This is a genomic window from Leucobacter aridicollis (assembly GCF_013409595.1).
GTDB lineage: Bacteria > Actinomycetota > Actinomycetes > Actinomycetales > Microbacteriaceae > Leucobacter > Leucobacter aridicollis.
The window spans coordinates 3,132,410-3,573,416 of the sequence record NZ_JACCBD010000001.1; the positions used below are offsets into that span (position 1 = coordinate 3,132,410).

The 441,007-nt window shown below is 66.8% G+C and carries 376 protein-coding genes, 8 tRNA genes, 3 rRNA genes and 3 pseudogenes (1 of these 390 only partly in view); 144 read left to right on the forward strand and 246 right to left on the reverse strand.

Translation table 11 applies throughout. The features are described from left to right. The 8 genes in view from BJ960_RS14470 to BJ960_RS14505 are tightly spaced (at most 51 nt apart) and all read left to right on the forward strand, a layout consistent with a single transcriptional unit that may run on beyond the window. Positions 1 to 713, forward strand: partial view of an SMP-30/gluconolactonase/LRE family protein gene (locus BJ960_RS14470; protein ID WP_185987800.1) — the 3' portion only. Its footprint begins 142 nt before the window's first position; 713 of the gene's 855 nt are visible here — the last part of the coding sequence; the start codon falls outside the window, past its left edge; it ends in the stop codon at positions 711 to 713. Next, the gene (locus BJ960_RS14475; RefSeq protein ID WP_185987801.1) at positions 710 to 1,195 is read left to right on the forward strand and encodes a VOC family protein; all 486 of its coding nucleotides are present in this window, start codon (positions 710 to 712) and stop codon (positions 1,193 to 1,195) included. Before BJ960_RS14470 ends, BJ960_RS14475 begins: the two co-directional genes overlap by 4 nt. A 26-nt stretch (positions 1,196 to 1,221) precedes the next feature. Then, positions 1,222 to 2,169 carry a thiamine pyrophosphate-dependent dehydrogenase E1 component subunit alpha gene (locus BJ960_RS14480; RefSeq protein WP_185987802.1) on the forward strand — a complete coding sequence of 316 codons (948 nt, stop codon included), beginning with the start codon at positions 1,222 to 1,224 and terminating at the stop codon, positions 2,167 to 2,169. Next, positions 2,166 to 3,173: an alpha-ketoacid dehydrogenase subunit beta gene (locus BJ960_RS14485; RefSeq protein ID WP_185987803.1), complete on the forward strand. Its 1,008-nt coding sequence runs from the start codon at positions 2,166 to 2,168 to the stop codon at positions 3,171 to 3,173. The genes BJ960_RS14480 and BJ960_RS14485 overlap by 4 nt, the downstream gene beginning before the upstream one ends. Further along, entirely contained in the window at positions 3,173 to 3,898 is a 726-nt protein-coding gene (locus BJ960_RS14490; RefSeq protein WP_185987804.1) for an SDR family NAD(P)-dependent oxidoreductase, read from the forward strand. Before BJ960_RS14485 ends, BJ960_RS14490 begins: the two co-directional genes overlap by 1 nt. Before the next feature lie 51 nt (positions 3,899 to 3,949). After that, positions 3,950 to 5,113, forward strand: a complete 1,164-nt coding sequence (locus BJ960_RS14495; RefSeq protein WP_185987805.1) for a M20 family metallopeptidase — start codon at positions 3,950 to 3,952, stop codon at positions 5,111 to 5,113. 1 nt (position 5,114) lies between these two features. After that, the gene (locus tag BJ960_RS14500; protein WP_237463437.1) at positions 5,115 to 6,863 is read left to right on the forward strand and encodes a PucR family transcriptional regulator; all 1,749 of its coding nucleotides are present in this window, start codon (positions 5,115 to 5,117) and stop codon (positions 6,861 to 6,863) included. Next, positions 6,860 to 8,437, forward strand: a complete 1,578-nt coding sequence (locus tag BJ960_RS14505; protein ID WP_221936315.1) for a gamma-glutamyltransferase family protein — start codon at positions 6,860 to 6,862, stop codon at positions 8,435 to 8,437. Before BJ960_RS14500 ends, BJ960_RS14505 begins: the two co-directional genes overlap by 4 nt. 338 nt (positions 8,438 to 8,775) lie before the next feature. On the opposite strand, the gene ppnP is transcribed toward BJ960_RS14505, so the two are convergent. Next, positions 8,776 to 9,087, reverse strand: coding sequence for a pyrimidine/purine nucleoside phosphorylase (gene ppnP / locus BJ960_RS14510; RefSeq protein WP_185987808.1), 312 nt, complete (start codon positions 9,085 to 9,087; stop codon positions 8,776 to 8,778). Positions 9,088 to 9,235: 148 nt separating this feature from the next. On the opposite strand from ppnP, the gene BJ960_RS14515 reads away from it, so the two are divergent. Both BJ960_RS14515 and BJ960_RS14520 read left to right on the forward strand, forming a co-directional pair. Next, positions 9,236 to 10,366 (forward strand): PucR family transcriptional regulator, encoded by a 1,131-nt coding sequence (locus BJ960_RS14515; RefSeq protein ID WP_185987809.1) that lies wholly within the window; start codon positions 9,236 to 9,238, stop codon positions 10,364 to 10,366. A 140-nt stretch (positions 10,367 to 10,506) separates the two neighbouring features. Further along, positions 10,507 to 11,877 (forward strand): MFS transporter, encoded by a 1,371-nt coding sequence (locus tag BJ960_RS14520; protein WP_185987810.1) that lies wholly within the window; start codon positions 10,507 to 10,509, stop codon positions 11,875 to 11,877. 186 nt (positions 11,878 to 12,063) lie between these two features. Here the strand turns inward: BJ960_RS14520 and BJ960_RS14525 are convergent, their stop codons facing one another. From BJ960_RS14525 to BJ960_RS14660, 28 genes and pseudogenes are all read right to left on the reverse strand, one after another. Continuing rightward, positions 12,064 to 12,840, reverse strand: a complete 777-nt coding sequence (locus tag BJ960_RS14525) for an isocitrate lyase/PEP mutase family protein (protein WP_185987811.1) — start codon at positions 12,838 to 12,840, stop codon at positions 12,064 to 12,066. A gap of 96 nt (positions 12,841 to 12,936) precedes the next feature. Then, complete coding sequence (locus BJ960_RS14530; RefSeq protein WP_342354341.1) at positions 12,937 to 13,974, reverse strand: aldose 1-epimerase family protein; 1,038 nt, start codon at positions 13,972 to 13,974, stop codon at positions 12,937 to 12,939. Then, a complete protein-coding gene (gene araA, locus BJ960_RS14535; RefSeq protein ID WP_185987812.1) occupies positions 13,971 to 15,479 on the reverse strand; it encodes an L-arabinose isomerase in 1,509 nt (502 codons plus the stop codon). Before araA ends, BJ960_RS14530 begins: the two co-directional genes overlap by 4 nt. After that, complete coding sequence (locus BJ960_RS14540; protein ID WP_185987813.1) at positions 15,476 to 17,116, reverse strand: FGGY-family carbohydrate kinase; 1,641 nt, start codon at positions 17,114 to 17,116, stop codon at positions 15,476 to 15,478. Before BJ960_RS14540 ends, araA begins: the two co-directional genes overlap by 4 nt. After that, positions 17,082 to 17,774 (reverse strand): L-ribulose-5-phosphate 4-epimerase, encoded by a 693-nt coding sequence (locus BJ960_RS14545; RefSeq protein ID WP_185987814.1) that lies wholly within the window; start codon positions 17,772 to 17,774, stop codon positions 17,082 to 17,084. Before BJ960_RS14545 ends, BJ960_RS14540 begins: the two co-directional genes overlap by 35 nt. Positions 17,775 to 17,880: 106 nt before the next feature. Beyond that, a complete protein-coding gene (locus BJ960_RS14550) occupies positions 17,881 to 18,891 on the reverse strand; it encodes a LacI family DNA-binding transcriptional regulator (RefSeq protein WP_185987815.1) in 1,011 nt (336 codons plus the stop codon). An 88-nt stretch (positions 18,892 to 18,979) separates the two neighbouring features. Further along, positions 18,980 to 21,712, reverse strand: a complete 2,733-nt coding sequence (locus tag BJ960_RS14555) for a beta-L-arabinofuranosidase domain-containing protein (protein WP_185987816.1) — start codon at positions 21,710 to 21,712, stop codon at positions 18,980 to 18,982. A gap of 59 nt (positions 21,713 to 21,771) precedes the next feature. Further along, positions 21,772 to 23,952, reverse strand: coding sequence for an alpha-galactosidase (locus tag BJ960_RS14560; RefSeq protein ID WP_185987817.1), 2,181 nt, complete (start codon positions 23,950 to 23,952; stop codon positions 21,772 to 21,774). Next, positions 23,939 to 25,378 (reverse strand): aminopeptidase P family protein, encoded by a 1,440-nt coding sequence (locus BJ960_RS14565; RefSeq protein ID WP_185987818.1) that lies wholly within the window; start codon positions 25,376 to 25,378, stop codon positions 23,939 to 23,941. Before BJ960_RS14565 ends, BJ960_RS14560 begins: the two co-directional genes overlap by 14 nt. Next, positions 25,375 to 26,688, reverse strand: coding sequence for an alpha/beta fold hydrolase (locus tag BJ960_RS14570; RefSeq protein ID WP_121076596.1), 1,314 nt, complete (start codon positions 26,686 to 26,688; stop codon positions 25,375 to 25,377). The genes BJ960_RS14565 and BJ960_RS14570 overlap by 4 nt, the downstream gene beginning before the upstream one ends. A gap of 2 nt (positions 26,689 to 26,690) precedes the next feature. After that, entirely contained in the window at positions 26,691 to 27,602 is a 912-nt protein-coding gene (locus BJ960_RS14575) for an ATP-binding cassette domain-containing protein (RefSeq protein ID WP_185987819.1), read from the reverse strand. Beyond that, positions 27,602 to 28,486: an ABC transporter ATP-binding protein gene (locus BJ960_RS14580; RefSeq protein WP_185987820.1), complete on the reverse strand. Its 885-nt coding sequence runs from the start codon at positions 28,484 to 28,486 to the stop codon at positions 27,602 to 27,604. Before BJ960_RS14580 ends, BJ960_RS14575 begins: the two co-directional genes overlap by 1 nt. Then, positions 28,483 to 29,481, reverse strand: a complete 999-nt coding sequence (locus tag BJ960_RS14585; RefSeq protein ID WP_185987821.1) for an ABC transporter permease — start codon at positions 29,479 to 29,481, stop codon at positions 28,483 to 28,485. Before BJ960_RS14585 ends, BJ960_RS14580 begins: the two co-directional genes overlap by 4 nt. Further along, a complete protein-coding gene (locus tag BJ960_RS14590; protein ID WP_185987822.1) occupies positions 29,478 to 30,452 on the reverse strand; it encodes an ABC transporter permease in 975 nt (324 codons plus the stop codon). Before BJ960_RS14590 ends, BJ960_RS14585 begins: the two co-directional genes overlap by 4 nt. A gap of 6 nt (positions 30,453 to 30,458) precedes the next feature. Beyond that, complete coding sequence (locus BJ960_RS14595; RefSeq protein WP_185987823.1) at positions 30,459 to 32,150, reverse strand: ABC transporter substrate-binding protein; 1,692 nt, start codon at positions 32,148 to 32,150, stop codon at positions 30,459 to 30,461. A 27-nt stretch (positions 32,151 to 32,177) separates the two neighbouring features. Further along, positions 32,178 to 34,211: a glycoside hydrolase family 127 protein gene (locus BJ960_RS14600; RefSeq protein WP_272928747.1), complete on the reverse strand. Its 2,034-nt coding sequence runs from the start codon at positions 34,209 to 34,211 to the stop codon at positions 32,178 to 32,180. Positions 34,212 to 34,427: 216 nt separating this feature from the next. Continuing rightward, a pseudogene (gene nrdF, locus BJ960_RS14605) lies at positions 34,428 to 35,399 on the reverse strand (class 1b ribonucleoside-diphosphate reductase subunit beta); the annotation flags it as partial. A gap of 40 nt (positions 35,400 to 35,439) precedes the next feature. Further along, positions 35,440 to 37,581, reverse strand: coding sequence for a class 1b ribonucleoside-diphosphate reductase subunit alpha (gene nrdE, locus BJ960_RS14610; RefSeq protein ID WP_183075346.1), 2,142 nt, complete (start codon positions 37,579 to 37,581; stop codon positions 35,440 to 35,442). Beyond that, on the reverse strand, positions 37,581 to 37,982 hold the full coding sequence (gene nrdI / locus BJ960_RS14615; protein WP_121076578.1) for a class Ib ribonucleoside-diphosphate reductase assembly flavoprotein NrdI: 402 nt from the start codon (positions 37,980 to 37,982) through the stop codon (positions 37,581 to 37,583). Before nrdI ends, nrdE begins: the two co-directional genes overlap by 1 nt. A 20-nt stretch (positions 37,983 to 38,002) precedes the next feature. Continuing rightward, the gene (nrdH, locus tag BJ960_RS14620) at positions 38,003 to 38,236 is read right to left on the reverse strand and encodes a glutaredoxin-like protein NrdH (RefSeq protein WP_119282668.1); all 234 of its coding nucleotides are present in this window, start codon (positions 38,234 to 38,236) and stop codon (positions 38,003 to 38,005) included. 396 nt (positions 38,237 to 38,632) lie between these two features. Continuing rightward, a complete protein-coding gene (locus BJ960_RS14625) occupies positions 38,633 to 38,908 on the reverse strand; it encodes a hypothetical protein (protein ID WP_185987825.1) in 276 nt (91 codons plus the stop codon). 259 nt (positions 38,909 to 39,167) lie between these two features. Beyond that, positions 39,168 to 39,626 carry a 23S rRNA (pseudouridine(1915)-N(3))-methyltransferase RlmH gene (gene rlmH / locus BJ960_RS14630; RefSeq protein ID WP_183075333.1) on the reverse strand — a complete coding sequence of 153 codons (459 nt, stop codon included), beginning with the start codon at positions 39,624 to 39,626 and terminating at the stop codon, positions 39,168 to 39,170. Further along, positions 39,623 to 40,852: a pyridoxal phosphate-dependent aminotransferase gene (locus BJ960_RS14635; protein ID WP_259126036.1), complete on the reverse strand. Its 1,230-nt coding sequence runs from the start codon at positions 40,850 to 40,852 to the stop codon at positions 39,623 to 39,625. The genes rlmH and BJ960_RS14635 overlap by 4 nt, the downstream gene beginning before the upstream one ends. A gap of 29 nt (positions 40,853 to 40,881) precedes the next feature. After that, positions 40,882 to 41,742: a DUF4097 family beta strand repeat-containing protein gene (locus BJ960_RS14640; protein WP_185987826.1), complete on the reverse strand. Its 861-nt coding sequence runs from the start codon at positions 41,740 to 41,742 to the stop codon at positions 40,882 to 40,884. Then, positions 41,739 to 42,434 (reverse strand): response regulator, encoded by a 696-nt coding sequence (locus BJ960_RS14645; RefSeq protein WP_185987827.1) that lies wholly within the window; start codon positions 42,432 to 42,434, stop codon positions 41,739 to 41,741. Before BJ960_RS14645 ends, BJ960_RS14640 begins: the two co-directional genes overlap by 4 nt. Continuing rightward, entirely contained in the window at positions 42,422 to 43,789 is a 1,368-nt protein-coding gene (locus tag BJ960_RS14650) for a sensor histidine kinase (protein ID WP_185987828.1), read from the reverse strand. Before BJ960_RS14650 ends, BJ960_RS14645 begins: the two co-directional genes overlap by 13 nt. A 345-nt stretch (positions 43,790 to 44,134) precedes the next feature. Then, entirely contained in the window at positions 44,135 to 46,006 is a 1,872-nt protein-coding gene (locus tag BJ960_RS14655) for an ABC transporter ATP-binding protein (protein ID WP_185988327.1), read from the reverse strand. Positions 46,007 to 46,119: 113 nt separating this feature from the next. Beyond that, positions 46,120 to 47,073: a TetR/AcrR family transcriptional regulator gene (locus BJ960_RS14660; protein ID WP_185987829.1), complete on the reverse strand. Its 954-nt coding sequence runs from the start codon at positions 47,071 to 47,073 to the stop codon at positions 46,120 to 46,122. Positions 47,074 to 47,206: 133 nt separating this feature from the next. Between BJ960_RS14660 and BJ960_RS14665 the strand changes: the two genes are divergently transcribed. Both BJ960_RS14665 and BJ960_RS14670 read left to right on the forward strand, forming a co-directional pair. Continuing rightward, positions 47,207 to 48,082: an ABC transporter ATP-binding protein gene (locus tag BJ960_RS14665; protein WP_185987830.1), complete on the forward strand. Its 876-nt coding sequence runs from the start codon at positions 47,207 to 47,209 to the stop codon at positions 48,080 to 48,082. Next, positions 48,079 to 48,849, forward strand: coding sequence for an ABC transporter permease (locus BJ960_RS14670; RefSeq protein WP_185987831.1), 771 nt, complete (start codon positions 48,079 to 48,081; stop codon positions 48,847 to 48,849). The genes BJ960_RS14665 and BJ960_RS14670 overlap by 4 nt, the downstream gene beginning before the upstream one ends. Positions 48,850 to 48,858: 9 nt before the next feature. Here BJ960_RS14670 and BJ960_RS14675 read toward each other — a convergent pair whose 3' ends face one another. The 5 genes from BJ960_RS14675 to rpmB form a co-directional block, all read right to left on the reverse strand. Continuing rightward, entirely contained in the window at positions 48,859 to 50,355 is a 1,497-nt protein-coding gene (locus BJ960_RS14675) for a DHA2 family efflux MFS transporter permease subunit (protein ID WP_259126029.1), read from the reverse strand. A gap of 78 nt (positions 50,356 to 50,433) precedes the next feature. Then, positions 50,434 to 50,712 (reverse strand): HU family DNA-binding protein, encoded by a 279-nt coding sequence (locus BJ960_RS14680; RefSeq protein WP_042544305.1) that lies wholly within the window; start codon positions 50,710 to 50,712, stop codon positions 50,434 to 50,436. Between the two features lie 272 nt (positions 50,713 to 50,984). After that, positions 50,985 to 51,290, reverse strand: coding sequence for a 30S ribosomal protein S14 (gene rpsN, locus BJ960_RS14685; RefSeq protein WP_042544304.1), 306 nt, complete (start codon positions 51,288 to 51,290; stop codon positions 50,985 to 50,987). 2 nt (positions 51,291 to 51,292) lie between these two features. Beyond that, entirely contained in the window at positions 51,293 to 51,460 is a 168-nt protein-coding gene (gene rpmG / locus BJ960_RS14690; RefSeq protein ID WP_119282662.1) for a 50S ribosomal protein L33, read from the reverse strand. Next, the gene (rpmB, locus tag BJ960_RS14695; RefSeq protein ID WP_119282661.1) at positions 51,460 to 51,696 is read right to left on the reverse strand and encodes a 50S ribosomal protein L28; all 237 of its coding nucleotides are present in this window, start codon (positions 51,694 to 51,696) and stop codon (positions 51,460 to 51,462) included. The genes rpmG and rpmB overlap by 1 nt, the downstream gene beginning before the upstream one ends. A gap of 204 nt (positions 51,697 to 51,900) precedes the next feature. Between rpmB and BJ960_RS14700 the strand changes: the two genes are divergently transcribed. Then, positions 51,901 to 52,842 (forward strand): tRNA uridine(34) hydroxylase, encoded by a 942-nt coding sequence (locus BJ960_RS14700; RefSeq protein WP_121076553.1) that lies wholly within the window; start codon positions 51,901 to 51,903, stop codon positions 52,840 to 52,842. A gap of 112 nt (positions 52,843 to 52,954) precedes the next feature. Here BJ960_RS14700 and BJ960_RS14705 read toward each other — a convergent pair whose 3' ends face one another. Together BJ960_RS14705 and BJ960_RS14710 are read right to left on the reverse strand one after the other, a co-directional pair. Continuing rightward, positions 52,955 to 54,085: an ABC transporter permease gene (locus BJ960_RS14705; RefSeq protein WP_185987832.1), complete on the reverse strand. Its 1,131-nt coding sequence runs from the start codon at positions 54,083 to 54,085 to the stop codon at positions 52,955 to 52,957. Then, positions 54,082 to 54,981, reverse strand: a complete 900-nt coding sequence (locus tag BJ960_RS14710; protein ID WP_185987833.1) for an ABC transporter ATP-binding protein — start codon at positions 54,979 to 54,981, stop codon at positions 54,082 to 54,084. The genes BJ960_RS14705 and BJ960_RS14710 overlap by 4 nt, the downstream gene beginning before the upstream one ends. Positions 54,982 to 55,124: 143 nt before the next feature. Between BJ960_RS14710 and BJ960_RS14715 the strand changes: the two genes are divergently transcribed. Together BJ960_RS14715 and BJ960_RS14720 are read left to right on the forward strand one after the other, a co-directional pair. Beyond that, complete coding sequence (locus BJ960_RS14715; protein WP_185987834.1) at positions 55,125 to 56,435, forward strand: sensor histidine kinase; 1,311 nt, start codon at positions 55,125 to 55,127, stop codon at positions 56,433 to 56,435. Next, positions 56,432 to 57,142: a response regulator gene (locus tag BJ960_RS14720; protein WP_185987835.1), complete on the forward strand. Its 711-nt coding sequence runs from the start codon at positions 56,432 to 56,434 to the stop codon at positions 57,140 to 57,142. Before BJ960_RS14715 ends, BJ960_RS14720 begins: the two co-directional genes overlap by 4 nt. 76 nt (positions 57,143 to 57,218) lie before the next feature. On the opposite strand, the gene BJ960_RS14725 is transcribed toward BJ960_RS14720, so the two are convergent. Beyond that, entirely contained in the window at positions 57,219 to 58,271 is a 1,053-nt protein-coding gene (locus tag BJ960_RS14725; RefSeq protein ID WP_237463435.1) for a biliverdin-producing heme oxygenase, read from the reverse strand. Positions 58,272 to 58,488: 217 nt separating this feature from the next. On the opposite strand from BJ960_RS14725, the gene BJ960_RS14730 reads away from it, so the two are divergent. The 3 genes from BJ960_RS14730 (at position 58,489) to BJ960_RS14740 (ending at position 60,483) form a co-directional block, all read left to right on the forward strand. Next, complete coding sequence (locus BJ960_RS14730; protein ID WP_307814534.1) at positions 58,489 to 59,712, forward strand: serine hydrolase domain-containing protein; 1,224 nt, start codon at positions 58,489 to 58,491, stop codon at positions 59,710 to 59,712. A 93-nt stretch (positions 59,713 to 59,805) separates the two neighbouring features. Further along, positions 59,806 to 59,879, forward strand: a tRNA-Gly gene (locus tag BJ960_RS14735). A gap of 88 nt (positions 59,880 to 59,967) precedes the next feature. Then, a complete protein-coding gene (locus tag BJ960_RS14740) occupies positions 59,968 to 60,483 on the forward strand; it encodes a methylated-DNA--[protein]-cysteine S-methyltransferase (RefSeq protein ID WP_185987837.1) in 516 nt (171 codons plus the stop codon). On the opposite strand, the gene BJ960_RS14745 is transcribed toward BJ960_RS14740, so the two are convergent. Continuing rightward, complete coding sequence (locus BJ960_RS14745; RefSeq protein ID WP_185987838.1) at positions 60,480 to 61,148, reverse strand: TrmH family RNA methyltransferase; 669 nt, start codon at positions 61,146 to 61,148, stop codon at positions 60,480 to 60,482. The genes BJ960_RS14740 and BJ960_RS14745 overlap by 4 nt on opposite strands. Positions 61,149 to 61,216: 68 nt before the next feature. Continuing rightward, positions 61,217 to 62,386, reverse strand: coding sequence for a MalY/PatB family protein (locus BJ960_RS14750; RefSeq protein ID WP_185987839.1), 1,170 nt, complete (start codon positions 62,384 to 62,386; stop codon positions 61,217 to 61,219). Between the two features lie 429 nt (positions 62,387 to 62,815). Here BJ960_RS14750 and BJ960_RS14755 point away from each other — a divergent pair, with 429 nt between their 5' ends. Both BJ960_RS14755 and BJ960_RS14760 read left to right on the forward strand, forming a co-directional pair. Continuing rightward, positions 62,816 to 63,493 carry a winged helix-turn-helix domain-containing protein gene (locus BJ960_RS14755; protein WP_185987840.1) on the forward strand — a complete coding sequence of 226 codons (678 nt, stop codon included), beginning with the start codon at positions 62,816 to 62,818 and terminating at the stop codon, positions 63,491 to 63,493. Positions 63,494 to 63,597: 104 nt separating this feature from the next. After that, a complete protein-coding gene (locus BJ960_RS14760) occupies positions 63,598 to 64,329 on the forward strand; it encodes a DUF4870 domain-containing protein (protein WP_185987841.1) in 732 nt (243 codons plus the stop codon). Positions 64,330 to 64,389: 60 nt separating this feature from the next. On the opposite strand, the gene BJ960_RS14765 is transcribed toward BJ960_RS14760, so the two are convergent. From BJ960_RS14765 to BJ960_RS14775, 3 genes are all read right to left on the reverse strand, one after another. Beyond that, the gene (locus BJ960_RS14765) at positions 64,390 to 64,758 is read right to left on the reverse strand and encodes a TIGR02611 family protein (RefSeq protein ID WP_307814533.1); all 369 of its coding nucleotides are present in this window, start codon (positions 64,756 to 64,758) and stop codon (positions 64,390 to 64,392) included. A gap of 105 nt (positions 64,759 to 64,863) precedes the next feature. Next, a complete protein-coding gene (locus BJ960_RS14770) occupies positions 64,864 to 65,574 on the reverse strand; it encodes a cache domain-containing protein (protein WP_185987842.1) in 711 nt (236 codons plus the stop codon). Beyond that, positions 65,564 to 66,394: a FadR/GntR family transcriptional regulator gene (locus BJ960_RS14775; RefSeq protein ID WP_237463434.1), complete on the reverse strand. Its 831-nt coding sequence runs from the start codon at positions 66,392 to 66,394 to the stop codon at positions 65,564 to 65,566. The genes BJ960_RS14770 and BJ960_RS14775 overlap by 11 nt, the downstream gene beginning before the upstream one ends. 155 nt (positions 66,395 to 66,549) lie before the next feature. On the opposite strand from BJ960_RS14775, the gene BJ960_RS14780 reads away from it, so the two are divergent. From BJ960_RS14780 to BJ960_RS14805, 6 genes are all read left to right on the forward strand, one after another. Then, a complete protein-coding gene (locus tag BJ960_RS14780) occupies positions 66,550 to 67,635 on the forward strand; it encodes an ABC transporter ATP-binding protein (protein ID WP_185987843.1) in 1,086 nt (361 codons plus the stop codon). Positions 67,636 to 67,720: 85 nt separating this feature from the next. Next, the gene (locus BJ960_RS14785; RefSeq protein WP_185987844.1) at positions 67,721 to 68,902 is read left to right on the forward strand and encodes an ABC transporter substrate-binding protein; all 1,182 of its coding nucleotides are present in this window, start codon (positions 67,721 to 67,723) and stop codon (positions 68,900 to 68,902) included. A gap of 76 nt (positions 68,903 to 68,978) precedes the next feature. Next, positions 68,979 to 69,863 carry an ABC transporter permease gene (locus BJ960_RS14790; protein ID WP_121076517.1) on the forward strand — a complete coding sequence of 295 codons (885 nt, stop codon included), beginning with the start codon at positions 68,979 to 68,981 and terminating at the stop codon, positions 69,861 to 69,863. 17 nt (positions 69,864 to 69,880) lie between these two features. After that, the gene (locus tag BJ960_RS14795; RefSeq protein WP_185987845.1) at positions 69,881 to 70,684 is read left to right on the forward strand and encodes an ABC transporter permease; all 804 of its coding nucleotides are present in this window, start codon (positions 69,881 to 69,883) and stop codon (positions 70,682 to 70,684) included. Between the two features lie 136 nt (positions 70,685 to 70,820). Continuing rightward, the gene (locus BJ960_RS14800; RefSeq protein ID WP_121076511.1) at positions 70,821 to 72,542 is read left to right on the forward strand and encodes a DHA2 family efflux MFS transporter permease subunit; all 1,722 of its coding nucleotides are present in this window, start codon (positions 70,821 to 70,823) and stop codon (positions 72,540 to 72,542) included. Positions 72,543 to 72,550: 8 nt separating this feature from the next. Then, positions 72,551 to 73,063, forward strand: a complete 513-nt coding sequence (locus BJ960_RS14805) for a MarR family winged helix-turn-helix transcriptional regulator (protein WP_121076508.1) — start codon at positions 72,551 to 72,553, stop codon at positions 73,061 to 73,063. A 333-nt stretch (positions 73,064 to 73,396) separates the two neighbouring features. Here BJ960_RS14805 and phnE read toward each other — a convergent pair whose 3' ends face one another. The 4 genes from phnE to BJ960_RS14825 form a co-directional block, all read right to left on the reverse strand. Beyond that, positions 73,397 to 74,215 (reverse strand): phosphonate ABC transporter, permease protein PhnE, encoded by an 819-nt coding sequence (gene phnE / locus BJ960_RS14810; protein ID WP_121076505.1) that lies wholly within the window; start codon positions 74,213 to 74,215, stop codon positions 73,397 to 73,399. 8 nt (positions 74,216 to 74,223) lie between these two features. After that, positions 74,224 to 75,012, reverse strand: coding sequence for a phosphonate ABC transporter ATP-binding protein (locus BJ960_RS14815; protein ID WP_185987846.1), 789 nt, complete (start codon positions 75,010 to 75,012; stop codon positions 74,224 to 74,226). A gap of 5 nt (positions 75,013 to 75,017) precedes the next feature. After that, on the reverse strand, positions 75,018 to 75,938 hold the full coding sequence (locus BJ960_RS14820) for a phosphate/phosphite/phosphonate ABC transporter substrate-binding protein (RefSeq protein WP_185987847.1): 921 nt from the start codon (positions 75,936 to 75,938) through the stop codon (positions 75,018 to 75,020). Positions 75,939 to 76,009: 71 nt separating this feature from the next. After that, entirely contained in the window at positions 76,010 to 77,119 is a 1,110-nt protein-coding gene (locus BJ960_RS14825) for a TIGR03364 family FAD-dependent oxidoreductase (protein ID WP_185987848.1), read from the reverse strand. Between the two features lie 164 nt (positions 77,120 to 77,283). Here BJ960_RS14825 and BJ960_RS14830 point away from each other — a divergent pair, with 164 nt between their 5' ends. Beyond that, positions 77,284 to 78,060, forward strand: coding sequence for a GntR family transcriptional regulator (locus tag BJ960_RS14830; protein ID WP_121076495.1), 777 nt, complete (start codon positions 77,284 to 77,286; stop codon positions 78,058 to 78,060). Then, a complete protein-coding gene (locus BJ960_RS14835; protein WP_185987849.1) occupies positions 78,057 to 78,764 on the forward strand; it encodes a phosphonatase-like hydrolase in 708 nt (235 codons plus the stop codon). Before BJ960_RS14830 ends, BJ960_RS14835 begins: the two co-directional genes overlap by 4 nt. A gap of 140 nt (positions 78,765 to 78,904) precedes the next feature. Here the strand turns inward: BJ960_RS14835 and BJ960_RS14840 are convergent, their stop codons facing one another. After that, positions 78,905 to 79,597 (reverse strand): endonuclease/exonuclease/phosphatase family protein, encoded by a 693-nt coding sequence (locus BJ960_RS14840; RefSeq protein ID WP_121076938.1) that lies wholly within the window; start codon positions 79,595 to 79,597, stop codon positions 78,905 to 78,907. Positions 79,598 to 79,621: 24 nt separating this feature from the next. Continuing rightward, positions 79,622 to 80,557 carry a LysR family transcriptional regulator gene (locus tag BJ960_RS14845; RefSeq protein ID WP_121076489.1) on the reverse strand — a complete coding sequence of 312 codons (936 nt, stop codon included), beginning with the start codon at positions 80,555 to 80,557 and terminating at the stop codon, positions 79,622 to 79,624. A 135-nt stretch (positions 80,558 to 80,692) separates the two neighbouring features. Between BJ960_RS14845 and BJ960_RS14850 the strand changes: the two genes are divergently transcribed. The 4 genes from BJ960_RS14850 to BJ960_RS14865 all read left to right on the forward strand — a co-directional run bounded on the left by BJ960_RS14850 (position 80,693) and on the right by BJ960_RS14865 (position 87,848). Continuing rightward, positions 80,693 to 84,265 carry a bifunctional proline dehydrogenase/L-glutamate gamma-semialdehyde dehydrogenase gene (locus BJ960_RS14850; protein WP_121076486.1) on the forward strand — a complete coding sequence of 1,191 codons (3,573 nt, stop codon included), beginning with the start codon at positions 80,693 to 80,695 and terminating at the stop codon, positions 84,263 to 84,265. 157 nt (positions 84,266 to 84,422) lie between these two features. Beyond that, entirely contained in the window at positions 84,423 to 85,925 is a 1,503-nt protein-coding gene (gene putP / locus BJ960_RS14855) for a sodium/proline symporter PutP (RefSeq protein ID WP_121076483.1), read from the forward strand. Positions 85,926 to 86,002: 77 nt separating this feature from the next. Continuing rightward, positions 86,003 to 87,040 carry a proline racemase family protein gene (locus BJ960_RS14860; RefSeq protein WP_185987850.1) on the forward strand — a complete coding sequence of 346 codons (1,038 nt, stop codon included), beginning with the start codon at positions 86,003 to 86,005 and terminating at the stop codon, positions 87,038 to 87,040. A 127-nt stretch (positions 87,041 to 87,167) separates the two neighbouring features. After that, positions 87,168 to 87,848 carry a GntR family transcriptional regulator gene (locus BJ960_RS14865; protein ID WP_185988331.1) on the forward strand — a complete coding sequence of 227 codons (681 nt, stop codon included), beginning with the start codon at positions 87,168 to 87,170 and terminating at the stop codon, positions 87,846 to 87,848. 63 nt (positions 87,849 to 87,911) lie between these two features. On the opposite strand, the gene BJ960_RS14870 is transcribed toward BJ960_RS14865, so the two are convergent. Continuing rightward, the gene (locus BJ960_RS14870) at positions 87,912 to 89,012 is read right to left on the reverse strand and encodes a mandelate racemase/muconate lactonizing enzyme family protein (RefSeq protein ID WP_185987851.1); all 1,101 of its coding nucleotides are present in this window, start codon (positions 89,010 to 89,012) and stop codon (positions 87,912 to 87,914) included. Between the two features lie 77 nt (positions 89,013 to 89,089). Continuing rightward, a complete protein-coding gene (locus tag BJ960_RS14875; protein ID WP_185987852.1) occupies positions 89,090 to 90,385 on the reverse strand; it encodes an MFS transporter in 1,296 nt (431 codons plus the stop codon). Between the two features lie 259 nt (positions 90,386 to 90,644). Here BJ960_RS14875 and BJ960_RS14880 point away from each other — a divergent pair, with 259 nt between their 5' ends. Both BJ960_RS14880 and BJ960_RS14885 read left to right on the forward strand, forming a co-directional pair. Then, on the forward strand, positions 90,645 to 91,358 hold the full coding sequence (locus BJ960_RS14880; RefSeq protein WP_185987853.1) for a GntR family transcriptional regulator: 714 nt from the start codon (positions 90,645 to 90,647) through the stop codon (positions 91,356 to 91,358). A gap of 101 nt (positions 91,359 to 91,459) precedes the next feature. Next, positions 91,460 to 92,821, forward strand: a complete 1,362-nt coding sequence (locus tag BJ960_RS14885; protein ID WP_185987854.1) for a M17 family metallopeptidase — start codon at positions 91,460 to 91,462, stop codon at positions 92,819 to 92,821. 20 nt (positions 92,822 to 92,841) lie between these two features. Here BJ960_RS14885 and BJ960_RS14890 read toward each other — a convergent pair whose 3' ends face one another. The 12 genes from BJ960_RS14890 to BJ960_RS14945 form a co-directional block, all read right to left on the reverse strand. After that, on the reverse strand, positions 92,842 to 94,038 hold the full coding sequence (locus tag BJ960_RS14890; protein WP_185987855.1) for a metal-dependent hydrolase family protein: 1,197 nt from the start codon (positions 94,036 to 94,038) through the stop codon (positions 92,842 to 92,844). 97 nt (positions 94,039 to 94,135) lie between these two features. Then, positions 94,136 to 95,848 (reverse strand): hydantoinase B/oxoprolinase family protein, encoded by a 1,713-nt coding sequence (locus BJ960_RS14895; RefSeq protein ID WP_185987856.1) that lies wholly within the window; start codon positions 95,846 to 95,848, stop codon positions 94,136 to 94,138. 1 nt (position 95,849) lies between these two features. Continuing rightward, entirely contained in the window at positions 95,850 to 97,898 is a 2,049-nt protein-coding gene (locus BJ960_RS14900) for a hydantoinase/oxoprolinase family protein (protein WP_185987857.1), read from the reverse strand. Between the two features lie 39 nt (positions 97,899 to 97,937). Beyond that, positions 97,938 to 98,255: an antibiotic biosynthesis monooxygenase family protein gene (locus tag BJ960_RS14905; RefSeq protein WP_185987858.1), complete on the reverse strand. Its 318-nt coding sequence runs from the start codon at positions 98,253 to 98,255 to the stop codon at positions 97,938 to 97,940. Positions 98,256 to 98,377: 122 nt separating this feature from the next. Then, positions 98,378 to 99,853: a helix-turn-helix domain-containing protein gene (locus BJ960_RS14910; RefSeq protein ID WP_202229106.1), complete on the reverse strand. Its 1,476-nt coding sequence runs from the start codon at positions 99,851 to 99,853 to the stop codon at positions 98,378 to 98,380. A gap of 35 nt (positions 99,854 to 99,888) precedes the next feature. Continuing rightward, on the reverse strand, positions 99,889 to 100,959 hold the full coding sequence (locus BJ960_RS14915) for a DUF917 domain-containing protein (protein WP_185987860.1): 1,071 nt from the start codon (positions 100,957 to 100,959) through the stop codon (positions 99,889 to 99,891). Then, the gene (locus BJ960_RS14920; protein WP_185987861.1) at positions 100,956 to 102,254 is read right to left on the reverse strand and encodes a hydantoinase/oxoprolinase family protein; all 1,299 of its coding nucleotides are present in this window, start codon (positions 102,252 to 102,254) and stop codon (positions 100,956 to 100,958) included. Before BJ960_RS14920 ends, BJ960_RS14915 begins: the two co-directional genes overlap by 4 nt. An 80-nt stretch (positions 102,255 to 102,334) precedes the next feature. Continuing rightward, positions 102,335 to 103,324 (reverse strand): ABC transporter permease, encoded by a 990-nt coding sequence (locus tag BJ960_RS14925; RefSeq protein WP_185987862.1) that lies wholly within the window; start codon positions 103,322 to 103,324, stop codon positions 102,335 to 102,337. A gap of 14 nt (positions 103,325 to 103,338) precedes the next feature. Further along, positions 103,339 to 104,856: a sugar ABC transporter ATP-binding protein gene (locus BJ960_RS14930; RefSeq protein WP_185987863.1), complete on the reverse strand. Its 1,518-nt coding sequence runs from the start codon at positions 104,854 to 104,856 to the stop codon at positions 103,339 to 103,341. Positions 104,857 to 104,952: 96 nt separating this feature from the next. Then, a complete protein-coding gene (locus BJ960_RS14935) occupies positions 104,953 to 105,963 on the reverse strand; it encodes a sugar ABC transporter substrate-binding protein (RefSeq protein ID WP_237463431.1) in 1,011 nt (336 codons plus the stop codon). 46 nt (positions 105,964 to 106,009) lie between these two features. Further along, positions 106,010 to 107,707: a hydantoinase B/oxoprolinase family protein gene (locus BJ960_RS14940; RefSeq protein ID WP_185987864.1), complete on the reverse strand. Its 1,698-nt coding sequence runs from the start codon at positions 107,705 to 107,707 to the stop codon at positions 106,010 to 106,012. Positions 107,708 to 107,721: 14 nt separating this feature from the next. After that, on the reverse strand, positions 107,722 to 109,764 hold the full coding sequence (locus tag BJ960_RS14945) for a hydantoinase/oxoprolinase family protein (RefSeq protein WP_237463430.1): 2,043 nt from the start codon (positions 109,762 to 109,764) through the stop codon (positions 107,722 to 107,724). 147 nt (positions 109,765 to 109,911) lie between these two features. Between BJ960_RS14945 and BJ960_RS14950 the strand changes: the two genes are divergently transcribed. Continuing rightward, complete coding sequence (locus BJ960_RS14950; protein WP_185987865.1) at positions 109,912 to 110,268, forward strand: RidA family protein; 357 nt, start codon at positions 109,912 to 109,914, stop codon at positions 110,266 to 110,268. Positions 110,269 to 110,422: 154 nt separating this feature from the next. Here the strand turns inward: BJ960_RS14950 and BJ960_RS14955 are convergent, their stop codons facing one another. Beyond that, positions 110,423 to 111,607, reverse strand: a complete 1,185-nt coding sequence (locus BJ960_RS14955) for a metal-dependent hydrolase family protein (protein ID WP_185987866.1) — start codon at positions 111,605 to 111,607, stop codon at positions 110,423 to 110,425. 467 nt (positions 111,608 to 112,074) lie between these two features. Here BJ960_RS14955 and BJ960_RS14960 point away from each other — a divergent pair, with 467 nt between their 5' ends. The 7 genes from BJ960_RS14960 to BJ960_RS14990 all read left to right on the forward strand — a co-directional run bounded on the left by BJ960_RS14960 (position 112,075) and on the right by BJ960_RS14990 (position 118,892). Beyond that, positions 112,075 to 112,980 carry a dihydrodipicolinate synthase family protein gene (locus tag BJ960_RS14960; RefSeq protein ID WP_121076448.1) on the forward strand — a complete coding sequence of 302 codons (906 nt, stop codon included), beginning with the start codon at positions 112,075 to 112,077 and terminating at the stop codon, positions 112,978 to 112,980. Between the two features lie 141 nt (positions 112,981 to 113,121). Next, positions 113,122 to 114,129 (forward strand): proline racemase family protein, encoded by a 1,008-nt coding sequence (locus BJ960_RS14965; RefSeq protein ID WP_185987867.1) that lies wholly within the window; start codon positions 113,122 to 113,124, stop codon positions 114,127 to 114,129. Positions 114,130 to 114,134: 5 nt separating this feature from the next. Beyond that, a complete protein-coding gene (locus BJ960_RS14970; protein WP_185987868.1) occupies positions 114,135 to 115,106 on the forward strand; it encodes an ornithine cyclodeaminase family protein in 972 nt (323 codons plus the stop codon). A gap of 18 nt (positions 115,107 to 115,124) precedes the next feature. Beyond that, positions 115,125 to 115,835 carry a GntR family transcriptional regulator gene (locus BJ960_RS14975; protein ID WP_185987869.1) on the forward strand — a complete coding sequence of 237 codons (711 nt, stop codon included), beginning with the start codon at positions 115,125 to 115,127 and terminating at the stop codon, positions 115,833 to 115,835. Next, positions 115,832 to 117,013, forward strand: coding sequence for an NAD(P)/FAD-dependent oxidoreductase (locus BJ960_RS14980; RefSeq protein WP_185987870.1), 1,182 nt, complete (start codon positions 115,832 to 115,834; stop codon positions 117,011 to 117,013). Before BJ960_RS14975 ends, BJ960_RS14980 begins: the two co-directional genes overlap by 4 nt. Beyond that, complete coding sequence (locus BJ960_RS14985; protein ID WP_185987871.1) at positions 117,010 to 117,342, forward strand: (2Fe-2S)-binding protein; 333 nt, start codon at positions 117,010 to 117,012, stop codon at positions 117,340 to 117,342. Before BJ960_RS14980 ends, BJ960_RS14985 begins: the two co-directional genes overlap by 4 nt. Continuing rightward, positions 117,339 to 118,892: an FAD/NAD(P)-dependent oxidoreductase gene (locus tag BJ960_RS14990; RefSeq protein ID WP_185987872.1), complete on the forward strand. Its 1,554-nt coding sequence runs from the start codon at positions 117,339 to 117,341 to the stop codon at positions 118,890 to 118,892. The genes BJ960_RS14985 and BJ960_RS14990 overlap by 4 nt, the downstream gene beginning before the upstream one ends. Here BJ960_RS14990 and BJ960_RS14995 read toward each other — a convergent pair. The 20 genes from BJ960_RS14995 to BJ960_RS15090 all read right to left on the reverse strand — a co-directional run bounded on the left by BJ960_RS14995 (position 118,889) and on the right by BJ960_RS15090 (position 145,373). Continuing rightward, positions 118,889 to 119,434: a ClbS/DfsB family four-helix bundle protein gene (locus BJ960_RS14995; RefSeq protein WP_185987873.1), complete on the reverse strand. Its 546-nt coding sequence runs from the start codon at positions 119,432 to 119,434 to the stop codon at positions 118,889 to 118,891. The genes BJ960_RS14990 and BJ960_RS14995 overlap by 4 nt on opposite strands. 126 nt (positions 119,435 to 119,560) lie before the next feature. Next, the gene (locus BJ960_RS15000) at positions 119,561 to 120,271 is read right to left on the reverse strand and encodes an ABC transporter ATP-binding protein (protein ID WP_141887230.1); all 711 of its coding nucleotides are present in this window, start codon (positions 120,269 to 120,271) and stop codon (positions 119,561 to 119,563) included. Further along, on the reverse strand, positions 120,264 to 121,103 hold the full coding sequence (locus tag BJ960_RS15005) for an ABC transporter ATP-binding protein (RefSeq protein WP_185987874.1): 840 nt from the start codon (positions 121,101 to 121,103) through the stop codon (positions 120,264 to 120,266). The genes BJ960_RS15000 and BJ960_RS15005 overlap by 8 nt, the downstream gene beginning before the upstream one ends. Then, positions 121,100 to 122,281 (reverse strand): branched-chain amino acid ABC transporter permease, encoded by a 1,182-nt coding sequence (locus BJ960_RS15010; RefSeq protein ID WP_202229105.1) that lies wholly within the window; start codon positions 122,279 to 122,281, stop codon positions 121,100 to 121,102. The genes BJ960_RS15005 and BJ960_RS15010 overlap by 4 nt, the downstream gene beginning before the upstream one ends. Before the next feature lie 5 nt (positions 122,282 to 122,286). Continuing rightward, positions 122,287 to 123,180, reverse strand: coding sequence for a branched-chain amino acid ABC transporter permease (locus tag BJ960_RS15015; protein ID WP_119282604.1), 894 nt, complete (start codon positions 123,178 to 123,180; stop codon positions 122,287 to 122,289). A gap of 84 nt (positions 123,181 to 123,264) precedes the next feature. Further along, positions 123,265 to 124,431, reverse strand: coding sequence for a branched-chain amino acid ABC transporter substrate-binding protein (locus tag BJ960_RS15020; protein ID WP_185987875.1), 1,167 nt, complete (start codon positions 124,429 to 124,431; stop codon positions 123,265 to 123,267). Between the two features lie 186 nt (positions 124,432 to 124,617). After that, positions 124,618 to 126,306, reverse strand: a complete 1,689-nt coding sequence (locus BJ960_RS15025) for an FHA domain-containing protein (protein ID WP_185987876.1) — start codon at positions 126,304 to 126,306, stop codon at positions 124,618 to 124,620. 92 nt (positions 126,307 to 126,398) lie between these two features. Beyond that, positions 126,399 to 126,965, reverse strand: coding sequence for a hypothetical protein (locus BJ960_RS15030; RefSeq protein ID WP_185987877.1), 567 nt, complete (start codon positions 126,963 to 126,965; stop codon positions 126,399 to 126,401). Then, positions 126,962 to 127,837: a PP2C family protein-serine/threonine phosphatase gene (locus tag BJ960_RS15035; protein WP_185987878.1), complete on the reverse strand. Its 876-nt coding sequence runs from the start codon at positions 127,835 to 127,837 to the stop codon at positions 126,962 to 126,964. Before BJ960_RS15035 ends, BJ960_RS15030 begins: the two co-directional genes overlap by 4 nt. Then, complete coding sequence (locus tag BJ960_RS17290) at positions 127,834 to 130,353, reverse strand: transglutaminase domain-containing protein (protein WP_185987879.1); 2,520 nt, start codon at positions 130,351 to 130,353, stop codon at positions 127,834 to 127,836. Before BJ960_RS17290 ends, BJ960_RS15035 begins: the two co-directional genes overlap by 4 nt. Further along, entirely contained in the window at positions 130,350 to 131,735 is a 1,386-nt protein-coding gene (locus BJ960_RS17295) for a DUF58 domain-containing protein (protein WP_307814527.1), read from the reverse strand. Before BJ960_RS17295 ends, BJ960_RS17290 begins: the two co-directional genes overlap by 4 nt. After that, on the reverse strand, positions 131,732 to 132,736 hold the full coding sequence (locus BJ960_RS15050) for an AAA family ATPase (protein WP_185987880.1): 1,005 nt from the start codon (positions 132,734 to 132,736) through the stop codon (positions 131,732 to 131,734). The genes BJ960_RS17295 and BJ960_RS15050 overlap by 4 nt, the downstream gene beginning before the upstream one ends. A 60-nt stretch (positions 132,737 to 132,796) precedes the next feature. Next, positions 132,797 to 138,757 carry an Ig-like domain-containing protein gene (locus BJ960_RS15055; protein WP_221936318.1) on the reverse strand — a complete coding sequence of 1,987 codons (5,961 nt, stop codon included), beginning with the start codon at positions 138,755 to 138,757 and terminating at the stop codon, positions 132,797 to 132,799. Further along, a complete protein-coding gene (locus BJ960_RS15060; RefSeq protein WP_121076398.1) occupies positions 138,754 to 139,890 on the reverse strand; it encodes a serine/threonine-protein kinase in 1,137 nt (378 codons plus the stop codon). Before BJ960_RS15060 ends, BJ960_RS15055 begins: the two co-directional genes overlap by 4 nt. A 255-nt stretch (positions 139,891 to 140,145) precedes the next feature. Further along, entirely contained in the window at positions 140,146 to 140,835 is a 690-nt protein-coding gene (rplA, locus tag BJ960_RS15065; RefSeq protein ID WP_185987881.1) for a 50S ribosomal protein L1, read from the reverse strand. 10 nt (positions 140,836 to 140,845) lie between these two features. Then, the gene (gene rplK, locus BJ960_RS15070; protein ID WP_119282594.1) at positions 140,846 to 141,274 is read right to left on the reverse strand and encodes a 50S ribosomal protein L11; all 429 of its coding nucleotides are present in this window, start codon (positions 141,272 to 141,274) and stop codon (positions 140,846 to 140,848) included. A 212-nt stretch (positions 141,275 to 141,486) separates the two neighbouring features. After that, positions 141,487 to 141,558 (reverse strand) — tRNA-Thr (locus tag BJ960_RS15075). A 65-nt stretch (positions 141,559 to 141,623) separates the two neighbouring features. Next, positions 141,624 to 143,225: an alpha/beta fold hydrolase gene (locus tag BJ960_RS15080; protein WP_185987882.1), complete on the reverse strand. Its 1,602-nt coding sequence runs from the start codon at positions 143,223 to 143,225 to the stop codon at positions 141,624 to 141,626. Continuing rightward, positions 143,222 to 144,421: a DNA polymerase III subunit delta' gene (locus BJ960_RS15085; protein ID WP_185987883.1), complete on the reverse strand. Its 1,200-nt coding sequence runs from the start codon at positions 144,419 to 144,421 to the stop codon at positions 143,222 to 143,224. Before BJ960_RS15085 ends, BJ960_RS15080 begins: the two co-directional genes overlap by 4 nt. 325 nt (positions 144,422 to 144,746) lie before the next feature. Then, a complete protein-coding gene (locus tag BJ960_RS15090) occupies positions 144,747 to 145,373 on the reverse strand; it encodes a YigZ family protein (protein WP_185987884.1) in 627 nt (208 codons plus the stop codon). A 77-nt stretch (positions 145,374 to 145,450) separates the two neighbouring features. Between BJ960_RS15090 and BJ960_RS15095 the strand changes: the two genes are divergently transcribed. Next, on the forward strand, positions 145,451 to 145,840 hold the full coding sequence (locus tag BJ960_RS15095) for an RNA-binding S4 domain-containing protein (RefSeq protein ID WP_121076384.1): 390 nt from the start codon (positions 145,451 to 145,453) through the stop codon (positions 145,838 to 145,840). Beyond that, the gene (locus BJ960_RS15100; RefSeq protein WP_185987885.1) at positions 145,837 to 146,751 is read left to right on the forward strand and encodes a 3-methyladenine DNA glycosylase; all 915 of its coding nucleotides are present in this window, start codon (positions 145,837 to 145,839) and stop codon (positions 146,749 to 146,751) included. Before BJ960_RS15095 ends, BJ960_RS15100 begins: the two co-directional genes overlap by 4 nt. A 16-nt stretch (positions 146,752 to 146,767) precedes the next feature. Here BJ960_RS15100 and BJ960_RS15105 read toward each other — a convergent pair whose 3' ends face one another. Together BJ960_RS15105 and BJ960_RS15110 are read right to left on the reverse strand one after the other, a co-directional pair. Next, entirely contained in the window at positions 146,768 to 148,486 is a 1,719-nt protein-coding gene (locus BJ960_RS15105; RefSeq protein ID WP_185987886.1) for an acyl-CoA dehydrogenase family protein, read from the reverse strand. A gap of 26 nt (positions 148,487 to 148,512) precedes the next feature. Beyond that, positions 148,513 to 149,229 carry a TetR/AcrR family transcriptional regulator gene (locus BJ960_RS15110; protein WP_185987887.1) on the reverse strand — a complete coding sequence of 239 codons (717 nt, stop codon included), beginning with the start codon at positions 149,227 to 149,229 and terminating at the stop codon, positions 148,513 to 148,515. 183 nt (positions 149,230 to 149,412) lie between these two features. On the opposite strand from BJ960_RS15110, the gene BJ960_RS15115 reads away from it, so the two are divergent. Further along, positions 149,413 to 150,966, forward strand: coding sequence for a class I adenylate-forming enzyme family protein (locus tag BJ960_RS15115; protein ID WP_185987888.1), 1,554 nt, complete (start codon positions 149,413 to 149,415; stop codon positions 150,964 to 150,966). A 132-nt stretch (positions 150,967 to 151,098) separates the two neighbouring features. On the opposite strand, the gene BJ960_RS15120 is transcribed toward BJ960_RS15115, so the two are convergent. The 10 genes from BJ960_RS15120 to BJ960_RS15165 form a co-directional block, all read right to left on the reverse strand. Beyond that, a complete protein-coding gene (locus tag BJ960_RS15120; RefSeq protein ID WP_202229104.1) occupies positions 151,099 to 152,295 on the reverse strand; it encodes an Rv2578c family radical SAM protein in 1,197 nt (398 codons plus the stop codon). Positions 152,296 to 152,524: 229 nt separating this feature from the next. Then, positions 152,525 to 154,399 (reverse strand): heavy metal translocating P-type ATPase, encoded by a 1,875-nt coding sequence (locus BJ960_RS15125; RefSeq protein WP_237463428.1) that lies wholly within the window; start codon positions 154,397 to 154,399, stop codon positions 152,525 to 152,527. Between the two features lie 101 nt (positions 154,400 to 154,500). Beyond that, entirely contained in the window at positions 154,501 to 155,736 is a 1,236-nt protein-coding gene (locus tag BJ960_RS15130) for an alpha-hydroxy acid oxidase (protein ID WP_185987890.1), read from the reverse strand. A 36-nt stretch (positions 155,737 to 155,772) separates the two neighbouring features. After that, positions 155,773 to 157,086 (reverse strand): enolase C-terminal domain-like protein, encoded by a 1,314-nt coding sequence (locus BJ960_RS15135; RefSeq protein ID WP_185987891.1) that lies wholly within the window; start codon positions 157,084 to 157,086, stop codon positions 155,773 to 155,775. Positions 157,087 to 157,155: 69 nt separating this feature from the next. Continuing rightward, the gene (locus BJ960_RS15140; RefSeq protein WP_185987892.1) at positions 157,156 to 157,962 is read right to left on the reverse strand and encodes an enoyl-CoA hydratase/isomerase family protein; all 807 of its coding nucleotides are present in this window, start codon (positions 157,960 to 157,962) and stop codon (positions 157,156 to 157,158) included. A 25-nt stretch (positions 157,963 to 157,987) separates the two neighbouring features. Beyond that, positions 157,988 to 159,109, reverse strand: a complete 1,122-nt coding sequence (locus tag BJ960_RS15145; protein ID WP_185987893.1) for a type 2 periplasmic-binding domain-containing protein — start codon at positions 159,107 to 159,109, stop codon at positions 157,988 to 157,990. Beyond that, positions 159,106 to 160,365 carry a CaiB/BaiF CoA transferase family protein gene (locus BJ960_RS15150; protein WP_185987894.1) on the reverse strand — a complete coding sequence of 420 codons (1,260 nt, stop codon included), beginning with the start codon at positions 160,363 to 160,365 and terminating at the stop codon, positions 159,106 to 159,108. Before BJ960_RS15150 ends, BJ960_RS15145 begins: the two co-directional genes overlap by 4 nt. Before the next feature lie 52 nt (positions 160,366 to 160,417). Continuing rightward, positions 160,418 to 161,506 (reverse strand): Gfo/Idh/MocA family protein, encoded by a 1,089-nt coding sequence (locus tag BJ960_RS15155; RefSeq protein ID WP_185987895.1) that lies wholly within the window; start codon positions 161,504 to 161,506, stop codon positions 160,418 to 160,420. Beyond that, positions 161,503 to 162,465 (reverse strand): MBL fold metallo-hydrolase, encoded by a 963-nt coding sequence (locus BJ960_RS15160; RefSeq protein ID WP_185987896.1) that lies wholly within the window; start codon positions 162,463 to 162,465, stop codon positions 161,503 to 161,505. The genes BJ960_RS15155 and BJ960_RS15160 overlap by 4 nt, the downstream gene beginning before the upstream one ends. A 2-nt stretch (positions 162,466 to 162,467) precedes the next feature. Next, positions 162,468 to 163,619: a mandelate racemase/muconate lactonizing enzyme family protein gene (locus BJ960_RS15165; protein WP_185987897.1), complete on the reverse strand. Its 1,152-nt coding sequence runs from the start codon at positions 163,617 to 163,619 to the stop codon at positions 162,468 to 162,470. Between the two features lie 116 nt (positions 163,620 to 163,735). On the opposite strand from BJ960_RS15165, the gene BJ960_RS15170 reads away from it, so the two are divergent. After that, positions 163,736 to 164,497, forward strand: a complete 762-nt coding sequence (locus BJ960_RS15170; protein ID WP_185987898.1) for a FadR/GntR family transcriptional regulator — start codon at positions 163,736 to 163,738, stop codon at positions 164,495 to 164,497. Positions 164,498 to 164,538: 41 nt separating this feature from the next. On the opposite strand, the gene BJ960_RS15175 is transcribed toward BJ960_RS15170, so the two are convergent. From BJ960_RS15175 to BJ960_RS15240, 14 genes are all read right to left on the reverse strand, one after another. Continuing rightward, on the reverse strand, positions 164,539 to 165,534 hold the full coding sequence (locus BJ960_RS15175; RefSeq protein WP_307814756.1) for an aldo/keto reductase: 996 nt from the start codon (positions 165,532 to 165,534) through the stop codon (positions 164,539 to 164,541). Next, positions 165,531 to 166,400 carry an amidohydrolase family protein gene (locus BJ960_RS15180; protein ID WP_202229238.1) on the reverse strand — a complete coding sequence of 290 codons (870 nt, stop codon included), beginning with the start codon at positions 166,398 to 166,400 and terminating at the stop codon, positions 165,531 to 165,533. Before BJ960_RS15180 ends, BJ960_RS15175 begins: the two co-directional genes overlap by 4 nt. Then, positions 166,385 to 166,738 carry an L-rhamnose mutarotase gene (locus BJ960_RS15185; protein WP_185987900.1) on the reverse strand — a complete coding sequence of 118 codons (354 nt, stop codon included), beginning with the start codon at positions 166,736 to 166,738 and terminating at the stop codon, positions 166,385 to 166,387. The genes BJ960_RS15180 and BJ960_RS15185 overlap by 16 nt, the downstream gene beginning before the upstream one ends. Then, complete coding sequence (locus tag BJ960_RS15190; protein ID WP_307814757.1) at positions 166,735 to 167,577, reverse strand: carbohydrate ABC transporter permease; 843 nt, start codon at positions 167,575 to 167,577, stop codon at positions 166,735 to 166,737. The genes BJ960_RS15185 and BJ960_RS15190 overlap by 4 nt, the downstream gene beginning before the upstream one ends. A 73-nt stretch (positions 167,578 to 167,650) precedes the next feature. After that, positions 167,651 to 168,598 (reverse strand): carbohydrate ABC transporter permease, encoded by a 948-nt coding sequence (locus BJ960_RS15195; RefSeq protein WP_237463842.1) that lies wholly within the window; start codon positions 168,596 to 168,598, stop codon positions 167,651 to 167,653. Continuing rightward, on the reverse strand, positions 168,599 to 169,960 hold the full coding sequence (locus BJ960_RS15200; protein ID WP_185987902.1) for an ABC transporter substrate-binding protein: 1,362 nt from the start codon (positions 169,958 to 169,960) through the stop codon (positions 168,599 to 168,601). Positions 169,961 to 170,163: 203 nt separating this feature from the next. Next, positions 170,164 to 171,327: a fumarylacetoacetate hydrolase family protein gene (locus tag BJ960_RS15205; protein ID WP_185987903.1), complete on the reverse strand. Its 1,164-nt coding sequence runs from the start codon at positions 171,325 to 171,327 to the stop codon at positions 170,164 to 170,166. Between the two features lie 84 nt (positions 171,328 to 171,411). After that, a complete protein-coding gene (locus tag BJ960_RS15210; RefSeq protein ID WP_185987904.1) occupies positions 171,412 to 172,167 on the reverse strand; it encodes an SDR family NAD(P)-dependent oxidoreductase in 756 nt (251 codons plus the stop codon). Further along, positions 172,167 to 173,024: a fumarylacetoacetate hydrolase family protein gene (locus BJ960_RS15215; RefSeq protein ID WP_185987905.1), complete on the reverse strand. Its 858-nt coding sequence runs from the start codon at positions 173,022 to 173,024 to the stop codon at positions 172,167 to 172,169. The genes BJ960_RS15210 and BJ960_RS15215 overlap by 1 nt, the downstream gene beginning before the upstream one ends. A 202-nt stretch (positions 173,025 to 173,226) precedes the next feature. Beyond that, positions 173,227 to 174,540 carry an enolase C-terminal domain-like protein gene (locus BJ960_RS15220; protein ID WP_185987906.1) on the reverse strand — a complete coding sequence of 438 codons (1,314 nt, stop codon included), beginning with the start codon at positions 174,538 to 174,540 and terminating at the stop codon, positions 173,227 to 173,229. Positions 174,541 to 174,605: 65 nt separating this feature from the next. Next, positions 174,606 to 175,886, reverse strand: coding sequence for a TRAP transporter large permease (locus BJ960_RS15225; RefSeq protein WP_185987907.1), 1,281 nt, complete (start codon positions 175,884 to 175,886; stop codon positions 174,606 to 174,608). After that, the gene (locus BJ960_RS15230) at positions 175,883 to 176,446 is read right to left on the reverse strand and encodes a TRAP transporter small permease (RefSeq protein ID WP_185987908.1); all 564 of its coding nucleotides are present in this window, start codon (positions 176,444 to 176,446) and stop codon (positions 175,883 to 175,885) included. Before BJ960_RS15230 ends, BJ960_RS15225 begins: the two co-directional genes overlap by 4 nt. Beyond that, positions 176,443 to 177,453, reverse strand: a complete 1,011-nt coding sequence (locus BJ960_RS15235; RefSeq protein ID WP_185987909.1) for a DctP family TRAP transporter solute-binding subunit — start codon at positions 177,451 to 177,453, stop codon at positions 176,443 to 176,445. The genes BJ960_RS15230 and BJ960_RS15235 overlap by 4 nt, the downstream gene beginning before the upstream one ends. Before the next feature lie 56 nt (positions 177,454 to 177,509). After that, entirely contained in the window at positions 177,510 to 178,547 is a 1,038-nt protein-coding gene (locus BJ960_RS15240; RefSeq protein WP_185987910.1) for an Ldh family oxidoreductase, read from the reverse strand. A 160-nt stretch (positions 178,548 to 178,707) separates the two neighbouring features. Here BJ960_RS15240 and BJ960_RS15245 point away from each other — a divergent pair, with 160 nt between their 5' ends. After that, positions 178,708 to 179,445, forward strand: coding sequence for a GntR family transcriptional regulator (locus BJ960_RS15245; protein ID WP_185987911.1), 738 nt, complete (start codon positions 178,708 to 178,710; stop codon positions 179,443 to 179,445). Positions 179,446 to 179,470: 25 nt separating this feature from the next. Here the strand turns inward: BJ960_RS15245 and BJ960_RS15250 are convergent, their stop codons facing one another. Further along, positions 179,471 to 180,154, reverse strand: a complete 684-nt coding sequence (locus BJ960_RS15250; protein ID WP_185987912.1) for a FadR/GntR family transcriptional regulator — start codon at positions 180,152 to 180,154, stop codon at positions 179,471 to 179,473. Positions 180,155 to 180,253: 99 nt separating this feature from the next. Between BJ960_RS15250 and BJ960_RS15255 the strand changes: the two genes are divergently transcribed. After that, complete coding sequence (locus BJ960_RS15255) at positions 180,254 to 180,991, forward strand: GntR family transcriptional regulator (protein ID WP_121076351.1); 738 nt, start codon at positions 180,254 to 180,256, stop codon at positions 180,989 to 180,991. 13 nt (positions 180,992 to 181,004) lie between these two features. On the opposite strand, the gene BJ960_RS15260 is transcribed toward BJ960_RS15255, so the two are convergent. Genes BJ960_RS15260 through BJ960_RS15295 form a run of 8 tightly spaced genes read right to left on the reverse strand, consistent with a single transcriptional unit; the run spans position 181,005 to position 189,078 of the window. Beyond that, on the reverse strand, positions 181,005 to 181,328 hold the full coding sequence (locus BJ960_RS15260) for an L-rhamnose mutarotase (RefSeq protein WP_185987913.1): 324 nt from the start codon (positions 181,326 to 181,328) through the stop codon (positions 181,005 to 181,007). Next, entirely contained in the window at positions 181,325 to 182,047 is a 723-nt protein-coding gene (locus BJ960_RS15265; RefSeq protein ID WP_185987914.1) for a copper homeostasis protein CutC, read from the reverse strand. Before BJ960_RS15265 ends, BJ960_RS15260 begins: the two co-directional genes overlap by 4 nt. Positions 182,048 to 182,057: 10 nt before the next feature. Further along, on the reverse strand, positions 182,058 to 183,404 hold the full coding sequence (locus BJ960_RS15270) for an alpha-L-fucosidase (protein ID WP_185987915.1): 1,347 nt from the start codon (positions 183,402 to 183,404) through the stop codon (positions 182,058 to 182,060). A 14-nt stretch (positions 183,405 to 183,418) separates the two neighbouring features. Further along, complete coding sequence (locus BJ960_RS15275) at positions 183,419 to 184,951, reverse strand: M81 family metallopeptidase (protein ID WP_221936561.1); 1,533 nt, start codon at positions 184,949 to 184,951, stop codon at positions 183,419 to 183,421. A 29-nt stretch (positions 184,952 to 184,980) separates the two neighbouring features. Continuing rightward, positions 184,981 to 185,964, reverse strand: coding sequence for an ROK family protein (locus BJ960_RS15280; protein ID WP_185987917.1), 984 nt, complete (start codon positions 185,962 to 185,964; stop codon positions 184,981 to 184,983). After that, complete coding sequence (locus BJ960_RS15285; RefSeq protein ID WP_220663722.1) at positions 185,961 to 186,890, reverse strand: carbohydrate ABC transporter permease; 930 nt, start codon at positions 186,888 to 186,890, stop codon at positions 185,961 to 185,963. Before BJ960_RS15285 ends, BJ960_RS15280 begins: the two co-directional genes overlap by 4 nt. Beyond that, positions 186,880 to 187,791 (reverse strand): carbohydrate ABC transporter permease, encoded by a 912-nt coding sequence (locus BJ960_RS15290; protein WP_119282560.1) that lies wholly within the window; start codon positions 187,789 to 187,791, stop codon positions 186,880 to 186,882. Before BJ960_RS15290 ends, BJ960_RS15285 begins: the two co-directional genes overlap by 11 nt. 30 nt (positions 187,792 to 187,821) lie before the next feature. After that, positions 187,822 to 189,078, reverse strand: coding sequence for an ABC transporter substrate-binding protein (locus tag BJ960_RS15295; RefSeq protein WP_121076330.1), 1,257 nt, complete (start codon positions 189,076 to 189,078; stop codon positions 187,822 to 187,824). A 208-nt stretch (positions 189,079 to 189,286) separates the two neighbouring features. Between BJ960_RS15295 and BJ960_RS15300 the strand changes: the two genes are divergently transcribed. Next, positions 189,287 to 190,423 carry an ROK family transcriptional regulator gene (locus BJ960_RS15300; RefSeq protein WP_121076327.1) on the forward strand — a complete coding sequence of 379 codons (1,137 nt, stop codon included), beginning with the start codon at positions 189,287 to 189,289 and terminating at the stop codon, positions 190,421 to 190,423. On the opposite strand, the gene BJ960_RS15305 is transcribed toward BJ960_RS15300, so the two are convergent. From BJ960_RS15305 to BJ960_RS15325, 5 genes are all read right to left on the reverse strand, one after another. After that, positions 190,424 to 191,704 carry an alpha-L-fucosidase gene (locus BJ960_RS15305; protein WP_185987918.1) on the reverse strand — a complete coding sequence of 427 codons (1,281 nt, stop codon included), beginning with the start codon at positions 191,702 to 191,704 and terminating at the stop codon, positions 190,424 to 190,426. Positions 191,705 to 191,909: 205 nt separating this feature from the next. Further along, on the reverse strand, positions 191,910 to 192,218 hold the full coding sequence (locus tag BJ960_RS15310; RefSeq protein ID WP_121076321.1) for a chorismate mutase: 309 nt from the start codon (positions 192,216 to 192,218) through the stop codon (positions 191,910 to 191,912). Positions 192,219 to 192,229: 11 nt separating this feature from the next. Further along, positions 192,230 to 193,516 (reverse strand): adenylosuccinate synthase, encoded by a 1,287-nt coding sequence (locus BJ960_RS15315; RefSeq protein WP_121076318.1) that lies wholly within the window; start codon positions 193,514 to 193,516, stop codon positions 192,230 to 192,232. A 162-nt stretch (positions 193,517 to 193,678) separates the two neighbouring features. Continuing rightward, positions 193,679 to 194,164 carry a Dps family protein gene (locus BJ960_RS15320; protein ID WP_370647896.1) on the reverse strand — a complete coding sequence of 162 codons (486 nt, stop codon included), beginning with the start codon at positions 194,162 to 194,164 and terminating at the stop codon, positions 193,679 to 193,681. A 95-nt stretch (positions 194,165 to 194,259) separates the two neighbouring features. Then, positions 194,260 to 195,240 (reverse strand): GlxA family transcriptional regulator, encoded by a 981-nt coding sequence (locus BJ960_RS15325; protein ID WP_185987919.1) that lies wholly within the window; start codon positions 195,238 to 195,240, stop codon positions 194,260 to 194,262. Between the two features lie 169 nt (positions 195,241 to 195,409). Here BJ960_RS15325 and BJ960_RS15330 point away from each other — a divergent pair, with 169 nt between their 5' ends. From BJ960_RS15330 to BJ960_RS15340, 3 genes are all read left to right on the forward strand, one after another. Beyond that, positions 195,410 to 196,645: an MFS transporter gene (locus BJ960_RS15330; RefSeq protein WP_185987920.1), complete on the forward strand. Its 1,236-nt coding sequence runs from the start codon at positions 195,410 to 195,412 to the stop codon at positions 196,643 to 196,645. 20 nt (positions 196,646 to 196,665) lie between these two features. Further along, positions 196,666 to 197,658, forward strand: coding sequence for an epimerase (locus tag BJ960_RS15335; RefSeq protein WP_185987921.1), 993 nt, complete (start codon positions 196,666 to 196,668; stop codon positions 197,656 to 197,658). 322 nt (positions 197,659 to 197,980) lie between these two features. Further along, complete coding sequence (locus BJ960_RS15340; RefSeq protein WP_307814520.1) at positions 197,981 to 198,430, forward strand: HNH endonuclease; 450 nt, start codon at positions 197,981 to 197,983, stop codon at positions 198,428 to 198,430. Here BJ960_RS15340 and BJ960_RS15345 read toward each other — a convergent pair. From BJ960_RS15345 to BJ960_RS15360, 4 genes are all read right to left on the reverse strand, one after another. Further along, positions 198,427 to 199,197, reverse strand: a complete 771-nt coding sequence (locus tag BJ960_RS15345) for a hypothetical protein (RefSeq protein WP_185987923.1) — start codon at positions 199,195 to 199,197, stop codon at positions 198,427 to 198,429. The genes BJ960_RS15340 and BJ960_RS15345 overlap by 4 nt on opposite strands. 79 nt (positions 199,198 to 199,276) lie before the next feature. Continuing rightward, positions 199,277 to 199,690, reverse strand: a complete 414-nt coding sequence (locus BJ960_RS15350) for a DUF3151 domain-containing protein (RefSeq protein ID WP_121076305.1) — start codon at positions 199,688 to 199,690, stop codon at positions 199,277 to 199,279. Further along, positions 199,687 to 201,027, reverse strand: a complete 1,341-nt coding sequence (locus tag BJ960_RS15355; RefSeq protein ID WP_185987924.1) for a HAMP domain-containing sensor histidine kinase — start codon at positions 201,025 to 201,027, stop codon at positions 199,687 to 199,689. Before BJ960_RS15355 ends, BJ960_RS15350 begins: the two co-directional genes overlap by 4 nt. Then, positions 201,020 to 201,709: a response regulator transcription factor gene (locus BJ960_RS15360; protein WP_185987925.1), complete on the reverse strand. Its 690-nt coding sequence runs from the start codon at positions 201,707 to 201,709 to the stop codon at positions 201,020 to 201,022. Before BJ960_RS15360 ends, BJ960_RS15355 begins: the two co-directional genes overlap by 8 nt. Positions 201,710 to 201,870: 161 nt before the next feature. On the opposite strand from BJ960_RS15360, the gene BJ960_RS15365 reads away from it, so the two are divergent. From BJ960_RS15365 to BJ960_RS15380, 4 genes are read left to right on the forward strand one after another with little or no spacing between them, the layout of a single operon-like run. Further along, positions 201,871 to 202,404 carry a hypothetical protein gene (locus BJ960_RS15365; protein WP_185987926.1) on the forward strand — a complete coding sequence of 178 codons (534 nt, stop codon included), beginning with the start codon at positions 201,871 to 201,873 and terminating at the stop codon, positions 202,402 to 202,404. A 3-nt stretch (positions 202,405 to 202,407) separates the two neighbouring features. Continuing rightward, positions 202,408 to 203,472, forward strand: coding sequence for a peptidoglycan-binding protein (locus BJ960_RS15370; RefSeq protein WP_185987927.1), 1,065 nt, complete (start codon positions 202,408 to 202,410; stop codon positions 203,470 to 203,472). Continuing rightward, positions 203,469 to 204,158 (forward strand): ABC transporter ATP-binding protein, encoded by a 690-nt coding sequence (locus tag BJ960_RS15375; protein WP_185987928.1) that lies wholly within the window; start codon positions 203,469 to 203,471, stop codon positions 204,156 to 204,158. Before BJ960_RS15370 ends, BJ960_RS15375 begins: the two co-directional genes overlap by 4 nt. After that, entirely contained in the window at positions 204,155 to 205,363 is a 1,209-nt protein-coding gene (locus BJ960_RS15380) for an ABC transporter permease (RefSeq protein ID WP_185987929.1), read from the forward strand. Before BJ960_RS15375 ends, BJ960_RS15380 begins: the two co-directional genes overlap by 4 nt. A 40-nt stretch (positions 205,364 to 205,403) precedes the next feature. On the opposite strand, the gene BJ960_RS15385 is transcribed toward BJ960_RS15380, so the two are convergent. Further along, positions 205,404 to 206,159 carry a hypothetical protein gene (locus tag BJ960_RS15385; RefSeq protein ID WP_185987930.1) on the reverse strand — a complete coding sequence of 252 codons (756 nt, stop codon included), beginning with the start codon at positions 206,157 to 206,159 and terminating at the stop codon, positions 205,404 to 205,406. A 43-nt stretch (positions 206,160 to 206,202) separates the two neighbouring features. After that, on the reverse strand, positions 206,203 to 206,691 hold the full coding sequence (locus BJ960_RS15390) for a YajQ family cyclic di-GMP-binding protein (RefSeq protein ID WP_185987931.1): 489 nt from the start codon (positions 206,689 to 206,691) through the stop codon (positions 206,203 to 206,205). A 149-nt stretch (positions 206,692 to 206,840) separates the two neighbouring features. Here BJ960_RS15390 and BJ960_RS15395 point away from each other — a divergent pair, with 149 nt between their 5' ends. From BJ960_RS15395 to BJ960_RS15425, 7 genes are all read left to right on the forward strand, one after another. Continuing rightward, positions 206,841 to 208,307 (forward strand): dicarboxylate/amino acid:cation symporter, encoded by a 1,467-nt coding sequence (locus BJ960_RS15395; RefSeq protein ID WP_185987932.1) that lies wholly within the window; start codon positions 206,841 to 206,843, stop codon positions 208,305 to 208,307. 270 nt (positions 208,308 to 208,577) lie between these two features. Then, entirely contained in the window at positions 208,578 to 208,976 is a 399-nt protein-coding gene (locus tag BJ960_RS15400; protein ID WP_342354345.1) for a septum formation family protein, read from the forward strand. Between the two features lie 44 nt (positions 208,977 to 209,020). After that, a complete protein-coding gene (gene glsA / locus BJ960_RS15405) occupies positions 209,021 to 210,826 on the forward strand; it encodes a glutaminase A (protein ID WP_185987934.1) in 1,806 nt (601 codons plus the stop codon). 171 nt (positions 210,827 to 210,997) lie between these two features. Continuing rightward, on the forward strand, positions 210,998 to 211,642 hold the full coding sequence (locus BJ960_RS15410) for an ABC transporter permease (RefSeq protein ID WP_121076287.1): 645 nt from the start codon (positions 210,998 to 211,000) through the stop codon (positions 211,640 to 211,642). Further along, positions 211,639 to 212,829, forward strand: a complete 1,191-nt coding sequence (locus tag BJ960_RS15415) for an ABC transporter ATP-binding protein (protein WP_185987935.1) — start codon at positions 211,639 to 211,641, stop codon at positions 212,827 to 212,829. Before BJ960_RS15410 ends, BJ960_RS15415 begins: the two co-directional genes overlap by 4 nt. Further along, entirely contained in the window at positions 212,826 to 213,623 is a 798-nt protein-coding gene (locus BJ960_RS15420) for an ABC transporter permease (protein WP_220663720.1), read from the forward strand. The genes BJ960_RS15415 and BJ960_RS15420 overlap by 4 nt, the downstream gene beginning before the upstream one ends. A 32-nt stretch (positions 213,624 to 213,655) precedes the next feature. Next, positions 213,656 to 214,591, forward strand: a complete 936-nt coding sequence (locus BJ960_RS15425; RefSeq protein WP_185987936.1) for an ABC transporter substrate-binding protein — start codon at positions 213,656 to 213,658, stop codon at positions 214,589 to 214,591. 78 nt (positions 214,592 to 214,669) lie between these two features. On the opposite strand, the gene BJ960_RS17400 is transcribed toward BJ960_RS15425, so the two are convergent. The 3 genes and pseudogenes from BJ960_RS17400 to BJ960_RS15435 form a co-directional block, all read right to left on the reverse strand. Continuing rightward, positions 214,670 to 215,575, reverse strand: a complete 906-nt coding sequence (locus tag BJ960_RS17400; protein WP_425324744.1) for an asparagine synthase-related protein — start codon at positions 215,573 to 215,575, stop codon at positions 214,670 to 214,672. Between the two features lie 183 nt (positions 215,576 to 215,758). Further along, positions 215,759 to 216,205 (reverse strand): annotated as a pseudogene (locus BJ960_RS17405) (class II glutamine amidotransferase domain-containing protein); the annotation flags it as partial. A gap of 93 nt (positions 216,206 to 216,298) precedes the next feature. Beyond that, positions 216,299 to 216,742: a MarR family winged helix-turn-helix transcriptional regulator gene (locus tag BJ960_RS15435; protein WP_185987938.1), complete on the reverse strand. Its 444-nt coding sequence runs from the start codon at positions 216,740 to 216,742 to the stop codon at positions 216,299 to 216,301. A 57-nt stretch (positions 216,743 to 216,799) separates the two neighbouring features. Here BJ960_RS15435 and BJ960_RS15440 point away from each other — a divergent pair, with 57 nt between their 5' ends. Beyond that, on the forward strand, positions 216,800 to 218,227 hold the full coding sequence (locus BJ960_RS15440; protein WP_185987939.1) for an MFS transporter: 1,428 nt from the start codon (positions 216,800 to 216,802) through the stop codon (positions 218,225 to 218,227). Positions 218,228 to 218,304: 77 nt separating this feature from the next. On the opposite strand, the gene BJ960_RS15445 is transcribed toward BJ960_RS15440, so the two are convergent. Then, positions 218,305 to 225,741, reverse strand: a complete 7,437-nt coding sequence (locus BJ960_RS15445; RefSeq protein WP_185987940.1) for a CshA/CshB family fibrillar adhesin-related protein — start codon at positions 225,739 to 225,741, stop codon at positions 218,305 to 218,307. Between the two features lie 507 nt (positions 225,742 to 226,248). On the opposite strand from BJ960_RS15445, the gene BJ960_RS16485 reads away from it, so the two are divergent. From BJ960_RS16485 to BJ960_RS15465, 4 genes are all read left to right on the forward strand, one after another. Then, positions 226,249 to 228,849 (forward strand): helix-turn-helix transcriptional regulator, encoded by a 2,601-nt coding sequence (locus BJ960_RS16485; protein ID WP_202229103.1) that lies wholly within the window; start codon positions 226,249 to 226,251, stop codon positions 228,847 to 228,849. 333 nt (positions 228,850 to 229,182) lie between these two features. Further along, positions 229,183 to 231,066, forward strand: coding sequence for a choice-of-anchor A family protein (locus tag BJ960_RS15455; RefSeq protein ID WP_185987941.1), 1,884 nt, complete (start codon positions 229,183 to 229,185; stop codon positions 231,064 to 231,066). Between the two features lie 222 nt (positions 231,067 to 231,288). After that, on the forward strand, positions 231,289 to 231,468 hold the full coding sequence (locus tag BJ960_RS15460) for a hypothetical protein (protein WP_121076266.1): 180 nt from the start codon (positions 231,289 to 231,291) through the stop codon (positions 231,466 to 231,468). Between the two features lie 41 nt (positions 231,469 to 231,509). Then, entirely contained in the window at positions 231,510 to 231,776 is a 267-nt protein-coding gene (locus tag BJ960_RS15465) for a DUF7218 family protein (protein ID WP_121076263.1), read from the forward strand. On the opposite strand, the gene BJ960_RS15470 is transcribed toward BJ960_RS15465, so the two are convergent. From BJ960_RS15470 to BJ960_RS15490, 5 genes are all read right to left on the reverse strand, one after another. Beyond that, entirely contained in the window at positions 231,773 to 232,390 is a 618-nt protein-coding gene (locus tag BJ960_RS15470) for a mismatch-specific DNA-glycosylase (protein ID WP_185987942.1), read from the reverse strand. The genes BJ960_RS15465 and BJ960_RS15470 overlap by 4 nt on opposite strands. Positions 232,391 to 232,399: 9 nt before the next feature. Further along, positions 232,400 to 233,074, reverse strand: coding sequence for an esterase/lipase family protein (locus BJ960_RS15475; RefSeq protein ID WP_307814518.1), 675 nt, complete (start codon positions 233,072 to 233,074; stop codon positions 232,400 to 232,402). A 143-nt stretch (positions 233,075 to 233,217) separates the two neighbouring features. Then, positions 233,218 to 233,334 (reverse strand): 5S ribosomal RNA (rrf, locus tag BJ960_RS15480). A 139-nt stretch (positions 233,335 to 233,473) separates the two neighbouring features. Next, positions 233,474 to 236,585: ribosomal RNA gene (locus BJ960_RS15485) — 23S ribosomal RNA — on the reverse strand. A 441-nt stretch (positions 236,586 to 237,026) separates the two neighbouring features. Continuing rightward, positions 237,027 to 238,549: ribosomal RNA gene (locus tag BJ960_RS15490) — 16S ribosomal RNA — on the reverse strand. The 16S, 23S and 5S rRNA genes sit together here, the layout of an rRNA operon. A 696-nt stretch (positions 238,550 to 239,245) precedes the next feature. On the opposite strand from BJ960_RS15490, the gene BJ960_RS15495 reads away from it, so the two are divergent. Further along, positions 239,246 to 240,190 (forward strand): alpha/beta fold hydrolase, encoded by a 945-nt coding sequence (locus tag BJ960_RS15495; RefSeq protein ID WP_185987943.1) that lies wholly within the window; start codon positions 239,246 to 239,248, stop codon positions 240,188 to 240,190. Between the two features lie 49 nt (positions 240,191 to 240,239). Here BJ960_RS15495 and BJ960_RS15500 read toward each other — a convergent pair whose 3' ends face one another. Continuing rightward, positions 240,240 to 241,298 carry a LacI family DNA-binding transcriptional regulator gene (locus tag BJ960_RS15500; protein ID WP_185987944.1) on the reverse strand — a complete coding sequence of 353 codons (1,059 nt, stop codon included), beginning with the start codon at positions 241,296 to 241,298 and terminating at the stop codon, positions 240,240 to 240,242. A gap of 133 nt (positions 241,299 to 241,431) precedes the next feature. Between BJ960_RS15500 and uriH the strand changes: the two genes are divergently transcribed. From uriH to BJ960_RS15520, 4 genes are all read left to right on the forward strand, one after another. Beyond that, entirely contained in the window at positions 241,432 to 242,379 is a 948-nt protein-coding gene (gene uriH / locus BJ960_RS15505) for a uridine-preferring nucleoside hydrolase UriH (protein WP_185987945.1), read from the forward strand. After that, positions 242,380 to 243,807 carry a uridine transporter UriT gene (gene uriT, locus BJ960_RS15510; RefSeq protein ID WP_185987946.1) on the forward strand — a complete coding sequence of 476 codons (1,428 nt, stop codon included), beginning with the start codon at positions 242,380 to 242,382 and terminating at the stop codon, positions 243,805 to 243,807. Between the two features lie 116 nt (positions 243,808 to 243,923). Further along, positions 243,924 to 244,871 carry a ribokinase gene (locus tag BJ960_RS15515; protein WP_121075078.1) on the forward strand — a complete coding sequence of 316 codons (948 nt, stop codon included), beginning with the start codon at positions 243,924 to 243,926 and terminating at the stop codon, positions 244,869 to 244,871. 29 nt (positions 244,872 to 244,900) lie between these two features. Further along, entirely contained in the window at positions 244,901 to 245,440 is a 540-nt protein-coding gene (locus tag BJ960_RS15520; protein ID WP_185987947.1) for a hypothetical protein, read from the forward strand. Positions 245,441 to 245,956: 516 nt separating this feature from the next. Here BJ960_RS15520 and BJ960_RS15525 read toward each other — a convergent pair. The 3 genes from BJ960_RS15525 to BJ960_RS15535 form a co-directional block, all read right to left on the reverse strand. Next, entirely contained in the window at positions 245,957 to 248,395 is a 2,439-nt protein-coding gene (locus BJ960_RS15525; protein ID WP_185987948.1) for an RCC1 domain-containing protein, read from the reverse strand. A gap of 802 nt (positions 248,396 to 249,197) precedes the next feature. Next, positions 249,198 to 249,271: transfer RNA gene (locus BJ960_RS15530), tRNA-Met, on the reverse strand. Between the two features lie 35 nt (positions 249,272 to 249,306). Further along, a tRNA-Thr gene (locus BJ960_RS15535) sits at positions 249,307 to 249,378 on the reverse strand. 208 nt (positions 249,379 to 249,586) lie between these two features. On the opposite strand from BJ960_RS15535, the gene BJ960_RS15540 reads away from it, so the two are divergent. Beyond that, positions 249,587 to 250,126, forward strand: coding sequence for a hypothetical protein (locus tag BJ960_RS15540; protein ID WP_185987949.1), 540 nt, complete (start codon positions 249,587 to 249,589; stop codon positions 250,124 to 250,126). A gap of 9 nt (positions 250,127 to 250,135) precedes the next feature. Here the strand turns inward: BJ960_RS15540 and BJ960_RS15545 are convergent, their stop codons facing one another. Both BJ960_RS15545 and BJ960_RS15550 read right to left on the reverse strand, forming a co-directional pair. Further along, positions 250,136 to 252,205, reverse strand: a complete 2,070-nt coding sequence (locus BJ960_RS15545; RefSeq protein WP_185987950.1) for a YhgE/Pip domain-containing protein — start codon at positions 252,203 to 252,205, stop codon at positions 250,136 to 250,138. Continuing rightward, entirely contained in the window at positions 252,202 to 254,979 is a 2,778-nt protein-coding gene (locus tag BJ960_RS15550) for an MMPL family transporter (protein ID WP_185987951.1), read from the reverse strand. Before BJ960_RS15550 ends, BJ960_RS15545 begins: the two co-directional genes overlap by 4 nt. 95 nt (positions 254,980 to 255,074) lie before the next feature. Here BJ960_RS15550 and BJ960_RS15555 point away from each other — a divergent pair, with 95 nt between their 5' ends. After that, positions 255,075 to 255,737: a TetR/AcrR family transcriptional regulator gene (locus tag BJ960_RS15555; RefSeq protein WP_185987952.1), complete on the forward strand. Its 663-nt coding sequence runs from the start codon at positions 255,075 to 255,077 to the stop codon at positions 255,735 to 255,737. Between the two features lie 218 nt (positions 255,738 to 255,955). Next, a complete protein-coding gene (dcd, locus tag BJ960_RS15560; protein WP_119285494.1) occupies positions 255,956 to 256,561 on the forward strand; it encodes a dCTP deaminase in 606 nt (201 codons plus the stop codon). Between the two features lie 171 nt (positions 256,562 to 256,732). On the opposite strand, the gene BJ960_RS15565 is transcribed toward dcd, so the two are convergent. From BJ960_RS15565 to BJ960_RS15575, 3 genes are read right to left on the reverse strand one after another with little or no spacing between them, the layout of a single operon-like run. Continuing rightward, the gene (locus BJ960_RS15565; protein WP_185987953.1) at positions 256,733 to 257,212 is read right to left on the reverse strand and encodes an SRPBCC family protein; all 480 of its coding nucleotides are present in this window, start codon (positions 257,210 to 257,212) and stop codon (positions 256,733 to 256,735) included. A 47-nt stretch (positions 257,213 to 257,259) separates the two neighbouring features. Further along, complete coding sequence (locus BJ960_RS15570; protein WP_185987954.1) at positions 257,260 to 258,813, reverse strand: aminotransferase class I/II-fold pyridoxal phosphate-dependent enzyme; 1,554 nt, start codon at positions 258,811 to 258,813, stop codon at positions 257,260 to 257,262. Positions 258,814 to 258,840: 27 nt separating this feature from the next. Beyond that, entirely contained in the window at positions 258,841 to 260,847 is a 2,007-nt protein-coding gene (locus BJ960_RS15575; protein ID WP_185987955.1) for a bifunctional copper resistance protein CopD/cytochrome c oxidase assembly protein, read from the reverse strand. 50 nt (positions 260,848 to 260,897) lie between these two features. On the opposite strand from BJ960_RS15575, the gene BJ960_RS15580 reads away from it, so the two are divergent. Next, a complete protein-coding gene (locus BJ960_RS15580; protein ID WP_185987956.1) occupies positions 260,898 to 261,605 on the forward strand; it encodes a DUF1361 domain-containing protein in 708 nt (235 codons plus the stop codon). A 39-nt stretch (positions 261,606 to 261,644) separates the two neighbouring features. Here BJ960_RS15580 and BJ960_RS15585 read toward each other — a convergent pair whose 3' ends face one another. Both BJ960_RS15585 and BJ960_RS15590 read right to left on the reverse strand, forming a co-directional pair. Further along, positions 261,645 to 263,165: an APC family permease gene (locus BJ960_RS15585; protein WP_185987957.1), complete on the reverse strand. Its 1,521-nt coding sequence runs from the start codon at positions 263,163 to 263,165 to the stop codon at positions 261,645 to 261,647. Positions 263,166 to 263,336: 171 nt separating this feature from the next. Next, on the reverse strand, positions 263,337 to 264,350 hold the full coding sequence (locus BJ960_RS15590; RefSeq protein ID WP_185987958.1) for a DUF2804 domain-containing protein: 1,014 nt from the start codon (positions 264,348 to 264,350) through the stop codon (positions 263,337 to 263,339). 230 nt (positions 264,351 to 264,580) lie between these two features. On the opposite strand from BJ960_RS15590, the gene BJ960_RS15595 reads away from it, so the two are divergent. Beyond that, on the forward strand, positions 264,581 to 265,534 hold the full coding sequence (locus BJ960_RS15595; RefSeq protein WP_185987959.1) for an endo alpha-1,4 polygalactosaminidase: 954 nt from the start codon (positions 264,581 to 264,583) through the stop codon (positions 265,532 to 265,534). On the opposite strand, the gene BJ960_RS15600 is transcribed toward BJ960_RS15595, so the two are convergent. Both BJ960_RS15600 and BJ960_RS15605 read right to left on the reverse strand, forming a co-directional pair. Then, on the reverse strand, positions 265,531 to 266,457 hold the full coding sequence (locus BJ960_RS15600; RefSeq protein WP_185987960.1) for a VOC family protein: 927 nt from the start codon (positions 266,455 to 266,457) through the stop codon (positions 265,531 to 265,533). The genes BJ960_RS15595 and BJ960_RS15600 overlap by 4 nt on opposite strands. A 115-nt stretch (positions 266,458 to 266,572) precedes the next feature. Further along, positions 266,573 to 267,148 (reverse strand): NADPH-dependent F420 reductase, encoded by a 576-nt coding sequence (locus BJ960_RS15605; protein WP_185987961.1) that lies wholly within the window; start codon positions 267,146 to 267,148, stop codon positions 266,573 to 266,575. Positions 267,149 to 267,276: 128 nt separating this feature from the next. On the opposite strand from BJ960_RS15605, the gene BJ960_RS15610 reads away from it, so the two are divergent. The 3 genes from BJ960_RS15610 (at position 267,277) to BJ960_RS15620 (ending at position 269,983) form a co-directional block, all read left to right on the forward strand. Next, complete coding sequence (locus BJ960_RS15610) at positions 267,277 to 267,861, forward strand: MarR family winged helix-turn-helix transcriptional regulator (RefSeq protein WP_185987962.1); 585 nt, start codon at positions 267,277 to 267,279, stop codon at positions 267,859 to 267,861. Then, a complete protein-coding gene (locus BJ960_RS15615) occupies positions 267,858 to 268,694 on the forward strand; it encodes a class I SAM-dependent methyltransferase (protein ID WP_185987963.1) in 837 nt (278 codons plus the stop codon). The genes BJ960_RS15610 and BJ960_RS15615 overlap by 4 nt, the downstream gene beginning before the upstream one ends. Positions 268,695 to 268,867: 173 nt before the next feature. Further along, complete coding sequence (locus BJ960_RS15620; RefSeq protein ID WP_185987964.1) at positions 268,868 to 269,983, forward strand: type I restriction endonuclease; 1,116 nt, start codon at positions 268,868 to 268,870, stop codon at positions 269,981 to 269,983. Positions 269,984 to 270,074: 91 nt separating this feature from the next. Here BJ960_RS15620 and BJ960_RS15625 read toward each other — a convergent pair whose 3' ends face one another. Next, entirely contained in the window at positions 270,075 to 270,653 is a 579-nt protein-coding gene (locus BJ960_RS15625) for a thymidine kinase (RefSeq protein ID WP_185987965.1), read from the reverse strand. Between the two features lie 898 nt (positions 270,654 to 271,551). Beyond that, a tRNA-Tyr gene (locus tag BJ960_RS15630) sits at positions 271,552 to 271,635 on the reverse strand. Positions 271,636 to 271,729: 94 nt separating this feature from the next. Between BJ960_RS15630 and BJ960_RS15635 the strand changes: the two genes are divergently transcribed. Continuing rightward, positions 271,730 to 272,242 (forward strand): GNAT family N-acetyltransferase, encoded by a 513-nt coding sequence (locus tag BJ960_RS15635; RefSeq protein WP_185987966.1) that lies wholly within the window; start codon positions 271,730 to 271,732, stop codon positions 272,240 to 272,242. A 102-nt stretch (positions 272,243 to 272,344) separates the two neighbouring features. On the opposite strand, the gene BJ960_RS15640 is transcribed toward BJ960_RS15635, so the two are convergent. The 7 genes from BJ960_RS15640 to BJ960_RS15670 all read right to left on the reverse strand — a co-directional run bounded on the left by BJ960_RS15640 (position 272,345) and on the right by BJ960_RS15670 (position 281,629). Beyond that, positions 272,345 to 272,935: a DUF402 domain-containing protein gene (locus BJ960_RS15640; RefSeq protein WP_185987967.1), complete on the reverse strand. Its 591-nt coding sequence runs from the start codon at positions 272,933 to 272,935 to the stop codon at positions 272,345 to 272,347. Positions 272,936 to 273,043: 108 nt separating this feature from the next. Further along, positions 273,044 to 276,685: an aldehyde dehydrogenase family protein gene (locus BJ960_RS15645; protein WP_185987968.1), complete on the reverse strand. Its 3,642-nt coding sequence runs from the start codon at positions 276,683 to 276,685 to the stop codon at positions 273,044 to 273,046. A 99-nt stretch (positions 276,686 to 276,784) separates the two neighbouring features. Further along, positions 276,785 to 277,777 carry an ABC transporter substrate-binding protein gene (locus BJ960_RS15650; RefSeq protein WP_185987969.1) on the reverse strand — a complete coding sequence of 331 codons (993 nt, stop codon included), beginning with the start codon at positions 277,775 to 277,777 and terminating at the stop codon, positions 276,785 to 276,787. A gap of 165 nt (positions 277,778 to 277,942) precedes the next feature. Then, positions 277,943 to 278,734, reverse strand: coding sequence for an ABC transporter ATP-binding protein (locus BJ960_RS15655; protein WP_121074980.1), 792 nt, complete (start codon positions 278,732 to 278,734; stop codon positions 277,943 to 277,945). Positions 278,735 to 278,736: 2 nt separating this feature from the next. Beyond that, positions 278,737 to 279,669: an ABC transporter permease gene (locus tag BJ960_RS15660; protein WP_185987970.1), complete on the reverse strand. Its 933-nt coding sequence runs from the start codon at positions 279,667 to 279,669 to the stop codon at positions 278,737 to 278,739. A gap of 64 nt (positions 279,670 to 279,733) precedes the next feature. After that, positions 279,734 to 280,810, reverse strand: a complete 1,077-nt coding sequence (hisC, locus tag BJ960_RS15665; RefSeq protein WP_185987971.1) for a histidinol-phosphate transaminase — start codon at positions 280,808 to 280,810, stop codon at positions 279,734 to 279,736. Positions 280,811 to 281,074: 264 nt separating this feature from the next. After that, a complete protein-coding gene (locus BJ960_RS15670; protein WP_121074971.1) occupies positions 281,075 to 281,629 on the reverse strand; it encodes a YbhB/YbcL family Raf kinase inhibitor-like protein in 555 nt (184 codons plus the stop codon). Between the two features lie 100 nt (positions 281,630 to 281,729). On the opposite strand from BJ960_RS15670, the gene BJ960_RS15675 reads away from it, so the two are divergent. Beyond that, positions 281,730 to 282,509, forward strand: coding sequence for a FadR/GntR family transcriptional regulator (locus BJ960_RS15675; RefSeq protein ID WP_185987972.1), 780 nt, complete (start codon positions 281,730 to 281,732; stop codon positions 282,507 to 282,509). Positions 282,510 to 282,522: 13 nt separating this feature from the next. Here the strand turns inward: BJ960_RS15675 and BJ960_RS15680 are convergent, their stop codons facing one another. The 8 genes from BJ960_RS15680 to BJ960_RS15715 all read right to left on the reverse strand — a co-directional run bounded on the left by BJ960_RS15680 (position 282,523) and on the right by BJ960_RS15715 (position 291,756). Next, the gene (locus BJ960_RS15680) at positions 282,523 to 283,458 is read right to left on the reverse strand and encodes an alpha/beta hydrolase (RefSeq protein ID WP_185987973.1); all 936 of its coding nucleotides are present in this window, start codon (positions 283,456 to 283,458) and stop codon (positions 282,523 to 282,525) included. After that, positions 283,434 to 284,114 (reverse strand): N-acetylmannosamine-6-phosphate 2-epimerase, encoded by a 681-nt coding sequence (locus BJ960_RS15685; RefSeq protein WP_202229228.1) that lies wholly within the window; start codon positions 284,112 to 284,114, stop codon positions 283,434 to 283,436. The genes BJ960_RS15680 and BJ960_RS15685 overlap by 25 nt, the downstream gene beginning before the upstream one ends. Before the next feature lie 32 nt (positions 284,115 to 284,146). Next, entirely contained in the window at positions 284,147 to 285,229 is a 1,083-nt protein-coding gene (locus BJ960_RS15690; protein ID WP_185987975.1) for an ROK family protein, read from the reverse strand. Continuing rightward, positions 285,226 to 286,176, reverse strand: coding sequence for a dihydrodipicolinate synthase family protein (locus BJ960_RS15695; protein ID WP_185987976.1), 951 nt, complete (start codon positions 286,174 to 286,176; stop codon positions 285,226 to 285,228). The genes BJ960_RS15690 and BJ960_RS15695 overlap by 4 nt, the downstream gene beginning before the upstream one ends. A gap of 69 nt (positions 286,177 to 286,245) precedes the next feature. Then, on the reverse strand, positions 286,246 to 287,079 hold the full coding sequence (locus tag BJ960_RS15700) for an ABC transporter ATP-binding protein (protein ID WP_185987977.1): 834 nt from the start codon (positions 287,077 to 287,079) through the stop codon (positions 286,246 to 286,248). Continuing rightward, the gene (locus tag BJ960_RS15705; protein ID WP_185987978.1) at positions 287,076 to 289,130 is read right to left on the reverse strand and encodes a dipeptide/oligopeptide/nickel ABC transporter permease/ATP-binding protein; all 2,055 of its coding nucleotides are present in this window, start codon (positions 289,128 to 289,130) and stop codon (positions 287,076 to 287,078) included. Before BJ960_RS15705 ends, BJ960_RS15700 begins: the two co-directional genes overlap by 4 nt. Position 289,131: 1 nt before the next feature. Then, on the reverse strand, positions 289,132 to 290,088 hold the full coding sequence (locus BJ960_RS15710; RefSeq protein WP_185987979.1) for an ABC transporter permease: 957 nt from the start codon (positions 290,086 to 290,088) through the stop codon (positions 289,132 to 289,134). A 72-nt stretch (positions 290,089 to 290,160) separates the two neighbouring features. After that, on the reverse strand, positions 290,161 to 291,756 hold the full coding sequence (locus tag BJ960_RS15715) for an ABC transporter substrate-binding protein (RefSeq protein ID WP_185987980.1): 1,596 nt from the start codon (positions 291,754 to 291,756) through the stop codon (positions 290,161 to 290,163). A gap of 129 nt (positions 291,757 to 291,885) precedes the next feature. Here BJ960_RS15715 and BJ960_RS15720 point away from each other — a divergent pair, with 129 nt between their 5' ends. Then, a complete protein-coding gene (locus BJ960_RS15720) occupies positions 291,886 to 292,611 on the forward strand; it encodes a FadR/GntR family transcriptional regulator (protein WP_237463783.1) in 726 nt (241 codons plus the stop codon). Positions 292,612 to 292,659: 48 nt separating this feature from the next. On the opposite strand, the gene BJ960_RS15725 is transcribed toward BJ960_RS15720, so the two are convergent. After that, positions 292,660 to 293,460: a MerR family transcriptional regulator gene (locus tag BJ960_RS15725; protein ID WP_185988342.1), complete on the reverse strand. Its 801-nt coding sequence runs from the start codon at positions 293,458 to 293,460 to the stop codon at positions 292,660 to 292,662. Between the two features lie 148 nt (positions 293,461 to 293,608). On the opposite strand from BJ960_RS15725, the gene BJ960_RS15730 reads away from it, so the two are divergent. Further along, positions 293,609 to 294,367, forward strand: coding sequence for an SGNH/GDSL hydrolase family protein (locus BJ960_RS15730; RefSeq protein ID WP_121074962.1), 759 nt, complete (start codon positions 293,609 to 293,611; stop codon positions 294,365 to 294,367). Between the two features lie 57 nt (positions 294,368 to 294,424). Here the strand turns inward: BJ960_RS15730 and BJ960_RS15735 are convergent, their stop codons facing one another. From BJ960_RS15735 to BJ960_RS15770, 8 genes are all read right to left on the reverse strand, one after another. Continuing rightward, complete coding sequence (locus tag BJ960_RS15735) at positions 294,425 to 295,903, reverse strand: peptide MFS transporter (protein WP_185987981.1); 1,479 nt, start codon at positions 295,901 to 295,903, stop codon at positions 294,425 to 294,427. Continuing rightward, entirely contained in the window at positions 295,900 to 297,342 is a 1,443-nt protein-coding gene (locus BJ960_RS15740) for an NAD(P)/FAD-dependent oxidoreductase (protein WP_185987982.1), read from the reverse strand. The genes BJ960_RS15735 and BJ960_RS15740 overlap by 4 nt, the downstream gene beginning before the upstream one ends. 122 nt (positions 297,343 to 297,464) lie before the next feature. Next, complete coding sequence (locus BJ960_RS15745; RefSeq protein WP_202229222.1) at positions 297,465 to 298,073, reverse strand: helix-turn-helix domain-containing protein; 609 nt, start codon at positions 298,071 to 298,073, stop codon at positions 297,465 to 297,467. A gap of 65 nt (positions 298,074 to 298,138) precedes the next feature. Next, positions 298,139 to 298,537: a Fur family transcriptional regulator gene (locus BJ960_RS15750; protein WP_185987983.1), complete on the reverse strand. Its 399-nt coding sequence runs from the start codon at positions 298,535 to 298,537 to the stop codon at positions 298,139 to 298,141. Next, positions 298,537 to 299,391 carry a metal ABC transporter permease gene (locus tag BJ960_RS15755; RefSeq protein WP_185987984.1) on the reverse strand — a complete coding sequence of 285 codons (855 nt, stop codon included), beginning with the start codon at positions 299,389 to 299,391 and terminating at the stop codon, positions 298,537 to 298,539. Before BJ960_RS15755 ends, BJ960_RS15750 begins: the two co-directional genes overlap by 1 nt. Next, positions 299,388 to 300,344 (reverse strand): metal ABC transporter permease, encoded by a 957-nt coding sequence (locus BJ960_RS15760; protein ID WP_307814730.1) that lies wholly within the window; start codon positions 300,342 to 300,344, stop codon positions 299,388 to 299,390. Before BJ960_RS15760 ends, BJ960_RS15755 begins: the two co-directional genes overlap by 4 nt. Continuing rightward, on the reverse strand, positions 300,341 to 301,141 hold the full coding sequence (locus BJ960_RS15765) for a metal ABC transporter ATP-binding protein (RefSeq protein ID WP_185987985.1): 801 nt from the start codon (positions 301,139 to 301,141) through the stop codon (positions 300,341 to 300,343). The genes BJ960_RS15760 and BJ960_RS15765 overlap by 4 nt, the downstream gene beginning before the upstream one ends. Beyond that, positions 301,138 to 302,325 carry a metal ABC transporter substrate-binding protein gene (locus tag BJ960_RS15770; RefSeq protein ID WP_185987986.1) on the reverse strand — a complete coding sequence of 396 codons (1,188 nt, stop codon included), beginning with the start codon at positions 302,323 to 302,325 and terminating at the stop codon, positions 301,138 to 301,140. The genes BJ960_RS15765 and BJ960_RS15770 overlap by 4 nt, the downstream gene beginning before the upstream one ends. A 226-nt stretch (positions 302,326 to 302,551) precedes the next feature. On the opposite strand from BJ960_RS15770, the gene BJ960_RS15775 reads away from it, so the two are divergent. The 3 genes from BJ960_RS15775 to BJ960_RS15785 are packed head-to-tail and all read left to right on the forward strand — an operon-like array spanning position 302,552 to position 304,950. After that, entirely contained in the window at positions 302,552 to 303,016 is a 465-nt protein-coding gene (locus BJ960_RS15775; protein ID WP_147429798.1) for a hypothetical protein, read from the forward strand. Between the two features lie 9 nt (positions 303,017 to 303,025). Beyond that, the gene (locus tag BJ960_RS15780; RefSeq protein ID WP_185987987.1) at positions 303,026 to 303,490 is read left to right on the forward strand and encodes a hypothetical protein; all 465 of its coding nucleotides are present in this window, start codon (positions 303,026 to 303,028) and stop codon (positions 303,488 to 303,490) included. Between the two features lie 26 nt (positions 303,491 to 303,516). Beyond that, positions 303,517 to 304,950 (forward strand): amidase, encoded by a 1,434-nt coding sequence (locus BJ960_RS15785; protein WP_185987988.1) that lies wholly within the window; start codon positions 303,517 to 303,519, stop codon positions 304,948 to 304,950. 18 nt (positions 304,951 to 304,968) lie between these two features. Here the strand turns inward: BJ960_RS15785 and BJ960_RS15790 are convergent, their stop codons facing one another. The 5 genes from BJ960_RS15790 to BJ960_RS15810 all read right to left on the reverse strand — a co-directional run bounded on the left by BJ960_RS15790 (position 304,969) and on the right by BJ960_RS15810 (position 309,489). After that, positions 304,969 to 305,697: a FadR/GntR family transcriptional regulator gene (locus BJ960_RS15790; RefSeq protein ID WP_121074935.1), complete on the reverse strand. Its 729-nt coding sequence runs from the start codon at positions 305,695 to 305,697 to the stop codon at positions 304,969 to 304,971. A 138-nt stretch (positions 305,698 to 305,835) separates the two neighbouring features. After that, the gene (locus BJ960_RS15795; protein WP_183075290.1) at positions 305,836 to 306,615 is read right to left on the reverse strand and encodes an HpcH/HpaI aldolase family protein; all 780 of its coding nucleotides are present in this window, start codon (positions 306,613 to 306,615) and stop codon (positions 305,836 to 305,838) included. Continuing rightward, on the reverse strand, positions 306,612 to 307,706 hold the full coding sequence (locus tag BJ960_RS15800; protein ID WP_185987989.1) for a 2-keto-3-deoxygluconate permease: 1,095 nt from the start codon (positions 307,704 to 307,706) through the stop codon (positions 306,612 to 306,614). The genes BJ960_RS15795 and BJ960_RS15800 overlap by 4 nt, the downstream gene beginning before the upstream one ends. A 32-nt stretch (positions 307,707 to 307,738) precedes the next feature. Next, positions 307,739 to 309,100, reverse strand: coding sequence for an NAD(P)H-dependent oxidoreductase (locus tag BJ960_RS15805; protein ID WP_185987990.1), 1,362 nt, complete (start codon positions 309,098 to 309,100; stop codon positions 307,739 to 307,741). After that, entirely contained in the window at positions 309,097 to 309,489 is a 393-nt protein-coding gene (locus BJ960_RS15810) for an NIPSNAP family protein (protein WP_185987991.1), read from the reverse strand. Before BJ960_RS15810 ends, BJ960_RS15805 begins: the two co-directional genes overlap by 4 nt. A gap of 178 nt (positions 309,490 to 309,667) precedes the next feature. On the opposite strand from BJ960_RS15810, the gene BJ960_RS15815 reads away from it, so the two are divergent. From BJ960_RS15815 to BJ960_RS15825, 3 genes are read left to right on the forward strand one after another with little or no spacing between them, the layout of a single operon-like run. Further along, a complete protein-coding gene (locus BJ960_RS15815; RefSeq protein ID WP_185987992.1) occupies positions 309,668 to 310,432 on the forward strand; it encodes a sulfite exporter TauE/SafE family protein in 765 nt (254 codons plus the stop codon). Positions 310,433 to 310,486: 54 nt separating this feature from the next. Beyond that, positions 310,487 to 310,696 (forward strand): heavy-metal-associated domain-containing protein, encoded by a 210-nt coding sequence (locus tag BJ960_RS15820; RefSeq protein ID WP_185987993.1) that lies wholly within the window; start codon positions 310,487 to 310,489, stop codon positions 310,694 to 310,696. A gap of 55 nt (positions 310,697 to 310,751) precedes the next feature. After that, a complete protein-coding gene (locus tag BJ960_RS15825) occupies positions 310,752 to 311,747 on the forward strand; it encodes a cation diffusion facilitator family transporter (RefSeq protein WP_237463781.1) in 996 nt (331 codons plus the stop codon). 13 nt (positions 311,748 to 311,760) lie between these two features. On the opposite strand, the gene BJ960_RS15830 is transcribed toward BJ960_RS15825, so the two are convergent. The 17 genes from BJ960_RS15830 to BJ960_RS15910 form a co-directional block, all read right to left on the reverse strand. Beyond that, positions 311,761 to 312,777 carry an MBL fold metallo-hydrolase gene (locus BJ960_RS15830; protein WP_185987995.1) on the reverse strand — a complete coding sequence of 339 codons (1,017 nt, stop codon included), beginning with the start codon at positions 312,775 to 312,777 and terminating at the stop codon, positions 311,761 to 311,763. A gap of 51 nt (positions 312,778 to 312,828) precedes the next feature. Then, positions 312,829 to 314,661, reverse strand: coding sequence for a cytochrome b/b6 domain-containing protein (locus tag BJ960_RS15835; RefSeq protein WP_185987996.1), 1,833 nt, complete (start codon positions 314,659 to 314,661; stop codon positions 312,829 to 312,831). 5 nt (positions 314,662 to 314,666) lie between these two features. Then, positions 314,667 to 315,635, reverse strand: coding sequence for an electron transfer flavoprotein subunit alpha/FixB family protein (locus BJ960_RS15840; RefSeq protein ID WP_185987997.1), 969 nt, complete (start codon positions 315,633 to 315,635; stop codon positions 314,667 to 314,669). A 17-nt stretch (positions 315,636 to 315,652) separates the two neighbouring features. Continuing rightward, positions 315,653 to 316,429, reverse strand: a complete 777-nt coding sequence (locus BJ960_RS15845; protein WP_185987998.1) for an electron transfer flavoprotein subunit beta/FixA family protein — start codon at positions 316,427 to 316,429, stop codon at positions 315,653 to 315,655. A 185-nt stretch (positions 316,430 to 316,614) separates the two neighbouring features. Then, a complete protein-coding gene (locus BJ960_RS15850) occupies positions 316,615 to 317,811 on the reverse strand; it encodes a bifunctional 2-methylcitrate synthase/citrate synthase (protein WP_185987999.1) in 1,197 nt (398 codons plus the stop codon). A 38-nt stretch (positions 317,812 to 317,849) separates the two neighbouring features. Then, positions 317,850 to 318,761, reverse strand: coding sequence for a methylisocitrate lyase (prpB, locus tag BJ960_RS15855; RefSeq protein WP_185988000.1), 912 nt, complete (start codon positions 318,759 to 318,761; stop codon positions 317,850 to 317,852). Next, positions 318,761 to 320,284: an MmgE/PrpD family protein gene (locus BJ960_RS15860; RefSeq protein ID WP_185988001.1), complete on the reverse strand. Its 1,524-nt coding sequence runs from the start codon at positions 320,282 to 320,284 to the stop codon at positions 318,761 to 318,763. The genes prpB and BJ960_RS15860 overlap by 1 nt, the downstream gene beginning before the upstream one ends. Continuing rightward, positions 320,281 to 320,970: a GntR family transcriptional regulator gene (locus BJ960_RS15865; protein WP_121074892.1), complete on the reverse strand. Its 690-nt coding sequence runs from the start codon at positions 320,968 to 320,970 to the stop codon at positions 320,281 to 320,283. Before BJ960_RS15865 ends, BJ960_RS15860 begins: the two co-directional genes overlap by 4 nt. 233 nt (positions 320,971 to 321,203) lie before the next feature. Continuing rightward, on the reverse strand, positions 321,204 to 322,151 hold the full coding sequence (locus BJ960_RS15870) for an ABC transporter substrate-binding protein (protein WP_185988002.1): 948 nt from the start codon (positions 322,149 to 322,151) through the stop codon (positions 321,204 to 321,206). A gap of 13 nt (positions 322,152 to 322,164) precedes the next feature. Further along, positions 322,165 to 322,947, reverse strand: a complete 783-nt coding sequence (locus BJ960_RS15875) for an ABC transporter permease (RefSeq protein WP_185988003.1) — start codon at positions 322,945 to 322,947, stop codon at positions 322,165 to 322,167. Next, the gene (locus BJ960_RS15880) at positions 322,944 to 323,582 is read right to left on the reverse strand and encodes an ABC transporter permease (protein ID WP_185988004.1); all 639 of its coding nucleotides are present in this window, start codon (positions 323,580 to 323,582) and stop codon (positions 322,944 to 322,946) included. The genes BJ960_RS15875 and BJ960_RS15880 overlap by 4 nt, the downstream gene beginning before the upstream one ends. Further along, positions 323,579 to 324,406 carry an ABC transporter ATP-binding protein gene (locus tag BJ960_RS15885; RefSeq protein ID WP_185988005.1) on the reverse strand — a complete coding sequence of 276 codons (828 nt, stop codon included), beginning with the start codon at positions 324,404 to 324,406 and terminating at the stop codon, positions 323,579 to 323,581. Before BJ960_RS15885 ends, BJ960_RS15880 begins: the two co-directional genes overlap by 4 nt. Before the next feature lie 105 nt (positions 324,407 to 324,511). Further along, positions 324,512 to 325,273 (reverse strand): SDR family NAD(P)-dependent oxidoreductase, encoded by a 762-nt coding sequence (locus BJ960_RS15890; protein WP_121074877.1) that lies wholly within the window; start codon positions 325,271 to 325,273, stop codon positions 324,512 to 324,514. A 118-nt stretch (positions 325,274 to 325,391) separates the two neighbouring features. Further along, positions 325,392 to 326,492 carry a zinc-binding dehydrogenase gene (locus tag BJ960_RS17300; RefSeq protein WP_185988006.1) on the reverse strand — a complete coding sequence of 367 codons (1,101 nt, stop codon included), beginning with the start codon at positions 326,490 to 326,492 and terminating at the stop codon, positions 325,392 to 325,394. Positions 326,493 to 326,652: 160 nt separating this feature from the next. Next, positions 326,653 to 327,996 carry a dihydrolipoamide acetyltransferase family protein gene (locus BJ960_RS15900; RefSeq protein WP_185988007.1) on the reverse strand — a complete coding sequence of 448 codons (1,344 nt, stop codon included), beginning with the start codon at positions 327,994 to 327,996 and terminating at the stop codon, positions 326,653 to 326,655. A gap of 81 nt (positions 327,997 to 328,077) precedes the next feature. Beyond that, a complete protein-coding gene (locus BJ960_RS15905) occupies positions 328,078 to 329,001 on the reverse strand; it encodes an alpha-ketoacid dehydrogenase subunit beta (RefSeq protein ID WP_237463806.1) in 924 nt (307 codons plus the stop codon). Positions 329,002 to 329,102: 101 nt separating this feature from the next. Beyond that, positions 329,103 to 330,290, reverse strand: a complete 1,188-nt coding sequence (locus BJ960_RS15910) for a thiamine pyrophosphate-dependent enzyme (protein ID WP_185988008.1) — start codon at positions 330,288 to 330,290, stop codon at positions 329,103 to 329,105. 95 nt (positions 330,291 to 330,385) lie between these two features. Between BJ960_RS15910 and BJ960_RS15915 the strand changes: the two genes are divergently transcribed. From BJ960_RS15915 to BJ960_RS15925, 3 genes are all read left to right on the forward strand, one after another. After that, positions 330,386 to 330,793, forward strand: a complete 408-nt coding sequence (locus BJ960_RS15915; protein ID WP_121074865.1) for a phage holin family protein — start codon at positions 330,386 to 330,388, stop codon at positions 330,791 to 330,793. A gap of 345 nt (positions 330,794 to 331,138) precedes the next feature. Beyond that, on the forward strand, positions 331,139 to 332,518 hold the full coding sequence (purB, locus tag BJ960_RS15920) for an adenylosuccinate lyase (protein WP_185988009.1): 1,380 nt from the start codon (positions 331,139 to 331,141) through the stop codon (positions 332,516 to 332,518). Positions 332,519 to 332,564: 46 nt separating this feature from the next. Continuing rightward, positions 332,565 to 333,410, forward strand: a complete 846-nt coding sequence (locus BJ960_RS15925; RefSeq protein ID WP_185988010.1) for a siderophore-interacting protein — start codon at positions 332,565 to 332,567, stop codon at positions 333,408 to 333,410. A 76-nt stretch (positions 333,411 to 333,486) separates the two neighbouring features. Here the strand turns inward: BJ960_RS15925 and BJ960_RS15930 are convergent, their stop codons facing one another. From BJ960_RS15930 to rpsF, 7 genes are all read right to left on the reverse strand, one after another. Beyond that, positions 333,487 to 333,771 carry an ABC transporter ATP-binding protein gene (locus BJ960_RS15930; protein WP_185988011.1) on the reverse strand — a complete coding sequence of 95 codons (285 nt, stop codon included), beginning with the start codon at positions 333,769 to 333,771 and terminating at the stop codon, positions 333,487 to 333,489. 49 nt (positions 333,772 to 333,820) lie between these two features. Next, the gene (locus tag BJ960_RS15935; protein WP_185988012.1) at positions 333,821 to 334,411 is read right to left on the reverse strand and encodes a hypothetical protein; all 591 of its coding nucleotides are present in this window, start codon (positions 334,409 to 334,411) and stop codon (positions 333,821 to 333,823) included. 66 nt (positions 334,412 to 334,477) lie between these two features. Then, a complete protein-coding gene (gene dnaB / locus BJ960_RS15940) occupies positions 334,478 to 335,854 on the reverse strand; it encodes a replicative DNA helicase (RefSeq protein WP_185988013.1) in 1,377 nt (458 codons plus the stop codon). 602 nt (positions 335,855 to 336,456) lie between these two features. Further along, on the reverse strand, positions 336,457 to 336,906 hold the full coding sequence (rplI, locus tag BJ960_RS15945) for a 50S ribosomal protein L9 (RefSeq protein ID WP_121074850.1): 450 nt from the start codon (positions 336,904 to 336,906) through the stop codon (positions 336,457 to 336,459). Between the two features lie 12 nt (positions 336,907 to 336,918). After that, on the reverse strand, positions 336,919 to 337,179 hold the full coding sequence (gene rpsR, locus BJ960_RS15950; protein WP_121074847.1) for a 30S ribosomal protein S18: 261 nt from the start codon (positions 337,177 to 337,179) through the stop codon (positions 336,919 to 336,921). 54 nt (positions 337,180 to 337,233) lie between these two features. Then, a complete protein-coding gene (gene ssb / locus BJ960_RS15955; protein WP_119285426.1) occupies positions 337,234 to 337,776 on the reverse strand; it encodes a single-stranded DNA-binding protein in 543 nt (180 codons plus the stop codon). Between the two features lie 3 nt (positions 337,777 to 337,779). Beyond that, the gene (gene rpsF, locus BJ960_RS15960; RefSeq protein ID WP_119285425.1) at positions 337,780 to 338,142 is read right to left on the reverse strand and encodes a 30S ribosomal protein S6; all 363 of its coding nucleotides are present in this window, start codon (positions 338,140 to 338,142) and stop codon (positions 337,780 to 337,782) included. A 143-nt stretch (positions 338,143 to 338,285) separates the two neighbouring features. Here rpsF and BJ960_RS15965 point away from each other — a divergent pair, with 143 nt between their 5' ends. Then, on the forward strand, positions 338,286 to 339,500 hold the full coding sequence (locus BJ960_RS15965) for a glycosyltransferase (protein ID WP_185988014.1): 1,215 nt from the start codon (positions 338,286 to 338,288) through the stop codon (positions 339,498 to 339,500). A gap of 156 nt (positions 339,501 to 339,656) precedes the next feature. Here BJ960_RS15965 and BJ960_RS15970 read toward each other — a convergent pair whose 3' ends face one another. The 3 genes from BJ960_RS15970 to BJ960_RS15980 all read right to left on the reverse strand — a co-directional run bounded on the left by BJ960_RS15970 (position 339,657) and on the right by BJ960_RS15980 (position 343,054). Then, the gene (locus BJ960_RS15970) at positions 339,657 to 340,724 is read right to left on the reverse strand and encodes an inositol-3-phosphate synthase (protein WP_185988015.1); all 1,068 of its coding nucleotides are present in this window, start codon (positions 340,722 to 340,724) and stop codon (positions 339,657 to 339,659) included. A 100-nt stretch (positions 340,725 to 340,824) separates the two neighbouring features. Beyond that, a complete protein-coding gene (locus BJ960_RS15975; RefSeq protein ID WP_307814727.1) occupies positions 340,825 to 341,613 on the reverse strand; it encodes a PIG-L family deacetylase in 789 nt (262 codons plus the stop codon). Between the two features lie 7 nt (positions 341,614 to 341,620). Further along, positions 341,621 to 343,054: a CCA tRNA nucleotidyltransferase gene (locus BJ960_RS15980; protein ID WP_185988016.1), complete on the reverse strand. Its 1,434-nt coding sequence runs from the start codon at positions 343,052 to 343,054 to the stop codon at positions 341,621 to 341,623. 64 nt (positions 343,055 to 343,118) lie between these two features. Here BJ960_RS15980 and BJ960_RS15985 point away from each other — a divergent pair, with 64 nt between their 5' ends. The 3 genes and pseudogenes from BJ960_RS15985 to trxA all read left to right on the forward strand — a co-directional run. Next, positions 343,119 to 345,446 carry a DUF6049 family protein gene (locus tag BJ960_RS15985; RefSeq protein ID WP_185988017.1) on the forward strand — a complete coding sequence of 776 codons (2,328 nt, stop codon included), beginning with the start codon at positions 343,119 to 343,121 and terminating at the stop codon, positions 345,444 to 345,446. A 59-nt stretch (positions 345,447 to 345,505) separates the two neighbouring features. Then, positions 345,506 to 346,459, forward strand: a complete 954-nt coding sequence (gene trxB, locus BJ960_RS15990; RefSeq protein ID WP_185988018.1) for a thioredoxin-disulfide reductase — start codon at positions 345,506 to 345,508, stop codon at positions 346,457 to 346,459. Further along, positions 346,459 to 346,812: pseudogene (gene trxA, locus BJ960_RS15995) on the forward strand (thioredoxin); the annotation flags it as partial. The gene trxB and the pseudogene trxA, both read left to right, overlap by 1 nt. Positions 346,813 to 346,888: 76 nt before the next feature. Here the strand turns inward: trxA and BJ960_RS16000 are convergent. From BJ960_RS16000 to rpmH, 9 genes are all read right to left on the reverse strand, one after another. Further along, the gene (locus BJ960_RS16000) at positions 346,889 to 347,347 is read right to left on the reverse strand and encodes an SRPBCC family protein (protein WP_185988019.1); all 459 of its coding nucleotides are present in this window, start codon (positions 347,345 to 347,347) and stop codon (positions 346,889 to 346,891) included. A 63-nt stretch (positions 347,348 to 347,410) separates the two neighbouring features. Then, entirely contained in the window at positions 347,411 to 348,394 is a 984-nt protein-coding gene (locus BJ960_RS16005; protein WP_121074821.1) for a ParB/RepB/Spo0J family partition protein, read from the reverse strand. Further along, positions 348,391 to 349,293 (reverse strand): ParA family protein, encoded by a 903-nt coding sequence (locus BJ960_RS16010; protein ID WP_121074819.1) that lies wholly within the window; start codon positions 349,291 to 349,293, stop codon positions 348,391 to 348,393. Before BJ960_RS16010 ends, BJ960_RS16005 begins: the two co-directional genes overlap by 4 nt. Beyond that, the gene (rsmG, locus tag BJ960_RS16015) at positions 349,286 to 349,885 is read right to left on the reverse strand and encodes a 16S rRNA (guanine(527)-N(7))-methyltransferase RsmG (RefSeq protein ID WP_185988345.1); all 600 of its coding nucleotides are present in this window, start codon (positions 349,883 to 349,885) and stop codon (positions 349,286 to 349,288) included. Before rsmG ends, BJ960_RS16010 begins: the two co-directional genes overlap by 8 nt. A gap of 74 nt (positions 349,886 to 349,959) precedes the next feature. Continuing rightward, on the reverse strand, positions 349,960 to 350,457 hold the full coding sequence (locus BJ960_RS16020) for a Jag family protein (RefSeq protein WP_121074816.1): 498 nt from the start codon (positions 350,455 to 350,457) through the stop codon (positions 349,960 to 349,962). A gap of 8 nt (positions 350,458 to 350,465) precedes the next feature. Further along, positions 350,466 to 351,407 carry a membrane protein insertase YidC gene (gene yidC / locus BJ960_RS16025; RefSeq protein ID WP_121074813.1) on the reverse strand — a complete coding sequence of 314 codons (942 nt, stop codon included), beginning with the start codon at positions 351,405 to 351,407 and terminating at the stop codon, positions 350,466 to 350,468. A gap of 4 nt (positions 351,408 to 351,411) precedes the next feature. Then, complete coding sequence (gene yidD, locus BJ960_RS16030; RefSeq protein ID WP_121074810.1) at positions 351,412 to 351,720, reverse strand: membrane protein insertion efficiency factor YidD; 309 nt, start codon at positions 351,718 to 351,720, stop codon at positions 351,412 to 351,414. Then, complete coding sequence (gene rnpA / locus BJ960_RS16035; RefSeq protein ID WP_185988020.1) at positions 351,720 to 352,070, reverse strand: ribonuclease P protein component; 351 nt, start codon at positions 352,068 to 352,070, stop codon at positions 351,720 to 351,722. Before rnpA ends, yidD begins: the two co-directional genes overlap by 1 nt. Positions 352,071 to 352,090: 20 nt before the next feature. Next, positions 352,091 to 352,228, reverse strand: coding sequence for a 50S ribosomal protein L34 (gene rpmH, locus BJ960_RS16040; RefSeq protein WP_121074804.1), 138 nt, complete (start codon positions 352,226 to 352,228; stop codon positions 352,091 to 352,093). Positions 352,229 to 352,507: 279 nt separating this feature from the next. On the opposite strand from rpmH, the gene dnaA reads away from it, so the two are divergent. The 9 genes from dnaA (at position 352,508) to BJ960_RS16085 (ending at position 362,465) form a co-directional block, all read left to right on the forward strand. After that, positions 352,508 to 353,929: a chromosomal replication initiator protein DnaA gene (dnaA, locus tag BJ960_RS16045; protein WP_121074801.1), complete on the forward strand. Its 1,422-nt coding sequence runs from the start codon at positions 352,508 to 352,510 to the stop codon at positions 353,927 to 353,929. Positions 353,930 to 354,276: 347 nt separating this feature from the next. Then, positions 354,277 to 355,419, forward strand: coding sequence for a DNA polymerase III subunit beta (gene dnaN, locus BJ960_RS16050; RefSeq protein ID WP_121074799.1), 1,143 nt, complete (start codon positions 354,277 to 354,279; stop codon positions 355,417 to 355,419). A 3-nt stretch (positions 355,420 to 355,422) separates the two neighbouring features. Beyond that, entirely contained in the window at positions 355,423 to 356,598 is a 1,176-nt protein-coding gene (gene recF / locus BJ960_RS16055) for a DNA replication/repair protein RecF (RefSeq protein ID WP_185988021.1), read from the forward strand. Positions 356,599 to 356,746: 148 nt separating this feature from the next. Continuing rightward, a complete protein-coding gene (locus BJ960_RS16060; RefSeq protein ID WP_220663535.1) occupies positions 356,747 to 357,076 on the forward strand; it encodes a DciA family protein in 330 nt (109 codons plus the stop codon). 176 nt (positions 357,077 to 357,252) lie between these two features. After that, positions 357,253 to 359,244 carry a DNA topoisomerase (ATP-hydrolyzing) subunit B gene (gene gyrB, locus BJ960_RS16065; protein ID WP_185988022.1) on the forward strand — a complete coding sequence of 664 codons (1,992 nt, stop codon included), beginning with the start codon at positions 357,253 to 357,255 and terminating at the stop codon, positions 359,242 to 359,244. Beyond that, the gene (gene gyrA / locus BJ960_RS16070; RefSeq protein ID WP_185988023.1) at positions 359,222 to 361,810 is read left to right on the forward strand and encodes a DNA gyrase subunit A; all 2,589 of its coding nucleotides are present in this window, start codon (positions 359,222 to 359,224) and stop codon (positions 361,808 to 361,810) included. Before gyrB ends, gyrA begins: the two co-directional genes overlap by 23 nt. Further along, the gene (locus BJ960_RS16075; protein WP_119285402.1) at positions 361,803 to 362,210 is read left to right on the forward strand and encodes a DUF3566 domain-containing protein; all 408 of its coding nucleotides are present in this window, start codon (positions 361,803 to 361,805) and stop codon (positions 362,208 to 362,210) included. Before gyrA ends, BJ960_RS16075 begins: the two co-directional genes overlap by 8 nt. Before the next feature lie 63 nt (positions 362,211 to 362,273). Continuing rightward, positions 362,274 to 362,347, forward strand: a tRNA-Ile gene (locus BJ960_RS16080). Positions 362,348 to 362,392: 45 nt separating this feature from the next. Next, a tRNA-Ala gene (locus tag BJ960_RS16085) sits at positions 362,393 to 362,465 on the forward strand. Positions 362,466 to 362,726: 261 nt separating this feature from the next. Here the strand turns inward: BJ960_RS16085 and BJ960_RS16090 are convergent. After that, positions 362,727 to 363,410 carry a D-alanyl-D-alanine carboxypeptidase family protein gene (locus BJ960_RS16090; RefSeq protein WP_202229221.1) on the reverse strand — a complete coding sequence of 228 codons (684 nt, stop codon included), beginning with the start codon at positions 363,408 to 363,410 and terminating at the stop codon, positions 362,727 to 362,729. Positions 363,411 to 363,497: 87 nt separating this feature from the next. Here BJ960_RS16090 and BJ960_RS16095 point away from each other — a divergent pair, with 87 nt between their 5' ends. Together BJ960_RS16095 and BJ960_RS16100 are read left to right on the forward strand one after the other, a co-directional pair. Then, positions 363,498 to 364,187 (forward strand): response regulator transcription factor, encoded by a 690-nt coding sequence (locus BJ960_RS16095; protein WP_121074778.1) that lies wholly within the window; start codon positions 363,498 to 363,500, stop codon positions 364,185 to 364,187. Then, entirely contained in the window at positions 364,168 to 365,304 is a 1,137-nt protein-coding gene (locus tag BJ960_RS16100) for a sensor histidine kinase (protein ID WP_185988024.1), read from the forward strand. Before BJ960_RS16095 ends, BJ960_RS16100 begins: the two co-directional genes overlap by 20 nt. Here BJ960_RS16100 and BJ960_RS16105 read toward each other — a convergent pair. Together BJ960_RS16105 and BJ960_RS16110 are read right to left on the reverse strand one after the other, a co-directional pair. After that, complete coding sequence (locus BJ960_RS16105; protein WP_147429796.1) at positions 365,272 to 365,829, reverse strand: VanZ family protein; 558 nt, start codon at positions 365,827 to 365,829, stop codon at positions 365,272 to 365,274. The two genes, BJ960_RS16100 and BJ960_RS16105, sit on opposite strands and share 33 nt — an antisense overlap. Before the next feature lie 108 nt (positions 365,830 to 365,937). Then, complete coding sequence (locus tag BJ960_RS16110; RefSeq protein WP_185988025.1) at positions 365,938 to 367,125, reverse strand: thiolase family protein; 1,188 nt, start codon at positions 367,123 to 367,125, stop codon at positions 365,938 to 365,940. A gap of 145 nt (positions 367,126 to 367,270) precedes the next feature. On the opposite strand from BJ960_RS16110, the gene BJ960_RS16115 reads away from it, so the two are divergent. The 4 genes from BJ960_RS16115 (at position 367,271) to mmsB (ending at position 371,745) form a co-directional block, all read left to right on the forward strand. Beyond that, positions 367,271 to 367,915 (forward strand): TetR/AcrR family transcriptional regulator, encoded by a 645-nt coding sequence (locus BJ960_RS16115; RefSeq protein ID WP_202229220.1) that lies wholly within the window; start codon positions 367,271 to 367,273, stop codon positions 367,913 to 367,915. Between the two features lie 198 nt (positions 367,916 to 368,113). Next, positions 368,114 to 369,646 carry a CoA-acylating methylmalonate-semialdehyde dehydrogenase gene (locus tag BJ960_RS16120; RefSeq protein WP_185988026.1) on the forward strand — a complete coding sequence of 511 codons (1,533 nt, stop codon included), beginning with the start codon at positions 368,114 to 368,116 and terminating at the stop codon, positions 369,644 to 369,646. A gap of 8 nt (positions 369,647 to 369,654) precedes the next feature. Then, positions 369,655 to 370,800, forward strand: coding sequence for an acyl-CoA dehydrogenase family protein (locus BJ960_RS16125; RefSeq protein WP_185988027.1), 1,146 nt, complete (start codon positions 369,655 to 369,657; stop codon positions 370,798 to 370,800). Between the two features lie 39 nt (positions 370,801 to 370,839). Then, positions 370,840 to 371,745 carry a 3-hydroxyisobutyrate dehydrogenase gene (gene mmsB, locus BJ960_RS16130; protein WP_121074760.1) on the forward strand — a complete coding sequence of 302 codons (906 nt, stop codon included), beginning with the start codon at positions 370,840 to 370,842 and terminating at the stop codon, positions 371,743 to 371,745. Between the two features lie 2 nt (positions 371,746 to 371,747). On the opposite strand, the gene BJ960_RS16135 is transcribed toward mmsB, so the two are convergent. Then, a complete protein-coding gene (locus BJ960_RS16135) occupies positions 371,748 to 372,608 on the reverse strand; it encodes a LysR family transcriptional regulator (RefSeq protein ID WP_185988028.1) in 861 nt (286 codons plus the stop codon). Positions 372,609 to 372,676: 68 nt separating this feature from the next. Between BJ960_RS16135 and BJ960_RS16140 the strand changes: the two genes are divergently transcribed. From BJ960_RS16140 to BJ960_RS16150, 3 genes are read left to right on the forward strand one after another with little or no spacing between them, the layout of a single operon-like run. Then, entirely contained in the window at positions 372,677 to 373,573 is an 897-nt protein-coding gene (locus BJ960_RS16140) for an EamA family transporter (protein WP_307814726.1), read from the forward strand. 39 nt (positions 373,574 to 373,612) lie between these two features. After that, complete coding sequence (locus BJ960_RS16145) at positions 373,613 to 374,683, forward strand: alpha/beta hydrolase (RefSeq protein WP_185988029.1); 1,071 nt, start codon at positions 373,613 to 373,615, stop codon at positions 374,681 to 374,683. Positions 374,684 to 374,704: 21 nt separating this feature from the next. Next, on the forward strand, positions 374,705 to 375,334 hold the full coding sequence (locus BJ960_RS16150; RefSeq protein ID WP_185988030.1) for an NUDIX hydrolase: 630 nt from the start codon (positions 374,705 to 374,707) through the stop codon (positions 375,332 to 375,334). Between the two features lie 28 nt (positions 375,335 to 375,362). Here the strand turns inward: BJ960_RS16150 and BJ960_RS16155 are convergent, their stop codons facing one another. Then, positions 375,363 to 375,863, reverse strand: a complete 501-nt coding sequence (locus BJ960_RS16155; RefSeq protein WP_121074748.1) for a DUF5324 family protein — start codon at positions 375,861 to 375,863, stop codon at positions 375,363 to 375,365. 70 nt (positions 375,864 to 375,933) lie between these two features. Between BJ960_RS16155 and BJ960_RS16160 the strand changes: the two genes are divergently transcribed. Further along, positions 375,934 to 376,443 carry a peptidylprolyl isomerase gene (locus tag BJ960_RS16160; protein WP_121074745.1) on the forward strand — a complete coding sequence of 170 codons (510 nt, stop codon included), beginning with the start codon at positions 375,934 to 375,936 and terminating at the stop codon, positions 376,441 to 376,443. Between the two features lie 265 nt (positions 376,444 to 376,708). After that, a complete protein-coding gene (locus BJ960_RS16165; protein WP_307814725.1) occupies positions 376,709 to 377,425 on the forward strand; it encodes a rhomboid family intramembrane serine protease in 717 nt (238 codons plus the stop codon). A gap of 228 nt (positions 377,426 to 377,653) precedes the next feature. Here the strand turns inward: BJ960_RS16165 and BJ960_RS16170 are convergent, their stop codons facing one another. Continuing rightward, positions 377,654 to 377,929 carry a cell division protein CrgA gene (locus BJ960_RS16170; RefSeq protein ID WP_121074739.1) on the reverse strand — a complete coding sequence of 92 codons (276 nt, stop codon included), beginning with the start codon at positions 377,927 to 377,929 and terminating at the stop codon, positions 377,654 to 377,656. A 60-nt stretch (positions 377,930 to 377,989) separates the two neighbouring features. Between BJ960_RS16170 and BJ960_RS16175 the strand changes: the two genes are divergently transcribed. Genes BJ960_RS16175 through BJ960_RS16185 form a run of 3 tightly spaced genes read left to right on the forward strand, consistent with a single transcriptional unit; the run spans position 377,990 to position 379,547 of the window. Then, the gene (locus tag BJ960_RS16175) at positions 377,990 to 378,754 is read left to right on the forward strand and encodes a class E sortase (protein WP_121074736.1); all 765 of its coding nucleotides are present in this window, start codon (positions 377,990 to 377,992) and stop codon (positions 378,752 to 378,754) included. Further along, complete coding sequence (locus BJ960_RS16180; protein ID WP_162921436.1) at positions 378,754 to 378,912, forward strand: hypothetical protein; 159 nt, start codon at positions 378,754 to 378,756, stop codon at positions 378,910 to 378,912. The genes BJ960_RS16175 and BJ960_RS16180 overlap by 1 nt, the downstream gene beginning before the upstream one ends. Beyond that, the gene (locus BJ960_RS16185; protein WP_121074733.1) at positions 378,909 to 379,547 is read left to right on the forward strand and encodes an anthranilate synthase component II; all 639 of its coding nucleotides are present in this window, start codon (positions 378,909 to 378,911) and stop codon (positions 379,545 to 379,547) included. Before BJ960_RS16180 ends, BJ960_RS16185 begins: the two co-directional genes overlap by 4 nt. A 45-nt stretch (positions 379,548 to 379,592) precedes the next feature. On the opposite strand, the gene pknB is transcribed toward BJ960_RS16185, so the two are convergent. Genes pknB through BJ960_RS16220 form a run of 7 tightly spaced genes read right to left on the reverse strand, consistent with a single transcriptional unit; the run spans position 379,593 to position 388,680 of the window. Continuing rightward, positions 379,593 to 381,326 carry a Stk1 family PASTA domain-containing Ser/Thr kinase gene (gene pknB, locus BJ960_RS16190; RefSeq protein ID WP_121074729.1) on the reverse strand — a complete coding sequence of 578 codons (1,734 nt, stop codon included), beginning with the start codon at positions 381,324 to 381,326 and terminating at the stop codon, positions 379,593 to 379,595. A 49-nt stretch (positions 381,327 to 381,375) separates the two neighbouring features. After that, complete coding sequence (locus BJ960_RS16195) at positions 381,376 to 383,112, reverse strand: serine/threonine-protein kinase (protein WP_121074726.1); 1,737 nt, start codon at positions 383,110 to 383,112, stop codon at positions 381,376 to 381,378. Continuing rightward, complete coding sequence (locus BJ960_RS16200) at positions 383,109 to 384,596, reverse strand: peptidoglycan D,D-transpeptidase FtsI family protein (protein WP_121074723.1); 1,488 nt, start codon at positions 384,594 to 384,596, stop codon at positions 383,109 to 383,111. Before BJ960_RS16200 ends, BJ960_RS16195 begins: the two co-directional genes overlap by 4 nt. Continuing rightward, complete coding sequence (locus BJ960_RS16205) at positions 384,593 to 385,999, reverse strand: FtsW/RodA/SpoVE family cell cycle protein (RefSeq protein WP_185988032.1); 1,407 nt, start codon at positions 385,997 to 385,999, stop codon at positions 384,593 to 384,595. Before BJ960_RS16205 ends, BJ960_RS16200 begins: the two co-directional genes overlap by 4 nt. Continuing rightward, positions 385,992 to 387,365, reverse strand: coding sequence for a PP2C family protein-serine/threonine phosphatase (locus BJ960_RS16210; protein WP_185988033.1), 1,374 nt, complete (start codon positions 387,363 to 387,365; stop codon positions 385,992 to 385,994). Before BJ960_RS16210 ends, BJ960_RS16205 begins: the two co-directional genes overlap by 8 nt. A 2-nt stretch (positions 387,366 to 387,367) precedes the next feature. Beyond that, positions 387,368 to 387,934 (reverse strand): FHA domain-containing protein FhaB/FipA, encoded by a 567-nt coding sequence (locus BJ960_RS16215; RefSeq protein ID WP_121074714.1) that lies wholly within the window; start codon positions 387,932 to 387,934, stop codon positions 387,368 to 387,370. Further along, positions 387,931 to 388,680: an FHA domain-containing protein gene (locus tag BJ960_RS16220; RefSeq protein WP_121074711.1), complete on the reverse strand. Its 750-nt coding sequence runs from the start codon at positions 388,678 to 388,680 to the stop codon at positions 387,931 to 387,933. Before BJ960_RS16220 ends, BJ960_RS16215 begins: the two co-directional genes overlap by 4 nt. Positions 388,681 to 388,848: 168 nt before the next feature. On the opposite strand from BJ960_RS16220, the gene BJ960_RS16225 reads away from it, so the two are divergent. The 7 genes from BJ960_RS16225 to BJ960_RS16255 all read left to right on the forward strand — a co-directional run bounded on the left by BJ960_RS16225 (position 388,849) and on the right by BJ960_RS16255 (position 409,012). Continuing rightward, positions 388,849 to 388,932, forward strand: a tRNA-Leu gene (locus tag BJ960_RS16225). A gap of 213 nt (positions 388,933 to 389,145) precedes the next feature. Next, positions 389,146 to 391,566: an HAD-IC family P-type ATPase gene (locus BJ960_RS16230; RefSeq protein WP_185988034.1), complete on the forward strand. Its 2,421-nt coding sequence runs from the start codon at positions 389,146 to 389,148 to the stop codon at positions 391,564 to 391,566. 201 nt (positions 391,567 to 391,767) lie between these two features. Beyond that, positions 391,768 to 399,099, forward strand: a complete 7,332-nt coding sequence (locus BJ960_RS16235; RefSeq protein WP_185988035.1) for a DUF5979 domain-containing protein — start codon at positions 391,768 to 391,770, stop codon at positions 399,097 to 399,099. Positions 399,100 to 399,434: 335 nt separating this feature from the next. Further along, positions 399,435 to 405,296 (forward strand): SdrD B-like domain-containing protein, encoded by a 5,862-nt coding sequence (locus BJ960_RS16240; RefSeq protein WP_185988036.1) that lies wholly within the window; start codon positions 399,435 to 399,437, stop codon positions 405,294 to 405,296. Positions 405,297 to 405,451: 155 nt separating this feature from the next. Further along, entirely contained in the window at positions 405,452 to 406,111 is a 660-nt protein-coding gene (locus tag BJ960_RS16245) for a pentapeptide repeat-containing protein (RefSeq protein ID WP_185988037.1), read from the forward strand. A 122-nt stretch (positions 406,112 to 406,233) separates the two neighbouring features. Then, positions 406,234 to 408,462: a heavy metal translocating P-type ATPase gene (locus tag BJ960_RS16250; RefSeq protein WP_185988038.1), complete on the forward strand. Its 2,229-nt coding sequence runs from the start codon at positions 406,234 to 406,236 to the stop codon at positions 408,460 to 408,462. Positions 408,463 to 408,562: 100 nt separating this feature from the next. Next, positions 408,563 to 409,012, forward strand: coding sequence for a MarR family winged helix-turn-helix transcriptional regulator (locus BJ960_RS16255; RefSeq protein ID WP_185988039.1), 450 nt, complete (start codon positions 408,563 to 408,565; stop codon positions 409,010 to 409,012). Between the two features lie 20 nt (positions 409,013 to 409,032). On the opposite strand, the gene BJ960_RS16260 is transcribed toward BJ960_RS16255, so the two are convergent. Both BJ960_RS16260 and BJ960_RS16265 read right to left on the reverse strand, forming a co-directional pair. Beyond that, positions 409,033 to 410,496, reverse strand: coding sequence for an alanine/glycine:cation symporter family protein (locus BJ960_RS16260; protein ID WP_185988040.1), 1,464 nt, complete (start codon positions 410,494 to 410,496; stop codon positions 409,033 to 409,035). Positions 410,497 to 410,557: 61 nt separating this feature from the next. Next, positions 410,558 to 410,956: a YchJ family protein gene (locus BJ960_RS16265; protein WP_307814724.1), complete on the reverse strand. Its 399-nt coding sequence runs from the start codon at positions 410,954 to 410,956 to the stop codon at positions 410,558 to 410,560. A 98-nt stretch (positions 410,957 to 411,054) separates the two neighbouring features. On the opposite strand from BJ960_RS16265, the gene BJ960_RS16270 reads away from it, so the two are divergent. The 3 genes from BJ960_RS16270 to BJ960_RS16280 are packed head-to-tail and all read left to right on the forward strand — an operon-like array spanning position 411,055 to position 412,989. Further along, on the forward strand, positions 411,055 to 411,450 hold the full coding sequence (locus BJ960_RS16270; RefSeq protein WP_121074683.1) for a GntR family transcriptional regulator: 396 nt from the start codon (positions 411,055 to 411,057) through the stop codon (positions 411,448 to 411,450). After that, entirely contained in the window at positions 411,443 to 412,165 is a 723-nt protein-coding gene (locus BJ960_RS16275; protein WP_185988041.1) for an ABC transporter ATP-binding protein, read from the forward strand. Before BJ960_RS16270 ends, BJ960_RS16275 begins: the two co-directional genes overlap by 8 nt. Next, positions 412,162 to 412,989 (forward strand): hypothetical protein, encoded by an 828-nt coding sequence (locus BJ960_RS16280; protein ID WP_185988042.1) that lies wholly within the window; start codon positions 412,162 to 412,164, stop codon positions 412,987 to 412,989. The genes BJ960_RS16275 and BJ960_RS16280 overlap by 4 nt, the downstream gene beginning before the upstream one ends. Here BJ960_RS16280 and BJ960_RS16285 read toward each other — a convergent pair. Further along, positions 412,986 to 414,269, reverse strand: coding sequence for a type III PLP-dependent enzyme domain-containing protein (locus BJ960_RS16285; protein ID WP_185988043.1), 1,284 nt, complete (start codon positions 414,267 to 414,269; stop codon positions 412,986 to 412,988). The two genes, BJ960_RS16280 and BJ960_RS16285, sit on opposite strands and share 4 nt — an antisense overlap. 292 nt (positions 414,270 to 414,561) lie before the next feature. Here BJ960_RS16285 and BJ960_RS16290 point away from each other — a divergent pair, with 292 nt between their 5' ends. The 3 genes from BJ960_RS16290 to BJ960_RS16300 are packed head-to-tail and all read left to right on the forward strand — an operon-like array spanning position 414,562 to position 417,334. After that, complete coding sequence (locus BJ960_RS16290; protein WP_185988044.1) at positions 414,562 to 415,806, forward strand: aromatic amino acid transport family protein; 1,245 nt, start codon at positions 414,562 to 414,564, stop codon at positions 415,804 to 415,806. Continuing rightward, positions 415,806 to 416,726 carry an acetamidase/formamidase family protein gene (locus BJ960_RS16295; RefSeq protein WP_185988045.1) on the forward strand — a complete coding sequence of 307 codons (921 nt, stop codon included), beginning with the start codon at positions 415,806 to 415,808 and terminating at the stop codon, positions 416,724 to 416,726. The genes BJ960_RS16290 and BJ960_RS16295 overlap by 1 nt, the downstream gene beginning before the upstream one ends. A gap of 5 nt (positions 416,727 to 416,731) precedes the next feature. Beyond that, on the forward strand, positions 416,732 to 417,334 hold the full coding sequence (locus BJ960_RS16300) for a response regulator transcription factor (RefSeq protein WP_237463800.1): 603 nt from the start codon (positions 416,732 to 416,734) through the stop codon (positions 417,332 to 417,334). A 305-nt stretch (positions 417,335 to 417,639) separates the two neighbouring features. On the opposite strand, the gene BJ960_RS16305 is transcribed toward BJ960_RS16300, so the two are convergent. Together BJ960_RS16305 and BJ960_RS16310 are read right to left on the reverse strand one after the other, a co-directional pair. After that, entirely contained in the window at positions 417,640 to 418,965 is a 1,326-nt protein-coding gene (locus tag BJ960_RS16305) for a class I SAM-dependent RNA methyltransferase (RefSeq protein ID WP_185988047.1), read from the reverse strand. Between the two features lie 93 nt (positions 418,966 to 419,058). Then, a complete protein-coding gene (locus BJ960_RS16310) occupies positions 419,059 to 419,862 on the reverse strand; it encodes an SCO4651 family lipoprotein (RefSeq protein WP_185988048.1) in 804 nt (267 codons plus the stop codon). A 79-nt stretch (positions 419,863 to 419,941) separates the two neighbouring features. Between BJ960_RS16310 and BJ960_RS16315 the strand changes: the two genes are divergently transcribed. Together BJ960_RS16315 and BJ960_RS16320 are read left to right on the forward strand one after the other, a co-directional pair. After that, a complete protein-coding gene (locus tag BJ960_RS16315) occupies positions 419,942 to 420,646 on the forward strand; it encodes a Maf family protein (RefSeq protein WP_185988049.1) in 705 nt (234 codons plus the stop codon). A gap of 239 nt (positions 420,647 to 420,885) precedes the next feature. Continuing rightward, positions 420,886 to 422,460, forward strand: coding sequence for a SpaH/EbpB family LPXTG-anchored major pilin (locus BJ960_RS16320; protein WP_185988050.1), 1,575 nt, complete (start codon positions 420,886 to 420,888; stop codon positions 422,458 to 422,460). A gap of 67 nt (positions 422,461 to 422,527) precedes the next feature. Here BJ960_RS16320 and BJ960_RS16325 read toward each other — a convergent pair whose 3' ends face one another. After that, a complete protein-coding gene (locus BJ960_RS16325; RefSeq protein ID WP_185988051.1) occupies positions 422,528 to 424,219 on the reverse strand; it encodes a PucR family transcriptional regulator in 1,692 nt (563 codons plus the stop codon). A 144-nt stretch (positions 424,220 to 424,363) separates the two neighbouring features. On the opposite strand from BJ960_RS16325, the gene BJ960_RS16330 reads away from it, so the two are divergent. From BJ960_RS16330 to BJ960_RS16345, 4 genes are all read left to right on the forward strand, one after another. Further along, positions 424,364 to 425,848 (forward strand): CoA-acylating methylmalonate-semialdehyde dehydrogenase, encoded by a 1,485-nt coding sequence (locus tag BJ960_RS16330; protein WP_185988052.1) that lies wholly within the window; start codon positions 424,364 to 424,366, stop codon positions 425,846 to 425,848. Between the two features lie 27 nt (positions 425,849 to 425,875). Continuing rightward, positions 425,876 to 427,243 carry an aspartate aminotransferase family protein gene (locus BJ960_RS16335; protein WP_185988053.1) on the forward strand — a complete coding sequence of 456 codons (1,368 nt, stop codon included), beginning with the start codon at positions 425,876 to 425,878 and terminating at the stop codon, positions 427,241 to 427,243. Between the two features lie 138 nt (positions 427,244 to 427,381). Continuing rightward, positions 427,382 to 427,693 carry a DUF2853 family protein gene (locus BJ960_RS16340; RefSeq protein WP_185988054.1) on the forward strand — a complete coding sequence of 104 codons (312 nt, stop codon included), beginning with the start codon at positions 427,382 to 427,384 and terminating at the stop codon, positions 427,691 to 427,693. A gap of 76 nt (positions 427,694 to 427,769) precedes the next feature. Continuing rightward, the gene (locus BJ960_RS16345) at positions 427,770 to 428,687 is read left to right on the forward strand and encodes an AEC family transporter (RefSeq protein ID WP_185988055.1); all 918 of its coding nucleotides are present in this window, start codon (positions 427,770 to 427,772) and stop codon (positions 428,685 to 428,687) included. A gap of 10 nt (positions 428,688 to 428,697) precedes the next feature. Here BJ960_RS16345 and BJ960_RS16350 read toward each other — a convergent pair whose 3' ends face one another. Beyond that, positions 428,698 to 429,579 (reverse strand): sulfurtransferase, encoded by an 882-nt coding sequence (locus tag BJ960_RS16350; RefSeq protein WP_185988056.1) that lies wholly within the window; start codon positions 429,577 to 429,579, stop codon positions 428,698 to 428,700. 92 nt (positions 429,580 to 429,671) lie between these two features. Between BJ960_RS16350 and BJ960_RS16355 the strand changes: the two genes are divergently transcribed. Beyond that, positions 429,672 to 430,121: a MarR family winged helix-turn-helix transcriptional regulator gene (locus BJ960_RS16355; RefSeq protein ID WP_185988057.1), complete on the forward strand. Its 450-nt coding sequence runs from the start codon at positions 429,672 to 429,674 to the stop codon at positions 430,119 to 430,121. Between the two features lie 77 nt (positions 430,122 to 430,198). After that, complete coding sequence (locus BJ960_RS16360) at positions 430,199 to 431,500, forward strand: MFS transporter (protein ID WP_185988349.1); 1,302 nt, start codon at positions 430,199 to 430,201, stop codon at positions 431,498 to 431,500. Between the two features lie 60 nt (positions 431,501 to 431,560). Here BJ960_RS16360 and BJ960_RS16365 read toward each other — a convergent pair whose 3' ends face one another. From BJ960_RS16365 to BJ960_RS16390, 6 genes are all read right to left on the reverse strand, one after another. Next, a complete protein-coding gene (locus tag BJ960_RS16365; RefSeq protein ID WP_185988058.1) occupies positions 431,561 to 432,253 on the reverse strand; it encodes an apolipoprotein A1/A4/E family protein in 693 nt (230 codons plus the stop codon). Between the two features lie 200 nt (positions 432,254 to 432,453). Continuing rightward, positions 432,454 to 433,116, reverse strand: coding sequence for a CE1759 family FMN reductase (locus BJ960_RS16370; protein ID WP_185988059.1), 663 nt, complete (start codon positions 433,114 to 433,116; stop codon positions 432,454 to 432,456). Positions 433,117 to 433,168: 52 nt separating this feature from the next. Further along, complete coding sequence (locus tag BJ960_RS16375; RefSeq protein ID WP_307814723.1) at positions 433,169 to 433,615, reverse strand: MarR family winged helix-turn-helix transcriptional regulator; 447 nt, start codon at positions 433,613 to 433,615, stop codon at positions 433,169 to 433,171. A gap of 42 nt (positions 433,616 to 433,657) precedes the next feature. Beyond that, positions 433,658 to 434,842, reverse strand: a complete 1,185-nt coding sequence (locus BJ960_RS16380) for a CE1758 family FMN-dependent luciferase-like monooxygenase (RefSeq protein ID WP_185988060.1) — start codon at positions 434,840 to 434,842, stop codon at positions 433,658 to 433,660. Between the two features lie 182 nt (positions 434,843 to 435,024). Continuing rightward, on the reverse strand, positions 435,025 to 435,903 hold the full coding sequence (locus BJ960_RS16385) for an exodeoxyribonuclease III (protein WP_185988061.1): 879 nt from the start codon (positions 435,901 to 435,903) through the stop codon (positions 435,025 to 435,027). 9 nt (positions 435,904 to 435,912) lie between these two features. After that, positions 435,913 to 436,527, reverse strand: coding sequence for a TetR/AcrR family transcriptional regulator (locus BJ960_RS16390; protein WP_185988062.1), 615 nt, complete (start codon positions 436,525 to 436,527; stop codon positions 435,913 to 435,915). Between the two features lie 188 nt (positions 436,528 to 436,715). Here BJ960_RS16390 and BJ960_RS16395 point away from each other — a divergent pair, with 188 nt between their 5' ends. Further along, positions 436,716 to 437,645, forward strand: coding sequence for an NAD-dependent epimerase/dehydratase family protein (locus BJ960_RS16395; RefSeq protein ID WP_185988063.1), 930 nt, complete (start codon positions 436,716 to 436,718; stop codon positions 437,643 to 437,645). Here the strand turns inward: BJ960_RS16395 and BJ960_RS16400 are convergent. After that, positions 437,629 to 438,846, reverse strand: coding sequence for a PucR family transcriptional regulator (locus BJ960_RS16400; protein ID WP_185988064.1), 1,218 nt, complete (start codon positions 438,844 to 438,846; stop codon positions 437,629 to 437,631). The two genes, BJ960_RS16395 and BJ960_RS16400, sit on opposite strands and share 17 nt — an antisense overlap. Before the next feature lie 209 nt (positions 438,847 to 439,055). On the opposite strand from BJ960_RS16400, the gene BJ960_RS16405 reads away from it, so the two are divergent. Further along, on the forward strand, positions 439,056 to 440,651 hold the full coding sequence (locus BJ960_RS16405; protein WP_185988065.1) for an AMP-binding protein: 1,596 nt from the start codon (positions 439,056 to 439,058) through the stop codon (positions 440,649 to 440,651). Positions 440,652 to 440,725: 74 nt separating this feature from the next. On the opposite strand, the gene BJ960_RS16410 is transcribed toward BJ960_RS16405, so the two are convergent. Continuing rightward, on the reverse strand, positions 440,726 to 441,007 hold a 282-nt coding region (locus tag BJ960_RS16410), incomplete at its 5' end, for a MarR family winged helix-turn-helix transcriptional regulator (RefSeq protein ID WP_185988066.1).

Here is a 441,007-nt window from a genome sequence, read left to right on the forward strand (position 1 = left end):
CCAACGGCACCCTAAGCAAGGCGCTCCCGTGTGACAACGGAGGGTTCGCGCTCCTGCTCAACGACCGCATCGAGTTCCACGACAGTGCCTGGAACCTCGTGCGGAGCGTGCGAGTGCTACCCGAGGACAGTGACATGCGGCTGTCCGACGGCACGGTGGGAGCCGGCGGGGAGATCTGGTTCGGCACGATGCGCCGAGACATGCAACCGGGCGGCAGCCTCTGGAGGCTCAGGCCGATTGATTCCGCTCCAACCGAGTGTGTCACCGGTGTTGGCATGCCCAATGGCATCGCGTTTTCTCCCGACCTGTCCACCCTGTATTTCGTTGATAGTCATGAGGGAACGATTTCATCGTTCGAGTACGACCCTGTGCATCACACTGTCGGACAGGGCCGAGTGCTCGTGAGCATCGATGACGGGCCACCCGACGGAATCTCGGTTGACGCAGCGGGCAGTATCTGGGTGGCGCTGTGGTCGCAGGGCTGCCTAAGGCGCTTGGAACTCGACGGAAGTTGGAGCCAGGAGATCCTGCTTCCCTGCCGCAATGTCACCAGCTGCGAATTCGGCGGTGACTCGCTGCAGACCCTGTACATCACCTCCGCCACCGCCGCTCTCGACGCCCAACAACGACGTGAGCAGCCACAGGCGGGATCAGTCTTTGGCATCACGCTGCCGGTCGGCGGCATCACCGCAAGAAAGGCTCGAGTGAAATGACTACGTCACCCGCGCACACGCTCGCCGGGCTCGTCACCGGCATCCATCACCACGGGCTCGTGGTCGCAGACCTCGATCAAGCGGTCGAATTCTACAGCGCAGAGCTTAGGTTCCACGAGGAGTTTCGCGTGACGAACATGGGCGATCTTTTTCAACGCACCGTCGGGGTCCCAGGCATCACCTGCGACCTGGTGCAGCTGCGAAACGAGACAGCGGACACACGACTTGAACTCATCCGAGTGCACGCGGTTCCTGCCGGTCTTGACCCGAGTTTGCCGGTTCATGTGGGAGTGGGGCATACGGCATTCCTCGTCACCGACATTGCCGCGGCGGTTGAGGCAACCCGTCGCGCAGGAGGCGAGATGCTCGGCGAGATCGTCGAGTTCTCCGAGGGCCCAGCAGCTTACCTGCGCAGTCCCGGAGGAATCATTTTTGAGCTTGAAGAACCGACAACACAGGAAGAGACGGGGTACCGCCCATGAATCGTGGAGTTGAGGATTACCGCCTCATGCGCAGGATGAGGGAGTTTGAGGAGGTGTGCCGCCTGGGCGTCGCTGAGAAGCAGATCCATGGCGAGGTTCACCTCGCCATGGGCCAGGAGGCAATCGGGGCGGCGCTCGCCGGGCTCTTGCATGACTCGGATGCGATGGTGAGCACGCATCGAAACCACCTGCATGCGATCGCCAAGGGGGTGCCCCTCTACCCGTTACTCGCGGAAATCTACGAACGAGAAGCGGGCCTGTGCGGCGGCTTTGGCGGCCACATGCACCTGTTCGACCCAGACCGGAACTTCTCGACGACCGGCATTGTCGGCAGCACGGTGTCAGTGGCACTCGGCCACGCGTACGCTGCACGACTGCGCGGGGATGATGCCGTGGCTATTGCGGTCGTGGGCGACGGATCAACGAATACCGGCCCATTTGCGGAGTCGATGAACATCGCCGGCGCCATGCGGTTGCCACTTGTTGTCGTCGTCGAGAACAACGAGTGGGCCATCTCAGTGCCATTCTCTGAGACGAGCGCAACCGCCACTATCGCAGAGCGCGCGCCGGCATATGCCGCCGCCGGAGAACGCGTGAACGGCCTCGAGGTCACCCCGACTCGGGCAGCCATCGCAGCTGCCATCGAACGTGCTCGCGCAGGTGAGGGGCCGTCGATCATCGAAGCGACCTGCTACCGATTCCGAGGACACTACGAGGGCGATCTCGACCTCTATCGTGCCGAGGCTGAGAAGCAAGAGCGCAGAGTATCCCACGACCCACTCGTCCTCGCTCGCGCCGAACTCCTGAGCGTCGGCATCGACCAGAGGCAACTCAACCGCATCGAGGACGAGGCCAAGGACGAAATGACGGCACTGCGTACGCAGGTACTCAACGACCCATTCCCGGATCCGGCAACTGCCCGCCAGCACGTGTTCGCCTCCGGACTCGACATTCGCACGGAGGAGATCTCATGACCACGCTGCGTCAGAACATCAACATCTCACAGGCGATCGCGGAGAGCCTAAAGCTCGAAATGGCCGCGGACGATTCCGTACTCGTGCTCGGCGAAGACGTCGGCCGACAGGGCGGGGTCTTCGGCAGTACGCGCGGTCTGCAGCGCGCGTTTGGTTCGGAGCGCGTGCTGGATACCCCCATCGCCGAGGCCGCGTTCACTGGAATGGCGGTCGGGCTCGCACTCGAGGGATACCGCCCGGTGGTCGAGATCATGTTCGCCGACTTCATCGGTGTATGCCTCGAACAGGTCTACAACGCCATCGCGAAGAACCCGTACATGTCGGGTGGCAAGGTGACCATGCCCATCGTCGTGAAAACCGCCGGCGGCGCAATCGGGTCAGCAGCTCAGCACTCGCAGAGCCTCTGGGGGCTGTTCGCGCACCTGCCCGGACTCAGGGTCGTCGCTCCTTCAAATCCGCACGACAGCAAGGGGCTCATGGCGGCGGCAGTGCAATCGGAAGACCCCGTGGTGTTCATCGAGCACAAGGGGCTGCTCCTGAAGAAGGCAGCCGAGTTCTCTTTTGGCACAGAGGTGCCAAAAGAACGCTACACGGTTCCGCTCGGCACGGCAGCGGTGGTGCATCCGGGTAGTGACATCACCGTCGTGACGCTAAGCGGGTCAGTGGCTCACGCGCTCGAGGCCGCGGCGACACTCGCCGCTGAGGGGATGAGTGCTGAAGTGATTGACCTGCGGAGCGTTGTTCCGATTGACTGGGAGACAATCGTGGCCTCGCTTCGCAAGACGCGCAGGTTGCTCGTCGTCGATGAAGACTACCTGGGCTTTGGACTGAGCGGCGAACTCATCACAGGGACGGTTGAACGATTGGGGCTTGCATCATTGGACGCCGTCGCACGGCACGGACTCGACAACGTGCCGATCCCCGCTGCGATCTCTCTCGAGCGCGCGGTGCTGCCAACAGTTGAATCGATCGCGGCAGCCATTCGCCGGGTCGGAGCACTGTGATGCCGGGCAGGAGCACGCTGGTCTTCGGCGGAACGGGCTCGATCGGCCGTGCGGTCTGTCGCGCCCTCGATGCCACAGGGTACGGGGTGATCATTGCCGATCTGCCCGATGCGATTGCGCGCCAGGAGGACCTGCCACGCAACTGGCGCACGGTTGCGTGCGATGTGACCGATCGCGCGAGCGTCGAGGCCGCGCTCGAGAAGGTTTGCAACGAGGTCGACGCTGTAGTCTATGCCTCGGGTGTGAACTACACCGGCCCGGTGGCCACCACCGACTGGAGCGCGTATGAGCGGCTGCAGCGGGTCAATCTCCAGGGCGCGTTTCACGTCGGCGCGGCTGCCGAGCGGATCCTGGCCCCCGGCGCATACGTGTTCCTCTCCTCAGTCGCGGGGCTCTCGGGCGAGGCCGGTGGTTCGGTCTACTGCTCGACCAAGTTCGGACTGATCGGGTTCGTCGAGTCATTCGCTGCGGAGATTGCGGAGCGCGGAGCCAGGGCGAATTCGGTGTGCCCCGGAAACGTCGATTCACCGCTCCTCGCGTCGCTCGCAGCCGACGTCGCCGCCCGCGAGCGAGTCAGCACGGAGGAGATCCTGCATCGGTTCGCGGCAGAGTCTGCCTTTAACAGGCTCATCACGGTCGATGAGGTTGCGGCAGTCGTGAGTTTCCTCATCTCTCCGCAGTCAAGCGGAGTCAGCGGGCAGGCCATCATCGTTGATGGCCCTTAGGCCCGTAGCAACAAGTTCAGAACGAGTGAAGGCATTTGAAAGGGTTTCGTGATGATTGACTTTGACAGGGTAGTGGTCGACACACAGAAACTGATCTCTATCGACAGCCAGAACCCGGGTCCACTCGAAGCGGAGTGCGCCGACTGGGTGACCGAGCGGCTGCGAGGGATCGGGCTCAAACCGGTTCGCATGGAGGTCGAACCCGGCCGTGACAACGTCATGGTGACCGTGCCAGGAGTAGATCCCCTCGCTCCCAGGCTGGTGATCCTCGGACACATGGACACCGTGCCCATCGGCGAGGGGTGGACGTACCCGCCGCTCGGCGGTGTGATCGATGATGACCGCATCTACGGCAGGGGTGCGTGCGACATGAAGGCTGGGCTGGCGCTCGGCATCGGCCTCGTCGAAGCTCTCGTCCAAACCAACACGACGCCGAGGAGCGACGTCGTGCTCATCGCGACCGTCGATGAAGAAGCTCCCGGCATGCTCGGAGCACATCAGTTAGTCGCTGACGGCATAGTGCGCGCGGATGACCAAGTGCTTGCGCCCGAGCCAACGGGCATGCGGCTACGACAGCGACAGATGGGCCTGCGCTGGGCGAAGCTCATCGTGCACGGTCGCATGGCCCATGCGGGTCGAGCGCATCTGGGCATCGACGCAAACCACGTACTCGCGAAGATTGTGGACCGACTCAAAACCACGTTTACCGCGCTTCCGTTCGAGGACGAGATCCTGGGCCGTTCCCGGTTCACCTGCGGAACGATTCACGGGGGCGTAGCCACCAACGTAGTCCCCGGGCGCGCTGAGGCTGAGCTCGATCTGCGGATCGTTCCCCCGCTCGTCCCGGAGGATGCCGTTGACATGCTCACACGGACCGCAGCTCAGACCATCGCTGAGCACCCCGGCGCGAGGTTCGACGTCGAGCTGTTGGGCGCGCGACGACCACCCGTCGGTGCACACGACGACTCGCAGATAATTCGAGGGCTGCGCGCGGCCTATGCGCAGCACGCGGGAAAGCAGCCGGTCGTAGGCGGCGCAGACGGGCACGAGGCGTACACCGATGCTTCCATGGTTGCGGCCCTCACCGGCAGCGAATCGTGCACCGTCATGGGCCCCGGAGCCACCGACCAGGCGCACACCGCGGACGAGTTCGTACCGCTTGCGGACATCGAGCTGGGATCGAAGCTCCTGTGGTCCCTCGTTCAGGACTGGTGAGATGACTCGTGTGTCGAAGAGGAGCCCTAGGGCTCCACTCCCGAGCGTTGCTCAGGTGCTCCAATTCGATTCATTGGTGGCCGCTGACCCGGTCGTCGTAGCCGGGGCGGTGGGTCTCTCCCAGCCTGTACGCTGGGTGCACATCAGCGAGATTACCGACATCGCCGGCCTCCTCAGAGGCCACGAAATGGTGCTCACCACCGGCATTGCGCTCCCGGATGCGCCGGGTGCGCTCGCCAGCTACATCGAGGAGCTCGCTCTGGCAGAAGTCTCAGCCCTCGTGGTCGGGCTGGGACCGAGGTTCGAGCTGTCACTCCCGCTCGAGATGCTGCAGGCGGCCGATGACCGGGGCATGCCTGTAGTGGTACTGCGCAGGCACACCGCGTTCGTCAGCATCACCGAGGACGTGCACACGCGCCTGGCGGAGAGCCAGTTGCATGAGCTGCAACTGTCAGAGCAGATTCATGAAACCCTCAGCGCGATGCTCGCGCACGGCAGCTCGGCTAACGAGATCCTCGCCGAGGTCTCGCGCCTCTCTGATCGCCCGGTGGTGCTCGAGAGTCTCAGCCACGAACTGTTTGAGGTGTCGCCGGGTCGCCGAACGAAGCAGGACGTGGTGTCCGAGTGGTCGGAGCACACGAAGCGCCACCGGTCGATGCGACGCACTGATTTTGACCCACGCACGGGGTGGCTCGTTGCCACGGTGGGGATCCGAGGCGATGACTGGGGCCGGCTCATTCTGATGTCGGCCGCCGACGAGACCTTCCCGAGGGGCGTTGACCAGGACCCGCTGAGTTCCGTGAGGAAAACCCTCGTGGCCCTGCTCGAACGTTCGGCAGCGACTCTTGCACTCGGCAGGATCGTCGAGCGCGACCGCGGGATCGTGCACGAGACAACGCACCTCGACATCATCGAGGACCTGCTACGCGGGGGTTCATCCGCTGAACAGGGAGTTGAGGTTGCCGAGGCCATGGGGCTTCCCGTGCGTACCGCGGTGCTGGTGGCTTTGCATATCAGCGTTCAGGTGGGAGCAACCGGCGCAGCCGCGGAACAATTCGACCTGCTACACCGCGCCAGCGCTGCGGTGAGATCCTATTTCTCGCAGCACAACATTCCATTCCTTTGCGCGAGGGAGCGCCCGGGAACCGTGCTCCTCCTCGTGATGTGCGACGCCCAGACGGATAGCTCGTCGATCGCGGCGATAGCCACGAGTGTGCTCGCCGCTCGCGGCACCGAGCAGGTGCTCGTTGCTTGGGCCGGACCTGACCGTGGCGCGCCCGGCGCCACGCGCGTGCTCAATGAAGCCGTCGAAACCGCTCAGCATGCGAGAACGCTCGAATTGCACGAGAGCCCCGTACAGCGGCAGAACCTTGGGCTCGAGGGGCTATTGCTCGCGGTGAGCGAGGGCGACAGGCTTCCGCAGTACGTGGAAGACATGCTCGGGACACTCCGTCGATATGAGGCCGAACACCGTGTTGATCTAATCACCCCGCTCCGCAATTACCTGTTTGCAGGGCGGAACAAGTCGCTCGCAGCGAAGCGATCGTTTGTCTCAAGACCCTGGATCTACGAGCAGTTGGAGCGGGTGGAATCAGTGCTCGGAGCGAGCCTCGACGACGAGGACACCTGCCTACGGCTACAAGTCGCAGTACTCGCACACGACCTACTCACGAAAGTGTCGGGGCAGACCGCGCCTGGACCGGGTACCCCGACTCGCCACCACGCAGCGCACGAACAGAACACGAGGTGACTGAGCGAATGTCAACACAACTTGGGGCGCTTGCGACCCCCCATTCTGATGCGACCGACATCGGTTCGGCCATTCTCGCAGCCGGTGGGAACGCGATCGATGCCGCTGTCGCCGCAGCGATCGCTTTGTGCGTCGTATACCCCAACAATGTGGCCCTCGGAAGCGACCTTGTAGCCCTCGTGCGAGACCCAAACGGCAACATCACCGAGGTGAACGCGACCGGCGGAGCGGGGAGCGGAACAACCACCGACGAGCTGCGCGAGCGGCATGGCGCACAGCTGCCGATGTATGGGGTGGACACGATCAACGTCCCAGGTGCGATTCGCGGCCTTGAGGCACTCGCTGCCCAGGGGGCGAAGCTCCCGTGGCGCGATCTAGTCACTCCGTCGGTGAGACTTGCTCGCGACGGAATCCCGATGTCGAGCTCCGTGGCCAAAGGCATTACGCTGCTGAAAGATACTCTGCAAGCTGATTCAGGGTGTGCAACCGTCTTCTTCGCTAACGGCCAACCCATCGAACAGGGTCAGCTGTTCAGGCAACCAGCTCTCGCGAACACGCTCGAGGCCCTCGCCAAGAACGGGCCCGACGAGTTCTACACAGGGGAAGTGGGAGCGGCCTGGCTCGCCGGGATCCGCGCTCTGGGATCCGGCATCACTGCAGCAGACCTTGCACAGTACCGCCCGGCGATTTGTTCTCCCCTGCACGCGGACGTGTGGGGGCACCGCGTGTACACGAGCGGCCCAAACACGCAGGGCTTCGCGTTGCTGCGCGCGCTCTCCCGGGTACAGTCAGAATCCTCTGACGCTTCGGCGGCCATTGACCGCGCCCGCCTCGCCGAGCAGTTTCTAGTGACGAACGCGGTGCGCGATCAATATCTCGGCGACCCGAGGTTCGGGGCCGCCAGCGGAGCTACCCTCATGAAGGTGGAGGCTCCCACCGTCGTCACGTCGGAGTACAAGGGTCGCCCCATGGGTGACACCGTTGGCATCGCCGTGGCCAGCGCCGATGGCTATGCGGTATCTCTCATTCAGTCCGTATACTTCCAATTCGGCGCCGCGATTTTGGAGCCACGCACGGGTATCTTGTTCCAGAATCGTGGCACATCGTTCTCCCTCAACCCAGAAACAACCAACTGCCATGCCCCCGGGAAACGTCCAGCTCACACGCTCATGCCAGTCTTGGCAACGCAAGATGGGCACCTGAAGTACGTGTTCGCGACCATGGGTGGGCAGGGGCAGCCTCAGATTCACGCCCAAATCTTTGCTTCAATGGTCGAGGGCGCGCACCCCGCCGATGCAGTCGCACGAGCCAGATGGCTCGTAGGGCGGCAAACGCCGGCCGACGTGCCGACGACATTTACAGCGGAGGCTGCGGTACACAAAGCGATCCTCAAAGAGGTCGCCTTGGCTGGGCTCCAGGTGAAGCGTCTGGAAGGTCTCTCCGACGTAGTCGGCCACGCGAACATAGTCACCGTCTCCGAGACGGGTTCCTTTTCGGCAGCAAGCGACCCTCGATCGGACGGCTCTCACGCGGTTGTTGCTGCACCGCCCAATCGCGCTCGAACGGCAAGTTAAGAACGAGGGGACAAGATCGCCGGGCCTTGCGTTCGGCCAGATTTCCGGAGTGGTCAATCCCGGTCCGCTCTATCGCATGGAAACAGCTGCTCGTGCGCTCCCACATCCAAAGCGGCATTTTCCCCGACCTACGCCGCCGAGGGAAATCGCGCTGGCCTCGTCTCCGAGTTGCGGTCGGACGCACGTGACCGCTAGGCAACGCAGGTTCGCCTAGAGTAGGAAACGTTGTCGTTGACAACGTTAAACGCCATTAACCGCTTTTGCGCGGGTGCAGAGGTTTGCCACCGGCGCGGCTTCCATCGTTTGCAGGCCGCGCCGGTGCCGCGCCTTAACGTGCACTATGCAGAGAGATGCCCCAGAAACTCCCCCGTATACGGGCACAGGTAAGCGACGGTATCCGTGACGCGAACCGTGAAGTCCGTGCCTCCAGGCACCTCAAACTCCTCACCCTCGGTGTAGGTGGTCCACTCGCCTTGCCCCGCGGGCTGTTGCACGTCCCAGCTTCCGCGCACGAGACGCATCCACTCAAGGATAGGCGCCTCAAAAGTCCATTCGCCCGGCTCCATCACTCCGACGGTGAAGTTGCCCTGCGCATTCTTGAACTCGAGGCTCCGTACCTGACCTTCGTAGTACTCGTTCTGACCGATCATCGCCCACTTCCTTTCATTGACGGTTTAGTTGCGGCTGTGCCGTTCATACCCCAGCGTAGGATCCACAGCAAGGCAACTGAATCGCCCTAATAAACAGTGAGATGACACGTTTATATGCGCGGTGTATAAGGTTTGGTAAAATAGCTCGATGAGCTCCCCCAAACCCCAGCGGCCGGACTCTTCGGCGCTACAACGCGCGCTTGCCCTGCAAATCGACCTCACGACTGTCGTGGCCCGCGGGGGCGGGACACAAAGATTGCTTGACAGTTGGCGGCTCGAGACTGGGGAGCCTGTTGCCGTGTTCACCAGGCTCGGCCAACCTCTCGGGAGAAGCCGCAATTTCTCTGCAGAGTTCCTCGCACCTGTTGGCGAGGCTCTAAAGCATGAACCGCCACGGATAGGTGAAACGCAGACGCTCGCAGAAGATGGCTTGCCGCACCTCGAACTGACCCCGTTCGCAGGCAACGACATTGTCCGCGGCTTTCTCGTGCGCAACCCCAGCAATGACACGAGCGCGCAGCTCGCAATTCCCGCGCTCCGATCACTCCTTGCGCTTGAGTATGAGCGCCATTGGCTACTTGGCGACGCGACTAGAAGGGAGAGATCCCACCGCATGACTCGACTCGTTGAGCTCGCAGACAAAGGCGGAGCACGTGCATACCTACGCTCGCTCGGCGTGACAGACTCGGCACTCCGTGGGCTCGCAGTCGAAGCGAAAAACGATACTCACGCGGAGGTGCTCGTCGATGATTTGTCGGTACTTCTCAACACAAGTCTGATACGCCAGCAAGGCAAGCTCGTCGAATGCCTCACAGTCGATGACCCCCGCAGGGCACTATCCGAATACGGCCTGAGTAGCGCAGTCGGTATTGGTACTCTCTTAGCTCCCGAGCACGTCGGCCGCACCTTGCGGCAGGCCAAACTCGCCCTGGAGACTAGTCGCCGGGTCGACAGTCCGATCGAGTACCTGGACGGGGCAGCGCATGAGTTTCTTATTCGCATTGCTCCCCCCACCTATTTAGAGGATTTCGCTGCGGCGGCGCTCGCCCCCATCGAGCACGCTCGCGGCGGCAACGATCTAGTCACTACACTTTCTTCCTGGCTGAGCGAACGCCGCTCATTAGAAGCGACCGCTTTGCGACTCGGTGTCCACCGCCACACGGTTCGCAATCGCATACAGCGGATCGCACAGCTCACTGGTCACGACCTTGAAAGCATCGACGTGCAAACCGAGCTTTGGCTGGCGCTCAAAGCCAAAGGGGCGAACGACGCTACGTGACTATATCCGTGGCGGACAATATCCAGCAGACGACTTGACCACGACGTCCATTCCTTGCCGAGTCCAGTGGTGCCACGCTATTCATGTTCACCCGCTGTCAGCGGCCGGCACGGTCGCTCGGGACTCAATGAGGAGCACCCATGTCCACCAATACCACCACCACGGAGACTGAGAACCGGACGGTGCTTCGACGCGTGCTTGTCGCGAGCGGACTCGGAACCCTTCTCGAGTACTTCGACTACGCGAGCTATAGCTACCTGGCAACCACCATCGCAATTGTGTTCTTTCCGGCTGAAGACCGGACAGTAGCCCTTCTCAGCACCTTCGCCGTGTTTGCGCTTTCGTTCCTCGTCCGCCCATTCGGGGCACTCCTATGGGGCTCTCTCGGCGACAAAATCGGACGGAAGCAGATTCTTGCGACCACGATCATCGTAATGTCAGCAGCAACGTTCCTCATCGGTTTCTTGCCGGGATATGCCGCAATTGGCGTCGTTGCCCCAATTCTCCTGCTCACGCTCCGCGTCGCCCAGAGTTTTTCTGCGTCTGGAGAATACGCAGGGGCAGGGACTTTCGTTGCCGAGTATGCACCGGCGAAACACAGAGGAATCCTCACAAGTGTGGTTCCAATGGCCGCAGCAGCAGGGTTCTTACTCGCATCGATCATGGCGACCGTGCTCTACGCGGCACTAAGCCCAGGTCAAATGGCATCCTGGGGATGGCGAATTCCATTCTTTATTGCGGGACCATTGGGCCTGATCGGGTTGTGGCTTCGCGCGCGGTTGGAAGATACCCCGCAGTTCCGCCGCCTGCAGGAAAGAGAGCGCGAGCTTCAGTCCATCGAGAGCGGCAACGAGACCCCGAACAGTGCGCGTTGGTCAGAGATCCGCAGCAGCCTGCCAGCGATGTTGAAGGTCTTACTCGTCATGTCACTCAACGCTGGGGCGTACTACCTGCTGCTCAGCTACGTTCCCACGTTCCTCATTGAAGAGGCCGGCATGTCACCAGCAAGCTCGACGCTCGTGGTCACAATTGGGCTCGTGGCCCATATCGCTCTGATCCCTCTGATGGCACGTTTCTCCGACCGCATCGGACGCAAACGTACACTCCTCATTTCGAGCGCCTCCTTCATACTGCTGAGCTACCCGATCATGCTGCTTCTCTCGCAGGGTGGCGTCGTCCTCGCCACACTCGTGCTCGTAGCATCCCTCGTCTTCTTCGCGATGAACGATGCAGTATTCCCTGCCTTCTTCACTGAGATGTTTGGCACCAAGTCCCGATACCTCGGGTTTGCGCTACCGTTCAATGTTGGCGCGATGTTGTTTGGTGGGGTCGCCCCGCTGATCGGAACATGGCTCATCGCGTCGACTGGTAACTCCGCGTCGCCGGCATTCTTCCTCATTGGAGTCGGCACGCTGTCACTAGTCGGGCTCCTCTTCACCCCCGAGACAGCGCGGACTGACCTTGTCGACGTCCAGAAAGACGTGGGCACCGCTCCTGTTCATACCCTCTAGGCGGCCTTCGATTCCATGCGGCCGGCACTTGAGGTGTCGGTGATACGCAAGAGCCGACTTCGGTCAAAGATCACCGCGAAAGATGACAGACATTAGAAGGCGGTCCAGGGCGGAATACGCCCTGGACCGCCGCTGCGCACGGTGCCGAACCGAGCTTCGCGGCGGCCCGAACGGGAGCCCCCTCCTCTAGTTCAGCTCGCGCACCGACGCCGGGATCGCCCCGTCGCGGTAGAGGTCGATCGCGAGATCCTGATACGCGGTCAGCGCGACCCGCTGCGTCATCGGGCCGTACGAGATGCGGGCGACCCCGAGATCCTCGTACTCGCGCGCGGTGAGCGCGCCGGGCAGCCCGATCACGCTGATCTTCCGCTCGCCGATCCCCTCAACGAGCCTGCGCGTGGTGTCCGCGTCGAGCACGCCGGGCACGAACACGACGTCCGCGCCCGCGGCGAGATAGGCGCGCCCGCGCTCGATCGCATCGGCGATGGACTCCTCCAACGGCCGCCCACCCGCGCGCACGAACGCGTCGGTGCGGGCGTTAAGCGCGAACGGCACACCCTCGACGGCGCCGGCAGCGACGACGGCCTCGATCTCGGAGACGAACTCGGAGAGCGGCCGCAGCCGGTCCTCGATGTTTGCGCCGACAGCGCCAACGCCGATGACGCGGCGCACCGCCTCCCCCGCGTCGCCGTAGCCCGCGTCAAGGTCGGCGCTCACCGGCACCTCTCCCGCGGCCTCGACGATGCGTCCGACCATGTCGAGAGTCAACTCGAGCGGGATCTCACCGTCGGCGTAGCCAAACGTCGCCGCGATCGAGTGCCCGGCGGTCGCGATCGCACGCGTCTCGGGGAGGGCCGCGACGGCCTTCGTCGAGATCGCGTCCCAGACGTTGACGACGCGAAGAATCTCAGGGGCTGCGTGAAGTTCGGAGAGGCGCTGGGCCTTGGATGCCTGGGTAGTCATGCCGCCACGCTACCAATCGACGCGGTGCCGCGGTAGGCCTCGCGCTGTGGGGTTGCTGGTAAAGCGGTGCTGTTGCTCGCGCGCAGTGGTCGCACGCTACTCATTCGAGTTCCCGGAGGATCGCGCTCCGATGCGCCAACTCACCTGATGCACACCGCCCGGCGCGAGGCGCACGAGCCCGGTCTCAAAACCGTAGGCATGATCGTTAAAGGCATCAGGTGAACACGTCATGGGTTCGACCGCGAGCCCTAGTCGCGTGCATTCGGGCACGGATAAGTCGGCTGTGTGAATCTGCACCCATGGGCATCCGGGTCCCCAGGTCATCTCAACTCCGTCACCGTTTTGATCGGTGAGCGCGACCGCCGCGAGTTCTTCGGAGTCCCGGACGAGATCGGTAAATGCATGGTCAATCTGTGCCGCGCCAATCTGGCGTGGGGTTCGAAAGTCAAAACGAGAAGCATCCACAGCGTCAACTGGCACAAGACTGAGTGGTGCTAGCCCCGGCTCACTAACTTCTAGGACGCTGGCAGCGGGTAGCTCCAAAGTCCATGAATCGAGTGTCCCGCTGGGTGCGCGCAAATACGGGTGTGGACCAGTACCCCAGGGCGCTTCCGTATCGCTTTCGTTTGTTGCGGTGACTCGCTGGGTGAGACCGGCCTCGTCAAGTGTGAAAGTGCTCTGCACTCGTACACGCCAAGGATAACCATCACTGGGATCGATCACCGCTTCGAGGGTGAGCTCGGCGTCCGAGAGAGTCCGACTCAGTGCTGAAACAGCAGCGCCCTCAAGCGGTAGAAACCGATGCCATGCCAACAAACCATGTAGCGCATGACCACGGCTCGGCTCATTGATGGGTACCCGATACTCCCTATCGCCGTAGCGGTACACTCCCTTGACAATGCGGTTCGGCCATGGCGCAAGCAAGGCTCCGCGGTAGGCAGGGCGTGTCTCGTCTGGCCCGAATGGGACTACCAAGTCACGGCCTCTCACCCGCAACCGGCGCAGCGAGGCACCAATGCTTACGATCTCCGCTTCGACATCTCCGTGTCGTAGCGAGTAGGCCTCGCCATAGGCCAGCATGGTGCTGGAGTCTTCTCGCATCGCAGCACCAACGTCTGCGAGTTCCTCACTCATCGGCCAGCCAGCCGATAGGAAATCTCATTCCAGCGCAACTCTTGCTCGAAGCCTCGTGCCGAAGTGTCAGCACCGATTTCGAGCAGCTCGGTTCCAGTCATGCGCGCGAAGTCTCGGAACGCTTCAACCCCAATTTGTGTCGTCATCACTGTGTGATGCGCAGCGCCGGCGGCAAGCCAGCAAGTTGCGGAAGTATGGAAGTCCGGCTGCGGCCGCCATACCGCATGCCCCACCGGAAGCTTTGGGAGGTCAGGGGACGTGACGTTGGTCACAGTGTTTGCCACGAGTCTGAACCTGTCTCTCATGTCGCTGAGGGAGACGACCAGAGCCGGACCAGGATCAGCAGAGAAGACGAGCCGCACTGGGTCAGCTTTGCCTCCGATGTCCAGTGGGTGAATCTCCAGTCGCGGCCGAGCAGAAGTTACCGAAGGAGCTACCTCGAGCATATGCGCTCCAAGGATGCGTTCGTCTCCCGGTGTGAGGTCGTAGGTGTAATCCTCCATAAGCGTGGCACCACCCGGCAGCCCCTCACCCATTACGTGCGCCAGCCGCACAAGCATCGCGGTCTTCCAATCGCCCTCAGCACCAAAGCCGTACCCCTCTGCGGTGAGGCGCTGCACGCCGAGCCCCGGTAGCTGTGCCAGCGAACCAAGGTCTTCAAAGTTCGTTGTGAAGGCGCCGAACCCGCCTTCCTCGAGGAAAGCTCTCAGCCCGGCTTCGATCGCCGCCCCGTCGCGCAAAGAAGCGTGCCGGTCTCCACCACGGCGCAGCTCGGGAACAACCTCATAACGAGCCTCGTACTCCTGAATAAGGAGATCAACCTCGCTGGTTCGCACGGCCTGAACTCTCTCTGCTAGTTCATTGACCGACCACGTATTGACGTCGACCCCAAAGCGGATCGCTGCCTCAGTTTTGTCTCCCTCGGTGACAGCTACGTGACGCATGTTGTCACCGAACCTGGCGATCTTCAAGCTGCGGAGGTCAGCAAGGCCGGCCGCTGCGCGTTGCCAGACCGCCACCTCATTTACAACCCGCGCCTCAGATACGTGGCCCACCACTGTTTTCCTCGGCACACCCATGCGGGTCTGAATGTACCCGAACTCACGGTCGCCATGAGCGGCCTGGTTAAGGTTCATGAAATCAAAGTCGATGTCCTGCCAAGGAATTTCAACATTGGCCTGCGTATGAAGGTGCAACAAGGGCTTTGCTAGAGCGTCGAGCCCAGCGATCCACATTTTGGCTGGACTAAAGGTATGCATCCAGGCGATCAGCCCGATCACTTGGGGGTCTGTATTGGCTTCGAGGGCAAGTTGACGGATCCCCTCGGCACCGATGACCACTGGTTTCCACACCACTCGAATGGGCAGTGACCCCAATGCTTCGACAACACGCCTCGATTGCTCAGCGACCTGCCGCAGAGTGTCCTCGCCGTAGAGAGACTGGCTCCCCGTCACGAACCACACCTCTTGCTTAACGAATGTATTAATGAGAGCAGGTTTGCTCATGAGAAGTTCTCCTTGTGTGAGTTCTGAAGCATGAGAATCGCATCGACACCACGTTGGTATCGGTTGAGGTACTCGTCATAGGCCGCTACTTGCTCGTGTGATGCGACCACCGAACGATGGCCGCCTTCTTGGAGCACGACGTCGTCAAGATAGTCCGCGAGCGAGCGACCGCGCCCGTCTAGCAAGTATGAAGCGAGTAGAGCCATACCCCAGGCGCCTCCTTCCGGCGCAGTATTTGGGACAACGATTTCCGTATCGAGCGCTTGGGCCAGCACAGTCTCTGCGGCGCCCGGGGTGCGAAACACACCTCCGTGCGCAACCAGATGATCGACGGAGATGCCTTGTTTCGCCAGGGAACGCATGCCGACGGCGAGCGCCGCGAACACCGCGTCAAGCTGCGCTCGGGTAGTGCCCGCCAACGAAAGCGGTGTGCCCGGCCTGCGAAGCAGAAGGGGCAACCCATCAGTGAGGTTGAGCACTGGTTCGCCCGCAACGAGGTTCAGCGCGAGCGGCCGGCTAAGGTCGTTTGGTACACTCATCGCTTCGGAAAGTAGTACAGCGAATGCTCGATCAGGCTCGACTTCCCAACCCGCCGCTTGAGCAAATCTGACGAACAGCTTGACCCAATCCGAGAGCTCGCTGGCCCCGTTGTTACAGTGAACCATTGCTACATCAGCGCCATCAGGAGTCGCCACCAGGTCAATTTCGGCGCGTACCTCTGTAGGTCGATGTTCAAGCACGATCATCGCGAAGACACTCGTGCCCACGCTGACATTGCCGGTGCGCGGGCGCACTGCCCCCGTGGCAACCATGCCGGTGCCAGCGTCTCCCTCAGGTGGGCACAGAGGGATGCCAGCAGCAAGTTCCCCGCTGGGATCGAGGAGCTTAGCTCCGAAGTCCGTCAGGTTTCCTCCTGCCTCACCCGCGAGCAGTACGCGTGGCAAGACCCGCTCAACAGATGCCCGGCCACCAGGCAGTCTGAGGGAGGCAGAGAACTCATCAAATTCTCGGATCATTCTGGGGTCAAACTCGCGACTCCCTTCTGCAATCGGGAATAGTCCAGATGCGTCACCAATCCCCAGCACCCGCTCGCCGCTTAGCCGCCAGTGAACGTAGCCGGCCAGCGTTGTCATAAACGCAACTCGAGGTACGTGCGGTTCATCATCAAGGACCGCCTGACCGAGGTGCGCGATGGACCACCTCAAAGGTACATTCACCCCGAAACGCTCGGTGAGTAAAGCGGCCGCCCCGCCCGTATTCGTATTGCGCCAAGTACGAAATGGCACGAGCAGCTCGTCTGCCTCATCGAACACAAGATAGCCGTGCATCATCGCGGAAACCCCAAGTGCGGCAAAGGTCTTCGGTGCGACCCCGAGGCTTCGCTTTGCTGCAGCCACGAGTTCTGCGTAAGCCCGTTGGACACCGCCCCACACTTCGGTAAGGTCATACGTCCAGTGGGTTCCGTTGAACGTGGTCGACCACTCGTGGGTGCCCGCTGCAAGGACCTGACCCGCAGCATCTGTGAGACACGCTTTAATACGTGTTGAGCCAAGTTCGATGCCAAGCCGAGCTTCTCCAGCCGCTATGGCCCTGGCTGCGGTTTCAGCGTCGATCATCGGTCTGCTGCCCATAGACATTTTGGTACCTGTCGTAAAGCCGATCGATCATCTCTGCGGGTAGCTCTTGGATATTGCCTCCTTGGCGAGCAACGTGAACCGTGCGGGCTGCGTCTTCGAGCATCACTGCCGCTTTCACCGCCTCCTGTGCCGAAACACCAATAGTGAATGGGCCATGGCCTTGCATGAGGACTGCGCGCGAACGGTGCCCTCGCAGTGTGTCGACGATGCCTCGCCCGATCGAGTCGTCGCCGATGATCGCAAGTGGCCCCACTGGAATCGGGCCTCCGAACTCATCAGCCATGGCCGTAATCACGCACGGGATCGCTTCACCCCTCGCCGCCCAAGCAACGGCATGGGTCGAATGAGTATGCACCACTCCGCCGACCTCGGGCATATGGCGATACACGTACGCATGGGCTGCGGTATCGCTCGATGGAGCCCGTTCACAGCCCTCGCTGCCAGGAACCACGTTTCCATCGAGATCACAGAGCACAAGATCTGCAGCCGTGAGCTCGTCATACGAAACCCCCGAAGGCTTGATGACGAACAGATCGCGGCCAGGTACGCGGCCGGAGACGTTGCCTCCAGTCCACACGACAAGACCTGCGCGGACTAGTTCTTGATGCAGTCTCGCGACTTCTTCACGCAGCCGAGAGATACCTTCTACTTCTTCCATGAATCCTCCGTTGGTACTCCATGTCACCGTCGCGCTCTGCACAATGTTACCGGTAACATTCTAGCTTGTCGGCAGTCAATACTTAGGTACTGTTACCTGTTGGGGCTCAGGCCCGAGGCGCTGCGGCCGTAGAAGCACGCACCACAAGTTCCGGTGACTCTGGAGCCTGTTCGATGAACTCCCCAGTTATTTCAGCGACGCACCGGCGCGCTTCGCCAACGATATCGACCCGCACAGTCGTGAGTGCCGGAACAAGGAACGGAGCATCAGGAATATCGTCAAACCCGACGATACTCACGTCATGCGGCACACGCACGCCGCGGTCCCGGAGCCCAGAAATCACACCAAGGGCCGTTTGGTCGTTAGGGGCCACTACCGCAGTCGGCCCTCCCTTACTTGCAACCGCGGCAGCGAGCTCTTCCGCTAGAGCCGCCCCGGAAGCAGCAGTCCATTCGGCCTGCAAGCGCAAAACCGGCTGCAACCCCTCAGCCAGCAATGCCCCATCAATACCTTCAGCTCGCGACAAGGCTTCGAGCCATAGGCTCGGGCCCGACACTACGGCAATGCGGGAGTGGCCCAGGCCGACGAGATGCTGTACTGCGAGTGCAGCGGCTTGAACCTGCGCTGCGCGGCCCTCCCCGTCGTGAAGCGCGCGAATTGGGACGCCATAATTAGCACCAAGCAGCATCTGCATCGTTTCCTGACAGGCCGCAGTGACGATCAAACCGTCGATCCCTTGAGTCAACAGATACTCGGCGGCCTCGCGCACCGATGCCGCATCAGAGCTGTCTGCATAGGCGGTGGCAATCCACCTGCCAGCCTGTCTAGCTGCCGACGCGAGAGCAACCAGGCCCGCGCCAGGACCGTACAGCGAGGGGTCACCCGAGATAATTCCTATCGTACGAGTTGAACTCGTACCGAGAGCTCGAGCCGCATTATTTACGCGATAGTCGAGCTCGTCAAGAACCTGCTGCACGCGCTCGCGAGTCTCTGGTTTGATGCTCGGGTGCCCGTTGAGTACCCGAGACACGGTCTGCGGCGATACCCCCGCGAGCTGAGCCACATCGCGCACTCCAGCCCTGCGGCGTGGCGCCACTTCACCTGTTCCAGCACTCATTGTGCCTCCTCGTCGACTCCAACATTATCTCTCTTAAATACGGCGAGCTCTCTTCTTCGCAGAAGCATTCGCGCCTCGGCACCACTGACTAGTCGTTCACTCTCGGCAGCACGATGCGCGCTCGCCGACCTTCGTTCCCGGCACGGTCGGTCGCGGCGAACTCGATGACCTGCTCTTCGTCGCTGAGCGCGCGCACAAACGCTTCCTGGAACGTGGCCCAGAACGTGCCAGGGCCCTCCCACTGGATACGCTCGACACCTGAGATCCCATCGCTCGCGTTGAGAGTAATCTCGACGCTCGCACCGAGACGCTTGAGTTTCGCACTCACTTCGGGCGCCTTGGTATCGATCGCGAATTCACGGGCCGAACGACCCTCGAGTCCGCGTGCATCGGTCACGCGCGCTACCACCGAGTGCACGCCCTCGTGCTCGAGCACAAAGGGCCCGGTGTAGGTGGCCCACTCGCCATCGTCGATACGCACCTCGGCGCGCAGGGCTACGGATCCGGCATCAGCTGCCGAATCAGCGTTCGCATCATTGCCAGCAAGGTCGAAAACGCGCAGCGACAACACCGGTGCCGTTGTGTACCAGCCCGAGGCAGCAGCCTCGGCATCGACCTCGATTACAACCGCGGGCGGGATGTCTATCATCGCATCGAACTCGGCGAGGGCACTCTCGAGTGCCAAGGTGTCGGCAGCCGCGTTCGCGGACTGGCCGTAGTCGGCTACAGAGGCAGCCTCGAGCACGCGCACGAATTCGTCGCGGCTCAAGAGGCCTTCGCTGCGCGAGGCGAGCGCCTCGCTGCGCACGCGCGCAAGCAGCTCCGCACGGCTGGCGAAGCCGCCACTCGACCAAAGCGCGCTCAAGAGTGTTGCGCCGTCTGCGCGCACACGGTTCGGCACGCCCGAAGTAGCACCGGCGAAGCCAATCTCTGCGTCTGCGCGGCGCAGGTACATGTGGAATTTTTCCTCGCGGCCAGAGCCGCAAGCCTCGAACTCAATGCCACCAATTTCAATGATGCCCTCGCTGCGCAGCGCAGAGGCGAGCTCGGCTGCCGACCGGTCGAACCGCAGCGAGCCGTCGAGCGCGCGCAAGCTGTCGAACGGGAAACTGAGCGGGGTCGTGATGTCTGAGTGCGCAAGCAGCAACGTCGGGCCGATCGCCAGCGAGGCGAGTGTGGGGTCGTCGATCGTGGGGTCCATGCGCACAGCGAGCGGCAGCTCGAAGCGCACCGTGTCACCCTCAGCCCATGTACGGGTGATCTCAATAAAGCTGCCGGGCGCGGCGGTATACGATTGATCGCCAACGCACGCGGAGACCTCAGCGCCAGCCCAAGTGGGTACCCAGACGTTGAGCTTGCGCTCGTCCTCGCCATGCGCCTCGGACACGGTGAGCACGACAGCACCGTCTGCCGGCAGCTCCGTGTCGAGCGAGAGACGCATGCCGCCCTCGCGCCAGTCGATGTCTACGGCCGCGAGACGCGTGATCCACAGCGCCTCCTCGCCCTCAAACGCAACGCCGTTTCCGTAGCCAACGTGATTCTCAAGCCCGGTGCCACCGCAGCAGGTACCAACATTGTCGTACTCGCGAATAGCGCCGGCGTGCACAGGAAACATGTAGGTGACCTCGGGGCTCACATCTGAGTTCACATCGCGCTTCGAGCCAAGAATGTGGTTATGTACCGTGTTCTCGGAATAGGCCAGGTAGCGCGCGTCGAGCGTGTGGGCGAAGAGCAGCCGCGCGATCTTGAGCATGTTATAACTCACGCATGTCTCAGCGTTGCGGTGTCCAATGTCGCCAGCGACAGAGTTGGGCGGACCCCACAGCTCGCTCTCGCCGTTGCCGCCGTGGGCGTAGGTGCGGCCGGGCACGATTTGTTGCCACAATCCGACCACCGCGTCGAGCTTGCGCTCGTCGCCCGTCACCTCGTAGTCGCGCACGTAACCGACGAGCTGCGGCAAGTGCTGGTTGGCGTGCATGTCGGTGAGAATGTCCGTGCGCGACTGGCCGGCTTCAAGCAGGTTGTGCTGGTCGAAGAAGTGCGCCGTCTCGAGAAACAGCGGTTCGGCGGCAACGAGGCTCAGGCGCGCGAGCGTCTCGTTCATGCCGCCAAACTCGCCGGCGATGTAGAGGCTCCACATTCGCTGGCGCTGCTCATCGGTGAGTGCGGCGAGGCGCTTGTGCACCCAGTAGGCCATCGAAGTGACGATCTCGAGCGCCTGCTCATTACCAACAAGCTCGTACGCGTCGAGCAAGCCCGCCATGATCTTGTGGCACGTGTAATAGGGAGCCCAGATCTCGCCGTACGGCGCGTACGACTCAAGCATGGAAAACTGCCACTCCCCGTACGCGGCAAGAAAACCGGGGTGCGAGTAGCGGCCCGTTGCGGCGAGCGCCTCCTGCACCTCGCCGAGACCGGCCACCATATCGGTTACTTTGGCACGCAGCGTATCGTCATCTTGGGCTGCCGCGGCCATCGCTAGCATCGAGAGAAAGTGACCGGCGTAGTGGCCGCGCAGCAGATTAGCGGTCTGTGCGTTCTCACGGCCGGGGTAATCGTGTTCCCCCCATGCGTCTTCGTTGGGGTGTCCGAAGTCTTCCCATGTGCCGGGCGCAGCGGCGCCGCGGGTATCAAGGCCGGCGTTGCGCCGAAACACAGCGAGCAGGCGGTCAATCGGGTACACACGGGCCAGGTGCAGCATCTGCTGCTCAGCTCGTGCAAACACCGATCCCTGCTTGATACGCACATCACCCGGCTCCAGCTCGCGCAGGCGTGGTGGACGCGCGGGGGCTGCTAGGGGTCTGGTCGCGCGGAACGTCATGACAGGTCTCTCCTTTAAAGCGTGGTCGTATTGCGGCTGCTGGCCGCGGTATTACTTCATTACTCAGTAGCTGAAGCGTGTATGAGCACGGCGTGCTCTGGTAGTTGGGGCGGGGCTTGCAGGCCAACACCTGTGAGGGCGGAGCCCGTGAGGGTGACCCCGCCAAGCCACCACTGCGGGCCTGCGAGCTTGATCGGGCCAATGTCAGGGGTTGGCCCCGCGAGCATTACTCGATAGCTTCGCGCGGTGTCGAGTCCCGGTAGCCGCACCAGGCCCGGCGGGTAACTCAGCCCCGACTCGACCTGCGCGAGCCGGTAAACGGCCTCAGTTTGCTCTGCGTTCACCACGCCCCGCAGCGAAAGCGCAGAGTCTGCCGTGTCTGCGTGCAAGGTGCGGCCAGAGTGCAGCAGACCGCGCGCCGAGCGGTAGTACTCGATCCACTCGGCAAGCTGCTGCTTCTCTAGGTCAGAGATCTGGACGAGATCCCACTCAATGCCGAGATGCCCGAACACCGCGGCTGCCGCTCGAAATGAGAGGTCGTGGGTGCGGCCCGTCGTGTGCGCGCGGGCCGCACCAATGTGCGCGCCGACCAGCTCGGGAGGAACAATGAACGACGTGGCAGAGTCGATGCCGATTCGCTCTAGCGCATCGATGGTATCCGAGGCCCAGAGTCGCTCTGCGCGTTCCATGATGCCGAGGTCTGGGCGGCCGCCGCCGCCTGAGCACGACTCAAACTCAACGCCGGGGTGGCGCTCGCGCAACGAGTCCCACAGCCGGTATGCCGCGAGGGTCTGGCTGTGCACCGCGGCAGCTCCTGTCATCAGGCTGCCTGCCTCAGAGAGGTCGCGATTGTGATCCCACTTCACCGCGCGGATGTCTGCAGAGCCGAGCACCCGATCAATCGCGGTAAACACTGCCTGCCAGGCAGCGGGGTTGGTGAGGTCGAGCACGTGCTGCGAACGAGAGGCCGCCGGCAGCCTGCCATCACCCGGCTGCATGATCCACTCTGGGTGAGCGCGCGCGAGCTCAGAGTCGAGGTTGATCATCTCTGGCTCAAACCACAGCCCGAACTCCATGCCGAGCCCGGTGACGTGGTCGACGATGGGAGCGAGTCCCTCTGGCCACACGTCCGGGTCAACTGCCCAGTCGCCGAGGCCGGCACTCGACCCGCGCCGGCCCAAGAACCATCCATCATCGAGCACGAAGCGCTCAACGCCCAGCTTTGCCGCCTCATCGGCGAGGCTGCACAGTCGTTCGAGGTTGTGGTCAAAGTACACAGCCTCCCACACATTGAGCGAGACCTTACGGGGCCGCACGGGGTGCGAGGGCCTGGTACGGAGATAGTCGTGGAAACGGGCAGACAACTCGTTGAGGCCGTCGCCGTAGCTCGCGTAAACCCAGGGGGTGGTGTAGCTCTCCCCCGCGGCGAGACGCCCCTCGCCAGCGAGCAGCAGCTCGCCAGCCATGAGCACGCGCTCACCGCGCGGCTGAATACGCTCAGCACGCACCGAGGTGTTGCCAGACCAGCCAATGTGCACGCCCCACACCTCGCCGCGCTCGTAGCCAAAGCCGGTAGTGCCTGCCGAGAGCAGCATGGTGCCGTCGTGCGCACGGGCCTTACGGCTCTCGCGCACGTGCGAGCCAACCGCGAAGGGCAATCGCTGCGACTGCCGCTCGAGCAGGTGCCTGCCAGTGTGGTCGAGCAGCTCGTCTGCGATGCGCGGCACCGGTAGCGCAAGGTTGAGGGCCTCAAGCGCGTACTCGCTCTCGCCTTCGTTGGTTACCTGAGCACGCAGTTTTACCAGCCCGCTCGCTTCAAGTCGCAGTTCGAGCTCAAACGAGAGCTCCGCGTAGTCGTCGACCGCGCGCCATACCGTTCCCTGCACAGCCCGATGCGGCACATCGGCGACACCTTCACCGACAACCGGGCGCACGCCCGCCACGCGAAATCGTGTGGCGAACGCTCGCCCGCCGCGATGTCCGGTGAGGCCCGGTGTGCCGAACCAGCCGTGCGAGGCCTCGGGAAGCACGCCGTTTTGCGGCAGCTCGTCGAGGGTGTCTGAGCCAAGCGCGGTGCGCGAGGCAAGCGCGATGCCCTCGAGGGCCTGCCGATCGAGTTCGCCAAGGTCTGCCCCCCAGTGCAGCACCTCTGGTAGCGAGTCACCCCGCTGCTCGATCACCAGGCTCACCCCGGCAGCGCGCCAATACTTCAGCGCAGAAACGCTGTTAGAAACCGGCATGGTGTCGCATGGTCCATTCTTCAACGCTGGCGGCGTCGATGGGCAGCGCCTCAGAGAGCACCTCAGAACCGGTGGCCGTTACCAGCACATCGTCTTCGAGACGCACGCCAATGCCGCGCAGCTCAGCGGGCACAGTGAGGTCGTTGGCGTGGAAGTACAGGCCAGGCTCGACCGTCATCACAACGCCCGGCTCAAGCGGGGCGCCCATGTAGTCCTCGTACTCGGCCTTGCTGCAGTCGTGCACATCGAGGCCGAGGTGGTGGCCGAGGCCGCACGCGAGGTAGCGACGATGCTGCTGTCCATTCGGAGAAAGCGCTTCGTCAACCGATACCGAGAGCACGCCCCAATCTTTGAGACCTGTTGCGATAACCTCCATGGCCGCGAAGTGAAAGTCGAGGTACTCGACTCCGGGGCGAATCTGCGCGAGGCCAGCGCGGTGCGCCTTCTCGACCAGGTCGTGCACCTCGCGCTCCGCGGGGGTGAAGCGGCCGCCAGAGGGCACGGTGCGCGTCACGTCTGCAGTGTAGAGGCTGCGCGCCTCGACACCCATGTCGAGCAGAATTGCGGTGTCGGGCAGCACGGGGCCGTCGCAGCGCACCCAGTGCAACACGGGCGCGTGCGCGCCTGAGCCAACGATCGTCGAGTAGCCGGGGCCGTTGCCGAAGGTACGGGCGTGGCGGTCGAAGGTACCCTGCAGCCACCGCTCACCGAGGCCCTCAGCGATGGAGATGGGAATCTCTCGGGCGACGGCACCAAAGCCGGCCACTGTGTGATCGATGGCCTCGCGCAGCTGCCCAATCTCCCACTCGTCTTTGACCATGCGCAGCTTCGCGAGCTGGCGGTGTAGCTCGGCCGAGCGCAACATACCGACGTGAGCGACGAGCTCGGCGTCAACGCGATTAGTTGCGAGCGCGCCATCGAGCGCGCTACTTTGCGCCGTGAACTCAGGCAGGTCGCGCACCTCAATACTGAGGGCGTCGGCCCATTCTGCGAGGCCGGGCGAAGAACCCACCCACAGCTCTCCGTGAGCGGCATTGGCGAAGAAGCCCTCGTCGCCCGGCTTAAACGGCGCGGGAATGTAGAGCGTCGCCTCGTGGCCGGCGCCCACCGGACGCAGCACCAACATGGCACCCTCGATCTGGCAACCCGTCAGCCACACGAAATCGCTGTCTGCGCGAAACAGGTAATCGCAGTCATCGTTGCGCACCGATGCTGTGCCAGCAGCGGCAACGATGGTCTTGCCCGGGAACGAAGCGCTGAGGCGCTCGCGGTGCGAGGCAGCCGCGGCGCCAGTGCCGGGTGCGACATCGGGCTTGGTCGGAACGTCTTGCCAGCCCTCGGCAATCGACGAGGTGAACACCTCGATGCTTGCGAGCCGCGGGTAGCGGGTGCCCGCGTACGGAGGGCGTGAACTCTGCTCGCTCATGCGTTCATTCCTTTGACCAAAAGTGCTTCGTGCTGTTCGCCGCCGCGCATTTGCACGAGTTCGCGGAGGCGCGCGAACACGCGGGGGTCACCGATGCCGTCGTGCTCGTACTCGTTGGTGACCCAGTGTTGGGAGTTTCCAACGCGGCTGAGGGTGTCGAGCTGCAGGTGCGCGTCTACGTACATATCGTCGTAGTAGACGGCTGCGGCGAGCGGCACGCTGTTGGCCGCGAGCTGCTCGAGGTTGTACAGGCTGCTCCAGGTCTCGCGCGTTGCGAGCGCTTCGACCGCCGGCTGAAAGCCGCGCAGCAGTTTCACCTGTTCGAACATCCACGGAAACGCCATCTCACCGGTGAAGATCAGCGGGCGCTTATCGGGGCCGAACTGCGGGCGCTGCTCGCGCTCTCGCTGCGCGGCCCAGGCGACTGGTCCGTTGCCTTCGTGCCCGTAGATGGACTCTTGAAGTGTCCAAAACAGCGGGTTCGAGGCACTCGAAGAGCGCTGCGCAACGCCCTCGAGAAACGCTGTCGAGAAGCGACCGGGGCGCACGAAGGCTTCGTCGAACAGCCAGTGCAGACGTTCGAAGCCCGGCTTCATGCCGAAGTCGATGCCGATCGACTGGAACCGCTCGACCGTTAGCAGGTCGCCGTCTGGCAGTTGCACGTCACCCTCGGCGATGCGGTCGGCAATGCGCGCCACCTGCTCAACATTCTGCGGGTAACGGCGATAAAACTCTGCCGTTTTGGCCTCGACGCGGCTGAACGTGCGCCGGTAGACCTCTTCTGCGTTGGGCGGGGTGCCCGGAATGCCACCGCACACAAAGCTCGCCGCGACTGCCTCTGGGGCGTGCGAGAGGTAGCTAAGCGTGAGCCAACCGCCGTAGCTCTGCGCGATGGTTGCCCACTTACGACCGTCGTAGAGGTGCTCTCGCACGTATTCAAGGTCACGCACGATCGAGTCTGCCCTGAAACACGCGAGATAGTCTGCGCCTGCCTCACCGTCGCCGCGCTCGGCGACGGCCTGCGCGTCGAGCGGCGTGCTTCGGCCGGTGCCGCGCTGGTCAACGAGCACCACGCGGTAGTGTTTGAGCGCTTCGTCGAGCCAACCGCTGCGTCCGAGCGGCCGCGGGTTTGAGCCGCCGGGGCCGCCCTGCAGGTACGTGAGCAATGGCAGCGCATCTTCAGCGCGATCGGGGGCCACGAGCTCTCGCACGAAGATCTCAATGCGTTCGCCAGCGCTGTCGCGCCAGTCGAGCGGTACCTCGACCGAGCGCTCGCTCACTGCGATACCGGGCACCATGTAGCTGATCATTGCTAACTCTCCTTTCGCAGCGGATCGGAGCCCGCGGCTGCCGCTTCGCTCGCCGCGGCCGCGGCGAGGTGTCGCTTGCGATCGTTCTCACGCCGTGCCGCGTCCCACTCAGGGCGGATGCGGGGAACCGCGCCGAGTAGGCGCTGGGTGTAGGGATCTTGGGGAGCGCCAAAGATCTGATCGCGCTCTCCCATCTCTACGATGCGGCCAGAGTTCATCACTGCGAGACGATCGGCGATCTGACGCACAACGGCGAGATCGTGCGCAATAAAGAGGTAGCTGAAGCCTTCTTCGCGCTGCAGCTTCTTGAGCAAGTTGATCACCTGCGCTTGCACCGAAACATCAAGCGCCGAAACCGCCTCATCAGCGACCACGAGCCGCGGACGCACTGCGAGCGCCCGCGCAATACCAATGCGCTGTGCCTGGCCACCCGAGAACTGCCACGGGTAGCGCGTCGAGTGATCGGGGTTAAGACCAACGCGAGCCATGAGGTCCTGCGTGTATCTCTTTGGGCCGCCAGGAACCTCGCGGTTCTGGTAGAGGAGCGGTGCCGTTACCAAGCGCTCGACCGTGTGCCGCGGGTTGAGTGACGAGTAAGGATCTTGGAAGATCACTTGCACGTCACTGCGAAACTCGTGCAGTTCTTTGCCCGAGATCTGCGATACATCGCGCCCGTCAAACTCAATCTCGCCAGAGGTGGCCGACATGAGGCGGGCGATCAAGCGCGCGGTGGTCGACTTGCCCGATCCCGATTCGCCAACAAGCGCAAGCGTCTCGCCGGGATACACCTCAAGCGACACATCGTCGACGGCGCGAAAGACCTCGGGCTTGCGCAGCAAGCCGCCGGTGCCGGGAATATTGAACTCCTTGACCAGGTTCGTCGCGCGCAGAAGCGGCTTGGCCGTTGCGTTCATCAGTAGTCCTCCGGAATCTGAACAGGCACCGTGGCGGTGCGCAACAGGCCGATCTCATCGTCGATGCGGGGAACCGCATCGAGCAGCAGTCGCGTGTAGTCCTCCTGCGGATCGCTGAAGATCTTCTCCACCGGCCCGCGCTCAACGAGCTCGCCGCCGCGCATCACCACAATGTCCTCGGTGACTTCACTCACGACCGCGAGATCGTGCGTGATCAAAATCATGCCGAGACCGGAGTCGTGACGAATCTCGGTGAGCAGATCAAGAATCTGTTGCTGCACCGTAACATCGAGCGCGGTGGTTGGCTCGTCGGCGATGATCAGCTCGGGCTCCATACTGAGCGCCATCGCAATCATCACGCGTTGCCGCATCCCGCCGGAGAACTCATGTGGGTAGTGATCCACTCGACGCCCCGCGTCTTTGATGTGCACTCGATCCATCGCTTCAATCGCGACTCGTCGCGCTTCACGTCTACTCACGCCAGGCCGGTGCGAACGGTAGGCCTCTTCGATTTGAGTGCCCACGGTGTAGTACGGGTTGAGCGAGGACAACGGGTCCTGGAAGATCATCGCAATTCGGTCACCCCGTATAGTGCGCAGTTGCTTCTCACTCATGTCGGTGAGCTCAGTGCCATCGAACCGGATCGATCCAACTCGCGATGCCCCTTTGGGCAACAGTCCCATGATCGCCAGGCTCGTCATCGATTTGCCCGAGCCAGACTCGCCGACGATGCCGAGAGCCCCGCCGCGCGGCACATCAAAGTTCAGTTGCCTGACGACTTGGCTGTCGTCCCGCGTGCCTTTGAAGCTCACCGTCAGATCTCGTACTGCAAGCAGTGGCTCCGTCAGCGGCTCCGTGGAATGTGCATTTATCGTCTCGATCATGCGTTTGCCGCCATCCTCACTCGAGGGTCGATAGCTGTGTAAAGGAGGTCGACCACCATGTTTCCCACGACGACGAAGAAGGCGGCAAGCAGTGTTACCCCCATGATCACTGGTTGATCATTCTTTGTGATCGAGTCGGCCGCCATCTTTCCAATACCGTTGAGCCCAAACACGGTCTCAGTGATCAGTGCGCCCCCTAGCAACCCTGCGAAGTCCATGCCGAAGATCGTCACAATTGGTGTGAGCGCTGGCCGCAGAGCATGCCGGCGCCAGACGAGGCTCGGTTTGAGCCCCTTTGCGCGTGCGGTGCGAACGTAGTTCTCTTGCAGAGTGTCAATGACGTTTGCTCGCGTAAGTCGCGTGTAAACAGCTGAATATCCAACAGCGAGCACAATCCACGGCATTAAGAAGTTCAAGAACCACTGAGTCGGATTATCGACGAACTTGACGGCCTGTGGAAAGGGCAACCACCCGAGTGTAACCACAAGCACGAACTGCATCACGAGCGCGAGCACATAGTTCGGGATCGACATGCCTGTGAGTGTGAGCCCTGCGACGAACCGGTCTAGGAATTTTCCTTCCTTTACTGCACTGAGAACCCCACCAGCGACGCCAGCGAGGAGCCAGAGAACTGATGCACCGATCGCCACCGTCGCGGTTACAGGAAGGCGCTGGACCATCATGTCGGTGACCTGCTGACCGCTCTGGAAGGAATAGCCGAGGCAGGGTGCGGCGCATTCAATGATCCCGGCGCCTTCACCATATGTGCGGCCAACAAGGAGTCCAGAAATGAAGGTCCAGAACTGAGTCCAGAACGGCTGATCGAGACCCAGGTTCAGACGAATCTGATCGATGCGTTCGGGCGTGCAGTTCTTCCCGCAGACTTGGACCGCGGGATCCGGCGAGAGCACGAAGAAGATCACGAAAGTGAACATCGCCACTAAGAACAGCACGATAATCATGCCGAGGAACCTGTTTGCGAAGAAGCGGATCATGGCCGGCCCTCCCCTGTCTGAACAAGTTTCTTGACTCGGTCACCCAGCACAGTAAAAGACAGCACAAGCAAGAACAGGCACACACCCGGAATGATGAAGTACATCGGGTCAACGGCGTACCACACAACAGAGCTAGCAATCATCTGCCCCCAAGAAGGCGCAGGGGGGACAACGCCCACACCCAAGAAGGACAGCCCTGCTTCTGTGCCGATGTAACCGGGTACGGCAAGCGTCGACATAACGATAATCGTCGACATCAGATTGGGCAGGATCTCCTTGAACAAGATCTGCGCATTGGTTGCGCCTGAGGACTGCGCAGCTTCCACAAACTCGCGCTGCTTCAAAGACATAGTTTGGCCCCGAACAATGCGAGCCAAGTACGGCCAGCCGAACACGGAGATCACCACCACTAGCAAGAACTGGCGGTTGTCTGCGGGCAACGCCGAGAGAATAGCGATCATGAAGATGAGCGCTGGAAAGGCCATGAGAAATTCCATCACCCGGGAGATGAGGCCATCAATTTTGCCGCCAAAATAACCGGCCAGAAGCCCGAAGACCACACCGAGGAACGTCGTGAGCAGTGTGGCTGAGATAGCAATGGTCATCGATACACGTGCACCGTAAACAACGCGTGCGAAAATGTCTCTTCCGCTACCCGGCTCAACTCCAAGCCAATGCTCTGAGCTAATGCCACCAAACGCTCCCAGCGGCACCCCGCCGAGGTCGGGATTAATCGCTTTCTGGTCGAACTCGTAGGGTGACCACCCACTGAGTCTCACGAGCAAGGGTGCTGTGATTGCTACCAAGGCGATCAATAGTATGTAAGCCAGCGAAAACACGGCTGCCCGGTCTCGCATAAGGGCATTGAAGAATCCACGAGCCCGTGTGGGCGGCGCGCCCGAACCTGAGTTCAAGTTCGGGGCACCGCCCTCAGGACCCTCGACCTCCATGTTGGTCGTGGTGATGGTCATCTGTTGTTAGCCTCGCGAAGGATCTTTCAGGCCGATAATTGTCAGATCGGTCATGCTCGTACTCGGGTGGTAACCAGTCACATTCTCACCGGGCAAGAACACCCCCTTCTCGAATACGAGGGGAGCAATCGGCGCCAGATTCATGATTTCCTCGTCGAGATTTCCCCACTGAGTGTTCGCCTCGTCGAGATCAGTAATGGCCTTGATTTCGTCGATCCGGCCGTTGATGGCGTCATCATTGAGCTGAGCAAGATTTGAATTGCCCTTCTCAGTGATAAGGCGACCATCAAAAAGCGGAGGGAGGAAGGTGCTCGCGCTCGATGCCCAGTCAGGGCACCAACCGGTGATCGCTGCATCGGTCTGCTGCGAGGGCGTTCCGATGGTCTCGTAGTAGGTCGAAGTGTCGATCACGTTGAGCTTCACGTCAACGCCGATCTTCGAGAGCGCCTGCTGAATAGCTTCGGACTGGGCCTGAATCTTTGGCTGCGCCCGGGTATCAAGGGTGAAACTGAAGCCACTTCCGACGCCGGCCTGATCCAGGAGTTTCTTGGCCGCCTCGGGATCACCGCTATTGCCTTCACTCGGGTAAAGGTCAAACTCGCGATGGCCAGAAACGGCTGCTGGAATGATAGTCGTCGCGGGGTCAGCAAGGGTGGTTCCACCGGTCGCGTTCACAATTGCGGAACGATCAATCGCGAGGTTAATGGCTTGGCGCACCTCGACCTGGTCGAAAGGCGCTTTCGTGGTGTTCATTGACATGTAAGTGGTGCAGAACGCGGGCGAGTTTACGATTCGCTCGGCAAGCTTTGGGTCCTGCAATCGAGGCAGTGTTGCGGCCTGAACAACGCCCGCAATCGCGTTCACATCGCGGCCTTGTCCGGCAATGAGGCGCTCATCGATCGTAGAGCCATCGATGCCGACAACGAACTCCCAGGCGTCTGGATAGGCCTTTCGCAGGTCGTCGGTCTTGGCGTCCCAGTTCTCATTGCGCTCAAGCTTGATTACGCTTCCAGGAGTGTACTCCGCGAGCGTGTAGGGGCCCGACGCGATGACGTCCTTGAGGAAGGTGTCGCCTGCGCCACTATTGACTGGGAAAGGCACTGCGTTCGATTGCGCGAGCACATTGTCGAACTCGGGGAATGGTTCCTTAAGTTGAAACACGATCGTGCTGGGGTCAGGAGTCTCGATGCCGGGATGCTCGCCGCTCTTATATGGTCCGGCGTAATCCTCGGGAGCTTCGATGGTTTGCTTCAGCCACGGTGATCCGATACCGATTTCAGGGTCCCACGCGCGGGAAATGCCGAATGCCATCTCCTTCGATGTGATTGGTTCGCCATTGTCGAACTTCAGGCCGTCTTTGAGCCTGTACGTCCAAGTCAGACCGTCTTCCGACGCTTCGCCTAGGCCCTCAGCCAGATCGGGCACGATTGCGTTGGGGTCCGCAGCATCGCCAGCGGCTTGCGCTGTGAGGCCTCGGTAGAGCAGTCGATAGAAGGCATTAACACCTCCGTCGAAGCCGCGAGCCGGGTCGAGATACGAAAAGTCCGCGTTCTGCAACATGACCATTGTTCCGCCCGATGCAGGGGTGTCTCCTTGGCCTGCCTCGTTAGGTACCTCGGAGTTACCGCCGGAGCACGAGGTGAGGAGCATCATTGCTGTGGCCGCCATAGCCACCACCCCAAGTGTCTTACGCTTCATTGCTAATTTCCTCTCTGTGAGTTGCTCTCAAGATGAGAGCGTGTCCCTGCGCATCCATACCCTCATGGCACCCGCAGAACGGTTGGCCCAGCTGAAGTAGGGAATTGCAGGAAACGTAAGTTGCCGCCCATGGTCGAAGACCATTTGCTCGAGCGGTAAGTAAGGGTCTTCGTACCTGGGTCGAGCAGCGCGGCCCGTTACAAGCAAGGCGTGCGGCTGCGCGCTATCCACTGCCTGGGCCGTGTGTTTCGTCTCGCGGTCTACAGCAGTGAGCACGACATCGTCGATCCGCTCGCCGCCGGCATATTCGTCAAGGTCGCACTGTTCGACGCAGTACACCACCGCACCACGAACGATTGCGACCGAGCCTGCGACCGCGTCGTTCGCGGGGTGCGCGACATAGAGCCTGGGCGGTTGTTCCCACGTCAGTTCAACTACGTCGCCTGCTGCGAACTCCCGCACCAGCGCAAACCACTCCGCCGTGGCGTTCGGTCTGCCCGGGCCCCCAGCGCCGTCATCGTCGCGGCTAGGAATGGTGACCTGCACGCCATTTATGCTCGCGTACGGGCTCTCTGCCCAGCCCGGGATTCGCAGACGTAATGTGCTGGTGCGCCGTGCAGCGCGTTCAATCACAACGCGCACCTTACCCTCCCACGGGGCCTCCGTCTCGACTCGCACGTCGAGCGCTGGCGAGATCATGCGTACGGGCGTGGCAATCGCGAGCGTGAGACTCGATTCATCGGCGAAGCCAAGATGGTCTTGGAACTGAGCCGCCCAGCGCACAACATTCGGTGGACAACACGCGCATGAGAACCATTCACGCCGGCCAGACGCTGTCGAGTCGTCACGGCGCTGCAACGGATTGTCGTAGAAGAACTCCGTTCCCGCCTCTGAGATTCCAACGGCGAACGCATTAAACAGGACGCGCTCGAGATGATCGGCGATACGGGCGTCCCCTGTCGCGCTCAGCAGCCTCCATCCCCACTGCATTACGGCGATTGCTGCGCACGTTTCGGCGTATGCACGCTCAGATGAAAGCTCGTACGCGTCCCCAAAATCCTCGCCTGCATGCCGCGAGCCCACTCCACCTGAGATGTACGACTTTTGCGCAACCATCTCATTCCAGAGACGGTGTAGCCGTTGCAGTTCCGCGGTGTCCTTCTGTTCAATCGCGACGTCAGTAGCACCCGCCGCGAGATAGCAGAAGCGCACAGCGTGCCCGCTTGCTGATTGGACTTCGGCGAAAGGCACGCGATCCTGAAAATACTCAAGCCCGAAGGCACTTCCAGCGAAGTACCCGCGCCCCCGGCGCTCAATAAGCACCGCAGCTAAGTCAACGAATTCGCGTCGCCCAGTTTCACGCGCTAGTTCAACAAGAGCCATTTCTACGCCCGGATGCCCATCCGTGAAGGAGGAACCCGATGTTGACCCAAACTTGTCGTTCACCAGATCGGCGAACCGCTCTGCACAACGCAACAGTCGATCATCACTGAGCTGTCGATTCACGGCAATCGCCGCTTGGATCAGGTGGCCGAGGTTGTATAGCTCATGGTCGACTGCGGGTTTGCTCCACTGGGGGTGCGGAGCATCGGGTCCCGAAAGGTAGGTGCCAACATAGCCATCCGGTTGCTGTGCACGGAGAATTGCATGAACGGCTTCCTCTACGAAAGCCAATAGTGCTTTCTTTTTCTGATGAGCATCACTCTGATCACAAGCTCGACAGGTAGCGGAGTGCTCGGACAAGCGCGCAACCTCGTATGCAACGCCTTCGAGCGTCTTATACAGATCTGTGTCCACGAAAGGAAACCTGCCGGTGTATTGAGATGATGCGGCGGCCTCGGCGCAGTGGGGATCAAGCCTTTTGAAGTTGCCGATGATTCCCGTGTCGTGAAGCTTCGCAATAGCGTGCGGGATAGTCATTTGCAGGTTGCGATCTTGCCAAGAGCCGAGCTGGCCAGGGGCCTTCGCGCACCGGGCAATGGATGCTGATCCCGCTCCGAGCGGAGCTCCTAACTCACCTTTGAGCTTGACAGCCGAAGCCCTCAAGGGGGACGCGAGCATGGTCACTCCTCCGCAACAATCGTTCGCCTTTGTACCTTGTTATAGAGCCGCTGCCGGTCCTACCTGCCCACAATGATACCGGTAACATTACAGGAGTGCAATGTCACGTTTTGCCGAATTGTGCGTCGCCCCATGCCGCGATCGCGGCCGGGCCCGAACAGAGAAAGCCCCGGAGCGACCATCTGGTCGCTCCGGGGCTCGCCCGAGCTAAAGCGTCTAGAAGTCCCAGTCCTCGTCCTCGGTGGCCTCAGCCTTGCCGATAACGTACGACGAACCCGAACCACTGAAGAAGTCGTGATTCTCGTCAGCGTTCGGCGAGAGCGCCGACAGGATCGCCGGGTTCACGTCGGTCATTTCCTTCGGGAACATCGGGTCGTAGCCAAGGTTCATCAGCGCCTTGTTGGCGTTGTAGTGAAGGAACTTCTTGACGTCCTCAGTGAGGCCTACGGGATCGTAGAGGTCCTGCGTGTAGAGGATCTCGTTCTCGTAGAGATCGTAGAGGAGCGCGAGGGTGTACTCCTTGAGCTCTTCCTGACGCTCGGGGGTCTCCTTCGCGACCGCAAGCTGGTACTTGTAGCCGATGTAGTACCCGTGGACGGCCTCGTCGCGGATGATGAGGCGGATGAGGTCAGCCGTGTTCGTGAGCTTCGCCTTCGACGACCAGTAGATCGGCAGGTAGAAGCCCGAGTAGAACAGGAACGACTCGAGCAGCGTCGAAGCGACCTTGCGCTTCAGCGGGTCGTCACCCTCGTAGTAGTCGACGATGATCTGCGCCTTCTTCTGCAGCGCCGTGTTCTCCGTCGACCAGCGGAACGCGTCGTCGATCTCCTGCGTCGACGCGAGCGTCGAGAAGATCGAGGAGTAGCTCTTCGCGTGCACCGACTCCATGAACGCGATGTTCGTGTAGACGGCTTCCTCGTGCGGGGTGATCGCGTCGGGGATCAGCGAAACAGCGCCGACGGTGCCCTGGATCGTGTCGAGCAGAGTCAACCCGGTGAAGACACGCATGGTGAGCAGCTGCTCGTCGGGCGTCAGCGTCGCCCACGACTGCACGTCGTTCGAGAGCGGCACCTTTTCGGGGAGCCAGAAGTTGTTCACCAGACGGTTCCAGACCTCAAGGTCCTTCTCGTCCTCAATGCGGTTCCAGTTGATTGCCTGAACTGCATGGCCCAGCTTGAAGTTCATCGCTTCCTTCTTCGAGTCGTGGTAACGGGTATCGCTGCGCTAGTTACAGCATGCAGCTGACGCACTCGGTCATGTCGGTGCCCTCGAGCGCGAGCTGGCGAAGACGGATGTAGTAGATCGTCTTGATGCCCTTGCGCCATGCGTAGATCTGCGCCTTGTTGATGTCGCGAGTCGTCGCCGTGTCCTTGAAGAACAGCGTCAGCGAGAGCCCTTGGTCGACGTGCTGCGTCGCCGCGGCGTAGGTGTCGATGATCTTCTCGGGGCCGATCTCGTACGCGTCCTCGTAGTACTCGAGGTTGTCGTTCGTCATGAACGGCGCCGGGTAGTAGACGCGGCCGAGCTTGCCTTCCTTACGGATCTCAACCTTCGAGGCGATCGGGTGGATCGAGCTCGTCGAGTTGTTGATGTAGGAGATCGAGCCGGTCGGGGGCACAGCCTGCAGGTTCTGGTTGTAGATGCCGTGCTCCATGACGGACGCCTTCAACGCGGCCCAGTCCTCCTGAGTCGGGATCTCAACGCTCGCGTCGGCGAACAGCTCGCGGACGCGCTCGGTTGCCGGCTCCCACACCTCGTCGGTGTACTTGTCGAAGAACTCGCCCGACGCGTACTTCGAATCCTCGAAGCCGCCGAAGACCTGCTTCCGCTCGATCGCGATCTTGTTCGACGCGGTGAGCGCGTGGAACAGCACCGTGTAGAAGTAGATGTTCGTGAAGTCGATGCCCTCTTCGGAACCGTAGTGGATGTGCTCGCGAGCGAGGTAGCCGTGCAGGTTCATCTGGCCGAGGCCGATGGCGTGCGACTGCGCGTTGCCGTCCTCGATCGAGCGCACCGAGCTGATCGAGCTCATGTCACTCACTGCGGTGAGCGAACGGATCGCGAGGTCGACGGTCTCGCCGAAGTTGCCGCCGTCCATCGCCATGGCGATGTTCATCGAGCCAAGGTTGCAGGAGATGTCCTTGCCGATGTCGCGGTAGCTGAGGTCCTCGTTGTAGGTGGTCGGGGTGTTGACCTGGAGGATCTCGGAGCAGAGGTTCGACATGTTGATGCGGCCCTTGATCGGGTTCGCCTTGTTCACCGTGTCTTCGAACACGATGTACGGGTAGCCCGACTCGAACTGCAGCTCTGCGACGGTCTGGAAGAAGTGGCGTGCACTGATCTTCGTCTTCGTGATGCGCGAGTCGTTGACCATGTCGTAGTAGTGCTCGGTCACCGAGAGGTCGCCGAAGGGCACCCCGTAGACCTTCTCGACATCGTACGGCGAGAAGAGGTACATGTCCTCGTTCTTCTTCGCGAGCTCGAAGGTGATGTCGGGCACGACGACGCCGAGCGAGAGCGTCTTGATGCGGATCTTCTCGTCCGCGTTCTCGCGCTTCGTGTCGAGGAACTTCATGATGTCGGGGTGGTGGGCCGACAAGTAGACCGCACCGGCACCCTGGCGCGCGCCGAGCTGGTTCGCGTAGCTGAAGCTGTCTTCGAGGAGCTTCATCACGGGGATGATGCCTGACGACTGGTTCTCGATCTTCTTGATCGGAGCGCCGGCCTCGCGGATGTTCGAGAGCGAGAGCGCCACGCCGCCGCCGCGCTTCGAGAGCTGCAGCGACGAGTTGATGCCACGCGAGATCGACTCCATGTTGTCCTCAACCCGAAGCAGGAAGCAGGAGACGAGCTCGCCGCGCTGCGCCTTGCCCATGTTCAGGAAGGTCGGGGTCGCCGGCTGGAAGCGGCCCGAGATCATCTCGCGCATGAAGCCGCGCGCGAGCTCCTGGTCGCCCTGGGCGAGCCCGAGCGAGACCATCACGACGCGGTCTTCGAAGCGCTCGAGGTAGCGCTTGCCGTCGAACGTCTTCAGCGCGTACGACGTGAAGAACTTGAAGGCCCCGAGGAACGCGGGGAAACGGAACTTCAGCGCGTATGCCTCGTCGGTGAGCTGCTCAATGAACTTCGTCGAGTACTGGTCGAGAAGTTCCTTCTCGTAGTAGTCGTTGTCGATGAGGTAGCGCAGGCGCTCCTCAAAGTTGTGGAAGAACACCATGTTCTGATTGACGTGCTGCAGGAAGTACTGCCGCGCGGCTTCGCGATCCTTGTCGAACTGGATCTTGCCGTCTGCGTCGTACAGATTGAGCATCGCGTTCAGCGAGTGGTAATCCATCTCGCTGATCTTCGACGATTCAAGCCCCGGCTCCATCACTGCTGTTTCCAAAACTTTTCCAATCCTTCTTGGACGGCTGTCACATCGTCCGGTGTTCCAAAGAGTTCAAATCGATACAGGAAAGGGACCTGGCATTTGCGGGCGATAATGTCGCCCGCAATGCCGTAGGCCTCTCCAAAGTTGGTGTTGCCCGCCGCCATCACGCCCCGAATGAGTGATCTGTTCTGCTCGTCGTTGAGAAACTTAATCACTTGCTTCGGGACCGCGCGGAGCGCGGGCCCACCGCCATACGTTGGCACAAGCAGCACGTACGGTTCAGTGACCTGTAGGTGCTCTTCTCGCGCGTATAACGGGATGCGTTTCGCTGGGATACCGAGCTTCTCGATGAAGCGGTGTGTGTTCCCCGAAACGCTGGAGAAGTACACCAGGTCAGTCACGGCAACCTCACACCCTCTCGCTAGAGAAGTCGACCAGCAAGCTCCGCGATCTTGTCGGGGCGGAAGCCCGACCAGTGCTCGTCGTCGGTCACGACAACCGGTGCCTGGAGGTAGCCGAGCTCCTTGACGGCCTGCAGCGCTGCCTCGTCCTCGGAGAGGTCGTGAACTTCGTATTCGATGCCCTTGCTGTCGAGAGCTCGGTAGGTTGCCGTGCACTGCACGCACGACGGCTTGGTGTAGACCGTTACTGCCATTTTTATGCCCTTCCCTCAAAAGTCTCAGCTCGTGTGAGCCACAACATCTAGTGAACCACACCGAGGCCGACCACAAGATGATGTAGTTACACCGATGTAGTTTTCCACGGTCTTTCCACCGAATTTTTGGCCGATCTGGGGACAACTTTTGGCTCGATTCCGCCCTCGCCAGGGGGTTATCCACAGGCTGGGGAGGCAAAAAGATTTTTCATCCACCGCACCCCCTCGGCGTGTCGGAACCGGAGCCAGTCCTCTGTGTAGTGAAACACCAATGAGGCACCTTTTATGCCCGTATCTAGATGCGACGAGATCCCCGGTTTCACCCCCGGCGGCCCGTTCCCAAGCCGCCCGGCCGGCACCGCCACAAGGGGCCCTGCCGCTCGCGAACGCGAGCCGTTACTCGACCGCGATCGGCCACAGCAGTTCGGTTCCGTCAGGCTGAAACCAGCGCAGCACGAGCATCGCGTCGTGCGCGGCGGTCGCCTCGTCGGCACGCGCACCGCGGACCGCGACCCGGATGCGGGCGCCCGGGTGCACGGTCGTTGGCAACGACAACCCGAGCATGCCCGCCCCGGACAGCGCGAACCGTACCGAGTGCGCGACCTCCGTGCCGCGGTGCTCGATCTCAATCACGCCAAGCCGACGCCGCACGACGCTCCAGGGCACGGGCACGGCCCGCGGCTCCCCGGCAGAGCGCCCGGAGCGCCCAGAGCGGCCAAAGCCCTCCGAACTTCCGGCACCCCCAGAGCGTTCTGGCAGGGGCCCAACACCCGCGCGAGTGTCCTCGCCGCTCGCGCGGGGGCTCGCTCGAGCCCCAGCCGGAGGCGCGAGAACGCGCGCGGGCATCGTTCTGGTGCTGAGGCGGAACGGGGACATGCGGTGAGGCTACAGGGAGCCTCAGACACTCGGGGAGCCGAGCCAGCCGCCCCCGCTAGACGTGGTGGTACGGACGACCGCCGGCGATCTCCTGTGCCCGGTAGAGCTGCTCGGCGAGGACGAGCCGGACGAGCTGATGCGGGAACACGAGCTTCGACAGGCTCCACACGAACTGTGCCCGCGCCCGCACGCTCTCGTCGACGCCGTAGGCGCCGCCAATCACCACGACGACCTGCGTGCCCTGCCCGAGCGCGGCATGCAGCCGTGCGGCGAGCGCCGGGGAATCGACGTTCTCGCCGCGCTCGTCGAGCAGCACGAGAAAGGCATCGCGGTCGACCCGCTGCAGGATCCGCTCAGATTCCTCGGCCCGAGCCGCGTCGCCCTCCCGCGCCGAGTGCGGGAGCAGCTGCCAGGACACGTCGAAGGGCTTGCGCAGCCGCTTCTCGTACCTGTCGATGCCGTCCTTCACCCAGGCCTCGTGCTTCTTGCCGACGGCGAGCACCTTGATGCTCACGGCACTCGCACCGTGCCGAGGTACTCGGCGATCCGCCCGATCGCTTCCTCGAGCACTGCGACCTCCGGCAGCGTCACGAACCGCAGGTGGTCCGGCGTCGGCAGGTTGAATCCGCGCCCGTTGGTGACGAGCACGCGCGTCGCGCGGAGCAGGTTGATCACAAACGCCTGGTCGTCCTCGATCGGGTAGCGCTCGGGGTCGAGGCGGGGAAACAGGTACATGGCGCCGCCGGGCAGCTCGCACGTCACACCGGGGATCTCGGTGAGCAGGCGGTGCGCGAGGTTGCGCTGTTCGAGCAGCCGCCCGCCGGGCGCGCACAGCGCGTCGATCGACGACTCGATCTCGAGGGCGACGGGGATCGCGTACTGCGCGGGGGCGTTCGAGCACATCCGCATGTTTGCGAGCAGGGTGAGCCCCTCCAGAAAGTCTGCGGCGCGCTCCCTGTCGCCCGACGCGATCACCCAGCCTGCACGGTATCCGGCGACCCGCTGTGCCTTCGAGAGCCCGCTGAACGTGAGGCAAAGCGTCTCCGTGACGTGGAGCGCCGCGTGCTCGTGGGTGGCGCCGTCGTAGAGGATCCTGTCGTAGATCTCGTCGGCCATGAGCACGAGGCCGTGCCGCTCGGCGAGGGCGGCGAACCCGCGCACGAGCTCGGGCGAGTAGACCGCTCCCGTCGGGTTGTTCGGGTTGATGAGCACGATGGCCGTCGTCTTCGGCGTGATGAGCGCTTCGATCTCGGCGAGGTTCGGCATCCAACCGTTCGACTCGTCACACGGGTAGTGCACCGCCCGGCCGCCCTGCAGCGTCACCTGCGCCGTCCAGAGCGGGTAATCGGGGGCGGGGACGAGGATCTCGTCGCCCCGGCTCACGAGCGCCTGCAGCACGAGCGAGATCAGCTCGCTCACGCCGTTGCCGAGATACACGTCGTCGGGGCTCACGTCCGCGACGCCGACGTCTGCATAGTGGTTCGCGACGGCCTCGCGGGCGGGAAGGATCCCCCGGGAGTCGGTATACCCCTGCGCGTGCGGGAGCGCGGCCCGAAGCGCTTCAACGATCTCCGGCGGGGCCTCGAACCCGAACGGCGCCGGATTTCCGATGTTGAGTTTGAGGATCCGCTCGCCGTCGCGTTCGAGCCGCTCCGCCTCCTGGAGGATGGGCCCGCGCACGTCGTAGCGTACGCCGGCGAGCTTACTGGACTGAGTAATCTGTCGCGTCTTCGAGCTCACGGGCCGAGTTTACTCCTGTCCGAGGGCCGTTATCTTGTCGCGCGGAGCAAAATATCGCCGAGTTCCACTTGCGCGGAGATCCTGTTGGGCGCGCCCGGCGACGTCGTCAACCGGTTCTCGATCGTCCCGATGCCGCCTCGCTGCGTCACGTCGTACACGCCGTCCGGTACCTCGAGCGAGATCGACCCCGCGCTCACGTTCAGGCCGACGTCGACGGGCTGGGCGCCCGTCAGGCGCAGCTCGAGGTCGCCGAGGGACACGTCGGCGTCGACCGTCTGCACGTCGGCGAGTTCGCCCTGCACCGTCCCGACCCCGACGTTCGCGGTGAGGCTCGTCGCCGAGCCTGAAACCGTCGCCTCACCGGCGTCAACCTTCAGATTCAGTTCGCCGAACTTCCCTTCGGCCTTCACCTCGCCGACGCCGACGCGAATGTCGGCGTCGATCGTCCGATTGGCGAGTTCGTTCGGGAGCGTGAGGGTTGCCTGGACGTGCTGCCCTCGCGTGCTCGGGCACACCCCCAGGAAGCAGAAGCCGGAGCGCTCGGCGCGCGGCGCCCGCACGGTGATGCTGTCGCCGTCTCGGCCCAGCTCCCACTTCTCAGCCGAGCCGCCGCGGGCCTCCAGCGTCGCGCCCTGAACCGTGCCGAACTGGACGGTGAGCTCCGCGACGCCAATGTTCAGGTCGAGACTGGTCGCCCCGTCCGCGTCGACCATCGCGCCCGCCTCGGACTGCGAGAGGTCTGAACGCTGCGAAGATAGCGCAATGCCGACCGCGGCGGACGCGCCGAGCCCGAGTAGGACCACGCCGCCGACGACGGCAGTGACGATCCCGACGACGCCGATCCCGCGCCGTGGTGACGGGGGACCTGTGGGTGCCGAATACATGCTCATGAGGTGAATCCTGTCTGTTGAGTGTGTGTGGTGCCGCCGGGGCCGCCGGTGCTTTGCAGGTGCGCGATTGCCGCGAGTACCCGACGGTTGCCCGACTCGTCTTGGTCGAGCTCCAGCTTCTGGAAGATCGCCGTGATGTGCTTCTCGACGCTCGCCTCCGAGACGAAGAGCTGCGCGGCGATCGCCTGGTTCGATCTGCCCTCGGCGAGCACCGCAAGCACCGTGCGCTCGCGGGCAGTGAGCCGCTCCATCTTCGTGTCCTTGCCGCGCCGAGTGAGCAGCTGCGCGACGACCTCCGGATCGAGCACCGTGGCGCCGCTCGCGATCCGGTCAACGGCCTCGACGAACTCGGCGACGTCCGCGACGCGATCCTTCAGCAGGTACCCGAAGGCGCCTCCCTGACCCGAGATGAGCTCGCTCGCGTAGCGCTCCTCGACGTACTGCGAGAGCACGAGCACGGGCAGCTGCGGGTGTCGCGCGCGCAGCTCGAGGGCGAGCCTGATGCCCTCGTCCGTGAAGGTAGGTGGCATGCGGACGTCGAGGATGCAGAGGTCTGGGCGATCCTGCTCGACAGCTTCGGCGACCCCGACAGTGTCGGCGAAGGCGCCGACAACCTCGTGGCCGGAGTGCTCGAGCAGCCGCACGAGCCCCTCGCGGAGCAGGACCGAGTCCTCACAGATCAGGATGCGCACGGGACGCTCACCTCCAGCGACGTCGGGCCGCCGAGCGGACTGTCGAGCCGGAACGTCCCACCCGCGGCAAGCACCCGGTTGGTGATGCCGTCGAGACCGCCGCCCGGAACAATGCGGGCCCCGCCGACACCGTTGTCTTCGACACGCGCCCAGAGCGTTCCCGAGTCGCGCAGGCGAACCGTGACGCGTGCCTCACGGGCCCGGGAGTGCTTCGCGGCATTCGTGAGTGACTCGGCGATGACGAAGTAGACTGCCGTCTCAGCCTCACGGCTGCAGCGGCCCTCGAGCCGCACGTCAAGCGTGACCGGCACGTGCGAGCGCCCGGCGAGGGCGGACAGCGCGGCGTCGAGCCCGCGGTCGTCGAGCACCGACGGGTTGATCCCGCGCGCGAGCTGGCGCAGCTCAGTGATCGCCGCCTTCGTCGACGTGTGGGCTTCGGCGATGAGGGCTTTCGCGCCCTCCGGATCGGCGTCAATCTGCTGCTGCGCGAGCCCGAGCGTCATGCCGACGGACACGAGCCGCGGCTGCACGCCATCGTGGAGGTCGCGCTCGAGGCGCGTCCGCTCGACGTCGGCCGCCCTGACGGCGCCAGCGCGCTGCTGCTCCGAGAGCCTTGCCGCCGCATGCAGATGCTCTGCCTCGGCGCCCGCCCCCGCGATCCAGACCGTGAGCACCCGGTGCAGCAGCGCGAGGCCCACCATCGCCGCGGCGCAGAGCACCGCCGCGAGCGCGAACGCAAACCACGGCAGGTCCGTAATGAACGGCGCGAGCAGCAGACCGGAGTTCGGGTGGTACGCGACCGAGCCGCCCGTCAGCGTGAGGATCGCGGCAGCCGCACCCCACACGAGGTTTTGCGCGCAGATGAGGAAGAACAGTCCGAGGAACGTCGCGACCGCGAAGCTCGCGATCGCCTGCCACATGCGCCCGTCGATGAACTGCGCCCACATCATGCGCAGGAAGCCGCCGAACCCGGGGGTGCGCTGCGGGACCGCGCGGAGCGCCGGAATGCCGAGACGGTAGAGACCGCCAACCCGCTCAGTCTCGAACCAGGCCGCGCCGAACAGCACGTAGACGAGCGCGATCAGAAACACGAGGCCAAGCCCGAACACCAGGGTCAGCCCAAGCCCGAGCCCGAGCAGCGCGAAGACGGCGACGAAGAGGCCCCACCCAAGCAGCCCCAGCGCCGCAAGGTGCAGCATGGTGAGCGCGATCCTGAACGGTGGCTTCACCGCCTGCGGGCGCTGCGCGGCCGGGTGCTGGCCCGCCGCGCGCTGATCGCCGGTCGGGAAAGGGGCCGCCGCGCGCTGGTCTGCGGCGGGGGTCGGAGGGGCGCTTGCCCGGGGCTCGCTGGTCATACTCCTACGTTAGAGCGCGCACGCGACCTGCCCTACCCCGCTGGCCGGAGAACCGTGTTCGGGTTTTCCCTACCCTGCGGCGCCGCTCGGCGGGAGGACGGGCCGCGGGTGGTGCGCTCTGTGGTTGGCGAGCGGTGTGCTGGGGGTGGCGCGCGGCGCATGGCGGACGCACTGGCAGCGCCTAGCGAGCGCAGTGGAGGCGGATGGCGGGCGCGCCGGCGGCGATCCTCCCACCCTCAATTTTTCTGCTTCGGCCCAAATATCCCGGAAGCTTGGGGTGGGAGAGAAAGTTTGGGGTGGGAAGGAAAGGGGCGGGTGGAGGGTGCGCCGCGCTCCGCACCCGCCTCAGCTCTGCTGCGCGTAGAGCTCCGCGTACGCCCCGCCCAGCGCGAGCAGCTCCTGGTGGGTTCCCTGCTCAAGAATGCGGCCAGTGCCCAGCACGAAGATCCGATCCGCGCCTTCCACGGTGGAAAGCCGGTGCGCGATCGCCACGGTGGTGCGCCCCTCGCGTGCGTCGTCGAGGGCCCGCTGCACGATGCGCTCGTTGACGGTGTCGAGCGCGCTCGTCGCCTCGTCGAGCACGAGCACGCGCGGGTTCTTCAACAGCACGCGCGCGATTGCGATGCGCTGCTTCTCGCCGCCGGAGAGCCGGTAGCCGCGCTCGCCGACGATCGTGTCGTATCCGTCCGCGAACGACTCGATCGTGTCGTGAATGTTCGCGAGCTTCGCCGCAGCGGCGACCTCCTCGTCTGTCGCGTCGGGCTTCGCGTACCGCAGGTTGTCGGCGATTGAGGCGTGGAAGAGGTACGGCTCCTGGGTGACGACGCCGATGCGGTCCATCAGCGCCTCCTGCTTCAGCGAGCGCACGTCGTCACCGCCGTAGGTCACGGCGCCGCCGGTCACGTCGTACAGGCGCGGGATCAGCGAGCCGATCGTCGTCTTGCCCGATCCCGATGCGCCGACGAACGCGACGAACTCGCCCGGTTCGATGACGAACGACACGTGATCGATCGTCGGACGGTCGTTCGGACCGGCGTCGGGGTACGCGAACACGACGTCGTCAAAGACGATGCGGCCGGCGCGGCCAGGCTCCTCGGTGGGTTCGAGCGCGTCGGGCTTGTCGACGATCTGCGGCGTGAGGTCGAGGTACTCGAAGATGCGCGCGAACAGGGCGCTCGAGGTCTGCAGGTCGAGGGCGACGCGCATGAGCGCCATGAGCGGGAAGAGCAGGCGCGACTGGATCGTCGTGAACGCGACGATCGTGCCGGCCGTGATGCCAGCGTCAAGCCCTTGACCGGTCGCGCGCTCGATGAGCCAGCCCGACACGAGGTAGACGATCGCGGGCACGGCCGAGAGGAACACGTTCACGAGCGCGAAGAAGACCTGGCCGCTCATCGCCTGCTTCACCTGCAGCGCGATCTGGTTGCGGTTCTCGCTCGCGTAGCGCTCGGTCTCGGCGCTCTGCCGCGAGTACGTCTTCGCGAGCAGCACGCCCGACACTGAGAGCGCCTCCTGCGTGATCGCGGTCATCTCGGAGAGCGACTCCTGCGTCTTGCCCGCGATGCGCGCACGCACCTGGCCGACGCGGCGCTGCGCGATGACGAGCACCGGCATCAGGATGAGCGCGATGATCGTGAGCTTCCAGCTCAGCAGGATCATCGCGACGGCGGCCGCGATCACGGTCACCGTGTTGCCGATCACGTTCGAGACCGTGTTCGTCAGCACGTTCGCGACGCCGCCGACGTCGTTCTGCAGCCGCGACTGGATGATGCCCGTCTTGGTTCGAGTAAAGAAGCCGAGCTCCATCGACTGCAGGTGCGAGAACAGCTTGACTCGCAGGTCGCCCATGACTCGGTTGCCGACGCGCGCCGTGAAGTAAGTCTGCACGACGCCGATGAGCGCCGAGATCACGAAGACGAGGATCATCGCGCCGACAAGCCAGGCGAGCACCGACATGTTGGGCCCGCTGCCGTCGACAGGGAACAGGCCATCGTCGAAGACGCGCTGCGTGATGAGCGGCGGCATGATCCCGAGCGCCGCCGAGATCAGCACGAGCACGACGATCACGCTCAGGGGCCCGCGGTACGGCTTGAAGAGCTCCGCGATCCTGCCACCGAGGTTCGCTACCTTCGGGGCGGCCTCGTTCAGTTTGCGCTGCGCCGCGAAATCGCCGCCAGATACCCTGCCGCCGCGGCCACCGCCGCCGCCTCCACCCATGCTCATGAGTTGAGCGTACCGGCACGGGGCGTCGACCGGGAGGTTAATTCGGCGATGCCCCTACCCGGTAGGGAGCGGGGTTGCTGCGGCGGGGTTCCCGGGGAGCCCGTCGGCTAGCGCTGGGCGAGCTTCGCGTGTGCCTTCGCCAGTTCCTTGGCCCGATCGCGCGCCTTCACGAGCGCGGACTCCTCGCGCTCCAGTTCGCGCAGTCGCTGCTGGGTGGCTTTGCGGAGCTCGACGTGGGCGGCGAGGGACGCGTCCGCAGCGACAAGCGCTTCGGGGGGCGTGGGGGGTGCGGCAGTCACGGGAGGCGTCTCGGGGGTCGGCGCGTGTTCGAGCATGTCTGCGAGCCCCGCGAGCATCACCTCAGTCGTGAAGCCGAGGATCGCCTCAATGTCTTTTTCACCGGTCTGCTCGACGCGGTTCGGGTGGTCGCCGAAGTAGCTTCCGCTCCGCACGAACGCGGCCGCGTTGGGAAAGTCAGAGGCCGTCACGGCTTCCTCGATGAGGGCGCGGGTAGCATCGGTCATCACCGCTCCGGCGAGCACCTCTCGCTCAACGGCGGCATGGCCGCGGGCGATCGACGAGATGAGAATGAGGATCGCGAGCTTGGTGTGCTCGTCCACAGGCATGGCGCGCATGGCCCCAAGCCCGATATCTGCGACCCGAATCTGGCCAGGCATCATGTGGATGTCCGGCGTGAGCGGAATATCGAGTGCCCAGGGGTGTGTTCGGTACCCCAGCACGAGGTCCTGTAGCAGCGCCCTGCACCCATCCCGCCAGGTGACGGCGTCGAGCGGCCCGAGCTCGGCGCTCATGGCGGCATCGAGCATCAGCTGATACAGGTCATCCTTTGTCGAAACGTAGCGGTACAGCGCCATGGTGCTGAAGTCGAAGGACTTCGCGACCCGCTGCATGGTGACGGCTGCGAGCCCCTCGGCATCGGCGATCTCGATCGCAGCGTCGACGATGCGTTCGAGGGACAGCTCACGCTTGGGGCCGCGTTGCGGGGCAGCCGCGAGACCCCAGGCGATCGCGAGTGTTCTGGAGACTTCGGTTTCAGTCATCACTGCCTTATTCGTGTTGTGGGCCGACTTCAATACTAACCGCGTACTCGGGCAACTGTTTATATCGCACACTGTTTATGTGGCATACTGTTTGCGTGATACGCACTCAGTCTCAATCCCTCCTGGAGCACCCATGACCCCCACATTGGAGATCACTGATCTCAGCAAGAGCTACGGCCCCCGCACCGTGCTGGACAACCTCTCCCTCTCCATCGACGGCGGCGTGTTCGCGCTGCTCGGGCCGAACGGCGCGGGCAAGACGACGCTCGTCTCGATCCTCACTACCCTGCTGCGCCCAGATTCAGGCAGCGCACGGATCCTCGGCCACGACACCGTAGCCGACGCCCGCACCGTCCGGCGCCTCATCGGCGCGACCGGACAATACGCGTCGGTCGACGAGGCACTCTCCGGGCGCGAAAACCTCGTGATGGTCGGCAGGCTCCTCGGGCTCGCCACGCGCGCCGCCAGAACGCGGGCCGACGAACTCATCTCGTCATTCGGCCTCGAGGAAGCGGCGGGCCGCGCTGTCTCCGGCTATTCGGGCGGAATGCGCCGCCGGATCGACCTGGCGGCGTCCCTCATGTGTCCGCCTGCGGTGCTCTTTCTCGACGAGCCAACGACCGGCCTGGACCCAACGAGCCGCCTGGGGCTCTGGGACGACGTCGCGGCGCTCGCCAAGGCGGGCAGCTGCGTCTTTCTCACGACGCAGCTGCTCGACGAGGCCGAGGCGCTCGCGGACCGGGTCGCGATCCTCCAGGGCGGCTCGATCGTCGCCGACGGCAGCCCCGCAGAGCTGAAGCGACTTGTCGGAACTGAGACCGCGGCGCTCGTCGACGCCGAGGGCACCGTGCACCGCAGCTTCGAGCTCGACGGCACGGCACACAGCCTCGAGCGCGCGCTGCACAACCTGTCCGAGGCGGAGCGCGATCTTCGCGTGGAGCTTCGCACGCCGACCCTTGACGACGCATTCATCGCAATCACCCGAGCCACCGAGGAGGCACGCGCATGACCATCACCATGCACCGGGGCAGCGGCCCCATCACCACAAGCCGGGTATTCGTCGGACGCAGCCTGCGACACAGCATGCGCGATGGCGAGGGGTGGCTGCTCGCTATCGTGCTCCCCGTCATGCTCATGCTGCTGTTCACCACGGTGTTCGGCGGCGCGATCGCCCCTGGCGGCGGCTACGTCGATTTCGTCGTGCCCGGCATCATCGTCCTGTGCTCCGGCTTCGGCGCGGCCTCCGTCGCGGTTTCGGTCAACCGCGACATCACCGGAGGGGCAATGCAGCGGTTCCGGAGCCTGCCAATTACCGCGGCGTACTGCCTCGTCGGGCACGTCACCGCGAGCGTGCTGCGCAACCTCGTTGCGACATCACTCGTGCTCGGTGTCGGCCTCCTCGTCGGGTTTCGTCCATCGGCAGGCCCCGCCGAGTGGCTGATCGCACTCACGCTCGTGCTCGCGTGGATCCTCGCCATCACCGTCGTGTTCGCCGCGATCGGCATGCTCGCCTCGACGCCTGAGGCGGCGAACGGCTACGGCTTTGCTCTGCTGTTCCTGCCGTACATTTCCAGCGCCTTTGTCCCCTTGGAGACGCTTCCCGCCTGGCTACAGCCAATCGCCGCCGCGCAACCGGTCACTCCCCTCACCGAGGCGATCCGTTCGCTGCTCCTCGGAGGCGATCCTGGCGCCCACGCGTGGTTCGCGCTCGCCTGGTGCGCCGGGCTCATCGCGGCAGGAGCCACACTCGTCGCCTGGCGGTTCCCCCGCGGGTAGCGCGAGCCGCTACGCCGACGCCGCGGGCCCCTCAGGGACGCGCACCGGCCCGGTCCGCGGCGGGCGCGGCGCGAACAGCAGCGTGAGCGCCGCGCCGACCGCGATCACCGCGACCGGGAGCAGCAGCGACTGTCCCATCGCGGCGGCGAATCCGTCCTGGACCTGCGGCGGGAGCTGCCCGCCGGCGCCGCCCGCCTCGGCTCCCCCGCCGAGCTCGGCCGTGAGCCGCGAGGCCATCAGCGCCGTGATCGACGCCGAGCCGAGCACCGCGCCGACCTGGCGGCTCGTGTTGTACACCCCGGACCCCGCGCCGGCGAGCTCGAGCGGCAGATTGAACGTGGTGATCGCCGACAGCGGCCCCCACATCCCCGCGTTCGCGACGCCGAGAATCGCGCTCGGAATGAGCAGCAACCACAGCGGGGTGCCCGGCTTCAGCAGCACGAAGTACAGCAGCATGCCTGCCGCGAGCAGCAGCAGTCCCGCCGTCGCGATCCTGCGGGGGTCGCCGCGGTCGATCAGGATCCCCGCAGGCCGCGCGAGGGCCGCGGAGATCACGGCCATCGGCACGAGCATGAGTGCGGACTGGGTCGGCGTGAGGCCGCGCACGAGCTGGAAGAAGAACATCAGCGGCATGCTCATGCTCGTGACCGCGAATCCGACGGTGATGATCGTCGACGTTCCGACCGAGAAGTTGCGGTCGCGGAAGATGCGCAGCGGCAGGAGCGGCTCGCCGCGCTGCACGTGCTGCCACCAGACGAACAGTCCGAGCACGACGATGCCGACGCCGATCAGGAGCCAGACTGAGATCGGGCCCCAGATCTGGCCCCAGTCGAAGTTCTCGCCCTCCTGGATGCCGAAGACGACAAGGAACATGCCGACGGCGCTGAGCACGACGCCGAGCCAGTCCATCCGATGCGCGTGCGTCTCGAGCCGCGGCACGTACTTCAGGGCGAGCACGAACGCGACGACCGCGACCGGCACGTTGATGAAGAAGATCCACTCCCAGCCGACAGCGTCGATGAGGAACCCGCCGAGGATCGGCCCGACGAGCGTCGCGACGCCTGCGGTGATCCCCCACACGGCCATCGCCTGACCGCGCTCGCGGGGCGCGAAGATGCGCGTGATGACCGACATCGTCTGCGGCGTCATGAGCGCCGCGCCGAAGCCCTGGAAGACGCGCGCCACGACGAGGGTCTCGATCGTGGGGGCTAGCCCGCACGCGAGGGACGAGAGCGCGAAGACCGTGAGGCCGATGAGGTAGACGCGGCGCGGGCCAAACCGGTCGCCGAGCCGGCCGGTGATGAGCAGCGGCACCGCGTACGCGAGCAGGTAGGCGCTCGTTGCCCACAGCGTCGCGGTCATGTCGGTGTTGAGGCTCTTCATGATGGTCGGGTTCGCGACCGACACGATCGTCGTGTCGATGAGGATCATGAAGAACCCGAGGACGAGCGTCCAGAGTGCAGCCCAGGGGCGAATCTCTGACGGGTCAGTAAAGTTCTTGCGCACCGCACTAGCTTACGCCTCGCAGAAACAACGAACCCCCGCGACGGCAGGAGCCGTGCGGGGGTTCGTGGAAAGCGAAAGCTACTTCACGGCAGCCTTGAGCTTCGAGCCAACCGACACCTTGACGCGCTTGCCAGCGGGGATGTCAATGGTCTCGCCGGTGCGCGGGTTGCGGCCGGTGCGAGCAGCGGTGGTAGCGGTCTCGAACGAGAGCCAACCGGGGATCGAAACCTTCTCGCCTGCAGCGACGGTCTCGGAGACAGCCGCGAACAGGCCGTCGAGCACGTTCGAAACTGCTGCCTGGCTCTGGCCAGTCTCAGCGGCGATCTTTGCGACGAGCTCGGTCTTGTTGAGTGCCATGTTGTGTCCTTTCAGGGCGGTGACCGATGGTTGGCCGGCCCCTGATCTATTCGGGGTGTCACCTCCGCTAAGAGGTTCCGATCAGTTTGATCGGTATGAATCTACCCTACGTTTCCCGAAAAGCGGCGCGATTACGCGGATTTCTTCGGACTGCGTGTCGTATTCGCTATCGGAGAACACGCGGGGCAGACGCACGAAGGGGCGGGACTGACCAGAAAATGATCGGTCCCGCCCCTCCGAGGAAGCGGTGCTACCGGCTTAGAACCGAGCGATTACCAGCTCGACTTGGTGATGCCGGGGAGCTCGCCACGGTGAGCCATGTCGCGGAAGCGAACACGCGAAACACCGTACTTCGTCAGCACGCCACGGGGACGGCCGTCGATGACGTCGCGGCTCCGAACGCGTACGGGCGACGCGTTGCGGGGAAGCTTCTGCAGGCCGACACGAGCAGCCTCGCGGCTCTCATCGGTGCCGTTGGGGTCAATGAGCGCCTTCTTGAGCTCGAGACGCTTCTCAGCGTAACGCGCAACAATCGCCTGGCGCTGCTTGTTCTTCGCAATCATGCTCTTCTTAGCCATGCTTAGCGCTCCTCTCGGAATTCGACGTGCTTACGGATAACCGGATCGTACTTCTTGAGCACGAGGCGATCGGGGGTGTTGCGACGGTTCTTCTTGGTCACGTAGGTGTAACCGGTGCCTGCCGTCGAACGGAGCTTGATGATCGGACGTACGTCCTTATCCTTAGCCATTAGAACTTCACCCCACGCTTCTTCAGGTCAGCGACCACAGCCTCGATGCCACGGGCATCGATAACCTTGATGCCCTTAGCCGACAGGGTGAGAGTCACCTTGCGGCCGAGCGAGGGCACGAAGTAGGTCTTCTTCTGGATGTTCGGATCGAACCGACGCTTGGTGCGACGGTGCGAGTGCGAAATGTTGTGTCCGAAGCCGGGAACGGCGCCGGTCACCTGGCACACTGCTGCCATGATGTTTCCTCTCATACCGTGAGACCGGACGGCCTCACCCAAGATTTCTTGTCTGCGGGACCCGCCGAGGCAAGCCTCCGGTAACGGTTCCTGCGGTACGTGCACTGGGACGGCGCACGACCAAGGGTCAAGCTTACGCGAATCCGACCGGCTGCGCAACGCGCCCGGGAACACACGCGCAGGTCGACGACGTACCATGGGGGTGTGAGCCACCCAAAGATCCTGCTGTACTACGCGTTCGCCCCCATCGCCGACCCCGAGGCCGTGATGCTGTGGCAGCGCGAACTCTGCGAGTCGCTCGGACTGCGCGGCCGCATCATCATCTCGAAGCACGGCATCAACGGCACCGTCGGCGGCGAAATCGACGCCTGCAAGCAGTACCTCAAGCGCACCCGCGAGTACGGCCCGTTCTCGGGCCTCGAGGTGAAATGGAGCGAGGGCAGCGGATTCGCCGCGACGACCCCCACCGTGCTGAAGGGTGTCGACCGCACCGTGCCGTGGCAGGCGATCTCCGACTTCCCGAAGCTCAGCGTGAAGGTCCGCGATGAGCTCGTCGCGTTCGGCATCCCCGAGGAGACCGTCGTCGACGAGTCGGGCGTGGTGGGCGGCGGCGTCCACCTCTCGCCCGAGAAGGTGAACGAGCTCGTCGCCGAGCGCGGCGACGACGTCGTATTCTTCGACGGCCGCAACGCCTGGGAGGCTGAGGTCGGGAAGTTCAAGGGCGCTATCGTGCCCGACGTGCGCACCACCCACGACTTCATCGCGCAGATCGAATCCGGTGCGTTCGACGACATCAAGGGCAAGCCCATCGTCACCTACTGCACCGGCGGCATTCGCTGCGAGATCCTCTCCGCCGCCATGGTCGCGCGCGGCTTCGAGGAGGTCTACCAGATCGACGGTGGCATCGTCCGCTACGGCGAGGCCTTCGGCAACGACGGACTGTGGGAGGGCTCGCTCGCCGTGTTCGACGGCCGCGAAACGATGGACTTCGCGCCGGGCGCGGCAGTGATCGGCGTCTGCGCAGACTGCGGCGCCCCCACCGCCAACCTCGTCGACTGCGCCGAGGGCTCCTGCCGGACGCGCTTCGTCGCCTGCGCCTCGCACGAGGCGCCGCGCTGCGAGGCGCACCAGCTCGCGGTCGCCTAATCCGCGACGCGCAGGCAGGCAGGCAGGCAGGCAGGCACAGCATCGCCCGCAACGACGAAGCGCCCGGGGGAACACTCCCCCCGGGCGCTTCGTCGTCTGGCCGCCGCCGCGCTTAGCCCTTGATCGCGTCAGCGAGCTTCACGCGGGCACCCGTGCGCATGATCGAGTTCTCGTAGATCCGCGAGCCGGCCCACAACACGATCCCGATCGAGACCAGCAGCACGCCGAGCGACACGATCGGCTCCCACCAGGCCGCGTCCCCGAAGTACAGCCGCATGGGCATCGCGGTGGGTGCGGAGAATGGCACGTAGCTCATCACCGTGAGGACCTGCGGGTTGTCGAAGAAGAAGATGATCAGGAAGAACGGGATCATCACGAGCATCATCACCGGGCTCGTCACCGAGCCGATGTCCTCCTGGCGAGAGACGAGCGCGGCCGCCGCCGCGTACATTGCCGCGAGGAGCACAAAGCCGAAGGCGAAGAGGATCCCGAACCAGATGAGCGCCGTCCCGAGCTCGCCGAGCAGAATGTCCTGCCCGGTGGCGAGCATGCCGACGGCGGCGAGCGCGACCGTCGCGACGACCGTGCCGAGGGCGAGGATGCTGTTGCCGAGAATCTTGCCGGCGAGCATGGTGCGCGCGGAGATCGTGGCGAGCAGGATCTCGACGATGCGCGTCTGCTTCTCCTCGACGACGCTCTGCGCGATCGTCGTGCCGAAGGTCAGCGCGGTCATGTAGAACACCATGCCGAAGCCCATCGCGATGAGGTAGCCGAGCATGAAGCTCGTCTCGCTCGGGTCGAGCAGCTCGACGGTCGGCGAGGCCGACAGGGCCTGGACGAGGCTGCCGGGCGGACTGTCGTTCGCGATGACGGTCAGGCCGACTGAGGAGTCGCCGCCCGCAACGATCGCGGCCTCGACGTCACCGTCGCGTACGAGCTGCTCGGCGGCGGCTCGGTCAGCGACCTCGGTCACCTCGAAGCCTTCGGCGAGCCCGCTCGCCGTCTCGCCGGACAGTGTGCCCTCGGCGACGGCGATCTTCGTCGGTCCGCCGAAGCCGCCGTTCTGGGAGACGAGGCCGCCGATGACGACGCCCGCGAGCACGACGAGCAGCAGGATCGCCGTCGAGATGAGGAAGGCCTTGCTGCGCAGGCGCGTCATGATCTCGCGTTCGGCGACGATCCAAGCGCCCTGGGGCGCGCTGAGCTGCCGGTGGCTGGTGGTCGGCTGCAACGTGTCGGTCATCGGACTACCTCCTTGAAGATCTGTGCGAGTGACGGGGTGACGGGGGCGAAGCTCTTCACGACGGTGGCGTCGCGCTGCACGGCGAGCGCGAGCACGGCCTGCGCTGCGGCGTCGCTGTCGGCGTCGAACCGCGCGAACCCGCCGTCGAGGTGCGTCACGGAAACGCCAGGCTGCTCGCGAACCCAGCCGGCGTCTGCCGCTGGCCCGGCGAGCTCGAGCTCGAACACGCGACCGGCATGCTCAGCGCGGAGGCCCTCGCGGGAGCCCTGCGCGCGGATCTGGCCGCCGCCGATGACGACAACGTCGTCGCAAAGCCGTTCGACGATGTCGAGCTGGTGGGACGAGAAGAGCACGGGGGCGCCCTTCGCCGCGTAGTCCTGCAGCACGCCGAGCACGACCTCGACCGCCATCGGGTCGAGGCCCGAGAACGGCTCGTCGAGTACGAGCGCGATCGGCTCGTGGACGAGTGCGGCGGCGATCTGGGCGCGCTGCTGGTTGCCGAGCGACAGGCTCTCTAGGTTGTCGCTCGCGCGCTCGGCGAGGCCGAGCCTGTCGAGCAGCGCCGTCGCCGACTCGCGCGCCGCCGCCGTCGACATGCCGTGCAGGCGGCCGAGGTAGACGAGCTGATCGAGCACGGCCATCTTCGGGTACAGCCCGCGCTCCTCCGGCATGTAACCGATGCGCGCGCGGTCGCCCGCGGTGATGGGCACCCCGTTCAGGCTCACCGTGCCGCTGTCGGCCGAAAGCACGCCGAGCAGGATCCGCATTGTCGTCGTCTTGCCAGCGCCATTCGCGCCGACGAAGCCAGTCATCCTGCCGCTCTCGACGCGGAAGCTCACGTTGTCGAGCACCTTGCGGTCACCGAAGCTGCGGGAAATTCCTACGATGTCAATCATCTCGCTCCTTTCGTTGCTCCCAGGCTATGCGGGGCTCCGGGCCCGCCGCCTCCCCCGCACGGCGGAATTTCACCGGGCGGCGGGGCCGCCGCTCCGCCGCCCGGCGGAAGTGCGGCATCCGCCGACCGCCTACGCTTGAACCTATGAGAGACCATCCCTCCCCCGCGGCGCCCACGCAGTGGGCTCGGCCGCGACCGGGCCGCGCAGATCTGCGGGGCGACGCGCTCCTCGCGGCGGCGCTCGCGATCGGAGCGACCACGACGTCGCTGCTGTACGCGCGCACGGGAATCTACGAGGAGAAGCCCGCCCTGTGGGTCTGGATCCTCGGGCTCGCGCTCTGCACGCTCCCGCTCGCCGCCCGCCGGATCGCGCCGATCCCCGTTGCCCTCGTCGTCGGCGCCGGGTTCTTCGTATGCGGCCAGTTCGGCGTGCCGGAGGTGCTCGTCGTCAACATCTGCCTGTTCATCGCGATCTATACGGTGACCGCGTGGGAGCCGCGCCGGACGCTCGCCGCGTGGAGCCTCATCGCGATCACCGCCGCGATGATGATCTGGCTCGTCGTCTCCCTCATCATCGCGTCATCATCGACCGAGGACTTCCTTGGCGCCCCGCGCTACGGCATCTTCTCGGCGTATGCGACCTTCGCGGTCATCCAGATCATCACCAACCTGCTGTACTTCGGCGGCGCGATCTGGTTTGGGCTGCGCGCCTGGCGGGCCGCCCGCGCGGCCACGAAGCTCGCCGCGCAGGGCAAGGAGCTCGACCTCGAGCGCCAGACGAGCGCGGCGCAGGCCGTCGCACTCGACCGCATCGCCGTGGCCCGCGAGCTGCACGACGTCGTCGCGCACCACGTCTCCGTGATGGGGATCCAGGCCGCGGCCGCCAGGCGAAGCCTCGAGCGCGACCCCGGGAGAGCGGCAGCTGCCCTCGCGGTCGTCGAGGAGAGCGCGCACGCGACGGTCGAGGAGCTGCGCCGACTCGTGCACACGCTACGGACGCCGGAGAACGAGGACAGCTCGAGCACCGTCGGCATCGCGCAGCTCTCGCTGCTCGTCGAGGAGTCCCAGGGCGCGGGCGTGCCGACAACGCTCATCGTCGCGGGCGACCCGCGACCGCTGCCGATGCTCGTCGATGTCGCGCTCTACCGCGTCGTGCAGGAGGCGCTCACGAACGTGCGCAAGCACGCCGGGCGGGGCGCGGAGGCCGCGGTGCGGCTGCGCTTCATGGACGACGCCGTCGAGGTCGAGGTGACCGACGACGGCATCGCGCGGCGCCTCACGGCCCGCGGCGAGCGGGCTTCGGGCGCCCCGGCCGGCACGGGGCTCGGCCTGCGCGGCATGCGGGAGCGCGTCGGCGCCGTCGGCGGCGCGATCTCGGCCGAACGGCGAGAGCGCGAGGGGTTCATGGTGCGGGCCAGGGTCCCGCTCGCCGACCGACAGGTGGTTGCCGCATGACCGGGGTCCGGGCCGCAGGCGCCCCCATCAGAGTGCTGCTCGTTGACGATCAGGCGCTCGTCCGCTCAGGATTTCGCATCATTCTCGAGTCGGAGCCAGACATCGAGGTCGTCGGCGAGGCCGAGACCGGCGCGCAGGCCGTCGCGCTGGCCGCTACGCTCGCCCCCGACGTGATCTGCATGGACGTCGAGATGCCCGAGATGAACGGGATCGACGCCTCTCGCGCGATCCTCGCGGCGCCCGGCGCAGCCTCTGCCGTGCTCGTGCTCACCACGTTCGGACACGACGAGTACCTGTTCGACGCACTCGCCGCCGGCGTGAGCGGCTTCCTGCTGAAAACGTCGCGCGCCGAGCAGCTCATCGACGCCGTGCGGGTCGTCGCGGCGGGCGGCTCGCTCCTCGGGCCCGAGGTCACCGGCGCCGTGCTCGCGCGGGTGCGCCGCGCCGAGGCTCCCAGCGCTGCGGCACCGGGCGCGGCCGCGACGAACGCTGACGACGCGCTCGAGACGGCGATGACAGACGCGGGCCTCACACCGCGTGAGCGCGCGGTGCTTGTGCTGCTCGCGGAGGGGCGCACGAACGCCGAGATCGCCGGCGAGCTGTTCCTCGGCGAGGCGACCGTGAAGACGCACGTGTCGAACGTGCTGCAGAAGCTTGAGGTGCGCGACAGACTCCAGGCCGTCGTCTGGGCGCACACGCGCGCGTAGCGATGCGGTCGGCGGCGATCAGGATCGGCGATCCTGATCGTGCGCTCCCCCAGCCCGCGCGCGAGCCGCGTGCGGCCTAGGCGGCCGCCTTCTGCTTGGCGAGGTCGACGAACACTGCAGTGTTGAACGCGTAGGCGACGCGGACCTCTTCGATCATCCGCTGCTGCTCGTCCGCGCTGAGCGACGCCCCCAGGCTGTCGAGGCCGTCACGGTACGTCTCCTTGAACGCCTTCAGGTCGCCGAGGGCTTCGAAGTTGTAGAACTCGATGCCAGCGCCGTCGAAGCCGTGCTGGCGGGCGACGCGCTTCGCGATGATCTGGCCACCGGACAGGTCGCCGAGGTAGCGGGTGTAGTGATGCGCGACGATCCCGGCAAGCCAGCCCTCAGCGGCGACCTCGCGGATGCGGGCCGCGTACTCGGCGCTCGCGGGCACCGGGCGAATCTCGTCCCGCCAGTTCGCGCCGAGCAGGTGCTCGAGGTCAACCTCGAGGGTTCCGAGGCGCACCAGTGCCGCGGGGTGCAGGGCAGCGTGGGCGGGATCGGCGGAGAGCTGCTGTGCGGCTTCCTCCAGCGCCTCGTACATGAAGAAGTGCTGGGCGACGAGGTCGATGTAGTCCTGCTTCGTCGCGACACCACGCATGATGTCCTCCATGAAGTTCGCGCCCTCGCTGTCCGAGTGATCGGACCACGAGCTCTCGCGGATCACCCGCGAGAACGGCTTCGGGCCGTCGGACTCGGGCTCGGCCGCGTGCGGGTTCGCCCCGCCGTGCGCGTGCGGGTTCGCTCCGCCGTGGCCGTGCGGGTGCTCGCCGCCGTGACCGTGCGGGTGCTCGCCGTGGCCGTGGCCGCCGTGCTCGTGGCCGCCGGAGGGCTGGTGCTCGTCGCGGGCAGGCACGCCAAGCTTTGCGCAGGCAGCCTTGTACAGCTCGACCACCTGGCGGCGCACCTGGGGGCGCTCGGTGATCGGTGAGGTGGGCCATTCGACGCGCAGGTCGTGCTCGCCCTGTGCATCGGTCACGCGCCACATTCCGGCGTGCTCATCAAGTCCTACCATCGTGCTCGCAGTCGCCTCCGGGTAGCCGAATGCCTTCGCGATGAGCAAACTGTCATCAACGTGGTCGTCATTCATGTGGCCCGTAACAGCAGAAATCACTGCGGCATCAAAATTCATCACATCTTTCATTCTACGCTCTTGGCGCGTGCAATGAGACTGGGAGTTCCCCAGCGCCCGGCGGCGCTCAGCGACACCGAGACTCGCACGGAGTATCATCGAATTTCGTGCTCCCGCGCGCCCGCGGGTCGAGATTGGCGGTTTCGTGTTTTCAAGAGTCAAACGAGTTGGCCCGGTGGCGGCACTCAGCATGCTCGCTGTGGTCGGCCTCACCCTGACCGCCTGCACCAGCAGTGAAGCTGGTTCGGGAAACTCCGACCAGAACTCTGTGAGTCCCGAGCTCGCGGCTGCCGTCGACGATGCCGTCGCGAACGCACTGACGCTCAGCGGTTCGACCGAGGCTGTCGTCGGCGTCTGGCAGGGCGACGACAAGGCCTACGTTCGTGGCTACGGTGAGGGCGTCACCGCTGCGACAACGTTCCGTGGGGCCCAGGCGTCGCAGCCCGTGATGTGCGCGCTGCTGCTCGACCTCGTTGGTAAGGATCAGCTCGCGCTCGGCCGCCAGGTGTCGAAGGATCTGCCCCGCCAGGCGGGCATCGCCGACATCACCTACGCGCAGCTCTGCGACCAGACTTCGGCGCTCGCGGACTTCAAGGGCGGCTTCACCGAGCGCTTCACGAACAACCCCACCCGCTCGTGGCCCGAGCAGGAGCTCATCGCGAACGGCCTCGCCCGCTCGCCGCTCGCCTGGCCGGGCAAGAACGTCTACATGTCGGACACGAACGCGGTGGTCCTCGACCGCGCGATCCGGCTCAACGAGAACCGCGACACGTACGACCTGCTCCAGAGCCACGTGTTCGGGCCGACAGGCATGACGTCGACGTCGTACCCCGACAGCTTCTCGGAGACCGAGATTCCTGCCGGCAGCATGACGCCGCTCACCTACCCGAGCTCCGGCAACAAGCCCGTCTGCGATGCGGGTGTCACGGAGATCGAGGCACTCTCGCCGACGATGATCCGTGGCGCGGGCGCGACGCTCACCACGGTCACCGACCTGAAGGACTTCTACACCAAGTACCTCTCGGGCGGCTTCGGGGGCGAGAAGGCCGCGAAGCACGTGACCGAGTTCCAGCCGGCGAAGAACCCGGAGCGCGACGAAGAGGGCAACCCCAAGGAGGAGCCGGACACCGCCGGCACCCAGATCGGCTTCGGCATCGAGAAGGTCGGGCCACTGCAGGGTCGCGCTGGCGCGATGACCGGTTCGCTCACCGCGGCATACGCGGACCCCGCGACGGGGCTCACCGTCGTCGTCGCGTTGAACAACTCGTCAGCTGGCGCAGCGTTCTCGCAGGCGCTCGCGTTCCAGCTCGCGGCGCTGTCGGGCGCCGAGCTCCCGTGGTCGGCGGAGGATCAGGGCGGCCGCCTCTCCGAGCTCGCCGTCTGCCAGCCAGAGGGATAGTTCCGACCCGGAGTGTCGCCTCGGTGGCGAAGCGGCACTCCGGATTCTGCTACGCTCATATCCGTCGGGCTTTTCGCCCGGTTTGCCCCACCCGGGGCCGTCGTCTAATGGTAAGACATCAGCTTCCCAAGCTGAGAACGCGGGTTCGATTCCCGTCGGCCCCTCCAGTTCTTCGTTTCGTGCGGTGCCCGGCCACTGCGGCCGGCGTCGCCGCTGTCCCGGTCTGGTTCGGTCCAGAGCGCTACACTTGGCGCCATGCATCCCCGGCACGGCACCTTCGCCACCTCCCTCGGAGAGCTGCTGTTCGTCGCCGAGGGCGGCGCCTTGACGGGCATCTACTTCCCGGAGCATCGCTACCCGCCAGACCCCGACTCGATCGGTGAGGATCTCGGGTCGGAGCCTGGCGATTCCGTACTCGCGGAGGCGGCGCGCCAGCTACGGGACTACCTCGCCGGAGAGCGCACCGGGTTCGACATTGCGCTCGCGCCGCGGGGCGACGACTTCTCGCAGCAGGTGTGGACGATGCTGCAGCAGATCCCGTACGGCGCCACAACAACATACGGCGAGCTCGCGGTTGCCCTCGGAAACCGTGCGCTCGCGCAGCGCGTCGGGCAGGCCGTCGGGCACAATCCGGTCAGCGTCGTGATCCCATGCCACCGCGTCCTCGGAGCCGACGGCTCACTCACCGGGTTCGCCGGTGGGCTCGACCGGAAGCGTGCGCTGCTCCAGCTTGAGGAGCCTGACGCCGCAACTGCCGGACGACTTTTCTAGCTCGCGCGCGGCACCTGGGCCGACCGGGCCGTCACCCAGGAGTACATCGCAACGGCCGCGGCGGCAGAGGCGTTGATCGAGCGCGTCGAGCCGTACTGGGTGATCTCGACGACCGCCTCGGCCGCCGCAATCGCCTCGTCCGAGAGGCCGGGGCCCTCCTGCCCGAAGAGCATCACGCAGCGCTCGGGCCAGTCGAAGGTCTCCATCGGCACGCAGCCGGGGACGTTGTCGATCGCGATGATCGGGAGCCCCTCGTCTCGAGCCCACGCCACGAGGGCGGCAATGTCCTCGCGGTGCTCGACGTGCTGGTAGCGGTCAGTCACCATGGCCCCGCGCTTGTTCCATCGGCGCCGACCGACGATCTGGACGCTGTCGGCGGCGAACGCGTTTGCGCTGCGCACGATCGAGCCGATATTCATGTCGTGCTGCCAGTTCTCGATCGCCACGTGGAACGGGTGCCGTTGCTCGTCGAGGTCGGCGACGATCGCTTCCATCCGCCAGTAGCGGTAACGGTCGACGACGTTGCGGCTGTCGCCGCGCTCGAGCAGCTCCGGGTCGTAGCGCTCCTCGGTGGGCCACGCCTCGCGCCCACCCGGCCAGGGGCCGACGCCCGCAGTGGTTCGCTCGGGGTGGGTCTCGGCGTCAGGCAGTGGGGTCTCGCTCACTCACCCATTCTCCCAGGCTCGCGTTGGCTCGGTTCACGGCGATCCCGGGCGGCGTGGCTGTCCTCGTACTAGCGCGCCTGGAGGGCCTCGCCCATCCGCTTGATCGCCTCGCGCATGAGCGGGCGTGGCATCGCGAAGATGAAGCGCGCGCTCCCCACGCCGACGGCGCCGCACGCGCTGCCATCCGTGAGTCCGACTCCAGCGTGCTCCCTGAAGAAATCTGCAGGGTTCTCAAGCCCGGTCTCACGGAAGTCGAGCCAGCCGACGTACGTCGCCTCCGGCACCGTCAGCTTCACTCCCGGAAGGTGCTTGGCGACGAGGTCGACAAGCTCGTCGCGGTTGCCCTGTAGGTAGCTCAGCACCTCGCCGAGCCACTCATCGCCGTGCTCGAACGCGGCGGCGCTGCCGACAAGCCCAAGGGTGGCAGTCCCGCGGCCGGCCCAGTGACCGATCTCGTCCATCGTCTCCTGGTCCGCAGCGTTCGACACGACGAGCTGCGCGCACTTGAGACCAGGCAGGTTCCACGCCTTCGACGCCGCGGTCGCGGTGATCGTGTGCCCGGCGGCAACCTCGCCAATCGTCGCGTACGAGACGAGCTCGTTGCCCTCGAACACGAGTGGCGCCCAAATCTCGTCGGAGAACACGCGACCGCCGTTGCGGTCGACGAGCTCGCTGATGGCTTCGAGCTCCGCGCGCGTGAACACTCGGCCGATCGGGTTGAACGGGTTACACAGCACAAGGATGCGACCGCCGGCGTCGAACGCGTCCTGCAGCGCCTCGATGTCGAACCGCCAGACGCCATCGTCCTCACGCAGCGGCACCTCGATCACCTCGCGCCCGAGCGTCTCGGGAACCGACAGGAACGGCATGTATGACGGCGTGGGGACGATGATCTTCGAGCCGGGCTCCGAGAATTTCGCGATCGCGATCTCATAGGCCGTGATGACGTCGGGGACGGGGAAGACCTGCTCAGCGGTCACAGACCAGCCGTGCAGCCTGCGCAGCCTGGCAGCCGTCGCCTCCTGCAGCTGCGCCTTGTACTTCGGCGGCGTGTAGCCAAACGCGCCCTCGTCGACGGCGGCGTGCAGCGCCTCCTTGATGACGGGCGCAACCCCGAAGTCCATTTCGGCGATGAACGCACCCATGACCGCCGGGTCCGCCCACTTCGTCCCGCCAATCTGTCGCAGGTCCTCTGCGGTCGTCGCGTCAACGGTCGCGGCAAATGACTCAGTACTCATCGCGGTGTGTCCTTCCACGGGCTCGGCAGCGTTGCCTCCATTCTGTCTGATGCGGGTGTGCAGGCGCCTCGACTGTTACGCCACGTTGAGCACGACCCGATGCGGTCGGCCCGACCGGGGAGCCGAGATTTCCGAGACTTGTTCTTGACACCGGGCGAAACGCCCGCTTAACTTAGCGTCATGCATACTTTCGTTCGCACCCAGTCCGCCTCCGAGGTGAACTTTGGGATGACCGGCATGATGATGTCCGGTCGCGACGGTATGTGCTGCCGAATGTGCAAGTAGCCGACACACACGACTCCACCATTTCTGGCGCCCACTCTGTTCGGGCCGCGCGGTCCTTCTGATCGCGACGTCTGCCCCACTTGGGATGCCGCACCCATTCGCAGCAATGCTCCGCCTCGGGGCACACCAAAGGACTTCATCATCATGGCTCTCACCGCCGCTCTCCCCACCCAGCAGCCCACCACCTCGCCCGCCGCTCACCAGCGCGCCACGACGGAGAACGAGGTTCGCGGTTTCGCGCTCTACGTTGGCCTCTCCGAGGACAAGCTGAACTCCTCCGATCCTTCGATCGGCGCAGTCGTCAACGAGATCAAGCGCCTCGTCGCGCAGCTCGCCCCGAACGCCGAGACCTATGCGGCCGTCGCCCTCGCCCCTGAGGGCACCGGCGGCCGCGACGTCGACGTCGTCCGCCTCGCGCTCGGCGATCCTGCTGCCGCACACGCGCACCGCAAGCCGCAGCCCACTTCGAACGCAGACCGCGCGGCAAGCGGCGTCGTGCTCGACCTGTCGCGCAAGCGCGTGCTGCTCGACAACGTCCCGGCGAACCTCACCTTCCGCGAGTTCGAGCTGCTCCAGTTCCTTGTGCTGCGCGAGGGCCGTACTGTCGGTCGCGACGAGATCATCGACACCCTCTGGGCAGACGCCGAGGGCGAGGAGATTCCGAGCGCCCGCACGATCGACGTGCACGTGCGCCGCCTGCGGGTCAAGCTCGCTCACTACCAGGACATCGTGCGGACGGTGCGCGGCACCGGCTACCGCTTTGACCGCCACGCTGACGTCTCGATCCTCCCCGCGTCGTCGCCGAGCCCAGATTTCATCTAGGCCAGGCACAGGGTTCGCTGTAGTCTCGAAGTACCGCATTGTGAGTCGTCGACTGACGACGCACTGACTCGTGCGCACGCAGCAACACGAAGGAGAAGGCTCCGATGACTACGCTTCCCCCTGAAGACAACGAGCAGGTGACAGGCACCCCGGGCGACGCGTCGCCCACGCCACCGGCCGACCCGTCGGTTCCCGCTGCCGCGCCCGAGGCGCCTAACGCTCAGCAGCCGGCGCCCCCGACGGGCGTTCCGCAGCAGCCCGCGGCGCCACAGCCCGGCGCTCCGACGCCACCTCCCGGCTACGGCGCTCCGCAGCAGCCGCAGTACGGGGCACCGGGACAGCCGCAGTACGGCGCACCCCAGCCGCCGCAGTACGGCGCACCGCAGCAGCCCGGATACGGCGCGCAGCCGGGGTATGGTGCGCCACAGCAGCCCGGATACGGGGCTCCCCAGCAGCCCGGATATGGCCAGCCGCACGGCTACTACCAGCCGCAGCAGGGGCAGCCGGATCCGCTGCCGAACCTCACGGCGAGCTACTGGCTCTCGGTGTTCTTCCTGTTCATTCCGGCGCTCATCTTTTACCTCATCGAGAGCCCCCGCGCGACGCCGCAGGTGCGCGCACTGCACGCCGCGAACCTGAACTTCTCGCTGCTGCGCTCAGCGCTGTTCGTGCTGGGCTGGATCCTGACGATCGTTCCGATTCTCGGACCGATGCTCCTCGGTCTCGCGCACCTCGCGGGCTTCATCTTCCACATCATGGCTGCGGCAAAGCTCAACGACACCTACCGCCGCGGCGGCGGGGACCCGTTCCTCTTCAACATTCCGATGGTGAAGTAGCGCACGGCGCACACGCGCCGAAGGGGTGGGCGAGCTGCGGCTCGCCCGCCCCTTCGGCGTTCACGCGTCGGTGAGGCCGGGGCCGGTCGTCCCGGCGCGCTTCGCGGCGCGGCTTGCGCGCCAGGCGTTCCAGCGTTCCCAGAATCGCGCGAGCGCGCGCCTGAGCCACCCGAGCATGCGCCGCGCCCAGTGGTACTCGGAGCCGAGCACCGTGAGGCCGAGGAACACGATCAGCCACCCGGGACCCGGCAGCGGCACGAGGATGAGTCCGATGATCACGATGAGCCCGCCGAGCACCGTGATGACGACCCGATAGAGCGCGTCAAGCCACGGATACTTGCGGATTGCAACGCGCCAGCGCGCCATAAACCTGCCGATGGGCTTGCCCAATCGCCTGGCCTTGTCGGCGTCGTCTTCTGGTCTCGTCACAGTGTTGAGCGTATGCGTTTCGGCTGGAAAAATCCCTGTGTTTCGGGGTTCGATCAGGGTCGTCTCAGGGGCGCCTCAGGGCCTCCCCACCGCCGCACGGGCACGCTATTTCGGGGCGACGAGCGCGAACGGATAGCGGGCTGAGCGCACCACGAGCAGCGCGTCATCACCCGGCTCGGAATCGTCGGCGCCGACGCCGCGCATGCGGTCTCCGGTTTCGCGATCAGGATCGGTCGACACGACGACCCGACCGTGCGCGTTCACGAGCGCGGCGCCGGCGATGCCGCGGATGCTTGGAAGCAACGACTCCTCGATCCCCGCCACAAGCACGTCGGCGCAGGCCACCCCCCAGAACTCGCCGTCGACGACGACCGGGATCGCCGAGGTGAGCGTGATCTCGTTGGAGCACAGGTAGTCGACGAACGGGCCAGCGATGTGCGGCTCTCCGGTCTGCTTCGGCACCCGGAACCACTCGAGCCTGGCGAGGTCGATGACCGCCTGACCCGGCCCGAAGGTTGACGACGCGAGCAGGTGCCTGTCGGCGCCCTGCCACCAGGCGAGCGGGTTACCCTCGCCGACGACGGCCGCGCTGCCGCAGAAGCCCGCGCCATAGAGCGGACGCTCGCCGGCATCGAGCACGCCGAACGCGCCAGCGCGAGTGAGCTCTGCGAGCGCTGGCCCCGTCAGTGGCCGCTGCGCGGCGCGGAGGTCGCGCTCGAGCTCAGGCATCCAGGCCTCGAGCGGCGCGAACACGCCGTCGAAGAAGGCGTCGACCACGGCAATGCCGTCGGCCAGCTGATTCGCGTCACTGCTCATCTCGATTCTCCCGTTCGCGTCGTCTGCGTCGCGCCTCAAGTGTGCCACGAAGATCGGAATCTCGGGAACCCGCGAGCAGATCGGCGCGGAAGGCGATGAGCCAGCGTACCGAACCTCGAACACTTTCGCGCACCGCAGAGCGCGCCGCCTGCACGTCGCCGGCCTGCGTCGCCTCGACCTGCGCGACGATCGCGGCGTGTGTCTGCTGCCGCGCCTCGTCGTCAAGATCCTGCAGCGCGAGCAGCGGCGTAAACTCGGTCTGCAACCGCACGTGCTCATTGGTGAGTCGCACCGACTGGCTGAGCGCGGCAAGCTCAAGCTGCACCTCGGTGATTCTGCGCCGCCACTCGGCGACCGGCGCGTCGCCCGACTCGGTGAGCACGTCGGCGACGATCTCGAGCTCTTCGGCGGTGGCGCGCAGGCACGCGTACTCGGCGCAGGCCGCAGAAACGACCTCGTAGTGCACGCCGAGGTCGGCGATCGCGACCCGCGACTCTGCGAGCAGGGTCCGAGCGTTCACCTCCTCGACGGCGGCGGGGCTCGGTCGCACGAAGCTACCGCCGTTCCTGCCGCGCCTCGTCTCGATGAGGTCGCGGTGGCGCAGCTCACTGAGCGCCTCGCGCACGGTCACGACGGCGACTCCCAGGAGCGTCGATAGCTCGTTCTCGCTCGGCAGCCGCTCCCCCTCGGTGAACGCGCCAACCGAGATTGCCTGCACGAGACGCGAGACCACCATGTCCGTGCGCCCTTCCTCGCCGATGGGGGCAAACGCCGCCGTTCGCAGTCGGCTCGGGGTCGCACCGTGCGCGTGTGTGGTCAAGGGCGCGCCTCCATTCAGGGGCCGGGATTGAGCCCACGTACCTAAGCGTAATCAAAACGTGACGCCGAAGATGGGTTTGTGCTTAAAACATCTAATCCCCTATGTTAATGTTCTAACCAACCTGATCGACAACGACGTTGAGGAGCAGCGCCACCATGGCCAACACCCCAAGCACCGAGTCCACGAGCGCAGTTTCCCTGCGCGGCGTGCACAAGCACTTCGGCGATGTCACCGCGGTGAAAGACCTCAACATCGAGATCCGGGCCGGCGAGTTCTTCTCGATGCTCGGCCCCTCGGGCTCGGGCAAGACCACGGTGCTGCGCATGATCGCCGGCTTCGAGGAGCCCACCGCCGGCGAGATCCTCCTGCACGGCACCGACGTCACCCGCGCCGCACCGTTCGACCGCGAGGTCAACACCGTCTTCCAGGACTACGCGCTCTTCCCCCACCTCACCATCGCCGAGAACGTCGCCTACGGCCTCAAAGTGCGCGGCGTCTCGAAGGCCGAGCGCAGCCGCCTCGTCAGCGAGGCGCTCGACCAGGTCCGCCTCGGCCACGTTGCGACGCGGCTGCCATCGCAACTCTCGGGCGGCCAGCGCCAGCGCATCGCACTCGCCCGCGCCCTGATCCTCCGCCCCAAGGTGCTGCTGCTCGACGAGCCCCTCGGCGCGCTCGACAAGCAGCTGCGCGAGCACATGCAGGTCGAGCTCAAGCAGATCCAACGCGAGGTCGGCATCACCTTCATCTTCGTCACGCACGATCAAGAGGAGGCGCTCACGCTCTCCGACCGCGTCGCCGTATTCAACAACGGCAAGATCGAACAGGTCGGCTCCCCGCGCGAGGTGTACGAGTTCCCCGAAACCGAGTTCGTCGCAGGCTTCCTCGGCGTCACGAACCTGTTGCCCGCCGAGCTTTCACGCGAGCTCCTCGGCGACGCCGCGATGCACAGCCTCCGCCCCGAACGGGTGCAGCTCGCCGACCCGACAGCACCGGTTGAGCCAGGAACCGTCGCGATCCCGGCGACCGTCGCCGAAACGGTGTACGCGGGTGCGCACACCCGCTACCTCCTCGATACCGCGGATGGCACCCGCATCATCTCCGAGAAGCAGAACTCACACACGCCCCGCACCGAGGCGAGCATTCGCCGAGGCGACGCCGTCAGCGTCCGCTTTGACAGGGGCCACGCGACTCCGATCCCCACCTCGCAGGCCCCTGCGGCGAGCGCGCCGCAGCACGCCTGACATCGCGGACATCAGGATCCGCACCCGCGGCCCAGACCCCAGACCCCACACCCCAGCCACACTCATCCCCTACGAAGGAGTACCGATGAATAAGAAACTACTCGCCGCACCGATCGCCATGGCGGCGGTGCTCGGCCTCGCCCTCACGGGCTGCTCGACCGACGGCGCCCAGCCGGACGGCGACGGCGGCCTCCAGATCGACGTCCCCGACGTCCCGATGATGGACAAGCTCGGCGACACCGAGAAAGAACTGAACATCGTCGCCTGGTCCGGCTTCGTGGAGCCCGCCTGGGCCGACAAGTTCACCGCAGACACCGGGTGCGTCGTCAACCGTAAGGTGGCGGCCACCTCGGATGAGATGGTCCAGCTCATGCGCACCGGCGAGTACGACCTCGTCTCGGCATCGGGTGACGCGAGCCTACGCCTCATCGTCGACGGCAACGTGCAGCCGCTCAACACCGAACTCATCCCGAACTTCGGCGACGACATCGTCGAGGGCATGAAGGGCCAGCTGTACGACACGCTCAATGGCAACGTCTACGGCATCCCGATCGGCCGCGGCGCGAACATCCTCGAGTACAACAGCGAGGTCGTGACCGAGACGCCCGACAGCTGGAGCGTCGTGTGGGAGGAAGACAGCCCCTACGCCGGCAAGATCGCGGCCTACGACAGCCCCATCTACATCGCCGACGCGGCGATCTACCTCATGGAGCACCAGCCCGACCTCGGCATCACCAACCCGTACGCGCTCGACCAGGAACAGCTGAGGGCCGCAACCGACCTGCTCAAGCAGCAGAACGCGATGGTGTCCGAGTACTGGTCGCCCGCGACCAACGTGACCTCGTTCACGGGCGGCAACTCGGTCGTAGGAACCTCGTGGGAGGTGCTGCGCAAGGCGACGCAGGACGACAAGTTCAAGAGCGTCCTTCCCAAGGAGGGCGCGACAGGCTGGTCCGACGCGTGGATGCTTGCGACCGATTCGAAGAGCCCGAACTGCGCCTACGCGTGGATGGATTACACCTCGGCGCCCGACGTCAACGGCGCGATCGCGATGAACTTCGGCATGGGCCCCGCGAACGGCGCGTTCTGCGAGCTCAGCGACGAGGCGAAGGCGCACTGTGACTACTTCAACGCAACCGACGAGGAGTACTACAAGCAGGTGTGGTTCTGGACGACCCCCATCGACCAGTGCCTCGACGGCCGCACTGACGTGAAGTGCACGAACTACCAGGACTGGACCAACGCCTGGGCGACAGTCAAGGGCTAACCGGCCCGCCGCGGGGCGCCCCCGGGCGCCCCGCACCCCCTCTTCCCCACCCACTCATCCCGTCAGCGAGGACACCGTGAGCATCCAGTCAGCTCTTCAACGCAAGCCGCGGCCCATCTCGACCGCGCTCTATCGCCACCCGAAGGGCAGACTCGCGTCGCTCCTCACTCTCCCGATGGTCTGGCTCGTCGGCGTCTACATCCTGTCGCTCGCGATCATGCTCGTGACGGCGTTCTGGACGACTGACCCCTTCACCTCCCGCGTCAAGCCCGGGTTCACGCTCGACAACTTCGCGCAGCTCGCGACCGTGCCCGCCTACGGCATGACCGCGCTACGCACGCTCGGCATCGCCCTCGCCGTCACCCTCATCTGCGCAGCCTTCTCTGTGCCGCTCGCGGTCTTCATGTCACAGGTGGCCGGGCCGAAGCTGCGCGCGGTGCTCGCAGTCCTCGTCACCCTCCCGCTCTGGGCCGGCTACCTGGTGAAGGTCATCGGCATGCGCCTCGTCTGGACCGAGAACGGCTTCTTCAACTGGGCCCTCGAGCCGCTCGGCATCTCCGGACCAGGCCTCGGCGTGCTGACAGTGACACTCACCCTCGTCTACCTGTGGTTCCCGTACATGGCGATCCCCGTGTACACCGCTGTCGCGCAGATCCCGCCGAACCTCTTCGACGCATCCTCCGATCTCGGTGCCCGCGGCTTCCGCACGATCCGCACCGTCGTCGCCCCGCTCCTCATGCCGTCGCTGATCGCGGGCTCGATCTTCACGTTCTCACTGAGCCTCGGCGACTACATCTCGGCGATGTACGTCGGCGGATCGACGCAGATGATCGGCAGCATCATCGCGCAGAACATCAACCTCAACCCGCCGCTCGCCGCAGCATTCTCGTTCGTGCCGATCGTGCTCGTCATCGTCTACCTCGGGGCCGTGCGACGCACTGGCGCCCTGAACAACCTCTAAGCCGAAGGGAGCAGGCAATGCTTCGACTGAACCGCGGAACCAAGGTCGCGCTCGGCGCCATCGCCGTCGTCGTCCTCGGGTTCCTCTACATCCCGATGTTCGTGATCATCATGAACTCGTTCAACTCCGGCCGCGTCTCCGGCTGGCCGATCCCCGGGTTTTCGCTTGAGTGGTGGGGGAAGGCGCTCACCAACCCCGCGATGCACGCGGCGTTCGTGAACTCCGTGATCGTCGCCTCCGTCGCGACCGCGTTCGCGCTCGTGCTCGGCACCCTCGCCGCGTTCGCGCTCCAGCGATTCAAGTTCTTCGGCCAAAACACCGTGAACCTGCTCATCGTGCTGCCGATCACCCTGCCGGGCATCGTCACCGGTGTCGCGCTCTCGAACACGTTCCACCAGGTGCTGAAGCCGATGGGGATCCACGTCGGCTACTGGGGCATGATCATCGCCCACGCGACGTTCTGCGTTGTCATGGTCTTCAACAACGTCATCGCCCGACTGCGGCGCATGAACCCGAACCTCGAGGAGGCCTCGGCCGACCTCGGCGCCGGCATCGGCCAGACATTCCGCCTCATCACATTCCCGCAGTTTCGGCCGGCGTTCATCGCGGGCGGCCTGCTCGCGTTCGCGCTGTCCTTCGATGAGATCGTCGTGACGATCTTCACCGCGCCGCCGGGCACCGAGACTCTGCCGCTGTGGATCATGAACCAAATGGGGCGGCCGAACGAGGTCAACCAGGTGAACGTCGTCGCGACGCTCATGATCCTGCTGTCGCTCATTCCCGTGTATTTCTCGCAGCGAGCGCAGCGCCAAGACAGCTAGGCGGGGGCGGCGTCGGGACGCGGCCGCTGCGGGCTTCTCAGGAAGCTCGCAGCGGCCGCCTGGCGTTAGTTGACTTGCATCAACCATCGCTATATAGTTGACCGTCATCAACTTTTGAGAGGACCCCCTCACCCGAATGAGCCGCACCACCCCCGCTGCCACAGCACTAGAAGACAAACCCGAGATCCTGACGGGTCGCGCCAAGAACCTCGCCCTCGCGGGCCTGTTCCTTGCAAACTTCGTCTCGATGCTCGCCATGAACGTCGTCGGCACCTCGATGCCGATCATCATCGCCGACATTGGCGGCACCCAGGCTGCGTTCACCTGGGTCGTCACCGCAACGATGCTCGCGAGCGCCATCGCAACCCCGATCTGGGGCAAGCTCGCCGACCTGACGAGCAAGAAGATGCTCCTGCAGGTCGCACTTATCATCTTCATCCTCGCGTCCGCGCTCGCCGGTTTCGCGCAGGATCCCACCTGGCTCATCACCTTCCGCGTCTTCCAGGGCATCGGCGTCGGCGGCCTCGGCGCGCTCGCGCAGATCGTCCTCGCCGAGATCGTCAGCCCCCGCGAACGCGGCAAGTACATGGGCATCCTCGGCGCCATTATGGCGGTCGCGACCGTCGGTGGCCCGCTCCTTGGCGGCCTCCTGACCGACACGATCGGCTGGCGCTGGAACTTCTATGTCGCCGCGCCCATCGCGATCGTCGCGATCATCATGCTGCAGCGCACGCTGCACCTGCCGACCGCGAAGCGCAAGATCAGGATCGACTACTGGGGCGCCGCCCTCATCTCGCTCGGCTTCTCAAGCCTGCTCATCTGGGTGACCCTCGCCGGCTCGAACTTCGAGTGGCTGTCCTGGCAGTCGGCCCTCATGGTCGGTGGCGGCATCGCCGCGCTCATCATTGCCGTGTTCGTTGAGCTGAAGGTCGACGAGCCGCTCATCCCGATGACGCTGTTCAAGAACCGCACCTTCACGATGGCCTCGATCGCGTCGATCGCCGTCGGTCTCGCGATGATGGGCACCGCCGTCTTCCTCGGCCAGTACATGCAGCTCGCTCGCGGCCGTTCGGTGATCGAGTCGAGCCTGTTGACGCTCCCGATGATGGCGGGCGTGCTCATCTCGTCGACGATCGTCGGCCAGATCATCACCCGCACAGGCAAGTGGAAGCGCTACATGGTCGCTGGCGCGGTTGCGCTACTCGCCGGAATGCTCCTGATGGGCCAGCTCCGCTATGACACGAACTACTGGTACGTCGGAATCTCCATGGCGATTCTCGGCGCAGGCGTCGGCATGACCATGCAGAACCTCGTGCTCGTCACCCAGAACACGGTCTCGCCGCTCGAGATGGGTGTCGCGAGCTCGTCGGTCACCTTCTTCCGCACCGTCGGAGGCACTGCGGGTATCTCGGTGATGGGCGCCGTGCTCGCGCACCAGGTCACCGACTACATCACGGAGGGGCTCGCGAAGCTCCCGCCGAAGGATCTCGCCGGAGCGGAGGCGCTCGCGGGCGGAAAGCTGCCGAAGATCGCCGAACTCACCGCGCCGATCCGTGACGTTGTTGAGTCGGCCTACGGCCACGCGATCGGCAACATCTTTCTGGCCGCGTCCCCTGTGGCGATCGTCGCGCTCATCGCGATCATCCTCCTGCCGAACATCCCGCTCAACAACAAGAGCAACGCAGAGCGCATCGCTGAACTGCAGGAGGCGGAAGCGGAACTTGCCGGCGAAGACACTGCGGGGGCTCCCGCCGGTACGACCAGGGCGAAGAGCGTCGATAGAGTTCTTATCGACACCACCGGACCGATCATGGTTCCGCATCACCGCCCAGGCACGGAACGCTCGGCCGAACGATAGGACACGCCATGTCTTTCGCATCCCCCGAAGAGGAGATCGTCGCAGGAATTATCAGTGAGTTCACCGAGGCGTTCGCGTTCTCACGAACCCGATGGACGCGCTACGCGAACGAGGTGAGCTCCGAGCTCAGCGGCGTGAGCATGCTCGTGCTGCAGATCGTCTTCCGGCGCGGCCCGATCACCGCAACGGGGGTGAGCCACTGGCTCGACATGGATAAGTCACTCGTCAGCAGGCACGTCGCGAAGTTGCGCGAGCTCGACCTCGTCATCGCGACGGAGTCGCCGGAGGATCGGCGCGTGCAGCTGCTCACCGTGAGCGAGCACGCGACCGTGCTCCTGAACGGCGTGCGGGAGCGCTGGTCGAATGCCTACCGCGAGCGTCTCGCCGATTGGAGTGACGAGGAACTCGAGTCGCTTCGCGCCGGCCTCCATCGGTTCAACGCGTCAGCAGACAAGCTGCCCGTGGACGGCCCCGACGCCCGCTGTTCCAAGCACGCAGGGGACGGGGACTCGGCGGCGTAGGCAAGCCGCCCCGGCTGGCATCCCCGCCGGGCTCTCTCCCGGCCCACCCCGGCCCGACCCACCCCACCCCGGCCCTGCCCACCCCGGGCACGGCCGGGCCCGCCCCGGCCCGGCAGTCCTACCCCCCTCTCCGGGAGTTGGCAGTTGTTGTCGTTTCACGGCCAGTGAGACGACAACAACTGCCAACTCTGCGATGTCGGGGCGGCGGATGGGGCTGCGGCGGCGGACGGGCCGGGGCCGGAGCCGGGGGCCCGGCGGACGGGCCGGGGGCCGGCGGCCGGAGCAGGGGCCCGCGGCCCGCGGCCGGCGCCCGGGGCCCGGGGCCCGGCAGACCTACTGGAGGCGCTTGCGGATCCAGGCCGAAGCGAGATCCACGGCGATAATCACGATGAGGATGATGATGAGGTAGGTCAGCATCTCGTCGAACTGGAACGTCTTGATCGCCTTGTTGATGAGCAGCCCAATGCCGCCTGCGCCGACGAGGCCGAGTACGAGCGATGAGCGCACGTTGACATCAAAACGGTAGAGCAGCAGGCCGGTGAGCTGCGGGAGCACGTTCGGGATCGTCGCGTTCGCGACAACCTGCCAGCGGGACGCGCCCGCGGTTCGCAGCGCCTGCTCGGGCCCCTGGTCGACGTCCTCCATCGCCTCGGCCCACAGCTTGCCCATCACACCGGTGTTGTGGCAGATGAGCGCGAGTACCCCCGCGAACGGCCCGAGGCCGACCGCGGTGACGAAGATGAGCGCGAAGACGATGTCGGGGACGGCCCGGAAGAACGAGAGGATTCCGCGCGCGACCTGGTAGACCGCCTGGTTGGGAGTCGTCGTCCGCGCAGCGAACACCGCGAGCAGGAGCGCGAACGGGACGGACACGGTCGTGCCGAGTAGGCCGATCCAGAGCGTCGTAAGCGCGCCCTCGATGCCCTTCTGCAGCACCTCGGCGCTGAGATCGGGCGGAAACGCCTCGGAGATAAAGTTCGCCATGCCCCGCGCCCCGGTCACGAGCGCCTCGGGCCGGAACTCCGTCGCTTGGAACGCGAGCACGTGCAGGGCGATGAGCACGACGAGGATCACGGACCACGAGCCAGCGCGGTAAACGGTCTTGGGGTCGCGCGGCACCTCAAGGCGGGTGGGGGCGGTGCTGTGTGTCACTTGGGGTCCTAGAGGTAGAGGGCTGCGAGTTCGGTGTCGTCGAGCTCGGCGACCGGGCAGTCGAATACGAGGTGGCCGTCGCGGAGCCCGATGACGCGGTCTGCGTAGGCGCGGGCGAGGTGCGGCTGGTGCAGCACCGCGGCGACCCCGAGCCCTTCCTCGACAGCCAGCTGCCTGAGCAGCCGCATCACGTCGTCTGCCGCGCGCGGGTCGAGCGCCGAGACAGGCTCGTCGGCGAGGATCATTCGGGGGCGCTGGCAGAGTGCGCGCGCGATCGCGACGCGCTGCTGCTGGCCGCCCGAGAGGCTGTCGGCCCGGTCGTGCGCGCGATCGGCGAGGCCGACGCGCTCGAGGCAGGCCATCGCTTCCTCCTTGAGCTCCGCGCCGAAGAGCGGCGGAATCGAGCGCCACGCGGGGAGCCGTGAGAAGCCGCCGGCGCACACGTTCTGGAGCGCAGTGCGGCGGGGAACGAGATGGATTTTCTGAAAGACGGTAGCGGCCGAGCGGCGAGCCTCGGCCCGCCTGGCCGCACCCGCCTCATTGAGGCGGACGCCAGCGATCTCGATGTCGCCGGAGTCCGCCTCAATGATGCCGTTCACCGCGCGCAGCGTCGTCGACTTGCCGGAGCCGTTCGCGCCGAGGAACGCAACGACCTCGCCGGCGTGGACACGCATGCTCATATCGGAGAGCACGACGCGACCACCGAAGCTCTTCGAAATCGCCTGGACGTCGAGGAGCACCTCTGGCTCGGAGCTTCGGGCTGCGTGGGCGCTCGGGCTGTGCGCGGTGATGGTCATGCGGGTTACACGTCCTTTTCGGTGAGACCCATGGTCTCGGCAAGGTCGAACAGCGGCTTGTAGGTCTCGTTCGTCACGGGGATCAGCGGACCGGCCGGATCGACGCCGAGGAAGCCGGAGACCTTCTCAACGTCGGCCGCGTCGAGGCTGAGCAGCGCCTCGGAGACGGCGTCCTTGAACTCCTGCGGCATGTTGCCGCGAACCGTGATCGGGTCGTTCGGGATCTCCTCGGACTTCCAGATCTGCCGGAACTCCGACTCGTCGAAGGTGCCCTCGGCGGTCGCGGTCGCGAGCGTCTGCGAGTTGATCTGGGCGGCGTCGACCGTGCCGTTGACGAGCGCAAGCAGCGCCTCGGGGTGACCGCCCGCATAGTCAGCAGTCACGTCCTCGTCGATGCCCGCATCCTTGAGCGCCGACATCGGGAGCGCGTCGCCCGACGTCGATCCGGGGCTGCCGAGCGCGAGCGTCTTGCCCTTCAGGTCCTCGATCGTCTGGACGGGCGAGTCCTTCGGCACCCAGATGCCGCCGGTGTAGGTTGTCGGCTTGCCCTCAGCGTCACCGAACGACACCATTGCGGTGGCGTCTGCGCGCTGGTTCGCGAACACGAAGCCGAGCGGGCCGAACTGGGCGATCTCGAGCTGGTCGTTCTCCATCGCAAGCACCTCGGCTGCGTAGTCCTCGGTGATCGAGACCTCGACCTCGCAGTCAAGCTTCTCGGAGAGCGCCGCCGCGAGGGTCTGGTATGCCGGCTCGAGGCGCTCGGGATCCTCGTAGGGGAGGATGCCGAAGCGGATCTTGCCGTCGGGGCAGGTCACGCTCGCCGTGTCGGCGTTCGCGCCACTGTCGTCGGCGGATGCCGAGCAGCCCGTGAGGCCGAGCCCGATGAGCGCGACCGCCGAAGCGGCGAGGATGGTGTTCTTCTTCACGATTCTCCTTGGTTGTTGGTGTGAAGCGATGCGTGGGAGTTGAGGGGACAGATAGGTCAGAGGGGATGCGGTCAGAATGACGCGATCGTGCGGGCGCCGAGGGCGGGGCCGACGGTCATGCCGATCCCGGTCGTGACGGTCACGACCGAGACGCCGGGGATCGGCTCTTCGCGCAGCAGCTCACGCTCGGAGCTGGAGGCGTAGATTCCCTGCCAGCGCTCGAGCACCGCAAGCCGGGGGGCTCCGAGCAGCGCAGCTGCGTCGGCGAGCAGCAGGTCGGACCAGCGTTCGTCGAGGAACGGGGGCGCGGCGTCGAAGTAGTCGTGCGAGTCCCCGACGAGGAGGGTGCCGTCGGGCTGCTGCGTGAACATCACGTTCGCCCCGATCTCGAGCAGTTCGGGGCGCAGCCGCTCGGTCTCGGCCCGGAGTTCGTCCTGCGCGGGGCCGGCGAACGCGCCGTAGCGAAGCATCGATGTTCCGCTCAGCACGGCCGGGCCGAGGCCCATGTCGTGCGGGGCGCGCACGCGGGCCATCTGCAGGACGCACTCGCGGACGTCGCCGGCGAGGTCTGGGAACAACCGGCCGACGAGGTGACCGGCAGCGACGATGACGCGATCCGCCGCGATGCTGCCGCGGTTCGTCTCGAGCGTGAGGTGCTGGCCCTCGCGGATGCCGAAGAGCGTCGTACCGAACCGCACCTCGCCCCGCTCGTGGCCGGCGATCCAGCGCGCGAGATCAGCGACCACCGTGCGCGGGTTTGCGGTGAGATCACCCGCGAGCAGGATCCCGGAGCGGATCTCGCCCGGCGTCGCAAGGCGGAGCTGATCGGCGACCTGACCTGCGGTAAGCAGCTCGCGCTCAGCGGCGTCTGTCTTTGCAGCGAGCTCGACGAGCACGGCCTCCTCGACCGCCGAGCGAGCGACGGCGAGCGTCCCCGACACTCGCGCCTCAATGCCTGCGCGCACTGCGAGCGAGCGCCAGATCGGGTTCGCCTCGCGAGCGAGCTCGCCCACCTCACCGGCCTGCACCGACGTGCAGACGTGCCCGAAGTTGCGGATGCTTGCGAGCACCGCCGACGAGTCCTGCTCGATGACGGTGACGCTGTAGCCGGCGTCGAGGGCGGCTACCGCGTGGGAGAGGCCCACGATCCCGGCGCCGACGATTGCGATGTGCGAAGTCATGGTTCGAGAATGCGGGTTCAAAAGTAGTCATGACAACTTTTTTCGGACCTGTTCGCGGAACGTTCACCCGGGCATCAGCGCGCCAGAAAACGCTCACCAACCGTTCACCTTGGCGGCACCAATGGGCCCCGAAATCGGTATCGACAAGTTGTACGCTGACCAACATGACCGAGAACCAGCCGCTGCATATCCAGCTCTATGAAGAGATGGCACAGCGCATTCGCTCCGGCCAGTGGCAGACCGGGCAACGCGTGCCAAGCGAGAAATCGCTCGTCGCCGAATTCGGCACCTCGCGCGGCCCGGTGCGCCAGGCGCTCGCTGCGCTCCGCGCCGAAGGCGCGATCACCGGGGGCCGCGGGGCCCCGCCCCGAGTCCAGCGCGGGGTGCCCTCACAGTCGTTCGGCACGTTCCTGTCGTTCACCGAGTGGGCGAGGCTCTCAGGCTTCACCCCCGGCCAGCACGTCGTCGAGGCGCTCAAGCGGCCCGCAACCGAGACCGTCGCCCGCGAGCTCGGCGTAAAGCCCGAGGACACCGTCGTCGAGATCGTCAGGCTTCGCACCCTCGACGGTGAGCCCGCCCTGTTCGAACGCACCTCGTTCGCGTACGAGATCGGCTGCCACATGCTCACCGCAGACTTCGATGGCGGCAGCATCTACCAAGAGCTCGCCCGCATCGGGGTGGTCCCGGCGCGCGCACGTCACGTCATCGACGCGGTCGCCGCGCACCCCCTCGACGCCGAATGGCTGCGGGTCTCCCCAGGCTTCCCGCTGCTGCGCGCGCGTCGAACATCGACGACCGTCGACGGCACCGTCATCGAGTACGCGGACGACAGGCACCTCCCATCCATGACCACGTTCGCCATCGAAAACACGGCGGCGCACCGCACCCAGCTTGTTCGCGAATCCGCGAACGGCGCAACCACTATGAAGGACTACGTATGATCTCCCTTGCCGCATTCGACATGGCAGGCACCACCATCAACGACGGCGGCGCCGTCTATCGCGCGCTCGAAAACGCGGTCGCCGAGACCGGGGTTCCGGTGAAGCCCGCGGACCTGCAGACCTGGATGGGTGTCGAAAAGCGGGAGGCGATCACCGCGCTCATTGAGCTCGGTGGCGGGGTCGCCGACGAGGATCTGGTTGGCGCAACATTCGCCCGCTTCCGCGCGCTGCTCGACGAGTACTACACCGCCGAGCCGCCGACGCCGATCGACGGTGTTCCCGAGGCGATCGCCGAGCTCCAGGCGGCCGGCATCAAGGTTGCGCTCACGACCGGGTTCTCGCGGGATGTCGCCGAGAGCATCCTGACCGGCCTCGGCTGGAGGGTCGGGCCGGCGGCTCCGAGCGACGACGCGCCTGCAGGGACGGTCCGCGTGGACGCCCTCTCGTGCGGCGACGACGTTGCGGCCGGCCGGCCGGCGCCGTTCATGATCCACCGGGTCATGGAGGCGACCGGCGTTGCCAGCGTCGCAGACGTGCTCGTCGCGGGCGACACCGCCGTCGACGTGCGCTCGGGCCTGAACTCGGGAGCCGCGATCTCGATCGGTGTGCTCAGTGGCAAGCTTGACCGCGCAAGCCTTGAGGCCGAAGGCCCGACGGCGGTGCTGGACTCCGTGGCGGCAATCCCCGCCTACCTCGGGGTGTAGGGCCCAACGGTTAAGCTCGCCAACCCCAGGCGCCAGCGAGACCGCCCCGGGCCTCCGAGACCACCCGCAGCTTCGCGATGCAGGGTGCGGTGTCGGAGGGTCGGGGCGGTCTCGGCAGTAGTGTCGTGGGCCGCGCTACACTACGCCGCGAGGGGCAGGAGCGCCTCGTGCCGCTGCGCCGTCACCATGATCGGCAGGTGGTCCGACGAGCCGCGGCCGAGGGTCTGCACGCGGGCGATCTCGAACCCGGTCGAGGTGACGAAGTCGTAGTGCCCGCGGAACAGGAAGTAGCGGTTGTAGGTGCGCTTGTCCGAGAAGTTCGTGTCGTAGCCCGACGCGCGCATGTGGGCGGTGAGCCGGTTGTGGAAGACGGGGTAGTTGTAGTCGCCGACCATGATGGTGGGCAGGCCGGGGCCGATGGCGCCGAGCTCGTCGATCGCGGTGCTGATCTGCACGCGACGCAGCGAGTTGCGCGCGGTGAGGGGCGCCGCGTGGAACGAGGCCGCGATGAAGTCGGAGCCCGACTCGCGGTCGTGGATGCGTGCACCGAGCAGCCGCTCGTGGGCGGGCGACAGGACACGGTCGTGCAGCGACTTCTTCAGCTGGAATGCGTGGGCCGACTGCACCTCGAAGCGCTCGGAGTCGACGTACATCGCCAGGCCGAGGCGGTTCTTCTCGGTCGCGCGCACGAGCGAGAGTGCTCCGATGCGTGACGGGAGGTTGACGGTGTCGGCTTCTTGGAGGCAGAGAAGCTCTGCTCCGTGATTGTCGACGAGGCTAGCGAGTTCACCGATGGCGCGGTTCTTGCGCAGGTTGTAACTAATCGTCTTCACCCGGCCAAGCATACGTCGCGAAGCCTATGGTTCAACCGTGTGCGTGTTTTCTGCGGATTTTGCCAGCGAAGCCGCCTCAATCGCGAGGGTTTCTCGTACCGCAAGCACAGCTGGCGACTCTGCATTCGATAGTCGCGCCGCGGTGAAGATCGATCGGTGCGGATCTCCCGGTAGGTCGATCATCCGCAGCCTCGTCTCGGCACGCACGAGCCCCGGCAGTAGCGCGACGGCGTTGCCCGACTCGATGAGCCGCACGTGCGCCTGTAGGTCGGCGGTCTCGTAGCGCACGTCTGGCTCGAACCCGGCCGTGCGGCACGCCTGCTCGGCCCAGTGCCGGGAGGCTGCGCCGCGCGGCTCCATCACCCAGGGCAGGGCTGCCGCGTCCTCGAGGCGCTCGACGAGATCGAACTCGGCGTCGCCGGCCCCGACTCGGGGCAGCGCGAGCTGGATCGCGTCAAACGTCAGGGGCGCGTGGTCGAGGCCAGCAAACTGGGCCGTCGCGTGCCCCGGGTACTGCTCGGCGACGACGAGGTCGAAGCCGCGCACGCTCGTCTCGTGGAGCGCCGTCTCGGGCTCGTGCTGCACCATCTCGACGCGGAGGCTCGGATACTCGGTACGGAGCCGCCGGAGCGCCTGCGGCATGATCGCGAGGACGGCGGTCTGGAATACGGCGACGCGCACCGACCCCGCGACCTCGCCACGCACACGGTGGGCCGCGGTTTCGGCGCGCTCGAGACCGGCCAACAGTTCGGCGGTCTCGGCAACGAGTGCCTCGGCAGCCGCGGTGAGTTCGAGCGTCCTGCCGACCCGGCGAAGCAACGGCGTTCCGACCTCACGTTCGAGGAGTCCGAGCTGCTGAGACACCGCCGAAGGGCTGTAGTTCAGCGCCTCGGCGACCTGCACCAGCGTGCCGCGTTCGGACAGTTCCCAGAGCAGCCGGAGGCGTTTCATTTCGAGCACGACGGGCTCCCCTCAATCATTAAGCCTTACTTCACATTATTGCTCAGAAAGGATCGCTTTACTTCAAGCTTTGGAGGATTCACACTTAGCTCATCGGGCAAGGGCCGACGCAACCGCGCGCGCCCGCACCCATGTATGAAAGGAACGCCGTTGTCTCAGGCAACCCCACGCCCCCAGGACCTCGCCGACGAGGCCGTCAAGCTCGCGCGCAAGTGGATCACTGAAGCCGCCACCATCCCCGCTGACGCCTCCGCAGCGCGCCTCGCTGGCGTGCTCCGCGACCCGAACGGTCTGGACTTCACCGTCGGATTCGTCGACGGCGTCGTCCGCCCCGAGGACCTCGGTGTTGCCGCGAAGAAACTCAAGGACCTCGTCCCGCTGACCCCCGGCTTCCTGCCCGGCGTCATGCGCGGCGCAATCGGCCTGGGCGGCGCATTCGCGAAGCCGATGCCCGGCGTCGTCGTGCCGATCGCGCGCAAGGTGCTGCGCCAGATGGTGAGCCACCTCATCATCGACGCGACCGATTCGAAGCTCGGTCCCGCCATCGCGAAGATCAAGCGCGACGGCGTCCGCCTGAACGTGAACCTCCTCGGCGAGGCGATCCTCGGCCAGGGCGAGGCGGAGCGCCGCCTCGCGGGCACGCACAAGCTGCTCTCGCGCCCCGACGTCGACTACGTCTCAATCAAGGTCTCCTCGACCGTCGCGCCGCACAACCACTGGGCGTTCGACGAGGCGATCGAGCACATCGAGTCGCAGCTCGTCCCGCTCTTTGAGCGCGCGGCCGCTGCGTCGCCGCAGAAGTTCATCAACCTCGACATGGAGGAGTACAAGGATCTCGATCTCACGCTTGAGGTCTTCACTCGGATCCTCGACCGTCCCGAGTTCCTGAACCTCGAGGCCGGCATCGTGCTGCAGGCATACCTGCCTGACGCACTCGGCGCGATGATGCGGCTGCAGGAGTGGTCGGCTGCTCGCGTCGCACGCGGTGGCGCAGCGATCAAGGTCCGCCTCGTGAAGGGCGCGAACCTCCCGATGGAGCTCGTGGACGCCGCAATCCACGGCTGGCCCGCGGCGACCTGGGGCTCGAAGCAGGACTCGGACACGAGCTACAAGGCTGTCCTCGACTACGCGCTCACCCCCGAGCGCGTAAAGAACGTGCGTCTCGGCGTCGCCGGCCACAACCTGTTCGACCTCGCCCTCGCGTGGCTGCTCGCGAAGGGCCGCGGCGCCGAGTCGGGCCTCGAGGTGGAGATGCTGCTCGGCATGGCAACCGGCCAGGCAGAGGCAGTGCGACGCGACGTTGGCGGCCTGCTGCTCTACGTGCCCGTCGTGCACCCCGAGGAGTTCGACGTTGCGATCTCCTACCTGATTCGCCGCCTCGAGGAGGGCGCGAGCCAGGAGAACTTCATGTCGGCAGTGTTCGAGCTGAACGACAACTCGCAGCTGTTCGAGCGCGAGAAGAACCGCTTCCTCGCGTCGCTCGGCGAGCTTGAGCACATCACCGCTGACGGCGATCCCGAAAACTTCGCTGTGCCGCCGTCGAACCGCGTGCAGGATCGCCGCGTCTACGACCAGGCCGGCGTCGAGGCGCGCGTTGACGCGCTCGTCGCTCAGGGCCGCAAGGGCGAGTTCGAGAACACCCCCGACAGCGACCCGGATCTGCCCGGGAACCACGTCTGGGGCCGCGAGATCGCCGACCGCATGGTCGCGTCGAAGCTCGGCGACAACCTCGTCTCGGAGGCGCTCGTCGAATCCGCAGAGGATCTCGACGAGATCGTCGCACGCGGCGTCGCGGCGAACGACAGCTGGCAGGCCCTCGGCGCCGACGAGCGCGCCCGCATCCTGTACCGCGCTGGCGAGAAGCTTGAGGAGCGCCGCGCGCAGCTGCTCGAGGTCATGGGTTCCGAGTGCGGCAAGACCCTCGACCAGGGCGACCCCGAGGTGTCGGAAGCGATCGACTTCGCGAACTACTACGCGATGCTCGGCCAGGTCATCGGCCAGGTCGACGGCGCCACGTACAAGTCGCAGAAGCTCACCGCGGTGATCCCGCCGTGGAACTTCCCCGTCGCCATCCCCGCTGGCGGCGCACTGTCCGCGCTCGCTGCAGGCTCGTCGGTCATCATCAAGCCTGCATCGAACTCGGCTCGCTCGGGCGCCGTCATGATCGAGGCCCTGTGGGAGGCCGGCGTGCCCCGCGACGTGCTGCAGCTCGTGCAGTTCGCCGACCGTGCGCTCGGATCGAAGCTCGTCGCCGATCCGCGCGTCGACCGCCTGATCCTGACCGGCGCGTACGAGACCGCGGTGAACTTCCGCGAGCTCCGCGCCGATCTGCCGATCCTCGCCGAGACCAGCGGCAAGAACGCGATCATCGTCACCCCGAACGCAGACCTGGATCTCGCGGCGAAGGACGTCGTGCAGTCGGCGTTCGGCCACGCCGGCCAGAAGTGCTCGGCCGCGTCGCTCGTGATCCTCGTCGGCTCCGTCGCCACCTCGAAGCGCTTCCGCGGCCAGCTCATCGACGCTGCTCGCTCGCTGAAGGTGGGCACCCCGGAGAACCTCGAGACGCAGATGGGCACGATCATCACCGCGCCCGACGGCAAGCTCAAGCGCGGGCTCACGACCCTCAGCGCCGGCGAGAAGTGGCTCATCGAGCCGAAGCCGCTCGAGAGCGACAGCCCGCTCGCAGTCGATAAGAAGGGCGGCAACAAGCTCTGGAGCCCTGGCGTCCGCGAGGGCGTGAAGCGCGGCTCCGAGTACCACCTCACCGAGTACTTCGGCCCGATCCTCGGCATCATGACCGCCGCGACCCTCGACGAGGCGATCGACATGGTCAACGAGATCGATTACGGTCTCACGAGCGGCCTGCACTCGCTCGACCGTGACGAGATGGCGCTCTGGCTCGACCGCATCCAGGCGGGCAACCTGTACGTCAACCGCGGCATCACTGGCGCGATTGTTCGCCGCCAGTCGTTCGGTGGCTGGAAGAAGTCGGCGATCGGCGCTGGCACGAAGGCCGGCGGCCCGAGCTACCTCTACGGTCTCGGCGAGTGGGAAGACGCACCCGTGTCGGCGGCGCTCACCGCGCCGCGCCCGGCGGCGGCCCCGATCCTCACCGCCGCGCAGCAGGCCGGCGTCGCCGGCGCCGAGCTCGAGTGGCTGCGTGCCGCGCTCGGCACCGACGCGTCGGCGTGGGAGTCGGAGTTCGGGATCGCCCGCGACGCCTCGGGCGTCGGCGTCGAGCGCAACCTGCTCCGCTACCGTGCGGTGCCGGTGACGGTGCGCGCCGCGGCGGACGCTCCGATCCACCACGTGGTCCGGACGGTGGCGGCCGGCGTCGCAGCGGGCTCGAAGCCCACAGTGAGCACCCCGACCGCGCTGCCCGAGCCGATCTCGAAGGCGTTCAAGGCGGCTGGCGTTGAGGTCGTCTTCGAGGACGACGCAGCCTGGGCAGCGCGCCTCGGCCGCATCGCCGCGCAGGACGGCCCGAACGCGAGCGCTCGCATTCGCCTGATCGCTGGCGCAAGCCGCGCCGAAGGTCTCGCGGCCATCACCGCGGCGACCGGCGGCAAGCCCGATATCGCTGTGTACGGCGGCGACGTCGTCTCGGCTGGTCGCGTCGAAATGCTGCCGTTCATGCACGAGCAGGCCGTCTCGATCACCGCGCACCGGTTCGGCACGCCGAACAAGCTGTCCGAGGGCCTGATCTAGGCCGTCCTGCCGTTGGGGCCGGGAACCGCAAGGGTCCCGGCCCCTCGGCATGTTCCGGGTTACGTTAGATGTGGCCCGGACCTCCCCCACCGAAACACCACTAAGAACCCACACCCAGCACCTACGCCCCAACGCAACCAACGGAAAGGCGACACCGATGTCTGACCAGTTCTTCCTCTACCTCGCGCTCGGAATCTACTTCGCAGCCATGCTCTTCATCGGCTGGCTCGCGTTCAGGCGCACGAGCGACCACGAGGGCTACATGCTTGCGGGCCGGGGTCTGCCGCCGTGGGTCGCCGCGCTCTCGGCAGGCGCCTCCGACATGTCCGGCTGGCTCATCATGGGTCTGCCTGGCGCGATCTTCGCGACCGGCCTCATCGAGGGGTGGATCGCCGTCGGCCTCCTCATCGGCTCCTACCTCAACTGGCGACTTGTCGCCCCACGGCTCCGCGCCTACTCCGAGGTCTCGCGCAACTCGATCACCGTGCCGAGCTTCTTTGAGAACCGCACGCGCGATCGCTCGCACCTGCTGCGGAGTATCTCGAGCGTCATCATCCTGGTCTTCTTCACCCTCTACGCGTCGTCTGGCATGGTCGCCGGTGGCAAGTTCTTCGAGAGCGCATTCGGCGGCGACTACTTCGTCGGTATGCTCCTCGTCACCGCGGTGACGCTCGGCTACACCCTCTTCGGCGGGTTCCTCGGTGCGTCGCTCACCGACGTCGTGCAGGGCCTCATGATGGTCGTCGCGCTCGTCGTCGTGCCCGTGATTGCGATCATCACGATCGGCGGCTGGGGCGAGACCGTCGACATCGTCGAGACCGTGGGCGCCGCGAACCTCTCGCTCTTCGGCGGCGGCAGCATGACGACGAGCGCCGTGGTGCTCGTCGTCGCCTCCGGCCTCGCCTGGGGGCTCGGCTACTTCGGGCAGCCGCACATCATCGTGCGCTTCATGGCGCTCCGCACGCCGGGCGAGGCGAAGTCCGCGCGGCGCATCGCGACCTCCTGGCAGTTCCTGTCGCTCGCTGGCGCCGTGGCAGCGGGCCTCGTCGGCATCGCCTACTTCGACAAGTTCGGCGGCGCCCCGAGCGATCCCGAGACCATCGTGCTGCTGCTCGCACAGGTGCTGCTGCACCCGCTCGTTTCCGGACTCGTACTCGCCGCGGTGCTCGCCGCGATCATGAGCACGCTCTCGAGCCAGCTCATCGTGTGCTCTTCCGCTCTCGTCGAGGACCTCTACCGGATCATGCGCAAGACGCCCCCTAGCGAGAAGACCCTCGTGGTGCTCGGCCGCCTCGGCGTGCTCGCTGTCGCCGTCGTCGCCGCGTTGCTGGCGATCAGCCCGAACGACTCGATCCTCGGCCTGGTGAGCTTCGCGTGGGCGGGCTTCGGCGCTGCGTTCGGCCCGGTCGTGCTGCTCAGCCTCTACTGGCGCAAGCTCACGAACTGGGGCGCGCTCTCGGGCATGCTCGTCGGCGCGGTCTCCGTCTTTGTTTGGAAGGCGTTCGACACCGGGCTCTACGAGCTGCTCCCCGGCTTCATTCTCGCCCTCGCGACCGCGATGATCGTGAGCCTGTTCACGTTCAAGCACGACGCAGAGATCGACACAGAGTTTACGACGACCATGAGTCTCGTGATCCCCGGCGCCAAGAACGCCGACTAGCACTCCCCCGCGCGGGTGGGGCGGAACCTCGCCCCACCCGCGCACCCCATCCTTCTCACTCTGAAAGACCGACCGCAATGACGCACCCCCAGTCCCCCTCGACCTGGATCCACACCACCGACTATCACACGGCGGGCGAGCCGTTCCGCATCGTGCACGAGGGGCTCCCCGAGCTTCCCGGGGACACGGTCGGGGCGCGCCGCGTTGCAGCGATCGACAACGCGGGTGGGATCGACGACCTGCGGGCGCTGCTCTGCAACGAGCCGCGCGGCCACGCCGACATGTACGGCGGCTTCATCACGCCGCCCGACGACGACGGCGCCGCGTTTGGCGTGCTGTTCTGGCACAAGGACGGCTTCTCGACGGCGTGCGGGCACGGCACCATCGCGCTTGGCGTCTGGGCGACCGACACCGGGCTCGTCGAGAGCGACCCCGACGGCATCACAGAGGTTGTCATCGACGTCCCCTCCGGCCGCGTCGCAGCCCTCGTCGAGCGCTCCGGCGGCAAGCTCGTCGGAGCGACGTTCAGGAACGTCGCGTCGTTCGTCATCGCCCGCGGCGTCTCGGTGCAGACCTCGCGCGGCGAGGTGACGGCGGACCTCTCCTATTCGGGCGCGATCTACGCATCGGTGCGCGCGCAGGATCTCGATCTCACGGTTGCCCCAGGGCAGTACACGGATCTCATCGCGCTCGGGCGGGAGATCAAGTGGGCGCTGAACGAGTCGGCCGAGGCGCAGTTCGCTGACGATCCGCGCCTCTCGGGCGTGTACGGCACGATCCTCTGGGACGACCTCGGACGCCACGACGGCGGTCCCCGGCAGCGCAACATCACCGTCTTCGCCGACGGCGAGGTTGACCGCTCCCCCTGCGGCTCCGGCACCGGCGCCCGGGTCGCGCTGCTCGCGGACAGCGGCGTGCTCGGCCCGGACGAAACCCTTGAGCACCGCTCCATCGTGGACACGGTATTCTCGGCGAGCTGGGGCGCCGCCGCCGAGCGTGCGGACGGCACCGCCACGGTCGTCCCCCACGTCACCGGTACGGCCTACCAGACGGGCGAGCACCGCTTCATGCTCGACCCCGCGGACGCCCTCGGGACCGGGTTCACGCTGCGCTAAACCAGTATCGCCGCGGATGGCCGGAGGGGTTCCCTCCGGCCATTTGTGCGCTCGCCCAGCGGCGTCACGGACTACGCGGTATAGAGTTTCTGCCACGAGGAGTGGAGGAAGAACGCCTGTGATCGAGATGCTGCGGTTCCCGCCAAAGACGCTACGGGAGCAGGCGCTCGTCGAATTGCGATCCCTCCTCGTGTCGGGCGCGCTGAAGCCAGGCGAGGTGTACTCCGCTACGGCCATCGCCGCGGAGCTCGAGGTGTCGCACGGCCCCGTGCGCGAGGCCATGCTGTCGCTCGTCAACGACGGCATGATGGAGGTTGTGCGAAATCGAGGGTTTCGCGTCGTCACGATTAGCCGTCGCGATCGCGAGAACATCGCCGAGATTCGCACGCTGCTCGAGGTTCCCTCGATGATGAAACTCGCAGGCTCTCCGCGCGTGAGGGAGCGAGCCGACGACTTCGCGGCGATCGTCGACAAGTTCTTCTCCGCCGCGAAAGCCGAAGACATCCTGGCATTCTTCGACGCTGACCGGGAGTTCCACCTCGGCTTGCTCGCGCTGCTCGACAACCCCCGTCTCACCGAGTACATCGGCACCCTGCGCGACCAGACCAGGCAATACGGCATCTACGAACTCGCGGTGCGCGGCGAGCTCGCAGCCTCAGCGCAGGATCACCGCAACATCCTCGACGCGCTCCTTGCCGGCGATGTCGACGCCGTCGAGCGCCTCATGATCGGCCACCTCCAATACCTCAGGTGGAGCCGGTGGACCTTCCCGGACCTTGAGGCCGCGGTGGAGCCACGCGGCGAGTAACGCACGGTGGCCGGCCCGCAAGGGGCCGGCCACTTCGCTGGCTAGGATCCTGCTCTGATCCCGCTAGTTGAAATCGGCGAGGAGCGTGAGCGCGCGCTCATCGACGGTGATGCCGAGGCCCGGGCCGGTGAGCGCGGTGCCGCGCCCATCGACCGATCGCGGCTCGTACCCCGCGACGTGCTCGTTCGTCCAGTCGTTCATGAACGAGACGTTGAACAGTTTCGTCGGGTCGGTCGTCGCCGCGAGGTGGTTCACGGCAGCCGAAGTGATGTCGCCGCCCCACGTATCCTCCATCGACACCTTGAGCCCCAGGCTCTCTGCCGCGTCGCGCAGCTGCAGCGCGCGGCTGAAGCCACCAACGCGCGAGTACTTCAGGTTGATCGCTGAGATGCCCGCCTCGCACTTCGCGCGGTAGAGGTCGTCGAGGGTAATGATGCACTCGTCGAGGATGAGCTGCTGGCTCGTCTGCTTCGCGACGAGGATGTTGTTGTCGATACCGCGGCAGGGCTCCTCGATGTACACGGGGATGTCGCCGATGAGCTTCACGGCCTTGATCGCGTCGTGCACGTCCCAGCCGCCGTTCGAGTCGGCGATCACGACGACGTCGTCAGGCACGGCCGCGACGACCGCGCGCGTGCGCGCCGCGTCGAGTTCGGGCTCGTTGCCGACCTTCAGCTGGAACCGTTTGATGCCCTCAGCCATGCGCGCCTCAACGAACGCGACCATCTGCTCGGGCGACTTGAGCGGCACCGCTTCGTAGAGCGGAAACTCGGGGTTCTGGATGCCGCCGGTGAGCGCCGAAACCGGCATGCCAGCCGCCTTCCCAAGCAGGTCCCAGAGCGCGATGTCGACGGGGCTCTTCGCCGCGCGCTGCTCGAGCAGTGCACCGTCCATCGCGGTGAGCGCGCCGCGGATGTCAAGTGCGTCGCGCCCGATCAGAGCGGGCGCGAGCTCGGCGATGCCGGCCCGCACGCCCGTCGCGAAGGCCGGGAGGTAGGTACTGCCGAGCGTGCAGACCTCGCCCCAGCCCGTGAGGCCGGCATCCGTGTCGACCGCCACGACTGTCGATGCCTGCGCGGCCGCCGCGCGGCCGCCCGACATCACGTAGGTGCCGTGCTTGTAGGTGAGGTCGTAGCCGAACATTCTGATGCCGGTGATCTGCATGTGTGTGTGCTCCTTTTCGTGGGGCTCGCGGGTGAGGGAGTTGGCGGGGTGTCGCGGGTTTGGCGGAGCCCGCGGGGTTAGCGGAGCTCGGTGCCGACGGTCTCGGGCGTGAGCCTCGCGGCAATGAGCGAGATCACAGCGAGCACGGCGAGGTAGACCATGACGAGCACGAGGTTGCCCGTGAGCGCCATGAGCCCGACGGCGATGAACGGCGCGAGGCCGCCTGCGAGCACCGTCGCGATGTTCGCGCTGATCGCGGTACCCGAGTAGCGGAAGCGGGTCGGGAAGAGCTCGGCGAACCACGCGGGCTCAACCGACAGCATGGGCGACATACCGAGGCCGTACGCGACGCCGAAGGCAAGCCACACCCAGAACGCGTTTGTCGTGTCGAGCAGCAGGAAGAAGGGCCAGAAGAACAGGATGAGGAACACGGCGCCGATCATGTAGACCTTGCGGCGGCCGATCTTGTCGGAGAGCCTGCCGAAGATCGGGATCATGAAGATCGCGACGACCGACGCGACCGAGACGCCGAAGGTCGTGGTGCTCGTGGGCACCCCAACGCCCTCGGCGTAGGTCACCGCGAAGGCGAGGATGATGTACGCGCCAGCGTTCTCGAACATGCGGATGCCGATGATGCCGAGGATGTGGCGCCACTCCGAACGGATCGACTGCATGAGGGTCGGGTTCTCGGTCGGGATCTCGATTGCGGCGGTGAAGGTCTCCGGCTCCTCGAGCTTGCGGCGGATGAGCCAGCAGATGAGCACGCCGACGGCGCTCAGCAAGAACGGGATGCGCCAGCCCCACGAGTGGAACGCGTCTTCCGGCATCGCGAGCGAGAGCAGCGCGAACAGGCCCGACGCGATGAGCGTTCCGATGTACTCGCCCGAGTTGATAAGCGATGACAGGAAGCCGCGGCGCTCCTTCGGGGCGGTCTCTACGACGAGCACCGCCGAGCCCGACCACTCACCGCCGATGCCCATGCCCTGCACGAGGCGCAGCACGACGAGCATGAGCGGCGCGAACAGCCCGATCTGCCCGTACGTCGGCAGCATGCCGATGAGCACCGTGCCGACGCCCATGAGCATGATCGTGATCATCAGCGTGCGAGTGCGGCCGATCTTGTCACCGAGCCGCCCGAAGACAAAGCCGCCAATCGGCCGGGCAACGAAGCCGACCGCGAAGGTCGCGAACGAGGCGAGCACGCCGATGACCGGGTCAACGTCGGGGAAGAAGATCTTCGGGAAGATGATCGCCGCGGCGAGGCCGTACAGCGCGAAGTCATACCATTCGAGGGCCTGGCCGCTCACGCTCGCGGCGAGCGCCCGCCGGTACGCGGGCTCGTGCTGCGTCGATTGCTGTGCTTCTCGTGTCAACACTGACACCTTTCTCGTTGGGGAGGACGAGCCCTTCGCACTACCCCGAAACGTGACTGGCTGCGGGTTTGCGGGCGCACTGCGGCGGGCGATGGCGATCCGGGGGCGTGGCCGGCCCCGTTTCGCTATGTAACATATTACCGATAACTAACTACGTCAAGTCAATCTCTCCTGCCTGCATTCCCCTCCCGACACGCGCCAGCGCACCCCCGAAGTCGCTAGAGTTGCCCTACCCGCACAGAAACGATGGAGGGCGTTCTTGGCGATCAACCCTAGGCACCTGCGCTCGACAAGCCTGCGCGAGCAGGCGCTCGCCGAGATCCGAGCGCAGCTCGTGCGCGGTGCGCTGAAGCCCGGCCAGGTCTACTCCGCAGCAGCCCTCGCCGTCGAGCTCGGCGTCTCGAACGGGCCGGTGCGCGAGGCGATGCTCGAGCTCGTCAGCCAGGGGCTCATGGAGCCCGTGCGTAACCGCGGGTACCGCGTCGTGTCGCTGGGCGAGCGAGACCGGCAGAACATCGCCGAACTTCGACTGCTCATCGAGATCCCATCGATGGCCCGGCTCGCGGGTTCACCCGCCCTGCACGCGCGGAGCGACGAGTTCAAGGGCCTGGTTGCCGACCTCCTTGCCGAGGCCCGCGCGAACGACATGAACGCATACCTCGAGGTCGACCGCGCGTTCCACCTCGGCCTGCTCTCGCTGCTCGAGAACGACAGACTCACCGACCTCATCGGCTCACTCCGCGACCAGACCCGGCAGTTCGGCATCCACACGCTCGCCGAACGCGACGAGCTCATGAGCTCGGCACACGAGCACGCCGAAATCCTCGACGCACTGCTCGCGGGTGACGCCGCCGAGGTCGACCGCCTCATGCGGGTGCACCTGCGCCACCTCCACCACGCCGGGTGGAGCTCTCCCGATCTCGCGGCAACGGTGCCTGGGCCCGGCGAATCTGCTGGCGATTCGGCAGATTGACCGCCTCCGCGGCAGCGCAATGGTCAGCACGCACACCGTAGCGTGCCAAACCAAAGATAGCGTGGGCCGAGGCCCAGCGTCGGGCCCGAACGGAGCACGACATGACAACCGCGGCACCCCAGTCAAGCATTCTCGCCCGAACCGCAGCGCAGGGCGCAACAGGTGCCGGTGAGTTTGGGCTCCCGGGCCCCACACCGGGGGAGGTCACGTCGCCGGCGTTCCCCGGGCTCGGCGAGCGCGCCGAGGCCTTTGTCGCCTGGGGCAGCGCCGCCGGATCCTTCGCCGCCCGGGCCTCCCGCAGCAGCGGCAGCCCCATCGCTCTCGACCTCACCGACGTCGGGCTGACACGAGACACACTCGGTCCCTTGCTCGCAGGGCTCCTACGCGGGGCGGGGTCACCCGACCTCAGGGCTGTCATCGCTATTTCGCTTCCGCCCGAGCTCTGCGGGGAGACGTTCGAAGGAGCGCTCAGCACCGAGCGGGCGTGCTGGCGTGCCCGGGAACTCGCGATCGGGCTCACCAACGCTCGCGGCGGCCAGCTCACACCCGAGCTCTTCGCCTGCCGCGCCCGCGAAGCGGCGTCCGGGGCAGGCCTTGGCATTCGCGTCACCGAGGCGGGAAGCCTCGCACGTGCAGGCTTTGGCGGCATCACCGCGATCGGACGGGGGTCAGCGCAACCTCCCGTGCTCGTCGAGCTCTGGTACGCGGGGCCAGACGGACCGGGCGATGCGCCGCCCCCGAACGCCGTGGCGCTCGCCGGGAAGGGCGTCACATTCGACTCCGGTGGCCTCTCACTCAAACCACCCACGGCGATGTATTCGATGCACACCGATTGCGCGGGCGCTGCGGTGGTGCTTGCCGCGCTCACTGAGCTTCGCGAACTCGGCGCTGAGGTGCCCGTCTACGCGGCGCTCCCACTCGTCGAGAACCTTCCCGGCCCAAACGCTGTGCGGCCGGGGGACGTCGTCACCACCCGGTCTGGCGTTGGACTCGAGATCGTCGACACGGACTTCGAGGGCCGGGTCGTCCTCGCCGACGCGATCGCGGTGCTTGCCGAGGCCGCGCCCCGCGCGATCGTCAGCCTCGCGACCCTTACCTACCAAATCTCCGTCGCACTCGGGCCCGAGATCGCGGGCCTCTTCGCGCGCGACGCGCAGCTTGGGGAACGGCTCGAGCGGGCCGCAGACGGCGCAGGCGAAGCGCTCTGGCAGATGCCGTGGGCGACACGTTACGCGCCGCAGCTGCGCTCGAGCGCCCCCGGCGCCGAGTTGCGAAACCATCCGCTGAGCGATACCGGGCGTGCAATCACGGCGGCTCTGTTTCTCGGCGAGTTCGCTCCCCGCGAGATCCCCTTCGCGCACATCGACTTCGCTGGCCCGGCCGTCCGGTCGACACCGGATGGGCCCGCCGCAACGGGGTACGGGGTGCGGACGCTGCTCGAGCTCCTGCTGAGCTGGCGTTAGCGTCGGCACCCCGTCTGCCGTTACTGGGAGGCCAGGGTGCCGCCGAGCACGACGTGCTCGCGGGAGCCCGGCTCCCACAGCGCGGCCGGCTCCGCAAGCGGGTCGCCTGTGAGCACAACGGCGTCACCGAACGCCCCGGGGGCGAGGCTTCCCGCGCGCGGTTCGCGCAGGATCGAAGCGTTGCCTGCGGTCATCGACGCAAGCGCTGCTGCGGGACCGAGCGCCGCGACCTGGAGCTCGACGCCGCACAACTGCTCGTCCTCCATATCGCCCATGAGGTCGGTGCCGAACCCAACGGTGATTCCTGCCTCGGACGCGAGTGCCGCCGCGTCTCGCCCGCGCGAGAGCACCTCGGCGTTCTTCGCGAGCGAGACCTCGTTGAGCCCAAGCGCGGGGCCCCGCCGTGCCATCGCATCGTACGTCGCGAGCGTCGGCACGAGTGCGGTGCCGCGCCTCGCCATCTCGGCGACGGTCTCGGCGTCGATGAGGTTCCCGTGCTCGATGCAGTCAACGCCATTCTCGATAGAGTGCAGCACTGACTCCGCTGAGTACGAGTGAGCCGTCACGTAGCTTCCTCGCCTGTGGGCCTCGTCGGCAACCGCGCGAAGCTCTTCGCCCGAGTACTGGGGCACGCGCACCGGGTCAGTGAGCGAGAACACACCGCCTGAGGTCATGACCTTGATCGCGTGAGCCCCCGTGCGCAGCCGCTCGCGAACGGCGACTCGCAGGTTGGTGACGCCGTCAACGACCTCGCACATGTGACCGTGGCCGAAGCACACGTCGACGTGCTGCGAGCGCGGGTCACCGTGACCGCCGGTCTGGCTCAGCGCCGGCCCCGTAAACAGGTAGCGTGGCGAAGGGAGCAGCCCGGCCTCCACTGCGCGCTGCAGTCCGATGTCGCCGCCGGCCACATCGCGAACCGTCGTGAATCCACGCGCAAGCGCTCCGCCCAGCCGGTTTCGTGCGTTGAGCGCCGCGTAGCTCAACGGGCCGCGCTCGTTCTCAAGCCCGTCCATGCTCAGCGCATAGGCGTGAAAGTGGGCATCGATAAGGCCCGGGATAACCCACCGCCCAGCCCCGTCGATGACCTGCGCTTCCGGTGTCGCGCGGTCAGCCACGACGCCGTTTGTCATGATGAGGTCTTGCGCCTCAAACCCCCGCTCTACGCCCTGCCAGACGCGGGCACCCGTGATCACCAATGATCCCTGCTGCAACATCTCTCCTACCTTTCTGTGATGATCCTCATCCGCCCGCGGCCGCGGGTGAATGCACTGAGGGCCCGCCACGAGTCGTAGCGGGCCCTCAGACACTGCGTTAGCTCAGCGCTGCGCGGCGCTCGGCAGTCGCCGATACGTCGACGGTAAGCTCGTCGGTGAGCACGAGCATGTAGTCGCGCGCGGCCGCCTCAGCCGAGACGAAACCGTTGCGCAGGTCGCGCTCGATCGCCGCGAAGTCGCGCTCGAGCGGATCACCGTATCCACCACCGCCGCCGGTCGCGTTCACGAGCACCTCGCCGGCCTCGAGGAGGTTGTAGCTGCCGCCCTTCCACTCCTCGCGCTCGGTGCCCGGGTTCAAGATCACGGCGTTCGGCGTTCCCTCGTTGCCACCCGCAACGCTCCACGGGTTCGTCTGGGTCTTGTAGACGAGCATGATGCCCGTGCCCGGCGCTGTGTAGCGGTACGAGCGCGAGATACCGACGCCACCTCGGTGCTTGCCAGCGCCGCCGCTGTCCTGGCGATACCCGTAGTGCTCGAGGAAGAGCGGGGTCCGCATCTCGAAGACCTCGACCGGCGTATTCCGGCAGCCGGGCTCCGAGAGATGCATGATCCCGTCCTCGCCGTCGTGCGTCGCGGTGCCACCGAAGCCGACCGCCTCATTGCTGCCGTCCTGCCACAGCTCACCGGTTCGCGGGTTCGTACCGAGCCCGATGAACGCGCACACGTCACCGCCCGACGACGCAGGGATTCGGTCTGGCATACCCTGCGCAAGCGCCTTCAGGATGACCTCACCCGCAAGGATGCCCGTCCACAGCGTAAAGGTCGGCATCGGCGGCACGGCGTGCACCACAGAGCCTTCCTCGGTGACGACGCGCATCGGGGCGAAGTTACCCGCGACAACGGGCGAGTCCGGCGTCGTGATCGACTTGAAGATGAGACATGAGGCTGCCTCGGTGAGCCCGAGGGGCACATTCACCGGCCCCTTCACGTTCTTCGCGCTGCCGGTCCAGTCGATGACCATCTCTTCGTCGGTGATCGTCACGGTGCACTGCAGCTTCACGAGCTGGCCGACATCCACGCCATCTTCGTCGACGTAGTCAACCGCGGTCCAGGTGCCCTTCGGCAGCTTCTCGAGCGCGAGACGCGAGAGCTTCTCGCCGTGCTCGTTGATCGCGCGCATCGCCTCCGTGAGGGTGTTAGCGCCGTACTTTTCAGCGAGCTCCTGGGTGCGCTTGACACCGGTGAAGCACGCCGAAACCTGCGACTGAATGTCGCCGACGGTGTGCCGCGGGCGGCGGCTGTTGAACTTGATGATGTTGAAGACATCCTCGTTGCGCACCCCGCGGCGGTACAGCTTCGAGGCCGGGAGCATGAGCCCCTCCTGCGCGAGGTCGGTCGAGTCCATCACATAGCCAGGGTCCTTCTGGTTCAGGTCGGTGACGTGGACGCGGCAGGTCGCGAAGCCGATCAGCTCGTCTTCGAAGTGAATCGGCGCGAACACCAGGGGGTCGAGCGCGTGGGCGCTCGACCAGTACGGGTAGTTGATGATGAAGACGTCACCCGGCTCCATCGCATCCTTGCCGAGGAAGTTGATCGCGTGCTTCACTCCCGCGTCGTTACCCCGGGTAAAGACCGCGACGCCGGGGGTATCGGCGACAACGTCGCCGTTGGCGTCGTGGAGCCCAATGCCGTAGTCGTGCACCTCGTACACCACGGTGTTGTAGGCCGTGCGGCAGAGGTTGCGTGCGATCTCTTCAGCCGCGGCGAGCAGGCCGTGCCGAATGATCTCAGTCGTGATTGCGTCTACCATGTCAGGCGCCCTTCTCCGAGTGCTGGATACGAATGTTGAGCTCGCCGTACTCCCCGACCACGAGGCGGTCGCCCGCGTGCAGCACGGTGGTTGCGGTGTGCTCTGTGATGACTGCCGGGCCGTCGACGACGTCGCCGGAAAGCAGCGCCTCTCGCGCAACGAGTGCGTACTCTGCGGCCTCGTCGCCCGGGAGCACGACGGAGCGGATGCCGCCCGGGTAGCTCTCACCCGAGGCGCGCGCCGGGAGCTTCGGGAGCGCCGGCTTGTCGACCACGCCGACCGCGACGAGACGGAGTGTTGTGACCTCAATCGGGTCGTCCATGACGTGCCCGTACTGGCGTTCGTGAAGCTCGTTAAACTGCGCCGCGATCTCGGCGCGGGGGTCGCCGATCCTGTCAGGCAACTCGACGGAGACGGCGTGCTCTTGGCCGAGGTATCGCACGTTTACGGAGCGGTGGAACACCCGTGCGTCGGGAGCAAAGCCCTCGTCCGCGAGCATGCCTGCCGCCTCTTCTTCCATGTCAGCGAAGAGCGCTTCGGCGCGAGCGGGGTCGAGCGAGTCGAGCGGCTCGACGCAGGTGCGCGACAGGTTGTGCTGCACATCTGCCATGAGCATGCCGAGCGCGGAGAACGCGCCCTGTCCCGGCGGCACGATGACCTCGGGGATACCAAGCTCGCGGGCCACGTCGACCGCGACGAGCCCACCGCCACCACCGAATGAGAGCAGCGAGAAGTCTTTCGGGTCGTGGCCCAGCTCGATCGAGATCGCGCGCACAGCACCCATGATCTTCGTGTTCGAGATGCGGATCATGCCACGCGCAAGCTCGGTCACGCTGATGCCCATCGCCTCGGCGATCGGGGTGAGGGCCGCGAGCGACTTCTCACGGTCGAGCGTGAGCTCGCCGCCGAGTGGAGTGTCGGTTCCCAGGTAGCCGACAGCGAGCGCGGCATCAGTAAACGTTGGCTCGGTGCCGCCGCGGCCATAGGCCGCGGGCCCGGGCATCGCACCCGCGCTCTTCGGGCCGACCTGAAGCCCGCCAGCCTCATCGAGGTATCCGAGTGAGCCACCACCCGCGCCGATCGTGTGGATGTAGAGCGACGGTGTGTTGATGGGTAGGCTCTCGAACTCAGCGCCGTGGTACAGCACGGGCTCGCCGTCGAGCACGAGCGAGGCGTCAAGGCTGGTACCACCCATGTCGATCGTGATGAGGTTCGGCCTGTCGATGAGCTTTGAGAAGCCCGCCGCGCCGACGACTCCGCCCGCCGGGCCAGAAAGGATGAGGTTCACGGGCTGTTCGCGCGCCGTCGATGCCGTCATGGCACCGCCGCCGGAGCGCGACATCAGGAACTTGCCGTCGAAACCGCGATCAGCGAGCTCGCCCTCGAGCGTGCGGAGGTAGTTGTGCATGATCGGCTTGATGTAGGCGTCGAGCACCGCGGTGCTGGTGCGCTCGTACTCGCGGTACTCGCGCGACAGTTCGTGCGAGATTGTGACCTGCACGCCGGGCGCCTCTTCGGCGAGAATCTCGCGCATGCGCAGCTCGTGGGCCGGGTTCACGTAGGAGTGCAAGAAGGCAACCGCGACAGCCGCATAGCCGCGCCGCGCGATTTCGCGGGCGAGCTCGCGCGCCTCTGCCTCGTCGAGGGTGACCGCGACGCTGCCGTCAAACAGGCTTCTCTCGGTCACCTCGAAGGTATCGCAGCGCTCGAGCAGCGGTGCGGGCTTCCGGTAGCTGATGTCATACATGGGCACACGGTTGGTGCGACCGAGCAGATAGACGTCGCGGAAGCCGCGGGTCGCGATCGTCGCGATCCGCGCCCCGGTGCGCGTGAGCAGCGCGTTCAGTCCGAGCGTAGAACCGTGGTTGAACATCGCGACCTCGGAGAGGTTTGCCTCGGCCTTGTCGAACGCGGCGAGCACGCCCTCAGCCGGAGCGTGGGGCGTGGTCGGAACCTTCTCAAACCTGAGCTCGCCGGTTTCCGGGACGAGCTTGACGACGTCGGTAAAGGTTCCTCCAACGTCGATTGCAACGCGAACATTGTGCGTCATGCGGTGTACTCCTTTGTGAGTGTGAACGTTTCGGTACGGCTACGAGGCGCGCTCAACGCGGTGGTCGACGCGGAACAGGCGTCCGACCCCGATCTCAGCGCCTTCGAGCAGCTTCTGGAGCTCCGGGGCGGTGCGCGAGCGCTGCGGGTGGTCCAGCCACTCCTGATAGCCCTGCTCGTCGGGCCACTCCGCGCTCACGATGATCTCGCCCGACCCGTCTGCGGCGAGCGCAATGTCGGATGACAGCTGCCTCGTGAGGTCGAGAGATTCCTGCAGGATGAGCTCGCGGCGATAGAGCTCGAGAATGCGCTCTGCTTTCTCGGGCGTCGTGCGCAGCGTGAGTACGGAACGGAACATGTGCGGGGCTCCTCTTTGAGTGCGAAACGCGGGTGACTGCCCGCACGTGCGAGCGTACTTCCGCCGATTCGCCATCCCCTATGCACTTTGCACAGCGGCTGGAGCCATTCGTGTTGGAAGGGCTACCGTGGCAGCGATCGCAACAGGCTGGCGAGCAACATGTGCGTTGAAAGGACCGCGGCTGGGTCCCCGAGCGGCACGCCCAGGTCTTCAGCCCGCCTGATGCGCGTCTGAATCGTGTTGCGGTGCACGCCGAGAAGCTCGGCAGCACCCGACACCGAGCCGCGCGCGCCGAGATAGGTCACGACGGCCTCGACGATCTCGTGTGCGGCCGGATCGGCAATGAGGTCTGGGAAGAGTCTCCCTGCCAGCCGCCCGGCGAGCTCGGTGGGAACGAGGCGGTCGAGGAGCCGGGCCGGGATCTCGGAGAACTCGAGTACCTCGGCACCGATTGCTTCGGCCACTCCATTCACACCGCTCGGGCCGGCAATGCGCGCGGCGAGCCATGCCTCTCGCACGCCGTCAAGCAGCTCCCCGTGTCCCGCGCGCTCAGCTGAGGCACCGATGCTCGCGCCGAGCAGACGGACAGCTCCGAAGCCGCGCCGGATTTCCGCGACGCTATCGGGCCGGGCGCCCCGCTCCCCCGCGGGGACAAACGCGAGCCAACCGTCGGCGATAGCGATAAGCGGTACGTCGGGCAGCGCCTGCTGCCAAACCTGGTGCACCGCCGCCCCAGCGCTCTCTCGATCTGCGACGAGAATGCACACGCACCGGTAGCGGTCGGCCACAATGTGGTCTTCGCGCAGCACCAAGGCGAGCGCGGGCTCGTCGAGTTGCCCCGCAGCCGCTGACCCGATGAGTGACGCGATCGACATGACGGGTAGCGAGTCGAGGATCGCGGTGAGCCGCGACTCGTGCAGCAACGCCCGCAGCACCGGTGCAGCCGCTCGCAGTGTCTGCTCAGCGTAGTCGCGCGTGTGCCCGCCGGTGCCGATCAGCACGAGCTCGATGTCTGCGGTGCCATGAGAGACATCAACCGACAGCGTTTCAATCTCGCCGTCGTCGGCGCGTGTACCGTCGGAGGGCTGCGGTACCTCCTCACGGTCGACCGTGACCGCGCCCGAGACCCGCACCTGCACCTTGCTGCCACCGAACTCGCGGGAGATAAGTGATGCGAGCTCGCTCAGCGAAGCCGCCTGCGAGATGTGCTCCGAGAAGGCTTGAATGCGCGCGACAACGCCTGCCCGCGCGATCCCAAGCTGGATCGCGATGTCGAGGCCAAGCTGGGTAATGTCGCGCCGGCTCGTGAGCAGGGCGACATTGAGCCGCCTGGCGAGCTCGACCGTGGCGTCGGTGACGGCGTGATCGGGGGCGAGCACGGCGCACGCTCGCCGCTCCCATGCGTAGCGCAGCGCTGCCGACACCATCCACCCGCCCGTCGAGACGGCGTTGCTGAGGAGCACGACGGTATCGGGCCCCACCGCGGTGATCTCTTCGATGTCGCTGATGAGCGCAAGCTCCTGCACCCTGGTCGGCGCGTCCGGCTGAAAGCGCACGCTGATGTCGCTCGCGAGACGAGACTCGGTGAGGTCCTTCAACTCAACCGCGTAGCTGCCGCGCGACCCCCACCCCATCACTGCTGCACCCCCAGCGCCGCGAACGCGGTGGGGCCGGCGAGCTTCATACCCGCCGGCGAGTACCAGGCCGCGTCGGCCGTCATCACCAAAATGTCGATCGTGTTTCCCGCCCACAGATCTTCAAGGGTCGCCGGCGTGCCGTCACGGGCGTCGAGGATCGTGATGATGTCAGGGACGGCAGCGCGGACGACGCCGTCGACCATGAGCAAGAGCACCTCGTCTTGGATCTCGAGCTGCACGATTCTGCCGTTCGGTTCACCCACGAGCGTGACGCTCGACGGGCGCGCGGTCTGGCCGGGTTGCGTCGCGCTCGCCGTCCAGGCAACACCGCTCACGCGGGCGCGCACACGCAGCTTCATGCCGTCCATCCGGCCGAGCGCATCGTACTTCTCCCTGATCGAAGTGTCGGCGTTCAAGATTCCCCCGATCCGCAACAGTCTGGTCGTGCTCCCCTGGACCCCGGCCGCGGCGAGCGTCGCACCCGTCATGGGGTAGCTCGCCGTTGCCGCCCAGCCCCCATAGACCCCAGCGAGTGCGCGAAGCACCCTGTCGACGCGCACGGGTTCCTCCACCTGCACGACGGCGGCCTCACCCGTGGCGCCCGCGGCCGCGACGGGCCCGGCGGGGAGCCCCGCAACGGTGAAGACCGTTTGGCTCACGAGCGGGAACACGCGCCCCATCGGGTCGGCGTCGACGAGGGGTAGGCCTGCCTGCAGCGCGACGAGCGGCGGCACCATCGCGTTCACACCCGCGGCTGCGAGAGGCATGACGCCGACAACGGGGCGGCCGAGCTCGCGTTCGATGAGCTGCAGGCAGCGCACGAACTCATCGCCGACGGGGCGCAGCTCGGCCGGCGGAAGCCCGTTGCTCACGAACCCGACCGCAACAACAAGCCCCTCTGGGTCGAGTTCGGCCGGTTCACAAAGCATCGGCCGCGCGTCGGTCTCGGTGAACAGCGCGAGCAGCCTATCGGCCTGCTCGCGCGCCCAGTCGGGATCGATCATGCAGGCCGCGAACACCGACCCCGTATAGAGATCCTGAATCTCGCGCTCGTCCAGAGTCTTCATCGGGCGACCCCCGCGAGCGCCAGGCTCGGGGTCGGGCCGCCGACGCCACGCACGCGCACCGTGACGACGTTCGCATCCTGGTAGGAGGTGCCCACAACTCGAGAGTCGAGAATCCGAACCTGCGACGGGCGCGCACCGTACGAGACAAGCCGCGCACGCACTTTCGCCTCGGCGTTCGCGAGTGCCTGGTCCTTCTCCGCCGGGCTGTTGATGAGCACGGGCGATTCGAACCACTCGACGAGCTGCGAGCAGGCCGCGCCGAGCGCCCCGAGGTTGGGCGCAGACAGTTCGGCGCCGCCCGCACCGCCGATCTCAACGGCGCCGCCCGCGCCGACACACACCTCAAGCGGCTCGCCCATCCAATCGCCGATCGCGCTGTCAGCGAGCGGAGCCAGGTGCACGGTTCTGGTCGCGAGGAGTTCGCCGCTGTCGTCGCGGGAGCGGGCGACGACCGTCGGGGCACCGCTCACGACCTCACCGAACCGGTTGTCGCCGTCGCGACGGATCACCATACGGCCATCGTCGAGCCCCGCGAGCGCGGCGACGCCAACGAACTCGGCCGCGGCGCCGGCGTAGAGCGAGTGCACGGGTTTGAGTGAGAGCCCGGCGAGTGGCGTGGCCCCGCCGTCGTTCGTCATCACGAACAAGCGTGCGCCGGGCACCCGCTGGCTCACGACCGTCGCGAGCGCCGTCGCGATCGCGCCCGCGTGGGCGAGGTAGGAGGCATTCAGCACCCCGGTGCGCTCCCTGATTGAGAATGAGGTGTTGTGGAAGGAGTGGGAGTAGACGACGCTCGCGGGGTCGGCGTGCTCAAGCAGGATCCGGCCCGCCTCAAGTTCGTGTGCAGGGTTCACGGCTGCGCCGACGCTCGTGACGACGTAGCGCCCACCCGCGGGGAGCCGTTCGAGCTCGCGTCGGAGCCCGCGCTCGTCAAAAGCAACAAGCGCGTCGCCGGAGTTCGCGTGGCCGCCGGAAACGTGCACGACGTTCGCGAGACGTTTTGCGACGCTCTCCCCGCTGAACAGGTGGGCGTCATCCATCGGTGGCCTCGGCGCGATGCGCACGGCGGTGACATCGCGGTCCCCCTCTTCAGCGAAGAGCCCGCTCACGTCGAAGGTAATGGACACGGCGAGCCTGTCGGCCGCGCCCGCGCTCAGGCCGGCAAGGACGGCGTCGAGGGCCGTGTCGAACGCGGCACCGGGCGCCGTCTTTTCACAGCACTCCTCTCGGATGCCTGCGTCGGTGACGCTCACGCCGACGACGCGCTCGTTCGTAATGCGCACGCCAATCCGCATGACCCTCCTCTGCTTGGTAGAACACTACAACCCGCCAAGCGGGTCTGGGTGGGCGGGACGCACGGGCCCCGCCCACGGAACTAGCGTTTACGCAAGCGCTGGATGAGCAGGCTGTCGGCCGCGACAGCGATAAGAATCAGGGCTCCCGTCACCACCTGCTGATAGGTCGTGTCCCAGCCCATGAGGTTGAAGCCGTTCGCGATGACCGTGAGGATGAGGACGCCGACGGCGGTGCGCCACACGGCGCCCGCGCCGCCCATGATGCTCGTGCCGCCAATGACGACCGCGGCGATCGCTGTCAGTTCGAGGCCGGTTGCCATCGCGGGCTGCGCAGAGCCGGCGCGGGAGGCGAGCACCATACCCGCTGCTGCGCTGCACAGGCCACTGATCGCGAACACGGAGATGTGGATCAGCTCGGTGCGCACGCCGCTCAGCCGCGCCGCCTCGGGGTTCCCACCAACGGCGTAGATGCGCCGGCCGTAGGTGGTGCCCCAGAGTACGAGGCCGAACACCACGAGGCCGACGAGTAGCAGCACCGTCGCAGCGGAAATGCCGCCAAACAGCGACTTCGTCCACACCCGGAAGCCCTCGAGCTGCTCGCTGAGTGGCGCGACGATCGCTCCCGCAGTGAGCACGACCGCGAGACCGCGGTAGATGATGCTCATCGCCAGCGAGCCAATGAACGAGTGCACGCGAGTGGCAACGATCAGCGTGCCCGTCACCGCGCCGAGCGCTGCGCCGACGGCGAGCGCGAGCACAAAACCGACACCGACTCCGAACGTCTGGGTGAGGTACACCCCGATGATTGCGGAGAGCGCGAGGTTTGCGCTCGCGGAGAGGTCGAAGACACCGCTGATGATGCAGAGCGTCGCGCCGATCGCGATGAGCCCGATCACAACGGCCTGGTCGAACAGGTTCACAAGGTTCTGCTGCGTGAGGAAGGTGTCGGTTGATACTGACAGGAAGATGACGAGGACGAGCAGCCCGATAAGCACGCCATAGTCCTTGAAATCAATGCGGAAGCGCCGCCTCGGCGCTGCGGAATCAACCGCGATGGTCTCTGTCTTCATGATGCGTGAGTCTCCTAGTGGAATGCGGTCGCCATGACCACGTCGGGCGAAACAGACCGGTCGTACTCGGCGACGATGCGCCCCTGCCGCATCACCGCCAGCCGGTGGGAAATCGAGAGCACCTCTTCGAGCTCGGAACTCGCGACGACAACGGCGGTTCCGCGCTCGGCGAGTTCGAGGATGAGGTTGTGGATGTTGGCTTTCGCCGCGATGTCGACGCCGCGCGTCGGCTCGTCGATGAGGAACACCTCCGGCGGGTCGATGAGCCACTTCGCGAACAGCGCCTTCTGCTGGTTGCCACCCGAGAGAGCGCCGACGGGAACGTGGCGCACCTTGCCGCGAATGTCGACCCGCTCGACGGCGTCGTCGACGACGCGGTGCTCGGCCCCGAGCTGTACGAAGCCACCGATCTGGCGCCGCCGCAGGGAAGGGAGCGCGACGTTCTCGGCGGCCGAACGGCCAAGCACGAGGCCCTGGTCCTTGCGCGACTCGGGGACGAGCGCGAGGCCTCCCCGAATCGCGTGGCGCACCGAGTTTCGTCGCACGCGGCGCCCGTGTACCCAGACCTCGCCAGACGTCACTCGATCGCTGCCGAAGACTGCGTTGAGGGTCTCTGAACGCCCGCTTCCCATGAGCCCGACGAGGCCGAGTACCTCGCCCCGTCGGACCTCGAAGGAAATTTCGGAGATCGAGGCGTTGCTCAGTCCCGTGGCGGTGATCACGACCGGCGCATTTTCGGCAACGGGGCGCGGTGATCGGGCGAGCGCCTCGACCTGACGCCCAACCATGAGATGAACAAGCCCGTCCGAGTCGTAGCCAGCAGCGTCGTCGGTAATGATCTGGTTGCCGTCACGCAGCACCGTGATGCGGTCGGCGAGTCCGAGGATCTCCTCAAGGAAGTGCGACACGATAATGATGGTCGTGCCGTTCGCGGCGAGCCTGCGGATCACCGCGAGGAGGTTCTCGGTGTCCGCTTCGCCAAGCGCCGCCGTTGGCTCGTCGAAGCAAATCACCTTCGAGCCACGGGCGAGCGCTTTCAAGATCTCGACCTGCTGCGCCTGCCCGAGCGCGAGGCTCGAGACGGGGGCGTCGAGGTCAAGGTCGAACCCGCTCTCGGCGATGAGTCGTTCAAGCCTGGCGCGATCCTGCGCTGGCCTCACGATCCCCGCTGCGTTCGCCCACCTCCCCAGGTAGACGTTCTCAAGAACCGACCGGGCCGGCACGAGCGCGAGCTCTTGCGCGATCAGCGAGATCCCGTGGTCGATCGCGGCGCGCGGACTGCCGAGTTTCGCGGGGCGTTCGTCGAAGAGAACCGTTCCCGCGTCGGCCGAGATCGCCCCGCCGAGAATCTTCAGCAGCGTTGACTTTCCAGCGCCGTTCTCGCCGAGGAGCCCGTGGATCTCCCCGGGCTCGACGTTCAGCGTGATCCCACGCAGCACGGAGGTGCCGCCGTAGCTTTTCCCAACGTCCTCGAGCGTGATGCGCGGCGCGGAGTCGCCCGTCGCCGTGTGTCGCGAATCGGCGTTGTTCATCACCGACCACCTCCCTGTGTGTATGCGTGTGCGCGCCCCCGCGCGAAGAATCACCGATGCGGGTGAGCGTGTACCGCCCACCCGCATGAGCGCCTGTTACTCGTCGTAGCCGGAAACGAAATCGGCGTCGTTGAGCGCCTGCTCCGTACCGATACCCTCATTCGGCGCGAGCGAGGCCTCGTCGATCGCGGTCTCGACAGTCTCGCCCTTCGCGTGCTTGATCCCGAGGTCAGCCGCAACGCGGCCGTTCTCGACGACATCGAGCGCCCAAATGCCAAACCACTCACCGCTGCGGACCTTCTGCACGGCAGACTCGGGGCTCCCGTTACCAATGAACTTGACCTTTGAGTCAGCGCCAGCGACAAGCGCAGCGCCGGCGACCGCCTGCGTCGACCCGATCACGACATTGACATCGGGGTTCGCCTGCGTGATGTCCTGGAACGCCGCGCGCCCCTCATCCTGCGAGTAGCCACCGGTCACGGTCGGGAGGGCGGTGATGTCCGGGGTCTTCTTCAGGCCGGCGAGCACCGCCTGCGTGCGCGCGTTGTCGAGGGGGAGCGCGGGGTTGCCCTCCATGTAGGCGACCTTGCACATGTCACCGACCTCGGCGCACGCTTCGGTCGCCATCTGCGCGAGGGCTTCGCCGTTGCCGACCGGCGGGTCGACGATGCTGATCGCGCCCTCGACCTGGGGCTCGGTCGTGTCGAGTTGCGGGCCAACGGGGGTGAACTCGATCACAACGGTGATGCCCGCGTCGACGGCCTTCTGCAGCGGCTCCTGCACCGCAAGGTTGTCGTTCGCCTGGATGATGATGACGTCGTAGCGCTTCGAAGTCACGGAGTCATTGATCTGCTGCGCCTGCAGCTGACCGTCAAACTGGCCGTCGACGAAGGTCGCCTCGGCGCCCGCCTCCTTGGCGGTTTCCTCGACGCCCTTGTAGACGGCCTGCGCAAACGAGTTCGCGGCAGAGAAGCCGAAGAAGCCGACCTTCACGGCCTCTGAGTCGCTCGGTGCGGCGTCACCGCCGCCCGCAGCTGGCGAGCAGCCGACGAGGGCGAGTGAACCGAGAAGCCCGGCGGCGATGCCGAGCAGCATGTTCTTTTTCATGTGGGTGTCCTTTCGAAAGTGATTCAGGGTGAAGCGGTGTGGCGCGCTAGGCACTGGGGTTGCTTGGCACAGCGCCGTAGTACTCGGCTGCGTGCGCCTCCGAGATAAAGCCGTTCTCGATGTCGTAGCGCACCGCGGCCGGATCTCGCTCAGCGGGGTCGCCGAAGCCGCCACCGCCGCTCACGCTCAGGCGAATGACGTCGCCGCGGCTCACCGGGCGAGCGTTCGCCTTCAGCGCGTGTACCTCGCGGTCTGTGCCTGGGTTGATCGTGACCTCGGGTCCGGCGGCATCGCCGCCACCGAACAGCCCCCACGGAGGGGTCTGCGACCGCTCGAACCAGAGCCCGACAACGCAGTCCGTCAGAAATTCGTAGGTGCGGGTGACTCCGTTGCCGCCGCGCCATTTGCCCGGGGCGCCCGAATCCTGCCGGATCCGGTACTCGTTGATGCGGAACGGGTATTTCGTCTCGACCATCTCGATCGGGAGGTCTTGCAGCGAACCGTTCACGCTGTTGATGAGCGCTGACTCGCCGTCCGACCCCTGCCATGCGCCCCAACCGCCGAGCGTTGCCTCCATCGTCACCCAGTTGCGCGAGGTGCGCGGGTCGAAGCCCGCGGTCGTGATGATCATCGAGTCACCGTGGGAGGCCGCGACGACGCGGCCCGGGATCGCCGGGGCAAGCGCCTTCGCGACGAGGTCGATGAGCAGGCCGAGGTGCGAGAAGTACCACTGGCACGCCGCGGGCGCGACAGCGCCGAGCACCGACCCCTCACGTACCTGGGTCGTCATCGCGCGGAACGAGCCGCCGTTCGAGTTGCTGTCTGGGCTCACGAGCAACTTGTAGCCGACGCGCAGCGCCGAGACCGCCTGGGCGACGCCGCAGTTCACGGGGCCGCGCGTCTGGTCGGCGGACTCCGTCACATCGAAGTCAATTGTGCCGCCCTCGACAGTCACGCGAAGCTTGATCGGGATGGTGCGGTCGAGCTCGATTCCGTCGTTGTCGAGCACGCCCTCCGCCTCGTACACCCCGTCAGGGATTGCCTGCACGACCTCGCGCTCAAGCTCCTCCGTCTGCCGAAAGATCTCGTCGCGCGCCTGCTCAACGGTCTCCAGCCCGTAGCGTCCGACGAGCTCCTGCATGCGAATTGACCCCATGCGCAGGGCCGCGATCATCGCGTTCATGTCGCCGATGGTCTGGTATGGGAAGCGCACATTGGTTTTGATGAGGTCGACGACGTGGGTGTCGACGCCCCTCTCTTGCAGCCTGACGGGTCCCATTCGGAAGCCCTCTTGGAAGATGTCGACCGAGTCCATCGAGCCGCCAACGTCTTTGGACCCCATGTCCATCCAGTGGGCACGAGTCGCGGCGAAACCGACGAGGCCCGCGTCAACGAAGACTGGAGCGAAGATCGTGACGTCGTTCAGGTGGGTGCCGCCGAGGTAGGAGTCGTTCAAAATCCAGACGTCGCCCTCCTTCCAGACTTCCCTGCCGTACAGCTGTTCGACCGCAATCGAGCAGGTCTCGAGGTTTCCGAGGAAGAGCGGTAGGCCGGCCGACTGGCCGAGCACCTGGTGTTCAGTGTCGAGGAGCGCAACGACGCAGTCGCCGCCCTCGTAGAGAATCGGCGAATAGGCCGAGCGGATGAGCGTTGCGTTCATGTCGTTCGCTGCGCTCGTGAAAGCGTTGCGGATGATTTCGACGGTGACCGGATCGATCCGCGTCGCGGTGGATGTGTGCTGCATCTGTCAGTCCCCCTTTAGACCTCGAGGTTGCGGATTGTGAGGGCACCGTGCGGCTCCACGGTGACGGAAAAGCGGGGCGGCACGACGGTCGTCGCGGTCGCTTCTACGACGACCGCGGGGCCTTCGAAGGTATGTCCCGCCCCGAGCGCTGAGCGGTCGACGACGATCGTGTCCCACTCGCGCTGTTCGAAGACGACCCGGCGAATTTCGTGCGGAAACTCCTGCGTCGTCGCCTCGGCGATCTGCAGCGAGTCTGAGCTGTCGAGCTCCCCCGTCACGCGGGTGCGGAGCGTCACAACCTCAATCGGCGCTCCGAGATTCGCGTGGCCGTAACGCTCCTCGTACTGCGCGGCGAACCGTTCTCCGAGTCTGTCGATGAAGCCATCCTCAAGCGGCTCAGTCGCGGAGGTGAGCGGTACCGAAAGGAAGAACTCCTGCATCTGATACCGCACGTCGACCGAGTGCTCAGAGAAGCGGCGGTCAGCCGGGATCCCCTCGTCTGCCAGGCCCGCAAGGGCGTCCCGTTCGATCTCGCTCAGCACACGGCTCATGTCGGCGGTGTCAAGATCTTCGTCGAGGAAGAAGTAGGGCTCGGTGAAGTCCTTGCGCACGTTGCCCTGCAGCATGCCCCAGGCCGAGAAGGCGCCGGGGAAGCGGGGGACGATGGTCTCGGCGATACCGAGTTCTTTCGCGAGGAAGACTGCGTGCATCGGGCCTGCGCCGCCGAACGCGACGAGCGCGAAGTCACGTGGCTCTATGCCACGCGAGATGGTGATCGTGCGGATGGCCTGGGCCATTTGCGAGTTGGCGACGTCGCAGATGCCCTCGGCAATCTCAGTCACCCCGAGGCCGAGCGCGTCGCCGACAGTCGCGAGCGCCGTGCGCGACGCCTCGACGTCGAGCGCCATCTGGCCTCCCGCAAAGTTGCCAGCATCGACTCGGCCGAGCACGAGGTTCGCGTCGGTGACCGTCGGTTCGGTGCCCCCTCGGCCGTAGCAGGCGGGCCCCGGCGTCGCGCCGGCCGAGCGCGGGCCAACCCGCAGCCCGCCGGCCTCGATCCAGGCCACGGAGCCGCCGCCCGCGCCGATCGTGTGAATGTTCACGACGCTCATGAGCAGCGGCAGCCCCTCGAGCTCCGCCTCCGTAGAGACGTCGGGTTCGCCGTTGACGACGAGCGAGACGTCGAAGGAGGTGCCGCCCATGTCGACCCCGATGAGGTTCTTCGTCGCGAGCACGTCGGTGAGCTTCTCGCCGCCAATTGCGCCGCCAACCGGCCCCGAGAGCAGCGTCTGCAGCGGCCGCTCGCGCGCCGACTTCGCGGTGAGAATGCCGCCCGAGGACTGCATGATGTGAAGCGGCACATCAACGCCGCGCTCTGCGAGCTCGTCCTCGAGGTCGATGAGGTAGTCACGCACGACGGGGCCGGTGTAGGCCTCGACGACGGCTGAGGAGGTGCGCTCGTACTCGCGCCACTCCTTTGCCGACTCATGCGACAGCGACACCGTGAAGTCTTCACCGAGCTCCTCGCGAATGATGTCGCGCGTACGCAACTCGTGCGCGGGGTTCTTGTAGCTGAAGAGGTAAGCCACGGCGATCGCGCCGTGCCCCTCGGCGCGGGCCCGGCGAGCGGCAGCCCGCACGGCGTCCTCGTCGAGCGGGGTCAGTTCTGCCCCGTCGTACTCAAGACGGCCGGGGATACCGATGACGTCCTTGCGCTCGATAAGTGGCTCTGGCTTCCGGTACTGCGCATTGTACAGTTCCTGCCGCGGCCCTCGGGCAATGTGGTACGAGTCTTCGACCCCGTCGGTCGCGAGTAGCAGCACCGGCACCCCGCGACGTTCGAGGAATGCGTTGAGGCCCTGCGTCGTGCCGTGCACCACGAACTCGATCTCTGACAGGTCGGAGACGAGCGCGCCAAGGCCGTCAATAACGCCGCGGCTGAGTTCCCCCGGCGTGGTCGACGCTTTCGTCGCGTGATATTCCTTGGTCGACTCGTTGTAGGCCACGATGTCCGTGAACGTGCCACCGATATCCATCGAAACGCGAAACTTGCTCAAGACGCCTCCCTTGGCTCCATTGCTGTTGGTATGGCGAGAGTACGAAACAGCCCAGTCGAGCGGGAGTGCATTTGTGCCCCTTGGGGAGCACTGGATTGTGCATTGTGCAACTTGGGGGTCGCTCGGCAGCGACGTACGGTGGGCGGCATGACACAGCAGCCCAGTTTCGGCACCTACAGTTCAGCCCGCGTTGCCAGCGGGATCGTCTTCACCTCGGGCAAGGTCGGACTCACCGATGACGGTGTACGCCCGGAGGCATTCGCTGACGAAGTCCGCGCCGCGATCGCCGACCTTGAGCGCACGCTCGTCGAGCACGGGGCGAGCCTCGCCTCACTCGTGCAGGTGCAGTGCATCCTCAGCGACATGGCGAACTTCGACGAATTCAACGCCGTCTATACCGAGTGCATCCCAGCGCCCGTGCCCCCACGGTTTACGCACGGCGGCGCACTCGTACAGAATTTCCGCTTCGAGATCGTCGGCATTGCCGAGGTCGAGAGCGCGTAGCGATACGGCAAGAGGCGGCCGCGTTGGTGAGTGAGGGAACCCTCGAGCGGGCCGACGTCGTTCCTGACCCGGGATCTCGCAGCGGCTCGCGCGCCATGCCTCGAACCTCAACAGTCCGCTCTAGCTGGCTTTCGCCACTAGTTGCGTCGCCCTACTAGCGAACCACACGGCCGCCCTGCACAACCGCGAGCCGCGCTGCGGGCTCCGAGAGGGCCGCCACGAGTTCGAGCGGGTTCTCCGAGAGCAGCAGCGCGTCGCCGTAGCTGCCGGGAACGAGCGATCCGGCACGTGCGTCCCCGATGAGCGCGGCGTTGACCTCGGTGAGCGAGCGAATCGTCTCCACGGGCCCGGCCGCCTCCGCTTGGAGCTTCACACCCCTGAGCTGGTCGTCTTCAAGGTCACCCATGAGGTCGCTGCCGAATCCGACCTGGACGCCTGCGGCGAGCGCGAGCTGCACCGCTTCCTGCCCCTTTGAGAGCACCTCGGAGTTCTTGGCGAGCGAGATCTCGTTCAGACCGATCTCGGCTCCGCGGCGATCCATCGCGTCGTACGCGGCGAGCGTCGGAACGAGGAACGCGTCCGCCGCGGCCATCGCCTCCGCAGTTGTCGCGTCGATGAGGTTGCCATGTTCGATCGACCGCACGCCGTTCTCGATCGAGTGCATTACCGCCTCAGAGGAGTAGGCGTGGGCCGCCACATAGCTGCCCCGGCGGGCGGCCTCCTCGGTGACTGCGCGCACCTCTTCGGGCGAGTACTGCGGGATGCGGAGCGGGTCGGCGAGCGAGAACACCCCGCCCGACGTCATGATCTTGATCGCGTGGGCACCGGTCCGCAGACGGTTACGTACCGCGAGGCGGAGGGCATCGACGCCGTCGACGACCTCGCACATGTGGCCGTGAGAGAAGCAGATGTCGACGTGCTCCGCGCGGGGATCGCCGTGCCCGCCGGTTTGGCTCAGAGCCGGCCCCGTAAAGAGGTAGCGGGGCGAGTCAAAGAGTGACGCATCGATGGCACGGGCGAGACCGATGTCGCCGCCCGCGACGTCTCGCACCGTCGTGAAGCCCCGCCTCAGGGCCTTCTCGAGCCTGCGGGTGCCGTTGATGGCTGCGTAGCTCAGCGGGCCACGCTCGTTCTCGAGCCCATCCATACTGGTCGCGTAGGCGTGGAAGTGCGCGTCGATGAGCCCGGGAAGCAGCCAGCCGCCGCTCGCGTCGAGCTGTTCGGCGCCGTCCACCGGCGCATCGACGACGACGCCGTCGGCGATATGCACGTCGCGCGGAGTGAAGCCTTCGCCATTCCATACCTGCGCGCCAAGAATCGAAAGCGATTGCGTCTTCACCCGAGCTCCCTCCGCCAAGCAACCAACGCTGCGTGGTCTATGAATCTATCCGTTGCGAGCATTCTGCCACCACCGCGCACGGTATCGGACCACAGGGCGGCACGCCGCGCCGCCGTGACCCTGCAACTTTCTCTACGGTTTGACGTAGTTGGGGTCGCTGAACTACGTCAAACCGTAGAGAAAGTTGGGTTGGGGGGCGGCGGGGTCAAGCCCGGGGGGGGGTCGTAACCTCAGGCTTGGGGTTGGTGCGGGCAGCCAGCCGCAGCCACAACCAGTCGCCAGCCAGCCACCACCGCAACCGCAGCCTCAGCCGCCACCGCCACCGCCACCACCACCGCAGCCGCAGCCGCAACGCAGTTCGCTCACACCACCTTCTTGCGTTCCCCGCCGAACCTGGGTAACCTGTGCAATGTCACACACTACGTGCGGCCCAAGAACTCCCACCCACCTCCGAAAGGAACATCTCAATGGCTGAGAAGAAGCCCTGGCACGGCGTCATCGTTGCGTCTGCCCTCCCGTTCAAGGACGACCTCTCGGTCGACTACGACAAGTTCGCTGAGCACGTGCAGTTCCTCGCAGACAACGGCTGCGACGGCATCGCCCCCAACGGCTCGCTCGGCGAGTACCAGAACCTCACGCCCGAGGAGCGCGCGAAGGTCGTCGAGGTCGCCGTGGACGCCGCGCCCGAGGGCTTCTCGGTGATGGCAGGCGTCGGCGCATACGGTGCGATGGAGTCGCTCCGCTGGGCTGAGCAGGCCGCAAGCGTCGGCGCCGACTGCGTCATGCTGCTCCCGCCGAACACCTTCCGCGCCGGCCGCGAGGCCGTCAAGCACCACTACGCGACCGTCGCGCAGGCTGGGCTCCCGATCGTCGGCTACAACAACCCGATCGATACGAAGGTCGACCTCGTGCCTGACCTCATCGCCGAGATCCACGAGGCTGGCCACATGGTCGGCGTCAAGGAGTTCACCGGCGACCCCCGCCGCATCTACGAGATCCAGGAGCTCGCTCCGAGCATCGACATCCTCATCGGCACCGACGACTCGGTGCTCGAGGTGGGCATCGCCGGCGCCGTCGGCTGGGTTGCCGGCTACCCGAACGCGATTCCGCAGGCCACCGTCGAGCTCTTCAAGCTCTCGACGTCGGGCAACGTCGCCGACCTCGAGCGCGCGAAGGTGATCTACCGCGATCTGCACTCGCTGCTGCGCTGGGACACCAAGACTGAGTTCGTCGAGTCGATCAAGCTGTCGATGGACGAGCTCGGGCTCTACGGTGGCCCCTGCCGCCCGCCGCGCCTCCCGCTCGCCAAGGAGGTCGCCGACAAGATCATCGCCGACACCCGCGCTGCGGCGGCGAAGGGCTACGGCAAGTAGCAAATCGAAGTACCCTCGGGGTGGATCGTGCGGCGACAGCGCGGCACGATCCATTCCCGTCTTCGGGATGACCCCGAACCGGCAGATCCAACGAAGCATCCACGCAGGCTCGCCGAGCCGCACTCCCCAGAAAGGCCGCCGATGCGCACCTCCCGCGTCTACCACGCAGTCGATTCGCACACCGAGGGCATGCCCACCCGAGTCATCACGGGAGGGGCACCAGTCTTTCCGGGCAACTCAATGGCTGAACGCCGCACCTGGTTCATGGAGAACAACGACGAGCTCCGACAGCTGCTCATGTTCGAGCCGCGCGGCCACGCCTCGATGAGCGGCGCGATCCTGCAGCCCCCGACCCGGCCGGACTGCGACTGGGGCGTACTGTACATCGAGGTCTCGGGCTGCCTGCCGATGTGCGGACACGGCACGATCGGCGTTGCGACGGTACTTGTGGAGACCGGCATGGTCGAGGTCACTGAGCCCGTCACCACGATCCGGCTCGACACCCCCGCTGGGCTCGTCGTCGCCGAGGTCGCCGTCACGGACGGCCACGCCGACAGCGTCACCATCACGAACGTCCCCTCGTACTCGGAGCGCCTCGACGCGACCGTCGAGGTCCCTGGCCTCGGAACCGTCACCTACGACCTCGCGTTCGGCGGGAACTTCTACGCGATCGTCGAGCTCGAGAAGCTCGGCATCGAGTTCCGTGAGGATCGGTCAAACAAGGACGAGCTCTTGCAGGCCGGCCTCGCGATCATGGACGCGATCAACGATGCCGACGCGCCCGTGCACCCGGAGCGCCCCGACATCCGCGATTGCCACCACGTCTACCTGCAGGCCCCCGGCTCGACGGCCGAGCACTCGCGCCACGCGATGGCGATCTACCCGGGCTGGTTCGACCGTTCGCCCTGCGGCACCGGTACGAGCGCCCGCATGGCGCAGCTGCACGCGCGCGGTGAGCTTCCCCTCAACACTGACTTCCTCAATGACTCGTACATCGGCTCGCGCTTCGTCGGCCGACTCGTCGAGGAGACGACCGTTGCCGGCCGGCCCGCGGTGATCCCGAAGATCACCGGCCGCGCCTGGGTGACCGGCACGGCGCAATACATGCTTGACCCAACCGACCCATTCCAGAAGGGATTCCTGCTGTGACAGCGATGCCGAGTATCGATTTCTTCTCCGCCGACGAGGTGCGCGAGCTCCTCACGTTCGACACCGCCATCGGCGCGCTCGAGTCCGCGCTTGCCGCGGGCCTCAGCCCCGAGGACGACGGGCCGCGGCTGTTCGCGGACGCACCGGACGGCGAGTTCCTACTGATGCCGGCGCAGAGCGCCAAGTTCAGCGGCGTCAAGGCGCTCACGATCGCGCCGTCGAATCCGGATCGCGGGCTCGAGAAGATCCAGGGCCTGTACCTGCTCTACTCGTCGGACACGCTCGCGCCCATCGCCGTGATGGAGGGATCGTGCCTCACCGCGATCCGCACCCCGTCCGTGACGCTCACCGCGATTCGTCATCTCGCCCGCCTCGCGCCCGAGGGGGCGCGGCTCGGCAGTGACCCGCGGATCCTGCTCTTCGGCGCGGGCACTCAGGCCATCGAGCACATTCGCGCCGCGCTCGTCGACTTCCCCGACGCAACCTTCGAGGTCGTCGGCCGCAGGCCCGAGCGCGTCGCGGCGATGATTGCCGAACTCGCCGCGGATCCGGCGACCGCGCACGTGCGCGTCGCGGCCGCGACCGACGACGACGCCGCCGTCGCAGCCGCCGACATCATCATTCTCACAACGACCGCGACGTCTCCGGTCTTCGACGGCAGTCTCGTCGCCGACAACGCGATTGTCGCCGCGACCGGCACGCACGGTCTCGACGCCCGCGAAGTCGACGACGCACTCGTGGGTCGGGCGGATGTGGCAGTGGAGGGCCGCGCGTCGGCGAGGCGCGAGAACGGCAATCTCGCGACCGTGTTCGACGACGCGAAGTGGGAATCGAGCCCACCCGCCAACCTGCAGGATCTCGTCCGCGGCAACTTCACGCGCACCCTCGGCCGCCCGGCCTTCTATACCGGCGTCGGGATGTCGTGGGAGGATCTTGTGTGCGCGAGCGCCGTCTACACGGCGCGCCAGCGCCCCTAGCCACCACAGGAGCCCTCTATGTCCACTCAGCCTTCGCCCTCCCGTCGCCTCACGCCGCTGAAGCGGCCGCTCAACCTGCGCGAGACCGTGCTCGAGCAGCTGCGAACCGCCATCATCACCGGCGAGATCGCGGAGGGGTCGCTCGTCTCTGCACCGACCCTCGGGCAGGCGCTCGGCGTCTCCGCGACCCCGGTTCGCGAGGCGATGATGGACCTCGCGCGCGAGGGCCTGGTTGAGACCATTAAGAACAAGGGGTTCAGGATCACCGCGATGTCGGACAAGGAACTCGACGATCTCGCGGCGATCCGGCTGCTCCTCGAGCCCCCGTCGATGCCGTCTGCCATCGGCCGGATCTCGGAAGAGGGTTTCGAGGAGCTTGAACGGCTCGCCGACGCCTGCCTCACCGCGGCAGAGACCGAGGACCTGCAGGGCTACCTCGGATTCGATCGCGAGTTTCACCATTTCATCCTCAGCCACATCGACAACCCCCAGCTCACCGAACTCGCAACCTCGCTGCGCACGCGCACGCGGCTCTACGGCCTCAAGGAGCTCGCGAGCAAGGGACGCCTCGGCGACAGCGCCCGCGAGCACCACACGCTTATCGCGTTGCTGCGGGCTGGCGATGGCGCCGGCGCCGAGCAGCTCATGCGCGACCACATCGGTCACGCGCGACGCGTCTGGGCGACCGGGTCGGAGGAGCACGACACCCAGGACGGAGTTGGTTCGTGAGCGAACGCGCTGACGTAATCATCATTGGCGCCGGCATCATCGGCGCCGCCACCGCATACTTCGCGACGCTGCAGGGCCTGTCGGTCACGGTCGTCGAACGTGGGCTTCCCGCGAGTGGCACCACTTCCCGATGCGAGGGCAACATCCTCGTCTCCGACAAGGAGCTCGGCCCAGAGCTCGAACTCATGCGCTACTCCCTCGACGTCTGGAAGGGCGAACTCGCCGAGTTCGGGCACCTCTGGGAGTTCGAGGCCAAGGGCGGCATCATCGTTGCTTCACGTGAAACAAGTCTCGCCTCCCTTGACAGGGTCACCACCTCTCAGCGGTCGCACGGCATCGTCGCCGAGCCCCTCGACATTCCCGCACTGCGCGAGCTCGAGCCGAACGTCACCGATCGCGCCCTCGGCGCAGCCTTCTACCCGGAGGACAGCCAGGTTCAACCGATCCTCGCAGCCTCACACCTGCTGCGCCTCGCGCGCGAGCGCGGCGCGCAGCTCGTGGTGAACGCACCCGTCACCGGCCTCGTGCGTGAAGGTGATCGCGTGACCGGCGTGCGCACCCCCAAGGGTGAATTCTCCGCGGCGCATATAGTGAACACCGCCGGAACCTGGGCGCCTGAGATCGCCGCCCTCGCCGGCGTGAACGTCCCCGTGAACCCACGCCGCGGCTTCGTGCTCGTCACCGAGCCCCTGCCACCGATGGTGCACCACAAGGTTTATGCCGCAGAGTACATAGACAACGTCGGGAGCGACGACGCCGCACTCCAGTCATCGCCAGTCGTCGAAGGCACCCCCGCCGGGACGATCCTCATTGGCTCGAGCCGCGAGCGGATCGGCTTCGACAGCACCGTCAGCACCGACGCGCTCCGCCAGATTGCGGCGAACGCGATCGAGCTGTTCCCGTTCCTTGAACGCACCCGCATTCTTCGCCACTACCACGGCTTCCGCCCGTTCTGCCCCGACCACTTGCCGGTCATTGGCCACGATCCGCGGGCGCCGGGACTCTGGCATGCAGCCGGCCACGAGGGCGCGGGCATCGGCCTGTCGGTCGGTACCGGCAAGCTCCTCGGGCAGGCGCTCGCAGGCCGGGAGCCTGATATGCCGCTTACGGAATTTCGACCAGAGCGCTTCGACGAGCCTGGGTTCGCCAGCCACGACGCAACGGAGGTACACGCGTGAGCGCACAACCCACCGACCGGCCGCAGGGCGAGGTCCGAGCGACCTTCGAGGGCGAGCCGATCAGCTGCTCCCCGGGCGCGAGCGTCGCCGCCGCGCTTATCGCAACGGGCAAACGCGGCTGGCGCGAGACGAGAAGCGGCGGGAGCCGCGGGTTGTTTTGCGGCATTGGCGTCTGCTTCGACTGCCTCGTCGAGATTGACGGAGAGTCGGGACAGCGGTCGTGCATGATCCCGCTCCAGGAGGGCATGGACGTGCGCAAGGCACAGGGTCCCGGCGCCGCCGACGATACAGCGCGTAGCGATGCGCGCGACGAGGAGGCTGGCGCATGAGCGCGGAGACGCAGCACACCGAGGCACCCGTGGTGGGCAGGGGTGCGGCGCCCGCGGAACGCGCGGGCCACGTCCGGCGGGCCGAGCGCGCCCCACACTTCGACGTCGCGGTGGTCGGCGCTGGCCCAGCCGGCCTCGCCGCAGCCGCCGCGGCCTCCGACCGGGGCGTCCGCGTCGCCGTCATCGACGCAGCCGAGCAGCCCGGCGGCCAGTACTGGCGCCACCGGTCTGAAGCCTTTGGCGCGCCAGAGGGTGGCGAGTTCCATCACGGCTGGAAGCAGTACCTCGGCCTTCGCGCCAGGTTCGATGCGGGCGTCGCTGCCGGTCGGATCACGTTCTTCTCCGCGACGAGTGTCTGGATGGCCCGGACGCTCGCCCCCGCTGGCGTGTTCGCCCTCGAGCTCGCCCCGTCCCACGGCGGCGGTCAGAGCGCTGTCCCGTCGATTCGGGCAACCTCGCTTGTGCTCGCCACCGGCGGCTACGACAGGCAGCTCCCCGTTCCCGGTTGGCAACTGCCCGGCGTGATGACTGCCGGGGGAATCCAGGCGTTTGTGAAGCAGAACGGCATGCTGCCGGGGTCACGCTTTGTCATCGCAGGCACCGGGCCCTTCCTGCTGCCTGTCGCCGCAAACATCACCCAGGCCGGCGGCTCGGTCGCCGCCGTGCTCGAGTCAGCGTCACTCATGGGTTGGCTTCCCCGTGCACACCGCGCCGCCGGCGTTCCGGCCAAGGGTGTTGAGGGTGCAGGCTACGTCGCGACGTTCCTCAGGCACCGGATTCCGTACCGGATTCGCACCGTCATCACCGAGATCCTCGGAACGGACCGCGTGACCGGCGTTCGCACCGCTCGCGTTCGCGCGACCGGCGAGACCATCCCCGGAAGCGAGCGTGAGATCACCGGGGTCGACGGCGTCGGCCTCGGCTGGGGCTTCACGCCGCAGCTTGAGCTGCCGGTGCAGCTCGGGGTCTCCACCCGCGTCGATGTTGACGGCTCACTCGTCGGCATCGTCGATGAGAACGGTCTCTCCTCAGTAGCGGGGCTCTACCTTGCCGGTGAGATCACCGGCGTCGGCGGCGCCCCGCTCTCGGTCCTCGAGGGAGAGATCGCCGGGCGATCGGCCGCGGCCAGCGCGCTCGGCAGCCAGAGTTCGATCACCGGCGCCGAACGCCGAGCGCTCGCCCGCAACCGCGGCTTCGCCGAGGCGATGCACCTCGCGCACCCCGTACCCGCTGGCTGGGCAGACAGGCTCACCCCCGAGACCACGGTGTGCCGCTGTGAGGAGGTCTCGTACGGCGAGCTGGGCCAGGCTCACGATGAGCTTGCGGCGGACGACCTCCGCACGGAGAAGGGCCTCACCCGGGCCGGAATGGGCTGGTGCCAGGGGCGCGTCTGCGGCTTTGCCGTGTCGTGCCTGTCAGCTGGCGCAGGCGGCGTCGGGGGCGAGGCGATTCCCGCCGTCGAGGCGGCGGCCCAGTCGCTCGGGCAGTCGGCGAAGCGCCCCGTGGCGCAGCCGCTCCCGCTCAGCGCGCTACGCGACCTGCAAGACTAGTTCGACCCGCGTGCGGCCTTCCGTGCCGCACGCAGCTTCTTCGCCGCCCAGTCGTAGTGGCTCGAGGTCGCAGAGACACAGTAGGCGCCGAGCGAGGTCGTTCCAGTCCACGGGAAGTACTTCTTCACGAAGAGTTCGTCGTCGTCGAATCGTTCAATGAGCGCGACAACCGCGCGGTGGCTGTCGCCGAGTTCCGCGCGAGCGACTTCGGTCGTGGTGTCGGCGTGCGCGTCACGGAACCCCACGTTCATGCCCGCGTAGTCGCGCCACGTGTAGGGCGCCGGGAGGAAGGGCCCCGCTTCGCCGCGCTCGTTCGCCTCGACCCAGTCGATGAGTAGGCCGTGCCAGGCGGTGAGGTGCACGAGCACGTCGCGCAGGTTTCGATCGCGCTCCCAGTGCGCCTCGGGCTTATCGAACCCGTCGCCATAGAACAGGTCGGCCTCGCGCTCAGCCTCACTCATCCCCGCGATGAGCGCGGCGAGCGCGTCATACCGTTCGGTCGCGGCCGTGAGCAGTTCAGTGCGGGTTGTGGGTCGTGCCATGTCGGCTCCTCTGTTCGGACGCGGGCCCGGGCGTGGGGGTCGCTGCCCCACGCCCCAGGCTACCGCGCCGCGCGCACCAGCCAACCGGGCTGGCCGGCACCAGGGATGCCGACCAGCCCGTGCCGCCTACGCGCCCAGGTAGGCTTCGATCACGCGCGGATCCTCAGCGAGCTCCGCCGCAGGTCCCTGCAGGGTGACGCGCCCGGACTCGAGCACGTACGCCCGGTCGGCGATCTTCAGCGCGGCCTTCGCGTTTTGCTCGACGAGCAGCACCGTGGTGCCCTGCTTGTTCACCTCGCGGATGATCTCCATCACCTGCTTCACGATGAGCGGCGCGAGCCCCATCGAGGGCTCGTCGAGCAGCAGCAGCTTCGGCCCTCCGACGAGCGCGCGCCCGAGCGCGAGCATCTGCTGCTCGCCACCGGAGAGCGTGCCGCCCTGCTGGTCGCGCCGCTCGGCGAGGCGCGGCATGAGCTCGTAGGCGTGTGCCGCGCGCTCGGCGATGAGCTTCTGGTCTTTCACGAGGTAGCCGCCGATGAGGAGGTTCTCGTGCACCGTCATCGTGGAGAAGATGCGCCGCCCCTCGGGGATGTGCAGCAGGCCGGCCTCGACCATGTCCCAGGGTTGGAGCTTGGTGAGATCCTTGTCGCCCCAGGTCACCCGCCCGTTGCGCGGCCGTTCGAGGCCCGAGAGCATCGAGAGCGTGGAGGTCTTCCCGGCGCCGTTGTTCCCGAGCAGCGAGACGATCTCACCCTCGTTCACCTCGAGGCTGAGCCCACGAAGGGCGTGCACGCGGTTGTAGTAGAGGTCTACGTTTTCGAGTACGAGGTTACTCATCCTCTTCCTCCCCCAGGTAGGCGGCGATGACGACCGGGTTGGCCTTCACCTCGGCTGGCGTGCCGTCGGCGATCTCCTTGCCGTAGTTGAGCACGACCACGCGCTCGGAGATCTCCATGACGAGACCCATGTCATGCTCAATGAGCACGATCGAGACGCCGAGGTCGCGGATCTTGCGGATGAGCTCCATGAGCTCGTTCTTCTCGCTGTGGTTGAGGCCGGCTCCCGGCTCGTCGAGCAGCAGCAGCTTCGGCTGCGTGGCGAGCGCTCGCGCGATCTCCACGCGGCGCTGCTCGCCGTAGGGGAGCTGGGTGACGAGCAGCTCGTCGTCGGCGCGGAAACCGACGAAGTCGAGCCAGCCGCGCGCGTCCTCCGTGCACTGCCGCTCGCTGCGCGTGTAGCGCGGCGTGTGCAGCATCGCGTCGAAGACGTTCTGCCCGAGGTGCGAGTGCATCCCGGTCTTCACGTTCTCGAGCACACTCATGTCGCGGAACAGCCGCACGTTCTGGAACGTGCGGGCCATGCCGCGCTTCGTGATGTGCGACGGCTTCTTCCTCGTGACGGACTCGCCGTCGAAGACGACCGAGCCGGCGTTCGGACGGTAGAACCCCGAGATGCAGTTGAAGGCACTCGTCTTGCCCGCGCCGTTCGGGCCGATGACCGAGACGATCTCACCCTCGTGCACCGAGAACGAGAGCCCCGCGACGGCCTTGATGCCGCCGAACGACACGGCGAGGTCTTGCACGTCGAGCAAGACTCGGCGGGCGTCGCCCGGGTGTCCGCCTGCGCCGGCAGTGCCCGCCGGTGCCGTGGGTGCGTGGAGGTCGCTCATCGCTTCCCCTCCTCTTCGTTCTGGTCGACCGCGGCCGACGGTGCGGCAGGGTCGACGGTGTCGCCGTCGTAGTCGGCATCGACGCCGACGACGGATACTGCGGCCGTCGGCGGGATCTCTGGGATCTCGCGCTTCTTCAGGAACGGGAGCACCGCGTTCGCGGGCCAGATGCCCTTGGGCCTGAAGATCATCGCGACGACGAGCAGCACGCCGAACAGCAGGTAGCGCCACTCGGAGAACTCGCGGAGGAACTCGGGCGCGAGCGACACGAAGAGCGCGCCGATGATTACGCCCGGCGTCGACCCCATGCCGCCGAGTACGACGGCCATGAGCACGAGCGCCGAGTAGAGAAACTCGAAGCTGTTGGGTGAGATCGCCGAGAGGTGGCTCGCCATGAGCGTGCCCGCGAAGCCGCCCCACACCGCGCCGATGATGTACGCCGCGAGTTTCGTCGTGTAGCCGTTGATGCCCATGGCCTCGCTGACATCCTCGTCGTCGCGCACGGACTTCCACGCGCGACCGAGCTTGCCCTTGCCCAGGCGGGAGACGGCGACGACGGCGAGGCCGATGCCGACGAACAGTACGAAGTAGTACAGCAGGATCTTGGAGCTGAAGTGCACGCCGCCGATGTCGAGGCCGTCGGCGAACGACCAGCCGAAGAACCGCCAGGTCGGGATCCCGTGGATGCCCGAGGGGCCGCCCGTGATCTTCAGGTTGTTGGCAGTGATGCGGATGATCTCGCCGAAGCCGAGCGTCACGATCGCGAGGTAGTCCGATCGCAACCGGAGCGTCGGACCGCCGATGACGACGCCAGCGATGATGCAGGCGAGCACGACGAACGGGATCGTTTCGAGCATCGAGAGCCCGAACTGCGTCGTCAGCACGCCGCTCGTATATGCCCCCACCGCCATGAACGCGATGTAGCCGAGGTCGAGCAGGCCGGCGTAGCCGACGACGACGTTCAGGCCCATCGCGAGCACGATATAAATCATCGCCGAGGTCAGGATCGAGATGATGTACGGCGTCGCCGTAATGAACGGCAGGACGGCGGCTGCGACGAAGAGCACGAGGCCGACGAGCTTCATGAAGCGGTCGGGCGCGAGCAGGCCGGAGACCGGTGCTGGCCGCTCGAGGAAGGGCTTGGGCGCCTGGAGGCGCGGCGCTTGGACGCGTGCCATGTGGATCACACCCTCTCTACGACGCGCTCGCCGAGCAGGCCGGTGGGTCGGAACACGAGGAACAGAATGAGGAAGCCGAACGCGAAGACGTCGCGCCATTGGCCGCCGAACCACGAGGTGCCGAACGATTCGAGGAGCCCGAGCACGATGCCGCCGAGCATCGCGCCGTAGAGGTTCCCGATGCCGCCGATCACCGCCGCCGTGAAGGCTTTCAGCCCGATCACGAAGCCCATGAGGAAGTCGATGGTGCCGTAGTACGCGGCAGCCATGACGCCTGCCGCGCCCGCGAGCGCCGAGCCGATGAAGAACGTCCGGGAGATGACGCGGTTCACGTTCACGCCCATCAGCAGCGACGCCTTCTGGTCAAGCGCGATGGCGCGCATCGCGCGACCCTCGCGGGAGTGCATGACGTAGCGCTGCAGCCCGAACATGAGCAGTGCCGCGACGACCATGAGCACGATCTGTGGCATCGTGATGCGCGCGCCGAGGATCATGACAGGTTCGCCCTGCAGGCGAATCGGGAAGACCAGCGGGCTCGCACCGAAGATCTGACGCACCGCGTACTCGAGCGTGAACGAGACGCCGACCGCGGTGATGAGCGCCGCGAGTCGCGGGCTGGTGCGGAGCGGACGATACGCGATGCGTTCGATCGCGACGCCGATGCCGCCGGTCAGCAACATCGTAATGAGCAGGACGAGCAACAGGATCGGGATCGACCCGAGACCGAAGAGCCCGGTGAATCCGCCGAGCACGACGAAGGCGAGAAACGATCCGAGCATGTAGAGGTCGCCGTGGGCGAAGTTGAGCAGCTTGATGATGCCGTACACCATGCTGTAGCCGAGGGCGACAAGGGCATAGAACGAGCCTACGAATAGGCCGTTCCAAATGAGTTGGAACACAGGAGAACCTCTCTGCGACGTTGAGGAGGGGTTGAGATGGAAACGGCGACCGGCCGTCGCTCGCGGCGGCCGGTCGCCAGGAACCTAGGAGAGGTCGTCGGACAGGACGAACGCGCCCTTCTCGCCCGTCGGGGAGACGATGACGAAGCCGCCGCCCTCACGCGAGCCGTCCTCCGCGAACGTGAGGTCGCCCGACAGCAGCGGGAACGCCTTCAGCCCGAGCAGCGCCTTGTCGACCGCTTCCGCGTCGGTGCTGCCGGCATCGGTCATCGCCTGCGCGATCGCCTTCACGGCCTCGTAGGTCTGCATCGAGTACGGGCCGGGGTCGGCCTTCGCGAGCTCCGTGTACGCTGCCACCCAGGCGTCGCCGCCCTCAAGCATGTCGGGGGTGCGGGTGAACGTGCCGAACACGTTCTCGATCGCGGGGCCCGCGATCGCCGCGAGCTGCGCGTCGACGGAGCCGTCGCCCACGAGGATCGTGCCATCGTAGCCTGCGGCGCGGAGCTGATCGATGAGCAATCCGCCGGCCTGGTAGTACCCGGTCCAGTAGATGAAGTCCGGGTTCGCGCCGATGACGCTGTTAATGTTCGCGCCGAAGTCCTTCTCGTCGGGGTTGACCGACTCCCGCTTCACAATGTTCAGGCTGCCCGCCTGCTCTTCGAACGCGTTCGCGAGATCGACCGAGTAGTCGGTGTTGTCATCGATGAGCACGACGGACTTCGCGCCGAGCTTCTCGGCGTATGCGACGGCTGCCTTGCCCTGCTGGGTGCCGGTGCCGTTGATGAGGAACGCGCCCTGGCCGACGAGCTTGGTCGAGTTCGCCGCCGGGATCACCATCGAGATGCCCGCTTCCTTGAACACGGGGAGCGTCGGGAGCGTGGCGCCCGAGCAGTAGCCGCCGACGGAGCCCTCGACGCCCGCGCTGACGAGCTTGTTCGCCGCAGCGACGGCTGCGGTCGCGTCGCAGCCGTCATCCTCGGTCACGAGCTCAAGCTCGCGACCGTCGACGCCGCCGTCCTCGTTGATCTCGTTGATTGCCAGCTGCGCGCCAAACTTCATGTAGTCGCCGAACGCCGCCTCCGAGCCCGAGAAGGGCGCGAGCATGCCGAGCTTGATCGGGCCGTCGCTCGATCCACCGCTGTCGCCGCCTGCGAGGCCACCCGAGCAGCCGGTGAGCACCAGGGCCGCGGAGGCTGCGATCGCGCCGAAGGCTGCGAGGCGTCGCACGCGTGAGTGTGAACGTGAAATCATTGACGATTCCTTCCAATCATTCATCATTGAATATTGAGCGGGGAGTGCCATACGCGACGCGCGGACCGTCGTTGGTCGTGAGCGCGGCACCGGCAGGTACCCGTCAGTGCAATGTTACTGATTTAGAAGAAGAGCGCAAATAATTGAGGTCACGATTCCGACACAGTCGCAATCGTGACCTCGGCGTTACTCGGCGATGTGCAGTCGCGCCTCGAGCGTGCCGATCAACACGTCACCGACGACCGTGACGGCCGTGCCGGGCTCAAGCTCGACCTGAGTGCCCGTAGCATCAGTCACAAAGACACCGTTCGTCGAGTCGAGATCCTCGATCGTCCACGTGTCACCAGACCGTCGGAGTCGTGCGTGCGATTTCGAGAGCGTGCGAGTGGGGTCGTTTACGACGAGCACCTCTGATCCGTCGATCGCAACGGGCTTACGCCCGACAACGATGTCATCCCCGACCAACTCGTGCTGCTGGCCGCCAGGGAGTTCAAGCACCCAGCGATCCCGCTTCGCGACGACAATCGTGCTGTCGAGATCGTCGTCCTCGTCGAGACCCAGGATCGACTGCGCGCTGACCCCAGCCGGCGCGGCCTGCGGCACTGGGGCAGGGGCAGGCTGCGGGACAGCGACAGGCTCAGGCTGCGGCGGCGCGAACGGTAGCCCGGCCGGATCGAGCTCGAGGCTCGCGGCGTTCATCCCGGTCGGAGCGGGTTCTTCTGGCGCTTGCGCGGACGGGGGCTCGGACTCGGCCCAGAAATCCGGGAGCGGGACTCGCGTTGGCACAGGGGTCGACACGACCTGCGGAACCACAGGGGGCACCGCCGGGGGCGCGACGGGCGGCACGATGGGCTGTGCCACCGGCGCCACCGGAGCCACCGGAGCCGGCGGGGCCACCGGAGCCGGCGGGGCCACCGGCTCCGCCTGGGCGTGCTGAGGCAGCGGAGCATCCGGAGCAACCGGTGGCACGGCCGGAGCAACCGGCGGAACGGCCGGAGCAACCGGTGGCACGGCCGGAGCAGGATCAGGGCGCCGGACGGGCCGCGCCTCGGGCCACGAGAACGGGCGGAGGTCTTGCCCTGCGCCGAGCCCTGACTCACGAGCGGGAACCTCTTCACCTGCAAGGCGCAGGAAGTTGCCCTCGGTCGTCTTGCCGAAGCCCCAGGGGTTCAGTTCCTCCGCGCTCGCCTCTGGACTCGGAGCCTCCGACCGATTCGCCGCGGGGAGCGGCGTGGCCCCCGGGGCGACAGGCACGACAGGGGCGACGGGGCGCTGGACGGGCGGCAGGACCGGCGCCGCCGCGCGGTCCGCGGACGGGGCGGCAGCCTGCGGGGAGAAGCTCTGTGGCACCGGCGGCATCGTGAACTGGCCCTGCGTTGCGGTCGGCTGGGGGCTTCCTTCGGGCCGCAGCAGCGGGTAGACCTGACCGTCGGCGCCGTACTCGACGAGCCCAGCGCCTGCCGCGTAGCGCCCGCCGGTGCTGCCTCCGGCGTAGCCGCGATCCTGAATCCGGCTGCCGAGCAGCGTCGCCCAGAGCGGGGCAACGAGCGCGCCAAGCACTGTCATTCCTGGGCCCTCGCCATGCTCGCGGTTCAGCCGGTGCATCGCAATGACCGACATGACGTATGCGACGACGCCGAGGCCGGGAATGAGGGAGAGCACTGCGGTCCAACCGGGAAGTCCGCCGCGCTCAATCAACCGCCACTGGTTCCAAATTGGAATCCAGCCGTGCGCCGCGGGCAGCCCGATCATGGGGAAGAGCCTGGCGAGGGACCAGAGGTACCAAACGTAGATGCCGATCCCCACGACCGACCAGACACCGAAAATCGCGATGACGGCCCCGCCAAAACCCGGGAATCCCATATCGTTGGACATATTTTCCTCACCTCACGCAGCAGACTTTGCTGTAATAACGGTACCTCGATCTGCGACGGCTGATGTGCACACGCCAGCCCACCCCTGGTGCGCTAGAGCAAGGCGGTGGCGATCCACCACACACCGGCTACTGCGAGGATCGAGACGGCGGCTCCGCCGCCGAACGCGAGGATCCCAAAGCGCCGGTTCATGGTCGTGAGCGTCGGAAGATCGGAGCGCGCGGCGGCGGGCAGGGCGTATCCTGTCGGCGGATCGCCGATCACCGTGCTCAGTGCGTTGTCGCTGGCGGGGGCTCCCGGCTTCTCGCCCCGCCTGCCGTACATCACGGGCAGACTCGAGCGCACGCCCTCGCGCGGCCGCTCCTCCTCCACGACCGGAAACGGCGAGGCAGGAGCGCGACGCCGCGCATCAATCGGGGGCTTGAACATCTGTGCCAGCAGTTCGGGGGAAGGCTCCTCGACTGGCTCGGGAACGGGAGCGCCCGGCAGCGCGCGGGCCGCGCCCGCCCTGCCGGTGGTGCCGCGCCTGTGCAACGCGCCGTGCGATCCCGAGGTCTCGTCCTCCCCCGCAGCGGACGAGGGAACCGACGTCGCGGGATCGGCCGTCACCGGCTCGGTCCGCTCGGTATCGTCCGCAGTGCCGCCAGGGGCGCCGGTCACGGTGTCGGCTCGCTCTCCGGCGGCGGGGTGTCAGTGCCCTCGGCCGCCGCCGCGTGCGTCGAGGCCGCTGAGGCCTGCGGCCGCGGCACGGGGCGCGTGGCCGTCACCGTCTTGCCGTCATCCGTCTCTCCCGGCGTTCCGTCGCCCACGTGCCAGCTGCGACCGCCGACGACGGTGTCGAGCACGATGACCGAGATGTTGTCTCGTCCCCCTGCGTCATTCGCGCGGTGCACGAGTTCGGCGGCGACCGCGTCGGCGCGGCCGCCCATCGTGAGCACGGCTCGAATCTCTTCGTCCGCGAGCTCCGACGTCAGGCCGTCTGAACAGATGAGGAGCCGTGACCCAGTCTCCACGGGCAACAGCCAGGAGTCGGCGGTCGAGTCGCTCGAGCCGAGCGCTCGCGTGATGATGTTGCGCGGGGGCAGCTGGGCGCCCGCGTCGGCGCGCCGCACCTCTTCGACGAGCGAGTGGTCGACCGTAATCTGCCGCAGCTCCGACCCCCGGTGCATGTAGACGCGGGAGTCACCAATATTCAGCACGAGCCAGTGCAGCTCACCGTCGTGCGTGACCAGGATCGCTCCCGTGAGCGTGCACCCGGCGCCGCGCTCGCGCCCGGCAGCGACCTCAGCGACGGCGACGCGGGCGGCGTTGAGGGTCTCCCCGGCGAGCGCGACCGTGGCCGGCTGCCCGGGCGCGATCCGCTCGGCGAACACGGCGATCGCCGCCTGGCTCGCGAGGTCCCCCGCCTCGTGGCCGCCCATGCCGTCCGCGACAAGAAAGCAGGGGGTATCCGCGAGGACCGAGTCCTCGTTCACCTGGCGCAGCCGTCCGACATCGGTCAGCGTCGCGTAGTCGAGCTCGACGCTGTTCATGAGCTGGCTCCTTCTGGTCGGGGAGAGGTGCGGGGTCGGTGACGTGCCGTGGCGGGAGGGAGGAACGATCCAAGCCAGTACTGCGAGCGCAGCCTGCCCCAGAAGCCGACCTGGGCGTTCCGTTCGCGGATGTGCTCGCGCACGGTCACCCACAGCTGCTCGGCGGTCTCGTCTGCCACCCCCTCGCGAGCGTACACTGCCTGGTCGACGGTCGCAGCGATCCACGCCCCGCGCTCCGGCGATAGCCCTGCGTCGGCGAGCTCGGCGACGGTGTCGGATCGGCTGCCATCGACCCGTGGGCGATGGCCCGTATCGGTGTAGGCGTCGAGCAGCTCGTTCCACGCGCCGAGCGCGCGCAGCTCCGGCAGCGGCTGGCGCGCTCTCGCCCGCCGGCGGAGCCGCTTGACGAGCGGGATGAAGAGCGCAGCGAGCGCCACGAGCGCGGCGGCCGCCCCCAGCAGCAGCGCGGTCCGCACGATCGGCCAGACCCCCTCGCCGGCCGGCGGCTCGGGCTCATCCTCTGCGGCGCCGTTGTCGTTCGACGACCCAACGGGTGGGTCGCTCTCGCTGGCGTCGCGCTCCTCCGGCGTCGTCGGGAACTCGGGGAGCTGCTCCCCCTTCTGCACGAGCAGCGGGGGCACCTCCGTTTGCGGCGAGACGTCGAGCGGCGCCCACACCCCGTCGGCACCCTTCGCTTCGATCCAGGCTGCCACGTGCCGGCCCTCGCACACCTCCGCGCACGCGGGAACGCCCGGCACCCCGGCGTTCTCTTGCCCTAACCGCACGCCGATGACCACCCGCGACTCATATCCGAGCGCGCGCGCCACCAGGGCCGCGGCCGCAGCGAACTGCTCATCGTCGCCGATCGCGGCCACAAGCTCCGCATCTGGGGCGCGATCCCCCGCGGCCTCCTGCTGCTCGATGAGCTGCGAGAACAGCTGTTCGATGCGTGCGGTGGAGTGCCCGCCAGGGCTCGACACGAAGGCGGTGGGAGCGTCGCCGCCTGCGTCGGTGAGCCACGCGTTCTCGCCGTCGCCGTCGGTGAGCGAGTGGCTGAGATAGCCCCGAGCCCGCAGGGCGGCGATGACAGTTTCGAGTCCGTTCGCGGACGGTGACACGCCTTGCATCTCAAGCCAGCGGGTGAGCTGCGGGAATGCCTCGCGGTCGATGAGGGGTTGGGGGCTCGCTGGCTCGGCGGCGAGCACTGCGTCGGGCGCAGCGGACACCGTCGCGGTGAAGGCATCACCGTCTTTCAGCCCCGCCGCCGTCGGCACCGCGACCGCGGCGCCCGTGTCCCGGTTGACGTAGAAGCTGTCGGCGAGCTCGGCCGCCCGCTCCCCGCGGAACTGCGGCGGCGCCGCGAGCGGGCTCGCGAGCGGCACCCACACTCCCGCGTACCCGGGACCGATGCGCACGCTGATCTTCGCCGGCTCGGTGACGCGGGATCCACTCGGGAAGCGCGTGAACCGGCCGGTGCCGGTGGGGTCTCCAACGAAGAAGTCGACCCCGTCGTAGCCATCGAGCACGGCGATACGCAGGCGGCCGGGGAGCGCGCCGCTCCCCTCCACACGGAACAGTTCGGAGGTGAGTGCGTCGTCGCGCTTGAGCGATCGGTACTCGGCGAGTGGGCTCACCTGCTCCCGCACGACGATCTCCGGGTCGATGCTGTCGCGCGGCACCGCGCGGGTGCTCCCCGCGAGCGCGGGCGCTGCGACCGCTCCCGCGGTAACGGCAATCGCAGCGACGAGCACCGCGGATCCACCGCGCACGAGTGCGCTTCGCCGCACAGCGCCGATCCCGGCCCCGCCAGCTGGCGCCGCGGTCCGTGCGATTCTGCCCCGCTTCAGCGCGTCTCGCCGGTCGCGGCCAGCCGTCCACACCATCCAGGCAGCAGCAGCCGCAAGCGCCCCGATCCAGATTCCGGTCTCGCGCGGCGCCGCAACGGTGAGCGGACCGAGGCTGAGCGGCGCGCTCACCGCGGACGAACCGAACACGGTGCCGAACAGCACGAGTGCGAGCGGCGGAAGCGCCGCGCTCACGGCGGCGCGCCGGCCGCCCCGAGCGAGCGCCGTCGACGCCGCGACCACGACGAACACGAGCAGGAAGAACGGCACGAGCACCGTCTGGTAGCTGCCGACCGGGAGCGTCAGCGTGAGCAGTTGCTTCCAACCGAGGGCGACCGCCGCGAGCGCGTCGCCGAGTCCGCGGATGATCCCCCAGACGTCTGGCCGCGAACCCAGCACGTGCGGCGTCGCCACCGGCACCACGAGCGCGACGAACGCCAGCACAAGCGCGACGAGGGTGAATCCGCCCCACCGCAGCGTCGTCCCGAGCCACACAACCACGAGGGCAGTTGCCGCCGCGACGCCGGCCACGGCCCAGAGCTGCGTCGTCTCGTAGATCGGCCACGCTGCGACAACGGCGATGCAGACCGCTCCGACCGCGAGGGCGACAGCGCCGAGCGTCCCGCCCGCGCTTCTGCCCCCGGCCGCCCGGCGTCCCCTGTCGCGACTCACAGCAGTCCTCCCCGCACCTGAAGCTGCGGCAGGTCGGCGAGGGCGCCCACCGTGAAGAACACGCTGCCATCAGCGAGGCGCGCGGTGGGCTCGGCGAGCGTCTCGCATCTGACGACGGCGACGGCGATGCCCTGCGGGAGGGCGACAACTGCCCTGCGGAGCCGCGTGAGGTCAGGCACCGACCCGGTGACGATCGTGACGATCGAGAGCTGCCGACGCGACTCCGTGAGGCTGCGCGCGAGCCACTCGATCGGCGGCGGCTCCTCGGGCGCGACAAGCTCAGCCCACGCGTCGAGTAACTGTTCCGGGGTGTGGGAGGGGAGCTCGACGAGCCCGCCGAGGCGCGGCGCCTTCGCGCGCGCCTGCCAGCCCGCTCCCCTCGCGATAAAGCGCTCGCGCCCCTCGCGCACCGCCTGCACGGAGAGCGACGCGGCGACGCTCACGCCAAGCTCGAACTCATCGGCAGTCGCGTAGGACTCGATCTCGGCGTCGAAGAGCACCGCTGCCCTGGCCGTCTGCGACTCCTCGTACTGCCGCACCATGAGCGTGCCGCTCTTCGCCGTCGACTTCCAGTGCACGTGCCGGAGCGGGTCGCCCGGCAGGTAGTCGCGCACCGCGTGGAACGAGAGATCGGCATCGGTCAGGCGCGCGCTCGCGGCGCCCTCAAGATCGCGCACCATCCCGGCGGATCCGGGCGGAAGCGCCACCGTCTTCGGGTGCACCCGCACGAGATGGGTGTCTCGCCAGGTGACCTCGCGCCGCAGCAGTCCGAGCGGATCGCGCCTCGCAAGCGTGAGCGGCCCCACCGCGATAACCCCGCGCGTCGCGGCCTCGACCGCCAGCGGCAGCTCGACGCTCGCGTGCCCGGCAATGAACGGCACGGGCACTTCTCGGAGTGCGTCGCCGACCGGCAGTTCTGCAGTCGCCGGGAGCGCCGGACGGCGGCTCGCGTTCTCGACGGCAACGCGCACCTCGACGGCCGAGCCGGCCACCACGCGCAGCCTGTCGACGCTGATCCGCACGAGGTACGCACGGCTTCCGAGCAGGAATGGCAGCGCAACAAGGAGCAGCACCCCAAAGACCACGCCGACGAACCACGCCTCGACCCAGCCGAAGAGCGCCCCGAGCACGCAGCCAGTGACGAGGGCAGCGATCGCGAGCCATCCCGCCGGGGTGACCGCACTCGTCGCCCGGCGCGTCACCCGGCGGACTCGGCTGCGCGCCATCCGCCAGAGCCGGCGCAGGCGTGTGCCGCGCGCGCCACGGCGCCCCGACGCGTCGGTCAGCGACCGAGTGGCCGTGTCCCCGGCGCGGGTGGTTCCGTGCGTCTGCGTGCGGCTCCACCCTCCCCTGTCCGGGGCGCGGGAGGTGTCCTGCTTCACGACGTGCCGTTCTCCTGCGGGAGCGGGATATCGAGCAGGATCCGTCCGACGATGTCGGCCGCCGTCACGCCGTCAAACTCTGCCTCAGGCTCGAGCACGAGCCGGTGCGCGAGCGTGACGAGCGCGAGGTCGCGCACATCGTCAGGGGTCACGAAGTGCCGACCGTGGGCAGCCGCCCACGCCGAAGCGAGCCGGACGAGCGCGACGGTGCCGCGAACGCTCGCGCCCAGCCGCACCTCGCTCGCCCGTCGTGTCGCCTCGACGATCCGCACGGCATAGTCGGCGACGACTGGGCCGACGTGCACCCGGCGCGCGAACTGCTGCGCCTGCGTCACCATCGCCGTCGTCACGGCTGGCCGGATCTCCTCGCGGTCAGTGCGGCTGCCCTGCAGGATTCGCATCATCGCCGCGTCGTCAGGGTAGCCAATGGAGGTCTTGATCATGAAGCGGTCGAGCTGCGCTTCCGGAAGACGGTAGGTGCCCGCTTGCTCGACGGGGTTCTGGGTGGCGATCACGGTGAACGGCGTCCCGACCTCGTGGGTCTTTCCGTCGACCGTGACCTGCCCCTCCTCCATCACCTCGAGCAACGCGGACTGGGTCTTCGGGCTCGCTCGGTTGATCTCGTCGGCGAGCACGACGTGCGCGAAGATCGGTCCGGCGTGAAACTCGAAGGCGCCGTTTCGCTGATCGAAGACAGAGACGCCGGTGACGTCACCCGGCAGGAGGTCCGGCGTGAACTGGATGCGCGATGACGTCCCCTGGATGACCTGGCCGAGAGCGCGCGACAGGGCGGTCTTGCCAGTGCCTGGGACGTCCTCGAGCAGCACGTGTCCGCCCGCGAGCACTGTCGACAACACGAGCTCCACGACCCGCCGTTTGCCGTGGATCGCCTGTTCAATCGAGTCGGCGCACGCCTCGAACACCTGCGCCACCCACTGGGCCTGCTCCGGTGTCAGGGTCGCCGAGTCGGCCTGCCGCTGCGGTGAGGTGTCGGTGCTCATGGGTTCCTTCGGGTCGTGCCTGCTGGGGAAATCTGGCTGATCGGCGCGTGCGCGCGGCTGCTACGGGACCGCACACGCCGCTCCTTGGAACGTTACCGGGTTCCATTGTCCGCCCGGCCATGCGACCTCGACATCGCTGCCAGTGACCGTGAATACCGGCGCGCCTGGCGCGGTCCCCTCGATCTGGAAGCTCGCCGCGGGGTCGGCACCCGCGGGCACGCACTCGACGAGCTGGGTGACGCGGACGCCGGTCGGGCCGGAATCGCGCGGCGTGACCTGCACCTCGGGCGAGCAGCGGCCCGCGGCGGGCGCGCCGACGCACTGTTTGACGGTGAGGGCGCCGGCGATCGGTGCGCGCGTGAGCGTGTCGACGTCGCCGGTGCTGAAGTACAGTCGGGCCGCGCTGTGCGTGCCTGAGAATGTCGGCTGCGCGGCGATGCCGGCGTATTCGCGAACGCGGCCCGTGCCTGTCGCGTCGGGCGCGACGACGTAGCCCTGCGTGAGGACTGGCGCCTCGGGGCTGCCACCCACCCAGACAGAGGAGAGCTGCGCCGTGGTCGTGCCGAAGTCGGTGGTCGCGCACATGACTCCCGAGTACTGCGAGAACCGCGTCAGGCCCGTAAACGTCGGCGACTTCTGGCTGCACCTCGCCGGCCCAGCGCCCTCACGGGCGAGGCCAAACGTGTACTCAATGCCGGGGGCGTGATTCAGACCCCACTCCGCGTACTCGACGGTGGCCGTGCCGGCGCCAGCGGCGTCGGGCACGATCCTGCTTGCCGCGGCGATTGGCGCACCCGCGACCGTGACAACCGCCGTCCCGGCGCTCCCCTGCCCGGAACCAGAGTAGCCCGGCGGGATCTCGCCGTCCTCTGGGATCACGGTGAGCGTCTGCGAGCCAACGGGAAGCTGCTGCACGCTGCGCCTGCCGACCTCGACGGCGGTGTGGTCCCCCGCGGTCAACCTGAATGTGCGTGCGGAGTCCGACCCGGAGATACGGACCTCGACCTTACCCTGCGTCGTGGAGGTGTTCGATGTGTCGCGCACCGGGGTCGCCTCGACCTTCGGCGCAGACGGCGGCGCGTACGCCCACGTCGTCGCGCCGTTCGCGGTGCGGTCGGAGGGGCCAACGCCGTTCACGGCGCGCGCGAAGTAGGTCTGCTGGTTCGCTTTGCCCGGCTGCAGCCCGCTCACCGTGCAGGTCGCGGAGCTGCCCGCGAGCGAGCAGCTCCCGGCGGTCGCCCCGCCGCTCGTCACGAGTTCGACCCCGGACACCGCGGGGTGTGCGGATTGGGGATTCAGCGCAACGCTGAGCGTCACGCTATCGGCGCTCGCCCCGGTCGGTGTCACGCTCGCCGGCGCGCGCGGTACGCCCTGCGCGTCGAGCTCGATGCTGCCCTCGCCGAGCCTGCCCTGCGCGTCGCGCACAGTGAAGCCGACCGTGCACCGGCCGCCGGGGCCGCGATCATCTGCCCAGGCCACAGCAATCCCGGTGTCGCTCGCGCGCCGCACGGTCGCAACGGCGCAGCCAGCGGACGTGACGGTGTCGAGCTTCAGCCCCCCGCCGCGTTTGCCGGCGAACGGGTCGTACTCCCCTGCCGCGCCGATCACGGTTGTCGCGCAGGACGATCCGACGGTGCACCGTAGGTCAACGGTCGCCCCGCGTGGGGTGTCGCGTGGGACCTGGCCGACGCGGAGCACGAGCTGGGAGCGAGACTCCCCGGCCCCCGCGACCGTCACCGTCAGGTTCTCCTGGCTGCCCGGCGTCGCGTCAGCCCGCGCTTCGACCGCCACCGATGCTCCGGAGGCTCGCACGTCGAACATCGAGCTCGATCCGGCAACCGAGAACTTGAGCTTCGACGCGTCGCCTGCCCGGTTCCCCTCCCACCGCACCATGTCCGACAGGTCGATGGACTCGGTCGCGCCGGGCGACACCGTCCGGGTGAGGGGCTCGAGTTTCACGACGGGCTCGCGTGGCACGATCGTCACGGGCACCGGGAGGGAGGTCCAGGTGGACTGGCCGGCGAGGCGGACGTCGATCACGCAGACGTCTGACCACGGCGCCTCGGCCCCCGCCGCGTACTGCAGCGTATCTGGCGAGGTCGCCTCGCACCGGGCGCTCGACCGCCCAACCGGGAAGGCTCCCTGCTTGAGCTCGACCGTGTCGCCCGCCCCGAGATCGACGAGGGCCGGCACGGTCGCCTGCACGGTCTTGTTCTCGTCGACGGAGAGGGGCGACAGCCCCTGCCGCAGCGTGAGCCGCAGGTCATCGAGCGGTGGCACGATGAGGAATCCGTAGCTCGTCACCTTCGTGCCCGCTGCGTCGGTGCCGCTGAGCTTGAACGCGACGAGGTCGCCCCCGGGCTTGTACTCGCCGAGAATCCGGTTGCCCTTGACCGTGTACCCAGGCTTTGCGCCCTCCCAGAGCGAGAGTTTGAGGCCGGCGACGTCGCCCGCGGCCCAGCGCACCTTGTCGGTCACGACGTCGACTCCGCCCCGCGCGAGGTCGTGCCTGTCGCGCACGCTCATGACGGTGTCGGTGACGGAGGGCGCCTGCGACCCGACCCGGTCGGAGGTTTGCACCAGGATGAGCCCGTCTGCGGTGCTCGATGAGGCGCCGGATTTCACCGTGTAGCGGTAGGACACCGTCCCCGGCTCGGCTCCCGGAGCGACCGAGACGCGACCGCGCTTCATCTCCGAGAGATCGATCCGGGCGGCGGCTCGCGCGTAGTCCGGGTGCTTGGATCCGCCGGGTAGGTTCGGCTCGACCGTGAGAATCGAGAGCGAGCCGCCGGCCGGGTCGATGTCGTTGTCGAGGGGCGAGATCGTCACCGGCGCATCCGAGCCGAGCGCCACCCGCACGTAGTCGCTTGAGACGATCGGGGCGCCCGTTTCCTGCTGCGCGGCGACGATGACGCGGATGCGCGCCTCGCCCGACCCGCCCCTGCCATCCTGCACGGCGTAGGTGATCGTGTGCAGGCCAGCCTCGGCGTCGTCGCTGACGGACACGGAGATCGCATTTCCGGCGGGTGTGATTGCCGCCGCGACGTGCGAGTCTTCGCCCTGGCTGACGCCGGTGAGCCGCACGCGGTCGCCATCAGGATCGACGCCCGACAGCGGCACACGGACCTCGGCGACCCCGCCAGGCGACACTCTCGTCGTGAGCTCACGCGGCTGCGGGTTCGAGTTCGACCCCTTCGGGACCACGCGCACGGTCACCGTGCCCGTGTCGCTCGCCTCGGGCGATGACGCGCCATAGGTCGTATAGCGAAGTTCGTAGGTTCCGGCCTTCTCTGGGGCGAGGTACCGCAGCACGCTGCCGGACGCGAACGCGAGCTCACCCCGGGCGCCCGTGCCGGTGATCTCCGGGTGCAGCACGAGCCGCTCGCCCGGGGCGGACACGTCGTTGTCGAGCACCCGAATGTCGACGACGTCGCCGGCGCGCACCGTCGCGGTGTCGGCGACGGCCACGGCGCCGCCGAGGCTCGACTCCGGCACCTGGAAGACCGTGAGCCGCCCGGTCGCCTGCGCCGCGCCCTCCGTGACGACGACGTCTGCGGCGCCAACGCGTCCCGCCGCCCCGTCCTCGGTGCTGCCTGCGACGCGCACCTTCGAGTGGTCGATAACTTCGGCCCGAAGCTGACCGTCTACGACCGTCGCCGACGCGACGGCCAGCGCCCGGGAGCTCGCGTCGGGGATCGCGTCGAGTACCTCGATGGTCGAGTCAGCGAATGGCCGCACGAACGCCCGGAGCGGCGGGAGGGCGAGCGCAGCGCCGCCGTCCGTGGCGGTGACCCGCACGACCCCTGTGAGTTCTGCCCCGGTCCCGACGTCGGTGAGGCCGACCGAGAGGAGCGCCTGGCCTGCGCTTGAAGCGGCAATCTCGACGGTGCCGTCGGCTGGCTTCGCCGTCGCACGAACGCGGTCGCTCCCGCTGAGCACGTTGACGTCGCGCACCACGAATGTGCCGGACCCACCGGACACGCGTGCGAGCAGGTTGAGCGTGGAGACCGACCCGACGCGGGTGCTCACCGCGGTGCCAACAAACTTCGCGACAGCGTTCGGCTGCACCGCGACCTGCAGGTCGCGGTGCGCCTCCGCGCCGTGCGCGTCTCTGACGGTGACCCGCAGCATGATCTCCGAGGCCCCGGCGTTCGGGTCGAGGTGCTTGACCGCGAGCCTGCCGTCGGCGGTCACCATCGCTCGCGCGGGGTCCTCGGGGCGGAGCATCTCGACGCCGGCAAGCAACATCGGATCGCCCTCGGGATCGACCCAGCCCTCGAGGATCGGGTGGACGAGCGTCCCACCGGGGGCGATCTCCGGGACACCCCACTCAAGCTGGCACCCGGCAACCGGGCACCACTCGGGTGCAGTGTTCACGTCGTCAGCGACCACGGTCAGGGTCACCGTCGCGGGCGGCGAGCTGAGTGCGCCGTCGGTGACGCGGTAGCTGAAGCTGGCGGAGCCCGACGCGCCGGACGCTGGCCGAATCATCAGCGATTGCGCGTCAGCCAGCAGCTCCACGGTGCCGAAGGCTTCCGGCAACGGCGACTCGCTGAGCGACTCGGGAACGATCGTGAGAACGTCGCGCTTGTTCGCGTCGTAGTCGTTCAGCAGCACCTGCAGCTGCGCCGGCTCGCTTCCGCGGACGCCAAACGCATCGTCCTGCGCGACAGGCGCGACCTGCTCCGTCACCTCCTCGACGACGACGCTCCCGCGGTCTTCCTTCGGTGGGTCCGAAATCGTCCACTGGGAGAGCGGGATCAACCTGCCGTCGGGCAGCGTCCAGAGCATGCCGCTACGGGTCTCCCCGAGCACCGCGCGCTCCCCATTCGAGAAGAACGTCGGCTCCGGGTCTCCGATGGTCCCTGCGGCTTCGTCGAAGCTCAGCGGTCGGAGCGCTGCCTCGGCCGCGGCGTCGCTTCGCCAGAGCGTTCCGCCTGCCCGGTCGATCCATGCGGCGACGCGCGACCCCCCGACGACACTCGGCCGGGCCGGAACGCCCGCGCTCTCGGCGATCCGCTCGGGTTCGCCCGTGGCCGGCACGCGCCACAGGCCCGCCGTATCGGCGATGAGCGCCGCGGTGCCGCCGCCGGCTCCCGGACCGTCACCGTCACCGCTCCACTGCAGCCGCGCAGCGCCAGCCGCCTCGATCGTCTGTGGGTCGGCGCCCGCGCGAAACACGCGGCCGCTCTCGGGATCGAACAACACCCAGTCGCCGGACACGATGGCGAGCTCGGGCTCGGCGATCCCGGTCGCGGCGGCCGGCAGCGTCACGGCGCTCCGGAACCTGTCGGCCCCGATGTCGTACTGCAGCAGCGTGTCGCTGCTCGCAGAGTAGAGGGCGACGGCGCCGGTCTCGTCGAGCGCCGCCGCGTCGGCGAGGAAGTCGAGCGCGGGATCCTGATCGCCGGCGTCGCCGCCCGCGTCGCCGGCCTCCCTCAGATCGAGCTGCGCGAGCGAGCCCGCGTCCGATCCGATGTAGACCTTTCCCGAGTCCGTGCGCACGAGGAGATGCTCGCCCGCTCCGATGACGTCATCCGCGCCCTCGGGCAGTGGCGTGGCCTCGGACCCGAGCACGGTCGGCTGGCCGCCTCCGTCGGTCGTGTCTTCCTCGCTGTCCGCGGCGCGCTGCGCGGTCGTGCCGCCCTCCGCTTCGCCCTGTGCGCCGCTCGCCCGGTCGTCGGAGAGGTCTTCGGGGCTCGCGGCGTCGATGTGCCAGGCCTGCCCGTTGCCGTGACTGAGCACCACGCTGTCGGCGCCGCGCTGCACCACGCCGGACGGCTCGCTCACCTTGCGGACGGTATCGATCTCGCCGGTCTCGGTGTTCACGCGCGCGTACTGGCCGGCGTCGCGCATGACCCACACGCTCGGCTCGGCACGTGGCGTCTCGCGAGAGTCAAACCCGCTCGAGATCACGCCAACCGTGGCCACCACCGCGACGGCCGCGACCCCAGCGATCCACCCGCGGGCGCGGCCCGAGCCGTTGCCGCGCTCTCGTTCGCGCTGCACCCGCTGGCTCATAGCCCGCCGCCAAGCGTCGCCCACAGCACGGCGCCGATGACGATGACCGCGCCGACGCCGATGCCAGCGCCAAGCAGCCCCGCCTTCACGGGCGACAGCGGCGCCCGGTCGTGAACGACGCCGTCTCGGTCCGCGCCCCTGCGCTCCTCGAGCAGTCTCGCGCGTTCCTCCGCACGCGACGTCGACGCGACCGTGCTCACCACGGGGCCGCGGGTGCCCGCGGGAATGCTCTCAACTCGCGGCAGCCACGCCTCTGCGACAATCTCGAGGGGCGTCACCTCGAAGCCGTAGCGCCGCTGCAGCTCCTGCAGCGCCTCGCCGAACTCGCGCATCGACCCGAACCTGTCGGCCGGCGTCCGTCCCAGCGCGCGCGCCATGACGCGGTCGAACAACTCGTAGCCCTGCGCTCCGGGCACGGGCACGTACTTCGCCTTCGTGATCCGGTCGGCGAGCTTGGACCTCGTGTTCTGCGCGCGATCCGGCAGTTCAAAGGGCGACCTGCCCGCGGCGAACGTGTATAGCGTCGCGCCGAGCGCCCACACCTCGGTCGCAACGGAACCGCTCACCTTCAGGCTGAGCACCTCCGGCGCGGACCACGGAATCGACATCGCGACCTCGGCCTCCTCAGGCTGGCCGCGTTTGGTGACGTAGGCGATGCCGAAGTCGGCGAGCACCGGTTTGCCGAGCGTCGTGAGCAGCACGTTCGACGGCTTGATGTCCCGGTGCAGCACGCCTGCGCGGTGCGCGGTCTCGAGTGCCCCGGCGATGCGGACGCCCGCATCGAGCACGTCCGACAGCTGCGCCGGCTGCCCCTTCGTGAGGGCCCCCATCGAGGCAGGGCAGTACTCCATAGCGATATAGGGCGAGCCATCGAGCGAAATGCTCGCCTGATAGATCGTGACGACCGATGGATGGCTCGAGAGCCGCGCCATCACGTCAGCCTCGCCCTCGAACACCTCGCGGAGCCGTGTCGCGTTCGGGGACCCCTGGCCCGCATCGAGCACCTTCACGGCGACGACGCGCCTGGGCATGTCCTGTTCGTACAGGTGCACCTGCGCGAAGCCACCCGAACCGAGCGGCCGCACGTACGAGAACCCCGGGATGCCGGGCGGTCGGAGCTGCTGCTCGGCCATCTCGCTACTCCACCGAGCGTGCCTGCGCACGGACGATGAATTCGGCGACAAACATACAGCTATCTTACGCAGTGAGCGACGGCGACGCGCCCGGGCCGCACCGGGTTGTGGACAAGTTACGCGCGCTTCACGTCGCCTTCTGCGCCGCTCGGCGACGCGCGAGTCGTCTTCCCCACGCCCCGCAGACAGAGAAACGGCCCCGCCACCGAAGTGGCGGGGCCGTCCCCACTGAAGCGTGACGCCTCGAATCGAACCTTAGAGGCCCGAAACGTCGAGCGGAATGCCAGGACCGAAGGTGGTCGAGACAGCGCCCTTGATGACGTACTTGCCCTTTGCCGATGCAGGCTTGAGACGCACGATCTCGTCGAGAACCGACGAGATGTTGTCGTTGAGCTGCTCAGCCGAGAACGACGCCTTGCCGACGATGAAGTGCACGTTCGCGTGCTTGTCGACGCGGAACTCGATCTTGCCGCCCTTGATGTCGGTGACAGCCTTTGCGGTGTCCATCGTGACGGTGCCGGTCTTCGGGTTCGGCATCAGACCGCGGGGGCCGAGAACCTTACCGAGACGACCGACCTTGCCCATGAGCTCGGGGGTCGCGACAGCCGAATCGAAGTCGGTGTAGCCAGCGGCCACCTTCTCGATGAGCTCGTCGCCGCCGACCTCGTCTGCGCCAGCGGCGAGAGCAGCCTCAGCTGCCGGGCCGTTTGCGAACACGATGACGCGTGCGGTCTTGCCGGTGCCGTGGGGAAGGTTCACGGTGCCGCGAACCATCTGATCGGCCTTACGGGGGTCGACGCCGAGACGAACAGCAACCTCAACGGTCGCGTCGGTCTTTGCCGAACCGGTCTCCTTCGCCAGGGCGACTGCCTCGGCGGGAGTGTAGAACTTGTCTGCCTGAATCTTTGCGGCAGCGGCGCGGTACGCCTTCGACTTCTGTGCCATGTTCGTACCCTTACTCGACCGTGATGCCCATGGAGCGAGCGGTGCCCGCGATGATCTTCGCTGCTGCGTCGATGTCGTTCGCGTTCAGGTCAGCCTTCTTCTGCTCGGCGATCTGGCGAACCTGCTCAGCCGTAACCTTCGCAACCTTGACGGTGTGCGGGGTGCCCGAGCCCTTCTGGACGCCGGCAGCCTTCTTGAGGAGCTCCGCCGCCGGCGGGGTCTTCAGGATGAAGGTGAACGAGCGATCCTCGTAGACAGTGATCTCCACGGGAACAACGTTGCCGCGCTGGGATTCCGTCGCAGCGTTGTACGCCTTGCAGAACTCCATGATGTTGACGCCGTGCTGACCCAGGGCAGGACCCACGGGGGGTGCCGGGTTGGCGGCGCCGGCTGCGATCTGAAGCTTAATCAGACCGGTAACCTTCTTGGCTTTTGCCATGATTGTTTCCTTTCGCCGAACGAGCGCGGTCGCACTCGTTCTCCCGCCTCGCCGGCCGTTCCGGCGCGCGGTGTTGTTGCAGCCGCGATGACTCACGGACACAAACCTCAATAGTTTAGCGGATCGCGCGCGATCCTGCATCCCCGCCCGCCGGTGGATACGCGAACGGCCCGGACCAGATGTTTCCATCTGGTCCGGGCCGTTCATATCTGAGCCGCCTATCGGATTTGAACCGATGACCTGTTCTTTACGAGGGAACTGCTCTACCCCTGAGCTAAGGCGGCCTGGTGCAGCAAGCGCTGCACACAAGCAAAAACTCTAGCACGAATGCCGAGCCAATATTGCGCAGCTAGCTGCAGGTCGCGCCCGAAGCGGGAACCTCGCCCTCGATAAAGTAACGCTCCACCAGGTCATTCACGCAGCCGCTCTGCCCGTAGGCGGTGTGCCCCTCACCCTCAAACCTGACGAGCACGCCGCTCTCAAGCTGCTCGGAAAGGGCCTCGGCCCAGCGGTACGGCGTCGCCGGGTCGCCCGTCGTTCCGATCACGAGAATTGGGTCGGCGCCTGCGGCCTGCACGGCCATGCGCTCCTGCACGCCCTTCACCGGCCACCCCGCGCACGACACGTCACCGAATCCCTGGAATCTCCCGATTGTCGGCGCGATTCGTTCGAGCTCGGCCGCTTGCTCGCGCATGCGTTCCGGATCGATCGAGTTCGGGTAGTCCAGGCAATTGATTGCCTGGAACGCTTCGGTGGAGTTGTCGAGGTACTCGCCGTCGAGACGCCCGTAGTAGGAGTCGGCGAGCGAGAAGGCGACGTCGGCGTTCCCCTCCGCCACGGTCTCGAAGAGCGAGTTGAGGTAGCCCCAGTTCGATTCCGAATAGAGCGGGGTGATGATTGCGGTGAGCATCGTCGATGCGGTGAGCGTGCGGCCGTCGGCGGCGACGATCGGGTGCTCGTCGACGTCGTCGAGCAGGTCACCGATCTGAGCCATGGCCTCGTCGACCGTGCCGCTCAACGGGCAATCCTTGGTCGCGAGGCACGCCTCCGCGTAGCTCCGCAGCGCGAGCTCGAAGCCGCGGGTCTGCTCCTTGACGACGTCAGCCTCGCTCGCCGTCGGGTCGAGCACGCCGTCGAGCACGAGGCGGCCGACCTTCTCGGGGAACATCTCCGCGTAGCGCGCACCGATGTGCGTCCCGTACGAGTAGCCGAGGTAGTTCAGCTGCTCGTCGCCCTGGATCTCGCGGAGCATGTCGAGGTCGCGCACGGTGGACACGGTGTCGACGTGTCCGAGGAGCTCGCCCGTGTTCTCGAGGCACGCCTCGCCAAACCGGCGGGAGGACGCTTCGGCCTCCTCGATCCACTTCGCGCTCCCGCGCTCGGCGGTGCTGTCGCTGACCCCGAAGAGATACTCGTCCATGTCTTGCGCGTCCAAGCATGTCACCGGGCTCGAGGCGCCGACGCCGCGCGGGTCCCAGCCGACGACGTCGAAGCTGCGCTGCAGCGGTGCGCCCGCCGCGGAGTCCAGCGCGTTTCGCACAAAATCGGCGCCGGAGGCTCCGGGGCCGCCGGGGTTCACAAACAGCGTGCCGAGCGGCTCCCCGCTCGTCGCCGGATGCTTCACCATTCGCAGCCGGATCGTCTCGCCCTCGGGGTCATCCCAGTCAAGCGGGGCGCGAACGTCGGCGCATTCAAAGCCCTCGCCGCAGTCCGTCCACTTCGGCGTCTGCTCGCCGTAGGCCCCGCCGACGGGCTTGGCGGGAAGTTCAAGTTCGACCTCAGTTGGCCGTTGCACGGTGGGCTGCAGCAGTTGCCACACGCCGGTCAGCGACACGACGAGCCCGACGATCACGAGCACGACACCGATGACGAGCACCCACCGCTTCCACGGCGAGCGGCGCCGAGGCCCGTCCTGGTCGTCCGGCCACGGAGTGAGTTCTGGCGCGCTCATGACTTCAGCACCCGGTTGTCGGCCATCACAATCCGCGCGAACAGCGCCTCCAGGACCAGGCCGGGAGTGATCGCGCGGCTGAGCCGTTCACGCGCCTCCTCGGTGGCGGAGACCACGGCGAGGGCCTGCTCCGGATTCCAACGCTCGGCGAGGTCTCGGATCGCGGCCCCCGACTCGGCGTTGACGAGCTGCGGCAGCGCCCCGGCCGGACCGGCGTCGTCACCGGCACCCGCGGGCTCGCCGACGGCGCCGAGGGTGGAGAGCAAGACGTCGCGGTAGAGCGACAGCAGATCGGTCAGGATCCGGTCGATGCCGTCGCGCAGGCTTCGCTTGCGCCGCCGCTCCTGATCCTCCTCGAGCGCCTTCATCTGTGAGCGAAGCTTCGGAGGGATGGCGGCGCCCGGCGCGATGCCGAGGTTGCGCATCGCGTCCTCCCGCTCGCTCGCATCGAGCTGTTCCGTGAGCGCGTCGGCGTCGGCCTGTGCAATCGCGACGAGCGAGGCTGCGACCGCCATGGCGTCCCCGAGCGTGTGCGCTGTCAGGGCGCCCGTGATCGACCGCTCGCGGCGGCTCATGGCCTCGGGATCGCTCGCGAGCCGCCGAGCCATACCGATGTGGCTCTGGGCGAGTCGGGCGGCGCGCTCCGCGAGACCGGGTTCGACGCCGTCACGCTCGACGAGCAGCCTGGTCACGTCGGCGACGCTCGGCGTCACGAGCCGAACCGAGCGGGTACGCGAACGGATTGTCGGCAGCAGGTCTGCCTCGCTCGGGGCGCAGAGCACCCAGATGGTGCGCTCAGGCGGCTCCTCGATCGCCTTCAACAGGACGTTCGACGTGTGCTCCGTCATCCGATCCGCATCCTCGATCACGATGACCCGGTAGCGGCCCTCGCTCGGCGCGTAGTGCGCCGTCGTCACGATCTCGCGCGCGCTGTCGATGCGGATCACCGCGGCCTGCGTCGTGAGCGCCGCGAAGTCGGGGTGGGTGCGACCGCGTACCTGGGCAAACACGCGCTCGCGGTCTGCCTCCTCGCGGGCGATCAGCGCGGCGGCGAAACGATAGGCGAGGTTTGAGCGACCGGAACCGGGCGGGCCGGTAATGAGCCAGGCGTGCGCGGGCCCGCCGTCGGGGCCGGCCGCGCGCGACAGCGCCTCGACGGCCGCGGGCTGCCCGACTATCTCAGACCAGAAATCCATGCCGCAAGGCTATCGCCTACCCCTGACGGCGAGACTGGCAATGCGGCGCGGCCACCGGCGGAGGCCCGGCAGACGCGGGAGCACACCGGCAGCACTCCGGTAGTGCTCCGGCACTACTCCGGCAGCACTCCGGCAATACTTCGGCAGTACTCCGGCAGTACTCCGGCAGTACTCCGGCAGATCTGCGGAAGATATGCAGCCTGGGGCGTTCTTGGGGATTGGATTTGCCGATCCCAGGCGGTAAGACCGTTGTGCACGCAGGCGGTACAGCTGTTGCAGGCAGGCGGTACGGCTGTTGCAGGCAGGCAGGCAGGCGGCACGGGCGCTACAGGTCCACGTAGCCGGCCGCTCCCGGAGTCACCGTGGCAGCCCCCGCGCTCAGCTCTGCGGCGAGCGCTTGGAGCCCCGAGATCTCATCCTCGGCGACGGCGAAGCGCTGCAGCACGGTGTCGCTGTAGTCCGCCGTTCCGACCGCGTACCCGCGGCGGCGCGCCTCGGCCTCGATCTGGGCGGCGACCTCATAGCTCGCGTCCACCTGGACCTCGTGACGGAGCCCGCGGCGCACCCGCGTCGCGTCGAGCACGGCGCCGGCGACCGACGCCCGGTAGGCCCGGGTCAGCCCGCCTGCGCCGAGCAGCACGCCGCCGAAGTAGCGGGTGACGACGGCCACGACGTCGCTCAACCCCGCAGAAACAAGCGCGTCGAGCATGGGGGCACCAGCCGTGCCGCTCGGTTCGCCGTCGTCGTTCGAGCGCTGCACCCTGCCGTCGGGTCCGATGACGAACGCCGAGCAGTGGTGGCGCGCTCGCGGGTGCTCGGCCCGGACGTCAGCGATCACCGCGCGCGCGGCGTCCTCGGAGTCAACGCGTTCCAGCCGTGTGAGGAAGCGCGAGCGCGAGATCTCAATCTCCGTCTCCACTCGGCCGGAGATGGTCTCGTACTCAGCAGCCATGCCCCTATCGTGTCACGTTCCCGGCACGCGGACCCCAGCCGCGCAGCCGACTCAGCCCGCCGGGTTACGATCAATGCGTGACTTCAGTGCGTGTGGACAGTTGGGTGTGGGCCGTTCGGCTTGCGAAGACCCGCAGCCAGGCGACGGCTGCGTGCCGTGCGGGTCACGTGCGCGTGAACGACGCCCCCGCGAAGGCCTCGCAGCCTGTCAGGATCGGCGATATCGTTCGTACTCGCCTCCACAGCATCGAACGCATCTACCGGGTCACGGGTCTCGCGACCAGGCGCGGCAGCGCGACCGAGGCCGCCACGAACTTTGAGGATCTCACCCCGCCCGCCCCGCCGCGCGTCGAGCGACCCATGACGGTGTACCGCGATCCGGGGGCCGGCAGGCCGACCAAGCGCGACCGTCGCGAGCTCGAGAAGCTGCGCGGCCGCGACGCCTTCCTCAGGCCGGGCGACGAGTGAGCCGGCCGATCGCCCGCGACCGCTGGTCCGTGCGCCAGGCGGATCACGAGGCGCGCGCCGACGCGCTGACCGCCGGGCACCGGGCGCGGCGGCTTCGCGGAGAGTCCCACCCGATCGAGGACTTTCTCTTCACCTACTACCCCGTCAAGCCCGCGGAGCTGCGTCGGTGGCACCCCGGGGCGGGCGTCTCGCTCGAGGGCGGCCAGGAGCGCGCCGACTGGCGGTACTACCGGGTCGCCTCGGACGGGGCCGCATCGGTTGATCTCGCGGCGTTCTTCGCGAAGCGGGGCCAGACCGTCGACTACGTCGAGGGGCTCCTCTCCGCGACCCTGGATCGCGCCCCGCAGTTCGGCTGCTTCGGGCTGCACGAGTGGGCGATGGTGTATCGCCTCACCCCGGAGCAGCTGCGGCACACGAGGCTGCCGCTGCGCATCGGGCACGCCGCGACCGATGCCGTCGTCGAATCGCACACGATTGGCTGCAGCCACTTCGACGCGTATCGGTTCTTCACCCCTGACGCGGCGCCGTTGAATCGCCTCTCGCCGACGCGCGAGACGCAGCCCGACATGGAGCAGTCCGGCTGTCTCCACGCCGGCATGGACATCTACAAGTGGGTCACGAAGCTCGGCCCCGTCGTGCCTGGCGAGCTGCTGCTCGATGCGTTCGAGTTCGCGCGCGACATCCGGTTCGTCGATATGCAGGCCTCGCCCTACGACGTCACCGGCTTCACGGACCACGAGGGGGTGGAGCTCGCGCCGATCCCGATCGAGACGACCGCCGGGAAGCAGGAGTACGTCCGCCGCCAGCGCGAGTTCGCCGTCCGCGGCAACGCGCTCCGGCAGCGCGTGCTCGACGCGATCGCGATCGCTCGCGTGGCCGTCGGGGCCCCCGCGCCCGCCGAAGCAGGCTAGCGGGGGCCGAGCCGGGCTAGTGCCTGGCGAGGATCGTCTCGTGGTCGGTGCCCGCGGGCAGGACGCCGTAGTCGATGCCCCGGTCCTCACCCAGGCGGGCCCCGATGAACGCGTCGGCGCTCGCCGACGGGGCGTAACGCAGCATCAGCCCAGCCTGGAGCGCGAGCCCCATGGTGCCGACGAGGCGACGTGCGCCAGCCTGCGCGACGTCGGGCGTCGCGCCCGCAATATCGGCAAGTTCGCGCTGCACCCGCGAGCGCAGTGCGTCGTAGCGGTCGTCCGCGCCGGCGGCGAGCGCGAGTTCAGCGTCGAACGCGGCAACGCTTTCGGGCTCGCGGGTGAGCGCGCGGAGCACGTCGAGCGCGATCACGTTGCCCGAGCCCTCCCAGATCGCGCTCACCGGCTGCTCCCGGTAGCGCATCGCGAGCGGGAAGTCCTCGGTGTAGCCGTTGCCGCCGAGGCACTCCATGGCTTCATAGGCGTGTGCCGGGCCGCGCTTGCAGATCCGGTACTTCGCCACGGCCGTCGCGAGCCGCCTGAACGACTTCTCCTGCGCGTCGGCCTCGTCCTCGTGGGCGGCGGCGAGGCGCATCGCGAGCAGCGTGGCCGCCTCAGACTCGAGCGCAAGGTCGGTGACGACGCCAGTCATCGCGGGCTGGTCGATGAGCGTGCGTCCGAAGGCCGCACGATGCCGCACGTGCCAGAGCGCCTCCGCGACCGCCTGGCGCATGCCGGCCGCAGTGCCGAGCACGCAGTCGAGACGGGTACGCGCGACCATTTCAATGATCGTCCGCACGCCACGGCCCTGCTCGCCGACCGGGTACGCGACGGTACCGTCGAGCTCGATCTCGCTCGACGCATTCGCCTTGTTTCCGAGCTTGTTCTTGAGCCGCTGCACGCGGAACTCGTTGCGTGTGCCGTCCTCGAGGATGCGGGGGACGAAGAAACAGCTGATCCGGCCGTCAGGATCACCGGCATCGCGCGCAAGCACGAGGAAGGCGTCGGACATCGGCGCCGAGCAGAACCACTTGTGCCCGGTCAGCAGCGCGCCGCCCTCGACGCGGTGCGCGACGGTCTCGTTGACCCGCACATCCGAGCCGCCCTGCTTCTCGGTCATCGCCATTCCCATGAGCACGCCGGGCTTCTCCCCTGGCGCGCGGAGCGCACCGTCGTAGCCTGTCTTGAACAGGCGCGGTAGCCAGGTGGCCGCGAGGTCGGGCTGGTGCTCCAGCGCCGGCACGACCGCGTGGGTCATCGACACAGGGCACCCGTGCCCTGGCTCGATCTGGGCGTAGAGCGAGAACGTCGCGGCGCGTGCGACGTGCGCGCCCGGCCTGGGGTGCGCCCACGCGGAGGTGTGCGCACCGTCTGCGACCGCGGCGCTGATGATGCGGTGGTAGGACGGGTGATAGCGCACCTCGTCGATGCGGTTGCCGCGGTGGTCGAAGCTCACCAGCTCTGGCCCCTCGGCGTTTGCGAGCCGAGCGTCTTCCTGGAACTCGGCGGTGCCGACGTGGGCGCCGGTCGTCACGAGCTGCTCGTCGGCCCAGCCCGCGCCGAACGCCTGCACCGCCTCGCGCAGCACGGGAAACTCGGAGTACTCGTTGATGGCGACCCGCTCCGGCGGCTGATTCTTCACGGTGTGGGTGCGGCCGACAGGGGCAGGGCGCAGCTGGGCGCCCGCTGTCGCGGCCTGGGGTGCTGTCGTGACCTGGGGTGCTGTTGTGGTTGACATCGGTGTCTCCTTCGAACGTGCGTGACTTAGGTGGTCGGTGGGCGCAGTGCGGTCGTCGTGTTCGGTGCACGCCCGGCAGGGTCTCCGGCCCGCAACGGGTCGGCGCTGGCGACCTCGAACCCTGCGAGGCGCTGGCATGCCGCGGCAAGCGAGTCGAGCACCTCGACGGTGTCGACGTCGGAGCGGCCGTCCGCGGCCGGCGAGAGCGGCCGGATGAACGCCTCGCCGAGCGCCCCGACGATCGCCGGGGCGAGGAGGTCGATGCGCTCCGGCGGCAGTGTCCCCTCGACGACGCCGTCTGCGAGCACCTCGGCAACGGTGTCGGTGTAGGCGCGTCGAAAGACCAGGCGCTCTCGCTCGACTCCGACGTCGGCGGCTTCAAAGAGCAGCGCCATCGCTAGGGTTCTGCCGCGAAGTGCGCGGGAACCGAAGACGCGCACCAGCGCGTCGAGCCGCTGTATGGCTGGCGTCTCGAGGCGGGCGGCCGTTCCGAATGCAACGGCTGAGCGCACCATCTCGAGCTCAATGCCCGCCGCCCGTTCGAAGACCGCGGCGGTGAGCGCCGACTTCTCTGGGAAGTAGGTGTAGACCGTGCCGGTGGAGACGCCCGCGCGCTCGGCGACGCGGGCGATCGTCGCGGCCGAGAACCCGCCCTCGGCGACGAGCGCGAGGCCGGCGTCGATGAGCGCCGCACTCCGCGCGGCCCGGTGCTGCTCGGTGCGTTCGGTACTTCGGTACGCCATCGGATCCTGCTTTCTCCAGGCGGCCCGTCATCGGCCGCTGCGACGTCTCCATCTTCGCAGCGCGGGAAAACTCCGCCTTTCGCAAACAATTGAACCATGATTCAATTGTTTGCGAAAGGGCCGGCGTCGAAGTTCGTCCAGCCCATTCACCGCTCAACACCGTCGTTGACCCAGGAGGACCAGATGGATCTCAGCAGCATGCTCGAAAGCACCGCGAGGAAGTTTCCGCACAAGGAAGCACTCGTCGCGGCCGACCGCCGATACACCTACACCGACCTCGTCGAACACTCGCGCCGCGCCGCACGCGTCTTCCACGACGCGGGCCTGACCCGCGGCGCATACGTGCCCGTCATCACGCTCAACACCCCGGGATTCGTGTTCGCGGCGTTCGGCCTGTGGCGCGCGGGCATGGCCCTTGCGCCCGTCAACCACAAGCTCACCGCGCCAGAGCTGCGATTCCTCATCACCCATTGCGGCGCAACGGTCGGGGTCGTCGACGCGACTCTCCTCGGCACTGCCCGCCAGGCCGCACCCGACGTCCGCTGGCTCGTCACCGAGGCCGCGAGCTTCCCCGAGATCGATGTCGAGCCGGGCGACGACTTCGACGCGCTCGTCGCGGCCGCCGAGCCGTGGGATGGCGTCGACGTGAGCGAGACCGAAACCGCCGAGCCGCTGTACACGTCGGGCACCACGAGCGACCCGAAGGGCTGCATCCACTCCCACCGTGGCATCACGACGGTCGCGGCGTACTGCGCGATCAGCGGCGGCTTGCAGGCGTCGGACAGGTTCCTCATCGCGATGCCGATCTGGCACTCGTCGCCGCTCAACAACTGGTTCCTCCCGATGATGTTCCTCGGCGGCACGGCGGTGCTCCTGCGCGAGTACCACCCGATCGAGTTCCTTCGGACGATCGAACAGGAGCGCGTGACCGCATTCTTCGGACCGGCCATCGCCTACCTCGCTCCGCTCCAGGCAACAAGAGCCGCAGGGATCGACTGGGACGCGTTCGACCTTTCCAGCGCACGCATCTGGTTCGCCGGCGGCGCCCCCATCGGCAAGGACACCATGCAGACCATGCGTGCCGCCTACCCGTCCGGCGGATTCCAGCAGGTCTACGGCATGAGCGAGATGGGCCCTGTCGGCACCGTCCTCCGCCCCGAAGATCAGGAACGCAAGGCTGGGTCCGTCGGCCACGCCGGCATGCCTGGCGTCGACATCCGCGTCGTCACGCTCGACGGCCGCGACGCACTGCCGGGCGAAACCGGTGAAATCTGGATGCGCTCGGACACCCGCATGGTCGGCTACCTCGGCAACGACGAGGCCACCGCGAAGGCGTTCGACGGCGACTGGTACAAGTCGGGCGACCTCGCGAGGCTCGACGAGGACGGCTACCTCTTTATCGCCGACCGTATCAACGACATGATCATCTCCGGCGGCGAGAACGTGTACACGCTCGAGGTCGAGAACGCGGCGCGCGAGCACCCCGGCATCGCGGATATCGCCGTGGTGTCGAAGCCACACCCCGAGTGGGGCGAGACCGTCGTTGCGGTCGTCGTCCCGGCGGCCGACGGCGGGCCGACGCTTGAGGAACTGCGCGAGTTCCTCGGCGAGCGACTCGCGCGCTACAAGGTGCCGCGCGACCTCGTCTCGATCGACGCGCTCCCCCGCAACCCCTCAGGGAAGGTCCTCAAGCACCGGCTGCGCGCGCTCGTGCGCGAGGGCGTCACGGCGGCGTAGCGCGGCAGCGGCGGCCCGACGGCGGGGCCCGCCCGGCGGGGCCCGGCCGGCACGGCTCGACGGCGGGGCCAGACGGCGGCGGCTCGCCCAGCCCAGCGCGGAACGGCCCCGCGCGCCCGCCCTCGTCGCGGCTCAGAACAGCGTTGGGGCAGGGGCGCCCGGCACTTCGTCCCAGAGCGGCAGCGCGGCCCCCTCCCCGGTGCTCGGAAGCTGCCGCGCGCCGCGCCGCGTCCCCGCACCGCGCGGCGACACGGGCCCGCGCGGTGCACGCGCGCCGGCTGCGGCGACGGGCGGGTACGGGTCGCGGCTCCGCCCTGCCCCGCCGCTGAATTCGAGACCGTACTTCCGAATGAGCGGCCGGATCCGTCCGGCGAGTTCGAGCCTGTACGCCTGCGTCGCCTTGCTCGACGCCCCGGGATAGAGCCGCTGGTAGGCGGGCACGAGATCCGGATACTCTCTGCCGAGCCAGGCGAAGAACCACGGTTTCACGGCCGACCGCAGGTGCAGGGCGCCGTACATGACCGAGCGCGCTCCAGCGTCTCGGATGTCCCGCAGCAGCGGCTCGAGATGGCGGGCGGTGTCCGTGAGGTGCGGCAGCACCGGCATCACGAAGACGTCGACTTCGAGGCCAGCCGCGCGGGCCGCCGCGACCGTCTCGAGGCGGGCACGCGTCGTCGGCGTGCCTGGCTCGATGGACTGCTGCAGCGCGTGGTCGCCAACCGCGATCGACATGGCGAGCTCGACGGGGACGCGCTTCGACGACTCCGCGAGCAGCGGCAGATCCCGGCGCAGCAGTGTGCCCTTGGTGAGGATCGAGATCGGCGTCTCCCGCGCCGCGAGCGCCTCGATAATGCCGGGGAGCAGCGCGTACCGCCCTTCGGCCCGCTGGTAGGGATCCGTATTCGTGCCGAGGGCGACCATGTCGCGCCCCCAGGACGGCTTCGCGAGCTCGCGGCCGAGCACCTCGGCGACGTTGACCTTCACGACGATCTGCGAGTCGAAATCGGCGCCAGCGTCGAAGTCGAGGTACTGGTGAGAGCCGCGCGCGAAGCAGTAGACGCAGGCGTGCGAGCAGCCCCGATAGGGGTTGATCGTCCACGCGAACGGCATCGACGATCCCTGCGGTACGCGATTCAGGGCGCTCTTCGCGAGGACCTCGTGGAACACCATGCCCGCGAACTCGGGCGCCCGCGTCGTGCGGAGGTGGCCGGGCATCGCCGCGACCTCGGCGAGCTCAAGCCCGGGCAGAGCGGCCGTGACCGAGCTCGGCGCGTTCGCCTGCTTGGACCCGATCCTGATCGCCCCGGCGCTCTGTCCATTCCACCTCATGCACCGATTCGAACATATGTTCGAATGATTCGCAAGTGGCGATCCGCGCGCACTTCCTTCCCCGCACACCCAAATTTTCCTTCCCACCCCAATTACCGCGGGGAATTGGGGTGGGAAGGAAAATTTGAGGCGGAGAGGAAATGGGGCGGCGGAAGGAAATGGGGCGGCGGCGGGAAATGGGGGCGGCGGGAAATGGGGCGCCGCCCAGCGCAGCCGCGACGGGCCGCGGCTACACGCGCCGTTTCCCGCGGATCGCGCGGAGCGCCCACAGGATCGCGACCAGGTCGACGACCTCCTGCATCCAGGCGCCGACGATCGCGGGCAGGAATCCGAACGCGGCGACGAGCATGAGGCCGACGCTCACGGCGATGCCCATCCAGATGCTTTCGAGGGCGATGCGCACCGTGTCCTTGCCGATCCTGACCGCCTCGCCAACCCCGTCGATCCTGTCGAACCGGTTCACGACGTCCGCAGACTCGCTCGCCGCCGTCGAGCCGCGCGCGCCCATCGCGAAGCCGACGTCGGCCGCCGCGAGCACGGGGGCGTCATTGAGCCCGTCGCCCACCATGATGAGGGGCCGGGGCTGCAGTTCGCTGGCAATACGCACCTTGTCTGCGGGGCTGCACTCTGCGTAGACCTCGTCGATGCCGGCCTGCTCGGCCATCGCGTTCGCGGTCGCGGGGACATCGCCGGTGACCATCGCGAACCGCTCAACGCCGAGACCGCGGAGCCCGCGCAGCACCTCCGGCGCCTCTGGCCGCAGCTCGTCACGCATGATGAGCGTGCCGAGGAACCGGTCGTCGAGCGCCACGTAGATCGCCAACTCGCCGGCGTCGAGCGGGGCAATTTCCAGGCCGGGCGCGGCCTTGGCGACCCAGCTCGGCTTCCCGACGCGCACGGTGCCCGCCGCGACGACGGCCTCGACGCCGTTCGTTGCGCTCTCCGCTGCGGATTCGACGGGCAGGAGGGGGATGCCCCGCGCCTTCACCGCCTCAACGACCGCGCTCGCGAGCACGTGCGACGAGTACACCTCGGCGCTCGCGGCAAGCTGGAGCAGCTGCTCCTCAGCGACGCCCGTCGCCGGGCGCACCTCGCGGGGCTCTGGCTTGCCCGTCGTGAGCGTGCCCGTCTTATCGAACGCGGCCGAGCGCACCTTCGCGAGCTGTTCCAATGTGCCGCCGCCCTTGACGATCAACCCGCTCTTGGCGGCACGGCTCATCCCGCCGAGAAACGCCACTGGCGCGGCGATGAGCAGCGGGCACGGGGTCGCGACGACGAGCACCTCGGCGAACCGGACCGGCTCGCCGCTGACGAACCACGCAACCCCGGCGATGACGAGCGCGACGACGGTGAACGGGAGCGCGTACCTATCGGCCAGGCGAACGGTCTTCGCGCGGCTTCCCTGCGCTTGCTCCACGAGATCGACGATCTGCTGGTACTTGCTGTCTTTCGAGGTCGCGGCCGCGCGCATCGTGATCGCGGTCGAGCCGTTCACGACGCCGCTCGAGACCCGCTCATCGGCCGCGCGGAGCACTGGGAGGCTCTCACCGGTGAGCGAGGACTCGTCGAACTCCGCCGAGCCGCCGAGCAGGATCGCGTCGACCGGGACGAGCTCGCCCGGTCGCACGAGCAGGTGATCGCCGACATTGATGTCACTGACGGGAACCGTCTCCGTGCGGTCGTCCGCCGCGCCAGCCGCCCCCGCTCCGGCCGCGACCGGCGCGGTGAGGAGCCGGGTGGCCTGCTGTGGCGCACGCTTGAGCAGGGCCGTGAGCTCCTGCTTGGAGCGGTTCTCCGCGTAGTCCTCGAGTGCTTCGCCGCCGGTGATCATCAGCACGACGATGAGCGCCGCCCACGGCTCGCCGACGCTCACCGCGGCAACGATCGCGATGATGGCGAGGATGTCGAGGCCGGCGTGCCCGCGGAGCAGCTGCCGCACCATCTCCACCGCCTGCCACGCGGCAATGCAGAGCGCGTACCCGCCAACGAGCCACGGCGCGAGGCCGCGCGCCGGCGTTGCCAGCAGCGCGAGTCCAATGGCACCGACGATGAGGGTCAGTACGACGGCCGGGTAGGCCTTCGCCCCGCGCACGATAAGGTTCATAGCCCTCATCCTGCTACTCCCAAGCGTATCCGGGCAACATCAGGGGGCGAAGTGTTCGCCCCCACGGCGATCCTGATCTAGGGCGGCGCGCCCGCGCCGCCCTACTTGCCGCGCGGGATGAGGCGCTGCAGCTGAGTGACGTGCGCCGGGGTGAGCTCGTCGAGCGTCTTCACCTCGAGCAGCTTCATCGTGCGCACGATCTGGTCGGAGAGGATCGCAATCATGCGATCGACGCCCTCGCGGCCGCCAGCCATGAGACCGTACAGATACGCTCGCCCGACGAGCGTGAACTTCGCGCCCATCGCGATCGAGGCGACGATGTCGGCGCCGTTCATGATGCCGGTGTCGATCGCGATCTCGGTGTGGTGCCCGACCTCGCGCGCGACCTCCGGCAGCAGGTGGAACGGGATCGGCGCGCGGTCGAGCTGACGCCCGCCGTGGTTCGACAGGATGATGCCGTCGACGCCAAGATCAACGAGTTTCTTCGAGTCCTCGAGGTTCTGCACGCCCTTCACGACGAGTTTGCCGGGCCACATCGAACGGATCACGTCGAGGTCCTCGAACGAGATCGACGGGTCCATCGCTGAGTCGAGCAGCTCGCCGACGGTTCCGCCCGTGGAGGAGAGCGAGGCGAACTCAAGCTTCTGTGTCGTGAGGAAGTCCCACCACCACCAGGGGCGCGGGATCGCGTTCGCAATCGTGCCGAGCGAGAGCTGCGGGGGGATCGAGAAGCCGTTGCGGGCGTCGCGCAGCCGCGCGCCGGCAACGGGCGTATCGACGGTGAACATCAGCGTGTCGAACCCGGCGGCCGCCGCGCGCTCGACGAGGCCGTAGGAGATCTCGCGCTGCCGCATGACGTACAGCTGGAACCAGTTGCGTCCGTTCGGGTTCGTCGCCTTCACGTCCTCGATCGAGGTGGTGCCGAGCGTCGACAGCGTGAACGGGATCCCGGCCGCGGCGGCTGCGCCGGCCCCGGCGATCTCGCCCTCGGTCTGCATGAGCCTCGTGAACCCCGTCGGCGCGATCCCGAACGGCATTGCGGACTCGCCGCCGAAGATCTGCGCGCGAGTGTCGACCATCGAGACATCCCGCAGGATCGACGGATGGAACTCGATGTCCTCAAAGGCCTGACGCGCACGGCTCAGCGAAAGCTCGCCCTCGGCGGAGCCGTCGGTGTAGTCGAACGCGGCCTTTGGGGTGCGGCGCTTCGCGATGCGCTGCAGATCATAGATCGTCAGCGCGCCGTCGAGGCGGCGCTTCTTGCCGTTGAGCTCAGGCTTCTTGAACTTCATGAGATCGAGGATCTCGGTGGGGCGAGGGAACTGTCGCTGGACCACGTGACGCCGCCTTTCTACTGTCGAAATGAATTGGGGTTAGATGCGGCCGGCAGCCCGCAACTCCACCCACCCAGCACCATCAGGGAACACCCACCGATCACGCGACTGCGCAACCATCTCAGCACCCGTCCCCGGCAACACCGGAGCAACATAACTCCCGTTCACCACCCGCGCCGGCTCAACAAAATGCTCATGCAGATGATCCACAAACTCAACCCGCTTCCACCCAATCTCCCCCGTGAGCGCCGCATAGTCAAAGAACGAATAATGCTGCACCAACTCACACAGCCCCACACCACCAGCATGCGGACACACCGGCACACCAAACTTCTTCGCCATCACCAGAATCGCGAGATTCTCATTCACGCCAGCAACCCGCGTCGAATCCAACTGCAACACGTCAAGCGACCCAGCCTGCAACATCTGCTTAAAGATGATCCGGTTCATCACCGCCTCACCCGTCGCCACCTTGATCGGCGCCACACCCCGACGAATATCGGCATGCCCCAACACGTCATCAGTGCTCGTGGGCTCCTCAATCCAGAACGGATCAAACTCGGCAAGCGCGTTCGTCCACGCGATCGCCTCATCGACCTCCCACCGCTGATTCGCATCAATCGAGATCCGAATCTCTGGCCCCACGGCCTCACGCGCGAGCCGCATCCGCCGCACGTCGTCCTCCAGGCTCGTCCCAACCTTCAACTTGATCATGTCGTACCCGGCAGCAACGGCCTCCTTCGACAACCGCACAAGCTTCTCGTCGGAATACCCGAGCCAGCCAGGCGTCGTCGTGTACGCGGGATGCCCATTCGCGGCAAGCTCCGCCAACCGCTCAGCCTTCCCGACCTCACCCGCACGCAGAATCTCGAGCGCCTCCTCGGGCGTCAACGCGTTCTGAATGTGCGTGAAATCGATCGCCGAAACAATCTCCTCGGGACTCATCTCCGCAAGCAGCCGCCACAACGGCTTCCCCTCACGCCTCGCCCGCACATCCCACAACGTGTTGATCACCGCGCCAGCAGCCATCTGCGAGACGCCCTTCTCCGGGCCAAGCCACCGCAACTGCGAGTCATGCACGAGCCGCTTCGCCGCGGCCCCCAAATCACTCACCAGGTCATCAAGCTCAAGCCCCACAAGCCGGGCCCCGTAACTCTCAATCGCTTTCGCAACAATCTCGTTGCCACGACCGGCAGTAAACACGAGACCGTACCCGCGCTCACCATTGTCTGCCTCAAGCACCGCATACGCGGCCGAATAATCAGGATCAACATTGACCGCGTCGGAGCCATCAAGCTCAAGCGAAGTAGGAAAGCGCACGTCGTAGCTACGCACCGAAGTAATAACAGGCATGTTCAGAATCCTATACGACCTAGCAATTTCCTACACGATTAGTTTCCAGACGATACGCCAGTGCTGAAGCTAGCGCCGCGCGAACACCCCGGGCCGCTTCTCAGCGAACGCCCGCCGCCCCTCGGCAGCGTCTTCGGTGGCAAAGGTGACAGTCTGCAGCTCGCGCTCGAAACGCACGGCCTCTTCCTGCGGCATGTTCGCCGCTGCGCGCAGGTTCGCCTTCGCCGTCTCCGCAGCAATTGGGGGGCGCGAAGCAATCGTGGCAGCGAGTTCCCTAGCGCGCACCAGTAGCTGACCGGCCGGCAGAACCTCGGTCACGAGCCCCCAGGCAAGGGCGCGCTCCGCGTCGATGCCATCGCCAGTGAGCAGCATTGTCGCTGCGTTGGACTGCCCGATCGAGGCCGCCAGGAAGGCGCTCATTCCGCCACCGCCAATCCAGCCGAGCTTGATCTCGGGCGCGGCAAAGCTCGCCGCCTCCGAAGCGAGTCGGATGTCGCACGACAGTGCTGTCTCGAGCCCGCCGCCCAGGGCGTAGCCATTCACCGCGGCAATGATGGGCTTGCGGCACTCGCGCAGGGCGTCACAGTAATCCCGCCGGTTACGGAAGCTCCATGGTGTCGCATAGGTGTCCAGGGTGCGGATGTCGCTTCCGGCGCTGAACGCGCGTTCGCCAGCGCCCGTCAGAACAATCGCGCGAACGTCATCATCGTCGTTGAGTGCGAAGATGACCCGTTCAAGTTCGGCGCTCATCTCCGGGGTGACGGCGTTCAGCTTCTCCGGCCGGTCGAGGGTGATCGTCGCGACGTGGCCGTCGAGCTCAAGGCGGATCCGCCCGTCGGGCTGCTCGGCGCCCGGGGCGGGTGTGGAAGAAGTCATCACTGGGTCCTTACTCTGTGTGGGTCTAACGATGCGCAGGCATTTTGGCGCCCGCGAGGGTGTGCGCGTACTCGCGCTGCACAACGCGCCACGCTCCGGAGGCATCTGAAGCTGCAATGCGGTCACGCAGGAGCCGCGACGCCGATGCCTGAAACGCGGTGAAGCCGGGCAGCCGCGGGCGCACCCAGGCCTCATTGATGGTGCGCCGGGTCGCTGCGTAGAACTCGCCCGCCAGTCGGTTGACCTCCGGGTTTGCCCAGGCGGCCCCGCTCGAGGGCTGCCCCGCGTGCTCGGAGATCACGGTGGCCTGGGTCAACGGGTGCATGAGCCAGGTGAGCATGTCGACAAGCCGCGCGTCGGGCTGAGTACGCGTGGAAATGGCGAGCCCGGTGCCGCCGATGACGGATCCTGTTCGCCCGGCGGGACCCACCGGAGCGTTCGCGAACGCGAGCGCTCCGGGCCCTGAAGCGTAATTCACGTACCCGTAGACGAGTGGCACGTACGCAATGTCGCGCTCGTCGCGCATCCGTTCGAGGAGCCCAATCGGGTTCAGATCCACCGCGCCCGCGGGAGCGGTGCGGGCGAGCTCAATCAGGATCCGTGCCGCTTCACTCCCCACCGCCTCTGACACGAGCAGCTCGGAGCCGTCTACCGCAGGGTCCTCGCCGAGCGCGACACAGATCGACAGGTAGCTCAGGAGCGCGTGCGGGCCGCCGAGGTTCGGCGCAACCGGCACACGCTGCGCGAGCTGCAGCACGTCCTCCCATCGCACGGGGGCCTCGGCGACTCGCTCGGGGAGCCGGGCGGACACTTGGGACGCTGCGTCCAGTGGCAGCGCCCAGGTGCGCCCGCCGACCTCGTAGGAGCGGAGGCTCGGACCCACGGCGTCAGCGGCGATTCGCCTGAGTGCGTCCTCGCCGAGCCAGGCCTCGACAGGAATCAAAGCCCCGGCGGCGAGTGCGTCTCCAAGGTGTGGGTGATCAAGCACGAGCACGTCATACTGCTCGGCGAGCTCCTCAATCGGGCTCGCCTCGAACCCCTCGAGCGAGTGCACCTCCCATTCGATGAGTCCCGGCGCCGCGAGCGCGGTCCGCTCAAGCGCCTGACGCCCGCGCGGGTGATCCCAGGTCAGCCCGCGGTAGGTCACGCCTCACCGCCGCGACGGTACGGAGCGGACGGCCGCGCCGCACTGGGCTCAAGCACAGTTTCCGCGACAGCGCCGTCCGCAATGAGCGCGTCGATCCTGTCGGCTGCGAGTCCGGCCTCGAGCAGGATCTCGCGCGAGTGCTCTCCGACAAGCGGCGCTCCTCGCGTAATCCGCGGCGGCGTGCGGTTGAAGCGGTACGGAAAGCCGGGGGTACGGACGGTGCCCTCGGTGGGGTGCTCGTACTCGACGAAGGTGCCGTTGTGGGCGACCTGCGGGTCGTTGACCAGCTCCTCATAGCCGTAGACGGGGCCCACCCAGATGCCCGCGGCGCCGAGCTTTTCGAGCCAGTGGGCGGTCGTCTCCCGGATCAGTCGATCTTGCACGCCACGGTACAGCTCATCGCGCTTGCTCCATCCCTCAACCTCGCCCGTCCAGCCCACGAACCCGGTTTCTCCGATGAGCTCGCCGAGCGTCTCGGGCTCGGCGAACGCGAGCGCAATGAATCCGTCCGCTGTCGCAAAGATGCCGTAGGGCGCGCGAATATAGCTGTGCGCGTGGGGCTCCGCCGAGCGCGCCTGCGCCACTCCGCCGACCGTGTGCACCGACAGCTCTTGCATCTGCAGCGTCGTCACTGCGTCGAGCATGTTCACCGTGACAAGCTGCCCCTCCCCTGTTCGCTCACGGTGCAGAAGTGCAGCGAGCACACCTTCGAAGGCGGTCGACGCGGTGATCGCGTCGGCGAGGAATTGGCCGGCGGGAGTCGGCGGCTCGCCCTCGCGACCGGCGGACAGCAGCGCGCCGCTCATCGCCTGCAGCAACAAGTCCTGGCCAGGCCGGTCGCGGTACGGGCCATCCTCGCCGTAGCCTGAAATCGACACGTAGACGATGTTCGGGTTAACCGCGCGAAGTGACTCATAGTCCACTCCGAGCCGCGCAGCGACTCCCGGCCGGTAATTCTGCAGGAACACATCAGCTTCGGCCACAAGCGCGAGTAGCGCGTCTCGTCCGTCGTCGGCCTTGAGGTCGAGCGCCACCGATCGCTTGTTGCGATTCAGCGAGAGAAACGAGACGTTGATCTTGTTTCCGGGTGCGCCCCCGGCCGCGGTGTGGCGCTGCCACTCACCCCTCGTCGGTTCGACCTTGATGACGTCGGCGCCGAGATCGCCGAGCCGCTGAGCAGCGAATGGGCCGGCCATGGCGATCGAACAGTCGAGCACACGGTAGCCAGCAAGGACCGCTGGCGCGGGGGTGGTCATGGTCAGGTTCCTCCGGAGTTGGTGGGTGGGTGAGCGCGTCGGCCGTGCGTGGCTAGCGGGCCGAGGACGGTGGGATCAGGATCTCGCTTCCGCCGGCGGCGGCGGAGCGGTGCATCGCATCGATGAGTTCGACAGTGCGGGCGGCAACCCGGGCGTCCGAATGGTTTTCGGTCTCTCGCCCTGTGAGCAGATCAACGAACCTTGCGGGAGGGGCGAGGCATTCATACCCGCCCGCGCCAGGCTCAATATCGAGGTCCCAGCGCTGTCCGTCATAGCGGTGCAGCGAAACCCGTTCCCGCTCGGTATCGAGCATGAGCACACCCTCCGAGCCAAATACGCGAATGTCGACTTGGTAGGGGTCCTCGTCCGGCAGCGTTGCCGCGCCCGAGAGCGCCCCGAGCGCCCCTCCCTCAAAGCCGAGCACCGCCGCGTTGAACAGGTCGACCGACGCACCCGGGGCGGTCATCTTGGAGATCACGCTCTGTGCCCGCAGATCGGTCAGCCAGAATAGGAGCGCGCTCGAGTGCGTGACTTGGCCGTGCGCGTAGCCTCCGCCGCGCTCAGGCGACTGCCACGTGCTCGCCTGCGGCCCCGCTGTATTCGAGTCCCACCGAGTCCGAATGTCATCGGGGTTCCCCGCGAAGAGCCCACGCGTTGGCGAGGCCATGTGGCAGAGTACGTGCTGTATCTCGCCAAGGTGCCCGGCGTCAACGAGCCGCTTTGCGGCAATGGTGAATGGTTTGTAGTTCCAGCCGTACGGCACGAGTACGTGTGCGCCAACCTCCTCGCTTCGACGCACCAGCTCCCACGCGCTCTCAGCGTCAAGGCTGACCGGCTTCTCCACCTGCACATGCAACCCGCGATCGATAGCCCGCAGGGCGTGCTCGATGTGAAGGTCGTGCGGCGTTGTAATCACGACACCGTCGAGCCCTGCATCAAGTAACTCGTCATAGTCCTCGGTCGCGAAACCGAACCCAAATTCGTCCCGCACCGCACCGAGGTTGGGACCCTGACCGCATACTCCGACGAGCTCGACGTCGTCTCGCGCGGCGTAGATCGGGAAGTGGTTGCTTGTCGCCCACCAGCCAGCGCCGATGGCACCGATCCTCGCTTTGCGCCCCGAGGGCAGTGACGCGCTCATCGCGCGAGCTCCCAGTAACGCTTGCCATCGCGGATCGATTCGCGCACGACGCCTCGGTCGCGAAGGCGCTCAAGGTTTCCGGTGACCGGAAAGATCGAGTAGTCGAGTGCAGCTGCGGGCCACGGCCCGAGTGCGGCACCAGCCGCACGAATGATCGTGAGCGTGGACGCAGGCTCGACAATCTTGTCGAGGGCACCGAGGATCGCATCGTCGACCTCAGCAACGTATTGTTCGCTGTCGTCGAGAAACCCAGAAACCGCTGCCCCCTCGTACACCGGATAGTGCGCGGTAAGGAGCAGGTCGGCGTCGAACCCACGCACCCTGGCAATCGTTTGGAGATAGTCATCCGTATCGCGATAGGTCGGCGGGAACGCCGGAGTACCGCTCGCCGTGGGGACTGTCCGACCGAGTACCGCGTCGCTGATCGCGAGAGCGTTGTTGCGCTCGTCCCATAGAGCAAGGTGACCCGGGCTGTGCCCTGGCACGTGGATGACTCGAACGCGCCGGTCTCCCAGATCGAACTCCTCGCCGCCGCGCAGCTCGCCGTCGAGCAATACCAGATCGCTGTCGGCCCGTACTGCCGCCGTCGTCGCGGGCGGATCATCGAAGCCGTCCATCGCCGCAAATTCCCCGTAGCGCTCGCCGATGAGCCGCTCGACGTCTTCCGTCAGCGCCCGGTCGAGTCGGTGTGCAAGCAGCTGGACACCCGGCAGGGCTGCGCGGAGCGCCCCGTTGCCGCCAGTGTGATCGAAGTCACAGTGGCTGTTGATCGCCCACCGAATGCGGCTCGGGTCAATGCCGTCTGCGGTGAGTGCAGGCAGCAGCGTCTCCGTGACCGAGTCGCGCACTCCGGTGTCGAAGAGCAGCGCGGCATCGGTGCCAACAAACAGGTAGAGCGCAACAAACCGCTCGCCCAGTGGGGCGACATAGCGGTGCAGCCCCGGTCGTAGTTCCGTCATCGTTACCGCTCCGTTCCGTCGAGGATCAGTCGCAGGCCTGCGCGCTCAGGACGCATGTGCGGGCCGGCGGGGTTGCCCCAGCCGTCGCCGGTCGCAGCCGCCGCGATGCCTTCTTCGTCGACGGTGATGCCGGTTCCTGGGGCGTCGCTCAGCACGATCCCACCATCAATGAACTCGTGGTCAACGATGAGTCCGGGAGCGAACGACGTGTCCTGCACCTCGGTCGTGAGGTGGTTGGGCACCGCGGCGGCGGCGGCCGCAACCGCTGGGTTCGCGTTGTAGCCAACCACGCTCACCGGGATATCGTGTGCGTCGGCAGCGAACGCGAGACGCAGGAAGTGCGTCACCCCCCAGACCGCGCCGGCCTGCGCGATGTCCGGCGCGCCGGCGTCGAAGAAGGGCCTGAACTGGTCGATGCCTGTGAGGTTCTCCCCCGTCGCGACCGCTGAGCGCACCTGCGCGGACAACCGAACGTGACCCGCAACGTCCCAGCGTCGCACCGGCTCCTCAATCCACAGGAGGTCGTGGCGCTCCTCGATGGCGGAGACGTAGCGCACGGCCTGCTTCGGCTGCCATGACTCGTTGGCGTCAAGCATGAGACCCGGTCGGGTCGTGTGCGCCGAGAGCGCGTCGGCCATGATCTCGAGCCGCCTGAGGTCCGCGTCGAGATCGAGGCCACCCTTGAGCTTGCCCGCAACGTACCCGCGTTCCGCGTACTCAGTGTAGAGCGCGCCGAGCTGGTCGTCGGGCAACGCGATGTCGAGGCCTGACGCATAGCCCGGCACGAATCGGTCGCGCCCTCCGAGCAGTCGCCAAAGAGGCTCGTTGGCTGCTTTTGCCTTAATGTCCCAGAGCGCCGCGTCGAGCGTTGCGATGCCACCGTATGTCGCCCCCGAGTGCCCAGATTTGAACACCTGCGCAACCATCCTGTCAAAGAGCGCGCCGACGCTGCGGGGATCCTCCCCGAGGATCGCGGGGAAGAGCCGGTCGAGGTCCGCGTGCGACCCGACTCCGACCCCTTCAATCCCTGCGTCGGTCTCAACGATGACGATCGGAGACTCGGTCACGGCCGGGTTGATGTGCCCATTCGCGTCCCCAATGGGCCGTCGCCAGTCGTGGCGCGTGTGCAGGGTCCTGTACCCGGTGATCTTCATATCGTCCTTGATGTTGCTCGATGAAACTTAACATACATCATACGACTTATAAGTGAATTTGGCGAGCCGCGCCCGTCTTGCGTCATACGTCGCACCTTTATCGCTAGACTCGCCCCATGTCCCCGCTTCCTCAGCAGCCCAAGACCCTCGGCGCTCCGCGCACCCCGACGGCGCGGTTCGGCACAATCGTCGTACACGACCTCGTGACGGCGATCGTGGTCGGCGATTTCCAAGCGGGCGAACTCCTACCGAGCGAAACCGAGCTGTGCGACCACTTCGGCGTGAGCCGCACCGTCATCCGTGAGTCCATCAAGCGACTCGAAGAAAAGGGCATGGTCTCGGTCGCGCAGGGCCGCGGGACGGTCGTCAACGAGCAGCACGATTGGAACATCCTCGACAGGGTTGTGCTCACTGTCATGATCGAGAACGACGCCGAACTCGGCATCCTCGATGAGATCGCGACCGTCCGCGCTGAGCTCGAATCCGGCATGGCGAGCCGGGCAGCCACCCGCCGTGACGACGACGCAATCAGCGCCCTTGGCGCCGCTCACGCAAAGCTCGAAGCAACGATCGATGACGCCGAGGCATTTGCCGCGAGTGACGTCGAGTTCCACTCACTTGTGATGGAGATAGCCGGAGACCGACTTTCCCAGGGCATCGCGCGCACGCTCACAAGTCGCGCTCGCGACAACGCGCGCTTCTATGGAGCACCCGGCCCCGAGGCAATGCCCGACACCGTCGAGGAACACAAGCGCGTCCTCGACGCCATCACCGCGGGTGACAGCGACACCGCAGCGCGCGAGATGAAGGAACACATCACCCGCGCGTGGGAGCGCCGTCGGATCCCAGCAGAGAGCTCACACCGTACAGGGAGCTGACACCCCGCCGGGAGCTGACAATGGCCGAGCGCGAGCGGAAACTACGCGAGGCCGACCGCCCGCGGATCGACAAGCCCCTCGTCGACAAGCTCCCGCCACAGCCCTGCGGGCACCTCGGCGGCAAAGCGTCGAATATTCTCTCGCACCTGCTCAGCGTTGCGCATCCCAAGCGCAACGCCAGCGACCGCATCGTGTAGGAGCGGGAACGCGAGCGCGGCCTCCGGAAGGGAGACGCCGTGCCGCTCGCAAGCATCCGCGAGCCGATTCGCACGTCCAAGCAACTCCACCGGAGCGGGCATGTAGTCGTAGGTCGCGTCCACTGGTGGCCGCGCCGCGGCAAGCAAACCGGAGTTGTACACCGCCACCGCAATCACCGAGGCGCCGGCCCGTCTCGCCGGCTCGAGTACGTCGTCGAGTGCGCCCTGTTCAAGCAACGTATAACGCCCGGCGAGCATCACCACATCGATGAGGCCATCGCCGAGGAGCTCCGCGAGCCCCGCTGACTGATTCGTGCCGACACCCACGGCGGCAACGAGCCCCTCTGCTTTGAGCACGGCAAGTGCTTCTAGCCCCTCCCGCGCCGCCCCGGCGTAGGCCGCATCGGGATCATGCACGAACACCGTGTCGATCCTGTCGAGACCGAGCCGCTCGAGGCTTCCCTCAAGCGACCTGCGAACGCCTTCGAGAGTGAAGTCCCATTCGCGAGCAAGGGTGTCAGGCACCGCAAACCCCTCGTCGCGGCCGCGCGGTGCTGGGTTTGATACGAGTAGGCGTCCCACTTTTGTCGAGACCTGGAACTCTTCGCGCGAGTAGCGAGCGAGGGCTTCGCCGAGCCTGCGCTCAGACAGCCCCAGCCCGTAGTGCGGCGCAGTGTCGAACGAACGAACCCCGGCCTCCCACGCCGCTTCGACCGCTCCAGCAGCCTCAGCGTCGCTGGTCTCGCGATACAGGTTGCCGATCGACGCACCGCCAAAACCGACCGGGGTCGTCCACGCGCGCGTGGCTCCCAACCCGACGCGCTCCATCGGGCCCGTCACGGCGTCCCCTCCGCGAGCCCCGCGGCGTATACGGCGCGAGCGGTGCCGGAGAAGACTCGCTCCCGTTCGTCCGCAGTAAGGTGGGCGGCGGCGGCGCGAACGCGCTCAATCCAGCCGCTGTAGCTCTCGTCACTGAGCCGCACGAGGGGCCAGTCCGATGCGAACATCGTGCGACTCGCGCCAAACGCGTCGAGCGCAACGGCGAGTGCGGCATCGGCATTGCTCTGTGAGGCCAAGCCAGAAAGTTTGCAGACGGTGTTCGGCAGCGCAGCCAGCCGGCGCACATCGACCTCCCACGCGGCAAATCCCACGCCGTCGTTCGGCGGGTTGCCGGCGTGATCAAGCACGAAGGTCATGTCCGGCACCCGTTCCGCAAGCGCTGTCGCGACGGGGAGCTGGTGGGCCCGAACGACTAGGTCGAACGTAAGTCGACGCGCTGCAAGCACGCGGATGCCCGCCCAAACGTCCTCTCGCCCGAGCCAACGGGGGTCGGGATCGACATGTGCGAGGTGGCGAACGCCGCAGAGCGCGGCGGCACCAGGGTGCTTCGCGATGGCATCGAGCTGGGCCTCGACATCGGCGGAGAGGTCGACCCATCCAACCACCCTGTGCGCACGCGACGATGCATACGCTTCGTCAAGTAAGAAGTATGTTTCGGCGAGCGAGTTGTTGGCTTGCACAAGCACTGAGCTACTGGCCCCGTGCGCCGCGAGCACCTCGTCGAGATCGACGCCCGAAAAGTCGCGGTCGATTGCTGCCATAGTGTCGCCCGCGATCCATTCCTGTGGGGTAGCGGCGAGGTCCCACAGGTGGCAGTGAGCATCGACGAGAAACGGGTCGTCCTTAGCACTCAATCCATGTGCCACGCCAACTCCATCTCTCGCCACCCTGTCACACCGGCGACCGCTCCAAACGGGACCTGGCAAGGCCCGGTGTGTGCCCACCATTCCTGACTCGTCTTGTCCGCCTGCACGCGCGCCATATCGCGCTCGTAGTCGTCACCCACATAGTCGTATACGCCAAATAGCGTGTCGTCGGCGATGAAAATCGAGTAGTTTCTCAGCCCGTTCTCGTGCATGGCCGCTTCAACCCGAGGCCAGACGGCCCGGTGAAGCGCTAGGTACTCGGCCCGCTTCTCGGGTCGCACGTTCACGACAAACCCGAACCGCCTCGCAGCCCCATCCCGCACAGCGTATCCGCTCATCCCTTGGTCCCACCTGCCGTCATGCCGCTGACCAGGAAGCGCTGGCTGAACAGGAAGATGATGAGGATGGGCAGGATCGAGAGGAGCGTGGCGAGGGCAAGCGTTGGCAGCTCAATGACACTCGTCGCCGCCGTCGTCGGATTGAACTGCGGAACGTTGGCAAGCATGTTTGCCAAGCCGACCTGCACGGGTGATTTGGTGCCACCAACCATCAGGAACGGCAGGAAGTAGTTGTTCCAGTTTCCCGTGAAGTTGAAGAATGCGGTGAGCGCAATGACCGGCGCCGCGAGCGGCATGGCGATCTGCGCAAACACTCTAAACTCCCCCGCACCGTCGATGCGGGCGGCATTGAGCAGGTCGCGCGATACCGTCGTCGAAAAATAGATGTAGGTGAGGTATACGCCAAAAGGAAAGAAGGAGAACGGGAGGATCACCGAGAGCGGGGTCCCAATAAGCTTCAGTGCGGAGAGCTCGAGGAAGATTGGCAGGACGAGCGCAGTGTTTGGAATCAGCATGACGACGAGAGTTGTCATGAGTAGTGTCTTGCGACCCTTGAAGTCAGTCAGGGCGAGCGCGTAACCGGCCGGGATCGTGACGAGCAGCATGATGATGATCGCGCCGAAGGAATAGAGCGTCGAGTTTCCAAGCCAGGTGAGGAACACGCCGTCCTGGAACCCGAAGAGTGAACTCCAATTCGCGCCGAGCTGCTCGAACGACCCGAATGTGAACGGCCCATCAAGCAGGAGCTGTTTGGGGTTCTTCGTAGGCGCAAGCAGCAGCCACACGATCGGCAGAATAAAGAAGATCGCGAAGCCGACGAGCACGATCCCGATTGTCACTCTTGAGAGCCACCGTTTGGGATCCGCTGTCACACGCGCGGCGGACCTGCCGCGTTCCGATAGGGCGTTCTGGCTAGTCACTTTCAAACAACTTTCCGCGGAAGATGAAGATTGACGAGAGGATCAGCGCAATCGCGAGAAGCACGATCGAGATCGCTGCTGATCCCGAGAAGTCGTTCTGTCTGAACGCGTAGAGGTACGCCAGCTGGTTCAGCGAGTAGTCTTCCGGCACCACACCGCGCGTTGCCTGCGAGAGGATTCGCGGCTCAACGAAGAGCTGCGTGCCTGCAGCAAGGCTCATCACTCCCATGTACGAGATCCATTTCGTCATCATCGGGAGCTGGATGTGCCACGCGGTCTGTACCGCGTTTGCCCCATCGATTCGAGCAGCTTCCATGACCTCGGTGTCGATGTTATTGAGCGCGCCGTACATGATGACGATCCAGGAGCCTGCACCGGTCCAGAACGCGATAATCGTAAAGATGACCGGCAGGTTATCGATCGAAACGGTGCGCACGAGTGTGTCCAGTCCGAATCCACGAAGCAGACCCGCAACCGGGCTCACGGTCGGGTCGAGGAGAAACAGCCACAGCATCACACTTGATGCCCCCGCAATGGCTCCCGGAATGTAATACAGGAAGCGGGCACTTGCTGAGATCCATCGCACTCGGATCGCATGCACGATGAGCGCCAACGCCACGACAACGACGATCAGGCTGATAAGCCAGAACAGGATGTAGACGGCTACATGTGTTGCGGCCGGCCAGAATCGATAGTCTGCGAAGATCCGAGTGAAATTCTCAAACCCTACGAACGCGCCGTTTCGCGTAAACGAGAGGTACAGCGCATACAACGCGGGAATAATGCCGAACGCGAGCAGCAGCAGGGTGTAGCCGCTGATGAAGAACTGGCCGAACCGTGCTTCGCGGTGCCGCAACGATGTGCGCTGTTTTGGCATTCGCCGCCGACGCGACCCGTTGCGGGCCGCGTCGGCGAGCAGAATGGTGCGGGTTTCAGACAATTACTTCACCGTGTACCCGTTGACCGTGGCTTCGTTCTTCAACTTCTCTTCCCACGCGGGAAGCAGTGACTCGATTGTCTTACCCTCTGCAATGCCGGGGATGACGACGGTCGCCCAAGCTGTTTCGGGGCTCCACTTCGTCACCGACCAGCCTGACCAGATCGAGTCGGCCGCAGAGGTCATGACCTCCTTGAAGTCTCCGTTGACGAAGTACCCGGTCTCCTCAAGCTTTGCGAGCCACCCCTCCGCTGCCGAAGTGTAGGCGGGGTAGGCGGCAGAAGCCTCAACCTGGAACTCTGGCGCGCTCGTGACAAAGGTGAGGAACTCGCGGACGGCGGCGAGGTTCTTGCTGTGGCTCGATGCGTACCAGATTCCACCGCCGACGTTGCCCGTAGCGACATCGCCGTCTTCCCACTTCAGCGGTGCTGCCACTCCGATCTCGCCCGCGGGGACCTCAAGCGCACCCTGGAAGATCGCCCCGGTGTACCAGACCGGCCCAGGAAGAGCGACAATCTTGTCGGCGTACTTGTCGGCGAACGTCGCACTAAAGAAACTGTCCTGAACTATCGTGCCGTTCTCGAGCATCCCATCGAGAATCTTCGTGATCTTCTGCGCGTTCGGGTCGGACGTGTCTGCAGAGAACTCCGTCCCGTCAGCCTGGAATACGGGCGACTCGGTGCCACCGTAGTAGACGTAGGTCATGAACGCATCGCCGAGGCTACCGAGGATGTACCCCGGGTGCTCCTTCGCCAGCTTGTCACCGAGCTCGCCGTACTCCTCCCAGGTTGTGGGAACCTCGTAACCGAACTGGTCGAGCAGGTCCTGGTTGTAGTACGTCACGACCTGGGCGAGGTCGTTGCGAAGACCATAGACCGTTCCGTCGACGGTGCCGTAGTCAAGCGACCCTGCGGCAAACCCGGCAAGGAACTCGTCAGACAGAAGCCCCCTGTTCAGCGGGGCCGCGTATGGCTGCACGCCGTTCGTCTCCTGCGACGCCCAGATGGCATCGTTCTGCTGCGAGGAGAACACCACATCCGGCCAGCCCTCGCCCGACTGATCCATGAGCGCGACCTTCGTTTGGAATGTCCCGGAGCCGCCGGCGTTCCCGTCGTACACCTCATACTCGACAGGGATGTCGGGGTGCGCCTCGCGGAATGCGGCGATCGCGGGTTCGCGCGATGCATCGACCCACACGGTGATCGGGCTATCTGCGACCTGCTCCGCTGCCGCGAAACCGAACTCCGACTCCTCCGCGCCGCCACTGGCGCCGGAGGCACAGCCAGTCAGAGCGAGTGCCCCGGCGAGCAGCACACCCCCAACAGCGAGGAACGGAGTACGACGGGAGAGTGTTTGCTTTGGCATGTCGGTCCTTTGCTGGTCGACGTCGTTGACGACTAATGTTCCGGTCGGAATAAAGTTATTACATCATACGTGTGACCTTAAGCACAAGCGCCGACGCAGCATGTACCCTAACCGGGTACCAAAAGAGCGTGGCCCGGGACATCTACGCTGTCCCCAAGCCACGCTCACTCTATTTGGTGGCAGTTCAATAACTGCCCATCCAGCTACTGCTCCGCGGCAATCCGCTGCTGCCCCGCCATGAACTCGCGGAGCCCGACTGACCACCGTGGCAGTTCGGACATCTCGCGGACGGTGTTGTGCAGAGCCCCGAGGTGTGGGCTCCGAATCGTCACGTTGTCGCCATAGTGATGGGTAAACCCGAGACCCCGCTCCCCACGGTCCTCAGTCGGCGCAAACAGCGTGCCGGTGAACAGCACGAAACCATCCGGGTACTGGTGATGCTCGCCATACGTTGCGGCGACGAGATCTTCGAATGGTCGGCTGATTCGCGAGACCGAATTCACCCCCATCATCACATAGCCATCTGCCCCGTCGACTCTGAGTTCGATGTCCTCGCCGCGCACAGAGTCCAGAGTGAACCGCTCGTCAAATAGCCGAAGAAACGGCCCAACCGCGCTTGAGGCATTGTTGTCTTTTGCTTTGCCGAGCAGCAGCGCGCTCCGCCCTTCGACGTCGCGCAGGTTCACGTCATTGCCGAGCGTCACGCCACGAATTTCGCCGCGCGAATTCACCGACAGCACAAGCTCTGGCTCTGGGTTGTTCCAGGCAGAGAAGTCAGGCACACCAATGCCTGCACCAACGCCGACGGATGCGAGCACAGGCGCCTTCGAGAACACCTCCGGGTCTGGGCCGATTCCCACCTCAAGATACTGCGACCAGAAGCCACGCTCCTGCAGCACCCGCTTCGCTTCCTGAGCCGCCGGTGAGCCTGGCTGGAGCGAGGCGAGATCACCGCCAATTGCGGCGGAGACCTCTGCGCGCACGGCCGCAGCTGCGGATGGATCCCCGCCACACCGCTCTTCGATCACACGCTCCACCATCGAGTCAACGAAGGTGACGCCACACGCTTTTACGACCTGCAGGTCCAGCGGCGCCAGCAGGTAGGGGCGGTCCACATCGCCGGCAAAGCTTGCCTCGAGCACTTCGTCGAGCGGCCACGTGCGTGTCGCTTCGGCGCTTCTCACCCGAGCGACCGGATCGGCCTCGTCAAGAAGGTCAGATACTGTGGCGATGCTGCGACTCAGGTCAACGAGTTCGTCTCCTCGAACCACCGCAACTCGTCCAGCACGAACGGCCGGGTCCCACACTCGAGCGATGAGTGTCGCCTCCGACGCATCGGCGGGGAGAACATCAATCGGCTTCAACATCTTTGTCCTTTCAAATCTTGCAATAGGGCCGCCGCTCCCCCGCGCGCTGCAGGAGGGCGACGGCCCATTCGTAGAAGTCAGCTGCTACGCCGTGGGCCGCAGCCGGAGTCCGTCCATACCGCCATCGACAGCGAGTGCGGTACCCGTCGTTGACCCGGCAAGCGGGCTCGCCAGGTATGCGACCGCTGCTGCGACCTCCTCCGGCTGGACGAGCCGCAGGTGCGGCTGGCGCGCCTCGAGCGCCGCGCGCTCCGCCACGGGATCCGGCGCCGAGTCGAGCAGGCGCTGCACCCACGGCGTGTTTGCCGTGCCTGGATTCACGCAGTTCACCCGGATGCCCTCCCGGAGATGGTCGGCCGCCATCTGCAGCGTGAGCGAGTACACGGCCCCCTTGGATGCACCGTACAGCGCGCGCTCGGGAAGCCCGGCGGTTACGGCGATCGACGCAGTGTTCACGATCGCGGCTGCCGGCGACTTGCGGAGCCACGGCAGCGCGGCGCGTGACACTCGCACGAGCCCGAGCACGTTGATGTTGAGCACCCGCTGCCACTCGGCGTCGTCGTTCGTCTCGATGGTGCCCTGTGCACCGACGCCGGCGTTGTTGACGACGATATCGATGCGGCCAAAGCGCTCCGCCACAGCCTGAATGCCGGCGTTCACGCTGTCGGTGTCGGCGATGTCGACACGCACGGCGAACACGCCGTCGGGTACGTTCTCGGTGTTCAGGTCAAACACGACCGCCTCGGCGCCGCCGGCGCGAAACCTGTCGACGATCGCCGCGCCGATCCCGGAAGCCCCACCCGTGACGATCGCGACAAGTCCGTCAAACTCTCCGCTCATCAGTTCGCCTCCTCGTACGCGACGTACTCCTGGCGCTGGCCACCGAGGCCGTCGATCGACACCTCGACCACGTCACCCGCCGCGAGGTAGGGGAAGCGGCCCGAGAGCGCGACGCCCTCGGGTGTACCGGTGAGCACGAGATCGCCGGGCTCGAGCACCATGTACTGGCTGAGCTCGTGCACGATGTGCGCGATGCTGAAGATCATGTCGGCGGTGGTCGAGTCCTGCCGCGTCTCACCGTTCACGCTGCTGCGCAGTCGCACGTTCTGCGCGTCGATCTCGTCGCGGGTAACGAGCCACGGGCCGGTCGGCGAGAACCCGGGGGCGGACTTGCCCTTGCCCCACTGGCCGCCCGACAGCTCGATCTGCCAAGTGCGCTCGGACAGGTCGTTCACGACGACGTAGCCCGCGATGTAGTCCTCTGCCGCTTCGAGCGACTCGATGTAGCTCGCGCGCTTCCCGATGACGATGCCGAGCTCGACCTCCCAGTCGGTCTTAACGCTCCCCTTCGGAATGACGACGACATCGTTCGGCCCAACCACGGTGTTCGGCAGCTTGTTGAAGATGACCATGTTCTCGGGCGGCGCCGAACCCGACTCGGCCGCGTGCGCGGCGTAGTTCATGCCGACGCACACGAGCGCCGACGGACGTGCGATCGGGGAACCGATGCGCATCTCGGCGGCGCCATCGAGCACGGGCAGCTCGCCGGCGTCGAGCAGACGCTGCGCTTCGGCGATCCCCGATTCGAGGAATGCGCCGTCGATCTTCGCGGTGACTGCGCGCAGATCGTACGTGGCCGAGTCGGTCACGAGGGCGGGTATTTCAGCCCCAATGGGACCAAGCTGGGCGAACTTCATTGAACACTCGTTTCTCGCAAAGGTGGGATGTTTGGTTACACACTAGCGCCTTTTTGTGGCGGAGTCTCCGATTTGTCGCCAGGTTAGCCGCCTCGCCTCAAGTCAAGGTGGGATCTTTGTGAGCGCCCTGGGAGCCGGGGTGCTACTGATTCGAACGAACTAGCAAGAAGCTTTCGTCCGGACGGCGTTGTTCCCGTTGGGGTTAGATGCGGCCGGCAGCCCGCAACTCCACCCACCCAGCACCATCAGGGAACACCCACCGATCACGCGACTGCGCAACCATCTCAGCACCCGTCCCCGGCAACACCGGAGCAACATAACTCCCGTTCACCACCCGCGCCGGCTCAACAAAATGCTCATGCAGATGATCCACAAACTCAACCCGCTTCCACCCAATCTCCCCCGTGAGCGCCGCATAGTCAAAGAACGAATAATGCTGCACCAACTCACACAGCCCCACACCACCAGCATGCGGACACACCGGCACACCAAACTTCTTCGCCATCACCAGAATCGCGAGATTCTCATTCACGCCAGCAACCCGCGTCGAATCCAACTGCAACACGTCAAGCGACCCAGCCTGCAACATCTGCTTAAAGATGATCCGGTTCATCACCGCCTCACCCGTCGCCACCTTGATCGGCGCCACACCCCGACGAATATCAGCATGCCCCAACACGTCATCAGTGCTCGTGGGCTCCTCAATCCAGAACGGATCAAACTCGGCAAGCGCGTTCGTCCACGCGATCGCCTCATCGACCTCCCACCGCTGATTCGCATCAATCGAGATCCGAATCTCTGGCCCCACGGCCTCACGCGCGAGCCGCATCCGCCGCACGTCGTCCTCCAGGCTCGTCCCAACCTTCAACTTGATCATGTCGTACCCGGCAGCAACGGCCTCCTTCGACAACCGCACAAGCTTCTCGTCGGAATACCCGAGCCAGCCAGGCGTCGTCGTGTACGCGGGATGCCCATTCGCGGCAAGCTCCGCCAACCGCTCAGCCTTCCCGACCTCACCCGCACGCAGAATCTCGAGCGCCTCCTCGGGCGTCAACGCGTTCTGAATGTGCGTGAAATCGATCGCCGAAACAATCTCCTCGGGACTCATCTCCGCAAGCAGCCGCCACAACGGCTTCCCCTCACGCCTCGCCCGCACATCCCACAACGTGTTGATCACCGCGCCAGCAGCCATCTGCGAGACGCCCTTCTCCGGGCCAAGCCACCGCAACTGCGAGTCATGCACGAGCCGCTTCGCCGCGGCCCCCAAATCACTCACCAACTCATCAAGCTCAAGCCCCACAAGCCGGGCCCCGTAACTCTCAATCGCTTTCGCAACAATCTCGTTGCCACGACCGGCAGTAAACACGAGACCGTACCCGCGCTCACCATTGTCTGCCTCAAGCACCGCATACGCGGCCGAATAATCAGGATCAACATTGACCGCGTCGGAGCCATCAAGCTCAAGCGAAGTAGGAAAGCGCACGTCGTAGCTACGCACCGAAGTAATAACAGGCATTAGAGACCTCTCTGCAGAAGGGATAGAGAGCCGGGCCGGGGGCCCGGCTCTCTAGTGAGGAATAACTAGACAAAACCCAAGAGCCCTGGCAACCAGAGGCTTAACGCGGGGACCAAGGTAATGAGGACCAGGGTGATGAGCATCGGAATGAAGAATGGCAAGACCCCACGGATGACTGTTGCTACCGGTGCACCTGTCACGCTCGAGAGCACGAACAAGACGAGCCCCACCGGAGGCGTGATCAGGCCAATAACCAGGTTGAAGATCACCATGACCCCAAACTGCACGGGACTTATCCCAAAGGCCTCAGCGACAGGACCGAGAACCGGCACGAGAATGAGAATCGCTGCTGTCGGTTCGAGAACACATCCGACGATGAGCAGCAATACATTGACGAGCAACAGGAAGACCCACGGGCTATCCGTGAAGTTCAGAATGAAGTCTGCTGCGATCTGAGGCGCCTGCTCCCTCGCAAGTACCCAGCCAAACAGAGCCGCGGCGGCGACAATCAACAGGACTGACCCCGCCGTCTCAACAGACGAGAGCAACATCCGCCAGATCTTTCGGGGGCTTAGTGCGCGGTAGCAGAGCGAGAGAACGAAGATATACAGCACACCAATGCCCGAGGCCTCGGTTGGTGTGAAGATCCCCGACAGGATTCCACCGAGAATGATGACTCCTGCGCCGGCCGCCGGCAGCGCGCCAAGGGCGGTTCGGCCGCGCTCCTTCCAGCTCGCTTTCGGCAGCCGGAGGGATTCATCCTTTCGGGTAAGGAACCAGACGAGACCACATAGAGCGGCAATCAGCACCAATGCGGGTACAAGGCCAGCCATGAAAAGCGCACCGACGGAAACGCCAGCCGTGACTGCGTAAATAATCGCTGGAATACTCGGCGGAATCATCGGGGCGATCAATGACGAGGCCGCTGTAACTCCAAGACTGAATTCTTGACTGTAACCGCGCTTGATCATTGCCGGCACCTGAACCTTGCCCATTGCGGCCGCATCGGCGATCGCCGCGCCGCTCATCCAGGAGAAGCCGAAACTCGTGGCCACATTCACATAGCCCAAGCTCCCGCGAATATGCCCGAGGAACGCTACACCCGCGTTGTAAAGGCGATCGGAAATACCTGACTCGTTTGCAAGATTTCCAAGCAGAATGAACAGTGGCACCGCGAGCAGGGCGAAGTCGTTCACACCTGAGGTGATCTGCTGGACTGCAATGGAGAAGTTTGCAGTGGGTTCAAGCCAAACATATATCAGTGCCGGCGCCAGCAGCGAGATTGCCACAGGTACCCGGAACGCTAGCAGCACGAGCAGGCCGCCCAACATGATTACGAGGGTCACTCGCTCACTCCTTCCGGCCCTGCAGCCACTGTGCTCCGTTTGCGGGCTTGCGCCATGTCAAATCCGGAATTGAGCACACCGTGAATAAAAATCAACGCAAACCCGACTGCGGCTGCACCGTAGACCACGCTCATGGGAAGCTGTGTGGCGGGCGCTTTGATCGCGCTCGCAAGCACAGCGAACTGTGCGCCCGCCACCGCGAGAACTCCTGAGACGATCAGTACGACCACGATGGCAATGCCGTTCACAATCCGTTCTCCGACCTTGCCGAGTGCCTTCGCGAGGATATCCACCGCGATGTGCTGGCGACGTGCCATAACAAAACCTGCCCCTAGGAACGCAAGCCACACCAGGGAGAATCGTGCGAGCTCTTCTGTCCAGGTCAAGGGGCTATGGAATACGTAACGGCTCACGACCTGCAGCAGAACCAACGAGAATGTAGCGACGAGCGCAAGGCTCGAGAGGGCGCGTTCGGCACCAACAAGCCACCGAACTACCCGGCTTGAACGTTCGAGTTCGTCTAGCTCGTCCGGCGGGACCGTAACAAGTGCCTCACTCACTTGCCGGCCCGAATGTCAGAGTACAGCTCGCCCCAAACCGGGTTCTTCGAAAACTCGGAAACTGCGGCCTTTGCAAACTCATCTCGCTTCACGGCGTCGTTGATGGCAATCGACCCGTCCGACGACCACGTCGCGATGATCTCAGATTCCTGGGTCTCGACACACTCCTGGACTGCCGCAGCTGCAGACTCAAGCGCAGCCGTGAAACTTGCATTCTGCTCTGCGCTCAACCGGTTCCCGAGTGATTCCTGAGTCGTGAGGAACACGCCCTGAACCATGTGCCCGGTGAGATTGACGACCTTCTGGACTTCGTTGAGCTTCGCGGTAGCGATTGTCGGCAACGGATTCTCCTGCGCCTCAATCACCCCTTGCTGTAGCCCGAGATACACCTCGCTCAGTGCCATAGGCGTCGCCGTTCCGCCCATGACTTCGGTGTTCTTCAAGTACATCGGTGCATCCGGAGTACGAATTTTCAAGCCCTTCATGTCGGCCGGCGAGGAGATCTCCTTGTTCGCGGTCACGTGGCGCGTGCCGTAGTACCAGCCAGACTGCACGCGTAGTCCACTCTGGGACGCAAGTTCGTCGAATACGCCTGCCATCAGGTCGCTGTTCAACGTGCTGTTGAAGTGCTCGACGTCGTCAAAAAGGTAGGCAGCGTCGAATACCGCAGCTGGCTCGTACCAGGTGCCCAGGAACGAAGAGCCGGCAACAGCGATATCGAGCGCCCCCGTCGCAACTTGCTCGAGGGCTTCGGCTTCGCTACCAAGCTGTGCTGCGGGGAAACTCTTCACCGTGATCCCGCTGCCGTCCAGTTCGTCCTGCAGGGTCTTCACGCCACAGGTTTCGACAGGGTGGGCTGCCTCGTACACATGGGCTAGCCGGAGCGTGACGTCGCCGTCGCCTCCAGCACCGTTTGACGCGGGGGCGCCACTGCAACCAGCAAGTGCGAGCGCGGCCGCGGCGCCGAGCGCAGCGATCCCAACGAGGCGAGTCTTCTGGGTATTCATTCCGGTTCTCCTTCGAACGTGCGCGCACCGTGCGCGCGGATGACAACGTGAGTGATTTACAGGGGGTTGGGCAGTTCGATGTCGAGTCTCTTTCCGAGCTCTCGGAGATCGTCGACCACGCTTTCGGACAGCGGGACGGTCATCCCGTTCTCGCGAGCACGTTCCCGCTCAGGATCTCCGGGGGCGAGCACGTCGCCTCCCGGAGCCGATCGCCTGATGGCTCCCAGCAATTCAGAGGTTCGATTCCGAGCGTGCTCACGGCCCGAGAAGAAGCTGGGGTCGATCGCCAAGATGAGCTGGCCGATGTTCATTCGGGAGGCTGGGTTCGACCAAATGTCCTCAGTTTCGAACGCAAAGGTTCCGGCCCCCAGGATTGCCGAGAACGCTTCGACTGCTGCGGAGATAGCAGACCCCTTGTGCCCGCCGAACGGCGTCAGCGCGCCGGCCATCGCAGCCACAGGATCGGTTGTGGGCGAACCATTCGGATCCACCGCCCAACCCGCGGGGATCGACTCGCCTGCGTTGCGCGCCGCGATGACTTTCCCGTAGGCACCGGTGCTTGTCGCGAGGTCAGCGACAAGTCTGTCTTCCGCTTCGCCTGGTGCCGCAAGGGTGATCGGGTTCGTGCCAAAGACTTTGTCTCCCCCTCCAAACGGCGCGACTACCGGGCCGGTGGTGGAGGTGACGATGGCGAGCATCCCTGCATCCACGACCTGATCAGCCCAGAACGATCCGGCTCCGTAGTGACTGCCGCCCTGTACAGCAACGGCCGCAACACCGTGAGCCGCAGCCAGGTCGATTACGCGTTCCGTCGCCTGCTGCATGGCGACTTGTCCGAGAGCAGCGTCAGCTTCAAGAAGCGCCGTCGCACCCTGCTCGGAGACCCAACGTATTGCCGGCCGGGTGTTGATTCCGCCCCGCTCAACTGCTGAAACGTAGAGGGGCAACCGGAGCAGGCCATGCGAGTGCGTTCCTCGGCAATCAGCTTCCACCAGGCTCCGGGCAGTTAGCACCGCGTCGGCGTGAGCGATTCCCACGGAGCGGAGTGCGCTGGCACCAAACTCGATCATTGCATCGCCATTGAAGCGGAACATCTCTACCTCACCGTTGAAGAAATATAGGATTGAGCGAAATGCTATATTCTTTTCGCGAATTCGGCAAACCTACCTACTCCGATCCACGGCGTGTCCTTTCGCGCAACGGGTCGATAGTCTGCATTCACGACGACTGAGTTCTGGAACCAAAGGAGGGGCCGTGCTGGAACAAGCGAGCACATCGCCCGAAGAAGCGGCCGGGGCTGCGACAGTGTACGAGCGGATTCGATCGAAGATCTTGCGCAACGAGATTCCCCCCGACACCAGGCTCAGTATCGATGGCCTGGCCAGGGAGGTTGGCACCTCACCCACGCCGATCCGTGAAGCGCTTCGCCACCTTCAAGGGGACAACCTCGTCGTGCAAGAACCGGGTCGCGGGTATCGTTCGACTCCCCTGCTGAATCAACGTGAGCTCCGGGAGCTGTTCGAGTTCCGTTTGCTCGTTGAACCATGGGCGACAAAAGCCGCCGCACAGGATCGCCTGAGCAACCCGACGCTCACACTTGAACGTGAGCTCGACGAACTTACCGAACTCATCGCAGCAAAGGCGGATGTCAGATATGACCTGATGGATCACGACATCCGGTTTCATGATGCGATCTTTGCCGCCGCTGACAACGAGGTTCTCCACGCTGCCTACTCACAGCGCCACTGTCACCTGCACGCGTTCCGAATGTTCCCCAACGACTACAACGGCAGTTACACTGTCGCCGAGCATCGTGCCGTGCTCAACGCGATCAAAGCCCACGATCAGGAAGCCGCAGAGCAAGCCATGCGGGACCACCTCACGGCGGCATATCTCCGGTTCGAACGCGGCCACAAGTCGACGGACGGTCCACCTCGGCTTCCAGGGCTTCACCCTGATCGACCGGCGCACCGAGCACGCTTGACGGGCTAAAGCCAGCCGCCGGATGTACCTGCGGCTACCCCGGCTGCGTCCCGGCCTCCCGCAGCCAGCTCTCGATCCCCGCGATGTGCGCGGTCATGAGGGCCGCGGCGAGCTCCGAGTCGCCCGAGGCGATGGCGCGCGCGATCTCACGGTGCTCCGAGATTGTCCGGCCCGTCGCGCCGTCCTGCGTGAGCGCACGCCAGACCCTGGCGCGCACGGTGTGGGCCGCGAGCGACTCCACGAGGCTCGATAGGTAGCCGTTGCCGACGGCGGCGACGATCGCGCGGTGAAAGTCCGAGTCGTGCTGCACGAGGGCGTCGGCGTCGGTCTCTTCGCTCACGCCCGCGACCTCGCGCTCGAGCGCCGCGAGCGCGTCGGCATCCATGGCGCGAGCCGCCTGCGCGGCGGCCTGCGGTTCGAGCATGCGCCGCACGGCGAACATCTCCAGCACGGAATCATCGCTGTGGAGGTCTGCCGCGAAGTTCATCACCTCGAGCAGCATGCTCGGTTCAAGGCTCGTCACGTACGTCCCGTCGCCACGGCGCACGTCGAGCACTCGGATCACCTCGAGGGCCTTCACCGCCTCGCGGAGCGAGTTCCGGGAGGCGCCAAGCAGCTCGCCGAGTTCCTTCTCCGGGGGCAACCTATCGCCCGGCGCGAGATCCCCGGTCCGGATCATTTCCTTGATGCGAGAAATCACATCGTCAGTGACTGCCATGCTCCGATCCTAGAGGAGGCCGCACACCGCGAAACCCCGTTACGCTTGAGTGCACGGGCACCAGCACGAGAGGCCCGCCGACTCCCGAGGGGATCATCCATGGCTTCGAACCCGGATCACTCACAGGCCGACCCGCACGCGTCCGCGTCGGTGTACGAGCTGATCCGGTCGCGCGTGCTGCGGGAGGAGATCCCGCCCAACGCGCGGATCAACATCGATGCGCTCGCCCGCGAGCTCGAGGTCTCATCGACCCCGGTGCGCGAGGCGCTCCGGCAACTGCAGGGCGACAACCTCGTCGTGCAGGAGCCGGGCCGCGGCTACCGCACGACGCCGATCCTCAACGCCGCACAGCTGCGCGAGCTATTCGAGTTCAGGCTGCTCGTCGAGCCGTGGGCCGCGAAGATCGCGGCGATGGATCGGCTGCAGAACCCGGGGTACATCCTCGAGCGTGAGATCGCGGACATCACCGAGCTCATCGGCCGCCAGTCCGACATTCGCTACGAGCTCATGGACCACGACATCCGATTCCACGACGCGATCCTGCGCAGCACGTCAAACGAGGTCGTGCGCACCGCGTACGCGCAGACCCACTGCCATCTCCACGCGTTCCGGCTGCACCCGGGCGAGCGCACCGGCGAGTTCACCGTCGCGGAGCACCGCGTCATCCATGCGGCCATCCGCGGTCATGAGCCGGAGGCCGCGGAGCAGGCGATGCGCGACCACCTCACCGCCGCATACCTGAGGTTCGAGGTCGCCCACGGGGTGAACTCGGGGGCACCGTACCTTCCCGGAACCCACGAGGATCGGCCCGCGGCGACAACCTCGCTCTCCCTCTGACGGGGCGAACTCGCTATTCGTGGTGGAAGACCTCGGGCAGGTCGGTCCACCAGTCGCCCTCGGCGCGCTCGGGCAGGGGCCGCTGTAGCGGCTGCTGGACAGCCCACCACCGCTGCGTCTCGGGGTCGGCCGCCATCCTCGCCATGTCGGCCTCGTAGTCGTCGCCGACGTACTCGAAGTATGAGAACAGCAGCTCGCCGTGGCGGAAAATCGAGTAGTTCTGAATGTTGCTCGCGGTGATTCGCTCGAGCACCGTCGGCCAGACGTCCGCGTGATAACGCTCGTACGCCTCGCGGTGCTCCGCGGGCAACCCGATGACCTGCGCGACGCGCTTCATCGGGCGGCCCCGGCAAGCGCCGCTGCGGCGGCGGCGACAATGCCTGCGTCGGTGACGTCGTATTCGGGCGCCCCGCCGCCTGGGCCGCTCGGGGCCGTGCTCGTCGACGGCCGCTTGGCCGAGAGGTGGATCGCGGCGACCCCCGCGGCCACGAGCGTCGGGATCGCCTCGACTGTCACCCCGCCGCCGGCCATGATGTCAAGCCTGCCCGCCGCGGCCTCGACGAGGCGCGCGAGGGTCTCGGCGCCGTCGAGGCTGCGCACCGCGCCGCCGGAGGTGAGGATCCGTGTAACGCCCGCCTCGACGAGCGACTCGAGCACGGTCTCCGGCTGTTCGAGCGTATCGATCGCCCGGTGGAAGACGAGATCGGCGTCGCCCGCGGCCTCGCGCCAGCGCCGCAGCGCCTCGGTGTCGACGAGTCCCGTCTCGGTGAGCGCGCCGACGACCACGCCGCCCGCTCCGCGCGCCGCCGCAGCCGCGATGTCGCGGCTCACGAGCTCGACTTCGTCAGCGTCGTAGACAAACCCGCCGGGGCGGGGGCGCACGAGTACGGCGATCCGCTCGCCCCCGACGGCGTCGGCAACCTGCTCGATCGTGCCGATCGACGGGGTGAGTCCGCCGACGCCGAGCGCCTGGCAGAGTTCCAGCCGGTCCGCGCCGGCGCCGATCGCGGTGCGCGCGCCGGCAACGTCCTGGACGGCGATTTCGAGGAGAGTCATACAGTGATCCTTACACGCTGACGGTGAGCATCGCGACGGGTTCGGCGCGCAGGCCGGCAGGGATCGACACCCGCACGACGCCGTCGCTTCCGGTCGTCTGCTCCGCGGCGCTGCCGTCCGCCCAGGCGGCGGCGCGGCCCGCCAGCTCGGCTGGCAGCTCGGCCTCGCCTGCGGCGGGCTCCATGACGTGCACGTGCACCGCACCAGCCGACGCCGTGTAGCGGCGCGAGACGCCGACGCGCTCCTCAGCGCGAATCCACGGCCGCGTGCCGTAGATGCCCTCGCCGTTGACCTGCAGCCAGGCCCCCATCTCGCGCATCGCCTGCAGCTGCAGCGCCGGGATCTCGCCGGCCGCGGTCGGTCCGACGTTGATGAGCAGGTTGCCGTTCTTCGAGACGACGTCGACGAGGTGGCGAACGAGCTGCGTGCCGGAAAGCGAGTGCTTCTCACTCTCGTCCTGGTTGAACCCGAACGAGAACCCAAGGCCGCGGGTCGACTCCCACGGCTGCTGCTGAATCTCTTCGACGTTCGTGTACTCGCGCGTCAGATAGCCGTTGTACGGCACGCCCCAGCGGTCGTTGACGACCCCGTCGGGAACGGCGTCGAAGTACCTGCCGAGCAGCGACGCCACGCCGTAGTCTTCGTGCCCTTTGCCGCCGTCGGGCCAGTCAATGTCGTTCCAGAGCACGTCGGGCGAGAACCGCTCGATGAGCTCGTCGACCTGCTCGGCCGAGTAGCGCGAGAACGCTGGATCGTTGCGGCGGAACCGGAACAGGTCGGTGTCGGACTCGATCGGCGGGAAATCGCTGACGTGCCAGTCGAGGGCACCCGAGAAGTACACCCCGAAGCGCGCGTTCGCCCGCCGGGTGGCGTCGTGCAGCTCGCCGATGAGGTTGCGCTTCGGGCCGCGGGCGACCGAGTTGAACCCGGTCGTCTCGGTGTCCCAGAGGCAGAACCCCTCGTGGTGCTTCGTGACGGGGACGATGTACTTGGCGCCGGCGCCGAGCAGCTCGCCCACGAACTTCTCGGCATCGAACGCGCCCGCGTCCCACCTGTCCGCGAGGTCCTCGTAGCTCACGCCGGGCCCGTAGACCTCCTGGTGGCGCTCCCACGTCGGGCTCCCCGCGATGCGCACGGTGTTGCCGTACCACTCCGCGTACTGGTGCCAGGCGTAGGCGTCCTCCGTCGGCACAAACCGTTCGCCGTGTTCGACGGCCCAGGCGGGCACAGAGTACAGGCCCCAGTGAATGAAGAAACCCAGCTTCGCGTCGCGGTACCACTCGGGCACCCCGTTCGTCGGATAGACGGGCGCGTTGTCACCGAAGTCCGGGCCAACCCGCGACTCAAAATTCATCATGAGAGGAGTGCTCCTTAGTCGTCTTCACCACGGCGGCCGACGACCGCCGTGAGCGCGGGCGTGCCGCTGGAATCGAACGGGTAGACCCCCGGCGCAAGCCGGTGGTGGCCGAGCCGCAGCAGATCCTGATCGACGCCGCCCGGGGTGAGCGCGAGCGTCCAGCCGCGCTGCAGTTCGTAGAGTTCTGGCTCGAGGTACCCGATCTTCACGACGACGATGTCCGCGGTCTCCGGGTCGAGCCCGAGCATTCGGAAGTCGTCGAGGTGGTGGAAGGGCTTGCGCCGTTCGGTGACGATCGCGTGGATCCCGCCGACGGCGATGACCGCCTGCGTGCCAGCGTCGGGGTCGCCCTCGGTGAGCGAGAACACGGTGCCGGCGAGTTCGACCGGGCCGCTTGGGCCCGCGTCGACGCGCGCGCCAGCGGTCAGGCGCACCTCGGCGCCCACCCCTGCCGCCACCGCCGCGGCGACCGCGTCGGCGTCGAAGATCGATGCGACGAGCGTCGTGAGGTCCCCGCGGGTGAGCTCGTCGCGCTGCAGGAGCTCGGTGAGCGTCCAGGTCACGTCGCCCGCGCCGCCAGCCGTCGGGTTGTCGCCCGAGTCGGAGATGAGAAACGGGCGTGCCGCGTCGGGGGCGAGGGCGTTCTCGAGTGCGCCGTCGAGCGATGCGGTCTCCGCGACGAAGACGAAGTCCTCGCGCGCGTCCCAGTACATCCGCGCGACCCGCTCCGCCTCGCGGGCGATGAGCTCGCGGTCGTCGCCTGTCACCACGACGTACGCCTGGCAGCGCGGCTCATCGGCCCACGCGTAGCCCACCCAGACGGCGGCGTCGACGACACCTGCCAGCGCCTCGATCTTCGGCAGTTCGGCATAGATGCTGCGCGCGGGCTCGAGGCGGGTGCTCGTCTTCTCGCCCGGAAGCAGCACGGGCACCGGCACCCACGCCTTCAGGGGGCGCCGCGCGAGCGGGTCGGTGCCGTGTTCGCCGCGGAGGCGCGACAGCAGGGCGTGCACGGCGCGCTCCTTCGTGTTCAGCCAGTCCTCGTGCGGGGCCATGCGGTAGCAGGTGAGCAGGTCGACGGCGTCGCGGAGCGTCTCAGAGACGTTGCCGTGCAGGTCCATCGACGTCGTCACGAGGGTGTCGGGGCCGAGCGCCTCGCGCACCGCGGTCGCGAGGTCGCCCTCGGCGTCGGCCATGCCCTGCACGCTCATCGCGCCGTGGATGTCGAAGAAGAAGCCGTCGAACGGCCCTTCGGCGCGGATCGCGTCGAGGATCGCCTGCTTCATGCGCGCGTATGTCGCGGGGGTAACGGCGCCGCCCGGCAGCGAGCGGCCGTGGTAGAGCGGCACCCACTCGGCGGCGTCGCCGAGCTCGCGGCCCTCGTCGAGGAACGGGTAGTAGCCGCGCAGGTCTGCGCCGGTCCGGATCGTGAACGCCTCGTCGCCCGAGACGTGCGGGGAGAAGGTGCTCGATTCGATCGAGATGCCCGCGATCCCGATCCGGGGACGGGCGAGCCCGCCCGGAGCGAGTTCCGGCAGCGGGCCCATCCAGATCTCGTGTGCTTCCAGCTCGTTCGTCACCGTGCGGCTCCTTCGCGTGTCTGCGTGTTCGACTGTGTCTGGGCGAGTGTCGCCCTGAGAAGTTTCTGCGCTGAGGCTGCAGCGCCGAGCGCGACGGCGTCGCCGCCGCGCTTCGCGCGCTGGATCCTGAGCGGGGTTCCGGTGATGGGCGCCGCGGTCCGCAGCGTCTCATCCATCGCCGGCGAGAGCAGGTCCCACGCGTGCGAGACCCCGCCGCCGACAATCACCTCGGCGACGTCGAGGAGGGTCGACATCGACGCGCAGGCGAGCGCGACTGCCCGCCCCGCGTTCGCGAACACGGCGCGAGCGTCGGCGTCGCCCGCGCGCGCCAGATCCGCAATCTCCTTCGCCGTCAGCCCGGACGCTCCCGTGCGCTCCGCGTACCGCAGCCCGATAGAGGTCCCCGACGCGAGCGTCTCAAGGTGGCCGGTCTGCTTGCATGTGCAGACGAGATCGCTGTAGCCCGGGGTGTGGCCGATCTCGCCGGCGCCGCCGCGGGCACCGCGGCGGAGCGTGCCGTCGAGGATGAGCGCGCCGCCGACGCCAGTGCCGAGCATGACGCCGAACGCGTCGGGCTCAGCGTGCGCGTCGAACGCGACCTCGCCGAGCAGGAACGCGTTAACGTCGTTCTCGATCGCGATCGGAACTCCGAGGAGCTCCTCGAGGCGCGTGCGCAGCGGGAACCCGACCCAGTCCACGAAGGTCGATGACGCCGCGGTGACCACCCCGGTATCGTAGTCGAAGACCCCGGCCGCGCCGACACCGGCAGCGCCGAGCGTTCCGCCGCTCTCGCCGAGCAGGTCGGCGGTGAGGCGGGCGGCGGTCGTCGCCATCGCCTCGCCGCCCTCCTTTGCCGGCGCGACCGCCGAGCCGCGGGCGAGGATCTCGCCCGCGGCGTCGACGAGGACGACGGCGATCTTGGTGCCGCCGATGTCGATTCCCGCGAAGACGCCCGTGTGAGTGTCTGCTGTGTGCGTCATCGTCCGCCGAGACCTGCCATCGCGATGCCCTTCACGAGGTGCTTCTGCAGCGCGATCACGAGGATCGTCGTCGGGATCATCGAGATGATCGCGGCCGCCATCTGCAGGTCCCACCGCGTGCCGGTCAGGCCCGAGAAGCTCGCGAGGCCGATCGGCAGCGTGCCGCGCGCCGACAGGTCGACGGTGACGATGAGGGGCCACAGGTAGCTGTTCCAGAAGCTCATGAACGTGAAGACCGAGAGCACGGCGACCGCGGACTTCGAGAGCGGCAGGATGATGCGCAGGAACGTGCGGATCGGGCCGGCGCCGTCGATGCGCGCAGCCTCCTCTAGCTCGTACGGGATGCCGCGGAAGAACTGCCGCATGAGGAACGTGCCGAACGCGGTGAACGCGAACGGGAAGATCAGCGCCGGGTAGGTGTCGACCCAGTTGAACCATTGCATGACCTGGAACATCGGGATGACGAGGACCTCGGCGGGAACCATCATCGTCGCGAGGAAGATCACGAAGACCGCGTCGCGGCCCTTCCAACGCAGCCGGCCGAACGCGTAGCCTGCAGTCGTCGACACGACGAGCACGACGAGGGTGCCAGCCACTGCGACGAACAGTGAGTTGCCGATGTACGTCCAGAACGGGCCGAACTCGAAGACCTCGGCGAAGTTCGACCACCGGATCTCCGAGCCGAACAGGCTCGGCGGCATCGCGAACATCTCGCCGTTCGGCTTGAGCGCCGAGAAGAATGCGTAGATGAGGGGGAGCATGAACAGCGCGGCGGCGACGTAAATGCTGATGTGCGCGATGACGAGCCGGATGCGCTCGCCCGGGGTCATCGGCTCGCGCGACCGCTTCTTGGCGCCCCGCACCGCGGCCTCGCCGCCGGCAGCGGCGACGGCCATCACCCGTGTGGCGTTGAGATCAGTGCTCATAGTGCACCCACTTCTTCTGCAGTCGGAACTGGACCGCGGTGATGATGATGATCAGCGCAAACAGGATCCATGCACCGGCCGCGGCGAGGCCGAGCTCCTGGTACTTGAAGCCCTGGTTGTAGATCCACATGACGAGCGGGGCGGTGGCGTTGCCCGGCCCGCCGCCCGTGAGCATTTGCGGTTGCACGAAGACTTGCAGCGAGGTGATCATCGTCATGATGGTTGCGAAGAAGATCGACGGGGAGATCATGGGGATCGTCACGCTCCAGAGCAGGCGGAAGCCCTTCGCGCCGTCGATGCGGGCGGCCTCCATCACGCTCTCTGGGAGCTGCTCGAGCGCCGCCGAGAAGATGAGCATGTTGTAGCCGAGGCCCTGCCAGACGCTCATGACGACGACCATGATCATCGCCCAGTTCTTGTCGGCGAGGAAGTTCGGCAGTTCGAGGCCGAACCAGGTCTGCGCGAGCCCGTTGAAGAGGCCCTGCGGCTGCAGCAGCATCTTCCAGACGAGCACGTTCGCGACCATCGGGGTGACGACCGGAATGAAGAAGAGCACCCGCAGCGCGCCGCGGCCGCGAATGCGCGGGCCGAGCGCGACGGCGAGCAGCAGCGAGAGGATCACGCTTGCAGGCACGTACAGCACCGTGTACACGAGGGTGTTTCGAAGCGCTGGCATGAATGCCGGATCCTCGAAGAGGCGGGCGTAGTTCCCAATCCCGATGAAGGTGCGTTCGCCAAACGTCGGCCAGTTGAAGAAGCTCATCACGACGGACAAGACAACCGGAACGATCGTAAACAGAGCGAGGCCCACCAGGGCCGGGCTTGCAAAGCCCAGCGCCTGGCGCGCCTCCATCTTGGCGAACGACCGACGGCTGCGCTGACGCGCCTGCAGTGTGGTCATTCTGTTCTACTTACCTAGTTGTGTGGTGAATCAGTTGCTGAACTGCTTCTGAGCAGTCTCGAGCACGGTACGCATGTCGGCCTGGCCGTTGTAGACGCTCACGAGCTCGGGCTGCACGAAGGTGCCGACCTTTGCCCAGTTGTCCGAGACGCGCTGGCCCTCGACGTCCTTGAAGGCCTCGTCGAAGACTGCCTTCACCTGATCGCGGTACGCCTCGTCAAGCGACTCGAAGTAGAGCGGCTGGCTCTCGGCGCGCGCCGGGTAGCTGCGGCCGGACGACGCGACGTAGTCCTGCGCGTCCTTGCTGAGCAGCGAGCCCATGACCTTGAGCGCGGCGTCCTTGTTCTCGCAGGTCTCGGCGATGCCGAAGCCCGAGCCGAGCACGAGGCTGAGGTTGCCGTTCGCGCCGGTCGGCAGCGGCGCAAGGCCCGCCTTGAAGCCGGCGTCGTTGGTGAGGTAGCCGACCGCATTCCAGGTGCCGTCGACGGCCATCGCCGCGTTCTCGCTGGTGAACTGGTTCTCGCCCCAGCCGCCGTCGGATGCAGACGCGACGGGCGCCGCGACCTTCTGCTCGGTGACGAGCGACGCGTACCACTCGGCAGCGTCAGTGAACGCCGAGTCGCCGATCTGCAGCTCGCCGTCTTCGGTGACGGGCTGGGTGCCCGACTTCGCGATCGGGAGCGCCTGCCACTGGAAGTCGCCCATGCCGATGCCGAAGCCGTACTTGCCGCCGGTCGTTGCCTTCTTGGCGGTGGCCTCAAAGTCCTCGAAGCTCCAGCCGGCCTTCGGCAGGTCCGCGCCCGCGGCCGTCAGCTGATCCTCGTTGTAGTACGTGACCATGGTCGAGACGTCGAACGGCAGGCCGTACATGTCGCCCTTGTTCTCGAGGATCTCGGTCGCGCCCGGCGCGAAGTCGTCCTTGCTCAGGCCGGCGGTCTTCAGGTCCTCGTCGGTGAGCTTCACGAAGCCGTCGGTGTAGCTGGAGAGCATGCCGCTGTTCATGCCGGTCACGCAGGCCATGTTGCCGGATGCCATGTTGGTGGTGAGCTTCGTGAAGAAGTCACCCCACGGCGCGGTGCGGAGCTCGATCTTCAGGTCAGGGTTCTGCTCCTGAGCGATCTTGAGCTGCTCGTTGAGCGCGGTCGTATCGTCCTCCGAGCCCGCCCACATGTCGATCACGATCGTGTTGTCGTCCTTGGGTGCAGATCCGCTGCCGCTGCAGCCGGTGAGCACCGCGGCCGCGCCAACGGTCATGGCCACGAGTGGCACCAGGTTAATCTTCTTCATTGAACGCCTCCTCAGGCATCGGATAAGTTTGTTCGAGAGTCGAACAAAGTTTGTTCGGCTTCGACAGATGTCATATTGCCAGAAGATTCCCGTCTCGACAAATACCAGTTTTTTGGCGGTGCCGAATCGAAACATTCGCGCGTAGGCGGCCTTTCTTTCCGTGGATAGTACGGGTTAGACTTCTACCAAGATCGAAGAAAGTTGGAACGTGCCACTCTCACCGAACCCCCTCGACGACCAGAATCGTCGGATCGTCGAGCTTGTCGCCGGCGGGCAGGCGGCTTCGCGCAGCGAGCTTGCCAAGATCCTCGACGTCGCCGTCTCGACAGTCTCCCTGCGCGTGCAGGCACTCATCGATGCCGATGTGCTGCGCGAAGACGGCCACGGCAATTCGAGCGGGGGCAGGCGGCCACGCCGGCTGCGCGTGAATGTCGCCGAGGCCCGGATCCTCGCCGCCGAGCTCGGCGGCGGCCACGCCCGCATCGGCCTCCTCGATCTCACGGGCAAACTGCACGCGTCCGAGACCATCCCCATCAACATCGCCGCCGGCCCGGAAGAGACACTCAAGAAGGTCGCCGCCGGCTGCCGCGCGCTCGCCGGAGACACGGAGATCCGGGCGATCGGAATGGCGCTGCCGGGCCCGGTCCGGCTGCAAACCGGCAGCGTCGACCAGCCATCGCGCATGCCTGGCTGGCAGGGCTATCGGGTCCGCGAACGCCTCACCGAGCTCCTCGGCGTCCCCGCCGTCGTCGACAACGACGCCAACCTCATGGCGCTCGGAGAGCACCACCGGCGACTCTCCCCCGCCGAGGACAGCATCACCGTCAAGGCGGGCACCGCGATCGGCAGCGGGATCATCGTGCAGGGCGCGATCCATCGCGGGGCGACCGCCGCGGCCGGCGACATCACGCACACGCAGATCGATCCGACGCTCAATGAGCCCTGCTCCTGCGGAAACCGCGGCTGCCTCGAGACCGTCGCGAGCGGCGCGAGCCTCGTGCGCCAGATGGGCGAGCTCGGACAGAGCGTGCCCGACGCCGCCGCGGTCCTCGCGCTCGCACGGGACGGCGACCCGACCGCGACAACCCTCATCCGCACCGCGGGAACCCATCTCGGGCAGGCGCTCTCCGGGGTCGTGAACTTCTTCAACCCCCACGCCGTGTTTCTCACGGGCAGCCTGAGCGCGAGCGAACCATTCATCGCCGCCGTGCGCAGCCGCGTCTACGAGGCCTGCCACCCGCTCGCGACGCAGACGCTGCTCATCGAGGCGGCCGCGTCCGGGCAGGACGCCGCGCTCTACGGCGCGGCGCGGATCGCGCTCGACGCCGTCGATCTCACCGCCTAGCTAGACGCCGTCGGCCAGGCGCAGCTCGATGACGGGCATGAGCACGTCGGGGCGCTGCACGGGCAGGTGCACCGTGAGCGTGCCAGCGGGCTGACCGGCGGCCTCCATCTGCGACCCCTCAGAGTTCGGATCGCTCTCCGAGGTGCGCAGCCAGGAGCCGTCGTGCAGCAGCCGCGTGAACGTCACCTTCCCGGCGAGACCTGGCAGGTGCACGTAGCCGAGCGGCCAGGTCGCCAGGTGCAGGTAGAGGCGATTACCGCGACGGGTGTACGCGCCCTCGCGCGGCGGCTCGAACTCCGCATGGCCTGCCCCCACAATCGCGCCGCGATGGAGCTCGGTCCACTCACCGAGCGTCTCGAGCACGGCGCGGTCGCGGGGTGAGATCGCCCCGCGCCCGTCCGGCCCGATGTTCAGCAGCATGTTGCCGCCCATCGAGACGGAGTCGGTGAGCATCTGCGCGAGCAGCGGCGCCGACTTCTGATCGAGGTTGTCTCGGTGGTACCCCCACGAGCCGTTGATCGTCTGGCACGCCTCCCAGCGCACGAGCTCGCCGCCTCGCCGCACCGGCTCGGTCGGCTGGTACTGCTCCGGGGTGTAGAAGTCTCCCGGGATGCCGAGGCGATCGTTGACGAGCATGTTTGGCTGGAGCTCGCGGCACATCGCGAGCATCGCCTCAGAACCCCAGTCGGTCGGCCCCTTGCCGTCCCAGCCGTCCTTGTGCTCCGGGTAGCTGAAATCGAAGAACATGTAATCAATCTGGCCGTACTCGGTGAGGAGCTCGCGCAGTTGCGCGTGCATGAAGGCGCGGTAGCGCTCCATATCGCGGCCGGCGTTGAGCTCGTGCGCGTTCTCGTCGTCGCGGCGCGGGTGCACCCAGTCGATGAGAAAGTCGGGATGATGCCAGTCGATGAGCGAGAAATACAGGCCAACGCGGAGCCCCTCGGCGCGAAGCGCGCCGACGTGCTCGCGCACGAGGTCCCGCCCGCAGACGGCGTGCGCAGTGAAGTCGGACTGGCGCGAGTTCCACAGCGCGAAGCCCTCGTGGTGCTTCGTCGTCAGCACGACGTAGCCGGCACCGAGCCGCTTCGCGGTTCGCGCGATCTCGCCGGCGTCGAAGCGATCAGGATCGAAGTTCTCGACGTACGGCAGGTACTCGGCGTCGGTGAGTCGCTCGTAGTTCTGCACCCACTCGTGACGGGCGGCGACGCTGTACGCGCCGAAGTGCACGAACATGCCGAGGCGCGCCTCGTCGAACCACTGATGCTCAGGCTGTGAAGACATGCGCATAATCTTCACACAGTTCTTTTGAGCGTGCTCGTCAAATCTCTCGCGGCGTGCGGGCAGCGCGATGCGCCCCCGCGGAACGCCGATCCTGACCGACCCAGATATTCTTATGCCCCCCATTTTTCCGCGGAGAATGGGGGGCATAAGAATATTTGGATAGGAATAGATGGCCCGGGCGGGCGGGGCCGCGCCGGCGGGCGGGCTACGCCTCGTCGCGCGAGTCCGCGGCGATGGCGGTGTGGTGCTGAATCACCTCGGCGACAACAAAGTTGAACCACTTCTCGGCGAACTCTGGGTCGAGATTCGCGTCCGTCGCGAGGCTCCGCAGCCTGGCGATCTGCCGCGCCTCGCGGGCGGGATCGGCCGGGGGCATCGCGTGCTCGGCCTTCAGCTGGCCGACCTCCTGCGTGCACCGAAAGCGCTCCGCGAGCATATGCACGAGGGCGGCGTCGATGTTGTCGATGCTCGAACGGAGTCGCCCAAGGCGCTCCTCAGGAGTGGGGCTCGTCATCGCTCTCCTTCTTAGCTCAGCAGGTCGTGCAGCTCGACAACCTGCTCGCGCTCCGGGCCAACGCCGACGGCCGAGAACCGGGCGCCGCTCATGGCCTCGAGCGCGCGGATGTAGTCCTGCGCGTTCTTCGGAAGCTCCTCGAAGGTGCGGCAGTCCGAGATGTCCTCGTCCCAGCCCGGGAACTCCTGGTAGATCGGCTTCGCGTGGTGGAAGTCGGACTGGTTCACCGGCATGTCGTCGTGGCGGACGCCGTTCACGTCGTAGGCGACGCACACGGGAATCGACTTGATGCCCGAGAGCACGTCGAGCTTCGTGAGCACAAAGTCGGTGACGCCGTTGATCCGGGCGGCGTAACGCGCCATCGGGGCGTCGTACCAGCCGCAGCGGCGCGCGCGGCCAGTGGTCACGCCGAACTCGCCGCCCTTGGTCTGCAGGAACTCGCCCATCTCGTCGAACAGCTCGGTCGGGAACGGGCCCGAACCGACGCGGGTCGTGTACGCCTTGATAACCGCGATGATGCGATCGATCTTGTGCGGCGGGACACCCGAACCGGTGGCAGCGCCGCCGGAGGTCGCGTTCGAGCTCGTCACGAACGGGTACGTGCCGTGGTCGATGTCGAGCATCGTCGCCTGGCCCGCTTCGTAGAGCACGGTCTTGTCGTCGGCGAGCGCGTTGTGCAGCAGCAGGCCGGTGTCGCACACCATGGGCTCGAGGAGCTCACGGTAGGCGAGCAGGTCGTTCACGACCTCGTCGGCGTCGATCGCGCGACGGTTGTAGATCTTGACGAGCACCTGGTTCTTGAAGTCGAGCGCTGCCTCGACCTTCTGACGGAGAATGCCCTCGTCGAAGATGTCCTGAATACGGATGCCGACGCGGTTGATCTTGTCTGCGTAGGCGGGGCCGATGCCACGACCGGTCGTGCCGATCTGGCGCTTGCCGAGGAAGCGCTCAGTGACCTTGTCGAGCGTGCGGTGGTACTCGGTGATGACGTGCGCGTTCGCGCTCACCTTCAGCTTGGAGACGTCGACGCCGCGCTCCTTGAGCGCGTCGAGCTCGAGCTTCAGCACCGCGAGATCGACGACGACGCCGTTGGCGATGACCGGCACAACGCCCGGGGTCAGAATGCCCGAGGGGAGCAGGTGCAACGCGTATTTCTGGTCGCCGATGACGACCGTGTGACCGGCGTTGTTACCGCCGTTGAACTTTACGACGTAGTCAACGCGGCTCCCGAGCAGGTCGGTTGCGCGACCCTTTCCCTCATCGCCCCATTGGGCACCGGTGATCAGTACAGCGGGCATCTCAGCCCCTTCCTTCGCACTAGGCAGATACCGAGCCAGTCTAGCGGAGCCCGGCTTTCCGTGCCCGGGGAGGCGTAACACGGCAGCCCCGCGGCGCGTCCAGACGAGTCGTCCGGGAGCGCCGCGGGGCTGCCGTGAAACGCTGCCGCTGCAGCGAGCGTGCTATGCCTCAGCGATGTGGGAGTGCAGGAACCAGCGATCCTTATCGAGCTGCTGAGCGATCGCGATCGCGATGTCCTGGCTGACCGGATCGATCTCCTCGAGCCCCTCGATCGCGCGATAGATCGTCGCGAGCGTGGCGTCGAGCTGCGCGACCATCTCGCGCACGGTGACGTCGGACTGCTGGAAGCCTGGCGACAGCTCAGGCGTGGTCGTGCGCGACGCGACCGTCGCGATGCGCGAGTCGACGGGAAGGCCGAGGGCGACGATTCGCTCGGCGACCTCGTCCGCGCCGGCCTGAGCGTTCGCAACGACGGTGTCGAGGAACTCGTGAACACCGATGAAGTTCGCTCCGCGCACGTGCCAGTGCGCCTGCTTGGCGTTGACGTGGAGGGCGACGAGATCCTGAACAACCGGGCTCAGGTACTGGGCGACCCCACTCGGACGATTCATATCGCCCTGCGCGGCCGGGATGCGGGCTTCTTGCATTGTCATACTGGCTTCCCTTCTCTCGGGAGCGCCCGTACGTGCCGGGCACTCGGTAGGTCCAGGCTACGCGGTGAGCCTGAGTATCTCACGAATATTCAATGCCGCTGCTCCCGCTGTCCGCCGAGGCGAGCTGGGTACCTAAACCGGCGCCGGTATTCACCGGGGGCGAGCCCGACATGCACCCGAAACTGGTAGCGAAAGGACTCCACCGCACCGAAGCCCACCTCTGCCGCGATCGTAGCGATGCCAGCCGCCGAATGCTCGAGCAGGCTCATCGCTCGCAGCACGCGTTGCCTCGAGACCCAGGTCATCGGAGCAACGCCGGTGAACTCGTGAAACCAGCGAGTCAAGGTCCGTCGGGACACTCGAGCCTTCAGAGCGAGCGACGCTACCGAGTGATTGCCAACGAGGTCGCTCGAGATCTCGTCGAGCATTGCGCCGAACGCACGGGGTGCAGTGTCTGGCAACGGGTACGTGTTCACGAATTGGGCTTGGCCACCCTCACGGTGCGGCACGGCCACGAGCCGCCTCGCAACCTCGTTTGCCACCGCAGTGCCGTGGTCCTCGCGGATGAGTTCGAGACAGAGGTCAAGTCCAGCCGATGAGCCAGCACTGGTGACGATGCTCCCATCTCGAACGACGAGTTCCGACGGCGTCACCAACACATTCGGGTAACGCGCCTGCAGCAGCGCCGCGTGGCGCCAATGCGTCGTTGCCCGGCGTCCATCGAGCAGCCCTGCTTCGGCGAGAGCAAAGGCGCCCGCACAAATCGACGCTATCCGAGCGCCCCGGCTCGCAGCCCGTTGCAGCGGTTCGGTCCACTCGGGGTTTGAATCATGGTGAGGGTCGCTCACCCCGGTCAGAATAACCATGTCCGCCGCTTCGATCGCTTCGAGGCCGTCGTCGGGGTATAGCGCCGCACCGCCAAGCGTCCTCACTCCGGTGCTGGGGCCACACGTGCGGACTTCGTATCCCAGGTCATCAATGTCGCCCCATGAGAACGAAAGCGCCTCGACAACCGTTCCGTACTCAAACAGCGTCATCCCATCGCACACAGGCAGAACAACCATTGTCATGTCCTAATTTTACCGGAGGTCGGCATTTTGGCCACGGCTCAGGGGTCAAATCGCACATAGCGTGAGTGAAAAGGTCGACACGCACAGAAAGGGTCACCATGGATGGACGATTCTCAGAGTTTTCGCTAAACCGTTCTCGGCGCGGCAAGCGTCGCGTGAGGTAGCGGGAGTGCAATCGCACGGCGCCCAGCAGTCCCGGCTCCCCGGAGTATCTCGGTACCTCGTTGCGGCGACGGCGCTCGTCGCGGTGAGCTACGGCATGTGCAGGTTTGGGTTCGGCCTAACGCTGCCTCGAATCTCCGAGAGCCTCCCGGTGACTGCTTCACTCGCGGGCGGGGCTTCCTCGTTGTCGTTTGCAAGCTACTGTGGAGCCGCCCTCATTGCAGGTGTGCTCGTAAGCCGAAGCAGGGGAACGGCAGCAACGGTGCTCGCCGGCTTGAGCGGAGCGGCTGGCGCCGCCCTCATCGCAACCGCTGGAGGAAACGCTCAGCTTCTCTGCGGGGTGACTCTCGCTGGCGCAGCCCCTGGATTTGTGTCGCCCTCCGTCGCACAGGCGATTGCGGAGCTTGCTCGGCGCTCGGATGGTGCAGCGGTCGCGCGCGAACCGCGCTGGCAGGCAATTGCGAACGCTGGCACCGGTTTCGGAGTCTTTGGCGCGGGTGTTGCTGCGTTGTGGCTCCCTTGGCGACTCTCATGGAGCATTTACGGCGGCCTTGCGGCTGTCTCGGCGATCGCGGCGTTGGTCACCGAACGTCGGGCACGCGCGATGGCACCCAAGCAGGCCTCGAGTGAATCCGCGAGCGATTCAGGCGCCAAACGCCACCGCACATTCCTGGCTATCCTGCCGACGGTTGTCCTCGCCCTGTGCATGGGCGCCGGATCGGCGGTGTTTTGGACCTTTGGGCGCAGCCACGCAGAATCCACCGCGGGCCTCTCCAACACCGCGTCGCTATTGTTGTGGTGCGCGGTCGGCGCAGCCGGGGTCGCCGGCGCACTCTCAGGAGACCTGAGCCAACGACTTGGGTTTCAACGCGCATGGGGACTCGCCTCCGTTGTGCTCGCGCTCTCGATTGGCGGCGTAGCCGCGAGCCCCCCTCTGCTGCCGCCTACGGGCACCACGTTCGTCACCCTCGGCCTGCTTTTTGGGGCGAGCTATGTCGTCTTGTGCGGCCTGCAGATCACCGGCGCTGCGCTCGCCTGGCCGGAGTCGCTCGGAGCCGGAACTGCCATTACGTTCACCGCCATCGCCGCGGGCCAGGCAGTCGGCGCAGCTTCTGCCGGCCTGGTCATCGATGCCGCCGGCTCGACAGTTGCCTTCGTCTGTGGAGCGCTGGTGTGTGCAGCAGGAGGCGTGGCGGCGCTCCTCATGCCGTTTGGGCGACGCCGGGCTACTCTGTATCCATAGGCTCGGCCGGAGGGGCGGACATGAATAGCGAGACCGCAACCAGACGCATTGTCATCGGAGGCGCATCGGGGTTTCTCGGGTCACGGCTTCGCGAGGAGTTCGCCGGAGAAGGCTGGGACGTCGCGACGATCGGCCGCAGCGGGGCCGACGCGTCGTGGGGCGACCCGGCCGCGATCCTTCGCCTCGTTGACGGCGCCGACGCGGTGATCGGGCTCGCCGGCAAGAGCGTCGACTGCCGCTACAACGATGCGAACCGAGACGAGATCCTGCGCTCACGCGTCGACACCACGCGCGAGCTTTCGGCTGCGATCGCGGCGAGCGCCGCACCGCCGAAAGTGTGGCTGAACTCAAGCACGGCCACGATCTACAGGCACGCGATGGATCGCCCGCAGACCGAGGCGCACGGCGAACTCGGCGCCGGATTCTCCGTCGACGTCGCGCGAAACTGGGAGCGGGAGTTCTTCGCGGCCGACCTTCCCGGTACGCGCCGCGTCGCGCTGAGGATCGCGATCGCCCTCGGCGACGGCCCCGCCACGAACACGCTGTTCCGGCTCGCCCGGCTCGGCGTCGGCGGGCCGCAGTACGACGGCCCGTGGTTCCCGCACCGGCGCTACCGCGGGATCGGGCCGGACCCGACCGAGCCGAGCGCGAGCTGGCACCGCACCCGCGGCCGGCAGCGGTTCAGCTGGGTACACATTGACGACATCGTGGGCGCGGTGCGCTTCGCGCTGGACACCGAGACCCTGAGCGGCCCGGTGAACGTGGCGTCGCCCGGCCCGAGCGACAACCGCACGGTCATGCGAGCGCTGCGCCGCACCGTGGGGGCATGGATCGGGCTTCCCGCGTTCCGCTGGATGCTCGAGCCCGCGACCTGGGTGCTGCGCACCGAGTCCGAGATGGTGCTCAAGAGCCGCTGGGTGGTGCCGGAGAAGCTCCTCGAGGCGGGCTACGAGTTCGCGTGGCCGGAGATAGAGCCGGCGCTGCGCAACGTGTGGGCGGGCCGGCGGGGCTAGCGCCTGCGGCGCGGGCCTGGGGTTGGCCGGGCTTGGCGGCCCTGGCCCGCCCTGACCCGCCCTGGCGCCCCGGCGGCCTGGCGGCCGGGCGGCCGGGCTTGGGCTGCGCCGTTCTGCCCCCACTGGCCTCCGCCACACCATATTCGTACCAGCACACCTTTCTGAGGTGATTAATGATGTGATCTCGCAAAAACCATGTGCGCGGCCCGCCGGAGAGCACGTTTCTCGCAAGAACACCCGATCCCGACCTTAGGTAATGGCCTCTCCTGCCGGGAACAGGCGGTTTGGCGGGGCGGGCTGGATCTGCGGGTACGGTGGAGGGGTGCAGTCCCGTCGCAAGTACCCCAAAACGCGGTCGGCCGCGACGAGCGCCCGCTACGCTAAACGGCGCAAGAACCGGCTCGCCCGCGTCGACAACGACCTCACCGACGACCAGTGGCAAACCCTGCTCGAGACGTGGGGATGCTGCGCCTATTGCCAGGGCGACGGCGCTGCCCTGCAGCGGGACTGCGTGCAGCCCGTCTCGCGGGGCGGCAGGTATACGCTCGGCAACGTCGTGCCGGCCTGCGCCTCATGTAACGCGAGCAAGCACAACTCCGAGGTCACCAGCTGGCTGCGGCGGAAGAAGCTCGACGAGCGCGCGTTCCTGCTGCGCCACGCGACAATCCTCCAGCAGCTGCTCCCCGTCGCAGAAGAAACTGCAGCGGAAACTACGACCGCGCCGGAGCCAGCCGCAGGCGACGACCACCCCGCCGCGGAGACCGCCAGCTAGCCGTCAAGCCTCAGCGACAGCAGCATTCGCTTGGCATTCTCGTAGTCCTCGGTCTGCATGAACGCGCGCGCCTCGTCCATGGTGTCGAAGTGCTTCGTTGCATCGCTGATGCTCACCTGGAGCGTGTCGGCAAACTGCACCAGCGCGGATTCGGTCTGCACGAGGTTGTAATAGAAGCAGTACGGTGCTCCCAGCGACGTGTCACTCACCGCCATCGTCGCGAACACGCCCTCGGCGTGTGAGTTCTCGATCGCGCGGTACGTGAACTGTGTCGGTGTCGTGCCGGGCACGGGGTCGCCATGTCGCACGTAGCCGGGAATCTCGACGGGTACTGTCTCGAGGTCAGTCACGGTCAGATAGCTCGTCTCGTCAGGCCCGCTGCCATCGCCCCCGCACCCGCCCCCAAGCCCCATGACTTTACGCGCGTAGGTGAGCTGCAGGTCGCCGTCCTCGTCGACGATGTCGAACCGGAAGAGTTCGTGCTCGGGCTCAGATTCCTCGCTCTCGACGACGCGCCATCCAGGCGCTACCTCAAAGCTGCCGACAGTGCGCGAGTCCGAGAAGCGCTCCCACTGCGCCTCGGGCTCCGGGGCAGGTTCTGTCGTCGGCTCGGGCGAGGGCTTCGGCTCCGGCTTCGAGGTCGTCGGCTCCGGCGTCGGCTCGGGGCTCGGCGCACACGCGCTGAGCAGCAGGGCTGCGGCGAGCGCGCCGATCGCGCCGGCCCTCCCGAGGGCGGTTCGTCGAGAAGTTCCGGGTGCAGGCCTCATAGCCCGATCCTAGGTTGAGCCCAAGTGAAACACGAGGCCCGACACGGAATCTCGAGGGCTCCAGACCCAGCGGATCGAGCTACTCGGCCTCGATCGCCGCGATCGCGGTCGCGTCCGCGCCGTTGAGGAACTCGGTGAGGCGCTCGACCTCGTGCGTTTCACCGATCGCTGCTGCGCCACGACGCAGCGCGTACAGCGCGCGGAGCACGCCACGATTCGGCTCGTGCGACCACGGCACGGGACCGGCACCCCGCCAGCCTGCCTTGCGGAGCGAGTCGAGGCCGCGGTGGTACCCGACGCGAGCGAACGCGTAGGCACCGATCTCGTCGTCGGCCGCTGCCGCGCGGTCCGCGAGCACGGCCCACGCGAGTGGCGACTCCGGGTGTGCGCGCACAATCTGTTCAGGATCCTTGCCTGCGGCGAGCGCCGCGGTCACCTCCGCGTCCGGAGCGAGCAGCGTGGGTTCTGGGCCGAGGAGGTTCTCACCGATCATGTCGCCAGTGTAGCGACCGCGCCGGCGAGCGGTATCCGCACGTGGACGCTGAACTCGGCGGTGTCACCTTCTGGCGCGTGCTCGCTGGCACTCGAGGACACCTTGAGAGATCCACCGTGTGCCTCTGCAATAGCTGTCGCGATTGCGAGGCCGAGCCCGCTCCCAGAGTCGGCTCGCACTCTGCCGCCGCCACGCACAAACGGTTGGTGGAGTTTGTCGACCGTCGCAGCTGGCAGGCGCTCGGCGGTATTTGCGATGCGAAGCACGGAGTCCTCCGCTTCCGCCCGCCAGGAGAGGACAACGGCTCCGCCTGCCGTCGCATATCGCGCGGCGTTTCCGACAAGGTTGTCGATGAGTCTTGTGAACATCGCACGGTTCACCCGCACGGTGTGGGACTCCACGGCTGTCTCGACGGCGAGTTCTCGCTCCGAGAGACGCTCAGCGGCGTGGTCGAGGGCGACGGCCGCCAACTCACCTGCCTCGCACGACTCGACTACCAGAAATTCAGGATCGCTCAGCACCGCCGCCGCTCCCCTGGGAGCCGCCGACTCGGCAAGCCCGAGTTGCGCGCGCGTGAGGTCGAGCAGCGCCTCGCCCATTTCGATGCTCCGCGCGTTGACCTCCCGGAGCCGTTCGGCGGCGAGCCGGTACTCGGCTGGTGTCGGCTCGGGCCCATCGAGCAGCACGTCGAGCATCGCCTTTTGTGTGGCGAGTGGGGTGCGCAGCTCGTGCGAGGCGTTCGCCGCGAACAATTGCTGCGCTCGAAAGGCGTGTTCCAGTCGCTCCAGCATGTCGTCGAGCGTGTCTGACAGGTCGGTGAGCTCGTCGCGTGGGCCGCGGAGCGCCACGCGGCGGTCAAGCTGGCCGGGGGTGGCGGCGCGCGCCGCGGCGTTGATGTCGTGCAGCGGTGCGAGCACCCGCCCAGCGAGCACCCATGCGGCGACGGCGCCGAGCGCAACGATCACGATGAGCGCGATGATCGACGACCAGAGCAGTGTCTGGAAGACATCGGTGACGTCCCGGATCTCGAGGACCGGGACGGCAAGCGACAACTCGTTGGCGTTCTCGGGCAGCTCCGCGAGGTCCGCCGCGTCTCCATACGGGTACGTGGGCGAGACCGAGTCAACGCCAAGGTCGAGGGTGTCAGCCGGCATCGCCGGAGAGGACTGGATCGCCCACACCGGCCCGTAGCGCATAAACAGGTTCAGGCCGACGACGAGCACGCCCCCGCCCAACGCGATGAGCAGCGCGACGCTCAATGTAATGCGCGCCCGGATAGTGAGGCGGAACCGGCCACGATCCTGACCGCGCGCCCGCCCACCGTCCGCGCTACGCACCGCCGCCTCCGGGAACGGGCTCTGGCCCGACGATCCGGTAGCCGGCCCCCGACACCGTCTGAATGATGCGGGGCTCGCCGAGCCGCTTGCGCAGCGTCGACATCGTCACGCGGATCGCGTTCGTGAACGGGTCAGCATTCTCGTCCCAGGCGCGTTCGAGCAACTGCTCAGCGCTGAGCACCCCGCCGCCGGCCTCGAGCAGCGCCCGCAGCAGCGCGAACTCCTTGCGGCTGAGGTGCACGTACCTGCCGTCGCGAAAGACCTCGCGGCGGAACGGGTCGAGTCGCACCCCGTGGGCTTCGAGCACGGGCGGCAGAGGCGGCGCATTTCGCCGGTGGAGTGCGTGAAGCCTGACAAGCAGCTCGGGGAAGTCGAACGGCTTCACGAGGTAGTCGTCGGCGCCGAGCGCGAACCCCTCGACCTTCTCGTCGAGCAGTCCTGCGGCGGTCAGCATCAGCACCCGGGTACCGGGCACGTTCGCTACGATCCAGGCGCACACGTCATCTCCGTGCAGGCCAGGGAGGTCGCGGTCGAGCAGCACAACGTCGTACTCGGTGTGCCCGAGCTGCTCGATCGCGGCGTGCCCATCGTGCACGATATCGGCGGCAATCGACGAGCGTCGCAGCACCGTCTGGGTGGCCTCGGCGAGGTACGCCTCGTCTTCGACGATCAGTACGCGCATAGCCCTCCTCCCTGCAGGTTCACCGCCAAGTCAAGCACGGGGGACGTTAAGAAAAGATCTGCGATTTCGCAGACGCCCTGTTTACCCCGTCTGGCGTGAACTGGCTGTGGCTCGCATCCGCGGCCGTATCAACGACTGAGAACACCTCTCAAGGAGTCACCATGAACCGTCACACCTCACTTCGCCGACTCGCGCTCATCGCGCTTCCCGCGGCTGCCCTGTTGCTCGCGGGGTGTTCGAGCGCCACGCCGGGGGCCGGTGGGGCAGACTCCAGCGCGGAGGGGTCGGGCACATCGGCGAGCGGTGGCGCCGACGATTTCCAGTCCTGGCACGTGAAGTACGCCGAGTGCATGCAGGGCGAGGGCATCGACTACCCGACGCCGAGCGCGGACCCGAACGCCGTGTCTGAAGCGATCAACATCGACGAGCTCGGGGGGATGGACGTGTTCGAAGCCGCAAACACGGCCTGCGAGGCGAAGGTCGGGCAGCCGCCGGCGCCGACGGGACCAGATGGGAAGCCGATGACCGAAGAGTCGATGCGCGAGGAGACGCTGAAGCTCACCCAGTGCCTCCGCGAGCAGGGAGTCGACATCGAGGATCCCGCGCCGGGCACGGGCCTCGCCATTCCCATGGACATGCCCTCCGAGGCGCTCGAAGCGTGCGGCATTTCCGGCGTCCCTGCGAACGCGGGCTAGCCGATGCGGAAGCTATGGATAGCTGTCGCCGCCACTGTCGCGGTCGCGGGTCTCGCTGCCACTGGGCTCGTACTGTTGCGCCCCGCCCCCGCGGCTCCTGTCGAGGAGCGGGCGCCGGGCGCGACGGCGAAAGTCGAGCAGGGTGATCTCGTCGAGCGCACGCTCGTACAGGGGTCGCTAGGTTACGCGGGCGAGCGCGCAATCTCGGGCGGCGCAGGCACGCTCACGTCACGGGCGAAGCCCGGATCGATGGTGGATCTCGGAGGCGAGCTCTTCGCCATCGACAATTCCCCCGTCGCCCTGTTCCGCGGCCCGTTGCCGCAGTGGCGCTCGTTCGAGCTCGGCATGACAAACGGGCCCGACGTGCAGCAGCTCGAGGCCTCGCTCGGCGAGCTCGGGTACTTCTGGGGCGGCGCCGATGAAATCTTCGACGACAACACACGGATCGGGATCCGGCTCTGGCAGGAAGCTACCGGCAGGCCCGTGACAGGCGAGATCGGCCTCGGCGAGATCTTCTTCGCACCCGGCTCGCTGCGTGTCGCCTCGGCCGAGCTCGAGCCGGGGGCCGCGACGGCGCCGGGCACCCCGATCCTGCGCGTCTCGGAGCTCGGAAAGAGCGTGTCCGTTGAGCTCAAGCTCGCTCAGCAGCGCCTCGGCGTCGTCGGCGCCAAGGTTGAGGTCGAGCTGCCGGGCGGCGTGAAGACCCCCGGCACCGTCACTGCGGTGGAGCCGCCGCGCACGCCGGAGAAGCAGGGCGATGGCGCGCCCGAGTCGCCCGCTATTGTGCCCGTGACCGTCACCCTCGACACCCCCGAGGATGCCGCGGACATCGACCGAGCGTCGGTGCGCATCGCGTTCACGAGCGAGACCCGCGAGAACGTGCTTTCCGTTCCCGTCGGCGCGCTCCTGGCGCTGCCCGGTGGCGGGTACGGCCTCGAAGTCGTCGGGCCCGACGGCGCAGAACCGCAGCAGGTGCCCGTCGAAACGGGCATGTTCGCTGGCGGCATGGTTGAGGTGTCTGGCGAGGGAATCAAAGCCGGCACCGAGGTGGTGACGGCGGCCTCATGATCGAGCTCACGGACATCACCCGCAGCTTCGGCACCCCACCGGTGGAGGTGTTGCGCGGCGTGAACCTCACAGTCGAGGCCGGCGAGTTCGTCGGCGTCGTCGGACCCTCGGGCTCCGGGAAGTCAACCCTGCTCAACATCCTCGGCACGCTCGACAGGCCAACGAGCGGGCGCGTCGTGCTCGCGGGCGACGACGTGTCGCAGCTTAGCGACAACGCCCTCTCTGACGTGCGGTGCCACAGGGTCGGCTTCGTGTTCCAGCAGTTCCACCTCACCGACGGCAGGTCCGCGCTCGACAACGTCGGCGACGGGCTGCTCTACCGGGGGCGTTCGCGCCAGACCCGGCGGCGCGACGCGGCCTCGGCGCTCGAGCGCGTCGGCCTCGGCCACCGGCTGCATCACCAACCGAACCAGCTCTCGGGTGGCGAGCGTCAGCGCGTCGCCATCGCGCGGGCGACGGTCGGGCGCCCGGCGATCCTGCTCGCGGACGAACCGACCGGAAACCTCGACAGCGCGTCAGGCGCGAGCGTGATGGAGCTGCTCGGCGAGCTCAATCGTGAGGGAACAACGATCGTCATGATCACCCACGACCGTGAGCTCGCGGCCGGCCTGCCACGCAGCGTCCGCGTGACCGACGGCGTCATCCACGACGGGCCGGCGCCGATCCGAGCGGGGGCAGTCGCGTGAGCCGGGCCACTCCGAGGCCAGCTGTCGAACGATCGCGGCTGCGCGCCATCGACCTCGTCGCGCTCAGCACGTCAGGGTTGCGCGCACGGCCGCTCCGCGCCGTGCTCTCGGCGCTCGGCATCGCGATCGGCATTGCGGCGATGGTCGCCGTGCTCGGCATCTCGGCGTCGAGTCAGGCGAAACTCGCACAGCAGCTCGACGCGCTCGGCACGAACCTGCTCACCGTCGAGGCCGGTCAGGATCTCTTCGGCGCTGAGGCCTCACTTCCGAAAGACAGCGAGGGCCGGATCGGGCGGGTCGCCGGCGCCCAGGGAGCGGCCGGGGTCGGCGCACTGCCGAAGATCCGGATCTATCGAAGCGAGCTCATCCCGGAGGCGCAGAGCGGCGGGCTCGCCGTGCGTGCGGCGGACACGAGCCTCGCCGACGTCCTCGACCTGTCGGTGCGCTCGGGAGCCTGGCTCAACGAGGCGATGGGGGCATACCCGTCGGTCGTGCTCGGCGACCGCACCGCCCGGCAGCTCGGCATCGAGCGGGCTGGATCCCTCGTGTGGCTCGGCGGCCAGCAGTTCGCGGTGGTCGGCATCCTCGCCCCTGTCGAGCTCGCGCCCGAGCTCGACACCTCTGCCCTTGTCGGAAAGCAGGTCGCGCTCGACCGGCTCGACTACGACGGCGCTCCGACCCGGATGTACATGCGCGCGAACGAAGAGACACTCGCAGAGACGCGCGCCCTGCTCCCGCAGACGCTGTCGCCAGAACAGCCCGAGACGATCACGGTATCCCGCCCCTCCGACGCGCTCGCGGCGAAGGCGGCGACCGACGAAACGTTCACGGGCCTCCTGCTCGGGCTCGGCTCGCTCGGGCTACTCGTTGGGGGCATCGGCGTCGCAAACACGATGATCATCTCGGTCATCGAGCGACGTCGCGAGATCGGCCTGCGCCGCGCGATCGGCGCGCGCCGCTCGCACATCAGGCGGCAGTTTCTCGGAGAGGCGCTTGTGCTCTCGGCGCTCGGCGGGCTTGGCGGTGCGGGGATCGGTGCGCTCGTGACGGCGGGTTTTGCGCGGTCGGGCGGCCTCCCGTTCACCCTCCCCCTCTACGTGCCAGCCGCCGCTATCGCGGCGACCCTCGTGGTGGGCGCGATAGCTGGGATCTCGCCGGCCTGGCGGGCCGCTCGCGTACCCCCGACGGTGGCGCTCAGCGGTTAGGGGCTGGCTGGGGCTGCCTCGGTCGGTGGCTCCAGCCCGGCTACTCGGCAAACGACAGAGAGGAGAGGACCCGGACGAGCTGTTCGTACTCCGCCGTGTTCGCGTATTCCCTGGCTTCCTCGACTGAGCCGAACAACCAGGGAGACGCGGCGGGATCAAACGAGTCGACCTGGAGCTGAGTCGCGAACATCGCGAGCCCACCCTCCGTGTGCAGCAGGTTGTAATACATGCACGCCTCAGGCGGGGTGTCGTCAGACAGTGACAGGCTCGCGAGGGCGCCGCCGTTGACCTCGGATACCCGATAGACGACCCGTGGCGCGACAAGTGGCGCCGGGCTGTCCGTTGCCGCGACGTAGCCGGGCAACTCGACGCTGCGGGTGTCGGCCTCCTCGATGGACAATTCGGGAAGGTCGCGGCACGCGCCGCCGAGCCCCTGCACCCGGCTCGCGAACGTGAGGAGTTGCTCTCCCGCGGCGTTCACCACCCCAAACTGGAACGCACGGATCTCCGCGTCTCCTCCGAGATCGACGACGGTCCAACCTGGGGGGATCTCGAACGAATGCGGCAGGCGGGGATCTTCGAACCGCTCCCACGAGGGCTCGCTCGGCTCCTGGGTCGGCTCGGGGGCCGCCGTCGGTGGTGTCGTCGCTGTCGGAGCAGGTGGGTCAACCGGCTCCGGTTGCACCGAGCACCCGACGAGCGCGGCGCTGGCGACGAGGATCGCGGCGACTCCTGCCACCACGGTGCGGATTGGCGCGTGCCGCTGAGCACGCGACAAAGCCCCGGCTGCTCTCATAGCCATAGCTTAGAGTGCGGCCGGGGCCGATGCGCGTGCGGGTCTAGCGGTAGTTCACAAACTGGAGCGCGACGTCGATGTCTGCACCCTTCAGCAGCGCCATGGTCGCCTGCAGGTCGTCACGACTCTTCGAGCTGACACGGAGCTCGTCACCCTGGATCTGGCTCTTGACGCTCTTCGGGCCTTCGTCGCGGATGAGCTTGTTCAGCTTCTTCGCGGTCGCCTGATCGATGCCCTCCTTGAGCTTCGACTCGATGCGGTACTCCTTGCCGCTGGCGTAGGGCTCCCCCGAGTCGAGCACCTTGAGCGACATGCCGCGCTTGATGATCTTCGACTGGAGCACGTCGAGTACTGCGTTCGCGCGCTCCTCAGTGTTCGCCTTGATGAGGATCGTGTCGCCGGAGTACGAAACGTCGGCGCCAACGCCCTTGAAGTCGTAGCGCTGCTCGACCTCCTTGCGGGCCTGGTTCACTGCATTCTCGACCTCCATAGAGTCGATCTTGCTCACAACGTCAAATGAGGAATCAGCCATGCCCTAAGCGTAGACGAAAGCCCCCGCATTGCGCAGCGATCCTCAACAGGCGTCACGAAACGTAATGTCTGACATAACGGGAACGAAACTATTGGTACGATGGGTGTTTGTCGCCCGCACCCGGCGCGACTCGCCTCGAAAGGATCACCATGTCGTCTTCGACAGCACCGCCCGTCCCCTCAGCGCAGCCAGCTGCGCCCCCAGCGGAACACGGGAAAGGTCGGCTGCCGAAATGGATGACGTCCTTTGGCTGGCAGATCCTCGCCGCGCTCGTGCTCGGCCTCGTGCTCGGCACCGTCGCGCTCAACCTCGGGCCCGACGCCGAGGGCAACCCGAACGGGCTGCACGCGACACTGAAGGTCATCGGCTCGAGCTACGTCACACTGCTGCGCGCCGCGGTCGTGCCGCTCATCTTCACGGCGATCGTGTCGAGCATCGTCGGGCTGCGTAAGGTCACGAACGCTGCCCGGCTCGCCGGCCAGACGCTGCTCTGGTTCGCGATCACCGCGCTCATCGCCGTCGCAATCGGCATCACCCTCGGCGTGACGCTGCGCCCCGGCGCTGCCGCGTCTGGCTCGGAGCTCACCCCGTCCGATCCGTACACCGTCGGCACCTGGTGGAACTTCCTCACCGGCCTCGTGCCCCAGAACTTCCTCGGCCTCGGCGTCTCGGGCGGTGTCGACCTCGAGACCGGCGCCCTGACCGCTGGTGCAAGCTTCAACGTGCTGCAGGTCATCGTCGTGTCGGCAGCCGTCGGCATCGCGGCGCTGAAGATCGGCCAGAAGGCCGAGCCGTTCATCGCGCTCACCGAGTCGGCGCTCACCATCATCCAGAAGGTGCTGTGGTGGATCATTCGGATCGCACCGCTCGGCACGCTCGGCCTCATCGGCAACGCGATCGTCGAGTACGGCTGGGGCAAGATGGGGACCCTCACGCTGTTCGTCGCCGTGCTCTACCTCGGCCTCGCCATTGTGCTGTTCGTCGTCTACCCGGTCCTCGTGAAGGCGCACGGCCTCTCGATCCGCCAGTACTTCTCTGGCGTGTGGCCCGCGGTGCAGCTCGGCTTCGTGAGCCGCTCGTCGATCGGCACGCTACCGCTGACCCAGCGCGTGACTGAGCGCAACCTCGGCGTGCCCCGCGGCTACGCGTCGTTCGCGGTGCCGCTCGGCGCAACGACGAAGATGGACGGCTGCGCCGCGATCTACCCGGCCGTCGCCGCGATCTTCATCGCCCAGTTCTTCGGCATCGAGCTGTCGCTCGTGCAGTACCTGCTCATTGCCCTCGTCTCGGTCGTCGGTTCGGCCGCGACCGCGGGCACGACGGGCGCAACCGTCATGCTCACGCTTACGCTGTCCACGCTCGGCCTGCCGCTTGAGGGCGTCGGCCTGCTGCTCGCCGTCGACCCGATCATCGACATGGGCCGCACCGCGGTGAACGTCGCGGGCCAGGCGCTCGTGCCGACCATCGTCGCAAAGCGCGAGGGGATCCTGGACGAGGATCTCTACAACGCGCCCCGCCAGGGCCTCGCGTTCGACAACTCGGACACGGACGACGAGCTTGCCGAGGCCGAGCTCGCTCAGACCGAGACTGGCGCGCCAGAACCGGCCACTCGGTAGCTTCCAACGAGCCGTCGCGTCACGCCAGACGCCGCTCTCCCGCTTCGCCCCGCACGCTTGGTCTCGCCAAGTGTGCGGGGCGTTTGCCGTTGGTGCCCGGCGGGTAGGCTATGAAAATACATAGAAAAGCCTTCGCGGCAGCGCAGGGAACGAAAGGACACTCCGATTACTCTGTCACGCACCCGAACCCGATCGACAACCGCGGCAACGCTCGCGACGCTCCTCCTGCTCCCCGTCCTTGCGGGCTGCAGCATCTTTCCGGTAACTGCCATCGAACGCGATGACGAGGGCGCCGTCACGGAGCAGTCCCAGGCGTCAGTGGACCAGATCGCGGTGGGCGATTGCATGGACTCCACCGACGATTCCGTCGTGTATGACGTTCCCGTGGTCCCCTGCTCGGAGGAGCACGACGAGGAGATCTTCGGCGAGTTCGAGCTCTCCGGCGACAGCTTCCCCGATGCCACCGCGCTTGAGGACGAGAGCAACGAGAAGTGCGTGGCCATGTTCAATGAGTTCGTCGGCATGGACTACTTCGACTCCGAGCTCGACTTCTACACGCTCACCCCCACCGAGGACGGCTGGAATGAGTTCAACGATCGCACCGTGAACTGCGTCATCGTCGATCCCGCAGGAAAGATCACCGGCAGCCTGAAGGGCGCCGCCCGCTAGCCTGCCGACCCGCGGGGTGCCCCCTCCCGGTTACACTCCGAAGTATGGAATCACCGGTACTCAGCTATCTACGCAAGGTCCACGCGGAGCTGGCGGAGCTGCGGGACGGCACCCCGTACAGCGTCGGCCCGTCGAGCGCGGATCTGAACCCCGCGGACTTCGGCATTGCCCTCGCGACGGTTGACGGCCACGTCTACGAGGTCGGCACGACGCGCAAGCAGTTCTCGCTGCAGTCAATCTCGAAGCCGTTGAGCTACGGGTTCGCAATCGCCGAGCTTGGCATGGACGCGGTTGACGCGCACGTCGACGTCGAGCCATCGGGCGACCCGTTCAACGAGATCTCCTCTAACCCGGAGACCGGCAGGCCGGCCAACGCGATGATCAATGCCGGGGCGATCGCCGTCGCCTCGCTCATCAAGGGTTCGGGCGGCCGGACGCCGATTCAACGCATCGAGCACACGTACTCCGAGTTCGCCGCCCGGAGGCTCCGTAGCGACGGCCGCGAGTATCGGGCTGAACGCGCGCGGAGCGACAGGAACCACGGACTCGCCTACTTGCTCAGCGCCGCGGGCGTCGTCGAGGGCGACCCGACTCGCGCGCTCGAAACTTACCTGCGACAGTGCGCCGTGCAGGTCGACTGCCGCGACCTGGCGATGATTGCGGCGACGCTCGCGTCGGGCGGCACGAATCCCGTCACTGGCACGGAGGTGCTCCCCTACGAGGCCGTCGAACGGGTGCTGTCGGTCATGATGACCTCCGGCATGTACGACGACGCTGGCGACTGGGCGACGAGCGTCGGGCTCCCCGCAAAATCCGGGGTGGGCGGCGGGATCATTGCCGTGCTGCCGGGCCAGGTGGGGCTCGCTGTCTATTCGCCGCCCCTCGACAAGCACGGCAACAGCGTGCGCGGCGCGGCGGCCTGCCGCCGCATCTCGTCTGATCTCCAGATGCACTTCGTGCGCTCGGCCAGGCAGGGACGCTCCGCGATCCGCTCGATCCGCACGATCGACCAGGAGCCGTCGAACATCCGGCGCACCGAGGCGGCCGCCGACGTGCTCCAGGAGCAGAGCGAGCGGGCGCTTGTCCTTGAGCTCGCTGGCGACCTGTTCTTCGCCGGCACGGAGACCGTCGTCCGAGAGCTCACCTCGCGCGCGCCCGAGATCGATGTCGTCGTCATCGACGTGCGCGATGTCGATGAGGTGGGCGACGCCGGCATCCGCATGATCAACGCGGTGTTCCAGGACTTCCGCGAGAACGGCCGCGAGATCCTGCTCGTCGATCCCGACGACGTGCTCGGCGGCGTCGATACGCGAGGCATCACGGTCTTCGACTCGCGCGACCGCGCGATCGCCGAGTGCGAGCACCGCCTGCTCGAGCGCTACGGCGGCCCCGAGGCCATGCCGCGCGCGGTCCCCGTCGTCGACTCCCCAGTCCTCGCGCCACTTGACCGCGCCGACGCGGAGGCGCTCGCCTCGCACATGAATCCCCGCCACTACGATGATGGCGACGTGATTCGGCGCGTTGGGCAGCGATTCGGCGGGGTGTTCTTCATCCTGTCAGGGACGATCAGCATCGTCGCCTCGCACACCGACGGCACGAGGTTCAGGCTGCGCACCCTCGGCGCCGGGATGACCTTCGGCGAGCTCGCGCTTGGCGAGGATGACAGGCAAGAGACCACGGCGAAGGCCGAGGGGCCGGTTGAGGTCATGGTGCTCACCGCCGACGAGATCGAGGCGCTTGAGGAGCGCGACCCGGCCCTGGCCGTGCAGCTGTGGCGCGCGCTCTCCCGCGACGCGTACATGCGCGTCGACCGCCTCAGCCGCGCCAACGCCGCCCGTATCCGAGACTGATCAACAGCTGCTGGGTACGTCGCTGAGCTGGGAAAAAGCCGTACTGTACAATGAGTTCTTGTGGAAATTGATCCTCCTCCCCGTCGCTGACACTCTGGCTTTCTGAGTGGCGCCACCACCTTCGAGCACGACGATGCGCGAGAACGATGCGGGCGGACAGCGAAAGGGACTGTGAGTTTTCTCGAATTTTTAATCAAGCGCGCAGACGACATGCTCGAAATGGGCATCGGCCATGCCGCAGTTGTCGGGATATCTGTCCTCCTCGCCACGGTCCTTGGCGTGGCGCTCGGCGTCCTCACGCACCGTAACGAACGGGCGCGCGACTTCACCCTGGCGGTGTCGGGAGCCATGCTGACGATCCCCTCGTTTGCACTCTTCATCCTGCTGCTCGGCCCGCTCGGCCTCGGCGCGAAGCCCGTCATCGTCGCCCTCACGATGTACGGCCTCATGCCGATCATCCGCAACACTGTCGCAGGCCTGAACGGCGTCGACCCCGCGGTCACCGAGTCGGCGCGCGGGATGGGTCTCACCCGAATGCAGCGGCTGCTGCGCGTCGAGCTGCCGCTCGCCTGGCCCGTCATCATCACGGGCGTTCGCGTGACCACGCTGTCCCTGCTCGGGATCGCGGCGATCGGCTCGATCGTGAATGGCCCGGGATTCGGCAACTTCATCTTCACCGGCCTCGCGCGCGTTGGCACGCCCGTCGCCATCAACTTTGTACTCGCAGGGGCGCTCGGCGTCGTAATCCTGGCCATCCTGTCCGACGTGCTCTTCCACATTGTGCGTCGACTCACGACCTCCAAGGGGATCCGATGACTGAACAGCAGACCACCACAGAGACGGTCATGATCAGCCTCCAGGGGCTCACGAAGCGTTACCCGGGGCAGGACCGCGACGCGGTCGCGAGTCTCGATCTCGAGATCCGCGCGGGCGAGATCGTCGTCCTCGTTGGGCCGTCCGGGTGCGGCAAGACCACGACGATGAAGATGATCAACCGGATCATCGAGCCCTCGGGCGGGCGAATTCTGCTCGACGGTGAAGACGTGACGAAGGTGAACCCGGACCAGCTTCGCCGCCGCATTGGGTACGTGATCCAGCAGATCGGGCTGTTCCCGCACATGACGATCGGCGAGAACATCGCGACAGTGCCGAAGCTGCTGGGCTGGGACAAGGCGCGCATCGCGCAGCGCGTGGACGAGCTGCTCGCGATGGTGAGTCTCGACCCCGCCGAGTACCGCGACCGCTACCCCAAGCAGCTGTCGGGGGGTCAGCAGCAGCGCATCGGCGTCGCCCGCGCGCTTGGCGCGGACCCTGACGTGCTGCTCATGGACGAGCCGTTCGGCGCGATCGATCCGATCACCCGCGACCGGCTGCAGAACGAGCTCCTGCGGATGCAGGCCGAGATGCGCAAGACGATCGTGTTCGTTACACACGACATCGACGAGGCGATCAAGCTTGGCGACCGCATCGCGATCCTGCAGGAGGGCTCGCGCATCGCCCAGTACGACACCCCCGAACAGATCCTGACCGCGCCCGCGAACGACTTCGTGAAGAACTTCATCGGCCGCGGCGCCTCCCTGAAGCGGCTCGGGCTCACGCGAGTGTCGGACATCTCGCTCCGCGAGTGGCCGACTGTCAGCGCAGACACGCCTGTCGAGGCAGCCCTCGCGCAGCTGCGCGCGGCCACGGAGAGTGCCCTGCTCGTCCTCGATGCCGCGGGTCGCCCAGTGCGCTGGGTTGCGGCGGACGAGCTCCGGGATGCCGCGGGCCGCACGCTCGTCGAGCTCGGCACGTCGGTCAACCACATGGAGCCGCGGGCGACACTGTCGGATGTGCTGAATGCTCTCATCACGTCGCGCCACAGCGTCACGGCGGTCGTCGACGACGCCGGCGTGTACGTCGGCGTCGCCGACTTCGAGCAGATCCACGACGCGATTCGCGAGATGCGGAGCCAGGCGGTCGGGGAGGCCCGCGCGGGCCTCCAGAACGAGGCTGGCCTATGAGCGCCGCCGACGTTGCGACGATGCCGACGGGCGCGCGAGCAGGATCGCCGGTGAGCGGCGCCGGCTGGCGCAAGTCAGCCGGGCGCTACCTCACGATGCCGCTGGTGCTCGCCGCGGTCTGCCTCGCGCTGTACGCGTACGTCTCGAGCCAGACGCTCGACACCATCGAGGCTCGCGCGCTCAGCCCCGAGCGGCTGACTGCCGCAATCTGGCAGCACGTCCAGCTCACCGCCGTGTCGACGCTGTGCACCCTCGTCATCGCGGTGCCCCTCGGGGTGATCCTCAGCCGCCGCTTCGCGCGCTGGTTCCGCCCCTACCTCGTCACCCTGCTGACCCTCGGCCAGGCCGTCCCTACGATCGCGATCCTCGTGATCCTCGCCGTCGCGTTCCTGTTCCTCGGCTTCAACGCGGCGATCGTTGGCCTCACCGCCTACGCGATCGTGCCGGTGCTGCTGAACACGATCGTCGGCCTCGAACAGGTCGACCGGTCGGTGCTCGAGGCGGGCCGCGGAATGGGAATGTCCCGGTTCACCGTCCTGCGCAAGATCGAGCTGCCGCTCGCGGTGCCCGTGATCCTTGCGGGCATCCGCACCGCCCTCGTCATCAACGTCGGCACCGCGACGCTCGTGACGTACATCAACGCGGGCGGGCTCGGCGACGTCATCGTTGCCGGCCTCACCACGAATCGCTTCATCGTGCAGCTCGTCGGCGCAACGCTGACCGCGGTGCTCGCGCTCACGATCGATTATCTCGCGGGCCTCGCCGAAGACATTCTGCGGCCGCGCGGACTGTAGTCTCACCATCCACCAACTCAGAGGAGATACCAATGAAGACCTCACGTAAGGCGCTCGCGGTTCTCGCAGCCGGTGCGGGCATCGCGCTCGCGCTCACCGGTTGCAGCACCGGCGATTCCAAGGCGCCAGCCGGAGACGGCGAGCTGTCGGGCGCCAGCATCACCGTCGGCTCGAAGGAGTTCACCGAGTCGCACGTACTCGCCCAGATCACCGCACTCGCGCTCGAGAACGCCGGGGCGAAGATCACTGACCAGACGGGCATCTCCGGAAGCGCGACGGTCCGCGAGGCGTTGGTCTCGAAGGAGATCGACATCTACTGGGACTACACGGGCACCGGCTGGGTGAACGTGCTCGGCAACACGACCGAGAACCTTCCCGCGGACCTGCATGCGGCGGTCGCCGAGGCCGATGCGGCGAACGGGATCGCCTGGCTCGAGCCAGCGAACTTCGAGAACACCTACCGCATCGCCGTGAAGAGCGACTTTGCGAAGGCGAACGGCATCGCCACGATGACTGACGTCGCAGACTACGTGAACGCGAACCCGAAGGACGCGGCCATCTGCGCGGCGAGCGAGTTCATCAACCGCGACGACGGGCTCCCCGGCCTGCAGGACGCCTACGGGTTCAAGTTCTCGGAGATCGTCGAGCTCGACCTGAACCTCATCTACACGCAGATCGGCGAGTCCTGCTCGTTCGGCGAGGTCTTCTCGACCGATGCGCGCGTGATCTCGAACGACCTCACGGTGATCGACGACAACGACGGGTTCTTCGTTGAGTATGCCGGCGCCGTCACGCTTCGCCAGGAGACCCTCGACGAGTACCCGGCGATCGCGACGATCCTCGCCCCGATCTCGGAGGCGCTCACGAACGAGGCGATCACCGAGCTCAACGGCAAGGTTGACAACGACGGTGAGGATCCCCGCGACGTCGCCGAGGAGTGGCTCACCGCCGAGGGGTTCATCGCGTAACCCCGCAGTGACACCAGCGCGGCGGCCGGGGGAGGAAGGTTCCTCCCCCGGCCGCCGCGTCGTTTCTGCCCGCCGCGGCTACGCTTCGACGAAGCGCCCGACCGTGCGCTGTGCGTTGATCCCGGGGAGCGCGTCTGAGAAGATCCGGTAGTAGGCAAGCTCCTCCGCAGTTCGCAGCGGCGGATCGAGCTCGGGGGCTGCCGCACGCAGCTCGTCCGGCGTTGCCTCGTCCGCCTTCGGCACCGCCGAGAAGTGTTCCCCGAGCACGTCGTTCATGCCGGTTCCCTCGCCGAACTGCTCCTTTCGGCGCCAGAGCACCTCGTCGGGCAGCCAGCCGTCGAACGCACGGCGGAGTAGCCATTTCGCGGGGCGCTGTTCGCTGATGAGCTTCCACTCCGGCGGAAGCGCCATCGCGAGCTCGACCACGTCGAGGTCGAGGAACGGGAGCCGCGGTTCGAGACCGTGCGCGCCGGCGACGCGGTCAACTCGCTGCAGGCCGCCGGCGTGCATGCCGTCGAGCGTGTCGAGCAGCTCGCCGTGCAGCGCGGCGCCGTCAGTGTGGCGGCCGAAGTGGGAATACCCGGCGTAGAGTTCATCGGCGCCCTCTCCCGCGAGCACGACCGTGACCTGTTCTGCGGCGAGCGCGGCGACAAGGTGGTGCGGCACCGCAGAGTGCACAAGCTTCGGGTCGAAGGACTCGAGCTCGCCGATGATGGTGGGGAGCAGGTCGACCGCCTCCTCCGCGGTGTAGGTCAGCTCGTGGTGCGTCGTGCCGACGTGCTCCGCGACAAGCTTCGCCGCGGCGAGGTCGCGGCTGCCGGCGAGCCCCACCGAGAAGCTCGGGAGGGTGAGCCCGCGTTTCGCCGCGAGCCGCGCGGCTATGGCCGCGATGATGCTCGAGTCCACGCCGCCCGAGAGCAGGATCCCGACGGGCTTGCTTGCGTCGAGCGTCTCTTCGACGGCGCGAATGAGCGTCTCGCGCACCGCGTCGAAGACCCACGCCGGGGGCTCCTCGTCGGCGGCGCGGCTCTGGAGCAGGACGGGCGCGGTCGAGATCGCTGCCGGGTCGGCGACGAGGCCCCCGCTTGGCGTCCACGCGTGTCCGGGAGGGAAGGGCTCGACGAATTCGCGCCAGTCCTCATCGAAGGCCTTCATTTCGGACGCGAACAGCGTCGTGTCGCCGCGCCGTGCCCAGTACAGCGGCGCGATCCCGAGGACGTCTCGGGCGACCGCGAACTCACCGGCTTCGCCTGCGACGGCGAGCGCGAATGTTCCCCAGAGGCGGGCGAAGGCGGCAACTCCGTCGCGCGCGAAGAGGCGCAGGGCGGCTTCGAGGTCGGAGCCCGTCATGAACGCCGTGCCGTCGAGCGCTGCGCGAATGCGGCGGTGGTTGTAGATCACGCCGTCGCCAACGAGCCACAGCCCCGCGTCGGGCGCGGCGAGGGGCGGCGGGGTCGCCCCCGGGTCCATCACTGCAAGGTGGTGGCTCCCGATCCAGGCCGCCCCCACCCGCTTCACACCGCGGCCGTCTGGCCCCCGGTGCTGTATTCGGTCGAGCATTCGCTGCCCGAGAGTTTCGTCAAACGGTCCGTACGCGGCAACGATTGCCGACATCACGATCACTTCCTTGCGGGTTGGTTCGGTGAGCTTCCAGGCTACCGGCCCACGTCGCGAGGTTGCTGGGGCACCGCGGGGCGGCGCTCGACCCTAGGCGCCGGCGTGCGCGTCCCGGTACTCCTCGATCGACACGTTGAAACGGCGCAGGAGCTCGGCGAGCGTGTTCACGTCGGTTGTCGACCAGTCCGCGAGGATACGCGTGAGCGCGTCGACCGACTGGTCTTTCGACTCGGCGAGGCGTTCCCGTCCCAGCGGCGTGAGCGCGAGCTTTCGTGCGAGCCCGCCTGCGGGGTCGAGGACGCGTTCAAGCAGCCCAGCCTGCACCGCACCGGTCGTCTGGCGCTGCAACGTCGAGGCGTCGAGCTGGAACGCCGCGCTCAGTTCCCCGATGGACATCGGCCCCTCGCCGTCAATTCGGCTGAGCAGTAGGTAGACGCTTCGGTCGAGCCGGGCGCGGGACGGGTGCTGGGCTATCGTGTACCGGCTGAGCAGCATCTGCTCGTACTCGATGCCAGCGACGTTCCGTTCCGTCATGGTGCACTCCTCTGCTCGCACTCACCATCCTAACCGGAAATGTATGATGAACATCATATGCATAATACACATTCTAGATCCAGCGGCGCCGGGGCGTCCGATCCTGACCGGTCGGGCCTTGCCGTCGCGGTCCTCGCGGCGGCGGGCATCGCCTCCTCGATCACCCAGACGATGGTCACCCCGCTCATCCCGCAGCTGCCCGTCATCTTCGACGCCCCGGCATCCAGCACCGCGTGGGTCATCACCGCGACGCTCCTCGCGGCCGCGGTCGCCGTGCCGATCTCCGGCAGGCTCGGTGATCTCTTCGGCAAGCGGCGCATGTTGCTCGTCCTCTCCGTGCCGCTCATTGTTGGCGCGCTCATCTGCGCGGTCGCGCCAACTGTTCAGGTCATGATCGCCGGCCGCGCCCTCCAGGGCTTCGGCTCGGGCATGGTCCCGCTCGGCATCGCCATGCTGCGAGACCTCGTGCCGCCCCAGCGCCTCTCGTCCGCGATCGCGACAGTGAGTGCGACGCTTGGCGTCGGCGGCGCGATCGGGCTCCCGGTGTCGGCGGCCGTGATCGACTTCGCGAACTGGCGCGCACTGTTCTTCGCGAGCGCCGTCATCACCCTGCTCGTCGCGCTCGCGATTTGGTGGCTCATTCCCGCGCTCCCGCCGGGGGCGGCCGGGCAGCGATTCGACTGGCTGGGCGCGATCGGGCTCGCAATCGGGTTGATCTCCCTCATCCTCGGCGCCTCCAAGGGCGCCACCTGGGGGTGGGGCGCTCCGCTCACACTCAGCATGTTCGCGACCGCGGTCGCCGCGCTCGGACTCTGGGGCGTGTGGGAGCTCCGCACCACCGACCCGCTCGTTGACCTCCGCACGGCCGCGGTGCCCCGCGTACTCCTCACGAACATCGCATCGCTCTTCATCGGCTTCGGCATGTACGCAAGCATGCTCGTCATGCCTCAGCTGCTGCAGCTGCCGACCGCGACGGGCTACGGCCTCGGCCAGTCCATCCTTGCGGCAGGGCTGTGGATGGCGCCCGCGGGCCTCATGATGCTCGTGCTGTCACCGGTCGGTGGCCGCCTCACTGACGCTCGCGGCCCAAAGTTCACGCTCGTGCTCGGCGGCGCGATCCTCGCTCTCGGCTATGGCGTCGGCCTCCTGGCGATGGGCAGCACCTGGGGCCTGCTCGCCACGAGCCTGGTGATCAACAGCGGCGTCGCCCTCGCATACGGGGCGATGCCCGCGATCATCATGGGCGCGGTGCCGAAGAGCGAGACCGCGGCCGCAAACGGCTTCAACACCCTCATGCGTTCCCTCGGCACGACCGTCGGAGCCGCAGTGATCGGCCTCGTGCTGGCGCAGCTCACGACGAGCTTCGGTGACGCAGTCGTGCCCTCGCAGACAGGGTTCACTGTCGCGCTGCTGCTCGGCGCGGCAATCTCCGCGGCCGCAACGGCGCTCGCGGCGTGCATCCCGCGGGCCCGCGAAGCCGCATAGCGGGCGACCAACGCACACGACGCGGCGGGGGCGGTCGGCGTCTCCGCCGTCCACCCCCGCCGCGTCGCTTCGCCGGGCTAGTTTCCGTCCGTCGACTCGGCCGAACCGGCCGGCGACTCCGCACTGTCACCGCCGCGCTTGCGCCGCACGAGGAGCAGCGCGGCGCCGAGCAGGATCACTGCCCCACCGCCGAGCAGCCACGGCAGCGTGCTCGCGCCACCGGTCTCCTCGAGCGGCGGCACCGGCTTCACCGGCGTCGGCGACACCGGGTTCTCCGTGCACAGGGTCGAGCCGGGCTCGCACACCGCCGGCGGGGTGACGCCGGGCTTCACGACGAAGTTGCCGAGGACGCTGTCGCCGCGCTCCGCGTCGCCAAGCACCCGGACCGTGTAGGTCACGCGCACCGTCTCGCCCGGGTGCAGTTCGCCAGCGATCAGGATCCTGTCGCCGTCGAGTTTCGCCGAGAGCAGCGCGCTGTCGCTCTCGGGGCCAGACACGAGCGTGGCGTCGTCGAGCACGCCAGCGAGGTGATCCTCGTAGGCGACCTCGCCGGCCGCGTTGCCAGCGTTCGAGAACGTCAGCGTGTACGTCAGCTCCTGCCCTGCGGCGACCGTCGTCCCCGATTCGGGATCGACGCCCTTCGACACAACCAGGTCGGGTGCCGGGTGCGTCGTGCAGCTGTCGTCGCCAGGCTCACACGTCGTCGGGGGCTCGGTCCCCTCGCCGAACACGAAGTTCGCGAGCTGGTTGTTTCCGTCGCTCTCCCGTTCGGTGTCGGGCTTCACCGTGACCGAGTACTCGACGGTGCCCGTCGCGCCAGCCTCGAGCGAGCCAGTCACGAGAATCTCGTTCGCCGTCGGGCCGGAGGCCTCCAGGCCCTCGCTCGCAACGAGCGACCCATCGACGAAGTCGGCGTCGTCCAAGACGTCGCGGAGCGTGTCGCGGAACGCGACCTGTCCAGCCGCGGTCCCGACGTTCTCAAAGTGGAGCGTGTACGTGAGCTCCTGACCCTCCATGACTGTCTCACCTGAGGCGGGGTCAGCGGACTTCTTCGCGATGACGTTCGGCATCGGGTTCACCGTGCAGTGCCAGTCGCCGGGCTCGCAGACCGCCGGCGGCTCCTGACCGCTCTCGACAACGACATTGCCGAGCTGGTTCGGGGTGGTGCCCGCGGGGGCCTCCCCCTCGGGCACGCGCTCAGCATCGGGCTTCACCGTGACCTGGTACGTCACCGTGGCCTCCGTGTCGGACCCGAGCGTTCCCGTGATGCGAATCTTGTCGCCCGACCGAACAGCCTTCAGGGCCGTCGAGTCGACCGTGAGCGACCCCTCGACAAACGTCGCGTCGTCGAGCACGTCGGTCAGCGTATCGACGTAGTCGACGCGCTTCTCAGCGGGGCTCCAGTTGTGGAACCAGAGCGTGTAGGTCACGACCTGGCCGGCTTCGACAGCCTCGCCCGAGGCGGGGTCGGAGCTCTTGTCGACGTCGAGCTCGGGGGCCACAGCGGGGTGGTCGGTGCACCGCGGGTTCTCCGGCAGGCAGAGGCCCGGCACCGACTCGCCGGGGGCGAGCAGGTAGTTCGTCAGCCGGGCGCCGTGGGCGACCTCCGAGTGCAGGCGGGCCGTGTAGCTCACGGTGACGGTGCCGCCCGGCGCGATCGTCCCGGCGATGTCGATGCCCTCGCCGTTGACCACGGCAGTTGCGCTCGAGCCCTCGCCCTGCGCGACCGTCGGCCCGCTGACGATGTCGGCGGTGTCGAGCACCTCTTCGAGGCGGTCCCGGAACGCGAGCTCGCCCGCGCCGGTGCCGGAGTTCGTAAACGTCAGCGTGTAGGTCACGTCGTCGCCGGCGTGCAGCACGGTGCCGGACTCGGGATCCGATCCCTTCTGCGCATCGATGACGGGGAACACCACGGGGTTCTCGGTGCAGTTCTCAGCCTCGGGGTCGCAGACCGGCTCCTCGCCGGTCTCCACGACGACGTTGCCGAGGTGGTCATTGCCACGCTCGCCGTCCGCGTTCACGGTGACCTCGTAGGTCACTGTGACCGTCGCGCCGGCAGCCAGCCGGCCCGTGACGCGCAGCTCGTCGCCAGTGCGGTTCGGCGTCAGTGACGCATCCGACGAAGTCGGCTCCACGGTGATCCCGGCGTCGTCAAGGACGTCGCTGAGGTCGTCGGTGTAGTCGACGTTTCCGGGGGCCTCGCCGGAGTTCTCGAAGGTCAGCGTGTACGTGACGGCCTGACCGGCGACAACCTCAGTCCCGGAGGCGGGGTCGACCGACTTCTTCACCGAAACGTCCGCCGACTGCGCGGGATGCGTGGTGCAGGTGTCGTCGCCCGGCTCACAGGTCGTCGGCGGCTCGGCGCCCTCCTCGAACAGGAAGTTCGCGAGCTGCTCGTTGCCGCGGTCGCCGTCAGCCTTCACCTGCACGGTGTAGCTCACGGTCGCCGTCGCGCCAGCGGCGAGCTCGCCGGTGATCACGAAGACACCGTCGGTGACCTCACCCGCCAGCGCGCCAGCAGGCACGACCGTCGGGCCGTCCACGAGCTCGGCGTCGTCGAGCACGTCGCTGAGGTCGTCAACGTGGTTCACCGCTGCCGGAGCTTTGCCCACCGAGTTGTCGAACGTCAGCGTGTACGTGATCTCCTGGTCTGCAATCACGGGTTCCCCCGAAGCGGGGTCGGACGACTTCGAGAGCACAAGCTCGGGGACGTGGGTCTCCGTGCAGGTCTCGTCGCCGGGCAGGCAGGTGACCGGTGGCTCGGCGCCCTCTTCGAGCAGGAAGTTCGCGAGGGTGTTGTCGCCGCGTTCGCCGTCGGCCTTCACCGTGACCACGTAGGTCACCGTCACGACCTGGCCCGCGGGAACCGAGCCAGTGACGGAGATGCGCTCCGCACCACCGTCGAGCGCCGCGGTCACGTTCGCGGGGTCGGACGAGGTCGGGCCGTCGGTCACGTCCGCATCGTCCAGGACCTTCGAGAGATCATCGACGTGGTTCAGCGCAGCCGGGGCCGTGCCCTTCGAGTTGTCGAACGTCAGCGTGTAGGTGAGCTTCTCACCCGCAGTCACGAAGTCGTTGCCCGACTCGGAGACGGCGGCCTTCGTGTACGTCAGCTCGGGGGCGGGCGTGACCGTGCAGGTCTCGTCGCCTGGCTCACACGTCGTCGGCGGGTCGACGCCCTCCTCGGCGAGGAAGTTCGCGAGGCTGTTGTCGCCGCGCTCGCCATCGGCCTTCACCGTCACGACGTAGGTCACGGTGACGACCGCACCAGCGGGAACGGCGCCCGTCACGCCAATCTGCGTGCCGTCGTCGCTGAGCGCTGCGGCGAGCGCGTCAGGATCCGATGAGGTTGGTCCATCAGTGAGGTCGGCGTCGTCGAGTACTCCGGCGAGGTGGTCGACGTGCTGCACTGCCGCCGGGGCGGTGCCCGCCGAGTTATCGAACGTCAGCGTGTAGGTGAGCTTCTCGCCCGCCGTCACGAAGTCGTTCCCCGACTCGGAGGCGGCGCCCTTGGAGACCTTGAGCTCGGGCTTCTGCACCGGGTGCGTCGTGCAGCTGTCGTCGCCGGGCTCACACGTCGTCGGGGGCTCCGCGCCCTCTTCAAACAGGAAGTTCGCGAGCTGCTCGTTCCCTCGGTCGCCGTCGGCCTTCACCTTCACGGTGTAGCTCACGGTCGCCTTCGCACCGGCCGCGAGCGTCCCGGTGATCGGGAACTCGCCCGTCTCCTCGTTGATCGTGCCCGTCAGCGAACCGGCGGGGTCGACGGTCGGGCCGTCGACGAGTTCGGCGTCGTCGAGCACGTCACTCAGGTTGTCAACGTGGCCGATTGCCGATGCGGCGGTACCAGCCGTGTTGTCGAACGTGAGCGTGTAGGTGACCTCGTCGCCCGCGACCACGGCTTCGCCGGTCGCCGGATCCGCGGACTTCGAGACCTTGAGCTCGGGCTTCTGGACGGGGTGCGTCGTGCACGTCTCGTCGCCGGGCTCACACGTCGTCGGGGGCTCCGCGCCCTCCTCGAACAGGAAGTTCGCAAGCTGCTCGTTGCCGCGGTCGCCGTCAGCCTTCACCTTCACGGTGTAGGTCACGGTCGCCGTTGCGCCGGCCGCGAGCGTGCCCGCTATCGGGAACTCGCCCGTCGCCTCGTTGATCGTGCCCGTCAGCGCACTGGCGGGAACCACCGTTGGGCCGTCGACGAGCTCGGCGTCGTCGAGCACGTCGCTCAGGTTGTCGACGTGGTTGACGGTCGCGGGGGCCGTGCCAGCCGTGTTGTCGAACGTGAGCGTGTAGGTGACCTCGTTGCCCGCGACCACGGACTCGCCCGCCGCGGGATCCGCGGACTTCGAGACCTTGAGCTCGGGCTTCTGGACGGGGTGGGTCGTGCAGCTGTCGTCGCCAGGCTCACACGTCGTCGGGGGCTCGGTGCCCTCGGGGAACAGGAAGTTCGCGAGCTGCTCGTTGCCGCGGGCCTCGTCGGCCTTCACCTGCACCGAGTAGGTCACGGTGATGACCTTTCCGGCGGGCACGGCGCCGGTGACGCTGAGGCTGGCGCCCGTGCGAGCGGCGACCAAATCCGATGCCGAGGCGGTCGGCTCGGTCACCACGTCGGCGTCGTCGAGGACGTCTGCGAGGTCGTCGACGTGGTTCACCGCGGCGGGCGCGGTTCCATCGGTGTTATCGAAGGTGAGTGTGTACGTGACGGTGTCGCCGGCAACAACCGCCTCGCCCGTCGCGGGAGCCGCGGACTTCGAGACCGTGAGGTCGGGCTCGTCAACGGGGTGGGTCGTGCACGTGTCATCGCCAGGCTCGCACGTCGTCGGCGGGTCGACTCCGGTTTCGAACAGGAAGTTGCCGAGTTGCTCGTTGCCTCGCTCGCCGTCGGGATTCACTGTCACGACGTAGCTCACGGTGGTGGTCTGACCGGCCGGGACAGTTCCGTTGATCGCAAGCGTGTTGCCGTCAAGTTCCGGGGTCAGTCCCGCTGCCGAGGCGGTCGGGTCGGTCTTCACAACGGCGTCGTCAAGCACGTCCGTGAGGTCGTCCGTGTACTTGACCGTGGCTGGAGCAGTGCCCGCGGAGTTGTCGAATGTCAGCGTGTAGGTGAGGTCCTGGCCGGCCACGACGGATTCGCCCGAGGCGGGGTTGGCCTTCTTCGAGACAACAAGCTTCGGGAGGTCGACCGGGTGCGTCGTGCAGAGCTCGTCGCCGGGCTCACAGGTCGCTGGGGGCTCAGTCCCGTCCGGGTGCAGGAAGTTCGTCAGCGCCGGAGTTCCGCCGCCCTCAGGCGGGGTGATGGGGTCGTGGACGCGCACGACATACTCGACGCGGCCCGAGTGCTCGGCGTACAGCTTGCCTGTCACGTTCAGTGACTGCGCGTCTTTGTCGAAGTTGGCCTCGAGCGAGTACTGCTCCGGCGCGGGCGGCGGGGGCGAGCCCGGCACGGCCGCACCAATCACTCGGATGGAGTCGGGGAGTACATCAGCGTACTTCAGCACCTCGGAGAGGTCGTCGGTGAAGTTCACATTCTCCGCGTCAGCGTCGCCACGGTTCTCAAAGTCGAGGTGATAGGTCACGAGCTGGCCGGGCTTGACAGTCTGCCCGTCGGCCGGGAGCGAGCTCTTGCGTACCTGCAGGTCAGGCGCGAGCACGGTGTGGGAGGTGCAGCGGGGGTTGCTCTCGACGCACTCGTCGAATTTCTCGGGCGGTTCGCCCGCATCGTCGACGTGCAAAAGATAGTTCTCGAGCAGGTCGCCCGCGGTCTTGCTGGTCACCTTGACCTTGTAACTGATGTTGACGATCTGGCCGGGCTCCAGGGTTCCGGCGATGTCGATACGCGCGGGGTCGCCCGTTGGTTCTTCTGCCTTGATGTCAGCCGTAGACCCGTTCGGCGACTCTACAACGATCGAGTCAGGCACGAAGTCGGCCTTGTCGAGCACGCCGGCGAGGAAGTCGTCGTAGACGATCTCGCCGGGCACGTTGCCGACGTTCTGGAATGTCAGCGTGTAGGTAATCTCGTCGTCCACAAGCACCGGTGTGCCCGAGAGCGGTGTCGACTCCTTCGCCGCCTCGATGAGCGGAACACCGAGCGCGTAGTCCTCGACCTCGCCGGCAGATCCGACGCCGGTGGGAACGAGCACGCCGGTAGGCTCGAGGTCGTCACTCGTCGATGCGATGCGCAGCCGCAGGTACACGGTGGGGTCGACGCCCGCCGGCAGATCAAGCTCGGCCAGCGACGGCCAGGTCAGCACCGCCGCGTTGCCCTCACACTTTGCGATCTCTGAACGCTCGCCGGTCGGGTCGAAGGTGCCATCGAGGTTCCAGTCAAGCCAGCCGGCGACGTAGCCGTCGCCGCGGCATTCCACGCTGAGCGGTGCGCCGTCGTTGAAAAGTGTCCCCTTCTCCGTCTTCGGGAGGTCGATGAGCGGGAGTGCGTCCTCGTCGCTGCCAGACCAGTCCTCGCCGGCGCTCGTGGAGCTCGCGTTGCGGCCGCTCTCGTCGTCGAGCAGCGCATCCCAGCTGTAGAGGTGGTGCGTCTCGGCGTCGATGTGCTTGCCGAGCGTCAGCGGCGACTCGCCGGGGTAGCCGAGCTCGAAGTCCGACGCGAAGACATCCTTCGGCCCACCGGCGGGGTCGATGACGCCGCCCTCCCACTGGGGCTGGAACACGGCGCCGGCAGCGCCGTAGGACTTGGGGGCGTCACCGAAGTCGGTGCTCATCACCATGCCGAGGGCGACGGCGCTGTGCGCGCCGCCCTTCACGGTGATATGCGCCGAGGTCGCGCCCTCCATGAAGGCGATGGCCATCGGGCCGTAGCCACTTCCCCAAGCGACGCACTCAAAGCGGTTCGGCGCGAACCGGAGCCCACCCTCAGCGGTTGGGGTCGCGAGCGTCGTGTCCTCGGGCGCGCACTCGGGGCTCTTCATGCGGTCGATAATTCGCCAGGTGACATCCGTGCCGACCGGCCGGGGGTCGGCCTGCAGGTACTCGTCACCCTGGGTGTTGCTCGACTCGGCGTCGGCAACCACGAGGCCCTGGAGCGGGATCTCGAAGCTGGAACCGTCGGCCGTCACGTAGTCGGCCGTGCAGGAAATCGTGAACGTGGGGGCAGTCCTAGCAACCGTGTTGGTGATGCCCGTCACCATCGTGTTGGCGGTACCGGGGCCACCCGCGTAGTACAGGTAGGGCAGCGCATCGCCCGAGAAGTCACCGGAACGATAGGTGCTGATCTGCCCCTCGACATCGGTAATGGAGCACGTTGAAACGATCTTGTCGTCGCCGATTTGGCGTTCGTTCGTGTACGGGGTGCCGTCGGCGATCGGCTGCGCCTCCTCCCCGAAGGAGAACCAGTCGATGGACGCGCGGTGGCGGCCTTCGCCGCCCTCAGCGAACTGGGCCTGCGCGGCGAGTGGCGCGGTCACGAGGCTGCCAACGACAACGGTGGCTCCGAGCAGCATCGAGAGCGCTGCTCCGAGCCGCGACCGTCGCTTCGTCTGCGTGCGACTACTCTTCCAAGACATCTTTCCCCCACCCCCAAGGCCGTCGCCAGCCTCACCACGTTGAGTGTCCTTGTAGCGCGACTGCGATTCAAGGACTTCTCTGAATGAAAATCGATTCACATAATTCGTTAATTATCTGCAAATATACACAGCGTTTTCAGTCCTGCCTACGGGCAATCTCACTGAAGCACACTGCTGACATCATTGAAATTCCGGGGTTTTCAGGTGGTTGCCCCGCGAGCCGCCGCCTCGGTCCTGCTCCAGGATGAGTAGTCGCACGGGCGGCTCGCGCGACCCATTGCGTATCCACAAGAGGCGCATTGAGTGGCACACTCAGCGGGCGCGCGGGCCGGGCTCTTCGCCTCGGCGCAGAACCCGAGTCCCCCACCGCCTCGCGCATGAGCGAACATGCACGGGACACACGGCGCGAGAAACGTATAAAATTCAACAACACGGTGCGGCCAGGGTGGCCGCGTTGAGACCTCGGCGTACTCACACTGAGGTGGGGGCCAAGAAAGAAGCGATGGAATGCGCGCAAAAGAACTGAGCAGGCTTCTCCACCACGCGCGCCGCCACGAGAGCGTCCGGCTCGTTTCGAGCAAAGAGTTCGGCCGCACGACGCTCCTCGACGAGCTCGACGAGGCGCTGCATGCGCAGGGCTTCACCGTCATCCGCATCGCCGGTGAGCCGACGCTGTCCAACACCCGCTACGGCGTGCTCCGCCAGGCGCTGTCCGCGTCGGACCGGCTCGGTCCGCAGACCACGCCGAGCGAAGCGCGCGACATCGTCGCGATCGAGCTCAGCCGTTCGCCAAACCCTGTGATCCTGATCGATGATGCGGAATGGCTCGACCTGCACTCCGCAGAGGCGCTCGCCCCGCTCTTCGAGCGGGACACGGTCTCCGGGGTGTTCGTCACACCGCCGTTCCAGAACCTCACGGCCGAACAGCGCGTGATCTCGCACATGCTCAGGGCCGAAGCGCGTGTCGAGCTCAGTGCGCTGAGCTTCGAGCAGGTCGGCGTCCTCTCCCAGCGCACCCTGCAGGGAAACGTCAGCCCCGAGATCACGTCTGAGATCTTCTCGATGTCGTCGGGCATCACCGGAGTCGCAGCCGACATCCTGCGCACCGCCCAAGCCGCGGGGCAGCTCGTCCAGCACCCCGACCGCTGGGTCTCCGCAGAGCGCAGACTCTGGAACGAGGGGCTCGAGGAGATTATCGAACGACTGCTCGCGCCGCTCGACGACACCGCGATCCGCCTGCTGCACGCGCTCTCGCTCGTCGGCGATCTCGCCGCCGACGAGTTCCAGAACTTCGACCCCGTCTCGGCGGACAAGCTCTCACGCAGCGGGCTCGTGACCGTGTTCCGCGACCCTCAGGGGCGCTCTCGCGTCTCCCCGCGCCCCGCGCTCGTCGCCGATTACTTCAGGCAGCGCCCGGTCGACCTCCTCCACATTGCGGCGCGCGAGCTCCTCGAACGCTTCGCCGCGACTAGCGGCGAGAACGGCGGATCGCCGTTTGACCTTCTCGCGCTGCGCGCCGACTTCCATTCCATGCACTCGGACACCGAGGAGACCCACAACGCTGGGCTCGCACGCTTCCTCCGCGAGCAGACCGAGCACAAGTTGATCCTGTCTGGCAGGGAGTGGCGACGCAACCAGGACCCCGCCCGGGCGCTTGCGTACCTGGACACGCTGCTGCAGTCGGGCAGCTACGTCGCGACGGCTCTCGAGGTGCTCGAGCGCACGTCGCCCGAGGCGGCGACGGACTCCGAACTGCTCCAGCTCGCCCTCCACGAGCAGATCCTCAGGCAACAGGGCATCCCGTTGCCGCCGCGCCACTCGGACGCGCTCAGACGGCTCCACCCGAGCTTCGCGCCCGCGCTCGACGCCTACGACATGTACCTGAAGTTTGGGACCGAGGGCCTCGGCGACGAGGTCAAGCAGTGGCTTGGCGACCCTGGCGTCGACCCCGTAGGTTTCAGCCGCACGATCACCGCCTACATCCGGACGGCTTCGGGCGAGATGCTGTCCGAAGAAGAGATCGCCGAGTCGGAGCTTTCGCTGCCCATCCAGCGCGTCATCTCCGAGCAGAGCAGGCTCGTAACACTTGCCAGGCGTGCGGTTGCGCTCGACGCCGTCGAGGAGCTCCTCGTCGACCCCCTCAGTCTGGGTCCGGGCGACGATCCTGTTCCGTTCCTCGTAAACTCGTATGTTCGCGCCCAGCTGCTCCTCGGCATCGGTCGAGTCACGCAGGCGCGTCAGGTGCTCAGCCAGGCGCTCTCCATCGGTGACCTTGACCTGCGGTACGGCGCGCTCTACGCGGCCATGCTCCGCTGGTCGGCCTTCCTGCACCACCGCGACGGACGGGCAGACATCGCGCAGGCGCTGCTCGTCGAGAGCCACGGATACGCCTCGCTGCGCGGCCCGATGCCGGCCATGCGGCCGGAGTTCGGCGACGCCCTTGAGGTGCTGCTGACCGGCGACCGTCAGGCCGCCGGCAAGCTCTTCTTCAAGGAGTCGCGCGAGTGCTATGAGCGCTCCTTCTTCGACGCCGCCTGGTCGACCGCGCGATTCGCGTTCCAGCTCGCACCGTCCGAGGACACGCTGCAGATGCTTGTGAAGATCAGTCAGAAGGAGACGTTTGGCTGGACCGGTCCGCTCATCGACTTCGCGCGGGCCGCGCTGCACCAGGACCCCAAGCTCATGGTCTACCTTGGAGAGCTCGTCACGCAGTCCGAGCTCACGACCGCCGCGGACTTCCTGGAGGACGTCGAGTTTGCGCAGCGGGAGGCTGGGTTGGAGCTCGAACCGGACTTTGTGCGCGCCGTGTCCGAGGCCCACCAGTCGTTCCAGATTTACCGTGAGCCGTTGAGCCACATCGTCGTGCGCGAGCAGGTGAGCCAGGTCGACACGCTCACGCCGCGCGAGCGTGAGATCGCGCCGCTGACGGCGACGCTCAGCAACCGGGAGATCGCCGACCGCCTCACGCTCAGCGTGCGCACCGTCGAGAACCACATCGCCCGCTCGATGAAGAAACTCGGGATTTCGTCGCGCAGCGCCCTGAGCGCCGCAATGTCGAACGCGCCGAAGAGCACGGGAGCTCCGTCAGCCGACGGGACCCCAGCCTAACCAAGCGCGCGGCGTCGTTCGAGTGCCGCCAGCATCGTTGCCCAGACGAGAATCGCGGTTCACTTCCCACCTACCAGCTTTTTGGCGCGCGTCAAGCGTTACGGCAGACAAAGATCCAAATTCTCGCTGGCCGGAACTGCGCCCATCGCACAAGCTTTTCTTTTTGTTAGGAAAGTTTACGAATTCCGGATAGGTTTACCGTTAGCGCTCTCCGGAGGGGAAACCGGTGCGCGCGGCCACGCGGCGACGCCTCGTGGGGGGATTCACACGCTGCGGCGCTGCCGCGGCTGTTTTGGGGGTAGCAACGTGTCTCTGACTAGAACTCTGTCGACGGTGGCAAGTGCCGCTGCCCTCGCCGGCGCCACGCTTGTGGCCGTGCCGGCGATCGCGGTCGCCGCACCGATAGCGCCAGCCGCAAGCAGCGCGGAATCATGCATTCCAGCTGGCGGCGGCATCGGAACCGGCACGCCAAACGCCGTCGACGGCCAGGTCAATGTCTATGTCGGTGGCGACTTCACTCTCGTCTCCGGGGCCGAGCTCGAGGGCCTGCTCGTCGTCGAGGGCGACGCGACCTTCGGCGGCGCTGGCCTCTACAACACCGGCGTCGTCGGGGTCGGCTCCCTCCTTACCCCACCGCCGATGAGTGACATGATCCTCGTGGGCGGCGACATGTCCGTGGCAGAAGAGCGCCGACTGGACGTCGGGCACATTATTGGCGGCGGCGTCCGCGTTGGCGGCGTGATCAACGCGGGCCCCCAGGCGATCGAGACCAACGGCGCTGAACGTGTCGAGGGTGTCGGCAAGGCGTCGGCTCTCGGCGACCGGGCCGCCGTCAGCGACGCCATCACGAGTCAGTCCGCGTCGTACGCGGCGATGCCGACAACCGGCACCGCGGCCGTGGAGTATGGAACGCTGACGCTCACCGGCGACGGCACGGCGAACCGCCAGGTCTTTACGCTCGATGGCGCCACCGCCGCCAAGGCAGGCTCGCTGCAGCACAAGAACATCGACCCGGAGTCGATCGTCGTGATCAACGTCGTGGGCGACACCGCCCGGTTCGCCATGAGCTCGATGCTGCACGAGAACGGCACGGTGATGGACCCGATGAACGTCGACAAGGGCGCCTTCGGTGCGCTGACGCAGCGACTGCTCTGGAACTTCCCGACCGCTTCGGACGTCGTCATCGGCGGATCCGCACAGTTCCCTGGCTCCGTGCTCGTGGCGAACCCCGATTCGACGACCTCCGTGAAGGTTCCCGGCACCAACGGCCGCATGTGGGTCGCCGGTAATCTCACCCACGATCTCGGCAACGGCAGCGAGATTCACGCATTCCCGTTCCTTGACGGCGACGTGTTTGGCTGCGGCCCGACCGAGCCGGAGGCACCGCTCGCGCAGCTCGCACAGCCGAGCGTCGAGCACGCCGTCTGCGCCGCAGACGGCAAGCCGTCGATTCCGACGGTCACGCTGCCCACGAGCGACGAGCTCAGCTACGTGCTCACGGGCAGGGTCGCCGCCGGCGAGACCGTCACCGTGACCGCGACGTCGCTGAGCGCCACCAAGATCGCTCCGCTCGCCGGATGGACCCTCGCCGCGGATTCGCTCTCGGCGACGCTGACGATCACGCTCGCGGACCGTACCTGCGAGGAACCCGTGACGCCGGACACCACCGTCACGCCGGCCGCGCCGACGGTCACGCAGGCGGTGTGCACGGAGGATGGTGCGGCTTCGCTCCCCACCCTTGAGGTGGCAGTAACCGAGGGGATCGACTACGCCGTCTCCGGCGACCTGCTGGCCGGGTCGACCGCAGTCGTGACCGCAACCGCCAAGCCCGGTTTTGTGCTCGCCCCCGCCACGGGCTGGGAGGCAACCGCCACTGGCGCTCAGCTCGTCGTGGTCTTTGAAGCGGTCAGCTGCACCACGAATCCCGAACAGCCGGGACCGAAGCCCGGCCCCGAACCGACCCCAAAGCCCGGCCCGGAGCCGACCCCAAAGCCGGGTCCGACCCCAAAGCCGGGTCCGACCCCAAAGCCGGGTCCGACCCCAACGCCGGCCCCGGTTCCGGTGCCGCACGACGCTCCGGCGGCCACCACAGGCCTGGCAGTCTCGGGAGCGGTGAGCCTCACCGCAATCGGGATCGGCGCAGCCGCGCTGCTGGTCCTCGGCGTGACAGTCCTCGTCGTCACGCGGGCTCGACGGTCGCAGGGCGCAGCCGAATAAGCCTCCCCGCGAGAAACCGAGCCGGCGTGCTGTCCTGATCCCTCAGGCCGCACGCCGGCTCTTCTTATGGGCGCGGGTTGCTTCTCACAGGGAACTCACCAGAACTGCCCACGCAGCGTGGAGGGTGCCGCTGTTACGGTCGTAGACACCGGAGACACGCAACGCACCGTTCTGGGGGCGTCGACGCAAGTGCACCCCCAGTTCCGGAGGATGGAGGCACCGATGCGAGAACCACGGCAACACCAGCAGGGCAATACGACGGGTCCCGACGACAATCCCGAGCTCGATGATCACGAAGGCGCCGACGCGTTCGAGACCAGTGAATCCGCCCAGGAGGAGCCACGCAAGGGCTCAGGCGAGCGGCAGGACGAGGAAATCATCACACTCGACACTCCGGACTAAGACGCGATCGCCGTGCCAGCACCGTCAGGAAGGAAGCACTCATGCCAACGCAGAAGACCCCACAACTGAAAGATCCAGAACTCTACGATCGTCTCCGTGAGGAGGGAAACTCCGAGGAGAAGGCGGCGCGGATCTCGAACGCCGCGGCGCGCGAGGGAAGATCGACGGTCGGCCGCCGGGGTGGTGAAGCCGAGGACTACGAGGATCGCACGGTGCCCGAGCTACGCGACCGTGCGAAGGAACTGGGACTCACCGGCTACTCTCGCAAGCGCAAGGCCGAGCTCATTCGAATGCTCCGCGAGCACTAGCCACCCACCACCGCACGCCATTTCTCGGCAAGCGTGTCGATGTTCTCGTGCGCGTTGAGGCCACTCGGCTGCGGCACCACCCAGAGCTCCACGTCAGCTGGCCACCCGTCGATCCGGGAGCAATCCTGCTTCCCGAGGACGGCCTTGGGCTGACCAAATGCGATCCTGAACGCGGTGATGCCCGCGACGGCTACCCGCTCCGGTCGCAGCTCAGCGACGACGCCGAGGAGCCGGTGCGCTCCGGCCACGAGCTCCGCTCGCGTCAGCTCGTCGGCGCGCGCCGTCGCGCGCCCAACGAGGTTCGTGATGCCGATGCCCGCGTCGAGTAGAGCGCGCTCATCGGCCTCGCTCAGCCCCCGCGAGGCGTCAACGAGGGTGTCGGTGAGGCCGGCGCGATGGAGCGCGGGCCAGAACCGGTTTCCCGGCCTCGCGAAGGGCGCGTTCACGGCCGCCGTCCACAGGCCTGGGTTCACGCCAACGATGAGCAGCCGCAGAGGCTCCGCTCCGGCCGGGGGAAGCACGTCGTCGAGCGCGTTCGCATCGATGCCGGCGAACTGGGCCAAATCCGCGGTCCGAGGCTTGCGCCCACCCAAGGGTGATGGTCGTCGATCCATCCTGGAATCCTACGCCGTGGACCTGAGTACCTCCGCGCGCGCCAGCGCATCGCCGAGCACCCGAAAGTGACCAGCCGTGGGGACCTCGACGTTCTTCGCCCCCGCGAGAAGGCTCCCCTCGGGGATGTGGGGGTCGAAGCGCGGGAAGATGGAGACGATCTTGGCGTTCGCCTCCACAGCCCGGGCGAGGGACACCATCGTCGCGTTCGCCGGGGCGAGCGCACGCAGCGTCCGATTCAGCATGTAGGACGCGTACCGCGAGCCGGCGAAGGGGGTCGAGAGCGCGACGACCGTCGCCACCCGCGGGGCGGCGTCGCCGAAGACCAGCAGGTGCTTTGCGATGAGACCGCCTTTGCTGTGCGCGACGAGCGCAACGCCCGTGAGTTCGTGCTCATCGAGATATGATCCGAGCATCCTCGCGCCCTCCATGACCGAGGCGCGGTTGCGTCGTAGGCCCGGAACGACGTGCACCGGGTGGCCTTCCGCGTGGAGCTCACGCACGAGCGGCAGCATGAACTTCCATGACTCATACACGCCGGGCAGGATGACCACCGGCGTGCCCTCACCTCCGCGGAAGCGTGCGGGCGAGGGGCCAGGGATGAAGGACCGCAACTGCCAGACTCCAGCGTAGGCATAGTCGAGCGCCCACCAGTACGCCTTGCGCAGCCCGTCCATGCTCCTCATGCAGCCCCCAACGGTTGAGTGGTGCGGATCCGGATGTCCCCCACCGGCTATCGTAGCCCCACCGACGCGGCGGGTGGGGCGAGGAGCCCCTGAAATGACGAAAGCCCCGGAGCGCAATTGCTCCGGGGCTTTCTCAACAAAATGTTCGGCGGTGTCCTACTCTCCCACGAGGTCCCCCTCGCAGTACCATCGGCGCTGTCAGCCTTAGCTTCCGGGTTCGGAATGTGACCGGGCGTTTCCCTGACGCTATAACCACCGAAACTCTATTGACATAACACACAAACCCCACACCAGGCACCACACAGGATGCAAGGGGTCGTGGCCGTACGTCAAGAACCACAAAGTAGACGCGAACATCGTTACAACAACATACTTACGCCCCAAAACACTATTTGGGATGAAGTCAAGTCATCGGCTTATTAGTACCAGTCAGCTCCACACGTTACCGCGCTTCCACATCTGGCCTATCAACCCAGTCATCTACTGGGAGCCTCACAGGAGTAAACTCCTACGGAAATCTCATCTTGAGGCCGGCTTCCCGCTTAGATGCTTTCAGCGGTTATCCATCCCGAACGTAGCCAACCAGCCATGCCCTTGGCAGAACAACTGGCACACCAGAGGTTCGTCCAACCCGGTCCTCTCGTACTAGGGTCAGATCCTCTCAAATTTCCAACGCGCGCAGAGGATAGGGACCGAACTGTCTCACGACGTTCTAAACCCAGCTCGCGTACCGCTTTAATGGGCGAACAGCCCAACCCTTGGGACCGACTCCAGCCCCAGGATGCGACGAGCCGACATCGAGGTGCCAAACCATGCCGTCGATATGGACTCTTGGGCAAGATCAGCCTGTTATCCCCGAGGTACCTTTTATCCGTTGAGCGACAGCGCTTCCACAAGCCACTGCCGGATCACTAGTCCCGACTTTCGTCCCTGCTCGACCTGTCAGTCTCACAGTCAAGCTCCCTTGTGCACTTACACTCGCCACCTGATTGCCAACCAGGTTGAGGGAACCTTTGGGCGCCTCCGTTACTTTTTGGGAGGCAACCGCCCCAGTTAAACTACCCACCAGGCACTGTCCGAAAACCCGATCAGGGTTCGTCGTTAGATATCCAATATGACCAGAGTGGTATTTCAACAATGACTCCACGAACACTAGCGTGCCCGCTTCACAGTCTCCCACCTATCCTACACAAGCCACACCGAACACCAATACCAAGCTGTAGTAAAGGTCACGGGGTCTTTCCGTCCTTCTGCGCGTAACGAGCATCTTTACTCGTACTGCAATTTCGCCGAGTTTACGGTGGAGACAGCTGGGGAATCGTTACGCCATTCGTGCAGGTCGGAACTTACCCGACAAGGAATTTCGCTACCTTAGGATGGTTATAGTTACCACCGCCGTTTACTGGGGCTTAAATTCACAGCTTCGCAGTCCGAAAACCGCTAACCGCTCCTCTTAACCTTCCAGCACCGGGCAGGCGTCAGTCCGTATACGTCCACTTGCGTGTTAGCACGGACCTGTGTTTTTAGTAAACAGTCGTTCCCCACTGGTCTCTGCGGCCACCACACCCTTTCGGAGTAAATCCTAATAGGCGGATGGCCCCCCTTCTCCCGAAGTTACGGGGGCATTTTGCCGAGTTCCTTCACCATAATTATCTCGAGCTCCTTAGTATTCTCTACCTGACCACCTGTGTCGGTTTGGGGTACGGGCAACTAGCAACCTCACGTCGATGCTTTTCTCGGCAGCATAGGATCAATGACTTCCCCATACGGGTCCCCATCGCATCTCACCCTTCACGCGGGACGGATTTGCCTATCCCGCAGACTACATGCTTAGCCCGGGACAACCATCGCCCGGGATCACCTACCTTCCTGCGTCACACCTCACGCTCACCACCCCAGTTCGGGTTCGCAGCCGCCACCCCACATCACCCGAAGGATCCATGAAGCTTTGGTTTGCTTAGCACTACTGGTTAGGTCTTGAACGGTTACCAGCCGGTACGGGAATATCAACCCGTTGTCCATCGACTACGCCTGTCGGCCTCGCCTTAGGTCCCGACTTACCCAGGGAAGATTAGCTTGACCCTGGAACCCTTGGTCTTCCGGAGGACGGGTTTCTCACCCGTCTTTCGCTACTCATGCCTGCATTCTCACTCGTGTGGCATCCACGACTGGTTCACACCGCCGCTTCACTCGCCACACGACGCTCTCCTACCCATCCATACGGCTGGACCACGAAGGCCTACCTGTTATATGAATGCCACAACTTCGGTGGCGTGCTTGAGCCCCGTTACATTGTCGGCGCGGAATCACTTGACCAGTGAGCTATTACGCACTCTTTCAAGGGTGGCTGCTTCTAAGCCAACCTCCTGGTTGTCACAGCAACTCCACATCCTTTTCCACTTAGCACGCGCTTTGGGACCTTAGATGGTGATCTGGGTTGTTTCCCTCTCGACTATGAAGCTTATCCCCCACAGTCTCACTGCTGCGCTCTCACTTACCGGCATTCGGAGTTTAGCTGACGTCAGTAACCTTGTAGGGCCCATCGGCCATCCAGTAGCTCTACCTCCGGCAAGAAACACGCAACGCTGCACCTAAATGCATTTCGGAGAGAACCAGCTATCACGAAGTTTGATTGGCCTTTCACCCCTATCCACAGCTCATCCCCTCAGTTTTCAACCTAAGTGGGTTCGGCCCTCCACGCGCTCTTACACGCGCTTCAGCCTGGCCATGGATAGATCACTTCGCTTCGGGTCTAGGACATGCGACTGAATCGCCCTATTCAGACTCGCTTTCGCTACGGCTTCCCCACACGGGTTAACCTCGCCACATATCGCTAACTCGCAGGCTCATTCTTCAAAAGGCACGCTGTCACAGCAACAAGGCTGCTCCAACGGATTGTAAGCAAACGGTTTCAGGTACTATTTCACTCCCCTCCCGGGGTACTTTTCACCTTTCCCTCACGGTACTAGTCCGCTATCGGTCATCTGGGAGTATTTAGGCTTATCAGGTGGTCCTGACAGATTCACACGGGATTTCTCGGGCCCCGTGCTACTTGGGATACGCCACACGCAGCCAGGTCATTTCGGGTACGGGACTCTCACCCACTCCGGTCCGCCGTTCCAAGCGGTTCCCCTATAACCTGAACATTCACGTCGAAGGCTCAGCAGCGCCTTCAGCAGCGTCCCACAACCCCGATGATGCAACCCCTGCCAGGTATCACACACCACCGGTTTAGCCTCTTCCGGGTTCGCTCGCCACTACTACCGGAATCACATGTTGTTTTCTCTTCCTGTGGGTACTGAGATGTTTCACTTCCCCACGTTCCCTCTACCCGCCCTATATATTCAGGCGGGAGTCACCAGCTACGCATGCGCGCTGGCGGGGTTTCCCCATTCGGAAATCCTCGGATCAAAGCCCGTTTATCGGCTCCCCGAGGCTTATCGCAGATTACTACGTCCTTCTTCGGCTCCAGATGCCAAGGCATCCACCGTTTGCTCTTCGAAACTTGAAATCACATAAGTAAATTATTTAGAAACACACACAAGCCCGAAGACTCATGCGTGACCAATGAGACACGCCTCCACACCCCGAAAGGTGATCGTGCGTGTATCGAAGATGCTCGCGTCCACTGTGTAGTTCTCAACGTACGGTCAATCCCTGGACAGCTAGACAACACGTTCTAGACACCAGGGCTGAAGAAACCAAGACACCATCACCCCCCATACAGGAAGCAACCGTGGTCTGGGTCTCCAGGACCCAACAGTATGCACTCAAAAAAACCAGAACACCACCATCCAAGACTTTCCAACCAGCCAAAGCCGGCGTACTCACCCCAAACAACAGCACCCTGATCCACGTTGTCAAATGTTCCACCCATGAGCGGGTACGCATCACACGATCGGTGATGAACGCCCCAATCTGCACCAAACAAAGTTTGGTGAGTGCTCCTTAGAAAGGAGGTGATCCAGCCGCACCTTCCGGTACGGCTACCTTGTTACGACTTAGTCCTAATCACCAGTCCCACCTTCGACGGCTCCCTCCACAAGGGTTAGGCCACCGGCTTCGGGTGTTACCGACTTTCATGACTTGACGGGCGGTGTGTACAAGGCCCGGGAACGTATTCACCGCAGCGTTGCTGATCTGCGATTACTAGCGACTCCGACTTCATGGGGTCGAGTTGCAGACCCCAATCCGAACTGAGACCGACTTTTTGGGATTCGCTCCACCTCGCGGTATCGCAGCCCTTTGTATCGGCCATTGTAGCATGCGTGAAGCCCAAGACATAAGGGGCATGATGATTTGACGTCATCCCCACCTTCCTCCGTGTTGACCACGGCAGTATCCCATGAGTTCCCACCATAACGTGCTGGCAACATAGGACGAGGGTTGCGCTCGTTGCCGGACTTAACCGAACATCTCACGACACGAGCTGACGACAACCATGCACCACCTGTAACCGAGTGTCCAAAGAGTTCTGTATCTCTACAGCGTTCTCGGCTATGTCAAGCCTTGGTAAGGTTCTTCGCGTTGCATCGAATTAATCCGCATGCTCCGCCGCTTGTGCGGGCCCCCGTCAATTCCTTTGAGTTTTAGCCTTGCGGCCGTACTCCCCAGGCGGGGAACTTAATGCGTTAGCTACGACACAGAACCCGTGGAACAGGCCCTACATCTAGTTCCCAACGTTTACGGCATGGACTACCAGGGTATCTAATCCTGTTCGCTCCCCATGCTTTCGCTCCTCAGCGTCAGTAGCGGCCCAGAGATCTGCCTTCGCCATCGGTGTTCCTCCTGATATCTGCGCATTCCACCGCTACACCAGGAATTCCAATCTCCCCTACCGCACTCTAGCTTGCCCGTACCCACTGCAGGCCCGGGGTTGAGCCCCGGGATTTCACAGCAGACGCGACAAGCCGCCTACGAGCTCTTTACGCCCAATAATTCCGGACAACGCTTGCACCCTACGTATTACCGCGGCTGCTGGCACGTAGTTAGCCGGTGCTTTTTCTGCAGGTACCGTCACTTTCGCTTCTTCCCTACTAAAAGAGGTTTACAACCCGAAGGCCGTCATCCCTCACGCGGCGTTGCTGCATCAGGCTTGCGCCCATTGTGCAATATTCCCCACTGCTGCCTCCCGTAGGAGTCTGGGCCGTGTCTCAGTCCCAGTGTGGCCGGTCACCCTCTCAGGCCGGCTACCCGTCGTCGCCATGGTGAGCCATTACCTCACCATCTAGCTGATAGGCCGCGAGTCCATCCAAAACCGATAAATCTTTCCACCCACACACCATGCGGTGATAGGTCGTATCCAGTATTAGACACCGTTTCCAGTGCTTATCCCAGAGTTCAGGGCAGGTTACTCACGTGTTACTCACCCGTTCGCCACTCTTCCACCCAGCAAGCTGGGCTTCATCGTTCGACTTGCATGTGTTAAGCACGCCGCCAGCGTTCGTCCTGAGCCAGGATCAAACTCTCCGTAAAAAACGAATAGCAGCCAGCCACCGGAATAAGGTAGGCCAGACTGCGAGTTCAACCTGGACAGAAACCATCATCTGACGATTTCGTTATCCATAAAAAAGGAATCTCCAACACCAAACCAACAGGTTCAATGCCGGGGATAATAAATTGGCATTTGACAATTTAAGTGCACACTATTGAGTTCTCAAGATCCAGACACCCACCGTACTCACCCTGAGGCTTTCCGAAGAGCAACTTTTCTATCTTAGACCACCCTCACGCTTCCGCGCAACTCCAGGCTTGCAGCATTCCTGCCACCACCCGGACCAGACCCACACAGTCCCGAAGAACCATGCACCGCTGGGGTGAAGATGAATCCCATTTTCCCTACCCGCTTTACAAACCAAACTGCGGTTCAAGTGGGGGTGTTGTGTGAGAGATTCTCGCTGCCAGTCGCGTTTTCCGCGCCGGCCAACAGATGAATACATTACGCGGAAACACAACACCACACAAATCGGCGCTCGTTCAATTCCCGCGATCCCAATGACCGTAACGAAGTACCGCCGTTGCCGGGCGTGGCGGATTCTCGGAGGCCGGTCGCGGCATGACATCGGTCACGAATCCACGTGACATTCCGACACTTCCTCGGGCCCGGCGCATCCGGTGGACTTGGATGACACCATCGCGCGCCATCCGGCCCGCGTCTCGAGATGAGGACCCATGCGAAAGCCACTCAAGATCACCCTGACACTCATCGGCGCCATCGTGGCCATTCCGGCGCTGGCGCTCGGGACGACCGCAATCGTCAACGCCGTCGCGACGAAATCCGAGCTTCAGGCGATCGAACCGTACGGCGAGCTCGTACCCGTCGCGGGGAGGCACATGAACGTCGTCGATACCGGCTCGGGCGACGAGACTGTCGTACTGCTCCCCGGCCTCGGTACCGCCGCCCCCGCATTGGACTTCCAGCCGCTGATCACCGAGCTGCGGGCCACACATCGGGTGATCGCGGTCGAGCCCTTCGGCACCGGGCTGAGCGATCAGACGGACACCCCGCGCACCGCAGCGAACATCGCGGAGGAGGTGCACGAGGCGCTGCAGCAGCTCGACGTCGACCGCTACGTGCTCATGGGGCACTCGATCGCCGGGATCTACGCGCTCGAGTACAGCGCGCGCTACCCCGCCGAGCTCGTCGCGTTCGTCGGCATCGATAGCAGTGTGCCGGGGCAGCCAGGCTCCGCCGATGAGGTACCAACTGACGGCCTCGCGACGCTCAACAGGCTCGGTATTCTCCGCGTGCTGTCGGCACTGTCGGGAGACCTGTACACGGGCACGCCCTTCGACGACGAGACGAAGCAGCAGATGAGCCTGCTCTCCACGCGGAACGCGACGGCGCCGACGATCCTCGATGAAATGAAGCGCGCGCCTGAGAACTTCACTGCGCTTCGGAATGCGGCGTTCCCCGCCGCACTTCCCGTGCTGCTCTTCGTCGCGACGGACGACACCGACGTGCCGGGCTGGATCGAACTGCACGACCGACAGGCGGAGACCGTCGACCACGGCGAGACACGACTGTTCACCGGCGGACACTACCTGCACCACACGCAGTCGTCTGCGATCGCGGCAGAGACGACCGCGTTCCTTGCCGCACTTCCCGCGGGCTAACGTGTGCGGTTAGCGGGCGCCGGCGCTGGGCGCCGGATAGTACTCGGTCCTACGCCGATTCGCGCACGATGAGGCGGGCGCCGATGAGCGGGGCCGCCGCGAGGACCGCCGCGTCGGGTGCGGGGGCGCGATCCTGATCGTCGCCATCGACGCGCTGCGCCATCAGCGCCCGCACCGCACCGCGGCCGAGAGCCTCGCCGGGCAGCTCCACCGTGGTGAGTGCTGGCGAGACGATCGCTGAGGCCGGGAGGTTGTCGAACCCGGTGACGGCGAGGGCGCCAGGCACGCTGATCCCGAGTTCGCGCGCAGCTCCGAGCACACCGTACGCATGCGAGTCGGTTGCGCACACGAGCGCGGTCACACCCGCGTCCCGCCACCGCGGCCAATACTCCGCGAACACGGCGGCGGCCCCGTCAGGATCAATGAGGCTCGCCGCCTCGGGGATCGCGACGTAGTCCATGCCGCGTTCCGCGGCCCCGCGCTCGACAAGCGCGCGGCGCAGTTCGAAGGTCTCAGTGCGCGTGAGGCTGTCGAGGTAGCCGATGCGTGTGTGCCCGCGCTCCGCGAGATGCGCGAGCAGCGCGCCAATGCCGGCCGTGAGGTCGAAGTTCACCGTCGGCGCCTGAGTCTCGCGCCCGGGAGCGTCGAGCAGCACGAGCGGGGCGCCGGCAGGCAGGTCGCGGAGAAACTCGTCGTCGGGCGCCTCGACGAGCAGGCCAGCGGGCCTGAGCGCGACGAGCCGATGGACGTCCGCCGCGCTGGGGTTACGCCCTTCCCCGGTGACCGAGAGCAGCAACTGGTACTCGTTGCCGAGCTCGGCTTTGATTCCCGAGATGACTCGACCGTAGAACGGGTTCGAGAGGTCGGGGGCGACGAGGATCACGATGTTCGAGGTGCCCCGTGCGAGCGAGGACGCGGTGTGGTCGACAACGTACCCGAGCTCCCGCACCGCCGAGAGCACTCGTTCGATGTTTGCCTGCGATACGCGACCCGCGGTCTTCCCGTTCACCACGAGTGAGACGGTGGCCGTCGACGTGCCGGCCAGCTCGGCCACCTCGGCGGCGGTCACGCGGGCCGGCCGTGGCGAGATAGCTTCGGGTCGAGACATCCTTTTATTCTAGCCGCGGGCGGGCGACTCATAGGGTTGCGACGTCAAGCGCTTTGCGTGTTATCGTAAAGCGCTTGACGTACCCGATTCGCCCGCCCGCGCACGCGCGAGTAACGGCCCCAAGGATGTGGAATTGACTAAGAAGATCATTCTCGACTGTGACCCCGGACACGATGACGCCGTAGCCCTGCTGCTCGCGCACGGCAACCCGGAGATCGAGCTGCTCGCGGTGACCACCGTTGTCGGCAACCAGACGCTCCCGAAAGTGACGCGCAACGCGCTCTCCGTCGCCCGCGTCGCCGGCATCACTGGCGTCCCGTTCGCGGCAGGCGCCGCGCGGCCGCTCGTGCGCAACATCGAGGTCGCCCCCGACATCCACGGCGAATCGGGGCTCGACGGCCCCGTGCTGCCCGAGCCCGAGATCGAGCTCGACTCGCGCCACGCGATCGACCTCATTATCGACACGATCATGGCCCACGAGCCCGGCACCGTGACCCTCGTGCCGACCGGCGGCCTCACGAACATCGCGATGGCGGCCCGCAAGGAGCCCCGCATCGTGGAGCGCGTAAAGGAGGTCGTCCTCATGGGCGGCGGCTACCACGTCGGCAACTGGTCGGCGGTCGCAGAGTTCAACATCAAGATCGACCCCGAGGCCGCGCACATCGTCTTCAACGAGACGTGGCCCGTGGTGATGGTCGGTCTCGACCTCACGCATCAGGCGCTCGCGACCGACGAGGTCGCCGCCCAGATCGCGGCGGTCGGCACGAAGCCCGCGAAGTTCGTCGGCGAGCTGCTCGATTTCTTCGCGCTCGCGTACAAGGACGCCCAGGGCTTCGACGCTCCCCCGGTCCACGACCCCTGCGCGGTCGCCTACGTCATCGACCCGACGATCGTGAAGACCGTGAAGGTGCCGATCGACATCGAGCTCACGGGCACGCTCACGCTCGGGATGACCGTCGCGGACTTCCGCGCCGAGGCCCCCGACGACTGCACGACCTGGGCCGCGACCGAGCTCGACGCCCCCCGCTTCTGGAACCTCGTCACCGAGGCTCTCGAGAACATCGGCGAGGTCGACTTCTAAATGAACGCCATCGCGCAAAAGCCCGCCGTGCGCGTGGGCTCCCTCATGGTCGCGCTGCTCGCAGCGTGCGTCGCCTTCCAGCTCAACGCCTCGATGCTGAGCCCGGCGCTCGTCACCATGGCGAAAGAGCTGAACACCGATGACGCGACGATCGGCCTCTCGCAGACCATGTTCTTCACGGCTGCGGCGCTCTTCTCGCTGTTCCTCCCCCGCCTGTCCGACATCATCGGCCGCAAGCGCGTGCTCGTCGGCATGCTCGCGATCATGGCTGTCGGCACCGTCATCGCCGCGCTCGCCGTGAACGTCGAGATGCTCTTCGTCGGCCGCATCATCCAGGGCGTCACCGGCCCCGTGGTTCCCGTGACGCTGCTCATGCTGCGCAACGAGATCCAGGACCCGAAGCGCTACGGCACAATGATGGGCGTCATCACCGCCGTCAACGGCGGCATCGCCGGCATCGACGCGCTCGCAGGCGGCTGGCTCGTCGCGAACCACGGCTTCCGGTCGGTGTTCTGGACGATGACCGTCGTCGCCGTGATCGCGATCGTCTTCGTGCTCGTGTGGGCCCCCGAGAGCCGCCCGTCGAAGGACACGAAGATGGACTGGCTCGGTGTCGTGCCCCTCGTCGTATCGATCGGCTCGTTCCTCACCTTCCTGAACTTCCTCGGGGCGGTGAACGACGGCAACTGGTTCATCATCTGGGCGCTGCCCGTCATCGGCCTCGCATCGTTCTGGGCGTTCTGGGCGCTCGAGTCCAAAATTGCCGCACCGCTCATCCCGCCGCGCTACCTCAAGCAGCGGTCGAGCTGGGCGCTGCTCGTTACGACGCTGCTCACCATGACCGGCGTCTTCGCGGTCGTGAACGGGCTCGTCGCGTCAATCGCGCAGAACGCGGAGGCCGGGTTCGGCCTGGGCGCCGACCTCACCTCGCTCTGGTTCCTCATGCCGTACGCGGTCGCCGGCTGGATCGTCGGACCGTTCGCCGGCCGGCTCGCTCCGACGTTCGGATACCTCAACGTGATGCGCGTCGGCATGCTCGGCACCATCGTTGGCACCATCGTGATGGCGTTCGTTGGCGTGCACTCGCTGCCGGTGCTCATCGTCACCACGATCCTGCTCGGCATCACCTACGCGGGCATCGGAAACATCATGCTCAACGGCCTCGGCATCGTGCTGTCGCCGAAGGACAACCCCGGCTTCCTCCCCGGCCTGAACGCAGGCGCGTTCAACCTGGGCGCCGGTGTGAGCTTCGCGATCCTGCCCGCCGTGCAGCTGCTGTTCACCTCGGCCGACGACCCGACGTCGACGACCGGGTACAGCGCGGGCATGCTCGCTGGCGCCGCGATCTCGATCCTCGGGTTCGCGATGAGCTTCCTCATCCCGGCGCCGACGGACGCCGAGGTCGCAGCCCCGGCACCCAGCAAGTAGCGCCAACCACCGTATTCTAGGAGCGGGTTCCCGCCGGCCTCGGCCGGCCGGGGACCCGCCCGCTGCATCACCCGCCCGCGCGAGCGCGACGGCACGGGTCGAGAAAGGACCTCACCATGACCGACGGCCTCATTCTTGTAGTTGGTTCGTTGAATGCCGACCTGGTGGTGCAGACGACGCGCTTCCCGCAGCCCGGCGAGACGCTCAGCGGCTCGGAGCTGCTCGTCATCCCCGGCGGTAAGGGCGCGAACCAGGCCGTCGCCGCCGGCCGCCTCGGGGGCAACGTCGCGATGGTGGGCGCGCTTGGCGCCGACGCGAACGGCGCGCTGCTGCGCGACTCGGTCGAGGCCTCAGGCGTCGACACCGCGCACGTCGCCTCGCTCGACGGCGTCGCCACGGGCACCGCCGTGATCACCGTCGACGGGGCGGGCGAGAACACGATCATCGTCTCGCCTGGTGCGAACGGCAAGCTCGGGATCGCCGAACTCGATGCCGCGGCAGAGCTGTTCGAGCGCGCCGCGATCCTCTGCCTGAGCCTCGAGGTCGAGCTCGACGTGGTGCTCGAGGCCGCCCGTCGGGCCCGCGCCGCCGGCGCCCGCGTGCTCCTGAACCTCTCCCCCTACGGCCCCGTGCCAGACGAGCTGCTCAGCCTCACGAACATCCTGCTCATCAACGAGCACGAGGCGGCCGACCTGCTGGGCCTCACGCCCGAGCAGGTGCTCGCCGAGGGCGGCAAGTACACGCGCGCTGCGCTCACCGAGCGCGGTATCCCTCGCGCCGTCGTGACCGCGGGCGCCGCGGGCAGCATCGTGTTCGATGGCGCGACGCGCGACGGCGCCGACGCGGTTGCCGTGGCATCGCCGAAGGTCACCGCCGTCGATACGACGGGCTGCGGCGACGCGTTCATGGGCTCGCTCGCGCTCCGCCTCGCGGCGGGCGACCACCTCGCGGTCGCGGCGGGCTACGCGGCGACCGTCGGCAGCTTCGCGGCGACCCGGGCCGGCGCCCAGGCGTCGTACCCCACGCCCGAGGAGCTCGCGGCGTTCTTGGCTGCGCGCGGGTAGGGTCTCTTCTTAACGAGAGGGGGCGCGTCATGCCGAGGCCGTCGACGCGCCTGCTCCAGGTTGCCGGGGTTCTCGGGGTGGCGCTCATCGCCTGCTCCCCGGTCACGACACTCCTTGAGCTCTCAGGCATCGCGGGAGGCGGACAGTACTATTCCGTGCTCATGCCAACGCTCGGGAGCACAATCGTCCTCGCGGCCTGCGGCACCGCGCTTCTTACCTGGGTGTTCGCTCGAGTGTTCGGCGACCCCACCAAACAGTCAGCAGTCGCGCTCATTCTCATGCGAGCGGCACTTTCCTTCGGCTGCGTGCTCGGAGCTGTCGCTTGGGTGTGGGCCTTGCTTGCGCAGCAGCGCATCTTCCCCGGCCTCCCTGGCGGCGATGCGGTTCCACTGTCGTGGTTTCCGGCCGTACCGATGATCTGGGCGTTCATGTATCTGCCACTCATTGCGCCGACCGTCGACACCATCCTTTTGAAGCGCCGGCCCGGACGGCGATACCTGCCGGTCGCTTCGATGGCTTGGAGTGGCTTTCTCGCCGCGCTCTTTGTCGCCTCCGGGACACTGGGGTAAGGGTTCGCGCGCGGCGACGACTCGCTATGGCCCCGGTTGTCACGAGCCCTGCGTCCGCGGTGTTCGCGGCGTTGCTGTGGCACTTTCGGGTCTTCTGGCAGCAAAGGTTCTGTCTGTGGGCGAAGGCTGCCACCTCTATCGCGCCGAAGGATGAACCGCAGAACACACTCGAGGTGCTTCAATTCATTGTTAATGGAGCGGTGTTTCGAGTGCGCCAATCTCTTCTCGACTCAGCGAGAGAGCGTTCAGGCAGTCCGACAGGAATGTAGACCAGTGCCCGCCATCACATTCGGACAGACCCCTTCTGGGCCGCCCGATCGCGGTTGAGGGCTGCTCCTGCAGACCATTTGACAGGCTTCGAGGTGGCCCAGTTCGCTCACAGTCCTGAAATTGCTGTTCAGCCTTCTCGACACGACGATTGCGCCTCCGGAGCCTGTCGCACCGTAAACGGACACCAAGGTGCCCCGGGGCCGTGGCCCCGGGGCACCTCACGCGACTTCAGCGTTGACGAACCGACTAGTCACGCGCCCCCAGGCGGCGTCGCCGCAGCGCAAGCACGAAGGCGCCTGCCCCTAGCGCCGCCAGACCCAGCGCCGTAGCTCCCCACGCATCAGAACCACCGGTATCAGGAAGTCCACTGCCACCACCCGGCTTCGTACCAGGTGACGACGCCGGCGGAACAGTCGGGGGCATTCCGGTCGCAATCTCCGTCCACCCCGCATACAACGTCACATCCTCAACCACCGGAGCAGCAAAGTCATACCGAACCGTCCCAGCAGCATCCACAAACCAGCCAGCAAACGTGAACCCATCACGCACCGGATCCACCGGAGCCGCCACAGCCTCACCATCAGGAACCGTCACCGGATCAACAGCACTACCACCAGCAGAATCAAACGTCACCGTATGCGGCTCAACAACGATCTCCGTCCACCCCGCATACAACATCACATCCTCAACCACCGGAGCAGCAAAGTCATACCGAACCGTCCCAGCAGCATCCACAAACCAGCCAGCAAACGTGAACCCATCACGCACCGGATCCACCGGAGCCGCCACAGCCTCACCATCAGGAACCGTCACCGGATCAACAGCACTACCACCAGCAGAATCAAACGTCACCGTATGCGGCTCAACAACGATCTCCGTCCACCCCGCATACAACATCACATCCTCAACCACCGGAGCAGCAAAGTCATACCGAACCGTCCCAGCAGCATCCACAAACCAGCCAGCAAACGTGAACCCATCACGCACCGGATCCACCGGAGCCGCCACAGCCTCACCAAATGGCACCGTTGCCCCGTCAACAGCGCTACCGCCGTTCGGCTCAAAACTGACGGTCACGGGCGCGAGGGTTAACTCCGCAGCGTCGCTCACGACGTCAGCGTCTTCGTTCGTCTTTCCCGTCGCGCGAACTAGCGCGCCGTGATACTCGGCGGTCGCCGTCACGGTGGCTGTCAGTCCCTTATCCGAGACCGTCACTCCGGAATGGGTGGACGCGTCCTGCCAGGTCTTACCTCCGTCAAGAGAAATCTCCCAGACGATTTCGCCACCGTCACACGCGGTCCACCCAGTTGTGAACACCGCATTGGTGCCCACCTTCACGGTCTGATCTTCCGGCGCACTCAACTTGTACTCGCCCGTAAAAGTGAATCCGTCTTGGTAGACGACGGGGTCTTGATCACGTCCGTTCGCGATCCACTCAACCGTCACGTCGACCGGTCCGCACACACCGCTCTCAGGGGTCACAGCGCGAATCGTCCCGTCCTTGCGCACCTCAGCCTCCGGCGCAGGGATACCTCCGAACAGAACCCGCGCCAGCTCCGTCTCTGCCTTTGGCATGGTCACAGGCGTGGGAACGAGCTTGTGCTCGATGGAACCATTACCCAGCTGACCCGCCTCGTTGTGCCCCCAGGCAAGAGCGTTGCCATCGGCTCCAGCTGCCACCGAACGAAAGCGCCCAGCTGCCACAGCTTCAAACGTCACATCGCTCGGCGCCTTCACCATCGTGGGGACGAACGCGTTTCTCATGGAGTCATTGCCTAACTGCCCATAGCCGTTATTGCCCCACCCATAGGCGCTTCCATCAGACGCCACGGCCAACGAATGATTATCCCCGCCGACCACCGATGTGAAACTCACACCAGCAGGCACACGTACCAAGACCGGCACACTCGAATTCCGCGTAGAGCTGTTGCCGAGCTGCCCGTCGGAGTTGCGCCCCCAGGCGTACGTGTTGCCATCAGAACCGATCGCCAACGAATGGTATTGGCCGGCCGCCACCGACGTGAACGACACCCCTGCCGGCATGCTCACAACTGTTGGCACATTGGAGTTTGAAGTCGTGCTGTTCCCCAGCTGGCCCTGGACGTTGTTGCCCCAGGCGTAAGTGTTACCGTCTGAACCGATCGCCAACGAATGGTTAAGTCCAGCCGCGACCGAGGTGAACTCCACCCCCGCTGGCGCACGTACCACGTTCGGAACATGCGCATCGGTTGTGGACCCAACACCGAGCTGCCCGTAGATGTTGTACCCCCAGGCATACGTGTTGCCATCGCTACCTATAGCTAGCGAATGGAATGCGCCGGCAGCCATCGAGCCAAACTTCACCCCATCGGGCGCGGGGACCAAGGTCGGAACGAGCGCATCAGTTGTGGAATCAATACCCAACTGCCCAACGCCGTTGTATCCCCAGGCGTATGCGTTGTCATCGGTCCCAAGCGCCAATGAGTGGCTATCTCCGGCAGCGACAGAGACGAACCTCACGCCGTCGGGCGCCTTCACCAGGCTCGGAATCAGCGCGTTGCTCGTGGAGTCGATGCCCAACTGCCCAGCGCCGTTGAACCCCCAGGCGTATGTGTGGCCGCTGGAGCCTAACGCCAAGGAGTGATTCGTCCCAGTAGCGCTCGACGTGAACGTCACCGGAATCTCTGGAAGCGCAGGAAGGCTCACAGTGGTGCCTCCCGCCATCGGCCCGTTGTCCGGCGCTACGAGTGGTGCCGCTACTGCAGGCCCCGCCCCCAACGCCAATCCGAGGCCCGCTGCTATCAAGCCCAGCCCGTGTTTCGCCCACCGGTTCATACTGTTGTTCTCCATCCCTCTGGTTAGAAAGTCCCCTCACCTTTTCCCTGGAGCGTTCGAAATGCGTCAGTTTTAGGCCCAGTCGAGGTTCATACCCTGTGGCTTTAGTATGCGCGAGCGATCAGTTGGCGACTAGGGGCCTACACCTCACACCTACCGCATTTGCGTAGTGCCGCTTCGAAATTTCACTGACGCACGGCCTGAATCGCAGGGTTGACATCCGTCATATACGCGAACAGGACACTTGCGTGTCTCGGCACTCGCTTCATTGCTTTACGCGGCCTGCTGGAATCACCGGCGTCATCTGCCAACCACCGCAGATTGAGTCGCTCCGGCGTACGAGCGCGCCTGATGCGTGAGGTGCGACGGCGTCTAGAGGGTCCGATTGACCGTTGGGGCGGCCCTGGCCGTGTTGGCCTACTTCAGTACGGCCGGAAGCGACTCGCCGGAGGTGGAGATGACATGACACCCACCGGAGGCCGTGGCCTCACATGCTCCCTTGCGCCATCAGGGTCGCGGTGCGGGGCAGCGGCGCCCCACCTTCATCACACCCGGATAGGTACGCTGGAGTCATTCCACGCACCGACAGATCAGAAGCTTCTTCGGCGCCACCCTTGCCGCCCGAGAACAACAAAACCCCCGGCAGAACCGGGGGTTTTGTCGTGACTCTCTGTAGCTGAGGCGGGGCTCGATCCCGCGACCTCACGATTATGAGTCGTGCGCTCTAACCAGCTGAGCTACTCAGCCAAACTGGCCCGCACGAATGCGAGCCAGAGAGTCAGAGCCCCGACCGGGACTTGAACCCGGGACCCCTTCCTTACCATGGAAGTGCTCTACCGCTGAGCTATCAGGGCGTAGCCACGCGAACGTGACAACCGTTAGAGCGTACCACCTCGCGGGGGTGAATGCGAATTCGTCGAGCATCGCCCGGGCGTGCCGCGCGAGCAGGGTCACAGCAGGGGCGATCTCCACGGTTTCGCGGCGCCCGGCTTGGTACAGTTACGGCGAACTGCGGTCGCATTCGCGGGCCCGCACAGCGCACGTGTTTCGATGGGAGTCAGCGTGAAGAGTGTGTTCGTCGCCGTCATTGGCTTGGTGCTCGCGGTATGGATGTCCGCGGGTCGCTGGTTCTTCGGCATCGGCGGCAGCCTCACCTGGTGGTACGTCCCCGCGATCGGCCTCACCTACGCCGTGCTGCTGGCCTGGGTCGCGCACCGCATGGCCGTCACCGAGCGGCGCGGGCGGCGCCTGGGCCGCTCCGTGTGGGTGACGCTGGTCCTGTCATGGGTTTGTGCGATCGGCTTCGGGTTTACTGTGCCCGACAACGTTGGCGGCGAACTCGTCTCGATCGTCAGTCACGCCGCCGGTTCGCAGTTCTCGGCGGAGATGTCGATCGCGCTATGCAACCCGCTCGGCATCATCGCATTCGCACTCGCGTTCTTCACGCTTGGCATTGCGATCGCCAACGGCAAGGATCCTCGGCCGGAAGAGGACGAGCTGCTCGACGCGGCATACGGCGAGGACGGCATGGTGCCGCACCCGCTCGTGCACGAAGCGCGCGAAGCGCGCGCGGGCGAGGAACCGCACGCACGCCAGCGCTGACGCTCCCCGCTACGCCCGCCGCTCCCGAGCCACCGCCCAGGCCGTGAGTGCGACGCCTGCCGCGCCCCACAGCGCCAGCAGCGCCGCGGCTCCCCCGACCCCGCTCACCCCTGCGGCGAGCGCCTGGAAGCCGGTGAAGGCCGCGCCGATCGGGCTCGCGTCACCGACGGCGGAGAGCAGCCCCGGCACGGTCGAGACGATCCCGACGGTGAACGCGACGACGAGGAGCGCGAACGCGACGAACCTGCCAAATCCGCCGAACCTGGCGGAGAGGCCCTGCACGATGAGCGAGAACGCGATCCCGGCGAGGACGGCGAGGCCGAAGAAGCCGAGCCCCTGGCCGAAGCTGTAGCGCAGTGCGAGCGGCAACACGACGCCGGCAATCGCGCCCTGTGCGGCGCCGAGGAGCACCGCAGGCAGGGCGCTGCGCATCGTGATCGCGAAGACGCCCTTGGCGGCCTCGCGGGTGCGCGACCAGAGCGGTGACAGCACGAGGAACGCGGCGAGCGCGCCCGCCCAGAGCGCGATCCCGGCGAAGAGCGGCACGCCTGAGGAGTTGAACAGCTCGTCGCTGCCGCCCTCGGACTTCACCGACTCGACGGCGGTCTCGGCCATCACCTTGCGCTCGTCCTCGGTGTAGTTCGGGATCTGCGACGCGGCCTCGTCCAAGCCCGACGCGAGCGTCTCCGAGCCCGTCGCAGCCTCGCCGGCACCCTCGGCGAGCTTGCCCGCGCCGTCGGCGAGTTCGCCGGCGCCCGCCGCGACCTGCGAGACGCCGCCGGCGAGCTGGTTCGCGCCGTCCGCGAGTGCGGGGGCCTGACCGGCGAGCTGAGAGACGCCGCCGGAGAATGCCGACATTCCGCCGGCGAACTCGCCGACGCCAGCAGCGAAGTTCTCGGCGCCGGTCGCGAGCTCCGCCTGCCCGTTCGCCGAAGCCCGGGCGCCGGTCGCGAGGTCGGCACCCGCGTTGCGCAGCTGCACGAGCTGCGACTCGGTGCTGCCGCTTGCCGCGGCCGTCACCTCGGCGATGGCCTGGTCGACCGTCGCGAGCAGGTCCGCCTTCGGGTACTCGGGCGGGAAGAGCTCGTCGGGGAGCGCCTCAATCGTGGCCCGGAGCTGCTGCAGGGGCTCGAGCGCCTGGCCTGCGCCGGCGATGATGGGCTCGAGCACGCTGTTCACGAGCCCCGTGTACTGCTCAACCCCTGAGGCGAGCTGGGCGCCGCCGGTCGCCGAGTCGCGTGTCCCCTGGGCGAGCTCTGCCGCCCCACCTGCGAGGCCGGTCGCGGCGCCCTCAAGCCCGGTTGCGCCCGCGGCGAGCTCCTGGGTTCCAGCGGCGAGCTGTGAGGCGCCGCCGGCGAGCTGCTCGGCACCGCCCGAGAGCTCCTGCGCGCCGGCGGCGAGCCCGGTGGTGCCCTCGGCGAGCTCGGTCGTACCGTCGGCAAGCTGCTTTCCACCATCGGCGAGCTTGGTCGCGCCATCGGCCGCCTCGCTGACCCCGTCGTGGAGGGAACTCATGCCGACGAACACGTTGCCGACGAACTGTTCGCCGAGCTGCTGGTTGAGCACCCGCGTCGCGGTCTGCGTCACGATCCCAGACAGCGCAGTGTCGAGCAGCCGGCCCTGCGTGCTCTCGGCGATCTCGATCGTCGCCGTGCGCGCGCCGTCGGGGCCGTCCGAGAGCGACGTGGCCGCTGCCGAGAAGTCCTTCGGAATCGTGATGCTCGTCGCGAACCGACCGTCTTTCAGGCCGGCCGCAGCGTCCTCCGCGTCGGTGAGCACCCAGGTGAAGTTCTGGCGCGGCTCGTCGGCGGCGTTCGAGGCATCGGCATCGTCGTCGGCCGCGTCGCCGCCCGCGATGAGCTCGGCTGCGAGCACGCGCCCGAGCGGCACGAGCTGCCCCTCGACCTCGACGGGCTCGTCGGCATTCACGACGGCGGCCGTCACGGTCTCGAGGCGCTCGCTCGGGTTCCACAGTCCCCAGAGGAACAGCCCAGCGACGGTGAGCGGCACCAGCAGCAGCCCGAGCAGCGTCGTCATGCTGATGCGCTTGCCGCGCAGCGGGGTGAGTGCGGGGGTCATCGTGCGCCCTCCAGTTCGGTGCGGTCGAGGCGTTCGTGGTGCGGTGCGGTGAAGGAGACGGCCGTGTTCCCGTCGGGGAGGAGGAGCTCGGCGACGGCCTGACTGCCCAACACGACGAGGATCGGCGGCGCACTGACGCGACCCCGGTCGACGTGCCAGGCGGCGAGCGCCGAGCGCGCGTCCGCGACGGCAGCCGGCGACAGTGGCGCCAGCTCGGCGTCGCGGAGGTCGAGCACGACGAGTGTCGGGGAGTCTCGCAGGGCCTGCCTGAGCGTGGCAGCGTCGGCCCAGGCCGAGCGTGCGCGCAGCGAGCTCGCGCGCTCGGGCAGCAGCAGACCGTCGACCTTCAGCGTGCCGGCGACGATCCTCCCCCGGCCGCTCAGCGCCTGCGCGAGCGGGAAGCTCGCCGGGTCTCGCGGGTCAAGCACGAGCGTCTCGCCTTCGCCGACGCGCAGGTCGCGCGCGGGAACGTTTCCGCCGCGGCTTCGCAGGGTGAGCCGCTCCGAGGCGACGCGCGCATCGGGCCGGTCGGCGGGCCAGTCGGCGTGCGCGATCTCACGGGCGAGCCCCTCGCCCTCAACGTCGAAGGATGGGAGCACCTTCGCGAGCCAGCGCGGCATCTTCCAGGCGCGCTCGCCGAGCAGCGCGAGCACCGCGGGCACGAGTGTCATGCGCACGATGAACGCGTCGACGAACACGCCGACCGCGAGGCCGAGCGCGATCACCTTGATGCTCGGATCCCCCGCGGGCACGAACGCGGCAAACACGGCGATCATGATGAGCGCCGCCGCGGTCACGACCTTCGCCGAGCCGACGAAGCCGCGCTGAATGGCGCGCTGGGCGTCTCCGCCGTGCACGTATTCCTCGCGCATGCGGGCGACGAGGAACACCTCGTAGTCCATCGCGAGGCCGAAGAGCACTCCCATGAGGATGATGGGCATGAAGCTCAGCACCGGCCCGGTCGAGCTGACGTTCAGGATGTCGGAGAGCCAGCCCCACTGGAACACGGCAACGACCGCGCCGAACGCGACGCCAACGGACAGCAGGTACCCGAGCGTCGCTTTGATGGGCACCCACACCGAGCGGAACACCATCGCGAGCAGCACGAGCGAGAGCCCGACGACGAAGATGCCGAATGGCAGCAACGCGGTCATGAGCTGCGCGGAGACGTCGATACCCACCGCTGTGAAGCCCGTCACCGCGAGGCTCACGCCGTACGTGTCTTCCCATTCGTCGTGGTGGCTGCGCAGCTCCTTCACGAGTTCGGTCGTGCTCGCGGCGTGCGCGCCCTCCTCCGGGATGACCTGGATGATGCCCGTGTCGGCGCCGGGGTTCGGCGTCGCGAGTGGCACATCGGCGACGCCGGGGACCCGCTCGACCTCACGCTTCAGGTCGTCCATGAGCCCAAGCGGATCCGTGCTCGAAATGATCGAGCCGGTGAGCAGCAGGGGCGCGTTGAAGCCCTCGCCGAAGTGCTCACCCGTGAGCTCGTGGGTGACGCGCGCAGGATCGTCGACCTCGAGCGAGGTCGCGTCGGGCAGCGCGAGACGCAACTGAAGCGCCGGGATCGACGCGACGCCGAGCGCGATGAGCACGGCGAGAATCGTGACGACCGGTCGCTTCGTCGCGCCGCGCACCCAGCGCGCGAAGAACCTGTCGGCGCGGGTCTGCTCGGGGACGATCGGCTCGGATCCGGATCCCTCGCCGTCGTCACCCGCCGCTGCCGTCGGGCGGTGTTTGCGGGGGAGGATCCTGATCCCCGCCATCGACAGCACCGCGGGCGTGAGCGTGATCGCGATGAGCACCGCGACCGCGACCGCCGCCGCGGCCGCGACGCCGAGCGCGGTCAGGAACGGGATGCGCGCAACGGCGAGGCCGACGAGCGCGATGATGACAGTGAGGCCAGCGAACACGACCGCCGACCCCGACGTCGCCGTGGCCCGCGCGATCGACTCGCGCACGCCCAGGCCGGCCCGGAGCTGCTCCTGATGCCGGCTCACGATGAACAGGGTGTAGTCGATGCCGACGGCGAGCCCGAGCATGAGCGCGAGCATCGGCGTCGTGGAGGTGAGGTCGACGAACGCCGTCACGAAGAACAGCCCCGCGATTGAGACGCCGACGCCGATCATCGCGATGAGGAGCGGCATGCCGGCCGCGATGAGCGACCCCAGGGTGAGGATCAGCACGACAAACGCGATCACCACGCCGATGGCCTCGGTGGGGCTCAGCCCAGGCACGGCGGCAGAGAACATCTCGCCGCCGTACGCCACCTCTGCGTCGGCGGGGAGCTGCTCTCTGAGGTTGTCGGTCGCGGCGGCAATCCCGTCGACGGTCGCGTCTGCGACCCCGGTCATCTCGCCCTCGACCTGCACGCGCATGAGGAGGGCGCGGCCGTCGGGCGAGATCTCGGTGTTCGCGGCGGCAGCCTCTCCCGTGCCGAACGGCGTGAGCACGCCTGAGACTCCCGGCAGCGGCTCGAGGTCGCCCGCCACGTCGAGGACGGCGTCGCGGTAGCGGTCGGTCTCGAGGTCGCCGCTCGTCGGGGCGACGACGATGATCGTCGCGCTCGTACCGCTCACCTCTGGGAACGTGTGCGAGAGCGAGGTGATCGCGTCCTGCGCCTCGGTGCCGGGGATCGAGATCGGCGCGTTTGCTCCCTTGCCGAGCGTGAGCGCGCCGGTCGCGAGCAGCGCGAGCAGCACGAGCCATATCGTCAGCACGAACCACTTCGCCTGAGCGGCCCAGCGCCCGAGGGCATAGAGTGCGGAAGACATGAGATCCCCTCGGTGCAGCGATGGATACAGGAGTGTATCCAGTTCGATACAGTACTGTATTCGTTGAGCCTGTCCGAAAACTGTGAGGAGGCGATATGTCCGACCCGCACCCCGCGGTGGATGCCGACTACGTGAGCGCGCGCCGCCGCGAGACCCGCACGAGACTCCTCGACGCCGCGGCCGAGGTATTTGCCGAGTTCGGCATTCAGGGCGCCTCCGTCGAGCGCATCTGCGCACGCGCCGACTTTACGCGTGGCGCGTTCTACTCGAACTTCTCCTCGAAGGAAGAACTGTTCCTCGCGCTGCTCGAGCGCGAATACGAGCAGCGGGCAGACCAGATCCGCGTCCGCGCAGCCGAGCTCACTGAATGCCTGCGCCAGAGCCCCGAGCCCCCGACCCGCGAGGACGCGGCCGGCTATGTGACCACGTTTCTCTCCCCGAGCGGCAACGAGACGAGCTGGTTCACGCTCGAAACCGAGTTCCTGCTGCTCGCGCTGCGCCACCCCGAGGGCGAGGTGCAGCACGTCGACTTCAACCTCCAGTTCCGCTCGGAGCTCAGCAACGTCGTCGAGAGCATCGTGCACGCCGCGGGCCGCCGCTTCATCATCCCCGTCGACCGGGCGCTCACGATCCTCGCGGGCGGCTACGAGCGGGCGGTGCGCGTGAGCGCGCTCAGCGGGTTCGACGCCCCCGAGGGCGTGAACGAGCTCGGCGACAGGTTCGCGGAACTGTTGTTCACGATCACCGAGCCGGTGTAGGCGCCGGATCTTCCTGGTCCGCTGCCCTGGCCCTGGCGCCTTCCCTGGTTCCGCCTCGGGCCTTCCTTGCCCTGGCCCCGGCTCGGGCCTTCCTTGCGGTGGCCCCGACCCAACACCCCTTTCTCTTCCGCCCACATCTTGTTTGGGCTGAAAAGGATGTGCTTGTGCGAAGTACATGTGTTGGGGCTCTCGCCTGCACCTGCGGGTAGGATGAATTCGTGCTGCTTTCAGACCGCGATATCAATGCCGAACTCGGCGCAGGCCGCATCAAGCTCTCACCGAGCGAGCCCTCGATGGTCCAGCCGTCGAGCGTCGACGTAAGGTTCGACCGCTTCGTGCGCCTCTTCGACAACCACAAATACGCGCTCATCGACCCAGCAGAAGATCAGCCTGAGCTCACCCGAATGGTCGAGGTGGACCCCGAGGAGGGCTTCATCCTGCACCCCGGCGAGTTCGTGCTCGGCTCGACGTATGAGCTCGTCGGACTCCCCGACGACATCGCCGCGCGCCTTGAAGGCAAGAGCTCCCTCGGCAGGCTCGGCCTACTCACCCACTCGACCGCGGGCTTCATCGACCCCGGGTTCGAGGGGCACATCACGCTTGAGCTCTCGAACGTCTCGACGCTGCCGATCCGCCTCTGGCCCGGCATGAAGATCGGCCAGCTCTGCTTTTTCAGGCTGTCGTCTCCCGCAGAACGCCCCTACGGCGCGGGCGCGACGTTCTCGCGGTACCTCGGTCAGCGCGGCCCCACGGCGTCACGCTCGCACATGAACTTCCACCGCGCAGACGTCACCGGCACAGACGAGGGTGCCCGCGGGGCATAGCTTCGGGGCTCGCTCCGGGGCTCGCTTCGGGGCTCGCTCAAGACGCCAAGCCGGGGCTCGTTCAATCCCCCTGGGATCCGCAGTTTGTATGCCTCACCCTACGGCCTGAGGCATACAAACAGTCGATCCCAGACGATAGCGCCGAAGACCGCCGGGGCGCCGCAGTGAGGCCTACTCGGCGCCGTCGGCCCGCTCGCCGCTGCGAGCCTCGGCGATCCGGAGCACCTCGTCGAGGAAGACCTGCCACCCCTCGAGCGTCGCCGCCTTCTGCTCGTGCGGGAAGTCAGGCGTGTCCTGCGTCATCCGCAGGGCGGCACCGCCATCGGCGGGGACGACCGCCACGGTGACGAGCACCTCCGGCGCGTCCTCACCAGGCACGTCCGTGAGCGTGAAATCGAAGTGCATCGGCGGCTCGACCCTGGCGAACCCGCCCTGCCAGTCGATCGTGTTGCCGTCGGGCAGCACCATCGTCGCACGCCACCTGCCGCCCTCGATCGCGCTGAACTCGAGCCTGTCTGCCGGCACGTCAACGTCGGTGCCGCCGAACCAGCTCGCGAACGACTCGGCCTCGCTCAGCGCGGCAAACACGGCCTCGGGCGACGCGGTCGTCGCGCGATCGATGACGATGCCAGTCTGGGTAACTCCGGTCATGGTGGCCCCTCTCCGAGAAGTCAGGCTTGCGCCCCTGGGTTACGACACTACTGTGGGCCGGGCCCGGCAACCACCCTCAGCTTCGTCACGCGGGAGTCAACGGCGCCCCGCACGTATCCGATCGGCGACGCCGCCACAGCTCGGAGAAAGTCGAGCGCCTCCCGCGTGATCTGTTCGCCTGGCACAATGTTCGGGACACCGGGCGGGTACGCCGCGAGCGCGTCCGCGGACACGCGACCAATCGCCGCCGACCAGTCCACGACCTCGGTGCCCGCAAAGTAGGCGGCGCGGGGCGTCATCACCCGCGTGCCCGGGGCCGGGAGCGTGGGCACCGCCGGCGGTGCGCCGGCTGGGGTCCCGGCGTCCCGGTCCTCGCCGGCTGCCGCACGGTCGAGCACGGCAACCATCGCGCGGAAGAGCCTGTCGACGTCGAGTTCCTTCCCCGGCCCAAGGAACGCCACGACGGCCGCCGACGTCGCGATCTCGAGCAGGATCCCGTGGTCCCGCGCGAGCTCGGCGCGCATCTCGTAGCCGGTGACCTCCGTGCGCGACAGCCCGATCGAGACCCGAAGCGGGTCCGCGCGCCGCACGCTTGAGTAGTCGCCGAACTCGTCGCTCACGAGCGTGAAGCGGTCATCGGTGCGCAGGAGCATCCGCAGCCGCTCCGCGAGCACGACACTGTCGCCGATGCGGTCGGTTTCGCGCACAAGGCTGCGCCTGGCGATGTCGAGGGAGCCGAGCAGCAGGGAGCTCGCGCTCGTCGTCTGCGTGAGGGTGAAGGCCCGCTCGAGCGCGGGTTCGAGCGCGTCGGCGAAGGGTCCGTCGGCGAGTAGCAGCATCGCCGATTGGCCGAGGCTGCCACCCATCTTGTGCGTGCTCGTGACAACGATGTCCGCCCCAAGCGCCGTCGGGAAGTCTGGGAGTTCGGGATGGAATCCGAAGTGGGCGCCCCAGGCCGCGTCGACGATGAGCGGCACCCCGTGCGCGTGCGCGACGCCTGCGAGCCCCGCAATGTCCGAGACCGCACCGAAGTAGCTTGGTGAGATCACATACGCGGCCCGCGGGCGGTCCCCGCGCCCGGCCGCGCGACCGAACGCCTCGTCGAGGAGCGCGGGGGTGAGCCCATGATTGATGCCGTGCGTCGCGTCGAACTCGGGGAACACCCACTCCGGTCCGAGCCCGGTGACGACGAGCCCGTCGAGGAAGCTCGAGTGGGCGCTGCGCTGGGCGACGATGACGCCCACGTCCGCTCCGGCCTCACTGCCGGCGGCGCCGACGCCGATGACCGCCATCCGGTTGCCCTGCGAGGAGCCGTTCGCGAGGAACCAGGCCCGCCTGGCGCCCCACGCGTCGGCCGCGAGGGCGAGCGCCTGGTCCAGCGGGCTGTCGTCGCCCGCGTCGATCCCGTCGACAAGCTGCGGGATGTCGTGGCGCAGCGCCAGCTCACCGGCAAACTCGGCGAGATCGCCGGACATTCCGGCCGCTGTCGCCGCGTGGCCGGGCACCATGAACATCAGCGGATCCTGATCGGCGTGGCGCTCCAGCGCCTCTGCGTATGGCGCGCGACCGTGGTCGCGCCGTGGATCCTGCGCCTGCCTCATTGCTTGCCCTGCCCCGTTCGTTGGTGGTTATCGCCGCGATTCGCTGCGCGCCGCGCGGGCCGTGTCGCGCTCGGCCTGGGCCGCGAGCATCGCGTTGTAGGCCTCGAGTTCGGAGTCACCGGAGCGCTCCTCGGCGCGGTCCTTGCGCTTCTGTTCCTTCGTGTCGCTGCGCGACCACTGCACGGCGACGACGAGCGCGAGCGCGAGCGTCGGCAGCTCGCCGATGCCCCACGCGATGCCGCCGCCTGTCGCCTGGTCCTCGAGTGGGGTCGCGCCCCAGGTGCGGCCCATCGAGCCGAACCAGTCGGCGACGAACAGCGAGTCGCCAGTCATCATGGTGACGCCGAAGAATGCGTGCGACGCCATCGTCGCGAACAGGATTACGAGCCGGATCGGGTACGGTGCGCGGTTCGGGATCGGGTCGACCCCGATCATCGTCAGGCTGAAGAGGTAGCCGGAGATGAGGAAGTGAATGATCATCCACTGGTGGCCGAGGTGCTCGGCCATTGCCCACCTGAGAATCGGCGAGAAGTAGAACACCCACAGCGACCCGACGAAGATCGCGGCGGCGACGACAGGGTTCGTGACGATCTTCGACCACGGCGTCTGCAGCCCCCACATGATCCACTCGCGGGTGCCCCACGAGCCGTCCGTGCGCTTGTCGGTTGCGCGCAGCGCGAGCGTGACGGGCGCGCCGAGCACGAGCACGAGCGGAATGAGCATCGTGAACATCATGTGCCCGAGCATGTGGACGCTGAAGAGGTACTGCTCGTACGCGTTGAAGGCGCCGTTCGTCGCGTAGAACAGGAACAGCATCCCTGCCGTCCACGCGATCGTGCGGCCGATCGGCCAGCTGTCGCCGCGGCGGCGCAGGCGAAGCACGCCGGCGATGTAGAACGCGATGCCGAAGAAGGCGACGAGGCCCCAGGCGAGGTCGAACTTCCACTCGGTGAGGTAGCTCATCGGGGTGAGCTCGGGCGGCAGCGGGTCGCCCGTCAGGATCTCGGCAGGAGACGCCCCCACGGCCTCGCCGGCAGGCTCGAGCGGCACGGGGGTCGCGGTACGGCCGAGCGCGCCGGCGATGCCGCTCGCGAGGCCCATGACCGCCAGCTCGGCGACGACGAACCAGGCGAACACCCGCATGCCGCGGTCGCTCTGCTCGATGCGCGGGATGAGTCGTTGCCGGTGGAGGGCGCCGAACGCGCCAAGCGCGACGAGCGAGACTGTCTTCAGGATGATGAGCTGGCCGTAGCCGGTGCCGAAGAGCGCGTCGAGGTCGCCGATGCGCAGCCACGCGCTCACCACGCCGGACGCGCTCACTGCGATGAAGGCGAGCAGCGCGATCGACGAGTAGCGCGAGACGAGGATCGCGAGGCGTTCGCGATTCACGGACTTCGCGACGAAGATGAGCACGAGCAGTCCGCCGAGCCACACGGCGGCGCCGACGAGGTGGACGAGCAGCGAGTTCACGGCCTGACTGTGCCCGGAGGCGCCGGCGGCGTGGCCCTGCTGCGCGAGCGGCAGCGTGGTGAGCAGGCCGAGCACGAGCACGAGCAGGGTCATTCGCCGGCCGCGCACCGCGAAGGCGAACACCGTCACGAGCGCCGCGATGAGTAGCTCCCAGAGCCAGAGCTGGCCGATCTCGACCTCGGTGACGAACTGGGCGAGGCCCGCGCCGAACGCGGCGGAGCCCGAGAACGGCATCGTCGTGATGTCGGAGTAGGTGAGGATGAGGGTCGCGCCCGAGGCGACCGTGAGCACCGCTGCGGCGCCAGCCGCGACGTCCATCGCGATCCGGTACTCGGGCTTGTCGACCGCGAACGCCCAGACCGCCATCACCAGCGAACCGACGAGGCCCGCGACCGAGACGTTCACGAGGGTGCGCAGGATCGGCACGCCGTAGCGCACGAGCGCTCCCGGGTCTGCGAGGTCGCGCTCGTTCGCAGCCCCGCCAATCGACAGCCCCCAGAAGAGGGCGGCGAACGTCGCCGCCAGGAGCACGGCAGGGGCAATCACGCGAATGAAACGGGGCACCCCCCTAGCCTACGCGGGCAGACCTGACTGCCCGCACCTAAGCTGAGGGCATGCTGTTCCTTTTCATCGGCGCCGCGATCCTGAACGTCTACGCCGCGACCCTCGTGATCCTGCGCGCCGCCGTCTACCGCACCCGGCTATACCGGCCGATGCTCTGGAACATCATGCTCTCGGTGCTGCCGATCCTGCTGCTCGCGCTCGCGTTTGTGGCGCTCGTGGGGCTGCTGCCCGTCAACCGGGTGCTCGCGTTCGCGATCGTCACGGTGCTCGGCGTGGCCTGGCTGCTCATGCTGCCCAACGCGAGCTACCTCATCACCGAGCTCAACCAGTCGCACCGCTCCGACGACGACCCGGTTCCGCTCTGGTACGACATCATTCTCGTGATCTCACTCGCGATGAGTGGGGTGATCAACACGATCGTCAACGTCTTCGTCGCGCAGCTGCTCTACTCGGTGGTGATGTTCGACGATCGGGCCGTGTCGTTCTTTCGGCCGCGTGCGATGATCGCGCTCGCGGTCGTGCTGCTGCTCGTCGGCCTCGGCATGTACCTCGGGCGCTACCTCCGCCTGAACAGCTGGGACGTGCGGCACCCGACAGCGCTCCTCGAGAAGGTCGTCACTCACTTCAAGCAACGCGGCAACGCGCTCGCCTGCTTCGGCTTCACGCTCACCTACGCCCTCTTCATCGGGATCCTGTACCTCACGATCGTGACGCCAATCGTCGTGGGGCTCTACGAGCTCGAGCTCGCCCGCCAGTAGCTTCGGCGGGCGAGCTCGAGCGCTCCCGGACTGCTGCGACTAACGGCGCGGAGCCTGCACCTCGACGCGGCCCGTGCGGCGGCGGATCTCCGCCGCGACCTCGCGAGCGTCTCCCTCGGGGGCGGTCGACTTGCGATCCGGGCGTGCAATGAACAGGTAGAGCAGGCCAGACACGAGCACCACGGCGAGGCCGATGAGCACGACGTAGTTCTGGAAGAACGTGCCGCCCGAGTCGGGCTTCGCGAGCAGGATGATCGCGAACACGCCGTACGCGAGCGCGGCCACGTTCACGACGACGCCGAGGCCGCCGAGGCTGAACGGCCCGGCGGGTTTCCAGCCTTTGAAGCGCTGTCGCAGGGCCGCGAGCACGACCATCTGGAACGCGACGTAGATGCCGAGAATCGCGAACGAGGTGACCGGCACGAGCAGGCCGTCATTGAAGTAGATGAGCACGCAGATGAGCGCGGGGACAGTGCACGCGACGATGAGCGCGTTCGTCGGCACCTTGCTGCGCTCGGACACCTTCGACAGCCAGGTGTGGCCGGGGAGCATGCCGTCGCGGGCGAACGAGTACAGCAGCCGCGATGCCGCGGCCTGCAGGCTGAGCACGCACGAGACGAAGGCGAGCACAGTCACGACCAGGAAGACCTTCGCGCCGACGGTGCCGAGCGTCGACTCGAGGATCGCGGGGATTGGGTCTGCGATTTCGCCGGACACGATGCCCTCGAGGTCGGGGGCGGCGAGGACGTATCCGGCGAACGAGAACAGCGCGGAGACCGCGCCGACGAGGATCGTCATCATCATCGCCCGGGGAATGCGCCGCGCGGGATCCTCGACTTCCTCGGCAACGTCGCCGCAGGCTTCGAACCCGTAGAACAGGAACAGGCCGGCGAGCGCCGACGCGAGGAAGACCGGCAGGTACGAGCCGTCGCCCTCGGTGCCCATGGTGTCGAAGAACACCGAGAACTCGTGCTTGCGCTGGAACAGGAGCAGGTAGAGGCCCAGGCCGATCACGCCGACGAGCTCGGCGGCGAGGCCGATCCGCGCGATGCGCGCGAGCCACTTTGTGCCCGAGAAGTTGATGGCGAGCGCGAACAGCAGGAGGCCGAGGCCAGTGAAGAGGGTCGTCTCGGGGGTGAGCTCGATGCCGAACAAACTCGTGATGAACCCGGCCCCGAACTCGGCGACCGAGGTGATCGTCACGATCATCGCCCAGATGTACACCCAGGCAGCCATCCACGCGTAGCGCCGACCCCACAGCCGGCGCGCCCACGGGTAGACGCCGCCGTGGATCGGGTACTGCGAGACGACCTCGCCGAACACGAGGGAGACGAGCAGCTGGCCGCAGGCGACGATGACGATCCACCAGATCGAGGGCGGTCCGCCCGTCGAGAGCGCCAGCGCGAGCAGCGAGTAGACGCCGACGAGCGGCGAGAGGTACGTGAAGCCGAGGGCGAAGTTCGCCCAGAGGCTCATGGAGCGGTCAAATTTGCCCTCGTAGCCGAGCACTGAGAGGTGCTCGTCGTCGGCGAGCCGCGCCTCCGGTGGGGTTGCAGACATAGCGATGCCTTGCCTTTCTGATCTTCGTTGATCCGAGCTCTCCGAGCCCTGAGAGCAGCGTAGACCCCCGGCAGCGGGGGCGCTGCCGCAACTTCGCCCGGTGCTCGACGCGGCGGCTGGGCAAAGTGGACGCTGCGGATCCCGCGAAAGTGTGGTGCGGGCTCGGCGGCGCTACCAGCGGTTGCGAACGTCCTCGGCCCAGCCGGTGATCCCCTCGAAGCAGATCTCTTCGCCGGTCGCGGTGCGGAAGGTGCCGGCCCACTCGCCGAAGCACTGGTCCGTCCGGCCGGCAAGCACCCCGAAGTTCGTCTGGCTGTGTTTCACGTGAAAAGGTGTGAAGACCGCGTCGAACCCGCCGCCGCGCACGCGCCAGGGGCGCCGCCAGTTGTGTGAGTCGTAGTCCCAGGACGTCTCGCCGTGGATCTTGTGCATCACGCCGTCGACGAAGAACGCGTTCTCCGACACTCCGGTGCCGGCGGTCCAGCGCGCGCCAACCTGCACCCCGATGACCCTGCCGCACGCCCGGCCCGAGCCGGCGCCCCAGTTCCAGGCGATGCTATACGGCCAGCGGCCGCGCCCGTGGTCGAGCACCGCCCAGCTGTCCCCTGCGGGGAGCTGGAACTCGTCCGAACCGATCCGCAGCGTGCCCGTCGCGGGCCTGGCGACGTCCTTCACGGTGTACTGAAAGCGCGTGTCGCTCCACGGGACAACGAGGGCGAGCCGCTCGTGCCCCTCTGGCAGCACGGCGACGACGTCAAACGAGGCCCCGGCAATCTCGGCCCGGATGCGCGTCCCGCCGGGAACCTCGTCGATGTCGATCGACAGGCCATCGGAGCGCATGCTCGACGATCCCCGCTCGAGGCTCGGAGCGAGTACGGCGCCGCGCGGCGGGATCACCGCCCCGGCTTTGCCCCACTCCTCGCCCGTCTCGCGGTCGAGCACCCACACCTCGGGGACGCAGGCGTAGTCGATTGCCGATACCGTCGCCGCAAGAATGTGCGTTGGGGTGACGATATTCCAGTATTCCCAGCGCTTGTTTCGGCCGCGGCCAGCGCCGAGACCACTCGTGTCGATGATGGGCTGGGTCGCCCAACCGACGGCTGCGCGGTTGAGTGTGCCGTCCGGCGCGACGAGCGCCACCGGCGCCTGGATCGCGGGCTCAGTTATCGCCCCGTGCTCGTGCATTCCGTGTATCCCCCGCCTGTGACGCCGCTGCCAGCTCGCCCCAGCGAGGCAAGGCTTCGTCGTCGTTCATGGAGCGAGTCTAGTCCCGCTAAACCTCCGCCGCCGCCCCTCCGATGAGGGGACGGCCTCACCGGACCGGCGCCACCCGGCAGCACGTACCCGCACACGCAGCCGCATCCGAAATACTTGGAGCTGCGGCGAGCGCAACGCGCGCCCGGGGGAGGAATGACATGAGGTTCGCGCGCACGGGAACACCGGCGGGCCACCCGACCGCTCTTCACGACCGCGGTGCACTCGCGGCCTCCCGGCGAACCGGCCGTCTCGCACTCCCCGTGGCCGTCGGCGTCATCGCGGCGACGGCGAGCCTCGCGGGGTGCGCGGCACCCGATCAGGATCCGCGGGGCTCCACGCCCAGCCCCTCCCTATCCAGCGAGGCGGCGATCACGCTCCCACCCGCGGGCGCCTCCCCGGACTACCAACTCGGCGGGGCGTACGATCCTGCGCCCGGGGTCGGAATCGTCGCGCGCGACCGGGGCGCGGAGCCCGCGGCCGGCACGTACTCGATTTGTTACGTCAATGGGTTTCAGACGCAGCCGGGAGAGCTTGAGCTCTGGCCGGCCAGCACCCTGTTGCGGGATGCCGCGGGCGGGGTGTTCATCGATCCTGACTGGCCCGACGAGGTGCTGCTCGACACGTCCACACACGGGGCGCGCGAGGAGATTCTCGCGCGCGTCAGCGACTGGATCGCGGGCTGCGCGAGCGCCGGCTTCGACGCCGTCGAATTCGACAACCTCGACTCGTACACACGCTCAGGCGGCGCGCTCACCTTCGAAGACAACCTCGCGCTCGCGTCCGCGCTCGTCGAGACCGCCCACGAGCACGGACTCGCCGCTGGACAGAAGAACGCCCCCGACGATGCCGCCGCTCTGCGCGAGCGCGCCGGCTTCGACTTCGCCATCACGGAAGAGTGCAGCGTATTCAACGAGTGCGACGCCTACACCGACGTCTACGATGACCGCGTGATCGCTATCGAATACACCGACGCGCTGCCCCGGCCGTTTGCCGAGATGTGCGCCGACCCCGCGGCGCCGGCGTCGATGGTGCTGCGAGACAAGCCGCTCGGCTCGCCCGGCGACGACGGCTACGCGTTCGAGCTCTGCCCGCCAGGCGATCCTGCACCCTAGCTGGCGGTGAGGAGATCCTCGGCGCTCGCCCCAGGCAGCGCGAGGGTCACCTGCGTGCCCCACGGGTCCGCCACCACGACAGCGCGGCCGGTGTCCTGGAACGCGAGCCCGCGGTCGCGCAGGCGAGCGGTGAGCGCGTCAAGGTCCTCCCTGCCAGGCAGCGTGATCGCGACGTCGGCGAGCCCGAGACGCGCGGCGCGCAGCCCGGCCCCCTGGCTGTTCCAGACGTTCATCGCGACATGGTGGTGATAGCCGCCCGCTGAGGCAAACAGCGCCGTCGGGATGCCCGTCGCCGTAGCCTCGAATCCGAGCGCGTCGACGTAGAACTCCCGCGCCCGCGCGACGTTGCCGACCTGCAGGTGCACGTGACCGACGCTGCCCACCTGGAGCGCCGCGTCCGCAAGCACGCCCTCGTCGAGGTGCTCGCGCAGGTAGGCGTTGGGGTCGAGAAACAAGGTGTCCATGCGGATCTCGTCGCCGTCGTACTGCCACGCCTCGCGCGGCCTGTCGACGTAGAGCTCGATGCCGTTACCCTCCGGGTCGGTGAAGTAGAACGCCTCGCTCACAAGGTGGTCGCTTGATCCGGCGAACCTGCTGCGCGGGTCCTGGGCCGCCCGATAGACCGTCGCGGCGAGGCTCGCGGCGTCCGCGAACAGGAAGGCAGTGTGGAACAGGCCAGCGTCGCGCGGGTTGAGCTCGGGCAGATCGGGCGTGTGGATCAGGCGGACGAGCGGGGCGCCGCCGCGCCCGAGCACGCGATGCACCTGCCCGGCGAGCACCCGCTCCTCGATCGGCACGAGGGCGAGCGCCTGCTCGTAGTAGTCGCTCATGAGCTCGAGATTGCCGACGCGCAGGCTCACCGCGTCCATTGCGAGTCCCGCCGAGAGGGTGCGCTCGGGCACCTGGGCGATGTGCTGTTCCATGATTGCCTTTCGTTGGGTGGGGCGGCACTTGGCGCGCCTCCCCACCCGGTTGCCGCGGGGTGACTGTGCGGGTGGGTGAGTGCGGGTTGGTGAGTGCGGGTTGGTGAGTGCGACGTTAGTTGTTGACGGCGAAGCCGCCGGCCCACGAGATCTTCTCGCCAGCGGCGAGCGTGAGCTGCAGGAAGCCGATCGCCTCGAGTTCGTGGGCGCGCTTCAGCGAGCCCGCGTCAATGGCCGCGAGGCCTCCCGCGGTGACCGCTGCGGCAAGCGCGGCCTTCGCCTCCGCGTCGTCGCCCGCGACAAGCACCGTGGTCTGGGTCTCGCCGACCGTGCCTGACGCGAGGGTGGCGGCGAAATTCGTGTTGAATGCCTTGAGCACCTTCGCCGCAGGGAGTGCGCGCTGCAATTCCGCCGCCGCCGAGCTGCCCGCTGGCACGACGAGCTCGTCAAAGGTCTCGAAGTTCAACGGGTTGGTGATGTCCACGACGACCTTGCCCGCGAGCTGGTCGCCGTGGCTCGCGACGATGTCGGCGATTGCCGGGTACGGGACGGCGAGGATCACGACGTCGCCCTGGACCTTGGCCCCCGTGTCCGCGGAGCCGATGTGTGCGACGGTGGCGCCGCCCGAGGTAAGCACGCCCGCGATTGCGGTTGCCATGTTGCCCGTGCCGAAGATTGTGAAAGTGGTCATGCTGCGCTCCTTGATCGTGAGGTGTCTTTGGGGTGGCGGGGGTTGAACCGCTCCCATTTGGTTGTAGCTACAACCATAGGGTACGCCCGTTTTACTTGCAAGTGCAACTAAATTGCTAGAATGGACAAATGAGCTCTTCCCTCTCGCACCCCGAACGCGTTGCGGTCGCGCGCCTGCACGCGATGCTCGAGCTGCTCCCGACGGCACTCGACAAACGGCTGGGCGATGCGGGCGTCACCGCATTCGAGCACACCCTGCTCACCGCGCTCGTCGAACGCGAAGCGCGGCGCATGCGGCTCAGCGAGCTCGCCCGAACCACCAACGCCACGCTCCCCCGTATCTCGCGGGTGGCGACCTCCCTTGAAAAGCGCGGGCTCATCGAGCGCGCCCCGTGCCCCGAAGACGGGCGGGCGACAAACGCGGTGCTCACCGCAGCCGGGGTCGCAACCCAACAGCGCTCGCGAGAGCTCTACGACGACGCGGTCCGCGAACTCGTCTTTGCCGGGCTCGCGCAGCTCCCTGGCGACGGCGTCGCGCAGCTCACCGACCTGACGCTCGCCGTGCTGACGAGCCTCGATCCTGACCACCCGCGCGCGGCGGGCGCGACAGCCACACAGGAGTGTGCCGCAGACCCGGCCCCTGGCTCCGCTTCCGAGCCCACCGGCGAGCCCAGCTGCGCCGCAGACCCAGCTCCTGAGAACCTAGGCGCATGAGCACATCGGACTACCTCGCCGCGAACCAAGCGAACTGGGACGACCGCGCGCCCCTGCACGCCGCCCGCGACGGCTCGGGGTACGGCGTCGCCAGGTACCTCAACGACCCCGCGGCACTGTCGGACGTCGTCACCTTCGACCTCCCGCTCCTCGGCGACATTGCGGGGCTCACCGCCGTGCACCTGCAGTGCCACATCGGCACCGACACGATCTCGCTCGCCCGCCTCGGCGCCACCGTCACCGGCCTCGACTTCTCGCGCGAGTCAATCGCCGAGGCCCGCAAGCTCGCCTCCGAGGCTGGCGACGCCGTCGAGTTCGTGGAGTCCGACGTCCACCTCGCGCTCGACGCGCTGCCTCCCGAGGCGTTCGACCTCGTCTACACCGGAATCGGGGCGCTCTGCTGGCTGCCGCGCGTCCAGGACTGGGCCAAGGTCGTAGCCGGACTGCTTGCGCCCGGCGGCACGCTGCATCTCCGCGAGGCACACCCGATCCTCTGGGCGATGGACGAGTCAGTCACCACCGACCTCGCCCTGCGCTACCCCTACTTCGAGCACGTCGAACCGCTCGAGTGGGACGACGCCGAGACCTACGTGGACACCCCGACGGCACTGACCGCAACGAAAACCTACGAGTGGAACCACTCGCTCGGCGAGATCGTCACAGCGCTACTCGAGACCGGGCTGCGGGTCGAGGCGCTCGTCGAGCACCAGAGCGTGCCGTGGGAGGCGCTGCCGGGCCAAATGACGCTCGGAGACGACGGCGAGTGGCGACTGACGGACCGCGCCGGGGTGGTGCCGCTGAGCTACACGCTGCGCGCGGTGAAGCCGGCCTAGCGGCAGAGGACACCTGCCGGCGTCGTGTGGAGACGTTGGGGCTCCGTGCGGTGTGCGCACCCTGAAGTGCATCGATCGTGGGACTGGTTGCACGCGGATTCCAAGGAATCCGCCAGAGCACTGCTGACCACAGTAGGATCGGGGCAATCTCAGTGTGCAACAAAGGAGTATGCATGTCCACCGAAATTCGAGAGCGCCTTAACAGCCTTGCATCCAAGCTCGAGCAGCAGCGAGGAAGCATCGAGACTGAGGAAGCTACGAAGAACGCATTCGTAATGCCATTTATTTCTCTCGTGCTTGGCTACGACGTTTTCAACCCGAACGAGGTCATTCCGGAGTTCACGGCCGATGTGGGTACCAAGAAGGGAGAAAAGGTCGACTACGCAATTGTGAAAGATGGTGAGGTGCAGATCCTCATCGAGTGCAAACATGTCGGCGCACCCTTAAACATCAAACACGCGTCGCAATTGTTCCGCTACTTCGCCGTCACCACTGCCCGCATTGCTTTGCTTACGAACGGCGACGAGTACCAGTTCTTCACCGACCTTGACGCTCCCAACAAGATGGACGAGAAGCCCTTTCTCGTCGTTAAAGTATCCGATTTCGACTCCGCACTGCTTCCAGAGATCAACAAACTCGCTAAGGACGCATTTGATCTGGACTCGATCATCAATGCGGCCGAGGAGCTGAAGTATGTTGGCGAGTTTAAGCGCGTCCTTTCCTCCCAGTTCGCCGACCCCGACACAGATTGGGTCAAATTCCTCACCGCTCGAGTGTACGAAGGCTCGTTCACGCAAAAGGTCCGCGAACAGTTCACCGGTCTAGTACAAAAGGCAATGAAGCAGTTCCTCAATGACCGCGTCAACGACCGCCTCAAAGCCGCGCTGGGCAACCAACCTCTCCAGCTCGACGACGCATCGGTGTCCTCCCCCGAAGCGAGCGCACACGTCGCGGAGGCTTCGGCAGAAGCCGCGAGCGACGCTCGCGAAGGCATCGAAACCACACTTGAAGAGATTGAGGGATATCAAATCGTTCGCGCGATTGTCTGCAGTGAAGTCGCTCCCTCGCGAATCTTCCAGCGCGACAACAAGTCTTACTTCGGGATCCTGCTCGATGACAACAACCGAAAACCCATTGCGCGTCTTTGGTTCAACACTTCCCAGAAATACCTGGGCGTCTTCGATGCCGAGAAGAATGAGACACGGCAACCCATCGAGTCACTCGACGAGATCTACCGCTTTGCGGACGATCTCAGACGGACCGTCCAAGGCTACGAGGGCGGTAAGTAGCACCAGAGTCGGGTCGGTGCCTTAGCAGGAGCCCCGAGAGCGCAGGTGCGCATTCCACAGGGTTTACGGAGCGGCTCGGCGCGCGCTGGCGCTAGTCCCAGCGTGCGCCGGCCGCGGTGCGCTCGCGCTGGTGGCAGGCTGCACAGACCGACTCGTATTCGACCGAGCCATCGTCGATCGCGACCTGGTCGCCATCGAACACGGGCATGCCCGAAACCTTGCGCAGGTTCATCGTCGCCTTCGAGCCGCACCGGCACAGCGTACGGATCTCCTCGATCTCGTGCGCCACACTCAAGAGGCGCGCGGCCCCGGGGAAGTTGTCGCCACGGAAGTCTGTGCGCAGCCCGTAGGCAATGACCGTGATGCCAACGCGAACCGCCACATCGAGCAGCTCATTGACCTGACGGCTCGACAGGAACTGTGCCTCGTCAACGAGGATCACGTCGTGCCGCGCCTTCTCTGCGGGAAGGGATTCGCCATCAACCCAGAGGAAGTCGACGGGGCGCTCGACGCCGAGCCGCGAGATCACGCGGTCTCCCCCCTTGGAGTCAACGGCGGGCTTCACGATCAGAATCTGCTTGCCGAGCGACTCGTAGTTGTGCCCCACTTGCAGGAGGGCGACGCTCTTCCCAGCGTTCATCGCCGCGTAGCGGAAATGCAGTTTTGCCATGCAGCGACTTTACCGCGTTGTCGCAGCGGCTCGCCTCGCGTCGCTGCTCACTTCAGCGCCCCGCGTCAGTGCACGGGACGCCGCCTGCGCAGCCGCTTTGAGTTGCTTGGAGCTGCCTATGGAAAGTGAAAGCGAGACGAACACCTGTTTCGAATTACAAAAATGTAATTTACGAACCCGTGTTCTAGCGGTTTGTAAACCTCCTGTTCACAACCGGGTTCTCCACAGGCGGGTGTGGACAAGTTGTGGAGATTCCTCGAAATTAAGCTATGAGTTATCCACATTCTTGGGGATAAGTTGTGGAATCTGGACCCATGACCGGCCGTCACGCCACTGGGTCGCACGGCACCGGGCCGCCCGGCGCCAAGGCCGCTGGGGCACTGGGCCCACTGCGCCAGGGGCACTGGGGCACTGGGGCACTGGCTCGCTAGGGCTCGAAGCCGCGGGCCGCCATGCCTAATGCCTCCTCCCCGGGCCCCCGCTCCCCGGACGCCTCGCCTCCGCTCCCGGGCACCCGCCCCGCTCCCGTGCCCCCTCCGCCCCACTGTCGGGCCCCCTCCGCCCCACTGTCAGGCCCCCGCCACCCCCGCCACTGCACACGAATCCTGCAACTGCACACGTAATTTCGCGTTATTAAGGTGTGTTCTTGCGGGAAACGTGTACGCCGGCGGATGCTGATGACCCGGGCAAGGCTGAGATCGGGCAAGGCAGGCCGCGGGGGCAAGGCAGGCCTCGGGAGCAAGGCGGGAAGAACCGGGGCAGGCAGGCCCACGCGCGGCGCGGCGCGAGCTGGAGCCGCTGCGTGCCGCGATGCCCAGGCAGTCCAGCCCCAGAATCGACTCCAGGCCCCAAACGCAAAATGCCCGGCCAGACTTTCGTCTGGCCGGGCATTTTCAGGTGGTGGCGGGTGCGTGATTCGAACACGCGAAGCTTACGCGTCTGATTTACAGTCAGATCCCTTTGGCCGCTCGGGCAACCCGCCTCGGTTGCGTTACCACAACCAAGGAATAACACTACCGGCAGATCGGTCCGAACGGAAATCGAAACGCGCCCAATTCTCGTGCAAAGATCAATGCATGCCCACTCTTTCACCCGAGTACACCGTCCACTGGGCCCGCGGTCTCGATGAGCTGCCGGTGCGCACGTTCCACGACATCGCGAAGCTGCGGCAGGAGGTCTTTGTCGTCGAGCAGGACTGCGTCTACCTCGATCTCGACGGCCGTGATCTCGAGCCAACAACCGAGCAGTTCTGGGTGACCTACGATCCCGTGGTCGAGGTCGATCATCCCACCGAGTCACCAGCCGAGCGCCGCGAACCGACCGTCGCGGCAACGCTGCGCGTGCTCGATGAGGGTGGGCGCGAGCCGGGGATGCGGGCAATCGGCCGCGTCGTGACGTGCCCGCAGCACCGAGGCAAAGCGCTCGCGGCCGCGCTCATGGAGGCGGTGCTCGCGACGCACGGCGCCGAACCGCTCGTGCTCGAGGCGCAGTCCCACCTCACCGGCTGGTACGGCAGGTTCGGGTTCGAAGTCGCTGGCGACGAATACCTCGAGGACGGCATTCCGCACACCCCGATGCGGCGCGGCTAGCGAAGCAGGGGCGCAGAGGCGACAGGGCAACAGGGCAACAGGGCAACAGGGCAACAGAGGCCACAGGGCGACAGCGGCACCAACCCCCGCACCCGGCGGAAGCTACCTTTCGAGCCCGTACCCCTCGAGCCTGTCGAGCCAGGCATCGGCCGTCGCGTCGTCAAACGGCGCGACCTGCGCCCTGACGCGCGCCTCGAGGTCGAGAGCGAGGTGTTCCAACCGGTCCATGACGTCGCGCGGATAGCCGAATAGTGCGGCGTGCTCCGCCCACTCGTCTCGGTCGTCCACCCAGGTGCCGCGCTCCCCCTCGACCCGCACCACGTCGAGGTCCATGTCGATGCCGGTGACAAGCTCAGGGGTGTCCGTCCATTCGACATCCCACCCGAGGTCGATGTAGATGCGCATGCCCTTCCGGTGATTGCGGTTCACCGTCAGCGCGAAGTCAGGATGCGGGATCCCCGCGCCCTCGAACGCAGACCCCGGGCCGGCCGCCGGCACGAGGGTGACGCTCGCACCACCGACCGCGTAGGCCCGTCCCGGCCGGGCGCTCCCCCAGCCCGTCGGTTGTCCGACCCAGTCGCCCCACTTGTCGGACCCGAGGTAGACGCACTCGTGTCGCCAGTGCGGTGAGCCATCCCACTTTCGCCACTGGAAGATCATCAGGGTGCCTGGTGTTGGTCGCGACGTGTGCACAGGGGCGAGTCTAGCGAGGCTCGTCGCCGCGCTCATCAGCAACGGGCGCGGCGCGGTACGCCCATCAGCAACGGGCGCGGCGCGGTACGCCCGGCGGGGCGCCCCGCCCTAATCGAGCAGCGCGTCGAGGCCTGGCGCACGCTCGGCGAGGCCGTGCCGCTCCGCCCGCACCGAAATCGACTGCTCGCGCAGCAGCGTCAGGAGTTCGACGGGGCCCGCCATCGTCACGGGCTCGGCCCAGAGGGCGGCCCGGTCGAGCCCGCCCATCCATTCCGCAACGCGAACGCGTTCGCCACCGATGAGCCGCACCCGCGCCGCGTCAGAACCACCAGGGCCGCGCGGCCCCTCGGCTGCGAGCCGCTCAAGCCAGTGCTCGTCGCGTTCGAGGGAGACGTCGATGCCCTGCGAGGCGAGAAGGTCGCTGACGGCCTGCGGCAGCACGACGCCAGTCGAGACCGCAACGGGTGCGCGCACGAGCAGCGCGGCAGCGAGCACCCTGACGAGCCCGGCGAGCGCCCCGTCCTCTGCCAGCCGCACCTGCACCACGACCGGGGCCGTGCGGAGGGCGTTGCGCTCAATCCCGAGCCCGATGCCATCGGCGATCGCGCCAAGGTCCGTCTGCCAGGTGAGCTGGTCGGCGAGCGCCGCCCTGCGGAGCTCATCGAAGTCTTCGTAGTCGAGCGCGGGCTGCGCGGCCTCGATGAGCAGCGCGACCTCAGGCGCGAGACCCCTGAGGTGCAGGGTGTCGCTGCGCTGCCCCGAGCGCCGCTCCCAGGATCCCTGCGCGACGAGCCAGTGCGGGCCGCCGCCGAGCGCTGGCAGCCCCATGACCGCGTCGTTCCAGCCGCCGAACGGCTGCCGCTCGACCCGTGCTGCGCTGCTCGCCCGGTTCACCGACACCGAGGCCGCCTCGATGCCCGCGAGCCAGGATCGGACTTCGCCGTCATCCCACGACTGGATGGCGGCGACGGCACCGCTGCCCGCGGCGTTCTGCTGCGATACTGCCTCGCCGAGCAGCTGGGCGGTGCTGATCCCGATGACGGGGAGCCCGCGGGCGTCGTCCCAGAACGGTGACCCTGGTGCCACGCCGAGTCGCACTCCGGGCCGCCACAGCAGCCCCTCGTCGTCGAGCTGCTCGGGGGCCACGAGCCATTCCTCGCCCGGCGCGAGTTCCGTGAGCGCGGCGAGGCCTGCCGCACTCGGGGCTGCGGGGAGCGGACCGATATCGAAGGCGAGCGGGTCGTCGCCGAGCGGTCGCGCCGAATCGCCGACGCGGAGGCGCCGCACGGCGTCGGCGAGCGCGCTCCGGAAGCCCCGAGAACGGGCGACGCTCGCGAGCAGGACGACCATGTTTGTGCTGCCGAGCGACGTCTGCGCGCCGCGGAAGGCGGAGTCGATAATGTCGGGGATCGCCCGCTCCCGCTCGGCGGATGGGGTGACGAGCACCGAACCTCGCGCCGTGAAGTGGCCCTCGACGCGGAGGTCTGGGCGGTGCCGGGCGAGCGCCCGACCGAGCTCGCGCTCACCGAGCACGACTGCGCGGTCGACGTGCGGGCTCGCGCCGAGCTCGGCGAACGCCTCGTCGCCCGCGACGCTCACCGTTTCGACCGCGCCGGGGGTGAGCCCGCCGACCTCCCACTCCTCGACGCAGGACGTTGCCGCGTCGAGCATGCCGGGCGAGACGGCCCAGAGCGCGCCCGCGCCGCTGCCGAGCACTGCAAGGACCGCAGCGGCCTGGGTCGCGAGCGGCGCCGTGAGGTCGCCGACCACGAGTACGAGCCTGTCGGGCACAAACGTCGCGCCGCGCACCACGCGGAGCCCGTCAGCGAGCTGGGCGGCGTACCGAGCGGAGTCGATGATGTGGTTGACCGCGGCGTCGAGCTCTCGCATCGGCGCGCCGGTGCTCGCGGCGAGGTCCGTGATGAGGCGGTCGCGGGCCGCCGCGGTAGCGAGCGCGACGCGGCGGAGCCTGACGGCGCGGCCCTCGTGCCGGAGGTCCGACCAGCGCTGCGCTGCCTCGCGCGCGGCGGTCACGGCGGCATCAGGATCGAGGTCTGCCTGCGTCAACGCGATGGTCTCGTCGAGCCGTTCGCCGCGCAGCGCGATCTCGCCGGCCTGTCGGAGCAGCCCGCGGGCCCACTCCCGGTTCGCGGCAAGGCTGCCGTCGGTCGGCGGCTCGTTCGCGAATCCGGTGCGCGAGACGACCGGGATCGCGTGCTGCGGCGCGACGGCCTCGAGCACGACCTCGCCGGTGGCGTTGCGCGCCAGGCCGAGCACGGCGGCGGTCAGGCCGCCGGTGTCGTGGGTCGCCGGCTCGTCGGGGGCGCGGTAGAAGAGCGCGCTGTCGCGCTCCGTCGGATCCCACTCGCGGGCGCGCTGCTGCGTTCGGTGGCTCGCCGCGGGCGGTTCGGCGGCGAGTGCGATGGCGTCGCGGAAGACCTCGGCGGACACGTGGGTCGGTTCAGGATCGGCCGCCTCAGCGAGGAGCCCGACGAGGTACCCAAGGACCTCCGCGTACTCCCCCTTCGGGGTGACTGGCAACCGCAGTCGCACATCCGGCACGCCGTGCTCGTCGTTCACGAGCGCGGCGGCGAGCCCCGGCGCGAGACCGCACCTGAGTTGGAGCCCGAACAGCCTGTCCGAGCCGAGCTCGGTCGCAGCGGCGACGGTCGCCGCAGCGACGAGCGGATCCTCTGTGGCGATAACCGGTCGCAGCACCGACGCACGGCTCGGCTGCAGCGCGACCTCGATGAGCCGCAGAAGCTGGGCCGTGCGCTCGGTCGTGTCCTCGATGACGGCGACGGGCAACCCGCTCTGGATCGAGGCGACCCGCTCGGCCGCCGCGACATCACCGAGTCCGATCACGACGTCGACGGGCGCGCCACCGTCGGCGACCCGCCGGCGCGCGAAGCGGTGGATCGCGGCATAGGTTTCCCACGAGTCGGGGAGCTCAGCGAAGAGGCGCACCCCGACCTCGAGCCTGTCGAGTTCGGAGCAGCCGAAGGCGCGGGTGAGAAACTCAGTCAGCCGCTTCGCCCAGATCGTGTCGCGTGGCTCGATGACGAGCCGCACGCCGTGTTCGAGCGCCGCTTCGAGAATCGGGCGCGCCCGCTCGATCGCGAGCGTGAGGTCCGCCTCGATGCTCCACTCGTCGGCGCCAGGGGCGAGACGCGCAGGATCAAACGCGAGCTCCCGAACGGCAGGGTGTGCCGCGAGGGTGAGCAGGCGTTCGACCTCACGCTTGCCGCCGGACTCGCCGAACACCTGGGCGCCATGGAGCGCGACGAGCACCGAGTTGCCCCGCTCCCGGTGGGCCCGGATCGCCTCGGTGAGCGCGGTCATGCGCCCGGCGAGCTTGAGCTGGAGCAGCACGTCGGGAAGCCTGCCGAGGAGGTTCTTGCGCGCCGCGGGCCGCACAACCCACGGCAGCCCGAGCGAGGCGACGCCGCCGGCGCGAAGCAGCAGCCTGTCGCGCGTTGGCATGCTCTCGGGCAGTTCGCCCCGCGAGACGCCGCGCAGCCCGACGGCCGCGGTAAACGCGTCGGAGGTCCCGAACAGCGAATCGACGAGACGGCGGGTGAAGTCGAGACTTTCGGGGCTCGTCGCGAGCTCACCGAGCAGGCCGCCGCGTGGCGTGTGCTGGCCGTCACCGCCGGCCGTGGACACGCTCTCCCAGGCGCTGACGCGCTCGTGCGCGGCCTCTGCGACAGACTCCCACACCGACACGACGTTCACCTGCTCGTCTCTCATGACCCCACTCTAGGGCTGGCTCCTCGCGAAACCCCGTGAACACGCGAACGCCCCGCGCACCTTTCGGCGGGCGGGGCGTTCGAACCGGAGACTCCGGAGTTATTCGACCTTTTCGGCCTCGGCGAGGATCGCCTCGGGGATGGTTGCGCCCATCCGCTCCGCGGCCCCCTCGTTCACGACGTACGCGAACTCGTTCGACACCTCGACTGGCATGGTCGCAGGGTCAGCGCCCTCGAGCACCTTCAGCGCCATCTCGCCGGTCTGGTAGCCGAGCTTCGTGTAGTCGATGCCGAGCGTGATGACCGCGCCGCTCTCGACGGTGCCGGCCTCTGCGCCGATGACGGGGATCTGCTTGTCTTCAGCGACCTGCACGAGCGATGCGATGCCGGCGACGACCATGTTGTCGGTCGGCACGTAGATCGCGTCGACGTCTCCGAGCGCCTCGGTTGCCGCGGCGATGTCGTTCGCCGTGGTGACGGTCTTCGTGACGACCTCGAGCCCCAGCGGGCCAGCTGCCTCGGTCACGGCATCGACCTGCACCTGCGAGTTGACCTCGCCCGATGCGTACACGATGCCGACCTTCTTCGCGCCGGGGGCGACCTCCTTGAGCAGCGCGAGCTGCGCATCGAAGGGCGCGAGGTCGCTGGTGCCGGTGACGTTGCCGCCGGGCGCCTCGTTCGACTCGACGAGCTGGCCCTCGACCGCGTCGGTGACGGCGGTGAAGAGGATCGGCTTGTCGGTGATTGCCTGTGCCGCGGTCTGCGCAGCGGGCGTCGCCACCGCGAGCACGAGGTCGAGGTCTGAGGAGGCAAAGCCCTGCGCGATGGTGACGGCGGTCGCCTGATCGCCGTTCGCGTTCTGATCGTCCCACTCGACGTCGACGCCCGCGTCGTCAAACGCCTGCTTGAAGCCGGCGGTGGCTGCGTCGAGCGCGGGGTGCTGCACGAACTGGCTCACACCGATCTTGTACGAGGCCTTCGCCTCATCACCCGAGTCGGTTGCGGCGGGGCTGGAGCAGGCGCTCAGCGTGAGCGCAGCGGCGGCGAGGCCGGCGAGCGCGATGCCTGAGCGGCGGAACGAGGTCAGTCGCATAGTAAAACGGTCCTTCGTGAATGTGCCGCTGCAACACCGCAACGGCAGGGGAAAACGGCAAGGGCTTTGCTGTTTCCAGCATCGTACCCCGGGAGCCCCACCCGCTCACTCGCACTGCGGTGCAACAGTTACGGAAACGAGACGGGGCGTGGCAGAGCGCGGGCGCTACGCCAACAGCGCGCGGTCGTCGAAGCTCGCGCCCTTGATCTTCGCGAACTCCGCGAGCAGCATCGGCACGGTGAGCTTCGACTTCTCCTCGGCGTTCGCCTCGAACACGATCCGGCCCTCGTGCATCATGACGAGCCGGTTGCCGAGTGTGATCGCCTGCTCCATGTTGTGGGTCACCATGAGCGTCGTGAGGTTGCCCTCCGAGACGATGCGCTCGGTGAGCGTCGTCACGAGCGCGGCGCGCTGAGGGTCGAGCGCTGCCGTGTGCTCGTCGAGCAGCAGGATCCGCGGCTGGGTGAACCCAGCCATGAGCAGCGACAGCGCCTGGCGTTGACCGCCGGAGAGCAGACCAACCTTCGCGGTGAGGCGGTTCTCGAGCCCGAGTTCGAGCGACTCGAGCTCAGTGGCGAACGCCTCGCGGCGGGCCTTCGTGATGCCGCGGTGCAGCCCGCGGCGCTTGCCGCGCTGCAGGGCGAGGGCGAGGTTCTGCTCGATGGTGAGGTCGGGCGCCGTGCCAGCCATCGGATCCTGGAAGACGCGGCCGACGTAGCGGGCACGCTTGAATTCCTTCAGCTTCGAGACGGATGCGCCGTCGATCCTGATCTCGCCCGCGTCGATCGGATAGCGGCCCGAGATCGTATTCAACAGCGTGGACTTCCCCGCGCCGTTGGAGCCGATCACCGTGACGAAATCGCCCTCGGCGAGCTCCAGATTGAGGTCGACCAACGCGCGGCGCTCGTTGACGGTGCCGGCGAAGAACGTCTTCGAAATGTTCGCGATACTCAGCATGATTACGCTCCCGTCGTCGCGGCCGGCGCCGGCTGGGTCAAGGTGTCGGAGCGCTTGTTCCCGCGGTTCTTGAACGACGGGATGCGCTTCAGGAAGCCCCAGCGCGGCAGCAGCAGCGCCGCGATCACGAGCAGGGCGGTCATGAGCTTCATGTCGTCCTGGTTGAAGCCGATGCGCAGCGCGCCGAAGATGATGATGCGGTACAGCACCGCGCCGACGACCACCGCGAGGGTGGCGAGCCAGATCCAGCGCTGCCCGAGGAGCGCCTGGCCGAGGATCACGGAGGCGAGCCCGACGAGGATCACGCCGATGCCCATGCTGATGTCGGCGACGCCGTTGTACTGCGCAATGAGCGCGCCCGCGAGGCCGACGAGGCCGTTCGAGAGCGACAGGGTGAGGATCTTCATGCCGTCGGTGTTCACGCCGAACGAGCGGATCATCTGCTCGTTGTTGCCCGTCGCCTGGATCGCGAGGCCGAGATCGGTCGACAGGAACCAGTCCACGAGCAGCTTGATCGCGAACACCACCACGAGGAAGATCAGCACGACATACCAGGTCTTGCCCATCCAGCCGGCCTCACGCAGCGGGCTGATGAGCGTCTCCTCGCGGAGGAACGGGAGATTTGATTTCCCCATGATGCGCAGGTTGATCGACCAGAGCGCGATCATCGTGAGGATGCCGGCCAGCAGCCCGTCGATCTTGCCCTTCGTGTGCAGGATGCCGGTGATCGCGCCCGCGATCATGCCCGTGACGCCGCCCGCGAGCGTCGCCAGCAGCGGACTCTGGCCCGCGTGGATGAGGGCGGCTGCGGTCGCGGCGCCCGTCGTGAGGCTGCCGTCGACCGTGAGATCCGGGAAGTTCAGCACGCGAAACGTGAGATAGACCCCCAGGGCGAAAATGCCGTAGAGAAGTCCGACTTCAATTGCGCCAATCAATTCGCGCCTCCTGCTGTGTAGTGTTCATGCTCGTCTGCTCCGGCGTGAAAGCCGAGAGTAGCCCCTAGAGCAGCGCTGCCGCCGCTGGAGAGACCTCGATCACTGCGTCATTCTCATGACGCGCACCGATGGAGATGCGAATCCCATCACCTGAGAAGCAGCGTACCGAAACTCCGCGCTCCGCGAAGACTTCGGTGATCGCGTCGCTCGCCGCGCCCGCCGGAATCCACACAAAGTTCGCCTGCGACTCGAGGACGGGCAGGCCCGCCGCACGAAGCGCGGTCGTGACGCGCTCGCGCTCGGCGACGAGCACGTCGATACGCTCCTGGAGCTCGTCCTCGGCAGCAAGCGAGGCGACGCCGCCCGCCTGGGCGAGGGCGCTCAGCGCGAACGGCACTGCCGCCTTGCGCAGCGCGTCGGCGACCTCGGGCTGGGCGACGGCGTACCCGACGCGGAGCCCGGCGAGCCCGTACGCCTTCGAGAACGTGTGCAGCACGGCGACGTTCGGGTAACGCTTGAAGAAGTCGAGCCCAACCGCCGAATCCGCGTCGACGTTGAAGTGCACGTACGCCTCGTCGAGCACCACGAGCACGTTGCCCGGGACCCGCTGCATGAACGCCTCAACGTCCGCCTGCGACACCGTCGTGCCCGTCGGGTTGTTCGGGTTGCAGACGAAGATGAGCTTCGTGCGTTCGGTGATCGCGTCGGCCATCGCGGGCAGGTCGTGGGCGCCGTCGGCCGTGAGCGGCACCTGCACGGGCGTCGCGCCCGCGAGCTGGACGAGGATCGGGTATGCCTCGAACGAGCGCCACGCATACATCACCTCGTCGCCTGCCCCCGCGAGGGCGTGGATGAGCTGGGAAGCCACCTCGACCGAGCCCGCGCCGAACGCGATGTTCTCGGGTGCCACGTCGAGTCGCGCCGCGAGAGCGGCTGTGAGCTCGGGGGCCGCGATGCTCGGGTAGCGGTTGACCGACGCCGGGAGCGCTGCGGCGAGCGCGTCGAGCACCGAGGGCAGCGGATCGTACGGGTTCTCGTTCGAGGAGAGCTTCGCGCTCAGGCCGTCTGGGCCGAGCTGCGCGGGCTTTCCTGCGCGGTAGGAGGGGATGCTCTCGAACCCTGAACGGATCGACACTGACATAGGGAACTCGCTTTCAAAGAGGCTGCGTCAATCCTACGCACCCGCGCGATGCCCCACACCCACAGCCTCGCTCACACCCACACCCCACGCCCACACCCGCACCCACGCCACACACCCGCACCGAAGATCTGTGATCTGCAGTTCGAATGTCGCCCGCCGGCTGGGTGGGCATATCTCCTGCAGATCACAGATCTAGTGACTGAAGCGTCGGTGACTGAAGCGTCGTGTGGCTGAAGCGAAGCCGAAGCGCGCCTCGGTGAGCCCCTAGGCTGCGCCGCCGAACTCGCCGGTGGCGACGATGATCGCTCGGGCGAGCACCGCCTCACGCATCATGAAGCCGAGCACGGCGGGCGTCGCCTGCGGATCGATGTCGATGTGCTCGACGTCAAGCGCGTGCACGACGAACCAGTAGTGGTGCACGCCGGTGCCCTCGGGCGGCCCGGCCCCGACGAACGCGGGCTCGCGCTGCTCGTTCGGCATCATGATCGCGCCCTCTGGCAGGAGGTCGCCGCCGAGGGCGCCCGCACCTGCGGGAAGGTCGGTCACGCTCGCGGGGATGTTGGCGACCGCCCAGTGCCAGAAGCCGGAGCCTGTTGGGGCGTCAGGGTCGAAGCAGGTCACGGCAAAGCTCTTCGTCTCTGCCGGGAAGTCCGACCAGCTCAACTGGGGCGAGCGGTTCGACCCGCCGGCGCCCTCGCCGTAGAGCTCGGCGGGCAGCGGCTCGCCGTCCTGAATATCGGTGCTTACGAGGGTGAACCCTGGCTTTTCCGGCATCCCGGCGTACGGGTTCAGCGCGCCGCGACTCGGGTGACTTGTCATGGTCGCTACGCTACCTGGGAACACACGTTCTGGATAGCCGCGACCCGATAGACTGGCCTGAATATCAGCGACGCAGCAGCGATGTGGATTGGAGTGCAGCATGGCGGTCACAACCGGTTCGGAGCGTGCCCGTGGCGCGCTCTCGTATCTTCGCCGCAAGATCTCGACCGGAGAGTGGGCGGTTGGCGAGCGCATCCCGATCGAGCCCGAGCTCGCCGATCAGATGGGTGTCGGCCGTTCGACTGTCCGCGAGGCCGTCCGCTCCCTCGCGAGCATGGGCATGCTCGAGACCGCGCCCGGCCGCGGCACCTTCGTTCGCTCGGCGTCGCCGACGAGTTCGCTGCTCGACGAGTTCCTCGCGGACTTCTCGCTTGAGGAGATCCTGAGCTACCGCCGCGCGCTCGAGGTTGAGGCTGCACAGCAGGCGGCGCTGCACCGCTCCGACGAAGACCTCGCGGCGCTCGAGCAGGCGACGATCGAAGAGGTCGGCTGTTCTCGCTGCCCCGTGCTGAGTCTGACCGACTCGGGTGAGGGCGCGTTCGACAGCCGGTTTCACCGCCTGATCTTCGACGCGGCGAAGAACCGGCTGCTCGCCGCGCTCTACGCCGGCATCAACGACCAGCTGCGCACCCCGCAGCACCGCGGCCGTCTCGCGAACGTCGCGACAGGCGCCGAAATGGAGCGCGACCACCAGCGCGTACTCGAGGCGATCCGCAAGCGCGACTTCATCGACGCGGTGCACGCGATGGTCGATCATGTTGACCACGACGTTGTCATCGTGAACGATCAGCAGGAGGTCGTCCCGCCGCTCGCTCGCACCCCCGAGCAGCAGCAGCGGATCGACGACGTGCGCGACGGCCGCCCCGCGATCGTCTCGTAGCCCGGGGCCGCGTTCACGACACGGCGGACGCACTCATCCGCAGCAGCCAGCTGCGCCGGGCGGCGTGAGCCGCGCGCGACACCTCGGCGTCCTCCGTAACGAAGTCGGAGGAGTGGTACGCCCCGTCCCAGACGTGGAGCTCCGCGCTCACCCCCGCGGCCCACAGCCGCCCCGCGAAGTCGACGATCGAGTCGCGAAACACCTCGGCCGATCCGCTGTCGAGAAACACTGGCGGCAGCCCAGCGAGGTCGGCGCGCTCTCCGGGCGGCTGAGCGGCTGAGCCAGAGAGCGCGGCCTCCCACGCGACGGCGTTCGACCGCCGATCCCACGAGGCATCATCGGCGAACTGCGCTGCTGAGACGGTGTCTCGGGCGTCGAGCATGGGGCACGCGAGCAGCAGTCCCGCAAGCTTGACACCGGCGTCCCGGCACGCCAGGCCGGCCGCGGCGGCGAGGCCCCCGCCGGCGCTCTGGCCCGCGAGCACGACCGGGGCGCCGTCGGCGGTGGCGTCCCGCAGCACGTCGAGCACCGCCGCGATCATGGCGTCGAAGTTCGCGGCCGGAGCGAGCGGGTACTCGATCGTCCACACCTCAAGTTCGAGCTCCTCCGCGAATCTGCCGGCGAGGTCTGCGCCGGCGTAGCGCGTGCCGGCGATGAGCCCGCCACCGTGCAGAAACACGACCCTCAGTGCCGCGGGGCGGGGCGCCCGTGAGGCCGTGAGCACCGTCACGGCCTCACCGCGCTCGGCCGCGTGCAGGCGCCAGCGGGCACGCAACGTCTCCGGCGGCTCCGCGCGCGCGGCCGAGGCCGCCCGGTACCGCTCGATGTCGGAGGCGTCAGCGATGCCGGGCATCTCACGACGAGCGAGCTCAGCCAGCCCGGCACGCAGCTCCGCTGCCACCGCGGGGCGGGCGGGGTCGGCGGTCACGCGAGCGCTGCCACGAACCACGACGTGATCGTCGCCGGATGCGTGATCGCCGTGCCGACGCATACCGAGTGTGCTCCGGCGGCGAGCGCGGCGGCCGCCTGCTCCGGGGTGTGGATCCGCCCCTCGGCCACGATGGGCGCCTCGCAGCGTGCGGCGACCTCGGCGATGAGTTCGAGGTCGGGCCCGGTCGTCTTCGCGCGTTCGCCCGTGTACCCGGCGAGGGTGGTGCCGAGGAGATCGGCGCCCGCCTGTTCCGCGGCGACGGCGTCGGCCAGCGAACCGCAGTCGGCCATGATGAGCGCGTCGCTGCGCTCGCGGATGCCGGCGATGGTGTCCGCGAGCGTGAGCCCGTCCGGCCGGCGGCGCCTCGTCCCGTCGATGGCGATGATGTCGGCCCCGGCGGCGGCGACCGCGAGGGCGTGCTTGAGCGTCGGGGTGATGAACACGTCGGCGTCGCCGTCTTTCCAGAGCCCGACGATGGGAACGCCGAGGCCCGCGACGGATGCGATGTCGGCGAGTCCCTGCACGCGCACGGCCGCGGCACCGCCGACGACGGCCGCCGCAGCGACCTGCGCCATGGTGCGGGGATCGCGCATGGCCTCACCGGGGTAGGCCTGGCACGAAACGATGAGTCCGCCATGCAGCCGGGCGAGCGTGGCCGCCCGGGCGGGGTCCATGCGGCGGGCCGTGTCTGGTGTCGCGCGGTCGGTCATGCGGGGACTCCGTTCGTGTCGCTCGGACCGGGTGGGGCGGTCGAGGCCGGTGCGCCGGGTGGGGCGGTCGAGGCCGGTGGCCCGGCGGGGCCGGCCGCGTGGTCGAGGAAGGCCCACGCGTGCGCGGCCGCCCCGACGAGGGGGGCGTCACCGCCGAGGGCGCCGTGGAGCACCGGCAGGTCGCGGCGGTCGTCGGTGAGCTCGGCCCGCAATGCGGCAACCATCGGCTCCCACCACGCGGCGCCGATGCTCGGCACGCTGCCGCTCACGACGACCGCAGCCGGGTCGAGGATCGCCACCGCCGCCGCGATGCCTCGGCCAACGGCCGCCGCAGACTCGGCGATCGCGCGCGCCGCGTGCGCGTTCCCGGCGGTTGCGCGCGCGGCGACCTCGCGTGCGTCGGCGGCGTTCCGGTCGCCGCTGAGGGACACGTAGTGCTGGTGCAGTCCGATGCCCGATCCGATGGCTTCGAGGTGCCCGGCCCGACCACACGTGCACCGCAGGTGCTCGGCGCCCGATGCTGGCACATGCGCGAGGTCGCCGCCGCCGTGATGCGCACCGCGGAGCGGCGTCTGGCCGGTGGCGGTGTCGATCAGGATCCCCGCGCCGATCCCCGTCCCTACCGCCACGACGAGCGCGCTCGGATATCCCGCCGCCGCGCCGCGCGCGGCCTCGCCCCACGCGTGCGCGTCGACATCGTTCTGCACGACGACGGGTGGGCCGCCGACGCGTGCGAGCGCCAGGCTGACCTCGGCCGCGAGGTCCGTTCCCGCCCAGCCACGGAGGGTGTCGGTCGCGGCAACGATCCGCCCGGCGCGCACATCGACGGTGCCGGCGGTGCCGATCCCGACCGCGAGGGGCCGCAGCCCCGGCTCGCCCGCGAGCACTGTCGTGACGAGCTCGGCAACGGCCGCCACGATCGCGGCGGACCCGTCGCGCGCCGGTGTGGCCACGCGCGCGTGGCCGCGGATAGCGAGGTCCCGGCCTACGATGCCAGCGGCGATCTTTGTCCCGCCGATGTCGACGGCGACGACGACGCCAGAGGGGTCTCCGGCGCCGCCCGGCACCGGCGCGCTCATGCCCGGGCGGGAGCCGCGGCGAGGCCGGTGCGCTCGGCGATCGCTCGCACCTCCGCGATGGCGTCTGCGGCGAGCGGCTCGACAGTCACTGCCATGCCGGCGTGCGCGATGAATCCGCGCGCCTGCATAGCGACCTTGAACGCGCCGACCCCCATTGCGTCGCCCGAGTAGCCGCGGGGCGCGAACACGAGCTCGAAGCGCTCGTTCAGGCGCTCCTGCGCGTCGCGAGCGGCGTCAAAGTCGCCCCGCGCCGCGGCCTCAAACAGTCGCACGTATCCCTCGACGTCGACGTTTGCGAAGCCGGGTACGACGCCGTCAGCCCCGGCAAGAAGCATCGCATCAACGACGAGCTCGTGGCCGGTGAGCAGCTGCAGGGGTGAGCCAGCCGCGCGGTTCGCAGCGACGAGGCGACGGAACGCCACGTCGTCGCCCGAGGAGTCCTTCAGGCCGTGGATCACGCCGTCGGCCGCGAGGTCGAGCAGCAGCTCGATGCTGAGCTTCGTGTGCACGCGCACAGGCACGTCGTACGCCCACAGCGGGGCGTCGATGGCTGCGGCGATCAGCCGGAAGTGGCGGCCGATCTCGGCCTGCGAGTTCAGCGTGTACAGCGGCGCCGTCGTGACGATCGCGTCAGCGCCCGCGGCGACGAGCTTCTGGGCGGTCTCGATGATGCGGGGCGCGGTGAGCTCGATGGCGCCGGCGATGACGGGCACCCTGCCGGCGTTGGCGCGCACGATCGTCTCGAGTACGGCGACGCGCTGCGCCTCGGTGAGGTAGGCAGTCTCGCCCGTCGAACCGAGCGCGAAGAGCCCGGCGACGCCGCCGGTGATGAGCATCTCGACGACGCCGGCGAGCGACTCGTGATCGACCTCACCCTCGGGGGTGAACGGCGTGACGACCGGGGGAACAACGCCGGTAAAACGGGGGGAGGTATGCGACTGAGTCATGGTTTCTCTTCTGAGTGTGGGTGGGTGAACAGCTGGGGCGCGCGGGCCGCAGCGAGCCCGCGCGCGTGACTAGCGGCCGAGCAGCGTCGGCGCAGCCCCGAGGAGCGACCGCGTGTACGGGTCACTCGGGTGGTCGAACACGTCGGCTGCCGGGCCCGACTCGACGATGCGACCGCCGTTCATGACGGCGATCTCGTCGGAGAGGTAGCGCACCGTCTGGATGTCGTGCGAGATGAACACCATGCCGAGGCCGAGCTCGTGTTTGAGGTCGGTGAGCAAGTTGAGGATCTGCGCGCGCACCGAGACGTCCAGCGCGCTCGTTGGCTCGTCGGCGATGATGACGCGCGGATCGAGCGCGAGCGCGCGGGCGATCGCGACGCGCTGCCGCTGCCCGCCGGACAGCTGCCCGGGGAGCACCTCGAGCGCCGACTGCGGGAGCCCAACGAGCGACAGCAGCTCGCTCACGCGTGCCTCGCGTGCCGCTGGCTCGCTGATCCCGTGCACCTGCATCGGATCGAGCAGCGCTTCGCGCACCGTCATGCGGGCGTTCAGCGCCGTCGCCGGATCCTGGAACACCGCCGAGATCACCCGGCCGATGCGGCGGCGCACCGCCGTGCTGAAGCCGGGCACGACCTCGCCCTCGAAGGCGACCTCGCCCGACGTCGGCGTTTCGAGGCCGAGGAGCACTTTCGCGGCGGTTGACTTGCCCGATCCCGATTCGCCGACGATGCCGAGCGTGCGGCCCGCGTGCACCGAGAACGAGATGCCGTCGAGTGCGCGGACGATCTCGCGACGGAACATCGTCGAGTTTCGCGAGCGATAGTGCATCCGCACGTCGCGCAGCTCGATCACCGGGGTGTCGGTGCGCGCACCCGCCCCTGGGCCGATGTCGGTGGGGATCATGCGGGTGCCTCGCTCACGGTGACGGGCGCGTCGGCTGGATGCGCCAGGTAGCGTTGGGTGGTGCCGGGGATCTCCCGCAGCACCGGGGTCACGTCGCGGTAGCGCGCAGGGTCGGACGAGCGCGGCGCGAACCTGTCGCCGGCGGGGAACTCGTACGGCGACGGCACGATGCCGCTCACCTGGTGCAGCCTGTCGGAGCCGGCCTCGATCGAGAGCACCGAGCCGAGCAGGCCGCGGGTGTACTCGTGCATCGGCTGCGTGAGCAGCTCCCGGGTTGAGCCCTGCTCGACGACCTGACCCGCGTACATGACGGTGATGCGCTGCGCGATCTCGGCGACGAGCGCCAGGTCATGCGACACGAACACCATCGCGAAGCCGAGCTCGCGCTGGAGTCGCTTGAGCAGCTCAACGACCTGCGCCTGCACAGTCACGTCGAGCGCCGTGGTGGGCTCGTCCGCGATCACCAGGCGCGGATCGCGGGTGAGGGCCATCGCGATGAGCACGCGCTGCCGCTGGCCGCCCGACAGCTCGTGCGGATACGACGCGAGCGTCCGCTTCGGGTCGAGACCGACGAGCTCGAGGAGGTCCTCGGCAGTGCGCGTTCCGCCGCGGCGGGTGAGCTGCTTCATCTGCGAGTGGATCAGCATCGCGGGGTTCAGGGAGCTCAGCGCGTCCTGGTACACCATCGCGATGTCGTGGCCGCGCATCGCGTTGCGTTCCTTGTCGCCGAGCGTGAGGAGGTCGGCGCCGTCGAACGCGACCGTCCCCGACACCTGCGCCTTCGGGTCGAGCAGCCCCATGATCGCGAGCGAGGTGATCGACTTGCCGCAGCCGGACTCGCCGACGAGCGCCATGGTCTCTCCCGGGCGCACGGCGAAGCTGACGCGGTCTACGACGTTGACCTCGCCGTAGCGCGGGAACCGGATGCTCAAGTCGGTGACTTCGAGCAGCGGCGCGACGACGGCGGGGACCGGGGCAACCCGATCCGTGCGCGCGAGCTCGGCGGCGCGCAGCGCCTGGAGGCGATCTGCGAGCGGGGTGACGGGCACCTTCGGCGCGCGCGGCTCGGAGATGCCGCCCGGGATCGCGACGTTCACTCCGGTATCGACGGTCACGATGTGGCCGGTCGCCGGCTGCTCGTTCGCCGTTTCGAGCGCGGAGGTCGCTTCCTCGGTGCTCGCCGCGTCGGTCGTCACGCGGCGGGCGCGCGGCGACACCATGGCGTCGGTCATCCCCTCGGACAGGATGTTCAGCGCGAGCACGGTGATGAGGATCACCGCCCCGGCGAAGAACGTCGCCCACCAGGCCCCGCTCATGACGAGGTTGCGGCCCTCGGCGATGACGTTGCCCCAGGACGGCTCGGGGGCGGGAACGCCGGCCTGGATGAACGAGAGCGAGGCCTCGAACACGATCGCGTCGGCGACGAGCACCGTCGAGAACACGAGCACGGGCGCGATGCAGTTGCGCAGCACGTGCTTCACGATGATTCGCGGGGTTGACGATCCCATCACCCGCACCGCCGAGACGTAGTCCTCGCCGTACTGGTCGAGAATGTTCGCGCGCACCACGCGGGTGAGCTGCGGCGTGTACAGGAAAGCGATCGTGAGCACGAGCACGGGGAGCGACTGGCCGAGCACGGCAACGAACACGATCGCGAGCGCGATGCCGGGGAACGACATGATGACGTCGAGGAGTCGCATGAGGGTCTCCGAGATCGCCTTGGGGGCGGTGGCCGCGATCGTGCCAAGCACCGCCGCAGCCGCGAGCGCGACGAGCGTCGCGCCGAGGCCGATGATCAGCGAGTAGCGCGCGCCGTACAGCAGGCGCGACAGCAGATCGCGGCCCTGGCGGTCAGTGCCGAACCAGTGCTCCGCGCTCGGCGGCTGCACCGGGGTGCCGGATGCGAGCGGATCGTACGGCGCGATGAGCGGCGCGAACACCGCGCACACTGCCACCGCGAGCAGCACGACGAGGCTGATGCGTGCGCCGATGAGGAGTTCGCCGAGCCGGAGCCCGGGTCGGGAGAGTCGTTCTGTCAGCTTGCGTCGCATGTCACACCGACCTGATTCGCGGATTGATGAGGACGTAGAGCACGTCCACGATGATGTTCACGACGACGAAGGCGACGGCGACGGCGAGCGTCACGGCCTGGACGAGATTGGGCTCGTTATTCGTGACGCCGTTGAGGATGAGCATGCCCATGCCGGGGAGCGCGAAGATGATTTCGATGACGACGGCGCCGCCGAGGAGGTAGCCGACGCGGAGCCCCAGCACCGTCACCGGAGTGATGAGGGCGTTGCGGAGCACGTTGCGGCCGACGACGACCGCGCGCGGGATACCGAAGCCGAGCGCGGTGCGCACGTAGTCGCGGTCGAGCTCCTCGACCATCGCGGTGCGGACGACGCGTGAAAGCTGACCGATGACCGGGACGGCAAGCGCGAGCGCCGGCAGCGCCATGCGCGCGAGCCAGCCCGCAGGATCCTCGGTGAGCGGCGGGAGTTTGCCGGAGCTGGGGAGCAGGTTGAACTGCAGGGTCACCACCTGGATGAGCAGGATCGCGAGCCAGAATGACGGGGTCGACAGCGCGGCGATCGAGAACACTCGAATCACCTGGTCGGGCCACTGGTCGCGCCGGATCGCGGCGATCACGCCGAGCAGCGTCGCGCCGATGACCGCGATGAGCAGGCCGAGGAACGTGAGCTGCAGCGTGATCGGGAACGCGCGGGCGAGTTCGTCGACGACGGGGAGCTGGCGCGCCGAGTACGTGCCGAGGTCGCCGCGGAAGAGGCCGGCGAGGAAGCTCACGTAGCGCACGAGGAGGGGATCGTTCAGCCCCTTCGCCTCGCGATAGGCCTCGCGGTCGGCCGGCGAGGCGCCTTCGCCGAGCGCGGTGATCGCGGGGTCGACGGGCGAGAACGACATCACGAAGAAGACGAGGAACGTGATGCCAAGAAGCATCAGCGGCAGCTGCAGCAGTCGCCTGCCGATGAGCTGAAACAGGTGTGACACGGGGAATTCCTTCCGGGGAGGCCGGGGTGGTGATGCGCGATCGCGCCTCACCACCCCGGGCCGCGGGGCGGGCTACTTGGCCGCGACGCCCACGTCGAGGAACGACAGGCCGGTCGTTGAGACCGGCTCGAAGCCAACCAGGCCATCGGCATCCCACGCGGTCGGCAGCTTGCGGTGGAACAGCGGGTAGAGCGGGACCTCCTCGGAGAGCAGGTCGAAGCTCTCGTTCCAGGTCTGCTGCTGCTCGTCTCCGGTTTGCTGCACGGCCTCCTTGAGAAGGCCCTGGAGGGTGGCGAACTCGGCGCTGTCGTCCCAGTAGTAGCGGGTCTGCGGCCAGACGTTATCGCCGTACCACCACTGCATGAGCAGGTCTGCGTCGTTGCCGAACACCGAGGGGTCTCCCGGGGCGATCATCACCTGGTAGTCGCCGGCGTCGGTCTTGCCGTACTGCGCTGCACTCTGAGCAATGTCCAGGGTCGTCTTGATGCCGACTCCGTCAAGGGACTCCTTCACGAGCGGGGCGAGCTCCTTCACCCAGCCGGTGTCGGTCATGAGGATCGTGAGGTCGAGGTCGGTGACGCCGGCCTCCGCGAGCAGCGCCTTCGCCTTCTCGGGGTCGTAGGTGTAGACCGTTGACGCCTCGTGGTAGTTCGGGTGCGTCTTCGGCAGGAACGACGTCGCCGCCTCGGCGTTGCCGAGCAGACCGGTCTCGATGATCTTGTCCATGTCAAGCGCGTAGAACAGCGCCTGCCGCACGCGCACGTCGTCGAACGGCTTCACCTTGGTGTTGAACATCATGAAGAGCAGGCCGAACGACTGCACGCTCTCTACGGTTGCGGACTCGCCGAGCGCGTTCACGTCGATGTACGGCACGTCCTCCATCGCCTGGATGGTGCCGCTCGTGAGTGCGGTGGTGCGCGCGGCCGCGTCGGAGAGCAGGTTCCAGTTCATGCCAGCGGCGAGCGCCGGGTGGGGGCCGTCGTACTCCTCGTGGCGCTCGAACACGATCGCGTCGTCCGGCGTCGCCGAGACGAGCTTGTAGGGGCCGGAGCCGACGGGCTGCGCGCCGAACGCTTCAGCGTCCTGCTCGACGAGCGCCCTCGGCACGATCTTCACGACGCCGAGGCGCTCGTTGAGGAGCGAGAACGGGAAGTCGGTGGCGATCTCGACGGTGTCTTCATCGACGGCGGTGACAGTGTCGATGAAGTCGACGAATGGGGTGAAGAGGCTGCCGGATGCGGGATCCAGCACGCGCTCGTAGCTGAACACGACGTCTTCGGCGGTCACGGGGGTGCCGTCGTGGAAGGTCGCGCCCTCCCGGAGATCGATCTCGTAGTGCGTGTCGTCGATCTGCTTCGGCAGGTCCGCGGCCAGGGTGGCCTCGGGCTCCTTCGTCACCGGGTTGAGATCCACCAGGCCTTCGAAGATGTGCCAGTTCGCTGCGACGGTGACGGCGCCGGAAGCGACCATCGGGTCGAAGCTCCCGCTGAGCGCGTACGAGATGCCGGCTTCGATGATGCCGTCCGGATCCACGCTGGCTTCGGCGCCTGCGTTGGATTCGGGCTGAGCGCCGGCCCCGCCACAAGCGGTGAGGGCTAGCGCTGCGGCCAGGGTGCCCGCGGCGGTCGCGGCAAATCGTCCTGCCCGTCGTTGGGTAGTTCGGTTCATTGAGGACTCCTGAGTCTTGGAGGAAGGAACGTCTTGAGGAGATCTGACGTCCGATGTACTATAAACACATCCCCGGCCCGCGCACAAGCGTGGAATGATCAAACCAAGAACTTCGAAGGGAGCGGGACGATGACGTCACCTCGGTTGATTGATGCGCAACCGCGCGACCTGCGCATGCGACGCACCACAACCGCCGACGAGATCAAACGGCTCATCCTCGCCCGCGGGCTCGAGCCCGGCTCGCCGCTTCCCACGGAGGCTGAGCTCATCGATGCGCTCGGCGTGTCACGCTCGTCGGTGCGCGAGGCGATCCGCACCCTCTCCACCCTCGACATCGTCGACGTCCGTCACGGCCACGGCACCTACGTCGGCCAAATGTCGCTCGACCCGATGGTGCAGACCCTCGTGTTTCGTGGCGTGCTCTCGCCGGAGGGGTCGCTCGACGCCCTCCGCGAGGTCGTCGAGGTCAGGCTCGCGCTCGATCTCTCGATGGCCGAACGCGTCGTCGAGGTGGCGCGCGGCGCGCATCACCCGCGCCTCGAAGAACTCGTCGTCGAGATGGACGAGAAGGCCGCGCAGGGCGACATGTTCCTCGAAGCCGACCGCGAATTCCACACGCGGCTCTTCGAGCTCGTCGGTAACGGGCTCGCGAAGCAGCTCGTCGGCGCGTTCTGGGACGTGCACACCGCGGTCCTCCCGCAGCTCAACATCGCCCCAGCCGAAGACATCCACCAGACGGCGGCAGCGCACGGTGCGATGCTGCGCGCAGCAGTGGCCGGCGACGTCGACGCGTATCGCGCCGCCGTCGTCGACCACTACGCGCCGCTCCAGCGCTCGCTCTCCCGCTCCGCATAGCACGCGGCGGCGGGCCGGGTGCGGCCCATCCTGCGCGCACCCGTGCGGTTACGCGTCGCCGTCGAGGAGCGCGTGCAGCGCGTCTCGGACGAGCGTGGCGCCGGAGACCCCGCCGTAGTGTGCCGCGAAGCGTTCGTCGGCGACATACATCTCGCCGAGACCTCGCACGTACGCCGCAAACGCGTCGCCAGCAGGCGCGCCTGGCACCCCGCGGAGCCACTCGACGTGACGCCGCGCGAGCGCCTGCGCGCGCTCCGACGCGGGATCCTCGCCGTCGGTCGCTGCTGCGACCCAATCGGCGTTCAGCGCCGCGACCTGGTCCTGCCACCCCTGCTGCTGCTCCGCGCTCATGCTGCGCCACCAGCTGTCGCTCGCCGCGTAGGCGTTCTCGCCCCAGCGCTCAATGACCTCGTCCTTGTGTTTCGTGTGGTCAAATCCGTCAAACATGTTGGCTGCCATCAGCCCATTCCCTTCGTGTGGTGTGGTGAGCGCAGCGATCGTGCGCCGAACGGCGCCGATCTGGCGATCGACCCGGGCACGCTCCTGTTCGAGCAGGTCGAGATGCACGCCGAGGACTCGGGCCTCGGCCAAGGCGACAGCATCGGCCGACTCGCCGGCGCCGCTCCCCGCGTCCTGCGCGGCGAGCACCTCGGCGACCCGGTCGAGCCCAAGCCCGAGATCGCGCAGCAACAGCACGCGCTGCAGCCGGACAAGCGAACGGTCGCTGTAGTACCGGTATCCGTTCCGCCCGACGCGCGCCGGCCGGACCAGGCCGATCGCGTCGTAGTGCCGGAGCGTCCGCGAGGTGGTACCCGCCGCGCGGGCAATCTCCTGGATCGAGTACTCCACTGCCGTCTCCACTTCTTCGCTCAAGGCGCACACTCCGTGCGCCCGCATCTCACGGTAGAACTTGACGCTACGTCAAGGTCAAGCGATATGCCAGAACTCGTTCTCGCGCGCGGGCAGCGCGCCGCCCGACCAGGCGTAGGCTAAGACAATGGCAGCCATCCGTTTCGTCGCTATTGGAGACAGCTTTACCGAGGGAGTCGGCGACGAGCAGCCCGACGGCAGCGTGCGCGGCTGGGCCGACCTCGTCGCGCAGGGACTCGCCGACGCGACCGGCGAGCCCATCGAGTACGCCAACCTCGCGATCCGCGGCAGGCTCCTAGCCCCCATCCTCGCCGAACAGCTCGAACCGGCGATCGCGCTCGGCCCGACGATCCTGAGCTTCAACGGCGGCGGCAACGACATGCTCCGCCCAGGCACTGACATGGCGTCGATCATCGCGGCGACCGAGGGCGCCCTCACCCGCATCCAGCAGGCCGGCATCGAGCCGCTGCTGCTCGCGGGCGCGAACCCGACCGGCGGGCTCCCCTCGGGCGGCAGCGTGAGCAGGAAGGGCAGCGAGCTGACCCGCGCGGCCGGTGACGTTGCACACCGGCTCGGCGTCCGGTTCTCCAACAACTGGGACGACGCAGAGCTCGCCGGCAGCCAGTACTGGTCCATTGACCGCCTCCACCTCGCGCCAGTCGGCCACCACCGCGTCGCCGCGAATGTGCTCAGCGCCCTCGGCCACGCGGCCCCCGCCGACTGGGTCACCACCGCCCCACCGAGGGCGGCACCCACCGCGCGAGATCAGCTGCGCTACACCCGCGAGCACGTGCTGCCGTGGATCGGGCGCCGGCTGACCGGACGGTCGAGTGGCGACGGTCGGACGGCGAAGTATCCCGAATTCGTGACGATCACTCCGCGGTGACAGCGGTGCCCCGGACCCGCGCAGCGCGCAACCCGGGGCACCCGTCACCGATTGGTGCTACTGGCCGGAAGACAGCCAACGTCCGAGGGGCTTACGGGCGATGATGAGCACCGCCCCAAGGACCAGGCCGGTCGCGGACACGATCGAGAAGTACGCCGGCGACTCGATCGCGGCGAACAGCTGGCCAAGCAGACCCGAGAGCGACGAGCCGAGCGCGAGGGTCAGGAAGTTCAGGCCAACCATCTGGGACTTGAACGACTTCGGACCGATCTGGGTGGCGACCGACAGTCCGATCGGGCCAACAAACACCTCGGACGATCCTGCCATCGCCATGAACAGCAGAATGAGCGCGAGCGGGATAAAGGCGTCGCCGGTTGCCTGCGAGATGATGAGCAGGAACAGGTAGGCGCAGCCAATCTGCACCAGTCCGATGCCGAACTTGGTGACCGGCGACGGCTGGCGCGACCCCATGCTGTTCCAGAGCTTCGCGATGAGCGGCGTGATGAGCACGGCCGCGAGCGGACTCACCGTCGTGATCCACGCAACGGGGAACGTCCAGTCGCCAATCTGCAGGTTGATCCGCTCGGTGATGAGAATCGAGATCGCGGTGAACTTCTGGAAGAGCAACCCGAAGTAGATTCCCGAGAACAGGAACAGTGGCAAGTAGGCGAGCACACGGCTGCGCTCATCTCGCGTCACGCTGCGTGACGTGCACATGGTAATGAAGTAGGCGGCCGCGGCGAGCAATGCGAGGATCGTCGTTGTGCTCGCGAGGTTTTCGGCTCGCAGCATCCCCGACCAGATTGCCCCGCCAAGCACCAACAGGCCGACCACGGCCGCGCCAGCAAACACCGGGTACTTGTTGCGCGGCAGGGGGTTGTTCACGACGGAGGCTCGCTCCGGGAGCTTCTTCCACGACACGAGATACTGCACGAGGGCGCCAGCCATGCCCACGGCGGCGAGCCCAAAGCCCCAGTGGAAGCCGTACTCGTTCTGCACCCAGCCGGTCGTCAGCGGGCCGACAACGGCACCGATGTTGATCGCCATGTAGAAGTAGGAGAAGCTGACGTCACGCTCCTGCTGCGGGCGCCCCTCGACGAGGAACCCAACGATCGAGGTGATGTTGGTCTTGAGCGCGCCGGTGCCGATGACGATGAGCACGAGCCCGATCCCGAGTCCGCCGAGGCCCTGGGCGAAGGCGAGCACGATGTGGCCGGCCATGATGACGATGGCGCCGAAGAGCACCATGAGCTTGGGCGCAACGAGGCGGTCACCAAACCAGGCTCCAATCACCTGCGCAAGGTAGACGGCGCCGCCGTAGGCCCCGACGATGCCAGCCGCTGCCGCCGGGGCGACCTCGAGCCCGCCGTCTGCGAGGGAATAGAGCAGGTAGAAGGACAGAATTCCCTGTAGCCCGTAGAAGGAATAGCGCTCCCACAGCTCGGTGAAGGCCATGCTCCAGACGCCGCGTGGCAGCTTCGCCTTGCGTGGGGGCGGCACGCTGTCCGCCCGGGGTGTCGTAATCGAGTGGGTCATTCGTGCAGCCCTGCCAATCGTGATCCAAATCGTGCAATGAGTGAGGTATTTTCGGAGTTTCGCGACTCCTCCCACGAGTCAGCCACGCCGAAGAGGCTGTACATCGCGTGGACGCCGACCCATCGGATCGGTTCGGGTTCCCAGGTGCCTGAGTTGTGGTCGTTCCAGGGCAGCTGCGTGAGCTGCGTGGTCTTCCCCTCGACCCTGTCCAGCAGCGTGCGGGCAGCGAGGTTCGTTGCGGTGACGCCGTGCCCCGCGTAGCCGCGCGCGTTTCCGATGCCCGTCGCCGGGTCGAAATAGATGCCCGCACACCAATCGCGCGTCACGCCGATAGCCCCGCGCCACGCGTGGTCGATCTCGATGTCCGCGCTGGGGAAGAAGAACTCGAGGCGATCCCTGAGCGTCTTGATCGTCCTCGCGTCGACGACTCCCTCGCCGGGGAGGCCCGAGGCGTACGCGTAGGGAGTGCCACGGCCACCGATCGCAATTCGATTGTCCGCCGTTCGCTGAGCATAGACGAAGGTGTGCGCGCCGTCGTTCAGGCATTCGCGTCCATCCCACCCGATCCGCGTCCAGTCTGCGTCGCGGAGGGGCTTGGTGACGATCATGGAGGAGTTCACGGGAATCACCTCTCGGCGTCCGAAGCCGGGTCCGTCGCTCTCGACAGTTCCGGTGAACGCCTCAAGGCAGCTGAGGATGATCCGCCCGCGAACTACTCCGCGCGTTGTCGTGGCCGCGTGCGGATCGATCCGCACCACCTCAGCGTGCTCACGAATGGTGACGCCCTTGGCCTCGACAACGTCAGCGAGGCCGCGGGTGAGCTTCGCCGGGTCCACGCGCGCGGTATCCCGGTAGTACATCCCGCCCAGCGCCGGAACAATGCCGATGCGCTCCTTGAACGCGGCGGCGTCGAGCAGCTCGATCGACTCCGGCTCGTAGCCGTTCTCGAGGTTCGCGCGGTACGTGGCCTGCAGCCGCTTCAACGCAGCCGGGGTCGTGGCAGCCTGCAGTTGCCCGCCCCGGTGCTGGTCCGCGCTGATCCCCTCGCTGTCGAGGACGCGTAGCGTCTCGGTGATCGCCGCACTCATCTCGTGCTGGAATGCGCGAACCGCCCCCTTCCCGTCGAGGCCGCGCTTGTTCGCTGCCTTGGCGTAGACCGCGCGATTGCCGGGAATGAGCGTCGATACCCATCCCCCGTTGCGGCCGGATCCGCCGTAGCCGACCTCGTGGGAGTCGAGCACGGTGATGCGCCACTCCGGGTGCGCCTGCGCCGCGTAGTAGGCGGTCCAGAGCCCCGTCATGCCGCCGCCAACGATGACAAGGTCCTGCTCTTCGTCAGGAAGCGCGCCGCGGCGTGACGGCGCCGCGGCGCGCGCCAGGCCGGCCGATTCGGGAGCGCGCATCCAATGCGAGATCTCGCCGTTCGTGTAGTGAGTCACCTTCGTGGTGTCCTTCCCAATAGTGGTGTGAGTGCGAAATGTGCATGGCAAAGCAGCGCGACGGCGCGGCGAACAGCGCCGACGCTCGTCGGCGGATCATTCAGTTATCGCAAGCGGCGGCGTCAGTAGGTCGGCGGCGCCATTGTCCACAGCACCCGCGCTTGCGCCGTGCCGCTCGCCTCGACCACGCGATGCGGCTCGCTGCTGTTGTAGTGGAGTGAGTCGAGTTCGCCAAGCTCGTAGGTGTCATCCCCGACGGTGACGATGACCTGACCTGAGATCACGACAAGGACCTCCTCGGAGGCGCCGTGCGTGTACTGCCCGTCGCCAGTCGACCCGCCGGGCTCGAACAGCCCGATCAGCACCTCAAGGTGATCAAAGTGAGACGGGGTGAGCTTGAGCTTGGTCGCTCCGTTGCCAAACGCGAAACCCTGCGCGTCGCGGAAACGTTGCACCCGGCTGCTCGCTTCGGCCTCCGGCGCATCGAACAGGTCGCCAACGCTGAGCTTCAGCACCCCGCAGATGCTCTGGAGCGCACGCACACTCCCGTTGGAGTGGCCCCGCTCGATCTGCGAGATGAATCCCTGGGTGAGGCCGCTCCCCTCGGCAACGTCCTTGAGGGTGAGGCCGAGCGCGCGGCGACGCCGCTTCAGGCGTGCTCCGACGGTGGAGCCTCCGGGCGCCTCGGTGCGTGGCTCGGCAGCGAGTTCCACAGGGTCATTCATTGACATGCTGCGAATCTAACACAGCTTTGATATTTGTACAAAAAACTTTACTGAGGTGTGAGCGCCACGTCTTACCGCTCGGCGGCGGAACACTCCGGGCACAGCCCGAACAGATCGACAACGTGGCCGATCTCGGTGAAGCCGTGCTCGGCGCCGACGCGCCCCGCCCACTCTTCGACGACGGTCGCGGCGAGCTCCCGGGTCTCGCCGCACCGGCGGCACACGAGGTGGTGGTGGTGCGTCGAGGTCTCGCAGGATCTGAACAGCGTCTCGCCCTCGGGCGACTGCAGCGAGTCGGCGTCGCCGACCTCCGCGAGGTGCGCGAGCGCGCGGTAGACGGTCGCGAGGCCGACCGTCGAGCCGCCCTCCTTGAGCCGCCTGTGGAGCTCTTGGGCGCTCACGAATCCGGGCGCATCAACGAGTTCAACGCGCACCGCCTCGCGCTGCCAGGTATTTCGCTTCGGCTGCATCACTCACCTCCCGTGATCACTGCAGCTGGAGTCTTCCTCTCTACGGTATCGGAGACCGGCTTCGGGCGTCGCCTGAACGTCGCCGACGCGCCGAGCGCGAGCACGTAGATCACGGTGGCCGCAAGGCCGATCGAGCCGCCGGCCGCGATATTCCACTCGCGCGACGCCCACAGGCCGAGCAGCCCACTCGCGACGCCGAGCGTAGCCGCGATGGGCGGCACCCACGCGATCGTCGGGGCGAGCAGCCGCGCGGCCGCGGCGGGGGCGATCAGGATCGCGACACCAAGAATCGCGCCCACCGCCGGCATCGACACGACGACCGATGCCGCGATGATGCCAACGACGACAAACTCCACGGGGCCAGAGCGGAAGCCCGCGGCCGTAAACCCGGCGGGGTCGAACGTGTGGAAGAGGATCCGCCTGCCGAACACGGCGAGCGCGACGATCGAGGCGAGCAGCACCGCCGCGGTCGCGGAAATGTCGCCGAAGGTCACGCTGAGCGGCGACCCAACGAGCAGGGCATCGACGGGCACCCCCAGGCCGGGGTTCGCGCTCGACAGCAGTGCACCGAGCGCGAACCCGAGCGCGAGCACGATCCCGCTCGACACCTGGCCACCCTGCCTCGGCACCCGAGACAGGGCGCCCATGAGAAGCACGAGCAGCGCGGCGAACAGCGCCTGCCCGACGAGCAGGTTCCAGCCGGCAAGAGCGAAAATCACGCCCCCGGGAAATGTCGCATGACTCAGCGCGATCGCGAAGAACGAGCGCCCACGGAACACGATCAGGGTCCCAGCGATACCGGCGAGCAGGCCGAGCAGCACGAGTTCGAATGCCGCCAGAGCGAAGTAACTCACGGGCACACCCCCGCGTTCACGTTCGGCATGACGGGCAGGGCCGCCGCCATTCGGCGTGCGCGCCCGCGCTTCGCGACGTGCACGAGCTGGGACACCGCGACCGCCGCGCCGTAGAGGGCGACAAGCGCGAGCACGATGAGGGCGCCGGGCGACGCCGAAACCGAACCCCGCAGCGACCACTCAAACGAGCCCCAGAGCCCGCCGATCCCGGCGACGAGTGTCACGAGCGCCGCAGCGGGCGCGAGCAACGCGAGGCGACGGGTGAGCAGTCGCGCGACGGCGACCGGGACGACGAGGATCGCGACAACCATGAGCACCCCGAGCGCCTGCACGCCCGCGACGACGAGTAGTGCCACCGCGACGTTCAACGCGAGATCCGTGCGAAACGCGCTGAACCCTGCCGATTCGAAGCCTGCGGGGTCGAACGCGCGGTACAGCTGCGCGCGTCGCGTGACCACGACGATGCCGATCGCGATGACCGCCACGATCGCGATCTGCGCGAGCTGGGCCTCGGTGACCGTGAGGATCCGCCCGAACAATAGCTCCTGCAACTGCGAGACGTAGCCGTCTCCCCGAGACACAAGCACAATGCCGAGGCTGAACAGCCCGGTGAGCACCACCGCGATCCCGGCGTCGCGCGCGGCAACGCTCCCCGAGCTTCGGGCGCCAGCGCGGCCGAGGAACGTAAACAGCAGCGCGGCGACGAGGGCCGCGCCGACGGCGCCGGGAAGTAGCCCAGCGGTGCCGCCCGCGAGCGATCCGATCACCAGGCCGGGAAAGACCGCGTGCACGAGCCCGTCGCTCACGAATTCGAGCTCCCGGAAGTTGATGAACACTCCAACCACCGCAGCGGCGACCGCCAGCAGGGCGATCGCGATGAGCGCGCGCTGCATGAACGGCAGCGCGAAGATGCTCGCGAGCCCCGGCGCCGCCTGGGCAAGCCAGCCGGTCACGGCGCGTCGACCTCTCGCGTGGTCGTGACGGTGTGCTGGTCGAGCTCGACCGTGGAGTCGTGGAACGCGTGCTGCACCGCGTCGAGCGTCAGCGCGTCCTCGAGCGTGCCGAACGCCGCAGGGTGGCCGGGCTCTCCCGGCTCGTGTCCGCTCGCGAGCAGCAGCACGTGCGTGCAGGCTGCCTTCGCGATCTCGAGGTCGTGGGTGGACACGATAACCGTGCGACCCTCGTCGCGCTGGCGGGCCACGAGGTCAAGCAGCATCTCTCGGTTTTCGCGGTCGAGCCCGTTGAACGGCTCGTCGAGCAGCAGCAGACGCGGGTTCGAGACGAGGGCGCGCGCGAGGATCGCTCGCTGCTGCTGCCCGCCCGACAGCTCACCGAAAATGCGATTCGCGAACGCCTCGAGGCCCACGAGTCGAATCGCAGTCGCGATGGCGTCGCGCCCCGACTTGCCGATCCGCCCGAACGCACCGGCCTCGCGGTAGAGGCCCATACCCACCACGGTTCGAACCGTGACGGGCAGGCTGGTGTCGCGGGCGTCGGACTGCGGCAGGGTGCCAACGTTCCGGCGGGCTGCAGCAGGCGCCTCCCCGAGCACGCGCACGGCGCCACCGGTGAGGTCTGCGAGGCCGAGAATCCCGCGCAGCAGGGTGGACTTGCCCGAGCCGTTGGGGCCGATAAGCGCGACTGCGGCGCCAGTGGGCACGTCGAGCGTCAGGTTCTGTACCCGGGTCTCGCCGCCGTAGCCGAACGACGCTCCGTCGAGCGCAAGGGCTACTCGAGCAGTGTCTGTCATGAATGCTCCCCCAGGGCCTCCGGAACGGGGCCAGGCGTCGCGCCCCAGGCTTCGAGGATAACGCGGGTGTTGTGGACGGTTGCGTCGACGTAGGTCTCCGCGCCGCTGCCGGCGGCGCCGAGCGAGTCTGCATAGAGCGCGTCGCCGTCGACGACGGTGATGCCCGTCTCGCGTGCGATCGTCTGCGCGAGCTTCGGGCTCATCGACGACTCCACGAAGATCGCCCGCACACCCCGGTCGCGGATCTTGGCGCTGAGGGCATCGAGCTCCGCGGCGCTGGGCTCGGCGTTGTCCTCGAAGCTCGGCATGATCGCACCGGCGTAGGCGATGTCGTAGTCGTGGAGGAAGTAGCGGAGCGAGTCGTGACCGCTGACGAGCACGCGATCCGCTGCGGGCACGGCCGCGAATTGCTCGCCCACCCAGGCGTCAAGCGCGGCGAGCTGTTCCTCGTAGGCCGCGGCGCGCGTCTCGTAGTCCGCGGCGTGGGCTGGGTCCGCCGCCGCCAGCCCACGCGCAACCTCGGCAGCCATTGCGCTCGCGTATCGTGGCGAGGTCCAGATGTGGGGGTTGAGGTCGCCGTGGTCGTGGCCCTCGTGGCCCGCTTCGTCGCCGCCGTGGTCGTGGTCGGCATGGTCCGATGCTTCGGCGTGGTCATGTTCCGCGTGGTCGTCGCTCTCGTGAGCGGCGTCCTCAGCCTCGGCAGTATGGTCATGATCTGCGTCGCCATGATCCGCGTGGTCATGACCGGAGTGGTCAGCGACTTCCCCCGTCTCCGCCTCGAGCTCGCCCTCGGCGGTGATCTCCTTCGCCTCGGCGAGGTCGATCCCGTCGGCGGCGGTCACCAGCTCGCCGTTGAAGCCGGAGGCCTCGATCGCAGAGTCAATGAACCCCTCGAGCTCCGCGCCGTTCACGATCAGCACGTCTGCCTGGCTGAGCGCGACAAGCTCCTTTGGCGACGGGTCGAAGTGATGGGCGGAGGCGCCCGGCTGGAGCAGGCTCGTCAGCGCGATGTCGTCGCCGCCGATGTGGCTGGCGAAGTCCGCGAGCTGCGTCGTGGTTGCGACGACGGCGAGGGTGTCGCTGTCCGCGCCCTCGGCCGCGGGGCTGCATGCGCTGAGCGCGAGGACTGCGGCGAGCGCCGGGACAACGATCGCTCCGTGACGGGAGCGTGAGAGCTTGGACATGTAACACCTTCTAAATGAGAACGAGTCTCAGTCTACGCCCGATTGAGAACGATTCGCAACAAGGCGTGTCGTGCGCAGATCACGGTCGCTATCGTCGGTCCTGCGGCATCGACAACTCTCACCACCTCATCCCCGCACGGCCCTGCTCGAACCTCCTACTGCCTTGACTCGCCCACCATCGCCGGGGCTAGCATGGCGGTACCCACGACCAAGCAGAGGAGCGGAAGTGTCACTACCCCAAAGCTCGCGGCGCCGCATCGGGCCCGCAGTCACCATGACCCTCGCGATCCTCGGCTCGCTGGCGCTCCTCGCAACGTTCGTGTTCCAGGTCGTCACCGCGAGCCCGAGCACAACGGCCCAGGTCCCCGCCCGAGTGTTCTCGCTCATTGAGGGGGCGACGCTCAATACCGCCACCGACGAGACGAGTGGCGAGCTCCGCCCCGAGACGATCACCATCCTCGAGCGCACCGACGAGGGCGTCCTCGCCGTCGCCTTTCTCACCGATGAAGACGCCATCGGCGCGGGCATCTTCCCTGGCAAGGGCGCCAGCATCGGGCTTTCCATCCCCGGGAAGCAGGCGATCTGGGTGCAGGCAATGATTCCGGGCGACGAGTCGACGAGCGACTACACGCTCTCGGTCCGCCGAGTGGGGAATGGCGACACGTTCGATCACACCTTCACGGCGAAGTAGCCAGCGCTCATGGCTCCCACTCGCAGGCGCGTCGCCCCAGCCGTGGCCATGACCATGGCCGTCCTCGGGGCGGTGACGCTCAGCGGCGCCGCGACGATCCAGCTCCGCGCCGACGCCAACGCTCGCGCCGCTGACGCCGCACACGCCGCCGCGACCGAGCGCGTGCGTGAGCGCCTGCTCGCCACCCCCGGGCTCCTCGCCGGTGTGCTCGCGAACGACGTGCCCCGCATGGACTCATTCGAGGTGCTCGAGGTCACGCCTGAGGGCGTCGCAGCCTACGCGCTGATAACGAACGACGACGTGCTCGTCATCGGGCTCGCGTCGCCCTTCGGCGAGGTCGCCTCTTCCTCGAGCCCCGGGATGCAGCGCAACTCGATCTTCGCGCCACTCGACGCCGGAGACGGTTCGCGCGCCTACGACCTCACCGTCTGGCGCGCGGGCGCCGGCTACGGGCACGAGCTCATCGTGCAGTGACGCGACGGGCCGCGTACGATCGGACCATGGACCCCCTCGCGCCGTCGCCCGGACCCTTCGATTCCGCCGTCGCCCTCCGCGACGCCCTCCAACGGGGCGAGGTGAGTGCGGTCGAGACTGCCGAGTTCTACCTCGAGCGGATCGACAAGCGCGCGGACCTGGGCGCATTCATCTCGGTGACGGCCGATGAGGCACTCGTCGAGGCACGCGCGGCCGACGTCAGGTTGAGCGCCCATCGAGCGGCCGGCCTCGGCGCCGCGGGCACCAACGCGGCCGGTGACACGCTTCCGCCGCTCCTCGGGATGCCGATCGCGCACAAGGACATCGTCGATGTCGGCGGCACGAAGACCTCGTTCGGCACTGCCGCAATGCCACCCCAGCTCGCCGCCGCAGACCATCCTGTGGTCGCCGGGCTCCGCGCGGCGGGCACGATCTCGCTCGGCAAGACCCAGGTGCCCGAGTTCGGGCTGAACTGCTACTCCGAGAACCTCATCGCGCCGCCGGCACGCAATCCACACGACCCCGAGCGCACGCCGGGCGGCTCCAGCGGCGGCAGCGCTGCCGCGGTCGCCGCTGGGCTGCTGCCCGTCGCGCCAGGAACCGACGGCGGTGGATCGATCCGGATCCCGGCGCTCGCCTGCGGTCTCGTCGGACTGAAGCCCGGCCTCGGCGCTGTGCCGGGAGACGTCACGAAGGGGTACGAGGACGTCTTCGGCGCCCCGATCCTGACGGTTTCGGGCCCGCTCGCGCGCACCCCGCTCGACGCTGCGATCCTCATGGACGCGATGGCCGCCGAGCCGGCCCGCGGTAGCCACGAACTGGCGGTACTGCGCGCGTCCGAGGTCAGCGGGCTCACGGTCGCGGCGAGCACGTCCTCCCCCTTCGCATCCGCGCTTGAGATCGAAGTCTCGGGCGACGCGCTTCGTGCGTTCGAGGACGCCGCCGCCAGACTCGAGGCCGTCGGGCACTCGGTCGACCGGGCCGGCTTCGCCTACGATCCGGAGTACTTCGATTTCTTTACGGAGAGCTGGATCGCGAGCCTGTCGCTCATCGAACTCTCGCCCGACCAGGTGGAGCTGCTCGCACCCATTACGCGCGAGATGCGTGAGCGCGCGCTGTCCCGCTCGCTGCCGCAGCACAAGGAGAGCGCCGCCCGCCTTCGCGGTTTTGGGCGCGAAGCACGCGACCTCTGGGGCCAGACCGACATCGTGCTCACCCCCGGGCTCGCGATGGCGCCGCCCCGCATCGGCGAGTTCTCCTCCCTCCCGGGCTCCGAGGACTACGCGCGGCAGTGCCAGCTCACGCCGTTCACCTCGATGGTGAACGTGGCGGGACTGCCGGCAATCGCGGTTCCGATCACCGTCGACGGTGCCGGCCTTCCGGTCGGTGTGCAGCTCATCGGGAGGCAGGGCAGCGAGGCGCAGCTTCTCGCCCTCGCCGAGCAACTCATCGCGTTCTAAACGAGCGCGGCTCCAGCCTTAGGCGGCCGCGTCGTCGAGCGTCGCCCGCAGCATCTCAGTGACCTCGTGGATGTGGGCGCCCATCGTCGTGCCCGCCGCCTGCGCGTCACCCGCACGGATCGCCTCGAACACGGCCCGGTGCTGCGCAATGAGCGCCTCGTTTCCCTGAGCGCGTTCGACAACTCGAACCACCCACACGGCAAGCAGCGACTTAATGTTCAGCAGGATCGCGGAGAGCGCAGAATTCGCCGCCGCCCGCGCGATGGCGAGGTGAAACGCGTTGTCGGCGCTTGCAAACGCCTCCGGACTCTCGGCTCCCTCCATGCTGACCAGCAGCGCTTCGAGCTCAGCCAGGTCGGCCTCGCTCCGGCGTTCGGCGGCAAGGCTCGCGAGCGCAACCTCGGTGTAGTACCGCGCCTCGATGAGTTCGTCGGCCTCGCGGGTGCCGAGCAGCACGCCCCACGACACGACCTGCGGCAGGATGCTGTTTGGCGCGGTCGACAGGTAGGTGCCGTCTCCTGGCCGAATGTCGATAAAGCCGATGATGTCGAGGCACTTGAGCGCCTCGCGCAGCGGCGACCGCCCAACCCCGAGAAGCTCGACGAGCCGGCGTTCGGGCGGCAGCTTGTCGCCGGGCTTCATGCCCAGGCTCACAGTGCTCTGCACGACGTGCTGAACGATGTCGGCGACCGAGGTCCGGCGAGCATCACCTACCGCGGGAAAGACCGGATCAGACAGAGCAATCACCCTTCCTCATGCGTGACGCCCCGCACCGAGCCGCCACTTCGTTCTTGGAGCGATGATACAGGCCGCGCCCCACGGAGGCGCGGCCTGCATCATCCCGCCGGCGCAGCGGACCCCACCGCTGCACCGGCGCGGGAGCGGCTAGAACCAGCGGTGCCCGACGGTGTCCTTGCCGAGTTCGCCCGCCATCTGCTTGATCTGCCGGATCATGAGGCCGATGTCCGAGCCGAGCGAGACCATGCCGAAGCCCTGGTCGCGTCGCTGGATCGCCTCGTCGGTATGGCGGGCGACGATCCCCGAGCCGATGCCCTTCTCTTTCGCCCGGCGGAGAATGTCGAGGTTCATCTCGGTGACGCCGGGGCCCTCCCACTCCCCCACGGCGCCGCGGCTGGCCGACATGTCGCCGGGTCCGAGGAAGATTGCTTCGATGCCGTCGACGCCGAGGATCTCGTCGAGGTTGTCGTACGACTTCTGCGTCTCGATCATCGGAATGAACAGCAGTTCGTCGTTCGCAGACTTCACATAGTTCTCGAGGTCGAGGCCCCACTTCACGGACCGTTCGCCGCCGATGCCGCGACGGCCGATCGGCGGGTAGTAGAAGTGGTCGTAGGCGGCCTTCACCTCGTCTGCGCTGTCGACCAGGGGCAGCACGATGCCGTGTGCACCGACGTCGAGCGCCCGCTTGATCGGCTCAAGATCCTGCGACGGCGGGCGAACGAGCACGGTCATGTCAGTGCCGCGCGCAGCCTGCAGATGGCCCTGGATGTCCTTGAAGTTCAGGTATCCGTGCTCCATGTCGATGCAGATCCAGTCGATCCCGAGCATCCCGGCGACCTCGGTCACCGCGGATGCCTCAGAGGTCACCCAGAGACCAAATGCGGTCTCTCCTGCTGCGAGCTTTTGGCGGAGCTTCTCGTTCAACTCAGTACCTTTCGTTCTTCGGTCGCAGCGTTCGCGTCCGATGTGGTGGTGTCTTCCGCGTGGTCAGGGAAGTTCCAGTCGTCCTCGGCCTGCGGCGAGGTGCCGCGTTTCAGCTGCCACCTGGAGACCCAGGCGACGAGGAAGGGGACGAGGATCGCTGTGGTGATCACCGCGGCCGCGATCTGCGACGTCGCGATCGCCTGGATCGACTCGTAGCTTGGGTCGACGAGCGCGACGGCCGCTGGCGTGGCGATCGCGTTGCCGGCCGTCGTGGACTCGGCAGCGCCCGCGATGACGTTGCGCGCGCGCTTCGGGCGGCCGCGCAGCACGTGCACGAGGTACAGCAGCCCCATGCTTGCGGCGGCGACGATGGTGAGGGAGAACAGCCCGAGGAGGACGCCCTGGAGGCCCGACTGCGGCAGTGCCGCGAAGTCGATGCCGCGCCCGACGATGAAGCCGAGGAACGGAATGAGCAGCAGCTCGCCAGGCTTCAGGAAGTTGCGGGCGGTGGGGCTCACGTTGCCGACGATGAAGCCGATGACGAGCGGGAGCAGGATCCCGACGAGCATCTCCGCCGGGAACGATGCGAGGCCAGCGGCGCCGAGCGCGATGAGCGTGATGAACGGGCCGTCGTTGATCGACAGCACCGAGACGGCGCCCCGGTCGCTGAGGTTACCGAACTGCTTGGTGAGCGCGACGTACAGGGTCGAGTTCGAGTTCGTGATCGCCGCGATGAGCGCGAGTGGGGTGAGCCCCCAGAGGACGCCGCCGGGGACGAGGAACGCGACGCCGAGGCCGATCGCGATGCCGACGCCGACCTTGGCAGTGAGCACGACGACGCCCTTTTCAAGCGTCACCGCGCCCTGCCGGAAGTCGAGCTGCGCGCCCATGCAGAAGAAGAACAGCCCGAGCAGCGCTCCGACGCCGTCGCGGAAGAGCGCCGTCGTGAAGCTGCCGATGTCGAGGAGTTCCGGGAAGAACGTGTTGATAATGGCGCCGAGAAACAGCGGGTAGATCATCAGCGCGCCTGGCACGCTGCCGACGAGCCTCCCGAGCCGCTTCAGCGGCCCGACGGTTGTGGTTTCGGTCAAGACTCACTCCTTCGTGAGATGTGGGGAACGGCCTAGGCGGCCGCGGTGGATCGGGCCTCGCGGGCCCTGGCTTCGAGTTCGCGGCGCACCTCGACCGCGATGGTGTCGGCGGGCAGCTCGACGTCGTCCCAGCTCACCGGCTGGCCCTTCGCGACCGCGCGCACGACCTTCGCGCCGTGCGCGAGCCCCATCGGGAGGCAGCGCCCGTCGAGGGATCGCTCAGCGCTGGTGAGCGCCCCGCGCACGGTGTAGCCGCCCTCGCCGTCGAGCACGTCGCCCGGAGCGAGGTCGCGCTTGGCGACGCTGATCACGTCGCCAATGAACGCCTTGGGGGCGCCGGTCGCCTCACCGCGGAGCACGGCGGAGGCGATGCTCACCCCGAGCTCCATGCCGATCATGTGGTACGGCCGGTAGAGCGAGGCGTACTCGCCGCTCGCGTCGGTGATGACGCCGTACTCCGTGAAGCACGCCGCCGCGTACTCGGTCCGCGCCTTGAAGGTGACGTACACGCCCCAGCGCAGGTCGCGCTCGATCTCGCTGCCGTCGCGTTCGAGACTCGAGACGACCTCGACGGTGCCGGTTTGCCGCAGCACCCCGCCGCTCTCGGCGGGAATGAGCTGCTGCGAGAGGTCGTCGACGCTGACCGGCGGAAACAGCAGGCCGTCGGCGTCCGGGACCAGCCCCGTGGCGTTGGCGACGGCCGCCATCTCGATCGCGGATTTGGTGCCGTCGATGAACGAGTTGAACATCTGCGGGTTCATGCCGCCGGCCTGCGCCTGTGCCTCCGTGAGGCCGTAGTAGCCCCACACGGTCTCGGGCGTCGACTCCTCGTACTCGGGCAGGTACTTGGTGCCCTTGCCCGCAGCGACGACCTCGTAGCCGACGGTGCGGCACCAGTCGACCATCTCCGAGATGAGCGCGGGCTGGTCTCCGTAGGCCATCGAGTAGACGACGCCCGCTGCATCGGCCTTCTCCTTGAGGATCGGGCCGACCATGCAGTCCGCCTCGACGTTCACCATGATGATGTGCTTGCCGTGCTCGATGGCGGCAAGCGCGTGCTTCGTGCCGACGAGGGGATTGCCAGTCACTTCGAGGATGACCTCGACGTGCTCGCTCGACACGAGTTCGAGCGAGTCGGTGACGACGGCCGTGCGACCGCTCTCGCGCGCCTCGTCGAGGGAGATCCTGCCGTAGCGGTCCGCGGCCCAGCCTGTGCGTTCGAGCGAGGCCTCGGCACGGGCAGGGTCGAGCTCGGCCACGCCGACGACGTGGAATTCGGGCTGTCCGGCGGCCTGGGTGAGAAACATCGACGCGAACTTCCCGGCGCCGATCACGCCGACGCGGATCGGGCCAGCCGCTTCGCGGCGCTGCTGCATCAGATCGTAGAGGTTCATGCGGGGTCTCCTGCCTGGCCAGCAAGGCCGAAGTTGAAGGCGGTGAGCTCGTCGACCGGCGCGACCGGGAGCTCGCGGATGGGCGAGAACGAGGTTGGCGTCATGATCGTGTTGTCCCAGCGGACGATCATTGGCCGGACGACGTCGATGCACGCCTGCCACTCGGGATCTGCGGCGAGCGCCGCCCGCCGCGCCGCCCGGTCGTTCAGGTCGGTGAACGCCCAGAAGTGGCGGACCTGATTCTGCGTGCCAAACTCGGTCGTGAAGTAGCCGAGGAACCCTTCGAGGATGCGCTTCTGCGCCGGCAGGCCGAGACGCTCGTAGTTCGCAAGGAACTCTGCCATCGGTATGCCCGGGTTGATGTCGTAGGTGCGCATTTCGACGATCACGCACGCCTCCTTTTCGCTTCGTTGCGGATTCATATCCGGCAATATTCCGCGAGAGTTCACCCTCGACATCGGAAACATCAACCGGTCGATGTTTAGCATAGGGGTCGTGGCTGGCCCCGTCAACATGGACTCCAGACGAGCCCGGAACGCGGTCCGCGACACTCGGTAGAGTGTCGGCATGACCCCCACGCCGTTCGAGCTCGCCCCGCAGGCGTGGGGCCTGCTGCTCGTCGCGGCGTTGCTCGTCGGGATCTCAAAGACCGCGCTGCCAGGGATCAACACGATCTCCATCGCGATCTTCGCCGCCGTCCTCCCCGCGAAGGCATCGACCGGCGCGCTGCTCCTGCTCCTCATCGTCGGCGACGTGTTCGCGCTCGTGAGTTACCGCCGCGAGGCCGACTGGCGGTCCCTCCTCCGCCTCGTCCCGTTCGCGGCGCTCGGGCTTGGTCTCGGGGCGCTCTTCCTGGCGGTCACGAACGACGGCTCGGTGCGTCGGGTGATCGGTGCGATCCTGCTCCTACTCATTGGCGTGACGCTGTGGCAGCGATGGCGACCTCGCGCCGCCGCCACTCCACCCGCCAACGCCGCACGCGTCGCCGCACGCGCGGGGTTCGGCACGCTCGGCGGGTTTACGACGATGGTCGCGAACGCCGGCGGACCGGTCATGTCGCTGTATTTCCTGTCCGCAAAGCTCCCGGTCGCGACCTTCCTCGGCACCGCGGCCTGGTTCTTCGCGGCGATCAACCTCGCGAAGCTCCCGATCTCGATCGGGCTCGGCCTCATCACCCCCGCGACGCTCGAGCTCGACCTGCTCCTGGTTCCCGGGGTCGTCGCGGGTGCCGTCCTCGGGCGGTGGATCGCCGCGCGCATTCGTCAGCGCGCGTTCGAATGGGCGGTGATCGCCGGCACTTCCCTGGGCGCGCTATACCTGCTGCTGCGATAGCCCCGCCAGGGTCGGCGTTGCTGAAGTACCCCCTTGGGGTATAGCGTGAATGGCATGCACACGACCGAATTCACTGTCACCGGGATGACCTGCGGAAACTGCGAGAATCACGTACGCCAGGAAGTTGGCGAGGTGCCTGGCGTGCGCGTGCTCGAGGTCAGCGCGGCCTCCGGCCTGCTGCGCGTGGAGTCCGAGGCCCAGCTCGATGTCGCGGCCGTGATCGCGGCGGTCGACGAGGCCGGCTACGAGGCGACGACCGTCTAGCTCCGCGCCGCCCCGACCCGCGACACGACCAATGAAGCCAGGTAACATGCGAAGCATGGACGAGCCGAACTGCGACCCGGAGTTTAGCCCCGGCCATCCGGCGGCTCCCGCGGGCGGCGGGGAAAGCCACGCCGGCCACTCGCACGGACTTGAGGGCGCCGCGACCGCGACGGGCAAACATCGAAAGCGCCTGATCCTGGTGCTTGCGATCACACTGAGCGTGTTCCTGGTGCAGTTGATCGGCGCCTTCATCTCGAAGTCGCTCTCGCTCCTTGCCGACTCAGGCCACATGCTGACCGACGCGACGGGCGTCGCCATCGCCCTGCTTGCAAGCATCATTGCGACACTTCCGGCCAACTCGAAGCGCACCTACGGCTACCTTCGGGTGGAGGTGCTCGCTGCCCTCGCGAACGGTATCGTTCTCGGCGTCATCGCCGTCGTCATCTTCGTGCAGGCAATCTCGCGCTTCGGCTCCGAGGTCGAGGTGCAGTCGACGCCGATGCTCATCGCCGCCGTCATCGGCGCCGCAGCGAACCTCGTCTCCCTGCTCATTCTGCGCTCGGGGCAGAAAGAGAGCCTGAACGTTCGCGGCGCCTACCTCGAGGTGCTCGGCGACCTGCTCGGGTCGTTGGCGGTCATCGTCGCGGGCATCATCATCGCGTTCACCGGGTGGATGATGGTCGACCAGATCGCGTCGATCGCGATCGCCCTGCTCATCGCGCCGCGCGCCTACAGCCTGCTGCGCGACGTCGTCTCGGTGCTCCTCGAGGCCACGCCGAAGGACTTCGATGTCGACGCAGCTCGCACCCACATGCTCGCGGTACCCGGCGTCGTCGAGGTGCACGACGTGCACGCCTGGACGATCACGTCGGGCGTGCCGGCGTTCTCAGCCCACGTCACCATTTCCGACGATTCCTGGGGTGAGCGCGGCTACCACGCGGTGCTCGACGAGCTCAAAGCCTGCCTTGTCGAGCACTTCAACCTTGAGCACTCGACGCTCCAGCTCGAGCCCGAAAGCCACGACATCCCGAAGCTCCGAACGCACGACTAGGGCGCGATCGGAGCTACTGCCGAGCGGCGGCGGTGCTGACGACGCGGGCGTAGTGCATGTCGGTCTGCGCGAGCGCAGAGACGCGCGAGACGATCGGGAGGTTCTCCCACCCGCCAGTCCACGAGAGCTTGCCTGCGAGCTGCCACACCGTCAGCCCCGGCTCGTCAGACAGGCGCTCGGCTGCCTGCCGCGTGCGAGCCTCGTGGTGCTCGCGGATCTCGGCGCAGCGCGATCCGAGCGGCGCAAACCGAAAGCCGTGCCCTGGCAGCGCCTCCGCTTCCGCGTGCGGTGCGAGCTTCTCGAGCGACCCGTAGTACTCACCGAGCGGGTCGGCGGTGCGCTTCCCGCCGAGCGCGACGCCGGGGTTAATGAGCGGCAGCACGTGGTCACCGGTGAACACCGCGTTGGCGCCCTCGAGCGCGAGGCAAATGTGGCCGGTGGTGTGGCCTGGCGTGTGAATCACGGCGGCACGATAGTCCCCGAGATCAAGCACATCGCCGTCGGCAAGCTCGTCGTCGATGATCACTGTCGCGCCGAAGTCAGCGCGCGAGTTCGCGATGGCGAGGAGCTGATCTCGCCATTGCTCGGGGACGCCCCACTCGCCAAGCATGTCGCCAACGTCGTGCCCAGCCGAGAACTGGAGCCCCTCCCTGATCGCCGCGGCCTCGTCAGCGTGCATGCGCACCCGGGCACCCGACGCCTCACGAATCCGGTTCGCGAGGCCTGTGTGGTCGAAGTGCAGGTGCGTGAGCGTCACGGTCTCGACGTCGGCGACCGCTCGTCCGAGCGACGCGAGCGCCTCGCCGAATGCGGCCCAGTTCGCATCGGTGTCGAGCCCCGCGTCGACGACATGCACCGCGCGCGAGTCGCCGCCAGCGAGAATCGCGTAGCTGAACGCATACGGCGGCTGCATGCCGGGCATATCAAGGGCGATGGCGTGGATCCCTGGACGGACCTCCTCGACCACCGGGAGCGTCCCGGCGCCGAGTGCGCTCCGCTGACTATCGCTGGTTGTGCGAACGGGATCCACTGCCATACCTCCTGATACGTGCTGCGTTGTGCGCGAGCGTTGCTCGACAGGTTAGCGGTTGCTGACCTTGCCGAACAGGTTCGCGATTGGCGCGACAAGCAGTGGTCGCGTGAGGAACCAGGCGATCGCGATCAGCCCAAGCCCGGCCGTGAACATCCAGAACCCGAACCAGCCGGCGCCGTCGTTGCCGGCGTACATATGGTTGAGGTTTCGCAGCGCGCCCGTCGTGAGCACGAGGAACACGTGGACGATGACGAAGAACACGAAGAACAGCATCGTCGGGTAGTGCAGCGCCCGCGCAAGCGGGGCCGGGAACACCTTGTCGAGCTTCTCGTTGTTTTTCGGCCACCACTCGCTCATGCGCAGTCCGGTCAGCGCGGCCACCGGTGCCGCGATGAAGACGATGACGAAGTACATGAGCTGCTGCAGCGCGTTGTAGTTCACCCAGCCGTTTTCGACGGGCCAGTCGAGCGTGAGGTACTGGAGCATCGCCGAGGCCGCGTTCGGGAAGACTTCCCAGCTCGTGGGCACAATCCGCGCCCAGTGCCCGGTGACGAACAGCAGCACCACGAAGATGATGCCATTTGCAAGCCACAGCAGGTCGATGCTCGTGTGCAGCCACAGGTGGAGCGAGATCTTCTTCCCGCCCTTCTTTGGCGTGAAGAAGGCGTCGGGCTTCTGCTGGTGGCGCACCGTCAGGCCCGTGCGGACGATGAGCACCATGAAGAACAGGTTCAGGTAGTGCGTCCAGCGCGCCCAGGCGGGGAACCCCTCCTCGGGCTCGAACGCCGGGTGGTACTCGCCGGGGTAGCGCTCGAGGAACTCGGGCACGCCGGGAAGGGTGGTCACCCCGCGGGCGGCAAGCACGATGAGCCCGGCGAACGCGACAAGTCCGACGAGGGCGAGCGACCCGAGCTTCACCCACTGCGAGAGCGACCGCGAGCCGATCATCTTCGGCTCTCGCGCAGGCTTCGCCGGAGCCGCGGGCGATGTCGCTGCGGCGGGACGTGCCGGAGCCGCAGGCGTCGTGGCCGCCGCGGCGGCTGTCTGCGCGGGGGCGGGAGCCTGCGCGGCCGGTGTCGGTGCTGGAGCCTGTGGGGCAGATGCCGTGGGAGCCGGCGCTGCAGGAGCAGCGGGAGCGGCAGGGGCGGCAGGGGCGGCGGCAGGATCAGGATCAGGTGCTGCCGCCGGAACTGCGGCAGCGGGAGCCGCTGCGCGCTCGGGCGCGAGGCCCTCTGGCGGCCACGGATCGCCGCCTGCCACGCGTGGCAGCCCTCGGCGAAGCGGGGTCGTGCCGAACACCACTGGCGCAGCTGGGGCGGCCGGCGCCGAAGCCGGAGCGCCCGCAGACGCATCGGCGCTCGCGGGAGCAGCGGTGGCCGAAGCCGGAACGCCGGCAGCCTGGACCGCCGCAGCGGGCTGCGACGCCTCAGCAACACCCGACGTAGCAGCACCCGGCGCGGCAGCACTCGATGCCGCAGCACCCGGCGCCGCGGCGGAGGCTGCGGTGCCTGCGGGCGCGAGGCCCTCGGGCGGCCACGGGTCTCCCCCGGCGACGCGTGGGAGGCCACGCCGAAGCGGCACGGAGCTCAGCTCCGAGGCAGCCACAGCGGTGCCAGCGGGCGCAGCGGGCTGAGCTGGCTCAGCTACTGCGGCGACGTCAGCAACGTCGGGAGCCGTCGGTTCAGCAACCTGGGCGGCGGGTGCCTCCACGGGGGCATCTGCCGGCGCGGGCTGGGCCGCGACTGGCTCCGCCGGAGCGGCCGATGGCTCGGAGGCCACCGCCACTACCGGTGCGCCGGCCAGCGCCCCGGCTGGCGGCCAGGGCTCGCCGCCTGGGACGCGGGGCAACCCGCTCCGTATCGTCTGGGAGTAGCTTGCCATCGCTGCTACTGCCTAGCTTCGAGGGCTGCGAGCAGCTGCGGCACGACGGTGAACACGTCGCCGACGACACCGAAGTCGGCGACGTCGAAGATTGGCGCATCGCCGTCCTTGTTGATCGCGACAATGTTCTTCGCGGTCTGCATGCCCGCGCGGTGCTGGATCGCGCCGGAGATCCCGAGGGCGATGTACAGCTGCGGGGAGACCGAGACGCCGGTCTGGCCGACCTGGTACGAGCTCGGTACGAAGCCCGCGTCGACCGCGGCGCGCGAGGCACCCACCGCGGCGCCGAGGGCGTCTGCGAGCTGCTCGACGAGTTCGAACTGCTCCTTGGAGCCGAGTCCGCGGCCGCCGGAGACGACGCGGGCCGCGCCGCGGAGCTCGGGGCGCGAGGACACCTCGGTTACGGCCTCGAACGAGTCGATGCGGGCCGCGGGCGCGCCGGAGTCGGTGACGGTGAGCGGCTCGGCCTGGGCGGTCTGCGCCTCGGCCCGCGAGTCGACCGCGCCCTGCCGGATCGTGACGACCGGGGCACCGAACGTCGGCGCCGACGTGACGTTGTATGCGCCACCGTAGACGGAGTGCTGCGCGACGACGCCGAGATCGTCACGGGCGACGCCGATCGCGTCGACGGCGAGTGCAGACTTGGTGCGCGCGGCAAAACGGGCCGCGGTGTCGCGTCCGTTCACCGAGTTCGACACCAGCACCGCATCCGGTGCGACGCTGGCGACAGCGGCCTGGAGCGCGTCGACGGCGAATGTTCCGAGCGCTGCGGTATCCGTCGGTGTCGCGACGAGGACGCGCGTCGCTCCGAGCGCTGCCGCGTCGGCGGCGAGTGCTTCCGGCCCGAGCACGAGCGCGACGGGCGTACCTGCCTGCGAGGCAGCGCCGAGCAGGCCGGCGGCGGCGTCTTCAAGGGCGCCGGACGCCTGCGGTTCGAGGACGACAAGGATCGAGTCCTGTGCAAATTCAGCCATGATCTGTTCCCTCGTCCCTATACCAGTCGGTTCTCGATGAGGTAGTTGGCGAGCTGGGTGCCCGCGTCCCCCTCGTCAACAATCTTCACGCCCGCGGCGCGGGCAGGCTTCTCTGCGACCGCGGTCATAATCGACCGAGCCGCAGCCGGATCCTCAGCGTCGACGCCGAGGTCCGCGAGTGAGACGACCTCGAGCGGCTTCTTCTTCGCGGCCATGATGCCCTTGAAGTTCGCGAAGCGCGCCTCGGGCAGCGCCTCGGTGATCGAGATCACGGCGGGCAGATCGGCCGAAACCTTCTGCAGCCCGCCATCGACCGGGCGTACGCCAGAGACGCCGGCGGCCGAGATCGCTACCTCGCTGAGGCCGGTGAGGCCCGGCACCCGCAGGTGCTCGGCGAGCATTGCGGGGATCGCGCCGCCCGACCCATCGGTTGAGGCGTTGCCTGCGATCACGAGGTCGAAGCCGGCACGCGTGATCGCCTTCGCGAGCACCTCTGCGGTCAGGCCGAGATCGGCGCCGAGGAGCGCCTCGTCGACGACGTGCACAGCGGAGTGCGCACCCATGCCGAGCGCCTTTCGGATCGAACCGCTCGCGCTTTCGGGCGCAAGCGTGACCACGACAACCTCGGTGCCATCGTTCGCGTCGGCGAAGGAGAGCGCCGCCTCGAGCGCGCGCTCGCCGATCTCGTCGAGCACGGTGTCGGAGGCCGCACGGTCTGCAATTCCGGTCTCAAGGTTCAGTTTGCGATCCCCGTACGTATCGGGAACCTCCTTGACCAGCACGACAATCTTCATCGATTCTCCTTAACTCGGCCTCGCGGCCTGAGATCTCGTTCGGGCCGCTGTGCCGCCCAGCGCCCGGGTAGAGCGCGTGATTTCCTCGTAAACGCATCATACGTGAGGGAATGCCTCAAAGTGGAAATTGTTGCGCGACCCACCTGATTCCTCCCTCGCACAGCCGGTTGGGCTGTGGTGTTTGGCTAGGCCCGCTCTTCCGGGCGCTCCGCGGCGGCGAGCGCCTCCGCATCGGGCACATACCCGTCGATGTGGCGCTCGTCGACTCCGTTGTAGGCCGACAGCGGACGGATCAGCGCGTTCGACGCTGTCTGTTCCATCACGTGCGCGGTCCACCCGGTCACGCGCGAGGCGATGAACAGCGGCGTGAACGTGAGGGTGTCAAACCCGATGAGGTTGTACGCCGGTCCCGACGGGTAGTCGAGGTTCGGGTAGATACCCTTGCGCGACACGAACTCGCTCTCGAGCGCGTCGTACAGCGCCGCGACATCGGGCCTGTCGTAATGCTCGACGAGCGTGTCGAGCGCCGCCTTCATCGTCGGGACGCGCGAGTCGCCCCGCTTGTAGACCCGGTGGCCAAAGCCCATGATCTTCCGCTTCTCCGCGAGCGCCTCGTCCAGCCACGCCACGACCTTGTCGGCCTCACCGATCTCGTCGAAGATGTGCATCACGGCTTCGTTCGCGCCGCCGTGCAGAGGCCCCTTGAGAGCGCCGATTGCGCCAACGACGGCCGAGTAGAGGTCCGACAGCGTCGACGTGATCACCCGCGCCGTGAACGTGGAGGCGTTGAAGGAGTGCTCAGCGTAGAGCGTCATCGAGCGGTTGAATGCGTCGACGACGACCGCGTCGGCCTCCTCACCGAAGGTCATCCACAGGAAGTTCGCCGCGTAGTCGAGGTCGTCGCGCGGCTCCACGAGCTGCTCGCCGCGCCTGCGTCGCTGGCCGTAGGCGACGATCGCGGGCAACGCGGCGTACAGCCTGACGCTCCGGGCCAGGTTCTCCTCGGGGCTGCCTGCGGCGTCGAGCACCGATCCTGATCCCGACACATCGGAGGCGCCGATCACGCTGACCGCGGTTCGCACCTCGTCCATCGGATGCGCACTGAGCGGCAACAGGTCGATCGCGGCGCGCACGTTGTCGGCGAGCGCGCGATGGCGGCGCTCCTCCGCCCGCAGTTCGGCGAGCTGCTCATCGCTCGGCAGCTCACCGTTCCAGAGCAGGTACGCGACGGCCTCGAAGGGCTGCGTCGCCGCGAGCTCCTGCACCGGATATCCCCGGTACAGCAGGCTGTTGGTCTCAGGGTTGACCTTCGAGATCGCCGTCGTATCGGCGACGACCCCGGCAAGGCCCTTCTGAATCTGGACTGTCGAATGCTCCGTCACGGTAAGCTCCTTCGCTTGTGCTGCGGGCGGTGAGCGTCTTAGCGCTCGACCTCGAAATTGAACACGCTCGTATCGAACTGGTTGTATGCCTCGTAGTCCACGAGATCGTACAGGTCCGCCCTGTGCTGCATCTCGTCGAGCTTCGAGGTGAGCGTGCCGTGCTCATTGATCGTGTCGAGCGCACGGCCTGTCGCTCCCATGGAGATGCGCAGCATCGACACGGGCCAGATGACGATGTTCATGCCGACGTCTGCGAGCTGCTGCGTAGTGAACAGCTCGCTCTTGCCAAACTCCGTCATGTTCGCCAGCAGGGGCACGTCGACCGCCGAGCGGATCGCTTCGAACTCCTCGAGCGTGCGCATCGCCTCGGGGAAGATCGCATCGGCGCCCGCGTCGACGAGGGCCTTCGCCCGATCCTTCGCGAGGTCGAGTCCGTGCGGGCCGTCTGCGGTCGCCCGAATGTCCGTGCGCGCCATGATGAGGAAGTTCTCGTCGCGCCTGGCGTCGCGTGCCGCGCGGATGCGCTTCGTGGCGGTGGACTCGTCAACAACGGCCTTACCGTCGAGGTGTCCGCAGCGCTTCGGATTGATCTGATCCTCAATGTGTGCGCCCGCGATGCCCGCGTTCTCGAGCGTCTGGATCGTGCGCGCGACGTTCATCGGCTCGCCGAAGCCGGTGTCGGCGTCGATGATGGCCGGCAGCTCAGTCATGCGTGCGATCTGCTCGCCGCGCCCGGCAACCTCGGTCAGCGTGGTGAGGCCGATGTCGGGGAGTCCGAGATCCGCGGCCAGCACGGCCCCGGAAATGTAGACGCCCTCGAAGCCCTTCCGCTCGATGAGACGTGCGGAGAGCGGGTTGAAGGCGCCGGGGAAGCGCAGCAGCTCCCCCGACCGGAGCCGCTCCCGGAACAGCCGGCGCTTGTCGGCCGGAGTGGTCTTCGAGTACAGCATTAGAAGAGTCCCTTCGGGGAAGCGGCAAGGTCGATGACGCCGGCCTTCGCGACGATGTTCAGCTCGCGCACCTCGTCCGCCGAGAGCTCAGGGAGGCGCTGCACGAGCTCGAGGAAGCGCTCGATCTCCGCCGGCTCGAGCACGGGCTCGGCGAGCAGCCGGAACTTCGCGATGTAGTTGTCGCGGGCGAACGGCCGCGCGCCGAGCGGGTGCGCGTCTGCGACGGCGATCTCGTCGACAATCTTCGTGCCGTCGGCGAGTTCGATCTCCACGCGGCCACCGAAGGCCTTCTCGTCGGGATCCTCCGAGTGGTAACGGCGCGTCCACTCCGCGTCCTCGGCGGTCGAGATCTTGTGCCAGAGCTCGACCGTGTCAGCGCGGCCCGCACGCTCGGGGGTGTACGAGTCGACGTGGTGCCAGCCACCGTCCTGCAGCGCGACCGCGAAGATGTACGGGATCGAGTGGTCGAGTGTTTCACGTGAAGCATTGGGATCGTACTTCTGCGGGTCGTTCGCGCCCGAGCCGATCACGTAGTGCGTGTGATGGCTCGTGTGCAGCACGATGCTCTTCACGTTCGCCGGATCAACGAGCTCGGGGTGCTCGCCGTTCAGCTTGCGGGCGAGGTCGATCCAGGCCTGCGCCTGGTACTCCGCCGAGTGCTCCTTCGTGTAGCTGTCGAGGATCGCACGCTTCGCCTCACCCTTCGCGGGCAGCGGGACCTGGTACTTCGCGTCCGGGCCGTCGAGCATCCACGCGATGACGCCGTCCTCGCCCTCGTAGATCGGGCTCGGCGAGGTCTGTCCGCGCATCGCACGGTCGACGGCTTCGACCGCCATCTTGCCGGCGAACGCGGGAGCGTGTGCCTTCCAGGTCGAGATCTCGCCCTTGCGCGACTGGCGGGTAGCGGTCGTCGTGTGCAGCCCCTGGCCGACGGCCTGGTAGATCGTTTCGGTGTCGAGGTCGAGCAGCGTGCCAATACCGGCGGCGGCCGACGGCCCGATGTGCGCAACGTGGTCGATCTTGTGCTTGTGGAGGCAGATCGCACGCACGAGATCCATCTGGATCTCGTAGCCCGTGGCGATCGCACGCACGAGGGCGCGGCCGTCCTTCCCGACGTGCTGCGCGACCGCGAGGATCGGCGGGATGTTGTCACCGGGGTGCGAGTACTCTGCCGCGAGGAAGGTGTCGTGGTAGTCGAGCTCGCGAACGGCGACGCCGTTGGTCCAGGCCGCCCACTCGGGGCTCGTGCGCTCAGCGTCGAGGCCAAAGACGGAGGCTCCCTTGCCGCCCGTCGAGACGGGGTGCGACAGCGCCTGCGCGCGGGACGCGACGATCGGGCCGCGGGTGAGCGACGCTGCCGCAACCGAGGCGTTATCGATGATGCGGTTAATGATCATGTCGACGACGTCAGCGTCGACCTCAACCGGGTCAACCGCAACCTCGGCGATCTTCCACGCGAGCTGCTCCTCGCGCGGAAGCGTCTCTTCGCTCTTGTACACGCGAACGTTGTGAATAACAGTCATGGTGTTGTCCCTTCTGACGGTGATGCTGTGCTGTGGTGGTCGACGCCGGCACCGGTGGTGCCGAGCGACGCAAGAATTGCGGCGAGCGCGTTGTGCAGGTGCACGTGCGTGGCGTGGGCCGCGAGCTCGCCGTCGCCAGCCGCGATCGCCCGGGCAATGAGTGTGTGCTCGGCGACCGAGGCGTGCAGCCGCGCGCGGTTGTCACGGGCGAGCCGGCGAGCGCGGGCGAGGTGCGTCCGGATCGTGCGGAGCGCACTCGTGAAGTACTGGTTGTCGACGGCCTCGTCGAGCGCGGCATCGAAGCGGGCGATCAGCTCGTAGTAGGAGTCAGCCGCCACTTCCCCGCTCTCAGGGTGGGCCGCCGCAAACGCATCGGCGAGCTCGCCAAAGACGGCAGGATCACCCTTCGCGGCAGCCAGCCTCGCGGTGTTCTCCTCGAGCGCGCGCCTGACCTCGAACAGCGCCCGGATGTCATCGGCTTCAAAGTCGGAGACGACGGTGACGCGCGGCGAGAGCTGGGCTGCGAGCCCGTTCGAGATAAGCCTGCCGATTGCCTCGCGGGCCGGCGTGCGGCTCACGCCGAGGCGGGCCGCCTGCTCAACCTCGCCGAGGACGGTCCCGGGAGCGAGCGCCCCGCGCTGGATCTCCTCAAGGAGGGTCGCATACGCCCGATCGCTAGCTCGCACGACTCACCTCCGGTCTCGACGCTTCAGTGCCGCCACCAGCTAGCGTATACACTCACGCGAGAAAATGCGAGCCTCATTCACCTTTGATTCCAAGAATGCATACATTCTTGCGGTTCTCGTCATTGATTGGCAACCACCCGCGCAGCAACTTTCTCTACGGATTGACGTAGTTCAGGCGCCCGAACTACGTCAATCCGTAGAGAAAGTGGCGGGGAATGGGGTATTCGACCGGGTTAGCCGACCAGGCCGTTGTCCTTCAGCCAGCCGGCAGCAATCTTCGCGGCCGGCGCCTGGTCCTGTGCGGACTGTGCCCCAAGCTGCTGCAGGTCCTCTGCGGTCAGCTTCGCGGAGACCTTGTCGATGATGGCCGCAGCGTCCGCGTCCACCTTGTCGGAGACCACTGGCACCACGTGCGATGCGAGGAACAGCCCCTCCGGGTCGGCGAGCACCACGAGGTCGCCGTCAGCGAAGACAGGGTCCGCCGAGTAGAGATCGACGATCTGCACCTGGCCGTCGCGCAACGCCTTCACGGTGAGCGGCCCGCCCGAGTCCTCAATGGGGGTGAACGACACGTCAACGCCGTAGACGTCCTTGAGCCCTGTCGGACCGTAGGGGCGCTTCTCGAGTTCCGAGTTTCCGCCCAGGGTGAGGTTCTCTACGCCGGCGAGGTCGCCGATCTCAGCGAGGTCATGCTGCTTCGCAAACTCACTCGTCACGACATACGAATCCTGGTCGGAGGCTTCCGACTGGGCGAGCACCCGCAGCCCCTCCGGCAGCGCAGCCTCGAGGGCGCTGTACACGTCGTCGGCCGAGGTCGCGGTCGCGTCGGAGTCGAGATACTGCAAGAGGTTGCCCGTGTATTCGGGGAACACGTCGATGGATCCTGCCTCGATCTCGGGCATGTAGACCTCGCGCTGGCCGATTCGCAGCTGGCGATCTACGGTGAACCCGCCGTCTTCGAGCGCTTGCGCGTAGAGTTCAGCGACGATCTCGTTCGAGTAGTAGTCCTGCGAGCCGACGACGAGCGTCTGGTTCGCGCCGCCGTCGCCGCCGGAGCCCCCGGCCCCCTCCCCCTCGTCAAGGGGATCCGCTGCCGCGCACGCGGAGAGCAGCGTCACCCCCGCGAGTGCGAGCGCGGCGAGCGCTCCGATCCGTCGTGGTGTGCGTGATGGTGTGTGCATCTTCGTCTCCCAATCAGGTTGTTTCGGTTGCGGTGGTGAAGTTCGTGGCGGGTTGGCCTGCCCGGTGCTGCGCGAGCGGACCGGCCGCATCGGTGCCAGCGGGCGAGCTCCCCGCCGCACGTTCCAGGGCGGTCCCTCGCGCGGAGAGACGGGCGGCTGCGGCGCGCTGCACCGTCGCGAGCAAGATCTCGAGGATGAGCGCGAGCGCGATGACGAGGATCGCGGCGCCGAGCATCTGCCCGTAGTCGCGGGTCTTCAGTCCGGTGAAGAGGTACCTGCCAAGGCCGACGTCAGCCGTGTACGCGGCGAGGGTCGCCGTCGCGACGACCTGCAGCACCGCCGCGCGCACTCCGCCAATAATGACCGGGAGCGCGAGCGGCACCTCGACCTGCCAGATCACCTGCGCGGGGCGCATCCCGATCGCGCGTGCGGCCCCCGATGTCTCACGGGGAACCGCTTGCACGCCAGAGTAGGCTCCCGCAAGCAGCGACGGGATCGCGAGTACAACGAGCGCAACGAGCGGTGCCGAGAGCCCGATCCCAAACCAGAGCGCGCACACCGTGAGCACGCCGAGCGTCGGCAGCGCCCTCGCGGCCCCTGTGACCGCGCCGATCGCACCGACGCCGCGTCGTGTGTGGCCGATGAGCACCCCGGCTGGAAGCGCGACGAGGGCCGCGATACCGACGGCGAATACGGACACCCAGAGGTGCTCGCCGATGCGGGCCGGGATGCCGCTGGCGCCCACCCAGTTCGCACCGTCGGCGAGCCAGGCGAACGCGTCCGCGAAGAGGTTCATGCCGCCGCCTTCCGCCAGGGCGTGAGCACGCGACCGAGCAGCAGGAGCAGCCCGTCAAGGACGAGCGCGAGCACGATCGTCGCGATGATGCCCGTCAGCACCTCGCCGAAGATTCCGCGCTGGAACCCGTCGGTCAGCAGCGTCCCCAGACTGGAGACGCCGATGAGCGCTCCGACGGTAACGAGGCTGATCGTTGACACCGCGACCACCCTGACTCCAGCGAGGATGACGGGAAGTGCGAGCGGCAGGTCGACGCGCCAGAACACCGAGCTGCGCGAAAACCCGATCGCGAGCGAGGCGTCCCGCACGGTCGTGTCGACCGAGGCGAAGCCGTCAGCGGCGCTGCGCACGAGCAGTGCGATGCCGTAGAGCGTGAGGGCGATGATCATGTTGGCGTCCGAGCGCAGCGGGACGCCGGCGACGGCAGGGATGATGATGAGCAGGGGCAGCGCCGGGATCGCGTAGAGCAGCGTGGCCGCGCTCGAGAGCGCCCCGCCGAGCCGGCCGTACCGGAATGCGAGCCGCCCGATCGGAATCGCGATGAGCGTCGCGAGGAGGATCGCCGGGAGGCTCAGCTGCAGATGGGCCCAGGCGAGATCAATCACCTGCGACCAGTTCTGCGCGAGCCATTTCACGGCTCGATCACTCCGAGTGGCCTGCCCGCGGTGTCAAACACGATCCGCTTGCCGTCAACCTCGCGCGTCGTGAGCTTTCGGGCTTCGGGTTCGCCCTCGGGGGTGTCGGTCCCGATGAAGTTGCGCACGAAATCGTCTGCGGGGTTCGCAAGGATGTCGGCGGGCGTGCCGCACTGGGCGATTTCGCCGCCGGTTCGGAGCACCACGACCTCGTCGCCGAGCCTGAACGCCTCGTCGATGTCGTGGGTGACGAACAGGATTGTCTTGCCGAGTTCGCGCTGCAGTCTGCCGAGCTCCGCCTGCAACTCGCGCCGCACGATCGGGTCGACAGCGCCAAACGGCTCGTCCATCAGCAGAATGTTCGGGTCGGGCACGAGCGCTCTCGCGACGCCGACGCGCTGTTGCTGTCCGCCCGAGAGCTGGGCGGGGAAGCGCTTCCCGAGGTCAGCGCTCAGGCCGACGCGCTCGAGCATCTCACTCGCGAGCGCTCGGGCTCGCGCCTTCGGGGTGCCGTTCAGGATCGCGACGGTCGCAACGTTGTCGAGGACCGAGCGGTGCGGAAGCAGCCCACCCTGCTGGAGGACGTACCCGATGGAGCGGCGCAGCTTGACGGGGTCGGTTGTCGAGATGTCCTGGTCGTCGATCCACACGGTGCCGCTCGTCGGTTCGACCATGCGATTGACCATGCGCAGCAGCGTGGTCTTGCCGCTGCCCGAGGAGCCGACGAACACTGTCGTATGACGCGACGGAATGGTGAGCGAGAACTCCCCGACCGCCCGCGTGCCGTCGGGGTAGGTCTTCGTGACAGCGTCGAATCGAATCATCCGCTACCACCCCCAAGGTCAGTCGGGTGCTGGTGCACCCCGGTTGGAACTGTGCCCAAACCTAGCACCCGCCCCCGACAAACCGAGCTGAAACTTGGGGAAACGCTACTTCGGGCCCATGCGCAGCGCGCCGTCCATGCGGATGGTTTCGCCGTTCAAGTAGTCGTGCTCGGCGATCATCGTGACCAGCTGAGCGAACTCGTCGGGCCGGGCGAGTCGCGCCGGGAAGGGCACCGAGGCCGAGAGTGAGGCGTTCACCTCGGGTCCGAGCGCCTCGAGCAGCGGGGTCGCCACGATGCCGGGGGCGATCGTATTCACCCGGATGCCGTTGCGCGCCAGATCACGCGCGGCGGTGATGCCCATGCCGACGACGCCACCCTTCGACGCCGCATACGCGATCTGGCCGATCTGTCCCTCGTATGCGGCGACCGACGCCGTGTTCACGATGAGCCCGCGCTGGCCGGCCTCGTCGACAGGCTCCTGCTCCGCCATGATCTCGGCGGCGAGGCGCAGCACGTTGAACGTACCGACAAGGTTGATGTTCAGGGTGCGCTGGAACGTCTCGAGGTCGTGCACGCCCTTGCCCGAGAGCACGCGCTTCGCGGGCGCGATTCCCGCGCAGTTCACGACGAGCCGGATCGGCGGCTCGCCAGCGTTCAGCTTCAGCGCAGCCTGCACCTCGTCCTCGCTCGTCACGTCGGCGGCGACGAATCGGATGCCGGAGCCCGGCTCCCCCGCCTTCTCGATCGAGGCCGCAAGGTCAAGGCCGACAACGTTCACGCCTCGGCTCGCGAGCAGCGCGGCAGTCGCGGCGCCGAGCCCCGACGCTGCGCCGGTTACGACGGCTGTTGTTCCTTCAAGCTGCATCCTGCGTTCCTTTCGTGGTGGGGCCGGGCAGGGAGATGCTCCGGCTACCAGGCCATCGTTGCATATCTCCTGCCCCGCCCACAGCACGAATCCGCCAGCGTGCGACCACGCCTGCGGGCTAGAAGACGAGCACGGGCTTGATCGTCACGCCTGACTCCGAATCCTCGAACGCCGTATTGATATCGGCGAACTCGTAGCGCTTCACGAGCTTGTCGAACGGGAACAACCCGCGCTCGTACAGCGCGATCAGCCGCGGGATAAACTCCCGCGGTACCGAATCACCCTCGACGACCATCGACACCGTGATGCCGCTCGTAAGGAGCGAGCCAATGTCGAACGGAGCCTCCGTGCCAAGCTTCGCTGCCCCAACGAGCGCTCCATGGCCCCGGATCGCGAGCGACTTCGTCATTTGCGCGAACACCGGCGGCACACCCGTCGTGTCGAGCGCGTACTGCACGCCCTGCCCGCCGGTGATTTCCCGAATGCGCTCGACGGGGTCAACCTCCCGCGAGTTGACGGTGTGCGTCGCCCCCAGCTCCAGCGCGAAGTCGAGCCGCTCGGGCACGATATCGACCATGATGATCGTCGTCGCGCCCGCGGCGACGGCTGCGAGCATTCCGGCGAGCCCAACGGCCCCCGTGCCGAAGATGGCGATCGATTCTCCGGCGGCCGGGCGGAGCACGTTGAGCACGGCACCGGAGCCCGTCATGATGCCGCAGCCGAGGGGCCCGAGCAGCTCGAGCGGCGCGTCCCCCGCCACCTTGACGGCATTGCGCGCACTCACGTTCGTGAAGGTGGCGAACGACGACTGCCCGAAGAAGTTCGACGAGATCCGCTCGCCGTCCGACGTCAGCGAGCTCGAGCCGTCGGTGCGGCTGCCGCCGAAGTTCAGCGCATAGAAATCGACGCAGTACTGCGGGTGGCCCGTGATGCACTGCTCGCATACCCCGCACGATGCGGGGGCGAGCACCACGCTGTCACCGACCGCCAGGTCGGTGACAGCTGCACCCACCGCAGTAACGATGCCTGAGCCCTCGTGTCCGAGCACGGCCGGCAGCGGCACCGGGTACCACTGGTCGCGCACGATCGCGTCGGTGTGGCACACGCCACTAGCGACGAGCCGCACCGTCACCTCGTCAGCGCGCGGTTCGTCGAGCTCGAGCTCGCGAATGTCGAGCGGGGTGCTCGGCGCCGTTGCGACTGCTGCCTGAATCTTCACAACATCCTGCTTCCTCCGCCGGATCGCGGCGGCATCAACGCTCACAGCCGCACCCCGACGCCGTCAGCCGGGGAAGACTTCGAGCAGATCTGTCCCACCAGCTTACGCCGCAGATATCAGGTCCCCGTGAAAGCTCGATGTTCCCTCAGGCGCCGCTCAGCTAGTCAAGCAGCAGCGCTGGCTCCTCAAGCACCGAGGCGACGTCGGCGACGAATCGCGAGATCACGTCACCATCGACGACGCGGTGGTCGAACGAGCCGCCGACAGTCGTGACCATCCGTGGGCGCACCTCGCCGTCGACGACCCAGGGCTTCTCCTTGATCGTGCCCATCGCCATGATCGCGACCTCGCCAGGGTTGAGGATCGGCGTGCCGAAGTCCATCCCGAAGACACCGATGTTCGTGAGCGTGATCGTGCCCTGCTGCATCTCTTCGGGCTTCGTGCGCCCCTCGCGCGCGGTGATTGTGAGTTGCTCGATCGCCTGCGCGAGTTCGCGCAGGCTCAGCTCCTGCGCCTCCTTGATGTTCGGCACAATAAGCCCGCGCGGGGTGGCTGCCGCGATGCCGAGGTTGACGAAGTGGTGGCGAATGATCTCGGTCTCGGTGAACGTCGAGTTGATCTCGGGGTTTCGGCGGATCGCCCACAGCATCGCCTTCGCGAAGATGAGCAGCGGCGACACCTTGATGCCGGCGAAGTCCGTCGAGGTCTTCAGCCGCCGCACAAACTCCATCGTGCGCGTCGCGTCGACGTCGGTGAAGACGCCAACGTGGGGAGCCTCGAACGCGCTCGTGACCATCGCCTTCGCGATCTGCTTGCGCATGCCCTTGAGCGGGATCCGCTCCTCGCGCACGGCGGGGACCTCGGGCGTCGACAGGTTGCGGAACAGGCTCGCCTGCGAACCGTGGCGCACCACATCGTCGCGCAGGATCTCACCCCCGATGCCGGTGCCAGAGACCTGGGTGAGGTCGACGCCGAGATCCTTCGCGAGCTTCCGGATCGGGGGCTTCGCGATCACCGGGGACGCCGCGGCGACCGGGATCGGCGGCGCGGACAGCAGAGGCTCTCCCCCGCTCCGGCGTCGCGAACGGACCTTGCCGGCGGTGCCATAGCCCACGAGCACCGCACCGCCCTCATCATCGGCCGCTGCGGCCGGCGCGGCTGGCGCCACCGAGGCGCCTGCAGGGGCCGGAGCAGCCGGCGTCGCGGAAGCCGCCTCGGCAGGCGCCGCTGGCGCGTCCGCACGGGGATCCGGATCCGCTGCGCCCTCGGCCCGCACGCGCATGATCGGCTGACCGACAGGGACCGTCTCCCCCACCTCGGCGAGGAGCTCCGTGACAACGCCTGTGAACGGCGACGGCAGCTCGACGAGCGACTTCGCGGTCTCGATCTCGCAGATCACCTGGTTGAGCGCGACAGTGTCGCCCGGCGCGACCTGCCAGGTGACAATCTCTGCCTCGGTCAGGCCTTCACCGACATCGGGAAGGGGGAACGTCATGTCGCTCATCGAAGGCTCCTTTGGGTTGCTTCGCGGTCAGTAGAAAGTAGTGGTCCCGGCGTGCGGGCGGGGTGCGGCAGCGGCAGAGAGTCAGTAGTGCATCGTGCGATCGACTGCTTCGAGGATACGGTCTGCGTCGGGCAAGAACATGCCCTCGAGTCGGGCCGGCGGGAATGGCACGTCGTAGCCCGAGACGCGCAGCACGGGCGCCTGCAGTGAGTAGAACGCGTGCTCGGCGACGTGCGCGGCGAGTTCGCTGCCCAAACTGACGTTGCCCGAGGCCTCCTGCGCGACGACGAGGCGCCCCGTCTTTCGCACCGATTCGAGGAGCGGCGCGTAGTCGACCGGCGAGATGCTGCGGAGGTCGACGACCTCGATGCTCGTCCCCTCGGCACGCGCGACCTCGGCAGCCTCAAGCGCGGCGGTGACCATCGCGCCGAACGCGACAATCGTGCAGTCGGTTCCCTCGCGGGCGACCCGGCTGTCGTGCAGCTGCGCGGCCGGGGCGGTCGGATCGACCTCGCCCTTCATCCAGTACTTCGCCTTCGGTTCGAAGAACAGCACGGGGTCCTGCGACTGAATCGCCTGCTGGATCATCCAGTAGGCGTCGTTCGGCGTTGAGGGCGCGACGACTCGCAGGCCCGGGGTGTGCGCGAAGTACGCTTCGGGGCTCTCCTGGTGGTGCTCGACGGCGCCGATGTGTCCGCCGTACGGGACGCGGATCACGATCGGCATCGGCACCTTGCCGTCGTGCCGGTTCGTGATCTTCGCGAGCTGCGTGACGATCTGATTGAACGCGGGGAAGATGAAGCCCTCGAACTGGATCTCGATGACCGGGCGGTAGCCGCGCATCGCGAGCCCAATGGCGTTGCCGACGATGCCGGCCTCCGCGAGCGGGGTGTCGAGCACGCGCGCCGATCCAAAGTCAGCCTGGAGCTTGTCGGTGACGCGGAAGACCCCGCCGAGTGGGCCGATGTCCTCGCCCATGAGCAGGACTTTCTCGTCGGCGGCCATCGCGGCCCGCAAGCCCTCGTTGATCGCCCGCGCGATCGGCAGTTCGGTGCGCTCGGTGAGCGTCTGGACGCTGGGCGCGGTGGGTGTGGGTGCTGCACCGGTCATGCTGAAATCTCCTCGCCGGCCTCGAATGACGACTCGTAGCGTTCGAGCCAGGCGCGCTGCTCCTCGATGCGCGGGTGCGCCTCGGTGTACACGTTCGCGAACATCGAGTCGGCGTCAGGCGGCGGTAGCTGCAGGATCGCGTCACGCACGCGCTTCGCCTCTCGATCGGCGACCTCGGCCACCTCGGCAAAGAATGCGTCGTCGACTCCCTGCTCACGCAGGTAGGCCTCCATGCGCGCGACCGGGTCGCGATCTCGCCATTCCTCGAGTTCCGACTTCTCGCGGTAGCGCGTCGGGTCGTCGCTTGTCGTGTGTGCCCCGATCCGGTAGGTCAGTGCCTCGATGTAGCCCGGACCGGCCCCCTCGCGCGCCAGTCGCATGAACCTGCGGCCGACGGCGTACGCGGCGAGCGGGTCGTTGCCGTCGATCTGCACGGCGCGGATGCCGAAGCCGAGCGCGCGGCGGTACAGCGGGGTGCGGCTCTGGCGCTCGAATGGCACCGAGATCGCCCAGCCGTTGTTTTGGACGACGAAGACCGCCGGGGTTTGGTAGCTCGCCGCGAAGATCATCGACTCGTTCGCGTCGCCCTGGCTCGAGGTGCCATCGCCGTAGAACGCCATGGTCGCCTCCCCCGTCGCGATGCCCTGCTCGCCAGCGTCCATCGCCGCGGCGCCTGCGCGGAGCTTCGCGTCGAGCAGCTGCCCGAGTGCGTATCCGCTCGCGTGCTGCGCCTGCGCGGCGAGCACGAGGGTGTACAGGTGGAAGTTCCCGTTCGCGGGATCCGTGACGTCCCACCCGCCGTGTGTGAAGCCGCGGAACAGCTTCAGTAGTTCAACGAAGCTCACGCCGCGCACCTTCGCGACGGTGTGCTCGCGGTAGGCGGGGAAGACGTGATCTTGCGGCTCGGTGGCGTGCGCGAGGCCGACCTGGCAGCCCTCTTGACCGATGCTTGGCACCCACAGGGCGAGCTGGCCCTGGCGTTGCAGGTGGGTCGCCTCGGTGTCGAACGCACGCGTCTCCACCATGTCGCGGTACCACTCTTGGAACTGTTCGATACCAACGCCATCAAGCTCCGCTGCGTAGTCTGCTGCGGAGCTTGATGGGGAGTACCGACCTTCGGCGTCTAGGAAGCGAATCGGCTCTGGATCCACCATGTCAACGGCGAGCTTTGGGGTCTGGCTCATAGTGCTCAAGTGTAGTGAGAGGGGTCATTCCGACTGGGATATATCAACGGCGGCGCTAGTGGCCGGCGCACAGCGATTGCTGCAAGAATTGGTGCATGCGGTCAATCATGCGAGTACTTGTCAGCACGTTCGCGCTGTGGCTCACGACGCTCATCGTCGGCGGGTCGGGCCCGCGCGGGTTCTGGATCGAGCCGATCAATGACGACCCGTACTCCCCGCTCATCACGATGCTCCTCGTCGCGCTCGTGTTCGGCCTCGTGAATGGCACGCTCGGCAAGCTCGTGCGCATCGTGTCGATTCCGCTCTACATCATCACGCTCGGCCTGTTTGGTCTCATTGTGAACGGGATCCTCATCTCGGTCATCGCATGGCTCTCCGGCCTCGCCGGCTTCGGGTTGCATGTCGACGGCTTCTGGTGGGGTGTGCTCGGCGCGATCGTCATGTCCGTGCTCGCAAGCATCATGAACGGGCTGCTCGGCACGAACCGCAAGCGCAAGCGCTAACGACTGCCCCATCAGCGTCACGGGCTCGGCGACACCGCCACGCAGCCCGTGATGCGTCGCCGTGCGGCGCTGTCCGCGGGGCTGGCTGTGGCGCCCGCCGGCACCGCTCCGCGCGGAACCGTGCGGGGTTTTCCACACCGTTTCCACAACCAGTCCACAACCTATCCACCGGCTTATCAACAGGGTGTTGAAGACTTCGAACCCTTATTACACAACGATAATTACACCGTTGTTATTCGATCTGTGCATAGTTATCCACAGCCTAGAACTCGTGAAATGTGCACAGTTGCCTCCGTGGGAGAATGGTCGGGTACGTTCACCCGCCACTCACACAACGGAGAACCCATGACCAGCCTGCCCCCGCAGCCCATCAGCCCCCTCGACGGACGCTACCGGAAGGCGGTCGAAGGGCTTGGCGACACGCTCTCCGAGGCAGGGCTGAACAAGGCTCGCGTGCACGTCGAAGTTGAGTGGCTCGCCTACCTGACGACGCACTCGCTCCTCGGGGGCACGCCGATGGGCGACGAGCAGCTCGCCGCGCTGCGCGACTGGGCGCAGAACTTCGGCCAGGCCGAGATCGACGAACTCGCCGAGACCGAGAAGACCACGCAGCACGACGTGAAGGCCGTCGAGTACCTCGTTCGCGCACGCCTCGAGGCGCAGGGGCTCGGACACCTCGCCGAGCTCACCCACGTGTGCTGCACCAGCGAGGACATCAACAACCTGTCCTACGCGCTCACGGTGAAGCAGGCGGTCGCCGACGTCTGGCGGCCGAAGTTTGTCGCCGTCCTTGACGAGCTCGAGCGCCAGGCGCAGGGCTACAGCGACCTCGCAATGATGAGCCGCACGCACGGCCAGCCGGCAACCCCGACGACGCTCGGCAAGGAGCTCGCCGTCTTCGTGCACCGCCTCCGCCGCCAGCTGCGCCAGATCGATCAGGTCGAATACCTTGGGAAGTTCTCGGGCGCGACGGGCACGTTCGCCGCGCACCTCGCAGCGGACCCGAGCGCCGACTGGGAGACGATTTCGCGGGAGTTCGTCGAGGGGCTCGGCCTGACGTGGAACCCACTCACGACCCAGATCGAGTCACACGACTGGCAGGCCGAGCTGTACTCGCGCATGGCGCACGCAAACCGCATTCTGCACAACCTCGCGACGGACGTGTGGAGCTACATCTCGATCGGCTACTTCCGCCAAACCCCGGTCGCGGGCGCGACGGGCTCCTCGACGATGCCGCACAAGGTCAATCCGATCCGGTTCGAAAACGCTGAGGCGAACCTTGAGCTGTCAAACGCGCTGCTCGACTCGCTCGCCGAGACCCTCGTCACGAGCCGCTGGCAGCGCGACCTCACCGACTCGTCGGCGCAGCGCAACATTGGCGTCGCGTTTGGACACTCGGTGCTCGCGCTCGACAACATCCTCAAGGGTCTCGGCCAGATCGACGCCGCCCCCGAGGTGCTTGCTGCAGACCTCGACGCGAACTGGGAGGTGCTCGGCGAGGCGATCCAGACCGTGATCCGCGCGGAGGTGACCGCCGGCCGCTCGACGATCAGCGACCCCTACGCCGCGCTCAAGGACCTCACTCGCGGCCGCCGCATCGGCCAGGCCGAGCTCATCGAGTTCGTTCAGGGCCTCGAGATCGGGGACGAGGCGAAGCAGCGGCTGCTCGCGCTCACGCCCGCCGGCTACGTCGGCAACGCTGCGAAACTTCTCAGCTACCTCTGAAGCTGCGAGGCTTGCCGGTGCTGCGCCGCTGCGCCAGGGTTGAAGTATGACTCAGGACGCACGCTTTACACGCGAACGCACGATGTACCGGTTTACCGCGCGCGAGGTCACGGTGCAGGCCGTGTCGCGGCCAGTACCGACGATCGCTCGCGTGACGCTCGCCGGGCCCGACCTGTATGACTTCGAGTCGACGGGGCCCGGCGACCACGCGAAGATCTTCTTCCCGCACCCCTTCACGGGAGAACTCGTCGCACCCGTCGCGGCCGGCCCCGGCGAGGATGGTATCGTCCGGCCCGACGGCCAGACGTTCGGCCGCGACTTCACGCCGCTCAACGTGCGGGATGAAGCCGGAGGCCGCGTCTTCGACCTTGACTTCTTCCTGCACGACGACCCCGGCCCGGCATCCGCGTGGGCGGAGCGCGCAGCGGTCGGAGACCGCATCGTCGTCGTCGGGCCGCGCGGCACGCAGAGTGTTCCGACGGGCATCGTCTCGCTGTTGTGCCTCGTCGACCCGACGGCGCTGCCCGCAACAGTGCGCTGGATCAATGCCCTGCCCGAGGACACCGAGGTCGAGGTGATCGCCGACGTCGACTATGACGCGCTCGATTGGGTGGAGGAGTATCTTCGCGAGGGCACGGGACGCGAGATCCTCGTGCGGGAGCCGCTCGGCGGCTTAGATCAGGCGCTGCTCGACAGCGAGATCACCGACGAGACCTTCGTCTTCGCGGCCGGTGACGCAAACCGTCTCATCCCGCTGCGGCGCGTGATCCGTGACGAACTTGGGCTCCCCCGCGCGCAATACCAGATCAGCGGCTACTGGCGGCGCGGTGAGGCCAACTTCGACCATCACGGGCCGATCGACCCGAGCGATCCGGAGTCGATCGAGGACTAGCCGCTCCCGAGCGAAGCACGGCCCGGGGTGTCCGCAAATGCGAACGCCCCGGGCCGATTTCTGCTCAGCGAGTGGGCTAGTGCCAGTCGCCCTCGGGCTTCTTGAGGTCCTTGCGGGCCTCGAGGTCTTCGTCGCTCGGCTTGCCGCCGAGCCCGAGCAGGGCCACAAACAGCAGCGACATGATGAACGCGATGGCGGTAAAGATGAGGGCGAGCACGATGGAGCGCGACGCCATGAGGACGATGAGACCCGCGAAAACCGCGAGCACTCCCGAGAAGCCCAGCAGTTCGAGGGGCTTGAGGCGATCACGACGCGACGGGTTCATCGGTTCCTGGGGCGTGTGGTCTGAGGGGTTGGTCATCGGTCGCTTTCTACGATTCGGCTAGGACATTGGCGGCGTGCAGATCCGCCTAGGCGTTGACAGTCGACCCGTGGTTCAGCGGGTCGGCGTCGGCTGCGGTTCGCGTGTCGAACGACGCGATCCCGAGGAAGACTCCGGTGATGATGGCGTAGGCTCCGAAGAACCCGATCACGGCAACGAGGTCGCCCCGCGCAAGCAGCACGGTGACGGCGAGCAGAATGCCTGCGGCCCCGACCAGGGCGGCGTCCTGTCGCGTGCCGGGCTGCACGACCATCGCGACAAACTCAAGCAGTGCCGTGACGAGGGCCCAGCCCGCGATGACCACAGCGAACGCGAGTTCGTTGCTGAGGACCGTGAGCAGAAGCGCAGCCGCAATCGATGCGACGCCGAGCGCGATCGCAACGGCCGCACCGCCCGTGCCGCGGCGCTGGATGGCCTCGACTCCGTGCACGACGCCAATCGCGATAAGCGCGGCGACGACGACCGCGAGGTCGAACGCGAAGCGCTCGTGGAAGGTCGCGCTAAACGTAACAACGAGCCCCACTGTGAGCAGGAGAGCGGCGCGGAGCACGCGTACCCACTTGGGTGGGAGCGACGCGGTGCCTGCCGTTCGAGTGACGGTGCCTTCGGCGATTGACATTGTGCTCCCTCCCTGCCTCGTGGATTGTATCTTGTCTCGCTGCGAAAGATCGTGGGAGCGAGCTCGCTACATTCCCTGAGGCATGTCCTGGAAGCGCGAGTAGTGCCCCTGGAACGCCACGGTAACCGTGCCGGTCGGGCCGTTACGCTGCTTCGCGAGAATGAAGTCCGCCTCGCCGGCACGCGGATGATCACGATCGCTCGCGGCCTCGCGGTGCAGCAGGATCACCATATCTGCGTCCTGCTCGAGCGAGCCGGACTCGCGGAGGTCGCTGATGGCAGGCATCTTGTCGGCGCGCTGCTCCGATGCACGGTTGAGCTGTGACAGCGCGATGACCGGGACGTCGAGCTCCTTCGACAGCAGCTTGAGGGCACGGGAGAATTCGCTCACCTCCTGCTGACGACTTTCGACCTTCTTGCCGCTCGAGAGGAGCTGCAGGTAGTCGATGACGACCATCTTGAGGCCGTGCTGCTGCTTCAGCCGTCGGCACTTCGCACGGATCTCAACGAGCGTGAGGTTCGGGCTGTCGTCAATGTACAGCGGCGACTCTGAGATGCGTGCTTGCGTGGCCGCGAGCTTTTGGAAGTCGCGGCTGTCGAGGGCGCCCTTGCGTAGGGTCTGCATCGGGATGGAAGCCTCGGCCGCGAGCAAACGCATCGCGATCTCGGCGCGACCCATCTCGAGCGAGAAGAAGACCGTCGGAGCCAGGGCGTGCACGGAGGCGTGGCGGGCCACGTCGAGCGCGAGCGTCGACTTACCCATCGCGGGTCGCGCGGCGATGATGATCATCTGACCACCAGCGAAGCCGTTGGTCATCGCGTCGAGCTCGTTGAAGCCGGTTGGCACCCCGAGCATGCCGTCTGGCTGCGAGGTCGCCTTGTGGATCTCCTCCATGGCGGCATCAACCGCGAGGGAGAGCGGCACGTAATCTTCGCTCTGCGACTCACCAGTGACGCCGTAGATCTCCGACTGCGCAACGTTGACAAGGTCGAGCGCCTCGCCCTCGCCCGCGTATCCCATCTGCACGATGCGGGTGCCCGCTTCAACCAGTCGGCGCAGGAGCGCCTTCTCGCCAACGATGTCGGCGTAGAAGCCCGCATTCGCGGCGGTCGGGACGATACTCGTGAGCGTGTGCAGGTACTCGGCGCCGCCCGCTCGCTGAAGGTCGCCGGCCTTTGCGAGTGCATCGGTGACGGTGATGACGTCGGTGGGCTCGCCCTGCGAATAGAGCGAGAGCACGGACTCGTAGATGACCTCGTGCTTGGGGACATAGAAGTCCGAGCCGCGCAGCACGCCAGTGACGTCGGCCACGGCGTCCTTGGACAGGAGCATGCCGCCGATCGCGCTTTGCTCTGCGAGCAGGTCGTATGGCGGGGTGCGCTCATAGTCGCCGCCGCGCTGTTCTTCGTCAGGCGACGCGATACCAAGGTGTGCGATGGACAAGGTGGTGTGCTCCTTCGATGAGGTCGAGCCTCGTTACCTTCTGATGACATACCAGACCTCAGACATTCACCGTAGGTGCAGTCTCCACAGGGCTCAAATACGGGAGTTCTCCACCTGTGGATAACTATGTGCACAAGCAACGGAGAAAAGCCAGAACTTGTCCACATGAATGGGGATAACTTGTGGAGAGATTCTGAACTTCTCTAGAAACATGCCGCCTGATCTGGGGTTTATGGTTTCCACACGATTTAAGTTATTCAACCTTAAAGTACAACTTGAATGTTACTTGATCCCCGGGCGTGTGGAGAACTTTGCGAGCACCGAGCGGGCTGGTCTCCCCGCTCTCGCATGGACCGCGGCTCCGGGCGTTCACCGCCCGTTCAGCGGCGTCAGCGCGCGCATGCGGCTCCCTGGCGACGCCGTGGGTGGGCGGGAGGGTCTCCCCTCCGGCACACCCGCCGTGCGCGGCTCAGGGCGCCGCAGGCGGCCGCGCGCCAGGGCCGGCAACACCGCTCCTCCCAGCCACGAGGGAGCCGCTACAACGCAAACGAGCGGGGCCGGCTCCAATATGGAACCGGCCCCGCTCGTGAGCGCAGAAACGCTTAGCGCTGCGTGATGACCTGGAGGGTTACCTCAGCGTCGACGCCCTCGTGGAGGTGGATCGTCGCCTTGTACTCACCGGTGCTCTTGATCGACGGCAGCGAGATCTTGCGCTTGTCGACCTCGCCGATGCCAGCCTCGGACACAGCCGCGGCAACAGCCGCAGGCTTGATCGCGCCGAACAGGCGCCCACCGACTCCAGCCTTGGAGTGCAGACGGATCTTGCCTGCCTCGAGCGACGCCTTCAGCGCCTGCGCGTCCTCGACCGAAGCGAGAGCGCGTGCCTCGCGCGCAGCCTGGAGCTGTGCGACCTGGGCCGCGCCACCGCGGGTCCAGTGCACCGCGTAGCCCTGCGGCACGAGGTAGTTGCGAGCGTAGCCGGTCTTGACGTCGACGACGTCACCAGCGGAACCGAGGCCACGGACCTCGTGCGTGAGAATTACTTTCGCCATGATGCTCTCTCCTTAGCGGCCGGAACCGGCGTAGGGGAGGAGAGCCATCTCGCGGGCATTCTTCACTGCCTTCGCGATCAAACGCTGCTCCTGAACGGATACGCCGGTGATGCGGCGGGCGCGGATCTTTCCACGCTCTGAAATGAACTTGCGAAGCGTCTGGACGTCCTTGTAATCAATGACGCCAACGGTCTGCTTCTTCGCGGGTGCTGCCGCCTTCGCGTTCTTGCCGCGAGCCGGCTTGCGGCCTGCGCCGCTTGACTTGCCTGCCATGTTGGTCTCTTTTCGTAATGCGTCCCGGTACGCGCCCGGAACAAAGTTGCTGTCTTAGAAGGGCTGCTCGTCGTCGAACCCGCCACCGAAATCGGAGGAGTTGTTCGACGCGGATCCGCCCTGGCCCGAATTGGTCCAGGGGTTATCCTGCTGCTGCTGCGGCTGTGCCCAGCCCGACTGGCCCTGGGGCTGACCGCCACCAGCGCCACCGAAGCCGCCAACCTGCCCGCGTGCCGCGCCGCGCGTCACCTGTGCGGTGGCGAAGCGGAGCGACGGCCCGACCTCTTCGACCTCAAGGTCTAGTGAGGTGCGCTGCTGGCCCTGGTTGTCGGTGTAGCTGCGCTGGGTCAGACGACCCTGCACAATAACTCGCATGCCCTTCGTGAGCGAAGCCGCAATGTTGTCGGCGTACTCACCGTAAGCGCGGCAGCCAAGCCACAGCGCTTCGCCGTCCGACCAGTCGCCGGACTGGCGATCGCGCACGCGCGGGGTCGAGGCGATACGGAAGGTCACCCACGACTTGCCGGCCTGACTCACGCGAGGCTCGGGATCGGCAACAAGGTTGCCGACGACAGTGATCAGCGGCTCTCCGGCCATGAGTTATGCACTCGCCTTCGCAGCAGCGCGAGCTGCCTTAGCCTGGTCACGCTTCGACTGCGCTGCACGCTGAGCGATGAGCTCGTCTGCGCGGAGCACCTTCGTGCGGAGAACAGCCTCGGAGATACCCAGCTGACGATCGAGCTCAGCGGTAGCCTCGGGGGTCGCGGTGAAGTTCACCACAACGTAGATGCCCTCGGCCTGCTTGTTGATCTCGTATGCCAGGCGACGCTTGCCCCAGATGTCGACGTTCTCGATCTCGCCATTCGCGTTCGTAATGACGGAGAGGAACTTCTCCATGCTGGGAGCCACGGTGCGCTCGTCGATACCGGGATCGAGGATCACCATGAGTTCGTAAGGATGCATTACTGACCCACCTCCTTCGGACTTCACGGCCACAGGATTTCTGTGGCAGGAGGGTGTTGTTGCATCGTGCCTGAGCCCCAAACCGAGTGTTCGGCGCACAGACAACCTAAGTAGCCTACCATCTTCAGCCCTAAAGTGGAGCCATGCGGATCGCTCTCGTCTCGATGCACACCTCTCCGACCGAGATACCGGGCTCCGGCGACGCCGGCGGGATGAATGTCGTTGTCGCCGAGGCCGCTCGGGCGTTGAGCGCGCGCGGGCACGAGGTCGTCGTCGCAACCCGCGCCCGCGCCGACCTTCCAGCTGGCGTGACGCGCCTCGCATGGAGCGGGCGAGCTGCTGCAGGTCAGGATCCCCTGAGCCCAGTTGTCGCGGTGCTGCCCGCTGGCGATCCTGAACTCGCGAAGGGGGAGCTGCCGGGGGTCGTGGAGCAGTTCGCGGCCGAACTTCGCGCCCTGGGCCGCTTCGACGCTGTGCACGGTCACTACTGGCTCAGCGCCCTCGCAGCGCAGCGGGCGTGGGGCGGAAGTGCACCCGTAGTGACAACATTCCATACGCTCGCCGCACAAAAAAACGCGCTCCTCGCGGCCGGGGACCGGCCGGAGCCAGCGGTTCGACTGAACGCAGAGGCCGCGCTCGCCCACTCATCGTTCGTTGTCGCCGGGAGCGAGAGTGAGCTCGCCGGCGTCAACGCCTTCTACGGGACGCCGGCGCTCGGCAGCGCGGTCGTCCACCCCGGGGTGGACACGGCCCTCTTCGCGCCGCGATCAGGCGGGGCAGGCTCGGCTGCGCCGCTCCGCGTGACCGTGCTCGGGCGCGTGCAGCCGTTGAAGGGCCAGGACCTTGCAGTCCGGGCCGCGGCGGAGCTCGCGATCGCCGATCCTGGTCTCTTTGCGCGAACCGAGTGGGTGATTGCGGGGGAGCCGACTCCCGGTGCCGCCGACTACGCGGCGGAGCTCCGCCGCCTCGCCGAGCGCGCCGGGATCGCCGCTCGCGTCCGGTTCCTCCCCGCGCAGTCGCGCGAGCAGGCGGCCGCGCTCCTTGCGTCGAGCGCGCTCGTGCTCGTTCCATCGCACTCGGAAACGTTCGGTCTCACCGCGCTTGAGGCTGGCGCGAGCGGGGCGCCCGTGATCGCGGCCGGGCACACCGGCCTGCTCGAGGCCGTCCCGGACGGCGTGGCTGGCGTGCACCTGTCCGGCAGGGACCCCGTGGCGTGGGCGGGAGCAATCGCCGACCTGCTGCGCGACGAACCGCGCCGGGCACAGCTTGCGGCATCGGCACGTCGCCATGCGGAGCTGCACGATTGGGCCGCGCACGCCGCGGCGCTCGAGCGGATCTACGCGACCCTCGCCGGCTAAGCGCGCGGGGCGCGCGTCAGCGTGGCGCCGGCCGCCCACGATCCTCCTACCTCCAACTATTCTTCTGGCCCCCAACTATCCGGGATAGTTGGGGGCCAGAAGAACATTTGCGTGGGGGAGGAGGCAGCCTCGCGCCGCCCGACCCCGTCTCGCGGGCTAGGCGCCTGCGATGAAAGCTTCGAGCTCCGCACGCGCCTCGTCGTCGGGCTTCTGCACGGGCGGCGACTTCATGAAGTAGGCCGACGCCGCCTCGACGGGCCCGCCGTGGCCGCGGTCGAGCGCGACCTTCGCGGTGCGGATCGCGTCGATCATCGTGCCTGCGGAGTTGGGGGAGTCCCACACTTCAAGCTTGTACTCGAGCATCATCGGCACGTCGCCGAAGCCGCGGCCCTCCAGCCGAACGAACGCGAACTTACGATCCTCAAGCCACGGCACGTGGTCGCTCGGCCCGACGTGCACGTCTTCGGCAGGAAGGTCCGCCTCGATGTTCGAGGTGACTGCCTGCGTCTTCGAGATCTTCTTCGAGTGCAGTCGGCTGCGCTCGAGCATGTTCTTGAAGTCCATGTTGCCGCCGACGTTGAGCTGGTAGGTGTGGTCGAGCGCGATGCCACGGCTCTCCAGCAGCCGGGCGAGCACGCGGTGCGTGATCGTCGCGCCGACCTGGCTCTTGATGTCGTCGCCGACGATGGGCAGACCGGCTTCGGTGAACTTGGCGGCCCACTCGGGGTCGCTCGCGACGAAGACGGGGATCGCGTTGACGAACGCGACGCCAGCCTCAAGGGCGGCCTGCGCGTAGAACTTCACGGCCTCCTCGCTGCCGACTGGCAGGTAGCACGCGAGCACCTCGGCGCCGGAGTCGCGCAGCACCTGAGCGACGTCGACGGGCGTCGCAGTCGACTCGACGACCTCGTCGCGGTAGTACATGCCGAGACCGTCGTAGGTCGGAGCGCGGAGTACCTCAAGGCCGATGTGGGGCACGTCCGAGAACTTGATGGTGTTGTTGCGGCCGGCCCAGATCGCCTCGGAGAGGTCCGTGCCAACCTTTTCTGCGTCGACGTCGAACGCCGCAACGAACTCGAGATCGGACACGTGGTATCCGCCGAGGCGAACGTGCATGAGCCCGGGAACCTCTGCGTCGTCTGCGGCGTCGCGGTAGTACTCGACACCCTGCACGAGCGAGCTCACGCAGTTTCCAATTCCCGCGAGGGCGACCTTCACACTCATCGAAACCCCATATTTCTCTCTCCGGCGGCCAATAGGCCCAACCGTCTAGTGTAATCGCCCAGGCTGGGCGTTGAACCTATGCCGCCAGTGGCGGAGGCGGCTACCCCGCGGGTCGGAGGCGGAACGCCTCGACCGAGGAGATCGCCTGGCGCTGCCCGCCGACATGGACAATCTCGTCACCATCGACGGTGAGCTGAGTCGCGTAGGCCCGGAGGGCGACCACCTTCCGGCCGAGCCATGGCGTCACGTCGTACGCCTCCGGGGCATCACCATCGTCGGCCGCCGCTCGCTCGTCGACCTCGGCTCCGTCGCTCACGATCTCCCAGAATGGCAGATCGAGCGCAACGGCAACGGCCCTGGCGATCCGGTGCGCGTGGACATGGTCCGGGTGGCCGTAGCCGCCCCCGTCGTCATAGCTCACGATCGCACCAGCGCCCGCCTCGTTGGCCGCGGCAAAGAGATCGTTCAACGACTCGACCGCTGGCACGACCGTGAGCGCGTCCACGGTGGCGTCTGCACTGGGACCGGCCTGTCCGGACGCGAGCCACTCCATGCCCGAGTCCTCGTAGATCGTCGGCTGGAGGCCCTCGGCCCTGGCCGGGGGAACCCCGAGAAACGCGTGGCGTTCCACCCCGAGCATCGCGAGCGCGGCCGACAGTTCGGCCTGGCGGTGCGGCGCGAGCCCGTCGGTACCAGCGAGGTGCGCGAGCGGGCCGTCAACGACCTCCCCACGCTCACCACGGGTGAGCGTGACAACCAGGGGCTCCCGGCCGGCCTCAGACAGGGCGGCGAGCGTGCCTCCCGTCGTGATCGTCTCGTCGTCTGGGTGGGCGTGCACGAACATCACGCGCGTCGCACCCGAAAACCAGCTTGCAGGATCTGTACTCACGGTAGCCCTAACTCTCGTCGGCGGCGGTCTGTTCCCGATACCAGGAAATCAGTCGCTCGGCCGCCGCCTCTTCGCCAATCATGCCCTCGTCGAGGCGAAGCTCGAGGAGGTAGGAGTAGGCGCGACCGACGAGGGGGCCGGGCGGGATGTCGAGCAGGCGCATGATCGCCGCGCCATCGAGCTCCGGCCGCACAGCCGCGAGCTGCTCCTCCTCTGCAAGCTCCGCGATGCGTCGCTCGATGTCGTCGTACGCGTGCTCCAGTCGCTCGGCCTTGCGCCGGTTCCGCGTTGTGACATCCGCGCGGGTCAGGATGTGCAGCTGCTCGAGCTCGCCGCCCGCGTCCCTGACATACCGGCGCACGGCCGAATCCGTCCACTGCTGGTCGCTGTAGCCGAAGAACCGCAGATGCAGCTCGACGAGCCGCGCGACCCGCTTAATCGTCATGTTGTCGAAGCGGAGTTCACGCAACCGCTTGCGCGTCATTTTCGCGCCGACCATGTCGTGGTGGTGGAATGTGACGCCGCCATGCTCGAATCGCCTCGTTGCCGGCTTGCCGATGTCGTGCAGCAGGGCGGCGAGCCGCACGATGAGATCTGGCGCAAACTCCTCGGCAGCGCCGCTCGGGTGGCGGGACTGCTCAAGCTCGATCGCCTGACGCAACACGGTCAAGCTGTGCTCGTAGACGTCCTTGTGCCGCCCATGATCGTCCTGCGTCGTGACGAGCGCAACGAGCTCGGGGAGGAACCGCGCCGCGAGGCCGGTGTCGACGAGCAGCCGGATCCCCGGGATCGGATCGGCCGTGAGCAGCAGCTTTGTGAACTCGTCGCGCACGCGCTCCGCCGAAATGATGTCGAGCCTGTCAGCGAAGCGCACCATCGCCGCCTCTGTCTCCTCGGCAACCTCGAAGCCGAGCTGCGATGCGAACCTCGCCGCGCGCAGCATCCGGAGCGGGTCATCAGTGAAGGAGGCCTCTGCCGAGGCGGGAGTGACGATGCGCCCGGCCACAAGATCTTCGACGCCACCCGAGACGTCGACGAGTCGAAGCTCAGGAAGCATCAGCGCGAGCGCGTTGATCGTGAAGTCGCGCCGGACAAGGTCGCCGTCGATGGTGTCGCCAAAGCTCACCTCGGGTTTGCGCGAGTCATCGCGGTAGGTTTCGGCCCGATACGTGGTGATCTCCACCTGTTCGCCAAAGATCTGCGCGGCGATCGTGCCGAAGTCTCGGCCGATATCCCAGATGTTCTTCGTGAGGGTTTCGAGGATAGCTCGCGTCTGGTCCGGGCGTGCCGACGTCGTGAAGTCGAGGTCGGTGACGCGACGACCGAGCATCGCATCACGCACGGGACCGCCAACGAGCGCGAACTCAAACCCTGCCTCCGCGAACGCAGCCGCCAGGGTCGCCACGGGCCGCGACTCGGCGATACGGCGGAGTTCGGTCATAGATTCGGCAAGAGAAAGCACCCACTCAGGGTACCGGTGCGCAGACATCTCTACACTTACACTCATGCGAGTACTCCGCCGACCGAGAGCATTAACCGCTGCGCTGATCGCCGGTGCGCTGCTCGCGGGCGGCGCACCGGGAGCCCTCGCAGTTGTCGCCGAGCGCTCGGCGGAGACGCCGGTCGGGGGCCAGTCCGACGGCGACGCACGCACCGACGAACCGGGTCTTGAGCTCGTCGTTGCTCCGGAAACGCCAATCGTCGACAGCGGCGCAACCGAGGTGAAGTTCACCGTGTTGCTGCGCAACGCCGGTGAGCTGAGTGCCCCCGAGGGCTCGGTCGAGCTCGCCATCGGCGACCGCCTCACGGGGAGCTCGGCAATCCCGCGGCCCGAGGAGCTCGCGGCCACGGCCGACGCGCCACCGCTCGACGACGACGCCGACGCGTCGAGCGAGAAGACTGACGGGGGTGGGCAGGGGGCCGACGCTGCCGCCGAGAGCGCTGCACCGTTGCGCACGGTGCTTGCGACGGCCGCCATCGACGCCATCGCCGGAGGTAAGGAGCAGACGGCGACCGTCACCGTGCCGCTCTCGGATATCCCCGCGTTCACCCCGACCACGCACGGCGTCTACCCCGTCTACGCAACCTACCGCGCGAGCGATTCCGGCGCCGCCGCGAGCCTGTCGGCGTTCACCCCGATCGTGTGGAGCGGTCCGCACCAGGCCGACGCGGCCGTCGACCTCACCTCGATTGTCCCGCTCACGCTGTCAACCAAGGTGCAATCGCTGCCGACTCGAGCGCAGCTCGGCAGCGAGACCCCACGCCTCGAAGAGCTCGTCGACTTTGCCACGCGCACGCAGTCGGTGCTCGCGATCGATCCGCGGTACGTCGCTGCCGTTCGCGCCTACGGCACCGAGGCGCCACAGGCCGCTCGGGATCTCGTCGCTCGGCTCGAGTCGACCGCGCTGCCAAACTTCATGCTGCAGTTCGGCGACGCGGATCCCGCCGCGCAGGCCGCGATGGGCGCGACCGAACTGCTCGGGCCAAACGGTTTCGAATTCGTCACGCGGTTTGGTGCGTGGGAGCCAGATCCTGAACCCGAGGCCCCGGGTGACGCTCCCGAGGCGAGCGGCGGGGCAGCCGGAGCGCACCGGGCAGCGAGCACCGCTACGACGCCGGGCACGACCGCTGATGACGCGGACGACGCCGGCGCGGAGGGCGACACGACTGACCCCGCGGACGCGGACGATGCCGGGGCGGACAACACCGATCCTGATCCAGAGGAGCGCGGCGCCGTCCCCACCGACGAGGCGCTCACCGCCTGGCCGGGCGGTCTCGCCGGGGCCTGGCCCGGGCCGGGCCAGGCCGATTCCCGCACGCTCACCCTGCTGCGCGAGGCCGCGCTCGACTTCACCGTGCTGCGCTCCGACAACGTGACACTCACGGGCGGACCGCGAGCCGCACTCGGCGACGCCGGCACTGCGCTCGTCACAGACGCCGAGCTAGACGCCGCCGTCCAGCTTGCACTGGCGGGGGAGACCGAGGCCGAGCGTGCGCTGGGCGCCGCCGGCGCAGCCGCCAGGCTCGCCCTCGCCGCCGACGCCGACGTCGCGGGCCTCGTGCTCGGCGTCGACCGCGGCGGCGCGGCGACGAACGAGCGCCCCGAGCGCGTCATCTCGGAGCTCACCACGCAGCGGTGGATCAAGCCGGTGGCGCACACCGCTCAGGCCGCAGGCAACGCCCGACTGAAGCCAGGCACAGCGGCCGAAGAGCGTGTCGAACTGCTCGCCGAGGCGGTCGGCAATGAACCCACCGTGCTCGAGGCGCGCGCCACACTCGTCAACCCCGAGTACCTCGACAGCTACCAGCGCATGCGCCTCCTCACGCTATTCGCCACCCGGTACTCCGGCCCCGATGCCGACTTCGCGGACACCGCCACGCAATTCGCGAAGCGCGATGCCGAACTCCACGACGGCGTGAGGCTCGTCGGGACGAAACGCGCCCAGCTCGTGGGAGGTTCGACGAAGATCCCGATCCAGCTGCGCAACTCCCTCCCGTTCGACGCCGTCGTCACCCTCGAGGTTTCCCCGACCTCCGCCGCGCTCCGACTGCCGGAACGCACGTTCCACGACATCCTGCTGCCTGAGGATTCGAGCGAACGCGTGCTCGTTCCGGCGACGAGCCGTGTCTCCTCGGGCGACTCGGCGCTACTGCTCTCGGTGACGAGCGCCGACGGCGAATACACGGCGTCCACTGGGCGGCTGGAGGTCACCATCAGCAGCGCGGTCGAGACCGTCGCGATCGCGCTGCTCGGGACCGCAGCGGCGCTGCTCTTTGGCTTTGGTATCTGGCGGAGCATCCGCAGACGGCGCACACTCAGCGCTGGGGAATAGTGCGCCTTTAGGATGGGTTGTACCGCCTATCAGCCACACGGCACAGCATAAGGAGAATCATGCGCGAGGTCATCATTATCGGCTCGGGCCCTGCCGGGTTTACTGCAGCTATCTACGCTGCGCGAGCTGAACTCTCGCCGCAGCTGTTCGCGAGCCAGGTGAGCATGGGTGGCGAGCTCATGAACACGACCGAGGTGGAGAACTTCCCCGGCTTCCCCGAGGGCATCCAGGGCCCCGATCTCATGCAGAAGATGCAGGAGCAGGCAGAGCGCTTCGGCACCGAGGTCGTCTACGACGACATCACTGAGGTGGACTTCTCCGGCGAGATCAAGCGCGTTACCGACACAACAGGCACCGTACACGAGGCGCGATCGATCATCTTCGCGACAGGCTCGGCCTACCGCAAGCTTGGCGTTGAGGGCGAAGAGCGCCTCTCAGGCCACGGTGTTTCGTGGTGCGCGACGTGCGACGGCTTCTTCTTCCGCGACAAGACGATCGCGGTTGTCGGCGGCGGCGATTCCGCGATGGAGGAGGCAACGTTCCTCACCCGCTTCGCGAAGAAGGTCTACGTGATTCACCGCCGCGACTCGCTCAAGGCATCGAAGATCATGCAGCAGCGCGCGTTCGACAACGAGAAGATCGAGTTCATCTGGAACTCCGAGGTCACCGGGATCCACGGCGACGCGTCGGCCGACCGCCTCAGCCTCCGCAACACCGTCGACGGTTCGGTCAGCGAGCTGCCCATTGAGGGCCTGTTCGTCGCCGTCGGCAACGACCCGCGGACGCACCTCGTGCACGGCAAGCTCGACCTCACCGAGGACGGCACCATTGCCGTCGAGGGGCGCACGTCGCTCACGTCGGTTCCGGGAGTCTTCGCGGCCGGCGACGTCATCGACCCGAGCTACCGCCAGGCCGTCACCGCCGCAGCCTCCGGTACTGTCGCTGCGCTCGACGCAGAGCGCTACCTCGCCTCCGTCGAGGACGCGCTCGCGTCCGCCGCGGTCGCAGGCTAACGAGCCATCACAGCAGAAGGAGTTTCACCATGAACGAGCCAATCAACGTTGACGAGCAGACCTTCGAGAAGGTCGTGCTTCAGAGCGAGGTCCCCGTCCTCGTCGATTTCTGGGCCGCCTGGTGCGGGCCGTGCCGCGCCGTCGCCCCGGTGCTCGCCGAGATCGCGCAGGAGCAGGAGGGCAAGCTCCTCATCGCCAAGCTCAACGTCGACGAGAACCCGGCGCTCGCCGCGCAGTACCGCATCACCTCGATCCCCGCGATGAAGGTGTTCCAGGGCGGCAAAGAGGTGCACGAGATCATCGGCGCAATGCCCAAGCAGATGATTGAGAACGAGCTGACCGGCATCATCTAGGTCAGGGCTCACGGCTGAGGCCCCCGGATCGCGTTGCGCGGTCCGGGGGCCTCAGCCGTATGCGGTGGCGTTGATGCTACTGCTCGGTCGTCGCGGCCTCGGCGAATGCCGCCAGCCGATCGAGGGACGCGCGGAGGGTCTCCGGAGTGTTCGCGCGGGCTCGATCGAATCGGGCCGGATCGGTGAGTGCCGTCCAGTCGTAGCTGTGGCGCACGAGGGAACCGCCGGTCGTCGGTTCGAGCTCCCAGCGCCAGAGGTGCCCGGGCGGGGTCTCGCCGACGGGGGAGGGCCGCCACGCGATGCGGCGCCCCTCCTCGAATTCCACGACGTGGTTCTCCCGGACGCGATCGCCGACGTTGGTCATGACGAAGACATCGCCCGCCTCGTGGACTCGCTGCCCCGGTGCCGCGCTGGAGAGGTTATTGTTCCCGTCCCACTTCGGCTGCACCGCAGGGTCGGCGATGAACTCGAAGAGCGTCTCGGGCGGCGCGGCGATGAACCTTGTCGCCGAAATGTATCGTTCTGAGTCTTCCATGGGCTCAGTCAAACATCCCCGGCTGCGTGAATCCTCAGTCCGCCCGCGATCGCGGAGTCCTGGCTAGTTGAAGCCCGGATCCCCCAGTTCCTCGAGGATGCGCTTGAGGTCGGCGATTGTCGCGAACTCGATCGCGATCTGGCCCTTCTTGGCGCCAAGCTTGACTGAGACTCGCGTATCGAAGCGATCGCCGAGCCTGTCGGCGATCTCGCTGAGCTGCGCCTGCACCCCACCGGGTCGAGCCTTCGGCGTCCGCTGCTTGGGGGTCTCGCTCGCGATCGCCTCCGCGGCACGCACTGAGAGGCCCTCGTTGACGATGCGATCAGACAGCGACTGCATCGCCTGCACGTTCCCGTCGAGCGCGAGGATCGCGCGCGCGTGACCTGCAGACAGGACGCCGGCGGCGACTCGGGTCTGCACGGGCTCGGGGAGCTTCAGGAGACGAATTGTGTTCGAGATCTGCGGGCGGGAGCGCCCGATGCGCTCCGCGAGCTGCTCCTGGGTGATGCCAAAGTCGGCGAGCAGCTGCTGGTAGGCGGAGGCCTCTTCGAGCGGGTTCAGCTGCGCACGGTGCAGGTTCTCAAGCAACGCGTCGCGCAGCATGTGCTCGTCGGCCGTTGAGCGAACGATTGCCGGAATCGTGTCGCGGCCAGCTCGCTTGGACGCGCGGAGCCGTCGCTCGCCCATGATGAGCTCGTACTTCGCGCCCGAGCGCGGCTTCGGCGAGATCTCACGCACCACGATCGGCTGAAAGACGCCAAACTCGCGCACCGAGTGGGTGAGCTCCTCGAGCGCTTCCTCATCGAACTCAGTTCGCGGCTGGAGCTTGTTGGGAACGATATCCGTGACGCTGAGCGAACGCAGCTCCGCACCGGGGACATCGACGAGCGAGGCCTCCTGCTCCGCGGCCTCCGCGTTCGCTGCAGCAGCCGCTGCCGCGCCGGCCGCGGGGAAGAACACGTCAACGGGCCGCTCGCCCTCGGAGGGGGACTGCGGAATCAGAGCGCCAATGCCGCGGCCCAGGCCACTCCGCTTCTTCGCTGTCATCCCTGTTCTCCCTTGTCTGTCTTCGTCGTCGGCGCGCCGCGTTCGGCGACCTCAGCCGCTGCCTCAAGATACGCGAGCGCCCCGATGGAGCTGCTGTCGTACTCGTGGACAGTCTGGCCGTAGCTTGGTGCCTCCGAGATCCGCACTGATCTGGGGATGACCGCGTCGAGCACTTCCTCGGGGAAGTGCTGGCGGACCTCGTTCGCCACTTCCTGAGCAAGGTTCGTGCGGGCGTCGTACATCGTGAGGAGGATCGTGGAGACCTGCAGCTCTGGGTTCAGGTGCTTCTGGATGAGCTGAATGTTTCCGAGCAGCTGGCTCAGGCCCTCGAGTGCGTAGTACTCGCACTGAATCGGGATGAGGACCTCCCCGCCAGCGACGAACGCGTTGACGGTGAGTAGTCCAAGGGAGGGAGGGCAGTCGATGAAGACGTAGTGGTACTCGCGCTCGGACGCCTTCAAGAAGGCGTCGAGCGCGGTGCGCAGGCGCTGCTCACGTGCGACGAGAGAGACAAGCTCGATCTCTGCGCCGGCCAGGTTAATCGTCGAGGGAACGCACATGAGGTTCTCGTGATCGCTCGACACCTGAATCGCTTCTTCGATCGAGGCATCCCCGAGGAGTACTTCGTACACGCTCGTGATCTCTGGCCGGTGGGGGACACCGAGGGCTGTCGATGCGTTGCCCTGCGGGTCGAGGTCGATGACCAGGACGTTCGCGCCGCGCCGGGCGAGAGCGGACGCGAGGTTCACCGTCGTCGTGGTCTTTCCGACGCCACCCTTTTGGTTCGAGACCGTAATGATCCGGGTCTCGGCGGGCAGGGGAGACGGCGTGCTCGCGAGTCTCTTGCGGCGCTTGATCTTGTCTTCGAGATGGTCGGCGACAAGTGGTTTCTCAGCCATGAGTACCTACTTTAGCGCGGAAGACCCGGGTGCTCTCAGCAAGTTGTTCGGCGCCGAGTTCGAGGACCTCAATGTCGCGGACCTTGTGCTTGCGCAGCACCTTCTGCGCGGCCTCGATCTCGTCGTGAATCGCCGCGCCCTTGAGGAACAGCAGCTCGCCCTGCTCGCGCAGCAGGGGGACTGTCAGCGGCACGAGCTTCTTCAGCGCCGTCACGGCGCGGGCGGTGATCTGATCCGCTTCGAATGCGCCGTGGAATTCCTCGGCCCTGCCCCGCTTCACGTGGGTGTTCGTCAGCTCGAGGCGCTCAATCTGCTCGTTCAGCCACGCGCACCGCCGCTCCATCGGCTCCACGAGAAACACTTCGACGTCGGGCCGAATGATGCCCAGCACGAGGCCCGGCATCCCGCCACCGGTTCCGATGTCGGCGACGCGTCCGCCCGTGCGGAGGAGAGGGGCGAGCACCGCGCTGTTGAGAATGTGTCGCGTCCACAGACGCGGCAGCTCGAGTGGCCCAATGAGCCCGAGCTCCTCGCCGCGGGCCGCAAGGTCGGCGGCAAACGCGCGCAGCGTATCGATCTGCGCGCCAGCCATATCGATCGCGGCGGCTGGCTCGGTCTCGAGCGGGGCGCCCTGGCCCCCGTCATCCTGTTTCACGTGAAACCTATCTAGGCTGCGCGGATTACGAGACGTCGGCCTTTGCCCTCGCCCTGTGACTCCGAGTGGTATCCACGCTCGGCCACCTGGTCGTGCACAAGCTTGCGCTCGTAGGAGGACATCGGCTCGAGGCGGACCTCTTCGCGGCCGGCCGCGATCTGGGCGATCGCCGCATCCACCATGCCGGTGAGCTGTTCTTCGCGCGCCACCCGGGATCCCGCCACGTCAATGATGAGGCGCGAGAAGCGGCCGGTCTTCGCCTGAACGGCCAACCGGGTGAGATCCTGCAGCGCCTGCACGGTGTCGGGCGCCGCGATCCGGTCGATGCTCACGCCACCGCCGGTGACTGAAACGTACGCACGGCCGTTCTCGACGGTGATGTCGAGATCGCCGTCGAGGTCTGCAATGTCCAGGAGGCCCTCGAGGTAGTCGGCGGCGAGATCACCGTCGGCCTCGAGCGTCTCGAGGCTCAGCTCCTCGGTCTCTACGACTTCGCGCTCTTCAGTCACGGCCGTCCTCACTTCTTCTTCTTGGCGCGCTTTGCGCTGATGGGCTGCTGACGCTGCCCGTGCTGCTGCGGCGATGCGTCGTTGGCGGCTTCGGGAGCATCCTCAGTCAGCTTACCCTTTGCCTTCAAGCGAGCCTGGCGTGCACGCCACGCCTCGGAGCCCGGGTTCGGCATGGTGTTGATCACGATGCCCTGCTGGGCCATCGTCCAGATGTTCGAGGTCATCCAGTAGATGTTGAGCGCGAGCGGGAAGGTGACGCCAGAGAACAGGAACGCGAACGGGATGATGTAGAGCAGGATCTTCTGCTGGCGGTACATCGGCGAGTTCTTCGTCTCATCGGAGACGTTCTTCGACATGATCTGCAGCTGGGTGAAGAACTGCGACGCGATCATGAGCACCACGATGGTACCGAGCAGGCCGACAACCACCCAGTTCTGCGACTCCCATCCCTGGGTGAAGTTCATCTTCAGGGGAGCGCCGAAGATCGAGGCCTGGTTGAAGCTGTCGGTGAGCTCGCGGTCCATGAGACCGATACCGACAGTGTTCTCCGACGCCTTCCGCAGCACGTAGAAGAGCGAGAAGAAGACAGGCATCTGGATCAGGATCGGCAGGCACGAGGAGAACGGATTGGTGCCGTGCTTCTTGTAGAGCGCCATGGTCTCGCGACTCATCGCCTCGCGCGAGAACTGATCGTTCTTGCCCTTGTACTTCGCCTGAATCTTCTTCATCTCGGGCTGGATGTCCATCATCCGGCGCTGCGACTTGATCTGGCGAACGGTCACGGGAATGAGCGCCGAGCGGACAACGACCACGAGGCCGATAATCGAAAGCACCCACGTCAGGCCACTCTCGGCACTCATGCCGAGCATGGTGAAGAGTTGATGCCAGAGCACGAGGACGACCTCAACCAGCCACCTAAGTGGCCAGAGAATGGTCTCAAAGAAGTTCACTGGATCAGGCCTTTCGGATGCGTGGGCGGACGAAGCCGCTGGGGTGTATGTCAAAGTTCATGGCGCTACGCTGGGGCACGTCATCGATACCGCCAGCACTGAACGGGTTACAACGGAGTAACCGCCAGATCGTTAGCCCGAGTCCGACGAGGAACCCGCGCTGCTGATACGCCTCCATAGAGTACCGGGAACACGATGGATAATACCTGCAGACATCGCCGTAGAGCGGCGAAATCACGCGCCGGTACAGCTTCATGATTCCGATGGCGGCGTTGCGGGGAAGCAGCCAGAGTTCGAGGGCGAGCCGTTTCATCACTCGGACCGAATCTTGCGGACTGCTCGCTGCATCTCTCGTCTGATCTCATTGAACGAGGCGGAGGCTGATTTGGGTAGCGCGCGGAAGACCACATCGACGCCTGTGACGCCATCTCGGATGAACTCGTCGGCCACACTCTTCATGCGGCGACGGATGAGGTTACGCATGACTGCGTTCCCCACCGCCTTCGAGATGATGAAGCCGAATCGAGCGGGAGCTTCCTGGTCATCGCCGACAGAACGAGGAACCGCGTAGGTAATGCACAATGCACCACCTACGCGGTTCCCTGTTCTGACGACTCGGCGATAGTCCTCGCCACGAGTCACCCGATGATGCCGAGCCGGCATGATGACTCGAAGGCCAGAGACTACGCGGAAAGCTTTGCGCGGCCCTTGCCACGGCGCGCGGTCAGAATTGCGCGGCCTGCACGGGTGCGCATACGTGCACGGAAACCGTGGACCTTTGCGCGGCGGCGGTTGTTGGGCTGGAAGGTACGCTTGCTCATAGTTCAAAACTCCGTGACTTTATGGTATGAATCCCCAGGGTTACGACCCAGGGAAAGTCGGTTTTGGGCAAGCGAGAAACGAGCTGCTGCCCATACAAGGTACTTACTTTACGCCGATAATCCCGGCGCGTCAAAGTCTGGTCTTTCAGGAGTTACATACAGGGGAGCGCGAACCTGTGGATAATGTGCGGGTGAGCGCATAGATTTCGCGCCAATGGGTACACTTAGCTGTGGATAACCTCGCCCCTGTCGTACCCCCAAAGCACCAAGAAGAAGTAGATGTCTGACGAAGAACTCACCGAACTCTGGGAAGAGATTAAGCGTCATGTCAACGCTGATCTCTCCGTTGGACCCGTCTACGGAGCGCAGCTGTTGCTCGCTACTCCGAGGGGCGTCGCAGCCGGCACGCTGTACCTCGCGGTCCAGACCGATTTCACGCTGAAGCTGCTTGACGGCCGCTTGCGGCCCCCGATCATGGGGGCGCTCGCCGGTCTCACCACCGCGGAGAGCATCGATAACTTCGTCGTGATCGTCGATGAGGATGCCGTTCCGGCGCCTGAACCTGAGGCGCTGGAGCGCACCGAGTTTGTGTCCCCGCCCGCCCCCGCGCGGGTGGAGCGACCGATCCAGGAGCCGCGGAGCCGACATGCCGCGGCTGTGCCCTACGAGGATCCACACCTCAATGAGAAGTACGACTTCGATTCGTTCGTGATCGGCCAGTCGAACCGACTCGCTCATGCTGCGGCGCTCGCGGTCTCTGAGTCGCCTGCCCAGTCGTACAATCCGCTGTTCATCTATGGCGATTCGGGACTTGGCAAGACGCACTTGTTGCACGCGATCGGTCACTATTCGAAGGAGCTCTTCCCGGAGATCCGAGTGCGCTACGTGAGTTCCGAGGACTTCACCAACGACTTCATCAACTCGATCGCGAATAATCAGGGCGCGCAGTTTCAGGATCGCTACCGCAACGTCGACGTCTTGCTCGTGGACGACATCCAGTTCCTGGAGGGCAAGGCCGAGACGCAGGAGGCGTTCTTCCACACCTTCAACACGCTGCACAGCCACAACAAGCAGGTGGTCATCACCAGCGATGTCCAGCCGAAGCAGCTGCGCGGCTTCGAGGAGCGGATCACGTCTCGTTTCGAGTGGGGCCTGCTGACAGATATTCAGGCGCCCGACCTCGAGACTCGAATCGCCATCCTCCGGAAGAAGGCTCAGCGCGAGCACCTCGACGTCGACGACGCGATCCTCGAGTTCATTGCGTCAAAGTTCTCGTCGAACATCCGTGAGCTTGAGGGGACACTCATTCGCGTCACGGCATACGCCAACCTGAACCGGCAGCGGATCGATATGCCCCTCGTCAAGACTGTGCTGAAAGACCTCATTTCGATCGACAGCGACAACGAGGTGCAGCCCACAGACATCATCAGCCGGACGGCTGAGTACTTCGATCTCTCAGTGGACGAACTGTACGGCCCCTCGCGCGCGCAGCAGATCGCGCTTGCGCGGCAGATCGCGATGTACCTGTGCCGCGAGCTGACGCAGCTGTCGTTGCCGAAGATCGGGCAGCTCTTCGGCGGGCGCGATCACACCACCGTGATGTACGCCCACAAGAAGATCGCTCAGCTCATTACCGAGCGCCGCTCCGTGTACAACCAGGTCTCCGAACTCACCACGAGAGTAAGGCAGAACGGGCGGTGATCGTCCACACCCCACAGCCCACCTGTGGATAACTGTGGATAACTTCTCAAAAATGTGGAGGATTCGGGTTCGCTTGTGAATTGCAGGATTTTTGTGAGTTCGCCGTCTTCATGCGGATCTGCAGCTATCCACCGCTTGCAAACAACTCACACCGGTGTAGTTTCCAGCCGCAGCAAGGGAACGGCCGAGTTATCCACAGTTTCCACAGCACTTATTACTATTACAAGATTTCTCATTCTTGTAAGCGACTCAATCACGCTCCGCTCCGCGCCGGCCGGTTTCACCAAACACCAAGGTGTGCAAAGATTGTGGGGCTGGCGCCCCGTGCGCCTACGAAGGGAAAACACATGCGATTCACCGTCAACCGTGACGTGTTCAGCGACGCAGTGTCGTTCGCGGTGAAGTTGCTTCCTCAGCGGCCGACTCAGCCGCTGCTGAGTGGAGTGCTGCTTCACGCAGAGGACGCCGAGCTCACCATTTCGTCGTTCGACTACGAGGTGTCCGCTCGCACGGGTGTTGTTGCCGACGTTTCTGAGGCCGGGCGAGCTCTTGTCTCTGGACGCCTCCTTGGCGAGATCGCACAGCGGCTTCCGCACGCGGACGTCCAGGTGTCGCTGCTCGAAAGCCGTGTTGAGGTTCGCTGTGGCAGTGCGTCATTCAGTCTCCCGGCGATGCCGGTCGAGGAGTACCCACAGGTTCCGGTCGTCGACTCCGTTTCTGGCGCGGTACCTGCGCAGGACTTCGCGGACGCTGTCGCCCAGGTTTCCCTCGCTGCCTCAAAGGACGATGTCACGCCAGTGATCACCGGCGTCCAGTTCGAAGTATCCGAGAACTCGCTGACGCTGACGGCAACTGACCGCTATCGCGTTGCGACCCGTGGCCTCGATTGGGAGGACCGCGGAGCGGGGGAGAACCTCAGCGCCCTCGTGCCGTCGAAGATCGTTACCGAGGTCGGAAAGACCTTCTCGAATGACGGTGAAGTACGCATTACCATTGTGAAGGACGGCGAGCGCGAGCTCATCGCGTTCACTGGCGGTAGCAAGACCGTCACATCGCTGCTCATCAAGGGCAACTATCCTCCCGTTGGGCGACTCTTTCCCGAGAACGTCGATAACTACGCAGTGGTGAACACCGCCGAGCTCATCGAGGCAGTGGGTCGTGTTGGCCTCGTTCTTGAGCGTGAGGCCGCGCTGCGGTTCTCGTTCGCCGAGGGAGCAGTCATGCTGGAGGCAGCCGGCACTGAGTCGGCTCAGGCCGTCGAAAGCGTTGACGTCCACCTGCAGGGAGACGAGATGATCGTCTCGCTCAAGCCGCAGTTCTTGCTTGACGGCCTTCGCTCGACCCATTCCGAGTTTGCGCGAATCGCGTTTACGCGAACCGATAACCCGGGTAAGCCCGGCCCGGTGCTCATCACGAGCCAGCGCAGCAAAGAAGAGGCCGACGACGCCAGCTTCCGTTACCTGTTGCAGCCAAACCTACTGCTCCGCTAGGCCATGAGGGTCGCTCATCTTTCTCTCGGCGACTTTCGGAATTACGCAGCCGCCGAGCTTGCACTGCATGCGGGCCCGAACCTCATCGTTGGCAAAAACGGCCAAGGCAAGACCAACCTCGTCGAAGCGATCTCCTACTTCGCGACGCTGAGATCGCACCGAGTTTCCAGCGATTCGGCGATGATCCGCGCCGAGCAGCCCGCGGCCATCCTGCGGATGCGAGTTGCTGCTGGCGATCGTGACGTGTTGCTTGAAACACAGCTCAATCGGGTCGGCGCGAACCGCGCGCAGGTGAACGGAAACGTCGTACGCTCTCGAGAGCTGACGCGCTGGTTCACCTCAATCATGTTCGCCCCCGAGGACTTGAGTATCGTTCGCGGGGAGCCAGCGGGTCGTCGGAGATTCATGGACGACGCCCTGACCGCAAGACTCCCGGTCGCGGCGGGTGTGCTTTCAGACTACGAACGCGTCGTCCGTCAGCGCACGTCGCTCTTGAAGTCGGCCCGGTCGGCCTCGCGGGGGAGTGCGGCCCTGCAGGCAACGCTCGGCATCTGGGACGAGCAGCTGATTGAGCACGGAGTGAAGATCATGCTTGCCCGGCGGGAGCTCATTGCGGATCTGCGCAACCCGCTCGTTGAGGCATATTCAAACCTTGTCGATGCAGATCACTCGCCGGGGCTCTCGCTGCACGAGTCAGTCTACGAAGAGCTCGACGATGTTTCACGTGGAACGCCGGCGCCCGGCGCGGACGTGGAAGTTTCACGTGAAACGCTCGCTACGGACTTTCGCAGGGTGCTCGAATCGGTGCGCGCGAGAGAGATCGAGCGTGGCGTGACGCTCGTGGGGCCCCATCGCGATGACCTGTTGCTCACCCTGAACGCGCTGCCGGTCCGCGGGTACGCGAGTCACGGCGAGTCCTGGTCGTTCGCGCTTTCCCTGAAGATTGCGCTCGCGAGCGTTATTCGGGCCGAATCGCCCGCGGGGGACCCTGTCATCATCCTTGATGACGTCTTTGCGGAGCTCGACCGCGGGCGCCGGGAGCGACTGATGGCGGTCGTGAGTGAGTTCGAGCAGGTGATTGTGACCGCCGCGGTGGAGGGCGACGTTCCTGACGGGCTTCCCTGGCATCGAATCGAAGTCTCCGCGGGAACGCTCAGAGATCGAGCCGACGATGAGTAGCCCGGCCGACTCATTCTCCACGGCGGCGTACCTCAGGGCCAAAAGTGTATGGCGGGGGAAGATCCAGCGGCGGCGCCCACGGCGGGCGGGGGACGACCCACTGTCTCGCCCCTTTGGGGGTGGCAGGGATCCGCGATCACTGGGTATTGTGCTGGAATCTGTCGTCGTGGACATGGGGTGGTCGAGTGAACTCGAGCAGGCACGAATCATTGAGGAGTGGCCCGCGTTCGTTGGCACGGCCACCGCGGAGCACACAACCGTCACCGGCATTCGGGATGGCGTACTTGAGATCCAGTGCGATTCGACGACCTGGGCCACAGAATTGCGTCGGCTCCGCGCCGAGATGCTCACCAGACTCCTCACCGAGTACCCGGACTCAGAGATTCGGGACCTTCGCTTCCGAGCTCCAGGCGCTCCGTCCTGGCGTCACGGGCCTCGCGTCGTGCCCGGACGCGGGCCGAGGGACACCTACGGATAGCAGTCTCGGCGCCCTGGCAGCAGATGTGGTGTTTCTTCGGGGACGATCCTTCCAAAAAAACGGCCACCAGACGCCCGAGAAAGCCGTTTTGCGGGCCGATTCTTGATAGAGTTGGGGTGAAGTGTGCCTCAGGCCAAAAATGGCCCGTGGTTATCCGGGAGAGTGTGCATTAGAAAATGACTTTAGAACAGACTGCGGCTGAAGAATACGGCGCTGGAGAGATCCAGGTCCTTGAGGGACTCGAAGCCGTCCGCAAGCGGCCCGGTATGTATATCGGCTCAACCGGCCCACGTGGCCTGCATCACCTCGTGTACGAGATCGTCGACAACTCGGTGGATGAGGCGCTCGCCGGGCACTGCGACACGATCAACGTGACGATCCTGAAGGACGGGGGAGTGCGCGTTATCGATAACGGACGCGGGATCCCCGTTGATATGCACCCCACCGAGGGTCGCTCAACGGTCGAGGTCGTGCTCACCGTTCTGCACGCCGGCGGCAAGTTTGGCGGCGGCGGCTATGCTGTCTCCGGCGGGTTGCACGGCGTCGGGTCGTCGGTGGTCAACGCGCTCTCCACGCGCTTCGATGTCTCGGTCATGCGACAAGGTTTCACGTGGAACATGTCCTTCACGAACTCCGTCCCGGACGCGCCTCTCGCGCAGGGGGAGCCCACTGACGAGACGGGTACTGCTATCTCGTTCTGGCCGAGCGCTGAGATTTTCGAAACCACCGAGTTTGACTACCAGACCCTTCGGACCCGGTTCCAGCAAATGGCCTTCCTTAACAAGGGCCTGAAGATCACCCTCACTGACGAGCGGCCACAAGAACCTGTTGAGAACGAGAGCGGTGAGCTTGTCGAGCCCGACGCACCCTCGGACGAGTTCATGTACGAGCGAGGCATCGAAGACTACGTTCAGCACCTCAACACCGCTAAGCGCGCCGAGCTCGTGAATGAAGAGATCATCTCCTTCGAGCTCGAGGATCCGGAGCGCAAGATCTCGGCCGAGGTTGCGATGCAGTGGACGACGTCGTACTCGGAGAGCGTTCACACCTACGCGAACACGATCAACACCCATGAGGGTGGCACCCATGAGGAGGGGTTCCGTGCGGCGTTGACAACGCTCGTGAACCGCTACGCACGTGAGAAGAACATCCTTCGAGAGAAGGACGATAACCTCTCGGGCGAAGACGTTCGCGAGGGGCTCACCGCAGTTGTGTCAGTGAAGCTCGGCGAGCCGCAGTTCGAGGGGCAGACGAAGACCAAGCTCGGCAATACCGAGGCCAAGGCATTCGTGCAAAAGGTCGTCGGCGATCAGCTCGGTGATTGGTTTGAACGCAACCCGGGCCCCGCGAAAGACATCATCCGCAAGTCGATCCAGGCCGCCTCCGCGCGCCTCGCGGCCCGCAAGGCGCGTGAGACCGCGCGCCGCAAGGGCCTGCTCGAGTCGGGCGGTATGCCGGGCAAGCTCTCAGACTGCACGAGCAAGGACCCGACGGTCTCCGAGATCTTCATCGTGGAGGGCGACTCCGCAGGCGGCTCGGCCAAGACCGGTCGAAATCCCGAGACTCAGGCAATTCTCCCGCTCAGAGGGAAGATTCTGAACGTGGAGAAGGCCCGTCTCGACCGCGCGCTCGGCAACGCAGAGGTCCAGGCCATGATCACGGCCTTCGGCGCCGGCATTGGCGAGGAGTTCGATCCTGAGAAGGTTCGGTACCACAAGATCGTCCTGATGGCGGACGCCGATGTCGACGGTCAGCACATTACGACGCTGCTCTTGACCCTCCTGTTCCGGTACATGCGCCCGCTCATCGATCTGGGCTACGTTTTCCTCGCTCAGCCTCCGCTGTATCGCATCAAATGGACGAACGCCGAACACGAGTACGTGTACAGCGACGCAGAACGCGACGAGCGACTTGAGGCTGGCGCGGCCGCCGGCCGCCGCCTCCAGAAGGAGAGCGGCGTTCAGCGCTACAAGGGTCTCGGCGAGATGAACCACGAAGAGCTGTGGGACACCACGATGAACCCGGAGACCCGCACGCTGCTGCAGGTCACCATGGACGATGCGGCAATTGCTGATGAGGTCTTCTCCACGCTGATGGGTGAAGACGTAGAGGCACGCCGCAGCTTTATTCAGCAGAACGCGAAGGATGTGCGCTTCCTTGACATCTGAAAACACCACCCCAGAAGACGTGACCGACGAGGCTCGGGACGAGCCGGCGATCGAGCCAAACCACGGTCGCATCGACCAGGTCGAGCTCAACGTCGAGATGCAGCGCTCATACCTCGACTACGCCATGAGCGTCATTGTCGGGCGTGCGCTGCCTGACGTCCGTGACGGCCTGAAGCCGGTCCACCGCCGCGTGATTTACACGATGTACGACGGGGGATACCGGCCGGACAAGGCCTTCTCGAAGTGCACCCGTGTCATCGGTGACGTCATGGGCCAGTTCCACCCCCACGGCGACACAGCAGTGTACGACTCACTCGTTCGCCTCGTGCAGCCGTGGTCGCTCCGTTACCCGCTTGCGCTCGGCCAGGGCAACTTCGGCTCGCCTGGCAACGACGGCGCTGCCGCACACCGTTACACCGAGACCAAAATGTCCCCGCTCGCCATGGAGATGGTGCGGGATATCGACGAGGACACTGTCGATTTCCAGGACAACTACGACGGCCGCACGCAAGAGCCAACGGTGCTCACCGCACGCTTCCCGAACCTGCTCGTCAACGGCTCGGTCGGCATCGCCGTGGGCATGGCGACGAACATCCCGCCCCACAACCTCCGCGAGGTTGCGGCAGGGGCAAAGTGGCATCTGGAGAACCCGGATGCGACGCGCGAGGAGCTGTTCGACGCCCTCATGGAGCGCATCAGCGGCCCCGACTTCCCGACTGGTGCGCAGATCCTCGGCACGAGCGGTATCCGCGACGCATACCGCACCGGCCGTGGGTCGATCAAGATGCGCGCAGTCGTGAACATCGAAGAGATTCAGGGTCGGACCTGCCTCGTCGTCACCGAGCTGCCCTACCAGGTCAATCCTGACAACCTTGCCGTGAAGATTGCCGACCTGGTGAAGGAAGGCAAGGTCCAGGGCATCGCGGACATCCGTGATGAAACGAGTGGTCGCACGGGCCAGCGTCTTGTCATCGTGATGAAGCGTGACGCGATTCCGAAGGTTGTCCTCAACAACCTGTACAAGCACACGCAGCTGCAAGAGAACTTTGGCGCAAACATGCTCGCCATCGTCGATGGCGTACCGCGGACGCTCGCGATCGACGGCTTCATCACGTATTGGGTGAAGCACCAGATCGAGGTCATCGTTCGCCGCACCCAGTTCCGCCTGCAGAAAGCAGAGGCCGAGGCCCACATTCAGCGCGGCTACCTGAAGGCGCTCGACGCGCTCGACGAGGTTATCGCGCTGATCAGGCGTTCTTCGACTGTCGATGACGCACGTGAGGGCCTGATGAGCCTCCTCGGTGTCGACCAGATCCAGGCGGACGCGATCCTCGCGATGCAGCTCCGTCGCCTGGCAGCGCTCGAACGACAGAAGATTCTCGACCTCGCCGCGAAGCTCGAGGCGCAGATCAAGGAGTACGAGGGTATCCTCGCGTCGCCGGAGCAGCAGCGCGGAATTATCGTGGAGGAGCTCGACGAGCTCGTCACCCGGTACGGCGACGATCGCCGAACGACAATTCTGCATGGCTACGACGGCGACATGTCGATGGAAGACCTCATCCCCGAAGAGGAAATGGTCATCACCGTTACTCGCGGCGGGTACGTGAAGCGGACGCGCATCGACAACTACCGGTCGCAGCACCGAGGCGGAAAGGGCGTCCGCGGCGCGCAACTGCGCGCGGATGACATCGTTGAACACTTCTTTGTCACGACGACGCATCACTGGCTGTTGTTCTTCACGAACACGGGCCGCGTGTACCGTGCGAAGGCGTACGAAGTAGCCGAGGGCGGCCGCGATGCGAAGGGCCAGCATCTCGCGAACCTGCTGGCGCTCGCGCCTGACGAGCAGGTCACGCAGATCCTCGATCTGCGGCAGTACGACGATGCGAGTTACCTCCTGCTCGCGACTCGCGACGGGCTCGTCAAGAAGACGCCGCTCACTGAGTACGACACCAACCGAACCGGTGGCATCATTGCGATCAAGCTCCGCGAGGGCGACGAACTCGTCCAGGCACTTATCGCAGGCGCAGAGGACGACATCTTGCTGATTTCGCGGCAGGGAATGTCGGTGCGATTTACGGCCACTGATCAGGCACTTCGCCCGATGGGAAGGTCGACGAGCGGCGTCCGGGGCATGAACTTCCGCGACGGCGACTCCCTCCTCGCAGCCTCCCGCCTCAGCGATGACGAAGGCTACGTCTTTGTCGTCACCGAGGGTGGCTATGCGAAGCGCACGGCGGTCAACGAGTACCGCGTCCAGCAGCGCGGTGGCTACGGCATCAAGGTCGCGAAGCTCGACGAGACCCGCGGTGATCTCGCCGGCGGCTTTATCGTCGACGAGGGCGACGAAGTGCTTGTCGTGCTCGCGAGCGGTAAGGTGGTTCGATCCGGCGTCGCTGAGGTGCCGGCGAAGGGACGAAACACCATGGGAGTGGTGTTCGCTCGCTTCCCAGAAGGGGATCGTATTATTGGGATCGCCCGAAACGCCGAACGCGGTATCGACGATGGGGACTCGGAGGAGTCCGACGCGGAGAACTCCGTAGACAAGGAAGACGTGAATGAGTAACACAGTCGCAGACCGGCTTGCGAAGAAGACTCGCAAGAAAGCACCGGCGAAGCAGGTCCGCCTGAAGCTTGTGTACGTCGACTTCTGGTCGGCCGTGAAGTTCTCCTTCCTCGTGTCCATCTGTCTCGCCATCGTCGGGATCGTGACGGCGATCCTCGTGTATGTCGTGCTCCAGACAACTGGAGTGTTCGGTCGCATCGACGCGCTCTTTATGGACATCGTCGGCGAAGAGAACAGCCTGATGAATTTCATCGGCTTCCCGCAGGTGGCCTTCTTCTCGGTTGTCGTCGGTGTGCTGAACACCATCGTCGGCACGGCTCTCGGTGCCATCGGATCGCTCGTGTACAACCTGCTCGTGCGCGTTCTCGGTGGATTCCAGCTCGGTTTTTCGAGCAATTAGGCCCAAAGAGGCAACTCGATTTCGCATTCTCGTCCGGAACCGGTAATGTTGTCTCTTGGTCAAGGGGCTATAGCTCAGGTGGTTAGAGCGCTTCACTGATAATGAAGAGGTCCCAGGTTCAAGTCCTGGTAGCCCCACTGAATTTCACAAAATCCGCGAAAACCGGTAGTGTTATTCACAACGGGTCCTTAACTCAGTTGGTAGAGTGCCTGCTTTGCAAGCAGGATGTCGGGAGTTCGATTCTCCCAGGATCCACAACATAAACAAGAAATGCCTTGCCTCACGGCGGGGCATTTTTTGTTGCACCCAGCCCCCGAAACAGTGCCGCGAGTTCCGGCATTTGCGACACGCCAGAGATGCACATTCCGGAGGCTTGGCCCACCGATTTCTTTTCAAACCCAAAGCGCACGCGACGAGCATCCGATGCGAACCCAAGGAGTCCGACACGCCCGGGCACGCGATTTCCTGGCTGATTCAGGCCTAGCAGCTGAGCGTTTATGAAGCTGGCAGAAGCCGCTATTGCAATCGCGGGTCGTAGCTTGGGTCCGGCAGCAACGCCGGGCAGCCGGATGTTGGAGCGCTCGCAACGAGCTCGAAGTGCCAGGGCTCGTTGTCGTAGAGCCTGCAGAGGCCATACCCGGCGCCGACCTCGGCCAGCCACCCCGTCGCCTCCCACGGCCCTAAGTCGACCGCTTCGCCGCGCACGTGTACCGAGGTTTCGGGCGTTGCGACCCAGCGTGCGGCCTCGGCCTCGGTACCGTACTCGACGATCGCTTCCGCGAGCAGTTCCTGCTGGTCGTGCTGCGACCGCCAGCCACTGGTGATGGTGAACTCAATGCCCGAGTCGGCGGCGGCAGCTCGCAGCGCCGCGAGGAGGTCAGGATCAAGTCCGTCGATCCCCTGGAGCCCGGTGGCGAACACACTGGTGCCCGCAGGCAGGTCGCCGGAGGCCGGCGCAGCGTCGTGCGGGGGAGCTGGAACCCCCACCGGCTCGCTATCCGCCTGCTGCGACGGTGGCGCCGTTCCTTCGTTCGGGGCGCCATCCGCCCGGGCCGGCGTCTCCGCGAACGCGCCCGTACCCGGAGCGCCAATTCCCTGCACAAGAATGAATCCAGCGGTCGCTGCGGCGACGACGGCACCGGCAATAAGGGCTGGCACCCGCAGTCGGCGCATTCGAAGCTCGGCAACTGTGTATCGCATGGGAACTAGTCCACTCGAACACTGGTTGCTGGAACGTATGGCTTTTTTCATACGCTGCGCATATGCGAAGGTTCGTACGATAGAGACATGCGTGTCCTGATCGTCGAAGACGAGCCCTTTCTCGCGGAGGCAATCCGCGACGGCCTGCGCCTCGAAGCGATCGCCGGTGACATCGCAAACGACGGCGACACCGCGCTTGAGCTGTTGAGCGTGAACGAGTACGACATCGCAGTACTCGACCGTGATATTCCGGGCCCGAGTGGCGACGAGATCGCCGCGACGATCGTGCGTTCGGGCAGCGGCATGCCGATTCTCATGCTGACCGCGGCAGATCGGCTCGATGATAAGGCCTCCGGCTTCGAGCTCGGAGCCGACGACTATCTCACGAAGCCGTTTGAACTCCAGGAGCTCGTGCTCCGGCTCAGAGCGCTCGACCGCAGGCGCGCCCACCACAGACCGCCGGTCCGAGAGATTGCGGGGCTTCGCGTTGACCCGTTCCGGCGCGAGGTGTACCGTGACGGGCGCTACGTCGCTCTCACCAGGAAACAGTTCGCCGTGCTTGAGGTGCTTGTCGCGGCGGAGGGCGGCGTGGTGAGTGCAGAGGAACTGCTCGAGCGCGCGTGGGACGAGAACGCGGACCCGTTCACGAATGCGGTGCGCATCACCGTGTCAGCCCTGCGCAAGCGCATCGGCGAGCCCGCGATCATCGCAACAGTGCCCGGCGTCGGCTACCGGATCGACGCGACTGCAGGGCAAGATGTCGCCGCGTCGAGCTGAGGTTCGCGGCGCGAGCGCCAGGCTTCGCCTCACGCTGAGCTACGCCGGCTTCCTGCTCGTCACCGGCGCCCTGCTCCTCGCCGTCGTCTGGGCGTTCCTGCTGCGCTATGTGCCGCCGGACGCGATTTGGGTCGATACGCAGTTCTTCCCGGGCCGCGACGACCTTGTTCGCGCGTTCGTGCCTCGCGCGCTCGGGGCGCTCGGGGCGCTGTTGCTCGTGGGTCTTGTCGGCGGGTGGATCCTCGCTGGCCGGATGCTGGCCCCGCTCGAACGCATGACGAAGGTCACGAGGCAGGTCAGCGCTGGGGCGCTCGGTGCGCGCATCGAGCTTGCAGGCCCACCCGACGAGTTTCGCGAACTCGCCGAAGCCTTCGACACGATGCTCGACAGGCTCGAGGCACACGTCGCCGAGCAGGAGCGGTTCGCAGCGAATGCGTCGCACGAGCTTCGCACGCCGCTCGCCATCACACAGGCAATGCTCGACGTCGCCCGCAAGGAGCCCCCGGCGGACTCCGCGCCGCTCGTCGACAGGCTCTGGACGGTGAACGCTCGCGCGATCGAATTGACTGAGGCGCTGCTGCTGCTCGGTCGGAGCGGGAGGCGCGGATTCGCCCGCGAGGCCGTCGATCTCTCGTTGCTCGTCGAGGAGGCCGTCGAGACGCTGCTCCCGCGCGCCGAATCCCGGGGCGTCACGATCGAGGTTGCCGGTGACCCGGTGCTCGCGGCTGGATCTTCTGCACTGCTCTCCCAGGTCGCGAGTAATCTCGTACTCAACGCGATCCTCCATAACCTGCCGGCTGGCGGGCGCTCGACAATCACGACGTGGGAGGCTGGCGGACGCGCCCTGCTGTCCGTTGAGAACACAGGGGCACGGCTGAGCGAGGAACTCGTCGCCACGCTGACCGAGCCGTTCCGGCGTGGCAGCGAACGAACGCGCGCGGACGACTCGGGTGTCGGCCTGGGGCTCGCGATCGTGCAGAGCATCGCTCAGGCGCATGATGGCAGCCTGACGCTCCGTCCCCGCCCGGGAGGCGGCATGATCGCGATCGTTGCGTTGCCGCCGGCGACGCCCCCGGCACGCCGGCTACGGGGTGAGGGACACCACGGCGAGCGCTGACACGATAAGCGCGACGAGCAGCGCGAAGCCGCCAGCACGCTGCAGTACCTCACGTGCGCCGAACCGCGATCGCGTCTGCGCGCAGGCGACGAGTGCGAGCCCGACAGCCCCACCCGTGGTGTTCGCGATGACATCAGTGATGTCCGCCGCCCCAACGGCGAGCACGAACTGAAGGACTTCGTACGTGGTGCTGATCGCAGCGATGAGCAGCGTGCCAGACCACCATGCCCTGCGCGGCCAGAGCACACCGAGGAGCAGTCCGAGCGGCACGAAGACCAGGAAGTTCGCGGCGACCTCCGCCGGTGCGCTCGGGCCGAAAACCGCCGTCGCCGCGAACGGGACCCATTTCACGGGAGACAGGCTCTCGCCGACGTGTGGCAGACGCAGCTTCCACACGATCGCCCAGGTCAGCAGCGTCAGATACGTGCTGAACGCCGCGACGAGCACGGTCTCTGCCGCCAGGGGCACGCGCGCGGTGGGGAGCGGTCGCGTCGAAGGAGCCAGGGTGCGAGTCGTATCGAGCATGACACCAGTCAAGCGGCGCGGGTGTTGCGAGAGCGTTGAGAGATTTCGATATGCTCACGAAACATCGGGGCGGCGGGAGCCGCCGCCCCGATCCTGATCCGGGTGGCCCTAAGCCTCCCAGCGCCGCAGGAGCGCGGCGAGCGCCTGTCCGCCGCCGATGCACATCGAGACGACGGCGTGGTCGAGGGCGTTGCGCCGCAGATTCATTGCCGCGCGGAGGGTGAGGATCGCGCCAGTGGCACCCACCGGGTGACCGAGTGCGATCGCGCCGCCGAACGGGTTGGTGCGTTCAGGATCGAGCCCGGCGTCACGAATCACGGCGAGCGCCTGCGACGCGAACGCCTCGTTCATCTCGGTGTGATCGATGTCGCCCGGCGACATGCCGGTCTGCGCGAAGAGCTTTTCGAGCGCCAGGGTCGGCGCGTAGCCCATGATGTCGGGGTCGATGCCGGCAGCGGTGACGGCCTCGATCGTCGCGAGGGGCGTGAGGCCACGATCCCGCGCATCGGACTCACGCATGAGCACGACCGCCGCAGCGCCATCGTTGATCCCGGAAGCGTTTCCGGCGGTGACCGAGCCGCCCTCGGCGAACGCGGGCCTGAGACCGGCGAGCACGTCCTGCGTCGTGCCCGGCTTGGGATGCTCGTCAGCCGAGATGGTGACGGGGCGCCTGCCCGAGGTCGTCACCGGAACGATTTCCTCCGCGAACGCGGCCTGCGATTCGGGCAGCGCGGCACGGCGCTGGCTCTCCACCGCGAACGCGTCTTGCTCCTCCCTGGACACGCCGAACCGTTCGGCGACGTTCTCCGCGGTCGTCCCCATGTGCTTGCCCGTGAAGGGATCGCTGAGCATCTGCAGGGTGCCGTCGACGAGCGTCCGGTCGCCGAGCCTATCGTTGAAGCGGGCGTTGTAGTCGTAGAACGGCAGCCTCGTCATATTCTCGTCGCCGCCAGCGACAACGACGTCGACGCCGCCCCACAGCAGTTGCTGTGCGCCCGACCAGATCGCTTGCAGCCCCGAGCCGCAGAGCCGGTTCACCGTGAACGCGGGCACAGCGGTGCCCAAGCCGGCGGCGATCGAGACCCGGCGTGCGTTGTAGGCGTCCGCGCCAATCTGGCCGATGTTCCCCATGATGACCTCGCCGACCTCCGACGGCGACACCCCGGATCGCGCGAGCGCTTCCCGCACGGCGACGGCCCCGAGCTGGTGCGCCTCGGTGTCGCGGAACGCCTTACCGAAGCTGCCAATGGGGGTGCGGGCGCCGGCGAGAATGGCGACTCTCTCGGAAGTATGCATGGTGGTGTGCTCCTCACAGACGTGTGACGGAGCACCGGGTCGACACAGTGCTCCGTTGCGTGATCGATTGTTCCCTAAGCATCGCAGATCGTGGCGCCGGTCGCCGAAGCGTAGCGCTCGCTTGATCGCGCGGTAGTGTGAGGGCGTGAGTAGCGTCGAAGAGCCGAGCACCGAGAACCGGGCGCCGCGGAGCCGGGCCCGCAACGGGGAGTCTCGGGCATCGGTCGTCGCCGCCGCGCTGAAGAGTTTCGCGGCGCGGGGGTACTTCGGCGCGTCGATGCGCGACATCGCCTCCGAAGCGAACATCGGCCTCGCCGGGATCTACCACCACTTCGGCAGCAAGCAAGACCTGCTTCAGGCGGTGATGACCATGACGCTGCAGGACGTGCTCGCGAGCACCCGGGCTCGCGTCGCCGCGGCGCCCGCCGACGACCCCGCCGCGCAGCTCGACGCCCTCGTCCGCGCCTGGGTCGAGTTTCACACCGTGCGTCAGGAGGAGGCTCGCGTCGGCGCCTCCGAAGTTCACTGCCTCGAGGGGGCGGGGCGCGATCGGGTGATCGCCCTGCGGGATGAGCAGGAGACGCTGTTCGTCGACGTCGTCGAACGCGGGGTTCGCCTCGGGGCGTTCACCACACCGTACCCGCGGGAGGCGGCGCGCGCGATGATCAACATGGGGATCGCGGTCGCCACGTGGTACCGGCTCGATGGCGATATCAGCCCGCACGGGCTCGCTGAGCGGTACGCGCGGATGTCGCTCGATATGGTCGGCGCGCTCGCGACGCGGGACTAGCCGCCCCGCAGCCTGCCGCGGCGCTCGGCGCGCGGGCGGGTGCGCCAACCGGGGCCGCGTGCTGTGCGTACGCGCACACCGTAGGCGAATCTCTGCCAGTTGTATTTGAACGATCGTTCGTTTACGCTCGGATCAACCGGGGAGCGATCCACAAGAGCGCCTCCGAGTGTCGAAACACCTGGCCCGAAGGAGCGCCCAATGACCGCTGTCGCACACCCACCTCACCCCGGTGAAGCGCGAGTGCTCACCCACTTCATCAACGGTGAGCACGTCGCCGGAACCTCGGGAAGGTTCAGTGACGTGTACGACCCGAGCGTTGGGCATGTGCAGGCGCAGGTTCCGCTCGCGAGCACAGCGGAAGTCACTGCCGCGATCGATAACGCGGCCGAGGCGCAGCTCGAGTGGGCCGCGCTCAACCCGCAGCGTCGAGCACGTGTGTTGCTCCGCTTCCTCGATCTCATCGCGCGCGACACCCCTGAACTCGCGAAGCTGCTCTCGCGCGAGCACGGAAAGACAGTGCCAGACGCGATCGGTGATATCCAGCGCGGTGTCGAGGTGATCGAGTTCGCCGTCGGCGGGCCGCATCTGTTGAAGGGCGACTATTCGACCGGCGTCGGCACCGGCGTCGATGTGTACTCGATGCGTCAGCCGCTCGGCGTCGTCGCGGGCATTACCCCGTTCAACTTCCCGGCGATGATTCCGCTGTGGAAGGCTGGCCCGGCGCTCGCGGCGGGCAACTCGTTCATCTTGAAGCCGTCCGAGCGCGACCCTTCCGTGCCGTTGCGGATCGCTGAACTGCTCCTCGAAGCTGGGCTGCCGCCCGGAGTGTTCAACGTCGTCAACGGCGACAAGGAGGCAGTCGACGCGCTGCTGCACGACGACCGGGTCCGGGCGATCGGTTTCGTCGGATCAACGCCCATCGCGCAGTACATCTACGAGACCGCAGCCGCGCAGGGCAAGCGTGCGCAGTGCTTCGGCGGCGCGAAGAACCACATGATCGTCATGCCTGACGCGGATCTCGACCAGGTCGCCGACGCGCTGATCGGCGCGGGGTATGGTTCGGCCGGCGAGCGGTGCATGGCGATCTCGGTCGCGGTGCCAGTCGGCAAGGAGACCGCAGACGCCCTCGCGGCGAAGCTCGTGGAGCGACTCAGCGACCTCCGGATCGGACCGGCACTCGACGAGACCGCTGATTACGGTCCCCTCGTCTCGGCAGAGGCGAAGGCCCGCGTCGAGCACTACATCCAGCTCGGCGTCGACGAGGGCGCCACGCTGCTCGCAGATGGTCGCGGTCACGTTGTCGACGGCTACGAGGGTGGCTACTACCTCGGGCCGACGCTCTTTGACAATGTCACGCCCGAGATGACGATCTATCTTGAGGAGATCTTCGGACCGGTGCTCGTGATGACCCGAGCCGAGACCTACGAGGAAGCGCTTGCGCTCGCGAGCGATCACGAGTACGGCAACGGCGTCGCGATTTTCACCCGCGACGGCGACACCGCTCGCGACTTCACGGCGCGCGTTAACGTCGGGATGGTCGGCGTGAACGTGCCGATCCCCGTGCCGATCGCGTACCACACGTTTGGTGGCTGGAAGCGCTCCGGTTTCGGCGACCTGAACCAGCACGGCCCGGACGCATTCCGGTTCTACACGAAGACAAAGACAGTCACGAGCCGATGGCCATCGGGGGCGAAAGAGGGCGCAAGCTTCGTCATCCCCACGATGCAGTGAGCGCGGTCATGACAGACACCGCGGCAGAGGAACGCGAGGCGCTCGTCGACGCCGTGCGCGATTTCGCGAATGCTCAGCTCGCGCCGTTCGCTGCTGAGCGCGACGCGCAGAAGATCTTTCCGATCGACGCCCTCGAGGCCGCGGGAGAGCTCGGGCTCGGCGGCATCTATGTGCGCGAGGAGTATGGATCGGGCCTATCGCGGCTCGACGCTGTCGCGATCTTTGAGGAGCTCGCGAAGGGCGACGTCACCGTCGCCGCGTACATCTCGATCCACAACATGGCGGCCTGGATGATCGACACGTTCGGCTCGGACGACCAGCGCGAGCGCTGGCTGCCCGGCATGGTGTCGATGCGTCAGCTGGGCGCATACTGTCTCACAGAACCCGGCGCCGGCTCAGATGCGGCCGCCATCACAACGAGCGCACGGCGCGAGGGCGATGAGTACGTTCTGAACGGGACGAAGCAGTTCATCTCCGGGGCGGGCGCCGCGTCGGTGTATGTCGTCATGGCACGGACGGGTGGGCCGGGACCGGCGGGTATCAGCACGATCGTCGTCGAGAAAGACACTCCGGGCCTGAGTTTCGGACCGAACGAGCACAAGATGGGGTGGAACGCCCAGCCCACGCGCCAGGTCATCTTCGATAACGTCAGGGTGCCTGTCGCTAACCGGTTGAGCGAGGAGGGCGACGGATTTCATATCGCGATGCGCGGGCTCAATGGTGGTCGGGTGAACATCGGGGCGTGCTCGATCGGCGGCGCGCAGTGGGCGCTCGACCGCGCCGTTGCCTACGTGCAGGAGCGCCACGCGTTTGGCGCGCCGCTTGCGGCGAACCAGTCGATCGTGTTCACCCTCGCCGATATTGAGACCGACATCCAGGCCGCGAGGGCGCTGCTCGAGCGCGCCGCGGCGAAGATGGACAGCGGGGCGAGCGACACGGCCGTTGCGTGCGCACTCGCCAAGCGGTTCGCGACCGATGCCGCCTTCGACGCGGCGAACAAGGCACTGCAGCTGCATGGCGGCTACGGCTACCTGCAGGAGTACGGGATTGAACGTGTCGTCCGCGACTTGCGCGTACACCAGATCCTTGAGGGAACCAACGAGATTATGCGCACCATCATCGGGCGCGGCCTGCTCCGGGGCGGTAAGCGCTAGCGCGTGACAGGAGCGGGGAGACGTTCAAAAGGAGAGAACATGACAACGATTGCGTTTATTGGACTCGGTCACATGGGGCGGCCAATGGCGGCGAACCTCGTCCGGTCGGGGTTCACGGTGCGCGGCTTCGACCTGGTGCCTGAGCTGTGCGAGGAGGCCCGGGCAGCTGGCGTCGACATTGCCGGGTCGGCAGGCGACGCCGCGCGCGACGCAGACATCGTGCTGACGATGCTCCCAGCGGGCAGGCACGTGCTTGCGGCGTACACTGGTGGCGACGAGCCAGGTCTGCTGAGCTCGGCGCGCCCCGGCACGCTCTTCCTCGACTGCTCAACCATTGCGGTCGACGAGGCCCGCAGTGCAGCGGAACTCGCGGTCGCCGCCGGACATCGGCCACTCGATGCTCCCGTGTCGGGAGGCGTCGTCGGCGCCGAGAAGGGCACCCTGGCGTTCATGGTGGGCGGCGAAGCAGCGGATTTCGACGCCGCGCTGCCTGCGCTCGAGGCGATGGGCGGCAGAATCGTCCACTGCGGCGGCTCCGGGCTCGGCCAGGCGGCGAAAGTCTGTAACAACATGATTCTCGGCATCTCGCAGATCGCGGTGGCCGAGGCGTTCGTGCTCGGCGAGCGTCTCGGGCTCTCGCACCAGGCGCTCTTCGACGTCGCGAGCAACGCCTCTGGCCAGTGCTGGGCGCTGACCACGAACTGTCCCGTGCCGGGACCCGTGCCGACGAGCCCCGCGAACAACGACTACAAGCCGGGGTTCGCTGGCGCGCTGATGGCGAAGGATCTGGGGCTTGCGGAGCAGATGATCTCGCTCACGGGGGTCGACGCTCAGCTCGGGCTGCTCGCGCAGCAGCGGTACGCCGATTTCGCGGCCGGCGCTGGCGCGCACCAGGACTTCTCGGGGATCATCAACACGATCCGCGCGGAGAGCGCGGAGGCGTAGCGTCAGCCGCGAGCGTACAGCCGCGTGGTGTGCTCGACGAGTGCCTCGATCCCGCTCGGGGACTCGTCGCGCCACCACACCAGCCGCACGGCGATGCGCGGTGCGTCGGTGATCGGAATGAAGCGCACCCCTGCGCGGGCGTGATGCACCGCGGTCGCCTCGGCCGATACCCCGACGGCTTCGCCGGCCGAGAGCGTGTTGAGCCAGTCCTCGGTGTCGGCGACGGTGATGAACGAGGCCGGGGCCGGACCGCCATCCCACAGCTCACGTTTCGTCGTTCCCGAGCGCGGTTCGGCCGCGACGGTGCGCCCCGCGAACTCCCGCATCCGAAGCGACCGCCGCTTCGCCCACAGCGGATCGTCGGCAGAGAAGACAGCGTGCCGGCGCTCGAGCCCGATCACCGCGCTCGAGAACTTCGCGGGATCCGGCGGGCTTCGCATGATGGCGACGTCGCAGCGACCCTCGGCGAGCCCAGAGGTTGGCGTGAAGTGCTGCTCGAAGTGCAGCTCGACCGTCGGTTGCTCCGCGCGCCACTCGCGCAGCAGCGTCGTCGTGTGCTTGCCGAGTGCCGACCAGGCATAGCCGAGGCGTAGCCGATCCTGCTCGCGGGCGGCGAGCGTGTTCACCGCATCAACCTGGGCGAGCAGTCGTCGCGCCTGGGGGAGGAGCGCCTCGCCAAACGCGGTCGGCTCGCAGCCATGCCGCCCGCGCCGCAGGACACGCTGACCGAGGGCCCGTTCGAGCCCCGCGATCGCCCGGGATGCCGAGGCCTGGGAGATGTGCAGCTCGATGGCGGCGTCGGTAATCGTGCCGAACGACGCGGCGGCAACGAAGCACCGCAGTTCGCGCAGCGACCATTCCATACGGATATCGTATGCAACGGCCGAAACTTGCACAATGTGAATTGAAGGAACGGCTCTATGGTTGATCCGTGACGACCCAGCGCATACATCTTCAGGCCGGCTCGCCGGAGCCAGCCGGCCGGTCTGCGCTCGGCCGCGGGGTCGGACTGACTCAGATCGCCTCACTGGGCAATCAGCTCGGCGCGGCAACCGGCGCTCTCGCGTTTCCCGCCATCGGACCGGTTGGCGTCGTCGCCGTGCGCCAGCTCGTGGCGGCCGCCGTGCTGATGCCCGTCGGGCGCCCGAACTTTCGCGCGCTGAAGCGGGCGGACTGGCTCGCGGTGACGGCGCTCGCCCTCGTGTTCAGCATCATGAACACCTCGGTGTACCTCACCATCGAGCGCCTCGGGCTCGGCTTGGCCATCACGCTCGAGTTTCTCGGGCCGCTCGCGCTCGTGATCCTGAGCGCGCGCCGCGTCATTGACCTCGTTGGCGGGCTCGTCGCCGTTATGGGTGTGGTCGTGCTCGTGAACCCCGGCACCACCTCGGACATTTTGGGTGTCGCCATCGGTCTCGTCTCGGCGGCGGCGTGGGCCGCCTACATCCTGCTCAACCGGCGCCTCGGACGCACGCTTCCCGGCATGCAAGGAACCGCGACAGCGAGCCTCATCTCGGGAATCATCTGGATTCCGATCGCGATCACCTGGTTCACCGCACACCCGCCCCCGCTCTGGGCGCTCGGCTTTGCCGTGATCTGCGCGCTCGCCTCGTCGGTGTTGCCGTTCTCGATCGACGTCGTCGCGCTCAGGCTCCTACCGGCGAGCCTCTTCAGCACGCTGCAGAGCATGCATCCGGTCTGGGCTGCGCTCGTCGGGTTCATGATGCTCGGGCAGCGGCTGAGCGCCACCGAGCTCATCGGCATCGGGCTCGTCGTGGCGAGCAACGTGCTCGTGACATCGACCAACGCCGTACGGGCGCGCCGCTGAGCCCTGTCCTCCTTGGCGCCCCGCTCCTAGACTGGCAGCATGATTCAATGGCGGCCTGACGTGCTCGGCGATGGCTTTGAGCAGCTCACCTTCGAGCTCGGGCCCGACGACGACCCCGGTCTCGGCGATGGCAAGGGCGCCACCGCTGGCGAGAGCGACGCGCAGCAGCCGCCCGTCCTCGTCGGAACCCTCATCAGGTCGCTTCCCGCGCCGCGGACGCTGTGGCAGCGCGTCACGGGGCAGCGGCGCGATCTCGAGGACGTCGACGTGCTCTACCTGCACGGGTGGTCGGACTACTTCTTTCAGACGGACCTTGCGAGGTTCTGGACCGACCGCGGCGCGAGGTTCTTTGCGGTCGACCTTCGGCGCTACGGCAGGAGCCTCAGGCCGGGGCAGACCGCGGGGTACGTTGACGATCTCGATGACTACGACGCCGAGATCGAGTTCGCCCTCGCCGAGATGCGCGCGTCCAGCCCGCGCAATGCAGGCGACCGCAAGGTGGTGCTGCTCGGGCACTCGACAGGCGGCCTCGTGCTGAGCCTGTGGGCGAGCCGGCATCCCGGCGTTGTTGACGCGCTGATCCTCAACAGTCCCTGGCTCGAACTCCAGCTCTCGACGCGGGGGAGACAGGTCATCGCCCCCATCGTGAACCTCGGGGCGAAGCTCAGCCCGCTCGAGGGAATCCCGCAGCTTGACTACGGCTTCTACTCACGCGCCGTGCGGCAAGTCGGGCCGCAGGACGAGGTCGCGCGAATCAACGCCGAGTGGAAGCCCGATCAGAGCCATCCGGTGCACACGGGGTGGCTGAGAGCGATTCTGGCCGGGCACGACCGGGTGTACCGTGGGCTGAACATCGACGTCCCGGTGTGCGTGTTGCTCTCGACTCGATCGGCGCTTCCCGCCAGGTGGAGCGAGGAACTCACGCGCACGGACACGGTGCTCGACGTCGACGGGATCGCCCGTGCGGCGCTGAAACTGGGGCGGTCAGTGACGATCGAGCGTATCCCGGAGGCCCTGCACGACGTCTTCATGTCTTCCGTCGAGCCCCGATGTGACGCCTTCGACAGGCTGGAACGGTTCGCCAAAGGGTGGCGTCGGGCGATCGGGTGAGCCTCACGGTAGGCTCACTATATGGATCTTCGGGTAGCGGCCTACGCGGTCATTGAGCGCCGCGGCAAGATCCTGCTCACGCACTGGCGGCGGGGACACCTGCACGGGTGGACGCTGCCCGGCGGGGGCATCGACCCTGGCGAGGATCCGAAGGACGCCGTCGTCCGCGAGGTCTTCGAGGAGACCGGCTTGCAGGCGAAGCCCGGGCGGTTGCTCGGCGTCGACTCCCGCGTCATGGTGCGCGAGGAGGTTCCCGAGGGCACTGACCCGGAAATGCACACGATCAGGATCGTGTACCGTGCGACCGTGCAAGATGGCCCACTGCGCAACGAGGTGGACGGCTCCTCCGATGAAGCGCGCTGGGTCGCGCTGAAGGACGTGAACTCGCTGAAGACACTGTCGCTCGTGCAGACCGGGCTCCGCATGGCAGGCCTCAGTCGGCGCGGTTCTGGGCAGGGCCGCGGCGGACAGAACCGTGGCGGAGCCGGGAAATCGGGCGGCGGGAAGTCCGGCTCGGCAAAGCAGGGCGCGCAGAAGCACGCGGGCGCCAAGTCCGGCGCGGCGAAGGCCGCGGGCGCACCGGCGGCCGGAACGACAAAGGCTAGCGCCGCGCGACCAAGCGCCGGGCGCTCCAGGTCGCGCGGACGCTAGCCAGTACGGTAGCTCCGCGAGGGCGGCGTTAGCTTTCGGGGGCGACCCAGAGCTCGTCGTCAGTGCGGAACGCCTGCCAGAGGGCGTAACCGACGCCGACCGCTGCCGCCGCACCGAGCGTGATCGCGATGATGCCTGAGACGTTGCGCTTCTTCTTCACCGGCTCAAGGTAGCCGGTTCGCACGCCAAAGTCGCGGACCTGCGCCGCGGCCTTCGGGTTCTCGATCTCGTCGAGGGTGCGAATCGTCGAAGCGAGCGCGCTTGCGACCGCGGGAGCGGTTGCGCGGCGCACCGAACGCGCCGCGCTGCGTGCGGAGGCAACGCCTCGGTCGACGGCTGGGCGCACGCGCTCGACGGCCTGGTTGACGCGGGGCGCAACGTGCTCATCGCTGAGCAGGCGAGCCTGGTGGCCAGCGTGCTTGACCACTGTCCCGGCGTTGCCGAGAACCTCGAGCTGCTGGTCGAGGAGCAATTGGGCATCAGAGCGCAGTTCGCGGAGCTCGCGACGGCGTTTGCGTGAGAGTTTCATTCCGGATCCTCCTTCAAGTAGCACGGGACGCGTCCACTTGGCTTCCCACGCTACACCGTACACTTGTGACATGACCATTCACACCGCTGTAGCGACTATCCACACCAACCACGGAGACATTGTTATCAACCTTTTTGGTGATCATGCACCGAAGACGGTGAAGAACTTCGTTGACCTTGCAGAGAAGGGGTTCTACGACGGTGTGATCTTCCACCGCATCATCCCGAACTTCATGATTCAGGGCGGCGACCCCACGGGCACCGGCACCGGCGGCCCGGGCTACAACTTCGACGACGAGATCCACCCCGAGCTTGGCTTCACCAAGCCGTACCAGCTCGCGATGGCGAACGCCGGCAAGCGCCCCGACATGACCGGTCGCCTCGCGGGCACCAACGGCTCGCAGTTCTTCATCACGACGATCGCTCCGGACTGGCTCAACGGCAAGCACACGATCTTCGGTGAGGTCGCGGACGACGAGTCGAAGGCAGTTGTCGACACGATCTCTGCTGTGCAGACCGGCGCGGCCGACCGCCCCGTCGAGGACGTCGTGATGACCGGCGTCGACATCGTCGCGGTCTAACACGTTGACCACGAGCGGCCCGAGTTACGGGGAACGTGCAGAGTACGGCGAGTCCGACGTCTGCTACAGGCACCCAGGGCGACAGAGCTTTACCCTGTGCCAGCGTTGCGGACGCACGATCTGCGCCGAGTGCCAGATCGCATCGCCCGTCGGCGTGCTGTGCCGGGACTGCGTAAAGCAGACAAGCGCGGCGCCGAAGGGTGCCGCGCGGGTCCGTCGCTCAGCTCGGGTCGCTGGGCGGCGCGTTGCCGCCCTCGACTATCCCGTGACGACGGCGATCATCGCCCTCAACGTCGTTGTTTTCGCGCTGCAGGTCCTCAGCCACTACTTCGGCAAGGACGGCGTGACGAGCGCGCTCTGGTACGTTCCGACGTACTCGCTCGCAGACGGCACCCATCAGGTGGCGGCGGGCGCGTTGCCGGGGTACCCAGACGGAGCGTACCTGAACGCCGAGTTCCAGCCGTGGCGGATGCTCACCGTGATGTTCACGCACTCGGTTGGGTTCCTCCCGCACATCCTGTTCAACATGCTTGCCCTGTACATGTTCGGCAGGAACCTCGAGCAGCTCATTGGCAAGTGGCGCTTCTTGGTGCTATACCTGTTCGCTGGCATCGGCGGTTCGCTCGGCGTCATGCTCTGGGGCTACGCAGACACGACGGGGCTCTTCACCCCGACGGTGGGCGCATCCGGGGCGATCTTCGGCGTCCTTGCGGCGACGGTCGTCGCGTTCAAGTCAATGAATGCGAACGTCACATCGCTCATCGTGCTGCTCGCGATCAACTTCGGCATCGGATTCATGCCCGGGGCCAATATTTCGTGGCAGGCACACCTCGGTGGAATGGTCGTCGGCGCGCTCACCATGTGGGTCATCGTGCAGACCCGCGGGCCGCGCCTCAAGACACGACAGACCGTCGGCCTGTCGGTCGTCGGCGCGCTGCTGGTCGCACTTTCGTGCGCGTTCCTGGTCGTGTCGCCGCTCTAACCGACAGCCAGGCCCGCCAGGCTGCGCGACGCGCGAAAGCGGCGCGGATGGGAACTCCCATCCGCGCCGCTTTCTCATGTCCGCGGGTCTCGGGGCGGCAGACGCAACGATGCGACGCCGGGCCGGGCCCAGCCGAATTACACAGGCCTGAAACTTGTGAAAAGTTATCCACAGGGTTCTCCCCACCTGGGGAGAATTACACCGGTGTAGTTCAGGAGAACCTGTGGATTACTTCCACCACGGCGTCATGAGGAACCCGATGAGCACGAAGCCGAAGCCGACGAAGATGTTGGCCTGACCGAGCTGCGGAATCGGGAGCTGCAGGTTCGAGCTCGTGATGTAGAACAGGACGATCCAGAGGAGCCCGAGCAGCATGAAGCCGAACATCACGGGCTTGAACCACACGGGGTTCGGTGCGTCCCGCCGTGCGGCTTCCTTTTGCTCGCGACGTGCCGCGACCTCCGCCGCGTTGCGCTTGCTTACTTCTTTACCAGCTGCTGCCATGGTGACAGTCTACCCAGTTCGTGGTGTCTGCCCAGTGTGCTCGGCTTAGAATGGCTACAAATGAACGATGTAACTCCACGCAGAGGCCGCCGCCGTCGCGCACGGCTGAGCCCGCTGACGGTGATCGGCGAGCTGTTGATCGTGACCGGCCTCGCTGTGTTCGGGTACATCGTATGGCAGCCCTGGCACACGGGGCTCGTCGTGACAGGCAAGCAGCTTGATCTCTCCCACGCGATGTCCGCCGAATGGGACAAGGCATCCGCAGAGCGACCGCCCTACGACGGAACGGTCCCCGTGCCAGAGGTCTCCGGCGCCGGCGAGGTCTTCGGCCAGCTCCACGTCCCTGCGTTCGGGACCACGTTCGTGAACAACGTCGCCGAAGGGACTGACCCCTGGGAGACGCTCAACCTCGACGACAAGGGCATCGGGCACTACAACAACAGTGCGCTGCCGGGCGAGGCCGGGAACTTCGCGATCGCCGCGCACCGCTCGGGCGGATACATTACGCCCTTCAAAGAGGTCATGAACCTCCGCGTCGGCGATCCGCTGTTCTTCGAGACGCAGGACGGCTGGTACACCTACCGTTTTCGGTCGCTTGAATACGTTTGGCCGACCGAGGGCGAGGTGTTGAACTCGTTTCCACGCATGGACGTGTTCGAGCCCACCGATCAGATCATGACGTTGACGACGTGCCACCCGAAGAACTGGGGCACCGACGAGCGAGCGATTGCGTACTCAGTGTTCGAGAGCTTCCAGCCGCGCGCCGACGGGCCCCCGGCCGAGCTCATCGAGCTGAATCCCGCGATCGTGGAAGGAAAGGCATAGTGTTCTCACTGCTCTGGCGGTTCTTCCCAGGCCCAGCCTGGTTCCGCGTGATCGTGCTGCTTGGTGCGGCCGTCGCGCTGGTCTGGGCGCTGATCACCTACGTGTATCCATGGGCACTTGAAATGCTCCCCGAACAGGAATCGACGGTTGCAACATGACCCGCGTACTCGTCATCGACAATTACGACAGCTTCGTCTACACGCTGAACGGGTACCTGCAGCAGCTTGGCGCCGAGACCCGTGTGATCCGCAACGACGACGTCACGGTTGGCGAGCTGGAGCAGCTCGTCACTGAGTTCGACGGCGTGCTCATCTCGCCCGGCCCGGGAACGCCGGCGGCGGCTGGCGTCTCGATTCCGATGGTCGGAATCGCCGTGCGCACCGGAATTCCGTTGCTGGGCGTGTGCCTCGGCCACCAGGCGATCGCGGAGGCGCTCGGCGCCACGGTGACCCACGCCGAGGAGCTGATGCACGGCAAGGTCTCACGCGTACGTCACTCGAACGACGAGTTCTTCTCGGGCGTTCCCGGAGAGTTTGACGCGACGAGGTACCACTCGCTCGCGGTCGTGCGCAGCACGGTCCCCGAGAGCCTCACCGTGACGGCTGAGACGGCCGGGGGCGTCGTGATGGCTCTGCGCCACCGAGAGCTACCCATGTTTGGGGTGCAGTACCACCCCGAGTCGGTCCTCACCGAGGGCGGCTACCAGCAGCTGGGCAACTGGCTGCGAGTCGTCGGCCTCGAGAACGCGGCCGAGATCGCGGCGACGCTTTCACCGCTCATCGCGACCGAGTAGGCCCGAACGCGGCCCGACCGGTTCGGCGCCGCACGGCGTGGCGGGTTAGCCCGCGCAGTAGCTCAGCGTGATCTGCGAGCCCTGCGGGCTCGACCCAACGACGGTCTGCCCCGTGATGAGCAGCTGCGGGTTGTAGACGCAGCCCGTCGCAGAGGCCATCTGAGCATCGATCGTCACGTCGAGTCCCAGCCCGCTCAGCGCGTTCTGCGCCGTATCAAGCGCCTGGTTCACGACGTCGGGCACGTCAACCTTGCCCGACGCCACGGTGAGATCGATCGAGGCGCCCGACTCGAGCTTGCTGCCCGCCTCCGGCGAGATGCCGAGCACGCGGCCGTCCGGCGCGACCGGGTCGTCCTTCTTGGTGACCTTGCCGACGACGAGCCCGAGACCCTCGAGCTCCTTCGTGAGCGCCTCCTGCGACTTCCCGGCGAAGTCTGGCACCACGGCCTGCACGGGGCCTGAGGAGATCAGCAGCGTCACCTCGTCGCCGATGTTCACGGTCGTGCCGGCTTCGGGGTCGGAGGAGATCACGTGGTCGTTCGCGACCTTCTCATCGGATTGCTCGATCTGAATGACTTCGAGGTCGAGCTCCGTGAGCTTCTCCACAGCTTCGGAGCGCGTCATCTCGGTGAGGTCCGGGATCTCGCGCACGTTCGACGGGGAGATCTCGTTCGGTACGAGGTTCACGAGCCAGAACACGACGGCGATGACGATCGCCGCGATGGTCAGGATCGCGGCCCAGGTCCACATGACGGGTGGGCGGCTCTGGGTTCGGCTGCCGCCGCCCTCAGCGAGCTGGCGGATCGCGAGGTCGGACTCGGATACCTCCTCGCCCGCGGAAAAGAGCACCGTGTTCTGAGTGTCGTGCCTCGGCAGGTCTGGCATCTTGCCGGTCGACGCAACGGCGAGTGCCTCGCGGAACTCGGCGGCCGTCTGAAAGCGGCGGGCCCGATCCTTGCCGAGGCCGTACAGCACGACGCGATCAAGCTCGGGCGTGACCTCGGGGTTGCGCTCGCTCGGCGGCTGCGGCCGCTCGCTGACGTGCTGGTAGGCGACCGCGACGGCGGTGTCGCCGCGGAACGGGACGTCTCGCGCGAGGAGTTCGTAGAGCAGCACGGCGGTCGAGTAGAGATCGGTGCGTGCGTCGACCGACTCACCCTTCGCCTGCTCCGGGGAGAAATAGGCGGCGGTGCCGAGGATCGCGGTGGTCTGCTGCAGCGTCGAGGAGGTGTCGGAGACGGCGCGCGCGATACCGAAGTCCATGACCTTGACCTGGCCGGCCTTGGTGATCATGATGTTCGCGGGCTTGATATCGCGGTGGACGATGCCGGCGCGGTGGGAGTACTCGAGCGCGGTGAGCACCGACTGGACGATGCGCGATGCCTCGGTCAGGGAGAGCTCGTTCTCCTCGATGAACTGCCTGAGGTTCGTGCCCTCGACATACTCCATCACGATGAAGGGCAGGCGCTTTGCGCCCTCGGCGGTCTGGATCAGGTCGTCGCCGGCGTCGAAGACACGCACGATCGTCGGGTGCGCCATCCGGGAGGCGGACTGGGCCTCCTGCCGAAACCGCGAGCGAAACTGCTCGTCGCCGGAGAGCTCCGACTTCATCACCTTGATGGCCACCTGGCGGCCAAGCTTGATATCGGTGCCCCGGTAGACGGTGGCCATGCCACCCTGGCCGATGAACTCGCCGATCGCGTAGCGCCCCGCAAGAACTCGCGAGTTTTCCCCGCTAGCGGTTTCCGACATGTTCACCTCTTCCGCACTCGTCGACATAACTGAACCAAAGTCTATTGCTTGGTCCCCTGATCAAAAGCTCGAATGGCTAGCTTTCTTCATCCTCGTTGCTGTCTTGTGGCTGAATCGTGACAGTCACCGGTGCCGACACCTCGGAGATGCGCTGCTGCGGTCCCTCGCAGCGGTAGCTGTAGGTCACGTTCAGCGTGCCCGGGGCCGTCGCGCGAAGCGTCGCGCCGCTCGCGGAGGCGTTGTTCGTGAGCTGCGCGAGTGACTCGTCGGAGAGCTGCACCTCGTACGCGCCGAGCTGCAGGCCGGCCGGGCATGCCGAGGCGAAGCTCTGCAGCACGATCGGGTCGCCCACCTTGACGGTCGAGTTCGCGACGCCGGGCGCGCCGGGCGTCTGGATCGTGCCGTACGCAATGTTCACGGTGACGGTGACGAGCTCGTTGAACTCGGCCTTGCCCGTCGGCGAGATGTCGGACACCAGGCCGACCTCACCGTCGGGGACCGGCGAGCCGTCCTTCTTCGCGATGTTCGTGAAGCCGAGGCCCTCGAGGTAGCCCTTGGCCTCCTCGAACGACTTACCGATCACCTGGTTCGAGTCGATCGAGGCGCTCGTGACGGGCGGCGGGGTCGTCGTCTCGGTGGGCTTCGTCGTCGTCTTCGTCGGCTTGGTGGTCGTCTGGGACGTTTCGGTTGGCTTCTTGTCGCCGCCGTTGTTCAGCAACGCAATTGCCGTGCCGCCGCCGATGAGCAGCAGCAGGGCGAGCAGGGTGATGAGCGGCCACGTCCAGCGGCTGCGCTTCTTCTTCTCTTCCTCCTCAGGCTCCTCGGTGAGCGGCTCCCCGTTCTCCGTGAGCGCGACGGTCGGGTCAAGCACCTGGGTGCTTGGCATCACGGTCGTCGCCGCGTCGCCGCCAGGCTGCTGCGGCATGACAACGGTCGCGGTCGGGTCGTCCTTCTCGCCAAGGATCTGCGGCACGTAGCTCGCTGCGAGCTCAACGTTGCCGCGGTGCAGCGCCGCGGCGGCCTGGGCGAGCTTCGCCGCAGACTCCGGACGGTTCGCTGCGTCCTTCGACAGGCAGGACATGACGAGGTTGCGCACGGGCTCCGGCACGTCAGCCGGAAGCTCCGGCGGGGTGTCGTTGATCTGCGCCATCGCGATGGCAACCTGCGACTCCCCGGTGAAGGGCCGCTTGCCCGCGAGGCACTCGTAGGCGACGATGCCGAGCGAGTAAATGTCGGTCGACGGGGTCGCGGCGTGGCCGCTCGCCTGCTCGGGCGCCAGGTACTGCACCGTGCCCATGACCTGACCGGTCGCGGTGAGCGGGACCTGGTCGGCGATCCGGGCGATGCCGAAATCGGTGATCTTCACGCGGCCCTCGGGCGTGATGAGCAGGTTGCCTGGCTTGATGTCGCGGTGCACGAGGCCCGCGTCGTGCGCCGCCTGCAGCGAGGTCGCGGTCTGCGCGACGATGCCGAGCACGCGGTTCGCGGGCAGCCGTCCCTCGCGGTCGACAATCGCCGACAGGGGCTCTCCCGGCACGAGCTCCATGACGATGTAGGCGGAGCCCTGCTCCTCGCCGTAATCGAACACGTTCGCGATGCCCTCGTGGTTGACGAGGGCAGCGTGGCGCGCCTCCGCGCGGAAGCGCTCGAGGAAGCCGGGGTCGCCCATGTACTCGTCTTTGAGGATCTTGATGGCGACGGTGCGGCCGATGATGCTGTCGCTTGCGCGCCACACCTCGCCCATACCGCCGACTGCGATACGGGAACTCAGCTCGTAGCGCCCGCCGAATGTGATCCCTGCCGCTGGTCTCATCCGTTCAACACCGCTTCCATCACTCGTTTACCTACTACCGTCGGGAGTTCGTACGAACCTCCCTGAAAATCAAAGCTCTCTCCGCCCCCGTTGGCGATCACGACAGCGACCGCGACCTTGGGGTCGTCCACCGGCGCAAAGCCCGTATACCAAAGGGTATAGGGAAGATCGTTCCCGTTGGCGTCTATACCGGTTTGTGCCGTACCTGTTTTGCCGGCAACACGCACGCCATCGATCCCGGAGAGATGGGCGAAGCCGGTCGAGTCCGAGACGCCCTTCTCCATCATCCCAGTGATGGCCTGAGCGGTCTCTGGTGAGACAGGCTGGCTGAGCTCCTCGGGATCAAACTCTTGCTCGACGCGGAGGTCGGGTGCAATGACGCGGTCGACGAGCTGCGGCGTCATCACCTTGCCGCCGTTCGCGATGGCAGCCGAGACCATCGCAACCTGCAGCGGCGTCGTCCGCACGTCGAGCTGTCCGATCGACGAGAGGGCGACCTGCGCCTTGTCGAGCGGAACCGGTGCGACGCTCGGGGTGACCTCGAGCGGAATCGTGAGGTCCTGCTCGAACCCGAACGCGCGCGCCATCTTCGGCACCTCGTCCTTGTCCATGTCCATCGCCATCTCGGCGAACGGAATGTTGCAGGAGTACATGATCGCGGTCTCGAGCGAGGCCTTCGAGCCAGTGCCACAGGTCTGCTGATCGGAGTTGCGCATCACCGCGTTGGACTGCGGCAGCGTCAGGCTCGCAGGGTTCGCGAATTCGGTGGACGGCTTTGCCGCGCCGCTCTCGATAGCCGCGGCGGCGGTCACGAGCTTGTAGACGGATCCCGGGTGGTAGAGGTCGCCGGCGATCGCGCGATTCATGAGCGGCTGCAGCTCTGCGGCGCTCAGCGTCTCGTAGTTCGCGATGATCTCACTGTCATCGTTGGACGAGAGCAGATTCGGGTCGTAGCTCGGCGTCGACACGAGCGCGAGGATCCTGCCGGTCTTCGGCTCGAGCGCGACGACCGCGCCCTCGAACGAGTACTCCTGCATCGCCTCGTAGGCCGCCTGCTGGACCTTGCCGTTGATCGTGGTGTCGATCGAGCTGCCCTGCGGCTTGACGCCGTTGAGCGTGTTCTGGATGCGCGTAAAGAACTGTCCGTCGGCGTTGCCCGTGAGCTCCTTGTTCATTGCCGCTTCAAGCCCGGTCATGCCCTGCTGCCTGGAGTAGTAGCCGGTCACCGGCGCGTACAGCGCGCCAGGGTCGTAGCTGCGGAGGTAGCGGAACGTGTCCTGCGTGGGCGTCGAGAACGCCACGGGCTCACCGTCGACGATGATCGATCCGCGCTCAACCTTGTAGCCGTTCTTGATGGTGCGCTGGTTCAGCGGGTTGTTGCGCAGCTCGTCGGCGTTCACGAACTGGATCATCGTGACCGAGAAGAACAGCACGAGGAACATTGCGAACACCGCGCGGGAGAGGAACTTCAACTGTTTGTTCATGAGCGGATCACCAGCTTTGGTCGGTTTCGCACCGAGTTCGAGAGCAGGAGCAACAGCACGACGATGATCCAGTTCGAGACGAGGGACGAGCCGCCGGCCGCGAGGAACGGCGCCGTGAGGCCGGTGAGCGGGATCACGCGAGTGACGCCGCCGACGACGACGAAGACCTGGAGTGCGATTGCAAAGCCGAGACCCGACGCGAGGAGCTTGCCGAAGTCGTCCTGCCCGGCGAACCCGATGCGCAGCGCCCGGCCAACGAGCAACAGGTATGCGGCGAGTACCACGAAGAGCCCGATCAGGCCGAGTTCCTCACCGATGCTCGGGAAGATGTAGTCGCTCTCAGCGACGGGCGTGTCGGCGGGGTACCCCTGGCCCAGCCCGGTGCCGGTCATGCCGCCGTTGGCCATGCCAAAGAGCCCCTGCACCATCTGCAGGCCAGCGTCGTACGGATCCGCGAAGGGGTCCAGCCAGTTCGCGAAGCGTCGCTGCACGTAGGGGAGGGTCTGGCTCGCGGCGATGCCGCCAACCAGGAAGAGACCAACGCCGAGGATGACCCAGCCGATTCGACCCGTCGCCAGGTAGAGCATCGACAGGAAGAGGCCGAAGTACAGCAGCGAGGTGCCGAGGTCGCGCTGGAACACCAGCACGGACATGGCGACGAGCCAGAACGCGAGGAGTGGCCCGAGGTCGCGGCCACGTGGGAACCGGATGCCGGCGAACTTCTTGCCCACCATCGAGAGCGCATCGCGGTTCCGCACGAGGTATCCGGCGAAGAAGATCGCGAGGAAAATCTTCGCGATCTCGCCGGGCTGGAAGGAGAACGAGCCGACCTTGATCCAGACCCGCGCGCCCCACTCCTCGTGGCCGATGAACGGCAGCATCGGAAGCAACAGCAGGACGAGCGCGCCGAGCCCGAACAGGTACGTGTAGCGGTACAGCACCAGGTGGTTCTTGATGACAAGCAGGACGACGCCGGCGAGTACGAGCGCGATTGTCGACCACAGCAGCTGACGCACGCTCGTCGCGTCCCAGCCGGTGAGGCCACGCGCGAGATCGATCCGGTAGATCATCGCGACGCCGATGGAGTTCAGCATCACCGCGATCGGCATGATGAGCGGGTCGGCGTCTGGCGCGATGCGTCGAACGAGCAGGTGCAGGCCGAATACCGCGATGATGAACGGGACGCCTGTCGCCAGCAGCGCAGGTGTGACCTCCTGGTTGAGCGTGAGGTCGATCGTCACGACCGCGGCGATGCCGATGCCGAGGGCGAAGATGAGCAGCGCGGTTTCGAGCGTTCTGAGCTTGCGGGGCGCGCGGATCGCGGTGATCCGCTGGAGCACAGTCTCGCTCGTTCGGTTCTTCTCGAAGCTGCGCGGCTCGGAGTTCTTCGACTTGTTAGGCATCTGGCAGATCCCCCAATCGGTCGACGATGTCACGCGCGTCCTGCAGCGAGCCCGCGGCGAGCGTGCGCTCGATCGTGCGCCGTTCGAGGCCATCGAGGGCCGCTAGCGGGATCCCGGTGTCCTCGGCTACGGAGTAGAGCGAGAGCGATCCCAGATCCTGATGGACGCCCTGGAAGATGATGACGGTGTCGCCGTCCGTGCCGACGAAGTAGCGCGTCTGCGTCCACTGGTAGCCGACGAGCAGCGCCCCTCCGATCGCGGCAAGCACGGCGACGACGCCGAGCAGCCACATCGCGCGGCGGCGCCGGTTGCTTCGGCGGGTCTCCGCGAGCAGTTCAGCCAGGTACTCGTCGGCCCTGGCCTCAAAGTGGCTTTCCTCGACAGCGGGGACGCGGCGAATTCGCCTGCGATTCGCGAGTCGCGTCCGAGCGGTGTTCGTCGTGCCGTCGCGAAGCTGCGGCGCATTCGCGGCCGAGCCGACGAACCGCGGATTCCGCGGGCCTGCCGGTTCGCCGTCGGCGTCGGTCAGGCCAGGGAGGGGATCGTCGTCCTCGAACAGCCGGCCGCCGATCTCGAGGGTGTCGCCCGGGCGCTGTGCCGAGGCTGGGGCCTCGACCTCAAGCTCCTCCGCTTCCTCTGCCGTCGTGGTCTCCACGAGCACGACGGTGACGTTATCGGGGGCGCCGTGCGAGAGGCTCTTGTCGATGAGGTCGTCGACCGCGCCCTGCAACGAGCGACGCCGGCGAAGGATCTTCTCGATGTCGTCGTCGTCGACGTAGCCGCAGAGCCCGTCCGAGCACAGCAGCCAGACGTCGTCCGGGCGCGTGTCGAGCACCATCGTGTCGACCTCGGGGGCCGACTCGACGTCGCCGAGCACACGCATGAGCACCGAGCGACGCGGGTGATACTGTGCCTCTTCCTCAGTGATCCGTCCGCTGTCCACGAGCCGCTGCACGAAGGTGTGATCCTTCGTGATCTGCTGGAGGGCGCCGTCCCGAAACAGGTACAGCCGCGAGTCGCCGATGTGGGCGGCCGCGAGCTGATCGCCGACCGTGAGGAACCCGACGAAGGTCGTCCCGAGGCCCGCGAGCTCGTGGTGGTCCTTGACAGTGTCGCGGAGCATCGTGTTCGCAACGAGCAGCGACTGTCGGAGCCGCTCGGCAGCGGCAATCGGCTCGCCGGTCTGCGGTTCGTCGAGCTTCGCGACGTCGCGGGTGACGAGCGCCGAGGCGACATCGCCGCCAGCGTGGCCACCCATGCCATCGGCGACGAGGAACAGCTGGTCCCCGGCGTAGCCCGAGTCCTGGTTGTTCGCACGAACCATACCCACGTGCGAGGCAACCGCGCTCGCGTATCCGTATGACACGCCTACGGCCTCAGCTCAAACGTTGTCTTGCCGATCGTGACCGGGGTGAACGTCGGAACGTTGACGGAGCCGCGCACCTTCTCGCCGTTGAGCAGCGTGCCGTTGGTCGAGTCGAGATCAGTGAGCACCCAGTTGTCGCCGGAGCGCGCGAGCCGTGCGTGATACGTCGAGGTGTACTCGTCGACGATGACGAGCGTCGAGTCCGAGCTGCGGCCGATCGAGACGAAGTCTTCGTCGAGCGGAATCGAAGTGCCAGTCGCAACACCCGAGGTGATCACGAGCGAGCGGGCCGGGCCGGAGGAACCAGCCGAGGGAAGCGCACCGCCCGAGGGGGTGATGACCGGTGAGTGGGTCGGAGCCTGTGCGTGCGGCGCGGGCGCAGCGGCGGCCGGTTGGAGCTGCGGCGCCGGAGCGGGCGATGCCGGCTGGACGGTCGGCCCGTCGTTCCTGATCTTCCGAGCTGGGGCGCCGAACAGGTCACTCCTGAGTGCATAGACGATCGCGAAGATGAAAAACCAGAGCAGCAGCAGGAAGCCGATGCGCATGATGAGCAACGTGAGTTCGCTCACTTGGCCCCCCAGAAATCTTGGTCGACGCTGGCCGAGCCGCGCGTTGACGAACCCGCTGAGAAGCCCTGCCGCGGTGCCCGGCTTCGGCCCGGCACCAGTTGGAAGCGTAGCGCAGTCTGACCGATCATGATCACCGTGCCGGTCTGCAGCCGCGCCTCGCGGAAGCGCTGCCCCTCGATCTTCGAGCCGTTGGTTGACCCGAGATCGCGGGCGAGCCCGGTGGCGCCGTCCCAAATGATCTCGAGGTGTTTGCGGGAGGCCGCGCTGTCCGTGATGCGAATGTCGCAGTCGGAACCGCGGCCGACGACGGTCGTGCCGCGGCGCAGTTCGTGGCGCTGACCGTCGACGTCGATCGCCGCCACCCAATCGACGCTGCCTTCAACCTGAGTGGCGTCGACCTGCAGCACGCCACCCGTCAGCGAGTCGTCCGAGACGATCTCGACGTCGGGCTCGCCGAGGAACTGGTAGTTCTGCCGTGCCGCGTGCTTCCGCACGATCTCGCGGAGCTCGTTCTCAAGCGTGTTCCCGAGCCTGAGTAGCCTGTCGGCGTCCTGCGGCGACACGCGCACGACGAAGCGGTTCGGCGTGAGCACGCGATCGCGGTCGACGACGACGGCGCCGATGTCGAGCTCGCGCTTGAGCGCTGAGCCGATCTCCACGGGTTGCACGCCCGAACGGAACGTGCGGGCAAACGCGCCATTGACGGCGCGTTCAAGAGAGCGTTCGACGCTGTCGAGAAATCCCATGTCCCGCTCCTTTCATTTCAGCCGCACTGAGAGCCTTGCGAATTCGCGCAGCAGAGACGATCCGCCACGCGGGTAATTCTGCAATAGTGTACTCACTTTGTCTTGGATTGCCGTGTGCTGCTAAGCTGTACGAGTTGTCCACGCAGCTGATGCGGGGGCGGCAGACTCGCGCAAGTGGCGGAATTGGTAGACGCGCTGGCTTCAGGTGCCAGTGCCCGCAAGGGCGTGGGGGTTCAAGTCCCCCCTTGCGCACGAGTAATTGAGACACAATGGCCGGCAATCCTCAGGATTGCCGGCCATTGTGCGTTTCTGCCCGAACGCTCATGGAACACTTCACGCTTGGTCTCTTCGCGGCCCTCGCAGACGATTCCCCGCCCCCACCAGCGGCCCCAGGATAAGTTGGAATGACGAGACGGCTGCGCTGACGGCGGGTCACGAACGAGACTTGAACCGAGAGAACGACGAATGACAGCTGTTGAACTAGAGCGCGGGTTAACCGAGGCCGAGGCCGACGAGCGCATGCGCGCGGGGAAGGGCAACGCGTCGCCCGACGGCTCCAGCCGATCGCTGGGCGAGATCCTCGCGGCGAACGTCTTCACCGTATTTAACGGCATCGTGTTTGCGGGCTTTGGGATTCTGCTCGTCCTCGGGCGCTGGCAGGACGCGCTGTTTGGGCTGCCGGCGCTCTTCAACACCGTGATCGGCGTCGTCCAGGAGTTCAACGCTAAGCGCACGCTTGACAGGCTCGCGGTGATGAACGCGCCCTCCGCTCGGGTGCTGCGTGACGGCGTTGCCCGCGAGATCGCGCCCGAAGGCGTCGTGCTCGGCGACCTGCTGGTGCTCCGACCCGGTGATCAGGTCACGGCTGATGCTCGCGTCGTGCGGACCGATCATGGCGGTCCCCGCGGGCTCGAGGTCGACGAGTCCATGCTCACCGGCGAATCCGACCCGATCCGCAAGGCCGTGGGAGACGAGGTGCTGTCTGGATCAAACGTCGTGGGCGGAACCGCGCTCGCGGAGGTCGTGCAGGTCGGCGCGGACTCCTACGCAGCGAAGCTCACGGTGGAGGCGCGCCGCTTCTCGCTCGTGCGCTCGGAGCTCCGCGGGAGTATCGATCGGCTCCTGCGCTGGATCTCGTGGGCGCTGCTCCCCCTGATCCTGATCGTCGTGAACGGCCAGATGCAGGCGTTTGGCGGCTGGGGCGCGGCCATCGCGTCGGGCGCCTGGCGCGAGGCCGTCGTCGGCGCGGTCGCCGCGGTGATCGCGATGGTGCCGCTCGGGCTCGTGCTCATTACGAGCATCGCCTTCGCGGTGAGCGGGCTCAAGCTCGCCAAAGACAACGTGCTCATCCAGGAACTCCCCGCCGTCGAGGGCCTCGCCCGCGTCGACGCGCTCTGCCTCGACAAGACGGGCACGGTGACGACGGGCGAGATGGTCTTCAACCACGCGGCGCAGCTCGCCGACCGCGCCGGCTGGCAGTCCGTCCTCGGCACGCTCGGCACCGCCCCCGACGCGAACGGAACGGCGCAGTGCCTTGCGGCACCGTTCGGCGACCACGGTGCGCCGAGGGTGTGCGCCGAGATCCCGTTCGATTCGGCCCGCAAGTGGAGCGCGCTTATCACGGAACCCGGTGGCGACTGCGAGCCGGGCAGCTGGGTGTTCGGCGCCCCCGAATTCGTGCTCGCGACGACCGACACCGCGGCGGCGCGGGAGGCGCTCGCGCAGGCCGGGGCGATCGCCGAATCCGGGCTGCGCACCCTGCTGCTCGCGCACTCGACCGAGGCGATCGGCGGCGGGGAGCACCCGGAGCTGCCTGGCGGGCTCGTGCCCGTCGCGATCCTGAGCTTCCGTGAGGAGGTGCGCGACGACGCGCTCGCGACGATGGCCTACTTCGCCAAGCAGGGCGTGGACGTCCGCATTATTTCCGGTGACGACCCGAGAACCGTCTCCGCGGTCGCCCGCGAGGTCGGAATCGAGCACACAGCCGGCGTCGATGCCCGGACGCTTCCGGACGACATCGACGAACTTGCTGAGATCCTCGAACGCGAGCACGTCTTTGGGCGCGTCACGCCGCAACAGAAACGGGCAATGGTGCATGCCCTCCAGAGCCGCGGGCACGTGGTCGCGATGACGGGCGACGGCGTGAACGATGCCCTCGCGATTAAGGACGCGGATCTCGGGATCGCCATGGATACGGCGACTCCGGCGACGAAGGCGGTTGCGCGGCTGGTGCTGCTCGACGGCAGGTTCGACCGCATGCCAGGTGTCGTTGCCGAGGGCCGCCGCGTCATCGCGAACATCGAGCGGGTGTCGAAGCTATTCCTGACAAAGACGACGTATGCGCTCGCGATCGGCTTCATCTTCGGGCTCTTGGCGTGGGCGTTTCCGTTCCTGCCGCGTCAGCTGTCGATCACCGACGGGCTGACGATCGGGATCCCGGCGTTCTTCCTTGCCCTGATGCCGAACGCCTCACGCTACCGGCCAGGGTTCATGAAGCGATCGCTCACGTTTGCGGTGCCGGCCGGCATCGTCGTCACCGCGGGAATTCTCGCGCTGCATCTTCTGGCTCCGAGGCTTGGCGAGTTCACCCTGACCGAGATGCAGTCTGCGGCGACGCTCGCGCTTGCCGGGATCGCCCTCTGGGTGCTCGCGGTGCTCGCGCGCCCCGTGCACCCGTTCCGCGTGCTCATTGTGCTCGCGATGTACGCGGGCCTCGGGCTCGTCTGGGCGATCCCGTTTGTACGGGATTTCTTCGCCGTGACCTGGCTGCCGGCCGATCTGGGCTGGCTCGTTCTCGGGATCGTGGCGGTCGGCGTTGTTCTCATCGAGGCACTCAGGGCGTGGCATCGCAGCCGCATAGAGTTACGTGATGTTTCGTTAACATAAAGAATAGGAACGAATCGGGCCGGTGCAGTTTACGCCGGGCACTTCCATCGCATAGTGTTTCTAGCAAACACGCGGCTGCGCTTCATGCGCATCGCGACACCGTACTGAGCGATGGGGACAACTGTGGGGCGTTTTCGAGAAGCAAAGAGAGCTGGCCTCCGGGGTGTCGCTCTCGCCATTGGCGCAGCTCTGACACTGGGGATGGCCGTCACGGCGCCACAGGCGGCTCTCGCCGCTGAGACCACCAGCGTGCTCGACATCAAGAAGACGGCCTCGGCGACAGAGCTGAAGCCCGGCGAGACGATGGAGTACCGCATCGAGGTCGGATGTTCGTCGATCACCGATCTCGGTTGCCGTGACGCAGTGCTCTCCGACCTCATCCCCGCGGAGTTCGAGATCATCCCTGGCAGCGTCGCAGTCTCCAACGTCGCCGCGAACCCACCGGTCGTCGAAGGCAACCAGGTTAGCGTCACCTTCACGGAGGACCTCGGCGACGGCTCGATCGGACTCGTCGACAACACCGATGGCGTCATCACGATTCAGGTGAAGCTGCGCGAAGACCTCCCGCACGAAGACCCGGCCAAGCCGATCGTGAACACGGCGACGCTCGACGCCGATAACGCGGAGAAGGTGTCGGACAACGCAACCGTCACACCCGTCGTCGACCTGAACCTCCGCACCGACGTCGAGAAGTCATACAACCCCGCGGCCGGGCAGGCGAAGCCCGGGCAGAAGACCCAGCTCACCGTCAACGGCACGAACACCTCCAATGCGGGCGTTGAGAGCCTCTCGCTCACCGACCCGACCGACCCAACCGCGTCCCCGAACCCCTTCGATCTGCTCGAGATCACCGCGATGGAAACGCTCACCTTCCCCGAGGGCGCAACCGACACCGCGACGGTCGAGTACTTCATCGACGGCGAGTGGGTGCCATTCGAGCTGAAGTCCAGCGACATGCCGCACGCGCCGCCGAGTGCGGACGCGAAGGGCGTCCGAGTCACGTTCCATGCCGCAGACGGTTCGAAGATTCCCGCGAACGCAGGGGGCGGCTTCGTCCTCACCCTTGAGCAGCGCGAGGGCGTAACCGAACTCACCGAGACCACCGTCGTCCACAACACTGTCGAGAGTGAAGTCACGCTCGGCGAGAACACCGCGAACGCCGGCAACGACGCCGACTACACCATCGCCACCGAGAACCTGTCGGTCGGAGCCACGAAGGAGTTCGACACCGACGAACTCCTCGCTGGCGAGAGCACCGGCGTGACTATCTCGGGCACGAACACGAGCCTTGTTGACCTTGAGACGCTGACGATCCGCGAGCCAGCCGCAGGCGTGTTCGGCGAGGTCGACGGCACAAAGATGCTCGAGTTCACCGGCTTCACGAGCAACGTCCAGTTCCCGAGCGCCGCTACCGGTGGGGAGTTGACCGTCGACTACGTGGCGACCGATGGCTCGACGAAGAGCGTCACCCTGTCACTGACCGACGGGCAGCCGTTCCCCGAGCTGCCCGCAGATTTCGCCTCACTCAACTATTTCGAGGTGACGTTCACCTCGCCCGCGCCGGGGTCGATCACCGCCGGCGGTTCAAGCGAGATCAAGTTCGACGTCGTGGCAACCGAGGATTCGGAGCCCAAGGCGCAGCTTGTCAACGAGATCGCGGTGAGCGGCACCAACGAGCACGGCGAGGCAACCGACAACGCCGACGACACGCTCACCTTCGCCGAGCAGCACCTCGAGCTCGAGACCGTCAAGAAGGTTAACCCCGGCGAGATGTGGGGCTACAAGGGCGAGACCGCCACCGTTCAGCTGCCGACGACGCTGAAGAAGCCCGAGTCGAACGCTAACGCGCAACACATCGTCGTCACCGATCCTGCGCTCACCGACCCGAGCGATCCGAACAGCGCTCCGAAGCCATCTTCGTTCTGGGACTCGTTCCAGCCGAAGCAGATCACGAAGACCGATGTTCCCGCGGGAGCGACCCTCACGATCCGCTACTACGACACGGTGGACGGCGAATGGAAGGTGCTCGAGGGGGCTGAGAACGTCGTCGGCGCGACGAGCTTCTCGATGACCATCCCCGAGGAGCTGCGTGACCACATCGGGGGCCTGCAGTTCGATTTTGCAAACGAGGACCCCGGCTTCGAGCCAGGCAACACGGTGCAGCCGAACTTCACCTCCGAGCTCAAGGAGGGCCTCCCGCCCGTCGATGCCCCTGGCGGCCAGCACGAGATTGTCGAGAACTGCTCGGCGTCGGCCGCGACCGGCGGCGTCGGCGTGGAGCCCGGCGTATCGCCCGAGAGCTGCAACGAACTGCAGATCAACAACCCGATCATCGGCGTCCACGACCTGCTCGAGAAGCGCTGGATCGCTCCGGAAGACCAGATCCTGCCGTCGCGCTCGGGCGAGCACGCCACCTCGCGCCTCTACTGGTCGACCGGCGGACGCACCGGCGTTGACCAGATGGTGATCTCCGATACCCGCCTCGCGCCTGGCTCGAGCTTCGCCCCGGCCGCTGGCCCCGCGGACCTCATCGAGAAGAGCGTCTACAACGCGTTCAACCTCGTGAAGATCAAGGCGATCACCCCGGAGCTCGACCCGTCGCTGCAGTGGGACCAGGTCACCGACGTCCAGCTCTGGAACGCCTCGACAGGTGCCTGGACCACGATCGCGGCTGCCGCCGGCAAGCTGCCCTTCAAGGGTGCCGTCCCTGAACTGGCACTGACGCCCGCCGAGCAGATCTCAACGACCGCCGTCCGCCTGCTCTTCGCGGAAAACCCGGAGGCGCGCGAGGCGTCGAACGACCCGCTCGCCCCCGCCGTCGGATCCGGCGTCGCGAAGACGAACAGCGCCAGCCCGGGCGCGGAGGGCGTTCGCTCGCTTGACCTCGAATGGGAGCTGCGAGACGCAAAGCGCTCGCCCGCGGGCGTTCCCGTACTCGGCACCGAGGACTTCAACACCGAGACTCCCGGCGACGTGAACAACATCGCCAGTGGAACCTCCGTTGACGGCGACGGCACCGTGCTTGGCCACGACGACGATGGTGACACGATCTCGATCATCGATCGACCCGTCACCGTCAGCCTGACCAAGGGGTGGACCGGTGGGCCTCTCGGCGTTCCGCCGACCGATGTCCCGCAGGACCAGTACCCGACGAGCCGTGTCGCGCTCGCCGCGACCAACACGTCGGTGACGCAGCTCGAGCAGCTCGACATCATCGAGCCCGGCCCCGGCGGCGCGAACCCGTTCGACGTGTTCAACCTGCACAAGATCGTGTTCGTTCCGAACAACGTCGCAGGCGCTGACTGGGACAAGACCCTCGTGATCCTGACCGACGCGGCAGGCAACGAAACGAGCTACGCGCCAAGCGCAGCCGTAGCGCTGTCGGACACTGAAGCCGGCCGAGAGCTCCTCGCAAACACCGTCAAGGTGCGACTCCACAACGAAGGCAAGGCCGACCTCGAGGGCAACACGAACTCGATTGAGAGCGGCGCCAAGGCATCGCTCGTACTCGACCTGCAGCTGCGCAAGACGCACCGCGACGGGGGAGCGCCTGTCACCACCGTCGACTCGCCTGTGAAGAACGGGGCGACTGCGCTCGCCTGCGACCTCTGCGGTGTGCCGAACGCCCCGGCAGGGTCGCACGCCGAAGCCGACGACGACGCCCAGATCAAGCTCGACACCTTCGAGATCGACGTGCAGACCACGAAGCGGTTCACCCCGGACAACCAGCTCGTCGAGTTCCTCCCGGGTGAGCCCGAGTACGACGCCGAGGAGTGGGACGCGATCCAGATGGATCTCACCGCACGCCCGACCGGCACCGGCCGAGTCGACAAACTCGTTGTCACGGACTCCGGCGAAAACCGAGTGGATGGCGAGCCGTCTGCGAAGAGCTTCTGGAACGCATTCCGGTTCGAGGGCTTCACGAACGACACGTTGACTGTCCCTGCGCGCATCACGCACGTGCAGGCCGAGGTGCTCTATGGAGACTATTCCGTCGAAACCGGCAACAAGCTGAACTTTGCGGCAAATGGAGACGGATGGGTGACGGGCTCGGACGCGCCTGTCGCCGTGGTCGACGGCAAGATCGCGGACGCGGGAGCAACGCTCCTCGCGAGCATTGACGCGAGCCAGTACGACGGTATTCGCGGAATTCGCCTGACGTACACGACGCTCGCCGCGGACGGCACCCGGCTTGCCTTTGAGAACCCGGCGAACCCAGAGGTAAAGATCTCCCTCGACGTGAAGCGTCGCGCGTACCTCGTGTCGGATCCGAGCGAGCCCGTGCCGAACTCTGGCGCGTCGTTTAGCGCCCCGGGCGAAGACGTCCGCCAGCCAGGCGGCCTGTTCCACAACACGGTCGACGCCGACACCGAGAGCTTCGTGAAGAAGTCAGGTGGCTCAGATCCGATGCTTACGGCGCACGACGACGCCACAGCGCGTGTCACCTACCTCTCGGAGGGCATTGAGGTCGCGGTCGAGAAGACCCCGGTCGGCGCGCAGCGTCCGGGCGAGGTGATCCCGTTCAAGCTCAAGACGACGAACACCTCGAAGCGCTCGACAAGCCAGGACGAGAACGAGGAGCACGGCATCCTCGATCCCCACATCATTGATCACTTCCCGGTTGTCGACGGAAAGCCGCAGCTCATCTTCGATCCCGACATGGATCCGGAGAAGTACTTCGACTTCGAGCTGACGAACCCGCTCAACCCGACGGGCACGAAGCTCATGCCTGTCGATCCCGCGAAGATCAAGGTGACGTTCCTCGACGACACCTACGAGAACGCCGCCGAGCCAGGGGCAGAGATCTTCGGAGTGAGGTTCGACTTCCCCAAGGGAACGGTGTTGTACCCCGAAGAGGCCTACACGATCACTGTCAACATGATGTTCCGGCCGGGCATGATCGCCGGTTCTGAAAACGCGGTCACGAACAAGTTCGCGGTCGTGTCACCTGAGCAGAACTTCAACAGTTGCAACTTCAGCACCGAGCACGAAAGCAAGGAATGCTGGGCTGACACGGAGGTGTACCCGACCGAATCGGGCGCGCTGCGCGGCAAGAAGTACGTGCGCGCGAACGACACCGAGCTCGGGATCGCGGACGTACCCAACCCGACCGCCGGTCGCGAGTGCCTCCCGCAGTTCGCTGAGGACTACTCGTTCAGCAACTGCGTTCCGGTCACGAAGCCGCTTGGCAAGGAGACCTGGCGCGAGGAGCTGCAGAACACAGGCACGCTGCCGATGGACACGGTCGTGACGATTGACTCGCTGCCGAAGGTCGACGATCAGGGCGCGCTCGTGCTTCTCCCACGCAAGTCGGAGTGGCAGCCCGCCTGGATCGGCAACACCGCGATCGTGACCGACACCTCGGCCGACGGCCAGGCGTACCGGGACGACGTCACTCCGGTGCAGTACTACTCGAGCTCCGAGGACGCGGCATGCATCGCCGACCTCAAGCCCAGCGAGGCAGTGCAGTGCGGCGATTTCTGGCAGCCACTCACTGCCGACGTCGACCCGGCGACAGTGATGCACGTGAAGACCGTGTTCGACTTCACTGCGAAGCCGCTCGCCCCCGGCGAGCGCCTCGCGTACACGTTCGAGACGCGCACTCCCGCGCAGTCGCCAAAGATGACCGCCGACACTGTCGCGTGGAACTCGATTGCGGTCGGCGGGCAGACGATCGGTAGCGACGGCCGCAAGTCGAGCGTGCTTCCGACCGAGGGCATTCGCGTTGGCGTCTCCCTCGCGACCGGGCCGCTGTCCGTGGAGAAGCTCGTGACCGGACCCGGCGCGGAGTTCGCTCCCGACGAGTTCCAGGTTGAGGTCCTGTGTACGGTTCCGGCCCGCGAGGGTGCTTCGGCCGTCGCGCTCGACCCGATCACGCTCACGGTTCCGGCAGGCGAGGTTGTGACCCTCGAGGAGCAGCTCCTGTGGGGAGCTGAGTGCGAGTTGCGTGACGTCGAGGGTGCGAACGGCGAGACGTCCTCCGAGGCGACGAAGGTCACCGTCGGAACCGACGGCGCGACGCCGGTGCTCGCCTCGCTTACCAACACCTATGAGGTTGGCGAGTTCACCGTCCAGAAGCAGGTGTCGGGCGCTGAGAACCAGGACGGCGAAGCGATTGACTACGGCGCGTTCCCGGTGACCGCAGCGTGCACGTTCCTCGGTGAGGAGCTTGAGCTCCCCGTCGCGGAGGCGGAGCTCACCGCGAACGGGACGAAGTGGCTCGTGCCAAACCTGCCCGTCGGGGCGAAGTGCACCATCACCGAGGTCGATGCGAAGGGCGGCGAGGCCAGCCTGACGCTCAACGGCGATGTCGTTGCGCCGAACGAGGACGGGTCGTGGACGATCACCATCACCGATGGCGACACCGCGCTCGATCTGCAGCTCACGAACGTGATGCCCCTCGGCCAGATTGAGGTCGAGAAGCAGCTCGTCGGCGAGGGCGTCTCTCTCGTGCCTGACGACACCGTGTTCGAGTTCGCCGTAGAGTGCACGTTCGAGGGCGCCAGCGTGTGGGACGACACGCTGCAGCTCACCAAGTCGCAGGTGCTCGCCGGTGAGAAGCTCACCGTTGAGAACCTGCCCGTCGGTGCCGAATGCGGCGTGACGGAGACCGCGACGGGCGGCGCGTCGGCAGAGCCCGAGATCACGCCAGAGTCAATCGTCGTCGGAACTGACGAGGGTGCGGCGTTCACGGTCGTCAACACGTTCGATGCGGGCGACCTGCACGTGACCAAGGAGGTCGTGGGCGACGGCGCTGAGCGCTGGGGTGCTGGCCCGTTCGAGGTGAGCCTCGAGTGCACGTTCAACGACACGGCGATTCCTGTTCCGGACGGCGCCGAGCGAGAGCTCACCGCGGAGGGTGGATTCGAGGCCGAATACACCGGCCTCCCGGTTGGCGCCAAGTGTGGCCTCACCGAGACCATCACCGGTGGAGCAACCTCGAGCGAGATCGTGAATGCAGCTGGCGATGTCGTCACCGGCCCGGTCACGATCGGTGACGAGGACGCGCTTGAGCTGCGAGTCGTGAACACCTTCGACGTCGGCAGCCTGTCGGTGACGAAGCAGATCACCGGTGACGGCGCGAGCCTCGCGGCCGACAAGGTCTTCACCGTCGAGCTCGCCTGCTCGGTCGAGCGCGACGGCGAGACCGTCGAGATCGAGGTACCCGAAGGGGCTGAGCGCGAGCTCTCGAAGGCCGGCGGGTTGACCGCGACCTACGACGAGCTCCCCGTCGGCGCGGCCTGTGAGCTGCGCGAGACGAGCACCGGGGGCGCAAGCACGGTGAGCATCACCCCGAACGCCGGCGACGCGACCGTCGGTACCGCGACGGTCGCCGCCGACGAGGTCGTCGAACTCACCGTGGTCAACGAGTTCCTGCTTCCGCCAGTGACGCCCGAACCCCCGACCGGCGGGAAGCTGCCGGGCACCGGTGGCGGCCTGCCAGTGGGCTGGCTGCTCGGTGGCGGCGGGCTTCTGCTCCTCGGCGCGGCTGCCCTGGTGGTGACGCGGGTGCGTCAGCGCGACAACGCCTAGCGGCTAGCGAGGGGCCCGGTCACGGGTCCGCACGAGATAGCGGGTGAGAACACTGTTCTCACCCGCTATCGCCGTCTCTGCGGTCGATAGGCCGCGCTGTAGCGCGCGCGAACGCGCACGCCAGGGCGGGTGAATGCGGGGTAACTTCGCCGTCGGTGAACGCCGCCCCCTCAATTCGCGCTCGTGCGCGGTGGCCCGATAGGATCTCCAACGGGGGATTCAGACCTGTATTGGGCAGGTTGGAACCAATTTCTGGGGCCGCTGTCGTGGCCCTTACGCAGGGACGCGTGTATGTATTGCGCGTCCCTCTGTTTTGTTTCTGGGGGGAAGCGACGATGTCTGAGTACATCGCGCCGCGTTCGCGCGCGCGCATTTTCATCAATTGGTTAGCGGGGGCGCTCGTCGCGTTGCTCGTCGTCGGTGGCTTTAGTGCACCGGCGATGGCCGCGGGCGGCAAGGTCACCGTCTTCCCGGCGAGTTCGAACGGGCAAGACCACAACGGCGTGCCGGTGATGCCTGGTGGCGACACCTTCAACTTCCAACTCGGCTACGGCTCGATGGATGATGGGGCCGTCTCGATCATCACGCTGCCTGAGGGAGTCACGATTCCCGCTGAGGCGCTCGTGGTTCCCGCGGGGAACACGGCGGTGAAGTCGCTTGAGATGAACTCGGCAGGGCAGCTGGTCATCACGTTCGCCCCCGAGTTCCCGAGCGACGTGAACCAGGGCGTGCTCGATCTGAAGTTCACTGTTGAGAAGGTCGAGCACTCCGACGTGCGCGAGTTGAACTGGGACGTCGACGGCGTTCCGACCTCGCAGACGATCATTGTGACGAAGCCCGGTGATAGGCCGAGCTCGACGAACGATAGCGCTGATAAAAGCGTCCAAAACACGAACATTAAGCACACCATCGTCGACGGCAAGGTCGTCATCGACGAGAGCGTACTCGGAACGAAGATTCCCTACACCGTCACGGTCAAGAGCAAGCAGGCTCGCGACGTTGTGCTGACCGACACGCTCGGAAAGCACCTCGCCCTCGTTGAGGGTTCGCTCAAGGGCTCGAAGGTCGTGCGTGACGAGAACGATCTCAACCCGATCACCACCCCGCTCGAGGCGCTTCCCAACATCTCCGGCGAGAGCTTCACTCACAAGTTCCCGGCTGAGGCCAACTCGATCTACACCTTCACCTACGAGGCGACCATCGCTGATGCTGCGGCGCTCAACGCTGTGCGCGAAGAGCTCCAGGCTGCATACGACGAGGCTGCCAAGAAGGAAAATGGCGGCGGGTACGCGGTCACCTTGAACAACAACGTCTCGGTCGCGGGCGAGGAGAAGAGCGCGGGCATCACTATTCAGGGAAAGGTCGACCCCGCCCCGAGCCCCGAAGCTAAGAACCCGTTCACGAAGTCCGTGAACCAGAGCGACGTTGCGCTCACCGACGAGCTCGTCGGCGGCGCGAAGCTCGACGAGCCAATCAAGCTGGACTACACGCTCGGCGCAGATCTCACGGTCTTCGAAGAGTTCGAGCAGAACCCCACGCACAAGCTCGCGCAGAACGTCGTCATCAGTGACGACCTGCACGCTCCAGCAGTGTGGACCGGCAGCGCGCCGGTCCTCACCGACGCCGCCGGCACCGCCATCCCGCTCAAGGAGGCGACCGGCCTGACCGGCGCTATCGAGACGGCGATCGCCGCGGACGAGTACGTGAACACGTACCTCTTTGACGGCCAGCGGCTCTACGTCAACATCGGTAAGGACGTCACGAAGAAGTACACCATCAAGGTCGCGGCGGAGCTTCCTGAGCTACCGCCAGAGGCGGCCGAGCAGACGCAGTACGTTCTGAAGTTCCGCGCCGACAACGAGGCGAAGTTCATCTACGGCGGCAACAAGCCGGTCACCAAGTGGGCGACGACGGTCATCACGACGCCCAAGGACCTCGACGGCGCGGTGATCGACGACAAGGACAAGTTCAAGAAGTCCGCGACCGGCGGCACGCTGACCGCTGTCGCTGGCACTTCTGTCGAGGTCCCCTACCAGTTCAAGGTCGGCGCCGGTGTGGGCAACGCGCTCAACTCTCGCATCATCGACGCTGTAGATCACAGCATCTTCAATGTGACCGAAGAGACGCTGCCGCAGATCAAAGCTTCAATTACCGGTAAGTATTCCGGGAAGCCGTTGAATGGCGACGCCTTCACGCTTGTGCTCGACAAGGATGACAAGCTCGTTATTTCCCCGAACGCCGAGTTTGCGTCACAGGCCGGAGCCGCTAACGAGAAGCTCACCGAGGCCTGGGAGATCGAGTTCAAGCTCCCCACCCACGTGCTGAAGGGCAAGCAGACGCTCGACATTAAGAACGCTGCGAGCTACGAAGGAACGGACCTCGAGTACACCTTCACGTCCAGCTCGCAGACCAAGGCGACGAGCTTTGGTAACGAGATGGAGGTTCAGAAGCGGGTCTACGACGCGAAGAACGACGCCTTCACCACAAACCTGCGCGCAGAAACCGATGAGAGTGGCAAGCTGCTCAAGGACACGTTTGTGTACCGCGTTGAGCTCATGCCGCACGGCACCTTCTCAAACATGGTCGAGCCCGTCACCGATGTGCTCCCTGAGGGTGTGGAGTTCGTTGGCTTCGTAGCGCCCGGGGATGTGAAGGGTGACAACGTCGACTCGAACCCGAGCTACAGCGTGCCTGGCTCGAACCTCACTGCGAACTACGATGCCACGGCCAACACCGTGACGCTCGAGAAGGGCAGGCTTGAGAGCGGCAAGACGGTGAGCCTGTTCTTCAAGGTCAAGCTCGTTGACGCCAAGGAGAACGTCGGCGTCACGAACCTCATCGGCACGTCCGGCGCGACGATCACCCCGACGAACGACTACCCGCTGAGCCTGCTGAAGCGCGACAGCGCAGACGCCACCAAGCTCATCACCGACAAGAGTGCGGTCTTCTCCGTTCTCGCGGCCGACAAGCAGACCGTCGTGCTGACCGACCTTCGGGTTGAGAACGGCAAGATCGTCACCGCAACTGGTGGCACCCCCGTCGTGAAGCAGCCCGGAACCTACTGGCTGCGCGAGGACGTTGCGCCTGGCGGCTACAAGAAGTCGGACGAGCTGCTGGAAATCGGGTTCAAGGCCGACGACAGCGCGAAGGAGGTCGTGCTCTTCAACGACCGCCAGAACTACGCGATCGGCGACTTCACCTGGATCGACACCAACCGTGACGGTATTCAGGACACGGGCGAGCCCGTGCTCCCCGGCGTGACCGTCGAGCTCATCAAGGACGGCGAGGTCATCGCGACGACGAAGACCAACGCCGACGGTCGCTACCTCTTCGACGAGCTGCCTGCGGGTGAGTACCACGTGAAGTTCACGCTGACGGAGGAACAGCAGAAGCTGTACACCTTCACGACGCAGAACACGGGCAAGGACGGTGCTGTCGACTCCGATGCGGATCGCGAGACCGGCCTCACCACGAAGATCGTGCTCGGCGACTCGAACACGAACCTCACCAAGAGCTACGATCACGGCAAGGTGAAGGCGACCGAGGGCATCGACCCGACGTGGGACGCCGGCGTCGTGCTGAAGAGCTACGCGATCGGCGACTTTACCTGGATCGATGAGAACAACAACGGCGTGCAGGACGAGGGCGAGGAGATCCTCCCAGGCGTGACCGTTGAGCTCATCAAGGACGGCAAGGTCATCGATTCGACCGTCACCGACAAGAACGGCCTGTACCGTTTCGACGACCTGCCTGCCGGCGAGTACCAGGTGAAGTTCACCCTCACTGAGGAGCAGCAGAAGGAATTCCGCTTCACCGAGCAGACCGCTGGATCGGACGACGCGCTCGATTCGAACGCGAACCCCGAGACCGGGCTCACCACGACGATCGTGCTCGGCGACTCGAACACGAACCTCACCAAGGATCCTGCGTTCGGCGAGCTGAAGGCCACCGAGGGCATCGACCCCACCTGGGATGCGGGCGTGATTCGCAAGACCTACGCGATCGGTGACTTCACCTGGATCGACGCGAACCGCGACGGGATCCAGGACGCCGACGAGGAGATCCTCGCTGGCGTGACAGTCGAGCTCATCAAGGACGGCAAGGTCATCTCGGAGACCACGACGGACGACGCGGGCCGGTACATGTTCGACCGCCTGCCTGCCGGCGAGTACGAGGTAAAGTTCACCCTCACTCCTGAACAGCAGAAGCGCTACGTCTTCACCAGCCAGCTTGTTGGCGAGGACGGAACCGTCGATTCGAACGCCGACCCGAAGACCGGGCTGACGTCGAAGATCGTCCTGGGGGATAGCAACGAGCACCTCACCAAGGATTATGCGTTCGGCACCGTCGAGGCCACCGAGGGTGTTGACCCGACGTGGGACGCCGGTGTGGTGCTGAAGACCTACGCGATCGGCGATTACACGTGGATCGATGCGAACCGCGACGGTATTCAGGACGCTGACGAGGAGATCCTCGCTGGTGTGACCGTTGAGCTCATCAAGGACGGGGACGTCGTCAAGACGACCACGACCAATGCGAGCGGCCACTACATGTTCGATGAGATCTTGGCTGGCGAGTACGAGCTGAAGTTCACGCTCACTCCCGAGCAGCAGAAGATCTACACGTTCACGAAGCAGACCGCGGGCTCCAATGATGCGCGCGACTCAAACGCTGACAGGACGACCGGTCTCACCGCGAAGGTTGTGCTCGGCGATTCGAACACGAACCTGACGAAGGACTACAAGACCGCTGCCGTCAAGGCCACCGAGGGCATCGACCCGACGTGGGACGCCGGCGTGGTGCTGAAGACCTACGCGATCGGCGATTACACGTGGATCGACGCGAACCGCGACGGGATCCAGGACGCTGACGAGGAGATCCTCGCTGGCGTGACCGTCGAGCTCATCAAGGACGGGGACGTCGTCAAGACGACCACGACCGACGAAAACGGCCGCTATGTCTTCGATGGCCTCAACGCTGGCGAGTACCAGGTGAAGTTCACGCTCACTCCCGAGCAGCAGAAGATCTACACCTTCACCGACCTCGCGGCCGGCGAGGACGACGGGGTGGACTCGAACGCTGACCGCGCGACGGGCCTCACGACAACGATCGTGCTCGGCGACGACAACGCGAACCTCACGAAGAAGTACGACTACGCAGAGCTCGAAGCGACAGAAGGCATCGATCCCACCTGGGACGCCGGCGTCGTGTTGAAGACCTACGCGATCGGTGACTTTACGTGGATCGATGCGAACCGCGACGGGATCCAGGACGCTGACGAGGAGATCCTCGCGGGCGTGACCGTTGAGCTCATCAAGGACGGGGAAGTCGTCAAGACGACCACGACCGACGAGACCGGACACTACATGTTCGACAACCTCAACGCTGGTGAGTACGAGGTGAAGTTCACGCTGACCGACGAGCAGAAGAAGGTCTACACCTTCACGAGCCACGTGATCGGTGAGAACGGCGCCGTCGACTCGAACGCCGATCGGAAGACCGGCCTCACGACGAAGATCGTGCTCGACGACTCGAACCCGCGCCTGACGAAGGACTACCCCTTCGGCACTGTCGAGGCGACCGAGGGCATCGACCCGACGTGGGACGCCGGCGTGGTTGTGAAGACCTACGCCGTTGGCGACGTGGTCTGGATCGACGCGAACAAGAACGGCGTCCAGGACGGCTCCGAGAAGGTGCTTCCTGGCGTCACCGTAGAGCTCTTCCAGGACGGGGAAGTCATCGCGACGACCACGACCGACAAGAACGGCCGCTACAAGTTCGACGATCTGAACGCTGGCGAGTACCAGGTGAAGTTCACGCTCACCAAGGAACAGCAGAAGATCTACAAGTTCACGAAGCAGACTGTCGGCTCGAATGGCGCTGTGGACTCGAACGCTCACCCCGAGACTGGCTTCACTGCCACGATCGTGCTCGGCGACAACAACTCGGATCTTACGACCGAGTACGAGTTCGGCGAGGTCAACGCCACCGAGGGCATCGACCCGACCTGGGATGCTGGCGTCGTCGTGATCGACATCCCCGCGACCGAGATTCCGGGCGCTGAGAACCCCGGCACCCCGGGCGTGAACGAGCTGCCGCACACCGGCGGCCCGCTCCCGCTCCTCGTCGGCGGACTCGCGTCGCTGCTGCTGCTCGCTGGTGCTTCGCTCATGGTCTGGCGCCGCCGGACCGCGTAATCACCTAGCGCGCTGCGCTGCAGAAGGGCCCAGCCCGGCACATGCCGGGCTGGGCCCTTCGCCGTTTTGGATGGAGGATGCGGGTGGCGTGAGCCGTGGGCCGGCCAGGTTGCTGGCTGGCGCTCCTTGTCGGACGCGGGGAATAGTGTGGGGGCATGGCGAGACGACAGGCAGCACACACTCCTCGGATAGAACGGCTCGTGCTTCACGACCTGGAGCCCGGTGACGCGGCAGAGTTGACCGCCGGCGCGGACCTTGATGGGATGCGGTTCGACGACGCGCGCGTCGCAGCGCCACTCGGTGGCGCGACGTTCCTTGAGTGTGAGCTCGTCGAACTCACCGGCGACCGCATCGACCTCCGCGGTGCCAGCGTGCTCGAGTCCCGGGTGCTGCGCCTCGCTGCCCCGGTCGTGTCGGCTCCCGGAAGCGCGTGGCGTGACGCCGAGCTCATCGAGTCCCGCGTGGGCGCCCTCGACATGAGTAGCTCCGAGGTTCGGCGGCTCGTCGTCGAGGGGTCAAAGATCGGCTGGATCAACCTCCGCGGATCGGTCGTGCACGACGTCGTCTTTCGGCACTGCGTGTTTGACGAGGTCGACCTCGGCGCGGCGAAGACGGCACGCGTCGCGTTCGAGGACTGCACGACCGACAAGCTCACGCTGACGCAGCGCACGGGCGACGCGCTCGACCTGCGCGGGCTCGACTTTCGCGCACTAGAAGGATTCGAGGGCCTTCGGGGCGCTGTGCTGTCGCCGAACCAGGTCGCGCTCATGGCAGAGACGCTCGCGGGCCACTTTGGCGTGAGCGTCAGAGAGTAGGCCGGAGGGGTGGCCTCGGGCGGGAGGAGGGAATAGCCTCGGGGAAACACTGGTTGTGGTCAATGATACCCCCAGGGGGTATGGTTGTTAGTGACCCAGATGCAATGCGAGGGGAACCCCAGATGAAGGACCACGAAAACCACGGCGCCACGCACGGTGCCGGTGCCGCCCACAGCGGCCACACAGACCACGCGGATCACGTCGACCACGACACCCAAGCCGACCACGACGCCGGCTCGGGTCACGGGGGTCACGAGGGCCACGACGCTCACTCCGGTCATGACGGCCACGATAGCCACTCTGGCCATAGTGGTCACGATGCCCACTCGGGCCATGGCGGTCACGACGGTCACGCTGGCCACGGCGGCCATGAGGGCCACGTCGCGCAGTACCGGCGCATGTTTTGGATCATGCTGGTCCTTGCGATTCCGACCGTCGCGCTGTCCGGTATGTTCGCGTCGATCGTTGGGTACCAGCTGCCGGCCGCGCCGTGGCTCGCGTGGGTGTCCCCAATCTTGGGAACCATCATGTACGTGTGGGGTGGCAAACCGTTCCTCACGGGCGCCGTCGACGAGACTAAGGCGCGCAAGCCCGGCATGATGCTGTTGATCGCGCTCGCGATCACCGTCGCGTTCCTCGCGTCTTGGGCTGCAAGCCTCGGTCTCGTCCACCATGAGCTCGACTTCTGGTGGGAGCTCGCGCTCCTCGTCGTCATCATGCTGCTCGGCCACTGGATCGAGATGCGCTCGCTCGCGCAGACGACGTCGGCGCTCGACTCGCTTGCCGCGCTGCTGCCGGATGAGGCTGAGCGCGTCGAGGGCGGCGAGATCGTCACGGTCTCGCCGAGCGCCCTGCGCGTCGGTGACGTCGTCGTCGTGCGTCCCGGCGGGAGCGTCCCGGCGGACGGCAGAATCGTCGACGGGCGGGCCTCGTTCGACGAATCGATGGTCACGGGCGAGTCCCGCACCGTCGGCCGTGGTGTGGGCGAGCCCGTCTCCGCCGGCACCGTCGCAACGGACTCTGGCGTGCGGATCGAGGTGACAGCGATCGGTGACGACACCGCCCTCGCTGGGATCCAGCGGCTCGTCACGGAGGCGCAGAACTCCTCGTCGCGCGCCCAGCGGCTCGCCGATACGGCCGCGGGTTGGCTCTTCTGGTTCGCGCTTGCCGCAGCCGTGGTGACGGCGATTGTCTGGACGCTTGTTGGCAACCCGGACGACGCGGTGGTTCGCACGATTACCGTGCTCGTGATCGCCTGCCCCCACGCGCTGGGCCTGGCAATCCCGCTCGTCGTCTCCATCGCGACTGAGCGCTCGGCGCGCGCCGGAATCCTCGTGAAGGATCGCCTCGCCCTCGAGAGCATGCGGCTCGTCGACTCGGTGCTCTTTGACAAGACCGGTACGCTCACCAAGGGCGAGCCCACCGTGACGAACGTCGAGCCGGCCGGGGACTACACCGCCGACAGCGTGCTCGCGCTCGCGGCGGCCGCGGAACAGGACAGTGAGCATCCGCTCGCCCAAGCCATCGTCCGCGCCGCCCGCGATCGTGGGCTCGACGTGCCCGCCGCCGCCGATTTCACCTCGTCGCCTGCGGTCGGAGTGACCGCGACCGTCGACGGGGCGGTTGTGCGCGTCGGCGGGCCGTACATGCTGCAGGAGGAGGGCGCGAGCGAGCTCGACGCCGCCGACGAGTGGCGTACCCGTGGGGCGATCATCCTGCACGTGCTGCGAGACGGCTCGGTGATTGGCGCGCTCGCGCTGAGCGACGAGATCCGCGCAGAGTCCCGCGATGCGGTTCGTGCGCTTCACAAGCTCGGCGTCGAGGTCGTCATGATCACCGGAGACGCGGAGGCGGTTGCTCAGACCGTGGCCGATGAGCTCGGGATCGACAGGGTGCTTGCCGGCGTGCGCCCCGAGGACAAGGCCGCGGAGGTGCTCAAGCTGCAGGGCGAGGGCAAACGCGTCGCGATGGTCGGCGATGGCGTCAACGACGCCCCCGCGCTCGCGCAGGCCGATGTGGGGCTCGCAATCGGCGCCGGGACCGACGTCGCGATTGCCTCTGCCGGTGTGATCCTTGCGAGCGACGACCCCCGTTCGGTCGTGTCCGTCATCGAGCTGTCGCAGGCCACCTACCGGAAGATGCGCCAGAACCTCTGGTGGGCGGCGGGCTACAACCTGATCTCGGTGCCGCTTGCCGCTGGCGTGCTCGCCCCGATCGGATTCGTACTGCCGATGTCGGTGGGCGCGATCCTGATGTCCCTCTCCACGGTCGTGGTCGCGCTGAACGCGCAACTCCTCCGCCGCCTCGATCTCCGACCGGAGGTGACAACGCGACGAGTGCTTGAAAGCTGACAAACGCGTGTGCCACCGGTAGTCTCGGTGGCACACGTATTGTCTGTTTCGGCGGGTCGGGGGGCCTGGCGAAGACACAGACGGCAGAAGGGGGAGTGCCGTGCCACACGTCGGCCAGGACACGCGCGAGATCGAGCTCGCGGATCAGCTCACGTTCCAGCTCTACGCGGCATCGCGAGCCATGGTGTCCGCGTACCGCAAAGAGCTGCAGCCGTTCAATCTGACCTATACGCAGTATCTGACGATGCGAGCGGTGTGGAGCGGCGACGGCCGGCCCGTCTCAGACCTCTGCGCCGAGCTCGAGCTCGACTCCGGCACGATCTCACCGCTGCTCACGAGGCTGGAAGCAAGCGGGTACATCTCGCGCGAGCGGGTGAGTGACGACGGCAGACAAGTGCGGGTATTCTGCACCCCGCTCGGCCGCGACCTGCGGGCGCAGCTCATGCACCTGCCGGGCAGCGTCGCTGAGGCCTCCGCCATCAGCGAGCCCGAGATCGAGCGGCTGTGCGGCATGCTCGGAACGCTGCGTGAGGCCGTGCGCGGCGTCTAGCGGCGTTCCCCGCTGCCGCGCTACCGCTGGGGGTCCGGCAGCGAGATGGTCCCGGTGACCGACTGGGCATCGGCCCATTGCTCAACGCCGCGCACCTCGGGCAGCCGATCCCGCGTGAAGACGGGGTCGAGGCCCGCCCTGCGCTGCGCGGTGTAGTCGCGCAGCAGCTTGAAGGCGATGCCGGAGAGCAGCGCGATCGCCACGAGGTTGAGGAGCGCCATCACCCCCATGATGCCGTCGGCGAGGTTCCAGACGATGTCGGCGGAAACGACCGATCCGGCGAAGACTGCGAGCACGGCGACGACGCGATAGCCCGTCAGAACGCCACCGCCCGTGCGGAGAAACTCGATGTTGGACTCGCCGTAGTAGTAGTTTCCGAGGATCGACGAGAACGCGAGCAGGAAGATGATGATCGTGAGCAGGATGTTCGCCCACGGACCGAGGGTCGAGACGATGGCGGCCTGGGTGAGCTCAATGCCCTTCGCGGCGCCGGCGAGGTCCGGCGTGGCGACGAGCACGATGAAGGCCGTGATCGAGCAGATGAGGAACGTGTCGAAGTAGACGCCGAGGGTCTGCACGAGTCCCTGCTTGACGGGGTGGGTGACCGCGGCCGAGGCGCCCGCGTTCGGGGCGGAGCCGAGCCCGGCCTCGTTCGAGAACATGCCTCGCTTGATGCCGGTGAGGATCACGTAGCCGAGCGCTGCGCCGGTGACCTGCTGTGCGCCAAAAGCCGAGGTGAAGATCGTCGCGAACACCGCGGGGATCTCGGTCACGTTCAGAGCAACGATGACGAGGCCGACGAGCAGGTAGAGCAGCGCCATGACGGGGACGAGCGTCTGGGTGACGGAGGCGATGCGGCGCACGCCGCCGAAGATCACCGCGGCCATCAGGATCGCCAGGACCGCTCCGGTGGCGATGGGCAGCCAGGACGGGGCCTGGGTGCCCAGGCTGCCCGAGAGTGTCGCCTGGATCGTGTTCGCCTGGAGCGACGAGAACGCGATCGGGAAGCACGCGATGAGCACGATCGAGAAGAGCACGCCAAGCCAGCGCGCGCCGAGCCCCCGCTCCATGTAGTATGCGGGTCCGCCGCGAAACCCAGTCTCGTCCTTGGTCTTGTAGAGCTGCGCGAGCGAGGACTCGACGAACGACGAGGCGCCGCCGACGAAGGCCATGAGCCACATCCAGAAGACGGCGCCCGGGCCGCCGATCGCGATCGCCGTGCCAACGCCTGCGATGTTGCCGACGCCGACGCGTGACGCCGCGGAGATCGTGAATGCCTGGAACGCGGACACCGACTGGGGTTCACCGTTCTCGTCCCTCGGGGTCTTGTCTGTCAGCGTGCGGAACATGTCGGGCAGCAGCCGAAACTGCACGACGCCGGAGCGGATCGTGAAGTAGAGGCCGAGCGCTACGACGACGGGAAGCACGAGCCAGGTCCAGAACTGGTCGCCCCACTGGGCAAGGAGATCGCTGATCGCATCCATGGGACGAGCCTAGGGGAGGCGGTTCGTCGCCGAAAGGGGGACGTGGCACAGTCCGCCTGTGCTAGGCGGCGGGGTCGGTTCCATCGACGTAGAACCAGCTGCCCTGTTCGCGCACGAACCGGCTGCGCTCGCGCTGCTCGAAGCGCCCATCGGGTGTCCTGCCGATCGCGGTGAACGTGACGTTGCCTGCCGTGTCGAACGGCCCGCCCGCCTCGGTCTGTTCGACGATGAGCCGGAGCCAGCGCGTGGTCTTGTCGAGTTCGAGTTCGCTGGGGCGCGTGCTCGCGTGCCAGCTGCGCAGCAGGTAGGCGGGATCGCCGATGGCGAAGGCGCTGTATCGGGATCGCATGAGCTGGGCGGCGGTGGGCGCCGGGCTGCCCGCGTGGATCGGCCCGCAGCAGCTCCCGTAGGGGTTGCCGAGGCCGCACGGGCAGGGGGCGGAGGGCTCGAGTGGCGTCACAGCACCACGGTACTCGGTCCGAGAGTTGCGGCCTGTACTACTGTCGCAATACAGTGGTACATGACGGGTGCTAGCCCCGTCGAAGGAAGGATCACAGCATGCAACTCGACGATTCCCGGCCCATCTGGTCGCAGCTCGTCGACGAGTTCAGGCGACGCATCGCCTCGGGGGAGTGGCCGACGGGCCTGAAGGTTCCCTCGGTGCGCGAGCTTGCGCTCGAACTCGGGGTCAACCCCAACACCGTGCAGAAGGCGCTCGGAGAGGTCGACAGGCTCGGCCTCACGCTCGCCGAGCGCACCGCGGGACGGTTTGTCACGAGTGACGAGGCCGCAATCGCTGCGGCGCGCGGCGCGCTCGCCGCAGCCCAGGCGGGTGCGCTCGTCGCCACTGCCCGGGGCCTCGGCATGACGCTTCCTGAGACCGTGCAACTGCTGACACACCGCTGGACGGACGCCTCCGACACAGCGCACACTGAAAGGACACCCGATGAGTGAGCACACCCTGCCACTGTCACCGCCCGCGATCGAGGTGCGCGGCCTCACCAAGGCCTACCGTGGTCGCCCGGCGCTCGCGGGCCTCGACCTCAGCCTGTACCCCGGCCAAATCGTCGGCCTCATGGGTGACAACGGCTCGGGCAAGACGACGCTCCTGAAGATCCTCGCGGGGGTCCTCGCAGAGTGGGAGGGCAGCGTACAGATCGCCGGCAACGCTCCTGGCGCGGCGTCGAAAGCGCAGGTCTCGTTCCTGCCCGACGCATCGTTCCTGCCCGACGCGCACAAGCCAGAGGACTCAATCGCGCAGTACGCGCGGTTCTTCGAGGACTTCGATGCGGCCAAGGCGCGGGAGATGGTCGACTTCTTCGGCCTCCCGTGGGATCGGAGCCTGAAGGAAATGTCGAAGGGCATGCGGGAGAAACTGCAGATCTCGCTCGCGATGAGCCGCCGCGCACGCGTGTACCTCCTTGACGAGCCGATCTCAGGCGTCGACCCGGCCTCGCGCGACGTGATCCTGCGCGGGATCCTCTCGAACTTCGCGGAGGACGCGCTGATGCTCGTCTCCACCCACCTCATCCAGGACGTCGAATCGATCGTCGACTCGGTCGTGTTCCTGCGGGGAGGAACGGTGCTCCTGCAAGGCAGCGCTGACGAGCTCCGTGAGCATCACGGCGTGAGCCTCGACGCGCTCTTCAGAAAGGTGTACGCAGCATGATCGCCAAGTTGTTCAGCCAGGAATTCATCTCGACCCGTAAGACGCTGTTGACAACCGCCGGAATCATGCTCGCCGTGATCCTCATGGGATACGCGGTCGCGATCCTCCGCGTGCCCATCCTCGATGGTCTCGGACTCGGGGCCGGCATCGCCGGTTCCATCGCGTTGACTCCGGTCGTGCTGGCGGTGCTCGTCGCGCATTACTGGCGCTCCATGTACGGCGCGCAGGGCTACTTCACGATGACGCTGCCCGTGCGCGGCCGGACCATCTTCGCGGCGAAGGTACTGTACGGCATTGTCGTCTCGTTCGTGGCCGCTGCCCTGACGGTGGCGCTGCTCGCGATCGCGGCAATCGCGCTCGCGGTATCCAAGGGCGCCGCACCGCTCGACTTCCTCCGCGAACTGTTCACGACGCTCGATCCCGGGCTCGCCTGGTTCGTCGCCGTCGTGCTGCTCCTGCAGCTCGTGTTCTCGGTGGTCGCCGGGGCCGCGCTCATGTCGATCGGTGCCGAGGGCCGCTTCAACCACCTCGGGTTCGGCGCCCCCGTGATCTTCGCCGTCGTGCTCTACTTCGTGATGCAGATCCTCGGCCTCGCGGCGATGATGTTCCTGCCACTCGGCATCCGCGTCGGCGGCCCGGATGCGGGCACCCTCGTCGCGCAGGGCATGCTCCCGGACTTCCTCGCCGCAGTGAAATCCGGTGGAGCCGCGGCGGCCGAACCGGCAGTGCTTGGCCTCGGAGTGTTCGTCGTCTCCCTCGTGCTCGGCATCGTGCTCGCCTGGTGGGGCGCCCGCTCCGTCGACCGCCGCACCTCGCTCCGCTAGCGGGCCAGCTGCAACTCGTGCTGAACGGCGCCCCTGATCTCAGTGAACTCGGGCGCCGTTCCCGCGTGTTCGATGCCGTAGACGGGCGGCACGGGCAGCGAGTTGTAGTGAAACGGGTTGCTCGCGTAGTACGCACCCGTGTCGAGCAGGGCGACAATATCTCCCTGCTCGAGCACGGGGAGCTCGCGGCCCCTGGCGACGAGATCGCCAGCGAAGCAGCACGGGCCGGCCACGTCCTGTATCTCGGTGACGGCGGCCGGCTTCGGGGCGCCTGCGCTGTCGAAGCCCTCGACACGGAGCGGCCACGCCTCGGGCATAAACACCGTGCGGGTTGCGACCTGCGCCCCAGCGTGGGTGATCGCCACCCGGCGGCCGCCGACCTGCTTCGTGTACTCGACGTACGTCGCGATGAAGCCGTGTTTCGCAAGGATGCTCCTGCCGAACTCGGTCACGATCTCGTAGTCGCCCGAGAAGAGCCGTGGAGCACCCTCTGCGAGCGCGGCGACGTAGTCGTTAAACGCCGAGATCGGGGCGTCGGTTGCGAAGTCGACGGGCAGCCCGCCGCCAATGTCGAGGGTGCGGATCTGCGCGTAGCCAGCGCGGAAGTTCACCTCGTCGGCGAACCGCACGAGCTCATTCACACCCTCGGCGATCAGGGGGAGCGGGCAGCCCTGCGACCCGACGTGGGTGTGCGCTCGCCGCAGCCACGGCGAGGCGAGGTACGCCTCGATCAGCTGCTCGCGCATGCCCGGGTCGCGCAGGGGTACCCCAAACTTCGAGTGCGCGCTCGCCGTGCTCATCGCGGCGATCGAGCCGGCCCCGACCTGGGGGTTCAGGCGGATCCCGATCTCTGAATCCGACCCGCTCTCCTCGATGATTGAGCGGACGCGGGCGAGCTCCTGGAAGTTGTCGACGTTGAGCGCGGCGCCGAGGCCGAGCGCCCGCCGCAGCTCACCCCACGACTTCGCGGGGGAGTCAAACACGAGCCGCTCCGGCGTCATCCCGGCGGCGAGGGCGGCGCTGAGCTCGCCGTCACTCGCGACCTCCGCACCCATGCCGAGCTCCCCGAGGCGGGCGAGCACCGGCACGAGCGGATTGGCCTTCACCGCGAACGCGTGGAGCACGGGAATGCCCCGTGGGAAGGCGCCGAGCAGGTGCTCGACGTTGAGCTGCACGCGCTCCCAGTCGAGGAACGCCACGAGCGGCGAGTGTTCTTCGTGCAACAGACCCTGGGTGAGGGCCGCGGTCAGGATCTGTGATCGGCGGGCTGAATCATTCATTGTGGTCAGGATCTGCGCTCTCGTGCTCGTGGACGGTGCGGGGCTGTTCCGTGGCGAGGCGTGCCCCGTCACCCAGGCTAGGATTATTCGTTTGGCGGCAGATCAGTCCAGGGGGATGAGATTTGCTGCCGAATTCATCCCAAGAGGATGAAGAGACCACTGGGCCCAGCCCATATGGTGAATCGTGCCCTGCGGAGCTGCATGGGTCGTGGCCCATTGGCACACCATCGGGTGTTGTACAGCGATGCGTTGTCGCGTGGGCCCAACATAGTGAACATCAGAAAGAAATAACATGACTACCGCTATCAAGCCGGGCGCAGGCGCCCAGACGGCGACGGCCAAGACGCATAGCACCGCGATCACCTTCTGGCAGGGTGTTGCGATCATCTTCGGCGCAAACATCGGCGCGGGAATTCTCGCACTTCCCTACGGCGCGCGCAGCGGCGGCTTTCCCGCGCTGCTGATCGCCCTGATCGTCGCCGGCTTCCTCACCACGGCATCCATGCTCTACGTCGCCGAAGTTGCGTTGCGAACGAAGGAGCCGCTGCAGCTCGCCGGCCTCGCCAAGAAGTACCTGGGCAATGTGGGATCGTGGTTGGTGTTCGCGGGAGTCGCCGTAAACGGACTCGGCGCGCTCATCGCGTATACCTCGGGCTCCGGGAGGATCCTTTCTGAGTTGCTCGGCCTGCCCGAAGCGGTTGGCAGTCTCCTCTTCTTCATCCCGGGTGTGCTTGTCGTGTGGTTTGGACTCCAGGCGACTGGGCGCTCTGAGCAGGCGATCACGATTGCGATGCTCGTGCTGATTCTCGTGCTCTGTGGCTGGACGTTCTTCGGCCCCGGCATCGATATTGCGAACGTTACCTACGTGCAGCCGTTCTTCATCATTCCAATCGTGAACCTTGCGGTGTTCGCGTTCATCGCTCAGTACACCGTTCCTGAACTCGCGCGCGGTCTCGCGGAAACGAACCCACGCGCGTTGCCCCGGGCGATCGTCGTTGGTATGTGTGCAACGGGATTCCTCCTCGCACTGGTTCCGCTTGCCGCGCTTGGAATGATGGGGCGCGAAGGCATCACCGAGGTGGTTACTGTCGCCTGGGGTCAGGAACTTGGGTCCGCCGCGTACTACCTGGCGAACATCTTCGCCGTCCTTGCAATGATGACCTCCTTTTGGGCGATCGCACTCACGCTGATGACAAACATCTTCGACCGGTTCAAGTGGCCCTCCGAGGGGGCGCCTGGATACCGTGTCGCCGCGATTGCGATTGTCGCGATTCCTGCGTTTCTCATTGGGGTGTTCAAGCTCGCCGGCTTCGTGTCGGCCCTTGGATACGCCGGTGGGTTTGCGGGTGCGATCATGTCGATTGTTCCCGTGCTCATGCTGCACCGAGCGCGTAAGCACGGTGACCAGGAACCCGCGTGGCAGGCGGGATGGGTGTCGCATCCGATCGTTCAGGGCCTCCTGATCCTGGTATTTGGCCTTGCGTTTGTGTACTCGCTGGTGTCAGCGTTCGGCCTCGTCCCTGACGGCTGGGCCTAATGCGCCGCATCCCTGCGACATCCGCGATCACGGCGTTCTCAGCTCACAATGAGCCGGTCGCCGTGGTCGCGCTTGGTGAGTCGTTCGAATGCGAGACGCAGGACTGCTATGCGGGACAGATCACCTCCGAAGCAGTGCTACGTCCGCACATCGACATGGCTCATTTCAACCGTGCGACCGGCCCCGTGTACGTTGAGGGCGTGCGCGCGGGGGCGATGATTCGCGTCGAGGTCGAGGCCATAGAGCTCGCTGATACGGGCATCATGGCGCTGTCGCCGGGTCTAGGGGTGCTCGGGGACCGCATCAGCGTGCCAAGCACTCGGCTAGTGCCGATACGAGATGGGCACGCCTGGGTGACTCCCGCCACGCCCGTTGCGTTGGCGCCAATGATTGGGGTCCTTGGCGTGGCTCCGAGTGGAGAACCTGTTGGCTCTTCTTGGCCGGGTACACACGGCGGAAATCTCGATACTCGCCTGCTTCAAGCCGGCACCGCCCTCTTCTTGCGCGCTCGCCACGACGGCGCCTTGCTTGCGGTAGGCGATCTGCATGCTGTGCAAGGTGATGGCGAACTCGGCGGAACTGGCGTCGAGATTGCCGGCCGCGTACGCTTGCGCGTTGAACGGGCTGTTGTTCAAGGCGAAGAAATGTATGCGGGAGAACTGCCAGCGCTGCGCCACGAGGGCGGGCTGAGCTTGCTTGCGAGTGCGGCGACAATCGAAGAGGCCATCCGCACGGGCTTTGCGGCTGCAGTTGATGTGATCCAGGTTTGGCAGGGACTTGCCTGGGAAGACGCGTACCGCACAGCCAGCCTAATCGTCCGTTCTGAAGTGAGTCAGGCAGTAAACCCGCTTGTTACGGCGAGGATCACGATCCCGCGCGAGTGGTGCCCGGAACCACTGTTTGACGAGGGGCGCGCGTGACGGGCATGGTCAAGATCGTGATTGTCGAGGACCACCCGATCGTGCGCCTCGGGCTGGCGACCGTGCTCGGCGCGCACGAGGATCTCAGCGTCGTCGCAGAGGCGACGGACTCCGGAGCTGCGCTCGCCGCAGTCGCCAACACCTCACCGGATCTGGTGATTCTTCCATTGCGGCTTGGCGGCGTGCGCGATGGGCTTGAGCTCTGCCGCGAGATCAAGTCCTTCGAGCTCGGGCCGCGCGTGATGATGTACACGTCGTACACGAGCCATTCGGACGCGACGCTCGCGTTTCTGTCGGGCGCCGACAGTTTCCTCACGAAGGATCACCCCGAAGGGCGGCTCGTCGAGACCGTCCGGGCGACGGCTCGCGGCAGCAGGGTGTGGAACGTCACGACTGACACCGGGGTCAGCGCCAGGAGCCTGGAGGAGCGCGTTCAGCGCACGGCCCTCACCGCCCGCGAGCAGGAGGTGCTCGGGTTCATGCTGCAGCGCTACACGAACTCGGAGATCGCCAAGGAGCTGTTCGTCGGGGTGCCGACCGTGAAGACGCACGTCTCAAACGTGCTGCAGAAGCTCGGCATCGACAGCCGGCGGGCGCTCTTCGGCTGAGCTGCAGCCTCGCGCCTGAGCTGGAGCCCTGTGTCTGAGTTGCAGCCCCGGCAGTCTGCGGCCCGTCTGAGTTGCAGCCCTGCCCTGCCACGTCCGCTCCTCCACGTCCGCTCCGCCACGTCCGGCAACCCGATCGTCTGTGATCTGCAGATGCAATGCCCAAGTCCTAGGGGGTTGTGCATTGCATCTGCAGATCACATACCCAGTGCTGGCGGCTGCGGCTGTGGCTGTGGCCGCGGCTGTGGCGGGACAGGCAGAGGGTTGTGGCTGGGCAGTGAGGGGGCAGTGGGGAGCCCCCACAATCTCTACTCCGCGCGGCTGAAGACTGCGAGTGACTCGAAGTGGTGCGTGTGCGGGAAGATGTCGAACGCGCGCAGCTCGAGCAGATCGTAGCCCGAGTCGAGCAGCGACTTCGTGTCGCGGGAGAGCGCGACGGGATCGCAGGCGACGTAAACGATGTTTGCGGGTGCGAGCTCTGCGATCTGCGCGGTGACGTCGCCGCCGGCGCCCGAGCGTGGCGGGTCGAGCACGATGGTGCCACGGCGGAGGCGGTCGCGTACCGGCGCCGCCGCGTCGAGGAGCTCGGCGAGGTACCTGTCGACGCGCGCGGTCAGGGCGCGGGCGCCAACGATCTCGGAGAGGTTCTCCGCGGCGTTATCGGTCGCGTCGGGATCAGACTCGACGGACGTGATCTTCAGGCCCGGTCCGGCTGCCTCGGCGACCGCCGCGGCCAGCAGCCCGGCGCCACCGTAGAGATCGAGGTTGCCGGCCGCCGGGTCGAACTGCCCGGCCTCGATGAGATCGGAGATCGCGTCGTGCACGGCGCCAAAGAGCATCGCCGGTGCTTCGCGGTGCACCTGCCAGAAGCCGCCCGCGCGGACGATGAAACCGCGATCCTCAACGAGTTCGGCGACGAGGTCCTTCTCGCCGCGGCGCTCCTTCTGGCCAAGCTCGGTGATGAGCATGCGCGGATCGTCGTTTGCGGGGTCGATGAGGTCGATCGTCTGCAGGCCCTGCATCGCTTCGGCGAGCGGGGCGATCTGGTTGACCCCGTCCGTCGCGAGCGGCAGCGAGGACACTGGAACGACCGTGCGGCTGCGCGCAGCGTAGGGGCCGACAGCGCCGGTCTCGGGATCGACGTGCAGGCGGACGCGCGTGCGGTATCCGAGGCCGTTCGCCTCGTCGTCGCCGTCGGCGGCCTCGACGAGCTCGGCGAGGGTCTCTTGGAAGTCCTCGCCCTCCTCGCCCGCGAGCTCGATGTCCCCAAAGCGCGCCATCGAGTCGACGAGCACCTCGGCCTTGAGCACGCGCTGGCGCGCGAGGTCGATATGGCCAAACTCGGCGCCCCCGGCCCGCTCGGCAGGGTCCCGCTCGAGCGAGGCCTCGTCCCAGACGTGCTCGCGGCGATCCTCAGACGCGTCGAGCACCCGTGTGACCGCGGCGCGGGCGAACGACTTCTTCTTCTGGTCGGTGACGCGCGCGAGCACACGCTCCCCGGGGATCGCGTCGGCGACGAACACCACGCGCCCGTCGTGGCGAGCGACGCTCACGCCGCCGTGGGCAATTCCGGTGATTTCGAGCTCGATCTCGGAGCCGATTTCGAGGGGCGTGCTTTCGCGCTGTTCTGACATAGGTCCTATTCTCCCACGCAAGTTCAGTGGTCGCGCCTGGCAACGAAAAAGGGGCCAGGTAGCGAACTACCTGGCCCCCGATCGACGGGAAACCTAGCCCTGCAGCGAGGACGCGTCCGCGATCTCATCCTTCGCGGGGGCCTCGACCTTCACGGGCTCGCCCCACTTCGTGTACTCCTGAGTGCCGGTGCCCATGCCGCCGACGTTCGGCATGACGATGCGGCGGGGCAGGTCGTCGGGGCCGACGAACATGTCGTAGACCATCGACTCGCCGATGGTGGAGACGAGGGTGTCGATGTCGACGCCCTCCTGCGGCTGCGCCTCGAACATCTTGCGCGTGTCGAGCGTGAGCGTCAGCTGCGTGGTCTTTACGCCATCGATCTCAGGGCCCTCGGGATCCGCCGTGAAGTCGGTGAGCGCGTCGCCGAAGCCCTCGACCTGCGACCCCGGGTTGACCTGGTCGAGGATCGCGCCGATGTCGCCGGCGCCGCCGGGCATCGTCGAGAGGTCGAGGAACTTGCCGCCCGACAGCTCTCCCATGTTCATGTACATCTTGCCGTCGACGACGCGGATGTCGCCGTCCATGCCGCCCGAGTTCATCTTCATCTGCATCTGGACCTTCTTCGGGTCCTTGTCGATGACGACGTCAGCCTCGACGGCGCCCTCGACGGAATCGCCCATCTGCATCGTCATGTGCACCGAACCGGCCGCAAACTGGGCGTCCGCGATGCGTTGCGCGAAGTCATCCTGCGTAAGCGGGGTGCCCTTCGCAGCCGGCTCCTGGGTGGTGGTCGAGCCGCCGTCGGCCGGGGCCGAAGGGGAGCTGCACCCGGTGAGCGCGAGCCCGCCAGCGAGCAGAACGGACGTGATGAGTGTGGCCTTGCGTGAAAGCTTCATGCTCTAACGGTAACCCCAGCAGCCGACATTTCGCGATTCATCAGCGTGAATTGCGTATGTATTGCATAGGCTGGCGGGTATGCGTTTGATCCTCGCCTCGACCTCCCCCGCTCGCCTGTCGGTGCTCCGAGGCGCCGGAATTGAGCCCGCGTGCTTCGCGCCGGAAGTGGACGAGGACGCGGAGGTACGCGAGCGGGAAGCCGAGCTCGGCCGGGCGCTCACGGCGCCTGAACTCACCGAGTACCTCGGGCGGCTGAAGGCCGAAGACGTTACCAGACGGTATGCGGAGGAGATCGCCGCCCTCGGTGGCGGCCTGGTGCTCGGCGGCGACTCGATGTTCCTCCTCGGTGACGAGGTGCTCGGCAAGCCACACGTGCCCGAGGTTGCGCTTGAGCGCTCGAAGCAGCACCGCGGCCACACCGGGATCCTGCACTCCGGTCACTGGCTCATCGACTGCACCGGCGGCCCGGCCGACGGTGACGCAGCACGGCTCCCGCTGGCAGACTTTGACGGGGCGCCCGCCGTCGGCAGCGTCGATACGGCGACAGTCACCCTCGCTGCCGACGTCACGGACACGGAACTCGCACGCTACGTTGCGACCGGCGAGCCACTCAAGCTCGCGGGCGGATTCGCGATCGACGGCCTCGCTGGCGCGTTCATCGAGAAGATCGAAGGAGCGCCCAGCTGCGTCATGGGCCTCTCGCTCCCGGCGCTTCGGCGTCTCGTGCTCGACCTCGGCCACGATTACACGGCCTTGTGGAGCGGCGGCTCACCGCTGGCCTGACACGCTGCGCCCCTCCTGCCAAGCACTCCAACCCGGTGCCCGGGTTACTGCACTTTCTCGTAGCCCTACTGCAGCGGCGATTCGCGGACTGACGGCGTCATACGCTGACCGAACAGTGCGTCTGCGATCGTCCCCGCGTTCCCCGGTGATTCAGTCTCTGGCGCCTGAATCGCCCCGGCCGACGTGAGTCGTGGGCGCGACAGCACGCCGGCGGCAGCGCCAGGAAGGGTACACGCAGCATGAATTCAACGAGCAGGCCGAGGAGAGCGCTCGCGCTTTTGGGCGTTGCGGCGATCGCAGCGGGCGCGCTCGGCGTTGGCACGGCACCCGCGATGGCGGCACCCGGCGACGGCGGCACGGGCAGCATCACCGTGCACAAGCACGAATACACCGGGACCGTTCTCGGCCCCAACGACGGCACCGAACTCGACCTGTCGGGGCAGACCGTGAACGGACTCGTTGCCGGATTCACCGTCTGCGCTATCAACGGAATCGACCTGTCGAAGTCGGCCGACTGGAAGCGCGTCAACGCATTGGTCGCCACCGGTGGGATCGGGCCTGGCGCGCGTCCAGCGGTCACCGAGGGCGGGACGCCGCTCACGCTGAGCTGCGGAATCGAGAAGCCGACGCGAGCTGGCGACGGAGTCGCGAAATTTGACGGTCTCTCAGCGGATCGCGCATACGTTGTGTACGAAAGCACTCCGCCGGCGAACGCGCTGCAGACGGCGCAGCCAACGATCGTCACCGTGCCGCTTCCGAGCCCCAACAAAGAAGAGTGGAACTACCACCCACATATCTACCCCAAGAATTCGATCGTCGGCAGCGGCGCGACGAAGGGCGGGGCGCTGGTGACGGGGAAGGTCTCCTACGGCATCACCGTGCCCATCAAGCCCCTGCCGGACGGCGAGCAGTACTGGGAAGTGCGGATCGACGATCAGCTCTCCGAGCACCTTGTCTACGACTCCGTGGCGACAGCGAGGCTGACGGGGGCTGACGGGAAGGCAGTCTCGCTCGTCGTTGGCGTTGACTACACCGTGACCCCGGCATCGAACGTCGCAAAGACGAAGGTCGAGCTGGTGCTGCTCGCGCCCGGGCTCGCGAAGTACAACGCGAACATCGGCGGCAAGCTGGTGCTCTCGTTCCGCACGGGTATGAAAGCCGGTGGATCGACCGCGAACCGCGCACTTATCACCCTCAACGGCGTCTCGTCGCTGGGAAGCGGAGCCCGCTCTTCCCGGGCCGCGAATCTCGGGGGTCCGATCGAGATCGAGAACCCCGAGTACCCGTTCACGAACCAGCACTATCGGGCGAAGGACAGTAAGACCGGTGACCCGATCGCCGGCGTCGGCTTCACGACCTACCTGCACCCGATACTGGACGGCACCTCGTGCCCCGCAGACCCCGAGGAGCTACGCGAGATCTCGCCCTCCTGGTGGGAGCTGGCCCAGCCATGGATTGAGTTTGACGACTTCTTTGTCGTGAGCTCGCCCGACACCGTCACCACCGATGCAGCAGGCTTCGCCCACATTATCAAGTGGAACCAGGGGACCGTCGGCTCCGCTACCTACTGCGCGTACGTCGACGTGGTGCCTGATGGCTACAGGGCACCCGCGGCCCCGACCCTGTTCAAGGTGACGCATGACGATATGGAGATTCCGGTACTTCTTGAGCGGTCTGAGATCAAGCCCGGCGAGCTCCCAGCCCTCCCGGTGACCGGCGCAGCGGGCACCGCTGGGCTGATTGGCGGCGGCGCTGTGCTGCTGCTCGCCGCTGGCGTGCTCGCGCTTCGGCGGGGGCGTGTCGCTCAGCAGTAGCACGCGGGCCCTCCGCGAGGGGCGGTCTCACCTTCGGGTGAGGCCGCCCCTCGCGCATTGTGGCCCGCTACGCGCGATCCCGCGCGAGCAGGGCGACGGTGAGCGCCGCGATCGTCTCCCCGTCGGAGAGGTCGACGCCGAGGAGTTCCTCGATGAGGGCGATCCGCTGGTAGAACACCGAGCGTGAGAGCCTGGCGCGTTGCGCCGCGAGTGAGCGGTTTGCTGGGTGTGCCAGGTAGGCGGCGAGCACCCGCACGAGGTCGCCCGGGTGCCCTGCCCCGGCGGCAGCGTCGTGCTCGACGAGGGGGCCGAGCGCTACCGCGGCGAACTCTTCGAGCTCGGGCACCCCGGCGAGGCCGCGAACGAGGTAGGCGAGCGGTCTCGCCTCAGCGAGCTGCACAGTGACACGGCCGGCGGCGCCCCCGCCGGGACGGACGCGCGCGGCCCCAACCGGCACTGCGCCGGCGACAGCAACGCGCTCGAGCGAGGCGATGAGGGCGCGGGGACGGGAGGCGCCAACGCCGATGCTGAGGTGCGCGTGCCAGCCTGCCGGCGTCGTCTCAGGCAGCATCATCGCGAGCTCGTGTGCGAGGCGCTCCGCGAGCGGGTGAGCGGCGGGCGCGAGTGCTGCGCTCGCACGCGGATCCTGCGGCGGGAACGACAGCAGCGCGAGCAGCGTGCGCGGCCCGGCGACGCCCGCCGGCGCGGGGGCGAGGAGCACCCGTCCGTCGGGCGCGACGGCGCGCCTGAGCGCGGTCGACAGGATCGCCGCCTCCAGCGACTCGTGCGCGCCGAAGTCACCGAACCCGGCGAGCGTCGCCCCGAGGAGCGCCCGCCCGTCGATGGGGAGGCCGCCCGCGGCAAGCTGCGCGGCGAGCTCGCGCTCGCCCGAGAACCGGCCAGACAACGCCGCGTCGAAGAGACGCTTCGAGCCGAGGTCGAGCCAGGTCTCACCCTCGGCGTCGGCGAGCCGCGCGAGCGCGAGCGCGAACGCCCCGAGCTCGAGCACGGTCTCACGCCCCGCCGGGTGCGCTGGACCGTCGAGCGCCGTGAGCCACCCCCAGCGGTTGCCCTGTGCCTCGACGGGGACGCGGGTGGCAGCCGCAGGGAGCGGCGGCCCGGCGGCGGCGCCCGCCTGTGCGCTGGCCCAGTGATCGAGCACCGCGGCGTCCGACCCCGACCAGGCGACGACTCGATGGCCGGCGTCCTCGAGCACGACCGGAGCTCCGAGGGTCGCCGCGATCCTGTCCACCACGTAGTCCACGGGGCTCCTGTTGAGCCCGAGCTCGGTGAGCATCGCGTGCACCTCGGCTCGCGCCTCGAGCGCCTCGTTCTGCGCAGCGAGGACACGCTGGTGCACGCGCTGCGTGATCTGCACGAAGCGGACAACGCGGTGCAGCACGATGAGGGGGATGCCGCGCTCGCCGCAGGCTGCCACGAGTGGGGCGGGGGCTTCGGTGAACCGCGACCCGAGCTCGAAGACGATCGCAGCCGGATCGGCGTCGACGAGGGCAGTCACCAGCGCGCTCAAGGCCGCGGTGGGTGCTGCCGCGGGGTCCGGCCATCCGGCGCCCGTGGTGAGGACGAGCTCGCCGCCGTCGAGCAGCGCGGGTGCGTCGCTGCCTGCGACGACGTGCGCCCAGCGCACCCCGCGATCGAGGCCAACCTCACCGGTCACGAGCTCCGGCGCTCCCGCGGTGAGCTCGGCGAGTCCGAGGACGTCACGGACAGATGGCAAGGGGCGGGCGAGGGCGGTCACATACAAAGTGTACGAAACTTTGCCGAATTGCCGATACTTTGCCGGGTGCTCGCGAGATAGTTCGCTGAAAGACTGGGATGCATGCGGGCATTGCGGCCCGAACACATTGCTCGAACACGAGCGATACTCGAGAGGAACACAGAAATGGCGCACATTCCCCACGTCATCGGCGGCGAGAAGGTCGAAGCTGCTGAGCGGACCCAGCCGATCTTCAACCCGGCAACCGGCGAGCAGCAGCACGAGCTCGGCATCGCCTCGGTGGCGACCGTCGAGCAGGCCATCGCAGCGGCTCAGGCTGCGCTTCCCATGTGGCGCAAGACGAGCCTCACGAAGCGCGCCGACGTGTTCTTCAACCTCCGTCAGCTGCTCAAGCAGCGCACCCCCGAGCTCGCGGCAATCGTCACGAGCGAGCACGGCAAGGTCCTCTCGGACGCCGCCGGCGAGATCGCTCGCGGGCTCGAGAATGTCGAGTTCGCCTCGGGGCTCCTGCACCTACTGAAGGGTGAGCGCGACGAGCAGGTGTCCACCGGTGTCGACGTGCACTCGGTGAAGCAGCCGGTCGGCGTTGTTGCCGCGATCACCCCCTTCAACTTCCCCGTCATGGTGCCGCTGTGGATGATCGCGTCCGCGATCGCCTGCGGCAACACCGTCGTGCTGAAGCCGTCGGAGCGCGACCCCTCCGCCTCGGTCTTCATCGCCGACCTGTTCCGCGAGGCCGGCCTGCCCGACGGCGTGCTCAACGTCGTGCACGGCGACAAGGTTGCCGTCGACACGCTGCTCGACAGCCCCTCGGTCAAGGCCATCAGCTTCGTCGGCTCGACCCCGATCGCGAAGTACATCTACGAGCGCGCCGCGGCGAACGGCAAGCGCGTTCAGGCGCTCGGTGGCGCGAAGAACCACATGATCGTGATGCCCGACGCTGACCTCGACATGTCGGCCGACGCGGCCGTCTCGGCGGCCTACGGTTCGGCTGGCGAGCGCTGCATGGCGGTCTCGGTCGTCGTCGCAGTTGGCGGCGTCGGTGACGAGCTCGTCCAGAAGATCGCTGACCGCATGAAGGATCTGAAGATCGGCGACGGCACCGATCCCGCGTCCGAGATGGGCCCGCTCATCACGCAGGAGGCGAAGGATCGCGTCGAGTCGTACGTTGCCGGCGCCGCGGCCGAGGGCGGCGTTGTTGTCGTCGACGGCCGCGAGTCGAAGTTCGAGGGCGGCGGGTTCTTCACCGGTGTCTCGCTCATCGACCACGTGAAGACCGACTCGAAGGTCTACCGCGACGAGATCTTCGGGCCCGTGCTCGCGGTCGTCCGGGTCGACACCTACGAAGAGGGCCTCCTGCTCATCAACGACCACCAGTTCGGCAACGGCACCGCGATCTTCACCCGCGACGGTGGCCTCGCACGCCAGTTCGAGTTCGAGGTCGAGGCTGGCATGGTCGGCATCAACGTGCCGATCCCCGTTCCGGTCGGCTCGTTCTCGTTCGGCGGCTGGAAGGACTCGCTGTTCGGCGACTCGCACATCTACGGCCCGGAGTCGGTGCACTTCTACACCCGCTCGAAGGTCGTCACGACCCGCTGGCCGAACCCGGACCAGTCGAAGGTCGACCTCGGCTTCCCGAGCAACAGCTAAGCGACCGCAGGGTTAGGAGAGACAGACATGGCTGACTACATCGACCTCGACGGCGCCGAGCAGGCGTTCGGCGACACCGACGCACAGCGCGCCGTGCGCGAGAACGACCGCAACTTCGTCTTCCACTCGTGGTCGGCGCAGGGGCAGATCAACCCGCTTCCCGTCGCCAAGGGCGAGGGCGTGCGGTTCTGGGACTACGACGGCACCGAGTACCTCGATTTCTCGTCGCAGCTCGTGAACCTGAACCTCGGGCACCAGCACCCGGGCCTCGTGCGGGCCATCCAGGAGCAGGCTGGCCGCATGGCTACGATCCAGCCCGCGATGGCGAACGACGTGCGCGGCGAGCTCGCGAAGCGGATCGTCGAGAAGTCGTTCGACGGCGCTCGCTCGGTGTTCTTCACGAACGGCGGCGCCGAGGCGAACGAGTACGCGGTGCGCATGGCGCGCCACCACACCGGCCGCCAGAAGGTGCTCGCACGCTTCCGCTCGTACCACGGTTCGACCGCGACGGCGATCACCCTCACGGGTGAGGCCCGCCGCTGGCCGAACGGTACCCCCGACGCGGGCGTCGTGCACTTCTTCGGCCCGTACCAGTACCGCTCTGAGTTCTACTCGGAGAGCCCGGAGCAGGAGGCGGAGCGCGCGCTCACGCACCTCGAGCACACGATCCAGCTCGAGGGCCCGAACACGATCGCCGCGATCATTCTCGAGACCGTGACCGGGACCAACGGCATCTTCGTGCCGCCGCCCGGCTACCTCACCGGCGTCCGCGAGCTCTGCGATCGCTACGGCATCGTACTCATTTGCGACGAGGTCATGGCCGGCTTCGGCCGCACCGGCGAGTGGTTCGCGTACCAGGCCTTCGACGTGAAGCCCGACCTCGTGACGTTTGCGAAGGGCGTGAACTCGGGCTACGTGCCGCTCGGTGGTGTCGTGATCTCCGATGAGATCCACGACACCTTCGTCGACAAGGCGTTCCCCGGTGGGCTCACCTACAGCGGGCACCCGCTCGCGTGCGCCGCAGGCGTTGCGACGTTCGACATCTTCGAGGAGGAGGGGATTATCGAGCGCGTTCGCGACCTCGCATCGCGCGTCATCGAGCCCCGCCTGCGCGAGATCACGGCGAAGCACAAGTCGGTCGGCGAGTACCGCGGCACCGGCATGTTCTGGGCGCTCGAGCTCGTCGTCGATCGCGACAGCCGCGAGCCGCTCGCGGGCGACGCGTACAACGCGGTCATCGCCGCGTGCAAGAACGCTGGCCTGTGGCCGTTCGCTGCAGGCAATCGCCTGCAGATCGCGCCGCCGCTCGTCATCAGCGAAGACGATCTCGTGAAGGGTCTCGAGATCATCGATGCTGCGCTCGACGTGGCGGATAGCTACTACACCGGCAACTAACGCTGGAGTTCAGAGGGGCCTGGTTTTCAGAAACCAGGCCCCTCGTGTTTTGCCCCTGTTCCTTTCCGGGCGGGCGGGTCACAATGGAACAGTTCCTCCAAAGGCGGGGGAAAGGGTTTTGAGGAAGGATCCGTGCATATGAGCGCGCTCGAAGACATTCAGAAATACGCCCCCGGTGCGAGCCCCGCAGTGGTCGCTGAGATGGAGCGGGCGTACGCGCTCGCACTGCAGGACCCCGACGCCCGGCTGGTCTCATATAGCGACCCGGCCGAGCTCGCGCTGGTGCGCGAGAACTTCGTGAAGGGCAAGCTCGGCGTGACCCAGTCCGACGCAGCCATCGACGAGGCAATTGCGACCGTCGGCGATCAGATTCCCGGCCACAAGCAGCGGCTCACCGTCTACTACCTGCTCGCCGCGCACTACGGCAAGCTCAGCGTCTTCGGGGGCTAGCGGAGGGCGGCGCGCCGCAGCGCGGCGCGAGGCGGGAGTAGGCTGGAGCTGACCGGCCACCCACGGAGGATCGCCCATGCTCGACGCACTGACAGGCTTTGTCGTCGTCGGGTTTGCGATCTTCATCGGCTGGGTGCTCGGGAAGACGGGTGTCCTCGACGTGGCCTCCCGGGCGGTGCTCGCGAAGCTTGTCTACTGGGTGCTCTCGCCCGCGCTCCTCTTCGTCGTGCTCTCGAAGGCCGACGTGGACGCGCTGTTCTCCTCGCTGCTCCCAGTCTCGGCGATTGCGGCAGTCGCCGTGATCCTGATCTATGCGGTCGCCGCCCGGCTCGTGTGGCGCCGGCCCGCGAGCGAGGCACTGATTGGGGCGCTGTCGGCCGGGCAGGTGAACGCGAACAACATCGGCATTCCGCTCTCGCTGTACATTCTGGGGAGCGCCGCCTACCCCGCGCCCGTCGTGCTGTTCCAGCTGCTCGTGCTGACGCCTGTCTCGCTGTCGATCCTGGAGGCCTCGGCGGGCGGCCGGTTCAGGCTGGGCGCGGTCGCACGCGCGCTGGTGAGCCCGATCATTGTCGGCTCGGCGCTCGGGGTGCTCGTCTCGGTGCTCGGCGTCGACCTGCCCGAGGTGGTGTTCGCGCCGATCGAGCTCATCGCGAATGCGTGTGTGCCGGTGCTGCTCATCAGCTACGGAGTCTCGCTTCACGGGCAGCGGGTGCTCGGTGCGGGCGGGCAGCGCGGCGAGGTCATCCTCGCGAGCGCGCTGAAGCTGCTCGTCATGCCGGCGCTCGCGTGGTTCGTCGCCGCCATCGTGTTCGGGCTCGGGTCGCAGGAAACGCTCGTCGTCGTGGTGCTGGCCGCGCTGCCGACGGCTCAGAACGTCTTCAACTATGCGCAGCGGTTTGGCGTCGGCGAGAACGTGGCGCGAGACACCGTATTCATTACGACGCTCGGCTGCATTCCCATCCTCGTGCTTGCGACAGTGTTGCTCGGGTAGTCGGGCGCCGCTACGGTGTCGCGCCGGTGGCGACCGGGAGCTCGGGGGTGTTCGACCACTGCGACCACGATCCCGGGAACAGTACGCCCTCGCCCCCGGCGAGCGCGAACGCGAAGAGCGCGTGGCTCGCGGTGATGCCGGACCCGCACGAGAACCCGACGGGGGATCCTGGCTCCGCAGCTCGGCCGAACTTCGCGCGCAGCGCGTCGCTGGAAAGGAACCTGCCGTCTTCGGTCACGTTCTCTGCGGTGGGGAGGTTCAGCGCGCCGGGAATGTGGCCCGCCACGGGGTCCATCGGTTCGACGTCACCCCGGTACCGCTCGGGGGCGCGCACGTCGACGAGCGTGTGCTCGCGCGCAAACCGCTCGACCTCCTCGAGGGCGAGCGTCGGCAGGTGCCCCGGGGTCAGGATCACGGTGCCCGGCGCAGGGGTCGGCTCCGCGGTCTCGAGCTCAAATCCGGCCGCGACCCACGCTGGCAGGGCGCCGTCGAGGAGGCGCACGCGCTCGAAGCCCGCGTCGCGTAGCAGCCACCACAGTCGCGCAGAGGCGAGGTTGCCGCCACCGTCGTACGCAACCACCGAATCCTCCGGGTGAAGGCCCCAGCGGCGGGCCGAGTGGGTTAGCGCCTCGCCGCCGGGCAGCGGATGCCGGCCGAGCGTCGCGGCGCCGTGCGCGGAGAGTTCGGATTCGAGGTCCACGTACATCGCACCGGGGATGTGGCCGGTGAGATAGTCGCTGTGACCGGAGGGCTGGGCAAGCGTCCACCGCACGTCGAGGATGCGCGTGCGCGGTCCCTCCCCGGGGCCCGCCTCTGATGCGAGGAGGTCGTGGAGCTCTGCCGGGGTGATGAGAAGGTCGGACCGTCGTGCTCCATCGGTGGGATCGCTCATGGGGCGATCGTACGCGATGACGGTTGGGTCGCGCTCAGGGAGCGGTGCCCGAAATGCATAGCAGTACTATGTAAAATCTGTATACTCGTACCGTGACCGAACCGCAGACCCACCAGCCGACGCCCGAACACGGGGCGCTCGCGCTCGATCTCGTCCGCTCCGCTGCGCGCTTCACGCGCTCGTCCAGCAGGATCCCGGGCGTCACCTACTCGTCGATTGCCTGGCGCGTCCTCGCCGACCTCGAGCGGGATGGCGCGTCGCGGATCACCGAGCTCGCGCAGACGCAGCGCGTCACCCAGCCCACCATGACCACGCTCGTGCAGCGGCTCGAGGGCGAAGGATGGGTCGTGCGTGCGCCCGATGCGCGCGACGGGCGCGCAACCCTCGTCAGCGTCACGGACGCGGGCGTGAGCGCGCTCGCCGCCTACCGGGAGGGCGCAGCGGCGCTCGTTACCCCGGTGCTGACGCGCCTCAGCGACGCCGACCGCGCGGTCCTCGCGCGGGCTGCCGAGCTGATGCTCCACATCGCCGACGAGGTGTAGCCCACCGTGCGGACGGCGTGACGGCCCCGCGGGCCCACCCCCAACACCCACAGACACCCGACCACACAGCCAAAGGAATCCTTACGAATACCACCGAGCCCCGACCCTCGCTCTTCCGGCAGCCAACGGCCGTCTGGGCGATCGCCTTCGCCTGCGCCATCTCCTTCATGGGGATCGGCCTCGTCGATCCAATCCTCCCCAAGATCAGTGCCGCGCTCGACGCCACCCCGAGCGAGACCATGCTGCTCTTCACGAGCTACCTGTTTGTCACCGGCATCGCGATGTTCTTCACGAGCTGGGTCTCAGGGCGGATCGGCGTGAAGTGGACGCTCATCGCAGGGCTCACGCTCATTGTCGTGTTCGCTGGACTCGCTGGCCTCGCAGGATCGGTCGATGCGATCATCGGGTTCCGGGCAGGATGGGGCCTCGGCAACGCGCTCTTCCTCTCGACCGCGCTCGCCGCAATTGTCGGAGCAGCGTCGGGCGGATCGCGTCAGGCGATCGTGCTGTATGAGGCCGCGCTCGGCATCGGCATGGCGATCGGCCCGCTCGTCGGCGGTGCGCTGGGCGAGATCTCGTGGCGTGGGCCGTTCTTTGGTACGGCGATCCTGATGGCGATCGCGCTCGTCGCGATCCTCGTACTGCTGCGATTCCCCAAGCAGAGCGCGGCCGAGCGGGCGGCTGCGCGGGCGGCGGCGCCCTCGGTGACCGCGAGCTTCCGCGCGCTCCGCCACCCGGCGCTGCTCGCACTGTCACTCGTCGCCGTCTGCTATAACTTCGGCTTCTTCACGCTGCTCGCATACAGCCCCTATCCCGTCGAGGCCGCAGCGCAGGCGGCAGGGATGGAGTTCGGGGCGCACGAACTCGGACTCGTGTTCTTTGGCTGGGGTCTTGCGCTCGCTCTGACCTCCGTGGTCGTCGCGCCCGTGCTCACGCGCAGGCTCGGCCTTCGCCCCGTGCTGTTTGCGACGCTCGCGCTGTTCGCGGTCTGCCTTGGTCTGCTGGGCGTGTTCGTTGCGTCCCTGCCAGCACTGGTCTCGCTCGTGATCGTCAGCGGGCTGTTGCTCGGCGTGATGAATACCGCGCTGACGGAGGCAGTGATGGAAGCGACGGATCTGCCGCGGAGCGTCGCCTCGTCAACCTACTCGGGCGTGCGCTTCATCGGCGGCGCGATCGCCCCGGCGATCGCGGGGCCGGTTGCCGCGGCGCTCGGCGTACCCGTCCCGTACTGGATGGGCGCTGCCGCGGTCGTCGTTGCGATCCTCGTGCTCGCGCTGATGGGGAAGCACCTTGCACACATCGGGGCCGAGCGCGGCGCGAACGAGCCACAGCCTGAGCTTGCCGAGGCGCAGGCGATCGGCGCTGGTGACGCGAGCTAGCGGTGTCGCGGCGCTCGGCGGGACGCGCCGGTCGTCCCGCGGGCGTCGGCCCGGCATGAGTTAGGGAGCGGCCTGCGTGTTCGCTGACGCGTGGTCTTCGAGGGTCTGCCCCAGCCGGGCAGCGAGCACATACACGCGGTCATCGAGCTTCTCCAGGCGCGCGTCGACGGCGTCGAGACGAATCTCGAGCCCGTCGAACCGCGTCGCGAATCTGGCATCAAGTGCGTCGATCCTGCCGGTGAGCTTGACGTCGAGTGCGTCGGTCCCGATGGTGCGCTTCGTGTCAAGCGTGGTGATTCGTGCAGTGAGTGTGTCGTCGAGCGCGCTGGTTCGTAAGGTGAACTCTTCGTCGAGGGCATCAATTCTGCTGGTGAGTTTGGCGTCGAGTGCGTCGATCCTGCCGGTGAGTGTCGCGTCGAGCACCTCGATCCTGCCGGTGAGCTTGGCATCGAGTGCGTCGATCTGGCCTGTGAGTTTCACGTCGAGCCCGTCGACCATGCCGGTGAGCTTCACCTCGAGCCCGTCGAACATGCCGGTGAGCTTCACGTCGAGCGCGTCGATCTGGCCCGTGAGCTTTACGTAGAGCGTGACCATCTGGCTCGTCAGCTTCGCGTCGAGGCCTGCTATGGCCCCGTCAAGCCGCGACCCGATCCGCCGTTCCAGGCGGCGGAAGCCTTGCGCCATGAGCCCGCCGAGGGTCGCGGCGGCGAGGGCGATGCCGAGCAGGCTTGCGAGCGCGTCGAGATACTGCACGAATACCCTCCTCTTGCCGCGACCAGGTTGCGTTTACGCTACGCCTGTTGCGGTGAGAATGGGCAAGAATAGGCCACATCTGTGGAAAACTCCCCACCCGGACCGGGGTGGTCACGGGTGGGGAGAACGCTGCGGGTCCGCGTCGCGGCTGCAGCTCGCGATGCCGCGGGTGCTCGGCGCGGCCGGCGGAGTCAGGCCCGTTAGCGCCCGCCAGCCGCCAGCCGCATGAGATCGGAGTCGAGGTTGATGCCGAGCTCTGTCCCGCCAGCGCTGCCGTATGAGTGCTGGTACGCCTCCCAGCCCTCACCGCGCGCATTCTCACGGAACCCACCCGCGACGAGCGCCATAAGTTCGGTCGCCGCGCGGTCGACGCGCTTGCCGAACTCGCTGCTGTTCCAGTCCTCGGGCGAGCTGACGAGCGAGGTCGGGGCCGTGACGGTGCGCAGGTAGGAGAAGAATCCGCGGAGCTGATCGTCGACGACGAGCGAGTGGCGGGGGCTGCCCGCGGTCGCCGCCAGCAGCACGGGCGTGCCGATGAGCAGGTCGTTGTCGAGCACCTGGAAGAACGAGGTGAACAGCCCGCTCGCCGCTGCCTTGTATACCGGAGTTGCGGCGATGATCGCGTCGGCGTCGCGCAGAATCTCGCTGGCTCGCTCAAGCTCTGCCGAGACGAGCTGCGTCGTGAGCGCAGCGGTGATGTCGCCCGCGAGCGGTCGGAGGTCGATGACGCGAGCCTCCATCGCGATGCCGCGTCGCTCTGCTTCAGCGAGCGTCTTGGTGGTTGCCCTGTCGGCGAGGAGCCGGGTGGTCGAGGGGTCGCTTGTGCCAGCGTTAACGATGACGAGCTGCTTGGTGTCTGCCATGATGTTGCTTTCTTGCGTTCTGAAGTCGAAAACCGGTATATGACGCTCGCGGCTAGGTCGAGCGCGACGCGATGAGTTTCTGAGTGAGGCGCTGGAGCTCGCGGAGCTCGTCGGGGGAGAGCGCGCGCATGGCCTGGCCGATGTCGCGCCCGTGGGCGCGCCCAACCTCGCGTTGCACCCGCGCGCCCTCTTCGCTGATCTCGATGAGCTTCGCCCGCCCGTCCTCGGGGTCCGGCTTGCGCACGACGAGCCCGCGAGTTGCGAGGCGATCCACCATCCGTGACAGGGCGGGCTGGCTGAGCAGCACCTCTTCCTGAAGGTCACACAGGCGCATCGCCTCGCCGCGCTTGACGAGCGTGTACAGCACGTCGTACTCGCGCATGCTTGCCTCGCCCCAGATGGGCTTGGCGCTGAAGTCGCTTGAGAGGCGCGCGTGCGCGGTCATGAGCGACTCCCAGGCCTCGTTGGCGAGCCGGATATCGGTTCGATGACTGCTCACGGTCGTGGTCCTCTCTGGGGTGGCAAGCGTGTGGGGCGGGGTCTACAGGCCGAAGGCAGAGCCGGCCTTTGCCGGGCTGTCCTGGTAGGGCGAGCCGCCGGTGACGTTGTCGCCGCGGTTCGGGTTCGGGCGGGGTTCGCGGGGCTCAGCATCACCGTACTTGGCCTTGACGAGATCCGCATGTGACGGAGCCTCGGGAACCTCGGGGTCGCGGAGCTTCGCGAGCTCGGCGCGCAGCACCGGCAGCACCTCCGAGCCGAGCAGATCGAGCTGCTTGAGCACGGTGTCGGTCGGGAGGCCGGCGTGGTCGACGAGGAACATCTGGCGCTGGTAGTCGCCGAACATCTCGCGGAAGGACAGTGTCTTGTCGATGATCTCCTGCGGGCTACCGACGCTCAGCGGCGTCTGGTGCATGAAGTCCTCGAGCGACGGGCCGTGGCCGTAGACGGGCGCCTCGTTGAAGTACGGACGGAAGTCGCGGAGCGCGTCTTGCGAGTTCTTCGCGACGTATGCCTGGCCACCGAGGCCGACGATCGCCTGCTTCGCCTTGCCGTGTCCGTAGTGCTCGTAGCGCTGACGGTAGAAGTTCACGAGGCGGAGCGAGTGCGCGGACGGTGCGAAGATGTGGTTCGAGAAGAAGCCGTCGCCGTGGAACGCGGCCTGCTCGGCAATCTCCGGGGTCCGGATCGAACCGTGCCAAACGAAGGGCGGGACGTCATGCAGCGGCCGGGGGGTCGAGGTGAAGCCCTGCAGCGGCGTGCGGAAGTTGCCCTCGTAGTCGACGACGTCTTCGCGCCAGAGGCGGTGCAGCAGGTTGTAGTTCTCGAGTGCAAGCGGCAGCGCGGAGCGGATGTCCTTGCCGAACCACGGGTACACGGGTGCGGTGTTGCCGCGGCCGAGCATGAGGTCCATGCGGCCGTCGGCGAGGTGCTGCAGCATCGCGTACTCCTCGGCGATGCGCACGGGGTCGTTCGTGGTGATGAGCGTCGTGCTCGTGGAGAGCTTCAGCGTCTTGGTCTGCGCCGCGAGGTAGGCGAGGAATGTCGTGGGGCTTGACGAGAAGAACGGCGGGTTATGGTGCTCGCCGACCGCGAAGACGTCGAATCCGACCTCCTCCGCGTGCGTCGCGATTGTCGCGAGGCCCTTGATGCGTGCGGCCTCGCTCGGGGTGTCTCCCGTGACTGGGTCGCGGGTGACGTCAGAGACGGAAAAGATCCCGAATTCCATGGTGTGCTCCTGGGTGTTGGTGCGGTGTCGTGCGCGAGCGCGGTGTCCGGGAGGGCCCCGTTTCGCTCATTTATATGCGCTTGCATGTAAATGTAACGAGGAAACCTGGGAACTATTCCCGTCGCCAGAAATTCGTTCTCAGGAGCCCGCAACGGGCGGGAATCTGTGCGGATGTCGGGGCGCTAGAACACCATCGGGCGGTCGTAATCGTCCTCGAAGGTGCCGCCGAGCAGGCTCGGATCGATGTCTGCAACGACGGGAACATGGTCGCTCGGGGCGTCGCCCCGGCGCTCGTCGCGGTGAATACTCGCGCCGGTCACGGTGTCGGCGAACGCCTGCGAGCCCATGATGAAGTCGATGCGCATTCCCTCGTTCTTCGGGAAGCGGCCGGCCTTGTAGTCCCAGAACGTGAAGCCCTCGGGCACGATCGGACGGACGACGTCGCTCACGAACGGCGCGAACGACTCAAACGCGGCGCGCTCAGCGGGCGAGACGTGCGTCGAGCGGCCCTGCACGAAGCTCGGGTCGCCCATGTCGGCGTCGAGCGGGGCGATATTCCAGTCGCCCATGAGTGCGAGCGGGAGATCAGGATCCTCGTCGAGCCACGCCTCGGTGTTGCTTCGAAGCGCGGCGAGCCACTCGAGCTTGTACTCGAGGTGCGGATCGTCGAGCGAGCGGCCGTTGGGCACGTAGAGGCTCCAGAGCCGCAGATCACCCACCGTGACGCCGAGCGCGCGGGCCTCGAGCGGCAGGCCGTTCGGCCCGGTGCCCTGGACGCCCTCCTGCCCCTTGATCGGCTTGCCGAAGCCGGGCATGCCGTCGAAGCCGTGCGCGACGTCGGTCATCTCGTGGCGGCTCGCAAACGCGACGCCGTTCCACTGGTTCAGGCCGTTGATCTCGAGGTGGTAGCCCGCCTGTTCGAACGCCTCGACGGGGAACTGGTCGGGGCGGCACTTGATCTCCTGCATGGCGAGGACATCGATATCCTCGCGCTGGAGCCAGTCGACGACCCTGCCGAATCGAGTGCGGATCGAGTTCACGTTCCAGGTAGCGATGCGCATGGGTCAAGCCTAGCTGGGTTGTGCCTGGCTGGCGGGTGAGGGGTGCTGCGGTGCGCGCCGTGCCGCCGCGAGTGCTTCGGCATCTGCCCGCAGCGTGGCTCGGCGGGTCTCGGGGGTGGTGTCGCCGGTGAGGATCGTGTCGGCCACACGGGACAGGGTCCACCACCCGACGACGAGCGTCACGATGGAGAGGAGGAGCTGCTCGGCCTGCGCGAGGTCGGAGGTGGGGAGAGCCGCCTCGAGCCCGGCGGCGAGGTCGTGGCAGCTCAGCGCGCGGCAGTCGAGGGCCACGGCCTCGGTGAGTTCAAGGCTCTCCCAGGCGAGCAGTCGCGCGAGCCCTGGGCGCGCTTCAAGCCTGTCGAAGAGTGCGAGCGCGTAGTCCCCGACCGCCCCCGGCCCGGATCCCGCGACCGGGAGGCCGTCGAGCAGGTTGGTGAGCTGGTCGTCGAGGACCGCCGCGAAGAACCCGCTCTTCGAGCCGAAGTAGGAGTACACGCGCTCCTTGTTCACGCCTGACTCGCGCCCGATCGCATCCATCGTCGTCCCTGCGAAGCCGTGTCGCGCGAAGAGGGTCGCGCCGGCATCGAGGAGTTGTCGGCGTGTCTGCTCGGTGTCCCAGGCCATGCCTCCAGCGTACCCCAACTCCAAACGAGCGTTTGCAATTTCTCCACGATCCCCATAGTGTCATCTCCAAACGATCGTTTGGAGAATGTCATGTTGCCTCACCCACACACCGCACCCCTCGTCACTCTGGTCGCGGTGCTCCCGCCCGCCGCAGTTACCGCCCCGGGCGCGCACGTCGCAGGTGCCGAGTGAGGGCGCTCGTGCTTGGCGGCACCGGGGCCGTCGGTGCAGCCGTGGCGGGCGCGCTTGAAGCGCGGGGACACGAGGCGGTGCGTGGCAGCCGCCGGGCGTCCGCCGTTCCAGGCGGGGTGCAGCTCGACCTGACGAGCGCGGCCGGGCGCGAGCGGATGCGGGAAGTCGCCGGCGACTGCGACGTCGTGATCGACGCCTCGGGCCGTGAGGATCCGGCGCTCGCGCGCGACCTCACGGGGGTGCCCACCGTCGACACGTCAGCCAACACTGCCTACCTCGCCGAGCTGCGCGCGGCGGCGGGGGCCGCGACGCTCGTGCTTGGAGCAGGGATCGCGCCGGGAGCGAGCACCATTCTCGCCTCGGCGACCGAGCCGCGGCCTGGTGACGACATCGACATCTCGGTGCTGCTCGGCACAGGCGAGGTGCACGGGCCAGCGGCCGTCGAATGGACGGCGGCGCTCGCCGGGACTGAGGTGTATCGGGCCCCGGAGGGCGCGCCGGTGCTGAACTACCGCGAGCGGCGCCGGATCCTGATCGACGGCAGACCGCGAACGCACCTGCGCACCGACTTTCCCGACCACCTACTGCTCGACGGCACTGGCGCGCGCATCCGCAGCTATCTCACGCTCGGAAGCCCGGTCGCGACCGCGGGCCTCGCACTCGTCGGCGCGGTGCCAGCGCTGCGCGGGATCCTCGCCGCCGCACCGCACTGGGGCGACGACAGGTGGCGCGTGGCCGCGACAAACAGGCGCACCGGAGTCACGCTCGCGGCCTCAGGTTCCGGCCAGTCGCGCGCAACGGGTGAGCTCGCCGCGCTCGCCGCAATCCGAGCGGCCGAGCGCTCCCACCTTGGTCCGGTCACGATGGCGGATCTGTTCGGCCTCGAGATGTTCGACGAGGCGGCGAGCGTTACCGCTCGGAACTGAACGGAGCCGCCTCCGCGGACGCGGTGTCGCCCTGCAGCCTGAGCGCGCGCAGGGCGACGACGAGCTCTGCCGATTCGGCCGGATGCGTCAGCCGCCGACCGGTGAGCTCCGTGATGCGCTGCATGCGGTAGAGCACGGTATTGCGGTGGCAATGGAGCAGGCGTGCGGCGTCGGCGGTCGAGCCGCCCGCAGCAACCCACGCCTCGAGGGTCGCGAGGAGCGGGCGGGCTCCGGCCTCGCCGAGCGCGAGCACGCCGCCGAGCACGGACGCGGTGAGCTGCTGCGCGACATCCGGCCCCGCCGAGATTGCGAGCTCAAGGGGCAGGTCGCCGTAGCGGCTCAGCTCGCGCGAATCCGGCGCCAGGCACCGCATCGCGCGCCGGGCCTCGACCGCCCCGAGTGGCGCCTCGGCGAGCCGCTCGAATGGGCGGCTCGCGCCTGTGCGCGTGACCGCGTGTGCGGCAATTTCGTCGAGGGCCGCCTCGAGCCCCTCGCGGGTGCGCGCGCCAACGATGCCGGTGTGCATCCCCGCGTCGAACGTCCAGACGGCCGTCGCGCCGCGGGTTGTGATCCCCGCATCGGGCGTGGCGTCGTATCCCGAACCGCCGAGCGCGGCGACGAGCACCGTGTACCAGCCGGGCGTCGGGAGCCCGAGGAGCTGCTCCGAGTCGGCCGGGTGCGCGGTCCCGGAGAGGAGGGCGAGCAGGTGCAGCCGGCTCGACTGGCCGCTCCGGCGTTCCTTTGCGTCGACGACCTCGCGGTACGCGTCCACTGCGAGCATCGAGTACCTGTCGAGGATCTGCCAGAGCTCCGAGACGGCGCCGAACACGGCGTCGGTGTCGTTCGTGCCCGCAGTCACCTCACGGATGTCGCTGAGCACCGCGAGCCCAGCCAGCCGGTAGGCGTGGAGCAGGCTCGCCATGGAGATGCCGTTCTCCGCTTTGGCGCGCCCCGCCCACTGCGCGGGCGCCGCGGACTCTGGGCCGCCGCACAACTCCGCGAGTAGTGCGGTGACGTTCGCCTCGACGATCTCGTAGAGCTCCGCGCCGACGCGGTGCTCGCGGTACACCGCCTCGTTCGCCACGATCTCCTCGACAACACGCGCGACGAGGCGTTCACGTCTCGCGGAAATCTGCAGCAGGAACCACGGCGGCGCGGGGCGCGCTGACGCCTGGCTGTGCGCGGACTCCGTTGTGACCATGTGGCGAGTCTAGCCACGCTGACCAGCGAAATTGTGAGACTGCACAGTACGAGGCATGAATTGTTGAGCGCTCGCATCTGGCAGGGCGGTCACCGGCGCGCCAGACTGTGCCTGTACACAGGTCAGGCCGGAATGCGCCTCGGCTCCAGCTCGGCCAGTGGGCGCCCACCGTCAGCGACGCTCAACACGCCATTCAAAGGAGAAGCCGTATGTTCCAGAGCCACCACCCCGACGTCGAGATTCCGAACCTCAGCATCTTTGACTACCTGTTCGGGAGCCTGAAACCCGAGGAGCTCGACCGGATCGCGCTTATCAACCCCGCGACTGGCGCAGAAACCACGTACGGCACGTTGCGCGACCAGATCGAGGCGGTCGCTGGGGCGCTCGCGGCGCAGGGCGTCGGGCCCGGATCTGTCGTGGGCCTGCTCAGCCCCAACATTCCGGAGTTCGCGACGGTCTTCCACGGGGCGCTGCGCGCCGGCGCGACGGTGACGACCCTCAACGCGCTCTACACCCCCGCCGAGATCGAGAAGCAGCTTCTCGACGCGAAGGCGACCTGGCTGTTCACGGTCTCCCCGCTCCTCCCGCAGGCTCAGGCTGGTGCCGAGGCTGCAGGGATCCCCACCGACCGCCTCGTCGTACTCGACGGCGCCGAGGGCCACCCGAACCTCCGCGACCTGCTGACCGCGGGCGAGCCTGCCCCCGACCTGACGATAGACCCGCAGACAACGGTCGCCGTGTTGCCGTACTCGTCGGGGACGACTGGCATCCCGAAGGGTGTCATGCTCACGCATCGCAACCTCGTCGCGAACGTCGAGCAGAGCCGCCACGTGATGGACTTGAACGGGGATGATCGGGTACTCGCGGTGCTTCCCTTCTTCCACATCTACGGCATGACGGTGCTGCTGAACATCGCGCTCTTCACGCGCGCCTCGCTCGTCACGATGCCGAAGTTCGACCTCGTCCAGTTCCTCGAGAACATCCAGCGGTTCGAGTGCACATACGTCTTCGTCGCCCCACCGATCATGGTCGCGCTCGCGAAGCACCCCATCGTCGATAAGTACGACATCTCCAGCGTGCGCACCCTCTTTTCGGGCGCCGCGCCGCTCGACGGCGCGACCGCCGAGCGGGCCGCCGCCCGCCTTGGGACGAAGGTCTTGCAGGGCTACGGCATGAGCGAGCTCAGCCCCGTCTCGCACCTCATCCCCGCGGAGCGCACCGACATTCCGCGCTCCTCGATCGGCCTGTCGATCCCGAACGTGGTGTGCAAGCTCGTCGACACCGAGACCGGGGAGGAGCTCACCGAGTACGGCGAGGACGGGCTCACGAAGCCCGGCGAGCTGTGGGTCAAGGGTCCGAACGTGATGGTGGGCTACCTCGGCAAGCCAGAAGCGACCGCCGAGTCGATCACCGAGGACGGATTCCTGCGGACCGGCGACATCGCCGTGCGCTCGAAAGACGACTGGTACGCGATCGTCGACCGCGCGAAGGAGCTCATCAAATACAAGGGCTACCAGGTCGCACCGGCAGAACTTGAGGCGCTCCTGCTCACGCACCCGGAGATCGCGGATGCCGCGGTCATCGGTGTCACCGTCGAAGACGGCGAGGAGGTGCCCAAGGCGTTTGTCGTGCGGGCCGAGGGGAGTGCGCTCGCGGAGTCAGACGTAATGGAGTTCGTCACCGAGCGCGTCGCGCCATACAAGAAGGTGCGACGTGTCGAGTTCATCGATACCGTGCCGAAGTCGAGCGCTGGAAAGATCCTGCGCAAGGACCTGCGTGAGCGCGAGCGGAGTCTCGCGGGCTAGCGCCAGCGGCTGGCCGGTGGGTGGCGGCCGGCGGGTGGCGCGCACGCGTGTCGCCCACCGGCCGCGATTTGGCCCTACTCCGCGTCGCCCGGCCGGGCCGCGGCCATTCGCTTCGCGAATGCGATGAGGCCCGGTAGCTCGTCCTCGCCAACGAGCGGGCCGAACACGCGCTCGAGGTCCGCGAAGTGCATGGCGCGCGCGCTCGAGATGAGCTCAGCCCCCACCGGAGTGAGCGACACCTCGACCGCTCTCCCGTCGGCCTCGGTTCTGCTGCGCTGCACGTAGCCCAGCTGCACGAGGCGGTCGACAAGGTGAGACGCCGAGCCGCTGCTGTAGAGCAGATGGCGGGACAGCCG

Coding starts and splice junctions, on each gene's coding strand:
- rpsN (WP_042544304.1), bottom strand. CDS start 51,290: ATGGCTAAGAAGAGCATGATTGCGAAGAACAAGCAGCGCCAGGCGATT.
- rpsR (WP_121074847.1), bottom strand. CDS start 337,179: ATGGCAGGCAAGTCAAGCGGCGCAGGCCGCAAGCCGGCTCGCGGCAAG.
- BJ960_RS15600 (WP_185987960.1), bottom strand. CDS start 266,457: ATGGAACAGCACATCGCCCAGGTGCCCGAGCGCACCCTCTCGGCGGGA.
- BJ960_RS15370 (WP_185987927.1), top strand. CDS start 202,408: ATGCGGAAGCTATGGATAGCTGTCGCCGCCACTGTCGCGGTCGCGGGT.
- BJ960_RS15495 (WP_185987943.1), top strand. CDS start 239,246: ATGCGAAAGCCACTCAAGATCACCCTGACACTCATCGGCGCCATCGTG.
- BJ960_RS16295 (WP_185988045.1), top strand. CDS start 415,806: ATGCGCCGCATCCCTGCGACATCCGCGATCACGGCGTTCTCAGCTCAC.
- BJ960_RS15375 (WP_185987928.1), top strand. CDS start 203,469: ATGATCGAGCTCACGGACATCACCCGCAGCTTCGGCACCCCACCGGTG.
- BJ960_RS16270 (WP_121074683.1), top strand. CDS start 411,055: ATGCAACTCGACGATTCCCGGCCCATCTGGTCGCAGCTCGTCGACGAG.
- BJ960_RS14930 (WP_185987863.1), bottom strand. CDS start 104,856: ATGAACAACGCCGATTCGCGACACACGGCGACGGGCGACTCCGCGCCG.
- BJ960_RS15565 (WP_185987953.1), bottom strand. CDS start 257,212: ATGACCGGAGTTACCCAGACTGGCATCGTCATCGATCGCGCGACGACC.
- BJ960_RS15215 (WP_185987905.1), bottom strand. CDS start 173,024: ATGAAGTTCGCCCAGCTTGGTCCCATTGGGGCTGAAATACCCGCCCTC.
- BJ960_RS15390 (WP_185987931.1), bottom strand. CDS start 206,691: ATGGCTGATTCCTCATTTGACGTTGTGAGCAAGATCGACTCTATGGAG.
- BJ960_RS14760 (WP_185987841.1), top strand. CDS start 63,598: ATGACTACGCTTCCCCCTGAAGACAACGAGCAGGTGACAGGCACCCCG.
- BJ960_RS16260 (WP_185988040.1), bottom strand. CDS start 410,496: ATGGATGCGATCAGCGATCTCCTTGCCCAGTGGGGCGACCAGTTCTGG.
- ssb (WP_119285426.1), bottom strand. CDS start 337,776: ATGGCCGGAGAGCCGCTGATCACTGTCGTCGGCAACCTTGTTGCCGAT.
- BJ960_RS16285 (WP_185988043.1), bottom strand. CDS start 414,269: ATGAATGATTCAGCCCGCCGATCACAGATCCTGACCGCGGCCCTCACC.
- BJ960_RS14680 (WP_042544305.1), bottom strand. CDS start 50,712: ATGGCACTCAACAAGACCGAGCTCGTCGCAAAGATCGCCGCTGAGACT.
- BJ960_RS14885 (WP_185987854.1), top strand. CDS start 91,460: ATGACAACCGCGGCACCCCAGTCAAGCATTCTCGCCCGAACCGCAGCG.
- BJ960_RS15260 (WP_185987913.1), bottom strand. CDS start 181,328: ATGAAGCGCGTCGCGCAGGTCATCGGGTTGCCCGCGGAGCACCGCGAG.
- BJ960_RS15985 (WP_185988017.1), top strand. CDS start 343,119: ATGCGAGTACTCCGCCGACCGAGAGCATTAACCGCTGCGCTGATCGCC.
- BJ960_RS15765 (WP_185987985.1), bottom strand. CDS start 301,141: ATGACAGACACTGCTCGAGTAGCCCTTGCGCTCGACGGAGCGTCGTTC.
- BJ960_RS15590 (WP_185987958.1), bottom strand. CDS start 264,350: ATGCACGAGCACGGGGCGATAACTGAGCCCGCGATCCAGGCGCCGGTG.
- BJ960_RS16300 (WP_237463800.1), top strand. CDS start 416,732: ATGGTCAAGATCGTGATTGTCGAGGACCACCCGATCGTGCGCCTCGGG.
- BJ960_RS16160 (WP_121074745.1), top strand. CDS start 375,934: ATGACCATTCACACCGCTGTAGCGACTATCCACACCAACCACGGAGAC.
- BJ960_RS15440 (WP_185987939.1), top strand. CDS start 216,800: ATGCATAATACACATTCTAGATCCAGCGGCGCCGGGGCGTCCGATCCT.
- BJ960_RS14960 (WP_121076448.1), top strand. CDS start 112,075: ATGGCTGAGAAGAAGCCCTGGCACGGCGTCATCGTTGCGTCTGCCCTC.
- BJ960_RS14970 (WP_185987868.1), top strand. CDS start 114,135: ATGCCGAGTATCGATTTCTTCTCCGCCGACGAGGTGCGCGAGCTCCTC.
- BJ960_RS16220 (WP_121074711.1), bottom strand. CDS start 388,680: ATGGGATTTCTCGACAGCGTCGAACGCTCTCTTGAACGCGCCGTCAAT.
- araA (WP_185987812.1), bottom strand. CDS start 15,479: ATGAGCAAACCTGCTCTCATTAATACATTCGTTAAGCAAGAGGTGTGG.
- BJ960_RS15155 (WP_185987895.1), bottom strand. CDS start 161,506: ATGAGCGCGTCACTGCCCTCGGGGCGCAAAGCGAGGATCGGTGCCATC.
- BJ960_RS15350 (WP_121076305.1), bottom strand. CDS start 199,690: ATGATCGGTGAGAACCTCCTCGGCCCAGAACCCACGCTGCTCGCTCCG.
- hisC (WP_185987971.1), bottom strand. CDS start 280,810: ATGTCAGTGTCGATCCGTTCAGGGTTCGAGAGCATCCCCTCCTACCGC.
- BJ960_RS15285 (WP_220663722.1), bottom strand. CDS start 186,890: ATGAGCACTGATCTCAACGCCACACGGGTGATGGCCGTCGCCGCTGCC.
- BJ960_RS16125 (WP_185988027.1), top strand. CDS start 369,655: ATGACAGACACCGCGGCAGAGGAACGCGAGGCGCTCGTCGACGCCGTG.
- BJ960_RS15805 (WP_185987990.1), bottom strand. CDS start 309,100: ATGAACCTCTACGATCTGATGCAGCAGCGCCGCGAAGCGGCTGGCCCG.
- pknB (WP_121074729.1), bottom strand. CDS start 381,326: ATGTCGACGAGTGCGGAAGAGGTGAACATGTCGGAAACCGCTAGCGGG.
- BJ960_RS16240 (WP_185988036.1), top strand. CDS start 399,435: ATGTCTGAGTACATCGCGCCGCGTTCGCGCGCGCGCATTTTCATCAAT.
- BJ960_RS14670 (WP_185987831.1), top strand. CDS start 48,079: ATGACCATCACCATGCACCGGGGCAGCGGCCCCATCACCACAAGCCGG.
- BJ960_RS15570 (WP_185987954.1), bottom strand. CDS start 258,813: ATGAGGCAGGCGCAGGATCCACGGCGCGACCACGGTCGCGCGCCATAC.
- BJ960_RS15475 (WP_307814518.1), bottom strand. CDS start 233,074: ATGAGGAGCATGGACGGGCTGCGCAAGGCGTACTGGTGGGCGCTCGAC.
- BJ960_RS14940 (WP_185987864.1), bottom strand. CDS start 107,707: ATGCAGCACACATCCACCGCGACGCGGATCGATCCGGTCACCGTCGAA.
- BJ960_RS14650 (WP_185987828.1), bottom strand. CDS start 43,789: ATGACCAGCGAGCCCCGGGCAAGCGCCCCTCCGACCCCCGCCGCAGAC.
- BJ960_RS15310 (WP_121076321.1), bottom strand. CDS start 192,218: ATGACGAGCCCCACTCCTGAGGAGCGCCTTGGGCGACTCCGTTCGAGC.
- BJ960_RS15705 (WP_185987978.1), bottom strand. CDS start 289,130: ATGCGACGCAAGCTGACAGAACGACTCTCCCGACCCGGGCTCCGGCTC.
- BJ960_RS15845 (WP_185987998.1), bottom strand. CDS start 316,429: ATGAAGATTGTCGTGCTGGTCAAGGAGGTTCCCGATACGTACGGGGAT.
- dnaN (WP_121074799.1), top strand. CDS start 354,277: ATGCGATTCACCGTCAACCGTGACGTGTTCAGCGACGCAGTGTCGTTC.
- BJ960_RS15105 (WP_185987886.1), bottom strand. CDS start 148,486: ATGTCAACCACAACAGCACCCCAGGTCACGACAGCACCCCAGGCCGCG.
- mmsB (WP_121074760.1), top strand. CDS start 370,840: ATGACAACGATTGCGTTTATTGGACTCGGTCACATGGGGCGGCCAATG.
- BJ960_RS15650 (WP_185987969.1), bottom strand. CDS start 277,777: ATGCGACTGACCTCGTTCCGCCGCTCAGGCATCGCGCTCGCCGGCCTC.
- BJ960_RS16005 (WP_121074821.1), bottom strand. CDS start 348,394: ATGACAGCGAAGAAGCGGAGTGGCCTGGGCCGCGGCATTGGCGCTCTG.
- BJ960_RS14640 (WP_185987826.1), bottom strand. CDS start 41,742: ATGAGCATGTATTCGGCACCCACAGGTCCCCCGTCACCACGGCGCGGG.
- BJ960_RS15550 (WP_185987951.1), bottom strand. CDS start 254,979: ATGTCTTCCGCACTCTATGCCCTCGGGCGCTGGGCCGCTCAGGCGAAG.
- gyrB (WP_185988022.1), top strand. CDS start 357,253: ATGACTTTAGAACAGACTGCGGCTGAAGAATACGGCGCTGGAGAGATC.
- BJ960_RS15935 (WP_185988012.1), bottom strand. CDS start 334,411: ATGTCAATCGCCGAAGGCACCGTCACTCGAACGGCAGGCACCGCGTCG.
- BJ960_RS14920 (WP_185987861.1), bottom strand. CDS start 102,254: ATGCGGATTGGCGTGCGCATTACGAACGAGCGCGTCGTCGGCGTGAGC.
- BJ960_RS15780 (WP_185987987.1), top strand. CDS start 303,026: ATGGCTCCCACTCGCAGGCGCGTCGCCCCAGCCGTGGCCATGACCATG.
- BJ960_RS16205 (WP_185988032.1), bottom strand. CDS start 385,999: ATGCCTAACAAGTCGAAGAACTCCGAGCCGCGCAGCTTCGAGAAGAAC.
- BJ960_RS14865 (WP_185988331.1), top strand. CDS start 87,168: ATGCTGCGGTTCCCGCCAAAGACGCTACGGGAGCAGGCGCTCGTCGAA.
- BJ960_RS16145 (WP_185988029.1), top strand. CDS start 373,613: ATGATTCAATGGCGGCCTGACGTGCTCGGCGATGGCTTTGAGCAGCTC.
- BJ960_RS15210 (WP_185987904.1), bottom strand. CDS start 172,167: ATGAGCGGAGAGTTTGACGGACTTGTCGCGATCGTCACGGGTGGGGCT.
- BJ960_RS14830 (WP_121076495.1), top strand. CDS start 77,284: ATGACCGAGAACCAGCCGCTGCATATCCAGCTCTATGAAGAGATGGCA.
- BJ960_RS14655 (WP_185988327.1), bottom strand. CDS start 46,006: ATGGGTGGAGGCGGCGGCGGTGGCCGCGGCGGCAGGGTATCTGGCGGC.
- BJ960_RS15820 (WP_185987993.1), top strand. CDS start 310,487: ATGCACACGACCGAATTCACTGTCACCGGGATGACCTGCGGAAACTGC.
- BJ960_RS15050 (WP_185987880.1), bottom strand. CDS start 132,736: ATGAGCACCGACACCTCACCGCAGCGGCAGGCCGACTCGGCGACCCTG.
- BJ960_RS14805 (WP_121076508.1), top strand. CDS start 72,551: ATGTCTTTCGCATCCCCCGAAGAGGAGATCGTCGCAGGAATTATCAGT.
- BJ960_RS14860 (WP_185987850.1), top strand. CDS start 86,003: ATGACGCACCCCCAGTCCCCCTCGACCTGGATCCACACCACCGACTAT.
- BJ960_RS15610 (WP_185987962.1), top strand. CDS start 267,277: ATGAGCTCTTCCCTCTCGCACCCCGAACGCGTTGCGGTCGCGCGCCTG.
- BJ960_RS15415 (WP_185987935.1), top strand. CDS start 211,639: ATGACTGAACAGCAGACCACCACAGAGACGGTCATGATCAGCCTCCAG.
- BJ960_RS16485 (WP_202229103.1), top strand. CDS start 226,249: ATGCGCGCAAAAGAACTGAGCAGGCTTCTCCACCACGCGCGCCGCCAC.
- BJ960_RS16340 (WP_185988054.1), top strand. CDS start 427,382: ATGAGCGCGCTCGAAGACATTCAGAAATACGCCCCCGGTGCGAGCCCC.
- BJ960_RS15860 (WP_185988001.1), bottom strand. CDS start 320,284: ATGACTGTTATTCACAACGTTCGCGTGTACAAGAGCGAAGAGACGCTT.
- BJ960_RS15295 (WP_121076330.1), bottom strand. CDS start 189,078: ATGAAGAAGATTAACCTGGTGCCACTCGTGGCCATGACCGTTGGCGCG.
- BJ960_RS14750 (WP_185987839.1), bottom strand. CDS start 62,386: ATGAGTACTGAGTCATTTGCCGCGACCGTTGACGCGACGACCGCAGAG.
- BJ960_RS16350 (WP_185988056.1), bottom strand. CDS start 429,579: ATGAGCGATCCCACCGATGGAGCACGACGGTCCGACCTTCTCATCACC.
- BJ960_RS14780 (WP_185987843.1), top strand. CDS start 66,550: ATGGCCAACACCCCAAGCACCGAGTCCACGAGCGCAGTTTCCCTGCGC.
- BJ960_RS16290 (WP_185988044.1), top strand. CDS start 414,562: ATGACTACCGCTATCAAGCCGGGCGCAGGCGCCCAGACGGCGACGGCC.
- BJ960_RS15770 (WP_185987986.1), bottom strand. CDS start 302,325: ATGTCCAAGCTCTCACGCTCCCGTCACGGAGCGATCGTTGTCCCGGCG.
- BJ960_RS15165 (WP_185987897.1), bottom strand. CDS start 163,619: ATGAAGATCACCGGGTACAGGACCCTGCACACGCGCCACGACTGGCGA.
- BJ960_RS15425 (WP_185987936.1), top strand. CDS start 213,656: ATGAAGACCTCACGTAAGGCGCTCGCGGTTCTCGCAGCCGGTGCGGGC.
- BJ960_RS15235 (WP_185987909.1), bottom strand. CDS start 177,453: ATGAATACCCAGAAGACTCGCCTCGTTGGGATCGCTGCGCTCGGCGCC.
- BJ960_RS15150 (WP_185987894.1), bottom strand. CDS start 160,365: ATGACCACCCCCGCGCCAGCGGTCCTTGCTGGCTACCGTGTGCTCGAC.
- BJ960_RS15750 (WP_185987983.1), bottom strand. CDS start 298,537: ATGCAGCCGAAGCGAAATACCTGGCAGCGCGAGGCGGTGCGCGTTGAA.
- BJ960_RS15520 (WP_185987947.1), top strand. CDS start 244,901: ATGCCGAGGCCGTCGACGCGCCTGCTCCAGGTTGCCGGGGTTCTCGGG.
- BJ960_RS15905 (WP_237463806.1), bottom strand. CDS start 329,001: ATGGCCGCCGACGAGAAAGTCCTGCTCATGGGCGAGGACATCGGCCCA.
- BJ960_RS15635 (WP_185987966.1), top strand. CDS start 271,730: ATGCCCACTCTTTCACCCGAGTACACCGTCCACTGGGCCCGCGGTCTC.
- putP (WP_121076483.1), top strand. CDS start 84,423: ATGTCTGACCAGTTCTTCCTCTACCTCGCGCTCGGAATCTACTTCGCA.
- gyrA (WP_185988023.1), top strand. CDS start 359,222: ATGTGCGCTTCCTTGACATCTGAAAACACCACCCCAGAAGACGTGACC.
- BJ960_RS15785 (WP_185987988.1), top strand. CDS start 303,517: ATGGACCCCCTCGCGCCGTCGCCCGGACCCTTCGATTCCGCCGTCGCC.
- BJ960_RS15515 (WP_121075078.1), top strand. CDS start 243,924: ATGACCGACGGCCTCATTCTTGTAGTTGGTTCGTTGAATGCCGACCTG.
- BJ960_RS16345 (WP_185988055.1), top strand. CDS start 427,770: ATGCTCGACGCACTGACAGGCTTTGTCGTCGTCGGGTTTGCGATCTTC.
- BJ960_RS15025 (WP_185987876.1), bottom strand. CDS start 126,306: ATGTCCAACGATATGGGATTCCCGGGTTTTGGCGGGGCCGTCATCGCG.
- rpmG (WP_119282662.1), bottom strand. CDS start 51,460: ATGGCTAAGGATAAGGACGTACGTCCGATCATCAAGCTCCGTTCGACG.
- prpB (WP_185988000.1), bottom strand. CDS start 318,761: ATGCTGTACTCGAAGACCACTCCGGCCGACAAGCGCCGGCTGTTCCGG.
- BJ960_RS15655 (WP_121074980.1), bottom strand. CDS start 278,734: ATGCTGAGTATCGCGAACATTTCGAAGACGTTCTTCGCCGGCACCGTC.
- BJ960_RS15335 (WP_185987921.1), top strand. CDS start 196,666: ATGAATAGCGAGACCGCAACCAGACGCATTGTCATCGGAGGCGCATCG.
- BJ960_RS15240 (WP_185987910.1), bottom strand. CDS start 178,547: ATGTTCCGCTTCAATGGCGATGCAATGATCGAGTTTGGTGCCAGCGCA.
- rpmH (WP_121074804.1), bottom strand. CDS start 352,228: ATGAGCAAGCGTACCTTCCAGCCCAACAACCGCCGCCGCGCAAAGGTC.
- BJ960_RS15110 (WP_185987887.1), bottom strand. CDS start 149,229: ATGGCGTACCGAAGTACCGAACGCACCGAGCAGCACCGGGCCGCGCGG.
- BJ960_RS15675 (WP_185987972.1), top strand. CDS start 281,730: ATGGCGGTCACAACCGGTTCGGAGCGTGCCCGTGGCGCGCTCTCGTAT.
- BJ960_RS15745 (WP_202229222.1), bottom strand. CDS start 298,073: ATGTCAATGAATGACCCTGTGGAACTCGCTGCCGAGCCACGCACCGAG.
- BJ960_RS16245 (WP_185988037.1), top strand. CDS start 405,452: ATGGCGAGACGACAGGCAGCACACACTCCTCGGATAGAACGGCTCGTG.
- BJ960_RS16185 (WP_121074733.1), top strand. CDS start 378,909: ATGACCCGCGTACTCGTCATCGACAATTACGACAGCTTCGTCTACACG.
- BJ960_RS16390 (WP_185988062.1), bottom strand. CDS start 436,527: ATGGCCTGGGACACCGAGCAGACACGCCGACAACTCCTCGATGCCGGC.
- BJ960_RS14740 (WP_185987837.1), top strand. CDS start 59,968: ATGCATCCCCGGCACGGCACCTTCGCCACCTCCCTCGGAGAGCTGCTG.
- BJ960_RS14500 (WP_237463437.1), top strand. CDS start 5,115: ATGACTCGTGTGTCGAAGAGGAGCCCTAGGGCTCCACTCCCGAGCGTT.
- BJ960_RS14705 (WP_185987832.1), bottom strand. CDS start 54,085: ATGACCGACACGTTGCAGCCGACCACCAGCCACCGGCAGCTCAGCGCG.
- BJ960_RS15125 (WP_237463428.1), bottom strand. CDS start 154,399: ATGAACCTTATCGTGCGCGGGGCGAAGGCCTACCCGGCCGTCGTACTG.
- BJ960_RS14725 (WP_237463435.1), bottom strand. CDS start 58,271: ATGAATGACGACCACGTTGATGACAGTTTGCTCATCGCGAAGGCATTC.
- BJ960_RS15625 (WP_185987965.1), bottom strand. CDS start 270,653: ATGGCAAAACTGCATTTCCGCTACGCGGCGATGAACGCTGGGAAGAGC.
- BJ960_RS14925 (WP_185987862.1), bottom strand. CDS start 103,324: ATGAAGACAGAGACCATCGCGGTTGATTCCGCAGCGCCGAGGCGGCGC.
- BJ960_RS14785 (WP_185987844.1), top strand. CDS start 67,721: ATGAATAAGAAACTACTCGCCGCACCGATCGCCATGGCGGCGGTGCTC.
- BJ960_RS14720 (WP_185987835.1), top strand. CDS start 56,432: ATGACCGGGGTCCGGGCCGCAGGCGCCCCCATCAGAGTGCTGCTCGTT.
- BJ960_RS15090 (WP_185987884.1), bottom strand. CDS start 145,373: ATGGCTGCTGAGTACGAGACCATCTCCGGCCGAGTGGAGACGGAGATT.
- nrdH (WP_119282668.1), bottom strand. CDS start 38,236: ATGGCAGTAACGGTCTACACCAAGCCGTCGTGCGTGCAGTGCACGGCA.
- BJ960_RS14965 (WP_185987867.1), top strand. CDS start 113,122: ATGCGCACCTCCCGCGTCTACCACGCAGTCGATTCGCACACCGAGGGC.
- BJ960_RS15900 (WP_185988007.1), bottom strand. CDS start 327,996: ATGAGCGACATGACGTTCCCCCTTCCCGATGTCGGTGAAGGCCTGACC.
- BJ960_RS16335 (WP_185988053.1), top strand. CDS start 425,876: ATGGCTGACTACATCGACCTCGACGGCGCCGAGCAGGCGTTCGGCGAC.
- BJ960_RS15080 (WP_185987882.1), bottom strand. CDS start 143,225: ATGAGCGCGCCAGAACTCACTCCGTGGCCGGACGACCAGGACGGGCCT.
- BJ960_RS16275 (WP_185988041.1), top strand. CDS start 411,443: ATGAGTGAGCACACCCTGCCACTGTCACCGCCCGCGATCGAGGTGCGC.
- BJ960_RS15055 (WP_221936318.1), bottom strand. CDS start 138,757: ATGAGCCAGCGGGTGCAGCGCGAACGAGAGCGCGGCAACGGCTCGGGC.
- BJ960_RS16320 (WP_185988050.1), top strand. CDS start 420,886: ATGAATTCAACGAGCAGGCCGAGGAGAGCGCTCGCGCTTTTGGGCGTT.
- BJ960_RS14800 (WP_121076511.1), top strand. CDS start 70,821: ATGAGCCGCACCACCCCCGCTGCCACAGCACTAGAAGACAAACCCGAG.
- BJ960_RS15925 (WP_185988010.1), top strand. CDS start 332,565: ATGACTCAGGACGCACGCTTTACACGCGAACGCACGATGTACCGGTTT.
- BJ960_RS16310 (WP_185988048.1), bottom strand. CDS start 419,862: ATGAAGCTTTCACGCAAGGCCACACTCATCACGTCCGTTCTGCTCGCT.
- BJ960_RS14770 (WP_185987842.1), bottom strand. CDS start 65,574: ATGAGCAGTGACGCGAATCAGCTGGCCGACGGCATTGCCGTGGTCGAC.
- BJ960_RS15910 (WP_185988008.1), bottom strand. CDS start 330,290: ATGAGCCAGACCCCAAAGCTCGCCGTTGACATGGTGGATCCAGAGCCG.
- BJ960_RS15840 (WP_185987997.1), bottom strand. CDS start 315,635: ATGGCTGAATTTGCACAGGACTCGATCCTTGTCGTCCTCGAACCGCAG.
- BJ960_RS15825 (WP_237463781.1), top strand. CDS start 310,752: ATGGACGAGCCGAACTGCGACCCGGAGTTTAGCCCCGGCCATCCGGCG.
- BJ960_RS14585 (WP_185987821.1), bottom strand. CDS start 29,481: ATGATCCGCTTCTTCGCAAACAGGTTCCTCGGCATGATTATCGTGCTG.
- BJ960_RS15220 (WP_185987906.1), bottom strand. CDS start 174,540: ATGCCTGTTATTACTTCGGTGCGTAGCTACGACGTGCGCTTTCCTACT.
- trxB (WP_185988018.1), top strand. CDS start 345,506: ATGCGCGAGGTCATCATTATCGGCTCGGGCCCTGCCGGGTTTACTGCA.
- BJ960_RS15965 (WP_185988014.1), top strand. CDS start 338,286: ATGCGGATCGCTCTCGTCTCGATGCACACCTCTCCGACCGAGATACCG.
- BJ960_RS14900 (WP_185987857.1), bottom strand. CDS start 97,898: ATGACGCACAATGTTCGCGTTGCAATCGACGTTGGAGGAACCTTTACC.
- dnaA (WP_121074801.1), top strand. CDS start 352,508: ATGTCTGACGAAGAACTCACCGAACTCTGGGAAGAGATTAAGCGTCAT.
- BJ960_RS14495 (WP_185987805.1), top strand. CDS start 3,950: ATGATTGACTTTGACAGGGTAGTGGTCGACACACAGAAACTGATCTCT.
- BJ960_RS16200 (WP_121074723.1), bottom strand. CDS start 384,596: ATGAACAAACAGTTGAAGTTCCTCTCCCGCGCGGTGTTCGCAATGTTC.
- BJ960_RS16110 (WP_185988025.1), bottom strand. CDS start 367,125: ATGCATACTTCCGAGAGAGTCGCCATTCTCGCCGGCGCCCGCACCCCC.
- BJ960_RS16195 (WP_121074726.1), bottom strand. CDS start 383,112: ATGAGACCAGCGGCAGGGATCACATTCGGCGGGCGCTACGAGCTGAGT.
- BJ960_RS15255 (WP_121076351.1), top strand. CDS start 180,254: ATGGCTTCGAACCCGGATCACTCACAGGCCGACCCGCACGCGTCCGCG.
- BJ960_RS15695 (WP_185987976.1), bottom strand. CDS start 286,176: ATGACTCAGTCGCATACCTCCCCCCGTTTTACCGGCGTTGTTCCCCCG.
- BJ960_RS14755 (WP_185987840.1), top strand. CDS start 62,816: ATGGCTCTCACCGCCGCTCTCCCCACCCAGCAGCCCACCACCTCGCCC.
- BJ960_RS16235 (WP_185988035.1), top strand. CDS start 391,768: ATGGCCGTCACGGCGCCACAGGCGGCTCTCGCCGCTGAGACCACCAGC.
- BJ960_RS15385 (WP_185987930.1), bottom strand. CDS start 206,159: ATGAGAGCAGCCGGGGCTTTGTCGCGTGCTCAGCGGCACGCGCCAATC.
- BJ960_RS15320 (WP_370647896.1), bottom strand. CDS start 194,164: ATGCAAGAAGCCCGCATCCCGGCCGCGCAGGGCGATATGAATCGTCCG.
- uriT (WP_185987946.1), top strand. CDS start 242,380: ATGAACGCCATCGCGCAAAAGCCCGCCGTGCGCGTGGGCTCCCTCATG.
- BJ960_RS15835 (WP_185987996.1), bottom strand. CDS start 314,661: ATGGCAAGCTACTCCCAGACGATACGGAGCGGGTTGCCCCGCGTCCCA.
- BJ960_RS15545 (WP_185987950.1), bottom strand. CDS start 252,205: ATGACCCCCGCACTCACCCCGCTGCGCGGCAAGCGCATCAGCATGACG.
- BJ960_RS14595 (WP_185987823.1), bottom strand. CDS start 32,150: ATGAAGCGTAAGACACTTGGGGTGGTGGCTATGGCGGCCACAGCAATG.
- BJ960_RS15360 (WP_185987925.1), bottom strand. CDS start 201,709: ATGCGCGTACTGATCGTCGAAGACGAGGCGTACCTCGCCGAGGCCACC.
- BJ960_RS15465 (WP_121076263.1), top strand. CDS start 231,510: ATGCCAACGCAGAAGACCCCACAACTGAAAGATCCAGAACTCTACGAT.
- BJ960_RS16000 (WP_185988019.1), bottom strand. CDS start 347,347: ATGGAAGACTCAGAACGATACATTTCGGCGACAAGGTTCATCGCCGCG.
- BJ960_RS15185 (WP_185987900.1), bottom strand. CDS start 166,738: ATGAGCGGATACGCTGTGCGGGATGGGGCTGCGAGGCGGTTCGGGTTT.
- BJ960_RS15580 (WP_185987956.1), top strand. CDS start 260,898: ATGCTGTTCCTTTTCATCGGCGCCGCGATCCTGAACGTCTACGCCGCG.
- BJ960_RS15875 (WP_185988003.1), bottom strand. CDS start 322,947: ATGAACCTCTTCGCGGACGCGTTCGCCTGGCTCGCCGACGGTGCGAAC.
- BJ960_RS15010 (WP_202229105.1), bottom strand. CDS start 122,281: ATGGCACGCGTCCAAGCGCCGCGCCTCCAGGCGCCCAAGCCCTTCCTC.
- rsmG (WP_185988345.1), bottom strand. CDS start 349,885: ATGGCTGGCGCGCAGATCGATACGCTGCGCGCGTTTGCCGCCGACCTT.
- BJ960_RS14520 (WP_185987810.1), top strand. CDS start 10,507: ATGTCCACCAATACCACCACCACGGAGACTGAGAACCGGACGGTGCTT.
- BJ960_RS16155 (WP_121074748.1), bottom strand. CDS start 375,863: ATGAAACTCTCACGCAAACGCCGTCGCGAGCTCCGCGAACTGCGCTCT.
- BJ960_RS15735 (WP_185987981.1), bottom strand. CDS start 295,903: ATGACCCACTCGATTACGACACCCCGGGCGGACAGCGTGCCGCCCCCA.
- BJ960_RS16385 (WP_185988061.1), bottom strand. CDS start 435,903: ATGCGCATCGCTACCTGGAACGTGAACTCGATCCGCACTCGATTCGGC.
- BJ960_RS16170 (WP_121074739.1), bottom strand. CDS start 377,929: ATGGCAGCAGCTGGTAAAGAAGTAAGCAAGCGCAACGCGGCGGAGGTC.
- recF (WP_185988021.1), top strand. CDS start 355,423: ATGAGGGTCGCTCATCTTTCTCTCGGCGACTTTCGGAATTACGCAGCC.
- BJ960_RS14515 (WP_185987809.1), top strand. CDS start 9,236: ATGAGCTCCCCCAAACCCCAGCGGCCGGACTCTTCGGCGCTACAACGC.
- BJ960_RS14895 (WP_185987856.1), bottom strand. CDS start 95,848: ATGGTAGACGCAATCACGACTGAGATCATTCGGCACGGCCTGCTCGCC.
- BJ960_RS16280 (WP_185988042.1), top strand. CDS start 412,162: ATGATCGCCAAGTTGTTCAGCCAGGAATTCATCTCGACCCGTAAGACG.
- BJ960_RS16175 (WP_121074736.1), top strand. CDS start 377,990: ATGAACGATGTAACTCCACGCAGAGGCCGCCGCCGTCGCGCACGGCTG.
- BJ960_RS14715 (WP_185987834.1), top strand. CDS start 55,125: ATGAGAGACCATCCCTCCCCCGCGGCGCCCACGCAGTGGGCTCGGCCG.
- BJ960_RS14990 (WP_185987872.1), top strand. CDS start 117,339: ATGAGCGCGGAGACGCAGCACACCGAGGCACCCGTGGTGGGCAGGGGT.
- BJ960_RS15205 (WP_185987903.1), bottom strand. CDS start 171,327: ATGTTGAAGCCGATTGATGTTCTCCCCGCCGATGCGTCGGAGGCGACA.
- BJ960_RS15970 (WP_185988015.1), bottom strand. CDS start 340,724: ATGAGTGTGAAGGTCGCCCTCGCGGGAATTGGAAACTGCGTGAGCTCG.
- BJ960_RS16315 (WP_185988049.1), top strand. CDS start 419,942: ATGCGTTTGATCCTCGCCTCGACCTCCCCCGCTCGCCTGTCGGTGCTC.
- BJ960_RS16330 (WP_185988052.1), top strand. CDS start 424,364: ATGGCGCACATTCCCCACGTCATCGGCGGCGAGAAGGTCGAAGCTGCT.
- BJ960_RS15120 (WP_202229104.1), bottom strand. CDS start 152,295: ATGAGGTGGAATGGACAGAGCGCCGGGGCGATCAGGATCGGGTCCAAG.
- BJ960_RS15645 (WP_185987968.1), bottom strand. CDS start 276,685: ATGAGAGACGAGCAGGTGAACGTCGTGTCGGTGTGGGAGTCTGTCGCA.
- BJ960_RS15160 (WP_185987896.1), bottom strand. CDS start 162,465: ATGACGGAACTACGACCGGGGCTGCACCGCTATGTCGCCCCACTGGGC.
- BJ960_RS15980 (WP_185988016.1), bottom strand. CDS start 343,054: ATGACCGAACTCCGCCGTATCGCCGAGTCGCGGCCCGTGGCGACCCTG.
- nrdE (WP_183075346.1), bottom strand. CDS start 37,581: ATGGAGCCGGGGCTTGAATCGTCGAAGATCAGCGAGATGGATTACCAC.
- BJ960_RS16095 (WP_121074778.1), top strand. CDS start 363,498: ATGCGTGTCCTGATCGTCGAAGACGAGCCCTTTCTCGCGGAGGCAATC.
- BJ960_RS14555 (WP_185987816.1), bottom strand. CDS start 21,712: ATGACGTTCCGCGCGACCAGACCCCTAGCAGCCCCCGCGCGTCCACCA.
- BJ960_RS15685 (WP_202229228.1), bottom strand. CDS start 284,114: ATGGACCCCGCCCGGGCGGCCACGCTCGCCCGGCTGCATGGCGGACTC.
- BJ960_RS16075 (WP_119285402.1), top strand. CDS start 361,803: ATGAGTAACACAGTCGCAGACCGGCTTGCGAAGAAGACTCGCAAGAAA.
- BJ960_RS14935 (WP_237463431.1), bottom strand. CDS start 105,963: ATGAAAAAGAACATGCTGCTCGGCATCGCCGCCGGGCTTCTCGGTTCA.
- BJ960_RS15250 (WP_185987912.1), bottom strand. CDS start 180,154: ATGGCAGTCACTGACGATGTGATTTCTCGCATCAAGGAAATGATCCGG.
- rplK (WP_119282594.1), bottom strand. CDS start 141,274: ATGGCAAAAGCCAAGAAGGTTACCGGTCTGATTAAGCTTCAGATCGCA.
- BJ960_RS14600 (WP_272928747.1), bottom strand. CDS start 34,211: ATGCTCGCGTCCCCCTTGAGGGCTTCGGCTGTCAAGCTCAAAGGTGAG.
- BJ960_RS15035 (WP_185987878.1), bottom strand. CDS start 127,837: ATGAACAGCGTCGAGCTCGACTACGCGACGCTGACCGATGTCGGACGG.
- BJ960_RS15605 (WP_185987961.1), bottom strand. CDS start 267,148: ATGACCACTTTCACAATCTTCGGCACGGGCAACATGGCAACCGCAATC.
- BJ960_RS15615 (WP_185987963.1), top strand. CDS start 267,858: ATGAGCACATCGGACTACCTCGCCGCGAACCAAGCGAACTGGGACGAC.
- BJ960_RS15325 (WP_185987919.1), bottom strand. CDS start 195,240: ATGACAATGGTTGTTCTGCCTGTGTGCGATGGGATGACGCTGTTTGAG.
- BJ960_RS15020 (WP_185987875.1), bottom strand. CDS start 124,431: ATGATTTCACGTTCACACTCACGCGTGCGACGCCTCGCAGCCTTCGGC.
- BJ960_RS16090 (WP_202229221.1), bottom strand. CDS start 363,410: ATGCGATACACAGTTGCCGAGCTTCGAATGCGCCGACTGCGGGTGCCA.
- BJ960_RS15500 (WP_185987944.1), bottom strand. CDS start 241,298: ATGTCTCGACCCGAAGCTATCTCGCCACGGCCGGCCCGCGTGACCGCC.
- BJ960_RS15890 (WP_121074877.1), bottom strand. CDS start 325,273: ATGCAGCTTGAAGGAACAACAGCCGTCGTAACCGGCGCAGCGTCGGGG.
- BJ960_RS16230 (WP_185988034.1), top strand. CDS start 389,146: ATGACAGCTGTTGAACTAGAGCGCGGGTTAACCGAGGCCGAGGCCGAC.
- BJ960_RS14475 (WP_185987801.1), top strand. CDS start 710: ATGACTACGTCACCCGCGCACACGCTCGCCGGGCTCGTCACCGGCATC.
- BJ960_RS14540 (WP_185987813.1), bottom strand. CDS start 17,116: ATGTCTATGGGCAGCAGACCGATGATCGACGCTGAAACCGCAGCCAGG.
- BJ960_RS15060 (WP_121076398.1), bottom strand. CDS start 139,890: ATGGCCGAGCAGCAGCTCCGACCGCCCGGCATCCCGGGGTTCTCGTAC.
- BJ960_RS15445 (WP_185987940.1), bottom strand. CDS start 225,741: ATGTCTTGGAAGAGTAGTCGCACGCAGACGAAGCGACGGTCGCGGCTC.
- BJ960_RS15420 (WP_220663720.1), top strand. CDS start 212,826: ATGAGCGCCGCCGACGTTGCGACGATGCCGACGGGCGCGCGAGCAGGA.
- rpsF (WP_119285425.1), bottom strand. CDS start 338,142: ATGCATCCTTACGAACTCATGGTGATCCTCGATCCCGGTATCGACGAG.
- purB (WP_185988009.1), top strand. CDS start 331,139: ATGACCAGCCTGCCCCCGCAGCCCATCAGCCCCCTCGACGGACGCTAC.
- BJ960_RS15365 (WP_185987926.1), top strand. CDS start 201,871: ATGAACCGTCACACCTCACTTCGCCGACTCGCGCTCATCGCGCTTCCC.
- BJ960_RS16305 (WP_185988047.1), bottom strand. CDS start 418,965: ATGTCAGAACAGCGCGAAAGCACGCCCCTCGAAATCGGCTCCGAGATC.
- BJ960_RS14870 (WP_185987851.1), bottom strand. CDS start 89,012: ATGCAGATCACCGGCATCAGAATGTTCGGCTACGACCTCACCTACAAG.
- BJ960_RS15715 (WP_185987980.1), bottom strand. CDS start 291,756: ATGAACCGAACTACCCAACGACGGGCAGGACGATTTGCCGCGACCGCC.
- BJ960_RS15435 (WP_185987938.1), bottom strand. CDS start 216,742: ATGACGGAACGGAACGTCGCTGGCATCGAGTACGAGCAGATGCTGCTC.
- BJ960_RS15930 (WP_185988011.1), bottom strand. CDS start 333,771: ATGACCAACCCCTCAGACCACACGCCCCAGGAACCGATGAACCCGTCG.
- BJ960_RS16380 (WP_185988060.1), bottom strand. CDS start 434,842: ATGGAATTCGGGATCTTTTCCGTCTCTGACGTCACCCGCGACCCAGTC.
- BJ960_RS14550 (WP_185987815.1), bottom strand. CDS start 18,891: ATGAGTGCTGGAACAGGTGAAGTGGCGCCACGCCGCAGGGCTGGAGTG.
- BJ960_RS15395 (WP_185987932.1), top strand. CDS start 206,841: ATGTCGTCTTCGACAGCACCGCCCGTCCCCTCAGCGCAGCCAGCTGCG.
- BJ960_RS14665 (WP_185987830.1), top strand. CDS start 47,207: ATGACCCCCACATTGGAGATCACTGATCTCAGCAAGAGCTACGGCCCC.
- BJ960_RS16150 (WP_185988030.1), top strand. CDS start 374,705: ATGGATCTTCGGGTAGCGGCCTACGCGGTCATTGAGCGCCGCGGCAAG.
- rplA (WP_185987881.1), bottom strand. CDS start 140,835: ATGGCACAGAAGTCGAAGGCGTACCGCGCCGCTGCCGCAAAGATTCAG.
- BJ960_RS15595 (WP_185987959.1), top strand. CDS start 264,581: ATGAGGTTCGCGCGCACGGGAACACCGGCGGGCCACCCGACCGCTCTT.
- BJ960_RS15170 (WP_185987898.1), top strand. CDS start 163,736: ATGTCCCCGCTTCCTCAGCAGCCCAAGACCCTCGGCGCTCCGCGCACC.
- BJ960_RS16120 (WP_185988026.1), top strand. CDS start 368,114: ATGACCGCTGTCGCACACCCACCTCACCCCGGTGAAGCGCGAGTGCTC.
- BJ960_RS15915 (WP_121074865.1), top strand. CDS start 330,386: ATGCGGTCAATCATGCGAGTACTTGTCAGCACGTTCGCGCTGTGGCTC.
- BJ960_RS15265 (WP_185987914.1), bottom strand. CDS start 182,047: ATGACTCTCCTCGAAATCGCCGTCCAGGACGTTGCCGGCGCGCGCACC.
- BJ960_RS14490 (WP_185987804.1), top strand. CDS start 3,173: ATGCCGGGCAGGAGCACGCTGGTCTTCGGCGGAACGGGCTCGATCGGC.
- BJ960_RS14570 (WP_121076596.1), bottom strand. CDS start 26,688: ATGATCAGCTACATGGTGCCCGGTATCGCAGTGAGCGAGCGCTCGGTC.
- BJ960_RS16135 (WP_185988028.1), bottom strand. CDS start 372,608: ATGGAATGGTCGCTGCGCGAACTGCGGTGCTTCGTTGCCGCCGCGTCG.
- BJ960_RS15700 (WP_185987977.1), bottom strand. CDS start 287,079: ATGATCCCCACCGACATCGGCCCAGGGGCGGGTGCGCGCACCGACACC.
- BJ960_RS14545 (WP_185987814.1), bottom strand. CDS start 17,774: ATGGAAGAAGTAGAAGGTATCTCTCGGCTGCGTGAAGAAGTCGCGAGA.
- BJ960_RS14975 (WP_185987869.1), top strand. CDS start 115,125: ATGTCCACTCAGCCTTCGCCCTCCCGTCGCCTCACGCCGCTGAAGCGG.
- glsA (WP_185987934.1), top strand. CDS start 209,021: ATGGAATCACCGGTACTCAGCTATCTACGCAAGGTCCACGCGGAGCTG.
- BJ960_RS15345 (WP_185987923.1), bottom strand. CDS start 199,197: ATGAGGCCTGCACCCGGAACTTCTCGACGAACCGCCCTCGGGAGGGCC.
- BJ960_RS16250 (WP_185988038.1), top strand. CDS start 406,234: ATGAAGGACCACGAAAACCACGGCGCCACGCACGGTGCCGGTGCCGCC.
- BJ960_RS14950 (WP_185987865.1), top strand. CDS start 109,912: ATGACACAGCAGCCCAGTTTCGGCACCTACAGTTCAGCCCGCGTTGCC.
- BJ960_RS15135 (WP_185987891.1), bottom strand. CDS start 157,086: ATGCCTGTTATTACTTCGGTGCGTAGCTACGACGTGCGCTTTCCTACT.
- rplI (WP_121074850.1), bottom strand. CDS start 336,906: ATGGCGAAAGTAATTCTCACGCACGAGGTCCGTGGCCTCGGTTCCGCT.
- BJ960_RS15290 (WP_119282560.1), bottom strand. CDS start 187,791: ATGACCACACTGCAGGCGCGTCAGCGCAGCCGTCGGTCGTTCGCCAAG.
- BJ960_RS15200 (WP_185987902.1), bottom strand. CDS start 169,960: ATGCCAAAGCAAACACTCTCCCGTCGTACTCCGTTCCTCGCTGTTGGG.
- BJ960_RS15085 (WP_185987883.1), bottom strand. CDS start 144,421: ATGGATTTCTGGTCTGAGATAGTCGGGCAGCCCGCGGCCGTCGAGGCG.
- BJ960_RS14835 (WP_185987849.1), top strand. CDS start 78,057: ATGATCTCCCTTGCCGCATTCGACATGGCAGGCACCACCATCAACGAC.
- BJ960_RS14915 (WP_185987860.1), bottom strand. CDS start 100,959: ATGAAGACTCTGGACGAGCGCGAGATTCAGGATCTCTATACGGGGTCG.
- BJ960_RS14590 (WP_185987822.1), bottom strand. CDS start 30,452: ATGACCATCACCACGACCAACATGGAGGTCGAGGGTCCTGAGGGCGGT.
- BJ960_RS15885 (WP_185988005.1), bottom strand. CDS start 324,406: ATGATTCGATTCGACGCTGTCACGAAGACCTACCCCGACGGCACGCGG.
- ppnP (WP_185987808.1), bottom strand. CDS start 9,087: ATGATCGGTCAGAACGAGTACTACGAAGGTCAGGTACGGAGCCTCGAG.
- BJ960_RS15620 (WP_185987964.1), top strand. CDS start 268,868: ATGTCCACCGAAATTCGAGAGCGCCTTAACAGCCTTGCATCCAAGCTC.
- BJ960_RS15460 (WP_121076266.1), top strand. CDS start 231,289: ATGCGAGAACCACGGCAACACCAGCAGGGCAATACGACGGGTCCCGAC.
- BJ960_RS14710 (WP_185987833.1), bottom strand. CDS start 54,981: ATGATTGACATCGTAGGAATTTCCCGCAGCTTCGGTGACCGCAAGGTG.
- BJ960_RS15305 (WP_185987918.1), bottom strand. CDS start 191,704: ATGTCTTCACAGCCTGAGCATCAGTGGTTCGACGAGGCGCGCCTCGGC.
- BJ960_RS15670 (WP_121074971.1), bottom strand. CDS start 281,629: ATGACAAGTCACCCGAGTCGCGGCGCGCTGAACCCGTACGCCGGGATG.
- BJ960_RS16105 (WP_147429796.1), bottom strand. CDS start 365,829: ATGCTCGATACGACTCGCACCCTGGCTCCTTCGACGCGACCGCTCCCC.
- BJ960_RS15870 (WP_185988002.1), bottom strand. CDS start 322,151: ATGCACACACCATCACGCACACCACGACGGATCGGAGCGCTCGCCGCG.
- BJ960_RS14580 (WP_185987820.1), bottom strand. CDS start 28,486: ATGATCGAGACGATAAATGCACATTCCACGGAGCCGCTGACGGAGCCA.
- BJ960_RS14905 (WP_185987858.1), bottom strand. CDS start 98,255: ATGTTCCGTTCCGTACTCACGCTGCGCACGACGCCCGAGAAAGCAGAG.
- BJ960_RS15720 (WP_237463783.1), top strand. CDS start 291,886: ATGACGTCACCTCGGTTGATTGATGCGCAACCGCGCGACCTGCGCATG.
- BJ960_RS15470 (WP_185987942.1), bottom strand. CDS start 232,390: ATGGATCGACGACCATCACCCTTGGGTGGGCGCAAGCCTCGGACCGCG.
- BJ960_RS15730 (WP_121074962.1), top strand. CDS start 293,609: ATGGCAGCCATCCGTTTCGTCGCTATTGGAGACAGCTTTACCGAGGGA.
- rpmB (WP_119282661.1), bottom strand. CDS start 51,696: ATGGCAGCAGTGTGCCAGGTGACCGGCGCCGTTCCCGGCTTCGGACAC.
- BJ960_RS14530 (WP_342354341.1), bottom strand. CDS start 13,974: ATGAGTGAGGAACTCGCAGACGTTGGTGCTGCGATGCGAGAAGACTCC.
- BJ960_RS16400 (WP_185988064.1), bottom strand. CDS start 438,846: ATGGTCACAACGGAGTCCGCGCACAGCCAGGCGTCAGCGCGCCCCGCG.
- BJ960_RS15585 (WP_185987957.1), bottom strand. CDS start 263,165: ATGTCTGCAACCCCACCGGAGGCGCGGCTCGCCGACGACGAGCACCTC.
- BJ960_RS15000 (WP_141887230.1), bottom strand. CDS start 120,271: ATGAGTAACCTCGTACTCGAAAACGTAGACCTCTACTACAACCGCGTG.
- BJ960_RS15270 (WP_185987915.1), bottom strand. CDS start 183,404: ATGATGAATTTTGAGTCGCGGGTTGGCCCGGACTTCGGTGACAACGCG.
- yidD (WP_121074810.1), bottom strand. CDS start 351,720: ATGAAACGGCTCGCCCTCGAACTCTGGCTGCTTCCCCGCAACGCCGCC.
- BJ960_RS14480 (WP_185987802.1), top strand. CDS start 1,222: ATGCGCAGGATGAGGGAGTTTGAGGAGGTGTGCCGCCTGGGCGTCGCT.
- BJ960_RS14890 (WP_185987855.1), bottom strand. CDS start 94,038: ATGTTGCAGCAGGGATCATTGGTGATCACGGGTGCCCGCGTCTGGCAG.
- BJ960_RS14575 (WP_185987819.1), bottom strand. CDS start 27,602: ATGAACGCAACGGCCAAGCCGCTTCTGCGCGCGACGAACCTGGTCAAG.
- BJ960_RS14485 (WP_185987803.1), top strand. CDS start 2,166: ATGACCACGCTGCGTCAGAACATCAACATCTCACAGGCGATCGCGGAG.
- rnpA (WP_185988020.1), bottom strand. CDS start 352,070: ATGCCGGCTCGGCATCATCGGGTGACTCGTGGCGAGGACTATCGCCGA.
- BJ960_RS14525 (WP_185987811.1), bottom strand. CDS start 12,840: ATGACTACCCAGGCATCCAAGGCCCAGCGCCTCTCCGAACTTCACGCA.
- BJ960_RS15690 (WP_185987975.1), bottom strand. CDS start 285,229: ATGAGCGCGCCGGTGCCGGGCGGCGCCGGAGACCCCTCTGGCGTCGTC.
- BJ960_RS16100 (WP_185988024.1), top strand. CDS start 364,168: ATGTCGCCGCGTCGAGCTGAGGTTCGCGGCGCGAGCGCCAGGCTTCGC.
- BJ960_RS15315 (WP_121076318.1), bottom strand. CDS start 193,516: ATGCCCGCTGTACTGATCACCGGTGCCCAATGGGGCGATGAGGGAAAG.
- BJ960_RS16405 (WP_185988065.1), top strand. CDS start 439,056: ATGTTCCAGAGCCACCACCCCGACGTCGAGATTCCGAACCTCAGCATC.
- BJ960_RS14795 (WP_185987845.1), top strand. CDS start 69,881: ATGCTTCGACTGAACCGCGGAACCAAGGTCGCGCTCGGCGCCATCGCC.
- BJ960_RS14995 (WP_185987873.1), bottom strand. CDS start 119,434: ATGGCACGACCCACAACCCGCACTGAACTGCTCACGGCCGCGACCGAA.
- BJ960_RS16370 (WP_185988059.1), bottom strand. CDS start 433,116: ATGGCAGACACCAAGCAGCTCGTCATCGTTAACGCTGGCACAAGCGAC.
- BJ960_RS14815 (WP_185987846.1), bottom strand. CDS start 75,012: ATGACCATCACCGCGCACAGCCCGAGCGCCCACGCAGCCCGAAGCTCC.
- BJ960_RS14850 (WP_121076486.1), top strand. CDS start 80,693: ATGAAAGGAACGCCGTTGTCTCAGGCAACCCCACGCCCCCAGGACCTC.
- BJ960_RS15005 (WP_185987874.1), bottom strand. CDS start 121,103: ATGAGCGACCTCCACGCACCCACGGCACCGGCGGGCACTGCCGGCGCA.
- BJ960_RS15815 (WP_185987992.1), top strand. CDS start 309,668: ATGACCCCCACGCCGTTCGAGCTCGCCCCGCAGGCGTGGGGCCTGCTG.
- BJ960_RS15275 (WP_221936561.1), bottom strand. CDS start 184,951: ATGGGCCCGCTGCCGGAACTCGCTCCGGGCGGGCTCGCCCGTCCCCGG.
- BJ960_RS15115 (WP_185987888.1), top strand. CDS start 149,413: ATGGATCTCAGCAGCATGCTCGAAAGCACCGCGAGGAAGTTTCCGCAC.
- BJ960_RS14565 (WP_185987818.1), bottom strand. CDS start 25,378: ATGAGCGAGCAGAGTTCACGCCCTCCGTACGCGGGCACCCGCTACCCG.
- BJ960_RS14825 (WP_185987848.1), bottom strand. CDS start 77,119: ATGACTTCGCACATCGCAATCGTCGGCGCCGGGATCGTGGGCCTCTCC.
- BJ960_RS14660 (WP_185987829.1), bottom strand. CDS start 47,073: ATGACTGAAACCGAAGTCTCCAGAACACTCGCGATCGCCTGGGGTCTC.
- BJ960_RS15280 (WP_185987917.1), bottom strand. CDS start 185,964: ATGACGCACACAGCAGACACTCACACGGGCGTCTTCGCGGGAATCGAC.
- BJ960_RS15140 (WP_185987892.1), bottom strand. CDS start 157,962: ATGACTTCTTCCACACCCGCCCCGGGCGCCGAGCAGCCCGACGGGCGG.
- BJ960_RS15555 (WP_185987952.1), top strand. CDS start 255,075: ATGTCCGACCCGCACCCCGCGGTGGATGCCGACTACGTGAGCGCGCGC.
- BJ960_RS14560 (WP_185987817.1), bottom strand. CDS start 23,952: ATGCCGGTTTCTAACAGCGTTTCTGCGCTGAAGTATTGGCGCGCTGCC.
- BJ960_RS16010 (WP_121074819.1), bottom strand. CDS start 349,293: ATGGCTGAGAAACCACTTGTCGCCGACCATCTCGAAGACAAGATCAAG.